This is a genomic window from Methanospirillum hungatei (genome assembly GCF_019263745.1).
In the GTDB taxonomy this organism is placed as follows: domain Archaea; phylum Halobacteriota; class Methanomicrobia; order Methanomicrobiales; family Methanospirillaceae; genus Methanospirillum; species Methanospirillum purgamenti.
The window spans coordinates 2017401-2478773 of sequence record NZ_CP077107.1 but is presented as its reverse complement, the minus strand read 5'-3'; the positions used below and the strand labels follow the sequence as shown (position 1 = coordinate 2478773).

Below are 461373 nucleotides of genomic sequence, written 5' to 3'. Positions count from 1 at the left end.
CAGAAAAAGCAAAAAAATTGCCACATTCCTGAATGAAAGAGAATTTTTTTATCATATATATATTCAGAAAGCATAGAGATCTCCCTGGAACAACATATTCCAGTTAATGAACACAGTTCAATATTAGAAATAGAAGGAGAAAAACCTCTGTGAACATCAAAACAAAACAGGAATAATCCTGGCAATATCACGTATATTCGTATGTCAATTTATAGGAAGTAGCATTATGCACATTATCACACCCTCCAGTATTTTACGCAAATGGTCATATGCAGATATTCCTTCCCTGGTGTTCCATGCCAATAATCCAGAAATTGCAAAATGGATGCGGGATGGATTTCCGTACCCCTATACCGACATTGATGCAGACCGGTTTATCACAATGGCAACAAAGGAGGAAAACGGAATCATTCTTGCAATAGAAGTTGACGGAATGGCAATTGGAGGAATTGGAACTCATCAACTTTATGATATTTATAGAAAAACCTCAGAAATCGGATACTGGCTTTCAAAGGAATATCAGGGCAAGGGAATCATTTCTGATGCAGTCTTGGCCTTGATTCCAGTCGCATTTGAACATCAGGATATTATCAGAATTCAGGCCGGCGTTTTTCATTCAAATCTGGCATCAAGAAGAGTTCTTGAAAAATGCGGCTTTACTTTAGAGTCGATTCGGGAAAAAGCGATTTTTAAAAATGATGAATTTCTGGATGAATACATGTATGTGCTTTTCCGATCAGAATATGAAAGAAGAAAAGAACCTATCATCTAAAATATAAATACCATTATGCATATCTTTCGAATTCTCTCAATACTACTCATCGTAATTTCCTGCTTACTTACTTTAATCCTCTTCCCAAGCCTTCCAGATGAAATTCCAACCCATTGGAATATCCATGGTGATGTTGATGGAACAGCCCCTCTCATCCCAGGTCTCTTTCTTCTTCCCGCCCTTATGGTGGGTATCACACTAATGATGGCTCTTGTTCCCCGATATGATCCAAAAAAAGCACATTATAAAGAGTTTCAGGGAGCACATGATGGCTTAATTTTCCTCATTAATATCTTTTGCTTTATGTTATTTGTCATCACCATACTCTGGTCTCTCGGTATTGAGATTCCTATGAATCAATTTATCTCAGTTCTTTTTGCTATCCTGATGGGTGGAATTGCATTCTTTATTCGAGGAGTGAAACCAAACTGGTTTGCAGGAATCAGGACTCCATGGACAATGGAGAGTGAAACCGTATGGAATGAGACTCATCAACGTGGATTCAGAGTATTTCTTGTCATTGCACTTTTCTGTCTGCTTGGTGTCTTCATCCCTGAGTACGCATATCTCTTTATCCTTCTCCCGGTTATTATCGGGACAATATATCTAGTTGTGTATTCGTATATTGTCTGGAAAAAGGAGAAAACCGAATGAGAAAAATAACAGGAAATGTCAAAGGCATAATACCACTCATTCTTATCCTGACATTCCTGCAGGTGTGCTTTCCGGTTGTTGGAATCATGAGCCCGGAAGAATGGCGGATGACAACTCCAGGAAATTTTTCAACTCTCTCCGCCGAAGAAGTAGACCTGGTTGCAGAACCTTTCGTCAATAATGGTACTTATCCCTGTCTGGTCATCATCCTGGAAGATCGCAACGGATCAGCACTTTATACGTACGGATTGTCAAACCGGACCACGAATGCAATCCCTGATAACCATACTACCTTCGAGATTGGATCGGTTTCAAAAACCTTCACCGGGCTGCTGCTCGCCGATGCAGAAATCCGGGGAATTCTAAATTTATCTGCGCCAATTCAGATCTATGTACCAAATGGAGTGACTGTTCCTACATGGCTCGGAAGAGACATTACCCTGTCTGATCTTGCTACCCACACTTCAGCACTTCCCAATGTACCTGACGATTTTTTCCGATACCAGAATATATTTGATCCCATCGAAACACAGGCTGAATCCACTTTTAGGGGATATGAAGAAATATCTGCAGATGATGTATATACCTGGTTGTCAACCCTGACATTAGAGCGAGGCCCAGGTGAATCATGGGAGTACTCAAATGCCGGGACAGCAATTGCGGGGGATATCGTAGCAAGAACACAGAACAAATCCTTTTCAGAACTAGTAGATGAACGAATCCTTCGTCCACTGGGAATGAACAATACTGCTGCCGGATGGAGAACGGATCTTTTGGAGCGCTCGGCTGCTGGATATCGTGGATATGCCCCTGATAATGATGAAGGTATGATCATCAGGTACAACGAGTTCTGGTCACCGACTGCCGGTATTATTTCAGATGCGGATGATATGGCTGTGTATCTGGCCCTTCAATTAGGTTTCATCGATACACCAGATGGGCTTTTAAACGCAGTCAACATGTCACATGAACCTCGAACAGTCCGGTCAACAGATGGAGTAAAACTCTGGCAATCGCTCTTCTGGGACACGTTTGAAACAGAGGACAATCCATGGACACATCTCAAAGCTGGAGAGACGAACCGTTTCATGGCAGATATTGCATTTGTGAGGGATAAGGGGATAGGAGTTGTCGTATTTTCCAATACTGCATATTTTTCAGATAATCATGTAGAATCCGATGTTGCTATTCCACTTATTAAATTAATGCTGGAGAAAAGATAACCAATAATAGGAAAATACTAAGAAGGGACAACTGATCCAAATTAAATAGATGAGGATTAATAAAGCAATACCTGAACAATCTGAATAATAAGAAAATAGAAAAAGAGGAACAAAACTCACTATGCAGTACTATCCAGCACCAGAGGAGGTGATCAATATGAAAGATCTGATTTCTGCTGTTACCTCTGCGTTCAAGGATCACGGAGCAGGAGAGAGCATTATGCCTCCGAAAAGTTATGTTACTCTCCCCGGAGGAGATTTCAGAACAATGCCTTCGTATATCCCTTCATTGAATACCGCAGGAGTAAAAATTGTAAATGTCCATCCTGAAAACAGGACAATCGGACTTCCAACTGTCATGGCACTCATGATACTCCTTGATCCTCCGACTGGAAAACCACTTGCGGTTATGAATGCAACTTCCCTGACTGATCTTCGAACCGGGGCATCTGCAGCAGTAGCTACGAGTGTTCTCACCAGAAAAAAAACCGGGACCCTCGGAATAATAGGATCAGGAAGGCAGGCAGAATCTGGGCTTTTGGCGGTGTCTCAGGTTTATGAACCAGAAGAGGTTCTGGTCTGGTCGCGGAATACACATCATGCAGATAAATTTGCAGAAAGGCACTCAGATATTTCAATCAGGTCAACAGACATTAAAACCGCAGCAGGTGCAGATGTTCTGCTAACCGTGACACCATCAAAAACTCCGCTCATTCATGATGAATGGATTGCTGATGGAGCACATATCAATGCAATGGGAGCAGACGCTCCAGGTAAGCAGGAACTTGACCCGGATATTTTAAAGCGTGCCGAGGTCTTTGTTGATGATGTAAATCAGGCGGTTCATTCTGGTGAGATAAATGTACCTATTCGTGACGGAAAATATTATCCAGAGGAGATATCCGGAACCCTGGGTGAAATACTAAACGGAGTAGTCCACCGTTCATCTCCTGATGGTATCACTATCTTTGATTCAACCGGAATAGCAATTACCGATCTTGCTGCGGCACATCTCGCTCTTGGAAAAGGAACAACCATACCATTGCCATTCCTGCATGAGCAGAATAGCCGGTTTTCATAGGAGAGAAAAGAATGCAAAAGGTTCATTGTCCTTCTTGTGGAAGAGAAATTCGTCCTGATTCAGATCTATGCGATTATTGTAAAAACCCAGTTACTGGTCAAAAGCAGACACCGGTAGTTGAGCCGATATCGCCCTATGATGACCTCTTTTCTGATGATGTTATACCAGAAAAGCCTAAGAAAGTAAAGCCACCGATAAAAGGTCCTGAGCTTCCTTCTGATTCGGATTTTTCTGAACCAGCATATAGGAAAGGGGGGAGCGTTCCTGTTCTGGCGAATAGAGAGATCTTATTTGTGGCAGGAATAGTTAGTATTGTTGTTATTCTCTTAATTGCTTTGTTTTTTTTACCTACTACACCACCATCAGATGTTCAGAGTAACATGACCCCGGTAGAAATAGCACCAGAGAACACGACAACAACAACAGAACCAATAACGCCTGTTCCCACACAAAAAAGTACATCTGAAGATGGATTCTCCGTATTTGATAATTTTTCAGATAAAGAAAGTGGGTGGGGATCTTACGAGAGTGATTCATTCCTGAGGTATTACTCATCAGGAGAATATCACATGATTCAGAAAGGTGAGGATCTTTCTGACCGGGTATTGTTTGGTAAGGATGTGGAAAATTTTGTCACTAATGTTGATGCCAGGCTGGATTCAGGACCACTCACCGGACAATATGGAATCATTTTCCGGTTTGATAATGGAAATTACTATTCCTTTGTAATCAATGGACGTGGATGGTATTCTGTTCGAAAACATATCGATGGAAAAATTTATGAACTCATCCCCTTGACAGAAACATATATTCTCAATAAGGGATATGAAACCAACAAATTAGGAGTGAAGGCTGAAGGAAATACTTTGAGTATGTATATAAATGGAAAAATGGTCAGGGCAATTGGCGATACCTCTATTTCTCATGGAGATGTCGGATTTTATGTATCAAGACTGGCTGAGCAGGGATTTGTTAAAGAACAGCCGGTTCATGTTGCGTTTGATAACTTTAAATATGGTGAGCTCAGCTCCTGAATTATCAGAAGACACACCCCAAAGTATCATTTTTATTATTGAAATATTCCGAATAAACCAAATTAAAAAGTTTCGTTCCCTTTTTAGAAGCAGATATGAAAATTTACACAGCCATTATTATTGGAGGAGGGCCTTCCGGACTATTTTGTTCATTCCTTCTGGCAAAAGAGGGAGCAAAGGTACTTTTATTAGAGAAGATGCAAAATTGTGGAAGAAAACTTCTTATCTCTGGATCTGGCCAGTGCAATCTGACTCATACTGGCACAGTATCTGATTTTTTAACTCATTATGGTGATAATGGGAAATTTATAAAACCTGCTCTCATGAATTTTTCAAATGTTGCCCTTTTACAGTTTTTTGAAGAAAGAAAAATTCATTTTTGTGAAGATGGAAATGGAAAATATTTTCCAAAGTCCGGAAAATCCCGGGATATTTTAGATACCTTGTTATGTGAAGCAAAACAGGCTGGAGTTGTCATTCATACGCATGAACCAGTCCTGAATATCTGTTATGGATCATCAGGATTTATGATCACATCAAGCATAGAATCCTATCATAGTTCACATGTCGTCCTTGCAACCGGCGGGTATACATATCCGGTAACGGGATCTACAGGGGACGGATATCAATTAGCAAAAAACCTTGGACATACAATTGAGGAGACAGGCCCCGCCCTGACTCCAATTTACATTCACCACTTTCCTCTTTCAGATCTTGCAGGAATATCATTTCCTACAGTCCCCCTTTCATTATATAGAAATAATAAAAAAATCAGGGAGATTCAAGGAGATTTACTCATCACCCATCAGGGTTTTTCAGGTCCGGGGATTCTTGATCTCTCCCGTCATATTCGAAATGGAGACGAACTCAGAATTTCATTTATTCAATACCAGAATATCAATTCTGCACGTGATGATTTAATCAACCTCTTCTCAACCGGGGGGTCCAAAAAGGTAAAAAAAATACTTACCGACCTTCATTTACCTGATCGGTTTGTAAAAAAAATACTAGAGATTGCATTGATATCAACCGAAACAACCTGCGCCCAATTTTCAAAACAACTCAGAACACGAGTCATTTCAATGCTTTTAGAGTATCCATTTGCCTCATTCACTCTGGGGGGCCAGGATGAAGCTATGGTAACAAGGGGCGGAGTTTCACTTAAAGATATAAAGAAAGACACAATGGAATCAGTGCACATTCCAGGATTGTATTGCATTGGTGAGGTTTTAGATATAGATGGTGATTGTGGAGGATATAATTTGCAGGCGGCATTTTCAACAGGTGCTCTTGCTGCAGACAGTATTCTCAAAAAAATGAGAAAAATAGAGAGAGTTCAAGACTGAACAACTCCGCCAGCCTCCCGAATAAGGCCACTCATGTCAATCCAGATAACCAGATCTTTCCTGCTCTCTCCCTTCTCTCCGACATCTTTCTTTATTACTCCAAGAATGTGTGAATCATCACCTGCACCATGTGAATGCTGATCTATATCAGCAACATTTACCGTCAGAACTGATGTGACCTCATCTACAACAACTCCGGTTTTTCCATCTGTAACAGATTCATCAAGCACGATAAACCGGAGATCTTCTGTGTCGGCTGAGTTTCCTTTAGTAATTCTGAGCAACTGCCTTAGATCTACAATTGTTGTAATTTCACCCCTAAGATCGATAATCCCCCTGATATATGGAGGTGCATGAGGAAGTGGAGTAATCTTCGATGCTTCAACGATCTCTTTTACATCAAAGAGGTTTACTGCAAATTTATCGTCACCAATTATGAATTCTACTACCTGAACTTCTTCATTCCCATGCTCATTTGTAATAATCCCGGACTGTTCTTTCATTGCCAGAACCATTTATTCCTCACCCGAATCGTAATATAATACATTCTCCCCCTAAAGCGCTGTATTTCTACCCATATTCCTGCCAGGTATATGGTCATCAAGTTTCTTTTTAGAGAGATTTCAGATGATACCATTCAATAATCCACCTGAAGACGAATGTTTCCAACAAATATCTACTTGTTCATGATCCTATTTAACCTCCTGTTTTTAAACAGTTCTACATACCGGATAATTGGGAGGGTTAATTTCGCACCAAAAACAATAAGGTGGAAAAATGGGCCTTCAAGTCTTGCAGAAACATCTTTGAGTCGATCCGGAATTACGATACCTTGAGGACATGAAGACATGCAGGAGCCACATTCAGCACAAACAGATGCATGAGCAATCCCACTCATTACTCCCCCCAATCGTGCTGCATACACAGCATTTGTTCTCCAAGTGTCCCCAAACATATACACATTGTTATACATCTCAAAGCACGACGGGATATTTACCCCAAATGGACAAGGCATGCAATACTGACAACCAGTACAGGGAATTTTCATAAGTGATCTCCAGGTTTCGGATACTTTTGTTATCAGATCCTGCTCATCCTGAGTCAGACTGCCAGGATAGGCCACATTTGCTATAGAACAATTCTCATCTACCTGTGAGATATCATTCATTCCAGAAAGGACCATGGTGACCTCCGGCTGATCCCAAAGCCATCGAAGAGCCCATTCTGCAGGGGTTCTTTCTACAGGTGCTTCTTCGAGAATTTTTGTAATATCAGGGGGAGGTATCTGTGCAAGTTTTCCTCCCCTGAGTGGTTCCATGATAAAAACTGCCAGATCCTTTTGAGTTGCATAGTACAGGCCATCCCTTCCTGCCTGGCTCAATTCGTCAAGAATATTATATTGAATCAGGCAACATTCCCAATTGTAATCATCAACGATTTTTTTAAATGTCCGGGTATCTTCATGAAATGAAAAGCCAGTATTCCTGATCCGACCATCCCTTTTAGCCAGATCTAGAAATTCAAGGATTCCAAGTTTTTTCATTCGCTCCCAGCTTTCCTGTCCGATAGAATGAATGAGATAATAGTCAATGTGATTAGTATTCAAACGGGATAGTTGGAGATTCAAAAAGGTGTCCATATCTTCGCGGGTTTTCACCAACCAATGAGGGAGTTTTGTAGCCAGTTGCACTTTTTCCCGATATCCGTCTGAAAGTGCCTTCCCCAGAAAGGTTTCCGACTGACCATGATGATAAGGCCAGGCGGTATCAAGGTAAGTTACTCCGTTATCAATAGCATATTTCAGTAGGTATATGGAACGTTCTTCATCTATTACACCGTTTTTTTCAGGAAACCGCATACACCCAAATCCAAGTATGGGCACTTTCTCCTGTGTCCGGGGTACAGTTCGATAAAGCATAGGTATCATCTGGACATAATTCAGACTAGAATAGTCAGGTTATCTGGATTCAGAAATGAGAAAAAGATACCTCATTCTGACGATGACGAATAAGTGCTTCCCTTGTTTGGTGAAGAGACACGACCTGCCGAATATTTTGACAAATCTCATAAAAAATAAGATCCGGATCTCCTGATTTCATAATGTAAAAATTCCCACCAGACTCCAGAAACTGTTTTTGAATATTCTCACTTTTACTTTCGGTGAAGAGGATGAAAGGTGTCATGTTACCTTGAGAACGAATATATTTGAGTAACTCGATCCCATCCATTTCAGGCATCTGGTAATCAGAAATGATAACATCAAAGGGACAGTGTTGAAGAATTTTAAGAGAATCCTTACCGGATACTGAAGAGGTAACCTGAAAGCAGCCATCCTGATTTAAATAATGGAGAACCGATGATCTCCATTTTTGATGATCATCTATATGAAGTACCCGGATTAATACACCAGACATTGCAATAGGGATCCTATGCAAGAAACGGTATATACATTATTCTTTTGCGAGAGGCATGTTCCACATATGCATGGCATACCTGGATTGCGTTGCTGTATAGCAGTTCAGGAAGCAGGAGTGTTTTGCAGTCCTGAATTGCGTTATTGGTTGGCAAATCCTTAATTTTTCACCCGTTCTATTCTCATTCACCCTTAGAAGAGAGTTACATATCTGGCTGACATAACAGGTCAGTGCGGACAGTGATCATGAGAGAAAGAACCGGGCTTTCAGTATAATCCGGGCATGATAAAAACTCCAATCTGCGGGATTAAATCCTGAATTTCAGGATTAAAGGAGAGATGAAAGATGGTAACCGAAGTACAACCAACAAGCGACCGGATAATGTCCAGACTTGATCCAAACATTGAATGTGCTCTCCGTGATGCACAAAATTGTAAAATGGCAGGGGATTATCAGCTTGCCCTGAATCTATATAATAAGATTATTGAGAATGATCCATCAAATGCACGTGCCTTACTTCATAAGGCAAACGTTCTTGATCTAATGGGTAATTACTCAGATGCTATCAGATGCTATAGTTCTGCACTTGAATGTGATCCTCACAATGCAGAGGTTTGGTATAACAAGGGTATGACTCTGAGAAAAACAGGACGACATGAGGAGGGTCTGGAACACATCAGAAAAGGAATTTCACTTGCAATGGGCGATCTCTGATAATCTCATTACTTTTTTAAAATCCATTTAATTATTTGACTTACTGCAATGTGATATTGAATATTTCACTTTCACACTGCACCCCAGAAATTTATATAGTCGCTATTATGACCAACAAGGTATGATGCCTATATCCTCACCTCTACTAACAATCACTCCATGGACATTTTCGGTTTATGTAGCGGATAGAGACACTATACAAACCGCTTTACCACATGCTACAGAACCGTTCCGATCGGTTGTATATCTCCATGGTTATACAGGAACCAGACTATTGAAACTTCATGCTCATCGTGCGATTAAATTTTTGCAGGCGTCCGGGTATGAAGATCTTATTACCCACATTTCAAATACCAAGGGAGACTTGCTTCTGATTGAATATTGCGAGGAGTGGTTTTTGGATAATCCACATAGAATTGCCCGATTTGGTGAAGAATGTAAAGAATATTCACGAAAAAAAGGTACAATTGTGCTCCTTTCAGTTCGATTAAACTATGTTATCCGGGCACTGGAGCCATTCATCGGCCCTGTCATACCACTTCATCAGGTTCAGATCCCATCTCAACATGTTCTGCCACAGACACCTCTTTTTGTGAATGAAAACATGGAAATATTATCGTATGGACAACAGACCCTTCAGTTGTAAATAAGATATGAAGGACTCATTTAATACTATAATTCAATACTATAATATCCGGCTTTTTTAAATGAACGGTTATTTTCTGAGATTATCTATTTTGGTGCAGAACGCAGGGTTGGAGGTTTCTTTCTCTCGGTATAAAGATACCAGGAGAATAATAGTACGAGTCAAGAGATCTAAATATGCGTTTTTTGTGATTTAATCATCTAAAGGATTAAAATAATAAGAGATGAAATTTTTCATAGATGACCATAGTGAAGGGGAAGTTATATCGTCTCTGTGATATATTATTCGATAAGTAAAATACTCGGGTGTTCTATGGTGGGAGATACTTTGTCTCTGCAATTTTCCAAGGGGGAAGAGGAGATTGCAGATTTATTCTGGGACATCGGGCTAAAGAGGAATACTGCCCGGGTTCTGGTTTTGTTGATCAGAGATGTGGATCTGACATCACGCGATATGGAACGGGCATGTGATCTTCGACAACCAGAAGTAAGTATTGCCCTAACTGACCTGATGAAACGTAAATGGGTGAAGGATGTCAGACATGTCAGAGAAGGAAAAGGAAGACCAATAATGATTTATCACCTGATTAAGACTCTTGATGACATTCTTGATGAATTAAAAAGTACGATCGTTGGGGATTATGAAGAGAAAATAATTGAGATCGAAAAGGTCAGGGAATTACTTAAAGTAAGAAATACAGAGATTGTTTGATAATCTAATATTCCGTGTATGTATGGATAACTCCACACTATTTTTTGTTGATGACGGGCTCTTTGCCATGAAAGATCCGGCCCTCGTTCCAACCGCTACTCCAAGAAGAAAATCTTTTTTTGCGCCATTTATGAATATTTGTTGATCGTAATGTGAATCTTTTATATTGGTTCGGTGGTAATCCATTACTAATGATGGAACAGACCAGTGATGAGGTGATGAGTTTTGAGGTTCTTCGTGTACTTCTTGACCAGAACCCTGTTGCAATGGCCCAATTCGATGTAAATTTTAATTTTTTATATGTAAATCAGGCTTTCTGTGATCTTTCCGGAATGTCATTTGAAAAATTAACACATAGCCGGATTGCTGACTTAAAAATTCTTAAGTTAGAGGGAGAGGGATCGAAAGCCGCAATAGAATACAAAAGAAGGGGGAAAGCAAGAATTGAGGTAGAATTCCCAACCGGATATAAAATCCTGAATGCGTACACAATCCCCATTCTTGATTCCAATCAGCGGGTTACCTCTGCTTTAGGGGTGTATACAGATATTACTGCTGAAGAACGGGAAAGATTGAAAACGAATCAGATAATTGATAACAATCCAATTCCGTTTCTCATCCTTAAACCAGATCTTACCATTGAAGGCTCAAACCTGGCTTTTTTTACGCTTTCAGGATATTCAAAAGATCAACTGTTCAAGATGAATCTTGGAGACTTTAAAATTTTAAAAATAGAGGGAACATCATCCAAAGAATGCGTAACCACTAAAAAAGAAGCGATAAGTGAATCACTCATTGATTTTCCTTCTGGGAAAAAACATATCCGAATCTATTCTATCCCCATTTTAGATGAAAATAGTGACGTAGCATCAGTTCTTATCACCTGCGTTGACTTGACTGCTCAAAAACATCTGGCAGATTATCTCCAGACAGAAGTGATTCGTCTCTCAAAAAATCTGGAGAATTTAGCTGAAGGTAACCTTGAATTTGATCTTAGAACAGGAGAACCTGATGAATATACGAAAAATGCACATGATCAGTTTACTACCATTCAGAATAATCTGAAAGGGGCGGGTGATAATCTTGTGAAAGTCACCGAAGAGATGGAATATTTTATCCAGGCCATTGTTGCAGGTGATCTAAAAATAAGGGGAGATGCAGAGCAGTTTGCAGGAACATATAGGGATATCATAAGTGGTCTAAACCGCGTAATGGAATCTGTTCAAAACCCAATATCAGCATCAATCGCCCTTTCCGGTGAATATGCAAAAGGAAATTTTTCGGCTGAACCACCGAATATCAGTGTCCAGGGAGATTTCCTGATCTTAAAGAATGCATTGATGAATATCGGGGTTCAGGTCTCTGCAGTACTAAACGAGATAGACCGGGAGATGGAAGAACTTACGAGCCGTGCCGAAGAAGCAAATGCCGGAGTAAAGGACGTTGCAGAAGGATCAGCGATGGTTGCTAAGAATGCTGCAGACGTTGGCAACCAGAGTGAACGGGGAAAAGAAAACATTGATCAGGTTCTCCGGGCCATGATGGATCTCTCGGCAAATGTGGAAGAAGTTGCATCAAGCACCGAATCAGTCAGTAAAGTCACCCATGACACCGATGAACTCTCCAAGAAAGGGGTTGAACTTGCCCACAATGCAGAAAATGGAATGAAAGGGATAATGGCATCATCCGGTGAGGTAGAGCGGATCATCATAGAAATTAAAGGCGAAATGGCACAGATAGGAAAGATTGTGAATGTCATTACTGACATTGCAAGCCAGACCAACCTTCTTGCCCTGAATGCTGCCATTGAAGCAGCACGTGCCGGTGAAGCAGGGAGAGGATTTGCCGTAGTTGCGAGTGAAGTCAAAGCCCTGGCACTTGAGTCCCGGCGATCTGCAGAAAACATTGCCGAGATGATTACCAGCCTGCAGAAAAAGTCTGATGAAGCCTCAAAAGCCATGGACCAGGCAGATGTGGCAGTATCACAAGGAAATAGCGCTGTCCTTGAAACTTTACAGATTTTTAACCAGATCGTTGAATCTGTAGGCCAAATTGCCCGGAACATGGAGGATGTTTCAAAGACCACCGAACAGCAGGCAGCATCTGTTGAAGAGATTACAGCAAGTGCTCATGAAGTAAATAATCTGGTCGGTGAAATCGCAACCGAAGCAATATCTGCAGCATCCGCAGCAGAACAAAGTTCTGCAGGAACTAGTCAGATTGTTACGGTTATTGAAGATCTGAATAAAATAATAACTGAAGTTTCCAGAGCAATTGGGAAATTCCATTACAGATAAATAATTTCTTCTTTCCAGAGATAATTACCCTTACCTAAAAAAACCAACAAAAATAAGTCAATTATTGACTTTATCTTATTAAAAAGCATAAAAACACACAAATTCCAATATTACTTATTACCTCTTCTCCAACTATTTTGAGAGATGTGTACCGAAGAAATCGTCATATTGAGTGTAAGGCCAGGTGAATAGAATATGAAGATCCTCCATACCTCGGACTGGCACCTGGGAAACCAGATCTGCGGGCACAAACGGTACGATGAACACGAACAATTCCTCTCATGGCTGTTATCCCTCATCAACCAGGAAGGAGTTGATATCCTCATCGTTGCAGGGGATATATTCGATACAACCACCCCGCCGAACCGTTCCCTGGAACAATATTACCAGTTCCTTGCACGGGCTGCCGGATCCTCCTGCAGGCATATCGTCATTACCGCTGGAAACCATGACTCACCCTCCCTTATTGCAGCACCACGAGAACTCTGTAAATACCTGAATATCACCATCGTCGGCCATGTTCCGGATTACCCTGAGGAACTTGTTACCATACTAAAAGACCGGGACGGAATGCCTGAACTCATCATCTGTCCGGTCCCGTACCTTCGTGACCGGGACGTGCGAACCATGCAGGCGGGGGAGAGTGCCGGAGAGAAGGCGGCAAACCTGGTTGCAGGGATAAAAGCCCGATACCATGCAATTGGTTCATGTGCAGAAACAATGCGGGAGGAGATCGATAATTCCATCCCGATTATTGCAACCGGCCATTTGTTTGCTGCAGGAGGTATAACCAGGGAGGATGACGGATGTCGTGACCTGTACCTGGGAACGCTCGCCTGTGTCGGGACTGATGCATTTCCCTCCTGCATCGATTACCTGGCACTTGGCCACCTTCACCTCCCCCAGAGAGTCTGTGGAAATGACCGGATGCGATATAGTGGTGCACCTTTGCCCATGGGATTTGGGGAGGCAGGACAGACGAAATCAGTCCTTATGCTTGATGTTCAGGATTCACGAAATATGTCGGTGAAAGAGATCGCAGTCCCGGCATTTCAAAGAATGGACAGAATATCCGGAACGTTCGATGAGGTAATAGAGGAACTGTGCAGACTGAAGATGGAGTACTCCCCGGCCCTTGTTGAAGTAATTCTTGAAGATCCCCGTATCATTCCGGATGCATCTGAGAGGATCCGAACCACCATTCAGGGATCGCCCATTGAAGTTTTGAGGGTGAAAGCTCAGCGGGTATCTGCACAGGCATTGCAACCGGGCAGTGATGAAGAGTCGCTTGCCGGGCTCTCTCCTGAAGAGGTATTTAAAAGACGACTTGATGCTGCAGAAATTTCCGGTAAGGACCGTCAGGAACTTCTTGAATCATTCCGTGAGATCTACACAGAACTGCAGGAAGAGGACAATAATTCGGAGTAACAGAGATGAAGATCCTGAAATTGAAATTTTCCAACCTGAATTCTCTTGCCGGAACCTGGGATATTGATTTCACGAATCCCGCATTCACCTCTTCAGGAATTTTTGTGATCACCGGCCCGACCGGATCAGGGAAAACAACCGTTCTAGATGCCATCTCTCTGGCACTCTATGGCAGAACTCCCCGGCTTGGGAAAGTCACCAAGTCAAGCAACCATATTATGACCAGGCATACCGGTGAATGCTCAGCTGAAGTCGTCTTTGAATCACAAAAAGGGAGATTTATCTGTCACTGGAACCAGCGAAGGGCAAGAAATAAACCGGACGGAGAGCTGCAGCCCCCACAGCATGAGATCAGCAGGGCCGATACCAAAGAAATTCTGGCATCAAAGATAAACCAGGTCCAGGAGATAGTAGAAGAAGTAACCGGGATGGACTATGACCAATTTACCAGGTCCATCCTTCTTGCCCAGGGAGGATTTGCCGCTTTCCTTCAGGCCGGGGCAGATGAACGGGCACCCATACTTGAGCAGATCACCGGAACAGCCATCTATTCTAAGTTGTCACAAAAGACTTATGAGCGATATACCAGTGAGCGGGAAAAACTTGACCAGATAAGCCGGGAATGTGATCTCATAGCAGTCCTCTCCCCCGAAGAGAAAGAGAACATAGAGCAGCAGATAGAGGAACTCCGGAGGGCTGCGACCGGAAAGGACGGGGAGATCGCCAGGACCACTGAAGCCATCCGGTGGAGAGAGACGGTTGAAAAACTCCAGTCTGAAATTGATGGCCTTGAAATTGATGCACAGCACCTTGGAGAGAAAAAGGCTGCATTTGAACCTTCCAGACAGACTCTTGTTGCAGGACAGATAGCGGCATCATTCCAGGGATTATATGCTCCCCTTATACTGAAACGCGAGACACTTCAAAAGGATACCGGGCAGCAGAAACAGACAATCAGTATGAGAGATTCCCTCCGTACTACTCTTCCGGATCTTGAGAATTCAGTTCTTATTGCAAAAACCGCAATAGAACAGGCGGAACGGGAACGGAATGAAGGAAATAGACTCATTCAGAGTATCCGAATACTCGATAAGGATATACATGAGAAAAATGCTGAAGTTCTCAAAAGGAAAGAAGAATTAACCGGGCTTCAAAACCTCCTTGCAAAGTATAAAAGTGAGCAGGAACTGGCACAGAAGAGACAGCAGGAAATTCAGAATGAAAAGAACGATGCTGCCAGGTATATTGATCAAAACGCCAGGGATGCAATAATCAGGGATATCTATTCAGGAATAGAAGAAAAGATTCATCAGATCCGTGAAGAACTGAAGGTACATCAGAAGGATGAAGCAGATTGCACCGAACAGAAAAGACTGATTCAGGTAAAGGAACTGGAACTGGCAGTTTTCCATAAGAAACGGGAGATTCTTCAAAAGTCAGTGCAGGAACTGGAGGAGCAGCAAAAAAACAGAGAGGAAGATCTCGAAAGACTCCTCTCCGGCACCACTCTGTCAGATCTGCGACAGAGTCGTGATAGGAAAAAGGTCAGAATAGAACATCTGAACCGGTTGAGTGAGATATTGGCCGGGATAAAGGACATCTATGCAAAAAAAGAAGCATTAACCCAGAAACAGGACGACCTCATCCATTACCTGCAGACATCCGGATATGAAAAAGAACGCAAAGAATCAGATCTTAAACATCATGAAGATCTTCTTGCAACAAAACGGACGGCCGCATTCCTTGCTGCGAAAGTCAGGGATCTGACCGAAGAGCGAAACCAGCTCACAGACGGGGAGCCCTGTCCACTCTGTGGCTCCGTTCATCATCCGTTTGTAACAGAACAGGATATAAAGCCTGACGATATCATCAGTGATTTCGTCGAAGAAGAGAAGATAATCAAGGATCTCACCAGGAAACTGAACACCCTTACGGCAACAACTGCTGAAAAAGAGGGTGAACTCAGAAGATGCACTGAGGATATCACCGACTGTGAAGCGAAACTGAATGAACTGAACCAGGCATGGAGAGATGGAACTGACGCCCTGGGCATTGATCCTGAAATTGATGATGCAACCCTTATATCTTATAAAAATGCCACTGCATCAGAACTGGGAGCCTTGGAGATAACAATCCGTACTGCAGAAGAACACGAGGAGAAGATCAAAAAAGCAGCTCCCCTTTTTACTAACGGCCAAAAAACCCTGACCTCCCTTGAGAAAGAATGCAGAGAAAAGGAGTTTGAGGTTACAACAAGGAAAAGCAAAGTTGAGCAATACCAGGAACGTATCAAATCAGGTGAATTAAAAATTAAGACCTGTTTTGATGAACTAAAACCAACCCTTGCCGATCTCGGCTGCTCCATCAATCGGGAAACCAACTTTGTAGCCTACCTCCTTACCCTGAAAAATCGCCAGAAAAAATTCCAGGAACAGGAAGATCGGATAAAGGCCTGTGAAGAGCAGCTTCGGGCAGTAGATAAAGACATAAGCGGCATCCAGGGGAAGATATCTGAAAAAATAGATGAAGTATCCAGAAAGTTCGGAGAGATCAGGGAGAAGGAATCTACTTTGCAGACTCTGAAAAACGAGCGAAAGGACCGGTTTGGAGAGAAGGATACAGAGAGTGAAGAGAAACGCCTGACCGAAGCGGTTAAAAATGCCAGCGAGATCTTCGAGACCAGACAGAAGGAGAAAAATGATCTCCTTACCCGGATCCAGTCACTTGAAGACCTTCTTTCAGACCTTGAGAAACGAATTTCAGGAGCTCACCATGACATCCGTTCATGTCTTGAAGAATTTCTCACACTCATTCGGCAGGCAGGGTTTGCAGACGAAGAGACCTATACAGCTGCTCTGATGAAACAGGAAGAGATCCTCCGGCTTGAAAAGGTATGGGAAGATATCAGAACAGAAGAGACCAGAATCGGTGAACGGAAAACGTCTGCACAAACCAGGTATGAGGAAGAGCAAAAGAAAAACCTCACAACCAAACCGGTCCAGGAACTGAAAGAAGTACTCGACTTATTTCAAAAACAAAAGGACCAGTTCAAGGAAGATATAGGAAAAAACCAGGAGAAACTTATCCGGCATGAAGAGATGGTGAGGGAGCAGAGTGAGAGGATTGCCATCCGGGATGCCCATCAGCGTGAGGTGGATAAATGGCACCGACTCTATGACCTTATTGGCTCAGCAGATGGGAAAAAATTCAGGGTATTTGCCCAGGGACTCACGTTCTGCATCCTTCTCAGCCATGCGAACCAACACTTAAAACGTATTACCGACCGGTACATCCTTGTCCAGGACAAGGATCTCCCCCTTGACATGCAGGTGATCGATACCTGGCAAGGCGGTGTGATACGGTCTGTTAAGAACCTATCCGGCGGGGAGATATTCATGGTCAGTCTTGCCCTGGCTCTTGGGCTTTCACATATGGCAAGTCAGAATGTCAGAGTTGATTCACTCTTCCTAGATGAAGGATTTGGAACGCTTGACGATGATGCTCTTGAAACCGCTCTTTCAACGTTATCTGGTCTTGAACAGGAGGGAAAACTCATCGGAGTGATTTCTCACGTTTCAGCACTCAAAGAGAGGATTCCTGTTCGGATATCTATAGAGAAAGGGACAAACGGGAGGAGTAAAATATTATTGCCCTGAATCTGGAAGAATACTATCAATAAAATTTAATTTTGATTTGCATAAGTACTAGATTCATCTCCTGTTCACCCAATTCATACAGGTTTTTCCTTCTTGATACCATATATCTAATTTTAGAGAAAATTTTGTGTATATTATTACAAAGTGATCGTTCTTCTCAATTGTTAACATGAGTATATTATTTGTGTTACAAAACAAGATAGATAATAATGAAATGGCATGAGCACTGCCACTATATGGAACTCCCCCGTGAATACCCTGTTACGGAACTCGCCAGATTTCATGGACATCTGGGCCCGTTTATTGTTATCGGATATCGGATGGGGAGATATGCGTTGCAAAACCTAGGTGACAATCCTTTTGCTATCAAAGCCAGTGTGTACTGTTCAGGCACTACCCCACAGTCATGCCTTGCTGATGGCATTCAGCTTGGAAGCGGGTGCACCCTTGGAAAAGGCAATATCGAGATCGTGAAATCTGATGTCGTATACAGCGAGTTCTCATCTGACGGTGCAAAAATTCGTCTGAAACCACTTGGATTAAAACAGTTACCCCAGGATACACCGGATTATGAGCTTGAGATCGAGAAATATGCTGCTGACTTGTATACCCTCCCTGATGACCAGCTCTTCTCGGTTGAGGTACTCTCATGACCAGGGGAACAGACGATATCATTCAATTAGAGAATGTCTGGACGACCTATGAGGGCGCAGACCTACCAGTTATTAAAGACGTCACGCTCGAAATCAAACATGGTGAATTTGTGGTGATTGGAGGACCAAACGGTGCGGGAAAAACGACCTTGTTAGAGACCATTGCAGGACTGCTTCCCATCGTTGATGGGAGTGTTCAGGTCTGCGGTCATGATGTTGTGAAGGACGGGTGTGCTGCACGAAAGAAGATCGGATATGTCATCCAGAATTTTGATTTTCACCCATATACTCCCTTCACCGTTGAGGAAGTTGTTCTCATGGGGCGGTTTGGAAAGATCGGATGGCTGAAACGTCATTCCAGTAGGGACATGGACAAGGTCACGTCGGCCATTCACCAGCTGGGCCTTACTCTCATGCAGAAGAACCAGATTGGTAAACTCTCCGGAGGTCAGCAGCAAAAGGTGCTTATTGCACAAAACCTTGCAAAAGAGCCGGAAGTCCTCCTGCTTGACGAGCCGTTCAGCAACCTTGACATGATAACCAGGGAAGAGGTCAGCAAACTCCTCTGTCAGATTGCGGATGGAGGCATTCCGGTCCTGATCGTCTCTCATGCATTTGATGCCCTGCCTGACCGGGAGATCAGGGTCGTTGTCATGCAACATGGGGAAATCATCCTTAATCAGCTCTCACATCCATCTGAAGTAGGAAACCTGGTTCGATCTGCTTCGGTGGCAGCCTGATGCTGGAATTTCTTATCCCAAATAATGTTATGTGCCATGCAGTGGAGGCGATGCTGTTTGCCTCCCTGGGCTGTGCTCTTTTAAGTGTTCTGATCACCCAGATGAACATCTCATCCATCGGATTTACTATGTCTCATGCTGCTTTTGCAGGAGGTTCAGTCGGGGCATTTTTTGGGTATGCTGTACTTCCATCGGCAGTTATTGTAAGCATTCTTACCGCTTTTCTGATGGGACCACTCAGTGACCGGACCAGGATGCATACCGATACTACCCTCGGGGTGCTCTTTGGGACTATGATGGCTGTAGCGATTTTTTTTATTGCACTCATGCAGGGAACCGGTAAAGGATTTGATGCAAGTTCACTGCTTTATGGGAATGTCATCTCCCTCTATCGGGAGGAGATCTATGCCCTGGCACTCATGTCTTTGATAATCGTCATTTTTCTTTTCGCATTTTACAAAGAGGTAACGGCAATTGTTTTTCACAAACGTCTTGCAGAAATTGCAGGTATAAAAGTGAAACCAGTATACTACGGAATCCTGTTTCTCATTTCTGTTATGGTAGCTCTTAGTATTCCAATTGTCGGTGGATTACTCCTGTATGTCTGGCTGGTAACACCTGCAGCGATTGCCTACCAGTTCTGTAATACTATGCAGAATATGTTCATCATTGCACCACTTATTGCAATAATAATCAGTGTGGCTGGCGCAGTATGTGGGATTGTATATTCTCTTCCAGTTGGGCCATTAACAGCAGTTATTTTTAGCGGTGTTTTTATTTTTGCTGTAGCAATATCACCAAAAAGAAAAATAATATTTCACAAGCATTAATACGAAAACTGCAGAAGTAATAATTATGAAGTATTCAGGATTATTACTTATTCTGGGGATCATCATTGCTCTTATTCCAGGGGCAATGGCCCTGAACGTTGTTACAACGACAAGTGTTCTTTGGGATCCGGTGCAGGAGATTGGAGGAGAGGATGTAAATGTGGTGTACATCGCTGATCCAACCGTCTGCCCGCACCTGCAGGGAGATATTCTGCCCGGCCTGATTCAGAAGAATGCTGAAAATCTTGAGAAAGCAGACCTGTTTTTGGCACATAATGCAAGCATGGATATTGCTACCATGCAGGCGATTGAAAAATTCCGTGATTCCAATGGATATGGAAAGACCACCTGGAAGGTATTAAAACCCGATACAGTCTGGAATACTCCTGATACCGCCGTGGAACTCGCCGATACCGTCCTTGGATGGCTGAAAGCAGCAGATACAACCAAAGCCAACGCATTTGAGGAACGTGCACAGGCATACAAAGAGAAGATTATGGCGGCTGGAAACCTGACCGATGAAGAAAAGGGTCTGCTTGCAAAGAAGTATGCCGTTGCCATTGCCTGGCAGAGAGATTCGGTTGAGAACTGGCTTGGAATAAACGTTATCGATGTATTTGCCCCGGAGTTTGCACTCGGTGGAAATAAGACCCCTGCAAAGATTGTTGATGCCTTAAAAGCTGACCCGCAGAAACTTTATGCACTTGACCTCCTGCCAGGTGGCGGAAAGATCTACGTTATTGAAAATATGCAATCCGGGGAGATGGCTAAAGGAATTGCAGAAGCACTAGAGGACATGGCAATTTATTCGAACAGGGTCATTTTTACCAATTTCCCAAAGTCAGTGGAAGGAGTAAATTCTATTCCGGATGTACTGAAATACAACAAAAACCTGATACTTCAGTAACCCCTTTTTTCTCTCAATGAACTATAGAGAAAATTTTCATATATTTTGTTACCCAATAGAGAATAGTATTACTGTGATGACCTTCAGATCCTGCGTGGAAAATATATACATCATATGATACACAACCGATCAACCGTTTCATCAAAAAATGCCCCATAAAAAACACCCGGGCAAGTTCTGCCAGATAATCTGGTCATCACAGTATTACGAGTTATAGGATACAATACAGAATATTGTAGAAATACTGTTTTTATATCCAAATTCGTCTCAAAATACTCAATAAGGGACAGGGATTATTATACATGCCTGACGTTTTTAAAAATCAAGTAAAATTCAAGCTGATTGAATTCCTTCTGATCAGAATACTCCTTCCAAATGAAACAAGGAGATAAAAAGCCACTCCAAGGAGAATTATTGTTGAACCAGATGGCACATCATACAACCATGAGAGCATGATGCCTGTAGTGGTAAGAACCATACTGGTACATGTTGCCAGGATCATCATTCCTTTCAGGGTTTTAGAAAATGGACGCGCTATTGCTGCCGGAAGAGTCAGAAGAGCAATAACAAGAATAATGCCAACCACCTGGATCAAAACAACAACAGAGATTGCAATAAGGACAAGAATTAACAAGTGAAGCCACCTGGTTGGAAGACCAGATATCTGTGCATATTCTGAATCAAAGGCAACTGCCTGCATTACCGGATATAACACGAGGAACAGAAAAAAAACCAGACACCCAAGTACTGCGATTATGGTTAAATGTTCAGGTGGAACAAGCAGGATATTACCAAAGAGATAACTGAACAAATCAGGGGTGTATCCAGGTGTCAGGGAGAGGCACAATATACCAAAAGCCATACCCCCAGCCCAAAATGCCCCAATAAGAGTATCAATATGCTCTTTTGCTCGTTCTACAAGTACCCATATAAGAGATGCTATTCCTAGTGTGAACCAAAAAGCTCCCACGAGTGGATCGATGCCTATCAGATATCCAAGCCCAATTCCACCGAATGCTGCATGTGAAATTCCTCCTGCAACTGAAATCATGTGTTTGACAACAACGTAACTGCCAATAATACCACAGATAACGGATGCAAGGAGTCCTGCTACCAAAGCAGAACGAAAAAATTCAAACCCGAGTGCCTCTATCATGATTCATCACCGTGCTTTTCTAGTACCCGGTGAGGAATATCCCCATGGGTGATAAGATCAACAGGACAACCATATGTTTTCGAGATCATGTCAGATGATATCTGATCACTCTCATGTTGGTACAGGCGTCTGTTCAGACAGGCCACCCTGTTTACATGTCTTGATACAACCCCGATATCATGAGTTATCATAAGAATTGTGATTTCTTGAGAAAGTGCGGTAAGAAGATTATAAAAATGTTCTTCAGTCGGTGTGTCTACAAATACCGTCGGTTCATCAAGAATGAGTATTTCCGGTTCTCCGGCAAGTGCACGAGCTATCAGGATCCGTTGTCTCTCTCCGCCTGAAAGATCATGGATCGGACGATTTTTTAGATTTTCAGCAGAAATACGTGAAAGTGCCTGTGATGCAGCATTATAATCCTCACGAGAGTACCTTTTTATAAAACCAGGTTTTTTTCCAAGTCTTCCGGTCATTACCATTTCATGTACGGTAATGGGGAAGGAAAAGTCAAAAGGATGATGCTGTGGCACATAACCTATCCGTGCCCGGGTAGTTTTATCTGCAGGTTTTCCAAACAGAAAAATTTCACCTGATTCATAAGGGATGAGACCGAGCATAGCACGGAGAAGAGTTGTTTTTCCAGCACCATTTGGCCCGATAATAGCGAAAAAATCCCCTTTGAATACAGAAAGGGAAACTGAATCAAGTATGCATTGTTTCCCATTAGAAATGCATATATTTCTGACTTCGATAATCGGGTCCTGTCTCATAAGGTACCTGAAATTTTTTGAGCAACACGATGCATATTTTCAAGATAATCTGATGCCAGGGGACTTATAAGTATTATGGTTCCATTGATTTCCCGTGCAAGGGTCTCAGCTTCCCGGGTTGAGCTTTCTGGTTCAGTAAAAACATATTCAATACCCTCTTCTTTTGCTCGGGTAACGATTTCAGCAAGTTTTTGTGCTGATGGCTCTTGCCCGTTTTCTTCGACAGCAAGTTGAGTAAGATTATAATCCCTACATAAATATCCAAATGCCGGATGATAGACCAAAATGGTCTGTGAAGATCGATCTTTCAGAGACTGAAGTATTGTATTATCCAAATCAGATAACTTACGCAGATATACATCCCTGTTTATTTCAAACGAATTCTTCATTTCAGGCCTAATTCCAGAGATGGCACCACAAGATTCGTTTATGATAAGAGCCGCATTTCGTAAAGATACCCAGACATGAGGATCATTACGCTCTGTATTCCCGTTCTCATGTATCAAATCAGTCATATCTTGAGCATCATGGCTATCATGAGATGCAGGTAAGAAATGAACATTTTTTGATGTATTCACAATTGGAAGTTTTGGGTACTGGTTTTGAATTCTGGATAGCCATCTGTTTTCAAATTCTATTCCAGATCCCAATGACAGATAGAGATCAGCTTTTTCCAGTGCTGCAATTTGTGATGGTGTTGGTTCAAATGTGTGTGGGCTTGCACTTTGTGGAACCATAACTAGTACCGACACCTCCTCATTACCGGTGATCGCCCGAATAAATTCTTCCTGGGGTGGAATGGTGCAGGCAATAATGAAATCTGATTGTGGTCCATTTTGGAGGTCAGTTCCAAGACAGCCCCCGGATAGAATTATAAAAATCGTAACAATCAAAAGAGAAATAAAAATTTTTAGAGAGTTATTAGGATCTCTCACCATTGTTGATACAGGAGAAAGACTTGATTTTAGCTTTAAGCTTACTTTTTTCATATAAAATCTCCACAACAGGCCGGATCACGCTCAATAATACCACAAGCGGCTTTCCTTGGATGTCCAAGTGACCGGCATATCTGATCAACATGCTCTTTTGGTACCAGATGCTCGATTTTTTCGGCCTGTTCACATGCATCATGCTCAGAAAGGCCCGCTCTATTTAACATCAGAGAAAGAATCCGATGTCTCCTCTGAATAAAACGAGTTATATTCTCCCCTTCGGTAGTAAGTACCACTTTCTGATAGGGATCATACCTGATATACCCGGCCTCCCCAAGTTCATGCAGAGAACGGGTGACAGTAGATGTCCGGATCCCAAATTTCCCTGCAATATCTCCGGACTTTACCCCATCTTTTTGTGAATAAATAAACTTTAAAAACCGGATTTTTTGTGGTGTATCGATCCGGATTGCCATAGATGATAATGGATATGATTCGCAATAAAGCTATCAGCTAAAAAACAGATTTTCATTCAATGTCAAAAATCAAAATCAAAAAAATGAAGATTTCTCTATTATTGACGATCAAGACTGTGATCCATATCAGGATCCTGCCATTTTTTTAAGGTCTTTTGAACTGATTTTTTTCCAAAAAGATGATCTCGAAAGATAGGATCAGGTCGGATGCCACGTTCCTCAAAAATTGAAAAAACGCATACATCTCTCACTGGACATGCCCTGCATTTTGGTCCGGGTCCACACCAGGAAGAACCTATCAGATAAAGAGGACGATCTAATACCCACGGATCAACTGGTGCAATCATCCTGGCAAGACGACGGGCCTTCATAGGAGTGATGCTGCTTCCATCACCACATATCATCCGGCCCAGGACCCGGGAATCAACAATATCCCCAACGATATCAAATGGGCCCTGAATATACCCCTTGTCCTTTAATATCCCAACAATGAGACAGGCAATTGAACGAGGAATTTGGAGCATCAATAGTCGTTTGTATACTGACTCAGGATCCTGCTCATACCCCATCCAGATCTGCCGACCATCGCCTGCATAAAACCTAACGATTAAATTTGCGATATGATAAATCCGGGCATGTACCTTCTCATCCGGATGGAGATTATAATCAAAAAAACGTTCATTCCACCCCTCTTCAGTATGATCAAGAATGGATTGCCAGAGATTTTCAGGATCGTCCAGAACCTCTTCGGCAAAAAACTCAACATTATCCCATATATCAGTATTCCCGGATCTTATCTCAAGGAAACAGGCACAAAGAAATGCATTCGCCTCTTTTCTTCCCATTGGAACAGTTGACGCTTCACCCAAGATTGAGCACTCAGATTCCCCAAACCGGGGATTATTTTCCCGCAATCTCATTAACGCAGAGGCAACAACTCTAACCAGATCACATGTGACCTTTTTAATCATTTCAGGATCATGTGATGGTGGTTGAGCCATCAAGGCAATCAATTCTGAAATCCGGTTTTCTCCATCTGAAGATAAATGTTTACGAATCATATCATCATATACGTGGATCTTTTTCAGAACGATTATCCTGCATTGATTGCATCACATAAGGAGAAATTCTCTGCATGGCGTCAGACAAATATTGTACAGCAATAAGTGGATCTTTTGCAGATAATGCCACATACACCGGAAAATTGTCGGAATCAGACCATTTTTGAACGCGAATCCGAATACTAGTGATATGTGATTTAGCTAAAAAATCTTTTTCAACCTCTGCACAAAAATCAACAGTATTTTTATAATCTGTTGTATATCCTGACCATGTCAGGATATTATCATCAGGGTGCTGAACTCGCATCTCATTTACAAGACCGGGGAGTGTATACCAATCATCAAACTGATCGAGAACGGATAAAACCTGTGGAATCTCTGGACTTTTTAACAGGAACGAACAATCCAAATCTCCAATAAGAATCTTTTGAAATGGTCTGCTCTTAAAACCTTCAATAACTGCATATTGAACACCTGCATCGGAAAGAAAATTCAGGGCGTCGTCAAGGTTTACACTGTGAAAACAAGCAGATGTTTTTTCTTCATCAATCCCAATTGCAGGATCAGCTCCAGACTGAAAGTGCAGTGTTGTGTCCTTTCCAACCGGTAGTTTACTGTGATGACTTCCAATATGTTTGATAGTCGCTGTTCTCCCAAGTAAAACAAGGTGTGAACAGAGCTGAAGAATATATGTTGTTTTCCCAGAGCCTGACCACCCGGCTATATGAAGGATTTTCATTCAGAAGATGATACCTCCGGACAATATACGATCCTATAGGTAATCACTTTTTTTTAAATAAGGTGATATAATCCGTGGAGAATAATTAATCAATAAAGAAAATAGAACAAAGCGCTCCATAGTATATCTTTATGTTCAGATTCTTTTCAGAGGAGTTATTAAGTAATTCAATCCCCAACTCCAATTCTAAGAATAATCCATACAGGAGTAACAATCATTGATTTTTTCTACTTTTTCACGAAGACTTGCAGGTCTGATTCTAATTTTACTCCTTTTTTCATTGATAGCCCTTGTTTTTCTCTGGTATGCCGGTTCATTAGATATAATTGATGATGAATTCCATAATCGTCAGAACCTGACTGATCAGATCCTGATGCAATCAATAATATGGATCGACCGTGGGATATCCCTCTATGAACTACAATATATCCCCTCACTCGAAAAGGCGATGGAATTATATCAGGATGCATACCTAAAATCCGGCGGAAATATTACTGATCTTGATCTTGAACTATTAAAACAACAGGCTGAGAGAGAGCTTGGAGACAGTTGGGACTTTTATCTTGTCGACGAAAATGGAATTGTCCTGAAAAGCACTTTCAAAAATGATATAGGACTTGACTTTAAAATCTGGCCTTCATTTTATGAACTTGTGAGTCAAATCAGGACAAATGGCACTTTTGTTCCTGACCGGATGGTGAAAGGCTATGCGCAAAATGCACCATATCGGAAATTCGCATATATGGGAACTCCTGATGGGCGGTATTTATTAGAAGTGAGCAGGAATTTTCAGTATCTCCTTCCAAAGGCATCAGGGGCATCGTATAAGGAACTGATCCATAACCTTCCTCAACTAAATCCGGATATAATCTCCCTTGAGTTGTACAATTCTAAATATGAAGTTGTATCTAGATTTACATCAGACAACACACCCAAAAATCCGACAACCAATACACTTCAGCAGATCATCCGTACATTCTCAGAAAGAAAAAATTCTGAGGAAACGGATATAGAAAGTGGAAACATTGTTCGATACACGCATCTCGCAATAAATGATACTGACTCTCCATCAGCTTCTGAAATGTTCCTGGTTGCACGGACTGAATACTCAACAGAGAACCGGGATCAGAAAAAAGTTGCACTGACAATCATTTTGGGTGGATTTTTACTGCTCACCGGGTTTGTTGCATCCGGAGTCGCAATTGCAGGTTCACGGTATCTTTCCAAACCAATTAACCGGATTGTGGAGGATATTCAATATATCGCAGATGGAGATCTTGACCACAAAATACGAGAATCAGGTTCTTCAGAATTTCTGGTCATTGAAAAAGCGATTACCCAGCTTGTAACCAGCCTCAAACAAACAATTGCCAGTTTGAAGAAGAGAGAAGAAGAACTGATGGATGAACTCAGCAAGAGATGGAGGGCTGAACAAAATTATCGAAGACTCTTTGAATCTGCCCATGAGGCTATCTTCATACTAAAGGGGACAACAATTGAGAGTTGTAATAATGCTGCAACTAATCTTGTGGGTAGAAATCTCAAAGAAGTGATTGGGAAAGAGATTTACGAATTATCTCCACCTATCCAGCAGGATGGTTCTGTATCAAGCACTGCTTGTACACGGATTATGAATAAGGTCATACAAGGTGAGATTTCTAAAATCGAATGGGATTTAGAGAGAAAAGATGGCACTATTATTGAAACAGAAGCACAGTGTAGTGCTGTCTTGTCAGGCGACGATATTATGGTTATGGCATTATTCCGGGATGTCACTGAACTAAAAGAGATGCGAAAAAGAGAAATAAAGGCAATAATTCAGATTGAAGATAATCTTGTAAACCTGGCGGCAATTAATGATCAGATCAGAAATCCCCTCACAGCAATTTCTATCTTAAACGAAATGCAGGACGGGGAATTTAAAATAAAAATACAGGAGCAAGTAAAAGCTATCGATGAACTAATCAATGAAGTTGACAAACACTTTATTAATACTGATAAAGTTCGTCTTTTCCTTATAAAGCATTATGGAATCCACCAGAAGAGTGAGTACAAAAAAGAACAAAAGGATTAAAATCTCACGATTTCTCATGGAAAAATTTCACATTCTGGCAATCATTTTAATCCTGTTTATTCTATCTGAGTGTTGTTTCGCAGATGAGCAATCCCCAAGTTTTGCAGCTTTTGGACAAATTTCATTCTCCGAAGATGTCACTGATGAGAGTGTTCCAATTGGTCCTGTATCAGAATACCAATATGGAACGACCAAGATCAGTGCAATTTTCCCTTACATGTTTATGGAAGATGGGATAACTGTCGATGTTCTATGGCTCTATAATGGTGAATGGTTTTATTCAACAGAAGAAGAATGGGATGAAGGAGAAGAAGGGATTACCCATCGAACCATTTCCTGGGAAGATGACAGGGTCCTAGATTCGGGAACTTATACACTCCAGCTTTTAATTAATGATCAACTTGCAAGATCTGCAGAAATTGAAGTTTTGCAACCAGAAGAAGAGGTAACTACTGAGCCCTCCAGAAACCTGGAAGACTTAATTGATCCTGATCTCATGCAAGCATGGGAGATACTTGCCTATTCAAATAATGACCTCCTCGAAGATCTAGCAGGGCTTGTAACAGATTATGGAATTGAGCTTGTACTCACTGAAGAGATTGATTCAAATGGGCAGTATGTTTATGTTCATGAAAAAAAGGAACCCGGGAAGGTATACATAGCCTGGGATTATTGGAAAAGAAAATCCTGGGAAGAAGTCAGTGGGACCCTCGCACACGAACTGACACATGCAGTACAGCACCTCACTAGTGATGAAAAGACCTTTGGATGCACTATTGAACGAGAATATGAGGCATATATGGCAGAATTTTATGTCCTCATGGAAACGGGCAGAGAAGATATTCTAATGGACTCATGGTCAGCAATCTATAATCCGAAGACTGGAAAGATATGGAAAAGTGAGCTTTGGAAAGCTCTGAAAGAAACATATTCGTCATGCCCAGAATACTAAATTTTCCTCATATGAGGAAAATAATGACTCAACTCGCAGAACATACCTGTAATTCCTGCCCATTTTTTCCTCATACGGGTATATCATCACAGATCACAACCTTTAATCTCTACCCGGACGAAGCGTACGTTACATAACCGGCATGATTACTTCGTTCCTTCAGATTGCCTTTGCGGCCCTCTGCTGCTGGGTTCTCTTTATCACTATTGATATAATTTGGGCACTGCCCCGTGAAGGGGGGGTTGTCGGAGCTAAAGCAATTGCAACGGCAGTCGAAAAAGCTGGAGGTGACATCAGAGGAGGAACTATGATGGGAAATATCGTATCCTCCCCTGATGCATCTGCAGGTACTCTCCTGGCTGCTTGTGGAGTGTACTGTTTAGGAATTCCAGGTGGTTTGATGGCAACTATCCTGGTATATATCGGCAACCGGATCTGCTATGATCCAGGTTATGCCGGAACAACAGGATGTTTTTTTGCTACTTTTATGGTATATCTTGGAACCCTTGGCGGAATACCCGCAGAATATTTTATCGCCGGGATGGTCATCGCTATTCTGACAATTCAGGGGATTTCACATAAACACGCAAGCAGGCTTCTTGGAGCATTATGGAGGATCCGGAGATGAGCATCAGTGGATCAGAAGAACTGCTCAACATGGTTTCCGGGCCATTTTCTACCTCACAGATTAGCCCCCCATCTGAAAGTGCAGAACTTGCTGCATTAATCTGTGGGCTGATTGCTCTCTATGCAGTCATCAGAATTATTCTTGAACAGGATGTCATGCGAAAACTGCCATTCCTGAATGTATTTAGTTTTGCAATTGCAGGGATAATGGCCCTTCTTATTCCTCACCCGCTTGGAATTATTGCCGCTGCAGCCTACTTCGTCGGCTCAACATTTGAATCAAATGCTATAGCAAGCACATGGGCCGGAGGGGTAGAGGAATGAACATCCTGTTGATCCTATTATTTTGTATCATTATCCTAATCGGAGGGATATATGCAGGATTCGCACGGGATCCCTATGCAAAACTTATCGCAATCGGAATTATTGGAGGAGGTATAATGCCCCTCATTGTTGCACGTGGGTATGTGGATGTGGCAGCAGCCCTTGCAGTGATAATACCACTTTCAACAATTTTCGTTCTTCAGCTCTGTAAAAAGGGGGCTGAATGAGCCCTGAGTTTTTTATAGGTCTGATTCTGCTCATCATCGGAACGTGGGTAAGTGCCTTTCCCCGTGACCGGGAGTACCTGACCCGTCTTATCAACCTGGAGATTCCGGCATTCGGACTGCTCCTCGTTGCATTGTCATTTGATGAAACGCTGGCATTATTGACATTCATCGCAGTATCAACCCTGACTACCTTTGTTCTCGTGTTGTTGATTGAAAGGAGGGCAAAAGAATGATACGGTGGATAGGACGTGGCTTTCGGATATTCTCGAACTGGATGTCCACCTATGAAAACCTCGTTGCAGTGTACGCTGCATTAGGCATTGTAGTTGCCATATGCGGGGTAATTATGGTTCCGATGTTAAGTTATCATGAGGACCAGATCTATTCAAAAACAATTAACCGGGATTCAACACTTGATCCCTATGACCGGGGAGGAATTCCGTTTACCAGAGTCGATATTAAATCACAGTACCCGGATAACTCCCCTACAGCCGGGTACGTGACAACATACCTGACACCTTTCTCCTGGTTCCTGGCAAATAATACGCATTTCCTCGGAACAACAATTGTTGCACATCCAGGAGGAATCCTTGATGAAATCCTCTATAACACACGGGGCCTTGATACCGTGGTAGAGACGAGCATTCTTTTTACTGCATTTGCCATTGCATCATTTCTTTTCAGGAGGAAAGACTGATGGATTTTTATCAGATCGGTTTATTAGGCACCCTGAGTTGTGTTGCCATATCATTCATTGCTCTTTTCTTCGAACGGGATGATATCCATAAAATTCTGGTTGTGGACCTGATAGAAACCACAGGTCTTGTTCTCATCTGCCTTGTTGCAACTGATCTTGCAGAAGCCCTGATCCTCCCGGGGCTTGTAGTCGGTATATCTGAACTGTTGATGCTCACTGAGTTGTATATCCGGAAAGAGAAACTCCCTCTTCCGACATTTCAACCAATCCGGATTGAGGTCATGCGGACAGCACCACCCATTATTACCTTTGCCCTGGTAGTGTATGGAATAATCCTTTCAGGTTTTTCAGGTGGTGCAGTTGCAGGAATAGGGCTTGTATTCTACTTCCTCTGCAAGGGATATGAAGAACGGTTTGTGCTGCTTGAGACGATATCCGGGTACGCATGGGCACTCTGGATTGTGGCATTCTTTATTTTCATGATACTGCCACAGGCATGGATGATTGCCGTGATGCTCTCCGGAGGAGCGATCCTCGTAAAAGTAACCACCAAAATGGCACTTATCGGCACCATGCGGGAGGGACGAAATGTTTGATCTGCCTATCGAAGGAGAGGAACTCTTTGTCCTGGAGTTTGGAGACATAGTCAACTATTTCAGTCTGTATACCACGACATTGTTTTTGTTTGCGACAGCTTTTATCATCATCGCCATAATTGCACGACCAGAAAGACAGACTGATATCGTATTTGGAACCGATGCTATCTATACAAAAGAAATAAACCCAGAGAACCTCAGGTTCCAAAGGTTCATGGCAATTGCCTGTGGTCTTGCTACTCTTGGTGCAGTAAGTTCCGGCGATCTTTTTAATTTTTCTCTCTTTACCGCACTAATCGGTATTACCAATATTGGAATCGTTGCCGGAGTCAATAACCGGTATGTCCTGAATGCTGCGTATAATTATGGGATAGTGGCCATGGTTGCTACAACATTTCTCTTTGGTGGTGCAGCAACAGCCCTTGGAACCTGTGGAACACTGTCTATTTGGGAGCTTGCCGGTATGGGGATGGTTCCCCTGGCTGCAAAAATGTTTTTGGTTCTTGGTGTAATGGGAGAAGGGATGGCTCCCTTTTACATTGCAAAAGCAGAAATTACACGAGCTCCAGGAGCTCCGTACGTTCTTATGATCCATGTTAGTTCACTGCTCATCTTCCTTCGGGTCATCGAAATTATTCTGACGGTGTAATAATGAAAAAAGAGTCATATCTGATAGTAACAATCATCACGGCAATAATTCTTGGACTTGCATCATATGCCGTTTCTATCGGAATTGAACCGGGATGGCTTGCAGTTGTAATAATTGTACTTACCTTTCCGCTCTTCATCCTGGCACTCTTTCTCTGGTGGAATGCATCGAATACAGATGGGGATATCCCCTTTACCGGGTATTAACATGATAACACTGATAATTCCAGCAGTTTTTATCGGCCTTCTCTTTCATGGCATACATCGGAAAGTAATCGCCAGAATACAGGGACGACCCGGACCGCCGGTTTGGCAGGAAATATTACACACTCTAAAATTTTCGTTTAAACAGACATGGATACCGAAAACAGCGAGTATGCCAATGTTCGTTTTCATAGTGGCAGTATCCATCGCAATCTGGACCGGGGCATTCTATATTGTATTTAGTGGTGGGAGCCTTCTTCTCCTCTTTGCTGTATTTATGCTTCACAAAATTACTGAACATGGGCTTGGACTCTCATCTGGATCCCCATATGGTAAATTCGGGGCTATCCGATCAGTCATGTCGGCAGCATCAGAGATCCCCCTATTTGCAACAATTGCTGGAATTTATGTAGTTACCGGATCGCTTATGATCAGTGACATCATTGCATACCAGCAGGCACATGGGCCATTATTAATCGGGGCATTTCCTATCGCCATCGCTCTTTATATCGTTATTCTATCAAAAATGCATTACGGACCATTTTCGATTATTGAAGCGAAGGAGATTGTTTCAGGAAACCGGACTGAACACTTCGGTGTCTGGAGGGCAGGGCTAGAGGTTGCCTATGCTCTCAAAACATTTGTTTTACTATCAGTGTTCGTTCTGCTCTTTATCGGAGGGCTTCCCTGGTATCTGATGCTGCTCGCAATGCTGGTTCTCCTTGTCTCCCTCTCATTCGTTTGTGCTTTTACTCCCATGCTCTCACCATTTGATGCCGTAGCCCTGCAAACAGTCATTACAGGAATTCTTGCAATATACATCATATTCACAGGAGTGATGGGATGAACCGGATTCAGATAACCCTCCTGGGAGGAGCAATTGTTTATGGATTGCTATTTGCCATGGAACTCATTCAGGGGCATGTTTTGTGGCAGGCAATTATTGGAATTGCCCTTCTGGCTTTTCTTGCAGTTCTCCCATATACAAAGGAAGATCACATGCTTCATACGGGTGAAATGATCGCAATATGGATATGTATTCTCCTTTTCGGGCTGTACGCGATTTTAAAATCCGGAGGACTGGTATGACAGAAGTATACGAACGTGACCTGTATGAGATGAAATATGCTATTCTCAAAAGTCCATATCATAAAAAAGTGATCACAGCCTGTGCAGATCTGCTTGAAATCCCTCCTATGAAGATGCGACGGCTCCTTATAGAAAACCTTGATATGATGATGCTTGAATCTCTTGGAGCAAGATTTGACAGCTGGATGAATCAGGTAGATCGAAATGAAGGTGTCAGACGAGAAATCGGGTATGATCTTTTTACCAGATTTATCCCCGTTATATCCCAGGCGGATTTGGACAAATCACTCAGGGAAGTCACAGATAACCCCGATGATCCTGAAAACGTTCGGGTAATCCTTCGAAGATTACTATTTGGGGAGATTTCATCATGACATTGCTTCAGTCAGTAAAAAATGCTGTCAGACAACGATCCATTCATGTCTGTTATGTAGATACTGGTTCTTGTAATGGGTGTGATATCGAAGTCCTGGCATGTCTGTCTCCCCGTTATGATCTTGAACAATACGGTATCTATGTCCATAATAATCCCCGTGAAGCGGATGTACTTCTGGTTATCGGAGGTGTGACGCCCCAGTGGGAAGACAAATTGAAAATGGTATGGGATAAAATCCCTGAACCCAAGGTAGCGGTGTCCATTGGAAACTGCCCGATATCGGGATGTGTCTTTTCAAGGCCACAGACACTCACAAAAGCTCCTGCTAAGAGTTATATCCCGATTGCTGCAGAGGTTCCCGGCTGTCCTCCACGACCTACAGAGATCATTCAGGCAATCCTATCAGTAGCTCCTCTGATTTTCAAAGACTGGGAGATCCGGAGATGAGAAAAACAGTTGATGTATCAATTCCGCTCGGACCAGTACATCCCATCTTCAAGGAACCATGCCGGATAAAGTGTGAGACATTCGGCGAACAGATCCTTGCAGCAGAAGTAGAGCTTGGATACATGAAGAAAGGAATAGAACGGATAATGGTCGGCAGACCCTGGCAGGAAGTCATGTTCCTTGCTGAACGGGTGTGTGGAATCTGTTCAGTCATCCATAACTTTGTGTTTATCGAGACGATGGAGAAGATATCAGGAGTCATGGTTCCAGATCGGGCAGCATACCTCCGGGTGTTGGCAAATGAGCTAGACCGGATGCAAAGTCACCTCATTGCAAACTTCTCGTACTGTTATACCATCGAACATGAGACCATCGGGATGTATCTCCTCAATATCCGTGAAACGGTCATGGACATGCTCGAATATCTTACCGGTGCCAGGGTTACCTGTGCATATATCATTCCGGGAGGAGTACGGTTTGACCCTGATAGTGAAGACCTTACGCGGATTATGAACGCCATGGATGATGTTGAGCGTGAAACCCGCCGGTACATGAATATGTTTGAATCCGGACCGCTTATCGGACTTCGAAGTAAGGGAATCGGAGTGATGACACGGGAGCAGGCAGAGCTCATCCACGCAGTCGGGCCCACTGCACGGGCCTGTGGTATTACAACCGACTGCAGGTCAGATCATCCGACATACCAGAGACTGAACTTCTCGCCTCTCGTACGGACTGAAGGGGATAACTATGCCAGGGTTATGCTTCGTTTCCAGGAAATATTACAGAGTGTGGATCTGATTAGATCAGTTATCCGTACCCTGCCAGAGGGAAAAATACGGGGAGGAGGTACTATTGGAAGAGGAGAGACCACTCATCAGGGTGAAGCACCCCGGGGAGAACTAACCTACCGGGTAAAATCAGACACCCATGGAAGAATCCAGGAGATATCTATCCAGACCCCGTCTATTATGAACATCGAAGCATGTGCACGATACATGATTCCGGGTGTAACATCGGTTGCAGATGTCACTGCGGCATATATCAGCTCTGACCCGTGTATTGCCTGTACTGAGAGGTAACCCATGAGATCCATCCTATCATATATTCAACATATGGCCAGGCCGGAGTGGATTAAAACATTTTTCCTCGCGAAAACCGCCCCTCTGACAACTCCACCCCATTTCAGGGAATTTCCCCATCTGACTGGAAGAGAGTGTACGCATTGTTTTCAATGTATGATGGTGTGCCCGGCTCCTGGAGCAATAGAAATTGTCAGAACTGAGAAGCCTGGAGAATGGAAACCAGTGATACACCTTGGGCATTGCATCAGGTGTGGCCTGTGTGTTGAGATTTGCCCGGAACTGGTTCTTGATGCTGGACGGGTTCATACAAAAAATGCTCAGGATGGCACATACATGCAGTTCCAGTTCCACATCACGGTAAATCCGGTTACCTGCATGGGTTGTGGAAGTTGCACAGTTGCTTGCCCGGTCAACAAAGAGATAGATCCCCAACTTGCCGCCAAAGGGACAAGCACCTCAGATGAGGTCATTATGAGGGTATACAAAGGGATCAACACGGTGTTTCATGAGGACAAATGTACCGGATGCAAGACCTGTGAAGAGCAATGCCCTACCCGATCAATTCTCGTAGCACGGGTTCTTGAACCTCTCCAGATTGAGGAGGAGTCATGAAAATCCGAATAAATACTGGCAGAACTGTTGTGCAGGGTTCTCACGTAGATCAGAAAAATTCATCAGAATATTACCGGGAGGCATCCACAATACGACTCAATCCTGTTGATATGATGGAGATGGGGGTCGATGATGGTGAACGGGTCATGGTTACGGTATCAGATGGATCAGTTGTACTCCGGGCCATTTCTGATGAAACTATAAAAAGAGGAACCGGATTTCTACCACTCGGACCATATGCAAATTACCTTGTCGGAGGAACCACTCATAGCACAGGGATGCCTGATTTTAAAGAGGCAGAAGGAGAGATAGAGGGGACCGGGGACAAAATTCCAAGTGTTGGTGAACTAATGCGAAAACTGGGTGGTGTCCCATATGGTAGATAATATAAGACATGTTGTCTGCCCGTATTGTGGTTGTCTTTGTGATGATATTCTCATAGAATTGACCGACAGAAAAATATCCGGCGTTGAGAATGCCTGTACATTAGGTGCCCACAAATTTTTAGATGATGCAGGAAACCGCCTAAAAGGGCCGATTATGCGAAAAGGGGATCAATGGATAGATGTCTCCTATGAAGAAGCAATCGATTACGCTGTACAAATACTATCAGAAGCAGATCGCCCCCTTCTGTATGGATGGTCCGGATGTGTGACAGAAACTCAGGCAATCGGTGCTCATCTGGCGGAACTTATCGGAGGTGTCGTTGATAGTACAACATCAGTGTGTCATGGACCCTCTATTCTGGCGATTCAAGAAGTAGGTCATCCGGGATGCACACTCGGACAGGTAAAGAACCGGGCGGATACCATAATTTATTGGGGTTCCAATCCAATCGAGGCCCACCCGAGGCATCTAAGCAGGTATACAAATTACGCAGATGCATATTTTTTTCATAACGCATTTCGTGAACGTAAGGTTATCGTAGTTGATGTCAGGAAAACTGCAACCGCAGAGATCGCAACTGAGTATGTCCAGTTAGAACAGGGTGGTGATTATCACGTCCTTTCAGCTCTTCGAACAATAATCAGGGGAAGAGCAGACATTATCCCGGATATGGTTGCAGGGGTTCCAAAAAGTCAGCTTATCAGGGTTGCAGATATCTGTAAACAAGCAAAATTTGGGGCCCTTTTCTTTGGGGTCGGTGTTACGATGACCGGGGGTAAATACAAAAATATTCGGAATGCAATCGAATTTGTTGATGAATTAAATCGTCATACGAAATGGACCATATCCCCGATGCGAGGACATTCAAATGTATACGGATCAAACGAAGTCTTCACCTGGATAAGTGGGTATCCATTTGCTGTAGATTATTCACGAGGAATCGCATTTTATAATCCTGGTGAGACAACCGCGGTGGATATCCTGGCTCGTGGAGAAGCTGATGCAGCCCTGATTATGGCAAGTGATCCTGGTGCTCATTTTCCTCGTGTGTGTTCAGAACATCTTGCAAAGATACCCACCATTCTCTTTGATCCATATCCAAGTGCAACAACCCACCTTTGTACCCTCCAGATACCATCAGCAGTCAATGGCATTGATGCAGAAGGAACAGCATACCGTATGGATGGCATTCCAATCAGAACCCGGAAATTCCTTGACAACGGCTATCCAACCGATACCTCCCTATTAGAACAGATATATAGCAGAATTAAGGAGTTGAAAGGAAATGCGTGAGCTCCTGATAAAAAATGCCTTTGTTATTGATCCTCTTCAGGGAATCCATGGGGATATTATGGATATTCCCATCCGTGATGGCCGGATTGTCGACAAAGTCTCTGGAACCAGTCAGGTCATTGACGCTGGAAAAAATCTCACTCTTCCGGGTGGAATTGATTCACATACCCATGTTTGTGGAACAAAAGTGAATTTTGGCAGATATATGAGCCCTGAAGATATGAGGGCCGGAAGAACTCCACGACGTGGGCCTATGTATCCTACATCAGGATATACTGTACCGACTACGTATGGGAACAGTTACCGGTACAGCAAAATGGGGTACACAACGCTCCTTGAAGGGGCAATGGCACCTATGGAAGCCCGCCACACCCATGAGGAGTTTGCTGCAACTCCCATGCAGGATATGCTTGCAAATACTCTTTTTGATGGAAATTGGAGTCTTTTTGAAGCAGTGGGTGACAATGATATCAGACAAGCGGCGGCTGTTATCGGATGGACACTTTCTGCAGTCAAGGGTTTTGGTATTAAATTAACGAATCCGGGAGGAACTGAAGCTTGGGGATTTGGTGATGATCTTTCAGGAATTGATGAGGTGGTTCCAAACTGGGATATTACCCCCAGACAGATCATTGATGTCACGATAAAAGCCTGCGAATACCTGCACCTTCCCCACTCGGTTCACCTCCACTGCAATAACCTTGGGATGCCGGGAAATTATCGAACGACACTACAGACCCTTGACATTCCATCTGACCTGAATTCGGACCGACAGACATTGTATCTCACCCATGTTCAGTTCCATTCCTATGGGGGGAATACTTGGGGAGACATTCGTTCTGAAGCTGAAAAGATCGCTGGATCAGTAAATATCAAACCACAGGTTGTTATTGATATGGGCCAGGTCATGTTTGGCCGCACGATGACGATGACAGCCGACGGTCCGATGGAATTCCGGCTCTATACCCTCCATCGTAACAAATGGAGCAATCATGATGTTGAGCTTGAGACCGGGTCAGGAGTTATTCCCGTTTATTATAGCCGAAAGAGTTTAGTGAACAGTATCATGTGGGCAATTGGTCTTGAACTTGCCCTTCTTATCAAAAACCCCTGGCAGTGTATGCTCACGACAGATAATCCAAATGGGGCCCCATTTGTTAAATATCCGGAGATAATTGGCCTTTTGATGTCCAATAAATATCGGGAAAAAGAACTTGGACAGGTTCATAAACTGACAACTGAACGAACATCACTCGGAACCATCGATCGCGAGCTGAGCTATGAAGATATCGCGGTAATGACTCGTTCAGGACAGGCAAAAGCTCTTGGTCTTATCGAGCAGGGAAAGGGGCACTTCAGAGAAGGATCTCTTGCAGATATTGCAATTTATCCATTAAAACCAGATCAAACAGATCCTTCCCTACAATATGAAGAGGTTATTGGAGCATTTCAGCAGACTTTGTATACATTAAAAGACGGGATTGTAGTAAGTAAGGATGGAGAGGTTATTCGGGGTGTTGCAAATCGAACATTCTGGGTACATTCTGATTTGCCTGACGACATGGATATCATGAAAAGTCCCCGGTTTGTTGAAAAATTTTCACGGTTTTACTCGGTGGATCTTGAGAATTACTTAGTGCAGGATGAATATGTCAAACGGGGTGTCGCGATAAAGACGGGTGTTGACAAATGATGCAGGTCACCCTTACCATGAAATCAAGGGCAAAGCCATTCATACCCATAGAGGCTGAAATGATCATTCCAATGAATTTTATTGGTAATCGGGAGCTTTTTGTATGGGAAGGTAACAAAAAACGCCGTCTTGAAGATATTTTTACTGTCAGAAAGGAAGGGAACGTCAACTCCCCGGAGAATATCGTTGTAGTCTTAAGGGGAGATACAAGCCGGGTTAAAAGGGTTGGTGAGTATATGTCCTCCGGAACGATCACCATCGAAGGTGATATCGGAATGCATTGCGGTAATTTCATGCGAGGTGGAAATATTGCGATTCACGGGAATGCTGATGGCTGGCTTGGCCGTGAGATGCGGGCCGGATCAATAGTATGTCATGGGAATGCCGGCGATTATTGTGGATCCGGGTACCGTGGTGAAAAAAGAGGTATGCGAGGTGGTAAGATAGAAGTGTTTGGAAACGCTGGAGACTATCTTGGAGAATACCTGACCGGAGGAGAGATTCATGTGCATGGAAATGCAGGAATGTTTGCCGGGGCCGAAATGCGGGGAGGCTCGTTAATAATTGATGGAGATGTCTGGATTCCCGGAGCGAATATGGCAAAAGGGACGTTAGTAATCCGGGGAAGGGTATATAATATGCTCCCATCATTTGAGAAGATAGAGGAGAAGGAGGGTATGATGATATACCACGGGGATGTTGCAAACAAAGGGAAGGGGGAGATGATAATTGAAATGTCAACTGAAGATAGCACATGATTATGAAAAATCTACGGATGGCATGATTTGAAATAACGAGAAACACCCCACAAAGAAAGTATTTAAGAGTTGAGAACAAGCCCCGATAAAAAGAAGAGATTAAAAATCATCAGATAAGAAAAATTCTCCATTCAAAACTGTTTGATAATTGAGGATCCCACAAATACCATCTACCAGATAAATCCGGTAAAAAAATAAAAACCTAGAGAGATCTTCCTGATAAAGGTATAAATAAGCCTCTTTTCAGGCAGTCGTCGGAATAGAACAATCGTTGATGATCGAAGTTGGAGCAGACCTAGTCCGGGTCATCATTCAGAGGAAATCCTCGGTTATGTACGGTATCAACAAAATATAATCCGTTAATTTCATTGAAAATTCCGGCAACTACGCATTACCCACAGATTCTTTCTGACCCGGATCCATGTAAAAAAGAATCAATTAAAGAATTGCAGTCGCCGGATGATTAAGAAAGAGCACCATATACCCCTCAATTTTTCCGGAACCTGCTTCTCTGGTTGTTTGCACGATTAGGTAATTCTATAGAATGATTCAACAAGGCTCTTAAGATCTGCAAATTCATCAACATCGACTACACCCTTTACCTCATAGGTGGCAAAGATCCTCTCTACACTTTGCATGAGATCTGATTTGATCTTCTTTAGATCATCAAAGGATTCATCCGGGTACTGCTCTTCTGCTGCAGCAACAGTCTCATTAAAGTCAGAAAAAGCAGCAAAAACTTCTTCCTTCTCGGACACAGATCCCAAAACCAGGTACGCATAGGATTCCTTGATTGCTTTATGGAGTGATTCGGCAAGGAAAACCCTGTATGTTCCTGGTTTCATCAGTCCCGTCCCAGAGTCGAATCCAAGATCCCATGCTGCCTCCTGAGCTGTCATTGCCCGTTCCACTTCGGCCTCAAAAGCATCGAAATCTCTGGAATCGATCGTCTCATTCATCTCATATGAGTCAAACACCTTCTCCGCGAGCGTTTCCATGGTAATGACCGCCCCGGTTAATTCATCATAGCTAGCCTTGAACTCACCAGCGCCTTCAGATTTCAGATCGGCTTTCTCTTCAAATGCTGCCATGTCCCCTTCAAGCGATGCATACGTATCAAAGAATACCTGTTTGCTCTCACCGTCTCCTGAAACTAAGTAATCATATGCTCCCTCTGCCACCATCATGATTTTATCATCAATCGGACTGAATGCATCTTTTGCTTCTTCTGTGAAAAGAGATATATTCTGATAAGCGTTTTCTTCAGAACCGGTAACGGATTCTGATTCATTCATCTCATTCATGGCAGACACTCCTGCCATTATCATGATCATACCAAGCACCACGACCAGAAAGATTTTCAACTTCATTGGTATACTCCTGAAAAGGACATAGAATATCACCATATAAATCTGCCGGTTTATCTAGGGACGCTTCAAGAGCCATGAGAGAACCCATTTTGTTTCATATACGCCCGGTAATCAAAAATGTAGTGAAGAAATGGTCACTGTTCAGGCTTTCATATGAGAGTTGGATGGAAATAATTGCCTCTCTAGAAATTTTATTATTGGCCTTCTTTTCAACTGAAAATAAAAATTTATAACTCCCTCTAATCCAAAAGAGGGTCAGTAATACTTTCTACCATGTTTGGAATCCAGTGACTACTACTTACTTCAAGAAAATTATACACCAATTAGAAGGTATTTAGCGCCGTGATATAATATTTGATTATTTTTTAAAGAAGGATACCGTTTTTCTTCCAAAATGACTTAATTGTAGTCACATATTATTATTCCCTTCAAGGGTTGAGTTAGAGATTGTAATATAATCCATATTTTTCGGGCCAAATTTTACATTTATTTTCAAAATAAAAGACATTTTGAAACTTTTTGTTAAAAAGAGAGACAGTATGCAATTTAAAAAGGAGTTTGATTCATGTTTTTATAAAGGGGTTCTATGCCACTATCTTTTTCAGGCCATGATATTATATGGATCTATTATCGTGAGAATAGCAGGCCTTGAGAAGTGAGGTTAAAATGAGTTTTAGGTAAAAATAAGAATTATGCAATTAGATTTATAGGAGAGAGATTTCCCATATATCCAAATGTACAAATCAGCCTTAAAATAAGAAATATCGGAGATTTCGAGTGTTTTATATCGTGACGAATACCTGACAATAAGTGTACCCAAAGTTAAAATATATTAATTAATTCAATGATGACAGGGAGATGATACCAATTAATAAACAGAAAATAAATCATCTCTCCACAACTTACTTTGCTTAACAAATAATAGGTACTCTTAGCAATGGTTACATTAAAAGAATATATTCACCAATTGCATTTTTTTGTCCAGGGATATGAATATTATCTTATTTTTCTATTTACAATTGCAGTAATAATTGGAATAATAGATGCAGCAAGTATTGCACTCTTTTATCCGATGATTTCTGAAGGATTTAATATCCAGGCCGATAAAATACCATTATATAGCATTATTGAGAGTGTGAGTTCTCTCATTCCCATTGGATCAACTTTCGTCCATATTGGATTACTATTTGTCATATTAACGGCTACTTCTCTATGCCTTCAACTTGGATATTGGAAAATAGCATTCATATTCCAACGAGAAATTATTATTAAAACGAAAACGGCGATTTTTTCAAAAATAGAATCAAATGATTATAAATTTTTTGTTGATTCGAAACAGGGTGATTTGATAAACCTGTTTAACCAGAGTCCCCTTTATGTTCAAAACTCATACGATCGATTACTTTCTCTCTGTGCAGATTTAATGACATCTTTCATTGTAATCGTAATGCTTTTTGTTATTTCTCCCGGAGGTCTTTTACTTGTGATAATTGGGGGTGGTATTTTTTATCTGATTATCAATTCTATCGGGAAGAATATTTCAGAAAAGTTAGGAAATCTTCAGATTGCATCTGGTCAATCCGAAAATAAAGTAATCAATGAATATATTTCGGGTATTAAACCAATAAAGGCAACTCATGCATCAGAACACTGGAAGGAACAATATATTCATGCTTTGAAAGTATATTGGGATCGTTTTGCAGAATTCATGTTTATTCAGAGGATCCCGATTATTGCTATCAACTCTCTTTTCTACATAACAATTGGCGTAATTGTATTATTGCTGTACATGTTTTATGCAGACAATTTTATATTAGTTATTCCGGTCCTTGGAACTTTTGCCGCAGGAATGATGAAAATTCTTCCAAAAGCGATGAATATGGGGACGTATAAACTTGAGCTGAAAAACTATCTCCCCCACCTAATGAAAGTGTATGGTACCCTTCAAGAAGAAAGATATCAAAAAATATTAAATGGAAGTATCACATGTAACGAAATAGAATCAGATATTGTTTTTGAAAATGTAAATTTCTCCTATGGTCATGCAAAAATTCTCACAGATGTATCTATCCAAATACGAAGAGGAGAAATGACAGCTCTTGTGGGTTCTTCAGGATCAGGAAAATCAACAATCGTTAACCTGATGTTGAGGCTCTACGATCCCTCATCTGGAAAAATCATATTAAACGGGAGAGATCTAAAAGAGTATGACATCAATTCTTACCGGGACATTATTGGATATGTAAGTCAGGATCCTTTTATATTTAATGCTACAATTCGAGAGAATATTTTTTTTGGGCATGATTATTCTGAAACGGAATTAATTGAAGCCTCAAAACTTGCTCATGCTCATGAATTTATTATGAATTTTCCGGATGGATTCGATACAATTGTTGGGGACCAGGGAGTTACCTTATCTGGTGGGGAGAAACAGCGGATAGTAATAGCCCGGGCTATGATCAGAAGACCAGATTTGTTAATTCTTGATGAGGCAACAAGTGCACTGGATAATATTTCTGAAGCAGCAGTTCAGGAAGCAATTGATCAGGTTTCGAAAGAGTGTACGACTCTTGTGATTGCTCATCGATTGACAACAATAAGAAACGCCGATAAAATTATTGTAATTGAGAAGGGGAAGATAGTAGAAGAAGGAAGCCATGATGAATTGTTGGAAATAGAAGGAAAATATTGGAAAATGTATCGAAGTATTCAACTATCTGAAAAAAATGAATATTTTAATTCTGATTATCCCTCAAATTAAGATGGATTTTTACAGATTTTTATCTGTTTGAGGGAATCAAACGCTATCAACATGGGATAATCCTTTTTTAAAAAATCCTCCAATATATCTGACCCATTCTATTAAGCAACGTCCAAGTCTTTTCATCATCGTAATTGCAAATCCCCTTTTTGGATATATTTTTTTCATGAAATTACCTTGTATTAAAATTATGGCTATATATGTTAATGAAAAGAAGGGGAAGATGTAATATCTATGAAAATTACATTTAGAAAAGCATTCAATAAAAATCGTTTCATGATTGTTTTTTAATTTAATTCCTAAATCAGATAACATTTTTTTTCTCCATTCTCTTTCAACAATCAGACCTTTTGACAAATTTTTTTGTGTCGTGGATTCGTAATGGTACCTGATTGATCCAAGATTTTGCTTAAGATTTGCAAATTTTGTTTTGGGAATTAAGCGGTACCATAAATTCCAGTCTTCGCCTGTGGGTGTTGAAAAGTATTGGTTTTCTCGAAATATTTCAGATCTACCCATTATTGTTGCATGGATCATTGGGGATCGAAAAATTATTGAAGAAGCTATTTCATCATGAGTTAATGGCATATTCGAAACTCCTTTTTTTATTCCAAAAAAAGTCGCCTGGGTCCCACATATCCCGACCATTGGGTTGTTCTCTAAAAAGTCAACTTGGTATTTAAATCGATCATTATGAGCAAGATCATCTGCTCCAATATGAGCGATATATTTTCCTTTTGAATTTGCTATACCTACATTGAAAGAATATGCAATGCCTTTATTTTCTTCATTTTTAATAATCTTTATTCGTGAATCAGAAATAGATGAAATAAGAGCATAGGTTGAGTCAGTTGACCCATCGTCAACAATAATAAACTCAAAATTTGAATAACTTTGATTTAAAATACTATTTATTGTTTCCACTACAAATTTTTCTCCATTATATACAGGCATAACCATAGAGACTAGAGGATCCAAGTTTTTCACCAAGTTATTTGTTTTCTTAAGATTTTCAAATTTATGCAATTCTTAAAATATTGATCATCAGATAAATTCTATTATGCACTCACGTGAGATTTTTTCTGAAAAATCAGAATTTTATTAATTGAAAATTTTCTATCATAATATCATTTAATGTTTAACCCTTTATAATCACTGATAAGTCAATAATTATAATATCTGAAAAAACATTTCGGCAAGATATCGATTTAATCAAAATATGAATAGAAGGAATAAACAATATCTATCTATTCTTCTTTCCTCCAGGCTTAACCGTCCACTGATTATAAAGAGATTATTCGATAATTATACATTTTTTTGTTAAATACCAAAAAGAGAGCTTATTATGACAATGTGGATGAAAATAAAAGATCAGGTTTTTGTCTGTAAAGCTTCATTATATACATCTCGAAATTGCACCCCTATACTATCAAACCCATACTTTTTATTTACATATTCATGCATTTTCTGTGGTTCGTAGGAAGACAGATTGTCTAAACAATAATTCATCGCATTACATAATTGATCATCATTCCCAACATCTACTAAAATCCCATTTTCTTCTGTAATAATGTCTTCAGGACCACCACAGCGAGTGGAAATTACAGGACAACCACACGATATTGCTTCGATAACAACACAACCAAATGTCTCTAAATTGCTATTTAAGACAAATAGATCTGCTTTTTGGAATTCTGACAGTAATAAATCATTCAATAAAAGACCATGGAAAAAATATATTCATCCTGGCCTTGAATATGATGTGCTAACTCCATTAATGGTTCTTTATCTAATCCGTCTCCAACAATATGTAATTCGAAATCTGATCGAATTTTTCTTAAATATCCAACCGCTCGAATTATACCGCTGACATTTTTATATCGGTCATTAAGAAGAGAAACATGTAAAATTCGTTTTTTAAGGTTATGTTTTTCATCTTTTTTTGGTACAAAGAAAGTAGTATCTACAACATTACCAATTATTTGATAATTCGCTGATTGAACTGATTCTAATGCATTCTTAAGAATTGTTGAAACAGGTAAGACAATTCCTGCAAATTTTAATGTCAGGCGAGTTTTTATTGTTTCTTTTACTCCACTCGGAGGATTTAATCTAGTAGCTGAATGTTCAACTATGACAAAAGGTATGCCAAATAAAAATTTTAATAATATTCCCACATTCCGCATATCCTTTTATAAAATTCAATTAATCATAAAAGCTTAACTATAAATACTTCCTGATCGATCTCTATGGATAAACGATGGATTTCGATGATATCTTCGTATCAGATTCAGATCGGACAATCGGTCATCTTGGACTTGTTGCTGGTAGTTATGATGAACTGAATATTGGTCAGATAATTGATAATTTCATTCCAAAAACAGGTCCACATCACTTGACACATGGCGATATTGTTAAAGCAATGGTCATAAATGGCCTAGGATATATTGAACGGCGGCTTTATCTTTTTCCTGCATTTTTTACCGATATCTCCCTCACTCGTCTTTTTAACAAGGAGATCACTCCAACACAATTGAATGATGATCTTCTGGGTCGGACTTTAGATGCAATTCATGCGTTTGGAGAAACCGAAATGTTCAATCATATTGTATCGGAATGCCTTGAAAGAGACCAATTCGCAATCAATTTAGTAAATAACGATACTACCAACTTTAGTGTCCATGGAAACTATGACTCAGACAGCAATACTGAAGAAATTGAGATAACGCATGGTCATCCAAAGGATGGTCGCTGGGATCTTAAACGATTTGCACTTGGAATGGCAACCAATCAACATGGAATTCCTCTTCTTCTTCAGACATTCTCAGGGAATGAGTCTGATAAAAAAGCACTCCTTGAGATCATAACGAAAGTTAAAAAGAACCTCAATGTTGCAGAAAAAGTCATTCATGTAGCAGATTCAGCATTCTATACTGAAGAAAATCTTCAGACGCTCGGCTTTCATACCTTCTGGATATCACGTGTTCCCTTAACAATATCTGAAGCTGAGTCTCTTCGAAAAACTTCTGAATCTTTCACTTCCTGCGAAGACAGTCGTTATTCATACTATTGCTCATCATCCAATTACGCCGGAGTCAGACAAACTTGGATTGTCTTTCATTCAAGTGAACAACAAAGAAAAAAAGAGAAGGATTTTGATAAAAAAGTAGAGAAAGAACTCATACGAGCTCAAAAATCCCTAAAACACCTGGCCTGTAAACGTTTTGCCTGTGAACCCGATGCCAGAAGTGCTGCTGCCGAATGGGTTTCGAAACACCCGTGGGTAATTTTTGATACTTGTTCTATAAAACAAGTTCACGAGCGATTAGAGAAGAAACGGGGACGGCCTGGAAAAGATGAAACGCTCATACTGAAATATGTTATTGAGGCTGATATCTCACTAAATTTTACTGAATTAGAAAAAGAAAAGTCAATTCTTGGCAGATTTATTATTGCGACAAATGATCTTGATTTGGATCCTGAAACCACGTTAAACTATTATAAAGGTCAATCACAGGTCGAAAAAGGATTCAGGTTTCTGAAGGATAAAACGTTCCGGGTATCTGACGTATTTCTTAAAAATACTGGGAGAATTCAGGCTTTGGCAATGATCATGGTTCTTTGTCTATATGTATACGCCGTAACAGAGTACAAGTTACGGAAAAGTCTCAAAGAGACTAATGAAACAGTGCCGAGTCAAACCGGTAAACCAACTCAAAAACCAACATTACGCTGGATTTTCTTTTTATTTCGAAGAGTTAGAGAACTCTCACTTCGGATTGAAGGCAGAATCGTCACCAAAGTTCTCAATTTGGATAAAACGATTCGGAAAATTATTCGATTGCTTGGGACGCATCATGAAAAATATTATTTCACATAACAAACTGCGGAATGTGGGATATTGCAAAAAGTCCCATATTTATCAAATGATTCGACATTACATTCACTTGTACAATATCATGGGATCCAATTTCGGTCACGATTTTTCTATACACCATGAACATATGAATATAGACATTATTGCGCAAATTATTAATAACAGAGAAATTACTTGATAAATCCAGTGGTAAATACAACCGATAGACACGAATGCCATCTTCTATCTGGCTAGTTTTTTTAATTTTTTGAATTGTTGGATCACGGACTGCATATAATACTGTGATATCACAAGTTTTTGAAACTGCTTCTGCGTGTCTTTTAACAAATATACCAGATACAGGATTACTATCAGGATACCAAATTGTTAAAAATAATACCTTAAGTCTTTTTGTCATATTATGAATACCAGTTATTTGGAATTATAATGGAGATTTATCAATTACAGTTAGTGCATATTTACCTAATTCATACACTTTAGTATACCAACAATAAATTCTTTGAAGATAAACTTTGCTTATTTTCCTATTTCAGGTATTATTTATGTTTTCTCCTATTCCGATTTTAATTGATATTTTATCAGATATTTGTTCATTATTTTTTGATCATTAGATCAGTATAAACCTTGATCCATTTTTCAATTACTACATCTGAAGAATAATTACTAAGAAATGTTTCCCTAATTTTTTGTGGTGAATATTTTTGATAATTATTCATGACGTATATTATTCCTTCGGCAAGATTTTCAGGATTTTCATTCTCAACAAGGTATCCAACATCAGGTGTGACATATTCTTCCGGTCCTCCACAACGTGTTGAGATTATCGGTTTCCCTAACGACATTGCTTCAATTCCAACAATGCCGAAGGTTTCTGATCTACTCGAGATAACTAATGCATTTGTTTGATGATAAAATTGAGAAAGTTCTTCAGTTATTTTTTCACCATGAAAAGTACAATAATTTTCTAATGATAATTTTTTTACTATTGACAAATATTTTTCCTTTTCAGGTCCATCTCCAATAATATCCAGATGGCAATTCAGTATTTTTTTCTCCTTTACGACTATTTCCATCGCTCGAATTAAAATATCTATACCCTTAATCGGAACTAATCGGGAAACGTTTAACAGATGAAAAATAGAATTATTCGACATTTTTTCAAGAAAAAAACACAATTTATCTTCATTGATAAAATTGGGAATAACCGTACATTGGTTTCGCCCTTTACATTTAACCAAATTGCATAGGGAATTACTAACTGCCGTAAAGTAATCTGCCCTTTTTAAAACATTATATGCAATTTTTTTTCGTATAGAATTAAATAAATCATTAAAAATACTAGAATGTTCAGTTACAATGACGGGTATGTGTTCCTGATCGTTGATAATTATTGCACCAAATCCTCCCATAATAATTGATTGTGCATGTATTACATCAGGTTTGCCAAATTCCTCTTTTATTATTGAGTAACCTTTTATTACTGCTCTACGATATAAAAATATTTTTAGAAATTCGCAATAAGGAAACCAATTTATATACCCATAATTTACTGTGAAAATTGAATTATCATAAAAAAAATGGATTTTTTTTTGAAATAATTTAGAAAACTCAATAATTCTTATCGGCTCCTGGATAAATAGAACCGCGACATTTACTTTTTTACTCAATTCCAAAGCTTGTTCTCTGAAAAAAGTTCCAGGAAGTGGATTACTTTTAGTGGGATACCAGGAAGGTACTATTAAGATTTTAATATTACTCATTTAATTCAAATTTTTATGGATATATTCGTCATATTGTCCTACTTTTTCATATAATTTATCATATCTCGACTTAATATATTTAAATGAGAATGATTCTCCAGTATGAAGGGACTTTAAAATCATAGTTTCTAGTCTTGGTTTATCACCTAATAAACCAATTATTGAAGAAATAATTTCCTCTTTTTTATCATTTTTAGAAAAAAGGAGAGAACATTCAACGATTTTATCTTGATTCTCGACATCTGCCCTGATTATTGGAATAACTCCATATCGTAAATATTCATAAATTTTATTCGCTGATACTGTTACCCAATAATCAGTTTTCATAAAAAGAAATCCAAGATGTGCATGAGATGTATACTCCAAAACATCATGATGTGCAATATGCCCTAAGTAAAAAAACCTTCCCCTGTGTTTTTTTTGAAGATAAGAAAAACGAGATATTAATTCGTCATCAGAAGTTAATCCTCCAATGTAGGCCTCTGATAAAGGAAAATCAGCGAGAACCGAATCCATAACCTCCAACAAAAGATAAATATCTCTATCCAATGAAACATCAAGAGAACCAAAATAAATTAATGAAAATGACTCTTTTTCTAATTTAGATATTTTTCCATCTATTATTTTAGAATCGTAATTATCAATATCTGGATAATTAGGAACAATAGTAACAATCGATTTTCTGAACCTTTTTTTTAAGGAAATTAAATGTTCATCAGACACTCCAACCAATCCATCTATCCACCGAAGAGAAATAATCTCAAAAATCCTTGGAATTTTATCGAATAATTTTTGATTTTTTTTATTCATCTCGAATAATTCATGACGATCATATACAAGGGCTGATACGGGATATAGAGCGAACCGTAAGAATATTCCAGTAAATAGCAATTCATAATCGTGTATATGGATAATTGTTTTAATTGAGTCATCAAAATTTAATTTACGTAAATTAGACAAAACTAGTGTTCCCAATATTGGAAATACCAAAATAATTAGTACAAAAAGTCGATTAATAATATGGTCTGAAAAATTACCGATATTGAGTCTAAATCCATTTTCACCATTATGAGAAAATTTTCCTGATTTCAATGAAGAATAATATCTATTAATATGCAAATGATACACATCATGTCCTTCATACAGGACATGTTTCATATGACGGTTTATCCTACCATCTCCAGGATGATGAACATCTAAAATAATTATATTCATTTTTTTTAGAACATCTCGTAATGATGAAAATTCTTATTTTTTATGCAATAATATCTACTGTGAACCTTCATCACTATTCACCATTCTATGATTTTTTTTGACAAGGGAGCACACAAAATTAACTGTGGTCATGCACCAACAATTGACAGGATAATAGTCATTATATGCACCGGTTAAATGGGATGGGAATTCTTATCCCCTCTCCCTATACCCAAGTAGATGAACCCATTCTGGATAAAAACATCAGGATCAATGACATTTCTTCCATCAATAATTACACATCGGGATGAACCGGATAATTCCAGGACTTTATGGGAATCCAACTGATAATACATCCGGTGTCCGGTAAAAATCACTACAGCATCAACACCGGATAAAACTGATTCCAAATCCTGACTTAAATCAATCCCGGGCCAATTGGTAACCCAGGGATCATGCACCCGGATATCAGCACCTTCCTCAATGCATAACTGGTAAAAGGATTCTGATGGAGTATTTCTTGCATCATCGGTATTCGCAAGAAATGACCATCCCAGAAGGGCTACCCTGGCCCCTTTAATCTTCTTACCTGAACGATTCAGCCCCTTTTTCAGGAGATGAACCATATGCATTGGCATAAAATCATTGATGTGACGGGCAGTCACATAGAGGGATTCAATCCCGTCAGGAAAGTCCACCGACTGCTCATCAGAGATTTTAACTCCCCGTTCCAGATGATACGTGTCTTTTGTCAGACAATGTCCGCCAACACCTGCACCCGGCCAGAGGATTGCACGAGTAATCCCTTCACCTTTTAACGAGTCAATGCCTTTTCGGACATCATAAAAATTAATACCAATTGCCTCACAATAAAGAGCCAACTGATTTGCTGCTGCAATTTGTAAATCACGGAAGGTATTTTCTGCAGTTTTTGTTACTTCAGCTGCAGTAGCAGTCATTGGAATGAGTTTTCCGGAGGTGAGAACCGGACCATAGAGCTCCATTGCCCGGTTTGTACTAGCATCATCTATCCCCCCGACTATTCGGTCATGTTCCTGAATATTCCGAAGCAGCCTGCCAACCATAACCCTTTCAGGAGCATGAGCAAGACCAAAATCCCTGCCTGCGACAAGGCCTGATTCTTCCTCCAATATCTTTCTCGCCCAGTTTGCAGTAGTACCAGGCGTGATTGTTGATTCAAGAACTATTAACGAACCTTCTGACAGATACCTGCCTGCCTGGCGAACTCCTTCTTCAAGAGCAGAGAAATCAGGTATTAAATCTGTAGGATTTAAAAAGGGAGTCTGTATCGCTATCGTAACTGCATCACAGTGTGAAATTTTAGAAAAATCAGATGTACATTCGAACTTTTTCTTTTGGACAACTTCATTTAATAGTTCATCAAGCCCTGGTTCTTCACCCTTCAGAGGATTTTTCCCAGCATTAAGTAGGTTTATTTTATATCCTGAGCTTGATGAATCACGCTGAAAACCATAAACCTTCTCGAAAGATTTGGCAAAAAGTGCTCCAGCCGGGATACCTACATATCCCATCCCAATAACACCGATAGTCCTGATAGGTCCTCTTTTCTTAAAAAGATCTGCTAATACCCTACCCATTTAGAACATTCCTCTAATCTGTTCACATAATTCAAGATTCTGAATTGCTTCGTTGGTTGTTATAGAAAATGGTTTATTTGTTTTAACTGATTTCAAGAAACTGGATAATTCGGACCGGAGAGGTTCCTGTTTTGCCACCAGCACTTTTTCAACAATATTCTCCTGAACATACCGATCCCTGTCGACTTTATACTGACCAGGTTTCCGATGAATATAGATCTCCTGCGACATGAAATCCCCCTGAATTGTCATATCTTCCTGCTCGATATGAATCATACGGATTTTTTTAGAAGATTTCCTGCTGGCAGACAGATAAATCAATGTATTTTTACTTGAGCATAAAGCAGCTGCAACATCTTCATTCCCTTTTGCCTGAACATTCACATCTGAACAACCAAGTGCATGGAGCATAATGTCAATATCATGGATCATAAGATCTTCAACAACTGAACTTCCGGTAATTCGGGATGAAGTAGGATTATGGCGTTTAAATTCTATATAGAGAGGTTCTGAAATGATCTGACTGATTTCATTCACAATAGGATTAAACCGTTCAATATGACCAACTCCTACGATGAGATCATCAGGAATATTTTGTACCAGTTGTTTTCCTTCATCAGAAGAGAGACAGATTGGTTTTTCGATAAGCACATTAACCCCAGCTTTAATAACCTCTAGGGCAGTATTAAAGTGAAATTGCGTTGGAACACAAAGACTTACCGCTTCAACACGATGAAATAAATCACTATAAGAATCTGCTACTTCCACATTATTCAGGGAGGCCACCTTTCTAGCCTGCTCATTATTTACATCATAAATAACAACAGAATCGACTTCCTTTAATTGAGAATAAACACGGACATGGTTTTGTCCCATCATACCGGTCCCGATAACTCCCACATCCATCAGGACCACCGGTTAATTGAATCACAGATATGAGATAATTCCATTTCAGATAAATCCGGATACACCGGAAGGCTAAGAACCTCTTTAGCCAATTTAGAAGAAACGGGACACGGAGGATTTTGAGAACCTGAATAAACAGGTTGTTCATTCACCGGAATGGGATAATGAACAGCGGTTCCGACTCCATGTTCTGACAACCATGAAACCAGGTCATCACGCTTGTTATCACGTACTCTGATTACGTACTGATGAAATACATGGCTGCATCCTTCTTGAATTGTGGGCAAAGTGATATCCGGATGGTGAATATTTCTTGAAAAAAATGACGCATTATTATTCCTTTTTTGATTCATAACATCCAGTTTCCGAAGTTGCACCCGCCCTATTGCAGCTCCGATATCTGTTAATCTGTAATTATATCCAATTTCAGTATGGAGATATTTTTTTTCCTGACCATGGTTTATTAATCTACGGCAACGTTCTGCAATAGACACGTCATTGGTCGTAATCATCCCACCTTCACCGGTTGTCATATTTTTTGTAGGATAAAACGAAAAACATCCAATAGCACCGAATGAGCCAACCTTTTTTCCATGATATTGCGCCCCATGTGCCTGTGCACAATCTTCAATAAATATTAGATTATGATCCTCACAAACATCAAGGATCGCTGCAATATTACATGGTTGACCGAATAGATGTACCCCGATAATCGCCTTTGTTTTTGATGTAACTGATTCAACAATCGCATCAGGATTAATTTCGAAGGATTCTTCACATACATCAACCATAATGGGTTTTGCACCACACATACTTACAGAAGATGCGGTGGCAAAAAAGGTAAATGAAGGTACGATTACTTCATCTCCCTGATGAATTCCACATGCAAGTAATCCAGTATGAAGTGCAGTAGTTCCATTATTAGTGGCGATTGCATCTAAGGTACTACAATACTGAGCAAATTCTTTTTCAAAGGAGAGAACTTGCTCACCACTTGCAATCACACCTGAACGAATGACTGCAGATACAGCGTCAATCTCATTATCATCAAAAACGGGGTGAGCAATTGGAATCATTTTCGTTCAGCTCCTTCGGGTAGTGTTCTTATACGTGCAGGAGAACCTATGGCAAGGGTGCCAGGTGGAACATCTTTTGTTACAACAGAACCTGCAGCAATAAGTGAACCCTTTCCTATTGTTATTCCTGGAAGGATGGTTGTATTTGCACCAATTGAAACATAATCTTCTAATATCGGACCAAATAAATCTGAACCTCCATTTGGTGGATATTTGTCATTTGTCAGCACTGAATTCGGACCGATAAATACATGAGAACCAATTTTCGTATTTGTTGGAATATAAACCAGACTCTGAAGATTCACATAATCACCGATTGAACAATTACCTTCAATGATTACATTTGTCCCCAGGGAGACATGATTTCCAATAACTGTATTTTCTCTAATCAACACATTATGACCTGATGAAAAATGATCACCGATTTTTACATCCGCATAAATTGTTGTTCCAGGTCTTAGTATTCCATGTGATCCAATTGAACAACCATCATATGATTCTTTATTCAAATGATAACGTGGAGGAAAACCAAGTATCACCGGATCAAAGATTCGCAAGTCATTTCCGATAACATTTTTACCATATTGTGTCATTTTTTTATGAATTCCCTATTTATTTTACGTGCTATCCTATAATGAAACTTCATTTAGAATCACATCTGTAAACTCATCCCAATCACGAACATCAGAGGTATCAATTGTATCTCGTTCAAACGCGGCAGCTTTCTCTACTGCATCACAGATCGATTTTTTGTCATCATATGAATACCTGATAAAATGTTTCCTGTTTGAGGGAATTCCATCAGGTGCAATAATTGGAAGTTTGCACCAGGTATATTGAATTACTTTCAAACTATCGGAGTAGGTGTCTAGTCCAACAGATGTCCTGAGGATATGGAGACCAACATCAGCGTGAACCAAATATGGAATAGTATCAAGATGAGGAAGTTCTCCATAGGATATGACGTTTTTTGGCATTTCATTGAGAGAGAGTGGGCCGATGACATGAAATCCATATTTCGGAAACTCTTCTCCAGCCGTTTTTAAGAAACTCTGGTCAACATGTGCTATTCCAATGAAAACAAAATTTTTTTGGTAATTATCGTAAACCAAGGGTTTTAAATTCTCTTTAGAAAAGAGTTCTTTTTTAATGCCATGATGTAAAAGGACAACATTGCCATTCCTAAATCTTTGATACAATGACGATGAAGGAACGGTGATTAAATCAACTAATGGAGTGATTTTTCTCTCATATTCTATAATTTTTTTATGGGGATGAAGAGTCTCCAATGCATCATCTGCTCGATAAACAAATTTCGCATCAGGGTGATTTTTTTTAAGATAGTCATAAAGAATGATTCCAGAGTTACTCTCCTGAAAAAATAAATCCGAATCAATTATTAACTCTTTCAGATTAGTTGGAATCCGCGATTGAAATAATTTAAAAAATAATGGAGAAATGGTATCTATTAGTTTATTACCTGTTAATGAAAGGGGGGAGTAAAGAGGGGCATAGGAGTATTGAATAAGGTTCTCTTGTATTTTTATTGGTTTATTTAAATCAGAAATTTTTATATATTTCCACCTGTGATCTCCAGACAGTATTGAAAATGGAGAAAGAGGAGTTGTAACAAAAATTACCTCCCATCCTTTTTTCCTGAAAGAATCAGCAACATAATGAAAATCAACTCGTCTTTCTGAACAATAATGATGTAAAGAGAGCATTGTAACTTTTTTATGATTATTCATGAACCAGTCTCATTTTTAATTTAAATTAAATGAAAAATATTGTAATATACTTTCCTGAAACAGATCTATTTTTATCAGTGTATAATTTTTTTACCGATTGATCCATCAAGTTCGGTGCTAAAGCATAAAGGCATTCACTCTAGTATTTTACCACTCTTTTCTAACTTAAAAAAAAGAGAGATCTAATTCTTGACACTTTATGTAAACCTCATAACGCTATATATAAATTTAAATCTCCGGAGAAAGAGTAAAGCGCCCAACCCAATAGCACAAACAAAAAGCGAAGTACAATTACATAATTAATAATAATTTTATTCGTAATATTGATCATCACAAAAATAGATTAACATATAAAATTATTTCATATAATTAAAGAAAACTTCACTCAAGATATAAAGTTTCTCTGAAAAACAAACCGTTACATTTTTATTCACACCTTCCGACATATCATCAGTCCCGTAAAGGGGACGTGTACGAGTGATTACAGTCTAACAGTGACCAATTCCTTCAGTATACAGTGACAGAATCGTACAGGTTTTAAGAAACATCGGAGGAACTATATGGCAAAATTTTCCGACACAATCGATCTTTATGACGATCAGGGCAAACTGCTGAAAAGCGGTGTCGCCTTAGATAAAATCAGCCCGCTTACCAACCCCGGCATCAAGAAGATGATCAGCCTCACCAAGAGAACTGTTGCAGTGAACCTTGGTGGAGCAGAAGCATTTCTCAAGACCGGAAAAGCTGGTAAAAACCAGATCCCCGGACGTGGACTCAACCTTGACCTTGTTGCAAATGCAGGTGCAATCAAGGAAAAGATGTTCAAGATGCTCCAGGTCACCGAGGGTGACGACACCGAGATCAAGGAATTCGGCGGCGGCAAACTTCTGCTTTGTACGGTCCCATCCGCTCGTATTGATGCAGCAGCAACCTACGATGCAGCAATGACCGCTGTTTCAGCAGCAGCAACATATGCAGTCATTGACCAGTTTAACGTTGATATGTTCAATGGTTCTACTGTCAAGGCAGCATTCTGGGGTACCTACCCACAGACAATGGATCCATCAGGCTCAGCTTGTGCATCCATCCTGTCCATTCCACAGAACAATGAAGGTCTGGGATACGCTCTCCGTAACATCCAGGCAAACCACTGTGTAATGATCACCAACAAGAATGCAATGCAGGGTGCAGCACTCTCAGCAACCTTTGAACAGGCAGGAGAATTCGAAATGGGAGCCGCAATCGGACCATTCGAACGTGCACAGCTGCTTCTCTACGCCTACCAGGGTCTGAATGCAAACAACCTCGTCTATGACCTGGTAAAGAAGAACGGTGCATCCGGAACTATCGGTACCGTTGTCCAGTCTCTTGTCGAGAGAGCAATTGAAGACAAGGTTATCACCGCAGGCAAGAAGGGACCATCCGGATACACCTTCTACGAGACCAAGGATCCAATGCTCTGGAACGCCTACACTGCAGCTGGAACCATGGCAGCAACTATGGTAAACTGTGGTGCTGGCCGATTTGCACAGGCTGTTTCCTCAACCCTGCTCTACTTCAACGACCTGATTGAGCACGAGACCGGACTTCCGGGTTGTGACTACGGTCGTGTAATGGGTGTAGCAGTCGGATTCTCATTCTTCAGCCACTCTATCTATGGTGGTGGAGGTCCAGGTATCTTCAACGGAAACCACGTCGTTACTCGTCACGCAGCCGGTGTTGGTCTCCCATGTATTGTTGCTGCCTGTGCTCTTGATGCAGGAACCCAGATGTTCACTCCAGAGAGCACCTCAAAGGTCTACCAGGACACCTTTGGTAAGATCCCAGAGTTTGCCCAGCCGATTCAGCACATTGCTCAGGGAGCATAATCCCCAAGGTTTCGCACAATGGCTGATGCTGAATTCCCGCAATGCAGGATCGTCACCGAGCGCCTCTTAAAACCTGATACAGTAGAGAAAATCCTCAATAAACTGGCGGTCATACCCGGGATCCGAAGGATCGTCATAAATGGCCCGAGTATACCCCAGAAAGTCCCCTATGGCCCCGCACGGGGCCTGGATAACCCCCACTCAGGAAAAGCAACTATCCGGGTCGGGGAAACTGATGTTGACCTCCGGGTGCAGGTTGGAACATTCCTTCTCGAACTGGAAACACGGGATATCGTACAGCAAATCGAAGAAGCCTGTAAAGAAGTGTTTACAAACTTTACCTATTCAGTAAAAGAAGGGAAGTTTATGAGATCAACACCAACACAGGTTGATTATGCAAAGTACGGCCCGAATGCAAACGAAATTATGCTAGGTCTGGTCGATCCCAAGAATAAAACCGGACCGACACTCATCCAGGGAAATAGATAATGCCGATCGGACGGGTAACACAGATTGTAGACTGCCGCGAAAGTGCGGGCATGGGAAAAGGAGGGGCCCTAGCCCAAAGGGGGACTATCTCTGAATGCCGATATCCTGACGTCATCATAGTAGGGATGTCCCCCGGTCGCCGGCACGTCACAAAGCCGGTCTGTGATATTACGTCCGCCCTGCGGGCACAGGGGGTCGAATATAGTATCAGCACCATGATTCTCAACGCGGGCTCCGGGATTCCCCCTGATGCCCCTAAGAGTGCCGGTCATGTGCTGGGAGCATATTTCGGCCTGAACGAGAAGGAAATTATCCAGATAAACCGTCACAAAGTTGCGGTTTTGCACCATGGAAATGTCAGATCACATGTTGTCCACAAAGTCCGATCTATCTTAAAGGACTGTGAAATACCGGCGATTGTGGTCTGTCAGGCTCCCATCGATTACGAGGATTTTGCAAAAGAAGGGGTAAAAACGGCGCTAGTGATGCCGACTGAAGCAAATGTCCGGACGAAAGGGACAGTAATGGCGATCGTCAGTGGTATCACAAGGGGTCAGACTCCGTCTCGTGAGAAGATCAGCGAAGTCATTCACGAAGTCATGAAACTTATGAAAACTTCAAATTTGGAGAGATAAAGATATGGCATATACTCCACAGTATGGTCCAGGCCAGTCTGTTGTCGCCGAAAACCGGCGCAAGCAGATGAACCCAAATGTAAAGCTTGAAAAAATTCGCAATGTCACTGACGAGGACATTGTCCTTATTCTCGGACACCGTGCACCAGGTCAGGCATATCCGGCTGCACACCCACCACTTGCAGAACAGGGTGAGCCAGACTGCCCAATCAGAAAGATTGTCACCCCAACCGACGGTGCAAAGGCTGGAGACCGTGTTCGGTACATCCAGTTCGCAGACTCAATGTTTAACGCACCATCCCAGCCGTACCAGAGAACCTACACCGAGTGTTACCGCTACCGTGGTATCGACCCAGGAACTCTGTCCGGCCGTCAGATCGTCGAGTGCCGTGAGCGTGACCTTGAAAAAATCTCCGCTGACCTGATCAACACGAACCTCTTTGATCCGGCACGTGTCGGTATCCGTGGTGCAACGGTGCACGGTCACTCACTCCGTCTTGCAGAAGATGGTATGATGTTCGACATGCTGCAGCGGTGTGTCCTCGAAGGCGGATCCGTCAAGTACGTCAAGGACCAGATTGGTACCCCACTCGACAAGAAGGTCGATGTTGGTAAGCCAATGGATGATGCCTGGCTGAAAGCAAACACTACCATGTTCCACTCACTCGTTGGTACCTCTTACCGGAGCGACGCCGAGTACATTGAATATATCCAGCGGATCCACTCCCTGAGAACAAAATACGGTTTCATGCCGGTGGAGTAAGGAGGTACTAAATATGGCAAAAATAGAGAGAGCACAGAAACTTTTCCTCAAAGCACTGAAGACCAAATTCGAGGGAGACGTCGCAGACACCAAGACCGGTTTTTACAACTTTGGTGGCCTGAACCAGTCTGCAAGAAAGAAAGAGTTCATGGAAGCATCCAAGAAGGTAGAACTTCGCCGTGGAATCTCCATGTACGACCCCAACCGCTGCCACCTCGGTGGTCTGCCAATGGGTCAGCGTCAGCTCATGACCTACGAAGTTTCCGGAACCGGAACCTTTGTAGAGGGTGATGACCTGCACTTTGTCAACAACCCGGCAATGCAGCAGATGTGGGATGATATCCGTCGTACTATCATCGTCAACATGGACCTTGCACACAGCACTCTTCAGAAGCGTCTTGGCAAGGAAATTACTCCTGAAACTATCAACGAGTACCTCCACATCTTAAACCACGCAATGCCCGGTGGTGCAGTCGTTCAGGAACACATGGTTGAGACCCACCCAAGTGTTGTCGATGACTGTTACTGTAAAGTCTTTACCGGAGATTCCGAACTTGCAGACCAGCTCGAGAAGCAGTTTGTCCTCGATGTCAACAAGCTCTTCCCCGCAAAACAGGCAGAAGCACTGAATGAAGCTGTCGGCAAGTCACTCTGGCAGGCAATCCACATCCCGACCATCGTCTCACGTACCTGTGATGGTGGAACTACATCCCGGTGGTCTGCCATGCAGATCGGTATGTCCTTCATTACCGCATACCGCATGTGTGCCGGAGAAGCAGCAGTCGCTGACCTGTCCTTTGCAGCAAAGCACGCTGGTGTTATCCAGATGGCAAGCCACCTCCCAGCCCGTCGTGCACGTGGTCCGAATGAGCCAGGTGGAATCATGTTCGGTCACTTCGCTGACATGATCCAGGCAAACCGGAAGTACCCGAACGACCCGGCAAAGGCATCCCTTGAGGTTGTCGGTGCAGGTTGTATGCTCTTTGACCAGATCTGGCTCGGTTCCTACATGTCTGGTGGTGTCGGATTCACCCAGTATGCAACCGCAGCATACACCGACAACATCCTCGATGAGTTCACCTACTATGGTATGGACTACATCAAGGACAAGTACAAAGTCGACTTCAAGGCAGTTGACCCGGCACAGAAGGTCAAGCCAACCCAGGAAGTCGTCAATGACATCGCTGGTGAGGTCACCCTCAATGCAATGGAGCAGTACGAACAGTTCCCAACCATGATGGAGGACCACTTCGGAGGTTCCCAGCGTGCAGGAGTTATCGCAGCAGCATCCGGTCTTTCAGTCGGTATCGCAACTGCAAACTCCAACGCAGGTCTGAATGGATGGTATCTCTCCATGCTCATGCACAAGGAAGGCTGGTCACGTCTCGGATTCTTCGGATACGACCTGCAGGACCAGTGTGGTTCCACCAACTCACTCTCAGTCAGACCTGACGAGGGTTGTATCGGTGAATACCGTGGTCCAAACTACCCGAACTACGCAATGAATGTGGGACACCAGGGAGAATACGCAGCAATTGTCGGTTCTTCACACTACACCAGAAACGATGGTTTCTGTCTGTCCCCAATGATCAAGATCACCTTCGCAGACCCATCCCTGCCGTTCGACTTTGCCGAGCCACGGAAGGAGTTCGCAAAGGGTGCAATCCGCGAGTTCGTAGCCTGCGGAGAGCGTACTCTTCTCATGCCAGCCCGTTAAACGGGAAAAACACTTTTTCTTTTTTATTCCAGTAATAACACCTTCTTTCAGACAGATTTTTCTTATTGATACAGATCTTGAAAATTCCATTCTCAATCGGTTTTTTTATTCGGTTGAGTATCTGCTATCCACAAAAGATAAGGAAGAAATAAAAACTGCCTGGATCTGATAACATCACAAACTCTAAAAATTAGGGTTGACTGAATTATGATAATCCATAAGAAAGTTTTTAGTTCTCATATGAGATCAATTATGTATGTCACACAATCTTCTGACCCTGCTTATCCTCACTATTCTTCTGAGCGTTGTAGGTATAGTCTGCACCGCTGATACCGGGAAAGTATATTATAATGGATACGCATTCGATCCAGATCTTGTTCCATCCGGAATGGTACCATACGAGGATGGCTGGTCACATGGTTCGTTATTCTCTGCTCCAAACTGGCTTCTAAAACAGATAGATCAAAACCTTATGAGTACTGTCCTGGACAGAGGAGTCACTCCCTCACCTACTCCGACGATCACTCCCGACCAGACAGACGACTATATTACTACAGGGTATGCTGCACTTGATGGGGGAAATTACCGGGGTGCATACTCAGCTTTTCAAAAAGCCACTGAACTGGATCCCACAAATCCCGAAGCGTGGTATGGATTAGGTATCACCCTTGAACGTCAAAAAAGGTATCTTTCAGCACTTGAAGCTTATCAACAGGCAATAACCAGTGCTGAAGGCGCTGCATCCAACTGGGCATCCTATGCAGGATTAGGAAGAGTTTTCAATAATCTGAATCGATTTCCAGAGGCGGTCAATGCACTTGAAACAGCTCTTACTCAGTACGAAAATGCGGGAGTATCACATCCTGATGAGCAGGATGAAATAACACGACTGCTTGAGGAGGTAAGACGAAAATTAGGAGAGCATAACTCATATTTTAGTTCACCTTACATCCCCCCGTTGGTAACTGGGGGATAATTTTTCATCATTTTTGAAAACCATTGTAATTATTTTATTTGAGATGTATGGGAGTATAAAAATAAGGATCATTCAGCGCTTGAACGATACCTTTATGTATTTTTGCTCATATGAGTAATAATGGTACGATGTATCGTACCAGGAAAAAAATATGCCAGGATTTGATAGAACCGGACCTCTTGGACGAGGTTCCATGACAGGAAGAGGATTTGGATACTGCCGCACTACATATCAGTCAGCACGTCAACCTGTCGCACCTTCCGGAGATAGTCAGACAATCACAACCGAAAATGTTCCCGTATATCAGCCACCAGTTCAGAGTCAAGCACCAATATACGGACGCGGTCGTGGAGGAATACCCTATGGCGGGGGACGAGGATGTACATTTGGAGGTCCGCGAGGAAGAAGGGGACGATGTTTCTGGTAAAGAATCCTATCAGTAGAATTCTTTCTATTTCCATGTATTAACCTGATCGGATCCCTCTTTTTGAGAAAAGTATTCTCTCCGTACATCCATTATGATAATAAATTGATAAATTACATGTAGGTAAACCAGACAAGATGCCTTATGAATACAGTAAGATAGATCAGGATCTCAAAATTTCTCTTCATGCAATAAATGAGAAAGTGCTTTTTAGACCTTTTGAAAAAGTATCACTGAAGGTGATGGATAATAATACAATAATCATTCATCGGGAACCCAATGAGGATCCGTTTCTGAAATCCATACGAGCACCTGCAAATTCAAAAGAAAAATTCACCCGAAGTGATATTGAAGCAATGAAAAATGAGCTCTGGTCAGATTGCAGGTAATAATTGACTCTAACATACATATGCAATAGAAAGATAGATGGATTGAATATCATTCCATTGAGAAAAACCCAGTGAATACGAATATTCAGGTATCCCATTGTAACTATGATTCACCATATTTTCGGACCGGTTATCTCAAGACGACTTGGTCGATCGCTTGGTATTGACCTCATCCCTTTCAAAACATGTTCATACAACTGTGTATACTGCGAATGTGGAGCAACAACTGATCTCATATCGCAGAGAAGAGAATTTTTCAGGACCGATGAGATCATCCACCAGGTAGATACAATCCTCTCCTCTTCTCCAAGACTTGATTATATCACGTTTGCCGGATCAGGCGAACCCACCCTCTCGCTCTCTCTCGGCCCTGTGCTTGCCCACCTGAAACAAAACTATGATCAGTATAAGGTAGCGGTCCTTACCAATGGAAGTCTCTGCACTGACCCTGATGTACGGCGGGATCTTCTCAAGGCTGATCTCGTGAGTCCAACGATAACAACAACCACACAAGAGATCTTCGAGAAAATTCACCGGCCTGTTCCGGGATTGTCGGTTACTCAAATCATCCAGGGAATAAAGAACCTAAGGAACGAGTATTTAGGCCAGATCTGGCTGGAAGTATTCCTGGTTCCCGGACTGAACACCACGGATACTGAACTTGATAAGCTCCGGACTGCTACATACCGTATCAGGCCAAACAGGATCCAGCTCAATTACCTTGACCGGCCGGGAACAGAAGCATGGGTGTCTTCACCTGACCCGATGCAATTAAAGAATATCCAGGATTTCTTTGCTGAAGGAGGAATACCGGTTGATATCACGGGCTTTGATGAACCAGGTACGCTTCTCTCTGATGATGACAGTATTGCCCTGATAGATGAAACACTCCGTCGTCGTCCCTGTACTGCAGAAGATATCGCACACATGACCGGACTTCAGGCACCGGAGGTCAGAAAAAAACTGGCTCTGATGGTTCAGCAGGGGATTGTTCAGGCAAAAAGTGGTGAACGGGGAATTTTTTACTGGGTAGGTATAAACGTTTAAAATATCGATTTTACACGAGAATTAAGGTTTGGATTCATCTCTTTTCACACCTATCCGGATAATTCCGAACGAGTACCTGGGTAAATACATTTATTCAAAGGTAAAATGAGAAATCATGACCAAGAGAAAGTTTTCTTCAATAACCGGAAAAAGTCGGTGTTCCGACCTTCCGGATATATTCCAGTTACTCACAAGGGGATATTTTCTCGGGAGAGGTTTGCCAATGATGGCAATATTTTACCTGGAAAAGATACTACAATCAACGTTTACGACAATCAAGCTGGTTAATGTCCGGAACACTCATGATCGTGATGTGAACAGATACTACCGGTGGACTGTAATTTTCCGCCAATAAAATTCTGTGCAGCAACATCAACCGGGCCACTTACTCCAAGAATAACCTCAATATTGTTATCATTGAAGAGTTGAACAGCACGAGCTCCCATTCCTCCGGCAATTATCAGGTTTACACCATGTTCAGCCAGAAAAACCGGAAGCCGTCCTGGTTCATGCCCCGGACTTTGCAGGGTTTCAGAATATGCTATCACAGAATCAGTAGCATCATATATTGCATACCCTTCACAGTGTCCAAAATGTGCCGACACATCCTTTCCATCACACGCAATTGCAACTTTCATGTATTACGACCTGATTGAATTAGTTCCATCTTTTACGCATTCTTCTCCCACATCCACGGGGAAGACCGCCCCTGCCAATTCCATACTCAGGTTTCTGTTCAGAAGAACCCGGTATATCATTATTATTGTCAGGCTGATTCCACCATCCCCGCTTGAAAAATTTACGTTCTCCAAGCCATCTGGGTCCGGTACCATCCATATCAGGTATAGTTGTCACCTCCTGGTGCACAGCACCATTATTACTCATATGAGTTAAATTATAAAAAAGTTTTTGATTGCGTCACAAGGATTCATCAGTATCATCGTGAACAATCCTCGGACAGACATGGGCATCCCGGGGACAGAGAAATTCATGGGTTTTTGGGCATTCGTCTCCTCCTTGCCTCATACATCCGGAGACCTCAATAATCTTCCCGTTAACCAGTGCATCAGTTACTTTACGCCTGGCATCATGAAGATCTTTCCAAACGGTTCTTCTGGAAACTCCCAGAAAAGAAGCAGCCTCTTCCTGTTCCATTCCATCGAGATCTATGAGTCGTAACACCTCAATCTCTTCAGGAAGTAATATGACAGGCTCTTCCTCTACCGGAACAAGACATCGTGGCCCATAACAGCGGAGTGAGCCAAACTCAGAAAGTCTTCTTCTGATCCTGGGTCGACCACGTCTTCGTTGCTGTCCGCTGCCATTCTCCACATCCATCATATTTGATCGATCTCACCTGAAAGGTTCTTCGCAATCTGATGTATCGCTTCCGATGCATGACCAGATATCGTACTGACGGGAATCCCATTTCTCGTTGCTTTTAGAACATCCAGATCATATGGTATCATGCCAAGCAGATGAATATCCTTTTCTGCTGCTATCTGACAAATTTCTTTGGCGATATCCTCATTTACATCATACCGGTTTATCACCAGATACATCCTGACTTGAAAGGATCTACATAATGTAATCAGACGCATCAAATCTGACTTGGCAGACTTGCTCGGTTCTGTAACTAATATTGCAACCTGGATTCCGGTGATAGTCGATATAAGAGGGCACCCAATTCCAGGAGGTCCATCAATCAGAACGAGGGAAACATCCGGATGTTTCACTCTTGCTTCCTGCCTAAGACGATGAACAAGCAATCCTGAATTTCCTGATCCCGGCATCAGTGATCCATAGAGGAGTGGTCCTGCATGGGATTGTGCATAATGTATTCTGCCAGTAACCCTGGGCTGCATCTGAACAGCATCTTCAGGACACACAAGAACACAGGTCCCGCAGCCCTCACATCGATATGGTACTACCCCATACAGATCCTGATTTTTTTGTATGGCTTCAAAATTACAGGCCTGTGCACAAATGCCACATCCAACACAGGAACCAGGATCAATAAAAGCCCCATCCATGCCTCTGAATTCATCAGCGCTGCAATCAACAGGATCTAATAGGAGTGCAAGATTTGCTGCATCAACGTCAGCATCTATCAAGACTTTATCCTGAGGTAACAATGAAGCAAGTGAAGCGGTGAGGATTGTTTTTCCAGTTCCACCTTTCCCACTTACAACAGCTACCTGGATCATTGAAGTCCCCCAGCATAAGCAAGAATTTGATCACCAAGTATTGAAAAACGATCAAACCAGACTGGGTCAACCTGAGAAATGAGAGAACCATTATTCTGAATTCGGAGTAATGCCATATCAAGTGGAACTTTCATGAGGATGGGCAGATTTCGCTTCAGACAATATTCTTCAATAATATCATCATTCCCATCACTCCGGTTAATAATTACTGCAACAGGGATATGAAGAACATCAAGAACATCTACGGCAACGCTTAAATCATGAAGACCAAACGGGGTGGGTTCTGTTACCAAAACGCACAAGGATGTATCATCGACTGTCTCTATAAAGGGGCATGCAGTACCAGGAGGAGCATCCAACAAAACAAGTGAATCATCCTTAATCTGGTCTCGTACCGCATGTATTACTGCAGTTGTCCTGACATCACCTTCCCGCAGTCTGCCTGTGACCAAAGTTAAGGAATCGGTAAGATTGCAGGTTTCAATGCACCCAACCAGGGCAGGGTTTTCTTCTAAGGCCTCATGAGGACAGACACGGAAACATCCTCCGCATGAATGGCACAACTGGGGAAAAAACAACACTCGATCTTTTAGTACTGTCAAAGCACCAAATCTGCAGAATTCTCCACACGCACCGCAATAAAGACAGGCATTTTCATCCACATGAGGGACAATAACATGAATCTCTCTGATTTGTGGAATGCAGGTGAAAAAAATACCCAGGTTTGGCTCTTCAACATCACAATCCGCAATTGTAATTTTTTTGCTTTGAGAAAGGACATATCCAAGATTGGAGGAGATAGTTGTTTTTCCGGTTCCTCCTTTTCCACTGGCAATTACAATCTGCATACAGGACTCCGCAGATTTTTTCTATTATTCATGAAGAGTTCTCAGAACTCTGTTTCCATGCATTATATGCAGCTTCTACGGTTACATCCGGATTTCGCATGATCACTGTTATGTTGGATGCTTTCAGGGCACCATCTGCATTGCCTCCAAGGCGGGGTGCAATAAGAATCTGCACATTGTTTTTAACTAAAAACTGTACTGCCATTGGACCAACACCTCCTGATCCTCCTGCGTGTGGGTTTGCTTCTATTCTAGAGCTGCCACTGTCAGTATCAAAGAATGCAAAGTACGGAGCACGTCCAAATCGATCATCCATTTGAGAGTCCAGGGTGGAACCACTCGAAGGTATGCTTACTATCATACCAGATATTTATTGCACATATGAGCAATAAATGTTCCCTGCAAGAAATGAAAAACTGAGTAGATTCTATTTGGATTTTTCGATCCGTGCATTCAGTTTTTCGATTATTGTGTGAATAGAAGACCATGCAGGACTTCCAGTAATTTTTGCGACATACGGCCAACCCTCATCACATGACCGCCTGATATCAACATCCACTGGAATATTACCAAGATAGGGAACATCCATCTCTTCTGCTATCTTTTCGCCCCCACCTTTTCCAAATATATCAACTTCCTTTTTACATGAAGGGCAGATATACCCACTCATATTCTCTATCACGCCAAGTACTTCGATGCCTAGATCTCTACTGAACGTAATTGCTTTGGATGAATCAAGGGTAGAAACAGACTGTGGAGATGTAACAATAACAGCACCAGAAATGTTAGGTGCAGATTGGGCTACAGTCAACGCTTCATCACCCGTACCGGGCGGGAGATCAACGATCAGATAATCAAGAGGTTCCCATGCAGTATCCTCTAGAAATTGCCTTATCGCTGAAGATTTCATCGGACCCCTCCACACTACCGGAGAGTTTCTATGAGGAAGAAGAAAAGCCATAGAAACCACTTGAAGGTTGTCAAGGACACGAACTGGAATTATTTTATTATTTTCTGAAAGTAATTGATGTTTTTCAATACCAAGCATTTTTGGCACGTTTGGACCATGAATGTCCAGATCGAGCAGGCCCACCTGCTTACCCTTCATTGCCAGAGCATATGCCAGATTTACAGATACTGTTGATTTGCCAACACCGCCTTTTCCTGAAAGAACGAGTATAACATGGCGAACATTAATATTCGCTCTTTCGGGCAGATTGGTTTTTTGAGAATGTTCCATGATACATCAAAATTGAAATATTTTTTAAAGATTATTCAGATGTTACAGAAACCGAAATATCAGCATCTATGAGCATATCAAAATGCACCTTATCAAGCCAGCCCGCTTTTTCAAACATATGCATAAAACAGACGCCGATGGTCCCTGCCCCTTTCCATTTTTTCAATACTACCGCAACATCATCGGCGGTTACCGGCATGTTCGGCATTGCAAGTCCACCCATTATTACTACTACAGCTGGGTTCTTCGGAGCATAATTTTCTATTGCCTGAAATCCGACATCAGTCTTCAAAGCCAGTTTATGAGCTTTTTCCTCATGAGTGTAAGGAACAAAGATACAGGTGACAGGAAGAGATCTGATAGCAAAGCAAAGTAACTCAACAAAGGGAGTACAGGTTCCTGGAACACCATAAAAAACAATTTCTGATCCAGATGGAAGCGCCCATTTCTCAATATATTCTTTAAAGGGTCGCAGAATACCTGGAACCCCGGAATAGGTAGATTGTCCCATAATTATTCCTCAGCAACATCCCTGCCATTCAGTCTGGCACAGACGTAGTAATTATATTGTATGTCTGAGTGATTCTAATATATTTCTGAGCTTATGAGAAATAATTAAGATCAGGAAGAATACCATCTTGAGAGCAAACGGGTATGGATATTTATGAATGAATAATCCAAACAGTGTAAAGATAATGAAAAGCCGGAGATCAAGGGTTATGGTAGGGGCTCCCGGACTCTACACCTATGGAGCAATGCGAATTGGCGGGATCATTCGGGAAGCGGGATTTAAACCACAGATTACCCGGAATATCTCCGATTTACGTGGGGACACAATTTTTTTGAGCCTTTATAGTACACTTCATCTTCTTGATCCGGTGATAAAAGACACAGTCCTGAGAATACAACAGGAGGGAGGAACTTGTATTATCGGAGGGCCAGTGTCCTCCGGTCCTGAAATGGTTTTGGGTGAACTACATCCTGATCTTGTTGTTTGTGGTGAAGGTGAAGAATCAGTATCCAGAATCATAGAGGGAAATGATTTTTCAGACTGCCCGAATTGTGCATATCTGGAAAAAAATGAAATCATAAAGACTAGCCAACACCGGGTAGAAGATATCACCTTCCCGCTCCCCTTAATCCCTGAAGACATCGCAACTCAGGATATCCGAGGCGCCCAGACCTATATTGAAACCCATCGGGGGTGTTTTGGGCGGTGCGGATTCTGTCAGGTGCCACGGGTGTTTGGCAGACGAATCAGGAGCAGGACTCTTGAAGAGATCCTCACAGAAGTCAGAGCATTTCAAAAGAAAGGGGTCAGAAAACTTGCCCTTATCGGAGGAACCGGATCATTATACCGATCACGGGATGGCGAAGTTAATTCAGATGCGTTTATCAGTCTTCTCGAAGGCATTTCATCGATTATGGGACCTAAAAATGTTTCATGCCCAGATATCCGGGCTGATTGCCTTACAGAAGAAGTACTTGAAGCAGTCCGGGCACACACTATCGGTTGGATTTTTTTCGGTGTAGAATCAGGGAGTGAAAAAGTGCTTGACCTGATGCAAAAAGGTATCCCAATTGACAAGGTCCGGGATGCAGTTGAACAATGCAGGCAATATGGAGTAAAGCCTGCAGGAAGTTTCATCACAGGATATCCAGGAGAAGAAGAGGAGGACTTTCAGATTACAAAGGATATTATGGAAGAACTCTGTTTGGATGACGTCTTCATATCAATTGCTGAACCAATCCCAAGTACTCCACTGGCTAAACAGATATGTTCTCAAGATCCGGTTTTAGATCTTGTATCCATACCACACACCGGTGATTATGCCGGGCTCCACCTATCAGAAGCGGAAGCCAGGGCATTTGACTTGATGCTCCATTCGGATGTGTGCAGACCTGTTCCTCGAATGACACAGGATACCCAATATAAGGCATATCTAAAAGAGGCAAGGAAACAGGGAACCGACATCAGAAATGTAACTCACCTTCTTCGAAAATATTATTCAGGGTAATTCCCATAAATCAAGCAAATAGAGCAATCCTGGATCTATTCGATTAAAATCGACGATAAACGAACTTCACGCGCATAATCATCGATTCACGCGTTTTTTTCATCCGAATCATATATATATACCAACACCACTCACTGAAGAACAAATACTTTCTCCCTCTGATTCACTCAGGGAATGTTGATCTGAAAACAAGTTTTTTTGAATTAGAGAAGGATTGCCTGAGTGAAATCCTTCAATTTGGCCTCTTTTTTTCAGGAGGGGTAGTATAACCATATAAATCGACGTTATTTCGAAACCTTTAATTCAATACTGACCGAACAAATCAATTACCACAACGGGTCTGATATGCCATGTGTGTGGTATTGCAACGCGAGCACTCTTGTGTCTGATCTTGAGCTACGCAGGAGATAGGTTTACATGGAAGAGATTGTATTAGGCATTGGTATTACTGCATTAGCGGGAGCTTTTGCCACAGTTGCCGGTGCTGCGGAAGATACTGAATCTGATATCGGATCACAGGGTGACCCGAACTCACAGGTTCAGCTCGCTCCGCAGATGGGTTACATTCACCGCATCTTTAACAAGGCAATCTCCGGTGAGCCACCAGCATATGGAGCCTGGTGTGCCATTGGAGCAGGTGTTGCCTGGGCACTGATGCAGATTAACTACAACCCGGCACTTGCTATTATTCTCGGTTCAGTTATCGCCGTATTTGTACAGGGAATCTACTGTACTTCCGGTTATCTTGGCCGTATAGCAAGTTTGGCAAAGTTCCAGCAGCCGGTATACATTGACATCATCAAGTCATTGTTATCGGTCACTATGGCACATGCGTTCGTCGCGATCTTTTGTACGGTCGCGATGTGTTACCTGATGGCATCAGCACTCCATCATCCGTTCGCACTCCCCCTGCTCGGACTGGTGTGGGGTATTGCGCTTGGTGCCGCAGGATCTGCAACCGGAAATCCATTCTACGGAAAGGAACGTCAGTACCAGAACCAGAAGTATGGTGCAGGTGTTCCGATCTCCGCATCTGGAAACATCGTCCGGTATGCAGAAGCAGGACAGCGTTCATCCCTTGACAACGGCTGGTTCACTACCAAGTTTGCCGGTCCGGCATCTGGTATCTGTTTCGGTCTGATTGTGTTCCTCGAACTCTGGCGTACCGTCCTCTTTGAAAAGATGATGAACGGCTGGGGAGCAATCATCATGGGAGTTGTTCTGATTCTTGTCTTCACATTCATCGACCGCTGGGTCGAAGTGTGGGGCCGCAAGACCTACGGACCATACACCACTGAGGAGGCCTCTTCATGAGTGCACTCGGAGGTAAGGCAGCCGGCGGTGAAGGAATAAACCCAACCGGATCTGTCGTAGGTATTGTTATTCTCCTCGTCTCGATCGCTGCAACATACGCACTTGGTTTCTCTATCGTTCCTCTCATCGGAATAATAATCGGTGGAGCACTCATTGGATTTGGCGTTCACTTTGTGCCAGTCGGTGGTGCTCCGGCAGCTATGGGACAGGCACCCGGTATCGCAACCGGTGTCGCTATGCTTGCCGCCGGTGCCGGTCTTGCAGGTCTCTTTGGTGGGGCCTGGGCATATGAGGCAACCGGAGACTTTGCAGTAGCGGTCGCTGGTGGAGCCGTCGGTGGAGGTCTTATGATGGCCATCACCTGTCTGATGGTCAACGCCACCTATGTCTTCGCAATGGGTATCCCTGCAGCATCTGGAAAAGTTGCCAAGGACCCAATCACCGGAGACACCTTCCCTGAATATAAATCACAGGGAACTGAAGGACATGGTCTGCCATTCATCTCATTCTTCGGAGGAGTGGTTGGTGGATTCATCGCCGGTCTTGGCGGAACCCTGATTTACATCGAACTTCTCGATGTCTACCATGCAGGACTGCCAGCAATTATGCAGGCCAGCCCCGAAGCAATCGAACCCCTGGCAGTATCACTCGCCGGAATCTTTGCTATCGGTTTCTTCCTGGTCAACGCAGTACTGGCAGCATACAACATCACCGGCACTATCGAAGGACCGCATGACCCAAAATTCAAGCGTGTTCCACGGGCAGTTATCGGTTGTGCAGTCGCATCAGCCTTCTGTGGCCTGATTTCGATGCTGATTGTATTAAACACCGGGATGTGAGGAGAATACAATGACAGCAAAAATGGAAGCATCAGCAGGGGCGATATCTGAAAACACCCTGATGATCTACGGAATTGTCGTCGCCTTAGTCGGCACATACCTCACATATCTCAATGTTGTAACTGGCATCGCAGTTTTCTCCTTCTTTGGTGGAATCGGCGCCATTGCAGCAATCTGGTGGGGTTCTGACACAATCAAGCACCTGTGCAGTTACGGTCTTGGTACCGGTGTTCCATCTGCCGGAATGGTAGCATTCGGAGCCGGTGCAATCGCCATGATTGCAGGTACAAAGTTTGGAATGGCATCACCGATTGTAACCCTGATTCTTGCAGCCATCATCGGAGCAGTCATCGGGTACATCGCAAACAACATCATTAACATGAACATTCCGGTCATGATATTTTCACTCATGAAATTATCAATCGTCGGAGCACTGACCATGCTCGGATTTGCCGCAATGTGCACAGGAACCTTCATGTTCAACGGTCTTGTCATCGGTGGAATGACCCTCTCTATGGAACCTGCAGCAGAAGCAGCAGCCGGAGGAGCTCAGACATTCATGGTAACCGTATTACCAGAGTTTGCAGGTTCACTCATCGGTGGAGCAGCTCTTGCAGTGATCTTCTTCCTTGGTGCAATGGCTCTGCAGCACCCGTTCAATGCCTGTCTTGGCCCGAACGAGTCACAGGACAGAACCCTTATGCTTGCCATCGAAGTTGGATTCCTTTCCATGTTCGTTGTAGCCGTTATGTCCTTCGCATTCCTCGACCTCTTGTCTGCAACCGTCGGATTGATCATTTCACTGATTGGATGGATTTACACGTACAAGCAGTATATTGCACTTTCCAAGCGTGATGCATATGCATGGCTTGACTCAAAGCCGATCATTGAAGTCGGAGGTGACCAGTAATGACGTGGATTCCGGTCCTTCCTGACTTCGGTCTTGGATGTGATGTATTTGCAGGATTCGTCACCCAGCAGGGTGAGTCTCTGGCACCAATCGTAGAACAGGTAAATAAGCTGGAGAAAGTCACTGACGATATCGTTGGCATGCTCTCCGGTGAGGGTAGTTTCCTTGAAAGCTTCCCGAACCGTGAGAAATCACTGGTATTCGCTGGTGGAATCACGGCCATGTTCTATGGACTTGCTGTAGGACTCCTGGTCGCCGGAATCATCGTTCTGGCTTTGATGTGAGGGGAGAAAAATGGCAAACAAGAAATCACCAGCCAGTGGATGGCCAATTGTTCAGGGTGACTTCCATACGGGTGACCCAAACAGCCCGGTGGCAGTTGTTACCATGGGATCCCACCTCGATGAGGGTGCAATCTGCAGTGCAGGAGCAGCCATCGCCGGATCCTGTAAAACCGAAAACCTCGGTCTGGAGAAAGTCATTGCAAATGTCATCTCCAATCCGAACATCAGGTTTGTCATAACCTGTGGTACTGAGGTTAAGGGACACCTCTCCGGTCAGAGTCTTATCGCACTTCACCAGAACGGTGTTGACGGTGGAAAAATCGTCGGATCCAAGGGAGCAATTCCGTTTATTGAAAATCTCTCCGCAGACAACATGAAGCGGTTCCAGGAACAGGTCGAGATTGTCGACATCATGGAATCCGAAGATCTCGGAGCAATTTCTGCAAAAATAAAGGAATTGACTGCTCGCGATCCAGGTGCATTCGACGCTGAAGCCATGGTCGTTGAGATCAAGGAAGAAGGTGGCGGAGCAGCAGAAGAGGGTGGCGAAGTCAGACCAATGTCTGCCGAAGTCGCTCTGATTCATGCACGGATGAAAACAGTCCAGCGGATGATTACCGATATTGGTTTCTACGACAAGTATGCTGCCGGTGTATACGGCGGTAAAGTCGAAGGACTTATGATTGGTCTTATCGTTTCGTTTGTGATTGTGGGACTCCTGCTTGTAGGACACGGGGTGAGCTAAGTGTCAGATGAGAAGAAGTCAGGCCCAATACGCATGGCAGCAATTGATACCATGGTGGCTGACATGAAATATAAGGGACAGATCCTTGCACGTACCAACAAACTCGAATCCGGTATCATGGGTTCAGGAATTGTTGGATTTGCAATAGGTCTTGCATTTGCCCTTATCCTGGTTGTACCCGTAATTCTGATGGGAGGAGTCTGATGGCAGACAAGGGAGAGGCCGCCTCCGGATGGCCAATTGTCCAGGGTGACTTCCACACCGGTGACTCAAAGAGCCCGGTAGCAGTCGTTACTATGGGTTCCCACCTTGACGAAGGTGCAATCTGCAGTGCAGGAGCGGCAATCGCTGGTTCCTGTAAAACTGAAAACCTCGGTCTGGAGAAGGTCATTGCAAATGTCATCTCCAATCCGAATATCCGGTTTGTAATAACCTGTGGTACAGAAGTCAAGGGTCACCTTTCCGGACAGAGCTTAATCGCCCTTCACCAGAACGGTGTTGACGGCGGTAAAATCGTCGGATCAAAAGGAGCAATTCCGTTCATTGAGAACCTCACCGGAGATCACATCAAGAGGTTCCAGGAACAGGTCGAGATCGTTGACATCATGGAGTCTGAGGATATCGGAGCCATTTCAGCAAAAATCAATGAGCTGAAAGCACGGGATCCCGGAGTCTTCCCTGGTGGACCAATGGTTGTCGAGATCAAGGAAGAAGGTGGAGGCGGTGGAGCAGCCGCATCTGCAACTGCAAATCCGCAGTTCCTTGAGATCGAGGCTAAGCTGGACGCAATCGAAACCAAACTCGAATTTGTCGAGGGTGAGATGGCCCAGCGTGTCGGCCGGAAAGTCGGACGCGATATCGGTATTCTCTACGGTATCGTTGCCGGACTTATGTCATATATAATTATTACGGAATTACTGCCAAAATTGCTCGAGATACTCGCAAAATAAGAGGTGATAAGCCATGTTCATGTTTGAAAAAGAACAGACGGTCCTCGACTTCAACGGCTACAAGCTTGGAGGACAGCCGGGAGAATACCCCCGTGCACTCGGTGCATCGATATTCTACAACAAGCACGAGACCGTGCTCGATGAGCACACTGGAAAGATTGACAAAGCAAAAGCAGAAGCACTCTGGAACCGGTGCGTCGAACTCTACGACATAACCGGTCACTGGTATTTCTGTCAGATCATCGCTGAATTCGGAGAAGCCTTCGAGAGCTACATCGACTGGTTCTGTTCCATCGATGACCAGTTCCCATTCCTGATGGACTCCTCTGCACCGGCAGCACTTGCACATGCATGTAAGTATGTTACCGATGCAGGTATTGCAGACCGTGCAGTCTACAACTCCATCAACGGTTCTATCGGACCGGAGAACATCGAGGCAATCAAGAACAGTGACGTAGATGCAGCAATAGTGCTCGCATTCAACCCAGGTGACCCAAGTGTCCGTGGGCGTGAGAAAGTGCTCGCAGAAGGTGGCGTTGCCGGTCAGGAAAAGTCCATGATGGCAATTGCAGAGGAATGTGGAATCAAGCGTCCAATCCTCGACACTGCAGCAACTCCGCTCGGCCTTGGATCCGGTGGTTCATTCCGTGAGATCCTTGCATGTAAGGCAATCCACGGTCTCCCAACCGGTGGTGCATACCACAACATGACCGTTTCCTGGACCTGGCTCAAACGCTGGAGAAAGAGCGGTATCATTGACCGGTATAAAGATGCAGGAACCCTTCTTGAACAGATGGGACACCACCACTTTGGCGGTGTTGAAGGTATCCGTCAGGCTGCCTGGTCCTCTGCTGACATCGGCTGTAACATTATGGCAGCAACCCTTGGTGCTGACCTTATCATGTTCGGTCCAATCGAGAACTGTGAGGCAACCGCAACTGCAATGGCATTCAGTGACATTGTTCTTGCAGAAACCCTCCGTGAACTCGGTGGCGATGTAAAGGCAGAAAAGCATCCAATCAACATGCTGGTATAACCCAGCTTTATTTTTTCCACCCAATTTAGTGCCAATTTCGGTCTTTTCTTGCAATCGAAAAAGTACTTCCTGATCCTCTAGAGATCGTGGACTATACAGACCATAAAACGGCCATTATAGTATCAAATCTTTAATTTGATTCGAAATATTAGCACTCTGCCACGGCAGTCAGAAGAATACATGAGAGATCTGACAATACCGTGCGTATATGTGACCCTATAGATTGTCCAAATTTTGAGAACTGTATTTTGTATAGGTTAAGGGTAGGTTATGTAAGTCGCTAATAAAATCCCCCAATGATACCAACCCTTAAAATAAAAAAAATAAGAGGAATGGCTATTTCAAGGGTTTCAAGGGAGAATCCGTAACTTGTATGCCTGCATCGACCATCTTCTTCCGAATCATATCAGCGATTTCGAACTGTTTTGAGGCACGTAATTCTGCCCTGATGTCCTGAAGGATACTGAGCGGTGCACTGGTTTCGGGGAGGAACCGGATGCCAAGAATCTCTCCATATTCTATTAACGCTTCGATATCCCCATGTGCTGCAAGGGCATGGATTGCTGCAATAGCATTCGGCGTATTGAGATCAGATTCCATAGCTGCGATGAATGCATCCCGTCCTTCAGGATAGGGAAATTTGTCAGTTATTGCGATAGCACGGATGTGTTCCAGGGCTTTTTTGGCATTTAAGAGGCTCTCTTCGGTTACCTGGAGCGGTGAGCGGTAGTGGGAGAGGAGAATAAAGTACCGGATGGTATCTCTATCCCATGTCTTGAGGGCATCCTGAATTCTGATAAAGTTGCCTAGGGATTTTGACATCTTTTCCCCTTCAATAGTTAGAAACCCGGTATGCATCCAGTACCTGACCATCGGATGTTTCCCTTCGAGAGACTCCATCTGTGCTATCTCGGCCTCATGGTGGGGGAAGATGAGATCCAGCCCGCCGCCATGGATGTCATACTGCTGGCCAAAATATTTCTCGGTTATCGCGGTATCCTCAATATGCCAGCCCGGACGGCCTCTTCCCCACGGAGAGTCCCAGGTATATTCACCATATTCACCACGTTTCCACAACACAAAATCTGCGGGATTGTGTTTTGTTGAGTCAGTAACCCGGCTGATTCGTTTATCCTTTGATTGCCCGGATAATTCTCCGTTTCCGGGGAATGAATCAATGTTAAAGTAGACACCGGTTTCTGTAAGATACCCAGCACCAATGCTTACGAGTCGCTCTATCTGGTTGATGATTTCCGGGATGTGGGTTGTTGCCCTGGCGTGGTAACTCACCGAATCAATACCGAGGGCCAGCATGTCTCTGATATACTGACGTTCAAACTTCCTTGCAAGTTCTTTTTGTGAAATCTTCTCTTCTTGTGCCCGGTTGATAATTTTATCATCGACATCGGTGATATTTTGGACATACAGTACCTCCTGCCCGGTCCATCGGAGATACTTTGCCAGGACATCAAAGACCACATAGGTCCTTGCATGACCCAGATGAGGATAATCGTATACGGTCGGACCACAGACAAAGAGTGAAACCCGATCAGGAAATCGTGTCTGGAATGGCTCCACCGATCTTGATAAGGTACTATACAGTTGCATATTGAAATCACCCAACAGAAACGCCGGCGGAGGGAATCGAACCCCCAAACATTCGCTTTGCAGGCGAAGGCATTCAGCCACTCTGCCACACCGGCATTAAGGCACTCATCTTACAGATACAGACTCATCAGGTGGATAATAATCCTTATGCGGAGAGAGGAGTCAACCAGTCTGATCGGTCCAGATACTTTCCTGCAGATTCTGTCCATACTATCGTATGCCGGATTCATTTAAATATAACAGGAATCAGGCAAAATAGACCGGATAATGTAAGAGATGAGCACAGAATACCAATAAAAAATGGTACCTCATGAATATCAAGGCACATATTGGAAGATAAGCATCTTAACCAGTAATGTGAATTCCCATCATTCTTATTGCCGAATAGCGTCTGTTTATATGCTTCGAGGTTGATCTATGAGTACGCAGAAGTAAAATCCTGTAGTGATTGCCAAGATGGCGGAGCGGCCACGCGGCTGACTGCAGATCAGCTACACTCCGGTTCAAATCCGGATCTTGGCTCTGTTTTTAAACAATTTTGTCACAAGTAATATCTATAGGCTTATGCAAAGGACTCACAGGAAGATTCATAATTCCCAAATAGCGTAAGAAATCAACGGGATACAATAAAAATTGATACTCCATAAAGAAAAAATGAAAAATCGATACCAAACGGGTCACTAATATTCTGATAAATTAGGGGAGAGAAAGGACAATTGATTTTCTTCCATTTCATCTACCCCATCAGTACAGCATGACCTGATTCTGCAATGCTGTAAATGCTTTGACGGGCATCCATGAAACTCAATCGTTCCTTGAGCAATGCATTCGTTTTCAACCGTCGAATTGCATACCGGACAGTTCTTGGCGGCAGTCGTGTCTTCTCAATAATTGCTTTCTGAGTGAGAGGTTCACCCGTCTCAAGCACTTTATACACCAGCTTTGCAGATGGCGGAAGACGCTCAAATTCCAGTAATTCTAAATTTCCAGCCCCTTCAGAGGCAAAAACGATCCCTTCTGGTCATAGTGACTATACTTATGTGTGTTCTCGTACCTAATAAATATTCACAATTGTGAATGATGATCTCATATCATTCTCATTATTATCCAAATCCCACCCCCATGGAACGGGGAACTCGTCAATATTATCAGTAAGACAAATGGATTCTTCGTTCGGTCCTGATGAAATGAATAACAATAAGCAAACTCTGCCGGTTTCATATCTCTTTTATGAACGGGTACCTAATCTGTATGAGTTCACATTTGTGAAAATTATTATGTAATGAAAAGGTGATTATCCGGAGATGGAGAAAAAGACTGATGAGGTTTTTAATGCTCTCTTTAAACTGGAAGAAATAAGGCAAATACTCCGTGACTCTCTCCCGACCGGACTTGATAATGACGAAAAGGAGGTCTGGAAGAGTAAACTATCCGAACTGAATGAAATCGTTCAAAAACTGGATTCTGAATCGGTCACCAAACCACTCAAAAAAATTGCAGGGACCATTGAGATTCGAAACAGGGAAGAGAATTATATCAATATTCAGCCAATCCAGGCAGCCGGAAGATTAACGCTTGAAGGCCGGAAGGCCATTATTGCGTATGGAGACGGGTATTCAACCTGTGATGCCTGCCGGAAACCATTCCGTCTGGACAAGATTTCTAAACCACCGATTGGTGATTTCCATACAGAACTTGCTCAGTTTGTGAACATGGATCAGGCACGGGTGGTTCCTGGAGCCAGGCGGGGATTTCAGGCAGTTGCACAGACGGTGGTGAACAAGGGTGATTCAGTTATTGTATCATCTTTTGCCCACTATACCGAGTTTCTAGCCGTAGAGGGAGCCGGAGGACAGGTACGGGAAGTCCCGGTTGATAACAATAATCTCATAACTGCTGATGCTACCGCGACAAAAATCGAGGAAGTCATTCGGGAAACAGGAAAAACCCCAGCTCTGGTGATGATGGATCATATTGACTACCAGGTGGCAAACGAACATGATGTCACTGATATTGCAAAAGTTGCCCATCAATATGATATCCCCTTCCTCTATAATGGGGCATATACCGTAGGAGTCATGCCTGTTGATGGAAAAGCCATCGGGGCAGATTTTGTGGTGGGATCCGGGCATAAAAGTATGGCATCCCCGGCACCATCAGGCATGCTTGCGACAACTGATGAATGGGCACCAAAAGTTTTGAGAACAACCCAGATGGTCGGAGACCTGACGAGCAGGAAATTCGGAGTGAAGGAAGTCGAGATGCTCGGGTGTACCCTGATGGGTTCCAATCTCATCGCCATGATGGCCTCCTTCCCGGAGGTACAGAAACGAACACAAAACTGGGATGATGAAGTTAAAAAATCAAATTATTTCATCGATGCTCTCCTCACCATCGACGGGAGCAAAGTATTGTCAGAGTACCCGAGAAAACATGCCCTTTCAAAGGTAGATACCACAGGAAGCTTTGACATCGTCGCCAAAACACACAAACGCAAGGGATTTTACTTCTCTGATGAGTTATCCGCACGGGGAATTGTCGGTGAATTTGCAGGAGCAACACGAACCTGGAAACTATCAACCTATGGGCTTTCCTGGAAAAAGTTACGATACCTTGCTGATGCGTTTGTCGAAATTGCAGAAAAATATGAATTACCAATAAAAAAGTGAAACGTGAGACCAATGACAGAAAAAAAAGACAGAGACAGCACAACTTCATTGCATGCAGGCCAGAAAGCAGACCCAGCAACCGGATCACGGACGGTTCCGATTTATCAGACGACCTCCTATGTATTTCGTGATGCCGACCATGCTGCAGCCCTATTTGGGCTATCTGAACTCGGAAATATCTATACCCGGCTCATGAACCCTACCTCTGATGTTCTTGAACAGCGAATTGCAGCCCTTGAAGGAGGAACCGGAGCATTAGCAGTTGCATCCGGACAGGCAGCAATAACCTATGCTCTGCTGAACATTACCCGGCTTGGTGATGAGATCGTTGCAGCAAACAATTTGTACGGTGGTACATATACCCTGCTCAAATACACCTTTGCCAAGCTTGGACGAACCGTCATCTTTGTTGACTCACAGGATCCCGAGGCATTCAGAAAGGCTATTACTCCAAAAACCAGGGCGATATATGCAGAAACCCTCGGAAATCCAAAACTGGACGTTCCGGACTTTCGAACCATTGCAGATATTGCACATGAAGCAGGAATTCCCCTGGTCGTTGACAATACCTCGGCAGTAGGACTGGTAAAACCAATCGAGCATGGTGCGGACATTGTAGTCCATTCTGCCACAAAATTCATCGGAGGTCATGGTAACTCAATTGGGGGCCTGATTGTTGATTCAGGGAAATTCAATTGGGGGAATGGAAAATACCCCGAATTTTCAGAGCCCGATCCAAGCTATCATGGCCTCGTATACTGGGACGTATTCAAAGATTTTGCAGGTCTTGGAAACGTGGCATTCATCTTTAAGATCAGACTTTCCCTGCTTCGGGATATGGGAGCTGCAATATCACCCTTCAACTCGTTCCTGCTCCTTCAGGGATTCGAAACGCTGCCCCTCCGGATCAGACAGCATTCTGAAAATGCCCTTGCCGTTGCGAAATTCCTGAAGTCACATCCAAAAGTGGCATGGGTGAACTACCCGGGTCTTCCGGATAACCCGGCCCATGAACTGGCAACACAATACATGAAAGGCGGATATGGTGCACTTCTTGGATTTGGTGTGAAAGGTGGTGTTGAGGAAGGGAAGAAAGTCATTAACGCATTGCAACTCTTCTCTCATGTCGCAAATATCGGCGATTCAAAGAGTCTGGTCATCCACCCCGCTTCAACGACTCACCAGCAGCTGAGTCCGGAGCAACAGCTGGCAACCGGTGTAACCCCTGATTATATCAGGCTCTCAATCGGGATTGAAAATGTAGAAGATATCATTGAGGATCTGGATCAGGCATTAGCACAGATCTAAGCCTCTATGAAATGGGAAATCTTCCCATTCATTTCGGACGCAAAACCGGATCTAATGCAACTCATTTCACTATGAGGAATAACCGATAATGATTCCAGATCTTCTCAGGTGAGCAATCATGGCAAGAATATACAGCGATATTACAAAGACAATAGGAAATACCCCCCTAATCCGACTAAACAAGATACCAAAAAGATTCTTAAAACTCCCAAACCCTCCGACAATCCTGGTAAAACAGGAGTCCAGAAATCCGCTCGGGAGTGTAAAATGTCGGATAGGAGTAGCCCTTATCGAGGATGCTGAGTTAAAAGGGCTTATCAAAGAAGGGACGACGATAATTGAACCCACTAGTGGAAATACCGGTATTGCTCTGGCCTATGTCTGTGCTTCAAAGGGATACAAACTGGTTCTGACAATGCCTGAATCGTTCAGTGTGGAGAGACGGAAATTATTGGTTGCATTAGGGGCAGAACTCATTCTCACCCCTGCATCAGAAGGAATCCCCGGAGCAGTCAGAAGGGCCGAGGAGATCCATCGGGAACATCCGGACAGTTACCTGATACCACAGCAATTTAAGAATGAGGCAAATCCGAAAATCCATATGCGGACCACCGCTGAAGAGATCTGGAACGATACCGATGGAGCAGTAGATATTGTGGTTGCCGGGGCTGGAACCGGAGGGACTATTACCGGCATTGCGACCGTGATAAAAGAGCGAAAACCTTCGTTCAAGGCGATCGCTGTAGAGGCTGCTGAATCACCGGTGATCTCTGGTGGAAAGCCTGGACCCCATAAGATACAGGGGATTAGTCCGGGATTTATCCCGGAGAACCTGCATGTAAACATCATTGATGAAGTCATCCCAATCACCAGTGAAGAAGCATATGAGATGGCACGGCGACTTGCAAAAGAGGAAGGTATTCTCGCCGGTCCATCTTCAGGAGCTGCCCTCGCGGCTTCTCTGAAAGTTGCCGCAAGGTCTGAAAATGCGGGAAAGATGATTGTGACGATACTTCCGGATACCGGTGAGCGGTACCTCTCGACCGAGTTGTTTCCATATTCTGGATAATATCCCCTATTTTCAATTTTCTTTCGCTTTAAATAGGAGAATAATTACCGGGATATTCCACATACCGGGCACCGAGGATCTTTCTCGATAGAAACTTCATGAAAATTCATAAATTCCCCGTCATATAATAGTAAACGATTTAAGACCGGTTTCCCAATACCAGTGATCAATTTTATGGCTTCTGTTACCTGAAGAGTCCCAATAACACCCGGTGTTGCCCCAAGAACTGGAAAAACTTCTTTAGGTGGGGCTTCATGCACCAGACAGGAGAGACAGGGTGTTTTTCCGGGAATAATCGTCATCATCTGACCTCCAAGTCCCCATACTGAACCATGCACAAATGGAATCGAGTGAACATGGGCTGCTTTATTGAGGAGAAACCGGGTCGGATAATTATCCATGGCATCGACAATGACATCGGCATCCTTTGTCAGCTCATACACATTTCTTTCATCAATTGTAACATCCAGAGCAGTAATCCGGATCTCCTGATTTAACCTTCTGAGTTTCACAGCTCCACTTTCAACCTTTTTCTGACCAACATTCTCATCCCAGTGGAGAATCTGGCGGTTCAGGTTGGACGGATCTACCACATCCATATCAACCAGAATAATTTGACCTACTCCTGCTACGGCAAGATAAGTGGCAACAGGACTTCCAAGGCCTCCGGCTCCTGCAATAAAGACCGTTGCATTTTTTAGCCGTTCCTGCCCTTCCAAGCCAAATCCGGATATGAGCATCTGCCGGTGATATCTTTTTTCATCAAAATCTGTAAGGACCATTCTCTCACGTTCTCATATTGGATTGCCCATTCATTCATACACCTGGATTGAGGCAATTATTGCTGCTACGTGAGAGATACATGGATGGTTGTTAAACATACCATATGTTGGCGGATGTTGCCGCAAAGAGACCTGATTTATGTGTATAATTACCATTTTTCATAACAACAGATTCTCTGATGCATTGTCATGATGGCAAAGTGCCCATCTGGCTGATTGTAGATCACCTGCAAACCGGATTGTTTGAATCCCGACTTGAAAATGGACAATAACCTACAAAATTTTATGTATTGGTGTTTAGGCCATTTATTTCGATATTCACTTGCGTATTCAGGAAGTCACCCCCGGAAAGATATATGAACCCTGACATCTGGCTTATCCGATATTCTGAAATATTTTTAAAAAGCGAACCTGTACGTCGTGTCTGGGAGGATCTCCTTATCCATTCACTCAAACAAAAATTACCAGATTGTACAATATCCAAAACAAGGGGAAGGATATGGATATCAGGGAAAGTGGACCCGGATGCCATATCTCATACCTTCGGAGTGTATTCCTTTTCTCCCTGTATTATGTTCCCCCTGTCAGATCTGAATGAAAGAGTACTGGCATATGTAAACGATACCGGATTTTCTGAATACAAAACGTTTGCTTTGCGGATTAATCGGTCAGGAAACCACCCGTTTACCTCACAGGAGCTGGCCCGATCACTCGGAGCACATATCCAGAAATCATGGCAAACTGTTGCTGTTGACCTCACCAATCCTGAATATGAATTACATATTGAGGTCCGGGATGAACAGTGCTACCTCTATCAGGAGATCATTTCCGGTCCCGGAGGAATTCCGCAGGGAGCATCAGGCACCCTTGTCACCCTGCATTCCGGAGGAATTGACTCGCCGGTTGCCATGTTCATGATGATGAAACGGGGGGCGATACTTCACCCGGTGTATGTGAAGATCGCTCCATTTCATGATGACAGGTCTGAAGAGAGAGCACATCTGATTGTAGAACACCTGAGGAAATATCAGCCGGATCTAACCCTTGAGGTCATTGATGATGGGCATGTGTACGCGACCAGGATGGAACTAAAAAAACGGGATCTTGAAAAATATGCATGTGTTCTCTGTAAACGGCACCTGTACCGGATCGCCGAGGAAAAAGCACGCACAATCGGAGCAAAAGGGATTGTCACTGGTGAATCGTTGGCACAGGTTGCCTCTCAGACACTTGACAATCTGTACGTCCTGGATGATGCGATATCAATGCCGGTATATCGTCCCCTCATTGGATTTGATAAGGAAGAGACCATAGCAGTCGCAAAAAAAATCGGGACATATGACCTTTCAGTCATGCAGGTTCCCAGCTGTTGTTGTGCCATCCCCTTTAAACCTGCGACCACATCCCAGCGGGAAACGATATCAACCCTGGAAGAAGAACTAGCAAAGGGATCTCCAGCCAAATAAGGAATGGAATATTCTGTGCATATTATGGACATCAATACCAAAATTCAGGATTTGAAAAGGATAATCAGAGAACATGCACCACTCCTCATCGCATACTCCGGAGGAGTGGATAGTACCCTGCTTGCTGTTCTTACCAGGGAGACTATCGGAGCCGAAAATATGCATTGTGTACTGGTGGACGGACCAGAAGTTCCCCGAAGAGCTTTAACAGCAGCAATAAACCAGTCAGAATACCTGAAAATCCCTCTCACCGTCCGGGAAGGAGTGCCATTCTCCACTGAATTACAAAGAACAAACCCCCATGACCGGTGCAGACATTGTAAACTGGGAACGTATACGATCCTCAGGCAAATTGCTGACAAGACTGGTTGCAAGTATATCGCAGATGGTGCGAATGCATCCGATTTAGGAGAACATCGTCCCGGTATTGAAGCATTCAGCTCATGCGGTGTGATTCACCCGTTTATCATGGCAGGGATCACCAAACAGGATATCAGAGAGATAGCCTGTCAGATGGAACTGCCATTCTGGGATAAACCATCTTCTGCCTGCCTGTATTCCCGGATACCGTATGGTGAGGAGATTACCAATGAAAAACTTGTGATGATTGAAAAGGGAGAAGAACTCCTTCATGACATCGGAATCAGACAGGCACGGGTTCGCCACCATGGCTCAATTGCCCGAATTGAAGTGCTCCCGGAAGAGATGGAAAAAATCATCGCACACAGAGAACAGATCCACTCGTTTTTTAAAATTATCGGTTTTTCATATATCACTCTGGATCTGAAAGGATACCGTTCAGGAAGCATGGATGAGGTTTTAGGGCCCTCATCCTGAAGAGACTTTTTCATTTCTAGACTTCTGCCTACCTGAAGACATGAATACTGGTTACAATAACGAGCAGGGCAAGAACTGATAGCCGGGTAACCTGAATGAGAGGGAATATCCCGGTTTGCATCAGCCGGATGGCATCGATGGCATAACTCAGGGGATTTAATGCCGCGGGAATAAGCATCCATTCAGGCATTTCACTATAGGGCATCATGGCTGACGAAGTGAAGAACAGCGGCATTGAGATCATGGCATAGAGTGCTGCATAACTGTCATGTTCATCGACATACAGAGCAAGGGTGGTCGCAAACCCTGATAGTAAAATCCCGAATATGATGAGGACACAAAAAGTCCCGGCTAATTGAAGAGGTGAGTAGGGTGTTGCTCCAAGAAGGAATACCATTGCAAGAATGATGGTACATTGAATAAGCCCCCGAGTCATAATAACCAGAATCTTCCCAAAGAGAATGCTTTCACGGGGGGTGGGAAGAGCCAGAAATTTGTTGAAAAATCCCAGGGTTCTATCAAGAATAATAAGGCTTCCCCCTCCCAGTGATGAATTCAGCGTTGTCATCGCTAGGATTCCGGGGGTTACAAAATCAATATAATTATCAGTAAAGGTAATCGGGAGAGCAAGACCGACAAATATCAGCCAGGCAGCCGGGATCATCATCGCCGAAATAAATCCCCACTTTGCCCGGTACCACCGAATCAGGTCACGTTTGCAATAGACATGTATTGGATTCATTTTCGCTTCCCGGTCATGTTTCGAAATGCACTCAGTTTAAAGGGACTCGTATCCTCACCCGGTCCGACCAGGTGGAGAAAGACATCATCCAGTGAGGGTGATCGAACCGACATCTCAAGAACCTGCATCCCCTGGGCAGTGAGTTCATATTTAATCGACGGGAGAGCCTGCGACCCGTTTTTAGTATGAAAGATAAGGTAATCTCCTTCCATTCCGACAAACCGAATCCCGGGAAGAGAAATTCCAGAATAAATCCCGGATATATCACTGATATTACATCATCAGAGATCATGCTTTTCAGCTGTGCTGGAGTATCAACCACCCGGATTACTCCTTTATCGATAATAGCAACCCGGTCACAGTACCGGTCAGCCTCATCCATATAATGAGTGGTGACAAAAATGCACATCCCGGCATTACGAAGAGTGCTGATATGTTCCCAGATCTTTTTTCGTGCTGATACATCCAGCTCGACCGTTGGTTCATCAAGAAAGAGTACTCGTGGATTATGCACAAGAGCCTGAGCCAGTTCCAGACGTCTTCTCATTCCCCCTGAGTAGACTTTGGCATATTCGTCTGCTCTATCAGCTAGTTCAAGAATCCGGAGGACTTCATCGGTTTTCCTCGCCGAATCCGGGACATTATACAGCTAGGCATACATCATCACGTTCTCCCGGCCGGTTAGTCGGACATCTACTGCCATATCCTGGGAGACATGACTGATCATCCTGCGGACCTTGTCAGGTTCTGTGCAGATATCATACCCACAGATTTCTGCAGTCCCACTGGTAGGTGCAAGCAGGGTTGTGAGCATCAGAACGGTAGTTGTTTTTCCTGATTCATTTGGGCCGAGGATGTCAAAAATTTCGTCAGATTTGGAGAGATTCATCTGATTTACGGCACAGAGCTGGCCAAAAGTGCAGGTAAGATCTTTTATGAGTATCCGGGGAATATCTGGCATCTGACAGAACTCCATATGTGGGTGAAAGAACGCATGTCTATGGTGAAAAAAGCGGGAGAGCCCGATATATGGGCATCAGACTCCCGAACCATCTTCCTGCTGCTGATTATTATATGTCGTTAGAAGATTATCAATGAACTCTTCTGCTGCTTTTGAATCTGATTTCTGACAGGTAGTATAGAATATAGGATCATCTGACATTCCTTTCAGAGTAAACCATTCATCTTTCTGAAACGTAAACATTACCAGATCCCCCATTACTTTCTTTTCTACGCTCCCGAATGAGCCAAGAAGACCAATGAATGACATATCAACTGGTTCACTCAGGGTATATTCATGCACCAGTGCTCCGGATGTGCATTTTGAGGTTCGTTTACGTTTCAAAATGTTCATTTATTGTACTCATTATTGGTTTTGTGAAACAAATAAACATCAGCATAGTGAAAATTCACCTTTTTCTCATCCCATTTTAAAGAAATGAACAACCCGAAAGGTGCGAAACCACTGTACAAATAGAGAATTAGTGGGTATCGAGTTGTCATCGCACTTTCTGATGGTGAAATGATCGTTCTGGTCGTTGATATAGGACCAAGAAGAACATTTACAAAAAATATGGTGGAAAGGGATAACACAATTCCAGCCAGATATCAATCTATTTTGCGGATATTGTATCTGTTATGGTGATATAATCGGGGCATGGTACGAGTAATTTCGAGGATTTGGATCTCTAGTTGGGTGGCGACAACCCTTACCAAAGCATCGTGATCTTCTCGAAATCAACAGTATATTCCACGACGGAGTTCCTGGGGAAAGGAGTACTGTGGATACATCATACCCGAAGAACTCCGGATACTATTCTCCTGATCAGAATGAGTCAGGCCAATTCCATTTTTCTGTGTATGAGGCATACTTTTTCCTCATGTTCAGTGTATGAACACTCATAGGTATACCTATGGGATATTAAATGCTTGAAAACCGGCAGAAAATACCTCATAATAGGAGAAAAATAAAGCGATTTCTGTTATGAATTACCGTTTTTTCCCAACATACTTCGCAGTCTGTCGGATACGAAGTGCCTCATTTGAATCCTCGATGGATAAGAGAAAAGTACCATGGCAGGGTTTCACATAGGGAAAAACAATCAGGTCACCTTCAATTCCAATAGCAATGGGAGGGGGACCGATCAGAGGATCTCCAAAGATTTTTGTTCCTGGCATGATATGGTAGACTTCAGCGTATGTTTTCTCAATATACTGCCGTGATTTCGGAAAACTCATCCCTTTTGCCAGGATGTTGTAGCTTAACTCTTCGATACACCCCATCCCATGACCTCCTGCAATTTTCGCCGGATTGGTACCGGATTATGCACCGCAATCTCGACAATCTGTTCCCCGGTGTACTCAATCCTTGGTGCAAGTTCTGTTGCTTCCCTTCCAAACACAATAGTAATGAACCGGATATCGGGCAAAAGATACCGCATGGTTGCAGCATAGGAAATCCCTGCATCATTGTGAGCAAAAGAGATACAAAGATCATATGATGCTCCCTTTTCCGTGATATCCTCGATGCAATGTTCCAGTGTCGTTAATTGTTTAAGATAATGACCGGCTGGATCTGATGTTTTTATGAGCTTCATAACCGACGGATTTCCTGCGGTAATGACATCATATCCTTCTTTTCCAAGATGATACCCTGCAAAGAGGGCCAGGGCCATCTGGACCGGAACTTCCGGGCACCCAAGCACGAGAAGGGCCTTTTTCTGTTCATTCATATGCTATTCCCTTCAGAGGAGAGGTTCAAGACCCACCCCTCCGAAAACCACTACATCAGTATCATGTTGCACAATGAGATAATGCTTCACAATTGTGAAACTATTTATTCCAGTATAACTAATAATAACTCATGAATGTTCCTGCTCTTCTCTTTGTCATCTTTCTGGTATCTGCCCAGATTGGAGAAGCAGGGGCTGCGATTTTTCAGCCTATGATCCCACGAACACCCTGCTGCCCAATGACTTGTTCAATGGATACTCCAGGCCAGTCTGGATCAGGATGTTCCTGCAACAACATGCCGACTTCAGCAATGCCTCAAAGCACCTGTTCATGCTCACATCAGCGGATGATGGCTCCAGCCCCGAGTATATCAGAACGGGTCAGACAGTATATTATCAGAGGATACCGCAGAATATCACGGAAAAATGTTCTGGACCATGAATCCCGGAAGATCCTCTATTCCATGATCGTAACCCATCCAGGCCTTGAACTGAGATCTCTGGCTGAATTATGCGGGCTGAATGAACACACCCTAAAGTACCATCTGGACCAGATAGTTGATGCCGGCCTTGTTTCAGTTTGCCAGGCAGGAAACAATAATCATTACTTTGAGAACCACGGGACCTATTCAATAGAAGAGCAACAGCTCATGTCCCGGTTTCATCATAGAGGGCCGGGGAAACTCCTCACAGCGGTTCAGGATAATCCCGGAGTATCCAGGGGAGAACTTGCCAGCATTCTGGGAATTTCCGGACCGGTTGTCTCCCGAAGTATGCAGCAGCTCATAAAAGAAGGCCTCATCAGACAGGAAACGGATGGGAAATTTAGAAGATACTACCCAGGGTGGGATCCGGACACCCTTTCCTGCACACTCAATTCCTGACTTTTTTTCTCGTTCGTGTAGCTCTTCTGATTAGAATAGGTTTATATTCACATCCCCAATGGTTACAATAGCGGACGAGGAGTAATGGCTGACCAGTATTCCATCCATATCTTCGTATCCCAGGAGGAATGAACCATGAAAAAGTCTATGCAATATGCAACATTTGGAATCCTTTTCATCATATGTATTACAGGTATCGCTTTCGCTGATACAACAGAGCCAGTAAATACAACCCAGGTGCAGATAGGAACCATCCTTGAGAACCCTGAAACGTATGTGGGACAGAATGTCACCTTTAATGGGACGATAACCTCTCAGTGCGGTTCTGGATGCTGGTTTATCATATCAGATGACACCGGTGACCTCTATGTCACGCTGCGGGCAAATAATTTCGTGATTCCCCCGGCAATGGGTAAAAAAGCAACGGTAACCGGCCAGGTATCTGAAAAAGGTGACATCTTTGTTACCGGAAGCCAGGTCACTATCGGGGATACCACCTATCCATGAACCTTTTTGTATTTGCTCTCCGAAATCTTCAGCGTCGAAAGGTCCGAACAATCCTAACCATTGCGGGTGTCGCGTTAGCAGTAGCGGTATTATTTTCATTGCTGGCATTTCAGGCAGGATATGAACAGGAACTTACCAAAGAAGTTGACAGCCTCGGGATTCATATGCTTGCGGTACCCAAAGGGTGCCCCTATGAGGCAGCAAGCCTGATCATGCATGGCGGGGTGATCCCAAAATATCTCAATGAGACGGATCTTGACCGGGTAAAAAATACCGAGGGCGTAACACTTGCAACCCCGATTCTTCTCCACCAGTTTATCGTGAACGGATCGCCCCATATCCTCTATGGGATCATCGGATCTGAAATGCGTTCCATCCGGCCATATTGGAAAGTAGAAGGACGCTTTTTCGAAGATAACGAAGAGCGTGTGATGGTTGTCGGAAAGGGACTTGCAGATAAAGAAGATCTGAAGGTAGGTCAGATACTCCCGTTCGGACCAAAGAAAGAACCCTTCGAGATCATTGGCATTCTGGATACTTCCGGAGGCCAGGAGGATGAATTCCATTTCACCCCGCTCAGTGAGGCTCAGCGGGTATTTGGAAAAGAGAATAAACTCACAACCATCGCAGTGCTGGCAGATTCTATCGATAATTCAGGAATTGTGGCAGACAGAATCGAAGAGATCCCGGATATGCAGGTTGTAACCATGACACAGATTACCGGAACAATCCTGAATATCGTCGGATCCGCACGGACTCTGCTCCTTTCGATGATTGCGGTGACCCTGGTAATTACTGCCGTTGGTATCTCCAATACCCTGCTCATGTCTGTTCATGAACGAACGAAGGAGTTTGGAATGCTCAAAGCAATCGGGGCACGATCTGCAGACCTCATGAGACTGGTAATCATGGAAACCCTGGTAGTTACCTTCCTTGGTGGATTGGCAGGAGTTCTTCTGGCTCTCCTGGGAGGAGGTCTCATTGAATCCTTCATCAGGGCAAATGTCCCCTATGCTCCGTCAGGCAGTCTGATAGCAGCTGATCCGGTTATGGCTCTCCTGTGTATCGGGCTCTCTGTTGTTCTAGGCCTGGTTTGCAGTATCTATCCGGCCATTCGATCCGGAAAACAATCCCCCATGGAAGCAATGAGGGGTGAGATCTCATGAGCGTAATCGACGCTTCAGGCCTTACGAAGATATACCATCGTGGCGCTGAAGATGTTCATGCACTCCGTGGAGTCAGTCTTTCGGTGCAGGCCGGGGAGTTTGTCTCGATAGTCGGCCCTTCCGGTTCAGGAAAAACAGCTCTTCTGAACCTGCTTGGCTGCCTTGACACCCCATCAGGCGGAACACTTTCCATCAATGGAACTGATGTTACCAACCTTCCTGAAAGTCGTCGGGTCATTATCAGACGAGCGGAGATAGGATTTGTCTTTCAGCAGTTCTTCCTGATTCCTACACTGAGCGCGAAAGAAAACATCCTTCTCCCATTAACATTCAGTAAAAAGCCGGTTAATGAATCCAGAGCACAGGAAATTCTGGATATGGTAGGACTATCCCACCGGGCAGATCATCTCCCCCATGAACTCTCCGGAGGAGAGATGCAGCGGGTTGCCATCGGCCGGGCTTTAATCAATGATCCCAAGATAGTCCTCGCTGATGAGCCGACCGGAAACCTGGATTCCCATACCGCCGAACAGATGTACGGCATCTTTGAAGAGCTCGTTCAAAAAGGGTACACGGTTGTAATCGTAACCCACAATTCAGAACTTGCCCACCGGGCACATCGGGTAATCCGTCTTCGGGATGGACTTCTGGAACCAGATACCCCCTGTTCCTGTCCGGAAAATCCATAACTCTTTTTTCCTCACCTATCTGAAATTGAGGATAAGATTCCTGATAAAACAGGAAATGATGTTAAAAATCAATAACGGGAGTCAGATCACATCCGGTACAGGGAACACACATGGTCCGGGCATTCAGAGGAGTTAACCCATGCCGGTTCATCGCTTCCTTTGCTGCCTTTCCCAGTTTAAGGAGCCGTTCTGCTGAGGGGCGTTCGGCACCAGGTAAGGGATTGGTCGGGTGAATAACCACAGGCCGTAAAACAGGAAGCACCCCCAGACCGGTAATCGTTTCAAGGCCAGAAATGACCGTTTCATCACTCTCTCCAAGCCCGATGATACTATTCGAGCTAACCTTGTTTTTTCCAAAAATACGAACTGCATTCAAAAGGGAATTGAGAATAAAATCAAGATCCTGCTCCGGGCAGACAATGGAAAAGATATCGGCATCCATCGTTTCAACATTATATTTTATCTCATCAGCACCGGCAGCGTACAGCCGTTCAGAACTGTCATAGGTAGGATATACAGATACCCCAATAGGAATATCGTACTGTTTCCGAAGAGCGGTGACAATACATTCCATCCGGTCAACTTCATGATCCGGTGATGCCTCAATGCCGGCTGTCAGAGAAATTGCCTGCAGATTCCCCCGGGCATATGCTTCATCAACCAGCGATAATACCTCATCCTGAGATTTTACCGGACCCTGGATACGATGAACCGGGCAGAACGCACAGTGGAAAATACACCGTTCTGATACCGTGATATATGCCTGATGCGGACAATGAGCACCTACCGGTTCCAACATCCCTGTTGCTACAAGAGAGCCATCATGAAAAATAGCTACACCTTCTCCTTCCAGCCTTATGAATAACGGACTATTGTCACGAATAGAGAGGCGGACGCGACGTGAGTCGGCAGTAAAGAAGACTGACCTGCCCCCCGCACTTGGACCAGCAGTAGACCTCCCGACATATTCGGGGAGTTCCAAGGCGGGATCCAGCCTGACTGAGCCGATACTGATTAATTTTGCTTTTATTTCTGCAGTAAATGAATCATCCATACCTTTCACCAGATACTCAAGGCCCTTCTCATATCACTTTCGAGATGGGAGATTGGTATGTTGCCATATTAGGTAAGAATCAGGAATGCGGCAATTCATGCCGGAACCTGTTTCAATCCATATCGTCGTGCGAAAAGAAAAAAAGAATTTCAGCCGGGGATTTTTTAAGGAGCCATATATTCTTGCGGAGTGTCACCAGGCTCAATATCATTATTTTTTATCTTTTGAACCAGTATGTCAAAATTCTGTATGATATTATCCTGACCGGTAAGATAGCGATCCCCCATCAGGACAAACGGTACATGAACGTGACCAAGAGATTTTTGCAATTGAGCAAATTTTTGTGCACTGGAGTTGTCTGAACCAATATTATAATAGACTACAGAGATATCTGATGAATTGGATTCATACTGCTCAATAAATGGATGGACAACATTGCATGACCCACAGGATGGATCATAGTAATATTCTATCGGAATTTTTTTCTCATTCTGATCCTGAGTACCTGCATCTATTCCGTTGCCGGTCCCCGATAGAACGGTGACAAGCCCTCCAAAAACCAGCAAAAGTGCTATAATCCCCGAGATCATTACGTAATTTCTATTGATACTCATATTCTCTCCATAGGTATAGTACAATCTGGTTATAATCACGTAATTAAAGGTTCTCTCATCAAAGGAGCTACATGAGTATCATACCCGTATGTTTGAGTATGAACGAAAACCTCTAAATAATCAGCAAAATTTAAAAAGAGAGGGGGTATCAGGCTCCAGACCAGGTAAATATTTTCCAGTGGCCTGATTTTTTCGCAGATCTTCTCAAGCTTCGGCTTGTTTTTGCCGAACCTGAATGTGACAGATGCTGATATACAAGGATTCCCCCGATAAGTCCTGCAATGAGGACAAGGGATGTGGAGATATCCCCGTGAGCAATATCTGCAATGTCATACACCAGTATATGACGGATTGCTTCTGCGATTCCTGCAAGGAAAAGTACTTCAACGACGACCTTGTGTGTCCTGAAATAGACCTCAATTGTCTCAAGAAGGGCAATCGCGGTTGCGGCGTGGAAAAATGCACTATAAATCTCTGATGAAGAGCTTGAGAGTGTTTCTGTCTGAATAGCATGAATCGTGCTTAATATCCCTTCATACAGAAGAAATGAAGCCGTGATTCCCAGAATACCTGCGCTTACCATGTAGAGTAGTACTGGTATTGATGATATGATGGTGCCGATTTTTTGATGATATACAGTTGTTTTCATGATTCGTTCCTGTTGTAAGGGATCCATTGACCAGGATCAGGGTAATCAAAAGATGATGCTCTGCACCTCTGTGCAAAATTATCGAGAATTGTGAATTTAACAACAGGAACGCATTATACCTAAACGGAATAGTCCTGCCGGTACCTCTGACAGATACGTATTCCGAGAGACCGGTTTATGCCTGATATATGTCATATCTTTTCATTCCGAATAGTGTTCACGATGATGTGAACCTTATACCGTTTGGTCACCGAATAAAAATAAACTGATTTTCAGGCAAAAGATGCCAGTAATTTTCACAATCCGAAGGAGGAAAAAAATGTCGGAATATCAGATTTTTTCAGTTTTCCAAAAAATGAGACAAATATGTTACCGTTGTCAGGAAACCCTGCATTCTATACATTTATTCCAAACCCCAAGTCACTGGGCATGATAGTTTATCACAGTGCGGACAATATAGACAAGCAAGAGATAAGAATACGCAAATTGAGGAGCTGAAAGTCCTTTCATGGATCCTGAAATCACTGATATGGTTCTTCTTTTTCAGACCGTCATACAATGGATTGCAATAATGCTCTCTGCATCCACCGGTGTGTATGATGCACGAAAAAACGGGATGGACTATTTTGGTGCACTTGTCATAGCAGTGATAGTAGCCGTTGGAGGGGGAACAATCCGGGATTTGTTGCTCGACAGGTATCCCCTCTTCTGGCTGGCTGATCCGATTTATCTTATCAGCATCTTCATCGTGGGGATAATTGGAATTATTCTTATTCCAATATCAAGGACAGATCTCCCCGGAAAACAGAAACGTTCTTCTGGTTTTTTTCAGTCGATTACCAGACTGATCTTCGGAACTTCAGGGACCTTTGCCTTTATTGATTCGTTCGCTCTTGGTATGTGGGCATATCTTGGCACCATGTACGCACTAACCAGTGGGATACCCCCCATTATTGCCCCCATCATGGGAGTAATCACCGCTTCTTTCGGAGGGGTGCTACGAGACATATTATTTGCTAAAATTCCTGAACTCTTTAAACCAAGCCAGTTCTATGCCATAGCATCTTTTGCTGGTGCCACAGCATATGTGCTGATGTCCATGGCAGGGTTTTCAAGTACTGATGGATTTATCGCATGTATGATCGTAACCGTTTTTGTGCGTATGACTTCAATACGGTACAATATTACTAGTTTTTAATAGTCTTGAAAGGATTATTCAACTGTAAAATAAGGAATGTGTGTAGATGATCACTATCATCCAGATTCCCTCGGGCCAGATCCCAAATAATATTTTTCTCATTCACACCTGATAACCAGGCGTGATAAACGTTCTGCAGTAATTATACCAACAACCCGGTTTTCTTCATCAACCACAGGCAAGGCGGATATCCGGTTCTTTTGCATACGGTTTACTGCTTTACTGATATGTTCTCCTGGTGTTGCAGTAAGGACGGTCCGGGTCATAATATCTTCAAGAGTTTTCACATCCTGCGCCACCGACCGGGAGATATCCCAGGATGTGACAATACCAACAAGGCTGCCATCTGACGAAACAATCGGAAGGTGATTAACTGCTTCAGCAATCATCAGAGCCGCCGCACCTTTAATGGTCACGGTCTCGCGAACCGTTGGCACACTCCGGATCATCAGATCTGAAACTGTTAGGTGCGAGAGAAAACGCCCCAGAAGGTAGTTCATCTGTCCTGATTCCAGCAGAAATGCATCATGTCCATGATTGGATCGAATCTCACAGTATTCGACAGTTTTATCCAGCTGAGCCAGAGCGGATACAATCTCCCGTGAAAGATATGGTGGATATAACCAGTCTGAACTGACGGCGATCACCATGCATTTTGCTTTCATATCCTTAAACGCATCAATCAGGGAGCCATTCACGGTCAGATCAAAATAATCGACTGCTTTGGTGATGTACAAATATGAATTTGCATCAAATCGCTCAACAAACCGATCTCCCTGGTGATGAAGGTAACTCTCTACCTGGAAGTCTGTCGTAAAATCATAACTATAGCCAGCTTTTTCCTGTAAATCCCTGCCAAATTTCTGGTGCATCGATTCATCTGACAGATATGTGATATGACCGATCATCCGTGCAAGTGCAAGACCAGAGGCTGGACATTCCTGATCATAATACTGGCCATTATTCCAGGATGGATCTGAACGGATTGCACACCGGCCGACTTCGTTAAAGGCTATCTGCTGTGGCGTTGAATACGCAGTACTTGCTATTACAACCACCCGGCTCAGCATATCAGGATATGAAACACTCCACTGGAGTGCCTGCATTCCGCCCATGGAGCCCCCGGCAACTGCAAAGAGATTCGTGATTCCTAGATTATCTATCAGTCTTTTCTGGACCATCACCATATCAGCAATCGTTATCACAGGGAATGATGCCCCGTATATCTTTCCAGTTTCAGGATTGACCGATGAAGGGCCGGTTGTCCCTTTGCATCCACCCAGGACATTTGAACAGATGATAAAGAACCTATCTGTATCAAAAGCTTTTCCAGGACCAATAACCATCTCCCACCACCCGGGCTTGTCATCTCCTTCATGGTACCCGGCAACATGGGCATCACCAGTCAAAGCATGACAGATGAGAATTGCGTTGGAGTGATCCGGGTTGAGCGAGCCATATGTTTCATACGCAACCGTAACTGACGGGAGAACCGCTCCGCTTTCGAGTGTTAATGGTGAAGAAAATGTGTGAACCTGAGTCTGTACCGTTCCAACTGAACCGCGAATCATGATACCCGCCTGCCCCCTGAAAAAGCCATCCATAGTATCAAAAAAGAGGGATTTTTCCTTTCAATATCGATCATGTTACCCATCACTTTCGTATAATAATCCCCGGCCCACTCTTCTTCATCTGTCGGCACGGGATATTTTTTTTCCTTCCTGAAATCTGGAGCATGCGTTCAAGAGCTCCACGTGCCGTATAAATTAGAGATTTTTCCAGAGTGACTTCTCCAGCACCGGATAGGAGTGAATCTTTTACAGTATCCAGGGTTGTCTGTTTCATGGGAGTGCATATCCCCCCGATAGCATAAAATCGCTTTTCAGGAATTTCACGCTTTAAACGTTCGATCATACCATTTTCAGTCCCGATGATAAAAGCCTCTGCAGGATGATCCTGGCAGTATGCAATCATCCCGCTCGTAGAACAGACTGCATCGGCGATATTAATTACTTCAGGTCTGCATTCTGGATGGGCAATAAATGGGGCTTTCCGATGAAATGCCCGCATATTATCTACCATTATCGGTGTAATCCGATCATGGACATAACAATTCCCTCTTCCGGGAATGATTAATTTATCTGAAAAACACTGGACATAGGAGGCCAGATTCTGATCTGGAAGAAAAATAACCTGATCAGATGCACATGAACGTACAATCTCAATGGCATTCGCTGATGTGCAGCAGATATCTGACAGAGCTTTCGTGGATGCGGAGGTGTTGACATACGACACAACGTCGGCATCCGGGTACTGCTCTTTCAAAGAAAATACATCAGATTCAGACACCATACTCGCCATGGGACAATAAGCCTCTTCTGCTGGAAGGTACACGCTGGCATCAGGAGAGAGAATTTTTGCAGTCTCTGCCATAAAATCAACACCACAAAAAATGATACATTCGGCCCGGGCATCACGGGCGGCAAGTGATAACTCAAGGGAATCTCCGATCTTATCCGCTATATCGTATATTTCAGGCCTTTGATAATTGTGGGCCAGAATTATTGCATCCTGTTCTTTTTTTAAAGCGGCTATTTCCTCTTTGAGCGATTGGATTTCAGACTCTGTAGGTCGAATATATGTCATTTTTCTATTTTCACAATTGTGAAATATGTTTGATGCCATATACCATAAATACTCGTGACCAGTATAGACCCTTATATAGGAATCCTAAAATAGTGCAAATAAGGACACATCGGGGGAAAATTATGAATATACAAACGATTCGGGAAGACATATCTCTCACTCAGGATCTCATCTATTTTGATAATGCATCTACCAGCCTGATGCCATCCTCTGTATTGGAGGTTATGGATGAATATGAGACTTCATCCAGATCAAATGTTGGAAGAGGGGTTCACCGTCTCTCCCAGGTGAGTTCACAACTCTATTGGGATGCACATGAGAGGGTAAAATCATTCATTGGTGGAACAGACGGGGTTTGTATTTTTGGAAAAAACTGCACCGAAGGGATTAACCAGGTCGCGTATGGCCTCCGACTGAATCCGGGGGATCATGTAATCACATCAGTCCTGGAGCATCATTCCAACATACTCCCATGGATGCAACTGAGAAAAAAGGGTATCAACGTGGACTTTGTCAGGCCTGATGCAGAGGGATATCTGCACCCCGAGTCTTTTTCAGAACTCATTCAAAAGGAGACCAGACTTATTACCTTCACCCACGTTTCAAATGTAACAGGAACCATCCAGCCGGTAAAAGAGATATGTTCCATCTCTCATGACCATGATATTAAAACCCTGCTAGACGGTGCACAGTCCGTACCTCATATTCCAGTTGACGTATCAGATATCGGGTGTGATTATCTTTCATTCTCCGGCCATAAGATGCTTGGGCCAACCGGAACCGGTGCCCTCTGGATGAAAGAGCCGGACCTGGAACCATTTATTCTGGGTGGCGGGAGCATCAAATCGGTAACGACCAGCGAATACACGTTGGAAGACGGTTATATGAAATATGAAGCAGGGACCCCTCACATAACCGGAGCAGTAGGCCTTCGGGAAGCCATACGAATTCTAAACCACGTTGGAATGAGGGAAATCCATGAACATGAATTATCCCTGACCCGTGATATGATATGCGGGCTCTTACAGATACCCGGAGTTACGATGTATGGACCAAAAGGGACAGACTCACGTCTTGGTGTTGTCTCTTTTACTATCGAGGGTCAGCATCCGCATGAATCCGCCCACCTGCTGGATGATCAATATGACATCATGGTTCGATCTGGTCATCATTGCTGTATACCACTGATGGAACATTTCGCTATCTCTGAAGGAACGGTCAGGGCAAGCTTGTATCTCTACAATACAAGAGAAGAAATTAATAAATTTGTAGAAGCGGTGACAGAAATCTCGGAGGGTATCTGAATATGTATGAAATACTTCCCTGTTATGGAGAAGAGGATGGCATTTACACAGCACGGACTCATGAAGTAATTATTGAAGAGCAGTATACCATCTGGGTCAATGGCAGGAAGATCCTGAACGCCATGACCAGTCCGACCAGGCTTGAGGAATTTGTCATGGGGTATCTGGTGACGGAGGGAATCATCTCTCATTGCCAGGAGATTGACTCACTGCAGATTGAAGGAAACCAGATCAGAGTACTTACTATTCACCGGGCACACATCCGCAGTGGAACAAAAACAGTCCTCTCAGGATGTGGGGGAGACAGTTCATACCTTGATCCTGCAAGGCTCCCGGACATCACTTCAGATTTTCACATATCCGGAGAAAGAATTCATGAGACAATAAAAGGAATTCTGGATTCAGACCTTCACCGATTGACAGGGGGTATCCATGTAGTCGGACTTGCCGGTATTGATGGAGTCCATACCGTTGCAGAAGATATTGGTAGACATAATGCTCTTGACCGGGTGATTGGCTATGCCCTGCAAAATGACATTGACTTATCTCACTGTTATGCAGTAATATCAGGGCGGATATCTTCAGAGATGGCACGAAAGTGCCTTGTTGCAAATATCCCGCTTATTGTCTCCAGGGGAGCGACAACAACCCTTGCTATACGTCTTGCTCAGGGTAAGGGGCTAACCATAATTGGATTTGTCCGGGGAAGAAAAATGAATATCTATTCGCATCCGGAACGGATATCCGGGATAGAAGTCAGTTTATAAAAAAAGGTTAGGAATTGAGTGCATTCCAGAAGGTCAGATCAAAGAGATCTTCCTCACTAACCTCACTCTTCAGGTAACCAAGTTCACTCTGTTTAGGCAATACTTGCCTGAATCATAGAATATTCGTGGATAATACCCCCTACTTATTGCATACCATGGACTTTCGAAGAAGATTCCCAGAGTGGACATCCTGAGGGAGAGACATGCCCGTTAATACATTGAAAGGATTTACCCAGAAAGGAGAAGATATGAAAATTCATTATCAGACATATGCACGATTTGTTGAGTTCTTTGGAAAAGAAGGCGACATTGAAGTTACACCAGGAACAACAGTCCAGGAATTTCTCGAACTCCTTACCGGGGAGGATGAAAAGAAACAATCCCTGCTCTTTGATGAGAACGGAGTAGTAAGAAGGTATGTTATTATACTCAAAAACAAAGATCGAATCCTGAACGAAGAGACTGATTCTACAGACCTTCAGGATGGGGATGAACTCATAATCTACCCACCTGTTTCCGGAGGCTAAATGATACATATCCAGAAAGAACCGATAGACACCTCACACTTGTTTGACCTTATCTCCCCAGAGACAGGAGCTTTGGTCCTTTTTGCCGGAACAGTCCGGGCAGATAGAATGGATCATCTCCTGTTTGAAACGGATATTGATGAGGCTGAAAAAGAACTTGGAATCATTGTGAGAGAGGCTGATTCCAAATGGGGCCCTATTCGTGCACAGGTGACTCACCGGTATGGAGAGATGCATATAGGCGAAGTAATTGTCCTCATTGCCGTCGCAGCAGGCCACCGGAATGAAGCATTTTTAGCCGCACGATATATCATCGACGAATTAAAAATTCGGGTACCAATCTGGAAAGCAGACGTCTTCAACGACAAGGTCGCATGGATACATGGAGAAAAAGAATAATCCTGATACCATTCAGAACTCAATAATTTATGCAAATAATGCTGCAACAACCTGGCAGAAACCACCATCAGTTTTAGCCGCGGTATCACAGGCAGCAGCCGGACCCTATCTTGAACAGGGAAGAACCACCTTACAGGATGTACCTGACTACCTGTTCGAAACACGAAGAAAACTTGCCAACTTTTTTAATACTAGAGATCCTGATGCATATGTATTTACCGCAAATGCCACCGATTCACTCAATCTCCTTTTACACGGATTTGCTGCACAGGAGAAAGAACCATTTCATGTCATTACCACATCATTTGAGCATAATTCGGTAATCCGCCCATTGTATAAATTGCAAAAGACGGGCAGGATCTCGGTGACGGTCATTCCTCCGAATGCAAACGGGGTAATCGATCCTGAAGATGTAAGTGAGGCTATTCGGGATGATACAAAACTTGGGATCATCTCTCATGCAGGAAATGTAACCGGAACAATTCAGAATATCAAAGAAATCTCCCGCATCATGGATGAAGCAGACACTTACTCCATTATTGACGGAGCGCAGAGTGCCGGGCAGATCCCAGTCGATCTCTCAAGGACATCTTGTGATGCATTTGTTTTTACCGGCCACAAGTATCTTTTTGGAGTTCCAGGAACAGGGGGGTTCTTTCTGAGAAGTCCTGACCTGATTTACCCGGTACGACAGGGGGGTACCGGGACAGATTCGTCCTCACCAGTTCAGCCGGAATCAATGCCTGAACGATTTGAAGCAGGGACACCAAACTTCCCTGGTATTGCAGGACTTGCAGCGGGCATTGCATTTGTTCAGGATATCGGGATAGAATCCATACAAAAGAAGTCTATGGGAATGATCTCTGACCTGATTCAGCAGCTGCTCGGCATCAAAGGAGTATCCTTACTCCATGAAAACCCACAGACCCCCCTTGTATCATTTCAGATATCCGGGCTCGATCCTGATGATATCGGGTACATCCTTGCGAAAGCATACCGGATCATCTCAAGAAGTGGTCTCCACTGTGCACCGTGGATTCACTCCCGCCTAACAGAGGGAAAAGGGGCTGTACGTATCAGTTTGTCATACATGAACACTCCTGAGGAGTGTGCTCAGATCGCTGATGCTATCAACGCAATATGCCAGTCAGTATAACATATCGGGCAAAAGTGGCAACATGCACTCAGGGAATTTTCAGATATACCTTTCATGTAGATCCGAAACCCGATTCAAATTTTATTCAGTTTCTGGTCAATACCAAAATGGCTACCACTTATACTATCGGTCCGTTAACCTTCTTCAGGGTTGATACATCCTCGTCATTATCCATCCAGGGAATGGTCCATGATCCGGATATCATCATATCAACCAGGTTTTCAGTAGAAGATGTAAAAGAATTTCTTTCCACCCTTTATTCGGAGTACGAGGATAATATCAATGAGTCAGGAATGGATGAGCCACCAGGAAGATGATGCCACCTATAATCACGGCATATGGATCTATGTCAAAATATGGTGAGGTATAAGGAATCCGCTTATACCCATACTTATATTGTTTTATCCATTACCGGACTGCATTCAGTGTTTTCAGCAGAGATCTTCCAGTCCCAGGGATCATGGATAACGGTTATCTCAACATCAGAGACCCAGGGGATAAGGCGGACCCGTGCTGAAACCTGGTCGATGAGATAGTCCTGAAGCGGGCATGCATCGCAGTTTATTGCCATTTCAATCTTTACCAGCGTCTCTGCTATGGTTATTGACCGGATCAGATCGACATCCACAATACTATGTCCGATCTCAGGATCAATCACCTGCCTTAAGGCATTCAGGACTTCAGACTCCCTGTCTCCGGAGATTTTAATATCCACTCCGCCTTTCAAAAGTGCATTCTCTCGTTCAAGTCTGAATATCCGATCTTCAAGCACCTGCTGCCGCTCAAGAAGCCTGCTGAGAACCCGAAGGGTCGGGTCAGGCATGGCAGAATCGCGAATGTTATCCTGTGAAGTGTATTTCTCAAGGCCGGCAATACGGCCAGGAACTCCGACAACAGTGGCTCCGGGAGGTACATCACGGACAACAACCGCTCCTGCACCAATCTTAGCATATTCCCCCACATGAATCGGCCCTAAGACGGAGGCACCAGAGCCAATGACCACTCCTTTGGCTATTGTGGGGTGACGTTTTACATTTTTCAGTGCAGTTCCACCAAGCACCACACCCATGTAAATGAGAACATCATCGCCAACTTCAGCCGTCTCCCCAATCACCACACCCATCCCGTGATCTATCACCACCCGTCTGCCAATAACTGCACCCGGATGAATCTCAATCCCGGTAAAAAAGCGGGCAATATGTGACAGAAACCGTCCTGTCAGAAACCGGTTATGAATCCAGGCCTTATGGGCAATACGGTGCAATACTAATGCATGTAATCCCGGGTAGCAGAGGAGAACCTCAACCATACTTTTTGCAGCCGGATCTTTTGATATAATCGCCTGAATGTCTTCACGTATATGAGATAATACCATCCTTGCGTTCCATCTGATGAATATTACTGTTGTTTTTAGATTATTTATTCATGGAGTAATAGGCAAACTTCGGATTTTGTTACGTGAAAATCATCAGAAATAAATTAATAAAGAAACGGATTGTGCACTCAATACACCACATGATGATATACATAAGACACAAAAAAATCAGGATCAATAATTTTGCCGGCATCATCAAACCTATCATACATAACACCAAAACTATCCAGGAATGAAACTTATACTCCCGGATAAATCAGTAATTGAATTATCAGTCCAGGGAAGATCAATCGAGACGATACTAAGCAATCAGGGCATCGATCCCTTGACGACATTGATTTCACGGGAGGACGAGATCATCCCGGAAGATACCATTCCGGATGATGAAGATGTTATAAGAGTCATTCGGATCGCCCATGGCGGATAACCAGATATTCTGTGAAAAGTGCGACAAGCCCGCAGTCTACCTTGACCGGGAGCAGGGGATTCATCTCTGCAGAAACCATCTGAAAGAATCTGTTGAGGATGAAGTTCGAAGGTATCTGAAAACAATCAGACTCCCGGAAACACTCGGGGTTGCATTTTCCGGAGGAAAAGACAGTACTGCCTTACTCAAAGTGCTGAGTGAAATCAGGAGTGAATTACCCTGCAGAATTATCGCACTTACGGTAGATGAAGGGATAGAAGGCTATCGCCAGGATACAATCAAGGCAGCGACAGAAACCTGTCTGATACTCGGGATACCTCACGAGATTATCAGATTCCAGGATCTGTATGGATATTCCCTGGATCATCTGGTATCAGGATCTGAGCGAAATGCCTGCACTATCTGTGGAATCCTCCGCCGCCGTGCACTCGAAGTACTTGCGCAGAAATGTTCGATCTCCATGATTGCAACCGGGCATAATCAGGATGATCATGCCCAGACTGCACTTATGAATGCCATATCTGGAGATGTGAAAAAGGTCTTCACCGGGTATGGATCTTCTTCGTGGTACGCTCAGCGAATCAAACCATTTGTCTGTGTAAGTGAGAAAGAAGTCACACTGTATGCTCTTCTGAACGGATTATTCAGAGATCTACCCGAATGTCCATATGCTGTCTCTTCACTAAGGGGAGAGGTCAGGACACTCCTGTACCAGTATGAAAAAAATCATCCTGGAGCAATGAGAAATGCTGCACAATGTGAAGAGAATATCAGAGCAAAATTAGGAGGGACTTATCAGCAGGAAGCATATAAAACGTGTTCAATCTGTGGGTGGCCTGGCTCTGGAATCATTTGCCAGGTATGCATGGTCCTGGGAAAGGATACACACCTTAACCCTATGACGAAGGAAAAATGAGTAGAATCAATTCAGATACACCTCATCTATAATCAGAACATACATATACTCACGATACAATGGCCAGTCAAAAAACCATATACATGGATCACAGCGCCACAACTGCAACAGATCCTGCAGTTGTAGAGGCCATGCTCCCCTGGTACTCGATCAATTATGGAAATCCCTCTTCCTTGTACCGCCTTGCCAGGGAATCCAGAACTGCAATTGAGGAAGCCCGGGAAAAAGTTGCAAAAGCCATCGGAGCAAAACAAGACGAAATATTCTTTACCTCCGGGGGGACCGAATCAGATAACTGGGCACTGAAAGGTGCTGCTTTAGCCCTTCGAAAGAAAGGAAACCATATCATCACTTCTGCTATTGAGCATCATGCAATAACACATACCTGTGATTATCTCAAGAAACAGGGTTTTGAGATCACCTATCTTCCAGTGGATGAATTTGGGCAGGTTCGAGTTGATGATCTCAAATCTGCAATTACCGATAAGACAATTCTTGTATCGGTGATGTTTGCAAATAATGAGATCGGGACGATTCAACCTATTCCCGAGATCGGCGCGGCATGTAGAGAAAGGGGGATTCTTTTCCACACTGATGCTGTGCAGGTTATTGGCAATCTCCCCGTAGATGTTGAATCTATGAACATTGATCTTTTATCATTATCTGCCCACAAATTTTACGGACCAAAAGGAATTGGAGCACTTTATATCAGGAAAGGAGTCCGTATCGATAATTACCTTCACGGAGGCGGCCAGGAACACAGGAAACGGGCGGGCACAGAAAATGTTCCTGGAATTGTAGGCCTCGGTGTTGCAATCGAAAAAGCGGTTTCGAACCTGGAAGTGAAGACTTTACAGATACGGACACTGCGGGATGCTTTACTCGATCGGATCTTACATGAGATACCAAATACCCGATTAAACGGGCATCGGACTATGCGACTCCCAGGGAATATAAATGTAAGCTTTGAATTTATCGAGGGTGAATCATTATTATTACTCCTTGACCATTCTGGAATCGCCGCATCGACCGGCAGTGCCTGTTCCTCAGGATCACTTGAGCCTTCCCATGTATTACTGGCGATTGGACTTCCAGCAGAAGTCGCCCACGGGTCCCTGCGACTCACCCTTGGATTGGAAAATACGAACGAGGATATCAGTTACGCATTTGACGAGATTAAAAAAGCGGTTGAACGGTTGAGAGCAATGTCACCGCTTTATGCTGATTACCTGAAAAAGAGGCCTTGCAATGTATAGCGAAAAAGTAATGGATCATTTCATGAACCCCCGGAACCAGGGGGAGATCACTGATGCTGATGGCGTCGGAGAGGTAGGAAATCCCACATGTGGAGATATTATGCGGATTTTTCTCACGGTGAAGGATAATATCATCACCGATGTAAAATTCCAGACATTCGGATGTGGAGCTGCTGTTGCATCAAGCAGTATGGCAACCGAACTCATCAAGGGGAAAACCCTTGAAGAAGCCTGGGACGTATCCAATAAAGCAGTTGCCGAAGCACTTGAGGGGCTCCCCCCGATCAAGATGCACTGCTCAGTTCTTGCAGAAGAAGGGATTCACAAAGCGATAAACGATTACCGGGTTAAGAACGGACTGGAGCCCTGGGAGGAGAAGGAAGGACACACCCACAGTCATGATGAACTGACCTGTGAAGAATAACCCGTATATCATTTTTTTAGCATTTCTGCATATTCGTACGCAGGAATTACCAGGATAATCTTATCATCCACCTCAATCCTTTCTGAATCGTTCATAGTAAGAATGTATTTGGTAACTCCAGGGTGTGAATCCATCGCATCAATTAACCCTCGAATTTCACGTTTAAAATAATGGATAATTCATGAGAAAATCATCAATTATACCTGACAATTTTGAATGAAATCGTCAATCATATTCAATGATTTTACACGTGAGCAAATAACGGAATCATGCTTCCATCAAGCCCAACAAATGAAAATGTGATTATTGTCATGATAAAATTACTCAGAACGGACATTCCCCCTGACCATCGAGAAGAATATACCGATAAAACACATGACAGAAAAGATAACAAACCCGATACTCATTGCACTCATGAGTTCATCTGAAACATCTGGGGTTATGTCTACTTTTCCAACCATCACGGCGATGATCATCATCGCGATTCCCATCGAGAGCATCTGGCCTAAAAGCCGCATCGTCCCCAACGTCCCGGATGCGATGCCATAATACCGCTTTTCCACCGAACTCATAATTGCGTTCGTATTTGGAGACGAAAAGAGAGCAAAACCAAACCCAAGAACCGCCAGGATTACCATAAGCTCAATCATGGAAGTTTCAGGAGAGAGAAAACTCAGGGAGACAAGCCCTGCAGCAATAATCCCCATACCCAGTGAAGATATTTTCGCAGGCTCAATCTTATCAGAAAGACTGCCTGCGTATGAAGAGAAGATCGCCTGAACTACGGGCTGGGTAACGAGAATGAACCCGGCCTCCTGCGGATCAAAACCTCTGATATATTGTAGGTACAGGCTGAGAAAGAACGTAATCGCAAAGGTTGAACCGTAATTTATAAGAGCCGCAACATTTGAGCAGGCAAATACCCGGTTTTTTCTGAACATGGACACCCTGATGAGCGGATACTGCTCCCGGTTTTCGAGCCAGATAAACAGTGTTAACAGGGTAATTCCCAGTCCAAGTGCTATGAATCCAGTGACATGGGGGAGCTCAGAAAAACCAATCATAACTGCGGTAAGGCTACTTCCATAGATGAGAGCTCCTCTCAGATCAAACCGCTCACCTGCTGCATCTGCCCACTCTCCTTTTAAATAGAACAGGATCAGGGCAATGATAAGGACGCCAATCGGGACATTTATGAGAAAGATGCTTCGCCACCCAAAATCATCAGTAAGAATGCCTCCGATAAAGGGACCTGCAGAGAGACCGAGGTACACTGAAGTAGTGTAGACACCAAGAGCCTGACCACGTCGTGCCGGGGAGGTCACGGATGTCAGAATTGCCACCGCAGTTCCGAAGATCATCGAAGCTCCGATGCCCTGAACAAGGCGAAAACTGATAAGCATAATGGATGAGGCCGAGAAGATCATCCCTATAGAGGCTAGAGTAAAGAGTGCTATCCCACCAATCAAGATCTTTTTTCTCCCGAAGATATCCCCTATTCTGCCGAAAGGAACAAGAAAGATCGCTGATGCCAGAAGATACGCACTGCTAACCCAGCTTAATTCAATAGCATCAAGAGAAAATTCACTGGCAATCGCAGGCAATGCAATATTTACTGCGGATAAATCAAATGGCGTTAAAAAACCACAAAATACTGCGATTATGAGAGTGCTCAGAGAAATGCCAGGTAACTTCATGAAGGAATGAAGATATTCCCCCATTCCCCATGAAGGTTGTGAATCAGATCACTGATTTCCTTTATACTGACCGAGTACGGGCACACCGGTCAACATCATCCGAAGTGACTGATGCCATATTGTCAAAGAGGCGATATTTAAAAGAGCCAGGACCTGCAGCCTCTGAAGCAGCCCGCTCTCCTGCAATCCCAAACGCAGCAATACCTGTGGCGGATGCAGAGAGATAATTCTGGGTGACTGCGACACAGGACCCAATAACCGATGCAGCCATGCATCCTGTCCCGGATATACGTCCCATAAGGGGGTGTCCGTTCTCACAAAGAAGAGTCCGGGAACCATCACTGATGATGTCAGTGGGACCACTCATGACAACCGTACAGCCAAGTCGCTCTGCAAGGACACAGGTGATATCTGTCGGATCGCCGGTTACCCCACCGGAGTCTACACCACGGACCTGTGCCTGTTTCCCAGCAAGGGTTCCTATCTCTCCGGCATTTCCCTTGAGAACTGAGATGGACAACTCCTGGATCATTCTATGAGCGGTTTTTGTCCGTAAGCTGGTTGCTCCGGCACCGACTGGATCAAGAATGATAGGGATGCCATGTTTTTCTGCGGCTTTCGCCGCTACAAACATCCGGTCAATCTGGAGGGGATCAAGGGTGCCGATGTTCAGAACGAGAGATCCTGCAAGTGCAACCATCTCCCCGACTTCTTCTTCTGCGTGTGCCATGACCGGTGAAGCGCCGATACAAAGGGTGATATTGGCACAGTCATTCACCGTGACATAGTTTGTCATATGGTGGACAAGGGGTGTTTTTTCCCGGATATCTGAAAGGATTGATCCTAAAATTGTCATAAATATTCAGTATTTCAGGATAAGTCAGCATTGTAGGATAAATTATTTTGTAATCCGATTGATGGGATCAGGAAACTCCTTACTTTGGACCTACAATCACCAATTCTCAATTCACATAACCGGCCATTTGACTCTTAATATTGAAAACGAAGACTATCAGAAAGTTCATTCAATTCAGGCGATTTAATAGTGTACTCTGCATTATCATAATCGAGAGTACACTAATAATTATCGTCCCATATTCACTGGACCACTGACAGGTATCTTATCTCCTCACCCCCAATTATTCAATGAAATGCACGAGCCGGCTGTGAAAAAAACACTCTATTGGTGTGAACACTGCAACGTTCCCCTGATCGGACGAACCTGCAGCTGCGGCAATGAAGCAAAAACCATCCCCCTTCTTCAGCCCTATGATCTCCGCCCTGCTCTCTCGGCAGATCGGGATCATATCATTCAATTATTAACTTCCCAATACGGAGATGTTCCTGTTCCGAAGATAATTCTCCTGAATAAGACCGGGGGGTATGATCGTGCAGAACTTGTTATCATCAACGGGCAGCGGTTTGGCTGGTTCACTTTTGATCCGGTGACCAAAACCTATTCACTCGATATTACCCCTGAAGCTCTGCCATTTCTGGTTCCGTATATATCAAAAGGGATCATCGACCTGACTGCTCATATTGATCTCAAAGCAGAAAAAGGAAGAATCGGTGGGAAACGATTTCCCCTGAAAACACCGGTGCCGGATGGTTCGGTCATTGTCACGGCGAATGGAAAATACGGGACAGCCATCGTGAAAGAGGGATTTATCAAGGTAAAAGAACTCCTCCCGATTACCCCCTCCACTTATCCGGATCCTGACTGGGAAGCGGTCATTGTCCACAATACATATCATCTGAAAAACCTGGAACGGAATGCTGTCCGGACCATTAAGAGCCACATGAAAGACCGGCCGACGGTCAATGTTTCATTCTCCGGTGGAAAGGACAGCACAGCTGTTCTTCACCTGGCACGAAAAGCCGGAGTGGACAAGGCATTTTTCATCGATACTGGACTCGAATTCCCTGAAACCATTCAGTTTATTGAAGAGCAGGGAGTTGAGATCATTAGGAAGGGCGGTGACTTCTGGCAGGCGGTGGAGAAGGCAGGACCACCCGGCAAGGACAACCGGTGGTGTTGTAAACTTCTCAAATTACATCCCCTGAAGATTTATCTTGCTGATATAGGTCCCAGTGTTACCATTCAGGGGAACCGCTGGTATGAGTCATGGAACCGTGCCGGTCTTGATGAGACCAGTCAGAACCCGGCAAATCCACTGCAGCTGAATATATCCCCTATCCGGAGCTGGAGGGCATTTGAAGTATTCCTCTATCTCTGGTGGCGGAACTTCCCAATTAATCCCCTCTATGAACGGGGTATCGAGCGGATCGGCTGTTACCTCTGTCCTGCCATGCTTGAAAGTGAATATGATTCCATCCGAAAGACTCATCCGGATTTCACCGAGCGGTGGGATGCATTTCTTGATAAATGGGCCGAAAAGAAACAGATGCCGGATGCCTACACTGACTGGGGTCTGTGGCGATGGCGGGCACTTCCACCGAAGATGCGTGAATTATGTAGGAACATGGGAGTTCTCGTCAATGATGATTTCACCCTTGCACAAACAAAAGAGAGAAAAAAGAAGCAGCAACCCCCGCCAGTTTCTCCCATCGAGCAGAAGAGAGCAGATGTCGGACCTGAACCCGATGATATGTTCCGTGCGATCAGGCATGATTATCCCATCCTTGGAGATGTTATATATCTGGATAATGCTGCGACCAGTTGCTCTCCTGAACCGGTTGTTGAGGCTATGGTCGAGTTTGAACACCGGTACAGGTCAAATGTCGGAAGAGGAGTGCACCGGTTTACCCGGATAGCAACCCAGCGGTACTGGCATGCACATGAGAAGGTGGCAGAATTTATCGGAGCAGAGGAGGGCGTCACGGTCTTTACCAAAAACACCACCGAAGCGATCAACATGGTTGCACAGGGACTGACCTGGACACCGGGTGACCGGATTGTCACTACCATCCTTGAACACCACTCAAACCTTCTGCCCTGGAGATCACTTGAGAAGCAGGGTGTTACCCTTGAAATCATCGGCATACTTCCGGATTATTCCCTGGATATGGATGAATTCCGGAAGGCTCTTGAAAAGCCGGTCAGGCTTGTGGCAATCACACAGGCATCAAATGTCCTTGGGATCATCACCCCAGTGCAGGAAATTGCCACTCTGTGCAGGGAAAAAGGAGTACTACTGCTCGTCGACGGGGCCCAGGCAGCCCCCCATATGCCGGTTGATGTCAGAAGAATCGGTTGCGATTTCTACTGCTTTTCAGGACATAAACTCGGCGGGCCAACCGGCACGGGAGTTCTCTGGATGAAAGAACCAAACCTGATTCCTCTGATGGAGGGTGGAGGAACGGTTGAGTCGGTTACCGACGAGGAGGTTGTGCTGATACAGGGATATGAGCAATATGAAGCTGGTACACCCAATATTGCAGGGGGCATCGGGTTAGGTGTTGCGGTTGATTATCTGAAGAGAATCGGCATGGACAAGATCCATGAGCATGAAGAGCATCTCACCAGCCGCCTGATCGACGGTCTACACGCCATTGAGAGAGTCCGGGTATATGCACCAGGTAACCCAGAAACCAGAATAGGGGTTGTTTCTTTCACCATTGATGGGATGCATCCCCATGAAGTAGCCCAACGGCTTGATGACCATGACATATTGGTACGGTCAGGGTTTCACTGCTGTCAGCCACTGATGAGTGCTCTGAATCTGCCTGAAGGAACGGTTCGTGTAAGTATTGCACACTATAATACCAGAGAGGAGATTGATCTCTTCCTTGCTACTCTGAAAGAGATCATCAGCCAATAATTATCGGCTTATTCGTTCTGGAGTTGAATAGATCATGATCGTCTCATCATGGACTACACCAATACCCAATCCATTTTTTCTGCCGATCTCAACTGCGAGAGAAGTACAATATCCAATGGTTATTATGAGGGGAATTCTGGCAATCAAACATTTTCGAACCGATTCTGATGTTATTGTTGCTGAACAGACACAAAATGAGGAAGTAAGATTTATTTCTTTGGTGAATGCTGCTCCAATCATCCGATCCAATGACTGATCATCAGTGATATCACATCGATATAGAAGCAATCCATCTTCTTGACATAGACATGAGAAGACGAGACCATACGAACATATTTCTTTCTCTGAATGGATTTTTCGAATACAATCATCTATCGCATTTTCAGACACAGAAAAATTACTGGATAAAATGGGTAGTTTTCCAGTGTCAATATATGAAACTGCTCCTCCACATCCAGAAAGAATTGTCTTCTTTGGCCCGGGGCTAGTAAAAATATTCGTTGTAATAATACTTATCCGGTTTTTTTCTACACGGATTGATTCAATTTCCTCTTTTTTTGTAATATGTTGTTCGGTTAAAAGAAAACCAGTAATATATTCTTTCTGATCCCCTGGAGCCAGGAGAAGAGTAGATAAATGCCTGCCATTAATAAAAATCGCTGTTGGAATCTCATCATATGTTCGAAAATCTTCAAATTCCCCTTGTGTAATTGAGTGTGGGTGTGATAAGGTTATGAAATTCATGAAGATCATTCTTTTCGATATTGATATATGATTTCTTTATCGTGTTTCAAAGCCTTGAAGCGACATCATCCAACAAATTATTGAAAAATATATGGAGAGGAGTGCCACCCCAATATTATTCATGACAGAATATAAAATCATGTGGTGCCAATAACACAAGGATGAACAGGAATACCATTTACTTTTTATCGATTAAGTTGGGTTTTTGGACATGTATAATGGTTACGATATTATCATCTTCAGTAATTGGGGCAGTATCTCCCGATCTTCTTGATACACGACAAAATTCAGGGTTTGAGATAACATCACTCAACCTTTCCACTGGAGATTTGAAAGTCAGTGCAGGAAAAGTGATTAATCCAGTAATAACTATAAAAAATAACGGCATCTTGTCCAATAGCTCCGGACCCATTCAATTTTCTGCTATGCTTGGACCAATGGATCTCATACATGAAAATACCGATTATCAAGCTCCTGATGTCGGAGATAAAAGAGATTATAAAGTAGCATTTACCATTCCACAGACTCAACCAGGAGATTATCAATTAAAAATAACAGTATACGAACAAAAAAAAGATAGAACAGGAAAAAAATCATCACACAGCTTGAAAGCAGATTCGTTTATTCAGGTGATGTTACCAAGTCCAGGATCCGCATCCCGGGCTTGCGGGTGCTCATAAATTATTTAAATATTTTTTTCCTGAAAAATACTATTCCTACAACCCCGATAATTATGAAAAGATATAATACGTGGTTCCGGAAGAGGAAGGTCAGATCAGGTAATTTTTCACTTTGTTCAGGGATGTTCATCTTGGTTTTAGTATAAAGATCCATCTGCTTTGGATTGAGGGATGACTCAGGAATTGAATCGAGGATTTTCTTCCCTTTCTGATATTTCCCCAGATTGATCTGAGCATTTGCCAGACCTAGTGATGCATCCGTATTTCCTGGAAATGCATCCAAATATTCCAGGTAAGCTTCTTCAGCCAGGTGATAGTCTCCACTTTGAGTGAAGAAATCTCCTTTTTCCATTATAGTAGTTGGATTATTTCTTGGAAAATTCATCTTTTCCAATTCCTTCCCAGCATTATATGGTTTTCCTAAAGCTGAAAATGTATCACTTCGTTTTTTTAAAATATCATCAATTACTTCTTTTTCTGATTCTTTTTCAATAGAACGGTTCCATGCAGATAATGCAGAATTCAAGTCACCCTTTTTGGCATACATATCCCCCAATTTCCTGGAATAGGTAGAATTATCTGGATCTAATTCTTCTGCATGTTGAAAAGACTGAATTGCTTCATCAATGTGACCAGCGCTATTGAATAGGTCACCTTCTTTGTCAAATAATTCAGGATGAACAAATTGTTTCGATTCACTTGTAGATTTATTGGGATCATCTGACAAAATATAATAATTATTTCCCGTTTCAAAAGATTGTGGATAATCAACAAAAAAAGATGATGAAAGAGAAGCATGGTCATTGGGAAATGTTTCATATTGTCTATATATCTTTCCAGAATCCCCTTTTGAATAATCTTCGCAGGAATCAGGATTCAATAAACAGCTTCCTGTTTTAAATGCAACGTCGGCTTCTTCCTGTTTCTTAAGATCAGCCAATACTGTTCCTTTCCATAACCAACCATAGGGCCATGATGGATTTTGAAGAGTTATATCTTCAAAAATATGAAACGAAGTGTCCAAATTTCCAGATTTATATTCAGCCACCCCTTCGTCCAGTAATTTTTCTGAATCAGAATAATACGCAGCACCAATCATTGGTATTGCTATGAATATAATCAGTAAGATCAATGAGCGATGGAAATATTTCAAAACATTTAATAACATAATTATCTACGAGAGTTCTGTTTGATTTTTGGAGAAAAAGCATCAATGAGATTGTCAATTTCCTGAATCATTTCATTTACCTCTCCATATCTGCCATTTTTATCTGGAGACAATGTCTTCCGTATGAGATTATCGAAAACATTTAAATCCGGATTGATGTGTGAGGGCAATACATCACTATAATTGTCAATGGATGGGATCTGGCCGGTGATAAGGTAATAACAGATCGCTCCAACCTGATAAATATCCGTCTTTTTCCCAGGATTTCCGTACTTGGCAGAGTTACATTGCTCAGGAGCAATAATCCAACAATCTTCTGGTATATATGATTGCACCAGAGCAGCTGCGTCAAATCCAGATATTTTTGGATTTAATCCTTTATCAAGCAAAACTACTGAAGGTTCCAAGAGATAATGTCTTACTCCCTGATGATGAAGATAATCAATACCTTCTGCAAGTCCGCGGATGATTTTAAGAGAGGCACGAGGTGGTATTGGAACTTTAACATCTGCAAGGGAATATATTCTTTTTCGAGATTGAAGAACTCCGGAGGGGAGATCAAATTCCAAATAGTACTGGGGATCGCGTTCCCAATATTTTATTTGAAGTATGTTCAGATGTTTCAACGATCTCCATGCTTGTATCTGTAATTCAATTGTTGAATGATTTACTTTTCCAGGTTTTAGAATACGTACCGCTACCTCTTCGTTATCTGATACTCTCACAGCCCTATAAATCATTCCTAACCTATCTTCACTGATAATTCCAGATGGGTGATAAAGAGAAATGAGATCCTCAGGAAATTCCTGTTGTATATCATAAAGAATGTTAGTATTCGTAATATGATGATGATCAGGAGGGGAGGGGAGCATAGATTTTTTATTTTCATTGTCACCTCTCTGATCTGTCAAATTATTAGCAATTTTCAGTTCCATAATTTTTTTCTCAACAATCTCTGCATATTTTTGCAGATTTGGATCGTTAATTCCCTTCTTCATCTGTTGATGAAACCATTCTTGAGAATCAGAAAATTGCTTTGAAAAAAATAGGAAAACGCCACGATTATATGGTATTTTTGTCGGCAGAGATAATGAACCACCTTCTCCATCAATTATATGCAGATTTTTAAAAGTCGAAATTGAGTCGATATCTGGCTCATCCATCCCAATAAAGATTTTTCCTTCTTTTCCGGGCAATATGTTCACTGAATCAATATTTAATGCTTCAAGGGTTTTATTTTTAATTTTAATAACTGCAACAACTTTTCCATCCCTTATAAAAAAACGTTCAAACACCCAGGAGAGATCAGGTTTTTTCGGTAAAATCCGATAATATAGGTTAATAAATTGAGTTTTCTTTTTACCGTCACTTCCAATATAGGAAATATCCATCCCAGTGACATTGTCTCCAGGACTATCATCCTTTATCTCCCGATACAGTAATTTGATTTCTCCTGGAGAAATGCGGTGATTTTCAACAGTGATGTCCTTTTTACCTAGATTCGAAATTTTTATCTGGAACTTTTTTTCTCTTCCCTGAGTAAATATCCCAGGTATGGGATCAAACCGTACCTCATCTTTATCAGTTTTTCTCGAGACCTCAACAGAGAAATCCCGGCCAGGATGGCTATGAATTGAAAACGGTAATATTTGTGAAACTGTGAATTTCACTCGTTTCATCTTGCCAGTTATTACAACAACTGCACAAATTCCAACTCCGGTCAAAGTGATTACGAATCCAAGAACGATAAAAAAATTTGATAATATTGCAGTCAGAAACGGATTTGTGTCATCTAATAAAAGAGAATTTTTTGTTTCGATGTAAAAAAAAGAATCTTCAGGATCATACAAAACAGGATTCAAAGAATTTGGCAAAACCTCAATCTCTTTTTCCATCACCCCTTCTCTCCCTTCAATTTCCACTTTGTGGAACCCTGCCTGAATATCCGAGAGAGTAAGAGGAGTCATTCCAACATATATATTATCCAATTTTACTGGGAGATGAAAAACTCCCCCTGATACCTGAATAACTCCGGTTTCACTCATAAGATTGGGATTTTGTGGTATAATCTTTACAGGAATATTAACCATATCTGAAACAGGTACAGTTTTACCAGACGGTAACAATCTGACTAATGCGAATGAAAGAGTAACTTCTCCAGGATTGTGAGTATTCATTGAAAATGGAAACTGGTAACTTTGACCATTATGAACTCTGGAACCTTTCGGAAGTAGGTTAATTAGGGGTTCGATAGTAATCAGGGAATTATCACTGAAGTATTCAACTCCAAACTTCTCTACATCATATTCCCATGCAGTCATTCCAGTATTTCGAAATTCTATCATGAATTGACCACTGTGTCCCGTAGATAGGTTTTCAGGGATTGTATCAGTTACATATTCACCTCCCTGAATACTAATTCCAGATAAAGAGCCATGTGTAATGCCGATTATCGGAATACAAAATAATAAAATGACAATAAACAGGATATATCGCCATATAGGAACAGTATTCATTTCGGATACAATTCTCATACGGCATCAGAAAATGAATTACTCATAGGTATACCCTGATTTATAGAGGCCTCATGAAGATCTTTTAAAAAAAATTCAACAGAAGAATACCTATCATTTTTAAAGCGGGCGGTGAGATTTTGAAGAAGTGGGTCATAACATGCCAGAGATTCATCAAACCTGCTGAACGATATTTTTTCCCAGTCTGATTCTGGAATTAGAGTATCATGATTGAAAATTTTTCCAGTTACCAACCAGAACCATATTGCCCCAAGTTGATAAATATCTGTTTTTTTCCCGGTTTTTCCAAAAAAATGTGGATCAATCTGTTCAGGTGCCTGAACAAAAAATTCTTCTTTCCCACTACTCCCAGCCCCACGTAATGATTCCCGAATGAGACCTGAAATTTTTGGTGTCATTGGTTCATCAAGAAGAATATACTTAGGTGAGAGATGGTAATGACGAACACCTTGTTTGTGAATATACGCAAGACCTTCAGAAATTTGCTCAATCATTGGAAGCCATAAGTCAATCGGTAACGGAGCAGGAAGATCGGAGAGGCATATCCGTTGTGTTCCTTCATAACGGGCTCCAGCCACATATTCTAACTCAAGAAACATTACCGGGGAGAATTCTGCCCTGAACATACGAAGAACATATGGATGCCGAAGTTGGTATAATAATGAAATTTCCGTATATAGGGATGGACGAATATCTGCAGTATTCTGGGGGATTTTAAGGGCACGTAAATCTCCTGTATCATTTCTACGTACCAGAATTACAGTCGCAAATGGATCATCACCAAGAACCCGGATAGGAGTATAACGATCGAATAACTCATCTGGATATCCGGCAATTTTTGGTTTGATCTGAATTTCTCTGTTTTCTTTTCTTTTTTGAATTTTCGTATTAAGTTTTTCTAATTCACTCAAAGCTTCGGTATGTGAAGGATCTATTTTTAGTATTTCCTCAAAAACAGCTTTTGATTCCTCTTCAAGACCCCATTTTGCAAGAATCATGGCTTGATAAAATAATCCCTGTATATTTGTTGGATCATTATGGAGTAAATTTTTAAAGTATTCATATCCTTTTTCGACCACACCACGAGCCAGTAAGGCAAGACCACGATTGTAAGGAATTGAAATGTTTTTAAAAAATTCAGATCCTCCGGCAAGAAAACGAAGGCGAAGGGTTAACTCAGGCTCATCATCAACTGGCTCTTTCAGATCTACTGGAACTATGCCAAACCCTCCAGCAGAAATATCCTGATCTTTTACTGTTACCGGAACAGATGAATTATTAGAAATTCCTAGAAATGCTGTTGCAGAACCTGATTTTAATTCAAGGTTCTGCAGGTTAACATCAAGATCATGAGTTGGAGTAAGTAGGGTTCCTTTTTTCTTATCATCAGAAATTTCTCTTTTAATGCCCTGTTTATCCGATGATTTATCCAATTTACCCGGATGATATTTCAAGACACCAGATCCCGTTAAAACAGAGGGATTGCCTGAACTGATTCCATCTTGAATTGAAGATGATGTCAATCCTTCAAAGATCGGTTTTTTCGAATGAATCTTCTTAAGAAGTTCATTTTCCTCTTCTAACCGATTCTCATCATGATCATCGGATTTTTGTTTCTTTTTTCCTTTTTTAGATTTCTCTTCTTCTAATTGGGTTCTTTTTCGCAACCCATGAATCACTAATCCAATACATACTATAATTATCAGGAGAATTATGAGGATAAGAGGAATATTTGCTTCAATATATCCTATCAGTGTTCCATCAGAGACAGGACCCACTTTTTTCTTTGTGATTACTGGAGGATCTCTTTGATCCAGGACCATGATCCGGGTCATTGTTCCCCGATCTACATCTACTGAAAAAAAACGCTCAAATGTCCCATTCATTGCTTTGATCTCATATCGACCAGGTTTTACATCTGCAATTATTGCAGGAATATTCCCCACATACACCGAGTTTTGAAAAATTTTCAAATCTGGCAGAGGACTTTCAACATAAATAGATCCATTTACCGGTGATGAGATACCATCAGTTGGGACAATTTTTATGTGTTTTACATAACTCTCTGTAATCTTTTGATCTCCGATAGCAGAACGCATGACAACGGAAAAAGAAAGATTATACGATCCAGGAACACCAACTGGAAGAAGAGTAAGGCCAAAACTTGCGGTCTTTCCTGGAGTAATATTGAGATCTTTTGAGAGTTCAACAAATGTGGGGATGGCTGTCACATCAGTTAAATCTCCTTCATACAAAAGACCGATTCTTCTCATTTCATCCTGCCAGCTGACAAGACCATTATTGCGAAACGTTATGAAAACCGGATAAGCGTGACCAGGGAGCAATTGATCTGGAATTGTATCACTAACATATGCAGGACCAAACCCTGGAGGGTTAACCCATTCTTCAGCAGCATTTACAGGTACAACAATGGCTAATATTACGAGTAATACTACTACGATGATAGGAACCATCCGACTGTACCTGTAAAGAATGAGATGTACGTACAGCCTATTTATTCTACCGGTTTAGGCCTGCTCAACGCATCTAGATCTGCGATGAACTCATCCATGTAATCATATCGCCCTGATTTTTTCCGGGATAACATCCGTAAAAGAATAGGATCATATTTTACCAGGTTTTTTCTTATTTCTGAGGGTAAAATAAGTTCATCTTTATATTCCTCATACAATCCTTCACGACCTGACTTCTTAAATGCTTCCGGACTATAAGGGAGAAAACCAGTCAGAAGTTCATAAAAAATAACCCCAAGCTGATAGATATCAGTTCTTCTTCCTGGGTTTCCGTATATTGTTTCATTCTTTTGTTCAGGTGTAATATATGCTGCAGTAGCATTCCGGACATCTGAATCCTTTATTGAGAATCCAAATTCATTTCTCCCCCTCGCAAAACCAGAAATTTTTGCACGGAGTTTAGGAGTAATAAGAATATCACCTGTCTGAAGATGATAATGACGAACTCCTATTTCATGAGCATAACGAAGTCCTTCGGCAATATCCCGAACGAGAGATACGGCATATTGTTCCCGGATAGGTTTTGGAAGGCCGGAGAGGGAGGTATGGAGAGAGCCCTTGTACGATAATCCTTCCAGGTATTCATTCTCTAAAAATGTCATGTCATCAAGAAACTCAGAACGGAACAGATGAACGATATTTGGATGCCGCAGTGATCGCCAGACAGCCGTCTCTTTCTGAAGGATTTCACTTCCGGGTTGCTTTAAATGACCTACTTTTAATGCCCTTAAAGCACCACTCTCTTTTTTGCGGACTTTGTATACCCGTGCGTATGAATCATCTCCTGCCACTCCTAGGGGCTCATACCGATCACGAAGAGAATGAGGAAAACCCCACATCCCCTCAATCTCTTTACTCTCCTGCTCAGGATCTTCTACCTGGATGTCAGGAATTGAATTTTCTGTCTCAATCGGTTTTTTATCAGAATCTGATCCTCCCCGTCGTATAGAACGATCCATGATTACTTTTTGACCACCAATTCCAGAACCAGATGTTTTTCCACCCTTTTTATTCCAGCCGGCATCAGATTTTCCGGATACAGATTCGTTCTCCCCTGCCTGATTTCCTTTTCCTCTATCACCCACCCCTCTTTGGAACCTGTTTTTACCATCCGCTGAAGGAGCAAACATAATGAGGGGACGTGTATACCGCCTGATCGGGTGTTGTTCAGGAATTCTTTGGGTATCCATCATAATCACCTGAAAACCCAGGAAAATAATAACAGCACTGATAATAATGAGAGGAAGGTTATCCAAAATCCAACCAAGAGTCGTATATTTCAAAAGATGTTCTGTAGAAACTGAAGGTTTTTCTTGAGAGGTCAGATCAATCTGAACCCTGCTGACAGCTCCAGGCTCGACCATAACCTGTGTCCATTTAGATGAATAATCTGGGTGAGAAACAGAAATCTCATACTGAGCAGGATTGAGATCAGGCAGGGTAAGAGGGGTAAATCCTTTATCTTCATTACCCATTCTCACAAGTGCTCCGGATGGAGTTGATTGAATTATAATTGAACCAACAGATCCTGATGAAACGCCTTCTTTAGGAATAACGGTTATCTTTTTTGAGAAGCCGTTAGGAAACGGCGTGTATCTGTCTTCACCTTTTCTGGTAGACATTGAGAAACTCAGCTCATATTCACCAGGTTTATCAGGAGGAGTGAGGGTAAAAGGAAAAGAGGATACTTCTTGTGTTGCAACTTTCATTCCTTCCGGAATAGGAGAGAAAACCGGGTCAACAGATATAGAAGATTGTAAACCCTGATAGAGGAGACCAAATTTTTCAACTCCCCATTCCCAGGATACCATCCCATTATTCCGAAAGGTAATGACTACCGGATATGATGAACCAGCTTCAAGTGAAGACGGGATTGTATCTGAAACATACTCACCCATATAATATCCCACACCTGAAGTCCCCCCAGAGGTGTATGGATCATCTGCTCCAGAAACATAGTACGAGAAATTAAGGAGACTTAAGAGAACAAGAACCAGTATGGAAAAATAATATCTTCTAAATTGTTTGTTCTCTCTCATGTGTTTACCTACTAAACAATCTTGTAAGAAATGTATAAACAATTCTTTCACCTATGATTCAAAAATGCATCCATCACAGTATCTTCGATCTGATATTGAAACCATGAAGTATCCTGACCTTGAAGCTCTCATTGATGAAAGGATTCAGTATACCATTCAATATGCTGCAGAGCACTCACCATTTTATAAAAATTTTTTCAGGGAACATAACATCAGCCCTTATGAAATAAAAAGTCATGAGGATTTACTTGAACTACCAGTCATAAATGGTCATATCATTAGAGAAAACCAGCCTCCAGTCACGCAGGACTTTATGTTTAAAAGCCTTGATTGGAATGATATCTACACCATTCATGAGACAAGTGGAACAAGCGGAACTCCAAAGAGTTTTTTCCTTTCCTGGGACGATTGGAAGAGATACGCAGAAAAATATGCCCGAATATTTGTCTCACAAGGATTCACTGCAGAAGACAAGATGATCATCTGTGCAAGTTATGGAATGAATGTGGGAGCAAATACCATGACACTTGCAGCACGGGAAGTTGGAATGAGTATTATACCAACTGGGAAATGTACATTTCCAATCCGTCTCATTCAATCGTATCAACCAACCGGGATTGTAGGAAGTGTCTTTAAATTTTTACGATTGGCGAGAAGAATGCAGGCAGAGGGAATGAAACCCGCAGATTCCAGTATTCAGAGACTTGTAGTTGGTGGGGAGAGTTTTGCTGAAGAATCCAGAAAATATGTTCAGGAACTTTTTGACTGTGATGTATACAATAGTTATGGTAGTACTGAAGGCACGATGTGTGGAGAATGCCAGGCAATTGCAGGACTCCATGTCCCTGAAGATATTGTCCATCTTGACATTCATGATCCAAGACATCAACGGTTTTTACCAGACGGAGAAGAGGGGCACATTGTTCTTACAACATTACTAAAACCGGGTGAACGATGTGGATCACTTCTCATAAATTATGATACCGATGACACAACAAAGGTTATCAGCAGAAGCAGGTGCCAATGTGGGAGGACCCACATGAGAATTCAGAATCCCTGGCGTGAATCAGAGACAATTCATATTTTTGAGGTTCCAATTAACCGTATTGACATCGAACGTGCTGTTTTTCAATCATCAAATTTGCCTTCGCTTACTGGGGAATATGAAGCATTTGTATATGGTGAAGAAGAAAATGAGATAACACTTCGTATATCAGTTGAAGCAGAAGACAAGGATTCATGCAGTATTCATGATATAACCGATGTGATCACCGAGACAATTCTGAAGCAAAAACCAGAACTTATTGGGAGTTATGACGATGGAATATTCCAAATTCTGGTTCACATCACCGGACCTGGGGGTCTGGAGCTTCACCATATCAGAGGAAGGCCGAAAAGATTGATGGATAGAAGATGAGGATGGTAAATAAAAATTATTCGGTTTTTTGCAAAGTCTTTATTGCAGATGAGACAATTATACCAAGTTGTTCAACTGTCCACATTTCAGTATCAAGGACAAGATGATACGGATTTTGTGAGTTGATATCAATGTCATAATACTGTTGGTACCGGAGAGCCTCACTTGCTTCCCGTTCCTGTGTTGCCTGCATAGCAGCATCAAGATCTGCAAACTGATCTCTATCAAATATTCTTTTGACCCTGCATTCTAATGATGCTTTCAACCAGATTTTCAGATCTGCTTCAGGTATCATCCAACCGGACAATCGCCCTTCAGCAATAATATGAGTATTTGATAATGCAATTTCACGCTGTCGTTCATCGATCAGTTTGTCTACCGATGGATCTTCCTCACAGAACGCTCCAAACTCCCCTAATGATAACCCGCGTTCTTTTGCCATCTGTCTGAACACTTCACCAGCAGAAATAACATCATATCGGTGTATTTCAGCAAGATGGTAAGTAAGAGAAGTTGTTCCACTTCCCGGTAAACCACTGATCGTAATCCGCATTACAAACCCCCGATATCAAGAGCTTTTCTGATTACCTGTGAAAGGGTTATAGAACAAAGCATATACCAAATAATCCAGGCAGGTGCAGGTCCAAGAATGAGATCAGTAAGATGAACCAGTCCGAAGAATGGCATGTTGATCATGGCATCAAAATGATTGAGACGGAATATCAGCCAGAAAAAAATGGGGAGTGTAATTACCATAATATACCCCATTGGTTTGAACTGAGCCTGGCTCATCTCCATTTGATCCTGCATCATATGTGTTCGTTTGGATTCGAGTTTTTTTATCCTCTTTTCATCCTTTGAAAGCATCGCTTCACGATATTCTTTTTGGAATTCTTTCATCTTGTTCTGCGTTTCTTTCATCTTCTTATAATCAATGGTATATTTCTGAATAATCGATGAATAAAAACCTGTCATTGCAGAGAGGATGATGATAACGATGTAAAAGGGAATATGAAATGTATCCACAAGGGGCCCAAGGACTACATTTAATGAAGTCCCAAGAGTATTGCGGACTGCTTCAATACTGGCTACAAACAACAGCCCCATTGCCAGAATCAGGGGCATCATGCTCATTGTTGCGGATTTTGAACCTGCCATGAGTTATTACCTGAGGACCTGTACCATCTCTTCAACTGCTTTTTCAAGCAGGAAATCCGGATTTTTAATATATCGTATCGTACAACCGGTAAACATTGCATACGCTGCTGAAACAGCACGGTTGAAATCCTGGTGGTCCTGAATATCTTTATATCCTTCAATATCTCTGATACGCGATGCATCAGATAATCTGCGTTTTAATATCTGGTCTGAATCAGTCTCGACAAGGATGATCAAATCAGGTTTTAACTCTTTTAAAACCCATTCCGGCAAACCTGCCAGGAATCCAGCCGGAGTTTTTACTGAAGCATGAGTATCGATGATAATATTACCATCGATCCGGGCGATCGCTTGTGAAGCCAGTTGCTGAAGCCTTTTTTGAGTATTTTTATCAAGTTTCCGCATTTCGTCGCGGTCTTTGACAATATTCTCTTTTTGTGCAACTTCAAACATAAAGGTACCAAAATTAATGCTCTGATATGGCACCCCTTCTTCTTCAAGCCGTCTGATTGACTCGGTAATGACCGAGGTCTTGCCGACCCCGGGCACTCCGGTAATAATGACTTTCTTCCCGGTCATATTGGTTTCTCTTTTATTCCTTACCAAAGAATGTTCGCATGAACGGATACATTTCCATGATCTGTTCACTGGCGATCTGTTCATAGAGTCGATAGGTAATTGAAACGGTAAGCAGCAGACCAGTACCGGATACAGCACCAATCACACCAAAGAGGTTTGCTACTACCGACATAATACCGATGAAAACCCCACCAATGACAGTGACACGGGGAATATACCGATCCAGAACCTTCTCCAGAACGGCCGGGTTTCTACGGTATCCAGGTATTGACATTCCAGAGAGTTGAATCTGACGGGCTACTGCCTTTGAATCAAGGCCGGCTGTCTTCACCCAGAACAGAGCGAATATTGCGCCTCCGACAATCATCACAACGGAATCGATACCCAATCGTATCAGGACTTCCCATGGTGCATGGCCTCCAATATAATTGGGCATCCACCACATCCAGTCAGATGGACTATTAATCGGAGCCAGGTACCACATGAGACCGCTGGTCGGTGTCTGTCCTTCAAAAGTTCCAAAGAATGTAATACCCACGTTATTCAGGAACAATCCAATCATCTGGACGTTTGCCTGCAGTACACGGACAAGAATCATCGGAAGCACACTGGCGTAAATGAGTTTGACCGGGAACCGTGCTCTGGCACCACGAACCTGAGTATGTGCCAGAGGGATTTCAACCCTGGTAGATTCAACATACACAATCAGTATGAAGATTGCTATAGTGGTAATGAATGCAATGAGGTCAGTTCCAAAGTACTGGATAAAATTCGCCCCGTCAAGCACTACAGAGAAGAGACGGGGGAAGAATCCGACCGGATACATATCATTAACAGGAGCCCAGTTAATGAAACCATTGATAATTGCTTCAGAGATACCGGCGATAATGAAGAGACCAACACCAGAACCAATACCCCATTTTGTCACCACCTCATCCATCAGGAAGATGAGTACTCCACCGATACAAATCTGGATAAAGATTAGTATTGCCAGGACACCACTGTTACCTCCGAATAATGCTGAAGCAATAGCCGGGTCAGGCTTTAAAAATCCTCCAACGATCATCGGCAGGGCTTCAACCACGATCATGATGAAGATCATGAGTTTCTGAAGACCCATGTACTGGATCTGTCCTTTTAATTCAGAGGTATCAATGTGAATAAGGTCAGCACCTTTGAGGAGCTGAAGAACGATAGAAGCAGTAACAATTGGACCAATTCCTAAATGGACAATTGAACCACTTGAACCAGCAAGAAGAGCACGGAAGTACTGGAACATATCCTGTGATTCAGGGGAAAGCCCGAAAACAGGAATATTCGTGAGAGCAAAGTATAAAATTAAAATTGCAGCGGTCCAGGCAAGTTTGTTCTTAAAATGAACATGGCCTTCTGGCGTTTTGACTGCCGGCATTTTAGCCAGAATTGGCTCCATCCGGTCGAGTATCTCACCCATTCAGAACCTCCCAGGTATCAAATCAGGAGAGCAGGGCGTGCCCGCCCTTTGCCTCGATCTTCTGGATCGCAGACTGGGAGAACGCCTCTGCAGTAATATTCATCTTGCAGGTGACCTGTCCACCACCAAGAACCTTCTCAATTCCAATATCAGCTGCATTGAGAACGATCATATCTCCATCCTGGGTTGCTGTCCCTTCCTTAAGGAGTGATGGAATAATCTGATCAATCTGGCCGATATCAAGAACATTGCCGGTCATAGCAGTCCGGTGGTGGTGTTTGAAACCACAGGTACCATAGGTCCAGTTTGCATGGACAACCCCACGTACAAACTTGTGATCTCTGCTTCCTCCTCTTCCACGGCCACCACGGTTCCCTGCTCCACGGCGGTTTTTATGGGTTCCGCCACCACAGGTTCTGGAACCCCGGTACTTGGAACGCTTATTTACTGGCATTGCAATTACCTCATTTTATAGAGGAGATCATTGATGTTCTCCCCGTGATAGCCCAGGGAACCACCCTGCTGGACAGTCCTCTTCGTAGTCTTATACCCCTTTCGTGGCGGGTGGAGACGAAGTACCGGCTTGAGTCCAGGAACATCTGTCAGACGTGCCTGTCCACCAGCGAGTGCTGCTGCAAACTCTGAAATTCCACCATACTGAGAATTTTCCTTAACATACTCATCGGTGAGATGCATATCACCAACAAGTCTGCCACGGTTTGCAAGCAACTCCTCCAGAGTAGATGCATCCACTTCACCATATGCAATGAAATCCTTGACTTTCCGGATCATACCAGCATATGCCGGAGTGTCCGGGATCAGAACACAGTGGTTGATATGGTGCAAACGGAGCATCTTAAGGGTGTCTTTGATCTCACGACGGGTTTTAACCGTACCGCGGACCTGTACAACCGCATACATTACTCCATTCCTCCAAGACGAATCATGTTGGTTGCCTTAAGTGCATTGAAGGTTGCCTTTGCATAGTTGATGGTGGTCCGGGTCTGTCCCTGGGTTTGTGCCCAGACGTCACGGATACCTGCAAGTTCAAGCACTTTCTTACCAATATCTCCGGTTACAAGACCGATTCCCTGTGGAGCTGGACGAAGGGTAACACGGACACTTCCTGCGTTACCAGTAACCAGCATTGGAATTGAGTGCGGATTACTGCATCCACATTCCCATGAACCACAGCCACGGCGGACTTTAATTAGGTTAATCTTGGCACTCACGATGGCCTTCTTAATGGCTTCACCGACCTGAGCGTCTTTTCCCTGTCCAAATCCGATGTACCCGTCGCGGTTTCCGACAACCACAACTGCTCTGAATTTTACCCGGCGACCAGAATCGGTCATCCGTTGTACCATATTGATGTCGAGCACCTCATCGACGAGGTCTGGAAGGAATGCATCAACGATCTCAGGTTCCTTGATGGGTTTCCCACTGGTGAGTATCTCGTCAATACTCTTTATTTCACCAGCCTGGACCATACGTCCAAGACCGGTCAGGGGTACCCATTCTGACTTGTCAAATGCCATATCAGTTCAGCTCCCCCATGATTGCGTCAACCGTCGCTGCAACATTTGCAGGAAGATTGGCCGCTCTGTCCGGAGCATATGCCGCAATGTGTTCTCCTTTGCACCGTTCATCTGCCGGAAGAATCTCCTCATTATGAGGGATATCAAAACCAGCCTCTACTGCTCCTTTCAAAGCAGCAAATACTCGTGCACCACGAGTTGCACGATGCAGACCAATATCAAGAACTGCTCCTTCCTGACCTGCCTTAAGGGCTCGGACTGCCAGAAGCATTCCGGTCAGGTATGCTGCCGGAGTGTTATTGAGGGAACCTTCATACCCAAATTTTCTTAATTCAGATGAATTGACTGCAACATGAGTCCTGTCGCCTTCCATATGTGCAGTAATAATCTGACAAATGATATGCCGGTTGGTTTTCCGTACTACCATGCGAGGCCTGGTGGCAACGACCATTTTGGTCCGGGCATGATAGTTAGTTCTTCCTTCACGTCGTCGACGGAAGGCCACAAAGTACCGTGGGCCGGTTGCCATTATTGGTTCCTCCCCATCTCAATCTGTGCTTTCATGTGAGACACAGTTCTGAACTGTCCTCCAGCTGCACGGCGGTAAAATTTCCGGTACACAGACCGTTCAATTTCTCCGGATTCTCTTAGTTCTCGAAGTACACGACGTTGTGCACGGATCCGCTGAATCCAACGATCTTTACTGTTCGTACGTGATCCTGCGGCTCCTTTCCTGCGACCCGGACCCTTACAGTGACCATAACTACGTTTGGCCATTTTTGCACGGGCTCTGCCACGGGAATTTCCCCGCTTCTGGTGGGCTCCTATAATGCCCTCCTGGATCAGGTTTCTGATATCTTCTCGTGAGATGGCCTGCTGAACTTCAGAGATCTTCTCAGGGTTGAACCATACCCGGTTCACTCCACACCCGAGAACATCTGCAGCGAGGCGTCTCTGACCAGAAATCTGACTCATTACTCTTCCTCCTCGTTAGTTACCCCGGCAGCCTTGTCCTTCTCTGAAGATGCGTTTTTCAGTGCCGGATGACTTGCGTCTTTCCAGTTCAGAATACGAATCTTCAGTTCAGTTGCCTTATTCTGCACCAGTTCGCGTTTCTTACGCCCGACGGTTGCAGCAATTCTGATTGCCTGGACAGATGGATCGACACCCTCAAGATCGTTTAAGTTAAAGACTCGAACTTCTTTCAGACCGCACGGGTGCATTCCTCTGACTGCAAGCGGACTTCCATATCCAGGGGTCGGATGTGGACCTTTTGCTTTACGCTGTTTCCTTTGTTTGCTGTGCAGACCACGGGGACGTCTCCATGAATCGCGGATGGTCTTCTTCTTGTCTACACCTTCACGTTTGAAGCGTGCCTCTTTTGATTTCCGGACCTTCAGAAGCCGGCGGATTTCATCTGCCATTACTGCTCACTCCGTGAAACAATGTATATACCATCCTGGAATACACGGGGATCCCGGTCCCGGATACGGGTTGCACGTTCGATGTTTGCTGCAGTCGAACCTACAACTTCCTTATCTATTCCGGTAACGGTTACTTCATCACTCCCAACCTTCACGGTAGTTCCGGGAAGAATTCGTGCGGTACGGGGATACTTTTCACCAATAAAATTTACAATTTCCAGGCGATCTCCCTGAACCTTTAACTGAATCGGAAAATGGGCATATACAACTTTCATTGTGTATAAATATCCCTTGGTAACTCCAGTACACATGTTTGAACAGTGACTTGCAAGGGTACCAACCATTGAAGTTACTGCTTTCTTTTGTGATTCTGTTGTGAACCGGACATCATCAGAACCGACGATGATCTCAATTCCCGGATGCCACATGTCTCGCTGAAGATTACCTTTCGGCCCCTTCACATTCAGAACTGAACCATCGATGGAAATTGATACCCCTGAAGGAATGGACACTACTCTCTCTACGGCCATTATTTTCCCTCAGTAGACATATCCAAGCAATTCACCGCCGACTCCGTTCCGGCGGGCATCATGATGACCCATGACTCCCTTTGATGTGGAAATCATAAGCATTCCGATACTTTTGGACGGAAGGTACAGCTGTTCCCAATATTCCATCTCATCTAAAGAGACAGAATACCGGGGTGAAATACAACCACACTTATTGATCAAACCAGACATGATCACATGAAACTGGCCACCACGACCGTCCTCAATCCGGGTATATTCCTTTATATATCCGGCTTCTTTCATAATGCGGAGGAGCTCACCAATCAGCCTCCCTGCTGGCTGGACAATGCATTCTGCCCGGCCGGTATCAGAGGCATTCTTAAGCGTGCTCATAGCATCCGCCACTGTATTCAGTCTTGCCATGAAACTCCCCTCAGTTCAGTTTTTTAAAGCCCATTTTCGGTGCCCATTCGCGGAAACACTGTCGACAGAAGAAAATATTGTATCTGCGGACAAGTCCCTGTTTCCGGCCACAAAGTAAGCATTCGTGAGATCCACGTCCAAAAATTTTGGTCCGTTCTTTCCCAGCTTTATTATTGGCCATTACTGTACCTCCACGTTAAAGTGGTCCTTAAGGAAGAGTTTCGCATCATCAACAGTTACCAGCTGTTTAAGTGGCAGTTTTTTCTGTTGGATGTGCCGTCTTGCAATCCGGACACCATTTCTTCTGAGAACAACTGTCACATCAAGACCAAAAATACCAACTTTTGGATCGTAACTCTGGCCCGGGTAATCAGTATGTTCTTCAATTCCAAAGGAAAAGTTCCCCTGTTTATCAAATGCGCGGGAATTTATTTTATTCTCAACGATACGAATTGAGGTTTCAAGGAACTTTTCAGCGGTTTCACCCCGAAGAGTGACACGGCAGCTCATGGGGGCACCCTTCCGGATACCAAATGCTGGGAGAGTCTGCTTTGCAACACTCCGAACCGGAGTATTTCCGGTAATCTCGGAGATGATTCGCTCGGCATTCACCAGTTTGTCACCAGCTTCTCCAACACCCATGTGAACAACTACCTTATCAACAGCCACTGAACGATTTGGGTTCATTCCTCAATCCCCCAGCGATCAATTGCAGGTGACTCTTTACCAACCATGACAACATAATCTTCAATGGTCTCAAAAGTCTCACCAGAACGCTCATCTGTCAGAATGACCCGGTTTGGAAGACTTCCCGGAACTGAAATACATTCAGTAATTCTGGCAACAACACCAGAATGTTTTCCTCCGATAATCATTGCCATATTACCGGTCTGATACGGGAAGTAATCAATTATTTCATTTTTTTGTCCTTCTTTTAAGGAAAGAACAATTGAATCACCAGGTTTATACTGCTTGTCAGTAAGAACATTTGAACCATCACGAAGGTTGAGCTGAACTTTGCCACCTTTAACAATGGTCTTGTTGGTGATTTTCACGAGACGTGAAGATGCTGCTTCTTCATCGATCGGAATAGTAACATGACGTCCCTTTTTGTCACGAAGGATTCGGTAGTGCTTTCCGCTTTTCGGAATTGAAACAATATCAAAGATACCAATTCCCATATCCGTGCGACGGACCGGTCTGCCATTGACAATAATCTCACGCTCACGGAGAACGTGTTTTGCTTCCTTCATGTTCCGGACGATGCCCATCTGGTCACGTGCCCAGACAACGATCGGAAGTGCATTTTTGTTGTGCGGGCCTGGAGAAGTCTTGGTAACGAACTTTTCCGACTTGCGTGCAATTCCCCATGATTTTGGTGATACAACCCGCTTGAGGTGATGTCCCATCTTTACTCACCACTCAGTTTCTGTTCACGTCGCTTGTCCTCAAGGTTCAGCTCGGTGATCATCACATTGGATGGATCAACCGGACGGGGAACTTCAGTTCCATCTGCCTTCTTTACTGAGACACCGTCAACGACAATCCGTGCATCCTTGGTGATGACAAAATCAACTAATCCTTCGGTTCCGGCATGATCTCCACGGAGAACCTTCACCGTATCGCCTTTGATAACACGAATGCTCCGGCGTTTGTACTTCCCCTGTAGTTCTTTTGAAAGAGCAGCATGAAGAAGTGAGCCACGCATATGATGCGGAGCATTGTACCGGGCCTTTCTCTGTTTTCTTGGCTGACTGCTAATTACTCGTACCATGCACCTGTCCTCACACAATGATGGTGGCCATAGAGCCGATACGGGGATACCGGATTGCGACTTCACGGGCTACCGGACCTTTAATCTCTGTTCCCCTTGGTTCATTCTTGTCATCGACAACGACAACTGCATTATCCTCGAAACTGAGACGAAGACCACTTGGTCGGCGGATCTCCTTTTTCTGACGGATAACAACAGCACGGACAAGTTTTCTCCGCATATCAGGGGTTCCTTTCTTTACTGACACTGTTGCAATATCTGCAAGTCCAAGCTTTGGCTGACGACGGCGGACACCGTGGTATCCAAAAACCGAAACGACCTGAACAACACGTGCTCCCGTGTTATCTGCACAGGTCAGTTTGGTTCCGGTACTTACTGCACGTGGGACTTTTATCCCAAGACCCTTCATGACCGGTTCACCTCAACCACAACATAGGTTTTTGTTTTGGAGAGTGGCCTGCACTCTGCTATACTAACCATGTCACCAACCCGTGCATGCAGGCATGGGGGATTGTGTGCATGGATTTTTGAACTCCGTTTCTCGTATCGCTGATATTTTCTGACAAAATGAAGGTAGTCCCGCTGAACTACAATCGATCCTGTCATTTTATCGCTCACGACCTTGCCGGTGATCACCTGGCCGCGCACCGGCAAGGTGCCGTGAAACGGGCAGTTTACGTCACTGCAATCCTTTTCTGGGACTGGGACGTTTAATCCGATATCTCTTGCCATTATGAGCCTCTATCTCTTGATTCGCATGCTGATGCGTTTCTCTGGTGCCATGATGAGCACCGTACCGGTTACATCAACACGTTTTCCTGAAGGAAGGGTGAATCGAAAGATTACACCCTTTTTTGCCACTTTTTTGACTTCGGTCTCGGTTTTGATGAAGATCATATTTCGTGTCTCCATCGCAACCAGACCAGATATTCCATTCAGGTACTGGTTTTGTGCTTGTTCCACCCTGACATCCAGCCCGGTAAATTCATGCCGGAGTATGTTCTGCGGGGTGATCATGCATGCATTCTGCGGTTCTGCTCGGTTTTCATCCGGGCGATGGTCCGGCGGATTTCACGAATCCGACCAGCGTTTTCGGTGGATCCTCCGGCGCTGACTTTTCCATGGTACTGGATCAGTTCCATCCGGAGTTTGTCAACCTGTTCAACAAGTTCTACATCTGAGAGCTGTGAAACATCCCGTGCACGGAAGATTGCCATTTATTCTTCCTCCATGAACTCATCTGGCTCATCCACGATTGCATCAAGATCTAACTCTTCCTCTTCATAATCATTTGAGATACGAGTGATGTGAGCCATATTTCTCTGTTTCTTGGTTACTTCTGCAGTAACCTCGAAATGATCAGGAAGTAATGCACCTGGCGGAATGAGGCGAACTTGGACACCAATAACACCCAGTTTCTTGATTGCAACGGCATATCCCTTGTCAACGAGGGTGTTGACTGGATCACCAGAGTGTTTGATATATCCTTCAGTGAATTTCTGGACACGACCACGGGCCCCGGTAAGCTTACCGGAGATGACAACCTCACATCCAAGTGCACCAGAGTCCATAATCCGTCTGAGGGTTGAAGAACCCGCTTTTCTGAAATACCAACCACGTTCAAGAGCACTTGCAAGTCGCTCAGCCATAATCTGGGCATTCAGGTTTGGATTGTCAACCTGCTGGACCTCAATCTGCGGAGATTCAACGCCATACGTAGTTGCAAGATCCTGCGTCAGAGATCTGACAACCTTACCACCCTTTCCTATGACAATACCTGGCTTTTCAGCAAAGATTGTCACCTGGGTGCCAAGGGGAGTCCTGATAAGATCCATCCCTCCGTATCCTGCACGTTTCAGTTCGTGACCAAGATGTCTTTCTACGCGGACTTTTCTGACCCCGTCTGCAACAAATTTTCGTTCTACTGCCACAATATCAGGCCTCCTGCTCACGGACGACCAGCTCAATGTTTACGGTCTGACGGTCTTTCGGAGTTGCCCGTCCCATTGCACGAGGCATGAAACTCCGTCTTCTGATACCCCGGTTTGCTGAAACATGAACAATCCGGAGTTGTTCTCCTTCAAGACCATTGTATTCAGCATTTTTCCGGACATTATTAAGCAGCCGGAGATATACGCGGCTTGCTTTCTGTGGGTACCGGCCGGCATCCCAGCCGACAAGTCCCTTCCGATGAGGGACATCACGGTTGAACCGTTTGAACGGGATCGGTTTTTGAAGAGCAACGACACTCTGCAGATACTCTGCTGCGTCGTCAAGCTTCATACCTCTGATAAAGCTGGCAATCTCAATTGCATGCTTTGGTGATATCGGAGCCTCGTTCACGCGTCCCCGGGCGATGTCCTTCCCGGTTACCTGGTTTGAATAATCAAATCTGGCCATATTCATCACTTCAGCGGAACGAATTTACTCGACCTGGTTGCACCAATACCGGCTGAACCGTGGGTAACCCGCCTTCTGGTTAATGCAAACTCTCCAAGGTAGTGGAATACAGATTCCGGCTGGAGTTCTACACGGATAAATTCCTTACCATTGTAGATCTCAATTTCGCGACCAATCATCTCTGGAAGAATGATCATGTCACGCTGATGAGTTCTGATTCGTGAACCTCCACTGCGGATATCTGAAAGGAGTTTTTCCTCTCCAATCGTCCAACCACGGTTTACTTTTCTCCGGGCATAGGACGGCATGACCGGAAGCAGATCCTGCAGACTCATTTCACGGAGTTCGTCAATCTTATAGCCATGGTAGGTAAATTCCTCCTTCCGTCGTGGCAGTTTCTTCTGTACTTTCTTTGCCATTCCGTTCACCTCCGTCCTGTCCGCCGGGCTGCGATATGTCCTACCTTTCTACCCGGAGAAGTTCCACGGCTTACCGTCTTCGGTCTACCCGGATGCTGATGACCACCGCCACCAAATGGGTGATCGATAACATTCATGGCAATACCTCTGACACGCGGCCAGGTACTTGCGGTATTTTTCATCTTATGGTATTTCTTACCGGCTTTCACGAATGGTTTTTCACTTCGTCCTCCACCAGCAACAATACCAATTGTTGCACGACACTGTCCGTTGAACCACTTTGTGGAACCACTTGGCATCCGGACAGCAACACGGCCTTCCAGCTTATCAGTAACAGTTGCCTGCACACCACTTGCACGGACAAACTTGCCACCGTCATTTGGATATGCTTCAATATTGCAGACCGAAGACCCGGTTGGAATTGCCTGAAGTGGAAGAGTGTTGCCATTCTTTATCTCTGCTTCAGCACCCCAGGTCAGCACATCTCCAATACCCATTCCTTCTGTAACCAGAACGTAGGTTTTCTCCCCACCTGGAACATCGACAAGTGCGATTGGAGTGTGACGGGCCGGATCGTGTTCAATATCAACAATCTTGTAGCTAAGGGTTTCGCCAGCTCGACCAAGATGTTTCAGTGCTGCCTTATACCGGTGTGATGGTGCACGATATGTCGGGCTTCCATGTCCACGACTTTGAGTTGTAATTCTATGTCCCATGCTGGCACCTCACATGATTCCGAGTCGGCTGAGGATTTCTTCAGCAGCTTTCGGATTTGAAAAACTCACCATTGCTTTCTTTTCTCCCCGGTTTGTCATCAGGGTCCGAACTGCAATAACAGGCTGATCAAACATCTTTTCAATTGCGAGTTTGATCTGATCCTTGGATGCTTTCCGGTCAACAATGAACTGCAGCTGACCGTCTCGCTCAACAATCATGCTTGCCTTTTCAGTTGCGTATGGATATTTCAGAATCATTACTGCTCGCCTCCGAGTTTACGGACAGCATCTTCGGTCCAGAGCGTAAGACGAGCTGCCTGAGTTCCTGGTGCCAGAAGTTCGACGTTCAGATTGTCAACAAGACACACATCTACACCGGCAAGGTTTCTCGCAGCACGGAGCCGCTCATTTCCAGTTACGATAAGAATACTCTTTCGCTGTTTATACCGGCGTCCACGAAGTTTTCCACGACCAGCACGAATCTTCCGTGAACGTTCTGCCCGCTCTACATCACCATATACTCCGATTGCACGGAGTGCAGCAATGACCTCTTTTGTCTTCTTCAGAGACTCAAATTCTCCTGAAAGAACAAATGGAAGTGAACCGGTAAACACATGGCCACGTGATCGGACAAGTTCAGAAGAGAGGGTCGCAGCAATTGCTGAGCGAAGTGCTTTGCGTTTCTCTTTCTGGTTGATATCCCTGACCAGTATTTTCTCTACTTTTGGTGGGTGTGCTTCACGCCCGCCTTTTGCCTGTGGAACTTTAGCTGCGCGAGAACTGTTTTTCAGACGTGGAACATGTGAAACACCACGACCACTACCCCAACCAACGGCTGATGCAGTAATTCCTGCGTATACATATGCTCCATGTGGCTGATATCGCCGGCTTTGCTGAGCGATAACCGCTTTCTTGATAAGATCAGGGCGATATTCTGAGCTGAAGACCGGAGGAAGTTCTATCTCGTGGGCAACAGTTCCAGTAAGTGTCAATACCTGTGCTTTCATTTACTTCACCCCTGCTTGCTCTCCAGGCTCACAAACCCGATTGTGGGTTCACGAATCTTGTGTTCTCCCTGGCGCATAGAGTGTCTGATACGAACAAGACGCTTTGAAGGCCCTGGAACTGAACCTTTAATGAGGACGTAACGTGCCCGTACCTCTCCATAATTGATAAAGCCGCCTTCCGGTGTAATTTCTGCACCATCTTCTCCGATTTTGAGAAGGCGTTTGTTAAACTCAGTTCTCTGATGGTATCCCATCTGACCCATCATAGGAACCTGCCATCTGACATGGTGAGGAGTCCATGGTCCGAGAGTTCCGACATGACGTTCTTTTCCTCCACGGGAGTGTTTTCTCTTCCGAAGGTGGACACCCCACCGTTTTACCGGACCCTGAGTCCCCTTACCTTTCGTGATGGCAGTAATGTCTGTATATTGACCTACCTTGAAGAGAGACTGGATATCGAAATCCTTCCCCAGCATGGTAAGACCATATTCAAACCGTTCTGTCATTGAACCACCATCAATACGGGTTTCCATGAGGTCAGGAACTTTCTTTGGAACACCGGTAAGAACAGAGGGACGTGTGTATGTAAGAGCGAAGATATCGACGATTTTATCTGCATCAAGTGCTTCGCGAATCTTCTTTTCAGCCTCGTCACGCATATAGTTCTTTGGAAGGTTCAATCTCCGGCCAAGTTCTTTGTCAAAGTTGTCAGCCCAGATCTCTGTCAGGACATGGTTTCCGTAGGTATCATGTCGGTAAACCCTGATAGCGGCAACCCGCATATCTGGCACTTCAATGACCGTAACCGGTACCATGATATCCTTTCCTTCATTCGGACTGTGGGCATGATCATCAACCATGATGATATGGGTCATTCCCACTTTGTATCCTGCAAAGCCCTGGAGTGCAGGTTCTCCCTGGTACGCGGGCCACGCATGATATTTTGGAACAGGGCTTTTCGCTCTCTTCCTTGGGCTATATGCCAGGGAACCCATGCGAGGTCTGTGAATAGTTGGCATGTATCAATCAGTCCTTCTTTACTGTATCTGGGAACACCCCGATTTCCGGTAGTGCTTCGATGCAGGAAAGAGACACGGGACATGAGCTGTATATGCGCTTTCGCCATAACTGCTACTTGCCAGAAGACATGACCAGATCTCTCCCTACAACACGGAGTCCCTTTTCGGATATGCAGGGAATCCTGCTAGAATGAACACTCTCGCGTGTAGACAGATCTTGCCTTTATCTTGCGGCTACCGGTCTCTCGTAAGATGCGTGATCTTTCGGCTTATCCTGTTACCAGGACTCGGGCCGCATCGTCCACCCTTGCCGACATCACATCCCACTCTTTCAGCCCATTGCAATTAAAGCAATTTATGACCGCGTCTTGACCGAAAAAAGTCAGATTAGGTTCAATTAGATAGTGAGGAGATGAAATCCTTACTATCGAGGCTTCCCTAATATTCATCAAAATAAGGTATAAATATTTGGCTTCGGTTTACTCAAAATAGAGGTCGCCATCATCCTTGAGATATACTTCAATTTTTTCCCGAACCAGCCGAGATTTGTTTTTTTCAGGTATTTCTTCACGAATCCGGTTCATTAATTGAATACTATCATATCTGACTTTAATGCCTGCTTTTTCTGCTTCGTCAAAAATCTTCTTTGCTGCTTCAAAAAGGTCTGATCCCTTATCAATTGTGCAAAGATGACGAGCATCAAGACTATAAAAAAAATCCAGAGTCTCACGCGCTCGTTTGATATTTTCCATGGCAGATTTTTCTATTGTACAGATATTTGCCTTAGATGTTCGAATTATATCCGCAATCTGCTGCTGGGTAAGCCCTGCTTTCCGATACCTGAGAACCTCCTTTTGTCTATCAGTGAGTAACCCTTCTTTCATACACTCACCTATGAACATATAAATTAAAACAGGTTTCGTTAACCTGGTCAATAAAACAGAAAGGTTAATGGAAAATATCCTATCTGTTTAAAAAAAATTACTATCCGCGCCATTTCAGGTTTTTTGACAAAAAACGATTTCACAATATTTATTATGATATTTTGTCAAAGTATCGTTGAACACACAGAGGTGTAGTATGGTTGTAAAAGTAGGAATTGCAAAACTCGGAAATATTGCCAGCGGTGTAATGGCAGAACTTCTCCTGGATGAGCGTGCAGACCGTGAAGATATGCAGACATTCATGGCAACATCCGGAACCAAACTTCAGCCAGAAGATATCGACCGTGTTGTCACAAACATGAAAGCATGGGGCCCGGACTTCTGTATCGTTGTCTCTCCAAATGGAGTTCTTCCAGGACCAAAGGGAGCACGTGAAGCACTTGGAGCAGCAGGCATTCCCTGTGTCGTCATCACTGACGATATCACCACCAAGAAAGAAGAGTGGGAAGCACTCAAGGCAAGCGAATTTGGATACATCATCATGAAGGGTGACTCCATGATTGGTGCACGCCGTGAATTCCTTGACCCCATCGAAATGGCAGACTACAACGGTAACCTTATCAAAGTGCTCTCCATTACCGGCGCTTTCCGCAAACTCCAGGTTGCACTCGATGAAGTAATCGACCAGGTAAAAGCTGGAAAGAAGGGCAAAGACCTTGCTCTCCCGAAGATTGTCATGTCTTCAGACAAGGCCGTTGAAGGAGAATTCAGCAACCCCTACGCATATGCAAAAGCACGCGCAGCATATGAAATTGCACAGGCAGTTGCCGGAGTCAATGTTAAGGGTTGTTTCATGACCAAAGGGTTTGAAAATTATACTCCGATTGTTGCATCCGCACATGAGATGATGCGCCAGGCAACGCTCCTCTGTGATGAAGCACGTGAGATGGAAAAGGCAACTGATGCAGTGATCCGGAAACCACACAAGAATGACGGTACCCGGGTTGCAAAGAAGACCCTCATCAGCAAGCCAGAGTAAACCCAAAAACGGGTTCCTTTTTTTGAGTGAGTATTAAGATTTATTATTTGTTCGCCACAACATCCCAATATCTTCAGGCAAGGTCAATATTACCGGTTCCAGATGGAGCTTTTCCATAAAAGCTGTATCCGATGTTGAAAGAGGATTTGGATTAATACGTGCCACTATCGTTGCAAAAGAATTAAAATAGCGACGCTCTGATTCTTTTCCGAAAAAGATAGATAAATTCCAGGCACCATTTCCCATATCTTGATAGAAATCAAGAATTCGAACGAGGTCTTCGGCAAAATCACGAACAACACAACCAAAATCGGTGAGTGTTGTACCAGGCAGAACACATCTGATCTCTTTTTCACCAATCGGCACAGGATGGGCATACCAAAAAAGGTTCAATCCATTCAAAAATCGGTCAGAATCAGATTCATGGTCACATAGAACCTTCCACCATGAATAATCATGACGATGAAAAAACTCCTCTGAACCATGAAGATATTTCATGGGCAGGGTATCAGGAACTGGATCGGCAAGACCCTGAAGATGAGGATGCGGGAGTGATGCACCTGCAGAAGGTAGAAAATTCCAATTGATTGAAACGTATCCAGATTGTTCTTCCAGACTCTCAATTTGCGCAGTAAGCGCATCATGGATCTGCCGGTGTGTGAAAGTCCGGACCATGTGATCACGAGAAATGACGGTAACTGTATGATATGATGCAAATGGATAGAGGTTGGGAAAGGTAATACTCTCACCGATAATAAGACGTGAACCATCAGGAAATACCGGAGTGACCGATGTAACAAGGTCTGAACAAAAAGGACAACCTTCAGATGAATATTCCGGGATATCAGGAATTCCTATACCACGTTTCAATCGTTCCGGACATATCCGGGTTTTCAAACCAGTGAGAGATTCTGTCCTGAACTCAATAAAGCCATTGGCATGTTCTAATCTTCTGCTCTGAAACATCTCAATCTTCAAATAACTCCTAAAGAGTATATCTGTGTTTCCAAAGAAAGCAGATTATTGTGAAAAAAATAAAAATTAAGGTATTAAATTTACACGACGTATTTGCCGAGCAGACGGATAGAGTTGACCATATCCGGACCAAGTGGTGAACCGAAAATAATTTGAGTAACACCAGATTTCAGAAGGTCCTCACATTTCTGCTTTACAGTGTCAGGGCTTCCTGCGATGGTAAAGGCATCAATGGTTGCGTCGTCAACATTCTCACCTGCAGTCTTGAAATCAAACTTTGCAAGTGCTGCTTTGATGTTGGCTACCTTGGCGAGATCGAGTCCATGACGCTGAAGGAGTGGTTCTGGAGATCCTGCGGCGATAAATGCTGCAACAATCTTTGCTGCATTCCGTGCCTTCTTCTCGTTCATGTCAATGGACATTGCAGTGTATGCACCAATATCAAATCCTTTCTTCCCTACCTTTTCACAGGCTGCTTTGATGATTGGAATGGCTACATCGAAGTCCTTCGGGTTTGATGCATTAATGAGAGCACCATCTCCGATAGTCCCTGCAAGTTCAAGGACTTTTGGACCCTGTGCTCCAATGTAAACCGGAATTCCCTTCTTTCCTGGAAGTTGGACACCGGTCAGCTTGGCACCATCGTAGTCAAAGAACTTCATGCCGCTCTTTTTGACTTCTTCGCCACCCCAGAGTTTGCGCATCTGGACAACTGCTTCTTCCAGACGACCAACCGGCTTATCAGGGCTGATTGCAAGCTTTGGGAGAGTTGAAAGATCACCAGGTCCAATTCCCATGACAGCACGGCCATCGGAGATCTCATTTAGAGTACATGCAAATGAGGCCATTGCAGCAGGTGTATCAGTGAAAGCGTTCATGATACCCGGTCCCATCTTCAGGGTTGTGGTTGCCTGTGCAATTGCGGCAAGTGTCGGGTAGCAGTGACGGTTGTTGTAGTGATTTGTAATCCAGGCAAAATCGATGTCTTTTGATTCTGCGAGTTTACAATAATTAACTACTTGTTTGACGGAAATATTTCCCGGAACGAATTCTATTCCATAACTCAAGGTCTACACCTCAATTCTTTATTAACACCCTTTCCGGTAAAAATATTATCATTTGATATTGGGGTTTTTTGGGTTTTTTTGCATCCAAAAACAGAATTCCAAAAATATGAACGTATCGGAAAAAAAAATCATAAGAGATTGAGGATGACGCATCGGTTTCTCTTTGATAACCGCACATTATGTCGATATCTCAATATCAAAAAATCAGGAACACTTGTATCAGATGAACAGAATACATAGTAATCAGGATCCTCTTTGAGCAAATATGGTAGTGATGTAACAATATGAGATTGCTGATGCTCGGCCTTGGAACTGCAGGGAGTAAAATCGCAGATGCAATAATCAGGCCATCCGGAAGCTCTGCCAGGTGTTCAGATCTTCATGCAATAGCAGTTGATAATGATCCCGATGTTCTCGAACACCTGCATCATATTGAAGAAGAAGCAAAATTCTATTTTCCAAAGGATGACATTGAAGCTCCTGAACTCCTCACAACACGGTTTACCATCGATGAGGTGAAAGCAAAACTAAAAAGCTTTGATGTGGGAACACATGAAGCCATCCTGGTCTGCGCAGGTCTTGGGGGTGGGCTGATAAGTCTCGTGCCCCATCTGGTTGCAATCATCCGTGAGACTATGTTTGAACCGGTTTTTGCCCTAGTAACTATCCCCGCCGAAGAAGAAGGGGAAACACGCCTTATCAGGGCCATGAAAAATCTGCAAATGATTCGGTCTCTCGTAGATGGGGTCATTATTTTTGATAACCAGCTCTGGCTCGATAAAGCTCGTGGAGAACTTACTGACACAACCATGCAGAGAGGAACAGGAATCTCAGATAAGTTCTGGCTTCCCGGTACTTCAGAAAAGGAAAGTGTCGAACCATATGACCTCGTAAACCGGCATATTGCGCGAAGAATCCGATTACTGATTAACGCTGGGGAGGTACAACGAGGAGTGCCACAGACCGTTCTGGATACCCGTGAGATTCTCAACACAATCACCGGAATGTCATTCATCACGATTGGTCTTGCTGAAGAAGAACTCCCTGATATGGGTCGGATGGGACTTCTGAAACAAAGAAATGATACTCGGGTAGGCAGACATGAACGGGCTGCACGGATTGTCAAACTAGCTGAAAGAGCGGTTTTCCGTGAAATATCAGCATATTGCGATTTTTCCACTGCAAAAAAAGCACTTATTCTCTTATCCGGTCCTGAAGATGAACTCTCCATGAAAGGATATATGGCTGTCCGAAAATGGATAGATGAAAGCATCGATGGTTTTGAAATGAGATCAGGGGATATTCCGGTGTCACCCCGAGATGCAAATCGTGTATCAGTCCTCATTGTATTTTCGGGTCTTCGAACAGTTACCAGAGTTCAGGATCTCTATGAACGGTTCGGCCAAAAAGAAAATACACGATAATATTCAATCAATTACTTTTGAGAAGGGAATCGTCCCTGCACCTATTTCTGTTCTCACTTTATATCCTGCTTCAGCGGCACATCCAATAGAGTTCATCCCCGAAAAAGAGACCAGCGATATACGGTGAGGATCAGTTAGAAGATTAAAAATCCTGCCTTTTCCCATGGTGAGGGGGAATCTGAAACCACAATCCTGCATCTGGCTGATAAGCGACAATCCGCGCTCTTCTGCAGCTCCAGGGATTTGTCTTACGTTAGCAAGTAATAGACCCGATCCCGAGTTTATATATTGAGTGATTGAAGTTAACCCAGCTCCAATGAAAAGCTGTAATGGATCAACCGTGGAGCCCTGATACCCGATAATGTTCATAAACCTGACAGGATTTTTCTCTTCAATCTGAATGGTTCCACCATATGCTACTTTAACCGGTATTCCATTATGCTGAAAGACCCCATCCATTGTGATACTGCATACAGTCAGAATGCCGGTATGTCCGGGAGGAATCCTTTGATCACGGTCAAGAACAGAATACCCGGAGAAAAAACTACAGCCGGCATCTCGTACCATATCAAACATATGAGATACCGGTTCAATAATCTCATCTGGGACAATGGTCAGGTTGTATGCAACATCACCTGTTGCAGTAGAGGGATCAAAAGTGCTTCGGAATGCAAGACGCTCAAGTTTCGAGATGACAAAACCGATTCGATCATCAACAAGAGCCCGATCGGTCTCCATTATTCCAGACGGTGTGAGAATTCTCCCCTGGTTTCCAACTTTTTCGGTAAATCCCCGAGTGTCAAGGTACCGGAGATAATATTGGACTGCACGGTCGGTCATCACATATCCCCGCTCTGCCAGTAACTCAGATAAGCGTTTAGCGCCCATGGGTTCCTGATAATCCTTAAGAATGCGAAGAATTTCGATGTATTTATGTTCGGTCTTTATCATCGTGCTGTAACCACCCCATGGCTGTCCTGATATCTACCTGAGTACCCATCTGTTGGAGTATCTACTTCCTGAAAGACCATCTGCACTATTCTGTCACCTTCCTGGACAGATACATCTTCTGTTCCACAATTATACAAACACAGAGTTAAGTGTCCCCGAAAACCAGGATCAACGAACCCTCCACTGATAAATACTCCGCGCCTTGCGTAAGAAGAACGACACCTCAAGGTAGCTGCGATATCAACGGGGAGTTCAATCCATTCTTTACTTGCCAGGAGAGTCATCATATTACGTCTGATCATAACCGGTTCAGAGGCGCGTAAATCATATGAGGCCGGTTGTTGGCTTTCTTCGGCATAAGGATCCAGAATTAAGCCTCCTTCTGTTACAGGCCGGTCAATCCGGGAGCGAATAGACTGTGATGACAGGATCATATCCTAAGGTGGGAGAATAAAGATTATCAGTCTATGGATTGAAATACTGAGGGGATCCATAGGGTAGCGGATATCCTACCGGGCTTCGGACCCGGAGACGTGGGTTCGATTCCCACTGGATCCGTCTCTTTTACAACGATCTTCTTCGATTGCTGCGACCCCTTCTGTAAGGTCTGTTTCTCTTTGAAAGAATGAGATAGACTCCTACTCCTGCTACAATAAGGACCACAACCCCGATACCATAAAACCAGGGTATTTCACCAGATGAAGAAACGCTTTGTATCGTATCTGGAGTATGGAGGATAATATGATTTGGATTCGTTTTTGTACTAGCTGTGGTTGTGTTCGGATAATACCCCCCTTTTTCGGCTTTAATCCGGTAGGACTTCTCCTCTATTGCCGGGAGAACACAAATGCCATCAAAGCCAGTTTCATTTGTGTTGAGAGGTTCCTGGCTTTCTCCAAGAAGGTATACTGATACATTGCTTAATGGATTACCATTGCTGTTCAGAGCAAGCACTTCCAAATCAACAAATTCACTTTCAAGAACTATAATAAGATCACTTGTCTCATTTCCAGGAGTGAATGATACCATGTTCTCTTTATATCCATCACGAGTAACCGTGAACTCATATGATTTCATCTCAAGTGATGGGATCATAATCCGGCCAAATTCATTTGTTACACCCTGTAATGAACCATCCATTTTTACTCGGGATTTTGAAAGTGGCATCTGATCCTTGTTGTACACTGACACAAAAATGGTAGTTTTTGCCTTCACAAGAGGGATGTCTACAACCTGATCTTCAAAAGAAATTGATCGAGCAAGATGGGTGGATTCATATCCTTCAGCAGAAATATCAAAAATATGTTCAACATTTCTACTGGTATTAGAAATCAGAACACCACGATCATTAGTTATACCTGCTTTTATTCCATCTATCTGTACATGAGCAGAAGTAACAGGATAGCCACTTAATGAATCTAATACCCGAATCGAGATTCTATCATTTCTGACAAGTGAGTATTGAACCGTTGAGCTATCTCCACTGGTGACTACGGTATCATGGACAACCTGAAAATTTTGTGCGGTGATTTCGAGATTATATACCTTATCTGACCGTAAAGCCAGTTGTATTTTCCCTTCAGGACCTGTGTAACCATCTTCCCTGCTTCCATCCTCACTTGTGGCTATAATGTGAGCATTCTGAACAGGAATGAGAGTATCTGCATCAAAAACTTCTACAAAGAGCGTACTATTGCGTACCTGGAGTGGTACCAGAATTGCAGTATCATTTTCTGCAAAAGTACCGGTCCAATCCGTATATCCTCCTTTCGCAACCCGTATATTCGGATGATATCCTTCAAAACTCAGGTTGAATGCACCGTTGAGATCTGTTTTTCCGGCAATTTTTCCATCAGCGTAAATGATGGCTTCAGGTATCAAAGCAGTCCGGTCTGACTGCTCAAAGACAATAACCATAACTGATGATCCTGACACAAGACACATCGACAGGATGAGACAGATACTAACGATACCAGCGGCAGGAATATGCATACCTGATATAGTGTGTTAGCGGTTCTATCAAAAAAGGATAGGTATTTTTTAGTCATGGTTACGTGATCTTCCGGGTAACCATTCCCTGACATTTGGAACCCGGTCAATGAGCATACCTTCTACAATAACAGGACGTAATCGTCTGGCTATCTCAATTGCTTTTTCCAGGCGCCATTTTCTGTCTGCATAGATAGTAAAAATAGGATCTCCTCTGGAAAGACTTGTTCCATGTTTTGCATGAAGATATAATCCTGCTCCGTGGTCTGCAGGCGCACCAGCCGTCCGAGCTATGGTTATCAGTGAATGATTGTTTAGATCAATAACATACCCATTGCTATCTGCACGAACGGTGTAAAAATGCTCCCCTGCAGTAATCTGTGCAGAGGCTATGTCAGGTTTTCCTCCCTGCACTTTAATTATCTCCTGGAATTTTTGTAATGCTTTCCCGGACTGCAATATTTCCAGTGCAACATTTGCTCCTTCTCCACGATTTGCTTTTCCGGCAAGTTCAAGGGCAATTCCTGCAATAACACAACTCTTCTGTATTAAGGAGCGGGGAGAATCACTTCCTTCAAGAACACTAAGTGCCTCTTTAATTTCTAGTTTCGGCCCAATAGCACGTCCAACAGGTGCATCACCGTAGGTAAGGGCACATTCAACACGCATGTTCAGACGTTCACCTAACTCAATAAATTGTCTTGCGAGTTTTCGTCCTTCTTCTATTGAATGAACCTTGCAATATTTTCCAACCGGGATATCAATAGCAACAACGTCAGCACCTACTGCAAATTTCTTTGCCATTACACTGGCAATCATCTGTCCAATCTGATCAATTTTAAATGGATATTCCTGAATGATGATCTTATCATCTGCAGGTGCAATATTTGTAGCACCACCCCAGACTATCACACCTCCAGTCTTTATAGTCATTTCCTGGACTTCTGATGCACTAAACTCAACCGGAGCCAGAACCTCCATTAGGTCAGCAGTGCCTCCGGCTCCAGTAATAGCTCTTGAACTTGTTTTTGGGATTAACAGTCCACTTGCAGCAATAATCGGAACTACTATTAGAGAGATCTTATTCCCTGGCACTCCACCGATGGAATGTTTATCAACAATAGGTCCGGAATGAAATTCAATCTGATCTCCGGTTTCAACCATAGCACGAGTAAGAGATTCAATCTCGTCCATATCCAGTTGGTTGATATATGAACTGACAACAAAAGCAGTAATCTCACTTGGAGAAAGTCTATCCTGCACGATATCCGTTACAATTGTTCTGATATCTTCACGGTTGAGTTTTTCTCCCTCCATCTTCTTTTTGATGTAATCAAGGGAGACCGGACGGTCTGCTACGCTGACATCAACAACACCACCTTCTGTTAGTTCGAGCAATTCGTTTGTGTGATGGTAGACACCGATACGACCCTGTTCAATGAGGGTGGTAGTGGTTTCCACGTAATCGGCAGTTACTTTTCCGGATGACGGAGATGAGATAACAACTCTGTCGCCAGTCAGAACCCCAAGTGATTTTGCATCATTGAAATGTAAGAGAATTCCCCGTGCAGCAATATCCACGAGTCGAACGGTAAGTCGCATACCCGGTATATGCTGTCTGATCCTATTTATGGTCCTCTGATAATACGAGGGGAAGAGATCGATAGACTAAAAAAAGAAAGGGTTTCCGTTTAGTTCCGGCGCATTACAAGGAATGCGACAGCACCAAGACCTGCAAGAGCAATCAGTGCACCAAATCCTGGGGACTGCTGGGTCGGCTCAGGGGTTGGTGGAACAGTGGTTGGCTCAGGGGTTGGTGGAACGGTGGTTGGTTCCGGAGTTGGAGTTTCGTTAACTACCGGAGCTTCGGTTGGTGCAACAGTTGGAGCTGCGGTCGGAATTGCACCTGCTTCAACTACGTTAAAGAGTGCAGTTTCGACGGTGTCGGTGGTAACACCAGAGACACGGACGATGTACTCATCCGGCTTGAAGGTGCTTGCATCAACATTGAATGTCCACTTGTTCAGACCGTCAGTGCCCTGCTGGACTTTGACAGTTCCGGTTGCACCGCTGAACTCACCACTCTGTGACTTGTCGGTCGGCTTGAATGAGGAAGAAGTTACCTCAACAAGGAGATCGTTGTCGTCATACATGAGGTTGGTGGTACCGGTGATCTCAAACTTGGAACCTACAGCCTGCTCACCGATCGGATTGATAGTGACCTTGGCTTCCTCAACGAGGAACTGAAGCTTGGTGTAGGTATCGTCTACCATTGCGGAGTTGATTGCCTGCACAAGTGCTTCTGCTGCATCAGTTCCCTGAAGTGCTCCAGAGCCACCCAGTTTGAAGATCTGGGAGTTCCGGGTTGGGTAGGAACCATAGACGTACTGTGGCTCGATCGGGTTGTCTGGGTAGACATCGAACTCGTTGTTGTACATCGGGTGCTGGATAACAACGAAGTACTGTCCAGCATAGAGAGACTCAGTTGTTGCGCTCTTGATTTCGTGCTCGAATGACATGTCATCGTTCACGGATTCAGTTGCGTAGAGAGCCTTATTCTTTCCAAGAATCCAGATTGCAACACCCTTGGACGGGTCGCCTTCTGCAGTACCACGGAGGTACATCTTGTCACCCTTTGCAACAACACTTGCAGATGCGGTTGCCTGGATGTATGGTTTCTTGATAACGAGTGAAACAGTGTCGTACTGTGCATCGCTCAGGTGATCCTTGTCACGTGGAGCGCTTACAGCATATACAGTATAGGTTCCTGCGTCAATCTCAAGGTTGGCGGTCTGCCACTTGAACTCGTAGGTGTCGTCATCCTGAACGTCTGCCTGATCAAAGGATGCAGGCTGGTCATTGTTGACTTCCTTACGTGGAGATTTCAGCATACCACCCCGTGTCGGGAGGTTTGGACCGGTTATAAACAGATAAGTAACGTCAGTCTCGGAGTTGGTACCGGAGAGTTTGACTTCCTCACCAAGGTAGTAACTCTGGTCACCAGATGCGACGATGGTTACATCACCCTTCTCTACCTTGACATCGACTTCATCAGACTTGTACTGGCTTCCGGATTTGCGTTCTACACGGATAGTGTACTTCTTGTCCTTTGTGTCTTTGGAAGACTTCCACTCAACGGTTCTGGTTCCACTGGAGTTGAGTTTTACAAGTGCGTAGAACTTGGTTCCGTGGAATTCGGGATCGTCGGGGACATCTTGCTTGATGCTCTTCCCTGCACCACCTTCATACTGGTACTTACCGATTTCGTATGGTCCTGCAGCTGCGTCCTGCTTGACATCAGCCTGTGAGGACAGGATCATCGGTGGCTGGTCATCAGGCTGACCGGTCATTGAGCCGGTTCCCTTTGCCCAGACATAGTACTCAGCATTTGGTACACCAGTGATGGTGACAGAGAATGGGTTGCCACGGACTACTGTGTCCTTGTTGGCTTCGATCTTCACCTGGTCGGTGGCGATCTGAACACTCTTTACAGCAGAGATAGTCTTCCCGGTATAATCTGAACCGTCAGGTGCAGTATACTGATCCTTCATACCATTGGCGTTACACTCTGCCCAGACTGTGTAGGTACCTGCCTTGTACATGCGGTTACCGTACTGGTCCTCAGCTGCAGTGTTCCATCCGTCATTTGGTGCTGGCTCAGTGTGCTTGTTGTCTGGGCTTACCCAGTACCACAGCTGCTGATTAACAGCAAGATTGGTCAGCGAAATTTCTTTACCGTTGTTTCCAACAAGGTTGGTGTAGACACCACCATCTGCACTCTTTACTTTGATCTTGAAAGGTGCATCTGCAGGCTGGAACCCTGGACGGGTGATGATGCTCTGCATGTTGGTCTCAACGACAAAGTTTCCGTAGTTACCTACCGGAATTGCCTTGCCGGTTACATCTTCATCAACAGATCCATCCCAGACCTTCAGGTTGAGTGATGGTTCTTTGATGTTAAATGAGAGCGGTCCTTTTACGCTGCCATTCCACTGATACCAGTTGCCGGTCTTTCCGACGAAGATATCAGGGGAAACATAAAATGACTGTGCGTTGGTAACCTGCTGGATATCTGCAGGCTGCTCAGTCTCGGTGTTGGTACCTGGCTGCCACCATGCAATCTGGCTTGCCCCGCCTACTGCTGCAGAAACATCAAGTCCCTTTTCACCAAGGAAGATTTCTCCCCCGGCTGGAATCTTGTTGATTGCTGCAGAAGCAGGAAGTGCCACAAGTGCAAGTGCAACAAGCACCATCATGACAACTGCATATTTTGCGTTCATTACATGTCCTCCGAACAAACGTTCGTTTCGCATTCATCCGCCGATCAGCCATTGTTATTGGTGACTGTTCACCGGATGTATGCATATACTCCGAGAAATCGAAGTATGACTAGATATTTGTGAAATGCCTTTTATATCCTTTTTGGTATTGAACCATCCAAAAGTGTAAAAATGTGACTGCGATTTTTCATATCCCCTGAATATTATGAGAATTACAGATCCACCTGATTAGCATAACGAAGAGAGATGTTATATTCATGGGGTTATTTTATGAATTTCGCGCATCACCTGTGAAGCCACCAGCATCCAGAAGAGTCAGAGATAAATTTAAGTACCATTGCCCCTAACATATAGAGGCTCTCAGCCCGATAGTGTAGAGGTCAATCATACAAGGCTCTGGACCTTGTGACAGCAGTTCGAATCTGCTTCGGGCTATAATCTTTCTTTTCATTGCTTAGGGTAATATACCCCAGTTATTGCAACATGGCCAGCGTGATATTTTTCTAATTGAATAACCTGCATATTCGTTATTCCTGCCTTTTTTAAAAGGATGATACTCAGATCAATAATTTCTTCATATTCCTTTAATACACCCATCGAGAGCATTTTTAAAAATAGAATAAGATTTCCTCCTTTTTTCAGCATACAGAGGTTTTTTACTACTATCTCTACCTGATCCCGTTGTGCAATGTCCTGTATGAGGATATCAACCGGTTCAACAAACGGCAGATATCGTTCAGGGATCCGGGCATCCATGAAGAAAGGAATAATATTGGAACGCTGACGAGCAAGACGTACAAGGCTCCGGACAGGTCTGGGAGAAAATTCAACTGCATATATCACTTCTGCATAATCTGAAAGGAATGAAACCGTGGTTCCGGACGCAGCTCCCAAATATAATATTCTAGCGTCTCTAATCAGAGGCTCTCCGTTAAGATGACAAAGAGCAGCAACTTTGCTCTTTTCCGGAAGCCAGATCCTCATTCCATTATGAACCCGATCACCTGGCAAAATTTTTCCAGGTGAAAGCAGAATTCCATCCTGCCAAATTAAAGTCGTTTGCCTGCCCTGCATATCCGCTCACCTGCTTTTTCTATAAATACCTCATCACGAGATCCCCGGTACCGATCTATTCTAGCTGCTATACCAAGCTGACAAGCGACAACCCTACTGACCTTTCCCCGGGATTTGCGTTTTGCATGATGAATTCCTTTGTATTGGTATATGATCCCGTGTTTGGGAGGATTTGATCCTATTGTCAGGTGTTTAAATAGTGACGGACCAGCTCCGAGCACCTGAAGAGATGATCCTGGCATACGGGCCAATCGGTCAATGCTGCCAGCGTGTTCCAGCAAACGGGCCGCTACAAGAGGCCCACAGAGAGCTGACATATTTGGTATTACCTTTTCAGCATATTCACGAACATGAAGTGCGATGTTCGATCTTGATTCCTGAAGATTTATGAGATTTTTTGCTAGGTGACGTAAGGGATGAGTCTCTTTCTTTGCAAAAGAATCAACAAGTTCTCGGATATTTTTCTCATACCCGGCAAGTTCTGAAGGATGCATTGCAATATAATAATCTTCAATTTTTTCATAGAGCCGTGATAAAGCTCTATCAATCTCATCCAGGATTCTCACCAGATGAATGAGGGCCATTTCATCCTTATTACATGAATCCTCAAGATCATAAACAAGAAGACCAATTGAGACATCCCGTAACAGTGACAGATAGGCAGACCTGTCTGTAACAATACTCCGGGAAACCGCATCCTGCCAGTCTGGCAGACCATGTAGACCTCCAGAATCCCTTAGTTCTCGTATGACATTTAGCGAATCCATCCAGGCTAATGAAGAGGGAGAGAGGATTTCTTCAAATTTGTTTGTGCAAAATGTGAACCAATCAGGATTCTCTTTCGTTTCTTTTCCTTTATTCATGTTAGATTACCCGGATTCCAAAAGAATAGAGGATCACTGGTATCGTAACCACACCCATACATGGAACTCTTGAAATGACAAGCAATTCGGGGATCATTCCAATCGCTGTTGCCAGTATGAGAATAATGAGCCCAAAGGGACCGGTGAGGATCCCACAGATGATTATCAGACTCACAGCAACTCCGGTATTCAGGTGTGAACTATTCAGTCCTGATAGTGATTGAGCCAACCCGGCACATCCGAGGGTAATCCCATATGCCCCCAGGGCAACAATGGCAGCAATAGTTAAAAGAAATAAAACCGGGGGGGTATCAAATCCTGAAAAAGCTGTCATTACCCCGTTTCTCATACGTCCTATTGCAATGAATACTGCAATGCCGATGATTGCATTTGCAAGTGTGGAGGCACCCATTGCCGTCAGATAATTTCTTCTCCCCTCATCATAGGGAATGAATCCAGATACCAGAGTATTTGCCGATGCCGTAGAAAGCCCTGGAAGCCACCCCACTACCAGACCTGCAAAGGTTCCAGGAAGTGTTGACCGTATAATAGTGTGAGTACTTATCTCCATCCCGGAATAGTGTTGACGAGGAATTCTTCCTTCAGATGCTGTCAGTAGAAAGGGAAGACCAAAGAGTCCGGTGAGGAGAGGCATGAGAATGTTTCCTGCACCCAGGGTATTCCATGAAAGATAATCAAACCGAAATGCAAACATCCCAAGAAGTCCGGATACCAGAAACAGGGCACAAAGCCAGCCGGTAGATTCGCTGCGAACGATAACTATCCCCATAATGAGTATCAGAAGTGAACCTGTCAGAATATCTATCGGAGTCTGCAGTAAGGGAATAAACCATAATGCACCTAATGCAAGGGGAATTGCAAAGATCACACCCCACAGACAGCCAAGAGCTGATATCCGGACTGCCTCTTCACCTTTCCCATCCATAGTAAGTGAATGAGCAGGTAATACAGAGAGAGCCGTGCCATCATCCGGGACTCCAAGAAATGTAGCGGGAATTATTTCTAGAAATGAGTGAGTGATAAGCGTGGCAATGAGGATTGCAGCCATTCCTTCCGGACCAAGATAAGGTAGAATGATTGGAGAAAATCCAAGCAAAAACGCTGCAATCATATTTGCGTGAATTCCTGGCGTTAAACCACTTATTGTCCCACATACCATACCACCTATAATACCGGTCAAAACAGGAATCATCTGGTTCTCATGGATTTAAGTGTATAGAACGCATAAAATATCCGCATCCGTTCTGAATACATGGGGCCGGGGGATGATATGCGGATTGCAATTACACGATTGAAAGGGAAAGATGGGGATGACCAGGCACGGTGCGCACGAAGAGGCCACGATTGTTTCACTGTTTCCCCACTTGTCGGGGAAATGAATAGTGATCAGATAGATCTATTCATTCAGGATGTGAAGGATCGAAAATTTGATTGTATTTTCTTTACAAGTGCTCTTCCAGCCCATCAGATAGGGCCGTGCCTTCAGGATCTGCCCCTCCCACGTGTAATCGCAATCGGGCCGCAGACTGCAAAAGCTCTGCGGGAATTTGGCATCATGTGTGAAGTTCTCCATGAATTTTATTCCCGGGCATTTGTTCCATTCCTGGGTGAATGGATTGTTGGGAAAAAAATTGGAATTCCCCGATCAGATGCACCGAATGAAAAACTTTTCAATGGCATCCGGGATGCAGGGGGATTCCCATTTGAATATCAGATATACTCCCTGATTCCTACCTATGAACTCCTGAGTCTAGGCACAGCAGAGGGAATTTTGTTTACGAGTGCCTTATCATTCAAATCTGCCCTGTGGAAACGAAGAGAGGATCTGGTCCTTATCGCAATCGGCGAAGTAACTGCTGAAGCTATGGAAGAAGCAGGACTTATCCCTGATGTAATTGGTGATGGATCTCTTGAAGGCACGCTTGATGAATTAAATCTCTTTTTACTCATGAATCCAGGTGGATAATGAACCAACAACAACATACCCTGGGAAACATAGCAGCCCACCAGGGATCTATCATCCTGATCGACAAGCCTCGAGGACCATCCAGCCACCAGGTTGCCGCATGGGTCAGGGAGATTACCGGCGTGTCATCAGTTGGTCATACCGGCACTCTTGATCCGCCGGTATCAGGTGTTTTGGTAATTTTACTTGGAAGAGCGGTCAGACTAACAAGTATTCTCCACCAGGATGACAAGGAGTATATTGCCCTCCTCCGTCTTCAGGGAGACGTGTCAGATAATGATCTCAAAGAGGTCATTCTGCATTTTACCGGCAGGATATACCAACGACCTCCGAAGAGAAGTGCAGTTAAGCGGGCTCTGCGTATTCGGGAAATCCATGAGCTCGAGATGCTTGACCGAAATGACCGCCTGGTCCTTCTCAGGGTAAAGTGTGATTCGGGTACATACATTAGATCATTATGCCATCACATTGGCCTAGCCTGTGGAGTTGGCGGACATATGGTTGAGCTCAGAAGGACGCGGTCAGGTCCATTTTATGAAAAAGATTGTGTAACATTGCATGCCCTGCGAGATGCTGTTGAACAGGCACGTACGGGTGATGAGACTGCCCTTGCACAAATCATTCGATCACCTCTTGAGGCTCTTGAAGGAATGCCACGAATATACATGAAAGAGTCAGCAGCGGATGCCATCTGTCATGGGGCACGACTATCATCACGAGGGATAATGAGTTTTGATAAGTTCCAGATGGAGGATCTTGTGGTTATGATGGCAGGAGAGGATCTTATCGGAATTGGAGAGGCACTTATGACAAGTTCACGTATTGTTCCCGGAGAAAAGGGACTCGTTGTCGCTCCCCGCCTGGTGCTGCAGGACACCGGAATTTACCCTGCAGTATGGAAGACTCATACCCCTAGAGAGAAAAGCCTTAAAAGAACTGACTGCTAATGTATATAGGCATCTCATAATTGCTGAGGTAGTCTAGTCTGGGAAGGCGCAAGATTGGAAATCTTGTGGGAGCAATCCCTCGGGAGTTCAAATCTCCCCCTTAGCGTTCTGGTTTTTTTCTATTGTTCAGTAGTATTTCTTTGAAATGACATGATTTTGCTGCTTTTTCAAACCCATTTGGAATGGCCTGAATAAGGCCAATATAGATCCCGGTCTCCCATTCAGCAGAAACATCCCTATGAAATGTAATTTTATTAAACACAAATGTATAGCAACATGGAGTTTATGAGATCGCATAGACTAAGTCAAATGGTTTTTTTATTCATCTAAACACTGATTATATCGGGGTACAGACGAACGATACACAATATTTGATAATATGATAGAAAGAACAGTGATTCAGAATCCAGGCCTTAGGTGAGGGGATGATGGACTGGCAGTTTATCTTTGCACTTTTTTCAGGAATCATCCTTTTTCTCTATGGGATAGAACAATTTTCAGGAGAAATTCAACATGTCGCGGGAAAACGGTTCAGAAATACCCTCCAGCGTTATACCCGGACACGAATTCACGGAACTATATTAGGAACGCTGATAACTGCATTTATCCAGTCAAGTACAGCAACCACGGTGATTACCGTTGGGCTTGTTAATGCTGGCACACTTTCATTCATCGGATCTCTGGGAATAATTTTTGGGGCAAACATCGGCACAACTATTACAGCACAACTGGTTGCATTCAAACTAACATCCTTTGCTCCGGTTTTTATCGTAATAGGATTTTTGATAAGCATCATTGGTGGTCGCTGGAGGGCATTTGGTAAACCAATATTTTATTTTGGACTGGTTTTTTTCAGTTTAAACCTTGTTTCATCAATACTTGCGCCATATCAAAACGATCCGATGTTGGTAGGAATCATAGCATCATTGGATAATGTCATTCTCGAAGTTCTAGCAGGATTTATCATCACGTCAATCTTCCAGTCTAGTTCTGTTACCGTAGGTCTTATTGTCATCATGGCAATGACCGGAATCATAACTCCTGCCGAAGGAATACCAATTGCCCTCGGGGCTAATCTCGGAACACCCACCACAGCCCTCCTGGTATCTCTCCGGATGAATACAGCTGCGAAACGAACAGCAGTCGCACAATTTCTTTTCAACCTGATAGGAGTGATCCTTTTCATACCAATTATGACACCATTCGGCACTTTCGTGACTGGTTTGGGTGGTACTCCTGCTCAACAGATAGCAAATGCCCATCTCATCTTCAATGTATCATGTGCCATCCTCTTCCTTTTCCTCCTCGGCCCATTTGCAACACTGGTGAAAAAACTGGTTCCCGGTAATGAGAGCGAAATTGTGTACCGGCCATTACACCTCACATATCCCCTTCCATCTGAAACAAATGAGGCATTAAACCAGATAGAACAGGAGATTCATCATCTGATAAAACTCAATAAGAAAATGTTGAAAGAGACCATTCGTAAGGATTTGCATGATAAACACATCAAGAAAACAATATCACATCTTCATGGATATATCCTATTCCTAGCCAAAGAGATACAGGAGGCTGTATTTTCAGTCTCAAAAAGTGAAATCTCTTCAAAGGATGCAGGAAATATTGCAATCCTTATCCGGGTGAATGATCTCAGTCATCAGCTTGCAGATCAGATTCAATATCTCACAGAAAAACTTCAATTAGTGGAAAATAGGCAGAAATTAGTTTCAAACGGGTTTTACAAAGATTTTTCATTGGTCACATCTCCGGTTATGGAAAACCTTCATCTGCTCTGCAGATCATTCCCATCTCTTTCCAAATCCAGTGATGAAGCAATGAGAAATAATGATTCGCTCCTTCGTGACACGGTAAACCATCAATATGGGCTGCACATAAAAAGGATGGCAAACCAGGAAGACGAATTTGGCAGTATTATGTATGGGATATTATCTACAATGGAACAAATTTCAGCCACTATACGGGAGATCAGAAAAACAATCCTGTTAAAAAAAGAGGGGTAAAAGATCTAAGAATCTGATATCCATCTTGCTATCCAGTCGCCTACACCACTTGTGCTGGCCGATCCACCCATATCCTTTGTCACAATTTTTTCACGGATAGAAGCTTCAATACCCTGCAAAACCCGGTCAGCAGCCTCTTTCTCTCCAAGGTGTTCAAGAAGCATTGATCCGGCCCAGATTGTTGCAAGAGGATTTGCAACGTTCTGACCTTTGTATTTCGGTGCAGATCCATGAATAGGTTCAAACATACTGGTTCCTTCAGGGTTAATATTACCGCCTGGAGCAAGACCAAGTCCTCCCTGAATCATAGCGCCAAGATCAGTGATGATGTCTCCGAACATATTCGGCGTCACAACGACATCGAACCATTCCGGATTTTTGACAAACCACATGGTGATAGCATCAACAAAGGTGAACTCATGGCTGGTCCCCGGATACTTCTCTGCGGTCTCGAGGAATACATCCCGCCAGAGACCATACACGTCAGACAGAACATTGGCCTTGTCCACCGAGGTAACCTTCTTCTTTCTGTCCTGTGCCATGTCAAAAGCATAGGAAATTACCCGGCTGGCACCTTCCCGGCTGATGACACCAATCTGGTAGGCAAGTTCGTCTGAATCGGTCTCGACATCTAGTCCGAATTTCACTGAGTACAGATCCCGGTTAACCTCAAGCATCTTTTTCTCATGACCCTTTAGCCTGGATCCTATCCCGACGTAAAAATCCTCAGTATTTTCCCTGACCACTACAAAGTCGATATCTTCCGGTCTCTTGTTTGCAAGTGGTGTCTCTACTCCGGCAAGCATACGGATTGGACGAAGGTTTATGTACTGGTCAAAGTAAAACCGAAGATTGAGGAGAATTCCCTTCTCCAGGATACCTGGTTTTACCCGGTCGTCACCAATGGCGCCAAAATATATTGCCTGAAATTTTTCAAGTTCCTTCAGGTCATCCTCGGTAAGAAGTTCTCCGGTGGCAAGGTACCGGTCTGCCCCGATATCAAAACCAGTCCATTCGATATCAAAACCAAACTTTTCACCTGCTGCTTCGAGGACAATTTTCCCAGAATCAATAATCTCAGGACCAATGCCATCCCCTCCGATTACTGCTACTTTGTGCACAGGTCTTCACCTCGTATTGTTTTTGCATATGCAACAAGCCCTCCGGCATCAATAATCCGTCTAAGGAAATCCGGAACCGGTTCGGTAGGCAGTTTTTTGCCAGAAACATCAAGGTATCCCTCATCAAGATGGGGGACGACATTATCAGTTTCATTAATTTCTGATGCACGGGGGCATATTACCGGTAACAGACCAACATTGATGCTGTTCCGGTAGAATATCCGGGCAAATGATTCAGCGATCACCATCTGAATACCGGCACCGGTCAGAGCTAATGGTGCATGTTCCCGGGATGAACCACATCCGAAATTTCTGCCGGAAACGATGATATCCCCTTGTTTTGCTTCTTTGGAGAATTCGTCCCTGATTCCCTCAAATGCATGTGTTGCCAGCTCGGTAGGATCATTGATAGTCAGGAACCGGCCTGGAATAATAGCATCAGTATCGATGTTATCTCCAAATCTCCACACCTTCATCATCGCACCTCCCGTGGATCAGTTATTTCTCCATGAATGGCTGTTGCTGCAGCGGTGGCCGCAGATCCAAGGTAAACTTTACCTTCTGCCGACCCCTGTCGTCCCCGGAAGTTCCGGTTGGATGTTGAGAATGAAACCTCACCAGATGCGATAAGGCCAAAGGATCCTCCCATACATGGGCCACAACAGGGTGCTTCGACAAGTGCCCCGGCCTCGACAAACTGTTCAATAAGTCCGGCTCTAAGTGCTTTCAGATACTCAGCCTTTGATGCAGGTATCACTAAAACCCTGACATCATCAGAGAATTTTTTATCCCCAAGGACTTCAGCAGCCTCTTGTAGATCTTCAAATCGTCCATTTGTACAGGAACCAATAAAGACCTGGTCAACATGAGTTCCAGCAATCTCGGTCACATCGACAACCTGATCAACATTATGGGGGGTTGCAACCTGTGGAACAAGATCAGAAACATCATAGTCACGCCATGATGCGTATACAGCATCCGGATCACTCACAAGGTCTTCATCCCTGCAAGTACATCTGCCTGAGAGGTACTCCTTTGTCACCTGATCAGGAGGAACAATGCCTGCTTTTCCACCCATCTCAATCGCCATGTTACAACAGGTCATCCGACCAGCCATATTCATTGAACCAATGGTATCACCGGTAAACTCTACTGCTTTGTAGGTTGCCCCATCCACGGTAATATCCTTGATAATATTGAGGATAAGGTCTTTTGCACCAACCCTTTTCTGAAACTCTCCGGTGACATCGGCCCTGATACTCTCAGGAATTCTGAAGTACAGGCAGCCGTACCGAAGGGCAAATCCCATGTCAGTTGACCCGACTCCGGTTGCGAAAGCTCCGACTGCACCATACATGCAGGTATGTGAATCACTCCCGATGACAATATCACCTGGGCAGACACGACCCTTTTCCAGAGTCACCTGGTGACAGACTCCTTCTTTGATGTCATAGTTGTGAATACCTTGCTCCTTTGCAAAAATTCGCATATTCTTTTGGATCTCTGCAGCATTCAGGGAGTCGGCTGGTACCTGGTGGTCAAAAAGCATAATGATCTTTTCCGGATCAAAGACTTGCTTGCCACCCATTTCATAAAATTTCTCAATAGCAAGCGGTCCGGTAATATCATGAATCATTGCTCCGCTTATTGGAGCCATGACCACTTCGCCTGCCGTTACGTCCCGCCCACACCGGGCTCTGAATATTTTTTCAGTGATTGTTCCTGCCATTCCGGTACACCATATTTATTGCGTTAATCATCGCCTCCGTTGACGCTAACACCACGTCATCACCTGATGCGGCGGCATCAAACAGCCTGCCTTTCTCATCTTCAACAACCAGGGTGACATGTCCGATTGCATCACTCCCTTCAGATATCGCAGAGATGTTAAACTCTTTTAATACTGCTGGTTTTGGAACGGTGCCGATCAGTGCCTTAATGGCGGCATCGACTGCACCATTGCCAGTCCTGCAACAGACCTCTTCCACACCATTCACCCGGGCCCGAACTGTTGCGGTTGGGATCATGTGGTTACCGGTCATAATAGCAATATCAACCAGCTCTACATACCGGCCACCTGCAGATGCACCTGTTACGGTCTCTGCAATCTCATACAGGTCATGCTCAGTGACTTTCTTTCCCTTTGAGGAGATCTGCTTAATTCTGCTGATGATATCATCCATCTGGGTATCATCCGGTGAAATATGCACCTGGTTTAACATCTCCCGGATTGCGTGTCTTCCGACATGTTTCCCCAGTTTCAGCCGACGCCGGTGACCAACCATTTCCGGGGTCATGATTCCTGGCTCAAAAGTACTGGAATTTTCAATGACTCCCTGCGAGTGAATACCACTTTCATGAGAAAAGGCAAACTCACCAGTCACGGGGTATGTCGGAGGGACCATGATCCCGGAAAACCGTGATATCATTCGTGAGGTTTCAACCAGTCGCTCGGTTTGGATCCCGGTGTCACATCCGAAGATGGACTCGATAACCATGACCGTACATGCTAAATCTGCATTTCCTGCCCTTTCACCAATCCCGTTCACCGTCACCTGGACCTGATCTGCACCAGCTTCTACCGCCGAAATGGTATTTGCTGTTGCCATTCCAAAGTCGTTGTGACAATGGACATCGATGGTTACGGGGATTTTCGGACGTAATGCATCAATCATGGCTCTCATTGAGGTTGGCGTCGCAACACCGACAGTATCCGGCACATTTATTGCTGTAGCTCCGGCCTCAACCGCGGTAGTATAGACCTCTATCAGCTCGGGAATGCTGGTCCGTGTAGCATCCATGGCAGAAAACAGCACCTTATCTGCATGATCCCGAGCATACCTGACAATTTCACCAGTAATGGCGACTACTTCTTCGTGGCTCTTGCGGATGGTGTGTATTCGTTGGACCTCAGATGTCGGTATGAAAACATGCACCATCTCCACACCAGCGTCGATGCACCGGTCTACATCCTGTTTTACCGATCTGGCCAGACCACAAACGATAGAATTCAGGTTTTCTGCTACAATGGCCTTCACTGTTGAATACTCATCGGCTGAAGATGCTGGAAAACCCGCCTCAATGATGTGAACACCGATATCAGATAACTGATGGGCGATTTCTATCTTATCTGAAGGCGAGAAAGACACACCCGGAGTTTGTTCCCCGTCACGGAGTGTCGTATCGAAAACAGTAATTTTTCGTGTACAATGCTTATCGCTGGAGAAAGCGACCTGCCGTACCAGATGATACGACGTTCCCTGTCCCGGTTACGTTTTGAGACATGATCATACAGGTAGTAGGTTTTGACTTATAATATTTTTGATCGCTGGTGCGGTCATTGGATCCCCATCTACACCATTCGAGTGAAATCATAACTGGGCATGATGCGAATTGTGTATGGAAAAGACATCAGTTGGTGCATCTACCAGATTAGAAAGAATAACACAGGTAGAAATACGGATCTATTTCATGAGGGTGTGTATAATTTCCGGAATGGCATCAAGGTTTTCAAATGACTCATAATATCCATCAAGAAACTGAATTTTTGTTATTTTCGGAGTAAAATCCAGGGACAACGCATCTTTTATCCATTTTAATCTCTCATCAAAGAGCATTTCAGCATCCAAATACTCAAATGACGGGCTGATAATAGTCTCATTTTCCACCTGGGCAAAATCCTGTACCACAAACCGCGTTGATGAAGGACTGATTTCTTGAACCGACACAGTTTTTTGAAATACTGCTTCAAGCCGCTCTTTGGCAACATTCTTTACATCCATCACGACAGTTGCCAGAGAGTATGCACCAACCTCAATATGATTTGCCTGGTAATTCATCTGCACTGCAGCATTACCCATTTCATCGATTGAGATATCAACATGATCTACAGAAAAGGCATGCACTACACCAGGAATCGCCAAAAAAAGATTGTGATTATTAAAAAAATATTCATATTCATATCAGTATATCGTTCCGTTTTAAGAAGAGGTTTTCTGGTCTACTTACATCTGAATAGATGCCAGGCAGGTATTAGAATTAAAAATAAGGCGGGGAATAATTCACAATTTTCCTGCTTCTATACCCATATCAAAAGCTTTTAGATTCAGATCCACCGTCTTTGGTGGTACGGTTTTTTTGATAGCATCCTGTAAAGACTCTTTCTTTAAAGGCAATGCAGGAGATGCTGCACCAAGGAGCACGATATTTTGAGTAAGGATGTTACCTGCTTCTTCTGCTATGCGTCGGGTATCTATTATCGAGTATGTCTTATCTCCCAACATTTCTAGAAGCATATTTTCAGTTGGTGCCGGGTAATCCTGCATAAACACTGATGTTGGGACTACAAAATCTCTGCTGGTAAATATTGAGCCATCCGGTTTAAGCCAGTGTGCTGCACGGACTGTTTCAATGAGATCAAATGAAAGCAGGAGATCGGCATTTCCCGGTGAAATAAGCGGACCAAATTGTTGCCCTATCCTGATCTGTGACTCAACAGAACCGCCCCTCTGTGCCATACCATGAGTTTCTGCTCCTCTTACCGGGATTCCCTCTAACACACAAGCTCTTCCCAGAATATTAGAAGTGAGGATAGTGCCCTGACCCCCGATTCCAACAATCATGACATCAAAACTCATTCCTTTACCTCCCTACCGATAGCACCGACCGGACATATCTGGACACATACGCCACAGCCGGAACAGAGATCGGTTATCGAAGCAAGACCTCCATTGAGTTCTATTGCAGGACATCCGAACTTAATACACGCTTTGCACCCGATACAGAGATCCTTATGGACCATGTAACGACCGCGGTTAATCTTTGCCCGTTTCTCAGAGATTACACAGGGCTGGCGGGCAATGACAACCTTTACACCCTGACGTGCTTTTGCCTCCTTTAAGACATTAATAAAGGTCGTTAAATCATTCGGACTGACGGTCTCTACAAATGTTGCACCACTTGCACGACAAATAGCTTCTATTGATACGGAAGGAGTTGATACCCCGCATGCAGTTACTCCGGTTGTCGGGTTTGGCTGATGACCAGTCATAGCAGTAATGCGATTATCAAGTATCACAACCGTGATATTTGCCCCATTATAGACTGCGTTAACCAGTCCCTGGATACCCGTATGGAGGAAAGTGGAGTCACCAATCGTACAGACAATATCCCGGGGCTCTCCAGCAAGAGACATACCAGAAGCAATCGTGATAGATGCACCCATACAAATTGTTGTATCAACCGTTCCCAGTTGGAGTCCAAGTGTGTAACAACCGATGTCACTTGGAAATATTGCATCACGAAAGACCTTTTTCATGGCAAACATTGCTGTCCGGTGCATACAACCCGCACACAGGATCGGAGGACGCACGGGAAGTGCCGCAGGAGATGATGCAGACAGATAGGTGACAGACGTGTCAAATCCAGCGGAATGCATGTACCCTGCAACTCTTTCAGGGGCAAGTTCTCCTTCGTACGGGACATGTCCGGTTTTTTTACCATATACCGGAATATTTCCACAGACCTGCCTCGCTACCTCTTCAATGACCGGTGAAAGTTCTTCAACAACCAGAATCTTCTCATGTTTGCGGATAAATTCTCTAAACCAGTCTTCATCAATCGGGTATGCACCAATTATGGCAAGAGATACATCCGGACCGATAACCTCACGGACATATGATGAGCCAACACCACCACAGATAACTCCGGTTTTTCCTTTGAGTTCATATCGATTATATCCTAATTCGATGAGCCTTTTCTTTAATGCCGGTTGTTTCTGATTGAGTTTCTGATGAAGAATTCTCGTATGCGCGGGAATGACCACATATTGACGGGGATCTTTTTCAAACAAAGCAGTCCGATGAGAGCTTTTGATCTCCCCCATATCAACATCACTTTTCGAATGACAGATACGGGTGGTTGGACGGAATAAAACCGGAAGAGAAAACTCTTCAGATAAGGCAAATGCATCCCGTACCATATCATGAGCCTCCTGGAGTGTTGATGGATCAAGACAGGGAATCCGGGCGAAACTTGCATAACACCGGCTATCCTGTTCATTTTGTGATGAATGAGCATATGGATCATCTGCACTCAAAATTACAAATCCGCCTTTTGTACCGGTATATGCGGATGTCATCAGTGGATCTGCAGCAACATTGAGACCCACATGTTTCATCGTGCATATGGCTCTCATGCCACACCATGAGACTGCAAGTGCTTGTTCGAAGGCAACTTTCTCATTTACTGACCATTCAACCTTACAGGCGCGGTCAGGGTCCATCCGCAGGGTATCAATGACCTCAGATGAGGGTGTACCCGGATATCCACAGGCGACATCAACGGCTGCTTCAAGGCATCCATGCGCAATCGCCTCATTTCCAAGGAGATAGTGAACTACCATATTCAAACCCGGACGAGATTCTCTAATTATGTTGCCTGTTCTGGTATGAGTCATGATCTGTTATGTTCTCCAGAACCAGGAAGATCAATACGCAAGTATTAATAAGGAGTGAGTACCACCTGATAAGAGCCTCGGGCCCGTAGCATAGCCAGGTGGTGCACCCGGCTGATAACCGGGAGGTCATGCGTTCGAATCGCATCGGGCCCATTTCTGTTTTATGTCAGCTTCAAAAAGAATTTCTGGCAATTATCGAATCATCCTTATAGCAGGAATTGGATTAGGGCTCACTGCATTATTGTATCTCATCAACCAGGAGATACTAGCCGGCGTCGCGATCATTTTATTCGGAACGCTTCTTCTAGGAACGATGATCTCGGCAGATGCGGCAAAACATGCACGCCCCCTTATGCTTGCAAATCTTTCAGCAAATCATCGTGAAATAATTCTTGAAAATGCAGGAACAAAAGCAGCAGAGAAGATAGTTGTTACTGCAGCAGGGATAGAAAATCCATGGCATGTTGATATTTTACAGCCAGATGAAACAACAAAACTTGCTCTTCCTACGATGGTCACCTCCCTTATCGTGGAAGTGACGTACCAGGCTCAGGATGGCGCCAGGAAAAGTAAAGCCTTCAGTCTTGGAAAGCAGGAACAAGAACAGGATATTTTCAAACCGGTCTTCCCGATATTTGGCTGGAAAGGAAAAGAATAAAAAAATCAGATCGTTTCTTTGGATCTGATAAAGGCAATCGTTTTTTCAAGTGCAAAAAGCAATTCTTCCTGATTCGAGAGATATTGTTGCATTGCTTTATAGAGCATGAACATTGCCTCATACCCATACAGATCAATGACCTGGCGGGGGGTTATTTCTGCAAGATATGAGTCGATGATGAGCTCATCGGCGCTATACATTATCTCGTAAAATTTACCATCCTCACCAAGAAGACAAAATTGATCCTGGACAGAACGAGACATATTATCAGGGCGATAAAGTACCGGTTCAGCACTTTTACCCAAAATTATCATCTTCAGAGGATAGTGTCGTGGATCATAAATTTCTCCCTGATTATCTTTTTTCCCTTTTTCGAGAAGTTCAATTCCGGTTTTTGAGATGACCTGAGTAATCTGGGATGCCATCTTTCCAAGTAATAATGCATCAAGATTTCTGATTTCTTCTGAATACGCATCAATTGACGTATCATGCAGGTTGATGATTTCAACCAGCCGGTTAAATCCTAGTTCAATGACTTCTTCCATTGCAATCAATACCTATACGTCATCCGGACAGGCAAAGAACCGTCTGATCAGTCCCTGACCAATTTACCGATAAGATAATGAGGTGTACATCCGGTAATGGTTACCTGACAGACAGTCCCTAAAACCACTTCCTCCCTGATAACCACTCCTTCATACAAAGAAGAACGTGCCATTACAGAACCGGGTTTTAATTGCTCAGTGACAACAACCTGCAGAACTCTACCAATTTTTTTTGTGTTATCTATCAGGAGGGCAGCATAGGCTTCTTGAATTACTGCACGCGACCGATCTTTTCGAATCCGATCTGGAAGTTCTCCTATCCTGCTCATCCCGATTCCAGGCCTCCAGGAATAACGTGTGACATTGACCATACCCGGTTTCATAAGGCGAAGAAGATCTAAGGTTTTTACATGGTCCTCTTCCGTTTCTCCTGGGAATCCCGTGATTATGTCGGTTGCAATCGTGATGTCTGGGATTTCTGACCGGAATGTTTCTAGGATGTGCAAAATATCCTTACGATGATACCCTCTCTCCATCAGATCCAACACCTGATCTGAACCTGACTGGATTGGAAGGTGAAGGAATGAAAAAAACGGGCCATGTTTCATCGCCCGGGCAACATTTCCTGCTATCGGAAGAAGGGTTGCCGGATTCATCATACCAAGTCGCACCTTACATCTGCCAAGGGATGATGGGAATTGTTCGAGGAGGGATGCAAGTGACATCTCATGGGTGTCACACCCATATGCAGAAAGATCCTGCCCGGCAAGACGGATCTCAACCGCTCCTCCCTCTGCACATGCAACAACCTGTGAAATGATCTCTTCAGGGGGAACACTCTGGATCTTTCCACGGGCACGACGGGTAATACAATACCTGCAAGAACCCATACAACCAGGTCCAACCTGAACAACCTGTACGGATCCTTTTCGTATATAGGGGATGTACACTGCGGCGTGATGAATTGAATCTGGCATGATTACCCTGACTTCAGGGAACTGAGCAAGGATTTCCGGACGTGCCAGGGGAAGACATCCGGTAACATACACATCTTTGCCTGGATATGAACCCATCTCCCTGATCATCTTCCGTTCAGTTGTACCAATGACAATGCATGTGTTCAGGACAATAGCATCAGCACTTTCAGGGTCAGTTACAATCCGGGAACCCAGATCTTCCAAAACTGTTGACAAAATATCTGAATCACCGGCATTATAGCAACACCCAAAGGTACGAATATGGACGAAACGGCCGGATAATCTCTCTTTCCAATGGTCATCTGACAAAGGTCGTGCGTCTTCAGACCCCCCGGAAAAATGGTCAGAATTATTCATGGACAGTTGCACTCATCATTCAGGAACCAAACGGCTTAAAAGATATTCTGCATATATGTAGGCAATGGTCAGAATCGGGCTCCTCGGGTGTGGCAATGTTGGGAAAATTATAGCAACCCACCAGGATGGATTTACGGTAGAGGCACTCTTTGACCGCCTCCCGGACCATGCAGAGGAACTGGCCCGGATATGTGGCGCCCCAGCTTTCTCAGATTTTCAGGAGTTTATATCCCAGGATTTTGATATCTGCGTAGAGGCTGCATCAGTTCTGGCGGTCAGGGAATATGCACCAAAGGTACTGGAGAATAGAAAAAATATCCTGATTCTTTCAGTTGGTGCCTTATCAGATTCATATTTTAGAAAAGTATTACTTCAAAAAGCACGGGACCATAATAAGAAGATCCACATTCCTAGCGGGGCTATCATGGGTCTTGACAACCTCAAGGTTGGTCAGATAAGCAGGATCGAATCAGTGCTTCTCAGAACGACAAAGAGTCCGGAAAGTCTTGGACTTTCGATTTCTTCAAAGACTCTTGTTTTCCGGGGAAAAGCAAATGAATGTGTCAAGCAGTTTCCAAAGAACATCAATGTTTCAGTTGCTCTGGCACTTGCGGCAGATCATGATGTAGATGTAGAACTCTGGGCAGACCCGGATGTAGATCGTAATATTCACGACATCCAGGTAACTGGTGAATTTGGAGAGGCGAATATTCGGATCGTCAATCATCCAAGTCCTGATAATCCTGCAACCAGCTACCTCGCAGCACTTTCAGTGCTTTCACTTTTAAAAAATCTTGACAGTCCCCTGGTGATTGGATCGTGACAAAGCGTAACCTGATAGCAGACGCTCTTCGCCTGAAAGCTGAGCGAAAGGCACTCATACTGGCTCATAACTATCAACTTCCTGAAGTTCATGCGGTTGCAGATGTCATTGGCGACAGCCTTGAACTTGCTCTTGCAGCACAAAAAGCAACTGAACCAATCCTTGTTCTCTGCGGTGTGAGGTTCATGGCAGAAACAGCTCTCATCCTCAATCCTGACCGGATGGTCCTGATGCCTGAGCCTGATGCAGGATGCCCGCTCGCAGACTTTTTAACCCCTGATGTTATACTGAGCACAAAAGCACAGTACCCGGATGCTGCAGTGGTCGTGTATATCAACAGTACAGCTGCATGCAAGGCTGTTGCAGATTCTGTTTGTACATCAGGAAATGCTGTGCGGATTGTCAAGTCACTACCACACCGGCAGATAATATTCGGGCCTGATACAAACCTCGCGTCGTATGTTCAATCTGTTCTTCCGGATAAGGAGATCATTCCCATCCCTGAAGGGGGACATTGCTATGTGCACATGCAGTTTGATCCTGCAGATCTTACAGAGGTGAAATCCTCCGGGATTCAAATCATCGCTCACCCTGAATGCCCGCCACAAATCCGGGCACATGCGGATCATATCGCTTCCACCGGAAAAATGGCTGAAATAGCAAAGACTGGATCATCCTGGTATATCTGCACCGAGGTTGGTATGTTGGACCGGCTCGGCGAACTTTGTCCGGATCAGACATTTGTGGGGAATGAAAATGCATTATGTGCAGACATGAAAAAAACCACACTTCAGGAACTTGTTGTCTGCCTGCGTGACCTCACCGGACAGGTGCAGGTACCCCAGGAGATCATGGAAGGTGCCAGAAAATCTCTTGAATACATGTTGCAGGTTCCATGATATTTCCGGACATTCCCCTCTCAAAACTTATCTCATTTGTCGAAGAGGACAGCCAGTTTGGAGATATTACATCAAATGCAGTTATTGAACCACAATCATGTACTGCAGTGGTATCAGCCAGACAACACGTGGTTCTCGCAGGCATTGCAGAGTGTGTCAGATTGTCAGAATGGTATGGGCTATGCATTAAAAAATCGGGTGCTGATGGAACACCATATATGGCTGGTGATGTTATTCTGGAGATATATGGATCTGCACATACCATCCTGCTCCTTGAGCGGACATTGCTAAACATCCTGGGAAGGATGAGCGGAATTGCAACACAGACCAGAACCTTGCAGGACGTGGTCAGATCAATCAATCCAAAGTGTAAGATTACTGCAACCAGAAAAACAGCACCCGGACTTCGCCTGATGGACAAAAAGGCAGCCATGATTGGCGGAGCTGATCCACACCGGTTCTCACTTTCTGATGCAATCCTGATCAAAGATAATCACCGGGTACTTGTCAGGGTGGATGAAGCAGTCAGACGAGCCAGGGCTGCGGGAGCATATCACCGGATTGAAGCTGAAGCTGATACCATTGATGATGCTCTCATGATAGCAGAAGCGGGTGCGGACATCATCCTTCTTGACAATATGGCTCCTGCTGAGGTTGAACAGACCCTTGTTCTTCTGAAAGAAAAAGGAGTTCGCGATAAGGTCGTGATTGAGGTATCCGGAGGGATCACCGGAGAGAATCTTGCTTCCTATGCTCCCCTCGCGATTGACAGGATTTCTATGGGATCACTTACACATTCCATCACCAACGCAGATTTCTCTCTTGATATCATGAAACAAGCGTGATGTCATCAGCCTCTTCGACAAGGATCTCTTCTTTTCCTTTCCAGTGCTGGATTGCCCCGATTATTTTAATCCGGTTCCCTTCCTGGATATCAGGGATCTCTCCTACAGAAGCTGGAATGAATATACTGACACCAGAGACATCGAGGATCTGGCTTCCCCCAGCGGCATGATATACTGAACCGATTACCCCCTCAAACCGGACAAGGGTTCCATCTGCCATTCCTGGTGTATATTCTTTTGAATATTGTTCTTTCCCCATACCATCAAGCAGGACAGTTCCTGCCAGACAGACCACTATTACCAGAAGCAGGACGGCAACAGCAAGTTTCTCCTGACTTTGAAACACCAGCATCCCCAGTTGGTTACCCTTTCTTGCGTATGAGAGCTGGTTTTCAGGTGTTGACCAAGAGGCTTTGATATGATCACCTGCAGATAGAATAAGGAATGAATACCATCCTGATTTTCATCATCGTGATGGTGGCAATATCTGTAATTGGATTCCGGTTCAGACTTCCACCATTTTTTACCCTCGTTGGTGGGGCGGTTGCTTTTGGTCTCATGATCGGGACTGCCCCGGACACGGTCTTCCAGCAGGTTGCAATGGGATGTGGCAGCATCTTTAACAGCCTTGGTATACCAATCCTCGCTGGTTCAGTTATTGCTAAATACCTGTCTGAACAAGGGCTTATTCAGCAGATTGTATCTGACCTTCGGACATTATTAAAAAGACCACCGACTCTGTCTGGTATAGCAGGATACCTGATTGCTGTTCCTTCAACCTGTCCGATAACTGCGTTTATCATCCTGACTCCGGTGATCGAGTTTTTCACATCAGATGAACGAAAACGTTCACTCCTTATCTACCTTGTTGCGATTGGATCAGTCCTTGGAGTGGCATATGTATATCCGACTCCTGTAACATACACGCTTTTTGATGCATTTGCTCCGGATTTTTCACCCCTAATCTATAACCTCGTTGCAATACCACTCTCACTCGCTTTTATCGGTAGTATGATCTGGTATGTCAGAAGACAGTGTAATTTTGCTGACATAACAAGCGAACAGATAGGATATAAAAGAGAGGAGGGAACACTTCACCTTCGGGCATGGGCCCCGTTCCTAGTGATCCTGCTCGCAATTCCAGTAGGTTATATGCTTCTCGGGCTCACTCATGCAGGACTTCTTCAATTTATCATGCTTGCCGGAATGGCTACCGCTGTTGCTACTGCAAAGCCTGATATCCGATGGACCGGGTGGGTGCTTGGAGCAAAGCATGGTGGTGTGGTCATCTTTGATATCTGTGGTGCCGGAGCACTTGGATTCATTATTCAGCAGAGCAGTTTTCCAGCGGATGCATCCATTCTGCTCGCATCTTCACTCCCGATATTCCTGTTCCCCTTTGTCCTTGCAGCCCTTATTCAGACAGCCCAAGGATCACGCATTGTGACATCGTACCTGACTGCCCAGGTACTTGCAACAACAGTAATTCCATCCATGTTAAATCCGCTGGCTCTTTTTTTAATGATCATCGGAGGAGCGGGACTTATCTGTTTTGTAACAGATCCCTATTTCTGGCTCTTACACAGAACTACGGGTGATGACGTTAAAACGGTCTTTAAGAGATATACGGTGCCTCAAATTATCTTTGGGTGTGCAACATACGTCATCGCTCTTCTCATCCAATTTTTAATGCCGGTCAGATAAAGAACACACATTTTTTTCATTTCTCCTTGAAGTATATGAACCAGAAACCTCAGAAGTTTCTTTATGCATCATAACCGGACAATACTCCCGGTCATTATTGGGATCCTCATTGGAGCCCTCCTTTGTACAGGGTGCCTGGCAAGTGAGGAGCCAGTCGTACCACAGGTTGCCAACTCCGAAACAGCATCTCCTGAACTTGCGTGGATCACAACCTCCATGACCAATGTTGCAACCGGAGAACGGTTTACCATAAAAGATCTTGTAGAGTTGGGAAAGCCGGTCATCATCCATAGTTTTGCCATCTGGTGTCCAGGATGTTCCATGCAACTTTTGGAGTCAACAAAACTTCAGACAGCATACCCGGACTCATACACCGTGATTGCCCTGGATGTTGATCCTAATGACAACTTGGATAAGGTAAAACGCCACCAGGAATCAAATAAATTTAAAGGCATTTTCGCTGCCACCCCGACTGATGCAACGAGAAGTCTGATTAATGCCTATGGACCGGGTTTTATACAGTCAATACCTCAGACCATTATCATTTGCGGCAAGACTGCCACCTATCTTGAAGATGGCGTATTCAGTGCAGATACCCTGAAACGTGCTGCTGATGAGTTGTGTTCATAAAAATCCATGGATATCACACCTGAAACCTGGATTATCTCTTTTCTTGCCGGACTATACACACCACTGGGGGCTATGTGTGTTCTACCGCTTTACCCCGGATACCTAGCATTTTTGGCAGGAAGAACGAAAGCAGGAGGGAGTTCTACCCTCACCCTCGGTGTTGCTGTAACCGGAGGTGTACTCCTGGCAATGTTCTCCTTTGGACTACTTTTTGTTTCAATTTTAAAAGTTTCAACAGGAGATGTACTGGAAATCCTGGGACCTGCCATATACCTGATCCTTGCCATCATGAGCGTTGCAATGATCGCAGGATTTGATATTGGCAGGTTTTTTCCCATGATATCAACACCGGTGGGAAGAACACCCTACATTACAGCAACCTTGTTTGGAGCATTTTTCGGTCTTGTCGCATTACCATGCAATCCAGGATCGATTATATTGTTGTTTGCAATTTCTGCAACCACAGCAGACTTTATTGCAAATTTCATCAACTTTGTTCTTTTTGGATTTGGAATGGCAAGCCCGCTCCTTTTGCTTTCATTCCTGTCTATGGAAAAAAGCAGGACTTTTATCAGCTTCTTTACTCACCATCACATGAGTATCAACCGCATTGCAGGAGTATTGATGCTGACAGTTGCCCTGTATTACCTGATATTTGTGTTCCTTCTGGAACACATCTGATTTACCGATGATGCCGGCGATACAGGATTATTAAAAAGATCATCACACCTACAAGAGCCATCATCTGAATCACTCCGGTATTATTCATAGCAGACGAAGAATCACCCGCCTGTCCGGATGCTCTTTTCCCTGACCAGTCAATGAGAAATACCGATGCAAAATATGAGGCTGCTTCTGTGCTTTGGATAATAACTCCGGCTTCACGATTAAAACAGGCAGAGTTTTCATTCCAGTTCATACTAGATACCAGCACGTGATCATCAGCGATAACTCCTTTTGTGTGAACTTTGAGTAGACCTGTTCGTTCTGGATAGAGTATCTTAGCCTGAAGGGAGAGATTCTCTCGTGCAGCAAGGGTTTGTAGACTGGTTACCATCTCATCATTGTCATTCTCATCTTCAACATTGTAGTAATACCCGTCCAGGAGAATCCTGACATCTACTCCGCGTCGTGCAGCCTGAACTGCTGCTGTAAGGAACGGATTTGTCTCGTTACCGGGATAATCAGTAATATATGCCTGCTCAATCCACACCCTGCGATTGCTCTGGTTTATCATATCTGCAATCAGGATGCTTGTATCCGGTGAAAAAACAGGAGTAATTTGAGCATCTGAAAATTCCTGTGGAGTAAATATCGGACTGTAAGGGTCAACAACCGGTTTATCTGTTGGACCAGGGCGACCTTCAGCAGTATTCACTCCTGGACCATCAGAGTCATCGTGAAAAACCTGTGCGAAATATTCTGCTAAATCTGGTGAAGTCAGGAGTACACCCCACCCCCGATTCCCTGCATATCCTGCATGGGGGAATGAATGTTCTTTAAAATTCTCAGTTGTTACAAAAATCCGGGAGGAGTCTATCACGAGGTACTTGGCATGATCATACCGGTATGGGGCATGATCCTCTCCGTCCCCTTCCATAATTCTGACATCTGCACCGGCTTGTATCAGATCATGGATGATGGGAAATTCTTCTGGAGGTATACCACCAACCGGCCCTCCTTCAAGAAGAACCGTTACAGATACACCCCGGTGCTGTGCATCACAGAGAAGTTTCGCAAGACCTGGGTCTGTGAATTCATAGATATTGAGGAGAATAGTCTCATTTGCGTGGTGAATAGACTCTTCCAGGACTTTTCGTGAACAATCAGGTGAGACAAAAGCAACCCCGGAGATATTGTGGAATGTCTGTGGGACGATCCTGCTTCCTCCTGCCATAAGCACCCGTTCATCCCATCTCCCATCCGATGAACAGACATGTATCTGCCCTTTCCTGGGTTTGAATGTCCCGGGCCATGAGACTGAATCATGGATAACACCCTGTGAGGTTAGGGTTAATTCATCCTTTTTGTTGGCTAATTGAAATTTCCCCAGTAATGACACCTGAGAGACAGCGGGAGTGGCATCGATGATCTCAAAGTCCGGGTAATGGCCCCAGACTTGTTTGTAACTCTCGCCATTGTGCGCGATAGTACACCTTTTCACAGCATTATCAGCAGGGACGAATGAAATCGTTCCTTCACCATCAGATAATTCACATTGTGCAGGTACACTACCCCATCCAATGGTCACATACTCATCTTCATCCCCTTTTATCCATGTATCAGGATATACCTCAAGAATTGAGATACCAGCAGATGCAGAAACCACACAGAACGCACACAATACAAAGGTAAGGAAAGGACGATACATGGGGATCAGGGTTTATTGATCACCGGTACATGAAGGTACTGAATTGTGATGCATGGTACGCAGGCCATTGTTCTGAAGATCGGAGGGAGTTTGATCAAACATGCTCCAGACATTATCAGGACAATTAAAGACAGCCAGAGAGATATTCTCATCATTCCGGGCGGGGGAGTGTTTGCAGATGAAATCCGGGAACAGGGCGTCATTGGTACAGCAGCGCATTTCATGGCAATTGCAGCAATGGACCAGTACGGGTGGCTTCTTTCAACCTATGGCATTCCAGTTACGATAACGCCGGCATTTGGAACAGGACCCAGGATCCTCCTTCCATATGACCATATGTTGCAGGTTGATCCACTCCCGCATTCCTGGGATATCACGTCTGATACCATCAGTGCATATTTTGCACATCTCTTATCGGTCTCACTCATCCTCTTAAAATCTCTCGACTATATCCAGACACAGGAAAGGCAGGTAACAAACCTTTTTCCAGGAATGGTCACCCATGACCTTGACCCGGCATTCATCCCGTATGTTTTTGATAACCACATCAGTGGGCACATAATCCGAGGATCAGATAATGCGAGACTTGCTGATCTACTAAGGGGTAAGCAGGTACCTGGAACGATCTTTGGCGGTACCATTTAAGGTGTTGATGAATAAACCAGATAAGCAGCTTTTTGGAAGTTTGAATATGAGTGGAACAAACTGCACGTCATGTAATGGCCCGATGGCAGAAGAGGGCTCTGTAGAGTTCGGCTGCCCAGCATGCGGGGCCAGAATCCGCCGGTGTTACCGGTGCAGAGAACAGAGTGTTGAATACATCTGCCCGACCTGCGGCCTTCGGGGACCCTGAGATCATGGGAGACGTAGCGCTTATTATCAAGGTGATGCCGGAATCTCCGGAGATCAACCGTGACGCCATCGTCGCATCCATCAAAGAGAAATTCCCCCGTGTTCAGGACATCAGGGAAGAGCCTATTGGCTTTGGACTGGTTGCCCTTAAGATAGCCCTGGTTGTTCCGGATGCAGAAGGACAGACAGAGGTTATTGAAACCACGCTCAATGCCATTGAAGGTGTTGAACGCGCAGAAATCGTTGAATCTACCCTTGTGTAAATCTTACACAGGGATTTTAAAAACTCTGGATACCAGGGGATTTCTATTCCCCATTCTCAAGAATGGTAAAGATCTCCTGAGTTACACCACGGATCTTTTCTACTGAATTTTGAAAGTTACGAACTTCTGTAGGTTCGATTCTTATCGGTACCGGGTACACACCACTCCGGTTCATTCGGGCAGGAACACCAATACAGACATCACCGATATTATGAACCTCTGCTTTGATGTATGCCGATACGGTAAGAATACGGTTTTCATTACCCAGAATTGTTCGTATAAGTGTTGCTATTGCTTCTCCAGGACCCCAGACCGTTGCACCTTTTGATGCGATGATCTTCTGACCTGCCGACCTGACCTGCTGCATAATATCCTCAATTGGAACATGTGCAAAGCTGGGCAGGTTTGAGATCTGTATTCCTCCAATGGTTGTTGCTGACCAGAGTGGCACCATGCTGTCACCATGCTCACCGATGATACGGGTATGCACTTCACTGACATGCACTTGAAAGAATGATGCTATCGATGATTTCAGTCGCATTGAATCAAGGTGAGTTCCTAGTCCGAAAACCTCGTTTGGTTTTTTCCCGGAATATCTCAATGCAACATGGGTCATGATGTCGACCGGATTTGTAACCATCATGATAAATGAATCTGGAGCAATTTTCCCGATCTTCTGAGCAAAATCTGCAACGATACGTGCGTTCTCAACGGCCAGATCAATTCTTGTCTGTTGTGGTTTTCTTGCAACACCAGCAGTGAATACGATGATGTCAGATCCTTTCAGGTCCTCAAGATTACAACTCCAGCTGACATGGCTGTCTGTTCCGGTAGCAGCAAATGAATCAATGAGATCACGAGCAACTCCATCTAGAACATCTTCCGAACCCGGCCTTCCGTACAGCTGAACCTCACGAACATAGGGAATACGCGAGATGGTGAGTGCAGCATACTGGCCAACCCGTCCGGTTGCACCAACTATCGCAACTTTTGCCATAAGAATCAGAATATTGGGGACACGTTATCGGTCGACCGGTCATTACCGCCCTTTCCAAGGGTTTCCTTCTCCACCCCGCAACCCTATGGGCGCCGAATGTTCACGGTAAGTCTGCTCCCTTCCGGGCCTGAACCGATCCCCGCGACAACAGGTCGTCCCCTCCTCCGAAGGTGTGATGCCTGGCCACCGACCTCACAGGACAGGGTTTCTACGTCAGAAACACGACAGATACAGGCAGTATGTTCCGACCTTCCTCAAACTTCGCCCCCTGCATTCCGACGATTTCAGGTCACAAGTGACGCCGATCCACCCGGGCTAGTCCCCAATATAATGCTGCAGCTACGGAATAAAAACTTCCCCTCCGATCTTTTGAGCCCATTCGTTCAGAAACTGATCATTTTTACGAAATGAGGCTTTATCAAAGGGATCGAATACAGTAAGTCGATTTCCGGAAGGAATCTCAGGACCAAGGAATTCGTATGATCCGTTATACAGTTTAATCTGAACTCCGTTTCCTGAGGCTGTACAGATAAGAGCCGGTTTTCCAGACCACACAGATGGTCGCCTACCGATATCCTCGCATATCCGTATTTCAGTAATACCCAGTTTTTTCTGATTTACCCGTATGGTCTGTATTGCACTCCAGACTGATGCATGCCAGACATCACACATGATAATCTGGGGAACCCCGAATATTGCGGCAGTCATACCCAGTGTTCCCGGGCCTGCACACGCATCTACAAAAACATCAGGATGGCGATGGCGGACCTGTTCTTCAACACTGACAACTTTTGGATCAATCCCCTTGGGAAATTCAATATGCATATCAGCCTGTTTTTTAATTACAATGACAGGCCCTTTGCCACTGAGAAAAATATCTGCCCTGACATCACAGCCACACAAAAGATACCCTTCGCGAATAGAAGGTTCCCGTCCAAATGTTACATCCCCTGGTCCGGGGATTTCATGGGAATGATAGACAATTCCAAGTAACTCCGGAACATCCCGATATGCTACTTGTGCAGCGGATACCGGAATGAGATCTGATATCAGAAGGAGTGAGCGGGGAGGGAGCATGGGGGGTCTTCGAAGGAAAAGACCAGGACAGATGAGAGGAGTACCAAGTGAGGAAAGAGGCTCAGTTCCTTTTAATGCCCCTTCCCGGAACAGAACCTGATACAAATCTGCCATGACGTCATCAATGAATCGTCTGTTACACCGGCAGGGACCATTCACCACCTCATCTGGAGATACCGGGGAGTCTTTTGACCGGATTTGAGGATTACATAAAGGACAGGGAGCAAAAAGCTCTGATGGCCTTGATGTGATATCTCCAGGGCAGATGATATGATTCTCACCACAACAGACACATTTCATTGAAGTAAGATGATAATCAGTACAATAAAAAATACAGGTCATGGGCCTGATGCGATTCGAACGCATGACCGCCCGGTTATGAGCCGGGCGCTCTCACCGCTAAGCTACAGGCCCAAAAAATGAGACGCCGCCAACAGGACTCGAACCTGTGACAAACTGGTTAACAGCCAGTCACTCTACCAACTGAGTTATGGCGGCTCAGGTGTGCTCTAATAAGTTGGAATTAATTAGTTATAAAGATAACGATGATCTCATGGCCATCATTCATACCTGTTTCATCCTGCTAACAATGCGTATAATTTCGTCAATATCGCCATTCAGGCGTAGAAACATCTCTTCTGCTTTTGGTGTCACCATGGCACCGGCACTTGAAGCGCGAATATATCCACTCCCCTCAAGCACCCGGAGCGAGTACCGTATCCGGTGCTGAGGCACATTCAAAAGTTCTGATAATTTGATTATGCCAATCGGCTGGTGACCTGCCACTGCTCTGAGTACTTCAATATGGCGGGATGCGAGGCTGATGTCTTCCTGAATTTTTTTAAGCATCAAATCCTCCGCATATCCACTCAGGCATGCTCATTAAGCCATGCTTTTGTCTTATGATAGTTCCTGGTAAAAATCACTGTCAGTAGTATTCCAAGAATCAGACTGATTACTGCCCCCGGAGTTTTGTAGGGATCAGGGAATAAAAAGAATGCAATCGGAACTAGTGCAAAAAACAGGATCACCCCGTTCAGGATCACTGTAAGGTGCCAGAATCTCCACCGAAACTGCTCTTTGGAAGCATCATCCATTATTCATACATCACGTTTCGCGTAAAAGTACTTGTGGTCTTACTCAAAACCTGTATGAGATGGATAGCCTGGATGACCTGATCCAAGGTACTGGCGCAGCCGCGTATTGCTTGTATGCATCATCAGAGAATGCAGATATGCGGCACATGAGCCGATTTGTAACCCATGATCCGGTCACAATAATCAAAAAAATCGACTGCTCCCCTGTGATGATCGTTCCTCAGATGGAAGCGGACCGGGCTGCCAGGGAATCACCTGCGCATATACTCACCCGGCAGCAGGCAGGATACCTGGAGATATTTGAACACGAAAAAGATCCTTGGAAGATCCAGGCAGCGATGATATCCCGTCTCTCAAACGGCCCTTACCTTGTCCCTCCGAACTATCCAATCGCTCTTGCGCGGGCCCTCGAACAATATAATAAAGTTATTGTTGATGCTGATTCCCATCTTTCGGCACACCGCGCAAAAAAAACATCAGAAGAAATTTCCTGGATTACACGAGCACAACGGGCTGCAGAGGCTGCCATGGACGTTGCAGTCAGTCTGATTAAAAATGCGGAGATACGGTCCGGAGTGTTATGGCATGACGAGACCCCCCTTACCTCAGATCTTGTCAGATATGAGATGAACAAGATCATGCTTGCACACGATTGCACTGCTCAGGACACCATTGTCGCCTGTGGGCAAGAAACCGCAATGCCCCATTGCACCGGACATGGAGAACTCAGGGCACATGAACCAATTGTCATTGATGTCTTCCCGTGTGATAATAAAACCGGATATCATGCAGATATGACGCGGACAGTAAGCCGGGGGGAACCATCAGGAAAGGTAATAGAACTCTATCTGACCGTAAAAGATGCCCTTTTGATGTCTGAAGCCATGGTTCAGGAAGGTAAGACCGGGGCTGAATGCTATATCGCGGTCAGGGACTTCTTTGCAGAACTCGGGTACCGCTCAGATACAGAAGGATTTGTTCACAGTCTCGGGCATGGAGTGGGCCTTGAAATCCATGAAAATCCCTCTCTTTCAGGTATTGGAGGAGAACTTGCTATAGGGAATGTCATCACCCTTGAGCCAGGCCTTTATTACCGGGAGATCGGAGGAGTCCGGATTGAGAACCTTGGTGTGGTTACAAAGACCGGATTTTCAAAAATTACGAATTATCCCTTGGAAATGATCGTATGAAAGAAGAAATATTTGACCGGTACATACAGGCGGGTGCAGCAGCAAAAAAAATTCTGTCTCGCGGAGCTGACCTGATAAAACCTGATATTACCCTCATAGAAGTTGCAACATTTGTAGAAGATATGATTCAGAACGAGGGATTTGGAGTAGCGTTTCCAGTTAACATTTCCCTGAATGAAGCAGCTGCCCATGATACCCCCTCACCAGATGATACCAGAATTTTCGCGGCCGGCGATATGGTAAAACTGGATATTGGTGTCCATCTGGATGGATATATTGCAGATACAGCCTGTACAGTTGATCTCGGGGATCAGCCACTCCTCTGTGAAGCATCCATTGCAGCACGTGATGCAGCAATTGCCGCAGTAAAGCCAGGTGTTGCAATAGGAACCTTGGGAGGAGTTGTAGCTCATGAAATCAAGAGCAGGGGATTTTTACCGATTGCTAATCTGACCGGTCATGGGCTTGACCAGTACTGTCTGCATAAAGGTCCGAATGTTCCCAATATTCCTGGAGCCGGCGGCGCAATTCTCGAGGAGGGGATGGTGCTTGCCATCGAACCCTTTGCAACAACCGGGACCGGATTTGTCCATGATGGAAAACGTGAGGAAATATTTGGACAACTTGTGCGCCGTCCGGTTCGGCTTCCTGCAGCACGAAAGATACTCAAAGAGATTGAGGAACGGAACGGGATGCCATTTGCCAGAAGACATATCCATGTGAAATCAGCCGACCTTGCTCTTTCCCGGCTCATTCACGATGGAATAATCAGAACATATCCAGTTCTTTCGGACGTTCCCGGCTCTTATGTCTCGCAGGCTGAACATACCATGATCGTGACCAGTGACGGATGTATTGTAACCACCGTATGAGAGCGATTCTTCTGTGATGAAAACGTAGTATAAGGATTATCGAAATGACCCGTGATGAGGAGATCCTGGACCTGATAGAACTGCTCCTGACTGCTGAGATATACAACCAGAATTCCCACCTGAATGTCAATGACCTGACACCGGTTGCCCGTGAGGTTTTTGGCATACATGGACTGGAAGGTGAGCGTGCCCCGGTTGTTGTCGCTGAAAGTGCACTACAACGTGTGCTTGGCATCCCGGATGCACATCTTCGCCTGGACAAACACCCGCTTACCTTGTATGAAGAGTTTGGTCATCGTCTCAGGATTACTGCTCTTCCTGCAGGTCTCACCTGGTTTTTGAAAAATGGTGGTAAATCAAGGATAGAGAAAAACCCGGCCCTCGCCTGGTATGCTCATCATCAGGATCCCTCAATTGGCATATCATACGACGAAGTCAAGGATTCAAATCCACGGTTTGAAGACAGCAGGGTTTATCTTGACCGGCGTATCTCCCGGATGTTGTCTGAGGATGATAAACTCAGGTCCGGCCTTGACCTCATCATCATCAGTGCTCCGGAAGAAGTGGAACAGACGATTGATGATATCATCTGTTCTGCCGACCAACTTAGCCGGATTGTCAAACTTAAAGTGGCTCTTGAACACCTTGAATTTCTAAAAAGCAGGCGGGTTTATGAAATTGGGAAACTTCTCTTTATCGGTCCTCCAGGAACAGGTAAGACTTCCCTGGCATTTGCACTCACACGGGTATTACACATGCCAATTCTTGAGGTCAGGCTCTCAATGGTCACATCCCAGTACTTAGGGGAGACCTCCAAGAACATTGACCGGATTTTTGATGTTGCACGTCTGCTATCTCCCTGTATTCTCTTCATCGACGAGTTTGATTTTCTAGCCAAGAGTCGTATCGGAGATGACCACGGCGCAATGAAACGTGCGGTCAATGCACTTCTCAAAAATATCGATCGTATAAGCCTTATCAGGAACAAGGTGCTCCTCATCGGCGCAACCAACCACCCGCAGCTCTTAGATGAGGCAGCGTGGCGTCGGTTTGATGAGGTTATTCCCTTTGACCTGCCAGATCTCCCAACCCGTGAACTTATCCTCCGTCGCCTGCTTGCAGATTCAGAAACGGATGTTGACATATCTGAAGTGGCATCGAAAACTGAAGGATTTTCAGGGGCTGACCTCAAGATGCTGGTTCGTGAAGCAATCCTATCTGCATTAACCGATGGCAGACAGGAACTCACAGTTGAAGACATTATCAAGGGTGAACTTCTCATAAAAACACGGGACGAGCATAAAGCCAGGAACTGGGTCTGATGGAAGTTACACTTCTTGGGACCGGTGATGCAGTTGGAACACCCCATGTTGGTTGTTCATGTAAAAACTGCACACATGCACGAACCAACAGAATAGAGCGTCTGCGAACATCCATTCTCATCAAAAACAATGACCAACACCTGATCATTGATACTACCCCCGATCTCAGACGTCAGCTATTGGATGCCGGATCCCCGAAAATTGATGCCGTTATCTGGACTCATGGGCACTATGATCATTTCATGGGATTTGGAGACTTTTACCGGGTGCAAAGGATTCCTCCAGTATATGGCGCACCAGAAGTCCTGAATTCATGCACTCCCGTCTTTGGTTTTCTCCTCAAAGAAATACGACCTGTTGAGATCTACACTCCATTTCATACCTGCGGGCTTGAGATAATTCTCGTGAAGGTAACACATCCTGATATGTTCACAACGGGCGTTGTCATATCTGATGGCAAAACCAGGATCGCATATACCTCTGATACAAACGAACATATTCCACCCGAAACCAGAAAACATCTTGAAGATGCAGATCTGCTTTTCATCGATGGTCTCTTCCCAAATTCGTTTAAAAAGGTAGAAAAGCATCTCAATTACGAGGAAGCATTGGATCTTGCGAAAACTCTGAATGCCAGAGATTTCCGTGTTGTTCATATGAGCCATATCATTCCATTTGATGCTCCTATGCAGGGCCATGATGGCGAAGTATTCAGATATTAATCCATTTATGCGCTCTACCTTTATCTGATCTGAACTCCAACAAAGTACAAATGAATATTACGGTTCTCGAACTCGGTGAGGATAAGGTCAGGATTTCACTTGCCGGCCAGGGACATACGTTCATGAATGCATTAAAAACCGAGATTCTCGCCGATCCAACGGTGGATGTCGCAAATTACGTCATAGAATTTCAGTTTTCCGACCCGGTCCTGACGGTCACTACTCATAACAAGACTGATCCGGTTAAACCAATCCTGGATGCATGTAAGCGCCTTTCAGGCCAGTGCGAGGAACTCTTATCCTCGCTTGAACAATCTGCAAAAAAATAGATTCAGGGTTTTTCTGTAAAGATAATAGACCCGGATATCTTTGCTATTCTTACTTTTACTTTCTGACCCGGACGTCCGCCTGCAACGTAGACGATATATTTTCCGATCTTTGCAACACCATCACCACGGCGTGAGGTTGATTCAATGGATACTTCGATGATGTTCCCCTGTTCAAGTCCTGCTGCTCCGGATTCAACCTTTGACTTGCGTTTTCTGACCGGGCGATGACTACCACATGCTTCACACTTGAGCATGAGTATACGGTCATCCTTAAAGAGCCGGGTATCTGGTTTTCCGCATTCAGAGCAGATAACATAATCATCGACATAACTGCGGATCATAGGAGAAAAGAGAGAGTCTTCAAATTTTCCGTTGAAAATCGCACGTGACCCATCTATCTTTCCTGCAGTTCCCAGTTCCCCAAGCAGGAACTTCATCAGGTGATCTGAATCGCGCCGGAGAGCACTTACAATATCTGCAAAATTCTCAAGAATTGTTGTCTTACCCTCAATTATTGATCTTGGTTCGGGATAAGACCACCGTTCTCCATCCTCTGACGGTTCAGTCACCTCCTCATATGCCTTATTCAGGAGGGCCTCGTATGATTCGACCATGCGTTCATTATTTCTTTCACAACCGCAATTAAATGTCCCTCGTTTAACCTCTCGGTATGATTTGGATGATGTCGGTTGCTCGCTCATGAACCTTCAATGAATCATAATCCCAACTGCAAAGTTTTAGTATAATTCGGATCCCACTTATGGGAACCACTCAATATTTTTCTCCGAGGGCGCAATGTCTCTGTCAAAAACATCTGAAAGGGCTTTTTCCCGTGAACTGCCTGATGTGCAGTCCACCCTTCCTGATGTCAGGATAAACCTGACACGGGTAGGCGTAAAGAATGTAAAAAAACTGGTCGAAGTAACCAGGCCAGGAAAACGTCCGGTCATCTTTATATCCAATTTTGATATCTTTGTTGACCTGCCAGGCAGTCTGAAAGGAGCTAATCTCTCCAGAAACTTTGAGGTGATTGATGAGGTCCTGCAGTCTGCAATAGAGGGTGAAGTCAAAGAGATCGAGGAACTCTGTAGCCGGGTTGCACGAAGACTTCTGGACAAACATGAGTATGCAGACCGTACCGAGGTGCAGATGCGGTCTGAATTTATGGTTGCCGGCGAAACTCCAGTAACCGGAACACTCTGTCAGGAAGTAGTCAAGGTCTTTGCCAGTGCAATTGCTCAGCGGACCTTCAAAGATGCCATTGTTAGAAAAAGCATTGGTGCAGAAGTGACCGGAATGACAGCCTGCCCCTGTGCCCAGAATATTATGCAGGAGCGGGCACGGGAAGTCATGGAACACCTTGATATCAGTAAAGAAAAAATTGACTCCTTCTTCAAAGAAGTTCCTATGGCTACCCACAACCAGCGAGGCAGGGGTTTTCTTTCCATTGAAACTGATGACGAAAGTCACGTCAAGCTTGAGAAGATCATTATGATCCTCAAGCAATCTATGAGCACTCCGATCTTTGAACTGCTCAAACGGGGCGATGAAGGGCATGTGGTACTGTCAGCCCACAAAAATCCCCGCTTTGTTGAAGATTGTGTACGGGAGATGGCACGGCGTGTCCATGCTGAGTTCGGGGATCTTCCCGGGGACTCAGTCGTCACCATCGCACAGGATAATGAAGAGAGTATTCACCAGCATGATGCATTTGCAGAGCGACAGGCAACTATTGCGGAGCTTGCAGATGAGATTACCGGTGAAAATTTAGATATTAACTAAAATACCAGCATAAAAGCACAATCAGGACGACCAAAGCGACACCGGCAATCACTGCCGTTCTCGTTTTTTCCTGAGTAGTTATGGCGAGTTCCTTCTCCATGATTGTAATAAATTCCAGGATCACAGGTCGAGCCAAATATATCTTTTCTATTTCATCTCGATTGATCTCATAGAAATGGTGTGAAACCTGGTTTCTAAAGTTGACGAGTGTGATCATCTCTTGTCGCATGTCCCAGGAGATTACACCATGATCGTTGAGTCTTTTAAAATAGACCTTGTTTTTTACCTGCTCATCATCAGAGATATACCTCCGGATAAGGCTTACTTCCCTGGCAAGATCTATGATTCGGTTTGATAAAGCAAACAGAACCATGGCCCGGGCATAAAAATCACGACGATCCTGATCAAATCGTTCCCTTCTTTTAAATATTCGATCAGCATCCTCCAGATACTGCCTGATGTCATTGAGTATTGTCTGGCAAGCAGTTGATCGAAACAGACTGGTGCCCATATGCATGGTAAATAACCTCATTATGAGTCTTTTTTTCGGGATATATCAATTGCTATACGTTTAAGCAGAAGAGGCTTTGAGCGCGAACCAATATTTATGGATGTTTTTGATTAATTCCAAAGGATATTCCAGAGATAATGATAATTGCACCTGATGCTGAACAGAAGAAGGATAATTTACTAATTTTTTTAGTAACACTTTGCATCAATATGATCCTTTACGAAGAAGAAGGTTTTTCACAACCTGTTTCTACATCCATCCAAAAATAACGAATTTAGAGATCCGCAAAGCCTAGTCCATATACCTCTGAACGTGTAGAATGATGAAAAATTGATTCTTACCAGTTATGAAATATTAAATTTTTAGTACTATTATATTGAGATCTATTTGAAAAAAACGTGACATGATTCTCGTTCAAATGGCAAATTAGATATATCTTATAGCCAAATGCCATTTGTCGTACAATGGTACGGTCATACCCTCAGATCTCCTGAGGGCTCTTGATATGAGTTGTACAGCATTGCGAACAAACAAATATCAAAGGCGATTCTCTTGTCCAAAGTAGTAGAAGTTTCCCCAACCACACGACATGAAGGACACTCCAAGCTTGTCCTTAAAGTCAACGATGCGGGAATAATTGAGCGTGGAGATTGGCTGAGTATCACTCCGGTAAGAGGTATTGAGAAGCTGTGTGTAGGTAAGACCATGCACCAGGCACCCAAGATCTCATCCCGTGTTTGTGGTATCTGTCCAATCGCCCACACCCTCGCAGGCATCGGTGCTATGGAAGCATCGGTCGGCTGTGAAATCCCACAGGATGCATATCTGCTCAGAACAATTCTCCAGTGTGCAAACAGGCTGCACAGCCATGCACTTCACAATATTCTGACTCTGCCGGATATGTACATCCCAGGAACAGACACCAAGATCAACCCGTTCACTCCGGAAGAGCCAGTCAGAACCGTTGCAAAGCGGCTCCAGCGACTCCGTGAGGTCGGGCAGACCGTCGGTGAGATAGCCGGTGGAGAAGCCATTCACCCGAGCAACCCCCGGGTTGGTGGTATGTACTATAACATCTCACCACAGGCAAAACAGAAAATCTTCGACCTTGCCAAGGAAGCTCTTCCCCTTGCCATCGCTCAGATGGAGTTCATGATTGCAGTTTTAAAGAACTGGGAAAACCGTGGCACTGTTACTGTCGGTAAGACTGAAGTCGAGATTCCGGCAAAGTTCGGATACCACGACCAGGGCTACATGGCAGTAGATCCCGTCTTTGACAGTTCAAGCCTTGACTTTGAACCAAAGTGGGATCCAGACCGGTGGACTGATGTCTCACCCTACAACTGGTTCCAGGGAGAAATGGAAGTAAGCCTTGAAGACGCAGACTACCCAGTCGGTGGAACCACCAAGGCAGGAACCAAGACCTGGCCACAGATGCAGGCCTGTACCTCCGTTCCGCTCTATGATGGTCAGCCGGTCGAAGTCGGTCCACGTGCCCGTCTGGTCCAGTTCAAGAACTATGACCGCAAGGGTGCCATGGGTCTGCAGATCGCACGGCAACTTGAATATCCAGACTGTCTCTACACCATGATGGAGGCTCTTGATGCACTTGACTGCAATGGTTCAGTGCTTGCAGATGAGATCCCACAGGGTGACGGCAGTCTTGGATGGAATGCAAATGAAGCACCACGTGGTTGTGACGTTCACCTTGCCCGTGTCAAGGATGGAAAAGTTCAGGAGTACACCCTTCTTGTTCCGACCACATGGAACTTCCCGACCTGCAGTCGGGCTCTCGAGGGAGCACCATGGCAGCTTGCCGAGGTCATCATGCGTGCATATGACCCCTGTGTGTCCTGCGCTACCCACATGCTGGTAGTTGACGAGAGCAAGAAGATTGTCGCCCAGAAGCTCGTCCAGTGAGAGTGCCCTGCGCATGCTGTTCCAGGAGATCGTAATCTGCGGGTGCGGAAACCCGCTCTTTGCGGATGATGGGTTTGGCCCTGCCGTAGTCGAGGAACTCCAGAAACTCGACCTGCCCGAGAATGTAAAGGTAATAGATGCCGGCCTTGGCGGTCCGCATTTCCTCTTTACCCTTCTTGCGCAATCGGATGAACCGGTCAAACACCTCTTCATCATAGATATTGCTGATTTCGGAGGAAATCCAGGAGACATAGCAATCATCAGTCCAGATGATCTGCCCCCGGGGAAATACCGGGATGCTCATTCCTGGGATTTAGTTGAACCCATTCATCAGCTGAAACACCGGGTGAAAATTGATATCATCGGGTGTCAGCCGAAGCGGGTTTCTGAACCAGAATTTGAGATAGGACTCTCCGAAGAGGTAACAGAAGCGATCCCAAGGACAGTACAGCTCGTGCTGAAAATGATTGGGGTAAATCATGGGACTACTATCATTGATCTTCGGGAAAAAGGAGAAGAAGGAACCTGCTCCAAAGTCGCAGGAACCTAAGGCTCCAGTATCTAAACCGATTGCGAAAGAAGAACCAAAGAAGGAGGAAAGGCCTGTGGCTAACAAAATAACAGTCGGACATGTACACATGAGTGGGTGTACAGGATGTCTTGTCTCCCTCGCCGACAACTACGAGGGGTTATTCACCATCCTTGACAATTACGCTGACCTCGTATATTGTTTAACTCTTGCCGATGCACGTCACATTCCAAAAATGGATGTTGCACTGGTTGAGGGGTCAGTCTGTCTTCAGGATGAATGTTCTGTAGAAGAGATTAAGGAAACCAGAGAGAGGGCAGCAGTTGTTGTCGCTCTTGGTGGCTGTGCTGCATATGGAAACATCACCCGGTTCTGCCGTGGTGGACAGTGGAACCAGCCACAGCATGAGGGATTTGTCCCCATCGGTGACGTCATCGATGTTGATGTCTATATCCCTGGCTGTGCACCATGCCCGCAGCAGATCAGAAATGTCTGTGTCATGGCATACCTGCTTCTGAAAGGAAATGCAGAGCAGCAGGCACTTGCAAAGGCATACCTTGCACCACTTATGGCACTTGCCAGTGAAGGAAGCAAGGCAACGTCCAGTGAGGCCTGTGGCTGTGACATCATGACCAAGGTTATCAACCAGGGTCTGTGTATGGGCTGCGGTACCTGTGCTGCATCCTGTCCGGTCTTCGCCATCACCATGGAAGAAGGCAAACCAAACATCGAGCGTGATATGTGTATCAAGTGTGGAGCCTGTTATGCAGCATGTCCACGTGCATTCTTCAGCTTTGATGTTGTGAACCAGTATGAGACCATCATCGATGCCATTAATGGTGCCATGAACCCGGGAGGGAACTAATCATGGATTATCTTGGCAAATATAAATCCGCAGTCGCTGCCCGTAGCACCTGTTCAGAAGTTCTGAAAGGCTCCCAGGATGGCGGGATTGTCACCTCTATGTTCCTCTACGCTCTTGAAGAGGGTATCATTGATGGTGCAATCGTTGCAGGCCAGGGAGAAAAGCCATGGCAGCCAAAGCCAATTGTGGCAACAACTCCGGAAGAGCTTCTGTCTTCACGGGGAACCAGATATAATGTCTGTCCAAACATGTCTGTCCTGAAAAAGTCTGTACGCGAGTATGGTCTTGACAAGGTCGGTATTGTTGGAACTCCCTGTCAGATCCAGGCACTCAGAAAAGCACAACTCTACCCGATCGGACTTCGTGACGTTTGTGACAAGATTGCTCTTGCAATGGGAATCTTCTGTATGGAGAACTTCTCATACCAGAGCATGACCCAGATCGTGCAGGACCACTGCAATGTCGATCTGCACTCACTCAAGAAGACCGATATCGGAAAGGGGAAGTACTGGGCATACACCAACCGTGGTGCAGTCTCCCAGATCCCGCTCAAACTCACTCACAAGTACGAACAGCCAGGCTGCCATGTCTGTCTTGACTACGTGGCAAACCTCGCTGATATCTCCACCGGTTCAGTCGGATCCCCTGACGGATGGTCCACTGTGTTTATCCGGAACAACAATGGAGAAAATATCTGGAACAAGGCAGTCGCCGCAGGTGTCTTTGAGACCAAGCCGATTGAGAGTGTCAAGCCAGGTCTTGAACTCGTCACCAAGCTTGCAACCGAAAAGATCACCAAGAACCAGAAGGAGCTCGAACACCGTGCAACATTCGGTGTCAACAAGGGTCTCCGCAACCCCTATATCTAATTTTTTTTCCAACAAGGAATTTTGAAAATATCTTAAGAATTTACTGCACACAGGATTTTTTCATTATATCTTATAATATCGTCCCGATCTTTGATCAGAATATCCCAGATAACATCGTCATCGATTTTCCAATACTGATGTACCAGCCGATTTCTAAACCTTGCCATATCGGCCAGATGCTCAGCTTCATCCCTTGAAATGAACCCATTCTCAGCCATAACAAGGAATGTATCTGCATAATCTTCAGGAAATCTCCAGGAGTTTTGAGTGATAAGATGGCTTGAAAGATCCAGAACAGCTTCAATTGCCACTAGGAGATGATATTTCGCACTACCCCGTATATGCCTGTTTGCCATGAATTCTTCTTGTCCGGATGAGACAATATCATCAAGAGCATCCATTGCAGTATTAAGTTCTGAACATAATGTGCTCACCACTTCTTTATCAGATAATACCAACCAGCTCCCTCCTGTATCGGTTTAGATAATATGAATAATCCAAATATTCCCTGAGTATTCTTGATTCAAATGATGAAAATGCATTCTGATTTGAACAGAAGATAACTTTCTGTTTCTTTAAGACCTGATATACAAACCGTAACGGTGCAGTGTTGAGAACTCTGATATCAAGAGGAAAATGAATAAGATTTGAGAGTTCCCGTTCAAGCCGTTGCTCATAGTATCTTGGCGGATTAAAGGAATTATCTAATACTAGTCCAATATCAATATCCCGAAATGTACCCTCCGCAAATGACCCAAATAGCACTCCGGCAATAATCTCATTTTTTTTTAAAAAATAACAGGTAATTTTATGCAGAATAACGTCTTTTTCAGCCGGGGAAAGCGAATGGGGAGTGAGCAGATCCATAGGAATTATCAATTATATCGTGTATTACAATGAAAAAGATATCTTTTTTTCAATTTTTGGATCGTTTCTCCTGAAATATGGATTTATTCAAACTGAGACTTATTGAATTCATTATTCTTCATCATAGTGGAAATTCTGACTCATCGATGGAAATTGCCGGGTTTTGAGAATCCGGAAACAACATGATCCTGCTTTCTGCCCAAGACCATTCGGCAGGTCCGGTTTCTTGTGTCAGAGTTCTGGTCACATTATGTTCATCGACATATGTTCCGGTAACGATGTTTATCGGAGTGGTCTTTTCCTCATGAATCGTCCCATCTTCACCTGCATTCAGGACATTGCCAAGCATGAAGTATTCAGGGTCTTTTAAGAACCTTTTTTCTGCATTACTCCATCCATAGCCCAAAGTGTAATAGATCTGGTATGATTCAGATGGAAGCGATAAAACACCGGTCTTTTTCGGTGAAACATAAACGGCAAAGGGAATCGGCCAGTTTATCTCCTTAAAAACAACAACAGCCTCCTTTTCATTTTGAGAATTGTCCAGGGTTACCTTGTTTACCCCGTACTTTGGAACACTGCCATAAATTTTGGTCAGATCATCACCAAAAACCGGAATTACTAATAGGAGAAGTACAATAATCAGGGATAGACACATTCGGGTGTTCATGATTGCCTCCTGGTTTACTCTATGCCGAATATCACCCTGGGAGTAGATATCTTTTTCCAACCTCCTGGTAGAATGGGGGACTATGTAATTTCCCATCAATCCTTCTCATCCAGATGTTCTTTCTCCAGGTTCCCATGTACAAGCCGTGAGATATATTCAGGAGCAATCACGTACGCTTTTGCAATCAAATCTGCAACGTCATTCTTTCCGATCTTTCCTGGAGAAGGTCCAAGTGACCTGATAAGTCCTCCTTTTACCTCAGCTTGCCTTGTCAGATGAACATTGATGCAATCAAGTCTTGAACAGAGTTGCGTGATCACTACGGGAATAATCTTCTCTAAAGAAAAGGAGGTTTTCCGGGACTATTGGATCATACACCACATGAAGATATTTCATTGCGACCACACGGACAATGCTGCATTAAATGTTTACCCGGGATATCAAAAACCCAGGGCATTTTATCCGGCAGGACAATGAAAACCCATATAGTTCACAAACCCCAGACTGTGACAGGGAACCTCACCGGATGAACCTCTGTTTTAGAATATACTTCCTCCCGGCAGAAAATTTTCTCATCCCAGGGTTTTTCCGGAGTCCGGTCGAAGATGACCAGGTGGGATTCGGTTGCACTGCATGTGTCTGCGTACCGATATGTCTGGGAAAGACTATCACGAATGGTTTTTTCAAGTGAATGATGCAAAACTTTGCATTCAATAACGATCCGCTGGATTTCGCCTGACTGAACCGGCCAGATAATAAGAAGGTCAAGTCTGCCCCGGCCAAGACCATATTCACGCTCAATTCTCCCACCGCCGTTGACTACCCGCTGTAGGAAAGCCATGAGCAGGAGCTGGGGACCTGCCTCACGGTACTGGGCAATCTGAAGCCAGCTTCCGGAATTTTCACGGTAAAACTGCTGGAACGCTGTAAACAGGTACCGGGTGTCAAGTCTGCCATCAGGCCGGATAAAAGGAGCACGAGGAATTGTTGCTTCAAGATTATAACTTGTAATTGCTGTTAACTGACGAGGGATGACCTCACGATAGATAGGGTTTGCAATCTGCAGACCATCTAATCCACGTGTTACAAGGCCAAGGTCTATCGCATACGAGAGATCATCATCGTTAATGGAGGAGTCAACCGATGTTCCTTCGATCATTGGTTCCACAATCCGGCGTACCCGTTCTTCCCGAAGTTTGTCGGCAAGCTGGTCGAGGTGAGTTTCATGACGAAGAATCAGTCGCATTTTTGTCTTTTCAATTATTTCAACAGTGATAGGTATGGAGCGATCCTTTGTTTCCAGAAGTTCAAAACAGGCATCATAAGCGAGGGCATTGACCAGCCAGGGCTGGCCTTGAGAATTTCCCCAGATTTTGTCAAGGGCGTTTGGTTCGAATTTCTGCCCGGTTTCAGTAGTGTGTTGCAGACAGAGGCTTATTGTTTCTTCACGGGAAAAATTGCCAAGGCGAAGGGATTTTGCTTTGATGTTAAATGCACTGCCACCGGTGATGATGGATTTTTCCTGGTTTGAATAAATCCGATAGTCACGGACATCACGGACTCCACAAAGAATTATGGATGAAGGAAAGTTTGCCGGTCTGCGGGAATATCCTGAACGAAGCTGGCGGAGAAGAGATATGAGAGTGTCTCCAATCAGTGCATCAGTCTCATCGATAATGAGCACGATTGGTAATTGTTCGTGGCTGGACCATTGACTTAGGACCTCCTCAAGTGCATTATATGCCCCTCTTTACTGCAGTATTTCATTATCATTATCAAGGACAAACTGATTGCCTAAAAAATCACGAGCATATATTCCAATGGAACTCATGACTGAACGTATTCCGCGGGTTACATCTTCACGTGCAACTTGGGCACTTTCAATATTTGTGAACAATGACAGGTATTCCCCGGTATCATTCAGATACTTCATCAGGGCAAGCATACATGAGGTCTTTCCGGTCTGCCTAGGAGCATGGAGGACGAAATATTTTTCCTGACGGATAAGGGAGAGGATTTCTTCAAGAACAAACCGGGAGAGAGGATCCAGACAGTAATGCTTCACACAATTTACCGGACCAGCAGTATTGAAAAACCTCATGATTGTACTTAACGACAGATACGGGAATAATAGTTATCCAGTTCTTAACTACAAATCTTCAGTCAATTAACAGGAATTGCACCTGATTAGCCTCCCTTCTGGAATTGATCTCCACCAGGAATTAGAGATTTCATACAAGGGTTTTTGGGTATCCAGCCAATGATAACCGGAGGTGATTTGGTTATAGGTATTTTCTAGCAGTTTTGAAACCTGACATGACTAAGTATATCTAATCAGATGCAAATTTCAAAAGAGGAAGAGGTGATTTTATGAGACAGTAGTCCACTGTGTCAATGTGCAGGTACAGGGACTATTGTTTTTCTTTACGGTCAGAGTAATTTTGTATGGCCCTGAAGTCGAGTATGTATGAACAACAATTTCGCCAGTATCTGATCCCCCATCTCCAAATGTCCAGGCCCGAATATTTGGTTGTGGTGATGAAGCATCTTTGAATCGTATGGTTCGGGGTCCGATGATTTCCGTTGTAAATGCTACACTGAATGATTCACCTAATGGACAATTTATACAACCTTGAGATGGTGGCGGAGTCGGCGTTGGACTGATAGTCGGTGTCGTAGGCACTGTGGTGGGTTCAGTTGTTGGCTCTGTGGTAGGTTCGGTTGTCGGTGTTAGAGTTCCACCAATATTTCCTGTCCCCTTATACGCGATAAGTTGATCATGAGTGTTATCAATTACCCGTATTCCTACCGGACCAGGAGGGAATGCCTCCGGATTTGCTATTAAGGAGATATCGTCAGTCAGGTAATAACCATCAATTCTCTTAAATATTATTACCTTTTTTCCCGGAGACCATATGCTTCCTGTTGATAAGAGACTTGGATCCGTCTGTACAACTGAAGAAGAATCACCAGAGTCTATGATAAACCTGACCTCATACTGAGCATCACGGCTTTGGTTTTCATAATACATGACATCCCCATTCCGATGCATGACCTCAATCACCTGGATGCCAGGAGTTATGTTTACAATATTCGCATCAGTGGCAACATATGCAGTTTTCTCAACCGAAGAGGCAAGGCCGAATATGAGAGCATAGATGATCCCAGCAAGGGCAACAACGAGAAAAAGAATGAGTATTATACTGACTGTAGGGGTTACCGCATGATCTATGACTCTCTTTGAATGGATTTTCTGAGATCTTATAGTTGGTCGAATATTCATGAATGTCACATGGTGTTGAATGTTTTTCAGGAATGGCAATAATTAAAATATATTCTATTATCCGGATTATATATCCATCACGTGCCGGAAATCGAAGTCAGAAATTCCTTATATTTCATAACGGAACACTTACTGGAATGGGTAATCATTGGGATTACTGATGAAATCCTGAATACTTTTAAAAATTACATCCGTCCCCCCACTGGTAACAAAAAATCCATCCTGAGATAGGATTAATCCCTGTAGGGATCCACCTCCAAAGGTAACCCTTCCATTTGGAGCAAAGAACACACCAGACACGCCGCTTCCTCCAAGGTCGGTGATTGTGATATCACCGGATTTTGCTACTATCACAACATTTGTTGCTGATGGGCGATATTCTGTTGAAGAGTAGCTGTTAGCATATACCTTCATCCCACTGGTGAGTTGACCTCCTGAAACATATCCATTTGATGTATACCAGTCATCTGGTTTTAGTGAAGGTAATCCGGTTGGAATGGTAAAACCAGGTACGCTTGACGTTTGAATGCATTTTGCAAGTATCTCTGAGGCATAATAGTCCGGATGAGAAATCGTGCCGGTGTAATATATTCGGGTGTCTTCTGCCAGATACGGTGTCCAGCCCAGGGTAAGATCACCATTTACAAATACATTTCCATGAATTCTGGCATCTTTCAGATCAAAATTTCCATCAACATATACATCCCCATAGATATTTCGTCCACCCTCCCATAACCTCAAATCTCCATTTATGTAAATTTTTCCAGGTTTTACAGATGAACCAAGACCAGCACTCCCTGTTGATAAATCGACATCACCATCGATGTATATGGTCGTTACAGCAATTTGAGCTCCTAGGTTTGTATTTGCGGTATTCAATCCCCCGGTAATTACTACTGTTGCATCCGGACCACTAATGGTATCACCGGCAAAGCTCAATCTTTGGCCATAAAGGAAGATTTTCTCAATACCATCAATAGGCTCAGAACCTCCACCCCCTCCGGTTGTGCCGCCAACACCCCGATTTGCGATAAGCTGATCATGAGTGTTATCAATAATCCGAACAGATAAGGGTCCTTGAGAGGGAGATATTGCTCCATTTATTAAAGAAATATCATTGGTCAGATAGTACCCATCAGTCCGGTTAAATATGATAACCCTATCTCCCGGAGACCATGTTTTATCGGAGGTAAGAAAAGAAGGATTGACTTTTACAACGGGTGCGTTATCACGTGTGTCAACAATGAACCTGACCTCATATTGTACATTATCCCCCTGGCCTTCATAATACATGACATCTCCGTTCCGGTGCATAACTTCAATTGCCTGAATTTCCGGAGTAATATTAACGATTTGTGCATCAGTTGCTACATAAGCCGTTTTTTCTACTGATGAGGCAAGCCCGAAGATGATGACATAGATAATTCCAGCGAGAGCAACAACGAGAAAAAGAATGAGTATTACACTGACCGTTGGTGTTACTGCATGTTCGGTAATGTTTTTGAAATAGTTCTTATTGTAGGCTTTTTCAGGCATCATAGGTCTAAATATCTCCCATCAATCTGTCTATTTATTGCATTTGTAGCCATCTTGGCTACTATTATTCAGGATTATGGATTTCCTTTACTATATATTGACAGGATTTCGTCAGGCAATAACACTTCTTCAACGGTTGTAACGCCCCTGACATCACCCAGGAGTTTTCTTTGATTTGCGACAGAGGAAAAGGTGACTCCTTGGGGACCGCCGATCTGATAGAATCCCGGAGAGGGTGCAATTCCACTGGAGTCTAATGTACTGGAAGAAACTTCATTCCCGTTTATATATAATCGAATCCGCCCGTCTGTCTGATTATATGTTCCAGTGATACAATACCAGACATCCTGCTGGGGTCCAGATGGGGATTGTATCCAGCGGGCTTGTTGATTTGTCGTAGCCATCTGTGTAGTCCTCAAAGCAAACTCAAACCTGTTGTTCAGTTGATTGTGTTGAAGATGGAACCTGCGGTTATTATCGCGATTTCCATCCACTACCATGGTTGCCCAATGTTGATCTGATGATGTCGGGGCAGGTGGGGAGGTAAATCTCTCCCAGCCATATATTGTAAATCCTGGTCCCCGGGCAAATTCTTCTTCCACTGGTCCGCCTATGCCCTGACTTTTGCTATAGATAAGTATATCATTTGTTGAATCGACAACCGAGACCTGAATCTCTGATCCGTCGAATTTTTGGGCACCTGCTATCGTGGACAGATCATCCGTTACTACAAAATCAGTGGTGTTTCTGTAGACATAAAGAATCATTCCGGGTTTCCATGTTATCTCAGCTGGATCAGGTACTGCCTTTGCAGATAATGATCCGGATGAGGCTTGTATATACAATGGATACCCTTCTCCATGATTTCCGAAGTACCCGACATCACCCTGAAGATGCCTTAATGTGAAGACCTCATATTCTGCTGGTTTTGAGACATTCCCTTCAACTGCGATATATGCAGATTTTTCAATCGGTTTTAGGATAAGATCAGAATAGACGACAAGTGTTATGGCTCCCAGAGCTACCGCGAGTGAGACAATAAGAATTGATGATATTAACTGGCTCACTGCATGCTCAAATGGAGAGGATTCCGGAGGTTTTTCTCGAACCTGCATCGGGGTCATGGATGTCATTTGTCGGAGGATACTGTAAAGAATCATAAACCCGAATTCATATTAAAAGTTTTCTTTTACTACTTTCTTTTAACCTTATGAAACGCAGCCATATTGAGATTTGTTTTTGATATTTAGAGTAATTGGAATAAAAATCAAATTTTTTTATCTCTTTTTCTTATGGCATTGAGTCGTGAATATGAGTTTTCCGGTTCAAAAATGGGTTATTGGAATGGATACTCAGAGGGATTGGAGATGTAGTGATGAATGGGTAAAAATGTGACATCTGTTCCTCCACTGGTAACAAAAAAACCATCCCGAGTGAGAATTAATCCTTGCAAGGATCCGCCACCAAATGTGACTTTTCCATATGGTGCAAAGAATATTCCGGTCAGGCTGCTTCCCCCAAGACCGGTTATCGTGATATCTCCGGTTTTCGCCACTATGATGACATTTGTTGCTGATGGCCGATATCCTGTTGAAGAGTAACTAGCAGCAAATACTTTCATTCCACTGGTTAATAGTCCCCCTGTTCCATACCCATTGGATGAATACCAGTCATCAGGTTTTAACGAGGGCAATCCATCCGGAATGGTAAATCCTGGCACGATATCCCATTTAATGCATTTTGCAAGAATATTTTGATCGTAATTATTTGGATGATGGATCTGGCCAGTGTAAAAGATACGGGCATCAGTTGCCAGGTATGGGGTCCAGTCTAATGTGAGATCACCATCTACGAATACCATCCCATGTATTCTGGCATCCTTCAAGTCAAAATTTCCATTTACGTATACATCACCATAAATTTCCCGCTGACCATTCCATAATCTTAAATCTCCATTTATGTAGATATTTCCGGGTTTTGTTGATGAACCAAGACCGGCACTTCCTGTTGCCAGGTCAACATCACCATTAATGTAAATCGTCGTTGCTCCGATTTGAGCACCGAGATTTGTACTTGCTGTATTGAGTCCTCCGGTGATGATAACAGTTGACCCATGACCCATGATGGTGTCACCGGCAAAACTCAATCTTTGGCCGTGGATGAAAACGTTTTCAACAATGTTTGAATAAAGTCTGCCACTGAAATTAATATTTGTCTGATCACAATATGCAGCAGGATTCAGATGTACATTATTATACCATCTTGAAACAGGGTTATTTGTTCGCCAATTTCCTTGATCCGGGCAGTTTACATCGACCCAGTAACTTTTCTTAGGCTTCGGGTGTTTTATAGCATAATAACCATTTGATTGACTAATTCCGGATCGTAGGATCATAGTCCTATCTTCATTCCATACATCTACCTTGATTCCAGGGACACCCAATCCGGTTGTTTCATCGGTGATATATCCTGCAATAAGGCAGTAACCAGTATTACCAAAATCTACGTGGATCGTATGGTTTTCTTGAATATTAGTGAACGTATAACTGTTTACAACACCAATTGACTGGCCATCAACGATAACTCCGTCGATTTCGTATCCTGAATCTGGTGTGAAGGTGAAGGTCTGGCTGCCACCGCAGGTTACCGGGACGACACCTGATGGTGATATTGATCCACCGGTCCCGGCTGTAGCTGTAATATTAAATGTATCAGGAGTAAATACCGCTTCAATTATGTGATCTTCCTGAATATTTGCGAATCCAGAATACACGTAAGGATTTGAGAAAGGACCCGAAAGCGGAATCCCATCAACCAATATGGAGGAAATACGATTGCAGGAACCGGCAGTGATGGTATATATGGGACTTGAACCACAAAGAACGGGGCCAGTCCCTGGAGAAATCACTCCATTCCCCGTTATTATTGTCGTGATTGTTAAAGGACTTTCAATAAATACTGCTTCTATTGTGTGATCTTCCTGGACATTCGAGAAACCAGAGTAATTATAGGGGCTTTCAAATGGGCCAGTAGGGGCGTTTCCATCAACAATGATAGAAGAAATTCGGTTACAGGGATCAGCAGTGATAGTATACACCGGACTTGAACCACAGAGAACAGGACCACTTCCAGGAGTTATTGTACCACTACCGGTTGTACTTGTTGTAATATTATAGGAGATTCCAGTGAAAACAGCCGAAAGAGTATGATCTTGCTGAACATTCGTGAATCCCGAATACACATACGGATTTGAGAAAGGACCCGAAAGCGGAACACCATCTATCAGTATGGAGGAAATATAATTACAGGGATCAGCAGTGATGGTATACATGGGACTTGAACCACAAAGAACGGTGCCAGTCCCTGGAGAAATCACTCCATTCCCCGTAACACTAATAGTTATGTTATAGGGTATTTCCGTAAAAACAGCTTCCAGAATGTAGTCTTTTTGAACATTTGTGAACCCGGAATATACATAGGGATTCGAGAAAGAACCGGGGATCGAGACACCGTCAACCAAAACATCAGAGATTTTATAACAGGGATCAGGATTAATCGTAAAAGCCTGATCATTTCCACAAGGAATAGAGACAATACCTGAAGGGCTTATGGAACCACCAGGACCAGAAATCGATTCGATCTGGTATGTTGTTCCGGAGTGTTCAAAATGAACCTCAATTTTATGGTTGGATTGCACACTTTCAAACGTATAGGAACTAATAGGACCTTGTGAGACATCATCAACCAAAACATCAGAGATCACATAACAAGGATCGGCAGTGATCGTAAAAGCCTGATTATTTCCACAAGTAATTGAGGTAATGCCTGAAGGGGTTATGGAACCACCAGGACCAGAAATTGATTCGATCTGGTAAGAATTCCCGGGATTTTCAAACTGAACTTCGATTTTATGATTAGCAGCTACTTTTTCAAATGTATAGGAACTAATAGGACCCTGTGAGACATCATCAACCAAAACATCAGAGATCGCATAACAGGGATCAGGAGTAATCGTATAAATCTGATCACTTCCACAAGACAGAGTTATCTCACCTGATGGTGATATTGAGCCACCTGCAGTTGAAGTAGAGGTAATTTTCACTGAACAACTACAATCCACCGCCAGAACGTCACGTGGAGGGGTTTCTACCGAACCAGCGCAATTCGAAGCTCGTAATATTACCGAATGGGATCCCGGTTGGGTGAACACATGGTAATGGTTCTGCTCGTTATATTGAATACCATCAATTATCCAGGTATATGATATTGGTTCAGAACCTTCAGAGAGCGTTGATCTAAATAAAATCCGGGAGTTAATACATATTGTATCAGGTGTGTAACTAAAAGACAAGCCACTAATTGGAGTACACTCAGTTATTTCAATAGTTTTCCGTTCCCATTCACTCCAATTACTACATGAAGAACTGGTTTTTCCGATTCTATGCTGAACAATATAGTTACCAGGAATGGTATAGGAATGAGTTGGATTTGGATCAGTTGAAGATGTTCCATCACCAAAATTCCATTCCCAGATTTCTGGATTTCCTTTTGAAGAATCAGAAAATTTGATCGCTGTACCTGTAGTGGGTGTTGAGGGAACAAAACTAAAATCAGCAATAAACGAATGAACCGTAACTATCCGACTTGTTTTCCATGTATCGATCCCATTGCTAACGGTCAGAGTTACGGTCTTGGTACCAGGACTTTCGTATTGATAAGGGAGTGGGTTTTGATCTCGACTATCTTCTACACCATCACCGTTAAAATCCCAAGACCATGATGTAGCTGTAACTGACGAAGTATCCCGGAATTGGATTAGATCACAAGGATATGGATTCGCTGGGGTATACGAAAATGAAACTTTTCCGGGAGTATACTTTTCTGAACCTCCATATCCCCAAAGAACATATTCCCCACCTCTATTATCTTTGTAAATAAACTGAACATTTTCAGGTCTTTTATTCATATCAGGAAATGAGGCCTCTAGCACATCACCAACTGCGTAGTAGAGATAATCGGGATTTGGAGAATTTTTTATTAATTTGAACTGAGAACTTCCATAAGGAGAACCCTCTCCCACTATTTCATATGGCTGCCCATCCACATTCACATGAATACTTGACCAATAATTTGAACCAGATTCATCAAAAACCCGAAGGGAATCGCCCCGTACATGGGAGATACGAATTATTTTTTCATTATCATCAATCACGAGTTTAAAATCCGCAGCGGGGAGATCAACCGGAGGAGGTTGAGAGATAAGAATCACAGCGATTAAACCAATTCCTCCAGCGATGACGCCAGTTATGAGAAGTGCACCGATTAACTCACTTACTGCGTTATTATTTCTCATTTATCATCAAACACGGAATGGTTTATTTTTCTGGAATTCTGTCTCCGGTCATCAAGAGAATCTCATTTCCGGCCTGAATATACGTTATCGAAATATTATCAGCTTGATCATGCCCATCCCATTTCAAGGTATCTCCAATCGAAAAAGGAACGATCACCCCATCATCGCTAATTGTTTTATTCCATAAAAAGTATTGATTATTGCCACTTTTTTTAATCCATATACTAGATAAATCCACACCTTCATCGTTGATTTTTACGCGAGTAGAATTATACCATAATGATTCTCCACGCTCAAAAACGATATAGGGTTTTTTAATATCAGAACCATCTTCTGGTCCATTCTGCCAGATTATTGACAATTCAGCTCGAGGGATACTTACAACTGAAACATACGAAAAAAATGTTGAACCAATAATACCCACTGCTAATGCAGCAATAGCGACGAGAATAATAACTCCAATTAAATCCGATACTCCTTCTTCTCTTCGTGAAATCATCGAATACTCACTGCTTTGCCAACCGGATTTAATGATACAGAGAATTCCGATGTTTTTAGATCCAGAATAATATCCTGATCGTTTTCATCACCGCCACCCCTTATATTCAACATTGGAACCCCAGAAACATCGTCCTCTATTCTTACCCATGCAGAATCATAATTGTCATCATCTCTAGAAAACGCAACAGGGACACCATTACTTCGGGCATTTTCGCAAATAGCCTTTAATGTAGTAATCCATTTTACCCAATTACTCTCTGTTGTTGGATCAATATGTAACAATACTGATTTTGCATTCGGTAAACCAGGAGTGAGGCCAAAGGTATTTACCGAATCCAAAGTGGACGAGACCTGAACCTGTGAACTACCGCCAACGGTATCATATCCGGATACAGGGATATTTGTTATGCCAACCACGAGATTATCTCCATCTCTTGAGATCGATATGGGAGGGAGAACTAAGGGGTATGAGCCATCTGGTTGTTCTACGAAAACACCTCCGTTCTGATAGATGAAATCCTGCTGAGAGCGATAATAATAATTCTTAGAGTTATATTCGAGGCCGCCAAGAGCGTTATCAATAATTATTGTTCCATTTTTTAAGTTAGACAAAATCACATAATCAACGCTAAATCGATGGGCACCAGTGAATTTTGGATCTAGTGGTGGATTAGAACCCGAAACTACCTGAGGATTGAATTCAAAGGGGGCTTTAATGAAATCACATATACCATATGCTGGATTCATCAAATCAAACCAGATTTCTTCATTTTGGCTTATGTTAGATTTTATCACGTAATTTCCCATTATATGGGTTTTATTTTGAGTGACATTTAAAACTAGATCCGTCTGGTAAGTTATATTATAATAATTTAAATTAGGGTTTGAATTAGGATTCGCATTTTTTAAATAATTCCAATCAGAACTAATAATCCTTGGATTCGCCTTGATTTCAATCGAAAGATCGTTATATGAGTCTTTTAATATGACTCCATAATAATATCTAAAAAATTCGTGTAATGTAATAGATCTAGGATTATCATCACTGTCGAGGATCACATTAAATGGTATGTAACCAAGATCAACAAATCGGATAAAAATATGTTCAATAGGATAAAGGCTAGCAATAATTTGATAAGCCGGGTACAATGAACCGCTAGACTTTTCAATCGAACCTGATGACCCACCATTACGAACTGATATCTCCACAGTCTTTTCTTCATTCAAATGGTCATTAAACCACTCTTTTGGAATATGAATTTCATTGGAATTAATAATGGAATAAGAGTTAATGAGTTCATCTCCCCACATCACATGAATAGGAGGAACAAATCCTGCTCCATAGATAATCAGATCTTCATTCAAACCAAGATTAGTCACAGATGTTTGTTTTAGCGAAATACCCCAGATTTCTGGAAAACCGGTTTTTTTTGGGAGAACATAGAATTCATAACTCGAACTTCCACCCCCCGGAGTCGTTATGCCAGGAGGATTTACAATAGTAATAGGAATAACACATGGGGTAATAGTTGGTATCGATCCCTCTGTAACGAGATATTTCTGTAAATTAATGATATTTACGGGACTGGAGCCAGAATTAAAAATTAAATCACTTTTATCAACAAAGTTATTATTTACAAAAAATTTAGTGTAGTCTTCTGATATTCCTGTTCCTATTACAATAATTCTAGACGAAGCAATAGGATCTGAATCTAATAGGTATCTAGTACTGACGAATGTGTCAATTTTGGGAGTAGGAATGCTGCTAGAATGAGACTCTATCAAAATATAAGCATTATTCGAACTGACACCACCGGGTTTTCTTAGATAGATATGTACTATCCCTGATTCTATGGATGAATAATCCTCAATCGTTATCTGATTATTGTTAATGAGAATTTTATCGTCCTCATCATCATCATCAAGATCCACTAATCTTTTATTGTTAAAAAAAATCTCTACTTTATCAATCCCATCACTAAACCCAGATCCCTCGATTATAACTGTAGTTGGTACTCCCATAGCAACAGATTTTGGACTAACACTATCAATTATCGGACCATCTATCACTCTGAACACTGCTGGATTGTTCTGAGTAACACCGGTTGCAGTAATATGCATCCGCTCCGATCTCTCCATCGGATTCACCATTACCGAACCAGATGAGCCAACCGGAGAAACCAACGAGAACCCACCAAACATACCTGAAGTTGTCGCTCCACCAGTTCCCATTCTTAGTGACTGACTGATTGATGCACCGATTTGATTATTTAACCAAAGAGCATCCGTGCTCAATTTATAATCAAGGAACTGTTGTTTGATGTAATCCATCTGTTCGATCTCATGTGTCCGGCCTTCAGATGGAACTACATAGGTAACATACAGAGATAACACAACGACTAACAAACCAAGAATCAGAATGAATCCGATTACCTCGGAAAGACCGTCTTCACTGACCCGACCAGACATGGCTATTGCATGAGTTATCAACCTCTTAAGGGATATACATTTCAGCAGAAAAACACAAGCAGAAAATACGGATTAATCCAAATAAATTCCAAATATACTCCTATATTGTTTTATTTTACCATATAACCTCAATTAGCACATTTTAAAATACACGTACAGACGGCCGGAGACACCCTGTTTCCATGTACCCCACTATTTATATACCCCCATATCCGGAACAAATACCGGCCCTCTACAGAATCGGTTTCCTTTGGATGTAGGCAAAATAAAGGCCAATTCGAAAATATTCTGGCACCACATATAAACACAGTATTAAATCTCCCAAATTAACCCCTAAATCAGAAAATAACCCCAAAATAGATCATGAAAAAGCCTTCGTTCCGATAGGAATACTCCAACCTATTGGGAACGTCATAACTCCGCTTTACAGGAAAGGTATATTGAATATCGATTTGAAATAGACGAATATGTATCCCAGAGTTCATCAAGTATCTTTTTATCCACGATCCGGTTTGATAAGATAAGAGTAAGCTCTCGAACCTTGTTTCGAAGACTCTCATCAGGAAAGGAAAAAAGGGATGAGGCTACTGATGAACTAGTTTCTCAAGGGAACGGATTGTAGGGAGATCTAAACCAGTTGCTTTCATAACAAAATCATCATCCATTCCTAGAGAAAGGAGGTTTTTGGCAACTTCGATAGTCCCTTCCTCTTTACCTTTCATTATCCCTTTTTCTATTCCTTTTTCTATTCCTTTTTCAATCCCCTTTTTCATCCCTTTCTCTTCGGCGTATTTTATCACTTTCAGCATTTGAAGCTCCTCCCAAAGTTCATCAAGTATCTTTTTATCCACGATCCGGTTTGATAAGATAAGAGTTAGCTCTCGAACCTTGTTTCGAAGACTCTCATCAGGAAGATTCTTTTCAAGTTCTATTGTTTTCCGGAGTAATGTTCCTGCCGACTCAGCACTCTTCATTAGAGGAAGGAAAATCATCTCCAGTTCATTCACCGGTTCTCCTCTACCCAGAGCGGATTGAATTTCTTCAAGGAGTGAGTCTCCATCCCTATCTTGAAAGACAATCTGTAGTACACTATACTGTAGATTACCAGTATCTAATACCTTTGTTCCTGGTAATCCATCAGATGGAGTAAGGACCACCGTATGGATCCTTTTCTTATACCGCTTGTATAACCGGAGATCATAATGAGCAAACCGGATCAGGTCCCCAATAGAGAGATAAGTCTCCTCTTCGAGATGAAGGATTGAACCGTCCTGAAGGAGAAAGTTGAGATCCATCATGTCGTCGGTTGTCTCAACTTCGGCAATTTCGGTCTCCATAAAACTGACAATGGGAGGGAGATCAAGACCGAGAAAATCCAGAGATTTGTTATGGAAAAGAGAGAATGCCTCTTTCAGGACCAGATCATAATTATTGTGGTGAATTTTTTTCATGAAGGCCCAAAAACTCTGGAGATCATGAGATTAGTATTATTCGGTTTTTCACAGGATTGGATTATCGATGAATAATTTATTTAACCAATCTGTTCGATCTCATGTGTCCGGCCTTCAGATGGAACTACATAGGTAACATACAGAGATAACACAACGACTAACAAACCAAGAATCAGAATGAATCCGATTACCTCGGAAAGACCGTCTTCACTAACCCGACCAGACATGGCTATTGCATGAGTAATCAACCTCTTAAGGGATATACATTTCAGCAGAAAAACACAAGCAGAAAATACGGATTAATCCAAATAAATTCCAAATATACTCCTATAAGGTTTTATTTTACCATATAACCTCAATTAGCAAATTTTAAAATACACGTACAGACGGCCGGAGACAGCCTTTTTCCATGTACCCCACTATTTATATACCCCCATATCCGGAACAAATACCGGCCCTCTACAGAGTCGATTTTCTTTGGATATAGGCAAAATAAAGGCCAATTCGACAATATTCTGGCTCCACATATAAACACAGTATTAAATCTCCCAAATTACCCCCCAAATCAGAAAATAACCCCAAAATAGATCATGAAAAAGCCTTCGTTACGATAGGAAAACTTCAACCTATTGGGATCGTCATAACCCTGCTTTACAGGAAAGGTATATTGAATCTTTGTGAAAGACGAATATGTGTCCCAAAGTTCATCAAGTATCTTTTTATCCACAATCCGGTTTGATAAGATAAGAGTTAGCTCACGAACCTTGTTTCGAAGATTCTCATCCGGAAAGGAGAAAAGGGATGAGGCTACTGACGAGTTAGTTTCTCAAGGGACCGGATTGTAGGGAGATCTAAACCAGTCGCTTTCATAACAAACTCAGCATCCATTCCTAAAGAAAGGAGGTTTTTGGCAACTTCGATCGTCCCTTTTTCTATCCCTTTTTTCATCCCTTTCTCTTCGGCGTATTTTATCACTTTCAGCATTTGAAGTTCCTCCCAAAGTTCATCGAGTATGGTTTTATTAACAATTTGGTTGGACAAGATAAGAGTAAGCTCACGAACCTTGTTTCGAAGACTCTCATCCGGAAGATTCTTTTCAAGTTCTATTGTTTTCCGGAGTAATGTTCCTGCCGACTCAGCACTCTTCATTAGGGGATGGAAAATATAAAAAATAAAAAATATTTAGGCAACAAAAACTGAAGGTTTATACCTGCCCAAAAAAGGTCAGGTGATCCGAAGACCTGACTGATAATCAAATGCTTTCGAGAAGGTAATTATCCCCCCAGAGACCGATGCTTTATCTTTCATGGTATTTGTTGCCGAAGTCTTATTCCATGAGCTCCCATCACTCCTTGCCTCCATGATATCTGCAGAAAATTCTGTTGTTACCGATCCCACAGCATATCCAAGACTGGACGCAGGATTCGGAGTTAAATCAATCCGGTAAGATAGAGCTGACGGAACTGAACCATCAGCAGCCACAATTCTGGATTTAGCAGATGTTGAAACCTGTGCACTATTTACATTCAATAGGGAACTACGTGCACGGACCGTGTTACAGAACGCCGGCGCTGAAGCTGAAGAGTCAGATGCAAAAACACACCGACCAATGTTGCCAGAATCAGAATAATTACCTCCGGTGCTCATCACCAGGTACTCATCTGCAACCAGGTGACTACCTTCCATACTCTCGTAGGTAAATACCTTGTCAGTCTCGAAATTATACAGCCCACTGGACTTGTTTCGTGAATCAAAATCAAGAGAACTACTCAGTAACAAATGTCCGCCATTGGTCATCATCGAGTCCTTGTATAATAGCGAGGCGAGTGTCTCATCAGATCCAAATTTTTTACTCTCTAATGTCCCTCCAGATATTGTCCAGCTCATCTCTGTATCAGTTCTCACAAATCCTATCACATCGATCAAAGTTGTGATTGAGAATACCTGATTCTCCGGAGTCGCGTTTGGCAAAAAGTCTCCCCAAATCGGAACAGGTATTAAAAATAATGCCATAATGGCAACTACATATAGACGTATCCAATACATACCCCACCCCAGTGCAAATGTATACTCACGAGGAGAGTATTTGATAGTTATGTAGAGTAAAAATTAGAGAAAAGAGATGATTATATATAGTACTTTTCTATTTGGGACTCATCTACCTCAAAAGTCTCATTCGTTTCAATAATCCGATATGGTCCGGTTGCATGAACATCATAAGGTGAATTCGTCGTTGAATAGGGAAGAGTGAATGTGTTGTTGACACTCTGTTGCCGGTAGGTAAAATTTCGGCCCTGGTTTGTAACAAGAGGGAGTTCTACCGTTCCGGTTCCGGGGATGGTGTGTCCCTTGACATGTTCGAAAACCTTTACCGGATGAATCTCGAAGTCTGTAAGATTCGAGACCACTTTTGGTGATTCATAAATTAACCGGTATGATGTCAGAGCCGGAACGTCGACTGTCGAACGTGTATAGTTAAATGAAATTATTTCTTTTTTTATGAAAGCTGGATTAAGATCCAGAGTTGATGGATCCAAATCATGAACAATATATGATATATTCACACCATCAGAAGGAATATCTGCATATGAAATCTCATGTCCTTCTGATGCTTTCATGAATGAACCATCGAAATAATGCATTCGTGTAAACATGGACAAAAAGAATGGATCCCGAAGTCCTTTCAATTGGGCCACATTATCATTATTTTTTCTTATAAAATTATGAATATATGATTCATATGAGAATTTTTGGCCTGCCCATAGAGATACAGTGTTATAGATTTGGCTGAGGTCATAGTTTGTTACGATATACCTGGCATGAAATGGTGAAATGACCTGATTTGCTTTGGTCTCATTCGTTGTTAAAAAAAATGATGCTGCTATATGTGCACCCCGATCTTGTAGAGGAGTCGCTAATGGGAGCCGGTTTCCAATTGTGAGGATATAATGCCCATAATCCCACCAGGATAAAATAGTATGTGTATTGGATGGATATTGAAATAAGTCATGCTCATAGATAGCATAATAGTCTAATGATGGCGCAGGGGTGTTATTTTTGAGCCACAGAGTAGTGTCAACCCATTCACTTTTTATTGATTTTCCATAAAAAGTTGGGAGAACATATAATCCAATTGATAAAGAAAGAATATAATACACAACGACTATGAGAGTAATAAAAATTAGTGCGATATTTTTCGAATTCAGACTAGAATTAGTAACCTTCTTTTTCTTATCTAATTGTTCTGACAATTTTAAATATATCTGATCAAGACAGATCGCCATGAGTATGCAAACAATCGGTCCTTCGTAGTATTGGTACCGAACCTGTGATATTGATACAATGGAAAGTAAGGTTGCCCAGATAAAAAAATAGATCAAAATCCGGTTTTTATTCCTGATAATTGCATAAACAACAATGAAAAACCCGATTATTGAAAAGGCTATTGCAACATTATAACTTAAAACGGCCCTCATTAATGATATAGGGCTTAATTCATCAATACCAGTACTACTAAATGAAGCAAAGAAAAACCGGATAAATGAATTATAAAATGAGTATATAATGCCAAAATAATACCCCAAGATTATTATCAGAACTGTAAGGACGCTAGAGATTATAAAAAATTTTGGATTTGCTTTTCCAGACTGTATTGCGAAATGTTGTTTTAATACACTAACAAAGAGTGAAAACAGTATTATCGCAATAGAAGCAGCAATAACTCCATAATTATACCCTTGGATATCCAGTCCATGATAGGGAACTCCCGATAGAAGATAGAGTAGAATAAATGTCCCAAATATTATGGCGTTCGCTAAAAAAAGTTTAAAAACCGAACTTGCATCATCTTCAAGAAAAGCATACACAACAAAAAATATCGGAATAGTTAATGCTACAAGCATTATTGTCGGGATGTTCATATATCCCATATAAAAAACCACCCCGCAGAAAAGACTCAAGAGGTAAAGATATGTTGATTTTTCTGAGTGATTTTTATTTTTTAGAAACTGAAGGATGTACAAATATCCTAAAATGAAGGCAAACGATAAAACCGTCTCTGCAATATGGTGATCAAGGTTACTGTACATGGAGCGATATAAAAATTCACCATTCACAACACTCACCAGAATTGCAGAGAGCACCCCTACCCGTAAATTCCAGATTTTTTTACCGATCAAAAAACTAATCGGAATCATCACTAAAAACAACAATGGAGGTACCCAGGAAGCAATCCTGATAACATCTCCTTGTGTTGTTGCACCAAAAACTAATGCAAGAGTGGCCCCAAGAAAGGGAAAGAAAGGACCCCACTGGATGGTTTTCCCATCCGGATAATTCAGCATTGGATCAAACCATGCATAAGATGGGTAATTATGTACCATCTGTTCTATCTGTCTGACAGTATACCAGGGATCCTCATGCATGACGATAGGAATAATTCCAGAAGAGAAATCCAACAGGGTTTGTAATCGGAAAAATAACCCAACAATAGCAGAAAAAATGAGACAGAAAAGAACAACAGTAAGCTTCTTTCGGGTAATGATCATACTACCCAATACGTATCCTTAAAACCACATATCAATTTTTCTTCAGAGTGCGAAGGTTTGAAAAACGGTTTTAGGCACAAACCTGAAATAATTCTGTAAAAGATAAAAACTTCGAGCGAAAAGCCAGGAATTAAAAAAGTTAAAATCAGAGATTTAAGTATTAGAACTTAAATCCTGATTCGTAGTTGAAGGTCTTCTGGAAGTTCTTGATTCCGCCAGTGACGGATGCAGAGTCCTTCCAGTTGTTGGTTGCTGAGGTCTGGTCGTTCTTGTCACGTGCTTCCATGATGGAGCCGCCGAACATGGTCTTGACAGTACCGTCTGCAAATCCACTGCCAGAGTTGCTGTCAGGGGTGACTGCGATCTGGTAGTTCAGCATTGCTGGAATAGTGCCTTCGTTTGCAACACTGCGGACAGCTCCCTTGGTGGAGATCTGTGCACTGTTGATGTTAACAAGTTCGCTCTTTGCCTTGACGACATTACAGAATGCCGGGAAGTACTCGCTTGCAGAGGATGCAAAGACACAGCGGATGGTGTCAGCTGAGGTTTCCCAGTTGCCTGCGACATCAAGAGTCCATTCCTCTGCTCCGACAAGGTGTGCACCTTCGGTGCTTGCATAGGTCAGAACTTTCTCAACTTCGAGGTTGGAAAGGCCCTTGCCCTTGTTCTGTGAGTCAAAGTCAATGTTCTTGTTGAGTGACAACTTGCCACCGTTGGTGCGGAGAGAGTCGGTCCAGGTCAGGATCATGATCTCTTCGGTTGGGTTGAGCTTGCTGTTGTGAATATAACCCTTATCGGTTGAGGTAGACTCACTGTATGCATCAGATTCATCCTCAATTTCAGCGATAAGGTCTGCGTAAGTGTAGTCCTCATCCTGTGCTGGGTTAACTACCTTGGTAAGCATCCAGTCAGAGACAACAAGTTTTGAAATAGTCCCATCTGCATTATAGGAAACAGTAACGTCTGTTGCCTTTGCATTGTTAAGTGCTGTTGCTACCCATGCGTTTGGAGTCCATCCAGCCTGAGTTGTGTCCTGTGTCAGAGTGGTCTTCTTCCAGCTCTGGTCATCAAGGGTCCACTGCATTTCGCTTTCTTCGCTGACTGCACCAGTGACATCGATAAGGGTGTCAATGGTAAAAATCTGGTTTTCTGGGACCTGAGACGGGAGACGGTCTGCTGATGCAAACCCGCTGACCGCAACAAGTGCAACCAGTGCAAGAACAATTGCGTATCCGAACTTCACGTAAATTTCCTCCTACATTTCATGCTGATACTCTCAGCATCAACAAAACAAGGTTGTGAGTATCCTAATAAATAGTTTCCCAGAGAAAAATTCGGCAAATGTCGATATCTGATCTAATTGTCTGATCGAATCTCTCATTAGGAAATACCAATTTCTCTTATGCATCACAATGAAAACCAGAAAAAAAGACGCGAATGATTAAAAAAACATAAATCGATTATTCGTGATATTAAGGCATATTATTGTACATCTGCTTTCTTCAGGTACCCGGCTTGTATCATGGCTGTCCGTAGTTCCCGGATCTCGCCACGGATCTCAATCAACTCTTCGGTAAATGTTTTCTGAAAATCTTTACGTACCCCTTTAATCTCATTTAATGTCTCTATTTGAAGTCCAATAACAGTATTCTGCTTCTCGACCATTTGATCCTGCTTACCAAGCATCTTATCCTGCTTTATATCGATATTATTTAAGTAATATATTGCAGAATCAAACCTTTCTGAAAGTTCTTCCATCATCTCTCCTCGAATGATAGTAAACTCTGAGAACGTTCCAGAATATGGTCGCTCAGAAACATCAATGGATTTTATTTTTATAGGGGGAGGAATATTCCGGATAAACGATACAAAATGGGTGATTATTTCATCCTCGCTCTCAACGACAATGACCCCATCTTTCGCGGACTGGTTTTGAACATACCCGGTTAATCCAAGATCATCTGCAAGATCCTCAATTTTATCACGAAACCAAACCCTTTGGACTTTTCCTTTAACACAAATATGATATTGTTTCTTATCTGAATCTGACATAATAACCAAGAACCAATCTAATTATACGTACTTTTTTGGATATATCATCTTTGAGGGAGATTTTTGTTATCTCTCTTATACTATCCCTCAATAGCCCCTTCACAAGAATATCGCACATCCAACAGATCATCGTTAATGAACGAGCTATCCGGGAACCAAACAATACCCCCTCGCAACCAATTGATGCTTTCTGTGACACACCGTCTTCAAAAGGTGTTCATCGAATAACCGGTCCATGTCCTGCATTATGACCCCATACGCAGAAATCTATGGAATAATCCAAGGTTTGGGTCCATAGACCACACCCATCTTAAAAACTGAGAATACCGCTCATTTCATATCAAGGCTCAGTCATCTCAAGGAATGGTTGCTGGATATTATGATAAAAAAATTTACAGAACTGGTGTCTTTATTCATAAAAAAGAAAATGTAATTACCCATGCTCAAAACTGCGGGCTTCTTGTCATACGAGCAACTGGAAACTGTGCATCTATAATGAATAATGACGCATTTCCTCTAAAAAAGGTCTAGGAAAATATCCAATAATTGCTCTTTTTTAGTGTTCGTTTATTTTCTTGCAACCGTCAGATATCCGCTATGACACACTTTCGTCGAAGGCCGTGTTCCCCGATCACTTCGATCCATATCCCGCATAATGCTTTCATACGCACAGACATCTGAAAACATTTCGGAAGCGGTGTCATACACCACACCCATCTGTTCAAAGAACGGAGTATAACAGACCAGGTACCCACCAGGACGAATTAGGGAATACGCATGACGTACATGTTCCCCGGTTATACCAAGGTCAAGATGGACAATATCAAAAATCCCATCCACCTCCAGGACATCCTGGTTAACCACGTCAATATTTGTAAGCCCCGTTTCATGAATATTATCAAAAGCTATCCGAAAGAATTCCTCACGACGCTCACAGGTTGTTACTTTCCCTGCCACTCCGGCAAAAAATACAGCAGCAACACCACTCCCGGTTCCCGCATCAAGAACATGATCCTGCTTATTCATTCCCGTAAGGCCTATCACAAGCCCGATATCACGGGGGAGCATGGGAGCTCCGCTCCGTTTTGCCTGTTCAAAAAAGTCTGTAGCCCTGGGAAGGCGTAATACAAGTTCTTTTCCGGACCGAGTTGCAATCACATCTCCGGGCTCTTTCCCGATGAGAAGGGAGAGCTCCACCATCCCAAGATCGGTTCCAAGACTCCCATCCCCTGCTCGAACAAGATAGGTTTTCCCTTTTCCTGACAGGATGACCCGGTCCCCAGCGGAAATCATGAAGACAGACGAAGGATCGCTTCTGCAATATCTCCTTTCGTCTCGACAAGGGCTGCTTTTGCTGCTTCTGAAGGAACATTTGCCTGTTCTGCAACAAGGGCAACATCTTCCTCAGGAATCACAGCGTCCGCCTCTTCAAACCGTGGCTCTCCAGTGATCTGCCAGGTTACAACCCCCTGCATCTTCATGACCGCTACCTCGGCCTGGTCAAACACATATCGTCCGGTCGGGGTAGTAATTACAATCTCCTGCACATCCTCGATAGGTTTGATATCCATTCCGAGTTGTTTCATCATCTGTTTCATTTTGCGGGGATTCATTCCAGGTAACATGATTATTCCTCTTTTTGTATGCCGTGTCTGACCGATACTGCCATCCCGGTTTCAGAGGCCATCATCTCAGGCCCGGAGAGAATAGCTTCTCCAATAGCAACAAACCGACCTTCTCCATCTGTTATCACTACCTCATCACCAGCATGGATTCCCGGATCCACCCTGACCACGTGGCGACTGAAAAGATTCTTTCCGGAGGCAATGAACGAGAGCACATCAGCCCTGACCTCCACTCGTCCGGTTTGTCCGGGGAGGGCATCATGCAGGCGTTTCGCACCGGCTAATCCAAGTGTGAGACGTCCGTCATGGGCCCGGAGAGTTGCGAGCCGTTTGCCCTCAAGGAGAACCTGACGGACTCCGCCTCTTCGGGAAGTGATAAACCTGCAGGAATCAGGGAACAACTGTCCCCCGATTCCCCTGCCAAACTGAAGATCAGCGATGGTCCTGACACGACTAAGCATATTGCTGCGCTAATATTCGGTTGACATCTTCGATAAATGCACGCTCAAGCTCACGGGGGATAAAAGCTCCAGCAGCAATCCGGTGACCCCCTCCGGAACATCCTTCCCTACCCTCGCATGCCAGGGTAAGTGCCTGCTGGAGATCAACTCCTTTACTCACCACTTCAGGCCTGGTCCTCATTGAGATCTTCGTCATGGAAGGATCAAGAGAATCCTCACACATTATGAGGATTGGCTTTTCTGGATTGAGCCTTGATAATGCCATCCCTGCACCAATTCCAACAATCGTATCAGGAAACCTCCCGCCAACATGAAGATAGAGCATATGAGATAGCTCAGTAACACCCGTCTCGGTGATATAAAGCATAACCTCCCTGATTTTACTTCGGTGGTTCCGGAGCATATGTTCAGCTTCCCGGTATGCTACCACCCGGTCTCCACGACAGATCGAACCACCGAGCTCTGGCCGCTGCCATCTCCCACAGGAGTTGAGCATGGTCGCAAACTCTGATGCATTCCGAAGTGATGCCTGATGACGATCCTCATCCGGAAAGATATAATGATCAGCAAACAGGCGGCTGGTATCTTTCCCATGTGCCATCATCTGCTCAATAACTGCTGAACAGACCTGTTGTTTCTGATCAAATGAGAGTTCTTCCCAGACCGGCCATCTGTTTGGCTGCAGGGGTTTAATCCCAATTCGTTCCAGGAATTTTCCTGCACCATCCGGATCCCTGCTCACGCCAGGTATTTCCATATCATCAGAATATGCTAAGGACTGGGGGAGAGGCCGTGTGGAAATACCATAAATGTTGAGATCACGTTCCCACAGTTCAACAGTTCCATGATGGATACCATCATGTAATATTTCCCGAGCCGGACCGATAAGACACAGATGTTCCCTGTCCATCATATCACCAATATTCCCAATAATTGCCAGCTTTGCAAGGTCACGGTATATTGGATCCAATTCCCTGGCCAGCAGATATGATACCCCGGCTGCACTCATCTTCTCATGACCATGATTGAGACAATTCACTTCAATAAATGGATCGCCTCCTTCTGCCGGTTGGCTGACATGGTGATCGATTATAATTGTCTTTGAAGGATCCAGCCCTTTTTCGATGAGCATCTGCTGTTGACCAGAACCAAGGTCGGAAAATATCTTCAGTGAGGAGTTATTTGGGATCTGATCAAGAGTCAGGGGATCAAGCTGACGGACAAATGTCGTGGATACATGGATTCCCTCACGACTGAGAGCCTGGGCCAGAATGGCCTCACTGCTGATACCATCCGCATCAATATGTGAGATGATGGTAACCTCCTCACAAGAGCGGATTGCATCTGCAGCTGCCCTGATATCCTCCTCTAAACTCATTCAGGTACTATTGCCTGCTCCAGAAGAAGAGGGATGTGTATCATGGGACACATATATTATTGTGCAGAAGGAGATTCGATGACGATCCATATGCAACATCAGCCATTTCCTGACGATTTGACCCGATATTCAGAATTTGCCTGCCTGGATCTCATAATCCCAGAAGAGATGCGACGAATTGACCACAACGCGCAATCTCTTGGCATCTCGGGGCTTGAACTTATGGAATCAGCCGGGACCGCTCTCTCCCTGGTTGCACAGGAGTATCATGCCGGAATAGTTCTGATCCTTTGTGGAAGTGGAAATAATGGAGGAGATGGCCTAGTTGCAGCCCGTCACCTGAGCAGGGAAGCAGAAGTGACCGTCCTCTGGTATGACTCCGGGAACCAGACCAGATCGACCAGGTGTCAGCTTGAGCGATTAAACCATTGTAATGTCCGAAGCATCAGGTTTCGGTGCAGAGAAGATCTACTCCATCATCTCGATATATTTTCTAAGGCTGATCTGATCGTTGATGCATTACTAGGAACCGGAGGGACCGGTACTGTCAGAGAACCTCTGAAAACATGTATTGATCTTACAAATCAGTCACAGGCTCCAGTTCTCTGTGCAGATCTGCCCTCCACGGGAATAATACCAGACCGGATTTGTGCATTTCATCGTCCGAAAGTAAAGGATTCAGAGGTGTATGATATCGGAATCCCCATTCTTGCAGAAATTGGAACGGGATCCGGAGATCTTCTGCTTATGCAGGGACGGAAACAGAATGTTCACAAAGGGGTTGGAGGTGAGATACTCGTCATCGGGGGTGGCCCCTACCAGGGAGCACCATGGCTTTCTGGTCTAGCTGCACTCCGGGCAGGTGCCGATATCGTCAGAATCGTAACCCCTCATTATCTGCCAGAACCAGATCTCATCCATATTCCCACTTCTGGAGACACAATTACACAGATCGATCTTGACACCATTATCCCCCTGTGCGACCGTTCCAATGTTGTGCTCTGTGGTCCGGGACTTGGTCCAGACGCTCACGAGGTGATTCTCACATGTTCTGAACATGTGAAAAAAGGAGTATTTGATGCTGATAGCCTCCGAACACCACTCCCGCATGCACATGAATCACTCTATACTCCCCACGCGGGAGAATTCACCCGGATAACCGGAAGAGATCCGGGATTGACTCCTTATGATCGGGCTCATGCAGTCAGAAATTCAGACATACCCGGAACAGTCCTTCTCAAGGGGCCGGTTGACGTTATCAGTGATACAAAACGGATTCGATTTAACCAGACCGGAACTCCGGCCATGACTACAGGAGGAACCGGGGATGTCCTCGCAGGAGTCTGTGCTGCTCTTATGGTACATCTTTCCGCCTTTGATGCAGCATGTATTGGAGCATATGCAACCGGGTGCGCTGGTGAGATGATAACAAACACCCATGGATATGGGATGACCGCACGTGATCTCATTACGGCAATACCTCAAGTATTGTTCAGGAGAACCCTTGAGGGAGAATAATGCCAGTCTTTACACATCTTGATGACGACCGTGCCAGAATGGTGGATGTTTCCTCAAAAGGAGAGGTATATAGAAAAGCAATTGCAACCGGAACAATTAATCTCCGGCCGGACACTCTGGCTGCGATACGAGATGGGACGGTTGTCAAAGGAAATGTGCTGGCTACCGCACGGGTTGCTGCAACGCTGGCTATTAAAGATACTCCCCGGATCATACCCATGTGTCATGCTATACCTGTTCACGGCATAGATATCACGTTTGATTATACAGAATCCGGAATTTCAGCTATTGTTACTGTGATATCAGCAGGGAAAACCGGTGTTGAAATGGAAGCACTTGTCGGGGTCAGCACTGCCCTGCTTACCATTTGGGACATGGTAAAATCTGCAGAAAAGGATGAAAAAGGCCAGTACCCGGTGACCGGTATCACTGATATCAGAGTTTTGGAAAAAGTCAAGCATGAATTATAATCACCCTGCTTAAGGCAGGTATATATTCTGTCTGATAGACCTGTAATGGACTTTCGGGATCCGTCCCGTTAGGAATGTAGCCTGATTTCAGGCTGAACCTGGTGAACCGCATGACAAAATCGATGTATGCATATGTCAGGGATGCATGGAAAGTCCCTGATGAGACCGGAGTCAAGGCCCTCCTTTGGGAGCGGATGCAGGTATGGCGCCGGGAAGGAAGTGTAGTCCGTGTCCGCAGACCAACTCGTATCGACCGTGCACGCGCCCTCGGATATAAGGCAAAACAGGGTGTCGTAGTAGTCCGTGTCAAAGTACGACGTGGTGGACGCCGGACTGGCAGATACGTTCGTGGGCGTCGGACCGCCCGGATGGGTGTGAACCGCAAGACCATGGGTAAGAGTATCCAGCGGATTGCAGAGGAGCGCGCCTGTAGGAAATATCCAAACATGGAAGTTCTCAACTCATACTGGGTTGGTGAAGACGGACGCCAGAAATGGTATGAAGTCATTCTGCTCGATCCACATCACCCATCTATCGTGAACGATGACACTCTTGGTTGGATCTCCAAACCAGGTCACCGAGGCCGAAGTGAGCGTGGATTGACAAGTGCTGGTGTTAAGGGCCGTGGCATGCGCAGACGTGGGATAGGTACCGAAAAGTGTCGTCCATCTGTCCGGGCTAATGCTAACCGGGCTAAATAATTTTTTTTGAATGCACCTCTTTGACGGTTGCGTTTTTCCTTATCCTCTTGGAACTGTGAGTATCTCCCGGTATGCGAGAGAACTGCATGACCTGGGTTATACCGGGTGTATTGTGAGTGGACAATGCCCTCCTTTTGGATCGTATGACATTCCAGTCTGGACTGCCAGATATCTTACCGATATCCCTGCACGCCTGCTTACCAGAGAGGCAGGAAAACCAGCCAGAGAAGATGAAGTGGTGTATATTCAGGCAGGAGATGCAAGTTTTAACCGAACAGTTCTTACTACTCCGGGAGTGCATGTCCTGATGGATGTCCATAATACACCAAAAGATGGATTTGATCGGTATTGTGCACAACTCGCAGCAGAAAGAGAGGTTGGAATTGGACTTTGTACACAGCCCCTGATAGAACTGCAGGGCGGAGGAAGACAAAAGGTCATCCGCAAGTATGAGGAAATTTTCACATTACAAAACCGGTATGAATTCCCCCTTGTCCTCTCCAGCCATGCAACGGATATTACACATCTGAAAAGCCCGCGTGAAATAATCAGGCTTTTTTCTCTGATCTGCGATGATGAGAATCTGTTGAAATCATCATTAGGAACCATTCATCAGATAAAAAACCGGAGCGGACCGGTTGTAGAGGTGTGATTCATGCGTCTACGTCCGTCCATGCGTGAGAATTTCAGATATATATTAGTCCATATAGTTCCTGACACGACATACGAATCTCGAGACATATACCGGGCAGTTGCTGAATCGGTCGTTAGTCTGTATGGTGATCATATCGCAGCACTACTGTGGCCTTCGGTTATGCAGGTATATGGATCCTATGGAATTATCAGATGCAGACGTGGGCTTGAAAAAAATCTCGAAACCGCTCTTTGCGCAGTCACCCAAATTCAGGGCGTGCCTGCAGGAATACATCCACTCAGAACATCAGGAACAATCCGCACACTTGTTGAAAAAATTCCGAAAAACCCTGATAAAAGAAGTGGAAAAGCCGTGATATCCGGAACACAATGTGGTGTGTGGATTTCCAAGCGGGGGAGAATAGATCTCAAAGAAAAGGGGATTTATCATGAGATACCACGGTACATAACAGAAGAAGATACTGAGGACCTGTACTATGATGAATAATAATCAGGCCGCATATGATCGTGCCATCACTGTATTCAGCCCGGACGGAAGGTTATATCAGGTTGAATATGCACGTGAAGCAGTCAAACGCGGCACAACGGCAGTAGGAATTAAATGTCAGGAGGGTGTTGTCCTAATTGTTGACAAACGGATTAATTCACGCCTTCTTGAAGCAAATTCAATCGAAAAGATATTCAGAATTGATGAACACATCGGTGTTGCATCGTCAGGTCTGGTAGGAGATGCACGCGCTCTTGTTGATCGGGCCAGGATTGAGGCACAAATCAACCGGGTGACCTATGATGAACCTATCGACGTAGAGACGCTTGCGAAGAAGTTGGGCGATCACATGCAGACGTACACTCAGTTTGGTGGAGCCCGGCCCTATGGTACTGCACTCCTGATTACTGGTATTTCTGATGGGCAGTTCCGTCTGTTTGAGACAGACCCAAGTGGAACATTACTTGAGTACAAAGCAACCGGAATCGGAACCGGCAGACCTGCGGTAATGAAACTCTTCGAAGAGGAATACACCCATGAATGTACCATCCGGGAAGCAATCACCTTAGGACTGAAAGCCTTGCATGAGGCAACCGAAGGCAAGTTCGATGTAAATACCGTTGAAATCGGTGTGATTACAAGGGAACAGGAAGAGTTCCGGAAGATGTCACGGGAAGAAGTTGCATCATATATTGAGCAGCCACAGTAACGAAAAATCGGAGGCAGACCAGTGATATCACTCGACGATGCAGTCGTTGCAAAACTTGAGAGCCATGGGGAGCGGTTTGAGATCCTCGTTGATCCGGATATTGCAGCTAAAATAAGGCAAGGAGAGGAGATTTCGGTCGAGGATGCTGTTGCAGCTCTTCATGTCTTTGAGAATGCATCCCAGGCAGAGCGTGCATCAGAAGAGTCTCTGAAAAAAGTGTTCAAAACGACTGATTTTGAACCAATTGCATTACATATCATCAAAAAAGGAGAGATCCACCTTACTGCAGAGCAACGAAAGGTCATGACTGCTGAAAAGCGCAGGCAGGTCATTACCTTCATCGCGCGTAATGCAGTTAATCCCCAGACCGGGCATCCTCATCCTCCGCAGCGGATCGATTTGGCAATGGAAGAAGCAAAGGTGCACATTGATCCATTCAGAAGCCTTGAGGAACTGGTCAAGGACACTATGAAAGCTCTCCGCCCGCTCATACCGATTAAATTTGAGGAGATAAGGATCGCAGTCAGGGTACCATCGGACTATGCACCTCGGGCATATGGAGAGATATCAACCGTTGCAACTATTGAAAAAGAAGAATGGCAAAAAGACGGGTCATGGATATGTGTGGTTATCATCCCGGCCGGAATTCAGAATGATTTTTACGATCTGATCAACCGGATTAGTCACGGAAACGCAGATACAAAAATCATCAAGTAACTATAAGTGCATTTGAAGCAAATAAAAAAGGACATCTAGGTAGGTTTTGAATATGGCCAGAAAAATGGTAAAAGCGAAGGGGAGGGTATCCGGCTCTACGGGCAGATTTGGTCCAAGATATGGTCGGTTTATCAGAAAACGAGTGCGTGATGTAGAAGTTATTTCTAAAGCAATTCACACCTGTCCCCGCTGTGATACCGTGTCAGTTAAGCGGATAGGAACAGGTATCTGGGAATGCAGAAAGTGCTCGTTTAAATTTGCCGGCGGCGCATATGTCCCGGTCACCCCGAACCTGAAGGTAGCCCTGCGTACGATTGAGCGGACCATTAAGGAGGCGTAAAACCCCCATGCCAGGCTCGTATAAGTGTGCCCGGTGTAAACAAAAGGTCGAGATCGATATAAATGTCCGGTGTCCGTTCTGTGGGCATCGGATTCTTTTTAAAGAGCGGGGAGCAGCAATTAAAGATCTTAAGGCCAGATGACACTGGTCACTACTTCCCGTCGTTCTACACCTGTTATCAGAGCTATAGCAAAGGATCTCGCTTTTGCTACCGGAGCCAGATATCTTGCACGGGGAAAACATGGACTTCGCGAAATCGCAACAGACCATGATCTTTTCATTGTATTTGAGCAGCAAAACTCAGAAATCCTGATGACGGTCTATGGTAATAGCGAACAAGTATTATGCAGGATTGTCAGATCTAATGAATCAGATGTGAGAGAAGGTGTTCTTTTCCGGGGCATACGTACCTCAGACAAGGAACTTGCATCAGCACTGAAGAATTCCTGCCCGGTCCAGTCCATTGATGATGATTCCATGATCCTAATCTATGACGGACCACAAAGACGGTGCATAAAACTTTCTTTGGTACCCGGAACACTCCATGATGCATGAAGCCGTCTTCACCTTTCAAACAAAAGATGCGGGAATCATTGCGGCATCACTCATTCCGGAATCTGATACTGAAGAGATGGGAAGATCGTATGGTGAATGCACAAAGATATCAGACACTGCATTCGAAATTCACATTCAGGCACAGGATTTAATCGCGCTCCGGGCTGCACTGAACACGTGGTTGCGATTGGTTCAGATAGCAGAAGAGATGGTACAGACAACTAAAAAGGCGGGAACGACAAATGAGTAGGAGGAGTTAAGGATGCAGAATATTTCGCCAAAGGTGCAGAACCAGATCAATATGCTTCAGCAGATGCAACAGCAGATGCAGACCATACTTTCGCAGAAGAGTCAATACGAACTGGTTGCGCAGGAAGCACGAAAAGCCGTAGAGGAACTGAACGATACTGATGATTCTGCTGCTGTATATATGAATGTGGGAACAGTCGTTATGCAGAAACCAAAATCAGAAGTCATTGCGAAAGTATCTGAGAAGATAGAAACCCTTGAGATCAGGATCAGATCAATAGAAAAACAGGAGAAGATGCTTCAGGAAAAGTTTGAGAAACTTCAGACTCAGGTCCGCGCAGAGATTGAAGGAAAGAAATCTCCTGAAGCAGCCTGATCTTCTTTATTTTTGAGCGAGGATTGCCGAGCCAGGTCAAAGGCGACGGATTTAGGGTCCGTTCCCGAAGGGGTCCGAGTGTTCAAATCACTCTCCTCGCATTATAACAGTATGTTTAAATCATAATATCGCATTCTTCTAAAATTACCCTCGTACACGTATCACTACGTTTTTTATTTACAGGAATCAATACCTCTGCTACTGCTAGTTGTGGGTTTAGCGGTTGTGGGGGATTGTGATGAAATATAAAAGAGAACCTGATATTTGTCAGAAGAAATATCATATTGAAAGGATTTTCCTTTCCACGATGTTCTTTATTGGTATCATCTGCTGGTGTGGTATTAGTGGAGTTTATGCAGAAAATATTTCAGATGAAAAACTTGAATCTGGTCCTGATGTTGCAATACTCGATGCTTCAGTCAAAATGGACATCTCAGAGATGGGAGAGATTCCACTCGGCACCATTCCGGATGAACGTTTAGTCGTTACAATAACAGTGCAAAATACCGGAAACCGTGAAGCACCAGGATTCAAACTTCGAGCATACCTTGTGCGTGTAGGAAGAGAAGATGAGATAGGAACTCAGATCGGCGGTGACATTACTGATACACGTCTTGCTGCTGGTGAAACCAGAACCTATACAAAGAGCTGGTCATTGCCCTCACACCTGAAAAAAGGAGAATATCGGGTGATGATAGTCCTTGACACCAGTAACTACTTTATTGAACCGGACACTGATAACAACCGGATAATCGGCCCACAGTCTATTGTTCCAGGGGCATTAACCGGACCAGAAGGCTCTATTCCTGTTTACTCTGCTACAGAGATTACAGCACCTGGTTATTATGTATTAAAGCGGGATATCGACGGAGGAAGAAAGGTCAATATCTTCCATATAAAAAGTTCAGGAGTAACATTTGATGGTGGAGGAAACACAATTCGAGGAGATTCTTCCGGGTTTACCACAGGAATATATGTCGATGCCGGAACAGCAATTAATGATGTTGTCATTAAAAACCTCAAAGTTGAGGGAGTTGATGCAGGCATCTGGATGTACAAAGTCAGTAATGGAATTATTACAGATTGTACATTCAAAGATATTGTGAATATGGGAGCACGACTCGATCAGTCGAACCAGAACCAGGTGTACAACAATATCTTTGAACAAAATTCCATAGGGATTGGAGTGTTTCAATCCAAAGATAACGTGATATACAATAACCTCTTTAAAAACAAACATAATGCAGTTGTAAACGAAGATCAACGAAATAAATGGAATACTGATCTCAAAGCCGGTACCAATATCATCGGCGGAAGTATGGTGGGAGGAAATGCCTGGTTCGATGAATCCGGTGAAGGTGGGTTTTCCAAAACCGCCGAAGATTATACTCTTGATGGGATATCTGACGCCCCATACTCTCTCAATCCAAATAATATCGATCTGTATCCCCTCTCAACATCTCCTTCTAAAACAGTGCCCTCCATCACGCCTGTTCCAGAACCAACCATTTTACCAAATATCACTGATCTGACTTTGTCAAATGGAACAGATGAAGAAAACAAAACTGTTTCAGACGGTGAAACCCTTTCTGAAATCCTTCCTGAAATAAATGAAAGTGAGACAATCACTGAACCAGAACCAGAAATCCCCGATGAAACAGACGGTGTACCTGAAGAATCTTCCACTATTGTTTCAGAAATACCAGAGCCTGAATCTACGAAGAGTTCTCTATCGCCCTATGCAGACATCAGTGTGAAAGAAGTAACTGGTCCACAATCCGGATGTCCAGGAACAGAATTTTCATTCTCAACCATTCTCGAGAACTCCGGCGGGTATGATGCTGACTCATTCCAGGTCAGATACTACCTGACTGAAGACAAACAAGTTGATCCGCAAGATATCTTTCTTGGAGAAGAATCTGTAAAAAACCTTCTTTCAGGTAGTGAACAGACAATAAATGAAACGTTTAACATTCCTCAGTTAATCGGGTTGAAAAATTATTTCGTAGCTGTGGTAACAAATACTGACAATTCAGTCTTTGAAGACAAAAATGATAACAATACCGGATATTCATCTGTCAGGATGGCAATCCGGGAGTGTTAAATTATTCTTTCTTTTCTGTATCGTTTGATCCTTCTTCAAGGGCCAGCGGAGTAATGTTTCTAACCGTGACTTCAAATGTCAGGGCTTTACCTGCTAGCGGGCTGTTCAGGTCAAAGGTGACATTGGTTACATTCATATCCTGGATGGTTGCCTGGAAGAGCTGGCCACCGTCAAAAAGGGTAACACGGTCACCAATGGTTGCATTTTCACCTGCTGGAATGAATTCTATCGGCATTGATACAATTTTTGCCGGATCAAACTCACCATAAGCATCTTCCGGAGAGAGGGTGAACTTCTTGGTCTCACCAACTTCCATACAATGAAGTGCTTTGTCAAATCCAGGAATTGCTCCTCCTGAACCAAGTATCAGGCTGAATGGCTGTCCACTCTTGTATGAACTGTCAAACTCGGTTCCATTATCAAAGGTTCCAATATAATCAACCTCAATCATGTCCCCATCCTGGGCACCACCGGTACAGGTGGCTGTTTCTCCTGTTGGAACCGGTGTAATTGCTGCCTGCTGCGGCTCAGTACTGGTGCATCCGCAGAGGAGTGCTGCTACAATAAGAAGAATTGCGCCTGCAATACCAAGACAGGTACTACATCCGATGATGGTGAAACGTTTCTCCATACTCAGTTCTTGGAAGAATGCCGGGAAATACTTCTCTGATATTCAGACTTAAAAGGCAGGAGTATTAATAACATCTTCCGGCTCATGTGCAAGCCCGATCGCAGCGAGAGAACCGATTATCCCTGCTCCCCCATAGATGTAGATGTCACACTCCCGGGCACACTGACGCGCCTCTGCACAGGTTACCAGACTTGTCCTGGCTTTCATGCCAAACTGATGCAAGGACTTAGGAATGATAAAACCAGTTTTCATTGCAATTCCCCAGGAATCGGATACACTCTCATCACCCACAAACCTAACCGCAGCTCTGCGGATAAGATCTGCTTTTTCCGGGACCACTGCAAGTTCAATTGCACTACAGGAATTCCCAGCAGTTTTTTCGGGGAGATCCTGCCATAACATGGCAATATGATGTCCTATTGGAAATGTACCGGATAACTCAGATAAATAGTCCAAAAGAGCTATGGCAAGAGCAAATGTAGCTCCCTCCTCAAGACTGTCTGTGTTATCTATCCCGATGATGATATGCTGCAATGCCTGAGTCCTGATACATCCTTCTGTTGAATGTTCATGCCTGACTGTATCAACCCGGATGACACCCTCAGCCCGCCCCATCATCCCGGTAAGCGAGTATGCCGGTCCTCCGACAGAGCGTATCCTCTGAACAATCTCGTCTCCCTCCTGCCATATGCCGGTCACTGCTACTGCTGGTTCTGGCCAGAGTCCGACATTAATATCATACCTGCCCATCCTGACAAATTCCCGAAGGATTGTTCCTTCACGAATGACCTTGATAGCAGGGTGGGCAGTTGCATGATGACGAGCACAAAATGCTGCACAGGCACTTGACAAACATTCATGCACAACCTCCACTATCTCTCCATCAACAGCGGTGAAGATCTTCCGGCAGGCAGTCCGAGGTATGACACTCGTCGCTGCGTACCGACTTGGAGCACGACCATGCGGTTGCTTCATGACTGTCAGACATCCTTCATCAAAAAGCCGTGCAATCCAGTCACGGGCAGTACTTCTCGGAATGCCGGCGATCTGTGCAAGATCATCGACAGTAAATGAGCCTTTTCGTAAGGTCATCTTTCGCATCAACTGCAGATACGAACGTCTACGCTCAATTACCCCCTGCATACCTGTCACGAATTGAAAGGATATCCCCCAGAACCGCACTGGCTGTTTCAAGTGATCCGGCACCTTTTCCTGAAAAAACTAGATCTCCTGCTAAATCAGTCCTGATAATAATTGCATTGAGAGACCCATGTACGACAAGCGGATGTTGTCTTTGAATTATCCTGGGTGAGAGCCGATACAGGTTTTTTGCAGGAATAATCTCTCCTATGAGCCGAATCGTTGCATCCTGCTCTTCTGCTAATCGAATCGCCTCTTCAGTTAAAAGATCAATTCCGGTGATGTCGATATCACTCAACGTTATATCTCGGTTCCAGACCGTATTTGCGAGAATGACTAATTTTATTGCGGCATCTATCCCTTTCACATCATAGGTGGGATCAGCCTCCGCATACCCTAATGCTCTTGCCTCGTCAAGAGCCTGCTTATATGACAGTCCTTCTTCTGCCATTCGCGTCAAAATATAGTTACAGGTGCCATTCAGTACACCATAGAGAGCATGAACCTCATTACCCCCAAGAGATTCATGAAGGGTGTGAAGAATTGGAATAGCTCCGGCGACTGTTGCCTCAAACCGAAGTGACACTCCTGCATCATCAGCCTGTTTCTTCAACTCATGATAATAGAGAGCAATCGGACCTTTGTTCGAGGTAACCACATGACAACCTCTGGACAATGCGGTCCGGATATATGATGTTGCGGGCTCTCCTGTTCCTGCATCAGTTGGTGACACTTCAACAAGAACATCATATGGAGCAGTTTTGACAACATCTTCTGCCTTTACCGAAGGATCTCCACATAATCCGGTTTCTTTTTTTCTCTTAAGGAGGGATAAAGGAGGAATACCATCCTCACAGATATCTCCGGATCGTGAATCTGCAACCCCGGTCAGGATGACACCAAGATCTTTTCTGGATAATGCTTCAAGGATGCCCCTGCCAACGGCACCAGTCCCGATAAGAGCGATACGAAGTGTCATTTCAGAACTCCAGTGGTTCAATCATCAGAATTTCCTTTTGTCTTGCGACATCACGAAGTATCCCGATTGCCTGGTCCATATGTTCACGACTAAGCGCCTTAATTGTACATTTTGCAGAACTACGTTCATGAATAGCTGGCATTGCAAGGCTCATTCTGGTTACTTCAGCAAATCCGGTCTTATCAATCCGATCCACGGTGTCCCCGAGATTTGTATGAATGAGATGTCCGATAAGAATGACAGACTGCTGATAATGCATCCGCTCTTCGCCAAACCTGATGACTGTGATGCCTCGATCCTGAAATAGTTTTAAGAGCACTTCCAGTCGTTCAGGCGGGATTTCTATGACAACCTCAACACCTAAGGATCCTTTGTCAGATGAAAAATCATGCTCATGAATGACTGTCTTAATATTGCCCCCTGCCTCGGAGATCGGCATCAGGGCCGCAACCAACTGGCCGGGAGTGTCCCGGATCTCCAGCTTCATCGAGACCTGCATATTCTTCCTCCCAGTATATCCTCAATTATTCTTTGCATTCTTTCACCGGAATGGAGTATCATCACTTGTAATAATGACAGAGAGAGAAAATCCATCACCAAACGGATGTTCATCATAGAGTGTTGTGATCTGAGCCTTATTTGTCCCGTTCACTGAGGTGTTGTTTCCGTAAATATCCACCGAAACACCAGATTTACTGAATGAATATACCGGATCGCCTAGTGGTATATCCATCTCATCGCTATAACTTGTGTTACTATATACATTAAGCCCGGTTGCACTTGAAATTCCAGCTTTTTCAAGATGTAATCCTGCAGGAGGCAGAGAAAAACTAAATGTCGTCTTCCGGTCAGGAGCAACAAACACCTCCATGGTCTGATTCTGATACCCTGGTTTTCCAATATCAAGAATATGTGGTCCTTCAGCAATACCATTGAGGGCCAGAGGAGTTACCCCGCGCACCTCACCATCCAGCATAACAAAGGAGTTATCCGGATTTCCTGTTACCATCAGGCCGCCGGTTGTTCTGGCAGGATGAGTCCCTGAAACATATGAACCAGCATCATGAACCGGAACCGCCTGACTTACACTCCCCTGATATTGTGCATTTCCAAGATACGAAACACGAATATATTCTGCCGGGGTATGATTTCCCCTGAAAAAGGAGAATTTTCCCGCTCTATCAGTTGCATCAACAGCAACCCGCTCAAAAGGAAACGCCGTATCACCATCTGGGGATGACTCAAGACTTACCCGCTTGTTTCCAAGCGGAGAACCTCCAATATCAGTCAGAACTCCTGATATGGTAAAGGCCTGACCCTCTGTCGGGTTTTCGGGTGAAAGTGAAATAGAGATTCTGGTTTCCTGCTTATCTGCTGCCACACCCGGGCAGATGAAAAATAGCACCAGAAAAAGAAAAAAAAACGGGACAAACACCATCTGCCCCGCATGTATCCGAGATTTTTTCCCCACATCAGTTATCATGAATGAGTGGATAGTTTCGTGGGAAAAATCATCAACATACCGTTCTGGAGATCAACTCTCCTTTTTTAAAAAAGATAGGCCAAGGGAAATTAGAATGCAAAGCCTGCTTTTCCACTGGTCGGGACAAATTCAGGATCTGATTTTTCGTATTTGATAATAATAGATGCAAACTCTTCCGCTGCTTCAGGCCCTGATGCAGTGACAATTTTATCTTTATAGACTACCGGTTTGTTGACAATAATTGCATCTTCCTTCATCATCTCACGGACAGTTTGTCCGGGAACTACGGTAGCTTGTTTCTTTTTTAAGATACCTGTTTTTGCGATGACAATCGGTGCATTATCGATCCCGGCAACAACCTTCTGCTTTGTGTTGAATACATTAATCAATTCCATCAGGTGACGATTATTCCAAAGATGAACCTGGGTTCCTGGACCTCCAACGATCATCAGGGCATAATAATCGTCAATTCCCTTGAGCAATATATCTTCAAAGGTCCGATTCACCTTTGCCTTTTTGCCATACACACCCATGACCACCCCGACGTGTGTTGATGCCAGCTCATACATCACCCCGGCCTCCTGAAATTTTTTTACCGGTATCAGGAGCTCCTCATCTCTGAACTTTTCAGGAGGAATCGCGATGAGTACCTTCATATCATTATCACTGTTCTCAGAAGAGTATTAACCATATTGAATCAGCCGGCTGAAAGAATCAAATTCACAAACAACTCTTAGATAATGATGCCAAATCTCAATATTGCCTTTCTCGGCCCTGAAGACCTTGTTAAAGAGCTTGGAAAAAAAGGCACTTCGACCGATATTACATTCTATAATCTGAAAAAAGGGGATAATACCCTGACAGTTATCGAGCCATCACGATATCCTGAAAAATTATCTTCTCTCTTTTATACCGTATCCCTTGCAGATCTTGCAATTCTGGTGATCGATGCACTGAGCGCAAAGCTGGGTGAGATTATTCTGATGCTCAATGCTGCACGAATATCAGACGGAGCAATTATTCTCAGGAATTATATCGATAAAGGACAAATTGCACCACTTATAAAGGGAACAGTCCTTGAGAAATATGAGGATCTGCCTGATGATCCAGTTATGCTGCGTGAATGGCTCTGGGCAAAAACTGCAGAAAAGAAACCTGCGCGGAGTAGTGAGAAAGGGAGTGTCCCTATTGATCATCACTTCAATGTCAAAGGTATCGGAACAGTTATTCTCGGATGTGTCTATGAAGGAGCAATACACCGCCATGACCAGCTTACGGTGCATCCTCTTGGAAAAACAGCACAGATCCGGTCCATCCAGATGCATGATGATGATGCAGAAGAAGCTGATGCAGGAGACCGGGTTGGCCTTGCCCTCAAAGGGATAGAGTCAGATGACCTAGATCGGGGATTTGTCCTCTCAGCAGATTCTCGCATTATTTCATCCCTGAAAATCTCCGGAACAGCGGATATCATTCCATACTGGCCACAGCCACTAAAAGAGCAGATGGTTTTGTATGCCGGCCACTGGATGCAGTTTATTCCGTGTCGGGTAACCAGCGTTCATGATGACGGGGATTTTAGAAAACCTGTACTTACCTTGGAATTTGAACGTGAACTCATCTATCTCCCAGGTTCTGTCATAATCCTACATTACCTGGAAAGCGAAAAGTTACGAATCGTCGGAACAATTACCATTTCATAATTTTTATGGTTCATGCAAAGCAGCCGAAATTTTTACCAGTCAGCCAAAAGGAACTTCAGCTGCTTGGAATTGACAAGCCGGATATAATCATTGTCTCCGGGGATGCCTATGTTGACCACCCCTCATTTGCTGCTGCTCTTTTAGGGAGAGTACTCTGGGATGCTGGATTTTCTGTGGCAATTCTCCCACAGCCAGACCCGAAAGATCCGAAGAGTTTTCAAAATCTCGGAGAGCCCAGGCTGTTTTTTGCGATATCCGGAGGAAGCGTTGATTCGATGGTCAGCAATTACACTGCTGCCCGAAAAAAACGATCTGATGATGCATACTCCCCCGGAGGGATACCCAGGCGCCCTGATCGTGCCATCCTTGTATATACAGATCTTGTCCACCGGTTGTTTCCAGAGAGTCCCATTGTTATAGGAGGAATAGAGGCATCACTCCGTCGGTTTGCCCATTATGACTACTGGTCAGATCAGATCAGGCAATCCATTCTTGCTGATGCTCCGGCAGATCTGCTTGTGTATGGAATGGGCGAACATGCCTTATCCACAATAGCCAGACTGGCTGACAGTGGGGAAAAACCTAAAGAGATGCAGGACATCCCAGGCACGGTATGGAAGATACCCCCAAAACAATTCGAAGGCCTTGCTCTTCATAATACCTGCATCCTTCCTTCCTACATAGAAGTTAAAGAATCACCAGAGGCGTTTTGTCTTGCCCATACCCGGATAACTGAGAATCAGAATCCATTTACTGGTAAGATCCTTGTACAGCGACATCCAAAGACAGTAATCATGCAAAATCCGCCCGCCCCACCCCTTTCTACTCCTGAAATGGACAGGATTTATGGTCTCCCTTACGTAAGAGCCCAGCATCCGTCCTATAAAGAAGAGATTCCAGCATTACGCCCGGTTCGATTTTCCGTAATTTCTCACCGTGGCTGTTATGGGGGTTGTAATTTCTGTGCTCTTGGAATGCATCAGGGAACGATTATCCAGAGTCGGAGTTATGATTCCATAATAAAGGAGATTGCATCATTTCAGAAAATACCCGGTTTTTCAGGCGTGGTAAGTGATGTGGGCGGGCCAAGTGCAAATATGTACGGTGACAGATGCATAAACTGGGAAAAGAGAGGTGCTTGTCAGGACCGGGAATGTATTCGCTGCTCATCCATACAATCTGGTATAGAACGGTATCTTGATCTTCTTGATGATGCCGAACGGTTGCCAGGTATTTCACATGTATACATAGGTTCGGGCCTTCGGTATGACCTGATTCCGCATGATCCTGATATCATGAAACGAATATCAAGGCATATTTCCGGGCAGATGAAAGTCGCACCAGAACATATCGTCAGAAGTGTGACAGAATACCTGAATAAGCCGGATAAAGAGTGCTTTGAAGCATTCAAAGAAGAGTTTGAAACCTCACAGGTTGGAAAAAAGTCCAGACAATATCTCATACCCTACCTGATGTCAGGTCATCCGGGCTGTACTCTTGCAGACATGATAAACCTGGCAGAGTATCTTCGTGATCATCATCTGTATACCGAACAGGTACAGGATTTTACTCCGACCCCCCTGACTACATCAACCTGTATGTATGCAACAGGCTTCGATCCCAGAACAAACAGACCGGTTCATGTACCAAGAGGAGAAGAGAAAAAAATACAGCGGGCAATGTTGCACTGGAAAAATCCTGCACATTATCATCTTATTTTTGAAGGACTCCGAAAAGCAGGACGGGAAGATCTTATCGGAACACAGGAACACTGTCTCATCTCTCCGAGAAAAGGTGTTGTGATCAAGGCTTCCCGGAAGAAGAATCAGAGTCCTCGTTGATTGATTCAGGTATCTTCATCCCACAACTAATACATTCCTCGATAGTATCAGAGTATGTCCGGTATGCATCTGCCAGAACCGTTGACTGGGAAGTCAGGCCGGCAATCATTATAGCCTCGAGTATTTCGTCCGGATTTGCACCTTTGCGAAGGGCTGCCTGAACATGATAATCAGTACAGTGATTACATCGAAGTGCCGCAGACACCGCAAGACTGATAAGCTCAACGATCTTCGGATCCAGGGTTCCAGTTTTAAGGACGGAATTTTTGTAGAGCAAATGGGATATCAAAACCTCAGGGCGTTCAGACATCCGCTCAAAAATAAGCGGGGCCCTTCCATAGTCTTTCCGAATAGCTTCAACCCATTCCTGTGCGGTTTCGGCAGCTCCGTGTTCTAATACCTCTTTTATTATATTTTCAAAGCCATTTTTTGGTTTACCCATATTATCACCCTGACCAGAAATCTGTCCTGAAGAGAGTCATACTTACCGGTCAGGTATTAGGGCAGGATAATCCTTTCATGACTGCAGGTGGATCTATGTACTATGATCGCACAAAAGAGCAGCATCCTTTTGGTGCTGGTTCTTGCCGGTTGTATTCTGCTTGCCGGTTGTACCAGTTCAGGGCCATCTGAAGCACCAAAAACTCCTATGCCTACTCCTTCTCCGACCACTCTTCCCCCAACACCAGAAGAGACAATGGCACCAGAACCAGGAGAGGAACTAACAATCTTTGACGGACCAGTCACAGAACCTCCGGCAGAACTTGATGTATCTGTTTCAGCTCAGAAAGATCCGGTATACAACAAGATCACCGCAGTGTTTGATGGTGGGAAAGGCCAACAACTTCTCCAGTCCATCATGGTCAGGGTAACCACTGCAGATGGAGTGACATCAGAGCAGCCACTCCCACCAAACCGTGGTGCTGAGGTTATGTTTGACGGTTCAAAAGGAGCTGACAGAGTACAGGCCGCAGTGTATTACAAAAACGGGGCATCATATCTCATTCTTGATCAGAAAGTAGGTCAGACAAGGGGAATTATTGCCACAGCGACACCGACAATCGCCAGCGCTCCAGAACAGTCATCTGGCGGATTGTATGAAGGTCCGGTTACACAGCCGCCACAAAACCTGGTTGTCCTTGTTGATATCATCAAAGATCCAGTATACCGGGTCATCACCGCAACATTCAGAGGAGGGCATGGTCAGCAATTAGTTAAGACAATCCAGGTGCATGCTCTGCTTTCCGACGGTTCAGAAGTGACCAAGGATCTTGCAAGTAATACAGGCAGTATTGCTGAAATTCAGGGAACATCCGGAAATGATAAAGTCCAGGTTATTGTGTTTTACAAAAATGGTGAGCAGTATAAAATAAGTGAAAAGGTATTCGGCCCGAGAGGCTGAACCCTTATCTTTTTTTCAGCCAGAGCGACGTCAGAGCCAGAGCACCTGCAGCGGTAAATAGGCTAATCGGACTTTGTGTGGGTTCAGGTATTGGTGTCTCCACAGGAGTTGTATTTACAGGTTCAGGAGTCTGCACTACAACCGGAACAAGTGTCCCAAATACCGGAACAGTCTGTCCGGGTATGATAGAAGTGACCGCAGTCCAATCCTGGTATCCGGGAAGTGTTAATCTCATCTCCACCTGACCAGCAGGAAGTTCAGGAATAGTAACCGGAGTGATGCCAACCGGAGAACCGTTTATCAGAACATTTGCTCCAGCGGGGACAGATGAGACCTGAACTGATCCGGTCGTTACCGGCGTCAGAGTTACCCGTATCTTGGTGTCCAGATTTGATTCAACATAAACTCGTTCAACCCAGTCCTGGTATCCTGCAAGCCTGATTTGAACGGTTCTGTACCCCGCAGAAATATCCCGGAGGACATGAATACCAGACTGACTGATTACACCTGAACTGACTCCATCAACAAATACTTCACCACCAGGAGGAGTGACAGCAAGTGAAAGGGTTCCGGTTCGCTGTGGTGGAAGCAGGGTCAGGATTCCTCTGAGGACATTATTTTTACCAGGTTTTGGTGCCTGAACAATGGTTTCGTTATAGGTTGTATAACCTGGCGCTTGTATCATCAATTGATGATGAACCGGCCGGCTGCTTGTTGCTGCCGGAACGAGTACGGATCCTTTCTCAATATTGCCCACAAACTCCCCATTAAAATAGACAGAAGCGTTTTCAACATTTGACCTGACTTCATAAAAAGCAGTTTCAACCTGTTCATCTCCAAAGGCTACAAAACCCGAAATAAGAAGGAGAATCCCGATTAAACAAAAAACATAACCTGAAAAGAGAAGTGATTTTTTTATCATAACAACCAGCAATCCTTTTGTTCGTATAAATCAGTTTTTTTTGATATTCTCACTTTTTCCATATCCCAAAAGCAATCACACTGCCAATCCCAACAAGAATCATCGTTGCAAGAAATCCGGGACCTCCCGCTGGAGGAGAGACAGGAGTGCTGGATACCGGGATCAGGGATCCAGAAACTGAAACCATCTGACCACCAGAAACAGTTACTTCAGTTGACCAGTCCTGGTACCCTTCCTGCCTCAAAAGAACCCTATGAGAACCAACTGTGGCATTAACCACTGCCGGGGTTAATCCGGTGTAAAGATCATCCACATATATCTGGGCTCCCGGAGGCGTTGATGAGAGATCAAGAGAACCACTTGTTTCCTCCTGAAGAGTTACCCGAATTTCAGCAGGCAGACCATCAGGGACATTAACCCACATATCCTGGCTCATATACCCGGAGTATGAAGCATTCAGTGAATGTTCTCCCACCGGAATGTTTTCCAAAATAAGGACACCGGATTCAGGGACTGTTCCCACATTTTTCCCATCAAGAGTTATTTCCATGCCTACCGGATCCCCGTCGATATGCAAAGTCCCAGTCGTCGGGTATACTGTTCCGGCATCCAAAGATCCATCTCCACAAACCAGCCCACTCCCGAAGACCAGAAGGAGAGAGATTGAAAGGAATGCAACTGAAGATTTTGATATTTCTCTCATTGCTTTCCAGGCTCCACAGGACTGCATGAGGGAAGAGATTCAGGCTGAGGGGTTGATACCAGTACCGCTTCGATTGATCCCATACTCCCACCAGTAATTGACACATTCGCTACCCAGTCCTGATATCCTGCTTTTCTGACCTGAACACCATGTTCTCCGACAGAAATACCGGTAAGCTTGAGCGGCGTGAGACCTACTACCCGGTTGTCAAGATAGATATCACCACCCTCTGGGCTGGAGTTTACCTGCAGTTCACCAAATGGAGAAGGAACCATCTCAACACGATATGTCGTAAGGGCATTATCATCGACATAGAGTTGATCAGAAACCGGCTTATCTCCCGGCCTGCGCGCAGAAACCGCATAAAGACCGCGTGGAACAGTGTATGCGATCAGGACACCCGAATCTGGAGTCGCGCCCATACTCACGTTGTTTAAGAAAAATTCTGCACCCACTGGATCACTAACAAACTTGACAATCCCGAAGTTATCATACGTGGTTTTACTAAGGTTTACCAGGTATGCAATGGTCTTTGTAGGTTCTGTCTGGATAAAAGGACCTGCATATGGAGCATATCCGCTATATTCTACTCTGACATTCTGCCATGAAGGTGCAACACTGGTGTCGACCGGAATGGTCAATGATCCTCCGGATACATACCCCATATATAAGGTATCAAAATAAACACGAGCTCCTTCAATCTCTGAACGGATCTCTATGTATCCGATTCCAGGCGAAGAAAAGGTTTTTTCATCCGCTATTACCTGACTGCACAGCATGGTGAGTAATACCACCAGACCCATCAGTATGATATGCCTGTTCATACTTCACATCAACCCCTTATATGTGAGAATGGGCTATGAACTCTCATAATCCTTTGGAATATATCAAGAGGACAAGCTGGAAAACAGGATGAAGAAATGTGAATTTTGAGAGTTTAGTAGTCAGAAAAGTTCAGATAATGCATGACTTCCAGTTGATCCAGAAACTGATCGTCTGACTTAACAAGATCAGCAATACTGTTCCTTGGTATTTCAGATGAACCGAAAGCAGGGTGTTCTTTTGTCATGATAGGTAGGAGGATGTTACAGGAAAGACCGGAGGTCTCCTGATCCGGATTTTCAATACCGAATGGAAAAAGATCTAATGATGCAGGATTGTGTGGTATTACCTGCACATCTGATGAGGACAGGACACATGATGAGGATGAAGGATACCAGACGAGGGGATGATATGGTGCATTGGTGTAGGAGGACATGTGTGAATGCATGATATTATTCCTGTGTTGTCTGTTTTTTCAGGATTTACATGGAGGTTTCGTGGATATACTCCGTGTTTAAGGTACACGGATGTGTCCTGTTCACAGGTCTTCCTGTGACATCACAGTGTTAGGTGAAACTGCAGATAAGGGTTGAAGCAGAAATAGAACGGAATTCGTTCAGACTAATTGTATTCCAGATAAAACCACTATTTGATTGTCTGTTCATCTTCCTTGAACAAAATCATAAACAGGCCAAAAAGATACAGTTCAGAATACCTGAAACATGGATGCCTCATGTTACAACGTTCTTAAGAGATAAAGAAATGTATTGAGTAAATCCCGGAGCAAAACCTTCAAAAACTAGTTGCAACTGGTTGCAACACTTTATTTTGAGAGAGGAAATGGTCGTCTGTGAAGCACATTCGGGTGAGTTCTGATCCCATGACGCAGAAGAAGGGGCTACAATCAATACTGCTGAAGAGTGATAGGAAAAAAGATGAAGGTTATACGAGCATTCCGGTTTCCGAGAAGGGCTTGACCTTCATCAGAATATAATCACGCATCCGTGAAGGTCTGATATCACAGATATCTGATATCCGGACACCAGCTTCAACTTCAATGGTCCGAATCTGTGCAGCATACGGATCATAGGGTAATTTTACTCTGACCCCATCCATCTGCACAACGACGGGAATCGGGGATGTAACATCATGAATGTCCGGAACCGTCTCGAGTATGACATCCATGAGACGAGCAGGGGCAATAGACAGGGGATCTTTTGCGATACTGGATCGCTTCGCATCAACAACCCGTGACACTTCTGCGACAATGTCATCAAGCCTGGCGAGATCTTCCGGTTCCTTGGTCCGATGCATAAACCTGCCAAGGCCACCGACATAACCGGATACTGGCGGATCTATGATTTTCATCAGAGTTTCTTTTGTTGGCCCGCCACAAACGATGATCGGAACACGAATCCCCCGTCTGAATGTCGGCATCTTCTCCTGGATACAGGTTTCAAAATTACCATAAAGATAAATGGCAAGATCATGCTCATTGATGATGTCACGTTCCTCATCTGACAAAAGACCAATTCTTTTCCCAAATCCCCGAGCAAGACCTATCATATTGGTTTTTGCTCCGGCTGTCCTAAGATATTCCGCAACATCGCAGGATGCATGAGGAAGATGATGAATCTCAAGTGACATTGAGACGATTGCTATCTCTGTCCCTACAAGGGGTGCAGGGATTACTTCTCCGGCAAGAGGTCGTGAAACCACCCGGAGGATTTCGATATCTTCTTTTGGAATGAGTGCCTGAAGGACCACTTCCTGGGCAATCATATGTTTCTGGATGATGTATCCGCCCATATCCTCGATGAGATCCAGGATTTCATCATGACGAAAGACACCGCCCTTATATGTAATCGGGACCAGGATCATGAAGCGGCCTCCATGATACGAAACTGCTCATCTACGAGAGGAGCCACATCTTCTGGCAGGGTATTTTCACTTGCAACAAACCAGAACTTTCCTTCATGAAAGAATTGTTTTTTAATTCTGAACCCTTCTGGACAGATGACCTGCATTGAATAGATAAGATCCTTAAAAAGGCCCTCCGTGGGATCAGCAACTGCCAGGATTTCAATATCCTGCTGGTTTGTTTCTGCAGAAACCTGAATCTCTATAGTAAACCGGTCAGGCTGACTAATCCGATCTTTCCCGTACCTGGTCCAGAGGATTTGAAGGAGATCGGCAAGATATGTCTCATCGGCAATTGCAAGAGTAATTTTCTGTTCATCAAACGTTACACCGGCAAGGTCTGATACCGTAATAGTACGAGGGACGGTCCTGGTAATTCCGACTGCAACAAAAATTGGAACTTTCGGATCGACAAATATCCGAAGTTTTTCCAGGACTTTGAGAAGATTATGATCAGTGATTACCGTTGAGGCTATCCGTCGGTAGAGAGCCCCTCCGACCGGCTCGGTTGAGTCAACTTCAAAATACTCAAGAGTTGACATGATTCCTCAGTTCTTCTCCACAAATCCTGACGACAGGAGAGCAGCACCCACAGAACCGATATACTGAGAGTGATGCGGAACAACGATTTCTGTCTGGAGCAGATTTCCCATGGCACGGACAAGACCCTGAATAAGTGACGTCCCTCCCACCATCACAACCGGCTCTTTAATGTCTATCTCCTGGAGCTGTTGTTCAAAGACCTGTTCTGCAACAGAATGACAGGCAGCTGCTGCAACATTTTCTTTTGAATGACCTTCAGCGAGGGCATTTACAAGGCTCTGTGTTCCAAAGACGATACAATAACTGTTCATTGGAACATCCTCACCCATACCTTTCATCGCAAGAGGGCCGAGTTCGGTGATATCCACCCCAAGACGCTTTGCGGTCATCTCTAAAAACCGGCCAGATGCACCTGCACAGATACCCCCCATAGTAAAGGTTCCCGGAATACCATCAAGAACAGATATTGCTTTGTTATCCATTCCACCGATATCTATGACAGTTGACGGACCATGCTGACAATCTGCCAGAAAAACTGCACCTTTACTATTTACGGTCAATTCTTCCTGGATAAGATCGGCTTTGATACGTTCACCAATCAGGAACCTGCCATACCCGGTTGTTCCGATAGCATCAAGATCGTCCCGTTTAACTCCGGCTTCCTCAAGTGCAAGAGCGATTACCTCATCTGCACTGTTTAGAACCTCAGTCGTCGGTCGCCAACCGGTTCCGATGATCTCATTATCCTGCATGATGATCGCCTTTGTTGTGGAGGATCCAGAGTCCACCCCCATGGTAAGCCCAGTCTGTCGTTCCCTAGCAAGAAGGGCACGTCGTCGGGCAATAGTGGTAAGGGCTTCCATTCTGGTCAGAAGTGTTCCGGACGTCGTTCGCTCAGTGAAGGAATAACTTACCACCGGAAGCTTGGAGTGCTCATGAATATATCGCCGGAGTTCATTTCTTACAATGGCAGCCTCTGCACACCTGAAACATGATGCGATAAAGACGGCATCGGCCTCCGCTGATCCCTCAACCAGTGCTACAGCCCTGGCAATTGCAAGTTTCAGATCACCTGATTTGACATCAAGTCCGAAATCCTTAAAATTTCTCCGGATATCCCGAAGAGAGAGATCGGGGAAGAAAACTTCTGCACCAACAGCTTCTGCTGCAGCATAAATCTCCTTTTGAACACCAGAGTACTCCGGGCCACAAGACAACTGGGCTATCCGGACGGTTTCTTCTTTCATGCTGCACTCCCGAGGTCTTTGAGGAAATCACGGACTCTGCGGACAAAGATAATTCCTTCCTCTTCGTCTGCAGGATAATCAAGTTCCAGAATCGGGATATCTTTTTGTTTGACAAGGAACTCAACCAACTCATCAGTACGTGCACATCCCATACACCCAAAGGCAAAATCAGGATTTCTGACAATGATAGCAGCTTCTGCCTGATCGATCAGGGGACCAAACAGTGACATTCTTCCCCTGACACCAGAGGGGACTTCAACTGCAGCCCACTTCAATCCCTTTTTTGCATCATCAGGAGTCATCTGAAGAGGGGGTGAGTCAAGACCAGCAGTCTGAATCCGTTCCCTGATAGAAAGAGCTGTCCCGAGTGGTTTATGCCCGAACCGTGCCACAAGATCCGAAAGGATAAGGCTGGTAGCTGGGTATATAAACACCTGTGCCATTCAGGCCTCCTGCTCAATCAGTTCTACCAGTCGTTTCACCGATAGTCCCTCCGGAGCCGCGCTAACTTCCATTTTGTCAGACTGAATTGGGGATTCATCCAGTTTCTCAAGTCCGACCGCAATTCTCCTGATAAAACCCATCTCATATTCATGTCCAAAATACCCTGGTCGTGCTCCCCCGAGATTTGCCCGGCACCGGCGGGGATCACCCGGTGGAAAACCCCGGTCCTTCACATAGATGTGGGCCGGGTCAAATGCCCTGATGTGAGCGATCACCCGCTCGACCTCATCTTCAGGTCCGGTCACCTGCAGGCCGAAACAGGTCTCTTTGATCATAACTCCACCTGAGACCTCATACGCACGGGCAGCGATATCATCAGGTGTTGCCTTATATGACTCAATGAACACATATTTCGTTACCGTTCCGGCATACAGAGGCGGGATTTGATCCTTCATTTACTGACCTCCCTGAAAAATACAACCTCTCCTTCCTCAAGTCCTGCAATTTTGTCCATATCAATCACAGTTCCAATGATGTTTGTCCCGGAGAAAGGTTCGGATGTCGGACCAAACTCAGATGAAGGAACAGACCGTACCCCGACAATTCCAACCCCTTTACAGGAATCATTTGTCATAGCAAAAACCCCTGCATCAACCGTCGAGACGGGAACATTTTCAGGGATGACATTGATCGTTTTTGGGATTTTTGCTTTAAAGAGGGTCACTTCTTCAAAGGAAAAGAGCATCGGGAGCTTCCCGATCGTATGATATTTCAGGCCGGTATATTCCCTGAAAATTTTGCATGTCATTGGTGCTTTTGCGTCATCAAGAGTAATAGCAATGACCTGCTTGTCAGGGATAGTATGTACTTCAACAGTCCCACCCGAAAGAACTTCAAGAGTGGTGACTGGTTTTTGACTTGTTACCACCCGATCCGGTCCCCTGATATCAGAAGTAAGGGTGATATTTCTCGATAGAGCATATGCTTCAGCATCTGCAAGAGTCATTCCAACAAGATCAAACTGATGAGGATCTACCCGGATCTGAATCCGGTCACCTTCCTGCGCAATTCTGCAGAGTTCAATTCCATGAATGACGTGGCCAATAACGGTATGAGCAAGACTTCGGGGAAGATCCTGCGTATAAATATATATCGACCCCCGGTTTTTTCCGGAAGTCCGCATTAATACGGTTCCTTCCCGTCTTGCAGAACAATCCTCACATGGCACATCTGTTCCAGCAAGAAGATCGCATCTGACATGAGTTGAAAGCCGCTTGTCAACCGTAAAGACAGCATCTTTCAGAGCAAGAAGCATCCTGTCAACGCTGTATGCCGTCTTCGGATCATACCCGTCCGCATTCATTCCTTCTGCCTGAACACGGAGATGAGTAATAAGGTGCATCCCCTCTTCAAGGACTATTGAACCATCAGTCGAGGTCTTGGCATCAGATGATTCTGCAAACGAGATCACCGGTTCAACAGAGAGAATGGTATCATGTTCAGATAACCGATCCATCACTCCCATTCCGGAGATTACCCGTGCAATTATACCACCCTCTAAAGGACCTCCATGATCGGCTGCATGGGTTTTTCTGCAGAAGACCAGGAATGATCTGCCAGGGTCATAACCTCCGGAACCAAGGGCAAGATCTCCCCGTTCATATCGTGTGGGTTTTCGTGATGGTGTAAAAGAAGAAGAAAACGGTCCAAAACTAGCAACCTGAAGGTCCTGCCAGCCGGATTTTGCACCTGAAAGACCGGAGAGAATCTCACCGGCATTTGTCCCCTGGACCGTCTCAACAACCACTTCCCCGGCAGTTGTCTTAATCAGAAACTCTTTCGTCTCTGCCCGGCTGATGGTGACCGGGCGGATAATGCCAAAACAAAGTTCTGGATCACGACCCAAAAGAACGTCATCAACCGTCGAACCTTCCTGAATTGTTGTTATTTTTCCATCAATATGGACTGTGGGCATTGCCACCCCTTTTTATTCATTTGCCATTCGTTCCCGTTCCTGCTCGGTAACTTCGTCGAGCACCTCCGCAGTAGGCCCGATTTTTACAATCTTTCCAAACCGCATCAGGGCACACCTGTCACAAATGTCCCTGACAAAATCCATGTCATGGGAAACCACGATAAATGTCTCTTCCATCTCTTCACGTGCATGCATGATGGAATGTTTGACATCGACCTTGGTTATCGGATCCATTGTACCGGTTGGTTCATCTAATACAACAATATGTGGTTCTCGGATAAGAACCTGGGCAAGGGCAACCCGGTGACGTTCTCCTTCACTTAATGTTGAGGGCAGTCGTTCAAGAATTTCGCGAGCCTTCTCCTGGGTAAAACCAGCCATCTTCAGGGTAATGATCGCCTTACGCATGGCCAGTTCTTTGGGAAACTCAAGGCCAATGGCATCAGTCAGGTTATCTAGGATTGTCCGGTGGGGGAAGAGATCATACTCCTGATGTAAAAGACCAATGTACTGTTTTGCCCGACCCCGAAGATCAAAACCGGGTTTTGTCATATCCACCCAGTCTTCACCAACAAGCACACCCAGATCTCCACTGGTTGGTTCAATTATACCGGCAATCATCTTTGAAAGGGTTGTTTTTCCAGCCCCGGAGGTCCCGATTATTCCAAATACCTCCTTATGATAGACTTCAAACTGGACTCCGTCGACAGCCTTGATAAGGCCCCGGTCCACTGATATGTATCGCTTTGATAACTCTCTGGCCCGAAGGATATCTTTTCCAAGTTCAATTTCACAAAATGTTTCAAGGTCAGAAAATCCTTCCATAAAGACCTGAACAACCTCATCCGGAGCCCCAATCTTCTTAATGTGTCCATCTTCAAGAAGGATTGCCCTGGTCACCACATCCTCAAGAATCTGGGTGAAGTGCGAGGTGACAACCATCGACATACCATTGCTCTTTGCTGCGTTTTCAAGCATATTATGTACGAGGCTCGCTGTTTTGGGATCAAGAGTCCCAGTAGGCTCGTCAGCAAACAGACAGAACGGCTCTTTTGCGAGCTGACGTGCAAGCACCACACGCTGTTTTTCACCTCCGGATAGATCCCGTGCAATGTGCATCATCCGGTGTGAAAGATGGACCTGATCTATCAGATCTGCTGCACGACCTACTGCTTTACCTGGAGGATACCCGACATCATCCAGGGCGTGAAGGACATTATCAATGACCCGGTCATTTCCATACAATGCAAAGGTCCGCTGGAACATGATGGCATTTCGCTTCATGATCCGTCTTTTCAAGACCTCGTTTTCCGAACTCCAGAAATCAATATCCTGTGGTTTCAGTACAGCTCCACAAACCGGACAAGTCTGCCCTGCATGGCTCTGCACGGTAACATACTCACATGAATCACAGACAGCCATGTGGTATGTAATTGTTCCTGATGAAGGAGGCTGATCGACACCCCGAAGAAGGTGCATCAGCACTGTTTTTCCTGCACCGCTCCGTCCAATTATGCCGAGTATTTCTCCTTCCTCAAGTGTAAAGGATATATTTTTCAGGACCTCCTTTCCGTCGAAGGCCATGGTAAGGTTATCAACCGTGATCAGGGGTCTCATCTTGCAAACACCTTTCGTAAGGTATTGTTATCGCTGATGCCTATTACATCTTTATTTCTGCATGCCAAATTTCACGATCGGCAAATAGCGTGATTTATCGGGCCTTTTTTCCCACCAGGGGGATGATTTTCAAAACCTCGCGAATATCTCGTATCCGATGGTCTGCTACATCTGCAAGCTCGGCAGGTTTGACTGATGACTGCTGATCACTGAGAACTGCTATATCAGCAGCTCGCATTGCCCTGAGATCATTGATTGAATCGCCGACCATCACAACCAGGTCATGGTTTTTTTGTAAATCACGAACAATTTGTTCTTTTACCGATGGTGTGGCAACACCAAAAACCCGGTCCTTCGGAATGCCCAGATAATCAGCCATCCGTTCCAGTTTCGCTTCCCGATCCCCGGAGGCAATATATGTACATACACCGCGATCATGGAGAGTAGTAATGGTTTCCAGAGCCCCGAAAAAAGGGGTTCCCCCAGCGGTTACGGTAAATTCAATACATTCTTTACCCATGTGAACGATGAGCCCGTTATTTAATGCAACCACTTCGTTCTCTTTTACTTCTGACCAGATTACACGCATGCATTCCTGCATATCTCCCGCAGTAGCCCAGGTATCTTCCAGAAGAACGGACTGAATATGCTCTTTTTCAACAAGTTTTCGCGTGCACGATATTCCAAATCCGACATCATGGTCCTTGAGGTACTTCGAAATAAGCAGATCTGGTGAAACGGTCATGAAATCCCGGGTATGACCATGTAACACACAAAGAACACGTTCCGGATCTTCGAAGGTGAGAATGGTTGTCTCCACATCTGTCAGCAGCTCACCGGTCAGTATGTTTTTTGCCATCCGATAGGTGCGGAGCAGGGTTCCGGCACTATCAAACACCACAGCTACAGACATGAAAACTCTACCAGATATAATACGAAGGGACAGATAATACCCTTGGCCGGTCTGAAGATATAAAAAACCCAAGGATTATTGAGAAGAAAAAAGATAGAATGTGATATGACGCTTGAGGAGACTGCAGAGAAGATCCAGACGATGGAGATCAGGGGTGCAGGTAGAATTGCCAGGGCTGCTGCACAGGCTCTTCATGATCATTCCCAGACCATTCATCCAGCAGATCTCCTTACCTATTGCCAGGAGATGGAAAAAGCGGCGGAGATACTGGTAGCAACAAGGCCAACAGCAGTGTCTCTTCCAAATGCGGTAAACCTGGTTATGAAACCCTTAAAAAAGGAGTCAGAACTACAATCCGCAAAGAAAAACCTGGAAGAGCGGGCATGTTCATTCATAACTCGATCTGAGGAAGCAGTCAATAAAATAGGAAAGATTGGTGCCAGGCACATCAGGGACGGTGATGTGGTCCTTACACATTGTAACTCTGAAGCTGCGCTGGGTTGTATCCTCAAGGCACATGAGCAGGGAATGAATATTGAAGTCTATGCAACTGAGGTAAGACCAAGAAACCAGGGTCACATCACTGCAAGAACCCTTTCTGATGCAGGAATCAGAACGAATTTTATCGTTGACTCCGCAGCCCGCCATTTCATGAAAGAAGTAGATCTGTGTATCACGGGTGCAGATGCAATAACCGTGAATGGTTCAGTGATTAATAAAATCGGAACCTCGCAGATAGCACTTGCTGCTCATGAGGCCAGAGTCAGTTTTCTTGTCGCTGCAGAGACATACAAATTTGCTCCCCGAACCATCGTCGGAGAACGGATACTTATCGAAGAGCGAACACCTGATGAGATACTCTCAAAAGAGATGAGAAAAAAACTCCCATACGTAACCGTCAGAAATCCGACCTTTGATATTACTCCTGCCGATTACGTTGATTACATTATTACTGAAGCAGGAGTATTCCCTCCTGAAATGGCATATACCATCATCAAAGAGCAGCTTCATTGGGATAATGATGATATGAGCTCAGATTTACCTTATTGTGAGGAAGAATAACATGACAGATGTCGTTGCAACATATTATTTCAGACCAAAAGAAGGAGTAAGTCCTGACTGGGCAGCCAGGGCGATAGCAGAAGAACAGACCACAGGAACATGGACAGAAATTTCAACACGGCAGAATTATGTCAGATACCTTGACGGCCGTATCGGGGATATTATTCCAACTGGACAAGGATATACCTGTTCTATCACCTACCCTTCAGAAATATTTGAACCAGGCAATATTCCCCAATATCTCTCTGTTGTTGCAGGGAACCTCTTTGGATTATCACGTCTTGCTGCAGTCAGGCTGATTGATGTCGAGTTCTCCAAGGATATCATTCCTTTCAAAGGACCGGGATATGGGATTGAGGGTATAAGAAAACTTGTAGGAACGACAGACCGGCCTCATGTCGGGACCATTATTAAACCAAAAGTTGGTCTGAATCCAAAAGATACCGCTGAAGTTGCGTATGAAGCAGCAATCGGTGGCGTAGATCTGATCAAGGATGATGAGACCCTGACTGACCAGAAATTCTGCCCCATAAACGAGCGACTCCCTCTTGTCATGGAACAACTGGACCGGGTCAGGAGCGAATCAGGAAGAAATGTGCTGTATGCAGTCAATATCTCAACCGCGGGGGACAAGATTGTAGAAAGAGCCCGGGAAGCAGTCAGAATGGGTGCAAATATGCTGATGATTGATGTCATCGTTTGCGGATTTGATGCCGTAAGAGCAGTTGCAGAAGAACCCGGACTGAACCTTCCCATCCATGTTCACCGGACCATGCATGCAGCAATTACCAGAAACCGCGAACACGGAATCGCCATGAGACCGCTCTGTCGTCTGGTCAGAATGCTTGGTGGTGACCAACTCCATACCGGGACTGTATCAGGTAAAATGGAGCATGATGTGACTGAATTGCGCGGTGACAACCTGGCACTTACAGAACCCTTCTTTGATCTGAAACCAGTATTCCCGGTTGCAAGCGGGGGACTTCACCCAGGTGGAGTTGACAAGGAGATCAGACTGCTCGGGCGGGATATCATCCTCCAGGCAGGGGGCGGGATACATGGACACCCTGACGGGACACGAGCCGGGGCTGCTGCAATGCGACAGGCGGTAGATGCTGCGGTTGCGGGTATTCCTCCAGCCACATATGCCCAGGATCACCCAGAGCTGAAGCGGGCACTGGATAAATGGGGAATTGCAAACTGATATACATGGAAATACCATTTGTCAAACTCCACGGTAACGGGAATGACTTTATCCTGATTGATGAATTTGCCGGTGCGATAATCCCGGATGAGATGAAGGCTCACTTTGCATCTCTGTATTGTGATCGGAGATTTGGCATCGGTGGGGATGGGGTGCTGTTTCTTCAAAAAGAAGGAAATGATATCAGGATGCGTCTGTTCCAGCCAGATGAGAGTGAAGCAGAGATGTGTGGAAATGGTATCCGGTGCCTTGCAAAATATGTATTTGATGCAGGATATGTTAAGAGCCCATGCACGATACAAACTCTAGCCGGACCAGTTACAGTAAAGATGGAATACGATGAAGACGGGGACTTCATGGCAGAGGTAGAGATGACAAAACCTGCATATGATGCCCCGGCTATCCCGGCAAAGGGGAAGGGTGATTTTCATGAGATCATCAACGGATATGAAGTATATGCAGTAAACACAGGAGTTCCGCATGCGGTGGTCTTTTTCAGGGATCTTGATGTCGTTGATATCACGAAAGTGGCTCCAGGTATCAGATCCAGCCAGTTCTTCCCGGCAGGAGCAAATGTCAACCTTGTTCAGGTGACCGGTCCTGACTCAATAAAAATCCAGACATGGGAGCGGGGTGTTGAAGGAGAGACATTATCCTGCGGGACTGGTGCTACTGCTTCAGCAGCCATTGCTCACCGGTTATCCAAAACCGGACCGGTTGTTGAGGTTGAAACCATCGGTGGGCCCCTGACCATAACCCTTACCGACGGGGCTTTCATGAAAGGTCCGGCTGAAACTGTTTTTAAGGGCGTTCTTACTTTAGAGGAATAATCCTCTTATTGTTCCCTGTTTTTCACATAATAACCGGCTGCTTTTCCTGCAGACAAAACCAGGAGCAAAAAGCCGCATACTGATCCTACCATCAGGATGACAGATGCAAGGGGTGAGACACCAAACGGGCTCTCTCCCCCTCGTATCAGAAGAAGGATTCCTTCCGGGAGTGCCTGTGCAAAACTGCTGTGAATAGTAAGAGGATCATACTCTGTAGATCTGCTCATCCATCCGGCAAGGTGAAGGCTTGTTCCAAGCATAATTCCACCGGTTATGATAAGAGCCGTCACCATACCAAAGAGATCATAAATGGTTCCATCTGACCATACCATCTCCTCCACCAGGTATCTGGTCTGGTGAATGAGAAACAGCAGAAGGAAAAATTCTGCTGGCAAAAAAAGCGATGACGCTGCAGGCCATACCGAAACCCAGAACGTTTCAGTGGCGATGAGAGCCAGAATACACGAGATGAGAAATCTGCGTCGGTCTCCTCTCATACTATATATCCCGGTAATGAACAGGAGCGTTACAAAGAATACCGTGATAAATCGTGATGAGAAATCAGCGGGAAGCACCGGTACGATGATGACCAGTGGTATGAAGGGCAGGAACAGGATGGGAAGATCATGTGCAATTCTGTTTTCTTTGTGGGATCGATTCTCATTACTATCCGGAATATGCCGGACAAAATTCATAGTAGTATTGTTCTCTCTAAAATGATGAACCACTCGGACATATGAGATGAATATCTTTAATGCACTCGGCGGGAAATCATGTGATACCGGAATACTGAGATCTATGGTCGATATAATTAGTGACAAAGAGGCAGAACGGTGGAAATCAGAGGGGATCCGGTTTGCCACCAGTCAAAAATTTGAAGATGCCATCCGATGTTTTGAAAAGGCCTCATCACTCAATCCGGTTGATGAAGAGATCTATTTTCAAAAAGGCCTGGCTTTTATGAACCTCATCCGGTATCAGGAAGCAGTAGAGTCATTTGAAGAATCCCTCAAATTAAATGACAAGGATCCCAGATACTGGCTTTATATGGGCATTAACTACTTTTTCATGGGACGATATAGCAAAGCGATACCCTGTTTCAATATGGTTCTCGAGATTGATCCTGGGAATCTGCATGCATTAAGCAACAAGGGATCAGCTCTTGCAGAGATAGATCGGCATCAGGAATCAGTAGAATGTTTTAACCGGATGCTGGAACTGATGCCAGGGGACGTAAACGCTCTTTTTAATAAAGGGATCAGCCTGCAGAAACTTAAAGACTATAAATCCGCGATTGGCTGCTTTAAAGAGATATTAAAACAGGATCCCCAGGACTCAGATGCCTGGTTTGAACTGGGGAACTGCCTTTCAAAGACTGATAACTGCAAAGAAGCTATAAAATGCTTTGACCGGGTCATTAGGATTGAACCAAACCATGCTGAAGTATATGATGCAAAGGTTGAATGTCTGCGAAGTCTTGGTCTGAACGATGAAGCAGATGATCTTATTGCCAAACGTGAAATGGATGACTGGTGATCAGAGTATTTGATCAATGAAAAAATCTAAATCTTTATTTCTCCCGCTCTCCTATGCCATAGGTTGGATGAGTTGTACAATAATCGTGGGCGGTAACTTTGGTGATGAAGGCAAGGGGAAGATTGTTTCTCATGTTGCTCACCAGGATCGCCCTACAATAATCACACGGGGAGGTGTTGGTCCGAATGCAGGCCATACCGTTATGGTCGGCGAGAAGAAGTTCGGAGTCCGCATGTGCCCGTCAGGTTTTGTCTACCCGGACGCACGTCTCATGATTGGAACAGGTGTGTTGGTAGATCCGCGGGTTTTAAAGCAGGAGATTGAGGTTCTCGGCGTAGAAGGGCGGATTTTCCTTGATAAGCGGTGTGCAATTATTGAAGAATCGCATATTCAGGAGGATAAAACCAACACTCACCTGTCACAAAAGGTTGGATCAACCGGAACCGGGTGTGGCCCAGCAAATCGTGACCGGGCAATGCGAGTAGCCCGACTTGCGCGGGATCTCCCTGAACTGAATCCCTATCTTGTCGATGTGCCACTTGAGGTCAACACCGCTCTTGACAACGACGAGAACGTAGTGATTGAAGGAACCCAGGGATTTGGTATCTCACTTTATTTTGGTTCATATCCATTCGTGACCAGCAAGGATACCTGTGCAGCACAGATGGCAGCAGATAATGGTGTTGGACCGACCAGAATCGACGATGTCATTGTTGTCTTCAAGGCATTCCCAACACGGGTCGGTGAAGGACCATTCTCAACTGAGATGTCCAGTGAAAAGGCACACGAAAAAGGAATCCAGGAGTTTGGAACCGTCACCGGAAGAGAAAGGAGAATTGGAACCTGGGATAGTGAAATGGCACACTATGCAGCCATGATAAACGGATGTACCCAGGCTGCCATCACCGGTATTGATCATGTTGATCCATCCTGTTTTGGAGCAACAAAATACTCCCAGCTGACTAAACCAGCAAAAGATTTCTTAAAGCAGGCGGAAGAGGATATTGGTGCACCAATTACCCTTATCTCCACCGGGCCCGAACTCTCACAAATAATCGATATCAGGAATGAGTACTCATGAAACGCGAATTATATGATATTCTCTGTTGCCCGGTCTGCAAGGGTGACCTTGAGTTGAAAGTGACTGAAGAGAATGAAGTAGAGATCCTGACCGGATCCCTTATTTGCCACGCCTGTTCGGTTACCTACCCGATTGAAGATGGAATTCCAAACCTTCTTCCCCAGAATATCACATCCTGATGATACTTCAGATCCCGGTTCTTTTTTTTGCTCTGGTCATTGATCGAGTATGTGGCGATCCAAAAACATCGCTTCACCCGGTGGCACTCATCGGACGGTTCATCGGATGGTGGGGAGTACCTGAGCGTTACCCTGCCTGGATGCAGCGGATGGTTGGGATTGTAGGATGGATAATAACCGTCGTCCTCTTTACCCTGCCATTCGTTCTCTTTCAGATTGCAGCTCCATGGTATGTGTACCTGGTAATAGGACCATTTCTTCTCAAAATCTGTTTTGCCTGGAGAGCTCTTGAAGAACATGCACAAGCAGTTGCACGTGCAATATCAGATGAAGAACGTTCAAAGCAGGCATCGCTCCTGGTTTCCCGGGATACATCAGTTTTATCAGAAGAACAGACTCTTTCCGCAGCCTTTGAGTCGGTAGCAGAAAACCTTAACGACAGTATCATAGCACCCCTGTTCTGGTTTCTCATTCTCGGCCTTCCTGGTGCAGCCATGTATCGGGCAGCAAACACCATGGACGCAATGCTCGGGTATACTGATGAGCGAAAGAATCTGGGATGGTGTGCAGCCCGGATGGATGACATTCTCTCATATATTCCTGCCCGGATATGCGGACTTGTTCTCATCCTTATCTATGCAGGAAAAAGGAAACTCAAACCAGCGATTGAAGTTTTCATCCGTGATCGGAAAAAAAGGCCTGGGTTTAATGGTGGAATCCCGATGTCGTTGATCGCGGGAGGAGAGGGGATACAATTTGATAAACCAGGAGTGTACCGGATTGGAAACCGAATTCTGTCACTTCGAATAGCAGGACCTTCAATAATCAGAACGGTTCGTCTTTCAACACTCCTATTTTGTTTTTTTGCCGGTATCGCACTACTATTATTGGACGGTGTATCCAATATATACGGAATATGATACTTGAAGACCTCCGGTTCGGCACCGAACTAATTAAACGGGGATTTGCTTCCATGCAGAAAGGAGGCGTAATAATGGACGTTGTATCTGCCGAACAGGCCAGTATTGCAGAAGACGCAGGAGCCGTTGCAGTTATGGCACTGGAGCGTGTTCCTGCCGATATCAGAGCTGCGGGCGGTGTTGCCCGTATGGCAGATCCAAAAAAGATCATCGAGATTATGGACGCCGTCTCTATCCCGGTCATGGCAAAGGCACGGATTGGGCATTTTGTTGAAGCACAAGTCCTTGAGGCACTTGGTGTAGACATGATCGATGAGTCTGAAGTTCTCACCCCTGCCGATGAAGAATACCATATTGATAAGTCGAAATTTACTGTCCCATTCGTCTGTGGTGCACGAAATCTTGGTGAAGCCCTTCGGAGAATTAACGAAGGTGCTGCGATGATCCGGACCAAGGGAGAAGCAGGAACCGGAAATGTCGTTGAAGCAGTTCGCCACAACCGCACAATCCTCTCTGAGATCAGAAAGCTCAAAGGAATGGAGGAGATTGAGCTTGTTAAGCGTGCACGTGAACTTGAAGCACCTGCTGACCTTGTTATTGAGACGGCAAAACGGCAGCGTATTCCGGTTGTGAACTTCTCAGCAGGAGGTATCGCAACACCAGCAGATGCAGCGCTGATGATGCAGCTTGGAAGTGACGGAGTATTCGTCGGGTCAGGTATCTTCAAATCTGAACAGCCGGAACTCATGGCAAAGGCAATTGTTGAGGCTGTCAACCACTGGAATGAACCAAAGGTAATCGCCGAAGTCTCAAAAGGTCTTGGAAACGCAATGCGTGGTCTTGATGTTCATGCCCTCCCACCTGAAGAGGTGCTCTCAACCCGTGGCTGGTAACGCTGCGGTTGGTGTCCTGGCACTCCAGGGAGATGTTTCAGAGCATATATCTGCATTCGAATCGGCAATACACAACCTGGGACTCTCAATCCCGGTTATACCAGTCAGAAAAGCAGAAGAAATTCCTGAACTTGTAGCCCTTGCTATTCCTGGTGGTGAATCCACCACGATAATGCGGCTCATTGATCAGAACGGGATGCGGGATGTTATCAAAGATTTTGAGGGGGGCATCTTTGCAACCTGTGCCGGTATGGTAGTTGCTGCACGAACCCTCATTGGTGAGACCAGGTTTATTCCTCTTGACCTGCTTGACATTACCGTGAACAGGAATGCATTCGGAAGGCAGCGAGAATCATTTGAAGCCGACCTGCCGATCACCGGATTTGATACTCCCTTTCATGCAATATTTATTCGGGCACCAATTATTACCAGTGCCGGACCAGATGTTACCGCTCTTGCAGAGATACCACAAGGGATCGTAGCAGTCAGAAAAGGGAAAAAACTCATCCTCTCCTTTCACCCGGAGATTAGTCATGACCTCCGGATGCATGAGTACTTCCTGACACAGGTACTGGCCTAAAAAATTATTTTGCTTTTCCCTGATTTTTCACCGCTTCCATGGCGGCTTTTACTTTTTCAGCATCGCCAAGATAATAGTGCTTCAGTGGTTTAAGGTTCTCATCCAGTTCATACACCAGTGGAATTCCGGTCGGGATGTTGAGCTCAGGGATGTCTGCATCAGATATAGCATCAAGATGTTTTACAAGAGCCCGAAGACTGTTTCCGTGAGCGGTGATGAGAACTCGCTTCCCTGATTTGACAGCCGGTGCAATCTCATCATTCCAGTAGGGGATAAACCGTGCGACCGTATCCTTCAGGCACTCGGTCATCGGGAGATCTGTTTTTGCTATATCCTGGTACCGACGGTGAAATGACGGATTGTCCTGGTCATCGGGAGTATATGCCGGTGGTGGGATATCATAACTTCTTCTCCATATATGAACCTGTTTCTCACCATATTTTTCCACCGTCTCTGTCTTATTCAGACCAGTCAAGGCCCCATAGTGACGTTCATTCAGACGCCATGTTCTGATTACCGGAATCCACATAAGGTCCATCTCTTCCTGGATGAGCCAGAGAGTTCGGATAGCCCGCTTGAGGACTGAAGTATAGGCAATATCAAAATCCAGACCATGATCCCGTAGGGCTTTCCCAGCCGCCCGTGCTTCTTCAATGCCCTGGGGGGAGAGATCGATATCACGCCATCCGGTAAACCGGTTCTCCCGGTTCCAGAGGCTTTCTCCATGACGAATCAGAACCAGTGTATACATCATAAATCACCTACCTGTTGGTGATACGATTGGTTAATACTCTGGAAATATTCTTTCCCGCGACAAGAAAAATCCCACACCAGTCATCTACCAGAAATATGATAACACATATGACAAATCAGAGTGTTGCAACCGGTTGCAACTGCTGAAAACAATGCAATTTTTCTAATTCATCCACATATCATGTGAATTGAGTTCTGAAGGGAGTCATCAAAAAACCAGATGCAACCATGGCAAATTCTCTCATTGAGCAAAGTACCTGATGTGGTATGCTAATTTCGCAAAAAACGTATTTTGACAGATTAAACCTGTTTCAGACTGATTTTTCGCGGTTTTATCCTTATCACTTATACGCTGTTTCATTCAACACTGGTATGTCACAGGGGACTCATGCAAAATGGATCAACCATGATCCCATGCATGGATCTCTGTTCGTGAGTAGCGTTCAACATGTCCTCCTACAATCGTTGTTCACTCTCATGAAACAAACACAGGAGAGAATCCATGTCCTCCGGTTCCTCCTACCCAAGAACTTCACCCGGTCTTTCAATAAGGCCGGTTATCCTCCTACATCCAACAACGTAGTAAAGTGAGAAACAATGATCCTGACAAAATTTAGTAACAATTACAACGAACGACAGATCTGTCTCATTGACTATCTCAAAAGCCAGATGAAGCCAGGTTCAAATTTCTTTAAATCAAAATATATCGCCAAAGACACCGGCCTCTCATCAAAAGAAGTAGGAACCAATATGGCAATCCTTTCTGAGATCTGTCCGGAGTTCAAAATAGAACGGTACAGTTATTCAAACAGTACAACCTGGTTAGTTACGACACCACAGGTATAATCCCTTCTTTTCCTCCTCATATGATCCCCTCAATTCCGAAGGGGGTATAATCATTACTTCTGCTTCCTGATTTCTGAGAGAGTATAATCTGTCAGGTCTACAGGTTACATTTGATGTCAAGGGATAAGAGACCTGAACTATCCAACCTGAAGAATATATCCAAATACGACCGAATCCAGGTTAAAAGTTATTTAAATAATTAGACTCGGCACTTTCGTGTACTGGAAAGGTTTTATGGGAACGCTCTCCAATCATCAGTTATGACCATTCGTACCGGATGGGTGCTGATGATAGTATTCCTTGCCGTTTTCCTGCCGGCCCAGGCTGCAGTGAATATTACATCAGAGGGATTAATCGTAAGTGATACCGGATATGCGGGTGGTTCACTGACGGTGATCGAAGTTGTAAAAAACGCAGGGGATGATGACAGCGGGCCGGTCACCATCTCCTATTATCTCGTAAATGAGAGTGAGGGGAGTGCAACACGGGTACCAATAGGATCAGCAGATCTGGAATCAATAACATCCGGAGGGGATTACTCAAGTGTAAAGACCTTCCTTTTGCCCCTTGACCTTGCTGATGGCGCATACAGATTTGTCAGGGAAGTTATGGGGAAAGAGACCACACAGGTTCAGCAAAAAACAGTCCGCATCGCAGACCCGCTCCCTGATGGGAGTGATGCAGACCTTGTGGGTTCAGGACTTATCATCCCTTCCCGAGCAGGACCAGGGGATCAGATAAGGGTGATTGCAGCAGTTGAGAACCGGGGTGGATCTGATGCAGGGAAATTCTATGTTGACGTCTACCTGACTAACCGGAGTGTACAGGCTGCAGAACCGATGCTCCTTGGTACTTGGGAGGTTGGATCGGTTCCGGCCACCGGACAGGCCAGTACAACACGGACCTTTACTGTTCCCCGGGATATTCTTGCCGGGCAGTATGGCATCTTAATGGATGTTGATCCGGGGAACCTGGTTCCTGAGCGTGACGAAGGGAACAATGACTGGTATCGTGATGGCATGATTCGAATAATTGCAGGCGGTTCACAGACCATATCTGTACCGGCTTTTATCAACACCACCACATCCATTGTTGTTGTCACACAGGATCAGAACCAGACAAATCAGTCATAACACCATTTTTTTCTGACGCACCAGAGTGAGATTTATACTGAACCAGGGTACACCTATGTGTGGTAAATTGATACAGCAGTGGATACCTATCTGTAACAACTCATTTTTCGTCACCTTTTTTTTCGTGTTTAGATAGGGGGCCGGCTCTTTTCGGTCCCCGGTATTGATATTCGCTGACAGTTTACCGGAGGTTCGATAAACATGTTCTCAGTATTTGGTATTACAGACCCTGCGATCTGGGGTGGGTACGCATTAGCGATAGGGTTAGCTATTGCCTGCATAATTTACGGAATGATCAACTGGAATAAAGGAGGAAGAGATCATGGCAGTTGATCCGGTTGTGACAACCATCCTGGTTCTGGTGTATGTTGCAATTACATTGGTGCTTGGATATCTTGGATACAAAAAGACACTTCACGCTGAAGATTACCTGCTTGCCGGAAGGGACAGTCATCCGGTGATCATTGCCTTGTCATATGGTGCAACATTCATCTCAACATCAGCTATTGTCGGGTTTGGAGGTGTTGCTGCAAATCTGGGAATGGGCCTCATTTGGCTTACGGTATTTAACATTGGAATCGGAATTCTCCTGGCCTTTGTCTTATTCGGAAAGAAAACACGGGAAAAAGGAGCAGAGACTGGGGCTCTTACCTTTCCGGATCTGATGGGAAAGATCTTCCGGTCACCAAAACTACAGCTTATCAGCGGTATTATCATCCTGCTTGGTATGCCTCTGTACACCGCAGCGGTTCTGATTGGAGGAGCACGTTTCCTTGAAACAACGCTTAGTATTTCATACACCACCGCTCTGATCGCTTTTGCGGTTGTCGTTGCTCTCTATGTTATCTATGGTGGGTTAATCGCCGTCATGTACACCGATGCATTCCAGGGTGCAATCATGCTTATTGGTATGACCGTGCTTCTGGTGTTGACGTACATATATGTCGGGGGAGTAACTGCCGGTCACAAAGCACTTGCTGCCATGTCTGACCTGGTTCCGGAAGCACTTGTCGGACAAGGAATGACCGGATGGGCCTCGATGCCTGAACTAGGATCGCCGATATGGTTTACCCTTATCACCACCCTGGTCCTTGGTGTTGGTATCGGTGTTCTTGCCCAGCCACAACTTGTAGTCAGGTTCATGACCGCAAAAGAGAACAAGTCACTTAACCGTGCAGTCCTGGTGGGTGGACCATTCATCCTGATGATGACCGGGGTTGCCTTTACCGTTGGTGCATTGACAAATGTGTATTTTTACCAGCATGTAGGCAAGATCGCAGTTGATGCAGCCGGAGGAAACGTTGACTCAATCATCCCGCTCTACATCAACATGGCAACACCGGATCTGTTTATCGTCATCTTCATGTTGACCCTGCTCTCTGCAGCAATGTCCACTCTCTCTTCTCTCTATCATACCATGGGAACCGCCCTAGTCTGTGATATCTGGGGAAGAGGACAAAAATGTGCAATGTCCCTCCGGGCAAACCAGATCGGGTGTATTGTTATGATGATCGTCAGTGTTGCCTTAGCTCTTGCCATGCCAGCAGGGATTATCGCAAGGGCTACTGCTATGTTCATGGGCCTTTGTGCATCAGCATTCCTTCCGGCATTTGCTGTCGGCGTGTATGCCAGAAATCCCTCAAAGGCCGGAGCAGTGGTAAGTATGATCGTCGGGACAGTAATTTGGTTTATATGGACCATTTTCGTTCATACCGCTGAAGCAAAAGTCCTTGGAATATCTCAGCTTCTCACCGGGGCTGTCACGATTCTGCCAGCACCATGGACCGTTATCGATCCCCTGGTAATAGCCCTGCCGATTTCCCTTATTGTAATGGTAGTATACCAGCTTCGTGATAGGAAGGGAACAGAAAATCCGGCATAATTATCCCTTTTTTCGATTCAGCCATAAAACGAGTACAAGATCTAAATTCATCTTTTGTTACCAGGAACAGGAGCTCTGAATATCAGAAAAAAAGTCATCAAACCGGCTGAATTTCCTGGATAAAATTTTTTGATAGATACCTGGCATTGATATCTGGAAAAATAAATATTCCAGTAAGTATTCCATTATCTTCTAGAATAGAGATGGATTCACGACTATCTGCTATCAATAACAATTTTATCACCAGGCCGGAATCTTCACTCATCTCCCTGTGAAAAAATGATGATTCGATATCATTTCCACCCATGTAACATTTTACCGGAGCAAACTCTGCAAGTTCCTTTTTACCCACAATAAGATACACATGGACCCGTTTTGCAGCACGAGCAATATCAATACTATATTTTTTTAAAAATTCCTTGTCATTACAGAGAAAGATAATTTCTGATTTTGCCCTTCTTAAAACCATTCGAATCTGGTTATCCCGGGTCCATTCAGTAGAGAGTTTGTACCCCTGCATAAGCGGTTCAGGAGATTCAGTCTCTAAATTTTTCAGCCGAACACATAACTGATCAAGAGAACTCACCGATTCCCGTTTCAGTCTTTCAAATATCAAGGTAAGATCAACCGGAGAATACATGGCCGGAGATTTCCCTGAAGACACGACAAATCCTTTTTGGACCAAAGACGCAAGGGTTTCGTAGATTCTGCCACGGGGTATCTTTGTATGTTCATGAATTTCACGGGCATCGGCTACCCGAAGAGCGGTAAGAATACCATACACCTTTGCCTCGTATTCACTCATCCCGATGCTTTTCAGGTCTGAAAGTAATGATTCGTCTATCATGATTAGCTACTGAATTCAGGAGCATTTTTTTCATATTTTAACATTGGTAACAAGATAGGGCATGATTTCCCGAACATTTCAACCAACGAAATGGACACTCCTATTTCTCTTGTTATCGGCCATGATGATTCTCATGGGAGGAGCAGCAGTCGCGCCTGCACTTCCTTTCATCAGTGAGGCTTTCCCGGATGCATCAGATTCTGTTATCTCCCTTATAATAACGCTTCCTGCACTGGCAATCGCCCTTACCGGTATTTTCCTTGGTGCTCTCTCCGACAAAATCGGGAAAATCAAGGTCCTTATTGTTTCCATAGCCATCTTCACCATCGCAGGCAGTTCCGGCTATTACCTTGACAATATATACGCACTCCTTGCAGGCAGATTCTTTCTTGGGATTGGTATTGCCGGAATTACCTGTACGACATCATCACTGATCCCCTGTTACTATGAAGGGATTACCCGCGCCAGAGTCCTTGGGTATCAGGCAGCAGCCATGGGATTTGGAGTTTTGGTTCTGGAAATGAGCGGCGGATGGCTTGCAGGTATTTCCTGGCATGCAGCATTCCTGATTTACCTGGTAGGTATTGTCATTCTTGCCGGAGTTTTGCTCACCATGAGAGAACCGGTTCTTCCAAAGATTATGAGGGACAAGGATGAATCACCAGAACAATTCCCGACAGCTCCCCTCTTGATGGCGTACATTACTCTGTTTCTGGGGAACATGTTGTTCTTTCTTATGCCAGTCAAATTCCCCTACCTGATTGCGACGATGGATGCAGCACGAATACTTGGAGAGAACACAGCCCTTACCAGTGGATTATTCCTGGGTATCATGGGGTGTGCTTCATCACTCATGGGACTTGCATATGGCAGAATAGTCTGGAGATTTCATCGGAACACGATCCTGACTGCCACATTTGTTTTCTTTGGACTCGGATACTGTTTGTTAGGACTTGCATCATCTCTTGTTGTCGTCGGAATCGCAGTGGTATGTGTAGGCATTGCAGAAGGGATTCTGATGCCAACAATTCTGACATGGATTGCGACAATTACACCAAAACAATTTCTTGGAAGAGCAAGCGGTGGATTTTCTGTATCCTTAAACCTGGGACAATTCGCATCTACCCTGGCCATTGTTCCGGTTATCGCAATCGCTTCAACATATGGCGTCATGTTCGTAACATTCGGCTGTGCAGGTTTTTTACTTGCTGTGCCATTTGTATTCGGGACATTAAAACAAAAATACGCCCTTCCTGAGATAAATCCGGGATCAAAACAGGAGATCTAATTTTTTCACAGAAAGTCAAGCACGGTGTTACCAGACCATTCTCAAAAAATTATCGTGAGAGGATTGCCATGATAATCCGGCCATATGCAGGTCGGGTGATGATGACTCCAACAAGCACACCCAAAATGGTAACGATGGCAAATCCCCGGAGCGTTGAAAGATCCATGAGTGCTAATGGAAGCATTGCAATAAAAACAGTTGCTGCAGATGCCACGATTATGGAAAGGGCTCGTTTTAACCGTTTTACATAGAGATTTGGTGAAGGAACCTTCCCTTCATGCAATATTTCATCCGTGAGAATTACCATCTGATCAATTCCTGTTCCAAGAACTGCAATCAGTCCGGCAATAGTTGCAAGATCAAGCTGCAGGAAGAATGAGGTGATTGCAAGGAGGATGAGTACTTCTGAAGCATTAATAAGCACCATCGGAAGTACAATTGCCGGTTCATGATACCGGTACAAGACACTGATTCCCACTGCAATAAGAGCACATAATCCTGCTACCACACACCAGAACTTAAATTGTTCACCTAACTCTGCAGAGACAGAACCTGATCCCGCAATCTGAACCTCGACCGGGAGTGCTCCGTTTCGAAGATGTATTTCAAGCAGTTTTGCCTGTTCTTTCCCTTCCTGACCATACCCGGTAGAAGCCAGAAGGTTGGAAGTCGGTCTGGTTTGGAGTTCTGCTGCCAGATCAGGAGCAAGAGGGGCGGAGAATACAACCTCTCCGTCTAGTATCATATCCAGATTATGACCTTGTGGATTTTTTACAGCACCGGATGAGATAGCAACCGACCGAAGGTTTTCTGCTCCTTGTGGTGAGATAACAAATGAAACACCCCAGTTATCGCTATTAGGTGGACTTTGGGATGGATTTGCAACTGATTGAATTGAATCACCAAAGAGGACATGAGCGGTCTCATTTCCTATTGTGTGAAACCGGACCTCAAATTTACCCTGTTTACCAACAATTTCTTTGGCCTGACCCATGGAAACACCAGCCATCTCAACCCTGATGTACCGACTGATTCCATTCAGTCCGGTTATGACATAGACCTTGGCATCACGTGTCCCAAGACTGTTAATTTTATTCTCTAAAATCCGTTTAATATCTTCAGCAGTCTCTTTTGTCACACCCGGAGAAAAAGAGACCAATGACGCATTAAGACCTGAAAATATACCACGAAGTTCCTCTTCAGTAATAGATTTCCTGATCTCCAGAGTATCTTCATCCACTTGAATGACTTCTGATCCAAGCTGATTTTTTAGTGCAGGAATGAATGAATCAAGAGTCATATCGGACTTAAACTTCACGGTTGCAGCCTGATATTCAAGTTGGATCCATGAACCTCCATCAAGGTCCAGTCCAAACTGAAGATTGGTCTGAAGACCTGATGGACCTGGATGAGGAAACAGAATGATGAACGACGCAATCACCAGGATAAGGTAAATTGAAACCCTATAATCTTTTACCGTCTCTATGATTGTTTTTTTATCCATTTACAAGCCACCCCGGAATGAGTATTTTTTCCCTTTTTCTCCGGTCAGATACCACTTGAGGATCCCTACATTTGTCAGCCATGTGTTCATGACATCAAAGAGAAGACCAATGAGAAGCACCTGGGCAATTTCATGAATGATCTGTATGCCACCAATCCATGAGATGATCCACATCGCAGCAATTGCTCCAAATGTTGTGGAGGTCATGATAATTCCGGTCCTGAATGCTCCGGATACCTTCTCATCAAAAGTCCCTTTTCGTTTGAGAACACGTGAAGTCAGAAGAATATCACTATCCACAGAATATCCAATCAACATCAATAGTGCAGCTGTTGTCCCAAGTGAGAGTTGAATTCCCAAAATATTCATTGCTGCAGCAGTCATAACCATGTCAGCAAGGGCTGATAAGACGATTGCAAGAGAAGGAACAAAAGAGCGAAAGATGACAAAAACCACAATTGCCATACCGATGAATGAAAACAAGATTGCAAACCCTGCCTGATCCTGCAATGTTTTCCCAAATGATGAACCGATATGATCAATTTTTGCATCAGTATATCTCTCATCAACGATCCTGGTCAGTTCAAGAACTTTTTTTTCATCCATCGGACCAAATTTGAGGTATTTCCCCTCATGAATGCCTTCCGCGACACTGATGATATCATACTCGTGAAAAGTCTCCATTAATGACTCTGTCGTCTCATCAGTTGCGATAGTAATACTTAGTCCGCCCTGAAACTCAATACCGGGAGATACCGGCAATCCGGTTTGGAGAATGGTCATACCCAGAACTGAGAGCGAGAGTATGAATAAGAAAACAGGTATGATACAGAGCTTTGCCGGAGATGCCGATGAGAGAAACCGGTTAATACTGGTTATTATATCCATATTATTTCCTACAGAATATTTTGGTTCAAGGGTGAACCCTTCGTAAAATTTGCTCCCATATCAATCATATAATATAGATCCATTTGATGTAGTCCAGCGAATTTGATTATTTAATGAACTGGACCACTCAATCTCCCTTATCCCCACGTGAGACACCAGTTCAGAGGAGATCCATGATCATCACAAAGATCAATGGAATTTACCGGGATGTGTACATCATTTGATGAACACGTAAAAACGTGCTATGACTGAATAAGCTACCTTTTTGTGTTATTTCCGGTGTAATTTTGAAAAATTTTTACTGATTCACATAACAAAGAATAGCATCATTACAAAAAGGTCATATTCCATAAAAATTGAAGAGCGATTCGGATTTGCAGTATGCTTATAATATTCTGACTCCCTTACTTGTATAGAAATATGCGTTGTGTTAATTTCGGGTTTGCGTTAGGATTTTTCATAATTCCTCTCGTACTTTCCATCATTACTCCCCAGGGTTTCTATTTTGAGAGCCCGAATGTCCTCATACTGGATGATGGATCTGGTGAGCACATCACATCAGAAAACCCCTATACGTCTTCCCCTCACCCATACCGTTTCTCTGAACAATGGGTGTTAACAAGCCTTCTTGGTGATTTTGACTCATTTGACAGACAAATCAGAGATCAACTGAGAGGATATCGCAAAATCTCCTCCCATAATGTTTTAGATCATGAAACCCGACGAAAAGTGTATGATCTGATCATCCAAAATCCAGGAATCACTCTTGGCCGGCTTGCAGAGATTTCACAATGCAATGAAAGTACACTCCGATATCATCTTGACAAGATTTCACAGGAAAAATACATTATTCGTGTACATAACGGGCGTTCATCACATTTCTTTGAGAACCACAATACATTTTCTCCTGAAGAGCAACAGTTCCTATCACGGTTTTCATCAGGCCTTACCGGGAATATTCTGCAATTAATTCACGAATCTCCAGGTATCACCAGAAAAGAGATTGCAGAAAAACTTGGAGTCACAAGTCCAACAATAACCCGTGCAGTTCTGCATCTTGCAGAAGAAAAATGGGTGATTCTCCTTAAAGAAGGAAGAAATACCCGACATTACCTGCCAGAAGAGAGAGGATACATCCTGCAAAAGGAGATTGCAGATTCAGCCTGACGGATTAACAGCAATTATTTGAATACTTACATGCATGTAATTACACGTGCATAGTGTCGAACTCATCCTCACGCTTACCGGAGGATTTGCAGCAGCCCTCTTTTTCGGGTATATCACCCATCGTCTGGGCCTATCACCGATTATCGGGTACCTGATCGCCGGAATTATGGTCAGCCCCAATACACCCGGATTTGTTGCGAACTATGAACTCGCCGAACAATTGGCAGAGATAGGAGTAATTCTCCTTATGTTCGGAGTAGGGCTGCAATTCCACTTAAAAGAATTTTTAGCGGTAAGAAAAGTTGCACTCCCCGGTGCCCTGATTCAAAGCCTGACTGCGACTGCCCTTGGTGCAATAATCATGTACTGGCTGGGCTGGAGCATAGAAGCAGGAATTATCTTCGGACTTGCAATATCAGTAGCCAGTACTGTTGTTTTAACACGAGTGCTCTCAGACAATAATGAACTCCATACCAAAACCGGTCATATTGCAATCGGATGGCTGGTGATGGAAGACTTATTCACGGTCTTTGTTCTGGTCCTGCTTCCAGCTGTGTTTGGCAGCTCAGTTGTTGGATTAACAGGTATCGGAACTGCTGTGGGTATAGCAACGGTTAAAATTCTCCTGCTTGTCGGATTCACATTCGTAGTTGGCGGATGGGTCATCCCTAAACTCCTCACAAATATTGCAAAAACTGGTTCCCGTGAGCTGTTTACCCTCTCAATTCTTGCAATTGCAATGTGTATTGCTGTCGGATCAGCATTCCTGTTTGATGTCTCCATGGCTCTTGGAGCATTTCTTGCCGGAATGGTTGTTGGGAGATCAGAATTTTCCCTTCGGGCTGCTACTGAGGCACTGCCCCTACGTGACGCATTTGCGGTATTGTTCTTTGTATCAGTAGGGATGCTTTTTGACTGGTCAAGCCTTGCTGATTCTGCAATTTTTGTTGTTGCAACCCTTCTCATAATCCTTATCGGAAAGCCACTGATTGCATTTTTTATAATTATCCTGATGCGATACCCGCTCAGAATTGCATTATCTGTGGCAGTTGTCCTCTCACAAATCGGAGAATTTTCTTTTATTTTGGCGACGATGGGAAGAGACCTTCATATTTTACCAGAGAACGCCTCAAATGTTCTGGTCGCTGCAGCAATCATCTCGATAACATTAAACCCAATCCTGTTTCGTGCTATTGGAAAATTTGAGTGTTATCTCAACGATTGTCCACGAGTATCGAAATATATCCAGGAGCGGTGTGGCCCACAGATCAGTTCTGTATCTGAATGTGAACTGGATAAACAGACTGATGAGTCAACTGCCATTGTTATCGGGTATGGACCTGTTGGTCAGACGGTATCCAGGCTTTTGAGAGACAATTCAATTGAACCACTTATTATTGAGTTAAATGTCGAAACAGTCCAATCGCTGATAAAAAAAGGATATAAGGCGATCTATGGAAATGCCAGCCATATAGACACACTCAAAAAAGCCGGAGTAAAAAATGCCGATGTTCTGGTGATCAGTGCTGCAAATATTCCGGAAAGTGATGAAATCGTTAAAAATGCCAAACGGATCAATCCGGATATCAGGGTTATCGCCCGTACTTTGTATGTATCAGAGGTTCAAAACCTCAAAAAAGCTGGTGCAGATGTAATTTTATCTGATGAAGGAGAACTGGCATTATCGGTAACAGAATTAATTCTCCGGCATTCTGGTGCAACTCATGATCAGATTGACCGGGAACGTGACCGGGTCCATCAGACCCTTTTCTCCCGGTCAGAAGAGAACCAATCATAATCATTATCAGATGACATGAAAATTATCTTAATTGGAGAGAATTGTTCGACCATCTACGAACAATTCAAGCCGTTGGCGTAGCCAGGTCCCATAAGTGCCCGATGGTATCCTGTTGGGCGTGTCATCCTGGTTTAATAATGAGGTATCAATTTCGGTCTGATTATATGCGTTCATTCCCCGGAGACACGAGTCAACCATCTTATCCATCACACTCTTCCTACCAATACGATCATATTCAAAAATTATTCTTATTATAGCGATTAAATGACCATTAACATCCAATGGGGCCATATATAGAAACCTATTCTTCCGGACATCATAATCTCCGGAGTGTATCCATCTCCCAGGGGGACTATTTTCATGAATCCAGAATATATTGCCACTATTTACGTAATATCGCCATTATTATGGATTTTGTTTTACCGTATGAGATAGGATGTACTGGGATATGCACAGGTGAGCCGGATAGCAGTTGGTAGTGCACCCAATACAGAATGAAAACAGGATCTTGGGCCAAAATTATGAGATTTTTGGGTGAAGTTTTTATATTTATGGTTCGTTATGATAAATGGGTAATAATTATGGCAGATTTACCAATTGCAGCAGTCGCACGGATTGCAAAAAACAGTGGTGCTGAGCGTGTCGGTGCAGATGCATCAGTCATCCTTGCAGAGAAGGCAGAAGAGTTTATCGGTGACCTTGTCAAGGAAGCAGTAAAACTTGCAGGTCATGCAGGCAGAAAGACTCTTAAAGCAGAAGACATTGAGATTGCTGCAGAGAAATTCGAATAAACTTTTTTTATTATCAGGAACCGGTACCATTGTCCGGGCTTTATGTCATTAGAGACAGAATCCAGGCACAGAAGGGTTAGTGGCTATTGCCCGTGCCGCTTGTGGATCAACAGGAACCTGTATCGGGGTTTGAGTCAAACTTTCTACTGTTATTTGTAATTGTTCTGACAGGACATGATGCAACAACATCAATCCCCTTCGAGTGGAGGAGATCCAGAGCTTTGAAAAAGAGTCGAACCCCTTTTCTGGAATATGTATTCACCATGTGAACGGCTTTATCTGGTTTAAAAGATAGTGTAGTGAATTCTATATTTATAAAAAATGGTATTATCCAGAAATTACCGACTTGATTGCAGCCTCAATAATATTTGAGAGATAATCTCCTGCAAGATCTGAGATGACTGACTCATTGAGCTCAGACAGATTTTGAATTGATTGGAGGATCTTTTCTTCTTTCTCAAGAGCCATCACCGCCTTCTCCCGTATTGGGATGAGTCGTTCTGAGACCTCCATCTCATTTAAATCGATAATTTTCGTTTTAATCACGCTTTGATACGCACTGAGGTCTGTCCGGACAGCATCCCAATCTTTTAGATTAACATCCTCGTTTATGAGTTTGATATTCGTCACAGATTCATTTTGAAATTCTTTCAGAGAGCCCATAAAAGCGATATCATCTGATTGAATGAGTGATGAACACCCGGCAGACAATAAAGTGCTACTCACAAGGATAATAAAAATCATTGTATATAATACATTTCTCATATGAGAGCGGATTGTGCTGGTCAAAAGAACATTCTTTGCCATATAATACTTTTCATCTGAAATGGATATCAATTATCCTTTTGATCGTCAGATTGCTTATTTAAATAATTTATGCAGGATATTTTTAGAAAATACACTCAATTTTTATTTTTATAGCAAATTTATCCTAATATTACTCAATTTCGCAGAATAATCATGAGTAACTTTCCCTTCTCAAAATAAACCGTCCAAAAAATACATCAGGGGAGAAATATAATTAAAATCGGGCATCATTTAAAAGTCTATTCTATATTTAACATCAGATATACGAGAATATCTGATCTCAGGAAAAACAAGCTTGGCATTGTCTAACGAAATTTTTTATTGATATAGACAGGTCTCACTAATATGAAATGAGTATGAAATTAATCATTACCTGATAATTATAAAGAAGGAATACCTCGCTCAAAGAATAAAAAGAATTCAGTTTAAAATAGAGAGAACTGATATCTATTATGTATCTTTTTTTCCAAACTGTTGGTCAATAAAGGACAAAATGTCATCCCGCACCCTACGAAACATCTCCAGTTGTATATCTTCAGTTCCGGTTGCGGATGATGGATCCGGGAAGCTGACATGGATCGTCTCTTTTGCACCTGGGAACATGGGGCAGACAGCATTTGCACCATCACATACCGTAACAACTGTGTCAATCTCATAGTCAAAGAATCCCTCAAGTTCCTTTGACTTCTGATGACTGATATCAATGCCTATCTCATTCATGACTCTGATTGCCAGAGGATGGACTCTGGTTACCTCGGTCCCGGCACTAAACCCTTCATACCGATCACTATACCGGGCATTTACATATCCTTCAGCCATCTGTGAACGGGCAGAGTTATGGGTACAAATAAAGAGGACTTTCCGTTTCATCAATCATATGTTTCTCATAGAGGTAACATTAATTTCTTTCCTCATCTCCCCAATCTGCTTCTCAATCTCCTCCTTCCCATCCTCATCTTTCTCCGCAACTACCCGGACGACATCACCCTCATAAATATTCTCAAACAATATCCGGGGGAGAAGGATCTCCTGGACCGATTCGGTATGAGTTACAAGTACCATAACATCATCTTCAATCCGGTCAACTGTTGCCAGCACCATCTTACACAAACCAGTATCTCTTCCCATCAGTCTTTAAAACAATCGTTCCTTCAAGGTCTGTCCGGTGAACTGAAATCCCGGCTTTTGTCAAAGCATTCATGGTTGAAGGAGCAGGATAATGATAGTCATTGTTTCGGCCAAGAGAGATGATAACATCTTGTGGATAGTCATTGTGTAATAATCCCCGTGATGCTGAACCTTTTGAGCCATGATGAGCGAGTTTCACCACATCAGCTGTAGCATCACACTGCTCACAATCTCCGGGGAAGAAAAGGGTGGCATCTCCATAGGTGAGAAGAAGAGCCAGGGAATCTTCATTCATATCATCAGAGAGATAATCTGGATGTGTTACCTCAATATGAACATCATCAGTAAAGGGAATTACATCACCCCTTCCTGCGGTGGCATAGGGAATCTGTTTCTTGACCAGAACTTTTTCCAGATCCCTGTACACCGGAGTGGTATGAGTAGCCCCATTATCTACGAATAATTGGACAGGAATCTCATTGAGAACATCCACCATACCCCCGATGTGATCAGAGTGGGGATGGCTCGATACCATCACGTCAAGGTATGTAATCCCACGGCTCTGGAGATAAGAAAGAATCGTTGGACCAGCATCCAGAGTTCCGGCATCGATAAGCATGGTATGATTGTTATGTTCAATAAGGGCTGAATCTCCTTGTCCAACATCCAGATAATGAACCGTGAGCGGAGAAGCGGAGGATATTGATATAAAAATTACTGATATCAGAAAAATGAAACATAAATATCTCATGTGCCATCATGAGTTTGGGGGGAGTCATGATTAGAGTGATTATTGTTTTGTTTATGGAGTATGAAATCACGAAAAAATGATTCCAAGTGAAGTATCAGTTTCAATATTTGATTTTTCATTCCCCATTATAACCATTATAGGGTAACCGAATGAGAAACGTAGAACCAGTTAAATGACCGTCGCTGATCACTCCAATTGATCCGTTTTGAAGTTCAATTATTTTTTTTGCAATAGGTAGACCTAATCCTTTTGACAATGGATCTTTGCGTGAAATATCTCCGGTAAATAACTCGTCCCAAATTTTGTCCTGTATCGCTTTTGGGATACCAACTCCAGTATCTGAAATTGAGATGATGAGATCATGCTCCTGGACTGATGCGGATATTGTCACTTTTCCTTTGGGGACATTGTACTTTACCGCATTATTGATGATATTACGAAAAGCCAGGTCGGTGTATAATTTTAACACTGGGATGACAAGATCTGAGTCTACATTGTTTTCAATGATTAACTCATTTTGTTGAGCCAAATGCTGATTTGAGGTTATTGCATCGTCAATGAGAGTATGAAGATTACATGGCTCTACAGTATCAAGGGAATACATACTGTTTAACTGGACATGAACCAGGATCTCTTCGATCATCTTCCAGAGGTACGAAATATTGTCTAAAAAAATCCGGACATAATCCCGGGTGTCTGAATCGGAAACTGAATCAAGTAACAAAGGTCCCATCCCGATTATCGGAGTCAGCGGGGTCCGTAAGTCATGAGCCAACTGGTATAAAAAGAGGGTTTTTTGCTCTATTAATTGCTCAACCTGACGATTTTTCTCCTCCAACTCGTGTTTCGAATGAATGAGATCAGTAATATCGAGTGCAACACATCGATACCCCCCTTGCTCCCCATACATGTCAACGATATGTGAAGAACGGATGTTCAGGATTACAACACTTCCATTTTTGTGGATGAACGGGAGATCCAGAGTAATAATATTGGGATCGTGTGATGGTCGGTTAATCAAATAATATCTGGCATCATCTTGATTATCAGGAGGAATCAGCGAGATAATCGGCAGTCCGATTAATTCTTCTGCAGTATACCCAAGGACGTCCTGACATTGGGGATTGATATATGATATTATTCCATCCAAAGAGAGATCCCATATGATATTTGGTGTTGTCTCGATGATTGATCGATACTTTATTTCACTTGCTTGTAAAGAATTCTGAAGAGTTACCAGATCATCATATTGTGATTTTAGTTCTTCTTTCGCATCTGATAGTTGTCGATATGCTCCCAAAAGATCAAAATAGATTTTTTCACGTTCAGAATTGTCAATAAATGTTACGAGAAGACATTCTCTTCCATGGAAAGAAAAAGGAACTGCATATTTAATTATTGGGATTTTCCTACCTTCTGTAGTAATCAGCACCTGTTCAGAATTATCGATTTTCGGCATAAGATCAGTGATTGGACATTTTTCACAATCTGAAGAAAAAAAATAATTATGGTAACGCTGAAGAATAATTTCTTCTTTGGGAGCACCAATCATCTGAGCTGCTGCAGGATTGATGTCAAGTATTTCATGAGTATAAGCATCGACGATGACAATACCCTCCCTGACTGAAGTAAATATCTGGTTTAGGTAATCCCTGTTTTCCTGAAGATATCGTTCAAGATGGATGTTTTCTGTCACATCCGTAGCGATATGAATAGCCTTAATTATGTTACCGGACTCATCAACTACAGGAGTGCAGGAGACCATGAGTGTTTTATTAAATATTTCAGCATCGATGGTCACGGTCTCCATTATCCCTGAAGATCTCATCTTCTCAAGTGGACAACCAAATGGATGAGACGTACCATTTGGATCATGGAATATATTCCAGCATTTGAGCCCCTTTATCTCTTCAAGAGACTTTCCGGTCATTTGAAGAACAGCTTCATTTGCATCAATGATGGTATGGTCCACATCAAGGATGAATGTCGGATTTCCAACCGCACGAAATATTGTTTCCCAGTCTTTTTTTGCAAGAAGAAGTTCTGCTTCAACTTGTTTTTGTTCAGTTATATCGGTATATGTCCCAACAAACCGGACAGGGTGATGATTCTCGTCATATTCTATTACTTTCCCCCTGACCAGCATCCATTTCCATTCTCCGCATTTCATCCGGAGGCGTTGTTCAACTTGAAAGAACCCTGTTTTTCCCTGAAAATAGTCCTTCATTATCTGTTCAGTCTTCGAAATATCTTCAGGATGAATAATTGATCTTCGATTAAAACCCAATATTTCCTGCAACTCATCCTGAGGGTATCCAAGCATCTCACAGGCCCGGGGACTGATATAGGTCTTCCCGGTCACTATATTCACATCCCAGTGACCTTCCTTTGCTCCGTCAAGAGCAAGCCTCATTCGCTCTTCGTTCTCTGCAAGTGCCCTGACGGCCTGAATTCTCTCGACAGATTTTTTTATTTTATGCACGAGTTCAGAAAACTGGGATTTCGGATCCCCCCCTTTTTGAAGATAAAAGTCTACTCCGTTATCAATAGCCCTGATGACTACCTCTTCTCTCCCTTTTCCGGTAAAGAGAATAAAAGGAATATCTCCGATCTCTGCCCGCACCTGAATGAGAAATTCTATGCCGTCCATTTCCGGCATCTGGTAATCGGAAATAATCGCATCAAATGGAGTATGATGTAACATATCCAACGCTTTAACGGCAGAGGTACATGTATCTACGATGAATTCCTTTGTTCGCTCAAGAAAAATTTTGGCGAGATCAAGGAGATATTCTTCATCATCAACATAGAGTACACGGAGAGGATGGGGGGACATATCAGTAGTATGTAGGAGGAATTTCTATAAACATATATTTAATGATTCGGTTTGTTTTATTCGTCTTTCATTTGGCCGTTTCCTTTTTGTGACAGGTTATTCAGACAGGAACATTATAATATACCACTTGCCAAAATTATATTGATCTATGTCAAAAAAAATTGTTTTGAGAGCTCGACTTCTTGTCGCATTGATGGTATTAGGATTGATATTCGGAGCAGTTGATGCATCATCGCAGGATTTCGGGGACAAGATGTCATCTATTACCCTTACGGTGTATGGAAATGCGAATGGAGATCTGGTGATAGATGAACAGGACATTGACTACATTAATGGAATAATTGCCGGAAATAAAGAGAAGACGATTCTTGCAGATGCAAATTTGGATGGAGTAATATCTGAAGACGACATCAAGCAGATCCAGGCAATTATGGATCATACGGCGACAAAATTGCATTATGTTGATATTGACGGACAGGATAGTTCTGTCACCCTGCCTGTTGAATCAATCGTAGTATCCTACACAAAATATGCAGAAATTGTTCGTGTCCTTGGAGCTGCAGATAAAATAATTGGTATTGATGATGCAATTGCCAAATATCCTACGTTCTTTCCAGAGTTATGTAACCTGCCATCTTTTGGTGACCGCTTTAAACCGGATGCCGAGAAGATATTAGCCCTCAAGCCAGATGTTTTCTACACCGGAACTCGTAATTCATATGATCCAGAATTAGAGAATAAATTAGCAGGTATTGACGTAGTTCGTCTTCCATCATGGGAGTCTGGAAAGACCATATCAGGTATCCTCGTTCTCAGTTATATCCTTGGGAAAGAAGACAAGGCATATGAATACCTGAAATGGCATGATGATATCCTCCATGACATTCAGACCAGGGTGGGAGCCATTCCTGAAGATGAAAAAGTAACAGTCCTGTTAGACTCTGTCGGAAATAAAGCACGGGGAGTTGGAAGCGGTGACTTAGAGAACTCAGAGATAGCTGGAGCGGTGAACATCGGAAGAGAACTTGATGAAGGAATTTATCCGGTGTATGACACAGAATGGGCCATTCAAAAAGATCCTGACCATATCATCAGCATCATAACAGCTGGATACAATGCAAATATTACTCCGCTCAAGGAACGTCTTGACCTGGTGAAAGATACATTCCGTGTCACCAGTTCGGCGAAAAATGATAATATTCACGTTCTCGCATTTGATATCACCAATGGAGCCTCCTATCTGGTTTCAATTGCATACGAAGCAAAATGGTTCTATCCTGAGCTCTTTGAAGATCTCAATCCACAGAAGATTCACCAGGACTATATCGACAGATTTTGCGGTATTTCACTGGATGTATCCAACTATGGGTTTGCATTATGAAAGAAGAGATAGCAGATGCATGGACAAACCAGTCATTCGGGTATAGTAAATTTGTCCAGACAGGTCTTTCCAAGCGATATGAGCGGGAAGGATGGCAAACCATTTTTTCAGGGGAACTCGGGACTAAAAAATTAAAAGTTCTTGATGTAGGGACCGGTCCTGGAGTTGTAGCTTTACAACTGGCATATCTTGGTCATGATGTCACCGGGGTAGACAATTCTGATGGGATGCTCAAAGAAGCGATTGAGAATTGTAAACGATTCAAACAATCAATTGAATTTCAAAAGGGAGATGCAGAGTCCCTCCCATTTCCTGATAACTCCTTTGATGCAGTTGTGAGCAAGTTTGCATTATGGACGATACCACATCCAGAAAAAGCCTTACACGAATGGTATCGTGTGGTAAAACCTGGGGGAAAGGTTGTGTATATTGATGGAAACTGGTATACGGATCTCAAAAATTCCTGGTTCAGACGCAGATGGAGCGATTTATCTAAATTGTTGATATTGATTACCGAATTTCGAAATCCTTACTCACATGGATTCGAAGATGAAACCCGCCTGAATTTATGGTCCTCTCATGCAATCCGTCCATCTGCTGATCTAGAAATGATGAAAGAAGTGGGTTTTATTGATATCACTGCAAAAGAAGGTTTGAAAAGGCGTGTATTAAGTGGGACCCGGCTCATCAAACATGGGTACTGGAAGGACTATTTCCTTGTCAGCGGTGTGAAAGGGAAGATAGACAACGATTTATAAAACCCTGCACAGGTCATGGATATTTACATTCAATCTTTGAAATGATCTCTGTTTTCTCAAATCCAGATGTATATGGAAGATGTAAAGAGTAGGTACCATACCTACATATATACCAAGTATATTTTCATTCTCGTTTGTTTTCTTCTCCTCTTAGGAATTATCGGCATTTCAATGAGCCTCGGTTCATATGGGCTTTCTTTCATTGAATCATATCAGGTTCTTTTAAGCCGTCTTTTGCACCTGAGTGATCCGGAAACCGTAAAGGAACATGTAATCATGAATATCCGGCTTCCCAGGATTATTGGGGGAATCCTGGCAGGGATAGGGTTAGCAGTCGCCGGATCAGCAATGCAAGGGATTATGAAAAACCCTCTCGCTGATCCATACACGACCGGAATCTCTACAGGGGCAGGATTTGGAGCTGCTGTTGCAATAATCGGGGGTATAGGAGCCATGTTTGGGGATGTAGCCATCATTTTGAATGCATTCATCTTTTCCCTGATACCCATGTTTGTGATAATGTCGCTTTCAAAAATGAGAAAACCAACCCCATCAATGATGATTCTTGCTGGAATTGCCACGATGTACATTTTTAGTGCGATGACAACCCTGATGATGATCTCCGCAGATGCCAATGATGTTCAGAGTGTGTACATGTGGACAGTAGGGACGTTAGATAAGGTAACCTGGAATGTCATTCCCTATATGCTCATTTCTGTCGTGTTTGGATGTCTCCTGCTGGTTTGGAAAGCAAAAGAACTCAATGTCATGAGTATTGGTGATGAAGGAGCAGTGGGTCTTGGTGTGAACGTAGAAAAAACCCGAAAGATCACATTGTTTGCAATTTCTATAACGGCAGCCACCATTGTAAGTTTTACTGGTGTGATAGGTTTTGTCGGGATGATTTCTCCTCATGTGGTCAGGATGTTTCTTGGTTCAGATCACCGGTATCTCATTCCGGCATCAGGATTATTTGGAGCTACATTATTAATGATGGCTGATGGGGTCGCACGGACTATTGTTGCTCCGACAATTTTACCGGTAGGAGTAATTACTGCGTTTATTGGCGGTCCACTTTTTTTGTACCTGATAATATGCAGAAAGAAGGAAATATGGTAGGGCTCTGGAATGAAAATCTGTTTTAAAAACGTTGAATTTTCCTATTCAAGTGAGAAGATCCTTGATGATATCTGCCTGGATTTAGGACACTCAAAGCTGATTTGCATACTCGGACCGAATGGAGTTGGTAAATCAACGCTCCTTCACTGCATGAACCGGATAATTTCTCCTCAAAAAGGAGTCATCCTTTTGAATGGGAAAGAAGTCGCTCATATGAACATCAATGAGATCGCCAGACAGATTGGGTTTGTTCCCCAGGAACGTGACGATATTCCTGCTCTGACGGTGATGGATGTTGTACTTCTCGGGCGTCACCCTCATTCCAAACTTTCTTCTGCAAAAAATGATCTTGATATTGTCTCTAACATTCTACACTTTATGGACTTAGAAGATATCGCTCTCCGGTATATTGATGAACTCAGCGGGGGACAACGACAAAAGGTATTCATTGCACGGGGTCTCGCCCAGATGCCAGAAGTTCTCCTGCTTGATGAACCCACCTCAAATCTTGATATCCGGCATCAGTTAGAGGTTATGGAGATGTTAAGAGGGCTTGTTGATTATGGAAAACTGCAGATCGTTTTGGTCAGTCATGATCTGAATATGTCAATGCGATATGCCGACCAGGTAATTATCATGAAAGATGGGAAGATCTTTACGGCAGGAGATCCAAGGAACGTAATTACCAGAGATGTAATTCAATCCGTCTATGGTGTCCATTCTTTAGTTATGCATTCTGATGTTAATCCATATATTGTACCCTTGTCATCCACAAAAGAGGGATTAAGCAGAAATTTAAACGAACTGGGAAAAATCCTTACCGGAGCGTATTCATCCGGCACCTGATCCATCGTTCGTATACATACCTTCAGCCCGTAGAGATGAGGTTATGTGACCTTAAATCCAGGTCATGGCATCAAAAACCTTTCAAACGGGTTTTTATTCATCATTCGAGAAGTTGAATACTTCGGATCCCAATATCTGTCCATCCCAATGAAATCCCGGATCATCTTTGCTTTTTATGATACAGTACTTTTGCTTGTGCCAAAATACGAGCAGATATCATCAGCCAACTGATAGAGCTCAAACGATGTATCAAAGAGGAAATTTATTTGTCCGACAGCATAGATGATTCCAAATGCCCAGATCGGTATCTTTCCCCTCAAAACCTGGCAATCACGGTTTCGTGCAAGTTTACCTGCAACATACCGGCAGATCTCTGCATATTCATCATCCAGCCTCTCATCACAGAATGCATCAATCATCTCGGTTATTGTCGTAAACCACTCACGATTCCCTTTTGGAATCGATGAAATCTCAACTGGTTTTCTTGTATTTTAATCATCGGTAATGATACTTACTTCAGATATCAGAGCCCAATAAAGTGGACTTAGGTACTGGAGAAGAAAGTGGATACGCGAAAACTTTGGATTTACGGTTCTTTTGCATTTAGTGCTATTGTTTTAGTCATTATTCTCTTCTCAACCTTCAATGAAGAGACATTCCAATATTTAAAGCATTTTAATATTTACTTTTTAGGTCTTGCGATAGGATTACGGTTTATATCCTTCGGACTTTGGGCTCAAAGAATTAAGGTTCTGTGTCTTGCACTCGGGCACAAAATTACTTTTCAAACTTGTTACCTGGCAGTCATTGCCAACCTTCTGGTAGCAGCAATAACACCAAGTTCTGCCGGAGGTGAACCAATCAGGATTCATGAGTTATACAAATCAGGGATGAAAGTAGGTGATGCAACTGCTGTAGTGATAACTGAACGTTTTTTGGATGCCATTATTCTCGTCATCCTTGCAGTTGCAGCACTTCTATTAATGTGGGACGTAATTGTAGGACTTGGTGATGCATTTGTTGCAGTCATCTTTTTATCTATCGGGCTTTTGTTGTTCTTTGATCTGGTATTGATACTTGCAGGGAAATATCCGGTTCAGGTAAAAACCAGGATCATGCGACTTCTCAACTGGATTGGAAGGCGGTTCCCATCAGCTTCAATAACGAAATTAATCACAAGAACAGATGAGGAGTATGATCATTTCACTTCAGGGCTTGTATCATTTGCAGGATGCGGAAAAGCAGGAGTCATGCAGGGATTTTTCTTCTCACTTCTCTTCTGGATCTCTGAGTTTGTTGTTGCCTCTGTTATCCTCATGGGTCTTGGTCTTCCACCGTCTCTTGGAAATTCAATATTTGCCCAGATAATCATCGCTCTTGTGAGTATGATCCCACTTACTCCGGGAGCATCAGGAATTGCAGAGATTTCTGCTACTTCACTTTATGCTCTCTTTGTCCCGACAGCCATTCTTGGCGTTTTCATCCTGTTATGGAGACTTATCATGTTCTATCTGAATGTTCTGCTCGGACTTGTCGGCACCATTCTCATTGTAAAACGAGAGGTTACGAGTGAAAACTAACATTCTGAGGAAAAAGATATGAAACTTTCGGAATGGATGGATAGTACACGATTAACTGAACATCAACATAAAATCCATCGTGTATTATTATTCGCAATACCGTTTATCCTTGGATCTCTCCTCATCCTTACCCTCTGGATAATGTATGATTATCAGCAGTTTATTCAGATAGTCAGCCTCATTTTTCTCTATTTCATTCCTCCAGCAGGAAAAGAGTCAATAATTCCTGCAGCAATTGCATTAGGATTCTCATGGCAGGTTGTCTGCTTTGTCTTCACCTATGTAGATATGGTATTATGCACTTTTATGCTCTGGAATTTTGACGTTGTCTGCAGAATTCCCATATTAGGGAGATGGATCTCTTTTCTGGTTCAGAATGGCAGTAATTATCTCTCAAAACATCGGTGGATAGAGCGTTTCTGCTTTATTGGCCTGGCTACTTTTGTTTTTCTTCCCTTGCAGGGATCAGGATCTATTGGAGGTTCAATCCTGGGAAGAATACTTGGGATGAATCCCTCTAAAATTTTTTCAGCGGTTTTGGCAGGGACTATTCTGCAAAGTTATATCATCGGGATGTCGATGTTTGCGATACAAGAATACTTGGATGTAAACCTCTGGTATTTGGTAATTCCAGTCCTCGTACTTGTGTTTATTATGTCTACATTTTCTTTTATGGTTTACCTGTTCAGGAAAAAAAGTAAAAATAGGGTTCGTTAAATGAGAACCTGATAACTCCACTCTCTTCCCGATAAGGGAGAAGAATAAAAAGTAAGGGAGTAATTTATTCAGACCGAACTGATTTGTGTGTAATTATCCGGAGCAGCGGCCAGATCAATAATACAGGCATAGTCCCAAGGCCAATGACAACCCATTGAACCGGACTTAATGGCACGGTATCAAATATCTCTCCTCCAAACTGCACGATGATTATCTGAATCACAACAATAAGTCCCATTATCCCATAGAAGACCGGGTTTCCTTTGAACAAGGGGGGCATGATCCCATTAATCCCCCGGCAGTTAATACCATTCCAGACCTGTGCAAGTACAAATCCTGCAAAGAATGCTGTTGCCTGCTGTTCAGGTGTCTCCATACATGGAAGACCTGCCCATAATCCGGCAATTCCAGCGACAATGTATATCCCGGCAGTTATGAGAATTGCACGTTTCATATACGGGGTGATAACCGATGCAGTTCGTGGGATTGGTTTTTTGCTCATCAGGGCCGGGTGAGGTGCCTCAGAGCAGAGAGCCAGAGCTGCAAGCGAATCCATGATGATATTAATCCAGAGAAGTTGGATAATCGTAAATGGTGGTTTTAATCCAAGAAGTGGAGCGGTAAATGTCAGGATTGCAGCAGATATGTTAATGGTCAGCTGGAATATCAAAAACCGCTGGATATTTTCAAATAATGCTCTCCCCCACCATACTGCCCGCTCAATAGTCGGGAAAGAATCATCCAGAAGAATAATGTCACTAGCTTCTCTTGCCACCTCGGTTCCTGCAATACCCATTGCGAGACCGACATCAGCATTCCGAAGAGCCGGGGCATCATTTGTTCCGTCACCAGTAACAGCGACAACATCTCCGTTTGACTGAAGGGCTTTTACTAAGAGCAATTTGTCATGAGGCTCTGACCTGGCAAGAACCTGGATATCCCTGACCACTTCCCTTCTTTTTTCTTCAGATAATTCCCTGAACTCTGGCCCGGTCATGATGGATCCAGAGGTCAGAATACCGGTCTCTCTGGCTATGGCTGCACCAGTCTCAGGGCTGTCACCGGTGACCATTTTTACCGTGATTCCTGCATTATTACAGGTTTTCACAGCTTCCGGGACATCGGGTCTGACTTCATCCCTGATACCGACATACCCGTCCCAGATGAGTGCCCCTGGTTCATCTCCTTGCGGGCTGAGTGTGCCATGTGCAAATGCCAGCGTTCTCATTGCCCGTTCTGCCAGGTGGTGAAGATTCTTTAGATCCGGGGCAGGGCTGCACCGTGATGCAATGATCTCTGGAGCACCTTTCACCAGGATAACCTGTTTATCTCCGAATTGGACAATGGTAGACATCTGTTTTTTCTTTGAGTTGAAAAAATCCTGATGTACTGGTGGTATCGCCTTTCTGATATCCGGATATGCGATTCCTGCCCGATGAAGCCAGCGAAGAAGAGCAGCTTCAGTAGAGTTTCCGACGGTTATCATTTTTCCACCGGAGTGTTCAAGCTCTGCTGTGCTGTTTACGGCAGCATTCAGAGTAATCCATTCGGCAGGAGCTGATGGATACCCCTTTATTTCCTCTGGAACTTCGATGGATGATGCCGCAACCTCCATCTGGTTCATCGTGAGTGTTCCGGTTTTGTCTGTGCAGATAACCGTGACCGAACCTACTGTCTCACAGGCAATCATCCGTCTGACAAGACTTTTTGCCCTGGTCATCTTCCCCATGGTAAGGGCAAGTGATACGGTAACACTGACCGGGAGACCTTCCGGAACCGAGACAACGATGATGACAACCGCAAACATACAGGCATGCAAAAGGACAGAGAAGATCTCAAGCGGAGTTTGCGGAGGGGCACCGGATAAAAATTCCTGGGCCAGGACCAGGGCGATGATAAGTCCTGCCATGAAATACCCGAATTTGCTTATCAGGTGTGCCAAATCTTTCAGTTTTACCTGGAGCGGGGTTTCGGGTCGTGTTCCCTCTATCAGCGATGAGGCTATCATCCCCATTTTTGTCAAATCACCGACAGCCGCTGCAATCATTGTTCCTCTGCCGTTGGTGATATACGATCCTTTCAGAATAACATCATGATCATTCTTCTTAACCGGCTCGCTCTCACCGGTAAAGGCTGATTCATCTGTTTCTATGTCAGATGCAACCAGAAGGTACCCGTCTGCCGGAACCATATCGCCTGCTTCCAGGAGTATGGCATCACCAACAACAACATCCCTCATCGGAATGGTGGAGGGGCTGTTATTTCTGATTACCTTGACTGCGGTATCCTCCCGCATCGCATTTAATGCGTCAAACTCCCGGTTACTCCGGTATTCGGTTAAAAATGCTATGGTCGTTGCTAATATGACTGCAAGTGCGATTCCTATAGTGTCGATGAGACTATTGCCTTCCAAGAGAGCAACAACTGCAGAAAGGACAACGGCAACAAGTAGAATCCGGATTATCGGATCCTGGTATTTTTCCAAGTATTGTTTCCAGACCGGAATCCGTTTTGGGGGAGTAAGTTCATTTTTCCCATATTTTGTTCGTGATTCCAGAACAGATTCTGATGATAATCCGTCTTTTCCATACTGAGCCAGGTCCTGCAATGGGATCATGGTGATACCATGATCATGTTGTATGAGCTCATGAGAATTTCGGCAGAATTCACATGATAAGCTACACATGTCAGGTCAGGTAGCTTATCGAATCAGGAATCCTTTCTTATATGAGAACCATACATGTGACCCGATTCATCAATGAAATGGAAACGAGATACCGGCCTGTCCGGTAGAATATTTTTAACCTGGATTCTGCTCTTATTCGTTTATCTAGTCTTTATGGGAGTCCTTATGGCTCTTGGTCTCCCTTCAGGATTTATTATCGTCATAGCGGTAGGAATGGGCCTTGTTCAGTATTTCTTCTCTGATAAACTGGTGATGATGACGACCGGTGCCAGAGTTATCGAAGCAGATGAATACCCGGATCTGCACCGGATGGTTGAGAAATTATGTACTGATGCGGACTTACCAAAACCAAGAATTGCAGTGATGCAGTCCCCAATGCCAAATGCGTTCGCAACGGGAAGAAGTCCTCATCATGCAGTGGTCGCAGTCACAGACTCCATTATGGCTACCCTGAATAAACCAGAACTGGAAGCAGTCCTGGCTCATGAGCTCTCCCACATTAAAAACCGTGACATCCTGACGATGACCATTGCAAGTTTTGTTGCGATGATCGCATCCATGATAATGAACAACTTCCTTTTCGCTTCTATATTCAACAGGGAACAGGGAGGTGCCTGGATTATCGCAGGTATAGTTGCTGCCGTTGTCTGGGTAATTGCAACCCTCCTGATGATGGCATTGTCCAGATACCGGGAATTTGCAGCAGACAGAGGAGCAGCATTTATAACTCAGGACCCTGATGCTCTCATCTCTGCATTACAAAAGATTAGTGGGAAGGTGGACCGTGTTCCAGCCCAGGCAAAGGTTGCTGCGGAGGGAGCAAATGCATTCTATATTATCCCTGCAATTTCGGGAAAATCACTTGCAGCACTATTTTCAACTCATCCCGCACTTGAAAAGCGGATTGAAAACCTGGAGAAAGTCAGAAAAGAGATCCGGGGATATTAAATTTAAAAAAAATCCGGTTTATCTGATCCAGATATATATTCTGGATTTTTACTGATGAACCGGAGAAACCTTTTTGTTTTGGATGTATTTTCCTATGGTTTTATAGAGCATAAAGGGGACAACAAGTACCAGGATTTCGTCTGGACCATCACCTCCGATTATGAAGAGGCACCAGAAGATGCCTTTCATTACAGAATTCTCTCCACGAATACATACTCACTCTGGTCAGATGAGCTACCTGATTCTCGATTGTATGTATCCTGAAGAGATTTTTATTCTCCCGGATACTAACATGTGATAGCGTTATGCATTACTCCAATATTGGTTTTGCATTAGGATTTTTTCTTATCACTCTGGGTATTCCCTTGGACGGATATGCTCCGGAACCTAGAAATGCTCTGCTGGACGAATCTGAAAAAGAACAATCTCCATCTCAAACAGCAGGGTCTGAACATCATCAAAAAAGCAGGCACCCATTTCATTGGATATGGAATGATTTTCTATCAGATAACGATGTATTGAGCAGGATAGTCCGGGAACGGGTATCGGGGTACAGAAGAATTACAGCAACAAATGTTCTGGAACATGAAACAAGAAAGAAAATATTTGCCCTTATTTGTGATAATCCGGGAATTGATCTGACAAGACTTGCTATCTTATCTAAAAGTAATGAAAACACATTAAGATACCACATCGATCGCCTGGCTGAAACTAAGTGTATCTCAATATTTGACCAGGGAAAATCATACCATTTCTTTGAAAACCACAATACCTTTTCAATGAAGGAGCAATTGTTCCTCTCCCGGTCTTCATCAGGACTTACAGGAAAAATCCTCACCCTGGTACAACACAATCCGGGAATTACAAGGAGAGATATCGCAGAATGCCTGGGAATTGCAAGCCCGACGGTGACTCGAACAGTCAGGCACCTGGTTTATGAAGGATGCATTCGGTTAGTAAAAGATGGGAAATATACCAGGCATTATATTTCAAGAGAAAATCAGCAAAATAATCTCAATTAACCGTTATTTCTGAGTAAATCTTTTGTTATCCTGCTGAAGGATATTTTTCAGTTTTGTGAAAACTCATCTGCTGACAAAAAAAAGGGATGTCCTGGGTTTACAGGAAGATAGGTGCAAAGACCACTGCAACAATTGCCATTAATTTGAGCAGAATGTTGAGAGCTGGTCCTGCAGTATCCTTGAACGGATCTCCAACGGTGTCACCGGTAACCGCTGCTTTGTGAGCAAAGGAACCTTTTCCACCGGAGTGTCCCTGTTCGATGTACTTCTTGGTGTTGTCCCATGCTCCACCGGCATTTGCCATCATAACAGCAACGAGGAAACCAGAGGAGATTGAACCGACAAGAAGTCCTGCAAGGGCATGTGAACCAAGTGCAATACCAATGATAATCGGTGCTGCAATTGCCATTAATCCTGGGAGTATCATCTCACGCAGTGCTGCGTTGGTTGAGATAGTAATACAGGAAGCATAGTCCGGATCGTTCTTTCCTTCCATAAGTCCTGGGATTTCCTTAAACTGGCGGCGGACTTCTTCGACGATATATCCTGCTGCCTTTCCGACTGCCTTCATGGCAAAGGATGAGAACAGGAACGGAAGCATGGCACCGATGAGGATACCGACAAAGACAACCGGTTCAAGCATGTTGACCATCTCAAGCTTAACAGCCTGAGTGTATGCGGCAAAGAGACCAAGAGCGGTCAGTGCTGCACCACCAATTGCAAATCCCTTACCGATTGCAGCGGTTGTGTTTCCGACTGAATCAAGGGTATCGGTAATGGCACGAACGCCTGGACCCTGGTGGCTCATCTCTGCAATACCACCTGCATTGTCTGCGATTGGGCCGTATGCATCAACGGAGAGGGTAATACCAAGGGTTGCAAGCATACCGACACCGGCAAGGGCTACACCATAGATGCCACCAAAGTAGTTTGCAATCAGGATAGCTGCTGCGACGATGATCACCGGGATGAAGGTTGACTCCATACCGACTGCAATACCTGCAATGATATCGGTTGCTGCTCCGGTCTCTGCAGACTTGACAATGGACTGGGTTGGCTTGTGATCATAAGACGTGTAGTATTCAGTCACAAGACCAATCAGGAATCCACCGACAAGGCCAGCGATGGTTGCATAGAAGATACCAAGCTGACCTGGTGCGAGCATCTCAACAAGAACGTAGACAGCGGCAACAGTCAGGAGAAGACCAGCAAAGGTTCCTGAGTTGAATGCCTTGTGAATTGCATGTGCTTCGTTCTTGTTGGTCCGGACAAAGAATGAACCAATGACGGACGCGATAATTCCAAGACCTGCGATCATCATTGGAAGGGCAATCAGGTTCATTGAGGGAACGCCTGGGAACTGGCTTGCCATACCGGCAGTTGCTCCGATAAGCATCGTAGCAATGACTGCACCAACATATGACTCATACAGGTCAGCACCCATACCGGCGATATCACCGACATTGTCACCGACATTATCTGCAATGACTGCCGGGTTCCGGGGGTCATCCTCAGGAATGCCTGCTTCAACTTTTCCAACCAAATCTGCACCGACATCAGCTGCCTTGGTAAAGATACCACCACCAACACGGGCAAACAGTGCAATAGATGATGCACCAAGAGAGAACCCGGAGAGAATGCTGATAGTAGCATGATCTGTCACACCAGTGATTCCAGTCATAAGGAAGAACATCAGAGACAGACCCAACATACCAAGACCGACAACCGTCAGACCCATGACCATACCAGCGGAGAATGAAACCTTAAAGGCCGATGCCATTCCCTGCTTTGCAGCATTTGCGGTTCTGACGTTTGCTTTTGTTGCGGAAAACATGCCAATAAAACCTGCAAGGGCAGAAAGACCTGCTCCAACAACATAACAGACGGCGGTGAGAGGGTTAATTACAAGAGACAGAATTACCGCAAGAACAACGACGAAGACCGCAATGGCAGTATACTGCCGTTTGAGGTAGGTCATTGCACCAAGATGAATGGCTGCGGCAATCTTCTGCATCAGTTCATCACCCGGAGATTCCTTTTTCATCCGGGCGTAGCTGAGACCAGCGAAGATAAGCCCGATAAGGGCACAAACCGGTACAATATATAACATATCCATTCGTATCACGTCCAGTCAGAAACTGAGAATCGAGACGGTGATCTGTTATCATTCGTTGATTATACGTAAATAACGATACGAATTGGAACCGCGCTATTTATATGTCGGTTCACTAGGAATACTCGTCCATTTCAAAAACGCGGTTTTCGATCCACAAGCCATTTCTTTTTCCCCTGCATTTTGATCTCAATGTTTTTCCGGCTGATAATCCTCATCCTGTTTATTATCCCCGGAGTAACGGCCTTTGGTAATGCCACGAATTCCAGTGATAACCTGTCAGCCCTTTTGGCCGAGAAGAACAAGGAAATAATCCTCACTGTATTTGAAAACGGGACATATACATTTGGAGAGGATGATATCAGGCTGCACCAGGATCAGCTCTATAAAGACCTGGCGACCGGACTTGCTCACCGGGGAGAATATTCAACCGCCGCAGATCTCCTTCTCCTGATTCCGGATGAGGAACGCTCATACGACAGTACCCTCCTTCTTGCCTTTGTATATACCCGGATGAACAAATATGACCAGGCACTCAAAACGGTTACAGCCTTACGGGCAAAATACCCGGATGATACAGATCTGGACAATGCAGCGGCATATATCCTCTCAATATCCGGGGATCCACATAATGCACGACGAATAATGGAGAAATTGGGAAGCCAGATCGATAAAAACGGTCCGTTTCTGGATACCTGGGGAACCATCCTTGCAGCCGAAGGAGAAATCACCAAAGCTGAAAAAGCCCTGAAATCCGCATACTTACTTCTTCCCCATGATGCTGAAGTTCTGTCCCATCTTGCTGATGTATACGCTCAGCAGGGACGACTAGCAGATGCCCAGGATTTATACCAACATGCAGTCAGGAGTGATCCGGCATATGGGGACGCTGCAAAAAAATATGCTCTGGTGCTCAAAGACCTTGGACGGTATCCAGAGGCAGTACATGTAATCAGGAAAACTATCCGGCTCATGCCCGGAGATCCTGACCTTATCGCATGGGAACAGGAAGTGGACGCTATCCTTCTTGCCTGGTATAAAACGCAGGAAGAAGAAGCAAAAAAACCACTTCTTACAAAACGAGTGGCTCGGGGGAATCATTCATGAAATCATGCACCCGGGGCTGGAGTGTTGTCAGATCAAGTGAGATGGCAACTGCCGGAGTCGGCTGAATATTCATCTGTTTCTGAAATGCCGTCTGACTCTGCCATGTCCCTGAGTTGATTCCCAGGACATTGCGATATCTGCTGATCCCATAAATATGGACATGGCCGGTATGTACCACCTCAGGGATGGGATCGATAATCAGCCGGTCCACGGTATCTGCAGCAATTGGGGTTCTTTTACCATAACATGGAGCAAGGTGACGGCGTTTAAGCATCTCAGGGATGACGTCATAGGCTTTCTCATAGCTCGCCCCCGGCATAAGACCGATGAGATCGTCAAATGATCTCCCATGATACATCAGTACTCTCACTCCCTGTAGGTTGACGAGAGCGGGATTTTCGACAAACAGGCAATTGCTGGAATAATTTTTCCTGAACTTTTCAGGGATGACCGGTTGTGGTTCGGCCCCCCGCACCACGTCATGGTTTCCGGGAGCGAGAATTATCTTCAGATGGGAAGGCAGGTCTGAGAGCATCGTTCCAAGCACATCATACTGCTCATAAATATTGGGGATAACGAGTTCTTTGTCCTGGTCAGGGTAAATACCAATTCCATCTACTAGGTCACCGGCTACAAGAAGGTAGGAGACCTCACTGTCGCTCAGCCAGTCTGCAAACCGGTTCCATTCATCATCAAGGAACGTATCACTTCCAACATGGACATCAGATATCAGGACTGCGGCCCCTTTCCGGTCACTCGTGTAGGGAGCATAAGAAAATGGAATATCAGGCCTGAATATCTGGTCGGCAAAGATGAGATTTCCTTCACTTGAGAGTGAGCCACGAACCCCGATAACCTCATCAGGGACAATTCGCTCTGCCTCTGAAAAATCCGGTCGGTCTTTATTAAACAGGGCCATAACAGATCCGGTTGAATCCTCTATCTCTGCCATCCGGTGACCATTACCGGTGCTCCGGACCTCCATGACCATGCCACAGACAGCAAACTCCTCCTGTTTATACCGGCTGTTTCGTTTGAGTGCCTCAATGGGAACCGGATTACATCTCCCCCGGATCATACCGGAGAGTCTGGCATACCGGTCTGCAAAATAAATGATATAGTCCTCTACCCTCCCCACCGGCTTCGAGGTTCCCATCCGGCCGGAGATGATCTCCACTTCAGGATCACACAAAAACCGCACACCATCTCGTGAAGGGAGAAGACCAGGAATATGCCTGAGTGAAACTACCACACAATCATCAGGAACGCCGGAGATGATCGTGTCAATAAGCCGCTCATCTTTCTGTTCGCGGATATATCTGACCACGTCCGGATGAACCTGGAGTTTTGTATCCAGAAACCGTTCCACGATCATGGTGCTGTCAAGCATTCTGCACTAGTACCTTCAGCACGAATGAAAATATACCCGCCTGACCATGTCAGGAAGTGAACCCTTAAGAGGCCAGATCTAAAACCATATACAGACATCATGGCAGATCAAAACGCCAAACAAACAATACGGGATAAAATTATCACATTCTGGAAGAGCGACGGGCAGTTCCCCTCGGCTGTCAGGGAGATAGCATCTGTTCTGGTAACCGTGGGTGCCATTGTTGCAATACTTCTGCTGATCTGTGGAACATGGCCGGCAATTGTGACCATCGAATCAGAGAGCATGGTACCACACATGAACGTGGGTGACCTGGTGTTAGTGGTTGCCGGCGACCGGTACGGTGAGTTACAAAGTCTTGAAGAAGGCAATGCATCCGGGTATGAAAAGTTCGGGATGCCTGGTGATGTAATAATATACCGACCGAACGGGAACACCGAACTTCATCCGATAATTCATCGGGCCATGTTCTGGGTTGATGAAGGAGAGGAGATCGCTTTAGAGGCAGGAATGAAAACTGCGACATATACCGCTCCTCATGAAGGATATATCACCAAAGGAGATAATAATCCGGTCATCGACCAGGTTGGCTGGTCAAATTACCGTAACCTTGGTGGACCGATTGAACCGGTTAAGAAGGAGTGGATCATCGGGAAAGCGATGTACTCTGTTCCCTACATCGGATACCTGCCATTAAATATTGTCCCGGTCATCATCATTGTTGTTGTAATTATGGTGCTCCACGAACTCTATCTCCGCAGCCGTGCAAAACGGGAAGAAGAAACAAACCAAAAGAGGAACAGGTAAGCGTATGGATCTCCATACTCTTTTATCAGATACCCTGGCAGGACATCGCCTCACCCCAGATGAAGCGGCTTTTCTCCTTTCTGTATCCGGTCAGGAGGTATTCGACCTGTTTCGGGCAGCAGATGAGGTCTGCAGAAGAAAGAACGGAAACAGGGTCACATTTGTCAGGAATCAGAATATCCATATCACCAATATCTGTAAAAACCTCTGTGGATTTTGCGGATTTGGCAGGACCAAAAAGAGTCCGGGGGCGTACCTGTTTGGTGAGGATGAGGTAAAGGAACAGGCACGGTATGCAAAAGAACGGAATGTTACAGAGATATGTTTTCTCTCCGGTGTTCATCCTGACTTTACCCTTGAAACATACCTACAGTTTATGAAGTGGGTGCATGAAATTCACCCAACTGTTCATATTCATGCATTTTCTCCTGATGAGATAGACTTCGTCGCACGAAAGGCAAATCTTCCAACTCCGGAGGTTATCAGGCAGCTGATGGCAGGAGGTCTTGGAACCCTGCAGGGAACTGCTGCAGAAATCCTGGTTGATGAGGTCAGAAAAACCATCTGTCCGGCAAAGGTGAAGACCGAAGTCTGGGAACGGATTGCCCGTGAGGCCCATAGTCTTGGTCTTCGATCAACAGCGACCATCATGTATGGATCAACCGAAACCCCCCGGGACAGGGCTGAACACCTGGATAGAATCAGAAGGATCCAGGATGATACCGGAGGATTCACAGAGATGGTTCTCCTCACGTACATCCACCAAAAAACGCCTCTGTACGAAAAGGGTCTGGTTAGGTATGGTCCGACCGGCAGGGATGATCTGGTCACGACTGCTGTATGCCGGCTGTTTTTGGATAACTTTGATCATATCCAGGTATCATGGCCGAAACTTGGGACAAAGATGACACAGATGGCCCTTTTGGCCGGTGCAGATGACCTTGCTGGCACGATGTATCTTGATGATGTGACCGGAGAAGCAGGAGGATCCACCGGAGAATATCTGGATCCTGATGAAATGGAATATATCTGTTCAGATCTTGGGAAAGTCCTCGCTGAACGGACGACACTCTATAAAATAATACAATAAAAAGTGGACAGGAATCAGAGGCCGCGCTTTATCTGCCTGATGTCTGCCCCGGCGACATTGGCACCTCTGAAATCCGCCCTGGTTACCGTTGCTCCGGTCAGACGAGCACCCTGAAGATTTGCATTCAGAAACACGGCATCAGTCAGATCGGTGTTTGAGAGATTTGCCCGGCTGAGATCTGCCCCGGCAAAATTTGCTTTTTTCAGATTGCAAAATTCAAAATCAACCTCGGCAAGCCGTGCCCCATTTAAATTGATCCCTTCAAGAGATAGTCCGGTAAGATGAGCCCCCCTCAGATCCGGACGTTTTCTTGGATTTGCCGCTTTCCATTGATTCCATGAAGCGACTCCTCCTTTTATTGCTTCAACCTGTTCTGCTTCTGGCACTCCGCCCACCTGTTTGTGTGATAATTTGTTTGATATTACTATATCAGTTATCAGGCGCAGTGGGGAAATATACTCATCTAAAACATGTGACATAGGAAACCTTTTTGAGTTACCTACATGATGACTGAGAGTATGAGACGCAGCATATTCTATATAATATCCGGCATCGCTGCGTTGGTGCTCTTTGTTGCGGTTAGTAGCGCAGCATTTGCTCCAACTTTTCAGCAGATGCCACTCAGCATGAAAGGGTCTTCGGATGCGAGCCCGTATAATGACGAAGCATTCATGACCGAAGCAGAGAAGGCAATCAAGAAGATTTCGAACTCCACGGTCCCGACCGGTTCAAAGCTGAGTGAAGTAACCGATGCATATTACCGGCTTATCATGGAGAACGTGAGTCCGGAATTCTTTGCAGATGCAAACAATATTGTCGGCTATCTTTACTACACATCGATGGCAGGCTCCACATTTGAAGACTACCATTCATATCTCAATTCAGTCTCCCGTTCTTCTGATGGATCAGAGTACTATACTGTTGTAGACCAGTACTACCAGGTTTCTGCCGAGTTCTGGAACAAGATTAAAGATAAATTCCCGAACATGACGATGTACACCCTGCCTGATGCTTCAGCAGCACTTCCTCAGGAAGAAGAGGAGCAGCAGGGCAGCACCCTTGAAGGTCTCGAGATAGCCATCCCAATGACACAAAAGACTCCTGACCCGTCAAGCCCTGACCTGACAGAGAAGTTCAAAACAATTACTGTCCGTTGGTTTGAGGATTATGTAGATCAGGCAAATAAGCCGGACGATGATCCTTTCAATGACAAGACAGAAAAGTCTCCAGGTCACCGGTTCCTGATTGGAGAGGGTGTTGACTGGGCAGATACAACATATATGGACCTTGTCAGCATGAATATCGCAGAGGACTTTTATGACAAGGCTAATTACATAGATGCATTCTTCTACCTTATCTCAGAGGCAAAGGACCGGTACGAAGGATATATTGATGACCGGAGCTTTGTCTCATCTGTCTCAAATGGTCAGGAAAATTATGATAACGCAAAGAAATATTATGACGAGGCACAAAAGGCAATCGGACACTTTGACGATATCATTCCAAACGGAACCAATAGTACACTCCCCAAGTTCCCTGAGTTTGGTGAAGTAAGTATGGGCGGCCAGGAGATGGGAGAATTAGGATTTGTCACCGGTGATATGGCTGATTACTTAAGTGGCGGAACAGCAGATTCTACCGATAATTAAAATTTTTTTCCATGAAGATCCTCATCGCAGTCCCTCCTGCCCAGTACCATGACAAGGAACTGGCCCAGGTTACGGCAGTATTTGATCATAATAAGATCCCGTATGAGTTTGCCTCACGGGAAGCAGGCCAGGCAAAAGGAACTTTTGGTGGAAGAGTCTTTGTTCCACTCAGTTTTGAGGACGTGATACTAACACGCGAAGAGGAATTTGATGCTCTGACTATTCTTGGCGGTCAGGGAGCCCAGGCTCATTTCTGGAATAATCCGGACCTGTTAGAACTGGTCAAGATCTTCCGGATACACCGGAAGGTAATTGGTGGTATCAGTACCGGTCCGGTCGTGATGGCAAAGGCAGGCATTCTCAAAAAAAGACCTGCGACTGTCATATCCGGGATGGCCATCAGGGAGATGATGAAGATGGATGTGAAGTTTGAAGATAAACCATTCGTCTTTTTAGACCGACTTGTAACAGCTCGGGATCCCAGTGATGCAAAACGGTTTGCTGAATTAATTGTTGAATATCTGTATGGGAACCCTGAGTTTAACGGCCCACAGGTTGTCCCTGCGCCAAACAAACTTGGATTTGATATTTAAGTATCCTTTTAAATCCTTCAACTTCATTAAATAATTCTTAAATTATACTTCACCGAGAGATATATGCAATGAAAGTGATTACACTCATTGCGATATTCATTCTTATTACAGGTGCTTTGGTAATCTTTCTCCCTGAAATTGCAGGAATGAATCAGCCTGCTGAATTTTTAAGTTCCAGTCTGAACCAGGTTGGAGACCTTTCTGCCCAGGTAGGAATCAAGGATGTCGCATCACTCGCTTATGATACATCACTCTCAATAAAACCTGACAATTATGATTCCCTGGAAGAAAAAGGAGATATTCTTGCATCCAGTGGAAAACACCTTGAAGCGCTGACCGTTTATACAAAAACACTGGAACAGAATCCAAACAATCTTGCTGTGATGAAAAAGAAATCGGATGTGCTAAAAACACTTGGTAGAACAGAAGAATCACGTGATTTGTTGCTGAAAATTGCATATGCTCAGCCAGCTGATGTGTCAGATCAACTGACGATTGTCCAGTCTTCAATATCATCCGGCCAGTACAAACAAGCGATTGATAAAACCGACGAAATTCTCAAGAACCAGCCAAATAATCCGGATGTCTGGGAATTACGGGGAGATGCCTACATTGGTCTTGCGACAGCGAATTCATCGCTGATGAACCAGCTCAGTGTACTACAGACAGGTTCTCGAGCTGATTCTGATGATGTCCATGATGTTTTGAATAAAAACCAGGCATTTTCTGACGGAATCCAGAGTTATCGTCAGGCACTTGAGCTGGATCCGATGAGATCAACTGATTTAAGTCAAAAGATATTCACAAATCTTCAAGGTTTTGATATCATGATACAATCTGGTGATCTACTATAGTGCCCTACACAGCGTCCTAAGAATAATGGTAGTAAAACGGAGATTGTTTCAAGACGTGCGCACCAAAAACGCTACATAGATATCTGCAAAACATTCTCGAATATACCAGAATGTTTTGCAGGATAGTATACAATAACAAGATCATATAGTATAATGGATTGAGATCTATGAAAATAATAAAAATAATAAAAATACACCTTCTTCGTTTTCTTCCTGTGGTTTCCGGATATCAGGAGTGAAAAAATATGGGATGGATGTCAGGAAGTGATTCAGATTCATATTTTCAAAAAGGGATGAAACTCGTCAATAAAAAAAGATACGAAGAGGCTGTTCAACAATTTCACCGTGGTATAGAGTGTGATAAAGGGCATTCAGATTGCTGGTACGGACTTGGAGAAGCACTTTCAGGCGTGAAAAAATATACCCAGGCAGAAGAATGCTATACCCGGGCATTCGAAATAAATCCTGACATTGATGATTACCTGATAGGGAAAGCATTAAATCTCCGTAACCTTGCCTTGATGGAAAAAGAGCCCTTAAAGTGCTTTGAAGCAATTGAATGCTGTAATAAAGTGCTGACCAGGAATCATGATTATGTTCCGGCACTCCATGCCAAAGGGCTGACACTCTGGACATTGAATAAAAGAGATGATGCGATTGAATATTTTGATAAAGCCCTGAAACTGGATAAAAATTATGATTATCCCTATGAGTTAAAAGGAAAATACTTTTTTGATCAACGAAAATATCACGATGCGATTGATGCATATGAAATTGCATTGAAAAAAAGTCCTCGTGATCCGGACATTCTGCTCTCTGAAGGTCGCTGTTTGATGAAGATTGGTGCATACCACCTTGCGATAAAATGCTTTCAGTTGGTCATTAAACAAAGGGGTGATGATCCTCATGCATATGTCCTTCTTGGGAACTCATACAAGGTATTAAAGCAGTTTGATGACGCAATTGAAGCATATGAGCAGGCATTAGAGATTAATCCGGATAACAAAACCTACAAGATGCAGATCGCTGAAGCCTATCTTCTGCAGGGAAATATTTGTCTGCATAAAGACAAAGATCCGCAAACCGCCATTGAATATTTTAATAAGACTCTGGAAATTGCCCCACGATATTCTGCAGCCTGGTTTTCAAAATCGATTGCATACCGCAAGATGGGAGGGTACCGGAATTCTTTGAATGCAATGCTGAAAACAATTGAAATTGATCCAAATAATGCCCACGCCTATTTTGAGATGGGGAAAACCCTGAAAAGCATGGGTAATGAGACTGAAGCAATTGACTGTTTTCTTCAGGCCATCCGGATTGATCCCTCATATACTGAAGCAATGTACATTTTAGGAAACATCCTCGTTGATGCAGGCAGACCAAGTACGGCGATCACCTACTTTGATCAGATCATCGATAAAGATCCTGGATCTTCCATTGCCTGGTACGCAAAAGGGAAGGCATTAAAACTGATGAATGAAACCAGGGAAGCAAATATCTGTTTTGAGCGGGCAGGCAAGATAGCAGTATCAAAATAGAATATTTCGGGAATATTAAAACCTGAAATTTTTTTTAGAAAAATTCACCCTGTATCTGAATTATTTCAGCACTATCAGCAGCCTGGGCATATGCATCAAGTGGCTCACGGTTTAGTTCCAAAAACCTGATACCCCATGATATCTTGCTGAGTAGCATTTCAGCCTGGGATGATTCTCCTAAAATGACAAGGGCAGCTGCCATCGCTTCTGCAGAAGTCAGGCGAAACGGCCTCCCAAAGTTTACCGGATTTGCAGCCAGAAGATAGGGGAGAGCACGTTTAAACCTCCATGATCTCACCTGATCTGTATCCAGGACTTCCCATGAACAGTCAAGAGCGGTGATGGTCTTTGTCTTTTCCCGGTCAGCAGGGGAGAGGGCCTGCTCGGCTGTCGGGTCAAGGATGAGACTGTTTCGGGGAATTGATGAAAGCCTGGAGAAAAGTCTGACCATTCCGGCTCGTTCAAGTTTTTTCATCGTACATTTTTTGGGATCACAGGAGTTGTCCCGGTATGAAAGCAAGGGGATCATTACTCATCACATCCTGATGAATGATCTCCTGGCTCTATGTGCCGTTTCATGTCGTCAGACCTTCGGATAACCTCCTGGACAATGTCACGGGAGCTGGTAAAAGGAGAATTCGTGAATGCAGATATCCTGACAACTTTTGTCTGCATTCCCTGTTTTTCAAGAGTCCGCTCCAGAATTTCCGGGTTGAAATGCTGATTACACCCTAAGGTGATAATATCAGGGTTTAATTCCCGGATTGGCCTGTACATATCAGTAAGGTCCCCTAAGATGGCTTTGGTAACCGGCCGAAGTGCTTCTACCATGCATCGCCGCTGCTCTTCAGGGATGACCGGCCTTGGTTTGTGCCTGATGTTCGCATCACGGGCAATAATGACATAGAGTTCATCCCCAAGTTGTGCTGATTCTTTGAGATACCAGAGATGGCCGGGATGTAAGATGTCAAAGGTTCCGGTTGCAACCACCCGGATCATGGTACCACCTCAAGAGTGACGGGAGTTCCATCCGGATAAAAACACCGCCAGTCATCTGGTCCGTACGGGTATCCCACGATGATATGACAACTCCCACTTACGGAAAAAAACCGGATATCAGCATCAGACGGCCATATTGCACCATTCGGATGACTATGAGCGCTCCCGGTTATTCCTAGATGGAGAGGAACCATCTCAAAAGGAACCTGGGCACTTGCTTCACCCCCGATTGATCCTGGTATCAGGTGGACTTCAGATATGACACCTGACTCTGCAGAGAGCAGTGCGGCAAATTCCCGTGGATGTGATTCACGTCCCATTGCCAGCAGGAGATCAAGGGTATTTCTATGTATTGCGGAAATATTCATACTACTGCTCGTAATCCTTCGTATTCATCGGTTCTGATTATACAAGGCTATTGTGCTCAGAACGGTCCGTCCTGTTCAAAACTTCTATTGAACCGAAGAGATAACTCAGCCTTGTAGAGTTCAGCACCAAGGTATCCGGCATGATCAAACAAAGAGACCCCGTCTTCCTGTATTATTGTGAATAATACATCCTGCCACCTGGAGCCTTTGATTGCCGTTCCGTTCCTGACTGCAACGATGTATTCACCTTCAACACCTATCCGAAAGTTCCCTCGTGGATCATATGCTATTTCCCGGGGCATGGATTCAGCCATAATAACACGATTATATTCCAAAGGTGGTTCTCTTCGTCGCCTCTTTTCTTTGATCCAGAACAGATCAATACCAAGATCTTTCGGATAGGGCCTTCCTTCTATTAATGCCATCATATTTGTGGCAGACCGCATTTCTGATATGCATCCGGCTGTTTTGTCACTGTGCTCACTGCAAAAAATCACAGATGCATGAGTTTCATACGCCATTCCGGCAAGAAGGGCACACATCCCGACTGAATCGGCATCCAGAAGTTCGATGACATTTCCTGCACCAAAGAAGAGAGGAACTCCTGGTTTTTGAAACAGGGAGAGTGATTGAACAAATCCTGAACCACAGGGCTGGAGAACCGGGTCTGCGATTATGTCCTGTATACCAAAATCCAGTGCCTGCCTGATATTTGACTCAAGGCCAGCATTTCCAGGAACAATTACCGCTGCACATCCTGCTTTTGCAACATCGCTCCCGATATCTTTCATATTCTCTTCCTGGAGAGAGAGAATGAGGTCTGCCCGAAAGAGTGCTGCTGCGATGAGGGCAGGATCCTGGGAATCAATGGCAAGTGGTCTATCAAGGTCTGCAAGCTGGGAAAAGACTGCGCGAACATCATCCGGGCATGCGTCAAATCCAAATCCGAGATCAACGATATCGGCTCCTCTGTCAAAAAAATCACTCACTTTCTGCCTGATATCTGGTGTCCGGTGGGCATCCATAATCTCTGCCAGGACTTTAATCCTGGTCTTTCCACCAATTTTCACTCCCCGGATACAGAAGGCAGGTTCACCTTCCACTTCCCTGGCAGCGATTTTTTTGTATGCCTCTTTTTTTCGCTCGCCGGAGAGGAATTCATCAGCCGGAACCTCTCTTGATAACGGGATCTTGCCAATGAGCGGGAGGACCATTCTCAAGTCTGCTGCATGCCGCGGCCCACGATACACCGGGATTCCGGTTTCATCTTCCACACTCAGAAATGATGCAGTACACATTCCTGAAATGAGTACCATATCATACGACTCTCCTGAACGCAGGATGGAGAGAAGTTTTTCCGGAGAGAGAAATGATGCAAGTTCACCGGTAACAACTACATCCGCGTCAAATCCCTTTGCAGCATCACATACCATGGTATACGTAACCCTTCCGGTAGGCAGTAGGATCCTCATCACCCTTTCCTTAATACCGGTGAGATAAAAAGAATAGTGTAGTCAGGGATGCTCACAGCCGATCTCCATATTCATACTTCCTGTTCTAAAGACGGGGAGAGTTCAGTAGCACAGGTTCTTGCCACCGCTGCAGCGGTTGGAATAGATGTCATCGCAATCACGGACCATGACACCATGGACGGGTACCAGATAGCCAGGGAAATCGCTTCTGAGGTTCTGGTAATTCCTGGTGTTGAAGTGTCAACAAAAGACGGACATCTAATAGCGCTTGGAGTTACAACTGCTCCAGAACCAGGTATGCCAGTCCTGGATACCATAACAAAAGTGCATCAGGCCGGTGGAGTTACCATTCTGCCCCATCCATTCCACCGGTACAGGCATGGTGCAGCCCTGAAATGTTTTGAAGCATTTGGTGCTGCTGATGCAATAGAAGTATACAACAGCCGGTATGTCATTCCCCATGCAAACCAGCGGGCGATGCGGCTTGCACGCAAGATGGGAAAACCTGCAGTTGCCGGTAGTGATGCCCATAATGCCAGGTTTATCGGGTATGGAAGAACCCTGATAGATGCTGAGAAAGATATCGGATCCATCCTCAATGCAATCAGGGATGGAAAAACACAGCCGGCAGGAAGAAAAACTCCGGTCAGAATTTATACCAAACAGTCATTGCGGAATTCATGGCGGAAGATCCGGGGCAGACTTCACAAGTAAGGCTGGCATTTCAGATTGGATATATCGGGACCGCCTTCTTTGGTTCACAATACCAGCCAGACAGGCGGACCATAGAAGGAGAGATTGAAGCGGCCTGTATCAGGGCAGGAATAATTACAAACCGGCAGGAATCCCGGCTTGCCCTGTCTGGGAGAACAGACCGGGGAGTGCATGCCAGGTGTCAGATACTTGCATTGTCAACATCCAACCCAGACCGGGCCATCAGGGCTATAAATGGTCAGCTCCCTCCGGATATCTGGGTGACATCATGGAGTTATGCACCGGAAACGTTCTATCCGAGGTATGATGTTATCAACCGGACATACCGGTTTTACTTTTCACAGGTTCCTTCAGACATTGATGCAATGAAGGATGTTGCTCCCCTTTTTCTCGGAAAACATGATTTTACCTGTTTTGCCCGGATAGAGCCAGGAAAAACACCTGAAAAGACAATCGATGCTGTTGAGATATCGTACGATGAATCCGGATTATGGCTTGAGATTACTGCACAGAGCTTTTTATGGCATATGGTCAGGTGCATTGCTTCATCATTAATACAGGTATCAGAAGGCACCCTATCACGATCAGGTCTAGAGAAGTACCTCTCCGGTGCATGCAAAAATAAGATAAAACCAGCTCCCCCTGATGGATTGATCCTCTGGGATGTGAAAACAGATCTTGACTGGCAGGAGATGAATGTGCCCGGTTTCAAAACGAGAAGATTACAAAACCAGGCAGAAGAACTGTTGCTGCTTGGAAAGGTCTATTCTCTCCTGGTTCCCTGATGGTTACAGATCCTGCTCGACCTTGTGAATCATGGTTTTGATATCAAGCCAGATGATCAGATCACTTTTATCACGGTCACCGGTTTTCACTTTTTTCCGGATGATACCAAGGATATCACGATCACTGCTCTTTGATGCATGGGTATCCTTATCGATATCTTCCTCTGTGTATGTTGAGACGGCCAGGACATCATCAACTAAAACCCCGATCATCTTCTCCGAAACTGTTGCATCAAGAACGATAATCCGGGATTTTTTCTTTCCATCTGCCTCCCGGGTAATGTTCATCATCTCTTTAAGATCGATGATGGTTGTGATGATTCCACGCAGATCGATAATTCCTTTGATAAATGAAGGAGTATTGGGAAGAGGAGTAATTTCAGTATAATTGATAACTTCCCTGGTTTCAAACAGGTCTATAGCAAATAATTCATTTCCGAGAATAAATTCGACAACCTGAAGATTCCCCACCCCTTTTGAACCAGCCCTGATCTTTTTGACCGCCTGGTTTGTAATTTCCGGTACTTTTTCCACTGGTTCATCATGGCTTTGATAGTCTACAAGAAATGTCCCCATAATATCTCCCATATCATAGCCGGGCATCCATCCGACATGCCGGGCATCCTCTTAGTTGTTATCGTATCAGGGTGCTCACGGATGAACTTTTCGCTCGATCAGGGAAAAAATGAGACGAAAATTGTTCAGTATACCGGTTCTGAGAAGATGCTGTTTTCTGATATCACATATAACCTGTATCTGAATGAAAGGTCCTCTTCCGGAAGATGTTCTCCACAGATGGTTCGGGTACCGAACATTTCGGCCCGGTCAAAAGGAGATAATCACCCAGGTACTCAATGGCAGGGATGTCCTTGCGGTGATCGCAACCGGTGGAGGTAAGTCACTGTGCTATCAGATCCCGGCTCTCATCAGGGAGGGAACCGGAATTGTGTTATCTCCTCTGATTGCCCTTATGAAAGATCAGGTAGACTGTCTTGCTGAGTCCGGAATACCTGCAGCATTTTTAAACAGTACCCAGGATATCAAAGATAAACGCAGTGTTGAAGATGCCATCCGAACAGGAACCTTAAAATTATTATATATATCTCCTGAACGTCTGGTCCAGCCGGCATTTCTTGAGTTCCTCAAATCCATTCAGATCAGTCTTTTTGCGATAGATGAAGCCCATTGTATATCACAGTGGGGTCATGAATTCAGGCCGGAGTATCGACAGCTTTCAATTATTCGAAAAACCTTTGAAGATGTCCCGATAATCGCCCTGACAGCAACCGCAACACCGTCAGTCCGTACAGATATTATCAATGAACTCAGTCTTTCTGACCCGGCGGTTTTTATTGGCTCTTTTAACCGTGAGAACCTGATCTACCGGATTGAAAAGAAAGAAGACGGTGAACAGCAACTTGTCCATTTCCTGCAGGGTCACCCAAACGAATCCGGAATTATCTATTGCTTTTCAAAACGTCAGGTGACTGATCTGGCAAAACTGCTTCAGAAGAATAGGTTTTCAGCACTTCCCTACCATGCTGATCTTCCAAAATCTGTCAGGCATGAAACCCAGGACCGGTTTCTCAGGGATGAAGTCAGGATAATTGTCGCAACCGTCGCATTCGGAATGGGAATTAATAAACCGGATGTCAGGTTTGTAGTTCATTATGACCTTCCAAAAAACCTTGAGCACTATTACCAGGAGACCGGACGTGCAGGACGTGATGGAGATCCTGCTGAATGTCTTCTTCTTTACTCGAGGGGAGATTTCAGAAAGATAGAGTATCTTATCGAACAGATGGCAGATGGAACAGAACGGCAGGTAGGTCTTCGAAAACTTCACGAAATGGTCGGGTATTGTGAGTCACGGGCCTGTCGCCGGGCTGTATTGCTGACATATTTTGGAGAATCGTGGGACAAACCATCATGCGGGAACTGTGATTCCTGCCATTCCGGGCGGAAAACAATAGACGGAAGAGATATCCTGGCAACCATTTCTACCTGCATGGAAGAGCTCAGAGATGATTACGGTGTCTCATATATTGCTGACATTCTTTCCGGAACTATTGATGACAAGGTGATAAGTAGAGGGCATGATACCTCTTCCTGTTTCGGGTCTGGGAAACCTCACCGGAGAGGCATGTGGGTATACTGGATTCGAGAACTCATTTCCTGTGGGTATCTGTCACGGTATGGTTCCCGGTATCCAGTTGTCAGAAAAAATCCCCGGACTCGTGATGCTCTTGCTGGAAAAATTCCGGTCAGAATTGGTGAGCCTGAATTTCAGGCGGTGCTTACTGATGAATCGGTGGGAAGCGAGCCGACTCCTGCGGAGAATAATTTGTATGAGATCTTAAGAGATGTCAGAAAATTGCTTGCTGATGAGCATGATATGCCTCCATTCAGGATCTTTCCAAATAAGACCTTACGGGAGATGGCCAGAGTCAGACCCAGAAATCCTGATGATCTGCGCCATGTATATGGTGTCGGTGAACGCCGTCTCGAGCAGTATGGTCAGCCGTTCCTTGAGGCAATAAACGCGTATACCAGACATGAGGTGGCGAATGGCTGATCCCTGTAACCGGTGTGGCAAATGCTGCCTGCACATGAGACGATATATGCTGGTTGAACGAAGTATCGGGGATACCCAGCATTTTTGTCACTTTACCCTGACCAAGCAGCGGTTTTTTGCACGAATTGGAGGAGAGGATCTTGTCAGGTTTCGGGATAGTGACCGAATGAAACAGTACCCGGATTCCTGCCCATTTCTCCGGCCTGGTGAAGATGAATCATTCCATTGCACGATTTATTCATTCAGACCTGACCATTGCCGCAGATTTTTTTGTGCATAATCATCTGATGATTTCACTAGTGATAGATCAAACTATCATTATTTATCATGACAGACAAACGGGTACAGATTGTCATGTCAGGGACTTCTGCGAGCGAATATATCTGTAAATGTACCTCTGCATGTGCAGGGTGCAGCTCGTCCCTCATACTCAGACACGTGCTCAAGGCAGCCGGACCAGATACGGTTCTGGTAGTTCCTGCCTGCTGCACCAGTGTTCTGCAGGGGGTCTGGCCAAATACATCGTTTAACATACCGGTGTATAATGTTGCATTTGCTGCTGCTGCTGCGGTTGCATCAGGAATGGCTGCAGCATTTGAAGCAGTGGGGAAAAACACGAACGTCATCGCCTATGCAGGTGATGGTGGAACGGTGGATATTGGTATCCAGGCACTTTCAGGAGCATTGGAACGGGATACAAACTTCCTGTACATCTGTTATGATAATGAGGCATATGGAAACACCGGTATGCAGCGGTCAGGATCCACACCGCTTGGTGCACGGACTACCACGACCCCAGGTGGCAAAACCCATGCCAAGAAGGATCTTGACAGAATAATTGCAGCTCATCACCTGCCATATATGGCAACCGCTTGCAGTGCATACCCCCAGGATCTGGTGAAAAAGGTGCAAAAGGCCCTTTCTATCCGGGGACCAAAGTTCATGCATATTCTGGCTCCCTGTCCTCCCGGATGGAGGTATGATGCATCCCAGACCATTGAAATTGGGAAGATGGCAGTAAAGACCGGAATCTGGGCAATGTACGAACGTGAATATGATACGCTTACCTTAAGCGGTCCGACAAAGGCGGCAATGATAAAGCCTGCTCCGCTTGAAGAATACCTCAAGATGCAGGGACGGTTCTCCGGGATGAATGATGAGAAAGTAAAAGCCATACGGGGAGAGATGGAACGGAATTTGCGTCTGTTAAAAGCTGAAGCGGAGGGAACATGCTAACAGTATCTACTGGGAATAATGCCGTTGCTGCAGCGGTCAGACAGGCAAATCCTGCTGTGGTTGCAGCATACCCGATCACCCCCCAAACCGAGATCGTTGAGCAGATTGCAAACTATGTGACAAACGGCAGCCTCAAATCCAAATATATTCCAGTAGAGAGTGAACACTCCGCCATGGCTGCCTGTATTGGTGCAAGCATCACCGGGGTGCGGACTTTTACTGCAACCAGTTCTCACGGTCTGTTATACATGCATGAGATGGTCAACTGGGCTGCTGGTGCACGCCTTCCTATCGTCATGGCAAACGTGAACCGGGCCCTTGGTCCGGGATGGAATGTCTGGGCAGAACATACTGATGCACTTCAGGCACGTGATACCGGGTGGCTCCAGGTGTATGTCGCAACCGTACAGGAAGCATATGACGCAACCATCATGGCATTCCGAATCGCAGAGGACCGGAGAGTCTACCTGCCGGTCATGATTAACCTTGACGGATTTGCTCTCTCACACATCTCACAGCAACTTGAAGAAAACCAGATCGGGGACTTCATACCGCCACTGGTTCTGGATCATGCTATCAGTACAGATGCACCTGCCGGGTACGGGTGTATGACCTCATCAGCTGACTATTTTAAGATCCGGTACGATATCGAACGGTCCATGCGGGACTCTGTGCAGGTAATCAGGGAGACCGAAGAGGCTTTCGCTACATCATTCGGAAGAAAATACTCCTGGACTGAAGATTACCGGTGTGAAGACGCAGAGGTTTTGATCCTGGCTATGGGAACGCTTGGAAAAGAGGCGGAAGTTGCTGTTGATATCCTTCGGAATGAGGGAGTAAAAGCAGGTTCAATGCGTGTCAGATGGATCCGACCCTTCCCTGACCTGGATCTCGGGAACCGTGACCTGGTGGTCATTGACCGGAACTACTCATTCGGGTTTGGTGGAATTCTTGCATCATCTATCCGGGCAAAAACCGGAAAAGAATGCTTTAATGTCATTGCCGGTCTTGGAGGACAGGAAGTCACGTATAATGACATCGCAGGATTTGTACGAGACAGACGGATCGGGGAAGAGTTCTGGTTTGGAGTTGATGCCTGATGTATGAGATCAGACTTCATTCACGGGGCGGTCAGGGTGGTGTTACTGCAGCAAAACTGATGGCACTTGCCTCGTTCCGGGACGGCAAATATGCAACCGCCGCTCCGTTTTACGGTGCAGAACGCAGAGGAGCCCCGATTGTCTCATTCATCCGAATCGATGACAAGCCAATCAAGATATATTCCCAGATCCATAATCCGGACCTGGTTGTGGTGCTTGATCCTTCCATTCTTGATCTTGTCAATGTCTTTGAAGGACTCAAACCTGAAGGAAAGGTCCTGATAAATGCTCCGAAGGTTCCGAAAAAAGCAGAGGGATATAATGTGCAGCATGTGGATCTTACCGGCATTGCTCTTAAAACAAATTTAATCGTCGCCGGAAGTCCGATCCTGAACACGCCGGTAATAGGAGCACTTGCAAAAATGGGACTCTTTTCACGCGAATCCGCAAGTGCAGCAATAAAAGAGATGTTTTCAGATGAACGAAATCTGAAAGCTGCCCTGATGGCATATGAGGAGTTGATGTAATTGGTAGCCAGAGATAGACTTGCTATATCAAAGCCGCGTGAAGGTGCCTGTGGGAACACCGGAACCTGGAGGGTATTCAGACCAGTTGTTGATAAGGGAATCTGTAATTCCTGTGGGATGTGTGCAATGTACTGTCCAGATGGTGTTATCAATGATGACTATGAGATCGATCTGGTCTTCTGCAAGGGCTGCGGCATCTGTGCAGCTGAATGCCCGAAAAAAGCCATCACCATGGTGCGGGAAGATAACACAACTGGTAATTAAGACCCATTCCCTGTCTGTTCGCCAGGTTTTGATATAAATACTGGTTCACCCATTCACAACTCTTTTACAATTTGGTGCACCAGATTATTACAGATGGTTCGGTTTTCAATAACGATGGATGATGATCTGACTCACCGGGTCGATCAGGAATGTGTTGTCAGACAGGTTTCACGCTCTGACTGGATAAATGAGGCATGTACCAGGCAGCTCCGAAAACTTTCCGGATATGGCATATATCCCTGTGGTGAGTCAAGCCCCATCATCGATGACTCTCCATCCCCCCACCGTCATAATATGCAAAATTATGACGAAACATACCGGAATTTTCGAATAGAAGTCCCGGAGTATTTTAATTTCGGGTTTGATGTAGTCGATGCCTGGGCAAAAAAAGACCGGAACAAAATAGCAATGGTCTGGACTAACCAGGAAGGAGCTGAAAAATTTTTTACATTCCGTGACATCTCCAGGAGATCAAATGAGATCGTCAACATGATGATCAAGTACAAGATCTCAAAAGGTGACCGGGTTATCATCATGCTTCACCGGGTGCCTGAATGGTGGTTTATGACCGTGGCCCTTATCAAGATAGGAGCGGTGTATATCCCGGCACCAACCATGCTCACACCAAAGGATCTTGCCTACCGGGTCAATACATCTGAAGCAAAGATGGTCATTACCGACATGGAAAACGCCCATAAGGTTGATGAGATTCTGGATTCATGTCCGACTCTTCATACAAAAATGGTAGTGGATGGTGCACGTGACGGCTGGCTTTCATATGAGCGAGAATTAACATACCCGGCTCCGGTGTCGTCACGGATCATCAATCTGAAAGGAATGCGAAAGACCAAGTCATCTGATCCCATGGTCATTTTCTTTTCATCCGGAACCACGGGTGATCCCAAGATGGTCCTGCATTCACAGGCATACCCGCTTGGTCATATAGTAACGGCACGGTTCTGGCATGATGTCAGAAACAATGACCTGCATTTTACCGTATCAGACACCGGATGGGCGAAGTCTGCATGGGGAAAACTGTTTGGTCAATGGGTCGAAGGGGCAGCAATCTTTGTGTATGATTACCGGAGCAAGTTTAATGCCACTGAGCTCCTCCCTCTCATCGAAAAATACGGGATTACAACATTTTGTGCACCACCGACCATCTACCGGATGCTGATCATGGCCGACCTTCGGAAGTATGACTTTTCTGAACTCCGTCATTGTGTCAGTGCCGGGGAGCTCATCAATCCGGAGGTCATTAAAGCATGGAAGGATGCAACCGGTCTTGAGATATACGAAGGGTATGGTCAGACCGAAACTGTCCTGTGTGTTGGTACCTTCCCCTGCATGGAGCCAAAGTATGGATCGATGGGAAAACCCTCCCCTGGCTGGGTCATTGAACTGCATGATGAGGATGGAAAACCGGTAAAACCAGGAGAGGAAGGATCAATTGCCATAAAAACCGATCCCCGTCCGATCGGATTTTTCATGGAATACTGGGGCAATGAAGAAGCAAACACGAATTCATTCAGAGGAGGTTTTTACTATACCGGCGATCGGGCAATGATGGACAATGACGGTTACTTCTGGTTTGTTGGCCGTGATGATGATGTCATAAAAGCCTCCGGATATCGTATCGGCCCATTTGAAGTTGAGAGTGCAATCATAGAGCACCAGGCAGTCCAGGAAGCAGCAGTTATCGGGTCTCCGGATATAATTCGTGGATTTGTTGTAAAGGCGTTCATAGTTCTCAAGGCAGGATTTGAACCGTCTGATAAACTGGCCCGTGATATTCAGGAATATGTCAAGTCAGTTACAGCCCCCTATAAATATCCCCGGAAGATTGAATTTGTAAAAGAACTGCCAAAAACCATCTCAGGGAAGATTAAAAGAAAAGACCTTCGTGAGATTGAGATGAAGCGGTTTGAAGAAGAGCAGAAGAACGGAACCGGAAAATCCGTATAATTTTGTCTGGTGAGCTGAACCACCTGACATGTTTTTATTCTATTTTTTTAAACCTCTGAGGAATGAATTATAATTTCCTGTATTCAGCCATCTTACTGGCTGGGCTGATTCTACCTGCCGGAGTTCTCGGGCTTGATACCTCTGATGACGGATGGTCGCGTGGGAATCTTCTGGCAGCTCCAAACTGGCTGCTTGCACAGTTTGATGATGAATCAAAAGAGATGAGCAAACTTGACTATTTTGGAACTGACCTCCAGACACCAACCCCGAAACCACCCACATATGAGGATTATGTAAAAGAAGGGTGGAGTTATCTTGAAGGGGGAAGTTTTAAAGATGCACTGAACTCCTTTGAAAAGGCAATCAACCTGAATGGGACCGCACCTGAGGCATGGTACGGCAGGGGACTTGCTCTTGAAAACCAGAAACGGTACCTCTCAGCCATTGATGCATATACCAAGGCCGTCTCATATGCCAAAAATCCCGATTCCAGCTGGGGACCGAATGCAGGAAAGGGAAGAGCATACATTGCAATTCAGCAGTATAAAAACGCAAAAGAATCTCTGACAATTGCAATCAGTCAGTATGAACAGGCCGGAGAAGAACTCCCTGATGAACTCGCATCAATGAACCAGGACCTGGCCAAAGCACTTGAGATGCTTGGTGAGATTGACGCGGCACAGAATACTCTTGAAAAAGCATTATAATCATTTTTTCCCTTTTTATTGAATCAAGAGAACGTATTTATTTCTCGTATCAGATCATGTATGTATGTCAGCTGCAGCTTTCATACCAATACTATTTATCACTGCATTAACGCCATCAGGTGCATTATTTGTCAGTGATACATCATCCAGTGACTATCCGGTGTACCCTTTTAATCCAGCATACGGGGATAGCGAGTACGATGACGGATGGTCACATGGTAGTCTTCTATCTGCCCCGAACTGGCTGCTTGCACAGATAGATCAAAACCTCATGAGTACCGTGCTTGACCAGGGAGTAACTCCAATTCCAACTGAAGTCCCAGAGACCTTTGAAGGATATATTGCAGAAGGGTACGCAGGTCTTGAAGGTGGGAACTATCGTGCTGCATACAATTCATTCAAAAAAGCGATTGAACTTGAATCTACATCATCTGATGCCTGGTATGGAGCAGGTATTGCACTTGAAAGTCAGAAACGATATCTCTCTGCCCTTGAGGCATATGCAAAAGCTATCACCTATGCAAAAGGCGCATCATCTAACTGGGCTTCATATGCAGGAAAAGGAAGGGTATTGTATAATTTAAACCGGTTTAGTGAAGCTCAGACTGCCCTTGAAATGGCAATCTCCCAGTATGAGAATGGTGGTGTAAATGAGCCTGAAGAACTTGAGGAGATATACCGTCTTCTTGAGGAGATAACTGGAAAAACCGGACCCAGTGAAACAGTAATTCCATCGTCGGCATATGTCCCTTCTTCAGCATAACATCTCCTGATACCTCTCCTTTTTTACTTGGCATACCCATGTTTCTGTATGATGAAACACAGGATATTTTGGGCGCCAATACTGTTCTTTTGTACTATTTGCATAATTTGTTCAGCAAATCAGACTTCTGTTGATATGAACCGGGGAATTGAGATAACCCTGGAGAGAGGGATGTGTTTTGGGTCATGTCCGGTATATTCAGTAACTCTTACCGAAAATGGAACCGTACAATGGGTAGGGAAACAATTTGTTGAAGTTACCGGAGAGGCGACAGATCATATTGATCCAGCCCTGGTCATGAATCTTTCCGATACCATAACCGCCGCTGGTTTTTTTGAAATGAATAACACCTACATCGGGTATGATATCACGGATATGCCATCTGTCATCCTTACGGTCCGAAATAATACAACCACAAAACAGATTGAGCATTATCACGGGGATCTCTCTGCACCATTTAATCTTACCATGATAGAAGATGAAGTGGATATTGTAGCACAATCCACCAGATGGATTGGAAACCCAACACTCAACGAAGGAACCTGGGGAGAACCCATCTAATCTTTTGGACGATATTTTGAGTTACAAGGAAGTAAAGAAGCGTATCCATATCATTCTGGATAAACCGGCATGGCATGACCGGGCATCGGTACGTATCCACCTGACTCTTGGATTCATCATTCTCGTGAACACCATCGCAATTATACTTTACACCGTCCGGCCGATTGCAGAAAATTACGGCAATTTCTTGAAGATTGTCATAAATATCTGCATGTTCGTATTTGTCTGTGAATATATCCTCCGGATATGGTCATGTACCGATACGAAAAATCCGGTGCATATGATAACTGACCGGATAAAATATGCGTTTCATGTGTACCTCTTCATTGATCTGATCTCTATTCTGCCAGTATTTATTCCGTTTTTGTTCCCCCAGGACATCATGCTCTTTCGCCTTCTCCGACTCGCATCAATATTCAAACTTGGACGATTTACCCAGTACTCAGATTCACTGGTCCAACTTCGACGGGTTTTGAGAAGGAAGAAAGAGATCTTCGTGATTATGCTCTTTTTCCTGGTGTTCATCATCCTCTTTTCATCGACAATCATGTATGTCGTGGAAAATCCCGCCCAGCCTGATAAATTTTCCAGCATCCCGGCATCGCTCTGGTGGGCAGTTATGACCGTAACCACAGTCGGATATGGGGACATCGTACCGGTTACATCGGCAGGAAAGATGATAGCTGGAATCATAACAATAACCGGTGTCCTTGTTCTTGCGTTGCCATCAGCCATTATGGCAGCCGGATTCATGGAAGAGAGAGAGAGACATAAAAAAAAGATATCTCTTGAGTATTCACAAGAAGAAATCAGGTTGCTTATTCAAAAACTCAACTCACTTCAGAAAAACGGACATATAACCACAGATGAATATGAACAGATTCTGATGCTCATTACATTGAATAAAACGGTGGATTAAAAGAACTCAAATCCTTCTTCCTCTTTTCACCCGGAAAAAGGGATCAAATCCAGAATATTCAGCCTGAAGGTCCCTGATATGCAAAAACCAATATGTATCGTTACCACAATCTGAAACTTCCCATTTATTCTCTCACCGATTGCCATGGCCATCTTCCTTCCATCTCAACTACAAGGGCCCAACTCAGAAATGTCCGGACCAATACCAAAAGCCCAAGCCCTGCAACCCGTTCAAGCGTCTGATCAAGAGCCACGGTTCGGATGATGTCTGCTGCAACAAGCAGTTCCAATCCTAAAAGTAGCCATTGGCCGATGTATTGCCGGTATCCTACCATCTGATCAATTCCGGACAGGACACCTGGTTTTTTGATGAGAAAATATCTGACAGAACCGACGATAATTGATCCAAAAATTACTAAAACGGCACATAATTCAATGATCCGGGAGACGGCATCGATGCATAAAAGAATAAGACTGTCAGGGTCACTCCACAATCCGGGAATCATATCAACACATCGTGCAGAGACGATAAAGAAATTGTGGAATTTTCACAACAGAGTGACAGATTCAGTCTGGTTATCAGATCAGATAGGAGAGAAAATGGAAGGATATACATATGAGGGAAAATCGATGCCATTTTATTTTTTAGAAACCAGTGATTGGAAGAACAATATCCCTGATCTGTATGATTAGTGTTAATACATATGCCCTTCCCGTTGTGCTCGATATGATGCGCAACGCTGAGATTTTGGGTATTAAAGTCCACACCCTTGAAAATGGGACAACTGTGATCGACTGTGGTGTGAGAGAGAATGGGTGTCATGAAGCCGGCCTACAGTTCCTGAAAGTCTGCGCCGGAGGATTAATTGAACCAACCATTGTCCATCAGCCTATTTCCGGCCAGGTGTTTCCTTTCGTTCATCTGACGGTAAAACACCCCATTATTGCCTGTCTTGGTTCTCAGAAAGCAGGCTGGGTAATCAGGAGAAATAACTTTTTTGCGATGGGGTCCGGACCAGCACGGGCACTTGCCTTAAAACCCAAAGGGACGTATCAGGCGATTCAGTATCACGACACTTCAGATATTGCAATAATTGCTCTTGAAGCGGGTGTTCTTCCAGATGAAGACATATGTTCATATATAGCAGAAAAGTGTGGAGTAAAACCCAAAAATCTCTATGCTCTTGTTGCATCTACCCGGAGTATTGTAGGATCTATTCAAATATCCGGAAGAATTGTCACGATGGCAATGCATAAACTCGAGGATATGGGATATGATCTCTCAAATATCGTAAATGCTGCCGGAAGGTCGCCTGTTGCTCCAATAAAAAATACCTTTGAGCAGGCGATGGGGGTTACTAATGACTGTAATATCTATTATGGATCAGTCATGATATCCACACGACTATACTCTGACGAGTTTTCCAGGATCACATCAGATAACTCTGAGATGTACGGAAGACCATTTTACGAATTATTTAAAAATGCAAACTATGACTTTGTCAATATAGGTTCCTATCTCGGATTTTCACCAGCCGAACTAACCGTTAATGACTGTACTACCGGAAAAATATACCATTTCGGCAGGTTAAACGAGGAGGTTCTCCTCGAATCCTTTAACGCTATATACGATAAGATTTAGACAGGGCGGGGTTCTTCCTTGTACCGCTTTTTTGCCATGTCCACATAACTGGTCATTTGTACGGCACCGACAATACAGGCTTTGGCGCATTTCCCACACCCGATGCAGGTGTCAGGGCTTACAACCCACGCCTTTGGAACTTTTTGATCCTCTTTCCCGAGAAGTTCAACTGAACCGGTAGGGCATACTGAAACACAGTCTCCGCAGCCCTCACAAGCAAAGGGTTCAAACCAGGGGAATTTTTTTGGTGTCTTCCCGGTATCTTCTTCTCCCATTCCGGGAAAAGGTTGAAAAAAGATATTATTATATCTGTCTATTTGCCAGGAATGTCAGTCCAGCGTGCCTTCTCCCATGCATCAACTGCATCAGGAGCCATGACATCCAGACGCTGACCTGCCTCTGCACCAGGTTTTGTACAATACAATTCGGCCAGATCTACAACCAGAACTGCATCGGTTGCGATTCCTTCGGCCATCTGTTTGAGTGATTCAAATTCCGGGCCTGACTTCAGGATTTTCCCCTTTCCTTTAAACTGGTAAGCCGCACGAATACCTCCCTGCCTGGATACCCCAAACGCGACCCATGGATTCTTGGTAACAGCAGCCTCAATGAGGCCAATCTCTCCTTTTTCCATCGCAAACGCGACCTGATCAGGCTTTGTAACTCTGGCGAACCGTGAAACGGTAACCAGTGGCACCCCTTCCGGAGTGGCAACACACAGGTGACATCCCATCAGCTCAATCCAGCCTTTCATCCGCTCAGTCAGAATTATTGACATCCTTTACACCTCACTGGATACGCTCTCCGGTTTTTCCTTTCTCAATAGAGTAAATCTCTTCGACATGCAGGACGACAACACCCCGCTGGGCAGGTTTTGGAAATACAATATCTGGTGGGACTTCTTTTGGTGGTTCAAGTGTTGCCCAGTCTCCCCATTTGTCTAAAATTTCCTTGGCCTTAACTCCGTACCAGTCAAATTCCGGGGGGAACCCATACTCAATATCAACTGCTTTCCCTTTGAAAACCCAGTCACGCCCAGCATCCATCGGATGGCAGATTGCGATACTACACTCAGGATTTTCCTTCAGGTTCATCTTAGTCTTGAGCAGAAACATATCTGAAATCAGAATTTTATCATCACCATGCGTTGCAACAAATCTCATGGCAGCGATATTTGGTTTACCGTCAAGGCTGGAGGTAGCCATATGAATAAGACTTCCACCCTTCCCTGGAACCCGTAAGGCTTCTTTCATCTCATTGGTGAATGTAACCATGTTCCATCTCCATTTCTATATGAAAACAGGATATGCAGAGAATAATAGTTTACTATTTTATTCTCTTACTTAACCGGGTAACCAAATGCGGCAGTTCCGGCTTTTCCTAAATCTTCTTTCAGAGCCATTTTAACGAGCTGTGTGATGTAATATGGTGTCAGATTCATCTCTTTACAGGTCATCCGCATTACTGAAACACACGCAGGGCAGATGAAACAGTACCCCTCAGCACCGGCGTCTATTGCATCCTGAATGTTCATATGCTGGAATTTCATTGCCCGTTCATGCTGGGTGTGAAAGATACTGCAGCAACAACAAAGCCGATTGTCTCCGGTGTACTTTCTTTTGTCTTCAACACAGGTAACGCCAATCAGACTGAGTATTTCCTCAAGCCAGTCTCTCCAGATCTCACCCTCCTTTGCTGCATAACGCGTAGTACACCCTCCCTGATATGCCATCTTCATGTTTAGCGGAGTAATTTTGTCTTTGTGATCACGGAGCCAGTTTCTGATATACTCAAGGATGTGAACCGGTTTGAAAGGAACTTCAATGCGATCCTGGATTGCGACGGTTGTCAGAACATTATAACAGGCATCATGTGTGAATACAATTTCAGAAACTCCGTATTCTTTTGCTGCATCAGCCAGGTTTTTGACCAGGGTTGGAAGAAATTCATAAGGTCTGGAGCCCCGTCCAAGATGAGTCTCAGTAAACCCGCAACAATAATCCCCTCCTCCGATGAGTGTGGTCTCATCAAACATAATGCCAGTTAAAAATTCCTGCTGTGGAACAACCTCATAGATACCACACAGAGAAATTAACGCACCACCAGGCTTTCCTGGTCTGACAATCTTTGGTTTTACCAGCCAGTCAGAAGCGGGTTTTGCATTGCTCGGAATCCCTAATACCTGCGTCTGCTCCTGTCTCCATAATATCAGGTCCCAGGGATTTGCTCCAAGTGGACAGTATTCATTACAGGCAGCACAGGTGATACACTCCTTAAGAATTGGAGCCATTTCCCCTTTTATTAACGCACTTATCTGCTCTTTTGTCTCTTTTTCATTGTATGAGACATAGGGACACTTTGTCAGGCATTCCCCTTTGCACCGGGAAAAATCACACTTTGCAGCATCAAAACCCATATGAGACAGTCGCTTTTCAGAGAGAAAAGATCTGTTCTTTGATTCTTTCACAAATCCTATCCATTGATAAGGAATGGTGAGAAATCCTCCATGAGTTTTATGGAGTTTCGCCCTGATCAGAATTCCGAAAAAATATCGAATAATCTGACATACACGCATTCACTGCTCTCTACAGTCCAGGTGCCCTTCCTCCTTCTCTCCGGGGATGTAGTGTCTTTCTCTAATCCTGCGGCCCAGTCTCTCCTTGGAATCAACACACTCAATAAAGTAAAGATTACGTCAATTTTTCCGGAAAAACAACCGGATGGCACTCCGTCAAGTTCACGATGGACTGACGCAATATGGAGAACGACGCCAAATTCTCCTCAAATCTGTACCATTTACCTGCAGAAGAGTGATGGAGAATTATTTCCTGCAGAGGTAAGGATCTCCTCTTCTGACATCGAAGGAATTACCCACATATGCGCGATTATTGATACCTCAAAAGAAGTCGCAGAAAAAAACCGGGCTGATGATCTTTCCCGGGAGTTAAAACAGAAATCTGTCTGGTATGAAGCAATTCTTGACGCCATCCCATTCCCGATATCTGTTACCGATCCAGAGATGATCTGGACCTATGTCAATACAGCAGTTGAAAAATTCAAACGGACCACCCGGCAGAAACTTGTCGGTAAAAAGTGCGGGAATGTTGCAGGCATTGAAAAACTCCGGAGAGGAATTACTGAAACCTTTTTTGAAGACCATGGGATGCACTTTAAAATTGATGTTGCGTTCCTTCATGATCGTGAAGGTAAGGTAATCGGACAGGTGGAAGTAGTCCAGAACATCTCAAAGATAGTCGAGCTTCAAACAAGAGCAGAACGTATCGTTCGTGAAAATCCAATTCCAATGCTCATCATCGATCCAGCATATAAAATAGTTCAGACAAACGATGCATTCCTGTCACTTACCAATTATACCAATGATGCTTTGAAATCCATATCGTTCCGTGACTTTACCCAGGTGACAAAGAGTACCCTGGACATTGCCGGTGTCTTTTCAAGTCAGAAGAATAAGTCCGGGGAGGTTATCTATCGGTTTCCATCCGGAGAAAAAGAACTCGCCCTATTTGCAATCCCCCTGGTGGATGGAGAAGGCAACACGAGTGATGTTCTCATCTGCATGGTAGACATGACCAATGAGCGGAATACAGATCGAATGCTGCAACGGAGCATTCATGAGCTCGGCGGAACTCTTGCGACAATTGCCGGAAAAAATCTTGCGATCTCTGTATCATGTGATAATTCAGATCCACTGTGTGAGGTTAAGACCGACCTCGACAACGCAATATCCAATATCAGAAAAACTCTTGCAGACATAACTGACCAGGTCCAGGTGCTTGAATCATCAATGGAGACGATCGGAAATGAAACTGTTCAGATATCAAAAGGGGCAGAGAAAGTAGCATCAACTGCTGAAACCACAGCGTCAAAGATGAAAGAACAGGTCGTCGCCATAACTGAATTACTGCAAAGCATCGAAGGCCTTTCAGCTTCTTTTGAAGAGATAGCCAGCACTTCTCAGGAGGTGATGACACTTGCCAATACTGCCACACAGTCAGGCCAGTCAGCTCTCATGCAGGGGAATGAAGCCTCGAAAAAGATGGAAGCTGTTGAGACAATCTCACGAAAAGCGGTTGAGGAAATCGGAGATCTGAATATAAAAATTACAGATATCTCAAAGGTTGTGAAGGTTATTGCAGATATTGCAAATCAGACAAATCTGCTTGCTCTTAATGCTGCAATTGAGGCTGCCAGGGCAGGAGATGCAGGAAGAGGATTTGCAGTCGTCGCTGGAGAAGTCAAGAACCTTGCAGGAGAATCACGTCGGGCGACCGAACATATTGAACAAGTGATATCTGAAATAATATCCCAGAGTCAGAAGACATCCGGACTCATGACAAATGTATTTGACGAGATCGTTGTCGGGATCGGAAGTGTAAAACAGACCGTTGATGCCCTTGAACAGATTGTGGGGGACATTGGTAGTGCTGCAACAGGCATTGGTGAGATCACCAGGGCAAATGAGAATCAACTGGTTGAGATTGAACGGATAAGCGGAGGTGTATCACTCATCAGTGAAATCGCCATGGATAACGAAGAGAAGATATCTGGATTAGCCACAATAGCAGAGACAACCAGTGAATCACTTGAAAAGGTTATGGCTGAGTCATCCGAAGTTCAGGAGATGTCTGCACGACTCAAAACAGACCTTGGTGAATTTACCCTCTGAATTTTATCCTCTGATCGTTGGGTAAAAGGGTTCCATGAACCGGCGATCTTTAATAAATAATTATCTGAATTATAACTCATGGAACAAGAAATCCTCACCAAGGGGAGTCTCCTAGCCCGAGGTATTTTTGCTGTAATTATCGGAATTCTCTGTTTTACCATTCCGATGGCGATGGAAGCAGTCATTGCCTATATTGTGGGAATATTCCTGCTTATTATATCCCTCATGACCGGGGGAATGAGCCTGTCATCAAGACAGCCAGGAAGATGGCCTATCCTGATCCTTGCAATCATCGGGGTGATAATTGCCATTCTGACATTTATATCTCCGTTCTCAATGGTCGTTGCAATTACAATTTTGATTGCTGCCTGGGCGATAATTACCGGTATTACAGAACTATTCGTCGCCTATTCCTTTAAAGAACTTCCATTCAGAGCACTTTTAGGAGTTAACGGCTTCATTGGTGTACTCTTTGGTATCCTGATTGCCTTTGCACCTATCCCGACAGCCGGATCTTTGGTTCTCATCATCCTACTTGGCATTTATTGTCTGGTATTTGGTATTATCAGTATCATTGCCGGTCTGATGATGAAAAAAGGTGAGATGGTCATCACATACTGACGAACAAACCTATTTCTTTTTTATGGATTCGCAGTGACCATCAGATATGGTACCTGTTCCAGTCCTGCCGACGACCCTTGGCTCTTTAACACTTGAAAATCCGTTTATTCTTGCATCCGGACCACCAACTGCCAGTGCAGATCAAATTCGGCATGCTTTCTCACTTGGCTGGGGAGGTGCGGTCATTAAAACAATCACACCAGACGGGATGGTTATCGAGGATGTATCCCCTCGGTTTGCAGCCTGGAAAGATCAGGAGTCACATCTTCTCGGATTTGAAAATATCGAACTCCTGAGCAAAAAGAGCGTATCATACTGGCTGGATGAGATCCCACAGATAAGAAAAGAGTTTCCAGAGAAAATCCTGATTGCCAGTATCATGGCCGGAATGGATCCGAAAGAATGGCAACATCTTGCTTCACAGGTGGCATTTGCAGGAGTCCAAGCCATCGAACTTAATTTCTCCTGCCCTCATGGGATGCCGGAACGGGGACTTGGGGCTGCAATCGGAGGAGATGCAGATCTTGTTAGAACTCTGACCGGATATGTCAGGGATGCAATTTCAATTCCGCTCATAGTAAAACTCACCCCGAATGTTACTGATATTGTCCCGATAGCACAGGCTGCAGTTGAAGGTGGAGCAGATATGATATCAGCTATCAACACCGTCCAGAGCCTTATGGGTGTTGACATCGAGACATTTGAGCCTGCACCGTCCGTTGCCGGATACTCTACTTATGGAGGATATTCTGGACCAGGAGTAAAACCGATTGGGCTTCGGGTAGTATCACAAGTTGCCCGCAGTACTAATGTTCCGGTCATAGGAATAGGAGGTGTCAGTTCTTTTGAGGATGCAACGGAATACCTCCTGGTCGGAGCGTCAGCAGTTCAGGTCTGTACCGCAGTCATGTGGGGAGGAGCAGGGATCATCAGGGAAATGCTCGCCGGTCTGTCCGGATATCTGCAAAGAAAAGGGTACCGCAGTCCGGATGAGATAAGGGGAAAAGCCTTACCACATCTCACCAGTCATGAGAGCCTTGACCGGAAAAACAGGCTCATTCCTGTCATCGATGTGAAAACCTGTAAAATATGTGGTCAATGTGTAATCTCATGTCGTGATGGTGGATATCAGGCATTGATCCTTACCAGGGAAGGGGTAATCCTGGATCCTGATCGGTGTGATACCTGTTCACTCTGCTCACTGGTGTGTCCAACCGGGAGCATACGGATGAAACTATCACAACCCTGAATCCATTTTTCCTGGCGAGAATATCGTTCAATATGAATCTTGAATGAACCGCGATATATTCTCATTTATTTTTCTCTGATTCAAGAAATTCCCTGCATAAATAAGGCTCGATAAAATCTCTGAACTCTTCAGGAGAACATGAACTCCGGCACTCAGGGACCACGGTCTCAACACTCGCAAGATGTCTTTCCATGAGATCACAGGGAAAATCAGCACATAATCCACAATGAGCGAGATTTTTCTCCAGAACACAATTTCGGATCTCACAATCTCCACCTATTCTGACAGGGTGCTCATCGTCAGGTTTCAGACATCCATCACAATTCAAGACACTTGGAGGAACATCAAGTCCGTAAATCTTGTTCCAGGTCAGATGAACCCGACTCCGATCGGTATCGCTGTGGATATTTTCTTTATAAGCAGGGCATTTCCGGCAATGAAATCCACATCGCCCACGAACATCTCCATTTTCCATATATTCAGGATACTGCATGTCATTCTCGTATGATTTGTCCATACAGATACTGGTGAGGTAAAGAAAATATAATGTAAGGTAATTTGAATATACCAGAGTGCATCATGCGTAAAGATGAGATAGAAGAGCGAATTATTCAGATCGAGAAACAAATACGTGATTTGGGATCTATCCAGCGTGAGCAGGGTGAATTGATCATCTCCGAACTACGGTCATTCCAGAACCTGTTTATTGAGGAAAAGATCGAAGTAATGCGTAAACAGATCACTCAGGGCTATCAAAGACTCCTTCTTGATTTAGTTTTAAACACAATGCGTCGTGAATTTGAATCTGTTTGCCCAAATCCATGTTCTTTATATAACCGAACCGACTGTATTGATTTTTTCATGTGCCGTCTGAAAGAATCTGCCGAACGTATGGATCCGGATGAAGCAGATGATTTCTTAAAAAACCAGATCCAGATCGACGACGAACTGATGAATAAATATCCGGAACTCAGACAAAAGCCTTGTATCTCCTGTTTTCAGGTGTATACAACAGAACGCGATCAACTGATGAAGGCAATAGGTGAACTGTCATTGACCAGATCCGGATTGAAACGACAGGGACAGATCTCTTACATGAAAGATCTTCCAGATGAGATGGTTTTATCCAGGATTATCGAACCTCTATCTCACCCAGTCCGGTTCAGTATGATCAAAGCATTATCAAGAGGTGGAATGAGTTACAAGGAACTTAGTACACTCACCGGGTACAAAGGTGGACACCTTCTCTTTCATGTAACCCGGCTGATTGAAGCAGAACTCGTTGCCAAGGATGCAACATCCGGCCAATACCTCATCACCGAAAAGGGATTTGGACTGATGGAGATGATTAAAAAGATGTATTCCGGTTTGTGATATCCCGTAATTCTGATGGAATTACAGGAGATCAGGCTAAATTATACCAATACAGTGAATTTCCCTACGAAGAAATGTTTATCACCCCAGAGGAGATAAGTCAGACATCCGTAGGAAGGTACCACGATGACTGAGAATACCCATAATCCGGCACATAGCGGAGGAAATATGCAAATAATTGGCGAAGGCAGGTTTATCCGTGACTGGTGGCCCAACCAGCTTAATCTCAGGATCCTTCACCAGAACACTCCCGTCTCCAATCCACTCGGTGGGAATTATAACTACCGGGATGAATTTAAAAAACTTGATCTGGCGGCTGTGAAGAAGGATTTGAAGGATATGATGACCAATTCGCAGGAGTGGTGGCCGGCGGATTTTGGTCATTACGGGCCCTTGCTGATTCGCATGGCATGGCACAGTGCCGGGACGTACCGCACTTTTGATGGCCGGGGAGGTGCGAGTGGGGGACAGCAACGATTCCCTCCGCTCAACAGCTGGCCGGATAATGTAAACCTCGATAAAGCACGCAGGCTCCTCTGGCCAATAAAACAAAAATATGGTCAGAAAATCTCGTGGGCTGATCTTATGATCCTTGCAGGCAACGTTGCCCTGGAGTCTATGGGATTCAAAACATTCGGATTTGGAGGTGGACGTGAGGATTTCTGGGAACCGCAGGAGGATACATACTGGGGTTCAGAGGACACATGGCTTGGTGATAAGCGGTATTCAGGCGACCGGGAACTTGAGAAACCTCTCGCTGCTGTACAGATGGGCCTTATTTACGTAAATCCTGAAGGGCCGAACGGCAAACCTGATCCGGTTGCAGCTGCGAGGGATATTCGGGAAGTTTTCGCGCGAATGGCCATGAATGATGAGGAAACGGTTGCACTTATCGCCGGAGGTCATGCATTTGGTAAAACCCATGGTGCCGGTCCTGCGTCTCATGTCGGGCCTGAACCTGAAGCTGCGGGAATTGAAGAACAGGGTCTTGGCTGGAAGAGTAGTTTTGGAACCGGAAAGGGAAACAACACGATCACTAGCGGTATCGAGGTTACATGGACTGCTACACCTACAAGGTGGAGTAATAACTTCTTCAGGAATCTTTTCAGTTATGAATGGGAATTAACAAAAAGTCCGGCTGGTGCATATCAGTGGCATCCAAAAGATGGAGCAGGTGCCGGAACTGTGCCAGATTCACAAGATCCGAAGAAACGCCATCCCCCAGGAATGCTTACCACAGATCTTGCCCTGAGATTTGATCCTATCTATGAAAAGATATCAAGACGATTCTACGAAAACCCGGAACAACTTGCTGATGCATTTGCACGGGCATGGTTCAAGCTGACACATCGTGATATGGGTCCACGTACTCGTTATCTTGGTCCGGAGGTTCCACAAGAAGAGCTCATCTGGCAGGATCCTATCCCTATGGTCAACCATCCGCTGATAGATAAGCAGGATATCGCTCTGCTCAAGAGCAGGATTCTGACATCCGGTCTGTCTATTTCCCGGCTGGTGTCCACCGCCTGGGCCTCTGCTTTTACCTTCCGCGGATCTGATAAGCGAGGCGGTGCGAATGGTGCACGAATCCGTCTTGCTCCACAGAAGGATTGGGAGGTCAACGAACCTGCTGAACTGGCGAATACGGTTAAGATTCTCGAAAACATCCAGAGAGACTTCAACAACACAGCCTCTGGAGGAAAGAAAGTATCACTTGCTGATGTAATCGTTCTTGCAGGTTGTGCAGGTATTGAACAGGCTGCAAAGAATGCAGGATATAATGTGGAGGTACCTTTCACACCCGGACGTATGGATGCCCTCCAGGAACAGACTGATGGAGCATCTTTCGCCGTACTTGAGCCACTTGCCGATGGTTTTCGGAATTACATGAAAGATAACATTTCGATGGCAGCAGAAGCGATGCTGGTAGACAAAGCACAATTACTGACTCTTACTGCACCAGAGATGACGGTGCTTATTGGTGGTATGCGAGTGCTGAATACCAACTTCGGACAAAGCAAGCATGGTGTTTTCACGAAAAAACCGGAAACTCTGACCAACGACTTTTTCATAAACCTTCTTGATGTGAGCATAGAATGGAAAGGAATATCAGACGCTCGGGATCTGTTTGAAGGGCGGGATAGGAGTACAGGTGAAGTGAAGTGGACCGGCACCCGTGTCGATCTGATCTTTGGTTCAAATGCCCAGCTCCGAGCCGTTGCAGAGGTGTACGCATGTTCGGATGCAAAAGAAAAATTTGTTCATGACTTTGTAGCGGTATGGGCCAAGGTGATGAACCTGGATCGTTTTGATCTTGCCATATCGTAAGAGAGATTTTTGAGGGGTCCTTCATCTCTTTTTTTTAAATTCCTCCAGACCCAGATGGATTGAAGGGGATTTTGCCACCATTATCACTTTATTTCACTTTCACCCCGGGGCCTTCTATTTTTATATACTCTGTCAATAACAGATGGAGATATACCAGAGGAAATTGGTATGAAGATATTAAAAGAACCAACAATTCAGGATCTCGAAGAACGGTATGTTGCCTATGTATCATATCAGGGAAATTACATTGGAAATCCTGCCCTTTTCGCAGAGTTATTCGGGAAACTCTTTGGGTGGGGATTTCAGAACCAGGTAATGGGCCCTGATACTGTCATGATCGCTGCATATTATGATGATCCAGAAGTAACCCCTCCGGAGGAACTCACCCTTGATGTCTGTATGAGTATTTCAAAAGATGTAAAGGGAGAGGGAGAAATTAAAACAAAAAACCTTCCTGGAGGAAAATATGCAGTAATAGGTCTCGAACTTGATGGTCCGGAAGAATACCCTGCTTCATGGGAAAAAATTGTTGAATGGGTAGCATCCCATGGTTTGGAGATTGACATTTCCCGGGCGAGTTATGAGGTATACCTGAATAATCCGGAAGAACATCCCAAAAAACATCATATCGTCGACATCTGTATGGCGGTCAGATGAGATAATTCCTCATTTTTTGTTTTGATAGAAGAAAGATTTTTAATTTACCTATCTTTTTCATAGCATATGATTATCTTTGATCTTCCCGGACCTGATAATACTCCTGAAATTGTGAGTGTTGTCAAAAAAGAAGCATCCCGATGTGATTACATTGTTATTGCATCAATAACGGGATCAAGTGCATTGCAGGTTGCAGCAGCTGATCCAGGAAAACCAATTGTTTGTGTCACCTGCCCGCAGGGAATGTATTGGGAGGTTGATAAAATGGACACGGATCTCTTTGAGTCGAATCCAGGTCTGAGATCAATACGCGATCAATGGAGACAGGAAGGGAAAACACGGATTCCCATGGAGATCACGGCTGATAATAAAGTAAAACTAGATGCATCCGGGATCCCGGTAGTGAAAGGTACTATCCCGTTCTTTGGACCAAGTTTTTCAATACGACTTCATTTACGGCAGGTAACTTCACTGGACATCATCGCAAAAACACTCGAACTCATCTCTCCTGGAACCCTTGTCGCTCTTGAAAGTGTTTTAATGGCAACCGATGCAGGAGTAATTCCTGAGGGAGTCAGGGTTCTGGCATGTGCAGGTACTGAACGGGGACTTGATACATGCTGGATCATCAGGAGTGCATCATCAGCAAATCTTTTTCACCCTGACTGTGGTGCAAGGCTGATCGAACTTCTCGCAAAACCCGGGATCGCTGAAACACCTGACATCTCGATAGAATATCTCAGGTAAAATCAATGGCATGAGGAAGAGGAGAGCCATATAGCTCTCTCATTGGACGCTGAAGAGCCAAAACTCCAGAACATTATTCAGACATGTATATCCGATCCGGTTTGAGTATACATGTTAATAATGTAAAAACCCATGATAGAACGGGAATGATCTCTCTTCTCTGATTTCAATACTACTCTTTTCGGTATTCTTGATGAAATAAAACCACCAGTATTGGAATGATTGAGGAGGTTTTGGTATCCAATCTGCTGGGAACAAGAAACCGTTACCAATAAATATCCTGGTGATGGTACTTCTTGTTCTTCATTCAATGGATTCAGAATTGAAAATGTATTCATGATTTCATTGGTACACCAATTATACAGTCCAATATGATATGGAATGGATGAAAATCACAACGTTATCTAATATCATGACGCGTGAAGTCAGAATATAAAAAAGAAGGCCTCATTCCATAAAATCTCTCATTATTCATGATCAGATCGCCAAAATCCGGTATATTTCTTGAATAGTAGATCGGATCCCGGGGGTCATATTTCCAGAATCAACACAGAGTTTAAATACAATAATGGGTATTCCTCAAATTGGGAATATGCCGCTTAATAATATTACTCAGGCGATAACGAATCAAACGTCAATGGAATTTACAGAATCAGGTATTAATTTTTCAATCATCATAATTTCTCTGATTTTCTTGTTTTTTATGCTCCCCTTCGGGTATCAAATCTATAAATCATACTCCATTGTTCAGGTAAGAAATCACATATTATCACAGCTTCTCGAACAAGTACCCCTCACTTCTGAAATCAATGTAGATACTAGCAAAGGATTCCACTTTGATGGCCGAGAAAACCAGACAAATGTCGCTCATAATATCACTGAGTTTTCTTATCTTCTGAATACAATTGAAGATAGAAACCTACGAGATTTTTTACTCCGTAAGGATTTTTCCCGATGGATTCGAGAACAGCTAAAAAACGATGAACTTGCCGAAAAAGTGAAAAAAACAGAAAATAGCGGAAGTATGGATGAACTCAGGATAGAGATTAAAAGATGGATTAATAGCCATGAAATTTCATTTTCAATGACAACGTCCATAATAGATCTGATGAAACAACCAGTAGAGGGAATTACTGGGTTTAATCGTGGGATGATCTCGTTCGGTATACTATTTGTCCTCAGCATTGCTGTTGTATTGATCTTTGTTGCAAACAACGGGGATCCCCAATTGGCAAACACTATTATGAGTATGATGGGAACAACTCTGGCAGCCGTTGTTGGGTTTTATTTTGGAGGTAAAAGTATTACCGTTGAGGAAGGGAAAATAGGATAATTCAAAAAATAATATTTAGTTGAGTATATTACAGAGGAAACACGGATACAACCTATTTATCGCCGGTTGAACCAATAACTCTGCATCTGATTGAGATGTCGCAACCTGATTCACCTCCGAAAATGAGCAGTAAAGAACTGCTGATCGTCCTGGTTATCTCCCTGGGATCGTTCATGGCCGGCCTTGACGCCACCATCGTCAATATTGCCCTGCCTAGTATTGCCAAATCATTCGATGTGCCAACCGTTATCACCTCATGGGTACTGAATGCCTACCTAATCATCCTGGTCTGTCTTCTCCTCGCAGCAGCAAAAATTGGGGATATGAAGGGGTATAAGCCGGTTTTTATCATTGGGTTTGCTATTTTTATCATCGGATCAGCTCTCTGTGCAATGGCACCGGCTGTGGAATTGTTAATCTTCTTTCGTATGATCCAGGCGGTGGGTGGTGCAATTATTGCAGCGTTAGGATCGGTGATGACACAAGTCGCTGCTCACACCATTAAACCATCAGAGCTCGCTTGCGGCTTTGATGCTGCATTCATCTTCTGTATAGGGATTCAGATCATTGGTCTTCTCCTGATCCTGGCTGTGAAGGAGAAAAAAGAAAACGATTCAACTGGGGGGGCTTATGCCACAGAAGAATCGTCCTGATGCCATTACCCGTGCTCAGATGCCGGTCTCTTCACGGAGTAACCCGGCTATGCCAATCATCGTAGGGATCCTGGTATTGCTTATCCTGCTATTCATCTTCCTCATTTTCTTCGGATTAATTCCGGTTGAAATAAAAAAGAGCGATATCACTGAGAATGAACGACTTGAAGCAGCCGTGAACCAGGCCGAGCAACGTGCTATGCAGAATGTCAATGCCACCGGTGAGGTGATCCCTGATACTTCAGTTGCCAGCCCGGATCCAATTCTTAGTCAACTGGAAAAGCCCTTTGATGCAGCTGCCCTGAAGGAGGAGAGTTAATTCAGGGTATGGATTTTATGTTAATATCCACTATTGAAAGCATCGGCCCTTCGTCTTCACGTTCCCCCGATCCAGTCATAGGAAAAATATCTCTCCGGATTTTGGTCCTTGTTGCTCTTGAAAGTGTTTTATTGGCAACCAACACCCTTCATAAAAAAATAATAATAAGAACCCAGATTCAAAATTAAACGCTTTTTTGCTTTCAGGGAAATATTGATTCATCTTTATACCAGTTGAATCAGAACGGAAGATACGTGTATTTTCACCCGGTTCATAAAATATTATACATCCCGGATGAAAATCTCTTAACAGATGGGTACACAAGCAGGATCGCTTCTCAAAACCTTTACCGGATTATTTACCCGATCACAAAACAGGGAATCTCATCCTGCAAAACGAAAACCCGGAAGATTACCAGTTTATATTATCACCGGTTTTCTGGGATCCGGAAAAACCACCTTTATAAACCAGATACTCAATTCCACATCAGGGGAACGATTCGGCGTGATTGTCAATGATTTCGGATCTATCAGTATTGACAAAGAGTTGATAAATGGGACTGGGGATCAGGTTATTGCACTTGAAAACGGGTGTATCTGTTGCTCGCTGAGAAATAACCTCAGCGAGGCCGTCACAACCCTTGGCGACTCTCCTTATGGACCAGATATCCTGGTGATCGAAGCATCCGGAGTTGCTGATCCTGCCGGGATCATCAGCCTTTTCGAAAATGAAGATTTAAAAAAGAGAGTCCGGATTGCAGGCGTCATATGCCTGGTGGATGCAGAGGAAATATTCTCGGTGTCATGGATCATGAGCCATCTCGTGAAAAAACAGATCCGGTCAGCTGACCTTCTCCTTCTTAACAAGGTCGATCGTGTTTCTGAATCCAAAAAGGCAGCCATACGGAAAGAGTGGATACCCCTGGATATGCCAATACTTGAGACCGTATATGCTGCTATCCCGGTATCCTTGATTCTGGGAATATCTCATACCGGAACCTCTGATCTACCTTCAGACGGAGAGCATGCCGATCACCATCATCATGAAGGGGATGATCATGGATTTTCAACCCTGTCCTGGACACATAATTCACCCATCCGTCTTTCCTGTCTTCAGGCTCTCATGAAAAATCTTCCATCCACCGTGATTCGGGCGAAGGGTATAGCAAATAGTAGTGAATTTCCCATGCAACAGGTCATCATCCAAGTAGTGGGGAAACGGGTCTCAATAACAAAAGGACAGCCTTGGATCAGGAAAAATCCATCAACTGAGCTCACATTCATCGGAGTTGGGAAAACAATTCAGATAGGTGAAATTACTACCAGATTAGAGTCATGTCTGGTAAAGCCACCATGAATCCCGATCGTCGAAATAAAAATTAGAAAGGAACAGGATACTCTACAGGCCGGCACGATCCACAATTATGTCTGCGACCTGTTTTGCACTCTGAAACGGAAAATCGGTAGATTTCAGAAGTTTTCCGGCCTCTCCGGCAGTCATTTTCAGCTCCCCTACCTGGCAAGTGGTATCTGCACCAGCAGGAAAAGCATCAATTAATCGTTCCGGTGTGTCAATGGGAAAGGTTGCTCCGGCCAGGGCTCCGGTTATCTGGGCATGGATTTGTTCTTTGACTGATGACATGGTTCATTCACTCTCCTTGATCATTGAAGTAATATCTCCAACGGCTTTTGCAATCGAACACTCGTTGCTGTGAGTATTACATCCAAAGCAGGCATTTTTCAAATGAGAAATTGATTCCTCAGCTTTCTCTTTTGTTACATGAGTTCCGGTACATTTCCAGGTGGGCATTCATCTCACCTATAGGATTATCGTCTGTTGAATAAATATACTTGATCGTTATTAAAATTACCTTATTGTGAACAGATACATTCCACTAACTCAAAGAGTTATATTATCATCCACACAATACCTGTTCAGTATTTTTCATGAAAAAAACTGCAGATAAATCCCCTACCTTGGATTCTCTCATGGATGAAATGCAACAAATGAGAGGTGAATTACAACGATTTATTGAACGTACAAACCAGGTTCATATCCAGTCAATAGTCTCCGGGTTGAAAAATGATTACGCTGCCCTCATTTCAAAAAACCATATTGAACAGGCTCATGATTGTCTCTCATCCCGGATGATCTATGATTGTGTCATGCATGATACCTGTTTCAAGATCTTCCTTGATTTCCTCACTGCCACATCAAGCCATATCAAAGATGGAAAAATAACTGACGAGATCGTAGAGGACTATAAAACTCAATTGAAAGAAATGAGAAAGAAGGGTCCATATGAAAAATGTGACACCTGTTTCCAGGAAGTCAATCGACTGTTTGAAAAGCAGATTGACCTGATGCAATCTCTTGGGATTCTGGATAGACAAGAATGTGCGGTTCCGGTCACTGATTACCCGGATGAAAAGATCGTCTCAGAGATTGTAGAACCAATTGCAAGTCCAATCCGGTTTCAGATTCTTCAGGCAGTATCCTCTGAAACCAGAACATTCTCTGATCTCTCGCACCTGACAAAACTCCGCGGAGGAAATCTCCTGTTTCATATCAAAAAGTTGCAGGAAGCAGGAATGATCATCCAACGACATGAACGTGGCGATTATGTTATCACGGAAAAGGGTTTCAGAGTATTATCATCAATCAGAGAAATTTATTGTATATTATGCAAAACCCCCCTTTCATGATAAAAGCCTGTTCCAGGATAATAGCAACCAGAGTAGGATATGTCCTCATGATATCATTCTAATCTGATGACCATTATAAAATGTAGATCACCTTTTACCGTAATGATATCAGAACCGGATTTAAACCATTATATCGAGATATAGGATTCATCCCACGGACCTTTATATCCAGGCTTTATAATGAAACATGAATTGGTTAAATTGAGCCCTGTTTTTAATTTAAATAATAATTGGGCGAAATCGATCTCTTCAATTCGGCCCCCAATAAACAGGCAGGAAATTCGGCTTAAAAATCAAAAATACTCGTAAATGGAGGACATATAGAGGGCCGCTATGGTGCCGGAAAATTCTTCCCTATACAAACGGTGGGTGAGGAGGTGATCGAGGCTTTACGAGCCGATAAGAAACCGAGATTTAGCCTCCTTTTTTCGTTTCTGGGATCGGTCTTTTTTCAGAGATATGACTGATTTTATCTGATTTGCCAAATATATGCCTGGATAAGGCTTGTTTCATACATAGAGAGGGAACTCCGGCCAAAGAGATTATCAATGATTCATTGTCAGTTGTCTGGTCCTTCCAGTTTGGATGCAGATGCCTTTCTCTCCCATGGATTTACAAAAGCCAGACTTACTGGGATCCACGTGATTATGGTGAAACATGGCGTGGATGTTACCTTGTCTATTCCATTTCTTGATCTGATGACACTGGGTACCACCGGAACCTTATAACGGATAACGATTTACACCTACCTTGTTTCCGACCGTGATATCGAACAGATTTCTACGAAAACTATAGGTATAAGGAACGATTGCAGCAAAATCACGTTCGTACGGGATAGCAGCAATGGAGATATTCAACAATACACTCCCGTACTCTCCGAGTGGTTCATATAATGCAAAATTAGTCAAGCCATTAAATCCTGATATGCAGGAAAAAATTCAGAATTACGGGGCTCCCCTGAATTCGTAATCTTCCTCATTTTCTATCTTTGAGAGTGTTTTTACCGGCTCTTGCGATTTTTGAGAGGTTATAGAGAACACCATCACAGGATATTGCTTTAGATTGATTATACATATCCCCAATTCATCTCATCACCTAGGAAAAATGAGAAAATCGGGTTATGCAAGGTCGGGAACGGTGTCCGCCCAGGTCTCGATGGTGGTGAGGATGGCGTCTGCTTCGTAGCTGGAGACGGTTATCGCTTCCCGGGTGAACCGGACGTTGAAGAGTTCTCCGCTGGCGGTGTGCCCCTTGAGGGTAACAGTAAAGCTGTCCTCTGAACTGTCATGGGAAGCAGTCCCACCCATGGCGGTTTCGAAAGCGGTGTTTGCCAGGATGGTGGTCATGTCGGTGTCGAATGCTCCGGAGGTCGGTGCCTTAACCGTGATTGTTCCGACCGCCTTTCCTTGGGTGTTCTCGTAGATGACCTTTCCACTGTAGGCTTCAGAGGTCTTCTGTACAGCTGGAAGGGTTTCTCCACCGGATACGTATGACGTACAACTCCACGGATTGTCTACGAGAATGTTCCCGATGATCGTGTTCAGGACTGTCTTTGATGCAAGAGGAGTGGAGAGCTTCCGTCCTGCACTCTTGACAGTTGACTTTTGTACAAAATCTGCCATGTTCGATGAGCCCCTGTCACAAAATGTGACAATAAAAAATCGGATGTCAGTATATATATGGTTGAAAAGAGGGAGAAGATGGATGGAGGAGAGAGGAGGGATTAGAAATTAGGGAGGCTGCTCGTGCGGAGAGGGTAAAAGGAAAATAAATTTGAATTTTTATTCATCTCACCTAGAGGGAATCTCGTTTCATGATGCAATCAGTAAATCACCTTTTTCTGTAGAGAGAAAGAGATTTTTTGTAGAAAGACATAAACGCGTTCTTTCTGATATTTACTCTAGTATTCGCCCGAGAGATATTCAAGCCATATCGAGATCAAGTAAATGCCTGACTGGTTAGAGATATTTCCGTATTGTTCAGATGAGAAATTCCATGGATGAAGATCAGATTCGTACGATCGTAGCGGAGGGAGAAGGATTAGGCAGGGAATTCAAATCAGAACTTCACCGTCTCCAGACTGATGACGATATTGTATCTGATATTGTTGCAATGGCTAACACAGAAGGGGGTGTGTTACTTCTCGGGGTTGAAGATGATGGGACAATTACCGGCACTCCCGATCGAAAAGGGGCAGATATCGATCCGGTTAAGATCAAGGCCACCATATACACCAAAACAGTTCCGAATATCAATACACGGGTCACCAAACAGATCCTTGATGATGCACAGGTTCTTGCTATCGAGGTAGAACCCTACCCTGAAATCTGTTCAACCAGTCAGGGAAAAGCACTTCACCGGATTATCGATACCAAAGGCAAGCCACAATCGGTTCCCTTTTACCCTCGTGATCATATCTCACGACGAATCCACATTCAGACCTTGGATCTGACAAACGAACTCGTTGATACCCTCTCATTTGATGCCTTTGATCCGATTGCATTTGCTTGGATTCGTCGGATTATTCAGGCCCGAAAAGGTGACCAGATCCTTCTTGAACTCTCTGATGAAGAACTCGCAAAAGCTCTTACTCTCGTTGAGACAAAAGAGGGCGTACTTGTCCCCAATTATTCCGGGCTTTTGCTTCTTGGAAAAGAGGAAATTATCCGGAAAAATCTTCCCCACCATGAAATATATTTCCAGGTGATTGATGGGAGTGGCAATGTCCGGGTGAATGATGTGTTTCATGGCCCTCTTGCGATCGTCCTTCAGGAGATTGAGGACCGGTTCTCTGCCCGGAATACTGAACGGGAGGTAACGGTCGGATTGTTCCGGGTTCCTATTCCTGATTATTCTGCTGAAGGATTCAGAGAAGCGATGATGAATGCAATCCTTCACCGGGATTATTCTAAGCAGGGATCAGTATTTATTCAATGGCAGGCTGACCACCTCCTCATTACCAACCCGGGAGGATTTCCGGAAGGTGTCACTCTTGATAACCTCCTGGTTCATGAACCCAAGCCCCGGAATCCCAAACTTGCGGAGATTTTCAGGAGGATCGGACTTGTTGAGACAACCGGACGGGGTGTGGACAAGATCTTTATGGGGCAGATTACCTATGGCCGGCCGGCTCCGGATTATTCCAGGACAGATGCTGATTCGGTCAGGGTGGTTCTTCCGGGAGGTGAATCCTCCCTGGAATTTGCAGCCTTAATCTTTGAACAGGACCGAAACGGAAAGTCCCTGACTCTGGATGAACTCCTCATCCTGAATGCACTCCATTCAGAACGTCGGATCACGACCCATGAAGCAGGTTTCCTTACACAGAAAGGAACGAATGCAGCAAAATCAACGCTTGAGCGGCTTGTTGAACGAGGACTTATTCAGGGAGTCGGGGAAAAAGGTGGCCGGCATTATATGCTCTCATCCCAGGTGTACAAGCGATTGAACGAGTCATCCGAATATGTCCGGGCGAAAGGATACGATCCCATTCAGCTGGAACAGATGGTGATCTCCTGGTTCAAAGTTCACCCACGGATAACCAGGTCTGATGTTATGAAACTCTGCTTTCTCTCAAAAAATCAGGCAACAAGACTTCTTCTTTCAATGACTGAAAAATATTCGGAGATGCAACGGGAAGGGGTCGGAAAAGGGACATATTACAGTTGGAAGGATCTATGATGAATCTAGGGTTACGTTGATTTACGTTTACAAACGTATTTTATTTTTCAACTTACGTTCGCAAACGTAAGAGTGAACGCAAGATAATTCGGACAGACAAGATGTGAGAGAGATAGACGTCAATATCGATGATACTATTCAGAATAGAAGGTTTAATAGAGTGATATCAATTGCAACCTGATACAACTCATCATAGGTATGATTGTTCCCTAACCGTCCACCAGTAACCATTTACATCACGATGTATCGTCAGAATGATTCTCTGTCCCCAGGGAATTCCCTATTTCCTTCCTCTTTCCATCCTCTAATTGTTTCACAACTTCCTCAAATTCATTTTCCGCATCCTTATCAGAGAGTTCCACCCGGTGAGCATTATATATCTGATATTGTTCCCGTGCATATTCACGGGCCTGTTCCATGCTGATCTTCCCCGCATGTTCCAGGATTGCCCGTTCATTAAAGGTGAGAAACCGATCCAGTTTTTCCCGCCAGTCTTTCATATACACAGGAGTTTTTCGTTTCGCCTGATCTTCAGCATAATCCAGCCACATAACTACAAGCCGGTTTAGTTGCTCAATTTCATCAGAGTTCATGTAATTTTTTGCAACCGTTACATCTCCCTGCCTGACAATCGCCCCTTTAAAACTAGTAAGTCCCATATTAGGCTTTGTTGCGTCTGCTCTATCTGCAATGAGTTCTGCAGCAGTATGCCCGGATATTGCATAGTGGATTTTATTCTGAACGATCTGGAAGAACTCCTTGGTAGTTGGAGCTCTGGGATCGTAATCTATGGAAAGGGTATATATCTCCTTAATTTTCTGATAAAACCGCTTTTCAGATGCCCGGATATCCCGGATTCGTTCAAGGAGTTCATCGAAGTAATCAGTCCCAAGGGTTTTCCCTTCCTTGAGACGTTCATCGTCTAAGGTAAACCCTTTGACCAGGTATTCATGGAGCCGATCTGTTGCCCATCTTCGGAACTGTGTTCCCCGATGACTTCTGACCCGGTACCCGATGGCGATGATCATCTCAAGATTATAATGGGCTACTTTCCGTGAAATTTCACGATTTCCTTCTTTTTGAACTATTAAGTAATCCTTAATAGTTCGTTCCAGGTCTAATTCTCCTTCTTTGAGGATATTGCTGATGTGTATGTTGATATTAGGAATTGAGGTCTGATAGAGGTCAGCAATCTGGGTCTGGGTCATCCAGATGGTCTCACCTTCAATAAGAATAGAGAGTTTAGTTTTTCCGTCCTCGGTCTGGTACATGAGGATGCTTTGGTCAGGTGTGGTGGATGGGGGATTATCTGTCACTGGATATACTCCATTATCATTTTATTTTATCTTTGGTAAGACCTTATTACTCATATTCTCGTTTATTTATAGTTCGATCAATTACACCATTCTGACATTTACAAACTAAAGCACTTTGATTTTTATCCCCCCCACCAACCTTTACCAATACTCTCTACTCCAAATCTGGGATCATCCAAACCTGAGGTGATCCCATCCCCACAACACCATCAATCAAAAAAATCGAATCACTCGTCCCGGCTGCAACCGGAGTCCTCACCCTTGTCGTCGACCTCTGCTCCTTCGTCCTCTCCTTTTCTAACCTCCGCTCATCGGCAGTCGAAGCCGGATTTGATCCTATTCTCGCTCGGGTAGCTGGCCGATCTATATCGATGCCCTCCTCATCTCCGGGTCACTCATGATCCTCCGGGGAAATAGTCCAGGGGGCATCCTCGGCTTTCGGGTGGGGGGTCCTCATCACCTTCACCGGGATCGCTACCTTGGTTTACCATCGCCCACTCTCCAGGTGGGTTTTTGTATCAGGCTTCCCATGCAATCCCTCCGATTTCACTGTGTATTTCCGTAGAGGTATTGATGAACATCATCAGGTCAGACCTGACAGCTGAGGTGACAGCGGGTGTGACAGCTTCACCGCAGCTAGCTGACAAAGAGGATAGGGGAGAGCGGATCAGGAGTTACATAGAGCTGCATCCGGATGTAACAGCAGCTGACATAGCCCGCAGCTTTGGGATAACCCGCCAGACAGCTTCGAGGCACCTGAGTAAAATGAGGATGGCACATGAGGAGGGATAGCACCTCTCCCCCTCCCGCGAGAGATACCATCAAACACGTCATCCTCCAAGGAAATCCTCATGAAATTTCTTCTTATTAGAGGTCTTGAAACTGGTTGCAACTCCTGAAACCATGTAGATTTCAATTTTTTAATCCGTCCTATCTGATTTTTTTCAAAACCTGAGATCGTCTCAGAACCAGGTGCAACTGATAATTGACCGCTCATTTTCCGCTCATAATGATCAGCAGAAGTTATTCAATAAAAAAAGTATCAATTGACTCTAAAATAGTTTCAGACTGTTTTCCATCGGTTTTGGCTATTTGTCTTTTAACCTGTTTCAAACAACACTTGTATGTCACACAGAGACCTGTGAAAAATCCAGGAAGCAACTCCTGGATGTCTGACAGGATCTCTGTCGGTGAGTAGCGTTCAACATGTCCTCCTACATCTGTTGTATCCAGCTCATCCCGAAAAGGAACTCCCCCGGTCAGGAGGGGGTTTCATGTCCTCCGATTCTCCTCTCCTGACCTGAACGAACTTCCCCGGTCTATACCAGACCGGATTTCCTCCTACAATTCATTCAGCAAAATTCAGTACTTATGGAGATAGACATGCTTTTACAAAGTAAATTTGCCACAACATACAATGAAAACCAGATCTGTTTAATAGACTACCTGAAGAACCAGATGAAACCTGGGTCAAACTTCTTCAAGTCGAAGTATATAGCCAAGGATACCGGATTATCCTCAAAAGAAGTAGGGACCAATATGGCCTTACTGTCAGAGATCTGTCCCGATTTTAAAATTGAGCGGTACAGTTATTCAAACAGTACCACCTGGTTGGTGACATCACCCCAGGCATAATCCCTCTTTTCCTCCTCGTTTGTTCTGGATTCTACTAACTTCATTTCTGTGATCTCTTATTCCAGATAGTAATGAGAGGATCATACAATAATCGAATCACTCGTCCCAGCTCATATCTACTACAACTGAAAATTCCCAAAAATGCAACGAAAGGGTAGAACAATCCTCATTATATACGAAAAATGGTTTTTACTATCAATCATACCACTGTTAACATTCGCGAATGTAAGGGTGAGCACAAGGATAAATCGGGCATGTAATAATCACACAATAATTTACCATATAATCCATGAACAGAAATATTGTACCATGTCAGAAGCACCCTGTGAAGTATTCCTAGAGATTCTTTACCGATAACTATATCATTTCTAATCTGGAGTATGTCAAAGAAAAAAGATGAATCGAGGAAAAGAGATTTAATTGTCTTCACGCTTCAATGTCGAGATGAAGACATATGTTTCATCTCCATCATTGAAACTATTGAGATTCATCTCATCGGATCCGATCATTGTACCTATTACCGTGCCTCCAGGATAATCTACAATATAGATCGTTCCGTCAACGGTAATGATTCCTGCAAAATCTTCTCTACCAGGTTCATCTCCCTCGAATTGGTATTCTTTATAACCAATAAATGACTGCCCCTTTTGTTCAGTAATATTGTAGATCATTGAATCTTCAGTAAATCCCAAACCTACCATGTACCCCGAGGATGTCCCTTTCCAAATTCCGGTTAAATTTGGAATGGAATCAGGATTAGTTACCACCGTTTCTGCAGCGGTTGTCAGGATCGAACAACCAAGAACCCCAAGAACGATCACGAGGATAGCCCATGCAATCTTCATACTGAACCATCTCATACGCACCATTTAATACTTTGGTTCAGATCCGCCATTCAAAGATCTGTCCTTACTTCTGATTTTTATAAATCATAGACAAATGTAGCCAGGGCATCCTATGAATGGACCGAGATAAGTATCAATAACCTATAAAAGGAATCAATCTTCAAATAACAATACATCTACCGCTCAGCATACTCATCCTTAAAACTGTGAAATCTATCGTTATTAGAAAGACATGTGGCCGTTAAGGGCATAAATATGTATGAGCAGTTCAACTATTAAAAATTGTAACGGTTAGAACACGTTATCCTGATGCGGGGAAAGGGAGTCGAACCCTTGAACTCCTACGAGAAACGCTCTTGAGGCGTTCGCCTTTGACCACTTGGCTATCCCCGCACAATAAGAAGAAGAGATGGTATGGAAGATATCCACACCAAGCTGACACTTACAGGTTATACTGGATCCTATTTCTAGGTTCCTCATTTGAGTTGTTAATTAACCCAGAATTACCGGAATATTCAAATATTGAATCACATCCTACTCATTCCCACATAATAAAAAAGACCGGAACAATAAAATACTATAATTCTGAATAAAAGGTTCTTTAAACCAGCAAGTAATACCCCATGTATATGGGCAGGGGATGGTCCTGGTATGGCTTTTTTATCGGTTTCATCCTAATCCTCATATTGCTTTCTCCAGCTCTTGGTATAATCACTGAAAATTCTGAAAAACCATCAGTAATCCTTTTTCTTCATTCCTACCATCCGACATATCGTTGGACTAGTGACATCACAACAGGATTTTTAGAGGCTGTTGGGGATATCGGGCCAGACAGCCGTATCGCTATAGAATACTTAGACTGGAAAAATTACCAGTCTGATGAATCGTTACAACTACAGAAAGAAATTCTCTCATATAAATATGGCAAAGAATCTGTCAGGCTCATCATTACTGCTGACGACACTGCTTTGCAATTTATTCTTAATAACCGGGAAACTTTGTTCCCAGATGTGCCGATCGTCTTCACTGGTCTGAACGGATATGAGGAACTCCATCCAGATACCTATGACAAGGTAACCGGCATTGTTACAGCAATTAATCCAAAAGAGACCCTGGAGACAATGATCTCACTATTCCCAGACACGACAGATATCTGGATAGTCTCTGAGGAAACAGAGAGCGGAAATGAGATTAGACGAACTATCCATGAGGCAACAAAAACCCTGTCTGCTGACATTGTGTATCATGATGTAGGAAATGGGACAGTTGAAGAAATTTACAATCAGATGGAAAGACTTCCCCCACATTCCCTCATTATCCTGGGAAATTTTTCACGGGATACAGCAGGAAAGGTCACAGATATAAGTCTGTTTGCGGAAAATATCGCGAAGCACAGTTCTGTTCCCATTTTCATACTTTATGACTTCCATAGTGGCAAAGGGACTCTTGGGGGGAGCATTATTTCTGCTAAGCACCAGGGAACACTTGCAGGAGAAATGGCTCGTGAGATTCTCAACGGAAGAAATGTGAATGAGATCCCGATGAACCTCAACGATTCAACATCATATGTTTTCGATGCTGAAGTTTTGAAAAAATATGGAATTTCTGAAAACCGTATTCCTCCGGATAGTATTCTCATAAATAAAAAACCTGAAGTAATTGATGTATATTTCAGAGAGTTGGTAACAGCAATTGTCATCATCATAATCCTTGCTTGTTTATTGGTTGTCCTCCTCTATCTCATGCATCAACGAAGAAAAACAGAGCATCTGATGCAGACTTTCATAAATACGCTCCCAGGCTACGTATTTTTCAAAGATATAAAAGGCAGGTACCAGATAGCAAACCAGCGATTGCTTGATTCTTTCAAACATGATTCACAGGAACTCATCGGATCAACAGATGAGGACATTTTTCCCCATCAACTTGCAGAAGAATACCAAAAGAATGATAGGACTGTTATCACCTCAAAAAAGCCCTTGTACATAGAAGAAGATGTTGAAATAACTCCTGGTATCAGGATTCCACATTCCACAAGAAAAGTGCCATTCCTGGATGAACATGGTCAGGTAATTGGTCTTATCGGTTTATCTGTTGACATATCAGAACTAAAAAAAGCCCATCATGCATTGGAGGAGAGTAGCAGAAAATATTACAATCTTTTTGAACTTGGCTGGGAAGCTATCTTTCTGATTGAGAAAGGTTCAGGAAACATTCTAGAAGCAAACTCTGCAGCTTCTGAAATGTATGGGTACTCTCATGATGAACTCCTGAAGATGAGATACCAGGAACTCTCCATGACACAGGATATCATCGAAAAGATTAACAACAAAAAACCTAGTGAAGTCTTCTCTATACCGGTTACCTATCATATCAGAAGGGATAAAAGCTCTTTTCCGGTTGAAATCCTGGGAAGATTTTTTGAATGGAATGGGAAATGGGTTTTCGTAGCGGCAATCAGGGATATTACTGAACGAATACGGGATCAAAAAGCATTACAAAAAGCTACTGAAAAGATCAACCTTTTCAATTATCTCACCCGGACAACTATCAACAACCAACTCTTTATCCTTCGTGGATACCTGGATTTTGCAATAGATGTTGTTCAAAATGCCGATGCTGAAAAATACCTGGAACGAAGTAGAAATGCTGTACGTGCTATTGATCGTCTGGTTATATTTATGAAATATTACCAGGATCTCGGATTAAAACCAGCGGTCTGGCAAAATGTGGAAGAGGTGTTTATCTACGCCATCTCTCATGTGAGCATGGCAGGAATAACAAGAGAACTCGCAGTTCCTGGCCTTTTCATTTATGCTGATCCATTTCTTGAGAAAGTGTTCATGCATCTTGTTGAGAATTCACGACTCCATGGAGGTAATGTTCAAATAATTCGTATCAGGACAGAACAGGATGGAGATGACCTGCATTTAATATATGAAGATGATGGAGTCGGGATTTCACCTGAAAATAAAGAACAGATTTTATCGTTCAGTCTTGAAGGAAAATCAGGGATAGGGCTGATTCTGGTCAGGGAAATTCTAGCTATAACAGGGATTTCCATCACGGAAACCGGAGAATATGGAAAAGGTTCACGATTTGTAATGAGGATTCCAAAGGGCGGATACCGTTTTGAGAAATAAATATTGAATGGTTACATAAAATCTGCAAGACCCATCTGTTCTATCTTTTCTTCACCAAAGGTTGACTCGATGTTCATATCGATAACTTCAATCCGCTGACGGGTATATTCAGAAATATTGTACTCTTCACAGATCTTTTTTGACATTTCCAGATACTTTTTCACGGACCCTTCATGGACGGTTGGAATAATATTGCCACCACACCGGCATTTTCCAGCAAGAGGCATCCGGCGATAACTGGTATTACACTTGGTGCATCTGAATTTTTGTTTTGCAAAGGCCGAAAGATTTCCTTGGAGATCCCGGATAAAATGGGTCTTCAGCACACGTTCTGCGACATCATGTTCATCAACCGCCCTGATTCGTTTGGCAAGGGATAATTCACAATCCAGTTTGTCAAGCATCGACTGGAGCTGGGTGTACATCGTCTCGAGCGGACCGCCAGAGATATCAGATGTGTCATGGGTAAAAAAGAATCCCTCGATTTGTGCCGGAGTGTTCAGTCTCCGTTCCACTCTGTCAACCAGGTTTTCCACATCTTTAGCATTACCATACCTGAGTGCTGTCTCATACACCTCTATCGGATACGTGGGGCAGACATCCAGATTATGGCTCTCCTTGTCTATCTCAGTAGGAGTGATTCTGCTTGTCAGAACAAGGGGTGCATCCATCGAGCCTCCCCTCGTAACCGGAAGAAACGAGCGGGAAAAGTTCATGAGACCATCGAGGAGCATCATAACGCAATCTTCGTCGCCGTCACACTGTCCGGTGAAAATACCGTTTGCAACCACATTATGATCCGTATCAACCGTCAGGCAATACACCCGTTCATCCTCACAGGGAACATAATCAATCGCAATGATCCTATCACTGATTACAATTCCCCCTTCCCACAGAGGAACTGCATCTCCAATTGATACCTCTAATGCCCGGATCTTCCTGAGGTATGAAACATCCCAGACCAGCATTGCATGATCAGGGGTGACCAACAGGTTTTTTCCCCGTGAAGTAGTGAACTGGATAAGATTCGCAGGAGATTTATGAACCGAGACTGATGTTACTTTTCGAAGATGGGGGATACCTCCGGTATCTACACTCCTGGCATACGAAAGCCGGCAGGGATCGGCATAGAAGGTTCCGATACAGTCAATCCCGGCCTGTGAGAGATCAAGGTGTTCGAGTACAAACCGTCGGATGGGTATCTCTTTGAGCATCCCCTCTTCATAGACTTCAATAAGTGTATCTCCATGAAAGCAGTTTCTCCGTTTTGCTGCATGGAAAAAAGGATGCCCATACCCCACATTTGCCTTTGAAAAACCAACAATTCTAGCAAGGACTCCGGCACTGGTATGGGGAGCAAGTCCGATTACGAGATGACCAACAAGATCCTGACGTTTTTCCAGATTATAAAAGGGAGGCAACCCATATACTTTGGAGAGAAGGTCGTCAATAAAACAGGCACAGGAATAGAGATAATCACCACACCCTTCAGGAACCAGGATATCCTGTGGCGGAAGCTCAAGAACCTGGTCAGGATTTTGAAGAGGGACCCCATAGATATCGGTTTCATACCCCAGATCACGCAATCGTTCGACAGAAACCCCGACTTCCCGCGGCCTGAAATGGGTCAGGGGCATATCAATAATGTCAAACCTGACCGTACCATCCTTGAACACAAACAAGTTATGAGAAGATCTGAGGATTCCTTTCTCAATCAATTCGACGGGTTTATTCCGGGAGACAAGTCCTTTAACCCCTTTGACCAGGTCGAGATCCCGATCCCGGATTCCAAGATTTCCAAGTGCCTGCTGAAACAATTGTCGGACATTTACCGTATACTGTCTCACTGAAACCGGTTCCATACCACACTGGGGACAAACCGTCCCCTGGATTTCTATGTTACAGCGTGAACAGGATAAAACCGGTTCAGTATGTGACCCACAAGAACATCGGTTCAGCCATGTCTCAGTTCTACATGCCGGACATCTACGGACACCCATTTCAAGTTGAAGGCTCCCTCCTTCGGTATTAGCCTGGTACGCATACTTTGACGCTTCCTGCACAGACCGTCGGGACCCTCCTGCCTCTCCAACCGGAAAAAGGACATGTGGAGCAGGTTTCATTTCACGTGGTTTTGACTTACCCGGTCTGCCCATCCTTCCCCCGATTCTGGTTCCGGCTTTTGATCTCATCTTCATCCCAGAGAGAAACTGAACGAGATCCAGACTTGATTCAGGAAGATTACCCTCCCATGCAGAGGACAGAGAGAGGGTGGCATCAAGACCAAGACACCGACAAAAGATATGATTCGGATGGATTTGGATGACAGACTCCCTTACGGTATGTTCACACAAAACTCGTTCAAGAAATTCCTTTATTTCCGGATCAAAAGGGAAAGAGAGGATATCATCCTGTATTGCCCCATCCTGATGAATATATTCTGCAAGTCTTTTTATCTCTGATGAAGAGAGATCATCCCAGAGATATAAAAAGTCAGGATGAAGATAAAGTCCGGACTCGCATTGTGCTATTGCCTCATCCTCATCTACCGGACGGGTAGTCCCTCCTTCTAATCGCCACCAGGATTCACAATATGCTGAAGGGACAAGTACATGGTTATTTTCCATGAACTCCCCGTAACTTATGAGGATTTCACCAACATCAATGATTGAACTCACCTGGTTTTGGAGTTCTCTTGCTAGTTTTGCATTCCGGACCCTGACGACATCACCATTAATGAGTCTGACCGTAGGGCCCTGAATACTGTCAACCGGAGAGATCCCCGCAGCTTTTCCTGGTCGTTCAATCTTCATCTGGGTCCCGACAGCCAGAAAATCACCAAGAATATGAAGGGTGGCTGGATGGAGTCCGGCTGCAGCAAGACCAGTATTCCTGGATCGGCCATATACCAGTCTGAATCCGCCCTCTCTCATCGGATATGAAAAAACCGGTCTACCTCCGATAAGATCTCTGAGGAATTTATCCTTCGGGTGAATTCCAACTTCTTTTTCGTCGGATGATGAACTTCCAGCAGTCTGCTGAATCATCTCTTCCAGCCAGTCCCATCCGTCCATCTTCATCTTCCGAACATTTTTCAGAACTTTTGGAGCTTTTAATGCCAGACCCTCTGCGATAACGAGAGCCATACCCCCCCTGACCGTGTTGGTTTCCACTCGCTCCAGATTCCGGTGACCAGATACCTCTTCTTTTTCGGTAGGTTCTCCATCGATACAGACCGGACAGTTGCTGATAATAAGTCGCATCTCCCGTTCGGATGGGAGATACTGCAGACTCATGATGGAGTTATATTGACGTATCTCTTCGATGTATCGTTCAATTTCCTCTTCCCGCGGCTTATATTTGGAAATACCAAGAATGTTTCTGACATAATCGCCCACAAGCACTGACAGAGCCTGAGCAGTTCCTCCTGCACTCCGTATTGGCCCAGCATAGTATATTGAAAGGTATTCAGAGCCATCATCGTTCTTTTTAATAGCAACCTTGGCAATTCCCTCTATAGGAGCTGACACAACACCTTCAGTCAGAAGTGCCATGGATGTCCGGATGGCGTGATCTAAAATCTCTTCCTTATTGGTTTCTCCAAACTTTTTCGCTGCGAAATCATCTCCAATATGTAAAGCAGCTTCTTCTCGGGACATTTCTGCTTCAAGCTCACGGATTCTAGTAGCAACACCGGTGATACCCACCTGTGCTTCAACCCGATCAGCAAGATCATTTGCTATTGGAATTTCCACATGGGTTTCTGGATCAATTCCGGTCTTTCTTGCCGCCTGTGCAACTTCCATGGCTTTTGCAAGACCTGCATTCAGCCGGTCATAATATGCCTGCATGTGGGGAGAAATTTCGGTCATGATATTATGATAATAAATTTTTAGTCAGAATTCAGGATAGATTCAGATATGATTCCTGCATTCCGGTCTCATGGAGAGCATTTGTTAGGAGAGTCCGTAATTCTGGATTACCTGGATGTATCTCAAGACTTTTCTTCAGATATGGGACTGCTTCTTCACTTTTACCAGTAGAGTATAACGAAAAACCAAGGCCTGATAACACCTGAACGTCTTCAGGAAATGAAGGGTAGGCCTGAAGAAGCGATTGGGCTCCTGAACGGTAATATGGTTCAGCCTGAGCCTTCAGCCCTTTTTCAGACAATTCATCAGCTTTTTTCAATTCAGCAAGACCCTTTGCCCGCCATCCTTCATTAAAACCGGGGAGTTTCACAACTGCCTGTTCATAACTTTCAATAGCCTTTTGATACTCCTCTTCATTCATCCACCGGTTTCCTTCTTCAAAGAGATTACGGGCATCTGCTGCAGCCATTCCATTCATCCACGGAAGAAGAAAGAGTTGGACAAGGATGACAATTGCCATAAAAAGAGTTGTATAGAATATGAGAACCTGAAGTATTCTGGGAATCGATGATCGTTTTGCTTTTTCTGCTGCCATTTCTGGTGAAGTTTTCGGGGGACGATATGACTGATGAAGATGAGTATAATACCAGGTCCTGGGATCACGATACCGTCTCCCCCCGCTGTAATATCTACCATAATCAGATTCATCAGCGGCCATCAGAGAAACATCATAATCTTCCCGTTTTTTTGGATCTTTTAAGACCTGATAGGCTTCATTAACCACTTTAAATAGTTCCTCAGCTTCAGGGCTTCCACAAACATCAGGATGAAGAACTTTCGCCAGTTTTCTATACGATGCCGTAATTTCTTCGGGAGAGGCATCCCGTCTGACATTTAAAACCTCGTAATATGACTCACCAGGATTCGGCATCGATATTATTCAGTATCAGGATACTACTACGTTAAACTATCCTGCCTCATGTTCTGAGGATTACAGGCTTTCTCAATACAATCCCTGGTTGAGCCGATCATCGCCTCTGCTCCACACATTGTTGGAACATATGAGAGTGCTTTTCCGCTATTGACCATGATCCGGGAATATTGTTCAAGGGCTGGTGATACCACCATACAGGTATCTGCAAATACCCGGGCTCCAGACCGCTCGATGATTCTGACAGACTCCTGTTCCCGGTTTATGATATTTCGTGCTGCAAATATGTACACTGGTATGGTAATCTTCTGACCTTCAAGGAGTGATGCCAGAAAGCTTAGTTCTTCCGGAGAACAATGAGGGCATCCAATGGCTACTGCATCCGGAATTTCATCAGTAAACAGATCTGATACTTCATTTGCTTCAATAACCACTTCTTCCAGGCCGGATGTATCAAATGAGAACACGCGGGCTTCAGGAGTAATTCCCTGAACGTGGTACAAGGCAACCGCTCCGGTCGCTGCCATTGCTGCTCCAAGGTTTTTCAACTGGTCTCTTCCAGGCCGAATGCCGGAAAAGAGAGGTATACGGTTGCCCGAAATTTTTCCTGCAATGTACCCGAGAGCCCCATACCATGATGCATCAGCCTGTTGGGGCTCGCCTTCAACCCTGAAGTATAGTTCTGGTTTCCGGTTCTCCACGAGGTGTAAACCATATCTTGGAGTTTTTCCAATTATCGCCGCTGCAAGGGCTGAAGGTCCACCTTCACGGTTTGTTCTGGCTCCGATAACAGAATTTGCATAACTGACCGCTGATGATTCAGACCAGGCAAGATGATCCCCATATTCAGTAATATTCAGGTAATAAGGAGTACAGGTGCATTCAAGGCTGATCCCGAGTCGTTCATATGCAGAGATAACGGCAAGCTGTTTTTTTGCAAACTCAGGATCAATGTCCATCTCTTCCCATCGTATCCGGTCCATTCCAACAGGATTGAGAACAGACGGCACACATGCCCTGGCATCCAGACTTAAAAGCCACTTAAGTCCCCATTCACCAATTGTTTTATACGAAGCACCTGAAACCTGGGCACTTCTGATTTGAACCATTTCATCGGCACCGAATACCTTCCCGACACCGACCAGGATCTCCATGAGCTGCTGTTTTGTCTCGCCTTCTTCCCCATTCAGAACTGCTTCTTCCTCGTGTGTTAGATGCACAGATCTCAGTCCTCCCAGACTGCCCGGACGAATTCTCCTTCCTTTCCAAGCTCCATTGTTGCGTCTATACCCATCTTGACATTCAGACCGTCGCCAATCCGGGATGGATCAAGAGATGAACCTCTGACACCAGGGATGATGAGGGTATCCCGGTCTGCCCGAACCCTGGTTGCAATTGCAAATTCAACATCAGAAAGATTCGCCGGATCAATATCTTCGTCAACGATGACAACGTGTTTTAATGAGGTGTGAGCAGCGAATGCGGCCATAATGGCATTTTTACCATCTCCTTCGGTCCGTTTTCGTATCTGGACTACCCCATGGAGATACCCACATCCTCCTTTTGTCAGAACAACATCAGTAACCCCGGTTACCTGGGCTACTGAACGGTAAATGAGTGGTTCGTATGGAGCTCCCATCAGAAGTTTGTGTTCATCACCGGCATTTACCAGGCCGTGGTAAATAAAATCCGGCTTGGTATACATGCCAGTAAGTTCTATAACCGGTTGAATCCGTTCAGGATCATAGGTTCTGGTAATATCTACATACGGTCCCTCAACAGCAGTTTCACTTCCAATATACCCTTCAAGAATAATCTCTGCATCTGGAACCCTGACACCATTCGGGAGTGTGTATACCGGAATTTCTCCTCCGAGCAATTCAGCTGCAAAGGGGAGTTCCATACTCTCGGGAACCCTGCTGCAGCTGGCAAAGAGGACAAGCGGGTGCATTCCTATTACGACTGCAACCGGCAGTCGCTCTCCCTGAGCGAGGGCTTTTTTATGAAGGGTGTGTGTATGCCTGCCCTCAACCAATCGTGCCACAAGACGATCTTTTCCTGCTTTAAGCATCCGGTGAACCGAAGCATTCTCAATCCCTTCATAGCGGGAAAATACAACTCCTGAGTTCAGGTACCTGCCCCCCTCCTTTGGATAATTTTCCATTATTGGGATTTCATCAAGATTTACCGGCCGGAGAGGGAGTGTTCCGGCATCTTTTAAGGTGCCATTATACCGGCATTTTGCTAGTTTTGGAACCAGTTCCCCAGAGGGTACCCCGAGTGCTACTGCCAGGGCTTCTCTGGATGCAACAAGGTTCATTACTGCTTTTTTTCCGTCCAGATTATGAAAAAATAACAATTTATCAGTACTAAATGCTCGTTTCGGAGCATCAAAGCGGGAGGAGACAGGTTCATGCACATCAGTCACAAGACCCTGACTTCTCATCTGTTCAATAAAATTCCTCATTCGTAACCACTCCATCGGCCACCAATTGAGTGGGCAATCTCCAGGTGGTCAAGTATTCGTGCAACTACTGCATCTACAAGACTGGTGATGGTATCCGGTCGGTGATAAAATGGGGGACTTGCAGTCATAATGAGGGCTCCTGCATCGTGGGCACGGAGCATATTTTCTATATGAATCCTTGAGAGGGGATTTTCCCGAAGAAGGAGAATGCATGGCCGCCGCTCTTTCAGGGTTACATCAGCTGCCCGCGTAAGCAGGTTTGGAGTAAAACCATGGGCCACTGCAGACAATGTCTTCATACTACATGGTGCAATCACCATACCATGGTGAATAAATGATCCACTGGCAACCTGTGAAGCCAGGTTTTCAGGAGCATGAATAATAATATCCGGATCGTCAAAAACGATCTGCTCATGATGAGCAATCTCCTGGGCAACTGGAGATATAATGACATGTACCTCAGCTTTTCCAGCCAGATGATCAAGCAACCGCCTGGCATAGAGCATTCCGGATGCCCCCGAAACTCCAACTACTATCCTTGGATTCATGTATCACTCCATATGAAAGACCAGGATTTCCTAAACCATCAGGAAATGTACCGGTAGTCACACCAGTCTGTACAGCTATCTTTCTCTAAACCATAATGATGGTATCATCCGGATGAAATGACTTCTCCCAGGTGATCACATTTCGCGCATAAAAGATAATTAAGACCGACTCAGAGAAATCCGGCGCGCTAAGGATTTATCGAATACAATATATTGATACAATTCATTAATAAGAAAATTATGCCTTGTTTTCCGGTCAGGGGCATAATCAAAGCCTGGTTTGAAAATGATAGTATTTAATAGGGCTAAGCGTACAGATTAGCACATATATCATGTGAGAGGGATCACCTGAACAATCAGGCGGACCTGCGGATGGGAGGCGTAATGATGAAGATATGGACATATGTACCAATTATTCTGCTCATTCTTCTTTGTGGTGGGGTCACTGCACAAGAGGTTGTGTTTTCTCCTTCTGGAGGATCAGGAGAAGAAATTCAAGCGGGGAATATATCATTTAGTACCCCGGTGAGTGCTTCAAGTGGAATTGCAATTCTTGCAGTTTCAGAAAATCCAGATGAATATACCGTTGCAAATGAAGTAACGGTAGATACCACCAGATTTGATCTCTCCTCAGAATCGTGTGGGGGATCTGAGAAGCAGATCACATTCGGTAACCTGAATCATGTAAATCCTCGGGTTGCCGATGGAAGGGTTGTATTTGAGGAGTGGAGCTCAGGAGTATCCAGTATCAGCCTGTATGACATTCAGTCAGGTGGATTATACCCGGTTTATCCTGGCAAACTTCACCAGAGTTACCCTGATATATCTGGCAGAATTGTAGTGTATGAACAGGCAGGAGCAGGAACAAACCAGGTCACAAACATTAACGGGTACGACCTGCAGACTGACACTGCTGCCCCGATATCATCCTCTACAGCAAATCAGAATCAGCCAGTTGTATCTGGAAGATATATCGCCTGGCAAGACTGGAGAAAGGGGAATTCAGACATTTACATGGCTGATCTCAACTCGGGAACAAGTCAGGCTGTAACAAAGGATCTAGCAGAACAGAAAAAGCCGGATATCTCTGGTTCTTACATCATCTGGGAAGACTGGAGAAATGGAAATGCAGATATTTACCTGTACGATATCGCAGCAGGGAAAGAGTACCAGCTGACTAATAATCCATATAATCAGAGAAACCCGCGTATAAGTGGAAAGATTGTTGTATGGGAAGATGATCGGAATGGTATCTCTGACGTTTTTGCAATGACTCTGGATACATTCCAGGAGTATCAATTAACCGAAGCGAAGTATAAGGCGGTAAATCCGGATGTTTCAGGACCACTGGTCGTGTGGGAGGATTACCGGAATGGAAATGCAGACATCTACCTGCTTGACCTGATTACCGGATACATTTACCAGATTACAACAAACCAGGGAGATCAGAAGAGTCCGTCAATCTATGGAAATCATCTTGTCTGGCAGGATTACCGTACAGGTAACTCGAATATCTTCCTGTATACCTTTTCTCAATCTGTTGGAACAGGTAAATACCAACTCTATGGATCAGCTTCAATGAGTGGCTCCGGAGCTCCGGCCGGAACCGTAGTAAGTGCTCTTATTGACGGAGTTGTCAGGGCAACAACTACCGTGCAGCAGACTGGCCAGTATGGCTCATCCTATGGGCCGTTCCTTGAAATTCCAGTAACCAATGCAGATACCGGAAAAACAATCTCATTCAGATTGAATGATTATCAGGCTGATCAGACCCTGACTGTGGGATCAGGCGGGGTCATGAGACTAGACCTTACCGCGTCCAGTGTCCCGCCTGTTCAGACTTACACCCTATCCGGGAATCTTATGATGAATAGTGCTCCTGCACCTATTGGAACGGTAATTACGGCATCAATAGATTCTCAAATCAGAGGACAGGTAACTGTTACGAATGCAGGATCATACACCAGCCTTTCCATCCCGGTTAACCAGAACGACATCGGAAAAACAATAATATTTACAGCAAATTCAGGAGGAACAACTCTTCAGGCTGCTCAGAGTATCAGTGTCGGCCAACAGGTTGGTGGATGGTTTGATCTGACATTCGGAACGTCACCAGCTCAGACAATTTATAGTTTTAGTGGATCTGTTCTGCTCGACGGTCAATATGCTCCGGCAGGAACAGTGATTTCTGCAGTCATTGATAACCAGGTCAGAAGTCAGATAACAATCACATCATCCGGTCAGTATAATTCTCTGAATGTACCTGTGTACCAGACCGATAATGGGAAATATCTCTCATTTACCGCTCTGTATAATGGTGCAACCTATAATGCAGCCCAGCAGGTTACACTTTCAGTCCAGCAGGGTGATCTGATCATCGCATCTGCAGATGTTTCTGCTGCAAGTGCCCAGAAAATCCAGAAAAAACTGGACCTTACCTTCACGGTATCAGCCCAGACAAAATACTCATTCTGGGGACGAGCAAACCTTGATAGCCGTCCAATGGCTGCAGGAAACACCATCTATGCTCTCATTGATAATCAGATCAGGGGCCAGATTACAACTCTTACAGTAGGATCATATGGCTCTGAATACGGTCCATTCCTTGAAGTTCCTATAACCAATGCAGATATTGGGAAGACCATTCGGTTCCAGACAGCGTCCGGTGCAGAAGGGGATCAGACGCAATTGGTTGTAAGTGGATTAAAAGTTCTGAAAAATATCAATTTCATTTCAAAACCCTCCAGTGCAGCAGACTTTACTGCAACCCCGACCCAGGGGACAATTCCACTCACGGTTAAATTTACAGATAAGTCATCAGGAAGTCCGAAATCATGGTATTGGGATTTTGGTGACGGAACAACCTCTACTGAGAGGAATCCAAGCCATGTCTATTCCCAAAACGGAGTCTACTCAGTAGGACTTATGACCACCCTGTGGAACGGACAGACCAAGACTGCTGTGAAACAAAATCTGATTACCGCAGGAATTATCAGCCCGCCTGAGGCACAGGTCAGTCTGAACCAGGGATGGAACTTTATCTCGGTTCCCAAGATGCTCGCTGACGGTCAAAATAACGCAAAAACCCTCTTTGGACATGTCGATGTCGGTGGACATAGTATATTCGCCTACAATCCACGGACAAAATCCTGGAATACAGTCAGTGCTACGACAGTTATCAATCCGCTTGATGCAGTCTGGATTTATTCAACCAAGAAAGATGCAGTATACCTCTACTTTGCCGGTGATGCTCTGCAGATCCCACCAACCAGGAAACTTGTGAAAGGATGGAATACCTTTGGTGTGACCAGCTTGAACACCGTACCAGCACAGAACGCACTCCTTTCTGTAAAGGATCAGTGGGTATATGTGATAGGGTTTGATTCCTCTACACAACGGTACCAGAGCACGATAATGAACGTTCCAGAGAGTAATGCGAATGTTCTGTATCCTGGATATGGATATTGGATTTACATGAATGAAGAAGGAGATCTCGCGGCTATCGGAATATAAGGAAAAACCATACAGAGAGGTTGAAAAAACATGAAAATTGCATCACTGCTGACAATGGTTCTGATGCTCCTGCTGCTGGCACCCTGCATTGCAGATGAGGAGATAGTAGATTTTGAACCGGTGGTGAGTTTTTCAGCAGAAGAACTCATCGCCCAGGCACCGGGTATTGAAGAACAGATGACCTTTGACTCTGTATTTGACTGGGATCCACGGGTAGACGAACAATATGTCACCTGGACCCAATATGAGGGACAAGGGAAGATCTGGTTCTATGATATGAAATCAGGAAAACGGGAAATGGTTGCAAATATTATGAGTGACCAGAATAATCCCGATATTTCCGGAGGAATTATTGTCTGGGATGATAACCGACACGGAAACTCAAATATTTACTCGTATAACATCCCCATGCATAAGGAAACCCCGGTTTATGTTGACACGACGAATCAGTTCAGACCTGCAATCTCGCAGGACATGGTAGTTTTTGAAGACTTTGGGAATGATGATCTCAGAGACATCGGAATGGTAAAGGTCGGAACCAGTGCCCGTCCGGTGTACATCAACGTTAATGGTAAGGATAAGGGAAATCCTGACATTGACGGAGACTGGATTGCTTACCAGCAACTTGATGATAATAAGAACGACTGGAACATTTACCTGTTCAATTACAAAACTGACAAAACAGTTCAGGTAACCCGGGATACAAAAATTCAGCAAAACCCAAGAATTTCCGGTGATTATGTCGTCTGGGAGGATAACAGGAACGGCAAGTGGGACATTTTCATGTACAATATCAAAAAGGACATGACCACTGCTGTAACCTTTGATGACTATGATGATGTCGAACCTTCTGTATCTGGTTCCAAGATTGTTTGGACCAGGTACGACCAGGATGGTACCAGCGACATTTACATGGTCGATCTCCAGATTCCAAAGACATATGCAGTATGTGTTGGACCTGGAAACCAGATCAGACCTGATATCTGTGTTGATAAGGTAGTTTGGCAGGATGATCGGTTTGGAGGATGGGACATTTTCATGTATACCCTCCAGCCACAGACTCCATACACCCCATACCAGTTCTACGGCCCAGTTACGTTTAATTACCTCCCTGCTCCGGTAGGAACTGAAATTATTGCAAAAATTGACGGGGTAACAAAGGACTCTATTGTAACAACAGAGGAAGGATACTACGGCAGCTCTGGCAGTTTTGGAGAACAACTGACAGTAGATATCCTACAGGCTGATATTGGCCGCCAGATTACTTTCTGGAGTGGAGGAATACAGGGAGCACCAGCAATCACCGTTTCAGGCGACGGCTCCATGATGGAGCAGCCATTAAACTTTGTATATGCTCAGCCTCTCCCGGACCTTCTCTTTTATGGCTCAGTTACAATTGACGGCCAGCCGGCTGCAAAAGGGACTGTCCTGAAAGCAATGATCGATGGGGTTGTGAGAGGAAGCTACGAGATCACCCAGAGTGGCCAGTATGGCGGTCAGTATGACACCGATCCAGCCTTACGGGTTCCAATTACTATTGCAGACGTCGGGAAGCATATCACCTTCATGGAAGGGGAATATGGAGCTGCTCAGACCTACCAGATAACGAGTGGAGGCAGATTCAGACAGGATCTTACGTTCACAACCGTTCCACCAATGAGCTCATACGAGTTTTATGGTTATGTCCAGATTGATGGGAAATCTGCCCCTGCGGGAACCAAAATAGAAGCCAAGATCGATGACAAGGTAGTAACCACCTATGTGACCAGATATGCTGGTTCCTATGGAGCACCAGGTCAGACTCCTGACGACCCACGACTGATTGTTCCGGTAACTGAAGCCGATGCCGGAAGAACCATTTCATTCTGGATTGGAACCATCAGAGCTGGAGCATCACAGGTTATCACCCGTGGTGGTGAGCGGATTATCCGGAAAGATCTTGACTTTGGAGGTTCTCCATATCCAGGTATCAATGCAGACTTTACCGCTTCACCAAGAAATGGAAATGCCCCGCTCACTGTACAGTTCACCGATCTCTCTACAGGCGGACCGACCATGTGGTTCTGGGACTTTGGAGATGGAATTATCCCTGCAAATGCAACATGCTCAGGAACTGACTGTCATAATATTGCAAACCCAATCCACACATACACCAGAGAGGGAACATACACAATTACTCTGACTGCTTCAAACCAGTTTGGGGCATCAGATACTGAGGTGAAACAGGCATTTATCACCGTTGGGCAGGTAACACCAGGAATCAACGCTGACTTTACCGCTTCACCAAGAAGTGGAAATACCCCACTCACTGTTCAGTTCACCGATCTCTCTACGGGTGGACCAACCATGTGGTTCTGGGACTTTGGAGATGGAATTATCCCTGCAAATGCAACATGCTCGGGAACTGACTGTCATAATATTGCAAACCCAATCCACACATACACCAGAGAGGGGACATACACAGTTACTCTGACTGCTTCAAACCAGTTTGGGGCGTCAGATACTGAAGTGAAACAGGCATTTATCACCGTTGGGCAGGTAACACCAGGAATCAACGCTGACTTTACCGCTTCACCAAGAAGTGGAAATACCCCACTCACTGTCCAGTTCACCGATCTCTCTACAGGTGGACCGACCATGTGGTTCTGGGACTTTGGAGAGGGAATTATTCCTGCAAATGTAACATGCTCAGGAACTGACTGCAATACCATTGCAAACCCGGTCCACACATACACCAAAGAGGGAACATACACCGTTACTCTGACCGCTTCAAACCAGTTTGGGGCGTCAGATACTGAAGTGAAACCTGGATATATCAGTGCAGGGGGCAGCCCGCATCCAACAGATTCAATGCCAATTTATCCTGGCTGGAATTTTGTCTCAGTTCCAAAGAAACTTGCACCAGGAAAAGACACTGCGGCAATTTTCAGTCATATTGAGGTAGATGGACACAGTATCTTCCAGTATAATGCAGTGACCGGTCAGTGGATTACTCTGACAGCCTCAAGTCAGGTAAAACCCCTTGATGCAGTCTGGATTTATTCAAGGACGTCTGAACGGGTCTCACTGACATATGACTCAGATCCACTTCAGACTCCACCAACGAAAGAACTTCGAAAGGGTTGGAATGCAATCGGATTTACCGGACTTGAACCTCTGGAAGCAAAATTCACGTTCCTTTCAGTTCAGGATAAGTGGGTCAATTGTCTTGGATTTAACGAGGAAAAACAGCAGTATGATGCGATGATCATTAAGGGCAGAAATGACGATGCACGGCTGTACCCATATAGCGGATACTGGTTGTTCATGTCAGATAACGGCACTCTTGCCGCTATTTCAGCCTGATATTTTTTTTGGATGATAAAAATGTGGGGGGATGTAATATGCAAACAAAGGCAAGATCCAGATGGATACCATTAAGTTGGTATGAGGTAAGGTACGGTTTAGGTGGGTGTGTCAATGGCACATTTCACAACTGCTGGTGGTGGGAAGAATGACAAAAATACTATATGTGCTCACTCTTTTCCTGGTGCTCGGTCTTGCGGCATCGGGAGTGGTATCAGCCGCAAGTGGGCAGAAAAATTCAGAAGGGGCTGGGAGTGCCATATGTGATGGACCCGGCGGCGCTTGTATTATAGCTGATTTTATCGGAAGTCCGACTGATGGTACAGTTCCTCTTCGAGTTCAATTCCTTGACTCTTCCACTGGATATCCATCCATGTGGGCATGGGACTTTGGGGATGGGAACACTGCATCAGGAACAGCGAATCCGGTTCATATCTATAGTGAACCAGGTATCTACACCGTAAGCCTGACTGCAACAAGTATTACTGGTGCAACCAGTACAAAGGTCAGACAACGGTATATTATTGTCCGGGATAAAAATCCGCTTGAAGCAGATTTTCTGGCAAATCCAACATATGGAAAAGCACCTCTATTTGTGCAGTTCACCGACTGTTCCAAAGGAGCAGTTCAGGAATGGAAATGGGATTTTGGTGATGGGGAAACTGCATATGAACAAAATCCAAGTCATACCTACCAGAGACCAGGTAAGTATACCGTTACCCTGACTGTTAGTAGTCCAACTGCAGGATCCAGTACGAAAGTAAAAGAGAAGTACATCATCGTTGAACCTTCCTGTATCATTGAAGCACGGTTCAAAGCCGAACCTACCTCTGGATCTGCACCATTGACGGTCAAATTTACTGATCTCTCGGTGGGTGGACCAACTATGTGGGCGTGGGACTTTGGGGATGGTTCCACCGATATGGTTGCAAACCCGACACATATCTTCAAAAATCCAGGCACATACCAGGTCCGTCTTACCGCTTCAAGTCAGACATGTGAGGCTGGAGTAAGTGAGACCACGATAACGGTATCTTCTCCACCGATTAAAGCAGATTTCTCTGCAAATCCAACAACAGGTGAAGCCCCGTTAACGGTTCAGTTTACTGACCTTTCAACTGGTAATCCAACCATGTGGAACTGGGACTTTGGTGACGGAAATATTATTCCGGCAGCAGAAAATGAATCAGAGGATGTCGCTTGTGAGGGTGGAAGATGTCCGCCACCACAAAACAACATACAAAATCCGGTTCATACCTATAGAATCCCAGGAACCTACGCAGTAACACTGACTGCATCCAACAAATACAGTTCAGATACTATTACAAAAACACAGTTTGTTACCGTATCACCAAAAGCTATCAAGGCAGATTTCTCTGCAAACCCAAGATCTGGTGAGGTTCCATTGACAGTCCAGTTTACCGATCTCTCAATCGGAAACCCGACTATGTGGGCATGGGACTTTGGAGATGGTGCGACAGATATGATTGCACATCCTGTCCACACGTACAATACACCTGGAACCTATGCAGTAACGCTCACTGCATCCAATCAGTATACTTCAGACACCATTACGAAAACACAGTTTGTAACAGTATCTCCAAAAGTTATCAAAGCGGATTTTTCAGCAAATCCAAGAACAGGAGAGGCTCCGTTAACAGTCCAGTTCACTGATCTCTCAACCGGAAATCCGACCATGTGGAACTGGGACTTTGGAGACGGAAACATTATTCCGGCAGCCGAAAATGAATCGGAAGACGTTGCATGTGAGGGAGGAAGATGTCCGCCACCACAAAACAACATACAAAATCCGGTTCATACCTATAGAATCCCAGGAACCTACGCAGTAACACTCACCGCATCCAATCAGTATACTTCAGACACCGTTACGAAAACACAGTTTGTAACAGTATCTCCAAAAGTTATCAAAGCAGATTTCTCTGCAGATCCAAGATCAGGGGAGGCTCCACTGAGAGTACAGTTTACTGATCTCTCAACAGGAAACCCGACCATGTGGAACTGGGACTTTGGAGACGGAAACATTATTCCAGCAGCTGAAAATGAATCGGAAGATGTTGCATGTGAGGGAGGAAGATGTCCACCACCACAAAACAATGTCAAAAATCCAGTTCATGTTTACAGAGTACCAGGGACCTATGCTGTAACGCTTACTGCATCCAACCAGTATACCTCTGACACCGTTACAAAAACACAGTTTGTAACGGTATCACCAAAAGTTATAAAGGCAGATTTCTCTGCAGATCCAAGATCAGGGGATGCACCACTGAGAGTCCAGTTCACAGATCTCTCAACCGGAAACCCGACCATGTGGAACTGGGACTTTGGAGACGGAAACATTATTCCGGCAGCCGAAAATGAATCGGAAGACGTTGCATGTGAGGGAGGAAGATGTCCGCCACCACAAAACAATGTCAAAAACCCGGTTCATACCTATAGAATCCCAGGAACATATGCGGTAACCCTCACTGCATCCAATCAGTATACCTCAGACACGGTCACAAAAACACAGTTTGTAACGGTAAACGATGTTTCTATCAATGCTGATTTTGTAGGTACCCCTACAAACGGGTATGCACCATTGACGGTCACCTTTACTGACACATCAACAGGTAAGCCTACTATGTGGGCATGGGATTTCGGGGATGGAACAACAGATATGGTTGGAAACCCGGTCCACACCTACACACAGCCAGGAGTGTACACCGTGACACTCACCGCTTCCAGCCAGTATGGATCATCGGATACAGAAGTTAAACAAGGATACATCACTGTTACAGCAAATGCAATTGTGGCTGATTTCGATGGCAATCCAAGATCCGGGTGTGCACCACTGACGGTCCAGTTCACAGACAAATCATCTGATTCTCCGACCATGTGGAACTGGGACTTTGGAGACGGAAACATTATTCCGGCAGCTGAAAATGAATCGGAAGACGTTGCATGTGAGGGAGGAAGATGTCCGCCACCACAAAACAACGTCAAAAACCCGGTTCATGTATACAGAGTGCCAGGAACATATGCGGTAACCCTGACTGCATCGAATCAGTACGGGGCAACCGGGACAGCAACAAAACAGGCATTTATCACTGTTGAAAGTTGTCCACCGGTGAAGGCAGATTTTGACGGGAACCCGCGAACCGGAGTTCCACCTTTATCGGTCACCTTTACTGACAAATCAACTGGAAACCCGACTATGTGGGCATGGGACTTTGGAGACGGGGCAACAGATATGATTGCAAACCCAATCCACACCTATACCAAAGAAGGGAAATACACCGTTACCCTGACTGCATCAAGCAAATACGGATCTGACACAGTTTCAAAATCTGAATTTATTTCTGTGTCAACTCCATATGATGACAACATTCCGATATCAGGTGGTTGGAACTTTATTTCCGTTCCGAAAAAACTTGCTCCCGGATATGACACAGCATCTATCTTCAGTGTTGTAGACTCTGGAGGTCACAGCATGTTCCAGTATGATACCGGAAAACACCTCTGGAATACCATGGATCCATCTACGCCGGTTAAACCACTGGAAGGATTCTGGATATATTCAAAGGGAACCTCATCTGTTCCAATCCGGTATGATACCAATCCGGTTCAGACGCCCCCGACCGGTTATCTGAAGAAGGGATGGAATGGAATCGGTTTTACAGGTAATACACCAATGGAAGCCAAGTTTACACTCCTTTCCGTTCAGGATAAGTGGGTAAACTGTGCCGGATTCAATGCCCAGATCCAGCAGTATGATCCAATGATCATCAAAGGCAGCAATGATGGAAACTTGATGTATCCATTCCGCGGTTATTGGTTATACATGACTGCGGATGGTGTTCTGGCAGCAAACGCTGCATAACCTTTTTTTTAAAGAAGCCGTTCCTGTATTGTTGATGGTTTGATACTCAGAACTGATCGGGCTGCCTCTGATACGACCTCAGTCAGAGCTTCCGGAGCATATACTCCAAGTCGCCACTGACTTCTTCTCGTTTCATTCAGGGTAGTAACAAGGGGAGATACTTCTTCCAGATGATAGATCGAACTTTTATCCTGTACCTGAACATCCATCCAGATATCACGGGGAAATGACGGGATATCAACAAGAACTTGTCCGGGATGAATATTCGCTTCAGCAGCAATTTTTTCTGCCAGGTTCCGTTCCCTGATAAATGATTCAGAGGTGATTTGGTGAACATCGCGGACGTCATCCTTGCCAACATATAATGCCCGCTTAAAAAGCTGACGTTCGTAAAGATTCTTCGCCAGACCTGATACAAAACCGTTTTTTGCATGAAGCAAATGCTGCATACATGCCGCATCATCCGCCTGGACAAGAGAGGAGAGGATAATTTGAGGATCTTCTTTAATATACTCATACACGGCCAGGGTAAACATCTTCTCTGCAATCCTGCTGACATGATGGTAATACACTGCCGGTCGCATGAGGGTCCGGGCAATAAGCAATGATTCTGCAGCCTGGACTCCGGATATATCAAGTATGATACCTGAATCAGATAATCTCATCGCCCGGATTAACCGCATTGCATCCACAGTTCCATATGGGACTCCGGTGTAGTGGGCATCTCGAAGAAGGTAATCCATCCGATCAACATCAAGATCGCCATGAATGATCCCTGAACATGGATGATTCCCTCCGATCAATTTAAAAATTACCCCAGGATCAAGGTCAGCATCAGAAAGCGTTTCTCCCAGGTGTCCTTCGAGGAGCATATCATTAATGTCCGTATGCTTTTTTCCCAGAACCTCCTGTGTAAGGTCTTCTATGGCATGAGAAAAGGGTCCATGACCAATATCATGAAGAAGACCGGCTGCAGTAACATGACGGTGTTCCTCTTCAGGGAGAGAAAGTCTGGAGCCAAGGGCATGAGCAAGATGCATTGTGCCAAGGGAATGTTCAAACCGGGTATGATGTGCGCCAGGATAAACTAAAAATGAAAATCCCAGCTGCCTGATATACCGGAGACGCTGCACCTGTGGTGAATCAAGAAGGGGAAGAAGGAAGGATTCTACCTGAATATATCCATGGACCGGATCCTTAATCGATTTCATCGGTCCCCGCATGAGTTATGATCGGGAAGGTAAAATAGAAAAGGATGATCACATTTCTGTCCGGCGGAACCGGAACTCCCAAACTCCTCCAGGGAGCCAGAAGGGTACTAAAAGATACAGATATATCTGTCATTGTCAATACCGGGGAGGATATCTGGTACCAGGGTGGTCACATATCACCAGACGTTGACACCGTCATGTATCTTTTCTCCGGGATGCTCAATACAACGACATGGTGGGGAGTGAATGGTGATACTTTTATCACTCATGAAATCATCAGAAAAGTCCTGTCCGATGCATACATGTCCATCGGAGATCGTGACAGGGCTGTTCATATCATCCGGGCGGAATTGCTTGAAAGTGGAATGACTCTTACCCAGGTAACAAAAGAACTCTGCTGTCATTTTGGAATTACCGGTACAATTCTCCCAATGTCTGATAGTGCCTTTACAACCTATGTCAGAACAGAAGAGGGAGAGATTCATTTTCAGGAATATTGGGTAAAAAACCGTGGAAAAACCCCAATCCTATCAGTCATTCATAAACCTGAAAAACAGCCGTCTGCAACAGATGAGGTTTTAAAAGCAATACGCAATGCTGAAGCTATAGTAATCGGGCCAAGTAATCCGGTGACAAGTATACTCCCGATTCTTTCCTGCACTGGTGTGCGGGAAGAACTTGCAAGAAAAAAAGTAATCGCAATCAGCCCATTTATTGGAGATAGTCCGGTATCAGGGCCGGCGAAAGAACTTATGCAGTCAATCGGCTATCAGGCTGATTCTGGAGGAGTCCGGACCCTGTATGGTGAACTCATTCAGATATTTATTCAGGACACCCGGGATACTGTGTCTGTACCGGGATCTATCAGACACGACACCTTAATGAAATCACCAGAGATAGCAGAGGATCTGATGAAGATGATCCTCTCTCTATGTTCAGGATAATGATACGCCAAATATCGACAGGAATAATGCCATCAGAAATCCTAGTATCGATGAAATAAGTTCTTCACTGAATATTTGATCCATACTAAATGAGCTCGACTGTGCTTCTGAGAAGATATCATCCCAGTCTTCACTCTGCAGGTCATTATCAACACTTCCCACATCTCCTGTTTCAACAGCTCCAGCACATGGAACCAGACACAGGAAAATAAAACAAAGAATAATGGCTGTAATGCCATGGAGTAGTCGCATACAGATATGTAGGGCTCGTACTACTTTATCTTATCATGCCATGATTCCAGCACGGTTCAGAAGGTCATCAGCACTGGATGATGCTCCTTTTATTATCTCATTTTCATCAGGAACATACCGGTTTCGCATCAGAATTCTCCCATTACAAATAGTTGTGTCTACTGCACCACCATCTGCTGAATAGGCAATATTTGATACCGGGTTGTGAAGCGGGATCATAGATGGACAGTGAAGTGATACCAGAAGTATATCAGCAGGCATTCCCTCTTTGATCTCCCCCCCTGCATATCCAAGTGCTTTTGCTCCACATGATGTTGCCATGGAAAGTACCTCTGCTGCCGGCAGAAGTGTATCAAGATTCCAGAAAAATTTCTGACAAATGGCTGCAGTCTTCATCTCTTCTAACATATCCAGATTGTTATTGGATGAACACCCATCAGTTCCAAGACTGACATTTACTCCCTTATCAGAAAGCCAATGATAGGGCATCGCACGTCCTGTAGCAAGTTTCATGTTGCTCACCGGATTATGAGCGATATGAGAGCCGCGTTCACCAAGAAGCCTGCAGTCATCCTCGCTCAGCCAACAACCATGAGCTGCAACAGTCCGGTCTGATAAACACCCTGCCTTATCAAGGAGGGCCGTTGGAGTCATTCCATACGTTTTCTGACAATCATCAACCTCCTGTTTCGTCTCTGCAAGATGAGTATGAAGAAGAATCTTTTCTTTGTGACCATATTCAGCACATATTGAGAGATGATCTGGTGGAACGGTATATGGAGCATGTGGACCGATGGCAGAAGTGATAAGTGGTGAATGTAAAGACCTGACATAATGAACGACATCATCGGTTGCTTTTAGCTCAGTTTCAAATTTTTCTTCATTTCCAAAAGTAATTATTCCATGACTGAGAACTGCGCGGATTTTAGATTCATCAACCGCCCTGGCAGCATCTTTCATAAAAAAGTACATGTCATTAAATGCCACCGTTCCGGATTTTATCATCTCAAGACAGGCAAGTTTTGTTCCCCAATAGACATGATCCCCGGTAAGGTGTGCTTCCAGGGGCCATATTTTTTCAGAAAGCCATTGCTGTAGGTGCATGTCATCAGCATACCCCCGAAGGAGTGTCATAGCTCCATGGGTATGAGTATTAACGAGACCAGGGATTGCGAGGGTACCTGATCCATCCAGAGTTATATCTGCTTCACTCCGGTGCTCCTTTGCCACCTCAGGACCAACCGCCTGTATGATTCCAGTATCATCATACCAGATATCCACCTGCTTTTTATTTGGGAGAAGAACATCGGTAATCAGTGTTGACCGGTTTTTTAAAAACAATTCCTTATCTTGAATGGATGATATCCCGTGTGGCTGTATCATGCTATTAGGTACAGTATCTGGTATCATCAATAAAACCTGAGGGTTCTCCCCAGGTCCACAAAGAGTTTTGAGAGTTCCCGCTCATTGAGTAAGGGTATAATATGCGAGTTTCGATCAATACCATTACTCCAGATATGCCTTCAGCCGAAGTTATCGGATGGGCTCATGAAATTCGTGACCTTGGAGGTCTTGCTTTTCTATTAATCAGGGACAGAACAGGTATACTTCAGGTAACAATCCCGAAGAAAAAAGTAGCTCCGGAGATTGCTGAGACAATTCGGGCAATTTCCCGTGAATCTGTTGTGCGGGTTTCAGGCACCATAAAACCAGAAGGAAAGGCTCCGGGCGGAAGAGAACTTATACCGGACAAGATTGAAATTGTCAGCCTTTCTGCAAGTCCGCTTCCCCTTGATGTAGCCGAAAAAGTTCCCGCAGAACTTGATACGAGACTTGATAACCGGTTTTTGGATGCACGCAGACCACGTGTCAGTGCCATCTTTAAAATACGCAATGCTGTTCAGCACGCAACCCGGAATTTCTTTTTCGATAACGGATTTATCGAGATAAATACATCAAAGATTGTTGCTGCAGCAACAGAAGGAGGAACTGAGCTCTTTCCAATTGCTTACTTTGAAAAAGAGGCATTTCTGAATCAGAGTCCTCAGCTATATAAGCAGATGATGATGGCAGCCGGATTTGAAAAAGTCTATGAAATTGGTCCAATATTCCGGGCAGAAGAACACAACACGACAAAGCATCTCAACGAAGCAACATCCATCGATATTGAGGTATCATTTACAGACCATCTCGGTGTTATGCAGACCCTGGAAGACCTTGTCAGGAATATCTACCAATTCGTGGACAATACCTGTAGCGATGCTATTGCAGATATGGGATTGGATTCCTTTGCCGTACCAGATAAAGGATTTCCACGACTTCCCTATGCAGAAGCTATCGAGATTGCTTCTTCAAAATGTGAGGAAGAGATCTCATACGGGGATGATATCGGAACGGCAGCAGAGCGTGCAATCGGAGAAGAGATGGGACAGTTGTACTTTATTGTCGACTGGCCGTCATCCATCCGCCCTTATTACGCCATGCCCTATGAAAACGATCCGGAAATCTGCAAGGCATTTGATATGATGCACCCTCGTATGGAACTCTCGTCAGGTGCACAGCGTGTACATCAGCATGACCTCCTGGTCGAACAGATCGCAAAGAAAGGATTAAATCCTGAGAACTTTGAGTTCTATCTTAACCCGTTCAGGTTTGGTATGCCCCCACACGCAGGATGGGGACTTGGGGCAGAACGTATGGTCACAACCATGCTTGGTCTTCCAAATGTCCGGGAAGCAGTGCTGTTCCCCCGTGACCGTCATCGGGTTGTTCCCTGATCATGCAGTCATTTATCCCTGACACCATTCTTCCGACAACCGTTGTCGGAAGCTATCCGGCCCAGCCGAAGCGAACGCTCAACAGTCTGTTTGATCCATTCCACGCAGCAGTAGTAAACGCAATCGCCTGTCAGAAAAGGGCAGGAATTACCATTATTTCTGATGGGCAGGTTCGGGGAGATATGATCGGAACATTTGCCTCAAAGCTTCCGGGAATAAGGGGCAATGATGTTATCGGAAGGATTATGCCCCCGGACCAGGCAATTACCGTAAAAGATACCGCCTTTGCAGTAAAACAGCACCCGTACGTAAAGGGAATCATAACCGGGCCATCCACGCTTGCCCATGGCCTTCACCTCAGTACAAAACAATATCGGAACAGAGATGAACTCATTCCTGATATTGCATCATCGCTCGTTGTAGAAGCCCAGGGACTCGCAAGGACAGGAGCAGTCATGCTCCAGATTGATGAGCCGATTCTCTCCACCGGGGCAGCATCACTAGATCTCGCGAAAAAAGCTATCTCAACTATTGCTCAGGCAGTATCAATACCAGTATGTCTGCATGCATGCGGCAATATTTCGCACATTATAGATGAATTCCTTAAAATGCCAGTACAGATCCTGGATTTTGAAGGAAGTGTCAACGCTGCAAACCTGGCATCATTTTCTGGAAAAGAACTACAAAACAGATATATAGGGTATGGAATTGTTGATTCGTCTTCACCAGTACTTGAGTCGCTGGAGGATGTGAAAAAAAGATTATGGGCTGGAATTGACATTCTTGGTCCAGAACGGATCCTACCCGACCCGGATTGTGGTCTTCGGATGCACACACCTGATAGTGCTTATGCAAAACTGAGCAGGCTAACCACAGCAGTATCAGAGGTACGGCACGACTTGAATCTGGGAAAAATATGATTGTCTCAGAACGCAAACCATATAGGTAACCTGATGGCATTTGGTATCCCTTCATTGAACGGAAAAGAGCTTTTTGCAGCTGTTCTGTTCATATCTTCAGTCTTTATTCTCGGCCTGAAACTTATGAATCCTACCCCGCTGGTTATCTGGTATACTGGCGAGGATTATATCATCCAGACAGAAAGAATCGGGGATATTTATTCGACAACTGATGTTATCATCCTCATTCTGGCATCACTCATCATCTGTGGCAGTGGCCTGTATCTCCTATTATACGAGCAGATCCATACCATGCCGGTTCCACAGGGTCCCCCACCATTGCCCATCCAGGAACCGACTGCGGTTTTTTCGCCATTAGAAGAGCGAAAAAGGAAATGGGAAACAGTTTTGCCCACACTGAAAGAAGATCAACAGCAAATTTATCAGACTATCCTTGATGCTGACGGTATCATTCCTCAAAGTGATATTGTTGAAAAGACCGGGCTTTCAAAATCTAATGTGAGCAGATCACTAGACATGCTCGAGAGTATGGGACTTATCGAAAAAAGACGTCGGGGAATGGGTAATCTCATCCTTTTAAAGTGAAAATATGGATAAAAACCGGATGATTTTTCTCGCTATTCTCCTGATCTGTGGGATATTCCTTTCAGTCACGGGTAATTATCTGATGGGAATCAGGGCACCAGTCAGAGAACAGAGCTCTCTATTAGAAAATTATCTGATTATGCAGTCAATGGCCGGAAAAAATGCATCGTATGCAAATCAGACATATATGATTGGAGATACGGGTATCGTTGTGAGTTTTAATGATATTCTCAACATCCGAGACAGTCCGGCTCATGAGACAAAAGGGGTACTAAACGCTACTTCGCCATTAACCCTGCCAAAAAGTGGGTTTACGAACATAGTGAGTCCCTGAGTTCTCTTCGCAATAGTTTCCAACCGCCTACACGCGGTAACTGATCAAGCACCATTAGGCGTCTTGGAATTTTATATCCGGCAAGATGATCCTGAGACCATGCATGTAATTCTTCCAAAGTCAGCGGTTCATCACTGCTTCGAAGAACAACTGCAGCAGCCGGAATTTCTCCTTTTTCTTCGTCAGGGCATCCGAATATTGCAACATCAGCGATTTTCGGATGCAGGATAAGAACATTTTCCACTTCTGTCGGGTATACCTTCCACCCTGACATGATGATCATGTCTTTTTTCCGGTCAGTGATAACCAGCATACCCTTGCTATCGATATATCCGATATCCCCAGTCAGAAACCAGCCATCATCAAGGAATACTTCTTTCGTCTCATCAGGTTGGTTCCAGTACCCTATCGCAACACCAGGTCCCCTCAGTGCAATCTCACCAGCATTCGGAGAAGTCAGTTCTTTTTCCGGATTAGCGACGTCAACAATCTTCACTTCAGCAAATCCAACCGGTTTTCCTACACTGTTATATTCATCAGCGGTTGGATAATCTTCAGGTCGGATGACAGTGCCACATCCAAGGACGATCGTCTCAGATAGTCCATATGCATTGATGACAGGAATATGAAACCGCTCAAAAAACTTTTTCCAGGTCGGGGAATGCATTGGTCCACCACCACTGATAATCCTGCGGACAGATGAAAAACTCTCTTCAGTCCCTTGAGGAGTTTCACTTAATGCATGTATAACCGGTGGCATACCTGCAAGAACAGTTATCTTATAGTCCCTGACAAGCCGGATGTACTCATCCGGGTGATACCGTTCCATGATGACATAGGTACCCCCAGCCCGAAGAACAGAAAGCCCCCATGATATACCAACATGAGCCATCGGATAAATACCAAGATAGACATCCTGTGAGGTAAGATCAAGGGCTTCCCCTTCGGCCTGAAGAGCAGCGAGCCATCCCCCGTGGGTCAACATGGCACCTTTCGGCCTGCCTGTTGTGCCGGATGTATACTGAATCTGACAGACATCATCACTCCGACAGGGAATCGGCCTGATTGATTCATACGAAGTTGTAAGAGTTTCCCAGGAACTCGCTCCATCTCCTCCAACCTCGAGTATATGGACAAGATCCGGGCATAGATCCTTTATTGAGCCGGTGATATTTCGGGAATTTATAGAAGAAATGAGAATTTTTGCCCCGGAATCACGGATTGCATAGGCTAGTTCGTCCTTTCGATATACAATATTTGTCGGAACGACCACTAATCCCGCACGCCATGCTGCAAAATAACTGATGAGATATTCAGGTGAGCTATCAAGGTACAACACTACCCGATCTCCAGGAGAAAGCCCACGTGTATTGAAAGCTACAGCAAGAGACCCACTCATCCGGGAAAGGTCTGTGTAAGAGTAAGATCTTTTGGATGTCGGGTGAATGAGAGCGATTTTATCCGGATATCGCATCATATGAGAGTCAAGAAAGGTAGCAATATTAAACATAACCTGAAACTGTCACTCCTGTACTGTATTGTACATATGTGTTCCTGATACCCATAACCTCTTACACAAAAAAAAGAAAAAAGAATAGTTTTTGCTTACTGGTACTCAGGTGGTTCAGCTTTTTTCGGCATTCCGCCTTTGAAATGAGTTTTAACCCGATCGTATGCCTCACGAAGACGCTGGTTCATGGTTGGATGGACTTTCTCTAAAGCACGTTCAAAATGTTCTTTTCTGACAGTATGCAGTTGATCCCTCATGGCAAATATTGCTGCTTCCCGGCAAAGACCTTCTAGATCAGCACCAACATACCCTTCTGTCCTGGATGCAATACCGGAAAACAATGTCTCCAGAGTCGGATCTTCTATGATTATCCGATTCTTTTCCAGAATTTCAACAAGCATCCGACGCCTGACCGATCTACTGATGGTTCCTTGTGAAGGTGCAACGGACCGAATCTTCTCTTCCAGTTCAGGACCTGAACAGCGAACTTCTTGCGGGAAGGTACCGGCAAGAATCTCAAAATCTTCCTCAGTAAAGTTCTGGGTAAGGTCAACGAGTGATTCAAGTGTCGTGCCTTCAATCGGAATCAGCCGTGAATGTATCTTTAATATATCAATCCGATCAGATACGCCAGGCTCACCAATGTAAATCAGCCGGTCAAATCTTCCTGACCGGAGAAGGGCAGGATCTACAATATCAGGTCGGTTTGTTGCACCCATTACAACAACATCCCGCAGGTCAACCAGACCGTCCATCTCAGTCAAAAACTGATTTAACACGCTTTCCATGGTATGGCTGTCACCAGCTGTTCCCCGAGCAGGAGTAAGTGCATCAAGCTCATCAAAGAAGATGATTGCAGGAGATACCTGGCGGGCTTTTTTAAATATTTCCCGGACAGCCCGCTCAGATTCTCCCACCCATTTTGAGAGGAGCTGTGGGCCCCGGACAGCGATGAAATTTGCTCCTGACTCATTTGCTACTGCTTTTGCCAGAAGCGTCTTTCCGGTACCTGGTGGCCCATAAAGAAGAACACCACGGGGAGACTGAATCCCAAGGTCATCATACTTTTCTCTCCTGGTAAGCGGGTATTCAACTGCTTCCCTGATCTCTTCAATCGCCTCAGATAATCCCCCAACATCTCGCCATCTCAGGTGAGATACCTCAAGCATCACTTCGCGCATTCCAGAGGGAGTAATCTCCCGAAGTGCCTGGTGGAAGTCTTTACCGGTAACCACCATTGTCTCAAGAACCTCTTCCGGAATTTCATCTTCATCCAGATTGATGTGAGGGAGATACCGACGAAGAGCCCTGATTGCAGCTTCCCGGGAAAGAGCAGCAATATCAGCTCCTGTGTATCCGTGCGTCCTCTCAGCCAGCTCTTCAAGACTGACGTCGTCATAGAGCGGCATACCACGGGTATGGATCTTTAATATCTCAATTCGGTCGGGATTTGAAGGCACCCCAATCTCAATCTCACGGTCAAAACGTCCTGGACGACGCAGAGCAGGATCAATCGCATCAAGGCGGTTTGTTGCTCCAATAACAACAACCTGGCCACGTTCCTCAAGACCATCCATCATAGTCAGGAGTTGGGCAACCACACGTCGCTCTACTTCACCAGTTACTTCCTCACGTTTCGGGGTGATGGAATCAAGTTCATCGATGAAGATAATAGATGGGGCATTGTCAGCCGCCTCTTCAAAAACCTCACGGAGACGCTGCTCACTCTCACCATAATATTTCGAAATTACCTCCGGCCCTGCAATAGGTATAAAATGTGCGCCAGACTCATTTGCAACTGCTTTTGCAATAAGTGTCTTTCCGGTTCCCGGGGGTCCGAATAATAGCACTCCTTTTGGTGGCTCAATCCCAAGACGGCGGAAGAGTTCAGGATGACGCATAGGAAGTTCTATGGTTTCACGAAGTCTCTGTAACTCATCACGAAGACCTCCAATATCTTCATAGGTGATCTGACTGATCCCTTCAAACCCGCTAATAGGGCTGTCTGATACAATCACTTCTGTTCGCTGGGTGATGATAACTGCTTCCGGAGGATCCAGTTCGATGACCTTGTATGCCACCATCTGGGGCTGGACAAAGGGCATGCCTATTGATATCGGAACAGAGTCCCCAATTGCAACCGGAAAATCAATGAGATTATGGAGAATTGCTGGTGGTTCGGCCATTGGAATATTTTTTGGAAGATCCTCCGGGGGAGCCAGAACTACCGTTGCTGCTGATATGGTTTCATCGACCTTTGTGATCTTTACTGTGTCACCAATCGATACATTTGCATTCATCCGGGTGAAGTTATCAATCCGGATCTTCTGTTGATTCCAGTCAGCAAGTTGGGCTCGCCAGACCTTAGCAACTGTTGTCGACCTGCCGGAGATCCGTATTATATCGCCCGGTGAAAGCCGCATCTGGTTCATAGTTTCAGGATCCAGGCGAGCTTTTCCTCCCCCCTGGTCTCCGGGATATGCACTATCAACCCTGAGATACAATTCCATTACCTAACCATCATATACGCCGGGACTTAAAAGTATAGGAACCATGCGTCTTCTCGCATTTGACCCTTTTCACGGCGCTGCAGGTGACATGATATGTGGAGCTCTGCTTGGACTTGGGATACCACATGAGCCGGTCATGCGAGCAATGGGTTCGGTAGTTCAGGTACCTGAGATTGAAAAAGTCTCACGAACCGGCATTTCTGCAATCAAGGTTCATACTCATGCCGGTCCTGCTCACCGGACCCTTGAAGAAGTGCTTGATATTGTAAAAGCCGCTGATGCACCAAGGGTGGTTATCACTCGTGCAGAAAGAATATTCACTCATATTGCAAAGGCAGAAGAGTCTGTTCACGGGGATCATCATGTCCATTTTCATGAAGTCGGTGCAGATGATGCCATTGCAGATGTGATTGGATCCTGTATGGCCCTGTACCTGCTTGCCCCTGAGAGGATCATCACCCTGCCTATCGCACTCGGGACCGGGACTATTACCTGTGCTCATGGCACTCTACCGGTGCCTGCACCTGCAACAGCAGCAATATTGAAAGCCGGAAATCTTCTCGTACTATCAGGGAACCATGTCGGTGAACAACTCACCCCGACCGGAGCAGCGATCCTTGCTGAAATTACGCATCAGTCACTCCCGTCTCTTCCTATTGGAAAAATACTAGAGATAGGGTATGGAGCAGGAACAAGAGATGATCCCAAGTCTCCAAATGTGCTCAGGGCTATGCTTATGGAGTTTCAGGGCTTTTCCACTGATACCGTTGATATTCTTGAGACAAATGTGGATGATATATCTGGTGAATGTATTGGAACCGTCCTTGGAAAAGTAATGGAGGCAGGTGCACGAGATGCAAGTGTAATTCCAGTCCTGATGAAAAAAGGAAGACCAGGATCTCTTGTCAGGGTTATATCACCACCAGATCGAACATCTGCCCTGGCAGAACTCCTCGCACGGGAACTGGGAACACTGGGCGTTCGAGTTTCTCCGGCTGTTCACCGGTTCATAGCAGAGAGGATTATTCAGAATATTCCGGTTGTAATAGAGGGAAGCAGTACCATTTTTCCTGTAAAATTCGGATATATCGGCGGTGTATGTTATCTTGTCAAACCAGAATATGATTTCGCCGAAAGTTTTGCACGGGAGCATGCGATGCCAGTACGTGATGTACTCCACATTGTGGAAGAGGCAGGCCGAGAGTATCTTAAACAAGGAGAAGATGCGTGAAACTGACCGGGTTATACTCAGGGAATGAGGCTCTTGATGATCTGATTGGGACTGGTTATCCAAGGAAGATGATCACCCAGATTTATGGAGAACCTGGAACCGGAAAATCCACATTGTGCCTTCTTGCTGCAGTTTCTGCCTTGAAAAAAGATGAAACGGTTGTATATTTTGATACGGAAAGTTTCTCTGTAGAACGGTTCAGCCAGATTGCCGGTGATGATGCAGAAAAACTTGCAGAACGGCTGTATCTGTATGAACCTTCTGATTTTGATCAGCAGGCCTTGATGATCCATGAATCAGAGAATGTAATCAGGGACAATAAAGCCGGCCTTATTATTCTGGATTCTGCAACCGGATTGTATCGAACCGAACTCGAACATGTCCAGGAAGCTCTTCAGCGGTTTAACCGGCAGATGACCGTACTCCTTGGGTATGCAAAGCGGTATGATATCCCGGTTCTTATCTCAAACCAGGTATATATGGACATTAGCCGGGGAGAATTTGCTCCACTCGGGGGAACCAGCCTTTATCATCTTTGTAAAGTTATTCTTCGGATTGAACGCCGGGACAACGCCCGTCGAATCCGGGTTGTAAAACATCATGCAAGGCCTGAAGGAGCGTACATCGATGTTGTCCTTGTTCATGAAGGAATCAGAATACTCGATCCGTCCCTGGATTAATTCAATTGTACCCCTCAAGAACTCAGAAGCCATAAACCCTGAGAACACCCATGCTTTGACAACAACCTGATCAGGGGGAGTATTGATGATCCGGAAAACATTTTTTACCCTGTGCTTTGCTTTACTGTTCATTATTCAACCTTGCTTTGGAATACCAATTCAGTTTCCCCCGAATGATGGTCCATACACCGGTGATTATGTTCTCATCTCAGAACCGGGCAGGTATACGCTTGAGCACAATATCACTCACACATACCCGGTCGGTGTTATCATTACTTCATCATCTGTCATCCTTGACGGACAGGGATTTCAGATAAAACCCGCATCAACAGGGGGACCTTCTGTTGGGATTTGGGTCTCCCTCCTTGATGCAAAAGGAGAACCTGTGACTGGTGTAAGGATTCAGAATATTACCATTTTAGATGAAGTATCAGGGATTTATCTTGAGGGAACTGACTCATCAGAATTTCCCTGGGGGAGTGACAGAACATCTGATGAGAAGATGAAAAATGCACAGGAATTTGGACGTGACATTAAAACCAGTGGAGTTACAATTACCGGTTCAAGGATAGGAATGGTGTCAAAAGATCTGGCAGCATTATCGATCTGGCAATCAGAAATCAGAAATAATGAAATCGGTCTGCAGATTATTGGGGGAATTCCAGACATCAGGAATGTAATTATTTCGGATAATTCCGGTATCGGACTGCATCTTCAGAAAACATCCGGTGGGGATATTACCGGATGCAGAATTGAGGGTAACCATGCTCCAGGAATCCTTCTTGATCAAACGACCGGAGTTCATATCTGGAACAACATCCTGGATAATCTGGTAAATATTAAAAATAATGAAAGTGAAGGAACAACACTTTTCCATCCCCTTTTAAATCAGACGAACATTATTAAGGGAGACCTTACCGGGGGTAACCTCTGGGCGATGGGGGGAATACCAGTATACGTTTCGCATAAAATTACTGATGTTGATCACAATGGTATCGGAGATATCCCTTACACTGAAGCAGGACTTATCGATCAATATACACTCGTTCCTTCAGGGACCGGGTATTCACCACCTGAGACTGATGCCGAACCTGTAGAACAAGTACCTGTAACTCACACGCCTGTCCCGGTCTCAACACCATTGTCAATTATAACTGGAATTCATGCCATTATTATCGGAGATACCATACCCTCTGAAATGCAGACCAAAACTTCCTATCCGGTTACAATCACTATTTTCAATGACGGCTCTGATGACTGGCTGGACATGCATGCAGTAGGAATTAAAGCAACGGATCAGGCTGCAACAAGTGGACCTGAATGGTTGGTTGTCCCTTCAATTGTCAAATCCAAGCAATCGTACACATTCAATTTTGAACTAATGTCTCCATCAACTCCGGGAACCTACGAACTTTCATATCAGGCGGCACGGGGAGGACAGGGTGTCTCGGTTACCTTTGGGAGACCGTATAAAAAAGTTATAACTGTGAAATAAAAGGAAAATTTAGTATCTGCGGCCTTGGCCGTATCCCCCACCACGGTTATAACCGCCGCCTGATCCGCGGTCATACTCCCGTCTTGGCTGCATGGGTCTTGCCTCATCAATCCGCATTGTTCTTCCTTCAAATACGGTTTGATTCAGTGCATCCATTGCTGCCTGGGCTTCTTCGCTGGTGGCCATCTCTACAAATCCAAACCCTTTCTGCTCAATAATTTTTACGCTGACAACTTCACCATACTGAGAGAATAAATCTTTCAATTGGTCTTCTTTTACAGAGTACGTCAGATTACCAACGTACAAACGCTTGCCTTCCATACGAATTCACAATGTCGATGCATAACGCAGATAGCTCTTCAGAAGATTTTTTTTCTGAGTGCCAAAGGCGACGGAAATAGCCATGTATGAGAACCTGCCACCAGCGGGAGGTATGTACATTACTATTCAGGTCTTTCCTGCGTCTGCAATCTATCATATGTGTCTGTCATTTATCAGCATTTCTCATTTCGTGAAATGTCAGGAGTCTTAAATAGATCCCGGACCATTTTCACTGCACAGAGATCTCCACACATAGAGCAGGTCTCTCCTTTCGGATCACGGTCATGGATATTACGGGCTACTTCCGGAAACAATGAAGTATTGAACTGTTTTTCCCAGTCTAACTCCTGTCGTGCCTTTCCCATCATGAGTTCACGATCTTTTGCATCTGTTCGGCCGGATAACAAATCTCCAATATGTGCAGCCAGGACTGATGCCCGTGTGCCTTCAACAATATCATGTACACGGGGAAGTGCAAGATGCTCACTGGGTGATACCATGCAAAGGAAATTGGCCCCATGTTTACATGCAATAGCCCCACCGATAGCCCCAACAACATGATCATATCCAGATGCTATGTCAGTGACCAGCGGACCGAGAAGATAAAGTGGGGCATGATTTGTCAGTTCTTTTATCATCCGGACATTATACCCAATCTGTTCAAGAGGCATATGTCCCGGACCTTCTATCATCCGGGGCACCCCAAGGCTTTGAGATTTTCGTGCAAGTCGGCCAAGATTCAGGTACTCAACTGTCTTTGCTTCCCTGGAAGCATCTTCATGACAACCCGGCCGCATGCCATCACCCAGACTAATAACGACAGAATATTCTGCAAGAATTTCACACAGGTAATCAAATTCAGACCAGAGTGGATTTTCTTCTTCACGGGCGGCCATCATGGCTATATGAAATGCTCCACCCCGTGATACCACTCCCATGCGCCGTGGATCCTCCTGAAGAGAACGGAACACATCCCGATTTACGCCACAATGTAGGGTGAGGAAATCTACACCATCCCTGCAATGCTCTCTGATAACCTGAAAAATGAGATCGGCATCCACATCCCTGACTGATCCTGCCCGCCGGACGGCTTCGTATATGGGGACTGTACCAACAGGAACTTTGTTTGATAAAATCATGCGGCGAATTGCCGGTATATCACCACCGGTGGAGAGATCCATCAGGGTGTGAGCACCATTGAGTATAGCCGCCTGTGCTTTTTCCTTTTCGAGAGTTGGATCGCACAGATCCTGTGATGTGCCGACATTGACATTTACTTTGACCCTGCATCCTTCACCAATTGCACAGGGAGGATGGGGTCTTCTTGGATTATGTGGAATTACCACTCTCCCTGACTGGATCAGCCGAAATATGCGATCTTTATCGAGTGATTCGGCCTCTGCAATTGCTTTGACAAGAGATGTATCAGGAAGGTAATCCCGGTAATTTACCATATCCTACTTGTTGTATGCAGGGGAATATGATAGTCACATGGTAGTAAAATTCATCCCGGGAAGAGGGATGTATGCAAACGCCTATGTCGCACGGGGAACTATCCTCGTTGATGCCGGAGTAACTCCAATGGCAATTGAGGCGCATAGGAACACAATCACTCATATCATCCTTACCCATTGTCATTTTGATCACATTGCCTACCTGCCTGCACTTCAGAAGATGACCGGAGCAAAAATCTATATCCACCAGGCAGATGCAGAAGGGCTCATGAATGATAATTTAAGTCTCTCGATGCATTTTGGTGCACATTCACCAGGCATTATTCCAGATATGATACTTGAGGGAGGAGAAGTGATAGAAGGATATGAGATAATTCATACTCCCGGCCATACTCCTGGTAGTATCTGCCTGTATGACCAGGATTCAGCAGAACTCATCTCAGGTGATACGGTCTTTTCTGATGGTGCATTTGGGAGATATGATTTTCCTGGAGGAAGCAGGACCAGACTTTCTGAGTCTATACAAAAACTGACTGAACTCAAAGTGAATGGACTCTATCCAGGTCATGGCATTCCTGTACGTGAACACGGGGATCGATTCATTAAGGGTGCTGCAACCCTTATACAATCAGGATATGGATAAAGGAGTATATGTTCTCCTTTTAAAGAATGATGCCTGTCTGATTAAGACCGGAGCTCTTGGAGAGAGAGCATATGGACCCGGATGGCATGCATATGTTGGATCTGCATTCGGAACTGGTGGATTTTCGCGGGTAACGAGGCATATCAGGCTGAATATTGAAAAAAGTAAGAGACCCCGATGGCACATCGACTCCCTCTTACTTTCTCCCTTTTTTCAGGTGAGCAGGGTGTATTGTATTCACACCGATCAAAAAATAGAATGTACCATCGCTCAATGCATAACCGGGACTGTTATTCCGGGTTTTGGCTCATCAGACTGCGTTTGTTCTGGTCATCTCTTTTATTTCTATAATGATCCACATCAGGATATTCTGTCTATCCTTCATTCGATTTCAGAAAAAAATGAATGTATTAACCGGGTAGAAATATGGTCCCCAGACCCTGAATCGTGATGTGAAGAAGCAAAGGGATATTATATGTATTTATAAAGCAGATACCAAACTCATCCACCGTTATTCAGAGGTCTACAAGATGATCAAAGTTGCAGTCAATGGATATGGAACCATAGGAAAGCGTGTCGCAGATGCTGTTTCTGTACAGAAAGATATGGAGATCATCGGGGTTTCAAAGACTAAACCATCTGCAGAGGCCCTGATTGCAGTTCAGAGAGGATATCCCATCTATATCGCAGATATGAGTAAGAAAGACGCTTTTGTGAAAGCAGGTATTCCGGTTGCAGGTTCTGTAGAGGATATGCTGAAAAAAGCAGATATTGTGGTTGACGGAACTCCGGGTGGAGTTGGTGAGTCAAACAAAGCTTTGTATGAGAAGGCCGGTGTAAAAGCAATCTGGCAGGGTGGCGAGGATCATGAAGTTGCTGGATTTTCTTTTAACGCTCATGCCAACTACAAAGATGCCATTGGCAGACAATTTGTCCGGGTTGTCTCATGCAATACGACCGGACTATGTCGTGTCATAAAAGCTATGGATGATGCATTTGGTGTTACAAAAGTCAGGGCAGTTATGGTCAGACGAGGAGCTGATCCGCATGTTGTGAAAAAAGGACCAATAGATGCAGTAGTTCTTGACCCACCAACTATTCCAAGTCACCACGGTCCTGATGTCAACACCGTTCTCCCGCATATCGACATTGTCACCATGGCAATGATCGTTCCAACAACCCAGATGCACATGCATGCGATTACCATTGAACTCAAAAAAGAAGTGAGTCGTGATGAAGTTCTGGCCATCATGAGAGAACACAACCGGATTGGGCTTGTCGAGCCAAAGACTGCAATCAAGAGCACAGCCGAGCTCAAAGAATATGTCATGGATATGGGCCGGCCACGATCTGATTTATGGGAAAATGGTATCTTTGAAGCATCAGTGAACATGGTTGGAAAAGAACTCTTCTTCTTCCAGGCAATCCACCAGGAAGCTGACGTGGTTATTGAAAATGTGGATGCAATCCGCGCGATGATGGGTGAAGTTAAGGACCCGGAGACATCAATCAGGATGACAAATGAGGCAATGCAGTTTACTGCCCTCTAATCACTCATCCTATTATCACCGTCTAAAACAAACCTGTTCAGAATGGATACATACGCCCGTGTAATTCGGAACACGGTCGAGGTTGTTATTGATGAGGAACTGCGTTCCCTCCTTGACCGTCCGGTCAAAAAGGTGTACGCTGGATATGAACCAAGTGGAGAGATCCATCTTGGACATCTGGTAACGATCAATAAACTGATAGACCTGAGAGATGCAGGTTTTGAAGTCACTGTTCTTCTTGCTGATCTTCATGCCTTTCTTAACCGGAAAGGAACAATGGAAGATGTAAAAAAACTGGCAGAATATAATCGCCGCTGTTTTGAAGGACTTGGGCTGACAGATATTACCTATGTCCTGGGTTCCAGTTTTCAGCTTTCAGCAGAATATCAACTTCTGGTTCATGAATTGTCTCAGGCAATTACATTAAACCGTGCCAAACGGAGTATGGACGAGGTTGGGAGACAGATGGATAACCCGACGGTATCACAGATGGTATATCCAATCATGCAGATGGCCGATATTGCCATGCTGGATGTGGATGCTGCTCTTGGAGGTATAGATCAGCGCAAGATTCACATGCTTGCCAGAGAGTATCTGCCGACAAAGAATTATCCTTCTCCGGTCTGCATACATGTTCCGATTCTGCATGGGCTTGATGGGAAAAAGATGTCCTCATCACAGGGTAATTATATATCTGTCGCAGAATCAGAGGAAGATATCAGGAAAAAGATGAAGAAGGCATTTTGTCCGCCTGAGATCGAGGATAATCCTGTTCTCCAGGTTCTTCAGCATCATATCTTCCCTAGACTTGAAACCGTAACCATTGAACGGCCGGAAAAATTCGGTGGGAACAGAACATTTGAATCATATGAAGAGATGCAGCAGGCATATGCAAATGGCGAGGTTCATCCGGCTGATTTGAAAACTGCAGTGGCTGAAGGTTTGATATCAGTTCTTGCACCGGTTCGAGAATATCTCAAATAAAAGCAGGAGATGAATACTTGAGAGATCGACATACCGATGAATTTGATAAACGGGTCGATGAGCTCAAGACAAAAATCAAGGGTTTGGATCAGCTCAAGGTCAGGGATGACGTATTTGATGAATATACCCTCCTTGGGTTGTACAAACTCCTCTCGAAAGGGTGGATCACTGCCATGGGTGGCCCGATTTCTACTGGCAAGGAAGCGAATGTGTACCTTGCTGATCGGAATGAGAATTTGGTTGCAGTAAAGATCTACTTGACTAGAACTGCAAATTTTAAAAAAATGCAGGACTATATTGCTGCAGACAGGAGATTTATTAACATCGGAAAGAGCAGAAGAGATGTAATCTTTGCTTGGACCAGAAAAGAATTTTCAAATCTGAAACGGGCAGAAGATGCTGGAATCCCTGTTCCTCATCCCCTCATTTTTGACCGTAACGTCCTGGTCATGGAGTATCTGGGAGATGAAAAGGGAGCATTTCCCCAACTCAGGCTTGCTGAGTTTGAAGATCCGCAGCAGACCTATGATGAGATCCTGGATTATATCCGGACGTTATGGAAAAAAGCCAAGCTGGTTCATGGGGATCTATCTGAATATAATATTCTCTATGGAAGAGGCCACTCATATCTCATTGATATGGGACAAGCGGTCACCCTGGATCATCCTCATGCTCCTGGATTTTTAAAACGGGATCTTGAACAGCTGAACCGGTTCTTTCATGAACGGTGCAGTACTCATGAGGTATCTGAAATACTTGAAGAACTATGCGGCTCCTCACCGCGATAATATGAGAATGGAGAGATTTTTATGCAACAGGAAACACGAATAACCCAGGAGCGAATCGGGGTTCTAATTGGAAAGAAAGGACAGACAAAGCGAGAGATTGAGGAAAAAACAAAAACCAGGATTCAGGTTGACAGCGAAGAAGGACTTGTCAGTATAGAAGGTGAGGATGCTGATGGATTTATTCAGGCTGTTGAAGCAGTAAAAGCTATTGCACGGGGATTTTCTCCTGAAAGAGCAGCAATTTTACTTGAAGATCCGGATTTATACCTCGAGATCATCGAACTATCAGAATTTGCCGGAAGTGACTCAAAAATTGAACGTATCCGGGGCAGGATCATTGGAAGAGATGGTAAATCCAGATCCCAGATACAGGATATGACTGCAACAGAGATTTCAGTGTATGGAAAAACTGTTGGAATTATTGGAACTGTGGAACAGGTTAAAATTGCACGGGAAGCTGTTGAAATGCTCATAAAAGGTGTCTCTCACGAATCGGTTTTTTCATTCCTTGAAAAGAAACGGCGAGAGTTAAAACAGGATATGATCAGTTACTATTATTAAAGAATCTCCATGCTCCGTTCTATCCTCTCCAGAGACTGGTGATCCAGGTGGACCTGCAGTCACTTCCCCTTCCCGAATCATTTATTCGTGCTTGTATTGCCAAGGGGATTACATCCCTGTATCCCCCGCAAGCAGAATGTGTGAACCAGGGACTGCTTGAAGGAAAAAACCAACTCATTTCTATTCCAACGGCCAGTGGAAAGACTCTTCTTGCAGAGATGGCCATGTGGGCACGGATTGCAGATGGTGGGAAATGTCTGTATATTGTGCCTCTCAGAGCTTTGGCATCTGAAAAATATGAAGAATTTTCCAGGAAGGGAGTGATCAGGGTCGGTATTGCAACCGGTGATTTTGATCGGACAGATGCATATCTTGGTGAAAACGATATCATCGTTGCAACCAGTGAAAAAACAGACTCTCTGCTCAGGAATAAAACACCATGGTTGTCACATATCACCTGCATCATACTTGATGAAGTTCATCTCATCGGATCTGAAAACCGGGGGGCTACCCTTGAGATGGTTATTACCAAACTTCGCTACACAAATCCTGGAATGCAGATTATTGGCCTGTCTGCAACAATTGGAAATCCGGCTCAGCTGGCGGAGTGGTTAAACGCCGCTTTGATTACCAGTACCTGGCGCCCTGTTGACCTCAGGCAGGGTGTGTATTACAATGGAAAGATCCGTTTTCAGAATTCAGAACGCCCTATCCAGGCAAAAACCAAGCATGACGATCTGAATTTATGCCTTGATACGATTGAAGAGGGAGGGCAGTGTCTGGTTTTTGTATCATCACGGAGAAATGCTGAAGGTTTTGCAAAAAAAGCTGCAGGAGCATTGAAAACCGGTAGCCCAGACTCCCGAAGTCTCGCAGATCAATTACGTAAACTACGCGATCGGGATGAGAGTAATATCCTGGCTGATTGTGTTGAGCGGGGAGCGGCATTTCATCATGCCGGACTTCTCAGACAAGAAAGAACCATCATTGAAGAAGGATTTCGGAATGGATATATCGAGGTGATCTCTGCAACCCCGACACTTGCTGCAGGTCTGAATCTCCCGGCCAGGCGGGTCATTATCAGGGATTATTCCCGGTTCTCTTCAGGTCTTGGAATGGTTCCGATACCAGTTGGAGAATATCACCAGATGGCAGGAAGAGCAGGAAGACCGCATCTGGATCCTTATGGTGAAGCAGTTCTTTTAGCGAAAGATGCCCCAACAGTCGAACGACTTTTTGAGACGTTCATTGATGCTGAAGCAGAACGGATTGACTCACAGTGTGTTGATGATTCATCGCTGTGTGCACACATACTCTCCCTGATAGCAACAGGATTTGCACATGATCAGGGTGCCCTGGCATCATTTATGGAACGGACATTTTATTTTTATCAACATCCAAAAACCCGTTCTCTCCCCAGACTGGTTTCTGATGCAGTCCTGTTCCTGATTGCAGCAGAAATGGTACAGGAGAGTCAGGGCAGACTTTCTGCAACACAACTTGGCAATCTGGTCTCCAGACTATATTTGAATCCCTGTACTGCACGGTTGATACTGGATAATCTCAAATCGTGTGAGGCGCCGACATTGATCGGTCTGCTTCATGTCATCTGTGTTTCACCTGATATGCAGCGGCTTTATCTGAAATCAGCCGATACCCAGCTCTTGCGAACATTTCTGTTTAAAAATAAGGATGACCTTATTCTCCCGCTTCCCTTTGAACAGGAAGAAGAAGAACTCTGGCTCTCCGGTCTTAAAACCGCGTTAGTTCTGACTGACTGGGCTGATGAAGTGTCAGAAAAGCAGATAGAAGAACGATATGGGATTGGTGCAGGTGACCTGTATAATATCGTTGATTCTGGAAAATGGCTCCTTCATGCTACAGAACGACTTGTTTCTACGCAGATTTCAGAATTAAGTTCAGTTATTTCAACTCTTGCAATCAGGGTTCAGCATGGAGTAAAACCTGAACTTCTTCCCCTGGTCGCTCTTCGAAATATCGGACGGGTACGTGCACGAAGCCTGTATAATGCCGGATATCAGGATCCCCAATCTCTGGTTAATGCAGGGATCCCAACTATAGCACGAATTATTGGAGAGGGCATAGCAAGACAGGTAATTGAAGATATTTCCGGAGTGAAGAATTCAGGGAAAAAGAAATATAATAATGATGGTGAATCCAGGGAAAAAACTCAATACCTGACAGACATTCCTGGTATTGGCAATAAAATGGCCACCAAGTTACAAGACTCTGGTATTCATACCATTGCTGATCTGTTAAATGCGGATGAAACGCTCCTCTCGCAGGTGCTGGGGTCTGCACGAACTCAAAAAATCCTTGGATATCTGGTGGAAAATTCTCTAAAAAAAGAAAAAAATCTGGCACCAAAAATCAATGATAAAGAAATAAAAATCAGAGGTCAGTCATCCTGGGAGGATTTTGGATGTTAAATCAAAAAAATAGACGTTCAGAGGATTTCTGCATCATTCCGGTCAGAATAACTCTCAATGATCGGCAAGAATTTCTCAACCATATAAGGAATCTTGGTGATCAGTATGATGTCACCATCATATGCCTTAATCGGGATATGATAGCAGGTTACAGCCATGTAAAGACAGCTATGATACACGCTCTTCGTTCTTGGAAAGAAGAAAAAAACATAGCACGAAGTCTTGAGATGGAGGTCCTGCTCTATGTTGCCGGTACACGACAGACTGGTCAGATCGCCCCATTCGGACCACAAATTGGTGAAAATTTTTATTATCTGTGTATAACACCAGCAGAAAAAAAAATAATTACAACCCTTCCTGACTGGATACAGGAAGTCGATGATAAAGACTGGAATATTATCTCTGAAGAGAAAAAAAAGCGTCTTATTCAATTCTTTGGAATCACCCCAGAAGAAATTATCGTCACCGGTGAAGAGCAGCTGGTTGATCTTATTTGTGAACGTACGGCTCTGCTTGCTGTGAATAGGTAATACAATAAAGGAGAGATTCTCCCCAATATGCAATGGGTAAAAAGCATTTGAAAATGAGTGGAAAATTATCGGTTGGCATGAGTGAGTATATGAAATATTTCTGGAATTATTATTTCACGGGTAGCTAACTCAGCTGCATTTTTTGAACCTGGAATACAAAATACGGCTTTACCATCAATAATACCTCCTACTGCTCTACTGAGGACAGTTCTTGTCCCAACTTCTGAAAAGCTTTTTAATCTGAATAACTCTCCAAATCCATCTAATTTCTTTTGAAGAAGTGGGTCAACTGCTTCAATTGTACAATCATCATGGGTAATCCCTGTTCCTCCGGTCAGAATAATACAATTTGCTTCAGTAAGTGCTTTTTTCAAGCCCGCTTGAATTAATTTAATATCATCAGGTATTACATCTAATCGAACAACAGGAATTGAAGATTCTTGAAATAATGATTGAATACTTTTCCCTGCAGTATCTTCCTTTTCAGATCTGGTTGTTGATATAACAAGTATAGCTACTTGTACTGATATTTTTTGGATATGAGAGGAATCCATGAAAGAATGTTGATAGTACAGGAAATATAATGTTCGATTAAAGTTATTGTGTTCACTGATACCCCACCCCTTTGTTTCCACTGGAAGAAATAGAACAAGGTTGTTGTAATTTCTTTGCTGTTATTCTAAATTTTACTTATAGTATGTTTTTTTAATATTTTTTTACAATTTCATAATATTTTATAATAATAACAAAAACTATTTATGTACTCAAGCTGACCTGTACAACAGAGAGTCGATATGATTTTTTTTTTTAAAAGTTATTCATGAGTCAAAAATGTGAGTTCCAGTGGAAACAAAGGGGTGGGGCATTGTTGATCATCACTCTTGTATCACGCCACTAGTATTATTGGAATACCCATCGAACAATACTAGGATTACCTGGTTCATGACACATGATACAAACGATAGTCCTGGTTTATTTGATAAATTCCTTTCAGAAAATCGAATATTCCGGGATCGCGAAGTACTAAGACACTCATATCGGCCTCACATTCTCCCTCACAGAAAACCACAAATAGATCAGATAGCAGCAATTTTGGCTCCAGCCCTTCAGACGGAAACCCCCTCTAATATTCTTATATATGGAAAAACCGGAACAGGTAAGACAGCCTCAGTTCGATACGTTGGAACAGAATTAGAATCGGTTAGTGCCAGAAGAGGCACTATCTGTAGGGTCATTCATCTCAACTGTGAAGTTATTGATACTCAGTACCGGGTTTTAGCACAAATCTCAAAGATGATTCTTGGTGAAGAGGATCCATCAAGTGATAAAACCAGAATTCATATCCCGATGACTGGATGGCCAACTGATCAGGTATATAGCGAACTCAAAAATCAGATTGACACTAGTACAGGCGTTTTCATAATTATTCTTGATGAAATAGACAAGTTAGTGAAAAAAAGTGGAGATGACACTCTTTACAATCTGACCAGGATTAATACTGATCTCAGTCGTTCAAAAGTATCGATAATAGGCATCTCAAATGATCTTGGTTTTAAGACATTCCTAGATCCACGAGTTTTATCTTCCTTATCAGAAGAAGAACTAGTTTTTCCTCCATACAATGCACCTCAACTTTGCGATATTTTACAGCAACGAGCAGCAATCGGATTTGCAGAAGATGCTCTTGATGATGAAGTGATTCCGCTTTGTGCAGCTCTGGCAGCTCAAGAGCATGGGGATGCGCGAAGGGCATTGGATTTACTCCGCATCTCTGGCGAACTGGCTGATCGTGAAAATGGATCAAAAGTAACCATTGAACATGTAAAAAAGGCCCAGGCAAAAATTGAAACAGATAGTATGGTCGAGTGCATAAAAACTCTTCCGACACAAAGTAAAATCGTATTATATTGTATGCTTTTACTTCATCGGGCAGGTCAACGAATTTTTATTTCTGGAGATGTAACCCGTATTTATAAAGAACTAACTCCGTTTCTTGAGATTGATGTTCTGACGGCCAGAAGAATATCTGATCTTATATCTGAGTTAAATATGCTGGGAGTAATAAATACCCGCCTTGTCAATCGTGGAAGACATGGCAGAACAAAAGAGATGTGGTTTGATACCAGTACAGAAAAAATATGGGAAGTAATTATGGAAGAGTCAGATGGACGTCTGGCACAGGTAGATGAACAGATAGTAATCCAGATAATGAGATAAATCAGTATAGGACTGAAATTCATGGATGATATAGACCGGTCATTACTCTCTCTTTTAGAAGAAAATTGTTCTACACCGCTTCATGAACTGGCAGTGATGTTGGGATGTAGCGATGAAGATGTAGAAAAACGCAGGCAGCAACTTGAAAAAGATGGTATTATTCGTCGATATTCTGCAGTCATCAACTGGGAACAGGTAGACAAGGGTGCTGTCTATGCAATTATTGAGCTTAAAGTGGCGCCTGAGCGGGACTATGGGTATGACCGGATCGCAGCACGGATATCACGGTTTTCAAATGTCCGGAATCTGAGGCTTCGTACCGGAACACATGACCTGCAGCTTCTTGTGAAAGGGAAGAGTATGCAAGAGATTGCCAGGTTTGTTTCTGAACAGATCGCTCCAATGGAGCGAATTCGAGAGACTGCTACACATATTATCATGAAAACATACAAAGAAAACGGGGTGCTCTATGTTGAGCGTGAAGACGGACAACGCCTGCCATTCTCGTTCTGATCAAAGAAAACGTGATTTCGTCTCTGACCGGGCGAAATTAATACCACCCTCCGGCATACGTCGTTTTTTTGATCTGGCTGGCCAAATGGAGGATGTCATCTCTCTTGGTGTTGGAGAGCCGGATTATTCAACACCCTGGCATATTTGTGATGCTGCAATTACTTCGATAGAACAGGGACATACTGCCTATACCTCAAATACGGGAATGGAATCCCTAAGGAATGAACTATCCAGGTTCATTAGAGACCGGTACCAGGTTGAGTATAATCCAAAGTCTGAGATGATTGTCACCACCGGGGTTTCTGAAGGGCTTGATATCGTCATTCGGGCTGTAACCAACCCTGGTGATGAGGTGCTGGTTATTGATCCATCCTATGTCAGTTATGCCCCCTGTGTCACTATGGCTGGTGGCACTCCGGTTCCTGTTCCCTGCACGGAGAAGAATAGGTTCCGGCTTTCTGCGGATGTCCTGATGGAGCATATCACTCCCCAGTCAAAGGTCCTAGTTCTGAATTTTCCAAATAACCCGACTGGAGGTGTAATGCGGCGAGAGGATCTTGAGACAATTGCGGATGTCGCTATTGATCATGATCTATTAATCCTTTCAGATGAGGTCTACGCAGAACTCACTTATGAAGGACACCATACGGCAACCGCTTCAATAGAAGGTCTGTGGGACCGGACAATCACTCTTTCTGGTTTTTCGAAAGCCTTTGCAATGACCGGATGGAGACTGGGATATATCTGCGCTCCACATGATATCACTGCTGCAGCACTCAAAATTCATCAGTATGTGATGCTTTCAGCTCCTACGATGAGTCAGTATGCAGCTCTTGAGGCACTCAAAAACGGAGAGGAGGCAATGCGTGAGATGGTAAGGGAATATCATCTGAGAAGAAACCTCTTTGTTGATGGTCTCAACCGTATAGGCCTCTCCTGTCACACCCCAGAAGGAGCGTTTTATGCTTTTCCTTCAGTGAAGGGAACTGGTCTTACCGATTATGAGTTTGCGGAACGTTTGATAACTGAGGCTGGTGTAGCGGTTGTTCCTGGCAGTGTCTTTGGTGCCGGCGGTATAGGGCATGTCCGGTGCTCGTATGCGGTTTCAAGACAGGAACTAACTGAGGCAATAAGAAGAATGGATGAGTTTATCAGGTCTTTACCCTGAATTCTGAATAATTATAAAAAGGCTCTTTTTTCTATACACTGATTCCAAGTATCCGTGCCGCAAGATGTGCGGCATTTTCTCCGTTATCAACACCGACACAGGCAACAGGAACCCCTTTGGGCATCTGGACGATCGAGAGCAGGGCATCCAGACCTCCCATGAGTTTTCCTGAAACCGGAACACCAATTACCGGCTTTTTTGTTTTGGATGCTACAACACCTGGAAGAGCAGCAGCAAGTCCGGCGATACAGATGAAGACCTCTGCACTAGATTTTGAGATATACTCATCCAGTCTGTCCGGGTCACGGTGGGCTGAAATGACCTGATAATCATACCCGATCTGATATGATTTTAAAACTTCCCAGGCTTTTTTTGCTATCTCTTCATCAGATGATGAGCCACAGATGATGCTTACGTGAGGCATGGTCCCTACACGAATATAATCAGTCTGGAAGTAAAATAGTATACTCGATTTTTATGGAAGATGAGTTGCTCCTGATGCTTCCGGGTCCGGTCCCGCTGCCGGAACGGGTTCGTGCAGTCATGGCCCGGCAGGCTATCAATCACCGGGGGGCAGAATTCGGAAATGCATATGCAGATATCGTTCGTGTTCTGAAAGGCCTGTTTGGGACGAAGAATAATCCTCTTGTTATTTCAGGCTCCGGGACTGCCGGAATGGAGGCTGCGGTTGCTAACTTTGGAAAAGGCCGCAAAATGGCTCACCTGATCAATGGAAAGTTCGGGGAACGGATGTACACGATTGGACAGCGGTATGCATCTGAGGCCCGCCCGATTGAATCAGAATGGGGCACTCCGCTGAGCCTTGAAGGTCTGAAATCTGCACTTGAGGATGGTTGTGAAGTTGTCACCATGGTCCACAATGAGACCTCTGCTGGAATTTTGAATCCGGCTGGTGAAGTTGGAAAGATCTGCCGGAAACATGATGCGCTCTTTATCATGGACGGGGTTACCTCTATCGGTGGTGATCTGGTCAAAGCAGATGACTGGGGCGTTGATATTGCCGTCGTTGGTTCACAAAAATGTCTTGCTGCTCCTGCAGGGCTTGCTGCGGTTTCAGTGTCAGATCGGGCTTGGGACAGGGTTGTAAAAAATCCTCCATATTACCTTGATCTTCCAGCATACAAGAAAAATGCAGTCAAAGAACCTATGGAGACTCCCTATACTCCTGCAGTCCCCTTGTTCCTGGCACTTCGAGAAGCCTGTCTTATTATCGAAGAAGAAGGCATTGATGCCCGTATTGCCCGGCACCATCGGATGGCTGGTGCTGTCAGGAAAGCCGTGAAAGCCTGGGGCCTGGAGATGTTTCCACAGATCGACAGTCTTCATACATACTCAAATACTGTTACTGCTGCCTGTATCCCAACAGGATCAAATGACAAGGATTTCAGGGGAATAGTAAAGAAACTGGGAATCCAGATTGCTGGTGGTCAGGATCACTTAAAGGATAAAATCTTCAGAATTGGTCATATGGGAGCTGTTTCAGCACCTGAACTCCTGGCTACCCTTGCTGCCACTGAGTATGCAATCCGCACGACTGGTCATCAAGTACGCGAATCTGGTGTCATGGCTGCAGCAGAGGATTTAGGATGAAGATAGGCATCGCGGACACGACCTTTGCACGGGTTAATATGGGCTGGTTCGCGATCGATGAACTGAAAAAACATAGTAGCGTTACTATTGAGCGATATACCGTCCCCGGCGTGAAAGATCTGCCGGTGGCCTGTAAAAAACTTTTTGAAGAATATCGCTGTGACATCTGCATGGCCCTTGGGATGCCGGGAGGAAAAGAGAAAGACAGGATGTGTGCCCACGAGGCATCTACCGGACTTATCGCCTGTCAACTCATGACAAACCGCCATATCATTGAAGTTTTTGTTCATGAAGATGAAGCGGCAGATGATGCTGGACTTGCCTGGCTTGCAGAACAACGGACCAGGGAACATGCAGTTAATGTCATAAAGCTGATGCGTCCTGGAACACTTGAACGAGAAGCCGGAACAGGTCAGAGGCAGGGATTTTCTGATGCCGGTTCAGCACGACAATAAAGGAGGATGAAACATGGCAGAACAAAAATCAAAAGAAGAAATAAAACTTGGATTTGTTGTAGCGGAGTTTAACCGAGACATCACGTATATGATGGAGATCGAAGCTGAAGAGCATGCAAAATTTTTAGGAGCCAGGGTCGCAGAACGGCTGTATGTACCTGGTGCCTATGATATGCCGCTTGCAATCAAAAAGATGCTGAAAGACAACAAAGTTGACGCTGTTGTAACCATTGGGTGTGTTATTGAAGGAGCAACCCAGCATGATGAAATTGTTGTCCAGCATGCAGCCCGGAAGATCATTGATCTCTCTTTAGAATTTGGAAAACCGGTCACTTTAGGTATCTCTGGTCCGGGAATGACAAGGCTTGAAGCGACAGATCGGATAGAATATGGAAAGCGTGCGGTAGAATCCGCAATAAAACTGGTACAGCGGTTAGCATGAGACCACTCTCGACAAAACTTGCTGCAATTGCTCCTTCAGCAACGATCGAGATCACTGAAAAAGCCCGCAGGATGCAGGCCGCCGGAACTGATGTTATCAGCTTGTCTATTGGGGAGCCTGATTTTCCTACTCCTGCCCATATCACTGAAGCATGTATTGATGCCTTGCGCCGGGGTGAAACCCATTACGCACCAGGTAAGGGTATTCCTGAACTGGTAAAGGCTGTCGCAGAAAAAATTGAACAGGAGAACAGGATTCCTTGTACTGCTGATCAGGTGATTGTTGGATGTGGAGCGAAAGACTCTATCTACGAAGCATGTGAAGCAGTTTTAAGTCCGGGAGCTGAAGCCATCATATTAGATCCTTCCTGGGTCAGTTATGAACCATGTGTTCAGATTGCTGGTGGCACTGCTGTTCATCATCCGCTAAATGATGAAACTTTCCAGGTTGATGACAGTCTTCTTGAAAAGGTAACAAACAAGACCCGGATGATTATAATCAATACCCCATCAAATCCATCTGGTGCTATCTTAAGCCGTGAATCACTTCAACTGGTCGCTGATATTTGTCAGGATCATGATCTCATTGCTTTGTCTGATGAGATTTATGAGAAGCTCATCTATGGAAAGACTCATTTATCCATCGGTTCTTTTCCAGGAATGGAAGAACGGACTATCACGGTGAACGGTTTCTCTAAAGCATATGCAATGACCGGATGGAGGCTTGGGTATGCTGTATCATCGAAAGAAATTATCGGGTATATGAATAAAGTCCAGCAGCATACCATTTCTCATCCGACAACCTTTGCCATGTATGGCGGGGTCGCTGCTCTGAAAGACCCTCAGAGCTGCATCGAGGAGATGCGAGCTGAATTTGAGAAGAGACGGGCTTTTGTCCTTAAAAAAATGGAAGAGATGGGTCTTTCATATGCTCCGGCAGATGGGGCGTTCTATGCCTATGTAAAAGTTGAGGGCAATGATGCGGACGTTGCAAACAAATGGCTTGAGAAAGGCCATGTTGCAGTGACTCATGGTTCTGCATTTAACCATCCGGGATGGATTCGAGTAAGTTATGCTGCATCTATGGATAGGTTAGAAGAAGCGATGAGAAGAATATCCGCAGTTCTCTAATCTTTTTTAAAAATCAGTTTGTAACCTGGTAGGTTACATTATCGGTGACGTATAGCCAGTATCCATGCCATGGTAAGAGGTTCCGGCTGTCACTTTGGTTTCCTGTCCCATCTCTGATAATTGGTTCTTCGTACTGCTGGTTCTTGGAATCATAGCCGATGAGATAGGTCCAGGTATTTCCAATCGGAGTTAAGCGGGTTTTTGCTGACTCTGAATCGGTGCCAAGAACCCCAAATCCGTTCCATCCTTTTGACAGATTTTTTGAGTAAGTGCCATTTTGATTCAAATCAGGTAATGGAGTGATATTCTGCGTCATTCCGGTCCAGATCCAATATGATGAGAGTGGAGTAATTGTCTCATCTGCTGGGACAGTAATCCAACTTGTATTGTAATATCTTAGGACCGAGTGTCCAGAGGTATTGGTGACCTTCCCGAAGAGATCGTATGCAGTATCATTGCCTGAGATCAGTTTTTTTGCAACAGAGACATGGTTCCATCCTGGATATAGGTTGATTGTGTCTGTATCCGGTTTTTTCAAATAGGTAAGAGCAGCTGAAAGATTAGCCCTACCCCCAGTTGTCGTTTTGTTCTCGAGTCCCTGCACTGGGTCAACTGTTTTCAAAATGGCATCCTTTATTGCAGAGTATGGGTCATCTGGAGCATAGGTTATAAGGAATCCTGCCATTCCACTGATGAATGGTACAGCCATAGATGTTCCATCCATATATCCATACCTGGTTTCAGTAAGCGCCCCATATCCATCGGAGAGAGTAATATCATCAAGGAAACACGCAATAAATGTACCATCTGCTGCGAATCTGATATAGAGCGGTGCTTCCTTCATATCTGTCGGGATTTTGCTTTCACGATAAATCCAGGGAAGTAAGGTTATTTGTTTCCTGTCATACTCAAGTGTTTTCCAGGTCAGATTATCATTGGAAGCTTCAATGGAGAATGTAGAATAAGCTCCGACCATCTGAAGCTGATATGAAATGATTGGATTAGTCAGATTTGAAATTGCTAATGGTTCTTTTAATGAAATAATGGCTGTTGGCTGTGTCTGGTTCAGGACGGTGTTGTTCACTGTTCCCCGGGCACTTGATGGTGGAGAGATGAAGTCCTCAGTATCCAGCGTCCAGTTTCCATGAATTGTCCAATTGTTCAATGTATCAAAGGAATCACGCCATATCGGTTCTGGAGTGTAAAGATTATGCTTGGTTGAGTAAATTGCTTCACCAGGAGCACCAATATCTACTGATTTTTTCCCATAATTTGAAAATGAGGCCAGTTCATCCTGAGCATTCGTTGCTGCAACAGAGATGATGTTCTCGAGATCATAGGATGTCGGGTAGAGAGGAGTTACATCATTATCCTGACCATTGTTCCCTGCCCCACAAATAAACAAGCCATCTGTTTCGGCAATTATTTCATATTCTGCCTGACTCGGATTTTTTCCTCCGAATGAGCATGAAAATATTCTGGCACCATTTCTTTCAGCCCATAATATTGCCTCGATCTCATCTGATACTGTTCCGGTTCCAAAACTATTCAGGAACCTGACAGGAAGGATTGTTGCATTCCAGTTAACACCTGAACCACCAATTCCGTTGTTTCCAACGGCGCCGATAATGCCAGCACAATGAGTTCCATGTGATGCAAGGTCCATAGGATCAAGTGTCCCTGTTATGGCATCATATCCATGTGTTCCAGTGGCGGTATTTGTCCATATATTATTAGAGAGGTCTGCGTGCAGGTAATCTACACCAGAATCCAGGACAGCAATGGGAACCTGAGACTTGGTACTCGTGTTCCATGCTTGTGGTGCATGAATATCTGCTCCAGGAATACCAGGATTGGTGTTTTCCTTGTAGATCTGACCGGTATTTAAAAGACCCCACTGCCTGAAGAGATCAGGATCATTTGGTATGATTGTATTGGTTCTGAAATAATCCGGTTCCGCATATTCGATTCCAGGAATTGCTGAATAATATGCAACTGCATCATTTACACTCATAATTTCAGGAAGCTCGATAAGTTGTAATCCTGCAAATCCTTCTGCTGAATAGTCCTTTGCAACTGTTGCCCCTATCGATGTGTGTGCTGATGCGAGGACAGATTCCTGGTGTGTACTATCTTCCCCTCCAGCTTTCACCAATAAGACACCAGGCATATACGAATCGATTGAATTTTGGCTTTGTTCTAGATGTAATTCAGGTGGAAGTGTCGGCATTGCCGATGTAAAGGGCATTACCAATACAACCAGAATCAGGAAGAACATAATTTTGGGATATGTTCTTTTTTTCCAACCGGTACTGCATGTCTTCAATGAGTTCACCTGATACTAGGAGATTATGCGGCGCCTTATAAGTATGTGATGTTTCATGGATTAATTGGAGATTTCTTTGTGGGCTTATACCACTTGTATGCGAAGCTTATGAGAGTCTAAAAAACCGCATGAAACCAGAGAGTTTTTGAATGATGACTGGATCAGGATAACCGAAAATAGATATCTCTATCTGACAGATCTCAAGTTATGAAGATTCTGCTGCTGATAGTTCCTGCCCTTCTTTTCATCATGGTTCCTACAGTAGCGGAATCCGGAACAATAGAGGTGACTGCTGATATTCCCTCAGTGCCAGTTTACTTAGATATGGTGTATGCAGGAGTAACACCACTTACATTATCAGATATTGATGCCGGCAACCACCTGATACAGGTGTCTCCAGAGGGATTCTTTTCGCAGACTCAGAATATATCCGTGAAGTCTGGTGAAAAATCCACGATCTCTTTTTCTTTTGTCTATTCTGATCGGTTGCAGATTCCAGCTATGGTCAGGATTGGGGAATGTGTCGGGACACCTGAACCATCTGATCTCGATGGAACATCATTTGACCTTCTCACTCTGGATGATGGTACCATGATGGCGTACTATAGTGGATGGGAAGAGGGGATATTGTGTATGGAATCCTCTGACGGCATCCACTGGGATAAAAAGACTGATGCATGTCTCTCTGTTCCGTTAAAGGGTACAGTATTCAGGACTGAGCCATGGGTGTTTTCTCTCCCTGATGGGAGTTACCGTATGGTTTATCGGCAAACGTCCGGGAATCAACATTCACTCTATTCTGCTTCATCACCAGATGGAGTAATGTTTTCAGGTGAAGAACCTATCACCGTTCAAAGTGAACAAAAATCCGGTTCACCTGATTATCCTTCGGTTCCGGCAGGAATTATGTATGCTGATGGAACAATCAGGATTTATTATCACAATCCGGGAATTGGGATTCAGAGTGCTATTTCAGAAGATATGGGAGTATCCTGGGAACATGAGGATGGAACCCGATTAAAGTATGGAACTGACCCAACTGTTTTACTTCTTCCTGATGAAAAAACTGGTATCTTTTACGTTGATACTACCCCGAAGTCTAAAGGCCAACGGATCTTCTTTACTGTATCTGATGATGGTCTTGACTTTTCTCAGTATGAGCCAGTTCAGGTGTTAGAGACGACTGAACCTGGTGTATGGCTTATGGATCCGGAAATAATTGAGGAAGATGGAACAGTCTATTTATACTTCTCAGTCATGGGGATTGAGGGTATGCAAAATCATGTCCTGCCAGGAACACTACGGAGCATCATCAGCCTGGACTGCATGGTGAGTCAGGCACTGGTGAAGTAAATTCTTTAAAAAGGTTTTATGGACCCGGCGGGATTTGAACCCGCGGCCTCTGCGTTGCGAACACAGCGATCTCCCACTGATCTACGAGCCCAAAAATGAGATCAGAGAATGATCTCGATATCTAATTTTTCTGCCAGTTCTTTATACCGGTTTCTGATGGTGACTTCAGTCACACCGGCAACTTCTGCAACTTCACGCTGTGTTCTTCGCTCGCCGCCAAGAATAGAAGAGATGTATATGGCAGCTGCTGCAACTCCGGTTGGCCCTCTACCAGAGGTCAGCTCTCGCTCACCTGCTTGTCTCAGGATCTCCACTGCCCTGCTTTGTACTTCTCCTTTCAGTTGAAGTCCTGAACAGAACCGGGGAACATAGTCAATCGGGGAAGTAGGCAGAAGCTTTAATCCAAGTTCACGGGATATGAACCGGTAGGTTCGTCCAATCTCTTTCCTTGATACTCGTGATACTTCTGCAATCTCATCAAGTGTTCTTGGAACACTACACTGACGACATGCAGCATATAATGCGGCTGCTGCAACTCCTTCAATACTCCGACCCCGAATGAGGTTTTTATCAACTGCGTCACGGTATACAACTGCTGCAGTCTCCCTGACATTTCTCGGCAGACCAAGAGCTGAAGCCATCCGGTCAAGTTCAGATAATGCAAATGCTAGGTTACGTTCTGTTGCATTGCTAACCCTGATACGACGTTGCCATTTTCTTAGACGGTAGAGTTGAGCACGATTTTTTGATGATATTGCTCTTCCATAACTGTCCCGGTTTCTCCAGTCAATCATGGTTGAGAGACCTTTATCGTGGATAGTAAAGGTCATTGGTGCACCGACACGGGATCTCTTCATCCGCTGATCATGGTCAAAAGCACGCCATTCCGGACCACGGTCGATAAATTCGGCATCAATAACCAGACCACATTGCTGACAAACCAACTCTGCCCGTTCGTAATCATGAACAAGCTGTCGGCTGCCACACTCTGGACATTGAGATTCGGTCTGGTTCTCAATTTTTTTCTGTTTCTCAACTACCTTCCCGGTCAGCCTGTTCTTTAAGGCTTCACGTTCCTTTTGAAGGGTCCGGAGTTTCTCTATCTCTTCTGACATTCTTTCCTCTATTTAATAAAGAGCTTTTCGCCAATAAGGCGTGAAGGCTCCTCGATATTGGTTAAAACCGCTGCATACGGTGAATTGACATTACCGAAAATATCGATAAGCTTCCCCACTGGTTTCCATCGTTTATCAAGAACTTTGCTGTACAGGCGGGGAAGTTTCGCAGCATCACATTCAACAATCAGAATGTGATGACCAAATTTACTTTTAACTCGTCCAATAGCCCGTACCAATGCATCGCCCCCAAAAATGCCTGTATCCCCCCACCGGAGATAAGATAAGCAACCTATATATGTGCAAATAAGAAGTATTTAACATTTATGGCAATTATTAAGTATTACGTAAACCGTTGATAGAATTCATTTCTCTCCGTGGAGAGGAGTAATTCAAGTTTTTCATTTGATATTCCGGCACCTGATGAAATTACCACACGATCCCGGGCTGACATCAGGTCACCAGGATGATGGGCATCTGAATCAACAACCAGCAGGCATCCTGTTTTATCTGCGATACGAACCACATGACCATTTGTCCGGTTATGGCCACCCCTGGCTGTAATCTCTAAGGCAACCTTATGTTGTTTAGCCAATTGTGCATCTTCTTCTGATATGAGCCCTGGATGGGCGAGAATATCAACGTGAGGACAAGAGACCGCAGCATGATTTGTTCCTGGCATGACAGGTTCCACTGGAGATTCTCCATGCACAACTACAATATCGGCCCCATTCTCTTTTGCAAAACGGGCAAGTTCTGAAATTTCTCCAGGTGGAACATGTGTAATTTCAACTCCGGTAAGAAGCTTTATTCCCATCTCCCGGGCTGATCCTGCTACCCGGTTTACTGCAGATAAGGTTTCATGAATATTGCTCTTATCAACGTGATCTGTTATTGCAACTACCGTGTATCCTAAAACCTGCATTCTTCGAAGGAGTTCGGTTGGGAGCAGGTCTCCATCTGAAAGCAGCGTATGGGTGTGAAAATCGTACATTTCAAACCTTTTTACCGGAATTTTTTAGTGAAGTAGTAATGAGACGAATGAGTTCCCGTTTCGAACCTGCATATTCCACTACAAATCTCCCCTGGTGTTTCCACCAATATGCGGGATGGGACTTTGCCTCCCGGGTGTATGGGATATGACTGGTTTTTAAAATACGTTCAATGTCTCCAGGTTCAGGTTGAGCGACGCCAGTCTCACGGGAGACTCTGCGCCCCTCTGACCGCATGAGCTCACTGTCAAAGTAACAGGGATAGAGTATTACTCCCTTATCCATCATCACAGATCTGCAATCTGAACCTATAAAGTACCAGCGGGAGAGATGCTATGGTATGCATCATATCGATATCTCCATTGAGAAAGATATTTTTTCAACAAATAAGAAACTGGCTGATGCGAATGCCGCGCACCTTCATGCTCATGGTGTCAGGGCCTTTGATCTGCTAGGAGGAATCGGATCTGGAAAGACAGCTTTGATAGAAAAAGTTGTACCCAAATTAAAAGACAGGGGTATGCATGCTGCAGCAATTGCTGGTGATGTATATGGTGATGATGATTTTCAACGAATAATTGCTCTTGGCATTCCAGCTGAAAATGTGAATACCGGGAAAGAATGTCACCTTGATGCACACATGATAGAACATGCACTTGACCACCTTCCACTAGATGGTGTGAATATTCTGTTCATAGAAAATGTCGGAAATATGGTGTGTCCAACTGATTTTGAGCTTGGTGCAGAGAAACGAATTGTTGTGGTCTCCTCTACAGAGGGTGATGATGTTGTTAATAAACATCCGATGATGTTCCGGGGCTGTTCCATTGGAGTTTTGAATAAGATTGATCTCGCAGACGCAGTGGGAGCCGACCTGAACAGGATGGAACAGGATATGCGCCGGTACAATCCTTCTATGAAGATCTTCAGAACGAATATGAAGACAGGTGAGGGAATCGATCCCCTGATTGATGAGATCCTCTCCTAAGCGGAATCTTATATACTGGCGCGGGGGATATGTATAAGACTCCGTGGTTTACCCGGCTCTCCCACTCCGGGTAAATGATACTTGAGGATGAGATATTATGCAATGGCAAGGACGTTCTGTTCGAAAATCAACCGGGGGCAGGTACAGCCCATCCCGGGGAAAAAGACGAAGGGAGATCGGGTCAGCTCCAGCTGAAACCCATATTGGTATTGACCGGAGAAAAATATCCCGTACATATGGCGGGAATAACAAGGTCCGGGCACTTCGGTGCGAATATGCTGCAATCAGCAATGTAAAAACCGGCGAAACCAAGAAAGTAAAGATTGAGACTGTAGAAGAGAATGCAGCCAATCCGAACTATGTCCGGCGTAACCTTCTCACCCGCGGTGCAATCATCAGAACTGAACTGGGCCGTGCACGAATTACCAGCAGACCAGGTCAGCATGGCATTATTAATGCCGTTCTGATTGAATAATTTTTTTATTTTTCTGTAAATCAGATTGATTACCTGAGTTTTTTTAATTAGATACTACTCTGAAAATTTTTTGATACATTATTTTTCCATCTGGTATATTCAATTTCTAAACGTTTTGCACATAAAAAGTGTGATGAATATACAATTGCAATAGATAGAGGACTGATTATTTCTGGTATCCGGGTATGACACTTAAAACAGCGTTAGCAGCTCCATTTTATCACAGCAGAGTTCAAAAACTTGGAAAAAGTGAATTAATTTACTATTATTTCTTTGACAGGCGATGGATGACCCGTGAACAGGTTGATCTTCTCATCCATCGTGGAATTGAACAACAGCTCCTGGGTACTGATGGTGATATGTATTTTCCTCTCTTTGATCTTGCAGAAGTCCAGATTCCTATCGGTTATAAACCATCTTCATCAATATTTGACGCGCATGATCCATTTGAACAGCTTTTGGATCGGATCACCAGATATGCCAGAAAAGAGCCTGAGGAGATAATTGCACAGATGAATCAGGTAAAATCAGATAATTTTGATGGTAATATCAGACCTGAAGCAGCATTGGTAATTGTTGCTAAAATGTATGATATCGATGTGAAAGACCTGTTACCCTCTCTTAAACAGGCGTTACTTAAAAAAGATTGAAGTTATTCTGCTGCCGGAGTTTCCGGTTCCGGTGGTGCAAAGTATGCTGCAAGGCTCTTTGAACCCTGGGAGGTAACTTTTGCATTAATCTGAACAAAATCCTGGGTAATTTCTGCTCCACGGACCATTTTTCTGCGGCGTTCTCCCTCAACTCGTGGATGAAATCCGATGCCACCAGCCATCAGAACTTTCCGTCTTCCGGCGATAGGAAGGCTTTTTCTTGCCGGAGTTCCATTGCGGTCAGAAGCACCGGTAATCTGTATTTTATATCCCTCAAACCCAAGAGATGAGCCATCAATTTCATCGCCAATACGCTTGCCTATAAAAGAACCGGCTCCTGCGCCACTGGCATCAATATTGTATGCCTTGCCGGTTGCCGGATCTGAAAGGACTACCTTAAAATCAACCATGTATTATCACCAATTTTTAAATTCAACGATCGTTGCAAATTTTTAATTATCGTCCGATCCGAAGAACCCATCACTCAGGCTTTGCTGAGAAGTCTCCTTACAGGTTAGCCAATATCCTTATTAATTCTACTTCCCCCAGAAGGGATTGTCTCGTCTGAACAACCGGGTATACTCATCAAGAACTTCCTTCGCATCTTCATTCAGGTGTGAGAGCATTTCAGTTTCAAGCACTTTTACATGGCGTTCAGGAATACCAACGAGCAATTCATCTTCAACATCAAATTGTCTGCCCACTGTAGCGCCTTCAATGGAGATTGCAACCTCATCCCCTGCGTGTGCCTCCTGAATATTCTCTTTTCGAAGCTGCATTGATTTCAGGGTTCCCGCTTTTTTTCCATCTCTTTTTACAAGATTTACGCCGGTCCGGAGTGTTCCAGAAAGGATTCTGACACCGACAACTGCAGGATTATTCTGTCTGAAAACACATCCGGGCAGAATGAGAAGTTTTGCTGGAAATATAATCTTTTCAAACTTTTTCTGGTCCATTATTCTCTTGAGGTTATTTCTCCATTCAAGGTAATCCTCAAGAATATGGTAGATGACATTCCCGGTAAAAAACTGAATCATATCAGCATATGCAGGTTCTTTTAAAAGATCCTGTGCATCTGGAAGAACCGGTGTATTAAATGCTATCAGGACACGATAGAGTGGATCTTTTATTGTTTCGGTCTCAATTACGTCATGCCTGCTTACCGGACCAACCTCTGCTCTCATAACCGGAATTTCATGCGCGGATAACTCTTTACATAATGCCTCAAGCGCACCGATAGTATCTGCTTTTATTATGAGACCTTCAGGAGAGAGGGTGACATTGATTTCTGTCATTTCTCTGGCAATGCTGGCTTTTACATCCTCAGGCTCATCCCCGATAACTCTGACAGGTGATCCTGCGATAACCTGGTCAAGACCAGGGGCACTCACTTTTACCCCTGCTGCAGCGACAACTTCTTTCACTCGCAGAAATCTGTCTTCAATAAGTATCTCCTGCATGGGACGCGGCTGAAGAAGAGATCTGACTTTTGTTGTTGAAACTCCGTCAGTAGTAGCAATTGCAATTTCATCCCCTACCCGGATTGTCCCGTCAAATAGTATGACATCAATAGTAGCGCCAAGACCCTTCTCTTCTTTTACCTCAAGAACAGTTCCAGCTCCAGGTCCGTCAACTGTCAGGGTCAGGGCTTCTTCCATGTAGCGCTGAGCAAGTCCGATAAGAACCATAAGGAGATCGGAAATTCCTTCACCAGTATGTGCACTGACTGGAACAATTGCTAAATTTCGCGCAAAATCAGAAACACGGTCAAACCGTTCAGAAGAAAAACCGTGCTCAGCGAGGGTTGCAACAATGTCATAAACTTTAGTCTCTATGAGAAGCGTCACCCGTTCATTCTGGTTTCCAAAACTCTTTAGAAATGGAGATTTTTCTGTTGATCGCCATCCAGGGACTCTATCAAGTTTTGTTGCAGCAACAACAAATGGTGTCTTACAATTACGCAGGATTTGAATTGCTTCAATTGTTTGTGGTTGAAATCCTTCTGTGATATCAACAACCACGATTGCCATGTCTGCTAGTGCCCCACCACGAGCCCTGAGGGTAGTAAATGCATGATGACCGGGTGTATCAATAAAGAGGAGACCTGGGATGCTGATGTTCAGACTCTTCATGCTCCCGCTCATGCTGGTAATTGAGTCTATCGGGACTATTGTCGCACCTATATGTTGTGTGATTGCACCCGCTTCACCTGAAACCACTGAAGATCCCCGGATGCGATCAAGGAGGGATGTTTTTCCATGATCAACATGTCCCAGAACGCAGACAATCGGCGTCCTGATATGGGGCACATCCCCTGCGTCTTTATTTTTTTTCACTGCTTTTTTTCCCACCTTTACACCACCACCAATATTTTTTCATCCGGCCCCGATACTATTTGAAAACAGGAGATATCCTTGCCGGGGGAGGATCTGATAATGTGGTATACATCGGTGGTCACGGCTAATAATCATTCACAACACCGGGCAGATTCCTGTAGGATACAATTATTCCAATTATATGAATCTCATGATCCGTAATGAAAGAGGTCTGCCCAACGCATGGATAGTTTCAAGTCATCTAGAGTGTTACATATATGGTGCAACCTGCCTGGGTGGGGTAATGGCTATCCTAAGGGATTGTGGTTCCCTCGATCTGGGTTCAATTCCCGGTCCAGGCCTGACAATTTTATTCACTTTTTTATGAAAGTCATTTTTGGTTTTTCCTTCTGATGCCAGTAATTAGAAAGATTTAAATTTTAGCCGATAATTCTGTGATACCGATAATTTTCTGTATTCTGCTGCTCTATATCAAAATATGGACCAAAGTGAAGAGTATCACGAAGCAAAAAGAAAAGTCGCGAAGCTTAAAGGATTTTACCAGCATTTAGGCTTTTTCGTTGTCATTAATGCGATTCTCATAGCCATAAACCTGATAATGAGTCCGGATAGCCTGTGGTTTTACTGGGTCACTATCTTCTGGGGAATAGCTGTTGTATGGCAGGCATATGATGTCTTCGGAAACGAGAGAATGCTTGGAAAAGACTGGGAAGAAAAGAAGATCCAGGAATATATGGAAAAGAAAAAGTAATCATTTTTTGTCTCCGAATCCCCCGGCAATCCATCCGGTGTATCCTCCAGCTACATTTAAAAGCTTTGAAAAGCCGTTTCTTTTCAGAATACTACAGGCGATGGAGGATCTGGATCCGGTTGCACAGATGACAGCAATCTGTGTATCTCTGGAAAGTTCAGACCCCCGTGTTCGTAGATCTGGCCAATGTACATTAATTGAACCAGGAATGTGATATCCAGCGAACTCTCCTGCTGTTCTTACGTCAAGTACTACAGTCTCTTTCTCGCTGAGTAGGGCATCAAGTTCATGAACTGATATCGTCCGGATGTGATCTAATACATTTCCAGCCAGAGCCCATCTCACAACTCCGCCGTCTATATATCCGATTACCCGGTCAATACCCACACGGTGAAGCATGGGAATAATCCTTGTGATCTCATCCGCTCGATGAACCGCAAGAAGAATATCCTTGTCAGGAGGGATCACCCATCCGGTGAATGTTGAGAAATTTATCTCACTATCAAGATTCCAGCTCCCTGGTATATGGGCTGATCCAAAAGCATCGTATCTTCTTGTATCAAGGATCTCACATGTTCCTTCTCTGAGGTAATCCATAACGTTTCTGGGAGGGATGGGCTGAATATCATGAAGTGTGGAGAGCAGAGTGGGACCTTTCCTATTGATATCAGAACATCTGCGAAAATGGTCTGGAGAAGGTGGCATATTCTCAGTTAGTTCCAGAATAAATCTATTCCGGTCTTTTATTTGGAGAACTGGATTGAATTTACGTTCATATCCGATTGTGGTCGATCGCTTGGCTGATAATGCCCTGCCACAAAATGATCCAGCACCATGAGCAGGATACACCTCGCAGTGATCCGGTAATGTCATGATTTTTTCATGCAGGGATGTATAGAGTGCATCAGCCAGCTCATGAGCCCTCCCAGGGAAGAGATCAGGTCTGCCAACATCTCCCACAAAGAGTGTATCACCTGGGAAGAGTGCGACCGGTTCGTCACCCCTGCTTAGATGAGTTACAACATAACTGATATGCTCAGGGGTATGACCCGGTGTTTCAATAACTGATATCGAACAATCGTCAAGGGATATTAAGCTCCCTTCACTGACAGGGGTATGAGAAAATTCACACGAAGCACGTTGTGGTGCATAAATTGGGGCATGAGTTCTTTTGTGGAGATCGAGATGCCCGGAAATAAAATCTGCATGAAGGTGGGTCTCCAGGATGCCAGTAATTTTAAATCCTTCTTCATCTGCAGCCATGAGGTACGGTTCAGGATCCCGGGCCGGATCAATAATTACGCAAGATGAGACTCCACCAAGAAGATATGAACTATGAGCAATACCTGGGATGAAAAATTGCCTGATTATCATGTCACGTAAGAAGACTTAGCTCAAAGGGACATGAATCATTCGCTGTTTTGTAACACCCAGTCTTGAAAAGATTCAGGTATCTGATATAATTGGCATATTTCAGCGTGCAATTCTTCCCCGATCTTTTGAAGATGTCTTTGAATTCTTTTTTTATCGTGGTATGCCCGTGCACAATTCAATCTCCTGAGAAGAAATGTCCGCTCCTTCATCCATGAAGTAATCTTTCTGACACTGTCCCTTTCATCCTGATCAAACCAGTCTGGTTGATGAATTGGAATGGACTGGATCAGAATATAAGAATGCAATGGGCGATGAGTATGAGAGATGAATTTCCAGTACCATTGAATAAGCGGTGATTGAAGAATACCCTCCAGATAGAAATCAGGCCCTCTTATAATAATATTGGCATTCGGATCTGGTATTTCACCGGATATCGTAGAGATTTTATCATCTGTTATTTTGAGGGAGATCCATATTCCATCGTAGACACAGGAAATATCTGTGGGTTTGTACAAAGCTCCCAGGCAATATTCAGATAAAGGAACAGAGTCGGTCTCAAGGAATGTAAGAATCTGTGTCCCTGTGGGATCTTCCAGACTCCATCCATCATCCCTCGGAAGACTCAACCGGTCCATATAAAAAACAGTACTGGTACCATCTTCATGAATACGGGTAATTTTGATAGAAGATGAGGGATTCCCTGTAATAATACATGACCATAACTCAGATGTTTTTGACAGACGTGAGGACTCTTCAATAATAAGGTGTGTTATTCGACTTGTTTGAACCATCCTTCGAAATGGTCCGGCATGGTGGTCAGACAGCCATGATGCAGGCAGGAAAATAAAAGATGAATATGTCTGGTTTCTGATTGCATTCTCAGCAATATAAAGAGATGTCATCGCTTCATGAGAATAAGAAGAATAGCTCTTGCATAAATATTGCCGAATTTCAGTTGCTATTAATGGTGTTTGTCTACAAGGGGCAGTAATGATGAGTCCTGGTTTTTCGGATGAGATACAAGGCCAGCCTGAAAATTGAGGTCGTACCGCATAAATAGCAGATCTCGCTTCCTGTTCTGAAATAAACTCCTCTTGAATCTTTTTTGTATACAGGGTATCACCAACCCTGATGTGCGAATTAATTGATTCAAATATTTCGTTTTTAAATCGATTGCTCATGTTAGATTCAGGAAATTCTCCATTCAGTAGATGAAGAACCAGTCCAAATCTTGTAATCATGATCGACGAATATGAGGGATCTGAACAGAATAAGGAACTGGTTACATTCTCCATTTGCGAAAGTGGGGATTTTTCTGTATGATCTCGTAATCGGAGAAATAATAGGACTAATTCACCTGTTCCAGAATTTGGATCAATAATATCTGCGATGTCACTGTGATTTTTTTGTACCTCCTGTATTGCGAGATGAAAAACAGGAGAAGAAGTGAGTGATGAGATATCACAATCCCGGAATAAATCATCTTTTTTTCGTTTCTGAAGAGTTCGTTTTCGTTTTAAAAGGAGATGAAGTGCCCTTATAAAAATGACCGGATCAATACATCCGATTCGGAGATTTTTTGGAATTTTTACATGAGATGCTTCTTCAATAAATTTTGAATGGAGCTCTTGATCTTCAGATGATATGTTCCTCTCATCAAACAGATATGCAGGAATCGTAGATCCAAAGTATATAAAATTTTGAAAATTTTCATTACTTTTTATGGCATTTTCATCAATACCATAATCAAGTAAGATATGTGTAAGTATGATTTCCAGGATGCCTGATAGAATCGTCCGTTCACGGAATTTTTTTTCATTCTCACCGAAAATCTGATAGAAAATTCTGGATACGATTTTATGCAGATTTTCTAAATATTGACTCAGTTCTTCTGCTATGAGAGCATGTTCTGTAATTATTCCATCGGTTTTGAAAGAAGATACAGGAATAATATTCGGACTGAAATCCGGATTTTTCCCAGGATGTGGTATTATCTGAAGAACTGAATCATGGAAACAGATAAACCCTGTTACTGCACCGGAATTCTGAAAAAATATTGCGAGTTCTTCTTTTAAATCGTCACCTGGTTCTTCTTTCCCTGAACAGAGAAAAAAAATAATTTGTCTTAGATCTGACAACGTGACCAGATATAATGAAAAAGAGCCAAACCATGGATTATTGGGGGTAACACTCTTTTTTCTGACAGTATATGGTATACTATCAAGACCTGTGGTACTGAGTATATACCTATTAAGAAACTGACACGTATCAGAACTCATAAAATGAAAACCAGAAAAAAGGTATAGCGAGGGATGGATTTGAACCATCGGTCTACGGGTTATGAGCCCGTCGGGATATCCTGACTACCCCACCTCGCTAAATGCGGATATTAATGTCTCACGCATGAGCATATATAAGTATCGATGGGAGAATGCGAATTCTTAAACTCATAATTGACCTATGATGCAATATGGATGAGGAACTTGAACGAATCAGGGCGAAACGATTGGAAGAGATCAAACAGCGCATAATGATCCCTCCATCAGATCATGGGGGAATTCTTGTCGCGAATCAGGATAATTATCAGTCTGTTATCCGGGAATATCCAAATTTAATAATTGATTTCTGGGCACCCTGGTGTGGACCGTGTCGCATGCTGACACCTGTTATTGAACAATTGTCTGCAGATTATGCTGGAAGGATACAGTTTGCCAAGTGCAACACCGATGAAAATCAACAAATAGCATACCAGTTTGGGATTTCTGCTATTCCATCTCTGTTTTTTTATCAGAATGGAATAATAATCCACAGAATTTCCGGGGTTCTTCCTAAAGAACAGCTGAATTATCACATCAAAACGGTGTATCAACTCTAGATGGTTCAATGACCGAAGAGGAGATATATTCCAGTCTTCACCCCTCACTGCGGTTTGTTCTATCATCATGGTTGAAATGGGAAGACTTGAGAAATATCCAGAAAAAAACAATCCGGACATTTAAACCTGGCAGAGATCTCCTTATCATATCACCTACTGCTGGAGGAAAAAGTGAGTCTGCATTCATACCTGTTCTTGATAACATACTCAAACATGAGGATCATAATCCGGTCTGCCTATATATCGCACCTCAAAAAGCACTCATCAATGACATGGCCGAACGTCTTCTCCATCTCTTTCCTCCTCTTCATTTAGATCTTTTGGTCTGTCATGGGGATGCTCCCTTTCATAAAGATGATTCAGAGTCACCGGTCCTTATTCTGACAACCCCAGAGTCACTTATGGTTCTTTTATACCGGAAAGATTCATCATTGCTCTCATCAATCCGGTTTTGTATCATTGATGAACTCCACGCTCTTGCGGGTTCAGAGCGGGGTTCACAAATACTTGCTGCTCTGAGCAGAATCGAGGAAAAAACAAAAAACAGGATTACCAGGATAGGACTTTCTGCAACAATAGGGAACCCGGATACTATTCTTGCCTGGTTTGGAGATAATGAGCCTGTTCTGATATGCGAGGAGCGTGAACCAAGAAGTCATGAATTTCATCTTCATTCATGCGATCCTTTTTATATTCCTCAAATTCTCAGCAAAAATCTTGCAGGAAAACGTTCTCTCATTTTTACTGGTAGTAGAAAAAAAACTGAAACACTGGGATTCATCCTGAAAAAGGTATTACCATCTGTATTTGTTCATCACTCCTCACTTTCTTCAGATATCAGAAGAAATATCGAATATATTGCACGTAAAGGGCTACCTTTCACTATAGTCTGCACAAGCACTCTTGAGCTTGGAATTGATATCGGTGATCTTGATATCGTTGTACAAATCGGCCCACCTTCTGGTGTATCCTCATTTCTTCAGCGTCTTGGTAGGACTGGAAGAAGAAATGGGAATCCTGTGATGTATTGCCTGACGACATCTCCGGAAGATACCTGTATTACAGTATCAGCTCTCATGAATGCCATGTCAGGAATGGTAGAACCTGTAATACCAGTCAGATATCCATACCATCTTCTTACTCGTGAGATATTACTTTGTGTTTTTGCTAGTAAGCGGGTATCAATGGTTAAAATTGAGTCAATGATCAGAAAAAAGCCATACCTCTCTATAAAGAATACAAAAATGAAGGAAATAATTAGTCATCTCCTCCAGAATGGATGGTTGTCGAAAGATGGAGATCTGTTCATTCCAGGACCTGAATATGAGAGATTTATAAAAAAACCAGGCCTATTGTTTTCAGTTATCAGAGATACACAAGTGTTACCGGTTATCACAAATGAAGGAGATGAGATTGGCTTTATCCAGATGAAATCAGGAAAAAACCGCTTTCTTCTTGGGGGTTTCTCATGGGAAAGCACTTTGCAGGATAATAAAAATGTAGTTGTACAATCATCAACAACGGTTGCAAATCCCCCGGCATGGTCTGGTTCACCAGTGGAAGAAAGCCACCTTATTTTATCCGGAATTCGAACTCTTGTTGCTGGATGTTCGCCCCCGTTTGATATTCCTGAGCCGATTCAAAAAGACTTGGACACATTCAGAGGGAACTTTCCAGAAGGATTATCTTCTGATGCCATTTCAATTTATCTGCATAAAAACCAGATCACTATCTATACATTCTTTGGAAAAACCTGGAACCGGATTTTAAGTACCTATCTGACTAAAAATCTTGGATATCCATGCAGAGATGTGAACTCTTATCAGATAATCCTCTCCGGAGAGATATCAAGAAAATCCCTTGAAGAAATGTTTTCTACAATTCGGAAGATTTCTGTTAAGGATTTGGCAGAAAGTGCTGCCCCTCCCTCCACATATGGTAAAGATCTGGAATTACTCCCGCAATCCTGTATCAGGGAACAATGGTGTATAGATGATCTTCACATTCCTCATTTGATACATGTTATTCAGGATATAGATGTCGTTTATTTGAATTAAATCCATATTTATTCCTGATTTGCTTCTAATAGCGCCTGAAATGATTTTACTGCATCAATGAGTCCATACCCATATGCAGGATCCCATCCTGGATCTCCCAAGTCGAACGCATTGGTATAGAGAGCCTGAATGACTTCTTCTCTTGAGAAATTTGGAAAAGAACCTATAAGCTGGGCAATGACACCTGCAACATGAGGTGCAGCTGCACTCGTTCCAGGAAATGGAACTGGAAAACTTCCTGCTCCACTCACCTGGACATTTGTTGGTGCACAGATATCTGGTTTCCATCTTCGGGATGCCTCTGGTATTTGGATGGTAACCGGCCCTTGTGATGAGTCCGGAGAAATTGCGTATGGAGTTGAAATTCCAACTGATCCGACCGTTATTACATCCTCCAGTGCAGCATGACCAAAAATAGAATCAGCCGGATCTTTCATGACATCTGAGTCAACCTGACGTGCATCAATATTCCTGATGAACATTTCAAGAATATTTGGAGTCTCATTTTCTCCATTTCTCACAATTGATAATGATACCCGCCTGGATTCAGTTCCATCATTACGGAATACAAGATGTTCAAAAGGTTCTGCAGTATCATTCTGGATATTCATACTTGTAGCAACAACTTCACCTCGGGATGGATCAGTAAGAAAGAGGTCATAGTCATGCACTGCCCCTCCCCATGGATCATCCCATTGCAGGGTAACAATTACTTCATCTCGCGGAACCAGAGTCAGTTGAACTGCAGAGTTCCCTTCGCCAAAATCATGAAGCGTTTGATCCGGTCCGATACTAATTCCACTTTTCCATGGTTTCTGATAATGAAGTGAAGCGAAATTTCCTGATACGGTTACATAAATCAGATTAGGGTATGTTTTGAGCACATCTCTGATATGATCAGCCACGTCACCATCTTCTAAAAATGGTTGACGGAAAAAGTAGAGATCATCACATATTATGTTACATCCCGCATTAGCCAAAGTAGACACTGCTTGTTTAAAATATTCAGAATTTCCTCCATATGCATGGAAATATAACTCTGCATCGGGGGCGATATCATGGATAATCTCAAGCATCGCTGTACCCTCATCACCTGTTCCTGCATCATATACCGTAACAGGTCCGAGCTCTCCAAGTGTTTGTGATAATTGAAGTGACTCTGCCCCGTTTCCGATCACTCCTACTTTCACTCCTTTTCCAGATGCACCAAAAACTTCACGGATGCCATTGCTTCGAACAAGAAGATCCCCTTCAGTCTGCAGAGTCCCGACACATGACGCAATTGTCCGGTCATCATTCGTGAATGTCTGGGATGCATGGATGTTTTGAAAAGCGCATGTGCTCATGGATAAGAGAAAAATGGCACATATGAGTACCAGGATCTTTCTGCTTTTCATTTTACACATCCCCCACACAGAACACAGACAGGTCTATCTGATTGTCTGGCCTGAATCATACTATGTACAGAGGAAATAAAAACATGCTCTGTTTTATCCTATCAAATTGATTGCCAGATATGATTGAGATAGTGAAGAAATATTACTGGATTATATCCATATCATCCTGCGCCTGATGGCAATTGCTCAATCAGGCTGAGTTTTATTGATTCGACAAATACAATGTCAACATTAAAGAATATGCTGTAAAAATTAAAAATCTGACTTATGAATTATCTGATTGTATTTATGATGAGGTTTTAAGCGCCATTGAGATATGATAAAAATGGAATGCACTATAATCTCGTTGAAAAAAATACATAAATGTTTAATATGGAGCATCCATCAGTACGGTTTTTTGGAATACTCATCCTTTTCCTGACAGCAGGTCTGTGGTGTGTCTGTAGTCCGGGTATTGCAGATGAAAAAACAGGATACTTTGAAGTAACATCTGTGCCTGAAGGTGGAGATGTTTTTATCGGCTCTCAATTCATGGGTGAAACTCCGGTCCTGATACCAGCACGAAATCAAAGTGATGGAACGCAAATCCGGATCATGATGCAGGGATATGAGATATGGGAGCAGACCATCGCCGGGACACCTGCAGCCGGACAGGTTGTTCCTATTAAAGCAGCCCTCATTCCAGTTTCTCCATTTGGTACTCTTGAGGTGACATCCTCTCCCTCCGGAGCTTTAGTCACGATCGATAATGGTATGGGACAGATGACTCCCTGGACATATCGTGACATTACCACTGGCACCCATCTGGTTTCACTTTTCCTCTCTGGTTTTGAGCCTTATGTTGTTAATATGGATGTTATTCCTGGGCAGGTAACAAGACTTCACGCGAACATGACTGTGCGATCTGGAGCTGGGTCACTTCAGATCAGCACGGTTCCAGGTGGAGCATCGGTCTATGTCGATGGAGTATATTCAGGTACAACAAACACGGTCATTGGGAATGTTCCTCCAGGAAAACGTAGAGTTTTAATAACCCGGGCCGGATATGATGATTACGAGGAATGGGCGGTTGTTGCGAACCGGCAGGTGACCATCATTGATAAGAAACTCAATCCGGTTACAAAAATATCCGGAGGTGCATTGGTTATTACCTCTGATCCACCTGGAGCATCAGTATTTCTGAATGATCAGTTCAGGGGTACTACTGAAATGGGTCGTCCACTCGAATTAACAGGTATCCCTCCAGGTTCCCATACTGTCTATATAAGTACCCGTAATTATGAGGATTTCTCTACAACAGTGGAGGTGAGAGCCGGTGAGGTAACTCCGGTATCTGCCCAGCTTAACCCAAGTCCGATGCCTCAGGACTGTGGAAAACTCATCCTGAACACAGAACCTGCTGGAGCCGATATATATGTAGATGGAAAATTTGTCGGGGTAACTCCTGCCACAGTTGATTCTGTCTGCTCAGGTAAACACACATATCGGTTCATTCTAGCCGGTTATCAGGAATATTCATCAGAAGTGGAGCTTATCCCCGGACAGGTTCTTCAGATAAATACTATATTGAATCCACTGGCTGAAAAACCTGAAGAAACTCCTGCCACGGCTGTTCCTGTTATCATTATGGTCCTGGTCGCTGCTCTTCTTATCTTTTCTAGAAAAATCGAAGAGGATTGATCCTCTCCTTTCTTTCCGTGCAGATATATACCGTGCCGGGCAATATGTAGAGAGCTTAGATTATAGACGGCAGGATTGACCAGTGTATGGTACCTCAGTATCCTGTCTGAAATATCGGAGATTTTCTCATGCAGGACAATCCATCTATTCAGTTTGATGATCAGAGACTTGCAAAACGTAACCAGCTCATAGAGGCGGGTATCCCGTTGTATCCTCATGAGTTTAGACGTTCCCACAATATAGTAGGTGTGCGGTCAGAATTTTGTGAGGCAGGTCATGACCCCTCGGTAGAAGTGGTTACAACAGCAGGAAGACTATATGGGGTACGGGATCATGGGAAGACCTTTTTTGCAGATCTTCGCGATGAAACCGGAAGAATTCAATTATATATTCGCAAGGATGCCCTTCCGGAAGGAAAATTTCAGACATTTAAGGCCTGTATAGAAAGAGGTGATATAATTGGAGTCACTGGGAGGATTTTTAAGACGAAAGTAGGAGAAATATCCATTTTTGTTGATGATCTGATCTTACTCACAAAAACACTCTGCTCCCTGCCTGAAAAATTCCATGGCCTTACCAATCTTGAAAAGAGGTACAGGCAGCGATATCTGGATCTCATAGTGAATGAAGAGAGTCGTGAAACATTCAGAACCAGAAGCAGGATCATTTCTCTCTTACGGAATTACCTTACCGGAAATGGATTTCTTGAGTTTGAAACACCTACTTTGCAGCCACTCTATGGTGGGGCAAATGCTCGCCCGTTCACCACTTTCCATAATTTCCTTGGACAAAAACTCTACCTTCGTATTGCCCCTGAATTATATTTAAAAAGACTGGTCGTTGGTGGCTTTGAGAAGGTATTTGAGGTTGCAAAGAATTTCCGGAATGAGGACATTGATACCAGTCATAACCCTGAATTTTCAATGGTTGAAATATACCAGGCATATGCTGATTACTCAGATATGATGAAACTGACAGAGTCAGTCATCAGCACTATTGTCAAGGATATCACGGGTGGTTCTGAAGTAATTTTTGAGGATAATTCTATCTCATATGCTGCTCCGTGGAGAGTTATGAGTATGGAAGATGCCGTCAGGACAATTGGCGGAGTTGATATATTTGCTCATGACGTAGATGTTCTCAAAAAAATAGGGAATGAGAAAGGTGTTGAGGGCGTCGAAGATGTCCATTCACAAAGAGAGATGCTTGTTCTCTTCTTTGAGTCTCTTGTTGAAGAAAAACTTATCCAACCGACCTTCATTACCGATTTTCCTGTTGAAAATTCACCACTTGCCAAATGTCATAGGGAAAAAGAAGGATTTGTTGAGCGGTTTGAATTGTTTATCGCCGGAATGGAACTTGCAAATGGATTCTCTGAATTGAATGATCCTCTTGATCAGGTTCAGAGATTTGAGGCCCAGGAAGAGAAAAGGCGCCTTGGTGATGAAGAAGCACAGATGCATGATTATGACTTTGTAAATGCACTTGGGTATGGGATGCCACCAACAGGTGGAGTAGGAATTGGAATTGATCGGTTAGTTATGCTCATAACCGGAAATACCTCAATTAAGGAAGTCATTCTTTTCCCATCCATGAAACGGGAAGTCATCACATCTGATGAAGAAGATGATAAATCATCTAATTTATCTGATGAGACTCAATAAATTTTTATCCTAATCCTTTTATTTGCCAAAATATTTCAAAATTAATGAGATTTTTGTTTTAGATATAAGATGGTTCCTGACATTTTTTTTTCAATATCTATGTTTTTATCTAATATTTTTTAGAAAATATTATACGTCAATAAAAAACATCCTTGTCATATTGTACATGGCATAAAACAGGTGTCTTGCGGGAGAACTAACCCTGCATTGTTTGATGAAATTATTTAGAGATGATATCTCTTGATAATTATAAATCGGGAAAAAATGCAGGATTTTTACCATGGGGTCAATACAAGACTAGGGGGTTAGGATGAGATGAACCGGAATATTACTAAAGGAGTGCTTGCTGCGCTCTTATGTATACTCTGTTGTTATCCAGGGATGGCAGATACTCAGGACGGGGTAAATCCTGATATTTCTGCTCATCCTGTGCAGTTTATAATAAATGCCGGGCAGGCACATGAGGATATTCTCTACCAGGTAAAATCTGCTGAATTTTCTTTTGATTTTACCCATGATTCTCTTTTGGTGAATGGACCGATAGAAGATTGTGAAGAATGTGATCAAGCAGTCTCCTCTCCGATAATCGTTACCGTTGCCGGAACGGACAGTAATGTTTCTGTTGAAGCATTTGATCAGCTTGAGGGGTATGCAAACTTTCTTATCGGTCAAAATGAGACCGATTGGCAGAAATACGTTCCCTGGTATGGAGGAATCCGGTATGTGAACATCCTTCCAGGAATTAATCTTACATATTCTGGAAAACAAGGTGTTCTTAAACGAGAATTCATTGTAAATAAAGAGGTGGATCCCTCAATCATCAAGTTGGTGTACCAGGGATCTGATGGCCTATCAATTACTGATGATGGTTCACTCCAGGTGTCTACATCTTTTGGTAATCTGACTGAGCGGGCACCGTACTCTTATCAGAAGATAAATGGAACCACTGTTCAGGTAGAATCATCATACCAATTATTTGAAAATGGTGAGGTGGGGTACGCTTTAGGAGATTATGATCCTGCATATCCTCTTGTCATAGATCCATATCTTGAATATTCAACCTTACTAGGAGGTTCTCTCGAAGATTACGGTATGGATATTGCCAGGGACTCTGATGGTGATGTATACGTGACAGGGTACACATCGTCCTGTAATTTTCCAGTATATAAACCTCTCATAACTACTTCTCCTAAGAAATTCAATGGTTCATACTGTCATAATAGCCGGGATATTTTTGTAACGAAAATTTCAGTTGATTCTGCTACCGGAAATGCAACTATTGCATTTTCTACCTATCTGGGTGGTACAAAAGCTGATTTTGGAAGGGGGATAGAAGTTGACTCTCTTAAAAATATGTATGTAACTGGAGATACATTTTCAGAGGATTTCCCCATTGTATTTCCTTTCTCCTACGGGAACCAGCTTCATGGATCCAACGATGCTTTTGTCATAAAAATTCGAGCAGATGGAGCGAATATATGGTGGTCTGATTATATTGGAGGTAACTTTGCTGATCAGGCGAATGATATTGCTCTTGACAGTTTGAATGCTGTATATCTGACAGGTCAGACGGTCGGAAACAGTCCTTATAAAAAGTTGGAACAGGTATTCCCCACAACTCCCTCTGCGTATCAAACTGCACCAAATCCTGATGCTGTCATGGGTGATGCATTTGCAGTAAAAATAAGTCCAGACGGAAAAAGACTTGAATATTCTACATATATATCTGGTTCTGGACAGGATTATGGCAATGGGATAACCGTTGACGGTAAGGGGATGGCGTATATAGTCGGAACAACCAGTTCCACAAATCTAATTCCAGCTACAACTCCTGGATACCAGAAATCAATAAAGGGTGGGCAGGATGCTTTCCTTTTCAAATTGAATTTCCAGGCTGGAGTGCAACCGGTCTATGCCACATATCTGGGAGGATCTACCGGTTATGATTATGGTGAAGCAGTTACGGTGGATTCTTCAGAAAGTGCATATGTTACCGGAGCAACAGCTTCCACAGATTTTCCGGTTACCAATATGGCCTTACAGACGGTGAAGGGATGGCAATATGATGCATTTGAAAAGGATGCATATGTTACAAAATTCAGCACTGATGGAAGGGGCCTGATTTACTCTACCTATCTAGGTGGCAGCATGGATGACTGGGGATATGACATAAAGGTAGATGACAAGAGGCGAGCCTTTGTTACTGGATATAGCCGTTCTACCAGCATTCCCCGGGATAGCCTTGTCAATCCGATTAAATATGCATCTGGTGGTCAGGATGGATTTCTTACAATAATAAAAGAGGATGGAAGATCTGCAGAATTTTCTACCCTCTTTGGTGGATATCGCGATGAGGTTGGGAGAGGAGTAGCGATTGAACCAAATGGAAACACGAGTTTTGTGACTGGTTATACCAGTTCTCCGACAATAAACAATCTCATTTGTGGTGATGACTGTGAAAACGACGCATTTCCTGTCTACAAATGGATTAATCAGACCATCCAGGGAGGAAGATATATTGGAGGAAATTTCACTGGTAACTATCAGGGCAGTTTTGATGCTTTTGTAATGAAGTTTGGCCAACCCTCAATACGCCCATCGTTTAATGTATCCACATTATGTGGACCTGTTGATCCAAGTACTAAGAATCTCACGGTTACTTTTAATGATACAACAATCGGCTCAGGAAATGTTGTGAATAGAATTTGGCATTTTGGTGATCAGTCCTCTCATGATGCCGGGACTCAACCAGCCTATAATCTCAAACATAATTATACGAGTCCGGGGCAGTATGATGCCACATTAACGATTTACACATACACCGACATGATGGTGAGTGATCCAAAAAGAATCACTGTTTGTCAGCCCTCCATGAGTGATAATTTTACTCTTGTCGGATATAGTAACAAAACGAATCCGAATGGGATTATTGATGTTCCAATTAACCGGGAAATCACTTTTAATGCCATATCTGATAATTTTACTGCTACCCAGTACAAATGGGAGTTTGATGATGGAACAGAAAACCAGACGAGTTCTTCCCGAGCGATCAGGCATACATTCTACGAACAAGGAACGTATACTGTAAATCTTACGGCAACCACTGGGACATGTTGTGATTCTTACATACAGCATGGTTCGAAGCAAATCCGTGTCCTGGCGCCTCCATGTGGAGATTTCCAGAATACAACACAGCGGGATGGATTGGCTTTCTGTGCACCGCAAGATGTGTCTTTTGAAGATCTCTCAACATCTGATGTAACGTGTGGAGTACCAACAGCATGGCAGTGGAATTTTGGAGATAATACAGATAATGCAACTCAAGCAGATGTCACTCATAGATTCAATCGAGCAGGGGTCTATACTATCACAATGACCGTATCGAATATCGCCGGATCCAGCACCGTTCAAAAGCCAGGGTATGTTGTTATCAGTGGAAATGTTACTGCAGGCTTTTCTGCTGATAAACAAACCGGCATCGCCCCACTCCGAGTAAACTTTACAGATATGTCAAAAGGTACCGTAGGTGCATATACATGGGTATTTGGAGATAATACACCAAATAGCCACGAATCGAATCCTTATCACATCTATGAGAAGCCTGGACTCTATCCAGCATATCTTACTGTTACATCTCCTTGTGGGAATGAACATACTTCAAGTAAAAAATATATTGCCGTTAATGGTAATATGACTCCGATTTGTCTTTTCGGAAATAATACATATCCAAACTCTCAAAACCCAGTAAATGGAACACCCAAGCTGAATGTGACATTTCTCGCAGATACTGGAGATGGAACCTTGATAGACAGCATTGAGTGGGATTTTGGTGATGGAACTAAATCAACAAAAACACGTCCTGCTGGATCAAAAAATAATCTCTGGACATATATCTCACATAACTATACAACAGTCAGAGATTATTCTCCGATGGTAGCAATTTCGAACACGACGTATAAAAATGGCTATCGGGTTTATGAAGATCATGTTGGGGTGTACAACCCATTAACAGTGAGTTTTAGTATAAGTCCATCCCCTCCGGGAGTGGTTGGGCAGGAATTTACTTTCACTGATACCAGTCCTGATGATTTGATTGATTGGGAATGGAATTTTGGAGATACGAAGACTGCAAATGGCTCATCAGTTGTGAAGCATATTTACAATTCAAGTAGCACCTTCCCGGTTGTGCTCACTGGATGGAATAAATATGATGCAGGTGCCTGGACATCCAAACAAATCGTTATAAACTCAGCAACAAACACAAGTGATCTGGTATTTGTTCCAAGTTCAGTAAGCCTCATTAACGGATCTCAAAATGACAGGCAATTGAATATACTTCTCAAAAAAGCAGATTTCGGTTTACATTCATTTAAATTAAGAATTGATCTTGATTCGGTAGATCACGCTAAAATTAAGAACTGGTATCTCCCTCCGACCTGGGTTTCAGATTCAAGTTATACCAGTTCTGATTCGTTCAGATCTATGACAATTACTGGTATGAACAAAACCTGGAGTTGGCCTGCCGGATCACGTGATATTTCTTTAGGAAATATCAGTCTACTTGGAACATCTCCTGGTTCAGATGTCTTAAGGTTTAACAAAACTGACAAACACAAACCCCAGATATGGTACGAATCTTCATCGATGGTAATTAGTGGAATTGATGCAACTATTACAACATCAGCAGTTCCGGCTCTCCCAGGATATCAGAATCAGCCGAAAGATTTGTGGCCGTTATTAGTTCATGATGGTTTGCTCGATGACTTTGACGGCAATGGTGAACGGAACACAAAGGATGTTGTAGTGTTCTTTAATGCCTATGCTCATGGGCATTTAGATGGATTAACTCCTGCACCGTTTGACTATAATCGAAATGGTGTAATTGATCCTGATGATATTGTCAAATACTACAACCTAATCTGGTAATCATTATTGGTGATCTTATGAAAAAATCAATCATTACAAGTTTCCTGACCATGTGTATGGTTCTCCTGTTCATGTGTGGAGCAGGAAGTGCTGTGAAGATCTCCCTTGAGGATATCCATATCAGTACAGTTGGACAGAAAGTAGATCTCCCCATCACTATTGATACGGCCCCTGCTGGAATATCAGGATATAAATTCAACACCTCCTTTGAACCAACAGGGATTGCCCGTGTTTCAGCAGTAACAATGCCTGAATGGGCTCCAATTAAAGTTATTGAGGGGACTCCCGGGGAAAAGGTTCTGGTATCTGCGGTTGATCTTAACATGAAAGTCGAAGCAGGTGCTGGAAAAACTGAAATCTGTAAGCTGAGTATTGAGGGGCTATCTGAAGGAACCACCTCTATGAGCTTGGCGATAGCAGAAATTACCGATGATACCGGAAGTCCGATAGCTGTTGAAATTGCACCGGTATCTGTCAAGGTCGGAAGTAAGAATTCCAGCCCATTACCTGTTCAAACTCCTCAAACCTCTTCTACTCCGGTTCCTACTCCTGTAGTAACCCCGGAGATCACTGATAACACTGTACCTACTGTGGAAATTACTCCGACAGTAACCCCTACACCAGTTCCAACAGTTGTTGCAGGTTTTAAAGCTCAGCTTCAGGAAGGATCAGCACCGATGACAGTATTCTTTACTGATAATTCAACCGGCTACCCAACGAAATTTTTATGGGACTTTGGAGATGGTTCAAGTGATAATACGTCACCTTTACAAAACCCACAGCACATCTATCGGATCCCCGGTTTATACACCGTTTCTCTCACCGCTTCTAACAGTGTGTACACGAATTCGACACAAAAAGCGGGGTTCATATCTGTAAAACCGATGCATCTTCCAACAAGAGGTGCAAAAAACAATGTTACTATCTTTTCTGTTCCTGACGGAGCAGAGGTTTATCTTAATAATGCATATCAGGGTCTTACTCCGGTAGAACTCTCCAATCTCTCAACACGTGATTATCAGCTCCGGTTGCATAAAGAAGGGTATTACGATGTTGTATCGCCAATAAGGATACTTGAAAATGTCCTTCCAACCTTTATATCTGGATTTGAGATGATGCCACATCTGGCAGAAATTGGGAAATTATCTGCAGATCCACCACAAACAGGTGCAGCATATATTGTCTCATATCCGGAGCTTGTTAATGTCCGGATTAATGGAACAATGGTTGGAAAAACCGATATCATGATTATGAACCTTGCAGTGGGCACACACAATCTGACATTGGAAAAAGCCGGTTATGAACCTTGGAATGATACCCTTGAGATAAAGAATGGTCTTGCAGTGATTCAGACATATCACTTTGAAGAGCCATACTTCCCATTGAACAGGACGGTTGAATATGTTCAGTATCCCTGAGCAGAGAAAACCCATCCATTTTTTTTATGATGTGGTAATACCATCATGTCAGATGGTCAGGACAGGTGAATGATATGACAAAAAAATCTGTAATCATCACTGTACTATGCCTGATCCTTTTCATAGGATCTGCAGTGAATGGGGCAACAATATCTGGAACTGATTTGAATCTTGTTTCGTCAGGTGTATCTGGAACCATGGATATTATGCTGGATCAGGCCCCATCCGGAATAGCGGGATACCAGCTTGAAATCTCGATAAATCCTGGATCTAATGCTGAAATAATCTCTGTTAATTTTCCGGCTAGTTTCAGCATGAATTCGGCATCTAAATTACCTAGCTCGTCAGTGAATATTGTGGCAGTGGATTTGGTTGACCAGATTAAATCCGGAGCCTCAAATATCATCCTTGCTACTCTAGGAATAAAGGGGCTAACAGATGGAGAAGCAGATGTTCAGGTGCAAATAACTGAACTCACAGATGATTCAGGTAATCCTATATCGGTTACTGTAGATAGTCCACACATTAAGGTTGGATCTACATCTCCCACGGTGTCGCCAACGATATCACCTACCGTAGAACCTACAAAAGAACCAGAGGCTGTTCCAACGACAGTTATTCCAACTGAAATCCCTACAACACAGCCTACACAAACACCGACCGTAGAACCAACTCCTGAACCCAAAGTAACAGAAACCCTTGTTGCAGCATTCACCGCAATGCCAATGACTGGAACCCCTCCTCTGACAGTGAACTTCACTGATCATTCCACCGGAAGTCCGAAAAAATGGAGATGGGACTTTGGTGATGGAACAATGTCAACTATCCAGAACCCGAGCCATGTGTATGGAGGAATCGGGCGGTATACTGTCACTCTTGAAGTAATTAGTGATAATTACTCTTCAGTTGAACGCAAACCTGAAATTATCAGGATTGTAGGGGATTACCCGACAGGCCCTGCTGGATTTGCCATGGTAACTTCACAACCTACAGGAGCAGAAGTGTACATGGGTGATGTATATCTTGGGACTACCCCGGCAACATTAATCGTTCCTGCAGGCTCACGTTCACTTACATACCAGAAAGAGGGGTATCAGAAAAAGACGGTAACTGTAACGATACGCCCGAATGAGATGAAGCTTATTCCAAAGGTTATGCTGAAAGCAACCTCATAAATTATCTTTTTTCCCTGCAAAAACACATTGGCCGAATGATATGCATCCGTCACCCAGTGGCATGTCATGGTTTATTATGAGAGTGTATCCATTTTGCTGAGCAACATCCCCAATAGTCTTTCGGATCATTTCATTATAAGCAACTCCTCCAGACAGTGCAATGGTATTAATTCCTGCACCTGCCCCGGCATTACAAGCGATGGTTGCGATTCCTCTGGCTAGATTATATTGGAAAGATGCTGCAATCTGCTTTATTGCACTGGTATCAAACGGATTTTGTAAATATAAGTCCCTTGCTTTTTTCAGAAGGCTCTGTGTGTCAAGTACCTGAGCTTCACCGATTCTGGTTAACGGAATTTCCCATGTATCAGGAGAAGATCCAAAAGCAGCAGATTCTAGTTTCATTGCAGGTTCTCCGTCATATGTCTTTTTTCTACAGATACCAAGAAGAGCAGCTGCTGCATCGAGGACTCTTCCGGTGCTGGTTGTAATTGCTGTATTAAACCTTCTTGAGACTTGTTTTTCAAGAATTGAGAGATCCTGCTCAGTCCATGTTCGTGTTAACAACAATTCTTTGGTTTTTTCATCCGGGAGAATACCATATAGCATCCTCTCCGGCCAGGTTGTCGCAAGATCCCCTCCAGGCATAAGTACCGGCATTAAATGTCCGACACGATTGTATTCTGGGGCAGCTCCTTCAAAGATCTCGCCGCCCCAGATAGTTCCGTCTGATCCATACCCAACACCATCAATCGCTATTCCGATACATTCTTCCTGACAGGTTGCTGCAATATGTGCCTGATGATGTTGAACAGGAATTAAAACAGCATCAGTTACCTCACTAAGTTCTTTTGCATACCTGGTTGAGAGGAACTGAGGATGCAGATCATGTGCTATTATGGAAATATCAGGTTGCATAAGATCCCGAAGACATGCAATGGTCTCTTTCAAATATCCATATGTTCCAGGATTTCTGACATTTCCAATATGAGGAGAAGTAATACAAAACCCATGTGTATACAGAGTCACCGTTGAATTAAGTTCAGGACCAGTCCCGAGTATTGCTTTTTCCCCAAGAAAAATCTTAGTTCTTTTGGGTGCAAATCCACGTGACAATCGTATAATGTATCCATTTCTGATTACTGAATCATCACACCGGTTAACAATATCGCGGGTGTGAGTCAGGTAATAATCAACAATACCGGTTAACTTTACGAATGCATCATTCAGAGTAGTTATCATGGGGTAACCTGGTGCATTGGCACTGGTCATGATGAGATATGGAGCCTTTAGATGGCTGAATAAAAGATGGTGAAGACCGGTATAGGGAACCATGCAGCCAAGGGTATGGAGGCTGCTGATATGGTCATGCGCTCGTGAGTTTTTTTTATCAAGGATAACTATTGGTGAGATCTCACTTTGAAGCATTTCTTCCTCTTCATGTGAGATCATCGTTTCCTTTTTTATCCACTCTTTCCGGGCCATTATGGCAAAGGGTTGTTCTGTTCTTCCGAGCCGGTTTTTTAACTCTTTTGAGCTCTCTCCAATACAGGCGATATGGAATCCCCCAATTCCCCTGATAGCAACAATATTACCCTGTTCAAGGAGTTCTGCAGTCCTTTGGATTGGATTACTTACATTGATTACCTGACGATCACCTGTATGTAGCATAAGAACCGGTCCACATAATTCGCAGGCGATTGTCTGTGCATGATGTCGTCTACAGGAGGGATCACTGTATTCATCTGAGCATTCCAGACAGGGTGGAAAAATATCCATTGCTGTTCTTTCCCGGTCATATGGAAGAGTTTTGATGATGGAATATCTTGGTCCGCAATTTACACATGATGTTGCAAAATATCCTTCATATCTCCCTCCTTGAGTAAAGATATCATGCACACACTCCGGGCAGGTGGCAATATCCGGTGGAATGAGACCTGTTCGTATGCCGTCATGCGACTTTAGAATAGAAAATGAGTCTGGGGGTGATCCAGACAATGGATGAATTTCTATTGAATCGATAATGGAAAGGGGGGTTCCTCGTTTCAAGTCTTCTATGAAATCGTCAAACTTATCCCCCCATGCATTTATGCGGACCTCTGATCCGGTGTTCCAGACTGATCCATGAATGCTATGCGCAATCGCCCGGGCATATACAAATGGTCGAAATCCTACGCCCTGAACAATTCCCCGTATTATTATATAGCCCTGTTTTGGCATTTTTATTACAACAAACCTTTAATTTTTTATCCAACGTTATTATAATAGGGTTTTGAATTGACGGGTCATGTGCGGATTGTGAATGATCCGGTAGAACTGGTTCCCCTTTTCGTGGTATTTAATAATACCCATTATAAGAAAATTCTCGAACTCCTGAATAAAAATTGGATGACCCCAACGGAGCTGAGTGACGTTGTCGGAGCAGAATATGTCAGAGATGGGCTACTTCTTCTTCGAAAAGGGAATCTCATTGAGGAGAAATGGAGAATGCCCGAACCAGGGAAAAAACCGGAGAAGGAATACCGGGCTAATTATAGTAAGGTCCGTGCTAACTTCCAGTGTAACTTTTCAGATCTTGGGGATCTTCTTGCCATCGCATTTACGAACGGGGATGATCTCAGGATGAAAGGTGACAGTGTGGAAGCTGAATTATCCAGAGGGAATAGTTCGATTAGTGATATTGCCAGAAAGTTCGGAGTATCACCAGTGTTTATTAAAGGAATTGCAAAGAGAATTCCACATCTTGATGTGAAAGGTCAGGGACTGGTCGTTTTGAATGAATGAAAATGATCCAGGATACACCATCCTGAAAAATAAGCGTGATGTCACCAGGTTTCAAATCTTGGTAGATATCGCAGCCCATCAGCCTGCAATACGACAACAGGAGATTGCAGCAGGTCTAGGCGTCACCCCTCAGGCTATTTCCGATTATGTACGGGAATTAACAGATGAGGGAATGCTAAAAGCACCCGGGCGAGGTAGATATGAAGTCACAAGGGAGGGTGTTGAATGGATTCTGCATCATGCTGAGGTTCTTGAATCATATGCACGCCACATAAGAAATGATGTAATTAAGCAGGTCTCTGTATGGACAGCCATTGCTGCTGAAAATCTGACAATAGGAGATTCTGTTGGGGTATACATGAAAAATGGTCTGTTGTATGCCTCAAAACAACCACAGTCAGCAAATGGTATGGTAGTGTCCGACACTCCTAAGGGTGAGGACGCCGGGGTATCTGGTCTTGAAGGAATCATCACCCATCGTGAATCAACTGTTTTTGTATGTAAGGTTCCAAGGGTAGAACGGGGTGGTTCACGCAAGGTCAGATTAGATGCTCTGAAAGAGGTTATCAACAGGGTGACAGTTGTTGCTTGTGTTGGTCTTGAAGCATGGGTATCCCTGAAAAAAATTGACAGAGTTCCGGATCTATATTATGGTTCACGGGAAGGAGCGGTTGAGGCAGCTCTTCATGGAATTCCGTGTGCTATTGTAATTGTTGATGAATTTTTTACAGACTTTTTGAAACAGCTTGAACAGGCGGATCTCACGTATGAGATCCATGACCTGGTGTCTTCATGAAGGCGATAATTCAGCCGACAAAAAAATATTACCGGATTTTATATATTGACACTCATCACATCCGGATTACCGGGATGCTTGAACTTGTTGATACCCCAAAAGGGATCAGACCAGTAAAGTACCGGATCAGGCACACAAAAAGTGGTGGGTATCGCAACACTCCCAGCAAGGATCTCATTACCCATTTACGACGGGCTCGGGTTTACCTGACTGGACGAGATAAACCATTTGAGTCATTCCTGCAGGATCTTCAGATTTCATTTGCCTTTGTCTCATTATGCAGATTTTGTCTGATGGATGACCGGATAACGGAACTTGATAAAAAAAATACTGTAGGATTTGGGGAAAATGAGCAGATTTGTATGGACTGTGCGAGGAAAGAGCTTCGTAGAGAACTGGTTCACATGGGCCGTCTTGGCCGATCTGCACTCTCTCATTTAGACGAACTTTTAGAAAAGTACCGAAGTGTTGACAGAGTTTTAGCGACGATTGAACCAGACCGGCTAACGGTTGGACATACAATGTATGACCGCCTTGAAGCTCACCCTGTAGTGCAGACCAGTAGGATTGAGGAACTACCATTTCCCCATGAGTTTGTGACTGCCTGTGGTGTTGAATCACTTATGCCAGTTCAACAACTGGCTGTAGAAGCCGGACTCTTATATGGAAAAGACCTGCTTGTTGTTTCTGCAACCGCGAGTGGTAAGACATTCATCGGTGAGATGGCCGGTCTAAAAAATTATTTGGAAAGACGAAGTCGCGTTCTTTTCCTGGTCCCTCTGGTTGCCCTTGCATATCAAAAATATGAACGTTTCTCTCAAAAATACGGGCATTTAACCGATGTATCTATTATTACCGGTACAAGTCGCATAGCTGTTAAGGAAAACCGGAGAGCTGCCAACAGGAACCGGGATGGTGGAATTATTGTTGCTACATATGAGGGTGTGGATCATCTCATGCGCCTCGGCGAGTCCTTTACCAATGTTGGGACGGTTGTTATCGATGAAGTGCAGATGCTTGAGGATCGCGACCGTGGTCACCGGGTCGATGGTTTAATAGCCCGCATGAAATATTCTTCACCAAAAGCTCAGTTCTTGTATCTGAGCGCGACGATTGGACATCCGAAATTACTTGCAGGCAAGTTAAATTCTAAACTTGTCAGGTATGATGATCGTCCTGTAACTCTCGAACGCTATCTGATCTTTTCTGAACGAGAACAGAAGCTTCCAACCGAACGGACCTTAGTTGCAGAAGAGTATAATCGAATATCTGATAAGGGCTACCATGGACAGACTATAATATTCACCAATTCCCGGGCCCGGTGTCATATTATTGCTGAGAAGATTGGTGATGGTGTTGCGCCATATCATGCCGGTCTTACTCAGTCAGAACGACGTCTGGTTGAAGAAAAGTTCGAAAAAGGACAACTTCGTGCCGTCGTTACAACTGCAGCACTTGCAGCGGGTGTGGATTTTCCAGCATCCCAGGTAATTTTTGATTCCTTGGCGATGGGGATAGAATGGCTTACCGTTCAGGAATTTCAGCAGATGTCAGGTCGAGCCGGAAGACCTGATTTTCATGACCTTGGAAAGGTTGTACTTCTTGCAGAGCCCGGAGCCAGTTATATAAGGGGGTCCCGACTTACTGAAGAAGAAGTTGCAATGGGTCTTTTGAAAGGGGAAATGGGTGAAGTCGCTCCTCAATACACTCTGGAACAGAGTTCTGAGCTCTATGTAGCTAATGCGGTTATCTCGAAAGGCAGTCAGAGTGCAATAGATAAAATTGAGGGAAACCTGGTTGGTGAATCTGAACCTGTTGAAGAACTTTTGCTTGACAAAAATTTTGTCTATAAGGAGAATGGAGATATCCGTCTCACGCCCCTTGCACGAGTGATGGCTGAGCATTTCATTGGTGTTGAGAGGTTATCACGCATCATCCGGCTGGTAAATGATATGAAAGATCCTCTGGATATTCTGGCCGATCTCGAGTGCGCAACTGATGAAGAAGCAGCCAAAGATAAAAAGCATAAAAATAATCTGGAAGACGATACTTCCAAGAAAAAGAAAAAGCGCCGGGGAAGAAGGGTAAAGCGAAAATAATATTATAATTTGATTTTTTAGGAATTTTAATTTTTAATATCATAGTTATTCTTTATTGAGTTGTCGGTTATTTTTCGCACTATAGTTAATTTTATATATGGTAGAAGATAACTTCTTACTACCCATGTGGATGAGACCCACTGGGGAAGGCTGAAAGTATCAGTCGCCTGTGGATAATTTATCAGGCGAAAGCCTCTAATCAGGTAGATACAGGATCAGCAATACTGGTGATCAATCAGGTGATTAGAAAATGACGCTAGATAGTGGTGCAACTGCGTGGATACTTGCCTCTACCTGCCTGGTCATGCTCATGACTCCGGGGGTCGGGCTGTTCTATGGAGGTTTGGTACGGAGGAAAAATGTCATCTCAATGGTGGCGTTAGCGTTCCTCTGTTATGCTCTCGTGAGTGTACAGTGGGTCTTTTGCGGATATTCACTCGCATTTGGCTCTGATATTGGAGGATTCATAGGTGGCCTTGATTATATTGGACTGGCTGGGATTGGGATGGAAGCAACAAATCTTCCTATACCGGATATCCTGTTTGCTGCGTTCCAACTGGTCTTTGCTGCCCTTACACTGGCAATCCTGACATCTGGTGTAGCTGAACGGATTCGTCTGTCAGCATTTGTATTGTTCGGATTACTTTGGACCACACTTGTCTATGATCCCCTGGCACACTGGGCCTGGGGTGGTGGCTGGGCAGCTTCCCTTGGAGCTCTGGACTTTGCAGGAGGAACAGTTGTTCATATCAGTTCAGGATTTGGTGCTCTGGCAATTGCCCTGGTGATTGGAAAGCGGATGGGCTTTGGAGAAAGTTCGATGGAACCTCATAACATTCCGATGACTCTGCTCGGTGCAGCGTTACTCTGGTTTGGATGGTTCGGATTTAATGCCGGAAGTGCAATTGCTGCCGATGGTCTGGCTTCAAATGCCTTTATGGTAACAAACACTGCCGCTGCAGCCGGAGCGCTTACGTGGCTTCTTGCAAGCAGCATTCGTGGTAAACCAAGTTCGGTTGGAATGGTATCTGGAGCTATTGCAGGGTTGGTCGGAATTACTCCTGCAGCTGGATTTGTTGATGTTCCGGCAGCCCTGATTATCGGTGCTGTTGCAGGTCTGATATGTTATAGTGCTCTGCTTTGGCGCCTTAAGAGAGGATTTGATGAGAGTCTTGATGCATGGGCCATCCACGGTGTTGGTGGTCTGTGGGGTGCAATCGCAACTGGAATATTCGCAAGTGTTGGAAAGAGTGGTCTTCTCGCTGGTAATGTATACCAGTTTGGCATCAACACAGTAGATGCACTCATTGCTGCGGCATATGCCTTTGTAGTGACCTATATTCTGGCACTTGTCATCGACAAAACAATCGGACTGCGTGTATCAGAAGATGAAGAATATGTGGGACTTGACATCTCCCAGCATGGAGAACGGGCCCGCTCATAAGGTGGTTGAATTATGAAACTCGTAAAAGCTATCATCAAACCAGAAAGACTGGATGCGGTAAAATCTGCCTTAGAAGAGGCTGGATTTTTCGGCATGACAATTACTGAAGTGCAGGGTCGTGGAGAACAAAAAGGAATTAGCCTGCAATATCGTGGAGGAACGATAGAAGTTGATCTTATTCCCAAAATTGAGATGGAGATTGTAGTAAAAGCTGAAAAAGTCCCACAGGTTATTGAAGCTGTTAAAAAAGGAGCTTATACTGGAAAGATTGGTGATGGCAGAATTTTTGTTCTCCCCATTGAAGAATCTATTAAAATCAGGACCGGAGAAGTAATTCGGGAATAAACGATATTAAATGAATGAACGGGGGATTGTCAGTGATTATGACACCCCCCATCTTCCCTTAGAGGTTGTACAGGATTTTTGATTATCCTCTTTTACTCTGAATAACATACCCATCTATCATAAATCGGATCAGAATCTGATTCAAATATCTCCGCTTTTTTTCCAGAATTTAAAACCCATTCTTTTATCAGATTTATTTCAGGTTCAGTTCCGGTAGTGAATAAGATGTTATCAGAAACCAAGCATGTTGCAGAAATTATCTCCTGCCATATGTGTGCATTAAATGAATGAATCTCTCCTATCATGAAACCACAGGCAATTGAAACCTTTTTTGTAAGATAGTGGGAAATCATCCTGCCATCTATCCACATAATCCGTTCAGGTCGTAATCTTTTTTCCATCATCCCCCTGACCAGAAGAGATTCATCATTGTCGAAAGCAAGGGGATGCATCCCATATTGTTCCATAACCATTGCACCGACCCCGGTTCCGCAACAACAGTCAAGACCGGTCTGGTGTGAATCTGTTCCTATGGTTTTTTTCAGTAATGATTCAATACTATGTACCCTGGCAGGATTCAGATCATTTGGTCCGGGTTGAACAGAACTGCATAAAATTGTACTAAAATAATTCCTTATCGCATCTTGGGCAATTTCGTTATCTTCCTGGTACATGTCACAATCAAACTGCTCAAAATGTTCAATGAGAGATAAAGAGGGTTCTCTCAGGAGGGTGCAACATCCTATCCACCCATCATTCTCATCTTTTTGAGCAAAAATTACCGGTCTTTCATCTTCATCAACCAGGATTTTTCCAGATGTTCCAGGTCTCTGCACCATAAATTCATCCATATCCGGGTATACGAGGTCAGAAAACATCGGTTCTATGAGAGAGATTTCTTCAAGTTCCAGCATTTCTGTAATTTTCATATTGCAGGCCAGAAAGAATTAGAAGTAAGAAAAAAAAGAGCTGCCGGTTTAACCTGCATGATACCTATATAAAAATGGATATTTTATGAAAATTTCATTCAAGTATCAGAGAAATTCCTTATTATGGATATACGGCCGTAATACCTTTGGTATTAACACGGATCCATCTTCCTGCTGATTATTTTCAAGAATTGCCCGCATTGCCCGAGATGTAGCAATTGCTGTCGAGTTGAGAGTATGAACATATTGTTTGGACTCAAAATCTTCCTTATCTCTTACCTTTATGTTCAGCCTGACTGCTTGATACGTCGTACAGTTGGAACATGAAACAACTTCCCGATATTCATTCTCTCTTGGCATCCAGGCCTCGATGTCATATTTTTTCGCTGCAACAGTTCCAATATCTCCAGTACAGATGTTTACCAGACGATATGGTATCTCGAGTTTTTGGAATATTTCTTCTGCATTCTCCCGGAGTTCTTCGTGTATTGTCCAGGAATCATCCGGATGGCAGTAAACAAATTGTTCTACCTTATGGAACTGATGGACGCGGAAAAGACCTTTGGTATCCAATCCATGTGATCCAATCTCTCTTCTAAAACAGGGGGATAGTCCAGCAAGTTTGAGAGGAAGATCCTTTTCTTCAAATATTTCATCCTGGTACATTGCAGCCATAGGATGTTCGCTGGTAGCAATCAGGTATGCATCATCATCCTCAATTTTATACATGACCTTTTCAAAATCGTCAAGATCTGTAACTTCCTCGTAAGATTTTCGGTTGATCATGTACGGAGGGATAACCGGAATGTATCCTTTCTCCATCAGAAGATCAAGGGAAAAGCGCTGAAGAGCGAGATCGAGCAACACCAGGTTTCCTTTCAGGAAGTAAAATCCGGCACCCGAGGTTTTTGTTGCCCGTTCAAAGTCTGCCCAATTATTATCTGCTGCAAGCTGTCCATGATTTTTCAGGTCGAAATCAAAATTTCGTGGAGTGCCTACTTTCGTTACTTCAACATTTGCTGAATCATCTTTTCCAACAGGGACACTCTCATGAAGGATGTTCGGCAGCCGCATCAGATAATTCCGGATTTTTGCTGATATCTCTTCCATTTCAGCTTCATTTTCTTTAATGCGTTTTGGCAGATTTGCTGCTTCGGTGATGAGTGAACGTGCATCTTCTCCAGCCTTTTTTGCCCGGTTAATATCATAGGAGATAGAATTTCTTCTATGACGCAGTTCATTCGTTAGCCCAATAAGTTCACGGTGACGAATATCCTGCGCTATCAGGTCATCAACCCAAGTTATTTTATCTAAATCATTTCTTTTCCTGAGATCTGCTTTCACGATATCAGGATTAGCGCGAATGAATCGTATATCTAGCATTGAGTACACCTGGATCCTTCGAAAATGCCATAAAGGTTAGGATTGCCATTACCATTGGTTTTACCCATACATCACCATGATCACAGATCTATGAATGGGTACTATATGCAACGAAATAAGGTTCCTATCGTAGATTTGCTGCAAATGATTGAAAAAAAGATTATGCAGAACTTTTCGGTAGTTCTACTTTCGTCTTTATTACTTCTACACGGCGGACTGGATGAAGCTCTTTTACTTTCTTAAAGAGTTCCTTTGCAAGGTCCCCATTAATGATATTGTTTACAAATACACCTAACTCATTTTCTTTACCAAATACCAGAACATCTTCGGTAAGTATTCTCCGAATTTCGTGCTGCTGGCTCTGATCTGCACGAGTAAGGGTAAAGCATGTGACTGTTGCACGTACTTTGCATCCATCCTTTGTGACAAAATTTACCACGCAGTCAATTCTTGAGGTCCGGCGTTTTACCAGTGATCTGATGAAATCACGCGCAAGTTCATGACCGATGAATGATGTGTATGCGGCATCACCTGCAACATTCGTAATTGCGAATTTCATCTTCACGTTCTGCTTTGTATAATCATTTACTAGTTCTGAAAGTGGTGCATGCATTACCCGGCCAATCAGTTTGCCAGGATCATCAGCCACAGTGTCCCCAAGGTATACTTTCCCTACATTGTCAGGGCTATATACTTTGTACCAGGATTTTGCTTTCCATCCGTCAACTCTTCTTCCAGTTGGTTTTTTCGCTGCCATTATTCACACCTTTTTACATAATGATGCATATGTTCTGACTTCCTCTATTGATGAATTAATTATGAACCGGCTTTTGTCTCAATCCGGATTTATAATGCCCTTTTCTCCTGAAATTTTCCCAGTTTGCGCAGGGCTTTCACATACTTCTTCAGCTACGATGATATTCATGAGGTAATCGTCCATTGAAGCGATAACAGATCTGGTTTTTGTGCTACAGAATCGGGTAATAACATAATTACCTTCTGCAGTCGTTGACATCTCCGACAGATTATCTGCTGCAACCGATCCGGCAATACATTCTGACTGTGCATGGCAGGTCTTTATTATACCTTCAATCTTCATGACCCACAAACCTCTGCTATTCCTGAAACGAATTTATCCAGATGTTCACAGTCGAATGTTGCTCCAGCCCGACTCTGATGACCTCCACCATGACCACCAAATTCCAGAGCGATGTCATGGACTACCTCTCCTAGATTTATTCCCTTTTTTGGATTTGATCTGATGGAACAGGAACAACTGCCATCCTCTTTCTTCACTGCGACAATGACAGGGAATGAAAGAGGGATATTATAGAAGATTGTGTCAGCAAGATCACTGGCGAGATGTTGATTTGAACATAAAACAGGTGTGGTGGCATCTGATGACGGTATGGTAAGAAACTGGTTCATCTCATGAATCAAGGCCTTTCGATGTGATCGTGCTACATCAAAGGCTTTTTCAGTCAATTTAGATGAACGCAGACAAAGGGATACCGCTGTACTCCCTGCACCTGCTTTTCCACATGAATCAACAACAAATGCCATATCCTGTGCGTGTTCAACAACTTCACGCTCTAATACCCATACATCTCCCCATATAGAACTCAACGTTTCTGTCTGGCAGATTTCTGAAGCCTGAAGAACCAGGAGTGAACAGAGGAGATCTGTCTGGAGGGTATCTCCTGATGAAACCTGTTGGATCAGGTTTTTAGACTCTTCTTCTGATCCTGACAATCCGTTGAGAAAGGGTTTTGTTGCAAGCTCTATTTGTTCGGCTGGATTTCTGCCAGGAAGAGTAAAGCCTCTTTTTTTACTGATTATCCCGTTTCCAAGGGCTTCACGGTAAATTTCCTGGTTTTTTCCGGTAAGAGTCTGATTGTCCCCGATAATCCCAAGAAGGATGAGACCTGCAAGATCTCTGTTATCTCCCAGGGCATTTGCAACAAGATAGGCAGCACCTGCTGCACTTAAATCCTTATCACCATCGATTCCGTCAAGTCTTGGATTGACATGGTATGGCCCCTCAAAAAATGACAGATGATGATCAATGACCATAGTATCCTCAGGCAGTTCTGCAAGACCTGATCCAAGATCACATAATAAAAGAGGCTTTGTTTTCGGGAGGTCGTTTTCAGATAACCGATGGGTTATCCGGAGTCTGAATGGGATGCTGGCACGGTATAGTGCCATTGCCATGATCGATCCTGCTGCAATACCATCTGCATCATGGTGACAGAGCACTTCAACGTATCTCTGTCTTAATAACTCATTTGCAAGATCTTTTGCAGCAGTATCAATGGACATATCAATCGCAGGATTATCTGGACAGGAGAATTTCTGCTGTATCTGGCTTGTAAACCCAGCCTTTTGGAAGTTTTTTGCTTTTCACGTAATATTTTACAAGTCTGCGAACTTTTGACTCGGTCAGCATGAGCTGGCGTTTGTTATGAACATCACGTTTGTTCTCAGAGAGGTGTTTTCTCATACCGAGTGCTCTCTGAATCAAGTTGCGAAGATCCTCAGGAATTTCTGTTCCAAGGTCATTCTCACGGAGTATCTGTGTAATTTTCTTGCCTGTGGCAAGTTTTACGCTGGGGACTCCGTACTTGTCACGCATAACAAGCCCAATTTCAGCGGTTGAACTTCCTTGTCTTCGCAGGTCGACAATCTGCTTGATGATGCTTTCCTTGTCAGTATTGGACCATTCCGGTGCCTGTGTCCGGTAGGGTCTGACTGAACGTGAAATACCTCTTCTACGGGCATGCATTCGTGCCATTTCTATATCCTCCTGTAAACAGAGCAAAATCCTGAGAGAGAAAAGAGCCAGATAATATAACCTGCTAACTCTCTGCAATCCCAAAGCCCCGGATTGAGGGCAGTGATTGTAATCACGTCGGATTTGCGTCTGCCAGCACTATGAAAAGTGCGGTATATAGTAAATCTTTACAGATGATAAGGGTACTGTCAGGAACCCCATTGGTTGATGAGGTTTATGAGTGTTCGAAATCCTTCCAGTTCCAGGGAGAGAACTTCATCCCGAGTCATGCCCATAGACGTTTCCCCATCAGCTGTCAGCATGTCAGGACCGCGGATAATTGTCCGTTGGACTCCGTCAGCGGATAATATTCTTTCAGCTTCAGAGTTATGGACAAAGGATCTTCCTGGTATGATTATTGTTTCAGGTAATTCGTGAAGGTTGAGTTCCTTCAAATCATCAATAGTTATGAGATCTGCAATTTCTTTCTTCACTGGTGTTACGAGTTTTTTTCCCCCTCTGCTTTCAATTATTTGAGAGATATATGGGGCTGCGATGCTTCCAGTGATGATTGTTGCATGTTTGGCGACTTTTGGGAGTGTCTGCAGAAGCTTATTCTCTTTCAATAGAATAAATGGGGATTCAAGGTCGGGATCACATAAGGGTGTTCCGGAGATTCTCATGTGTGTTATCTTTTTAACACTCCTGACAAGCCTTGAGAACTCCTCTATTGAATGAACCGGTTGATCTGATATGATAGGAGCATTATTGAGGATAAGACCCTGCTCTGGAGCATTTGCAAACCTCATTAAAATCGTTCCTTTGACTCCTGCCTGTTCAAGCCAACGGATTGTATCATAGAGAGCATCTCCATCGTTTACGCCGGGAAGTATCACAAGCGCGGCGTATACATCGATCTCTTTGGCAAGCCGGAGAAGGACTTCCAATGAAGCATCAGGTGTAGGATCGTTCATAAATGAACGGCGGAGTTCCGGTTTATGGGAGAATACAGTAAATGAAATCTCCTGCAGTCCGTTCTCTATGAGAAAATCTGCGATATCAGGATTATCAAAACCTTTCCCACTGGTATAACCAATATGGAGAGGCGCTTCTAGTGTTCCTAAAAGCTCGATGAGATCAGAAAATTCCGGATAACAACTTGGATCTCCACCTCCGGAAATTGTGATCCTGGTAAGATCACCACTTAACACCTGAAGATCAGCCAAAACTTTTTCTGTGACATCCCGGAGAGGAATAAAACCCGAATATTTTTCCTGCACACTCCGTGTACAGTAATCACAGCCTTTTGTGAATGGAAGACAGTATTTGCATCCAAAGGCAGGAACTTCCTTTGCATGCTTAAAATAACAATATGAACAAAATCCACGGCAATCTACGCCAGGTCTGCCCCCGATATCCACAGTCAGCTGTACCATCCCAGATTGGTCTGTACCAAAAGTGGAAAAAGAAACCGATCAAACAGTATCTTTATGTGTTGAAAAATACTACATGTTTCCGCGCCTCAGTGGCTTAGCTGGCAGAGCGGTTGACTTGTAATCAACAGGTCCCGAGTTCAAATCTCGGCTGAGGCTTTTCATTCTTTTTATAGATCTGACTTTTTTAATTATCATAAAAAAAGGCTTTTTTTTATCTTGAAACGGTCAGTTTCCGAATATTATTTCTTCTCACATTTTTTTTAAAAACATATACCTATAAGTTTTCACAACTTTTTTCAATGTTAATAATTAATTTTCAGAGTGAGGCGGGCAGGTGATGAAGGAATATTGGAATCTTCCAGAGATACTTTTTCATGGCGCTGAAAGAATTGATTAAAAAAAGATATGAGTTTTAGGTCTTTACACAATATATTAAATACTTTCTCTGATCAAAGGATTAGGGGTAAAATAGGTCATATTTCTTAAAAAATAGGCATTATTAACGAATTCCTGTCTCAATTATAGTGTCTCTTTAATTTTCAATCCCAAAACAGATCACAAGAATATAAAATATACCAGACAACTAAGTAATGATACTTCGGAGTTACTCTCGGAGTATTCCATATCTGTATTCATCAGGATAGATAGCCTGATGCCTCAGGTATGGGTTGAATTCATTCGGAGGACATGTAATGAACGCACGATTTGCAGTTGTCATGATGGTGCTTGTTGCACTTGCAATCATGGCATTCCCCGCTACTGCAGCAATCAACAAGATCCCCGCCGGAGGAGAAGTTTTCCTTGGTGAGAAGGGGCTTGATGTCTCTGCAGCAACCGGAGGCGCCAGCCAGATTGCATGGTGGCAGCCAGGTACCAACACTGAGACTGAGCAGCCTGCAGATATCCAGCAGGTTACCAACGCACAGTCATTTTATGTTTCTCCTGATATCTTCGTCGGAAAGACCGGCAACTGGTATCAGTGGAACGGCAGCGTAAAAGGCCCGCTCGCATTTAACATCAAAGAACCATCACTCAACCTGAAGGTCTGGGATGGATCTGTTGATGAAGATGTAACTGGCAAGGCTATTCCTGTAGGCAACTACGGAAACTTTGTGGTTGAGACCAACATGCAGAGCATCATCACCCGTCCAGGGTTCCAGCCTGCAGATGCACCTTTCAAGATCAAAGTAAAGAGTGCAGATGGTGGTGTCTACACCAACCTCGTTGGCAACAACGGCAAGGAAATTTCGCTGACCCAGCTTGCTGTCAACCAGCAGCTCTGGTACTGGGTATCCCCAGACAACAAGCACACTGAGCCGGCACCGAACGATGGATGGAACACTGCAGCCGAGGATCAGTATGGTAACCGCATGTACAAGGCAGGTACCTACACGGTCTGGGCAGAGTGTAACGCCAACGGTATGAAGGACCAGTACACTGCACCTGACGGTTCAGATTACACCGGTAAGACTATCTCTGCAGTAAAGAGTGTTCAGATCGCCACCGACCAGGTGAAGATCGAAGCCAACAAGGACACAGTTGTCCGTGGCAACCCATTCTCTGTCACCATCACTGGTGTCCCGAACGCTGAGTACTACGTCTGGGCAAAGGGAACCGGCTCAATGACCGGCCAGCCTGATGACCAGCCACCGATGATTCTGTCCACCCAGGCTGATGTCAAGCAGGACGCAGCCGCAGGACCGTACGAAATCGGTAAGTACCAGTATGAGGGAGGAGCAGGGAAGAGCATCAAGCAGGATGTCCCCGATGATCCCGAATTCCACGGAACCAAGTTCTACGCACTTGTAAAACTCAATTCCAGTGGAACCAGAACCGTTGAGTGGAAGACCTCCAAAGACACCAAGGACAAGAAGTACACTATCCGTGTAGAACGCAAATCCGGAAGCCAGTACAAGTCTGATGAAGTCGATGTCAAGGTAGAGAAGGGCGATGTAACCATCGTCGCATCTGGTGACCAGAGCTACTACCTTGGTGAGGAAGTCAAGATCTCCGGTACTAACTCCGAGACTGACGTTACCTATCTGTTCATAACCGGTCCAAACCTCCCGAACGTAGGTGGTATGCTGAAATCCCCACGTAAGGAAGTCAACAACGACCAGCCGGCATCCTTTGACCAGGCTGACGTTCAGGATGACGATACCTACGAGTTCAAGTGGCAGACTGCCAACCTTGAGATGGATGCAGGTACCTACACCGTTTACGCAGTTAGCGCTCCGCGCGACAAGGATCACCTCAGTGACGCACAGTACGACACTGTCTCACTCGTGATCAAGAAACCGTACATCCAGGCAACCGCTTCCGCAAGTGTTGTTGCAAAGGGTGACAAGATGTACCTCCGTGGTACCGCAGAAGGCGACCCGTCCAAGGGTATTGCAATCTGGATCCTCGGAAAGAACAAGGTTCTCTACGCAACTGAGTCCGTGAACGATGACATGTCATTCGAGCACGAAATCAAGGGTGCAGAAACCGCATCTCTCTATGCAGGACAGTACTTCGTAGTTATCCAGCACCCAATGTACAACAATGAGTTCGATGTCTACCCAGACAACGCGCTTGAGCCACAGAAGATCCTTGGTGCATACCCAACCCGTGACTCTGAAGTTTTCAGAATCGGCGGTGCAGGAGCACTCCAGGGAACCGATGCAGCAGAAGCACTTGTCAAAGCAATCGACTCTGCAATGGTTGACGATATCTACACCAAGATGCAGTTCCTCGTAGAGGAGCCAAAGGTTACCATCAACCCAATCGGTGAGCAGGCTGTAGGTTCCAAGTTTGAGATCTCCGGTACTACCAACCTCATGTATGATGACAACGATCTCCTTGTTGAGGTAACTTCTTCCTCATTCAAGCCGACCGACAAGTCACAGAGTGGAGAGTTCAACGGTGCAACCGGAACTGTCAAGGTCCAGCAGGGCACTGACGGTCTGAACAAGTGGAGCTTTACCGTCGATGCAAGCACCTTCAAGCCGGATGAGTACATTGTCCGTGTCGCAGGTGTCACCACCGATGTAGTTGAGACCTCACTCTTCAACGTTGTTGAAGCTGGAGCAGCACCGGTCGCAGTAGCAGAACCGGTCGTTACAGAAGCACCCGTTGTAGAAGTCACAACTGAAGCAGCAGAAGCAAACGCAACTGCAGATGTTAACGCATCTGTAGAAGCACCTGTTGTTGAAGAACCAGTCAACAAGACTGCGTAAATAAATCAGGTTTAACATCTGATTTCCCTGGAATTCCAGGGTTTCTTTTTTATTTGATTATAATCTGATTCAGTTCCTTGTTTTGATCTTATCCCTTGTGCAGGAAGGTCATATAGGATTCAGACAAACATGTACGCATCATGGATTACCTGTTTGCTGAACGGATGAGCAAAACACCCCGTTCCTTTATACGTGAAATCCTGAAAGTCACTGAACATCCGGATATTATCTCTTTTGCCGGAGGACTTCCAAATCCATCAGTTTTTCCAGTAGAGGAGTTGGCACAGGTTTCAAAAGATGTTATCACAGATGAAGGTGCCGCCGCTCTTCAGTATGCAACCACTGAAGGTTATTACCCACTTCGTGAATGGGTTGCGAATCGTTACAATAGTCGGTATGGTCTGTCTGTAACCCCGGAAGAGATTCTTATTACTCATGGATCCCAACAATCCCTGGATCTTTGCGGGAAGGTTTTCATTGATAAAGGTACCCCGGTAGGAATAGAGGAACCCGGTTATCTTGGAGCTATACAGGCTTTTTCAATGTTCGAACCTCAATTTCATCCTATTAAACTCGAGTCTGATGGGCCTGTATTGAATGATATCCGAAGATGCATGGAAGTGGATTCCTGTAAGATTGTATATGGCGTACCAAATTCTCAAAATCCTTCCGGAATTACCTGGTCTGATAAAAAAAGGAAAGAAATTGCGAAAATCATCTCCGAACACGATCGGGTTTTTATTGAAGATGATGCATATGGAGAAATTCGTTTCAGGGACGAGTATTATCAACCGGTGAAAAAAAGTATTCCAGATCATGTAGTTATGAATGGTTCATTTTCCAAAATCATAACACCTGGAATGAGGATGGGATGGATATGTGCTCCAGAGAAAGTGATGACCCAATTGGTTACTGCAAAGCAGGCGACTGACCTACATTCAAGCATTCTTGCGCAGCGGATAATCTATCGGTACCTTTCAGAGTACCCGATTGATTCATATATTAAAAAAATTACTGACACATACCGGTCACAGTGTGATTGTATGGTCAAGGCAATCCGTCAGGAATTTCCTGATTCTATATCCTACACTGTGCCTGACGGGGGGATGTTTTTATGGATTACACTCCCTGAAGGCTACAATTCTCTTGACATCTTTAACAAAGCTCTCGAAGAAAAAGTTGCAGTACTCCCTGGTATTCCTTTCTACACTGATGGAGGAGGTATCAACACCCTGCGGCTTAATTTTACCAATTCTTCATGCGATCAGATAGAAGAAGGGGTCCGGAGGTTATCACGGGTATTATCATAAACCCCCACATTTTTTATGGAAGCGTAAATCTCCATCCACAATGATATGATCCGGAAGATGGATCAGGGGGGCATGAGATACATTCGGTTTGTATCCGGTTGTCAATTCTTTTTGCAAATGTGACATAATCAATAATCCCGATCTCCTTGCAAGGAAAAAGAGGAAGTTCTTTTCTGTCTCGTGCTGCCTGTGTCCGGCATGTTATGGTATAGTATTCTAATATTCCCTCACGCGGCTTTTGTATTTCATATGAATTCAGAAGGGAGAAAAGCCGGTTATGAAGAGCGATTTCCAGTGCCTCAAGTCCGCCATTTTCAGGCAGGTTCAGACGTTTCATAATTCGATCTGCTTCTATCCTTGAAAATTCCTTCCACACAGCAGCGTCACAAGCAATAGCAGTCTCAAGCCCATATCGTTCTTCAATAGCTAAAAACCATAGGCCGTCAATTGCAAGCCAGTTTTTTGCTGCATCTATCAACTCCTGCCCTTTGTCAACATTTTGATTCATACGATAAGCCTCCGTTCAAATAACCTGATTGCTAGAAATGAAAAGACAATTATTCCAACACCTATCCATAAAAGGTTAATAAGCCAGAGTGGATTAGCAGTTTCGGTTAAAAGACCCCGAATCAGGCTGACCACATGAGTAAGCGGAAGGAACAGGAGGGCAAAAATCTGGACCGCTTCTGGAAGCAGGTGTAATGGAAAGAATGTTCCTGAAAAAAGAAACATAGGAGCAATAAACAGGGTTGCCGGGTAGGATATTGTATCAATTGAGGGGGATATTGATGAAAAACACGCTGCGATACCAGAAAATAAAATCCCTGCTAGAAATGACAGGGGGAGAGCAAGGATAATACCAATCGGAGATGCAAGACCGAGAATGAGTAAAATTATGCTAATAGATAATGCAGAGATGAGCCCTCTTGTCGCTCCCCATAAAATTTCCCCAAGAATTACTTCTTTGAGTGTTACTGGTGTTGCAAGAATTGCATCAAATGTTTTTTGGTAGTACATCCGGACATAGGTTCCATACGCACATTCAAAGAAAGAGGCATTCATTACCGAAGCAGCAAGGATTGCCGGTGCTATAAACCTGACATATGGCATACCGTCAATGTCTGTAATATATGCTCCGATTCCAAATCCTATTGCGCCTAGATACAAAAGTGGCTCAATAAACGGAGGGACAAGGTTCACTCGAATATTTTTTCGAAACACGAGTGCATTTCGCATCCATACCCGGTATGCTCCGATAATGGTGATCCAAGGGGACTTCATGCAGTTTTTCATTCGCGGAGCCTCCGTCCGGTAAGAAGGAGGAAAACGTCTTCAAGGGTTCCTGGTCTGGTGATCACCCGTATTCCTTGAACTGAGTCTAATAATGCGTCAGAAATTCTTCTCGGATTTTGAGTTTTAATCTGAATTGTCTCGCCTCCTGTCTCATACGAGATACCGAGGCTGGTGAGGTATGAAACTACTTCCGGAATGTTATCTGTTTCAACAATGTCCATGCCAATGTACTGTTTTACTAGTTCTTCCGGAGATCCCTCTGTCAGAATTTTCCCTTGATCCATGATAACAAGGCGGTCACAGAGCCTTGCTGCTTCCTCGAGATAATGAGTAGTAAGAACAATGGTATGTCCATCAGCACGTAGTTTATAGAGAATTTCCCACATGTGATGTCTTGCCTGGGGATCAAGACCTATTGTTGGCTCATCAAGGATGAGAAGATCCGGCTGATTCATGAGAGCCCGGGCAAGCAGAAGCCTTCTTTTCATTCCACCTGATAATTTTTCAATGATGGTATCTTTTTTCGTCTCAAGTTCAAAAAACCTCAGAAGTTCCATTGCCCTGGTCTCTGCTTCTCCTGGTGGAATATCAAAAAATCGGGCATAGACAACAAGATTATCACATACACTCAAATCAGGATCAAGATTTGTCTCCTGTGGGACTACTCCGATCCGCCTCCGAATATTCCTGCCAGAAAGGTCCGGGTCCATCCCAAATATCTGTAAATTGCCTCCTGTACGAGGTGACACACACTGAACCATCTTCATCGTGGTAGTTTTTCCTGCCCCGTTAGGTCCAAGAAAACCAAAGAGTTCCCCTTCTGAAACTGAAAAGGAGATTGAATCAACTGCAGTGAGTTCTTTATAGCGCTTTATGAGACCATCAGCAAAAATTACAGTAGATGTCATGTGATGTAAATTGTTTTACAAGGTCATTACAAACCATCCAATCAGAAATCCCAGGATAGCTCCACCATTTAATGGAGGAAGACCAGCCTGTGGTTTTCCTGTTTTTACGGCAAAGAGAAGGACACATAGGCCGGCAAGAGATCCCAGAAGTGCACCGATTGCCGAGTTGCTTAAAATACCAATTCCTCCTCCAGGAACAAAAACTGCTGCAGAAGTAACCAGAATGGACGGCATGATAAGATCACCAAGCCCCATAAGATATGCAGCCCGCTCATGTTTTGACTGTGGATCTGAAGAATTATCCGGATCGATCGATCCCCCTACCCCGTCTCTGATAAAGGAATACCCCTCCTTTTTTGGAACAACCACCATAATGGGCATCCTGCCTTCAATCACTCCATTTGCAAGGGTGAGCATGTGTTTTGTCTTATACACTGATATCGCATCATACAAAGCAAGTAAAATCAGTAAAAGAATGACAGGCACTGGCTCTAAAGATATACCAAACATGGATGCAATTCCTGCTGCGAGAAGTACACCTAAAATATCGACGACATACCATTCTGGAAACTTCCATAAAAGGAGAGTTGCAAGAGCTGCTCCTATTATCCCAAATATGAGGGCATAATCCAGGTTGGTAATGAGCCCAAGGAGTCCAGAGAAGACGTAGATATATGCGATGAAGAGCGATAACCGAATTACCCAGTCAATAATCCGCTTAAATTTGTATTTGATTAGAATAAGGAGAAACGCTGTGAACACAAGTAACATTCCGATAAACCATATCGGATTAGATAATGACTGGGGGTCTTCAAAAACAGCATATCCTGATGCAGTCATCGGAACAGCGAGGAGCACAGATCCAACTCCAACTGCAAGGAGCATTACCGGCATAGCTAACAGGGCAAAAAATTCCCGGATTAGTTCCTTAGAAATCATGGTAACCAGTACTTACATCATGGGAGAATCACCTATCTGAATATATGGATGATCGGATCCTTCTGGCTGGTATAATCCCGCTCCTGATGGTTGCGAGCGGGTGTATACTTATCGGATATTCATATTCGTTTCCATTAGAGGCAATTCTTGGACTACTTCTTCTGACTCTTCCCTTGATCTTTCTGATGTGGTATATTCTTATTAGAATTGAACATCTGACGTCAGGAGTAAAATTTCAAGGCAGATTATTACAACGGGCTATTGATGACCAGTCCGCTGATTCAAAAAGAAGATATGATGATACCATGCGAAAGATGCTGGATCTAAACACTGAACTTTCCAGAAGGATATACCGATAGGATACTATGGGTGTAGCTCTCAGGGACATTCTTGCTGATTACAAAATTCCAGTGACTGCAGAAGAACTTACAGGGGTGGCTGCGGTTGATGCGTTTAACGCGCTCTATCAATTCCTCTCAATTATCAGACAACCAGATGGAACCCCGTTGATGGATGATGAAGGCCGGGTTACTTCACATCTCTCCGGTATTTTTTTCCGGACAGCAAATCTCCTCCAACAAGGCATTCGTCCTGTTTTTGTTTTTGATGGTGCCCCACCTGAAATGAAAACCAGTACCATCCAGGAGAGAAGAAACATCCGGGAGGAGTCCAAGGAAAAATGGGAAAAAGCAAAACGCGAAGGAGATCTCTCTGGTGCCTTCAGATATGCCATGTCTTCCTCTGCTCTTGACAGTCATGTTATCTCCTCTGCCCGAACACTCATCGGACTGATGGGGCTGCCGGTTGTTGAAGCACCTTCAGAAGGTGAAGCCCAAGCGGCATACATGGCTCTGAAAGGCGATGTTGATTACGTGGTTTCCCAGGATTATGATACATTGCTCTTTGGAACACCGGTTCTCATCAGAAATCTGACAATTTCTGGTAAGCGTCGTATTCATGGAAGGCAGGTTACGATTCAACCAGAGCGGGTAAATCTTGTAGAGGTGCTCCAAAATCTTGATATCACCAGGGAACAGTTGATAGATATTGCAATTCTCACCGGAACTGACTTTAATCCGGGTATTCGTGGAATAGGGGCGAAAACCGGACTTAAAAAGGTAAAGTCCGGAGACTTTGATGCAATTATTCGAGACAAGCTTCCTGATTTTGATCCTGATCCGATCAGAGATTTCTTTAAGAATCCCCCGGTCACTGATTCATATAATACCCAGTCATCGCTGGTTGATAGAGATGGGCTATTATCATTTCTCTGTGAGGAGTATGGTTTTTCTCCTGATCGGGTAATCCCCGTCCTTGATAAAATTGCGAAAAAGGAAAAGCAAAAAACTCTTGAGAGCTGGTTTTAATCCTATTTTTCGGGCCTTATTTTTATACTATCATTACCAAACGGTACGTAATTACCTATAACGGATGGGAGTTTCTGGTAATATGCAGTATATTTCATCTTTTCAATATGTCATTTCTCTCTTTTTGGTAGTGCTAATGCTTGGGATATTCATACCCTCCCTTACAGGAGCGGATGAACTGGAAGAAAATATCACAAATAATACCAGCAATGTGTCTGCTGAATGGGTAGTTGATTTCACTGCATCCCCATTTGAAGGGTACCCTCCTCTTTGTGTGAAATTTTCTGTATCTGGTCCGAATGGTGAATATGTCTGGGATTTTGGTGACGGGACAACATCCAATGTTATGAATCCAGTTCATTGTTATAAACAGAAAGGATCATACTGGGTAAAACTCAGGTATTACTATGGCACTATTACTGGAGAAGTATCAAAACCAGATTGTGTGAAAGTCAATGATCCTGATCTATATGTTGATTATTCAGCTGATCCAACGAGTGGTCCTGCTCCACTTACCACAAAGTTCACCGTTTTTGGGAATCCAACAAATATAATCTGGCATTTCGGGGATGGAAGTGAAGACACCACTGAATTAAATCCAAGACACCAGTTTCAGGAACCTGGCAATTATAGTCCGTCACTCACCTACTGTCTGGCAGGGTCATGTGAAAAAATCTCAAAATTTCATTATATCGAGGTAGGTCCGGGCAGTGCGGTTGATTTTCTTGCTGAACGACAAAATGGGACAGCGCCGGTCTGTACACGATTTGTTGTCCAGGGAGATGTTGAAACCTGTAAGTGGGATTTTGGAGATGGCGCGATTTCATATGACAAAAGTCCTGTTCATTGTTACCCGGACCCCGGTCTCTATACAGTCTCTTTAACTTACACAATAGATGGTGCTCCGTATACCATAACAAAAAAAGGGTACCTTCGATATGTCTCACAACTTGCACCTGATTTCACAATGTCACCAGTTGAGGGAATCGCGCCACTTTGTGTCAGATATTCTATAGAAAATCCAACTCAGTCCTGGGAATTTCATTTTGGAGACAACAGCACAGCAACAGGTGCACAGGCTACTCATTGTTATGGCACAAGTGGCACATTTTTTCCATATTTGACATATTGTTCAAATAACCTCTGTGATAAAGTTGAAAGTAAGGAACCTGTCATCGTTCATCAGCCACGAATCATTTTATCACAGGGCAACACTCCGAATGAGTATAAATTTAGTACAGACGCCACGGAAGGACTGAAATATATCTGGAATTTTGGTGATGGGACGGGAGCAGAAGGAGCAGTTGCAACCCACCGGTTTGAGATTGCAGGTACTTATAAAATATCATTGGTTGTGAATGGTATCTGTGGTTGTAATGCAATAAATACGAAGGAACTGAAGATAAAACCAAAAGAGAAATTAGATTTTACTGCTACGCCGGTCTCTGGATGTGCTCCGCACTGTGTCCAGTTTAATGAGATATCCCCAGAGATCCCTCTCTCGAGGCTGTGGGTTTTTGGCGATGGAGATACCAGTGCGGATAAGAATCCATTCCATTGTTTCCAGTTTCCAGGCCCATATACCGTACGTCTTACTGATACTTTCCCAAATGAAACACAAGAAGAGGTTAAGCAGGATTTCATAACTGTTCATGCAGTCCCAAAACCTTCTTTTACAATGTTTCCTCCTCAAGGAGACGCTCCCCTTACGGTCAAATTTTCTGATACCACAATCGATTATACCGAAAAAAGGTACTGGAATTTTGGAGATGGTTCATCAGGCACCGGAAAATCAGTCGAACACCGCTTTGATGAACCAGGAGAGTATAATGTTACCCTCACTGTCTGGGGAGCAGGTGACTGCTTTGGGACAAAATCACAGACTGTTCACGTTCTTAAAAAAGAGGATTCTCTCTATGATTTCTCCGGTCTTCCAAGACGAGGTCTGGCTCCAATCTGTACCTCTTATAAAGTGACCGGTCTTATTCAGCAGTCAGAACTTGAATTTGGTGACGGACAGAAGACAACTGAACGAAATCCATTCCATTGTTATGATACACCTGGCATATATTCTCCTGTACTACATGCCTGTGACTCACTATCAGGGTGCGAAGAGATAAAAAAACCTGCATATGTTGTTGCAGTACCGCCTTTATATTTGAATCTCAGCCTTATGCGGGGATGGAACCTGGTGTCAGTTCCGGTATCTCTTGAACCAGGTTCAGACACCATGGAGATACTTTCCAGTGTGGATACTGCAGGCCATTCAATATTTTCCTGGAATAGTTCATCAGGCTCATGGAAACGAGTATCTTCTTCAGATCAGATATCTCCGTTGTCTGCTTTCTTTATTTATTCTCCGGACACTCATCAGATTCCTATCATGATGTCCAGTGAAGGTCCTCAGTATAATCTGACTCAGATCCTTACAACCGGATGGAACCTGGTCAGTTTTGCTGATATAATGATGGTATCCGCCGATGAAGCATTTCGTTCAGTAGAAGAATTCTGGAGTTATATTATCGGATTTGATTCTGAAAAACAGAGATATTCTGCACCGGTTACAAATGGAATAGATAGTGCAGTGATATCATTGGATCCGCGACAGGGGTACTGGATTTATATGAATGAGACTGCACAGATGGTTGGGAAACAATTATAATTGTTTCCACACGTGCATAAACCGCTGGGCTGCAGTAATATGCCCGAATATTCCGAATATGAGTAAAACCCAGGCAAAGAGAGAGAGCCCGATTATAAGGATGGATGAAATGAGCGAAGCTACCCCTGCACCGATGAGCAGGATGAGCCGATCAGCACGACCCAGAAAACCTCCATAAAATCTTCCTATTCCAACTGCCTGTGCCTGTGTCCCAAGATATGATGCCATCAGAACGCCGGTCAGACCAAAAACGCCTATTTGCCAGGGACAGAGAGGGCCTGCAAATATTCCACATATCATGAATATGTCGGCGTACCTGTCAACAGTATGATCAAGAAAGTCTCCCCTCAGACTTTGAAGATTCATGGCTCGAGCAATGGAGCCGTCAAGTGCATCAAATATTGCGTTCAGGAGAATACAAACCGTTCCAATCCAGATTTCATAAAAATAAAATCCAATTCCTGCTCCTGCTGCAGCAACTAAAGAAAGAATTGTGCAACTGTCCGGGGTGATACCCAGCCTGACACAGGCAGCAACAACCGGATCAATGATTGGTTTAACGTGGTCCCGATATGAATCAAGCGTCATATCATATCTCCGCATTCATACAGCCAGTCAACAGTGCTAAGGGTGGGCACAGCTGTTCCTTTGATGACTTCATTAACATAATCGGCACACTCAGAGATACTGTGCTTTGTTGTATCAATCTCGTAGATATTCTCTTCCCCATGAATCTCAACTGCTTCTACCAGAATCACATCCAATAGTTCTGCTTCCATATTCTCCTGAATTTTTTCTTCTGTATATCCTCGTGCGGAAAGTCTGTCCTTTAAGATATCGGGTCTGCATCTCAGGATAACTATCCGGTCAGCTGGAAGAAGATGAGTCAGATGGCCCTCAACAACTCCTTCAATTGGTATGAACTCTGAAACCCAGCGTTCATCATCAATAATATCAGTATCTCGTTCCGGGTCAGTGCCCAGACGATATGGTCCGACGGTATCTGACGCATAGGTGACCGGAATCCCTCTCTTTAAAAGTTCCTGTGCAATTGATGTCTTTCCTGATCCGGGTGTTCCGGTAAGAGCGATCATCATATTTTTCTAAATACCTCAAGGAATCGGATATTTTCCCATTCTTCTCCGACACATACCCTGATATAATGATCTGCAAGTCCAGGAAAACTCCGGCATGATCTGACCAGAACACCATTCTGCGCAAAGAAATTTGTAGCCTGGTCCCCAGTGAGCGGAGCAACATCAATCATCACAAAATTTGCTCCACTCGTGAAAACAGGTTTTCTTTTCTCATGAGTAAATGCATCCCGCCACTTTTTCACATAGGAAATGGTCCGTTCAATGTATTCATGGTCCTGAAGTGCACCCACAGCTGCAGCTGCTGATATGGTATTCAGAGTAAAGGGTGTTGCAGCCTTCTCATACATTAGTTTGAACCAGTCAGGTACAAATGCATAACCAACCCTGCACCCGGCAAGCCCGAAGACCTTGGACATGGTTCTTCCGATGATCAGGTTCTTGTACCGGTTCATGAGCTGACGGTAATCTTCTGATGAAAATTCCACATATGCATTATCCAGAAATAATATCCCCTGAATGTTCTGAAGGATCTCCTCGATGTCTGAAAGAGGTGTTACTGTTCCAGACGGATTGTTTGGGGTACAGAGGAAAGAAATTTTTGCATTTCTGGCAGATGAGATGAACGAAGGGATGTCTATTGAAAAATCAGCATTCCTCAAAACGTTACTGATTACTCCTCCCTGGGCAGCTGCTGCTAGACCATAAAATGAAAAGGTTGGAGTTGAGATAGTAACTTGATCACCAGGATTAATAAGAACCCGAATACAGGTCTCAATCACACCATCCATTCCCACACCAGTCACAAATGAGTAATCCCCATGATACTCCTGTAATGCACTGATAAGGGCTGTATAGGTGGTATCAGGGTACCGGTGCATGGACACTAGTGCTTTCTGGGCCTCTTGTAATGCTTGAGGAGAAGGCCCAAAGGGATTTTCATTACTTGCTAGCCTGGCTACTTCGGTAAATCCAAATTCCTCTGCTATCGCCTCAGGCCTTTTTGCAAATACATAGGAGGTGCCCTGCCGGTAGAGTTCACGGACCAGATCAACAGATCGATTTGATGGCTGCATCAATGACTCCGCATCCCCTGTCAATCTCCTCATTACTGATTACGAGAGGTGGCACAAGCCGGAGATTACCATGAGCGGCACAGTTCACGAGGACCCCCTTATCCCTGCATTCCTGCTGGACCTTCGGACACGAATCTCCAATAGTTACACCAGCCATAAGACCAATTATACGGGTTTCATGTGCAGAAAGGGCCTTTTTCATGTGCTCACTTTTTTGCATGACTGAAGGAAGCACCTCTTCAATCACATCAAGGGTTGCGAGTGCGGCAGCACAGGCTATTGGGCCACCGGCGAAGGTGCTTCCGTGTTCTGACTTAGAAAATTCAAGTCCGTCACGGGCAACAATTGCTCCCATCGGAAATCCACTTGCGATTCCTTTTGCAAGGGTGACGATGTCAGGCATGATCCGTTCATGTTGGTATGCGAACCATTTTCCTGTCCGTCCGACTCCGGTCTGAACTTCGTCAAGAATAAGGAGGACGTCTTTTTCATCACAGATCTCCCGAACTTCCCGAAGATATCCCTCAGGAGGTATGATTACTCCTGCTTCTCCCTGAACCGGTTCAACGATAACTCCGGCAGTATCCTTGGTGATAGTTGTACGGATGACCTCTGCATCCCCATATGGTACAAAGGTACAGCGAGGGTTTAAGGGAAGGAATGGCTCTCTAATGGCTGGTTTATGTGTACAGGCCAGAGATGCCATGGTACGTCCATGGAATCCGTCCTCACAGGCGATAAATTCCGTTTTACCAGTCCGAACCCGTGCTAGTTTAATTGCTGCTTCATTTGCCTCTGCTCCGGAGTTTGAAAAGAATGCTTTCGAAAGTCCGGAGTATTCGACCAGCCGCTTTGCAAGGGATCCCTGGTGGGGAACATAGTATAGATTTGAACAGTGGATGAGTTCGGCAGCTTGATCCTGAATAGCTTTTACAACTTTCGGATGACAATGTCCGGTACTGCAGACAGCAATTCCAGCAACGAAATCCAGGTAACTTTTTCCATCTGCATCAGTTACTGTTGAGCCTGATCCCTTGACCAGCATCATATCCCGACTGAATGCAGGCATATAGTATGATGATTCCAGTTCACGATAATTATCTTCGAATTTCACAATATCAACTCATTTTTTATTCGTATTCGATAGTTGCAGGGGGCTTGGGGGTGACGTCATACACAACCCGTGCAACACTTGGAATGGTGGAGGTTATCCGTGACTCAATCTCCTGAAGATCTTTAAATGCAACCTCAATCGGGTCAGCAGTCATCCCGTCACGGGAATTTACTGCCCGGACAGCCACTATCCACCCATGAAGCCGGTTGTCTCCCTTGACTCCGGTTCCAAGACCCACAAGAGCACCAAGACACTGCCATGGGCGGTATCTTTCAACCAGCACATCTTCTATGATTGCGTTTGCCTCTCTGACGACCTCAATAGCTTCACGGGTTACCTTGCCGACAACCCGGACTGAAAGCCCTGGACCAGGGAATGGCATCCGGTGGGCGATCTCCTTTGGAAGTCCAAGAGCCTCTGCAACCTCTCTGACCTCGTCTTTGTAAAGTTCCCGGAGTGGTTCGATAACTCCGGTAAATTCCATTGTCAGTGGAAGACCACCGACATTGTGATGGCTCTTAATGCCGCCCTCACTTTCAATACAGTCCGGATATATTGTTCCCTGAAGGAGGAATTTTGCTTTGGTTGCCAGTGCCTCCCGTTCAAACACACGAATAAATCGTTCTCCGACAATTTTTCGTTTCTTTTCTGGATCGCTCTCTCCTTCAAGGGCATCAAGAAATTCTTCTGAAGCATCAACGACCTTTAGTCCCAGATGTCCGAATATCTCCGATATACGTTTGGTCTCTCCTTTTCTCATCAAGCCGGTATCGACATAAATGGGTATAAGCCGGTCACCGATCGCACGGGAGGCTAGTTCTGCACATACTGAACTGTCAACACCCCCGGATAATGCGATAACTACCTTTTCCCCGTTTGATTCAGTTTGAATTTTCTTAATTGCTTCTGCGATAAATTTCTTTGTGTTTACCATTATTCTCCCTTCCCCCTGTTTTTCAGACATGCCTCAACAAAACCCAGAAATGGTGGTGATGGCCGGGTCGGCCGGGATCTGAATTCCGGATGGAATTGTGTTGCAAAGAAGAACGGGTGGTCTTCTATCTCTGCAATCTCCATTCTGTTCTTATTTGTTCCGGAAAATACAAGGCCTGCATCCTCAAGCTGACTGATATAAACCGGATCGACTTCGTATCGGTGTCTGTGTCGCTCAATTATCTCAGACTGCTTGTACAGCTTGTGTGCGAGTGTTCCTGATTTAATATTCACCGGACAGTCCCCGAGCCGCATGGTTCCTCCAAGATTCTCTACTCCCTCCTGTTCAGGCAGGATGGTAATTACAGCAGTTCCATCACCACATTCACTGCTGCATGCATCAGCAATCCCCAGGACATTTCTTGTATATTCAACGACTGATAGCTGAAAACCTAGACAAAGCCCTAGTAGAGGTTTCTTTTCTTCACGACAAAGCCTGATGGCACTTATTTTTCCTTCTATTCCCCGTATGCCAAATCCACCTGGAATAAGGACACCATCACATTCCCGGAGATCAGATGGCTCAACCCGTTCTGCATCAAGCCACCGGATGGTTACTTCGGTTGAGAGTTTTCTCCCTGCATGTTTGAGCGCTTCCTTAATGGAGAGATAGACATCTTCTTTTCCATATTTACTCACAATGCCAATAGTAATCCGGTTCGTATACTCCCTGGTAACCACATGATACCATTCACGATCAGCTCCGTCTTTTCCCAGCTGAAGAAGCTGGCAGAGAACATCTGCCATGCCCTCTTTCTCCAGTTCCATGGGAACCTGGTAAATATCAGGAACTGTTGCGGCACTGATGACACCGTTCTGGGGTATATCACAGAGTGATGAAAGTTTTTTCCTTGTATGTGAGTTTAATGGTCTTTCACTTCTACCGACAATTATGTCTGTGAATATTCCCAATTCACGAAGTGCTTTTACTGAATGCTGGGTTGGTTTTGTTTTGAGATCCCCCATGGAGTCAGATGGCATCAGGGTTACATGAACCAGTGCACGATCCGAAATGGCAAGTTCACTTCTCATCTGCCTGACTGCCTCAAGGAATGGCATGCTCTCTATGTCACCGACTGTCCCGCCAACCTCAACGATACAGATATCTGCAGGTTTTCCGTCAAAAACCGGCTCTTCTGCTGCTGATCTGATGCAATCCTTAATCTGGTCGGTTATATGCGGAATTATCTGAACCGTCTGACCAAGGTAGTCTCCCCTCCGCTCTTTGTCGATGACAAGCCGGTATACCTTACCTGTTGTGATATTGTGGGAGGAGTTGAGTTCGATATCAAGGAACCGTTCATAGTTCCCGAGGTCCAGGTCAACTTCCCCGCCGTCATGAAGAACAAATACTTCTCCATGTTGGGCCGGGTTCATTGTTCCCGCATCTATGTTGAGATATGGATCAATCTTTACTGCGGTAACCTGGTATCCCCGGTTTTTCAAAAGTCGTCCGATGGATGCTGCGGTAATCCCTTTTCCAAGCCCGCTCATGACACCCCCGGTGATAAATATATACTTCACGTGACTCCTCCAAAAACCTACAGAAAGGTTAACCCTCTTCCCTCTTTATCCTGTGCCGGCTTTTGATCGTACCAGAAAGGAAGCCGTGCACCTGGCGAGCAAATTACCATCCTTCGCATCTGATATGGTTGCTTCAGCATAGATCATCTGTCTTCCTTTTCTGATGACTTCACCATCAGCATGGATTGATCCCTTCTGAATCCCTCTGATGAAATTGGTGGTACATGAAACGGTAGCGATGGTATCACCTTCTGTAAGAAGCGTGTATATGGCAAGAGCAATCGCCTCATCACCCAGAGCAGTATACATACCACCCTGAAGCCATCCCTCTCCATTTTTCATATCTTCCCTGACATCCATGACAAGCCGGGCCTTTCCCTCACTGAAATAAACCGGTCTGATACCCATCAGGCAGAAGAATGGATTTGCATCCTGGCCTTTTGCGGTGATTTCATCAAGGTAGTTCATTCATAATTGTTTCATATTGTATGAGGAAGAGTTTGCCGATTGAAATGGGGAATGCATATGAGTATTTCAGATAAACCACATATGGCAATAAAATAATCCGTTTTCCGAAGCATGATACAACCATCTGTCAGTATTGTAATACCCGCTTATAACGAATCGACCCGTCTTGCACCACTCCTTCTTGGAATAACTGATCCAGGTATTGAATTCATTTTTGTGTGCGATGGAACAGATAATACTGCAGATATTATCCGTGATTATAGCCAGAACCATCCGGAGCTCAATATTGTATGCTTGTCTTTTCCTCATCGGCTTGGGAAAGGAGGAGGGGTATATGCCGGTTTTCGAAGAGCCTCAGCCCCTCTTGTCGGTTTTATGGATGCAGATAACTCAACTCCGGTCTCTGAGCTCATCCGGTTACATGTTCTCATTGTTGATTATGATGGAATAATCGGCTCAAGGCATCTTCCGGGTCAGGTTTTACAAAGAAAACAGCCACTTACCAGACGAATCCAGAGTCGATTATTCAATGGAATCATCCGACTGATGTTTGGTCTGCCTTACTATGATACCCAGTGTGGAGCGAAAATCTTTAAGAAAGATGTAATAGATGGAGTCCTCCCCTATCTTCATTCAAAAGGATTTGAATTTGATGTAGAACTGCTCTGGCAATTGAAAAAAAGGGGATATTCAATTATTGAAGTTCCTGTAATCTGGAACGATACAGAGGATTCACGGCTTCGTATGGCTGATACGATATCCATGCTCATAACCCTGTTCCGGATCCGGACAAATACTCTGTCGTATGATAAATGAGAACGCTCAAAAGGATGCATTTGGCTTATTTGAAAAAGGACGTTACGCTGAGTGTCTGAATATCATTCATGCAATAGGCACATTTCAGCGGGACGGACCTCTTCGCATTCTTGAGGCAGTGTGCCTTTTTGAAACCGGTCTTTATGAAGAGGCTGAACGGTGTCTTCGTGACCTGCGTATTTGTGTTCCGGATTTATCTGAAGTCTGTTTGTATCTGGGCAGAATTCTTCAGGTCAGGGGTGATGATGAGGCTCGTTATGCATATTCAGAAGCTGTACGTTTAGATCCGGACAATCCGGAAGGTCTTCGTTGGTATGCAAAGTATGTAATGGATCAGAATGACTATCCTGCAGCAGTCCCTGTTCTGACGAGGCTTTACACCATATCAGATGAAATACAGGATTTGTCACGGCTTATGCATGCTTTTCGAAAAAATAAAAAACCTGAATATGCAGTGCAGGCCTATCTTGGAAATGGAAGTCCATCCTGCTGTAGGATAGAATACCTTTCTGCCTTAGTAGAAGCTGGTAGGAACTCTGAAATTTTATCAGAGATAAAAAATCCTGCTGACTGTCCGGATGAAGAGTTTACTATTCTCATCACATCTCTTGAGCAGGAATCACCTGAAAAATCAGACGCATGTATACTTCCCCATATTATATCTGGGTGCAGTAAAGCAGCGATTTCTGCATACATCCGGCTTCTTATTGTACAAAACCGGTTGAAAGAAGCTGTGGGTGTATGGTCAACCTATCTCCAGAACAATCCTGATCCAGACTATCAGGTTCTCATTGTTCCAGCTCTTGCAGGACTTGGAGATATGACAAAAGCTGGAGAATTGCTTGAAAATGTCTTATACCCTGATCCTCCTCCTGCAGATACCGATAAAATCCTTTCATGGCTTAACCTGTATCGGGATATAATTCTGGAAGAAGGCAGAGACACACAGGCTCTGATTCATAAGGCAGGATCAGTTCTTCATCCGGCATATCTTGCCTGTGCCGGATTATGGTCCGAAGATGAAGGAAATTATGAATCTGCCCGGATGTATTTTCAAAAAGCATTTCGTTCAGATATTGTTCGTGGAGGGTTATGGTATGCATCTCACCTTGAACGAAATTCTGACTCGCGTGAATGGGAGAAGACAATAACCTATATCCTGAAAAATACCAGTAAAATCAGGGATATCGAGTTAGTTACTGATACCTTGTTTCCAAAGATAACTCGTAATCTCTCTCTTCTCAGGTTTTTCCATGGAAAACTGGAAAATCTTCTGGTCCTGTTAACAAGTAAAGGGAAAAGTAATTATTGTAATATTGCAGGGATTCTTGCCTCTGAAGAACTGTCTGCCGGCCGGTACAGTCAAGGCATGAATCTTTGTCTGAATGCCCTGGCAGAGGTTCCTACTCATGACATTCGAACGGCTGAATACTTGTTTTCCATTCTAATGGCCTGTAAAAAACCCGGACTTCCCATGGATTATTCCAGAAGAGATAATACTGAGAAGAGTAAAACGACAGATAAAGGCCCACTTATAAGTGATCTTACTCCTGTTGAAGAAGCTGCTTATCATTATATCCGCAGGCATCGGGTTTGTTCTGAACTCGATCTTCGTCCGATATGTGGGACTCGACGGATTGCCGGTCTGATGAATCGGCTGATTCGAAAAATTTCTGCAGAGGGATGGCAGATAATCATGAAGGATGGAATGAGCGAATCTGGTGAGGTGTATCGGTATGCTGGCCCCTGAACCTATTGAGCCTGTTGTTCTGGAGAGTATTGGGATTATGAATGCTCTTCGTCGGGGCACTGTCCCAGCAACAGGTCTCTCACGGTTTTCTGTCGGTCTTGAATCTGAGGAGCAGGCAATACGGGATCAACTCAGACTTGTTGCACGTTCGGGCGCTGATATGAAAGCAGTACGGGGTGAATATGGTTCTGGAAAAACCTTCCTTATCTCCCGTGCTCTTGAGATAGCAAGAGAAGAAGGATTTGTTACTGCCCGGACCACGATATCTCCGACCACTCCTCTGTATAAATTAAGCACTATTTATAGCAGAACGGCCGGATCACTTGTCGCTGGAGGGGAAGAAAACGCACTTCGCTCTCTGATTGATGGGTGGCTCTATGGAATTGAGGAACGGGTTACAAATCGGGCAGGTACTCCCGGAGATGATCCAGAAATTCAGAAAAATCTCATTTATTCAGAGATAGAAAAAGCCCTATCTGACATAAGTGAACTCCATGTTGCACTTGCAGCGGTCATCAGGACATATTATCTTGCAGTGGAACAGGGTGATTTTAAAACGGCCCAGGCAGCAGTAGGGTGGCTAGCTGGTGAACCACAGATCGGAAGAGCAATAAAACAACAGGCAGGGATCAAAGGTGAAGTGGATGAGTCCTCGGTCATTTCGTTTATGCAGGCACTTGCCAGAATTGCACGTGGTGCCGGATATCAGGGATGTGCCCTGGCCCTCGATGAACTTGAGATCACGCAAAGTCTTCCCCGGAATCTTCGTGAGAGAGGGTATCGCAATCTTGTTCAGATAATTGATGCACTTGACGGAGGTCAGCTTCCTCACTGGTTCATCATTATTGCAGGGACTCCCTTGTTGTATGATGGTACCAGAGGTATGAAGTCAGTAGCCCCTCTCTATGAGCGTATTGGTCAGGTTCCGGAGCATGGGGGATTTCCAAATCCCAGACAGACCCAGATTGTGCTACAACCGTTTGATGCAAGGAAACTTGAAGAAGTCGCACTCAGGGTTATCAGTGTATATGTGGCTGCATATGGAGAGGTAGATAGAACTCGTATTTCACACCGGTTTATCAGGACCATGGTGGATAGAGTCTGTAGTCATTTTGGGGGAAGAATAGATGTGATGCCACGGATCTTTCTTCGCGAATTCGTGGATATCCTGGACAAATGTGATCTATACCCTGACTTTGATCCGATGAGTGGGTATGATATTCAACCTGAGTCACTTGAACCAGTTTTGACTGAAGAAGAAAAAGCGGTATTGAGGATCAGTTGGTAGGTTATGTCCGCCTGATCCGGACTGAGTCCGCATGGGATCGTAAACCCTCTGCATCTGCAATTGTTTCGACGATATCACCAATCATCTCAAGACCTTCTCTGTCGATCATCTGGATGGTAGATGTTTTGGTAAAGTGAGCGACATTAAGACCTGAGTAATATCTGGCGTTTCCTGCGGTGGGGAGGACGTGGTTTGTTCCTGATGCATAATCACCGCATGCGACCGCTGCATATGGGCCAATGAAGATGGAACCAGCGTTTTTAATTTTTCCAAGGATGGAGAGTGAGTCCTGGACCTGAATGGCGAGATGTTCTGGAGCGATTCTGTTTACGGCATCTGCTGCTTCATCTATATCTTTCACGAGAAGGTATCCGGACCGCCTGAGTGATTGGGTGATAATCTCTTTTCTTTCAGCATCTGCAGTCAATTGTTCAATATATTTACCAACATCCCTGGCAACCTGTTCACTTGTTGTGATAAGTATTGATGCAGCAAGGGGATCGTGTTCTGACTGGGCAAGGATATCTGCGGCGATAAAATCTGATCGTGCATGGTCGTCGGCAATAATTGCAATTTCAGATGGTCCTGCAGGAAAGTCTATCTCTGCAGTATCACGGACCATCATCTTTGCAGCGGTCACGAACTGGTTACCTGGGCCTACAATTTTTTCAACAGGAGCAATACTCTCAGTACCATATGCCATCGCAGCTACTGCTTGTGCTCCTCCGGTCTGGTAAATTTCATCAACTCCGGCAATATCACAGGCAACGATGGTAAGTGGATTGACTGGAGGTGGTGTGCAGCAGACGACCGTTTCGACTCCGGCTACTTTTGCAGGAATGGCACACATCAAAGCAGTTGAGGGATAACTGGCTCTCCCCCCCGGGACATAAATCCCAATCCGTGAGAGCGGGGTTGTTTTCACTCCAAGTGTGACTCCTGGTTCAGTTTCCACCATCCAGAAATCATCACGTTTTTGCAGCTCGTGAAACCTGCTTATTCGTGCATATGCTTCTGATAATGCTTCAGCAATGTCAGGGGATACAGATTCATATGCTGCATCCCAGTCTCGCTCGCTGAGTCTGACTGCATCAGGCCGTATTTTGTCAAATTTTTCAGCATAATCCAGCAGCGCCGCATCTCCCCGGGATCTGACCTCGTTAATTATTGACTCGACAGCACCTTTTACCTCATCAAGGGTATTTTTTTGTCTGACAAGCCAGTCATCTAGCGTTACCGGACTCCAGTTCATGGATAATACATAGACGTCTGTTTCAAAAAAGTGGTATGGCCTGATCAGGAATACCGCAGTTCAACGTTCCATTATGATGTAACAATCCCGGTGTCCCATCTCCAGATGTAGAAATCAGGTGCAGGACGCGCAATTTTTCCTCGTAGGAGATCAGTGAGCATCTTATAGAGGTTCAGGTATAGCAAAAGAAGGTCTTCCTCTGTCTCATCAGTTTTGATCTTCAGACGGATGAGTCCTTTTACATACTCTTCCATCCCTTCACAGGCAGATATATCGGCCGGCATAATATCTGATGGGAGAACTGTCCTTACATTAAACACATCATCAACTGATACTGCCATCTCAGTCTCACTTACTGCTCCTTTGTGAATGATGAGTGTCCTGTGTTTTTTTGTGTCTGCACGGTCCATCCCCAAAAGAGGAGCGATATTAATGACCGGAATCATACCTTCTCCCCATTTAGCCATACCTTCGATATAAGGGGGAGCATCATAGACTGAAATAGTTGTCAATGGTCGGACAAACCTATCGACCATATCTCCGTCAATGAGGTAATGATCTTTTCCGAGCAAAATCTCTACAAGTGTCAGATGGTCCTGCATGGTTCCGGTCAGCTATGGTTATCTTATCTGTTCCCTGTATTCAAATTCTTCGATCAAAAGGCTGGCTATGATGCAAAATCCTATCCCCTATCCTGTTCATAGATACATATAGAGGCAGGCCGGTCGTTATAACAGGTTCTGGTTGGGGTTTTATTTGGATGACAACTGATAAGGGAATTCTTCACCGGTTATTACTATTTGCACTTGGTGACGGACTATATGGGGCACAGGTCTCCTATATCCGGGAGATTGTGCCGGATCAGGAGAAAATTCCACTCCCTGGTGCACCGGACTTCATTCCAGGAATAATTCATATCCGTTCTGAAGTGGTAAAAGTCATTGATATCAGAAGAATCATACCCCTGGGGAAAGATCGTCTGAAAAAAAAGATCATTGTTTTTGTCCCTGAGGATACCAACGCAACCAGGTTTGGTATCCTTGTAGACGATGTGTTTGGAATTATGGAAGTTCCAGATAACGTGGTATCTCATCTAGATCGGTCTGACAGTAAAATCCAGAACAATTTCATGCTCGGATTTCTGAAAATATCTCTCGACACTTTTCTGCATCAGAATGGGAGACAATATGCAGCTGGTGGTGATGACGTTGTCTGGATTGATTTCGAAGACCTAATACGAACTATTATTGATGGAAATCAAGCCGAAACACTTGTGTTTCGGCTCACGGCACTATTCAACCCTGAATATTTGTTATCAGGGGAATGGAAGAAACATACTGGGAAAAAAAAGTAATATAAAAATCGCTATGAGATAACAATCTTTAGTTTTGAGTCCTTTCCTTTCAGGATTCCAATTTTTTTAAGGTCACTTAAGACTCCCTCTATATATCCGGGAGACAGATGAAGACCGATGTGAAGTTTTTCATCTTCGATTGGCAGGGTCCGGTGCATGAAATCTGTAATCAGTTCATCTTTAGAACGGTGTCCCTCATTTTGGATTATACTTAAGATTTCAGCCACAAGCACTTGTTTTACCTGAAGGTTGATGAAAAAGAGGTTGGTATTTTCATCATATTCTATCCTCTCAAAAAAGTCCTCAAGATCTGTTAGTTCTTCAAGGAATACAACATCCGGACCGGTCGTAACAATAAATGAAAATGTATCTTTTGCTTCAAGACTTCGGATAATATTCCATTTTTTCAGTGATTCCTCCCTCAACGGCGGGATATCATCTCCAAAAAATGACATAACCGCATCGTCAGGTGAGATAGTGTTAGACAGGATCATCCCTTGTTCATCCAGATCCAGGAGGTTATTGAGTTCCAGGATCCTGGTAAGTGTAGCCTCCTTTAAGAATGCGTTCATGCTCTCTTCTGTATCCGGAATGACACCATCATTGATGAGAACATCAAATACTTTTATGCCAATGTGATCACCAGGATTATGCTCTGAAAATGTTTTTTCCAGTAATTCACGATCTTCAGAAAGATCTGTTATGAGATCCTGGAAAACCTGAGTAATTTCATCACCATCTTCCTGGTTTTCTTCCTGTATCCAGGATATCTCTTCTTCCAGAACACCTTTTAATGCTGTATATGGTGCTTTGTAGATGACCCGGTTGTCCAGGTCAACTTTCGTCCTGATATGAACCGAAACATTCAATCCTTTAAAAATTCGTGCACATTCCTGTGCTTCTTCTTCGGATGAAAACCATATCTCTTCTTCAAGTACCATGACTAGCACATACCTCTACGTAATAATAGATATTCTAGCTGGTATCACAAATTAAAGCAAAATTTCCGAATCAACGAAGAAGAACCTCCGTTGGATTATGGTAGCGGAAAAAAGAAGTAATAGGGATGTTTTTTTCAGATAAATCCGCTTAGTGATCCAAACAGTATACCGAAGGCAATGAGTGCCACACCAGCAAAAATCACCGGGTTCCAACTGAGTATTTTGGCACCATCGAGCGGTCCGATTGGGAGTAGGTTAAATGCAGCGATCATAGCGTTGACTTTCACACCCACAAGCCCGATGATTGCGATAATTGCTGATCCGGTAGTCTGGCCAAGAAAAATCATCGCTGCAAAGGGAATTATCAGAATAAGATTGCTAACCGGCCCTGCGAGTGATATTTTACCATTTTCTTCCCGAGAAATATAGTTCCCATAAATCACGGTAGCTCCTGGTGCTGCAAAAACAATACCCGCAAGAGCTGCCATCGCGACAGCTACGACAAGCATCATACTGTTCATCTGGAATTCAGCCCAGTATCCATACTTCATCGCAGTAAATTTGTGTGCCATTTCATGGACAATAAATGCAATACCTGCCGTTACAAGTGAGATTATAAAAAACTGACCAATGATAACCGGATCTAATCGCTGCCCCCAGACCATTGCAAGGGTAAATGCAGCAGAAAGGGCAAGCCATGCGACGAGAAGGTCTCGTCTTTCATGAAGGGGTATTTTTTCCCATATATGCATGGCTTAGATATAGATCTCTATCATACAATGGTTTGACGGAAAGCTGGTTCATCAAAAAAATGATTTTGTTGGTAACACAATATCATTATAAATTGGTTACTTTTTAGACATTTTTGCATCCCATTGTAATAAAAAAATTGGATGACCCCTTTATTTCCACTCCAGAATATATGTGGTTCTGATTGATTTTCTGATGGGTAAGTTTATGAATGCATACATCAACTATCAGCAGAGGATAATCATGGCGACCTATAGTGTAGATGCTCAGGCAGCCGTAGAACAAGAAGGACCTGCAATTCAGGCCCCCGTACAGACATTATCACGGATCAGAACAAAAGGGGCAGGAACAGTACAGGTTGTTGAGTTCATCCTTGGAAATGAACTCTTTGCAATTGATCTTTTTGACACCAGGGAAGTAATAACCCAGACAGAAGTGACACCCCTCCCGAATACCCCTCCATACCTGAGGGGAATAATTGATCTTCGTGGTATGATCACCACAATAATTGATTTGAAAGACCTGATGCATATTACAACAGAAGCTTCAGGAAAGAAGAAGTCGCGAATAATTGTTCTTGATCGATCAATTACAGAGAAACCAATAGGGATTCTTGTTGATGATGTCTTTTCGGTTACAACGTATGGTCAGGAAGATATAGACAAAGAAAATACCTCATCACAAAAGACTCATCGTGACATTATTGGTGTTATCCGGAAAAAGACAAAATCTGTTGGTGAAAAAGATAAGAACGGATTGGTTGTCTGGCTTGATATCCGAACCATGATTGAAAAGATTGCCGCAGATCTATAATGGGATGGGTTTGAAGTGTTTGATAATAAGGGATTACTCTCGCTTTTAATAATCATATGAATAGAGGAATTAAATACAATATTCGGTGAAAATAATTTCTCACATCCCGGTTTTCCGGGGTTTTGCACGGCATTATTGGTTTGCATTCCTGAATGGCATATTCTTAAAGTATCTGCAATGTAACGCTCAATTGCCTCAGGATCCACTATGATATGGATGAACCATACATCATCGTTTGTTTCTTTTGGACAAGAGAATCATGAACATGAGCGGTTCATTTTATCTTACAATAGTAATTGTTACAGCTACATGATCGGGAACTGACAGGGTATTTATAGTGTGTGATTGGCGTCTTGGGGTTTAATATTCCCGATCTTGGCTCTCTCAGGATAGGGTACACATGTCAACAAAGGGAGAAATGAATCAGGACCGGATGTATACCACGCTTAATCCAATGATTGAAGCGATTTTTTGTAAAGCCACTGAATGCCAGATGAAAGGTGATTTTGCTGACGCTCTTTTGTTATACAAAGAAATTGTCGGGAAAGAACCGAATAATGTCCGTGCATTTCAGAGTATTGCTGACGTTCTGGATCATATGGGTAACCATGATGAAGCTCTTGTGTGGTATGACCGGGCACTCGAGTATGATCCGAACAATGCCGAAACCTGGTATAACAAAGGTATGACTCTTCGAAAGACAGGTTGTCAGGAAGAGGGACTTTCCTGCATCAGAAAAGGAATATCTCTTGCGATGAATGCTCCTTCTCCCCGGTTCAGAGTAGAATAATTTTGATCTTATCCTTTTTCTGTTTTAATTTTCACTCCATAACTCCTCTAAAGAAACAAATTAAAATGGTTAATTCCGAGATGCATCATTGCAAATTTGAAATGCAAATCATTATACTTCAAAGGTTGCAATAATTTATTTGCCTCCAGTTTCATGCCTGACAGGAACCAGATGTATTTATTCCATCAGGGGGCAATTGGCGATGGAATTTACGAAATGAAATGGGAAACTGACCCGTTTCGTTCCGATCAGGATTTATGATAATACGAGCTTCATCGCAATATGTGCCAAAGATAGCAGGATAATGGAATGGTCATTGAAAGAAAATTACGAAGGATATCTGAATTCTTATTTTGTTCTAACCACGCACGTCTTCCTAAAAGGTATCCAATCCTGACTGTTCAAAAAATGATACATGAGCAGAAATTTTCTTTTGGATCATTGATAATCGAGCATCAGTCTTTGGAAACTCGGGATATATAGGTCGATAGGGCTTTCCTATCACGGTATGTGCACCCGTGATAGC

General features: G+C 44.1%; 470 protein-coding genes, 14 tRNA genes, 1 other RNA gene and 1 pseudogene (1 of these 486 cut by a window edge). 249 read left to right on the top strand and 237 right to left on the bottom strand.

The window, feature by feature from the left end; translation table 11 throughout:
• On the bottom strand, positions 1 to 74 hold the 5' end (the start) of the coding sequence (locus KSK55_RS12120) for a hypothetical protein (protein ID WP_218607052.1). 1744 nt of this gene lie to the left of the window's left edge; 74 of the gene's 1818 nt are visible here — the first part of the coding sequence; it begins with the start codon at positions 72 to 74; its stop codon lies beyond the left edge, outside the window.
• Positions 75 to 226: 152 nt separating this feature from the next.
• Here KSK55_RS12120 and KSK55_RS12115 point away from each other — a divergent pair, with 152 nt between their 5' ends.
• From KSK55_RS12115 to KSK55_RS12090, 6 genes are all read left to right on the top strand, one after another.
• Positions 227 to 772, top strand: a complete 546-nt coding sequence (locus KSK55_RS12115) for a GNAT family N-acetyltransferase (RefSeq protein WP_218607051.1) — start codon at positions 227 to 229, stop codon at positions 770 to 772.
• A gap of 15 nt (positions 773 to 787) precedes the next feature.
• Positions 788 to 1426, top strand: a complete 639-nt coding sequence (locus tag KSK55_RS12110; RefSeq protein WP_218607050.1) for an SdpI family protein — start codon at positions 788 to 790, stop codon at positions 1424 to 1426.
• The gene (locus KSK55_RS12105; protein ID WP_218607049.1) at positions 1423 to 2649 is read left to right on the top strand and encodes a serine hydrolase domain-containing protein; all 1227 of its coding nucleotides are present in this window, start codon (positions 1423 to 1425) and stop codon (positions 2647 to 2649) included. Before KSK55_RS12110 ends, KSK55_RS12105 begins: the two co-directional genes overlap by 4 nt.
• A gap of 157 nt (positions 2650 to 2806) precedes the next feature.
• Positions 2807 to 3730, top strand: a complete 924-nt coding sequence (locus tag KSK55_RS12100) for an ornithine cyclodeaminase family protein (protein ID WP_306127411.1) — start codon at positions 2807 to 2809, stop codon at positions 3728 to 3730.
• 11 nt (positions 3731 to 3741) lie between these two features.
• Complete coding sequence (locus tag KSK55_RS12095; protein WP_218607047.1) at positions 3742 to 4764, top strand: zinc ribbon domain-containing protein; 1023 nt, start codon at positions 3742 to 3744, stop codon at positions 4762 to 4764.
• 95 nt (positions 4765 to 4859) lie between these two features.
• Positions 4860 to 6110, top strand: coding sequence for a BaiN/RdsA family NAD(P)/FAD-dependent oxidoreductase (locus tag KSK55_RS12090; RefSeq protein WP_218607046.1), 1251 nt, complete (start codon positions 4860 to 4862; stop codon positions 6108 to 6110).
• Here KSK55_RS12090 and KSK55_RS12085 read toward each other — a convergent pair.
• From KSK55_RS12085 to KSK55_RS12075, 3 genes are all read right to left on the bottom strand, one after another.
• Positions 6101 to 6625: a chemotaxis protein CheW gene (locus tag KSK55_RS12085; RefSeq protein WP_218607045.1), complete on the bottom strand. Its 525-nt coding sequence runs from the start codon at positions 6623 to 6625 to the stop codon at positions 6101 to 6103. The two genes, KSK55_RS12090 and KSK55_RS12085, sit on opposite strands and share 10 nt — an antisense overlap.
• Before the next feature lie 161 nt (positions 6626 to 6786).
• Positions 6787 to 8028, bottom strand: coding sequence for an aldo/keto reductase (locus KSK55_RS12080; protein WP_218607044.1), 1242 nt, complete (start codon positions 8026 to 8028; stop codon positions 6787 to 6789).
• 49 nt (positions 8029 to 8077) lie between these two features.
• On the bottom strand, positions 8078 to 8524 hold the full coding sequence (locus tag KSK55_RS12075; protein ID WP_218607043.1) for a response regulator: 447 nt from the start codon (positions 8522 to 8524) through the stop codon (positions 8078 to 8080).
• A gap of 345 nt (positions 8525 to 8869) precedes the next feature.
• On the opposite strand from KSK55_RS12075, the gene KSK55_RS12070 reads away from it, so the two are divergent.
• The 11 genes from KSK55_RS12070 to KSK55_RS12025 all read left to right on the top strand — a co-directional run bounded on the left by KSK55_RS12070 (position 8870) and on the right by KSK55_RS12025 (position 21106).
• Positions 8870 to 9238 carry a tetratricopeptide repeat protein gene (locus KSK55_RS12070; RefSeq protein WP_214419381.1) on the top strand — a complete coding sequence of 123 codons (369 nt, stop codon included), beginning with the start codon at positions 8870 to 8872 and terminating at the stop codon, positions 9236 to 9238.
• 121 nt (positions 9239 to 9359) lie between these two features.
• On the top strand, positions 9360 to 9884 hold the full coding sequence (locus tag KSK55_RS12065; protein ID WP_218607042.1) for a hypothetical protein: 525 nt from the start codon (positions 9360 to 9362) through the stop codon (positions 9882 to 9884).
• A 327-nt stretch (positions 9885 to 10211) separates the two neighbouring features.
• The gene (locus KSK55_RS12060) at positions 10212 to 10595 is read left to right on the top strand and encodes a MarR family transcriptional regulator (protein ID WP_250545184.1); all 384 of its coding nucleotides are present in this window, start codon (positions 10212 to 10214) and stop codon (positions 10593 to 10595) included.
• A gap of 22 nt (positions 10596 to 10617) precedes the next feature.
• Positions 10618 to 10740 carry a hypothetical protein gene (locus KSK55_RS16515; RefSeq protein WP_256440620.1) on the top strand — a complete coding sequence of 41 codons (123 nt, stop codon included), beginning with the start codon at positions 10618 to 10620 and terminating at the stop codon, positions 10738 to 10740.
• Between the two features lie 46 nt (positions 10741 to 10786).
• Entirely contained in the window at positions 10787 to 12892 is a 2106-nt protein-coding gene (locus KSK55_RS12055) for a methyl-accepting chemotaxis protein (protein ID WP_218607041.1), read from the top strand.
• A 195-nt stretch (positions 12893 to 13087) separates the two neighbouring features.
• Positions 13088 to 14320: an exonuclease SbcCD subunit D C-terminal domain-containing protein gene (locus KSK55_RS12050; protein ID WP_218607040.1), complete on the top strand. Its 1233-nt coding sequence runs from the start codon at positions 13088 to 13090 to the stop codon at positions 14318 to 14320.
• Between the two features lie 5 nt (positions 14321 to 14325).
• Positions 14326 to 17976 carry an AAA family ATPase gene (locus KSK55_RS12045; protein ID WP_218607039.1) on the top strand — a complete coding sequence of 1217 codons (3651 nt, stop codon included), beginning with the start codon at positions 14326 to 14328 and terminating at the stop codon, positions 17974 to 17976.
• A gap of 209 nt (positions 17977 to 18185) precedes the next feature.
• On the top strand, positions 18186 to 18629 hold the full coding sequence (locus tag KSK55_RS12040) for a formylmethanofuran dehydrogenase subunit E family protein (protein WP_250545185.1): 444 nt from the start codon (positions 18186 to 18188) through the stop codon (positions 18627 to 18629).
• Complete coding sequence (locus tag KSK55_RS12035) at positions 18626 to 19369, top strand: metal ABC transporter ATP-binding protein (RefSeq protein WP_214419399.1); 744 nt, start codon at positions 18626 to 18628, stop codon at positions 19367 to 19369. The genes KSK55_RS12040 and KSK55_RS12035 overlap by 4 nt, the downstream gene beginning before the upstream one ends.
• Entirely contained in the window at positions 19369 to 20199 is an 831-nt protein-coding gene (locus KSK55_RS12030) for a metal ABC transporter permease (RefSeq protein WP_218607038.1), read from the top strand. Before KSK55_RS12035 ends, KSK55_RS12030 begins: the two co-directional genes overlap by 1 nt.
• Positions 20200 to 20224: 25 nt before the next feature.
• Positions 20225 to 21106: a metal ABC transporter substrate-binding protein gene (locus tag KSK55_RS12025; RefSeq protein ID WP_218607037.1), complete on the top strand. Its 882-nt coding sequence runs from the start codon at positions 20225 to 20227 to the stop codon at positions 21104 to 21106.
• A gap of 322 nt (positions 21107 to 21428) precedes the next feature.
• On the opposite strand, the gene KSK55_RS12020 is transcribed toward KSK55_RS12025, so the two are convergent.
• The 6 genes from KSK55_RS12020 to mobB all read right to left on the bottom strand — a co-directional run bounded on the left by KSK55_RS12020 (position 21429) and on the right by mobB (position 26243).
• Positions 21429 to 22262, bottom strand: coding sequence for a metal ABC transporter permease (locus tag KSK55_RS12020; RefSeq protein ID WP_214419402.1), 834 nt, complete (start codon positions 22260 to 22262; stop codon positions 21429 to 21431).
• Positions 22259 to 23035 (bottom strand): metal ABC transporter ATP-binding protein, encoded by a 777-nt coding sequence (locus KSK55_RS12015; protein WP_218607036.1) that lies wholly within the window; start codon positions 23033 to 23035, stop codon positions 22259 to 22261. The genes KSK55_RS12020 and KSK55_RS12015 overlap by 4 nt, the downstream gene beginning before the upstream one ends.
• On the bottom strand, positions 23032 to 24024 hold the full coding sequence (locus tag KSK55_RS12010; RefSeq protein ID WP_218607035.1) for a metal ABC transporter solute-binding protein, Zn/Mn family: 993 nt from the start codon (positions 24022 to 24024) through the stop codon (positions 23032 to 23034). The genes KSK55_RS12015 and KSK55_RS12010 overlap by 4 nt, the downstream gene beginning before the upstream one ends.
• Positions 24021 to 24443: a metal-dependent transcriptional regulator gene (locus KSK55_RS12005; protein ID WP_218607034.1), complete on the bottom strand. Its 423-nt coding sequence runs from the start codon at positions 24441 to 24443 to the stop codon at positions 24021 to 24023. Before KSK55_RS12005 ends, KSK55_RS12010 begins: the two co-directional genes overlap by 4 nt.
• A gap of 98 nt (positions 24444 to 24541) precedes the next feature.
• Positions 24542 to 25504, bottom strand: a complete 963-nt coding sequence (locus KSK55_RS12000) for a hypothetical protein (RefSeq protein WP_218607033.1) — start codon at positions 25502 to 25504, stop codon at positions 24542 to 24544.
• Between the two features lie 4 nt (positions 25505 to 25508).
• Entirely contained in the window at positions 25509 to 26243 is a 735-nt protein-coding gene (gene mobB / locus KSK55_RS11995; protein WP_214419407.1) for a molybdopterin-guanine dinucleotide biosynthesis protein B, read from the bottom strand.
• Between the two features lie 217 nt (positions 26244 to 26460).
• Between mobB and KSK55_RS11990 the strand changes: the two genes are divergently transcribed.
• The 20 genes from KSK55_RS11990 to KSK55_RS11895 all read left to right on the top strand — a co-directional run bounded on the left by KSK55_RS11990 (position 26461) and on the right by KSK55_RS11895 (position 40332).
• On the top strand, positions 26461 to 28317 hold the full coding sequence (locus KSK55_RS11990) for a PAS domain S-box protein (protein ID WP_218607032.1): 1857 nt from the start codon (positions 26461 to 26463) through the stop codon (positions 28315 to 28317).
• Between the two features lie 16 nt (positions 28318 to 28333).
• Complete coding sequence (locus tag KSK55_RS11985; RefSeq protein ID WP_218607031.1) at positions 28334 to 29269, top strand: type III secretion system effector protein; 936 nt, start codon at positions 28334 to 28336, stop codon at positions 29267 to 29269.
• Positions 29270 to 29411: 142 nt separating this feature from the next.
• Positions 29412 to 29897 (top strand): hypothetical protein, encoded by a 486-nt coding sequence (locus KSK55_RS11980; RefSeq protein WP_218607030.1) that lies wholly within the window; start codon positions 29412 to 29414, stop codon positions 29895 to 29897.
• Positions 29879 to 30220 (top strand): DUF2109 domain-containing protein, encoded by a 342-nt coding sequence (locus tag KSK55_RS11975; RefSeq protein ID WP_256664000.1) that lies wholly within the window; start codon positions 29879 to 29881, stop codon positions 30218 to 30220. The genes KSK55_RS11980 and KSK55_RS11975 overlap by 19 nt, the downstream gene beginning before the upstream one ends.
• On the top strand, positions 30217 to 30447 hold the full coding sequence (locus KSK55_RS11970) for an EhaD family protein (RefSeq protein WP_214419411.1): 231 nt from the start codon (positions 30217 to 30219) through the stop codon (positions 30445 to 30447). The genes KSK55_RS11975 and KSK55_RS11970 overlap by 4 nt, the downstream gene beginning before the upstream one ends.
• Positions 30444 to 30680, top strand: coding sequence for an EhaE family protein (locus tag KSK55_RS11965; protein WP_218607029.1), 237 nt, complete (start codon positions 30444 to 30446; stop codon positions 30678 to 30680). The genes KSK55_RS11970 and KSK55_RS11965 overlap by 4 nt, the downstream gene beginning before the upstream one ends.
• Positions 30677 to 31144, top strand: coding sequence for an EhaF family protein (locus KSK55_RS11960; protein ID WP_214419413.1), 468 nt, complete (start codon positions 30677 to 30679; stop codon positions 31142 to 31144). Before KSK55_RS11965 ends, KSK55_RS11960 begins: the two co-directional genes overlap by 4 nt.
• Positions 31144 to 31740 carry an EhaG family protein gene (locus KSK55_RS11955; RefSeq protein ID WP_214419414.1) on the top strand — a complete coding sequence of 199 codons (597 nt, stop codon included), beginning with the start codon at positions 31144 to 31146 and terminating at the stop codon, positions 31738 to 31740. The genes KSK55_RS11960 and KSK55_RS11955 overlap by 1 nt, the downstream gene beginning before the upstream one ends.
• Positions 31733 to 32389: a hypothetical protein gene (locus tag KSK55_RS11950; RefSeq protein WP_214419415.1), complete on the top strand. Its 657-nt coding sequence runs from the start codon at positions 31733 to 31735 to the stop codon at positions 32387 to 32389. Before KSK55_RS11955 ends, KSK55_RS11950 begins: the two co-directional genes overlap by 8 nt.
• Positions 32390 to 32391: 2 nt before the next feature.
• A complete protein-coding gene (locus KSK55_RS11945) occupies positions 32392 to 32595 on the top strand; it encodes a hypothetical protein (RefSeq protein WP_214419416.1) in 204 nt (67 codons plus the stop codon).
• Position 32596: 1 nt separating this feature from the next.
• Positions 32597 to 33439 (top strand): respiratory chain complex I subunit 1 family protein, encoded by an 843-nt coding sequence (locus KSK55_RS11940; RefSeq protein ID WP_218607028.1) that lies wholly within the window; start codon positions 32597 to 32599, stop codon positions 33437 to 33439.
• Complete coding sequence (locus KSK55_RS11935; protein WP_218607027.1) at positions 33436 to 33681, top strand: hypothetical protein; 246 nt, start codon at positions 33436 to 33438, stop codon at positions 33679 to 33681. Before KSK55_RS11940 ends, KSK55_RS11935 begins: the two co-directional genes overlap by 4 nt.
• A complete protein-coding gene (locus KSK55_RS11930) occupies positions 33678 to 34055 on the top strand; it encodes a hypothetical protein (protein ID WP_214419419.1) in 378 nt (125 codons plus the stop codon). The genes KSK55_RS11935 and KSK55_RS11930 overlap by 4 nt, the downstream gene beginning before the upstream one ends.
• The gene (locus KSK55_RS11925; RefSeq protein WP_214419420.1) at positions 34052 to 34504 is read left to right on the top strand and encodes an NADH-quinone oxidoreductase subunit B family protein; all 453 of its coding nucleotides are present in this window, start codon (positions 34052 to 34054) and stop codon (positions 34502 to 34504) included. Before KSK55_RS11930 ends, KSK55_RS11925 begins: the two co-directional genes overlap by 4 nt.
• Positions 34501 to 35586 (top strand): hydrogenase large subunit, encoded by a 1086-nt coding sequence (locus KSK55_RS11920; protein ID WP_218607026.1) that lies wholly within the window; start codon positions 34501 to 34503, stop codon positions 35584 to 35586. Before KSK55_RS11925 ends, KSK55_RS11920 begins: the two co-directional genes overlap by 4 nt.
• A gap of 3 nt (positions 35587 to 35589) precedes the next feature.
• Positions 35590 to 36201 carry a 4Fe-4S dicluster domain-containing protein gene (locus KSK55_RS11915; RefSeq protein ID WP_218607025.1) on the top strand — a complete coding sequence of 204 codons (612 nt, stop codon included), beginning with the start codon at positions 35590 to 35592 and terminating at the stop codon, positions 36199 to 36201.
• Complete coding sequence (locus KSK55_RS11910) at positions 36198 to 36587, top strand: molybdopterin dinucleotide binding domain-containing protein (RefSeq protein ID WP_214419423.1); 390 nt, start codon at positions 36198 to 36200, stop codon at positions 36585 to 36587. The genes KSK55_RS11915 and KSK55_RS11910 overlap by 4 nt, the downstream gene beginning before the upstream one ends.
• Positions 36577 to 37881 carry a formylmethanofuran dehydrogenase subunit B gene (locus tag KSK55_RS11905; RefSeq protein ID WP_218607024.1) on the top strand — a complete coding sequence of 435 codons (1305 nt, stop codon included), beginning with the start codon at positions 36577 to 36579 and terminating at the stop codon, positions 37879 to 37881. The genes KSK55_RS11910 and KSK55_RS11905 overlap by 11 nt, the downstream gene beginning before the upstream one ends.
• Positions 37874 to 39574 (top strand): formylmethanofuran dehydrogenase subunit A, encoded by a 1701-nt coding sequence (locus KSK55_RS11900; protein WP_214419425.1) that lies wholly within the window; start codon positions 37874 to 37876, stop codon positions 39572 to 39574. Before KSK55_RS11905 ends, KSK55_RS11900 begins: the two co-directional genes overlap by 8 nt.
• Positions 39571 to 40332, top strand: coding sequence for a formylmethanofuran dehydrogenase subunit C (locus KSK55_RS11895; protein ID WP_218607023.1), 762 nt, complete (start codon positions 39571 to 39573; stop codon positions 40330 to 40332). Before KSK55_RS11900 ends, KSK55_RS11895 begins: the two co-directional genes overlap by 4 nt.
• A gap of 527 nt (positions 40333 to 40859) precedes the next feature.
• Here KSK55_RS11895 and KSK55_RS11890 read toward each other — a convergent pair.
• Positions 40860 to 41702, bottom strand: a complete 843-nt coding sequence (locus KSK55_RS11890) for a hypothetical protein (protein WP_218607022.1) — start codon at positions 41700 to 41702, stop codon at positions 40860 to 40862.
• Between the two features lie 937 nt (positions 41703 to 42639).
• On the opposite strand from KSK55_RS11890, the gene KSK55_RS11885 reads away from it, so the two are divergent.
• Positions 42640 to 44463 carry an ABC transporter ATP-binding protein gene (locus KSK55_RS11885; RefSeq protein WP_218607021.1) on the top strand — a complete coding sequence of 608 codons (1824 nt, stop codon included), beginning with the start codon at positions 42640 to 42642 and terminating at the stop codon, positions 44461 to 44463.
• A gap of 36 nt (positions 44464 to 44499) precedes the next feature.
• Here KSK55_RS11885 and KSK55_RS11880 read toward each other — a convergent pair whose 3' ends face one another.
• The 3 genes from KSK55_RS11880 to KSK55_RS11870 form a co-directional block, all read right to left on the bottom strand.
• Complete coding sequence (locus tag KSK55_RS11880; protein WP_218607020.1) at positions 44500 to 45441, bottom strand: glycosyltransferase family 2 protein; 942 nt, start codon at positions 45439 to 45441, stop codon at positions 44500 to 44502.
• Positions 45442 to 45834: 393 nt separating this feature from the next.
• On the bottom strand, positions 45835 to 46179 hold the full coding sequence (locus tag KSK55_RS11875; protein WP_218607019.1) for a glycosyltransferase: 345 nt from the start codon (positions 46177 to 46179) through the stop codon (positions 45835 to 45837).
• Entirely contained in the window at positions 46176 to 46640 is a 465-nt protein-coding gene (locus KSK55_RS11870) for a glycosyltransferase family protein (protein WP_218607018.1), read from the bottom strand. Before KSK55_RS11870 ends, KSK55_RS11875 begins: the two co-directional genes overlap by 4 nt.
• An 83-nt stretch (positions 46641 to 46723) precedes the next feature.
• On the opposite strand from KSK55_RS11870, the gene KSK55_RS11865 reads away from it, so the two are divergent.
• Entirely contained in the window at positions 46724 to 48343 is a 1620-nt protein-coding gene (locus KSK55_RS11865; RefSeq protein WP_218607017.1) for an IS1634 family transposase, read from the top strand.
• Here the strand turns inward: KSK55_RS11865 and KSK55_RS11860 are convergent.
• The 8 genes from KSK55_RS11860 to KSK55_RS11825 all read right to left on the bottom strand — a co-directional run bounded on the left by KSK55_RS11860 (position 48336) and on the right by KSK55_RS11825 (position 56643).
• On the bottom strand, positions 48336 to 48737 hold the full coding sequence (locus KSK55_RS11860) for a hypothetical protein (protein ID WP_218607016.1): 402 nt from the start codon (positions 48735 to 48737) through the stop codon (positions 48336 to 48338). The genes KSK55_RS11865 and KSK55_RS11860 overlap by 8 nt on opposite strands.
• Before the next feature lie 196 nt (positions 48738 to 48933).
• Positions 48934 to 50100: a glycosyltransferase gene (locus KSK55_RS11855; protein ID WP_218607015.1), complete on the bottom strand. Its 1167-nt coding sequence runs from the start codon at positions 50098 to 50100 to the stop codon at positions 48934 to 48936.
• Positions 50101 to 51315: a glycosyltransferase family protein gene (locus KSK55_RS11850; RefSeq protein ID WP_218607014.1), complete on the bottom strand. Its 1215-nt coding sequence runs from the start codon at positions 51313 to 51315 to the stop codon at positions 50101 to 50103. It lies immediately after the preceding gene.
• A gap of 173 nt (positions 51316 to 51488) precedes the next feature.
• A complete protein-coding gene (locus tag KSK55_RS11845) occupies positions 51489 to 52913 on the bottom strand; it encodes a nucleotide sugar dehydrogenase (RefSeq protein WP_218607013.1) in 1425 nt (474 codons plus the stop codon).
• A complete protein-coding gene (locus KSK55_RS11840; RefSeq protein WP_214419436.1) occupies positions 52914 to 53819 on the bottom strand; it encodes a Gfo/Idh/MocA family protein in 906 nt (301 codons plus the stop codon). It abuts the gene before it with no gap.
• The gene (locus tag KSK55_RS11835) at positions 53819 to 54895 is read right to left on the bottom strand and encodes a DegT/DnrJ/EryC1/StrS family aminotransferase (RefSeq protein ID WP_218607012.1); all 1077 of its coding nucleotides are present in this window, start codon (positions 54893 to 54895) and stop codon (positions 53819 to 53821) included. The genes KSK55_RS11840 and KSK55_RS11835 overlap by 1 nt, the downstream gene beginning before the upstream one ends.
• Positions 54892 to 55488, bottom strand: a complete 597-nt coding sequence (locus KSK55_RS11830; RefSeq protein ID WP_214419438.1) for an N-acetyltransferase — start codon at positions 55486 to 55488, stop codon at positions 54892 to 54894. Before KSK55_RS11830 ends, KSK55_RS11835 begins: the two co-directional genes overlap by 4 nt.
• A gap of 36 nt (positions 55489 to 55524) precedes the next feature.
• A complete protein-coding gene (locus tag KSK55_RS11825) occupies positions 55525 to 56643 on the bottom strand; it encodes a GumK N-terminal domain-containing glycosyltransferase (protein ID WP_218607011.1) in 1119 nt (372 codons plus the stop codon).
• 560 nt (positions 56644 to 57203) lie between these two features.
• On the opposite strand from KSK55_RS11825, the gene mcrB reads away from it, so the two are divergent.
• The 9 genes from mcrB (at position 57204) to KSK55_RS11780 (ending at position 64951) form a co-directional block, all read left to right on the top strand.
• The gene (gene mcrB, locus KSK55_RS11820) at positions 57204 to 58511 is read left to right on the top strand and encodes a coenzyme-B sulfoethylthiotransferase subunit beta (RefSeq protein WP_214419440.1); all 1308 of its coding nucleotides are present in this window, start codon (positions 57204 to 57206) and stop codon (positions 58509 to 58511) included.
• 18 nt (positions 58512 to 58529) lie between these two features.
• Positions 58530 to 59000, top strand: coding sequence for a methyl-coenzyme M reductase operon protein D (gene mcrD / locus KSK55_RS11815; RefSeq protein ID WP_214419441.1), 471 nt, complete (start codon positions 58530 to 58532; stop codon positions 58998 to 59000).
• Complete coding sequence (gene mcrC / locus KSK55_RS11810) at positions 59000 to 59635, top strand: methyl-coenzyme M reductase I operon protein C (RefSeq protein ID WP_214419442.1); 636 nt, start codon at positions 59000 to 59002, stop codon at positions 59633 to 59635. Before mcrD ends, mcrC begins: the two co-directional genes overlap by 1 nt.
• Before the next feature lie 4 nt (positions 59636 to 59639).
• Positions 59640 to 60398 carry a coenzyme-B sulfoethylthiotransferase subunit gamma gene (gene mcrG / locus KSK55_RS11805; RefSeq protein ID WP_214419443.1) on the top strand — a complete coding sequence of 253 codons (759 nt, stop codon included), beginning with the start codon at positions 59640 to 59642 and terminating at the stop codon, positions 60396 to 60398.
• Between the two features lie 13 nt (positions 60399 to 60411).
• Positions 60412 to 62115, top strand: a complete 1704-nt coding sequence (gene mcrA / locus KSK55_RS11800; protein ID WP_218607010.1) for a coenzyme-B sulfoethylthiotransferase subunit alpha — start codon at positions 60412 to 60414, stop codon at positions 62113 to 62115.
• Positions 62116 to 62371: 256 nt separating this feature from the next.
• Complete coding sequence (locus tag KSK55_RS11795) at positions 62372 to 63091, top strand: tetratricopeptide repeat protein (RefSeq protein ID WP_214419445.1); 720 nt, start codon at positions 62372 to 62374, stop codon at positions 63089 to 63091.
• A gap of 151 nt (positions 63092 to 63242) precedes the next feature.
• A complete protein-coding gene (locus tag KSK55_RS11790) occupies positions 63243 to 63518 on the top strand; it encodes a DUF5320 domain-containing protein (RefSeq protein ID WP_214419446.1) in 276 nt (91 codons plus the stop codon).
• 134 nt (positions 63519 to 63652) lie between these two features.
• Positions 63653 to 63904 carry a hypothetical protein gene (locus tag KSK55_RS11785; protein ID WP_214419447.1) on the top strand — a complete coding sequence of 84 codons (252 nt, stop codon included), beginning with the start codon at positions 63653 to 63655 and terminating at the stop codon, positions 63902 to 63904.
• 105 nt (positions 63905 to 64009) lie between these two features.
• Positions 64010 to 64951 (top strand): radical SAM protein, encoded by a 942-nt coding sequence (locus KSK55_RS11780; RefSeq protein WP_214419448.1) that lies wholly within the window; start codon positions 64010 to 64012, stop codon positions 64949 to 64951.
• A 284-nt stretch (positions 64952 to 65235) separates the two neighbouring features.
• On the opposite strand, the gene KSK55_RS11775 is transcribed toward KSK55_RS11780, so the two are convergent.
• The 8 genes from KSK55_RS11775 to KSK55_RS11740 all read right to left on the bottom strand — a co-directional run bounded on the left by KSK55_RS11775 (position 65236) and on the right by KSK55_RS11740 (position 69757).
• Positions 65236 to 65589 (bottom strand): NifB/NifX family molybdenum-iron cluster-binding protein, encoded by a 354-nt coding sequence (locus tag KSK55_RS11775; RefSeq protein WP_218607009.1) that lies wholly within the window; start codon positions 65587 to 65589, stop codon positions 65236 to 65238.
• Between the two features lie 19 nt (positions 65590 to 65608).
• On the bottom strand, positions 65609 to 65836 hold the full coding sequence (locus KSK55_RS11770) for a hypothetical protein (protein WP_218607008.1): 228 nt from the start codon (positions 65834 to 65836) through the stop codon (positions 65609 to 65611).
• Between the two features lie 33 nt (positions 65837 to 65869).
• Positions 65870 to 66292, bottom strand: a complete 423-nt coding sequence (locus KSK55_RS11765; RefSeq protein ID WP_214419451.1) for a DUF134 domain-containing protein — start codon at positions 66290 to 66292, stop codon at positions 65870 to 65872.
• On the bottom strand, positions 66289 to 67158 hold the full coding sequence (locus KSK55_RS11760; RefSeq protein WP_218607007.1) for an ATP-binding protein: 870 nt from the start codon (positions 67156 to 67158) through the stop codon (positions 66289 to 66291). Before KSK55_RS11760 ends, KSK55_RS11765 begins: the two co-directional genes overlap by 4 nt.
• Complete coding sequence (locus tag KSK55_RS11755) at positions 67155 to 68006, bottom strand: nucleotide-binding protein (RefSeq protein ID WP_218607006.1); 852 nt, start codon at positions 68004 to 68006, stop codon at positions 67155 to 67157. The genes KSK55_RS11760 and KSK55_RS11755 overlap by 4 nt, the downstream gene beginning before the upstream one ends.
• Before the next feature lie 28 nt (positions 68007 to 68034).
• A complete protein-coding gene (locus KSK55_RS11750; protein ID WP_214419454.1) occupies positions 68035 to 68367 on the bottom strand; it encodes a NifB/NifX family molybdenum-iron cluster-binding protein in 333 nt (110 codons plus the stop codon).
• Positions 68368 to 68433: 66 nt separating this feature from the next.
• Positions 68434 to 69246: an Mrp/NBP35 family ATP-binding protein gene (locus KSK55_RS11745; protein ID WP_218607005.1), complete on the bottom strand. Its 813-nt coding sequence runs from the start codon at positions 69244 to 69246 to the stop codon at positions 68434 to 68436.
• 31 nt (positions 69247 to 69277) lie between these two features.
• Positions 69278 to 69757, bottom strand: coding sequence for a DUF2124 domain-containing protein (locus KSK55_RS11740; RefSeq protein ID WP_214419456.1), 480 nt, complete (start codon positions 69755 to 69757; stop codon positions 69278 to 69280).
• 208 nt (positions 69758 to 69965) lie between these two features.
• Between KSK55_RS11740 and KSK55_RS11735 the strand changes: the two genes are divergently transcribed.
• The 9 genes from KSK55_RS11735 (at position 69966) to mtrH (ending at position 77342) form a co-directional block, all read left to right on the top strand.
• Positions 69966 to 71264: a methyl-coenzyme M reductase glutamine C-methyltransferase gene (locus tag KSK55_RS11735; RefSeq protein ID WP_250545187.1), complete on the top strand. Its 1299-nt coding sequence runs from the start codon at positions 69966 to 69968 to the stop codon at positions 71262 to 71264.
• A gap of 417 nt (positions 71265 to 71681) precedes the next feature.
• Positions 71682 to 72578, top strand: a complete 897-nt coding sequence (gene mtrE / locus KSK55_RS11730; RefSeq protein ID WP_214419457.1) for a tetrahydromethanopterin S-methyltransferase subunit E — start codon at positions 71682 to 71684, stop codon at positions 72576 to 72578.
• Entirely contained in the window at positions 72575 to 73417 is an 843-nt protein-coding gene (gene mtrD / locus KSK55_RS11725) for a tetrahydromethanopterin S-methyltransferase subunit D (RefSeq protein ID WP_218607004.1), read from the top strand. Before mtrE ends, mtrD begins: the two co-directional genes overlap by 4 nt.
• A gap of 10 nt (positions 73418 to 73427) precedes the next feature.
• Positions 73428 to 74327, top strand: a complete 900-nt coding sequence (gene mtrC, locus KSK55_RS11720; protein ID WP_218607003.1) for a tetrahydromethanopterin S-methyltransferase subunit MtrC — start codon at positions 73428 to 73430, stop codon at positions 74325 to 74327.
• Positions 74327 to 74611, top strand: a complete 285-nt coding sequence (mtrB, locus tag KSK55_RS11715; protein ID WP_011449134.1) for a tetrahydromethanopterin S-methyltransferase subunit MtrB — start codon at positions 74327 to 74329, stop codon at positions 74609 to 74611. Before mtrC ends, mtrB begins: the two co-directional genes overlap by 1 nt.
• Before the next feature lie 10 nt (positions 74612 to 74621).
• Positions 74622 to 75356, top strand: coding sequence for a tetrahydromethanopterin S-methyltransferase subunit A (mtrA, locus tag KSK55_RS11710; RefSeq protein ID WP_218607002.1), 735 nt, complete (start codon positions 74622 to 74624; stop codon positions 75354 to 75356).
• A complete protein-coding gene (locus KSK55_RS11705; RefSeq protein WP_214419462.1) occupies positions 75357 to 75560 on the top strand; it encodes a tetrahydromethanopterin S-methyltransferase subunit F in 204 nt (67 codons plus the stop codon).
• Positions 75560 to 76306, top strand: coding sequence for a tetrahydromethanopterin S-methyltransferase subunit A (mtrA, locus tag KSK55_RS11700; RefSeq protein ID WP_214419463.1), 747 nt, complete (start codon positions 75560 to 75562; stop codon positions 76304 to 76306). Before KSK55_RS11705 ends, mtrA (KSK55_RS11700) begins: the two co-directional genes overlap by 1 nt.
• A gap of 13 nt (positions 76307 to 76319) precedes the next feature.
• The gene (mtrH, locus tag KSK55_RS11695; protein WP_218607001.1) at positions 76320 to 77342 is read left to right on the top strand and encodes a tetrahydromethanopterin S-methyltransferase subunit H; all 1023 of its coding nucleotides are present in this window, start codon (positions 76320 to 76322) and stop codon (positions 77340 to 77342) included.
• A gap of 336 nt (positions 77343 to 77678) precedes the next feature.
• On the opposite strand, the gene cysS is transcribed toward mtrH, so the two are convergent.
• Entirely contained in the window at positions 77679 to 78950 is a 1272-nt protein-coding gene (gene cysS / locus KSK55_RS11690) for a cysteine--tRNA ligase (protein ID WP_218607000.1), read from the bottom strand.
• A 21-nt stretch (positions 78951 to 78971) separates the two neighbouring features.
• A tRNA-Cys gene (locus KSK55_RS11685) sits at positions 78972 to 79045 on the bottom strand.
• Between the two features lie 355 nt (positions 79046 to 79400).
• On the opposite strand from KSK55_RS11685, the gene KSK55_RS11680 reads away from it, so the two are divergent.
• Positions 79401 to 79472, top strand: a tRNA-Cys gene (locus KSK55_RS11680).
• Positions 79473 to 79686: 214 nt separating this feature from the next.
• On the opposite strand, the gene KSK55_RS11675 is transcribed toward KSK55_RS11680, so the two are convergent.
• Complete coding sequence (locus KSK55_RS11675) at positions 79687 to 79878, bottom strand: MarR family transcriptional regulator (protein WP_256663999.1); 192 nt, start codon at positions 79876 to 79878, stop codon at positions 79687 to 79689.
• Between the two features lie 376 nt (positions 79879 to 80254).
• Between KSK55_RS11675 and pscS the strand changes: the two genes are divergently transcribed.
• The 3 genes from pscS to cysK all read left to right on the top strand — a co-directional run bounded on the left by pscS (position 80255) and on the right by cysK (position 83996).
• Positions 80255 to 81619 carry an O-phospho-L-seryl-tRNA:Cys-tRNA synthase gene (gene pscS, locus KSK55_RS11670; protein WP_218606999.1) on the top strand — a complete coding sequence of 455 codons (1365 nt, stop codon included), beginning with the start codon at positions 80255 to 80257 and terminating at the stop codon, positions 81617 to 81619.
• A 12-nt stretch (positions 81620 to 81631) separates the two neighbouring features.
• Positions 81632 to 82927, top strand: coding sequence for an O-acetylhomoserine aminocarboxypropyltransferase/cysteine synthase family protein (locus KSK55_RS11665; protein ID WP_218606998.1), 1296 nt, complete (start codon positions 81632 to 81634; stop codon positions 82925 to 82927).
• A 118-nt stretch (positions 82928 to 83045) separates the two neighbouring features.
• Positions 83046 to 83996, top strand: a complete 951-nt coding sequence (gene cysK / locus KSK55_RS11660; RefSeq protein WP_218606997.1) for a cysteine synthase A — start codon at positions 83046 to 83048, stop codon at positions 83994 to 83996.
• Positions 83997 to 84040: 44 nt separating this feature from the next.
• Here the strand turns inward: cysK and KSK55_RS11655 are convergent, their stop codons facing one another.
• Positions 84041 to 84778, bottom strand: coding sequence for a HesA/MoeB/ThiF family protein (locus KSK55_RS11655; RefSeq protein ID WP_218606996.1), 738 nt, complete (start codon positions 84776 to 84778; stop codon positions 84041 to 84043).
• A 356-nt stretch (positions 84779 to 85134) separates the two neighbouring features.
• On the opposite strand from KSK55_RS11655, the gene thiI reads away from it, so the two are divergent.
• Positions 85135 to 86244 (top strand): tRNA uracil 4-sulfurtransferase ThiI, encoded by a 1110-nt coding sequence (gene thiI / locus KSK55_RS11650; RefSeq protein ID WP_218606995.1) that lies wholly within the window; start codon positions 85135 to 85137, stop codon positions 86242 to 86244.
• Between the two features lie 24 nt (positions 86245 to 86268).
• The gene (gene larE, locus KSK55_RS11645; protein ID WP_218606994.1) at positions 86269 to 87081 is read left to right on the top strand and encodes an ATP-dependent sacrificial sulfur transferase LarE; all 813 of its coding nucleotides are present in this window, start codon (positions 86269 to 86271) and stop codon (positions 87079 to 87081) included.
• 28 nt (positions 87082 to 87109) lie between these two features.
• On the opposite strand, the gene KSK55_RS11640 is transcribed toward larE, so the two are convergent.
• From KSK55_RS11640 to KSK55_RS11620, 6 genes and pseudogenes are all read right to left on the bottom strand, one after another.
• Complete coding sequence (locus tag KSK55_RS11640; RefSeq protein WP_218606993.1) at positions 87110 to 87823, bottom strand: ABC transporter permease; 714 nt, start codon at positions 87821 to 87823, stop codon at positions 87110 to 87112.
• Positions 87824 to 87854: 31 nt separating this feature from the next.
• Positions 87855 to 88712, bottom strand: a pseudogene (locus KSK55_RS11635) (ATP-binding cassette domain-containing protein).
• A gap of 147 nt (positions 88713 to 88859) precedes the next feature.
• The gene (locus KSK55_RS11630) at positions 88860 to 89177 is read right to left on the bottom strand and encodes a hypothetical protein (protein WP_218606992.1); all 318 of its coding nucleotides are present in this window, start codon (positions 89175 to 89177) and stop codon (positions 88860 to 88862) included.
• A 383-nt stretch (positions 89178 to 89560) separates the two neighbouring features.
• Positions 89561 to 89692, bottom strand: a complete 132-nt coding sequence (locus tag KSK55_RS16510; RefSeq protein ID WP_256663998.1) for a hypothetical protein — start codon at positions 89690 to 89692, stop codon at positions 89561 to 89563.
• A 120-nt stretch (positions 89693 to 89812) separates the two neighbouring features.
• The gene (locus KSK55_RS11625; RefSeq protein ID WP_218606991.1) at positions 89813 to 90106 is read right to left on the bottom strand and encodes a DUF1894 domain-containing protein; all 294 of its coding nucleotides are present in this window, start codon (positions 90104 to 90106) and stop codon (positions 89813 to 89815) included.
• On the bottom strand, positions 90085 to 90555 hold the full coding sequence (locus KSK55_RS11620; RefSeq protein ID WP_218606990.1) for a DUF1890 domain-containing protein: 471 nt from the start codon (positions 90553 to 90555) through the stop codon (positions 90085 to 90087). Before KSK55_RS11620 ends, KSK55_RS11625 begins: the two co-directional genes overlap by 22 nt.
• A 131-nt stretch (positions 90556 to 90686) precedes the next feature.
• On the opposite strand from KSK55_RS11620, the gene KSK55_RS11615 reads away from it, so the two are divergent.
• From KSK55_RS11615 to KSK55_RS11600, 4 genes are all read left to right on the top strand, one after another.
• Entirely contained in the window at positions 90687 to 91439 is a 753-nt protein-coding gene (locus tag KSK55_RS11615; RefSeq protein WP_218606989.1) for a winged helix-turn-helix transcriptional regulator, read from the top strand.
• Positions 91440 to 91574: 135 nt separating this feature from the next.
• A complete protein-coding gene (locus tag KSK55_RS11610) occupies positions 91575 to 91946 on the top strand; it encodes a hypothetical protein (RefSeq protein WP_218606988.1) in 372 nt (123 codons plus the stop codon).
• Positions 91943 to 93112 carry an ABC transporter permease gene (locus tag KSK55_RS11605; protein ID WP_218606987.1) on the top strand — a complete coding sequence of 390 codons (1170 nt, stop codon included), beginning with the start codon at positions 91943 to 91945 and terminating at the stop codon, positions 93110 to 93112. Before KSK55_RS11610 ends, KSK55_RS11605 begins: the two co-directional genes overlap by 4 nt.
• A complete protein-coding gene (locus KSK55_RS11600; protein WP_218606986.1) occupies positions 93109 to 93801 on the top strand; it encodes an ABC transporter ATP-binding protein in 693 nt (230 codons plus the stop codon). Before KSK55_RS11605 ends, KSK55_RS11600 begins: the two co-directional genes overlap by 4 nt.
• A gap of 61 nt (positions 93802 to 93862) precedes the next feature.
• Here KSK55_RS11600 and KSK55_RS11595 read toward each other — a convergent pair whose 3' ends face one another.
• The 3 genes from KSK55_RS11595 to KSK55_RS11585 all read right to left on the bottom strand — a co-directional run bounded on the left by KSK55_RS11595 (position 93863) and on the right by KSK55_RS11585 (position 96145).
• Positions 93863 to 94855 (bottom strand): radical SAM protein, encoded by a 993-nt coding sequence (locus KSK55_RS11595; protein WP_218606985.1) that lies wholly within the window; start codon positions 94853 to 94855, stop codon positions 93863 to 93865.
• Positions 94856 to 95019: 164 nt separating this feature from the next.
• Positions 95020 to 95469, bottom strand: a complete 450-nt coding sequence (locus KSK55_RS11590) for a thioredoxin domain-containing protein (RefSeq protein ID WP_218606984.1) — start codon at positions 95467 to 95469, stop codon at positions 95020 to 95022.
• Between the two features lie 148 nt (positions 95470 to 95617).
• On the bottom strand, positions 95618 to 96145 hold the full coding sequence (locus tag KSK55_RS11585; RefSeq protein WP_218606983.1) for a phosphate-starvation-inducible PsiE family protein: 528 nt from the start codon (positions 96143 to 96145) through the stop codon (positions 95618 to 95620).
• Between the two features lie 481 nt (positions 96146 to 96626).
• Between KSK55_RS11585 and KSK55_RS11580 the strand changes: the two genes are divergently transcribed.
• The gene (locus tag KSK55_RS11580; protein ID WP_218606982.1) at positions 96627 to 97316 is read left to right on the top strand and encodes a trimeric intracellular cation channel family protein; all 690 of its coding nucleotides are present in this window, start codon (positions 96627 to 96629) and stop codon (positions 97314 to 97316) included.
• Positions 97317 to 97414: 98 nt separating this feature from the next.
• Here KSK55_RS11580 and metX read toward each other — a convergent pair whose 3' ends face one another.
• Positions 97415 to 98887: a homoserine O-acetyltransferase MetX gene (metX, locus tag KSK55_RS11575; RefSeq protein ID WP_218606981.1), complete on the bottom strand. Its 1473-nt coding sequence runs from the start codon at positions 98885 to 98887 to the stop codon at positions 97415 to 97417.
• An 82-nt stretch (positions 98888 to 98969) separates the two neighbouring features.
• Positions 98970 to 99962: a quinolinate synthase NadA gene (gene nadA, locus KSK55_RS11570; RefSeq protein WP_218606980.1), complete on the bottom strand. Its 993-nt coding sequence runs from the start codon at positions 99960 to 99962 to the stop codon at positions 98970 to 98972.
• 122 nt (positions 99963 to 100084) lie between these two features.
• On the opposite strand from nadA (KSK55_RS11570), the gene KSK55_RS11565 reads away from it, so the two are divergent.
• The 6 genes from KSK55_RS11565 (at position 100085) to KSK55_RS11540 (ending at position 104432) form a co-directional block, all read left to right on the top strand.
• Positions 100085 to 101266 (top strand): cysteine desulfurase, encoded by a 1182-nt coding sequence (locus tag KSK55_RS11565; protein ID WP_218606979.1) that lies wholly within the window; start codon positions 100085 to 100087, stop codon positions 101264 to 101266.
• Positions 101267 to 101268: 2 nt separating this feature from the next.
• Entirely contained in the window at positions 101269 to 102033 is a 765-nt protein-coding gene (gene fdhD / locus KSK55_RS11560) for a formate dehydrogenase accessory sulfurtransferase FdhD (RefSeq protein ID WP_218606978.1), read from the top strand.
• Positions 102034 to 102236: 203 nt separating this feature from the next.
• Positions 102237 to 102560, top strand: a complete 324-nt coding sequence (locus KSK55_RS11555; protein WP_218606977.1) for a MoaD/ThiS family protein — start codon at positions 102237 to 102239, stop codon at positions 102558 to 102560.
• Positions 102561 to 102959 (top strand): molybdenum cofactor biosynthesis protein MoaE, encoded by a 399-nt coding sequence (locus KSK55_RS11550; protein ID WP_218606976.1) that lies wholly within the window; start codon positions 102561 to 102563, stop codon positions 102957 to 102959.
• A complete protein-coding gene (locus KSK55_RS11545) occupies positions 102943 to 104115 on the top strand; it encodes an aminotransferase class V-fold PLP-dependent enzyme (protein ID WP_218606975.1) in 1173 nt (390 codons plus the stop codon). The genes KSK55_RS11550 and KSK55_RS11545 overlap by 17 nt, the downstream gene beginning before the upstream one ends.
• A 14-nt stretch (positions 104116 to 104129) precedes the next feature.
• The gene (locus tag KSK55_RS11540; RefSeq protein ID WP_218606974.1) at positions 104130 to 104432 is read left to right on the top strand and encodes a hypothetical protein; all 303 of its coding nucleotides are present in this window, start codon (positions 104130 to 104132) and stop codon (positions 104430 to 104432) included.
• 74 nt (positions 104433 to 104506) lie between these two features.
• Here KSK55_RS11540 and cysE read toward each other — a convergent pair whose 3' ends face one another.
• Positions 104507 to 105490 carry a serine O-acetyltransferase gene (gene cysE, locus KSK55_RS11535; RefSeq protein ID WP_218606973.1) on the bottom strand — a complete coding sequence of 328 codons (984 nt, stop codon included), beginning with the start codon at positions 105488 to 105490 and terminating at the stop codon, positions 104507 to 104509.
• Between the two features lie 232 nt (positions 105491 to 105722).
• Between cysE and KSK55_RS11530 the strand changes: the two genes are divergently transcribed.
• From KSK55_RS11530 to nifU, 4 genes are read left to right on the top strand one after another with little or no spacing between them, the layout of a single operon-like run.
• On the top strand, positions 105723 to 105917 hold the full coding sequence (locus KSK55_RS11530; protein ID WP_218606972.1) for a ubiquitin family protein: 195 nt from the start codon (positions 105723 to 105725) through the stop codon (positions 105915 to 105917).
• Positions 105907 to 106833: a TIGR00269 family protein gene (locus KSK55_RS11525; protein ID WP_218606971.1), complete on the top strand. Its 927-nt coding sequence runs from the start codon at positions 105907 to 105909 to the stop codon at positions 106831 to 106833. Before KSK55_RS11530 ends, KSK55_RS11525 begins: the two co-directional genes overlap by 11 nt.
• A gap of 59 nt (positions 106834 to 106892) precedes the next feature.
• Entirely contained in the window at positions 106893 to 108089 is a 1197-nt protein-coding gene (gene nifS / locus KSK55_RS11520; protein WP_218606970.1) for a cysteine desulfurase NifS, read from the top strand.
• Entirely contained in the window at positions 108082 to 108513 is a 432-nt protein-coding gene (nifU, locus tag KSK55_RS11515; protein WP_214419505.1) for a Fe-S cluster assembly scaffold protein NifU, read from the top strand. The genes nifS and nifU overlap by 8 nt, the downstream gene beginning before the upstream one ends.
• Before the next feature lie 8 nt (positions 108514 to 108521).
• On the opposite strand, the gene KSK55_RS16505 is transcribed toward nifU, so the two are convergent.
• The 3 genes from KSK55_RS16505 to thiM form a co-directional block, all read right to left on the bottom strand.
• On the bottom strand, positions 108522 to 108647 hold the full coding sequence (locus tag KSK55_RS16505) for a hypothetical protein (RefSeq protein ID WP_256663996.1): 126 nt from the start codon (positions 108645 to 108647) through the stop codon (positions 108522 to 108524).
• A gap of 186 nt (positions 108648 to 108833) precedes the next feature.
• Positions 108834 to 110210, bottom strand: a complete 1377-nt coding sequence (locus tag KSK55_RS11510; protein WP_256663995.1) for an MFS transporter — start codon at positions 110208 to 110210, stop codon at positions 108834 to 108836.
• A 61-nt stretch (positions 110211 to 110271) separates the two neighbouring features.
• On the bottom strand, positions 110272 to 111066 hold the full coding sequence (gene thiM, locus KSK55_RS11505) for a hydroxyethylthiazole kinase (protein ID WP_218606968.1): 795 nt from the start codon (positions 111064 to 111066) through the stop codon (positions 110272 to 110274).
• A 295-nt stretch (positions 111067 to 111361) separates the two neighbouring features.
• Here thiM and KSK55_RS11500 point away from each other — a divergent pair, with 295 nt between their 5' ends.
• Complete coding sequence (locus KSK55_RS11500) at positions 111362 to 113992, top strand: aminotransferase class V-fold PLP-dependent enzyme (protein ID WP_218606967.1); 2631 nt, start codon at positions 111362 to 111364, stop codon at positions 113990 to 113992.
• On the opposite strand, the gene KSK55_RS11495 is transcribed toward KSK55_RS11500, so the two are convergent.
• Positions 113993 to 114736: a formate dehydrogenase accessory sulfurtransferase FdhD gene (locus KSK55_RS11495; protein ID WP_218606966.1), complete on the bottom strand. Its 744-nt coding sequence runs from the start codon at positions 114734 to 114736 to the stop codon at positions 113993 to 113995.
• A gap of 218 nt (positions 114737 to 114954) precedes the next feature.
• On the opposite strand from KSK55_RS11495, the gene KSK55_RS11490 reads away from it, so the two are divergent.
• Entirely contained in the window at positions 114955 to 115416 is a 462-nt protein-coding gene (locus KSK55_RS11490) for a hypothetical protein (RefSeq protein ID WP_218606965.1), read from the top strand.
• Between the two features lies 1 nt (position 115417).
• Here KSK55_RS11490 and KSK55_RS11485 read toward each other — a convergent pair whose 3' ends face one another.
• The 4 genes from KSK55_RS11485 to KSK55_RS11470 form a co-directional block, all read right to left on the bottom strand.
• On the bottom strand, positions 115418 to 116515 hold the full coding sequence (locus tag KSK55_RS11485; RefSeq protein WP_218606964.1) for a tetratricopeptide repeat protein: 1098 nt from the start codon (positions 116513 to 116515) through the stop codon (positions 115418 to 115420).
• A gap of 71 nt (positions 116516 to 116586) precedes the next feature.
• Positions 116587 to 119118, bottom strand: coding sequence for a protein kinase domain-containing protein (locus KSK55_RS11480; protein WP_218606963.1), 2532 nt, complete (start codon positions 119116 to 119118; stop codon positions 116587 to 116589).
• Positions 119115 to 121592 carry a protein kinase domain-containing protein gene (locus KSK55_RS11475; RefSeq protein WP_218606962.1) on the bottom strand — a complete coding sequence of 826 codons (2478 nt, stop codon included), beginning with the start codon at positions 121590 to 121592 and terminating at the stop codon, positions 119115 to 119117. Before KSK55_RS11475 ends, KSK55_RS11480 begins: the two co-directional genes overlap by 4 nt.
• Before the next feature lie 41 nt (positions 121593 to 121633).
• Positions 121634 to 123691, bottom strand: a complete 2058-nt coding sequence (locus tag KSK55_RS11470) for a protein kinase domain-containing protein (RefSeq protein WP_218606961.1) — start codon at positions 123689 to 123691, stop codon at positions 121634 to 121636.
• A 64-nt stretch (positions 123692 to 123755) separates the two neighbouring features.
• On the opposite strand from KSK55_RS11470, the gene ftsA reads away from it, so the two are divergent.
• Positions 123756 to 125108 carry a coenzyme F390 synthetase gene (gene ftsA, locus KSK55_RS11465; protein WP_218606960.1) on the top strand — a complete coding sequence of 451 codons (1353 nt, stop codon included), beginning with the start codon at positions 123756 to 123758 and terminating at the stop codon, positions 125106 to 125108.
• 16 nt (positions 125109 to 125124) lie between these two features.
• On the opposite strand, the gene cmk is transcribed toward ftsA, so the two are convergent.
• The 28 genes from cmk to KSK55_RS11325 form a co-directional block, all read right to left on the bottom strand.
• Entirely contained in the window at positions 125125 to 125661 is a 537-nt protein-coding gene (gene cmk / locus KSK55_RS11460) for a (d)CMP kinase (protein WP_214419516.1), read from the bottom strand.
• A complete protein-coding gene (locus tag KSK55_RS11455) occupies positions 125661 to 126266 on the bottom strand; it encodes a DUF106 domain-containing protein (RefSeq protein ID WP_214419517.1) in 606 nt (201 codons plus the stop codon). Before KSK55_RS11455 ends, cmk begins: the two co-directional genes overlap by 1 nt.
• A 6-nt stretch (positions 126267 to 126272) precedes the next feature.
• The gene (locus tag KSK55_RS11450; protein WP_214419518.1) at positions 126273 to 126845 is read right to left on the bottom strand and encodes an adenylate kinase; all 573 of its coding nucleotides are present in this window, start codon (positions 126843 to 126845) and stop codon (positions 126273 to 126275) included.
• A 13-nt stretch (positions 126846 to 126858) separates the two neighbouring features.
• Positions 126859 to 128298: a preprotein translocase subunit SecY gene (gene secY, locus KSK55_RS11445; RefSeq protein ID WP_214419519.1), complete on the bottom strand. Its 1440-nt coding sequence runs from the start codon at positions 128296 to 128298 to the stop codon at positions 126859 to 126861.
• A 22-nt stretch (positions 128299 to 128320) separates the two neighbouring features.
• Positions 128321 to 128752, bottom strand: a complete 432-nt coding sequence (locus KSK55_RS11440; protein ID WP_214419520.1) for an uL15m family ribosomal protein — start codon at positions 128750 to 128752, stop codon at positions 128321 to 128323.
• Between the two features lie 5 nt (positions 128753 to 128757).
• A complete protein-coding gene (locus KSK55_RS11435; RefSeq protein ID WP_214419521.1) occupies positions 128758 to 129219 on the bottom strand; it encodes a 50S ribosomal protein L30 in 462 nt (153 codons plus the stop codon).
• Positions 129219 to 129836: a 30S ribosomal protein S5 gene (locus KSK55_RS11430; RefSeq protein ID WP_214419522.1), complete on the bottom strand. Its 618-nt coding sequence runs from the start codon at positions 129834 to 129836 to the stop codon at positions 129219 to 129221. Before KSK55_RS11430 ends, KSK55_RS11435 begins: the two co-directional genes overlap by 1 nt.
• A 1-nt stretch (position 129837) precedes the next feature.
• Positions 129838 to 130365 carry a 50S ribosomal protein L18 gene (locus tag KSK55_RS11425; RefSeq protein ID WP_214419523.1) on the bottom strand — a complete coding sequence of 176 codons (528 nt, stop codon included), beginning with the start codon at positions 130363 to 130365 and terminating at the stop codon, positions 129838 to 129840.
• Positions 130365 to 130811, bottom strand: a complete 447-nt coding sequence (locus KSK55_RS11420; protein WP_214419524.1) for a 50S ribosomal protein L19e — start codon at positions 130809 to 130811, stop codon at positions 130365 to 130367. Before KSK55_RS11420 ends, KSK55_RS11425 begins: the two co-directional genes overlap by 1 nt.
• Positions 130811 to 131260 (bottom strand): 50S ribosomal protein L32e, encoded by a 450-nt coding sequence (locus tag KSK55_RS11415; protein ID WP_214419525.1) that lies wholly within the window; start codon positions 131258 to 131260, stop codon positions 130811 to 130813. Before KSK55_RS11415 ends, KSK55_RS11420 begins: the two co-directional genes overlap by 1 nt.
• The gene (gene rpl6p, locus KSK55_RS11410) at positions 131260 to 131790 is read right to left on the bottom strand and encodes a 50S ribosomal protein L6 (RefSeq protein WP_218606959.1); all 531 of its coding nucleotides are present in this window, start codon (positions 131788 to 131790) and stop codon (positions 131260 to 131262) included. The genes KSK55_RS11415 and rpl6p overlap by 1 nt, the downstream gene beginning before the upstream one ends.
• Before the next feature lie 9 nt (positions 131791 to 131799).
• Positions 131800 to 132192: a 30S ribosomal protein S8 gene (locus KSK55_RS11405; RefSeq protein ID WP_214419527.1), complete on the bottom strand. Its 393-nt coding sequence runs from the start codon at positions 132190 to 132192 to the stop codon at positions 131800 to 131802.
• Positions 132193 to 132202: 10 nt separating this feature from the next.
• Positions 132203 to 132373, bottom strand: a complete 171-nt coding sequence (locus tag KSK55_RS11400) for a 30S ribosomal protein S14 (protein ID WP_214419528.1) — start codon at positions 132371 to 132373, stop codon at positions 132203 to 132205.
• Positions 132373 to 132879 carry a 50S ribosomal protein L5 gene (locus KSK55_RS11395; RefSeq protein ID WP_214419529.1) on the bottom strand — a complete coding sequence of 169 codons (507 nt, stop codon included), beginning with the start codon at positions 132877 to 132879 and terminating at the stop codon, positions 132373 to 132375. The genes KSK55_RS11400 and KSK55_RS11395 overlap by 1 nt, the downstream gene beginning before the upstream one ends.
• Positions 132876 to 133601, bottom strand: a complete 726-nt coding sequence (locus KSK55_RS11390) for a 30S ribosomal protein S4e (RefSeq protein WP_214419530.1) — start codon at positions 133599 to 133601, stop codon at positions 132876 to 132878. The genes KSK55_RS11395 and KSK55_RS11390 overlap by 4 nt, the downstream gene beginning before the upstream one ends.
• A 2-nt stretch (positions 133602 to 133603) precedes the next feature.
• On the bottom strand, positions 133604 to 133966 hold the full coding sequence (gene rplX, locus KSK55_RS11385; RefSeq protein WP_214419531.1) for a 50S ribosomal protein L24: 363 nt from the start codon (positions 133964 to 133966) through the stop codon (positions 133604 to 133606).
• A gap of 10 nt (positions 133967 to 133976) precedes the next feature.
• Positions 133977 to 134375 (bottom strand): 50S ribosomal protein L14, encoded by a 399-nt coding sequence (locus KSK55_RS11380; protein WP_011449206.1) that lies wholly within the window; start codon positions 134373 to 134375, stop codon positions 133977 to 133979.
• Positions 134372 to 134698, bottom strand: coding sequence for a 30S ribosomal protein S17 (locus tag KSK55_RS11375; protein WP_214419532.1), 327 nt, complete (start codon positions 134696 to 134698; stop codon positions 134372 to 134374). The genes KSK55_RS11380 and KSK55_RS11375 overlap by 4 nt, the downstream gene beginning before the upstream one ends.
• A 9-nt stretch (positions 134699 to 134707) precedes the next feature.
• Positions 134708 to 134983: a ribonuclease P protein component 1 gene (locus tag KSK55_RS11370; RefSeq protein ID WP_214419533.1), complete on the bottom strand. Its 276-nt coding sequence runs from the start codon at positions 134981 to 134983 to the stop codon at positions 134708 to 134710.
• Complete coding sequence (rpmC, locus tag KSK55_RS11365) at positions 134980 to 135183, bottom strand: 50S ribosomal protein L29 (protein WP_011449209.1); 204 nt, start codon at positions 135181 to 135183, stop codon at positions 134980 to 134982. Before rpmC ends, KSK55_RS11370 begins: the two co-directional genes overlap by 4 nt.
• Positions 135184 to 135897: a 30S ribosomal protein S3 gene (locus KSK55_RS11360; RefSeq protein ID WP_214419534.1), complete on the bottom strand. Its 714-nt coding sequence runs from the start codon at positions 135895 to 135897 to the stop codon at positions 135184 to 135186.
• Positions 135898 to 135901: 4 nt separating this feature from the next.
• A complete protein-coding gene (locus tag KSK55_RS11355; protein ID WP_214419535.1) occupies positions 135902 to 136366 on the bottom strand; it encodes a 50S ribosomal protein L22 in 465 nt (154 codons plus the stop codon).
• 5 nt (positions 136367 to 136371) lie between these two features.
• On the bottom strand, positions 136372 to 136785 hold the full coding sequence (locus KSK55_RS11350) for a 30S ribosomal protein S19 (protein WP_214419536.1): 414 nt from the start codon (positions 136783 to 136785) through the stop codon (positions 136372 to 136374).
• Between the two features lie 5 nt (positions 136786 to 136790).
• Positions 136791 to 137501, bottom strand: coding sequence for a 50S ribosomal protein L2 (locus tag KSK55_RS11345; protein ID WP_214419537.1), 711 nt, complete (start codon positions 137499 to 137501; stop codon positions 136791 to 136793).
• 9 nt (positions 137502 to 137510) lie between these two features.
• A complete protein-coding gene (locus KSK55_RS11340; RefSeq protein ID WP_214419538.1) occupies positions 137511 to 137759 on the bottom strand; it encodes a 50S ribosomal protein L23 in 249 nt (82 codons plus the stop codon).
• A complete protein-coding gene (rpl4p, locus tag KSK55_RS11335; protein WP_214419539.1) occupies positions 137759 to 138508 on the bottom strand; it encodes a 50S ribosomal protein L4 in 750 nt (249 codons plus the stop codon). Before rpl4p ends, KSK55_RS11340 begins: the two co-directional genes overlap by 1 nt.
• Positions 138509 to 138513: 5 nt before the next feature.
• Positions 138514 to 139527, bottom strand: coding sequence for a 50S ribosomal protein L3 (rpl3p, locus tag KSK55_RS11330; protein ID WP_218606958.1), 1014 nt, complete (start codon positions 139525 to 139527; stop codon positions 138514 to 138516).
• A 479-nt stretch (positions 139528 to 140006) separates the two neighbouring features.
• Positions 140007 to 140411 carry a Tfx family DNA-binding protein gene (locus KSK55_RS11325; protein ID WP_214419541.1) on the bottom strand — a complete coding sequence of 135 codons (405 nt, stop codon included), beginning with the start codon at positions 140409 to 140411 and terminating at the stop codon, positions 140007 to 140009.
• 196 nt (positions 140412 to 140607) lie between these two features.
• On the opposite strand from KSK55_RS11325, the gene KSK55_RS11320 reads away from it, so the two are divergent.
• Entirely contained in the window at positions 140608 to 141450 is an 843-nt protein-coding gene (locus KSK55_RS11320) for a F420-dependent methylenetetrahydromethanopterin dehydrogenase (protein ID WP_214419542.1), read from the top strand.
• 33 nt (positions 141451 to 141483) lie between these two features.
• On the opposite strand, the gene KSK55_RS11315 is transcribed toward KSK55_RS11320, so the two are convergent.
• The gene (locus KSK55_RS11315; RefSeq protein WP_256663994.1) at positions 141484 to 142428 is read right to left on the bottom strand and encodes a galactose-1-phosphate uridylyltransferase; all 945 of its coding nucleotides are present in this window, start codon (positions 142426 to 142428) and stop codon (positions 141484 to 141486) included.
• A gap of 77 nt (positions 142429 to 142505) precedes the next feature.
• Positions 142506 to 143492, bottom strand: a complete 987-nt coding sequence (locus tag KSK55_RS11310) for a 5,10-methylenetetrahydromethanopterin reductase (RefSeq protein ID WP_214419544.1) — start codon at positions 143490 to 143492, stop codon at positions 142506 to 142508.
• 296 nt (positions 143493 to 143788) lie between these two features.
• On the opposite strand from KSK55_RS11310, the gene KSK55_RS11305 reads away from it, so the two are divergent.
• A complete protein-coding gene (locus KSK55_RS11305) occupies positions 143789 to 144916 on the top strand; it encodes a tubulin/FtsZ family protein (protein WP_218606957.1) in 1128 nt (375 codons plus the stop codon).
• Between the two features lie 3 nt (positions 144917 to 144919).
• Here KSK55_RS11305 and KSK55_RS11300 read toward each other — a convergent pair whose 3' ends face one another.
• On the bottom strand, positions 144920 to 145867 hold the full coding sequence (locus tag KSK55_RS11300; RefSeq protein WP_214419546.1) for a DUF128 domain-containing protein: 948 nt from the start codon (positions 145865 to 145867) through the stop codon (positions 144920 to 144922).
• On the bottom strand, positions 145864 to 146301 hold the full coding sequence (locus KSK55_RS11295; RefSeq protein ID WP_214419547.1) for a dCTP deaminase: 438 nt from the start codon (positions 146299 to 146301) through the stop codon (positions 145864 to 145866). Before KSK55_RS11295 ends, KSK55_RS11300 begins: the two co-directional genes overlap by 4 nt.
• A 52-nt stretch (positions 146302 to 146353) precedes the next feature.
• Between KSK55_RS11295 and KSK55_RS11290 the strand changes: the two genes are divergently transcribed.
• A tRNA-Arg gene (locus KSK55_RS11290) sits at positions 146354 to 146425 on the top strand.
• Positions 146426 to 146431: 6 nt separating this feature from the next.
• On the opposite strand, the gene KSK55_RS11285 is transcribed toward KSK55_RS11290, so the two are convergent.
• From KSK55_RS11285 to KSK55_RS11275, 3 genes are all read right to left on the bottom strand, one after another.
• The gene (locus KSK55_RS11285; RefSeq protein WP_218606956.1) at positions 146432 to 147859 is read right to left on the bottom strand and encodes a hypothetical protein; all 1428 of its coding nucleotides are present in this window, start codon (positions 147857 to 147859) and stop codon (positions 146432 to 146434) included.
• Positions 147860 to 147907: 48 nt separating this feature from the next.
• Positions 147908 to 149458, bottom strand: coding sequence for an AMP phosphorylase (locus KSK55_RS11280; RefSeq protein ID WP_218606955.1), 1551 nt, complete (start codon positions 149456 to 149458; stop codon positions 147908 to 147910).
• A gap of 89 nt (positions 149459 to 149547) precedes the next feature.
• Positions 149548 to 152136, bottom strand: a complete 2589-nt coding sequence (locus tag KSK55_RS11275; protein ID WP_218606954.1) for an MEMAR_RS02690 family S-layer glycoprotein — start codon at positions 152134 to 152136, stop codon at positions 149548 to 149550.
• 362 nt (positions 152137 to 152498) lie between these two features.
• Here KSK55_RS11275 and KSK55_RS11270 point away from each other — a divergent pair.
• A tRNA-Gln gene (locus tag KSK55_RS11270) sits at positions 152499 to 152571 on the top strand.
• A gap of 12 nt (positions 152572 to 152583) precedes the next feature.
• Here KSK55_RS11270 and KSK55_RS11265 read toward each other — a convergent pair.
• Genes KSK55_RS11265 through KSK55_RS11255 form a run of 3 tightly spaced genes read right to left on the bottom strand, consistent with a single transcriptional unit; the run spans position 152584 to position 155286 of the window.
• On the bottom strand, positions 152584 to 153210 hold the full coding sequence (locus tag KSK55_RS11265) for a fibrillarin-like rRNA/tRNA 2'-O-methyltransferase (protein ID WP_214419551.1): 627 nt from the start codon (positions 153208 to 153210) through the stop codon (positions 152584 to 152586).
• The gene (locus KSK55_RS11260; RefSeq protein ID WP_218606953.1) at positions 153186 to 154073 is read right to left on the bottom strand and encodes an NOP5/NOP56 family protein; all 888 of its coding nucleotides are present in this window, start codon (positions 154071 to 154073) and stop codon (positions 153186 to 153188) included. The genes KSK55_RS11265 and KSK55_RS11260 overlap by 25 nt, the downstream gene beginning before the upstream one ends.
• A gap of 1 nt (position 154074) precedes the next feature.
• Positions 154075 to 155286, bottom strand: coding sequence for a tripartite tricarboxylate transporter permease (locus KSK55_RS11255; protein WP_256663991.1), 1212 nt, complete (start codon positions 155284 to 155286; stop codon positions 154075 to 154077).
• 78 nt (positions 155287 to 155364) lie between these two features.
• Here KSK55_RS11255 and KSK55_RS11250 point away from each other — a divergent pair, with 78 nt between their 5' ends.
• The 4 genes from KSK55_RS11250 (at position 155365) to KSK55_RS11235 (ending at position 159028) form a co-directional block, all read left to right on the top strand.
• Complete coding sequence (locus tag KSK55_RS11250; RefSeq protein ID WP_214419553.1) at positions 155365 to 156060, top strand: uroporphyrinogen-III synthase; 696 nt, start codon at positions 155365 to 155367, stop codon at positions 156058 to 156060.
• Entirely contained in the window at positions 156060 to 157007 is a 948-nt protein-coding gene (locus tag KSK55_RS11245; RefSeq protein ID WP_214419554.1) for an RNA-guided pseudouridylation complex pseudouridine synthase subunit Cbf5, read from the top strand. Before KSK55_RS11250 ends, KSK55_RS11245 begins: the two co-directional genes overlap by 1 nt.
• Before the next feature lie 22 nt (positions 157008 to 157029).
• Positions 157030 to 157113, top strand: a tRNA-Ser gene (locus KSK55_RS11240).
• Between the two features lie 319 nt (positions 157114 to 157432).
• Complete coding sequence (locus KSK55_RS11235; RefSeq protein ID WP_218606952.1) at positions 157433 to 159028, top strand: Na/Pi cotransporter family protein; 1596 nt, start codon at positions 157433 to 157435, stop codon at positions 159026 to 159028.
• A gap of 5 nt (positions 159029 to 159033) precedes the next feature.
• Here the strand turns inward: KSK55_RS11235 and KSK55_RS11230 are convergent, their stop codons facing one another.
• The 7 genes from KSK55_RS11230 to iorA all read right to left on the bottom strand — a co-directional run bounded on the left by KSK55_RS11230 (position 159034) and on the right by iorA (position 166552).
• The gene (locus KSK55_RS11230) at positions 159034 to 160149 is read right to left on the bottom strand and encodes a 3-isopropylmalate dehydrogenase (RefSeq protein ID WP_218606951.1); all 1116 of its coding nucleotides are present in this window, start codon (positions 160147 to 160149) and stop codon (positions 159034 to 159036) included.
• On the bottom strand, positions 160137 to 160625 hold the full coding sequence (locus KSK55_RS11225; protein WP_218608940.1) for a 3-isopropylmalate dehydratase small subunit: 489 nt from the start codon (positions 160623 to 160625) through the stop codon (positions 160137 to 160139). The genes KSK55_RS11230 and KSK55_RS11225 overlap by 13 nt, the downstream gene beginning before the upstream one ends.
• Positions 160625 to 161878: a 3-isopropylmalate dehydratase large subunit gene (locus KSK55_RS11220; protein ID WP_214419556.1), complete on the bottom strand. Its 1254-nt coding sequence runs from the start codon at positions 161876 to 161878 to the stop codon at positions 160625 to 160627. The genes KSK55_RS11225 and KSK55_RS11220 overlap by 1 nt, the downstream gene beginning before the upstream one ends.
• Positions 161859 to 163346 carry a 2-isopropylmalate synthase gene (locus KSK55_RS11215; protein WP_256664303.1) on the bottom strand — a complete coding sequence of 496 codons (1488 nt, stop codon included), beginning with the start codon at positions 163344 to 163346 and terminating at the stop codon, positions 161859 to 161861. Before KSK55_RS11215 ends, KSK55_RS11220 begins: the two co-directional genes overlap by 20 nt.
• Before the next feature lie 267 nt (positions 163347 to 163613).
• A complete protein-coding gene (locus tag KSK55_RS11210; protein WP_218606950.1) occupies positions 163614 to 164072 on the bottom strand; it encodes a hypothetical protein in 459 nt (152 codons plus the stop codon).
• Between the two features lie 138 nt (positions 164073 to 164210).
• Positions 164211 to 164786, bottom strand: coding sequence for an indolepyruvate oxidoreductase subunit beta (locus KSK55_RS11205; RefSeq protein WP_214419558.1), 576 nt, complete (start codon positions 164784 to 164786; stop codon positions 164211 to 164213).
• Positions 164783 to 166552 (bottom strand): indolepyruvate ferredoxin oxidoreductase subunit alpha, encoded by a 1770-nt coding sequence (iorA, locus tag KSK55_RS11200; protein WP_218608938.1) that lies wholly within the window; start codon positions 166550 to 166552, stop codon positions 164783 to 164785. The genes KSK55_RS11205 and iorA overlap by 4 nt, the downstream gene beginning before the upstream one ends.
• A 133-nt stretch (positions 166553 to 166685) precedes the next feature.
• On the opposite strand from iorA, the gene KSK55_RS11195 reads away from it, so the two are divergent.
• Together KSK55_RS11195 and KSK55_RS11190 are read left to right on the top strand one after the other, a co-directional pair.
• Positions 166686 to 166759: transfer RNA gene (locus tag KSK55_RS11195), tRNA-Ile, on the top strand.
• A 10-nt stretch (positions 166760 to 166769) separates the two neighbouring features.
• The gene (locus KSK55_RS11190; protein WP_218606949.1) at positions 166770 to 167264 is read left to right on the top strand and encodes a hypothetical protein; all 495 of its coding nucleotides are present in this window, start codon (positions 166770 to 166772) and stop codon (positions 167262 to 167264) included.
• 5 nt (positions 167265 to 167269) lie between these two features.
• Here KSK55_RS11190 and KSK55_RS11185 read toward each other — a convergent pair whose 3' ends face one another.
• Together KSK55_RS11185 and KSK55_RS11180 are read right to left on the bottom strand one after the other, a co-directional pair.
• On the bottom strand, positions 167270 to 167809 hold the full coding sequence (locus tag KSK55_RS11185) for a hypothetical protein (protein ID WP_214419560.1): 540 nt from the start codon (positions 167807 to 167809) through the stop codon (positions 167270 to 167272).
• A 47-nt stretch (positions 167810 to 167856) separates the two neighbouring features.
• Positions 167857 to 169143 carry a tRNA (N(6)-L-threonylcarbamoyladenosine(37)-C(2))-methylthiotransferase gene (locus tag KSK55_RS11180; protein WP_218606948.1) on the bottom strand — a complete coding sequence of 429 codons (1287 nt, stop codon included), beginning with the start codon at positions 169141 to 169143 and terminating at the stop codon, positions 167857 to 167859.
• A gap of 64 nt (positions 169144 to 169207) precedes the next feature.
• Here KSK55_RS11180 and nadX point away from each other — a divergent pair, with 64 nt between their 5' ends.
• Genes nadX through nadC form a run of 3 tightly spaced genes read left to right on the top strand, consistent with a single transcriptional unit; the run spans position 169208 to position 171710 of the window.
• Positions 169208 to 169966 carry an aspartate dehydrogenase gene (gene nadX / locus KSK55_RS11175; RefSeq protein WP_218606947.1) on the top strand — a complete coding sequence of 253 codons (759 nt, stop codon included), beginning with the start codon at positions 169208 to 169210 and terminating at the stop codon, positions 169964 to 169966.
• Positions 169963 to 170865: a quinolinate synthase NadA gene (gene nadA / locus KSK55_RS11170; protein WP_218606946.1), complete on the top strand. Its 903-nt coding sequence runs from the start codon at positions 169963 to 169965 to the stop codon at positions 170863 to 170865. The genes nadX and nadA (KSK55_RS11170) overlap by 4 nt, the downstream gene beginning before the upstream one ends.
• Entirely contained in the window at positions 170862 to 171710 is an 849-nt protein-coding gene (gene nadC / locus KSK55_RS11165; protein ID WP_218606945.1) for a carboxylating nicotinate-nucleotide diphosphorylase, read from the top strand. Before nadA (KSK55_RS11170) ends, nadC begins: the two co-directional genes overlap by 4 nt.
• On the opposite strand, the gene KSK55_RS11160 is transcribed toward nadC, so the two are convergent.
• Positions 171694 to 172056 (bottom strand): hypothetical protein, encoded by a 363-nt coding sequence (locus KSK55_RS11160; RefSeq protein ID WP_218606944.1) that lies wholly within the window; start codon positions 172054 to 172056, stop codon positions 171694 to 171696. The genes nadC and KSK55_RS11160 overlap by 17 nt on opposite strands.
• Before the next feature lie 98 nt (positions 172057 to 172154).
• Between KSK55_RS11160 and KSK55_RS11155 the strand changes: the two genes are divergently transcribed.
• The 3 genes from KSK55_RS11155 (at position 172155) to KSK55_RS11145 (ending at position 174725) form a co-directional block, all read left to right on the top strand.
• On the top strand, positions 172155 to 173414 hold the full coding sequence (locus tag KSK55_RS11155; protein WP_214419566.1) for a GntP family permease: 1260 nt from the start codon (positions 172155 to 172157) through the stop codon (positions 173412 to 173414).
• 63 nt (positions 173415 to 173477) lie between these two features.
• A complete protein-coding gene (locus KSK55_RS11150) occupies positions 173478 to 174044 on the top strand; it encodes a redoxin domain-containing protein (RefSeq protein ID WP_218606943.1) in 567 nt (188 codons plus the stop codon).
• A gap of 6 nt (positions 174045 to 174050) precedes the next feature.
• Positions 174051 to 174725, top strand: a complete 675-nt coding sequence (locus KSK55_RS11145) for a cytochrome c biogenesis CcdA family protein (protein WP_218606942.1) — start codon at positions 174051 to 174053, stop codon at positions 174723 to 174725.
• Between the two features lies 1 nt (position 174726).
• Here KSK55_RS11145 and KSK55_RS11140 read toward each other — a convergent pair whose 3' ends face one another.
• Positions 174727 to 176373 carry a phospholipase D-like domain-containing protein gene (locus tag KSK55_RS11140; protein WP_218606941.1) on the bottom strand — a complete coding sequence of 549 codons (1647 nt, stop codon included), beginning with the start codon at positions 176371 to 176373 and terminating at the stop codon, positions 174727 to 174729.
• 90 nt (positions 176374 to 176463) lie between these two features.
• On the opposite strand from KSK55_RS11140, the gene KSK55_RS11135 reads away from it, so the two are divergent.
• Genes KSK55_RS11135 through KSK55_RS11125 form a run of 3 tightly spaced genes read left to right on the top strand, consistent with a single transcriptional unit; the run spans position 176464 to position 177530 of the window.
• On the top strand, positions 176464 to 177060 hold the full coding sequence (locus KSK55_RS11135; protein WP_218606940.1) for an amino acid kinase family protein: 597 nt from the start codon (positions 176464 to 176466) through the stop codon (positions 177058 to 177060).
• A 7-nt stretch (positions 177061 to 177067) separates the two neighbouring features.
• Positions 177068 to 177268: a zinc finger domain-containing protein gene (locus tag KSK55_RS11130; protein WP_372238726.1), complete on the top strand. Its 201-nt coding sequence runs from the start codon at positions 177068 to 177070 to the stop codon at positions 177266 to 177268.
• A 4-nt stretch (positions 177269 to 177272) separates the two neighbouring features.
• The gene (locus KSK55_RS11125; RefSeq protein WP_214419572.1) at positions 177273 to 177530 is read left to right on the top strand and encodes an elongation factor 1-beta; all 258 of its coding nucleotides are present in this window, start codon (positions 177273 to 177275) and stop codon (positions 177528 to 177530) included.
• A gap of 43 nt (positions 177531 to 177573) precedes the next feature.
• Here KSK55_RS11125 and KSK55_RS11120 read toward each other — a convergent pair whose 3' ends face one another.
• The 7 genes from KSK55_RS11120 to KSK55_RS11090 all read right to left on the bottom strand — a co-directional run bounded on the left by KSK55_RS11120 (position 177574) and on the right by KSK55_RS11090 (position 180701).
• Positions 177574 to 178527: a malate dehydrogenase gene (locus tag KSK55_RS11120; protein ID WP_214419573.1), complete on the bottom strand. Its 954-nt coding sequence runs from the start codon at positions 178525 to 178527 to the stop codon at positions 177574 to 177576.
• Positions 178528 to 178540: 13 nt separating this feature from the next.
• An RNA gene (gene ffs, locus KSK55_RS11115) (signal recognition particle sRNA) lies at positions 178541 to 178853 on the bottom strand.
• Between the two features lie 13 nt (positions 178854 to 178866).
• Positions 178867 to 179904 carry a class I SAM-dependent methyltransferase gene (locus KSK55_RS11110; protein WP_218606939.1) on the bottom strand — a complete coding sequence of 346 codons (1038 nt, stop codon included), beginning with the start codon at positions 179902 to 179904 and terminating at the stop codon, positions 178867 to 178869.
• Positions 179905 to 179945: 41 nt separating this feature from the next.
• Positions 179946 to 180018, bottom strand: a tRNA-Ile gene (locus tag KSK55_RS11105).
• Positions 180019 to 180029: 11 nt separating this feature from the next.
• A tRNA-Asn gene (locus KSK55_RS11100) sits at positions 180030 to 180102 on the bottom strand.
• Between the two features lie 66 nt (positions 180103 to 180168).
• A complete protein-coding gene (locus KSK55_RS11095) occupies positions 180169 to 180453 on the bottom strand; it encodes a hypothetical protein (RefSeq protein ID WP_218606938.1) in 285 nt (94 codons plus the stop codon).
• 20 nt (positions 180454 to 180473) lie between these two features.
• Positions 180474 to 180701 carry a hypothetical protein gene (locus KSK55_RS11090; protein ID WP_214419576.1) on the bottom strand — a complete coding sequence of 76 codons (228 nt, stop codon included), beginning with the start codon at positions 180699 to 180701 and terminating at the stop codon, positions 180474 to 180476.
• A gap of 59 nt (positions 180702 to 180760) precedes the next feature.
• On the opposite strand from KSK55_RS11090, the gene KSK55_RS11085 reads away from it, so the two are divergent.
• Genes KSK55_RS11085 through KSK55_RS11065 form a run of 5 tightly spaced genes read left to right on the top strand, consistent with a single transcriptional unit; the run spans position 180761 to position 185136 of the window.
• Positions 180761 to 181891 carry a M24 family metallopeptidase gene (locus KSK55_RS11085; RefSeq protein WP_218606937.1) on the top strand — a complete coding sequence of 377 codons (1131 nt, stop codon included), beginning with the start codon at positions 180761 to 180763 and terminating at the stop codon, positions 181889 to 181891.
• On the top strand, positions 181888 to 182763 hold the full coding sequence (gene map / locus KSK55_RS11080; protein WP_218606936.1) for a type II methionyl aminopeptidase: 876 nt from the start codon (positions 181888 to 181890) through the stop codon (positions 182761 to 182763). The genes KSK55_RS11085 and map overlap by 4 nt, the downstream gene beginning before the upstream one ends.
• A 44-nt stretch (positions 182764 to 182807) precedes the next feature.
• The gene (locus tag KSK55_RS11075; RefSeq protein ID WP_214419579.1) at positions 182808 to 184085 is read left to right on the top strand and encodes an ATP-binding protein; all 1278 of its coding nucleotides are present in this window, start codon (positions 182808 to 182810) and stop codon (positions 184083 to 184085) included.
• A complete protein-coding gene (locus KSK55_RS11070) occupies positions 184085 to 184807 on the top strand; it encodes an MBL fold metallo-hydrolase (protein WP_214419580.1) in 723 nt (240 codons plus the stop codon). The genes KSK55_RS11075 and KSK55_RS11070 overlap by 1 nt, the downstream gene beginning before the upstream one ends.
• A 50-nt stretch (positions 184808 to 184857) precedes the next feature.
• Positions 184858 to 185136 carry a DNA-directed RNA polymerase subunit L gene (locus KSK55_RS11065; protein ID WP_214419581.1) on the top strand — a complete coding sequence of 93 codons (279 nt, stop codon included), beginning with the start codon at positions 184858 to 184860 and terminating at the stop codon, positions 185134 to 185136.
• Between the two features lie 2 nt (positions 185137 to 185138).
• Here the strand turns inward: KSK55_RS11065 and KSK55_RS11060 are convergent, their stop codons facing one another.
• Complete coding sequence (locus KSK55_RS11060) at positions 185139 to 185750, bottom strand: translation initiation factor IF-2 subunit beta (protein ID WP_214421433.1); 612 nt, start codon at positions 185748 to 185750, stop codon at positions 185139 to 185141.
• Between the two features lie 181 nt (positions 185751 to 185931).
• Here KSK55_RS11060 and mptA point away from each other — a divergent pair, with 181 nt between their 5' ends.
• Positions 185932 to 186918 carry a GTP cyclohydrolase MptA gene (gene mptA, locus KSK55_RS11055; protein WP_214419582.1) on the top strand — a complete coding sequence of 329 codons (987 nt, stop codon included), beginning with the start codon at positions 185932 to 185934 and terminating at the stop codon, positions 186916 to 186918.
• Here the strand turns inward: mptA and KSK55_RS11050 are convergent.
• Positions 186911 to 187435, bottom strand: coding sequence for a HepT-like ribonuclease domain-containing protein (locus tag KSK55_RS11050; RefSeq protein ID WP_218606935.1), 525 nt, complete (start codon positions 187433 to 187435; stop codon positions 186911 to 186913). The two genes, mptA and KSK55_RS11050, sit on opposite strands and share 8 nt — an antisense overlap.
• Positions 187436 to 187981: 546 nt before the next feature.
• Between KSK55_RS11050 and frhA the strand changes: the two genes are divergently transcribed.
• Genes frhA through frhB form a run of 4 tightly spaced genes read left to right on the top strand, consistent with a single transcriptional unit; the run spans position 187982 to position 191612 of the window.
• On the top strand, positions 187982 to 189349 hold the full coding sequence (gene frhA / locus KSK55_RS11045; protein ID WP_218608937.1) for a coenzyme F420 hydrogenase subunit alpha: 1368 nt from the start codon (positions 187982 to 187984) through the stop codon (positions 189347 to 189349).
• A 13-nt stretch (positions 189350 to 189362) separates the two neighbouring features.
• Positions 189363 to 189899, top strand: a complete 537-nt coding sequence (gene frhD, locus KSK55_RS11040) for a coenzyme F420-reducing hydrogenase, FrhD protein (RefSeq protein WP_218606934.1) — start codon at positions 189363 to 189365, stop codon at positions 189897 to 189899.
• A 55-nt stretch (positions 189900 to 189954) separates the two neighbouring features.
• Positions 189955 to 190743 (top strand): coenzyme F420 hydrogenase subunit gamma, encoded by a 789-nt coding sequence (gene frhG, locus KSK55_RS11035; protein WP_214421435.1) that lies wholly within the window; start codon positions 189955 to 189957, stop codon positions 190741 to 190743.
• Between the two features lie 2 nt (positions 190744 to 190745).
• A complete protein-coding gene (gene frhB, locus KSK55_RS11030) occupies positions 190746 to 191612 on the top strand; it encodes a coenzyme F420 hydrogenase subunit beta (protein ID WP_214419585.1) in 867 nt (288 codons plus the stop codon).
• 32 nt (positions 191613 to 191644) lie between these two features.
• Here frhB and hepT read toward each other — a convergent pair whose 3' ends face one another.
• The 19 genes from hepT to KSK55_RS10940 form a co-directional block, all read right to left on the bottom strand.
• Positions 191645 to 192070 (bottom strand): type VII toxin-antitoxin system HepT family RNase toxin, encoded by a 426-nt coding sequence (gene hepT / locus KSK55_RS11025; protein WP_218606933.1) that lies wholly within the window; start codon positions 192068 to 192070, stop codon positions 191645 to 191647.
• On the bottom strand, positions 192057 to 192491 hold the full coding sequence (gene mntA / locus KSK55_RS11020) for a type VII toxin-antitoxin system MntA family adenylyltransferase antitoxin (protein ID WP_218606932.1): 435 nt from the start codon (positions 192489 to 192491) through the stop codon (positions 192057 to 192059). The genes hepT and mntA overlap by 14 nt, the downstream gene beginning before the upstream one ends.
• A gap of 109 nt (positions 192492 to 192600) precedes the next feature.
• A complete protein-coding gene (locus tag KSK55_RS11015) occupies positions 192601 to 193149 on the bottom strand; it encodes a hypothetical protein (RefSeq protein ID WP_218606931.1) in 549 nt (182 codons plus the stop codon).
• 95 nt (positions 193150 to 193244) lie between these two features.
• Complete coding sequence (locus KSK55_RS11010) at positions 193245 to 193469, bottom strand: hypothetical protein (protein WP_218606930.1); 225 nt, start codon at positions 193467 to 193469, stop codon at positions 193245 to 193247.
• A gap of 170 nt (positions 193470 to 193639) precedes the next feature.
• Positions 193640 to 194833 carry an ATP-binding protein gene (locus tag KSK55_RS11005; protein WP_256663988.1) on the bottom strand — a complete coding sequence of 398 codons (1194 nt, stop codon included), beginning with the start codon at positions 194831 to 194833 and terminating at the stop codon, positions 193640 to 193642.
• 66 nt (positions 194834 to 194899) lie between these two features.
• Positions 194900 to 195250 carry an AAA-like domain-containing protein gene (locus tag KSK55_RS16500; RefSeq protein ID WP_256663987.1) on the bottom strand — a complete coding sequence of 117 codons (351 nt, stop codon included), beginning with the start codon at positions 195248 to 195250 and terminating at the stop codon, positions 194900 to 194902.
• 267 nt (positions 195251 to 195517) lie between these two features.
• Complete coding sequence (locus tag KSK55_RS11000; protein ID WP_218606929.1) at positions 195518 to 196432, bottom strand: PKD domain-containing protein; 915 nt, start codon at positions 196430 to 196432, stop codon at positions 195518 to 195520.
• Between the two features lie 129 nt (positions 196433 to 196561).
• Positions 196562 to 197971: a type IV pilin N-terminal domain-containing protein gene (locus KSK55_RS10995; protein ID WP_218606928.1), complete on the bottom strand. Its 1410-nt coding sequence runs from the start codon at positions 197969 to 197971 to the stop codon at positions 196562 to 196564.
• 71 nt (positions 197972 to 198042) lie between these two features.
• Positions 198043 to 199092, bottom strand: coding sequence for a LamG-like jellyroll fold domain-containing protein (locus tag KSK55_RS10990; RefSeq protein ID WP_214419593.1), 1050 nt, complete (start codon positions 199090 to 199092; stop codon positions 198043 to 198045).
• Positions 199093 to 199304: 212 nt separating this feature from the next.
• Positions 199305 to 203321 (bottom strand): type IV pilin N-terminal domain-containing protein, encoded by a 4017-nt coding sequence (locus KSK55_RS10985; protein WP_218606927.1) that lies wholly within the window; start codon positions 203319 to 203321, stop codon positions 199305 to 199307.
• Positions 203322 to 203343: 22 nt separating this feature from the next.
• Complete coding sequence (locus KSK55_RS10980; protein ID WP_214419595.1) at positions 203344 to 203820, bottom strand: type IV pilin domain-containing protein; 477 nt, start codon at positions 203818 to 203820, stop codon at positions 203344 to 203346.
• Positions 203817 to 206153 carry an IPT/TIG domain-containing protein gene (locus tag KSK55_RS10975; protein ID WP_218606926.1) on the bottom strand — a complete coding sequence of 779 codons (2337 nt, stop codon included), beginning with the start codon at positions 206151 to 206153 and terminating at the stop codon, positions 203817 to 203819. The genes KSK55_RS10980 and KSK55_RS10975 overlap by 4 nt, the downstream gene beginning before the upstream one ends.
• A gap of 722 nt (positions 206154 to 206875) precedes the next feature.
• On the bottom strand, positions 206876 to 207742 hold the full coding sequence (locus tag KSK55_RS10970; protein ID WP_218606925.1) for an RpnC/YadD family protein: 867 nt from the start codon (positions 207740 to 207742) through the stop codon (positions 206876 to 206878).
• Positions 207743 to 207822: 80 nt separating this feature from the next.
• Entirely contained in the window at positions 207823 to 207990 is a 168-nt protein-coding gene (locus KSK55_RS10965; RefSeq protein ID WP_218606924.1) for a hypothetical protein, read from the bottom strand.
• Between the two features lie 559 nt (positions 207991 to 208549).
• Positions 208550 to 208891: an RpnC/YadD family protein gene (locus KSK55_RS10960; protein WP_218606923.1), complete on the bottom strand. Its 342-nt coding sequence runs from the start codon at positions 208889 to 208891 to the stop codon at positions 208550 to 208552.
• Positions 208892 to 208966: 75 nt separating this feature from the next.
• Entirely contained in the window at positions 208967 to 209788 is an 822-nt protein-coding gene (locus tag KSK55_RS10955; RefSeq protein ID WP_218606922.1) for a hypothetical protein, read from the bottom strand.
• Positions 209789 to 209868: 80 nt separating this feature from the next.
• Positions 209869 to 212289 (bottom strand): oligosaccharyl transferase, archaeosortase A system-associated, encoded by a 2421-nt coding sequence (locus KSK55_RS10950; protein ID WP_218606921.1) that lies wholly within the window; start codon positions 212287 to 212289, stop codon positions 209869 to 209871.
• A gap of 160 nt (positions 212290 to 212449) precedes the next feature.
• Positions 212450 to 213532, bottom strand: coding sequence for a hypothetical protein (locus KSK55_RS10945; protein WP_218606920.1), 1083 nt, complete (start codon positions 213530 to 213532; stop codon positions 212450 to 212452).
• 239 nt (positions 213533 to 213771) lie between these two features.
• On the bottom strand, positions 213772 to 214341 hold the full coding sequence (locus KSK55_RS10940) for an acylphosphatase (RefSeq protein WP_218606919.1): 570 nt from the start codon (positions 214339 to 214341) through the stop codon (positions 213772 to 213774).
• Between the two features lie 363 nt (positions 214342 to 214704).
• Between KSK55_RS10940 and KSK55_RS10935 the strand changes: the two genes are divergently transcribed.
• On the top strand, positions 214705 to 214872 hold the full coding sequence (locus tag KSK55_RS10935) for a hypothetical protein (protein ID WP_218606918.1): 168 nt from the start codon (positions 214705 to 214707) through the stop codon (positions 214870 to 214872).
• Between the two features lie 36 nt (positions 214873 to 214908).
• On the opposite strand, the gene KSK55_RS10930 is transcribed toward KSK55_RS10935, so the two are convergent.
• From KSK55_RS10930 to KSK55_RS10915, 4 genes are read right to left on the bottom strand one after another with little or no spacing between them, the layout of a single operon-like run.
• The gene (locus tag KSK55_RS10930) at positions 214909 to 215634 is read right to left on the bottom strand and encodes an rRNA adenine N-6-methyltransferase family protein (protein ID WP_218606917.1); all 726 of its coding nucleotides are present in this window, start codon (positions 215632 to 215634) and stop codon (positions 214909 to 214911) included.
• A complete protein-coding gene (locus KSK55_RS10925) occupies positions 215631 to 215966 on the bottom strand; it encodes a nascent polypeptide-associated complex protein (protein WP_214419605.1) in 336 nt (111 codons plus the stop codon). Before KSK55_RS10925 ends, KSK55_RS10930 begins: the two co-directional genes overlap by 4 nt.
• A gap of 2 nt (positions 215967 to 215968) precedes the next feature.
• Positions 215969 to 216427, bottom strand: coding sequence for a PUA domain-containing protein (locus KSK55_RS10920; RefSeq protein WP_214419606.1), 459 nt, complete (start codon positions 216425 to 216427; stop codon positions 215969 to 215971).
• Positions 216420 to 217805: a DHH family phosphoesterase gene (locus KSK55_RS10915; protein ID WP_218606916.1), complete on the bottom strand. Its 1386-nt coding sequence runs from the start codon at positions 217803 to 217805 to the stop codon at positions 216420 to 216422. Before KSK55_RS10915 ends, KSK55_RS10920 begins: the two co-directional genes overlap by 8 nt.
• Before the next feature lie 42 nt (positions 217806 to 217847).
• Here KSK55_RS10915 and KSK55_RS10910 point away from each other — a divergent pair, with 42 nt between their 5' ends.
• The 14 genes from KSK55_RS10910 (at position 217848) to KSK55_RS10845 (ending at position 226685) form a co-directional block, all read left to right on the top strand.
• Positions 217848 to 219323, top strand: a complete 1476-nt coding sequence (locus tag KSK55_RS10910; RefSeq protein WP_256663986.1) for an NAD(P)H-hydrate dehydratase — start codon at positions 217848 to 217850, stop codon at positions 219321 to 219323.
• Positions 219323 to 219793 (top strand): cyclic pyranopterin monophosphate synthase MoaC, encoded by a 471-nt coding sequence (gene moaC / locus KSK55_RS10905; protein ID WP_218606915.1) that lies wholly within the window; start codon positions 219323 to 219325, stop codon positions 219791 to 219793. The genes KSK55_RS10910 and moaC overlap by 1 nt, the downstream gene beginning before the upstream one ends.
• 110 nt (positions 219794 to 219903) lie before the next feature.
• Positions 219904 to 220494 (top strand): 50S ribosomal protein L15e, encoded by a 591-nt coding sequence (locus KSK55_RS10900; RefSeq protein WP_214419609.1) that lies wholly within the window; start codon positions 219904 to 219906, stop codon positions 220492 to 220494.
• 10 nt (positions 220495 to 220504) lie between these two features.
• Positions 220505 to 221146: an RNase P subunit p30 family protein gene (locus KSK55_RS10895; protein ID WP_218606914.1), complete on the top strand. Its 642-nt coding sequence runs from the start codon at positions 220505 to 220507 to the stop codon at positions 221144 to 221146.
• 3 nt (positions 221147 to 221149) lie between these two features.
• Positions 221150 to 221635 carry an Rpp14/Pop5 family protein gene (locus tag KSK55_RS10890; RefSeq protein WP_218606913.1) on the top strand — a complete coding sequence of 162 codons (486 nt, stop codon included), beginning with the start codon at positions 221150 to 221152 and terminating at the stop codon, positions 221633 to 221635.
• Positions 221625 to 222344 carry an archaeal proteasome endopeptidase complex subunit alpha gene (gene psmA / locus KSK55_RS10885; protein ID WP_218606912.1) on the top strand — a complete coding sequence of 240 codons (720 nt, stop codon included), beginning with the start codon at positions 221625 to 221627 and terminating at the stop codon, positions 222342 to 222344. The genes KSK55_RS10890 and psmA overlap by 11 nt, the downstream gene beginning before the upstream one ends.
• 21 nt (positions 222345 to 222365) lie before the next feature.
• Entirely contained in the window at positions 222366 to 223061 is a 696-nt protein-coding gene (locus KSK55_RS10880) for a ribosome assembly factor SBDS (RefSeq protein ID WP_218606911.1), read from the top strand.
• 52 nt (positions 223062 to 223113) lie between these two features.
• Positions 223114 to 223401 carry a 50S ribosomal protein L37ae gene (locus KSK55_RS10875; RefSeq protein WP_214419614.1) on the top strand — a complete coding sequence of 96 codons (288 nt, stop codon included), beginning with the start codon at positions 223114 to 223116 and terminating at the stop codon, positions 223399 to 223401.
• A 7-nt stretch (positions 223402 to 223408) separates the two neighbouring features.
• Positions 223409 to 223543, top strand: coding sequence for a DNA-directed RNA polymerase subunit P (locus KSK55_RS10870; protein ID WP_214419615.1), 135 nt, complete (start codon positions 223409 to 223411; stop codon positions 223541 to 223543).
• On the top strand, positions 223540 to 223956 hold the full coding sequence (locus KSK55_RS10865; protein WP_218606910.1) for a hypothetical protein: 417 nt from the start codon (positions 223540 to 223542) through the stop codon (positions 223954 to 223956). Before KSK55_RS10870 ends, KSK55_RS10865 begins: the two co-directional genes overlap by 4 nt.
• Positions 223946 to 224206, top strand: a complete 261-nt coding sequence (locus tag KSK55_RS10860) for a KEOPS complex subunit Pcc1 (RefSeq protein ID WP_214419617.1) — start codon at positions 223946 to 223948, stop codon at positions 224204 to 224206. The genes KSK55_RS10865 and KSK55_RS10860 overlap by 11 nt, the downstream gene beginning before the upstream one ends.
• A 12-nt stretch (positions 224207 to 224218) precedes the next feature.
• Positions 224219 to 224581 (top strand): prefoldin subunit beta, encoded by a 363-nt coding sequence (locus KSK55_RS10855; protein WP_218606909.1) that lies wholly within the window; start codon positions 224219 to 224221, stop codon positions 224579 to 224581.
• A gap of 16 nt (positions 224582 to 224597) precedes the next feature.
• Positions 224598 to 224682, top strand: a tRNA-Leu gene (locus tag KSK55_RS10850).
• A gap of 137 nt (positions 224683 to 224819) precedes the next feature.
• Positions 224820 to 226685, top strand: coding sequence for a NosD domain-containing protein (locus KSK55_RS10845; RefSeq protein ID WP_218606908.1), 1866 nt, complete (start codon positions 224820 to 224822; stop codon positions 226683 to 226685).
• 1 nt (position 226686) lies between these two features.
• On the opposite strand, the gene KSK55_RS10840 is transcribed toward KSK55_RS10845, so the two are convergent.
• The 6 genes from KSK55_RS10840 to KSK55_RS10815 form a co-directional block, all read right to left on the bottom strand.
• On the bottom strand, positions 226687 to 227316 hold the full coding sequence (locus KSK55_RS10840; RefSeq protein ID WP_218606907.1) for an FKBP-type peptidyl-prolyl cis-trans isomerase: 630 nt from the start codon (positions 227314 to 227316) through the stop codon (positions 226687 to 226689).
• A gap of 48 nt (positions 227317 to 227364) precedes the next feature.
• Entirely contained in the window at positions 227365 to 228459 is a 1095-nt protein-coding gene (locus tag KSK55_RS10835) for a sugar-specific transcriptional regulator TrmB (protein ID WP_218608935.1), read from the bottom strand.
• Positions 228443 to 229435 (bottom strand): homoserine dehydrogenase, encoded by a 993-nt coding sequence (locus KSK55_RS10830; protein WP_214419621.1) that lies wholly within the window; start codon positions 229433 to 229435, stop codon positions 228443 to 228445. The genes KSK55_RS10835 and KSK55_RS10830 overlap by 17 nt, the downstream gene beginning before the upstream one ends.
• A gap of 1 nt (position 229436) precedes the next feature.
• Positions 229437 to 229934: an ACT domain-containing protein gene (locus tag KSK55_RS10825; RefSeq protein ID WP_250545194.1), complete on the bottom strand. Its 498-nt coding sequence runs from the start codon at positions 229932 to 229934 to the stop codon at positions 229437 to 229439.
• A gap of 42 nt (positions 229935 to 229976) precedes the next feature.
• Positions 229977 to 230918: a PEGA domain-containing protein gene (locus KSK55_RS10820; RefSeq protein WP_218606906.1), complete on the bottom strand. Its 942-nt coding sequence runs from the start codon at positions 230916 to 230918 to the stop codon at positions 229977 to 229979.
• Positions 230919 to 231007: 89 nt separating this feature from the next.
• Positions 231008 to 231574: a DJ-1/PfpI family protein gene (locus KSK55_RS10815; RefSeq protein WP_214419623.1), complete on the bottom strand. Its 567-nt coding sequence runs from the start codon at positions 231572 to 231574 to the stop codon at positions 231008 to 231010.
• An 87-nt stretch (positions 231575 to 231661) separates the two neighbouring features.
• Between KSK55_RS10815 and KSK55_RS10810 the strand changes: the two genes are divergently transcribed.
• Both KSK55_RS10810 and KSK55_RS10805 read left to right on the top strand, forming a co-directional pair.
• Positions 231662 to 232621, top strand: coding sequence for an EF-Tu/IF-2/RF-3 family GTPase (locus tag KSK55_RS10810; protein ID WP_218608934.1), 960 nt, complete (start codon positions 231662 to 231664; stop codon positions 232619 to 232621).
• Positions 232622 to 232626: 5 nt separating this feature from the next.
• Entirely contained in the window at positions 232627 to 234462 is a 1836-nt protein-coding gene (locus tag KSK55_RS10805; protein ID WP_218606905.1) for a YgiQ family radical SAM protein, read from the top strand.
• On the opposite strand, the gene KSK55_RS10800 is transcribed toward KSK55_RS10805, so the two are convergent.
• Positions 234425 to 234904 carry a carboxymuconolactone decarboxylase family protein gene (locus KSK55_RS10800; protein WP_214419626.1) on the bottom strand — a complete coding sequence of 160 codons (480 nt, stop codon included), beginning with the start codon at positions 234902 to 234904 and terminating at the stop codon, positions 234425 to 234427. The two genes, KSK55_RS10805 and KSK55_RS10800, sit on opposite strands and share 38 nt — an antisense overlap.
• A 102-nt stretch (positions 234905 to 235006) precedes the next feature.
• Here KSK55_RS10800 and KSK55_RS10795 point away from each other — a divergent pair, with 102 nt between their 5' ends.
• A complete protein-coding gene (locus KSK55_RS10795; RefSeq protein WP_218606904.1) occupies positions 235007 to 235864 on the top strand; it encodes a hypothetical protein in 858 nt (285 codons plus the stop codon).
• 4 nt (positions 235865 to 235868) lie between these two features.
• On the opposite strand, the gene KSK55_RS10790 is transcribed toward KSK55_RS10795, so the two are convergent.
• From KSK55_RS10790 to KSK55_RS10735, 12 genes are all read right to left on the bottom strand, one after another.
• The gene (locus tag KSK55_RS10790; protein WP_214419628.1) at positions 235869 to 236786 is read right to left on the bottom strand and encodes a PEGA domain-containing protein; all 918 of its coding nucleotides are present in this window, start codon (positions 236784 to 236786) and stop codon (positions 235869 to 235871) included.
• 49 nt (positions 236787 to 236835) lie between these two features.
• Positions 236836 to 237489, bottom strand: a complete 654-nt coding sequence (locus tag KSK55_RS10785; protein ID WP_218606903.1) for a PEGA domain-containing protein — start codon at positions 237487 to 237489, stop codon at positions 236836 to 236838.
• Positions 237486 to 238313: a PEGA domain-containing protein gene (locus KSK55_RS10780; RefSeq protein ID WP_214419630.1), complete on the bottom strand. Its 828-nt coding sequence runs from the start codon at positions 238311 to 238313 to the stop codon at positions 237486 to 237488. The genes KSK55_RS10785 and KSK55_RS10780 overlap by 4 nt, the downstream gene beginning before the upstream one ends.
• Before the next feature lie 113 nt (positions 238314 to 238426).
• Positions 238427 to 238759, bottom strand: coding sequence for a hypothetical protein (locus KSK55_RS10775; protein ID WP_214419631.1), 333 nt, complete (start codon positions 238757 to 238759; stop codon positions 238427 to 238429).
• Positions 238760 to 239253: 494 nt separating this feature from the next.
• A complete protein-coding gene (locus KSK55_RS10770) occupies positions 239254 to 240192 on the bottom strand; it encodes a methanogenesis marker 7 protein (protein ID WP_218606902.1) in 939 nt (312 codons plus the stop codon).
• Complete coding sequence (locus KSK55_RS10765) at positions 240189 to 240773, bottom strand: methanogenesis marker 17 protein (RefSeq protein ID WP_218606901.1); 585 nt, start codon at positions 240771 to 240773, stop codon at positions 240189 to 240191. The genes KSK55_RS10770 and KSK55_RS10765 overlap by 4 nt, the downstream gene beginning before the upstream one ends.
• A gap of 6 nt (positions 240774 to 240779) precedes the next feature.
• Positions 240780 to 242021: a methanogenesis marker 15 protein gene (locus tag KSK55_RS10760; protein WP_214419634.1), complete on the bottom strand. Its 1242-nt coding sequence runs from the start codon at positions 242019 to 242021 to the stop codon at positions 240780 to 240782.
• Positions 242018 to 242464, bottom strand: a complete 447-nt coding sequence (locus KSK55_RS10755; protein WP_214419635.1) for a methanogenesis marker 5 protein — start codon at positions 242462 to 242464, stop codon at positions 242018 to 242020. Before KSK55_RS10755 ends, KSK55_RS10760 begins: the two co-directional genes overlap by 4 nt.
• The gene (locus tag KSK55_RS10750; RefSeq protein ID WP_218606900.1) at positions 242465 to 242920 is read right to left on the bottom strand and encodes a methanogenesis marker 6 protein; all 456 of its coding nucleotides are present in this window, start codon (positions 242918 to 242920) and stop codon (positions 242465 to 242467) included.
• Positions 242917 to 244440 (bottom strand): methyl-coenzyme M reductase-associated protein Mmp3, encoded by a 1524-nt coding sequence (mmp3, locus tag KSK55_RS10745; protein ID WP_218606899.1) that lies wholly within the window; start codon positions 244438 to 244440, stop codon positions 242917 to 242919. The genes KSK55_RS10750 and mmp3 overlap by 4 nt, the downstream gene beginning before the upstream one ends.
• 12 nt (positions 244441 to 244452) lie before the next feature.
• On the bottom strand, positions 244453 to 246057 hold the full coding sequence (atwA, locus tag KSK55_RS10740) for a methyl coenzyme M reductase system, component A2 (protein ID WP_214419638.1): 1605 nt from the start codon (positions 246055 to 246057) through the stop codon (positions 244453 to 244455).
• Positions 246058 to 246151: 94 nt separating this feature from the next.
• The gene (locus KSK55_RS10735) at positions 246152 to 246970 is read right to left on the bottom strand and encodes an HAD family hydrolase (protein ID WP_214419639.1); all 819 of its coding nucleotides are present in this window, start codon (positions 246968 to 246970) and stop codon (positions 246152 to 246154) included.
• A gap of 105 nt (positions 246971 to 247075) precedes the next feature.
• On the opposite strand from KSK55_RS10735, the gene KSK55_RS10730 reads away from it, so the two are divergent.
• The 3 genes from KSK55_RS10730 to dapF are packed head-to-tail and all read left to right on the top strand — an operon-like array spanning position 247076 to position 250066.
• Complete coding sequence (locus KSK55_RS10730) at positions 247076 to 248032, top strand: ribose 1,5-bisphosphate isomerase (protein ID WP_218606898.1); 957 nt, start codon at positions 247076 to 247078, stop codon at positions 248030 to 248032.
• A 1-nt stretch (position 248033) separates the two neighbouring features.
• Complete coding sequence (locus tag KSK55_RS10725) at positions 248034 to 249236, top strand: RuBisCO large subunit C-terminal-like domain-containing protein (protein ID WP_218606897.1); 1203 nt, start codon at positions 248034 to 248036, stop codon at positions 249234 to 249236.
• Between the two features lie 5 nt (positions 249237 to 249241).
• Entirely contained in the window at positions 249242 to 250066 is an 825-nt protein-coding gene (gene dapF, locus KSK55_RS10720) for a diaminopimelate epimerase (protein WP_218606896.1), read from the top strand.
• Between the two features lie 5 nt (positions 250067 to 250071).
• Here the strand turns inward: dapF and KSK55_RS10715 are convergent, their stop codons facing one another.
• Complete coding sequence (locus KSK55_RS10715; protein WP_218606895.1) at positions 250072 to 250761, bottom strand: hypothetical protein; 690 nt, start codon at positions 250759 to 250761, stop codon at positions 250072 to 250074.
• Positions 250762 to 250864: 103 nt separating this feature from the next.
• On the opposite strand from KSK55_RS10715, the gene KSK55_RS10710 reads away from it, so the two are divergent.
• The 6 genes from KSK55_RS10710 to pdxT all read left to right on the top strand — a co-directional run bounded on the left by KSK55_RS10710 (position 250865) and on the right by pdxT (position 255255).
• Positions 250865 to 251602 (top strand): tetratricopeptide repeat protein, encoded by a 738-nt coding sequence (locus KSK55_RS10710; protein ID WP_214419644.1) that lies wholly within the window; start codon positions 250865 to 250867, stop codon positions 251600 to 251602.
• A gap of 67 nt (positions 251603 to 251669) precedes the next feature.
• Positions 251670 to 252683, top strand: a complete 1014-nt coding sequence (locus KSK55_RS10705; protein ID WP_214421439.1) for an adenylosuccinate synthetase — start codon at positions 251670 to 251672, stop codon at positions 252681 to 252683.
• Entirely contained in the window at positions 252680 to 252862 is a 183-nt protein-coding gene (locus KSK55_RS10700; RefSeq protein ID WP_214419645.1) for a methytransferase partner Trm112, read from the top strand. Before KSK55_RS10705 ends, KSK55_RS10700 begins: the two co-directional genes overlap by 4 nt.
• Entirely contained in the window at positions 252862 to 253782 is a 921-nt protein-coding gene (gene cbiB, locus KSK55_RS10695) for an adenosylcobinamide-phosphate synthase CbiB (protein ID WP_218606894.1), read from the top strand. Before KSK55_RS10700 ends, cbiB begins: the two co-directional genes overlap by 1 nt.
• Complete coding sequence (pdxS, locus tag KSK55_RS10690) at positions 253779 to 254675, top strand: pyridoxal 5'-phosphate synthase lyase subunit PdxS (RefSeq protein WP_214419647.1); 897 nt, start codon at positions 253779 to 253781, stop codon at positions 254673 to 254675. The genes cbiB and pdxS overlap by 4 nt, the downstream gene beginning before the upstream one ends.
• Entirely contained in the window at positions 254665 to 255255 is a 591-nt protein-coding gene (gene pdxT / locus KSK55_RS10685) for a pyridoxal 5'-phosphate synthase glutaminase subunit PdxT (protein WP_218606893.1), read from the top strand. The genes pdxS and pdxT overlap by 11 nt, the downstream gene beginning before the upstream one ends.
• Positions 255256 to 255259: 4 nt before the next feature.
• Here the strand turns inward: pdxT and gpmA are convergent, their stop codons facing one another.
• Positions 255260 to 256006 (bottom strand): 2,3-diphosphoglycerate-dependent phosphoglycerate mutase, encoded by a 747-nt coding sequence (gpmA, locus tag KSK55_RS10680; protein WP_218608933.1) that lies wholly within the window; start codon positions 256004 to 256006, stop codon positions 255260 to 255262.
• 599 nt (positions 256007 to 256605) lie between these two features.
• Here gpmA and KSK55_RS10675 point away from each other — a divergent pair.
• The 4 genes from KSK55_RS10675 to KSK55_RS10665 all read left to right on the top strand — a co-directional run bounded on the left by KSK55_RS10675 (position 256606) and on the right by KSK55_RS10665 (position 259869).
• Positions 256606 to 256854 carry a DUF7123 family protein gene (locus KSK55_RS10675; protein WP_214419650.1) on the top strand — a complete coding sequence of 83 codons (249 nt, stop codon included), beginning with the start codon at positions 256606 to 256608 and terminating at the stop codon, positions 256852 to 256854.
• A 260-nt stretch (positions 256855 to 257114) separates the two neighbouring features.
• Positions 257115 to 257987: a CARDB domain-containing protein gene (locus KSK55_RS10670; RefSeq protein ID WP_218606892.1), complete on the top strand. Its 873-nt coding sequence runs from the start codon at positions 257115 to 257117 to the stop codon at positions 257985 to 257987.
• Between the two features lie 201 nt (positions 257988 to 258188).
• Positions 258189 to 258320: a symporter small accessory protein gene (locus KSK55_RS16735; RefSeq protein ID WP_372238724.1), complete on the top strand. Its 132-nt coding sequence runs from the start codon at positions 258189 to 258191 to the stop codon at positions 258318 to 258320.
• Complete coding sequence (locus KSK55_RS10665; RefSeq protein ID WP_218606891.1) at positions 258310 to 259869, top strand: sodium:solute symporter family protein; 1560 nt, start codon at positions 258310 to 258312, stop codon at positions 259867 to 259869. The genes KSK55_RS16735 and KSK55_RS10665 overlap by 11 nt, the downstream gene beginning before the upstream one ends.
• Before the next feature lie 97 nt (positions 259870 to 259966).
• Here the strand turns inward: KSK55_RS10665 and KSK55_RS10660 are convergent, their stop codons facing one another.
• On the bottom strand, positions 259967 to 260716 hold the full coding sequence (locus KSK55_RS10660) for a TrmB family transcriptional regulator (RefSeq protein WP_218606890.1): 750 nt from the start codon (positions 260714 to 260716) through the stop codon (positions 259967 to 259969).
• A 61-nt stretch (positions 260717 to 260777) separates the two neighbouring features.
• On the opposite strand from KSK55_RS10660, the gene KSK55_RS10655 reads away from it, so the two are divergent.
• Complete coding sequence (locus KSK55_RS10655) at positions 260778 to 262004, top strand: MFS transporter (protein WP_218606889.1); 1227 nt, start codon at positions 260778 to 260780, stop codon at positions 262002 to 262004.
• 49 nt (positions 262005 to 262053) lie between these two features.
• Here KSK55_RS10655 and KSK55_RS10650 read toward each other — a convergent pair whose 3' ends face one another.
• Entirely contained in the window at positions 262054 to 263508 is a 1455-nt protein-coding gene (locus tag KSK55_RS10650) for a preprotein translocase subunit SecD (protein ID WP_218606888.1), read from the bottom strand.
• Positions 263509 to 264396, bottom strand: a complete 888-nt coding sequence (locus tag KSK55_RS10645; protein WP_218606887.1) for a protein translocase subunit SecF — start codon at positions 264394 to 264396, stop codon at positions 263509 to 263511.
• A gap of 420 nt (positions 264397 to 264816) precedes the next feature.
• Here KSK55_RS10645 and KSK55_RS10640 point away from each other — a divergent pair, with 420 nt between their 5' ends.
• Positions 264817 to 265563, top strand: coding sequence for a winged helix-turn-helix transcriptional regulator (locus tag KSK55_RS10640; protein WP_214419654.1), 747 nt, complete (start codon positions 264817 to 264819; stop codon positions 265561 to 265563).
• Between the two features lie 46 nt (positions 265564 to 265609).
• Positions 265610 to 267361 (top strand): cation:proton antiporter, encoded by a 1752-nt coding sequence (locus KSK55_RS10635; protein WP_218606886.1) that lies wholly within the window; start codon positions 265610 to 265612, stop codon positions 267359 to 267361.
• Positions 267362 to 267388: 27 nt separating this feature from the next.
• On the opposite strand, the gene KSK55_RS10630 is transcribed toward KSK55_RS10635, so the two are convergent.
• Positions 267389 to 267559 (bottom strand): hypothetical protein, encoded by a 171-nt coding sequence (locus KSK55_RS10630; protein ID WP_218606885.1) that lies wholly within the window; start codon positions 267557 to 267559, stop codon positions 267389 to 267391.
• 383 nt (positions 267560 to 267942) lie between these two features.
• Between KSK55_RS10630 and KSK55_RS10625 the strand changes: the two genes are divergently transcribed.
• Positions 267943 to 268152, top strand: coding sequence for a histone family protein (locus tag KSK55_RS10625; protein ID WP_214421440.1), 210 nt, complete (start codon positions 267943 to 267945; stop codon positions 268150 to 268152).
• Between the two features lie 106 nt (positions 268153 to 268258).
• On the opposite strand, the gene KSK55_RS10620 is transcribed toward KSK55_RS10625, so the two are convergent.
• The 6 genes from KSK55_RS10620 to KSK55_RS10595 form a co-directional block, all read right to left on the bottom strand.
• Positions 268259 to 268417, bottom strand: a complete 159-nt coding sequence (locus tag KSK55_RS10620) for a hypothetical protein (protein ID WP_218606884.1) — start codon at positions 268415 to 268417, stop codon at positions 268259 to 268261.
• Between the two features lie 62 nt (positions 268418 to 268479).
• Positions 268480 to 268959, bottom strand: a complete 480-nt coding sequence (locus tag KSK55_RS10615; RefSeq protein WP_218606883.1) for a hypothetical protein — start codon at positions 268957 to 268959, stop codon at positions 268480 to 268482.
• Positions 268960 to 269409: 450 nt separating this feature from the next.
• Positions 269410 to 269829: an arsenate reductase ArsC gene (locus KSK55_RS10610; RefSeq protein ID WP_218606882.1), complete on the bottom strand. Its 420-nt coding sequence runs from the start codon at positions 269827 to 269829 to the stop codon at positions 269410 to 269412.
• Positions 269830 to 269832: 3 nt separating this feature from the next.
• Entirely contained in the window at positions 269833 to 270060 is a 228-nt protein-coding gene (locus KSK55_RS10605) for a DUF3006 family protein (RefSeq protein WP_218606881.1), read from the bottom strand.
• A gap of 1 nt (position 270061) precedes the next feature.
• Positions 270062 to 270838, bottom strand: a complete 777-nt coding sequence (locus tag KSK55_RS10600; protein ID WP_218606880.1) for a ComEC/Rec2 family competence protein — start codon at positions 270836 to 270838, stop codon at positions 270062 to 270064.
• A 115-nt stretch (positions 270839 to 270953) separates the two neighbouring features.
• Positions 270954 to 273674 carry a hybrid sensor histidine kinase/response regulator gene (locus tag KSK55_RS10595; protein WP_218606879.1) on the bottom strand — a complete coding sequence of 907 codons (2721 nt, stop codon included), beginning with the start codon at positions 273672 to 273674 and terminating at the stop codon, positions 270954 to 270956.
• A 148-nt stretch (positions 273675 to 273822) separates the two neighbouring features.
• On the opposite strand from KSK55_RS10595, the gene KSK55_RS10590 reads away from it, so the two are divergent.
• The 4 genes from KSK55_RS10590 (at position 273823) to KSK55_RS10575 (ending at position 277778) form a co-directional block, all read left to right on the top strand.
• Positions 273823 to 275055: an ABC transporter substrate-binding protein gene (locus tag KSK55_RS10590; protein ID WP_214419663.1), complete on the top strand. Its 1233-nt coding sequence runs from the start codon at positions 273823 to 273825 to the stop codon at positions 275053 to 275055.
• Positions 275052 to 275813 carry a class I SAM-dependent methyltransferase gene (locus tag KSK55_RS10585; RefSeq protein ID WP_218606878.1) on the top strand — a complete coding sequence of 254 codons (762 nt, stop codon included), beginning with the start codon at positions 275052 to 275054 and terminating at the stop codon, positions 275811 to 275813. Before KSK55_RS10590 ends, KSK55_RS10585 begins: the two co-directional genes overlap by 4 nt.
• Before the next feature lie 171 nt (positions 275814 to 275984).
• On the top strand, positions 275985 to 276932 hold the full coding sequence (locus tag KSK55_RS10580) for a FecCD family ABC transporter permease (protein WP_218606877.1): 948 nt from the start codon (positions 275985 to 275987) through the stop codon (positions 276930 to 276932).
• 9 nt (positions 276933 to 276941) lie between these two features.
• Complete coding sequence (locus KSK55_RS10575) at positions 276942 to 277778, top strand: ABC transporter ATP-binding protein (protein ID WP_218606876.1); 837 nt, start codon at positions 276942 to 276944, stop codon at positions 277776 to 277778.
• A 173-nt stretch (positions 277779 to 277951) separates the two neighbouring features.
• On the opposite strand, the gene KSK55_RS10570 is transcribed toward KSK55_RS10575, so the two are convergent.
• Complete coding sequence (locus KSK55_RS10570; RefSeq protein ID WP_218606875.1) at positions 277952 to 278197, bottom strand: DUF6398 domain-containing protein; 246 nt, start codon at positions 278195 to 278197, stop codon at positions 277952 to 277954.
• Between the two features lie 144 nt (positions 278198 to 278341).
• Here KSK55_RS10570 and KSK55_RS10565 point away from each other — a divergent pair, with 144 nt between their 5' ends.
• Positions 278342 to 279358, top strand: coding sequence for a lysylphosphatidylglycerol synthase transmembrane domain-containing protein (locus KSK55_RS10565; protein ID WP_218606874.1), 1017 nt, complete (start codon positions 278342 to 278344; stop codon positions 279356 to 279358).
• An 18-nt stretch (positions 279359 to 279376) separates the two neighbouring features.
• Entirely contained in the window at positions 279377 to 280075 is a 699-nt protein-coding gene (locus KSK55_RS10560; RefSeq protein ID WP_218606873.1) for a small multi-drug export protein, read from the top strand.
• A 64-nt stretch (positions 280076 to 280139) separates the two neighbouring features.
• Here the strand turns inward: KSK55_RS10560 and KSK55_RS10555 are convergent, their stop codons facing one another.
• Complete coding sequence (locus KSK55_RS10555; RefSeq protein WP_256663985.1) at positions 280140 to 282692, bottom strand: calcium-translocating P-type ATPase, PMCA-type; 2553 nt, start codon at positions 282690 to 282692, stop codon at positions 280140 to 280142.
• A gap of 141 nt (positions 282693 to 282833) precedes the next feature.
• On the opposite strand from KSK55_RS10555, the gene htpX reads away from it, so the two are divergent.
• From htpX to KSK55_RS10540, 3 genes are read left to right on the top strand one after another with little or no spacing between them, the layout of a single operon-like run.
• Positions 282834 to 283709: a zinc metalloprotease HtpX gene (gene htpX / locus KSK55_RS10550; protein WP_218606871.1), complete on the top strand. Its 876-nt coding sequence runs from the start codon at positions 282834 to 282836 to the stop codon at positions 283707 to 283709.
• Between the two features lie 54 nt (positions 283710 to 283763).
• Positions 283764 to 283973: a hypothetical protein gene (locus KSK55_RS10545; protein WP_218606870.1), complete on the top strand. Its 210-nt coding sequence runs from the start codon at positions 283764 to 283766 to the stop codon at positions 283971 to 283973.
• Positions 283974 to 284014: 41 nt separating this feature from the next.
• On the top strand, positions 284015 to 284731 hold the full coding sequence (locus tag KSK55_RS10540; protein WP_218606869.1) for a winged helix-turn-helix transcriptional regulator: 717 nt from the start codon (positions 284015 to 284017) through the stop codon (positions 284729 to 284731).
• 97 nt (positions 284732 to 284828) lie between these two features.
• On the opposite strand, the gene KSK55_RS10535 is transcribed toward KSK55_RS10540, so the two are convergent.
• Positions 284829 to 286847, bottom strand: coding sequence for a sodium-translocating pyrophosphatase (locus tag KSK55_RS10535; protein ID WP_218606868.1), 2019 nt, complete (start codon positions 286845 to 286847; stop codon positions 284829 to 284831).
• A 189-nt stretch (positions 286848 to 287036) separates the two neighbouring features.
• Between KSK55_RS10535 and KSK55_RS10530 the strand changes: the two genes are divergently transcribed.
• Positions 287037 to 287951, top strand: coding sequence for a tetratricopeptide repeat protein (locus tag KSK55_RS10530; protein ID WP_218606867.1), 915 nt, complete (start codon positions 287037 to 287039; stop codon positions 287949 to 287951).
• On the opposite strand, the gene KSK55_RS10525 is transcribed toward KSK55_RS10530, so the two are convergent.
• The gene (locus KSK55_RS10525; protein WP_218606866.1) at positions 287917 to 289341 is read right to left on the bottom strand and encodes a DNA-directed DNA polymerase II small subunit; all 1425 of its coding nucleotides are present in this window, start codon (positions 289339 to 289341) and stop codon (positions 287917 to 287919) included. The two genes, KSK55_RS10530 and KSK55_RS10525, sit on opposite strands and share 35 nt — an antisense overlap.
• Positions 289342 to 289440: 99 nt before the next feature.
• Here KSK55_RS10525 and KSK55_RS10520 point away from each other — a divergent pair, with 99 nt between their 5' ends.
• A complete protein-coding gene (locus tag KSK55_RS10520; protein ID WP_256663984.1) occupies positions 289441 to 290148 on the top strand; it encodes a S24/S26 family peptidase in 708 nt (235 codons plus the stop codon).
• A gap of 4 nt (positions 290149 to 290152) precedes the next feature.
• Positions 290153 to 291238 (top strand): 5-amino-6-(D-ribitylamino)uracil--L-tyrosine 4-hydroxyphenyl transferase CofH, encoded by a 1086-nt coding sequence (cofH, locus tag KSK55_RS10515; RefSeq protein ID WP_218606865.1) that lies wholly within the window; start codon positions 290153 to 290155, stop codon positions 291236 to 291238.
• 14 nt (positions 291239 to 291252) lie between these two features.
• Here cofH and KSK55_RS10510 read toward each other — a convergent pair whose 3' ends face one another.
• Positions 291253 to 291624: a pentapeptide repeat-containing protein gene (locus KSK55_RS10510; protein ID WP_218606864.1), complete on the bottom strand. Its 372-nt coding sequence runs from the start codon at positions 291622 to 291624 to the stop codon at positions 291253 to 291255.
• 132 nt (positions 291625 to 291756) lie between these two features.
• Here KSK55_RS10510 and KSK55_RS10505 point away from each other — a divergent pair, with 132 nt between their 5' ends.
• The 4 genes from KSK55_RS10505 to KSK55_RS10490 all read left to right on the top strand — a co-directional run bounded on the left by KSK55_RS10505 (position 291757) and on the right by KSK55_RS10490 (position 295875).
• A complete protein-coding gene (locus KSK55_RS10505; RefSeq protein WP_214419680.1) occupies positions 291757 to 292887 on the top strand; it encodes a hypothetical protein in 1131 nt (376 codons plus the stop codon).
• Positions 292888 to 292898: 11 nt separating this feature from the next.
• Complete coding sequence (locus tag KSK55_RS10500; protein WP_214419681.1) at positions 292899 to 293480, top strand: DJ-1/PfpI family protein; 582 nt, start codon at positions 292899 to 292901, stop codon at positions 293478 to 293480.
• A gap of 68 nt (positions 293481 to 293548) precedes the next feature.
• A complete protein-coding gene (locus KSK55_RS10495; protein ID WP_218606863.1) occupies positions 293549 to 294334 on the top strand; it encodes a tetratricopeptide repeat protein in 786 nt (261 codons plus the stop codon).
• Between the two features lie 245 nt (positions 294335 to 294579).
• Entirely contained in the window at positions 294580 to 295875 is a 1296-nt protein-coding gene (locus tag KSK55_RS10490) for a tetratricopeptide repeat protein (protein ID WP_218606862.1), read from the top strand.
• Positions 295876 to 295909: 34 nt separating this feature from the next.
• Here KSK55_RS10490 and KSK55_RS10485 read toward each other — a convergent pair whose 3' ends face one another.
• Genes KSK55_RS10485 through KSK55_RS10470 form a run of 4 tightly spaced genes read right to left on the bottom strand, consistent with a single transcriptional unit; the run spans position 295910 to position 298714 of the window.
• Entirely contained in the window at positions 295910 to 296404 is a 495-nt protein-coding gene (locus KSK55_RS10485; RefSeq protein WP_218606861.1) for a DUF367 family protein, read from the bottom strand.
• Positions 296404 to 296874, bottom strand: a complete 471-nt coding sequence (locus KSK55_RS10480) for an FAD synthase family protein (RefSeq protein ID WP_218606860.1) — start codon at positions 296872 to 296874, stop codon at positions 296404 to 296406. Before KSK55_RS10480 ends, KSK55_RS10485 begins: the two co-directional genes overlap by 1 nt.
• Positions 296871 to 297242: a Mov34/MPN/PAD-1 family protein gene (locus tag KSK55_RS10475; RefSeq protein ID WP_214419686.1), complete on the bottom strand. Its 372-nt coding sequence runs from the start codon at positions 297240 to 297242 to the stop codon at positions 296871 to 296873. The genes KSK55_RS10480 and KSK55_RS10475 overlap by 4 nt, the downstream gene beginning before the upstream one ends.
• Before the next feature lie 56 nt (positions 297243 to 297298).
• Positions 297299 to 298714: a dihydropteroate synthase-like protein gene (locus KSK55_RS10470; protein ID WP_218606859.1), complete on the bottom strand. Its 1416-nt coding sequence runs from the start codon at positions 298712 to 298714 to the stop codon at positions 297299 to 297301.
• A 48-nt stretch (positions 298715 to 298762) separates the two neighbouring features.
• Between KSK55_RS10470 and KSK55_RS10465 the strand changes: the two genes are divergently transcribed.
• Both KSK55_RS10465 and truA read left to right on the top strand, forming a co-directional pair.
• Positions 298763 to 299428, top strand: a complete 666-nt coding sequence (locus KSK55_RS10465; RefSeq protein ID WP_218606858.1) for a CehA/McbA family metallohydrolase — start codon at positions 298763 to 298765, stop codon at positions 299426 to 299428.
• Positions 299395 to 300213, top strand: a complete 819-nt coding sequence (gene truA, locus KSK55_RS10460) for a tRNA pseudouridine(38-40) synthase TruA (RefSeq protein ID WP_218606857.1) — start codon at positions 299395 to 299397, stop codon at positions 300211 to 300213. The genes KSK55_RS10465 and truA overlap by 34 nt, the downstream gene beginning before the upstream one ends.
• A gap of 3 nt (positions 300214 to 300216) precedes the next feature.
• On the opposite strand, the gene KSK55_RS10455 is transcribed toward truA, so the two are convergent.
• Positions 300217 to 300789, bottom strand: coding sequence for a chemotaxis protein CheW (locus KSK55_RS10455; RefSeq protein ID WP_214419690.1), 573 nt, complete (start codon positions 300787 to 300789; stop codon positions 300217 to 300219).
• A gap of 184 nt (positions 300790 to 300973) precedes the next feature.
• Here KSK55_RS10455 and recQ point away from each other — a divergent pair, with 184 nt between their 5' ends.
• The 11 genes from recQ (at position 300974) to KSK55_RS10400 (ending at position 310830) form a co-directional block, all read left to right on the top strand.
• Positions 300974 to 302788, top strand: coding sequence for a DNA helicase RecQ (gene recQ, locus KSK55_RS10450; RefSeq protein WP_218606856.1), 1815 nt, complete (start codon positions 300974 to 300976; stop codon positions 302786 to 302788).
• Entirely contained in the window at positions 302781 to 303068 is a 288-nt protein-coding gene (locus KSK55_RS10445) for a YkgJ family cysteine cluster protein (RefSeq protein WP_218606855.1), read from the top strand. The genes recQ and KSK55_RS10445 overlap by 8 nt, the downstream gene beginning before the upstream one ends.
• 47 nt (positions 303069 to 303115) lie before the next feature.
• Positions 303116 to 304024, top strand: a complete 909-nt coding sequence (locus KSK55_RS10440) for a thiamine pyrophosphate-dependent enzyme (RefSeq protein WP_256663983.1) — start codon at positions 303116 to 303118, stop codon at positions 304022 to 304024.
• Positions 304018 to 305124 (top strand): pyruvate ferredoxin oxidoreductase, encoded by a 1107-nt coding sequence (gene porA, locus KSK55_RS10435; RefSeq protein WP_218606854.1) that lies wholly within the window; start codon positions 304018 to 304020, stop codon positions 305122 to 305124. Before KSK55_RS10440 ends, porA begins: the two co-directional genes overlap by 7 nt.
• On the top strand, positions 305124 to 305651 hold the full coding sequence (locus tag KSK55_RS10430; protein ID WP_214419694.1) for a 2-oxoacid:acceptor oxidoreductase family protein: 528 nt from the start codon (positions 305124 to 305126) through the stop codon (positions 305649 to 305651). The genes porA and KSK55_RS10430 overlap by 1 nt, the downstream gene beginning before the upstream one ends.
• Positions 305652 to 305915, top strand: coding sequence for a 4Fe-4S binding protein (locus KSK55_RS10425; protein WP_218606853.1), 264 nt, complete (start codon positions 305652 to 305654; stop codon positions 305913 to 305915).
• Positions 305916 to 306008: 93 nt separating this feature from the next.
• Positions 306009 to 307880: an AMP-binding protein gene (locus KSK55_RS10420; protein ID WP_218606852.1), complete on the top strand. Its 1872-nt coding sequence runs from the start codon at positions 306009 to 306011 to the stop codon at positions 307878 to 307880.
• A 62-nt stretch (positions 307881 to 307942) separates the two neighbouring features.
• The gene (locus tag KSK55_RS10415; protein ID WP_218606851.1) at positions 307943 to 308587 is read left to right on the top strand and encodes a tetratricopeptide repeat protein; all 645 of its coding nucleotides are present in this window, start codon (positions 307943 to 307945) and stop codon (positions 308585 to 308587) included.
• 64 nt (positions 308588 to 308651) lie between these two features.
• A complete protein-coding gene (locus tag KSK55_RS10410) occupies positions 308652 to 309350 on the top strand; it encodes a tetratricopeptide repeat protein (RefSeq protein WP_218606850.1) in 699 nt (232 codons plus the stop codon).
• 135 nt (positions 309351 to 309485) lie between these two features.
• A complete protein-coding gene (locus tag KSK55_RS10405) occupies positions 309486 to 309911 on the top strand; it encodes a DUF6438 domain-containing protein (RefSeq protein WP_218606849.1) in 426 nt (141 codons plus the stop codon).
• A gap of 4 nt (positions 309912 to 309915) precedes the next feature.
• Positions 309916 to 310830: an ion transporter gene (locus KSK55_RS10400; protein ID WP_256663982.1), complete on the top strand. Its 915-nt coding sequence runs from the start codon at positions 309916 to 309918 to the stop codon at positions 310828 to 310830.
• Positions 310831 to 310954: 124 nt separating this feature from the next.
• On the opposite strand, the gene KSK55_RS10395 is transcribed toward KSK55_RS10400, so the two are convergent.
• Entirely contained in the window at positions 310955 to 311335 is a 381-nt protein-coding gene (locus KSK55_RS10395; RefSeq protein WP_218606848.1) for a DUF1622 domain-containing protein, read from the bottom strand.
• 179 nt (positions 311336 to 311514) lie between these two features.
• On the opposite strand from KSK55_RS10395, the gene mch reads away from it, so the two are divergent.
• The gene (gene mch, locus KSK55_RS10390) at positions 311515 to 312471 is read left to right on the top strand and encodes a methenyltetrahydromethanopterin cyclohydrolase (protein WP_214419701.1); all 957 of its coding nucleotides are present in this window, start codon (positions 311515 to 311517) and stop codon (positions 312469 to 312471) included.
• Here the strand turns inward: mch and KSK55_RS10385 are convergent.
• The 4 genes from KSK55_RS10385 to KSK55_RS10370 form a co-directional block, all read right to left on the bottom strand.
• Positions 312468 to 312746, bottom strand: a complete 279-nt coding sequence (locus tag KSK55_RS10385; protein ID WP_214419702.1) for a 4Fe-4S dicluster domain-containing protein — start codon at positions 312744 to 312746, stop codon at positions 312468 to 312470. The genes mch and KSK55_RS10385 overlap by 4 nt on opposite strands.
• 38 nt (positions 312747 to 312784) lie before the next feature.
• Positions 312785 to 313249, bottom strand: a complete 465-nt coding sequence (locus tag KSK55_RS10380; protein WP_218606847.1) for a hypothetical protein — start codon at positions 313247 to 313249, stop codon at positions 312785 to 312787.
• A 10-nt stretch (positions 313250 to 313259) separates the two neighbouring features.
• On the bottom strand, positions 313260 to 313745 hold the full coding sequence (locus KSK55_RS10375) for a pyridoxamine 5'-phosphate oxidase family protein (RefSeq protein WP_214419704.1): 486 nt from the start codon (positions 313743 to 313745) through the stop codon (positions 313260 to 313262).
• Positions 313746 to 313810: 65 nt separating this feature from the next.
• On the bottom strand, positions 313811 to 314938 hold the full coding sequence (locus KSK55_RS10370) for a heterodisulfide reductase-related iron-sulfur binding cluster (RefSeq protein ID WP_256663981.1): 1128 nt from the start codon (positions 314936 to 314938) through the stop codon (positions 313811 to 313813).
• 39 nt (positions 314939 to 314977) lie between these two features.
• Here KSK55_RS10370 and KSK55_RS10365 point away from each other — a divergent pair, with 39 nt between their 5' ends.
• From KSK55_RS10365 to preA, 3 genes are all read left to right on the top strand, one after another.
• A complete protein-coding gene (locus tag KSK55_RS10365) occupies positions 314978 to 317158 on the top strand; it encodes a methyl-accepting chemotaxis protein (protein ID WP_218606846.1) in 2181 nt (726 codons plus the stop codon).
• A 78-nt stretch (positions 317159 to 317236) separates the two neighbouring features.
• Positions 317237 to 317779: an HdeD family acid-resistance protein gene (locus KSK55_RS10360; RefSeq protein ID WP_218606845.1), complete on the top strand. Its 543-nt coding sequence runs from the start codon at positions 317237 to 317239 to the stop codon at positions 317777 to 317779.
• Between the two features lie 46 nt (positions 317780 to 317825).
• Positions 317826 to 319028, top strand: a complete 1203-nt coding sequence (gene preA, locus KSK55_RS10355) for an NAD-dependent dihydropyrimidine dehydrogenase subunit PreA (RefSeq protein ID WP_218606844.1) — start codon at positions 317826 to 317828, stop codon at positions 319026 to 319028.
• Between the two features lie 61 nt (positions 319029 to 319089).
• Here the strand turns inward: preA and KSK55_RS10350 are convergent, their stop codons facing one another.
• Positions 319090 to 319545 (bottom strand): DUF3795 domain-containing protein, encoded by a 456-nt coding sequence (locus KSK55_RS10350; protein WP_218606843.1) that lies wholly within the window; start codon positions 319543 to 319545, stop codon positions 319090 to 319092.
• Positions 319546 to 319607: 62 nt separating this feature from the next.
• On the opposite strand from KSK55_RS10350, the gene KSK55_RS10345 reads away from it, so the two are divergent.
• The 9 genes from KSK55_RS10345 to KSK55_RS10305 all read left to right on the top strand — a co-directional run bounded on the left by KSK55_RS10345 (position 319608) and on the right by KSK55_RS10305 (position 327795).
• Positions 319608 to 320402, top strand: a complete 795-nt coding sequence (locus KSK55_RS10345; RefSeq protein ID WP_218606842.1) for a winged helix-turn-helix domain-containing protein — start codon at positions 319608 to 319610, stop codon at positions 320400 to 320402.
• Between the two features lie 126 nt (positions 320403 to 320528).
• Complete coding sequence (gene katG, locus KSK55_RS10340) at positions 320529 to 322730, top strand: catalase/peroxidase HPI (protein WP_218606841.1); 2202 nt, start codon at positions 320529 to 320531, stop codon at positions 322728 to 322730.
• A gap of 168 nt (positions 322731 to 322898) precedes the next feature.
• The gene (locus KSK55_RS10335; protein WP_218606840.1) at positions 322899 to 323387 is read left to right on the top strand and encodes an AraC family transcriptional regulator; all 489 of its coding nucleotides are present in this window, start codon (positions 322899 to 322901) and stop codon (positions 323385 to 323387) included.
• A 66-nt stretch (positions 323388 to 323453) separates the two neighbouring features.
• Positions 323454 to 324134, top strand: a complete 681-nt coding sequence (locus tag KSK55_RS10330) for a pyruvate kinase alpha/beta domain-containing protein (protein WP_218606839.1) — start codon at positions 323454 to 323456, stop codon at positions 324132 to 324134.
• 637 nt (positions 324135 to 324771) lie between these two features.
• Positions 324772 to 325467, top strand: a complete 696-nt coding sequence (locus KSK55_RS10325) for a holin family protein (RefSeq protein WP_218606838.1) — start codon at positions 324772 to 324774, stop codon at positions 325465 to 325467.
• Between the two features lie 95 nt (positions 325468 to 325562).
• Entirely contained in the window at positions 325563 to 326120 is a 558-nt protein-coding gene (locus KSK55_RS10320) for an MFS transporter (protein WP_218606837.1), read from the top strand.
• Positions 326098 to 326439 carry a hypothetical protein gene (locus tag KSK55_RS10315; RefSeq protein ID WP_214419717.1) on the top strand — a complete coding sequence of 114 codons (342 nt, stop codon included), beginning with the start codon at positions 326098 to 326100 and terminating at the stop codon, positions 326437 to 326439. Before KSK55_RS10320 ends, KSK55_RS10315 begins: the two co-directional genes overlap by 23 nt.
• A gap of 8 nt (positions 326440 to 326447) precedes the next feature.
• The gene (locus KSK55_RS10310; protein ID WP_218606836.1) at positions 326448 to 326627 is read left to right on the top strand and encodes a hypothetical protein; all 180 of its coding nucleotides are present in this window, start codon (positions 326448 to 326450) and stop codon (positions 326625 to 326627) included.
• 124 nt (positions 326628 to 326751) lie between these two features.
• Entirely contained in the window at positions 326752 to 327795 is a 1044-nt protein-coding gene (locus tag KSK55_RS10305) for a CobW family GTP-binding protein (protein ID WP_218606835.1), read from the top strand.
• A gap of 42 nt (positions 327796 to 327837) precedes the next feature.
• On the opposite strand, the gene KSK55_RS10300 is transcribed toward KSK55_RS10305, so the two are convergent.
• Both KSK55_RS10300 and KSK55_RS10295 read right to left on the bottom strand, forming a co-directional pair.
• On the bottom strand, positions 327838 to 328080 hold the full coding sequence (locus tag KSK55_RS10300; protein ID WP_218606834.1) for an MTH865 family protein: 243 nt from the start codon (positions 328078 to 328080) through the stop codon (positions 327838 to 327840).
• A gap of 3 nt (positions 328081 to 328083) precedes the next feature.
• Positions 328084 to 328248 carry a hypothetical protein gene (locus KSK55_RS10295; protein WP_214419720.1) on the bottom strand — a complete coding sequence of 55 codons (165 nt, stop codon included), beginning with the start codon at positions 328246 to 328248 and terminating at the stop codon, positions 328084 to 328086.
• A 137-nt stretch (positions 328249 to 328385) separates the two neighbouring features.
• Here KSK55_RS10295 and KSK55_RS10290 point away from each other — a divergent pair, with 137 nt between their 5' ends.
• Together KSK55_RS10290 and KSK55_RS10285 are read left to right on the top strand one after the other, a co-directional pair.
• Complete coding sequence (locus KSK55_RS10290; protein ID WP_218606833.1) at positions 328386 to 329144, top strand: winged helix-turn-helix domain-containing protein; 759 nt, start codon at positions 328386 to 328388, stop codon at positions 329142 to 329144.
• A 548-nt stretch (positions 329145 to 329692) separates the two neighbouring features.
• On the top strand, positions 329693 to 329872 hold the full coding sequence (locus KSK55_RS10285; RefSeq protein WP_218606832.1) for a type II toxin-antitoxin system HicA family toxin: 180 nt from the start codon (positions 329693 to 329695) through the stop codon (positions 329870 to 329872).
• A 390-nt stretch (positions 329873 to 330262) separates the two neighbouring features.
• On the opposite strand, the gene KSK55_RS10280 is transcribed toward KSK55_RS10285, so the two are convergent.
• Positions 330263 to 330766: a hypothetical protein gene (locus tag KSK55_RS10280; RefSeq protein ID WP_218606831.1), complete on the bottom strand. Its 504-nt coding sequence runs from the start codon at positions 330764 to 330766 to the stop codon at positions 330263 to 330265.
• A 373-nt stretch (positions 330767 to 331139) separates the two neighbouring features.
• Between KSK55_RS10280 and KSK55_RS10275 the strand changes: the two genes are divergently transcribed.
• Positions 331140 to 332825, top strand: a complete 1686-nt coding sequence (locus KSK55_RS10275) for an RNA-binding domain-containing protein (protein WP_218606830.1) — start codon at positions 331140 to 331142, stop codon at positions 332823 to 332825.
• Between the two features lie 236 nt (positions 332826 to 333061).
• On the opposite strand, the gene KSK55_RS10270 is transcribed toward KSK55_RS10275, so the two are convergent.
• Positions 333062 to 334141, bottom strand: coding sequence for a virulence RhuM family protein (locus KSK55_RS10270; RefSeq protein ID WP_256663980.1), 1080 nt, complete (start codon positions 334139 to 334141; stop codon positions 333062 to 333064).
• A 573-nt stretch (positions 334142 to 334714) separates the two neighbouring features.
• Here KSK55_RS10270 and KSK55_RS16730 point away from each other — a divergent pair.
• Positions 334715 to 334933: a MarR family transcriptional regulator gene (locus tag KSK55_RS16730; protein ID WP_372238723.1), complete on the top strand. Its 219-nt coding sequence runs from the start codon at positions 334715 to 334717 to the stop codon at positions 334931 to 334933.
• 591 nt (positions 334934 to 335524) lie between these two features.
• A complete protein-coding gene (locus KSK55_RS10260) occupies positions 335525 to 335776 on the top strand; it encodes a DUF7123 family protein (RefSeq protein WP_218606828.1) in 252 nt (83 codons plus the stop codon).
• A gap of 416 nt (positions 335777 to 336192) precedes the next feature.
• Here the strand turns inward: KSK55_RS10260 and KSK55_RS10255 are convergent, their stop codons facing one another.
• Positions 336193 to 336621 (bottom strand): hypothetical protein, encoded by a 429-nt coding sequence (locus KSK55_RS10255; RefSeq protein ID WP_218606827.1) that lies wholly within the window; start codon positions 336619 to 336621, stop codon positions 336193 to 336195.
• Positions 336622 to 336931: 310 nt separating this feature from the next.
• Positions 336932 to 337014, bottom strand: a tRNA-Leu gene (locus KSK55_RS10250).
• A gap of 236 nt (positions 337015 to 337250) precedes the next feature.
• Here KSK55_RS10250 and KSK55_RS10245 point away from each other — a divergent pair.
• Entirely contained in the window at positions 337251 to 339764 is a 2514-nt protein-coding gene (locus KSK55_RS10245; protein WP_218606826.1) for an ABC transporter substrate binding protein, read from the top strand.
• An 11-nt stretch (positions 339765 to 339775) separates the two neighbouring features.
• Here the strand turns inward: KSK55_RS10245 and KSK55_RS10240 are convergent, their stop codons facing one another.
• The 5 genes from KSK55_RS10240 to KSK55_RS10220 are packed head-to-tail and all read right to left on the bottom strand — an operon-like array spanning position 339776 to position 347582.
• Positions 339776 to 343636, bottom strand: coding sequence for a DNA-directed DNA polymerase II large subunit (locus tag KSK55_RS10240; protein ID WP_218606825.1), 3861 nt, complete (start codon positions 343634 to 343636; stop codon positions 339776 to 339778).
• 31 nt (positions 343637 to 343667) lie between these two features.
• Entirely contained in the window at positions 343668 to 344567 is a 900-nt protein-coding gene (locus tag KSK55_RS10235; RefSeq protein ID WP_214419737.1) for a J domain-containing protein, read from the bottom strand.
• Between the two features lie 26 nt (positions 344568 to 344593).
• Positions 344594 to 345787, bottom strand: coding sequence for an aconitase X (locus KSK55_RS10230; RefSeq protein WP_218606824.1), 1194 nt, complete (start codon positions 345785 to 345787; stop codon positions 344594 to 344596).
• A gap of 5 nt (positions 345788 to 345792) precedes the next feature.
• Positions 345793 to 347034, bottom strand: a complete 1242-nt coding sequence (locus KSK55_RS10225; RefSeq protein ID WP_218608927.1) for a UbiD family decarboxylase — start codon at positions 347032 to 347034, stop codon at positions 345793 to 345795.
• Positions 347031 to 347582 (bottom strand): UbiX family flavin prenyltransferase, encoded by a 552-nt coding sequence (locus KSK55_RS10220; protein WP_214419740.1) that lies wholly within the window; start codon positions 347580 to 347582, stop codon positions 347031 to 347033. The genes KSK55_RS10225 and KSK55_RS10220 overlap by 4 nt, the downstream gene beginning before the upstream one ends.
• 384 nt (positions 347583 to 347966) lie before the next feature.
• On the opposite strand from KSK55_RS10220, the gene KSK55_RS16610 reads away from it, so the two are divergent.
• From KSK55_RS16610 to KSK55_RS16480, 3 genes are all read left to right on the top strand, one after another.
• Positions 347967 to 351095: a PKD domain-containing protein gene (locus KSK55_RS16610; RefSeq protein WP_218606823.1), complete on the top strand. Its 3129-nt coding sequence runs from the start codon at positions 347967 to 347969 to the stop codon at positions 351093 to 351095.
• Positions 351096 to 351125: 30 nt separating this feature from the next.
• Positions 351126 to 354440, top strand: coding sequence for a TolB family protein (locus tag KSK55_RS10210; RefSeq protein ID WP_218606822.1), 3315 nt, complete (start codon positions 351126 to 351128; stop codon positions 354438 to 354440).
• A gap of 148 nt (positions 354441 to 354588) precedes the next feature.
• The gene (locus KSK55_RS16480) at positions 354589 to 358320 is read left to right on the top strand and encodes a PKD domain-containing protein (protein WP_306127208.1); all 3732 of its coding nucleotides are present in this window, start codon (positions 354589 to 354591) and stop codon (positions 358318 to 358320) included.
• Positions 358321 to 358328: 8 nt separating this feature from the next.
• Here the strand turns inward: KSK55_RS16480 and KSK55_RS10170 are convergent, their stop codons facing one another.
• Positions 358329 to 359531, bottom strand: a complete 1203-nt coding sequence (locus KSK55_RS10170) for an HD domain-containing protein (protein ID WP_218606821.1) — start codon at positions 359529 to 359531, stop codon at positions 358329 to 358331.
• A gap of 44 nt (positions 359532 to 359575) precedes the next feature.
• On the opposite strand from KSK55_RS10170, the gene cofD reads away from it, so the two are divergent.
• Positions 359576 to 360475: a 2-phospho-L-lactate transferase gene (gene cofD / locus KSK55_RS10165; protein ID WP_218606820.1), complete on the top strand. Its 900-nt coding sequence runs from the start codon at positions 359576 to 359578 to the stop codon at positions 360473 to 360475.
• Here the strand turns inward: cofD and KSK55_RS10160 are convergent.
• On the bottom strand, positions 360467 to 360727 hold the full coding sequence (locus KSK55_RS10160; protein ID WP_218606819.1) for a hypothetical protein: 261 nt from the start codon (positions 360725 to 360727) through the stop codon (positions 360467 to 360469). The genes cofD and KSK55_RS10160 overlap by 9 nt on opposite strands.
• 33 nt (positions 360728 to 360760) lie before the next feature.
• Positions 360761 to 362110 (bottom strand): amidohydrolase family protein, encoded by a 1350-nt coding sequence (locus tag KSK55_RS10155; RefSeq protein ID WP_218606818.1) that lies wholly within the window; start codon positions 362108 to 362110, stop codon positions 360761 to 360763.
• A 101-nt stretch (positions 362111 to 362211) separates the two neighbouring features.
• Between KSK55_RS10155 and aspS the strand changes: the two genes are divergently transcribed.
• Genes aspS through KSK55_RS10135 form a run of 4 tightly spaced genes read left to right on the top strand, consistent with a single transcriptional unit; the run spans position 362212 to position 365343 of the window.
• The gene (gene aspS, locus KSK55_RS10150) at positions 362212 to 363504 is read left to right on the top strand and encodes an aspartate--tRNA(Asn) ligase (protein WP_218606817.1); all 1293 of its coding nucleotides are present in this window, start codon (positions 362212 to 362214) and stop codon (positions 363502 to 363504) included.
• Between the two features lie 2 nt (positions 363505 to 363506).
• Positions 363507 to 364424, top strand: coding sequence for a methionine synthase (locus KSK55_RS10145; protein ID WP_214419748.1), 918 nt, complete (start codon positions 363507 to 363509; stop codon positions 364422 to 364424).
• A gap of 33 nt (positions 364425 to 364457) precedes the next feature.
• On the top strand, positions 364458 to 365009 hold the full coding sequence (locus tag KSK55_RS10140) for a helix-turn-helix transcriptional regulator (RefSeq protein ID WP_218606816.1): 552 nt from the start codon (positions 364458 to 364460) through the stop codon (positions 365007 to 365009).
• Between the two features lie 4 nt (positions 365010 to 365013).
• Positions 365014 to 365343, top strand: coding sequence for a hypothetical protein (locus KSK55_RS10135; RefSeq protein ID WP_218606815.1), 330 nt, complete (start codon positions 365014 to 365016; stop codon positions 365341 to 365343).
• Here the strand turns inward: KSK55_RS10135 and KSK55_RS10130 are convergent.
• Both KSK55_RS10130 and KSK55_RS10125 read right to left on the bottom strand, forming a co-directional pair.
• Complete coding sequence (locus tag KSK55_RS10130) at positions 365321 to 366853, bottom strand: class I adenylate-forming enzyme family protein (RefSeq protein WP_214419751.1); 1533 nt, start codon at positions 366851 to 366853, stop codon at positions 365321 to 365323. The genes KSK55_RS10135 and KSK55_RS10130 overlap by 23 nt on opposite strands.
• A 95-nt stretch (positions 366854 to 366948) precedes the next feature.
• A complete protein-coding gene (locus tag KSK55_RS10125; RefSeq protein WP_218606814.1) occupies positions 366949 to 369363 on the bottom strand; it encodes a CDC48 family AAA ATPase in 2415 nt (804 codons plus the stop codon).
• A gap of 43 nt (positions 369364 to 369406) precedes the next feature.
• On the opposite strand from KSK55_RS10125, the gene larC reads away from it, so the two are divergent.
• The 3 genes from larC (at position 369407) to KSK55_RS10110 (ending at position 372769) form a co-directional block, all read left to right on the top strand.
• Positions 369407 to 370594: a nickel pincer cofactor biosynthesis protein LarC gene (gene larC / locus KSK55_RS10120; protein ID WP_218606813.1), complete on the top strand. Its 1188-nt coding sequence runs from the start codon at positions 369407 to 369409 to the stop codon at positions 370592 to 370594.
• Positions 370591 to 371274 carry a DNA repair and recombination protein RadB gene (gene radB, locus KSK55_RS10115; RefSeq protein WP_218606812.1) on the top strand — a complete coding sequence of 228 codons (684 nt, stop codon included), beginning with the start codon at positions 370591 to 370593 and terminating at the stop codon, positions 371272 to 371274. Before larC ends, radB begins: the two co-directional genes overlap by 4 nt.
• Positions 371275 to 371359: 85 nt before the next feature.
• Positions 371360 to 372769 (top strand): NosD domain-containing protein, encoded by a 1410-nt coding sequence (locus KSK55_RS10110; RefSeq protein ID WP_218606811.1) that lies wholly within the window; start codon positions 371360 to 371362, stop codon positions 372767 to 372769.
• A 9-nt stretch (positions 372770 to 372778) separates the two neighbouring features.
• Here KSK55_RS10110 and KSK55_RS10105 read toward each other — a convergent pair whose 3' ends face one another.
• Both KSK55_RS10105 and thiC read right to left on the bottom strand, forming a co-directional pair.
• A complete protein-coding gene (locus tag KSK55_RS10105; protein ID WP_256663979.1) occupies positions 372779 to 373033 on the bottom strand; it encodes an RNA recognition motif domain-containing protein in 255 nt (84 codons plus the stop codon).
• A 230-nt stretch (positions 373034 to 373263) separates the two neighbouring features.
• The gene (gene thiC / locus KSK55_RS10100; protein WP_218606810.1) at positions 373264 to 374544 is read right to left on the bottom strand and encodes a phosphomethylpyrimidine synthase ThiC; all 1281 of its coding nucleotides are present in this window, start codon (positions 374542 to 374544) and stop codon (positions 373264 to 373266) included.
• A gap of 37 nt (positions 374545 to 374581) precedes the next feature.
• On the opposite strand from thiC, the gene KSK55_RS10095 reads away from it, so the two are divergent.
• From KSK55_RS10095 to cgi121, 8 genes are all read left to right on the top strand, one after another.
• Positions 374582 to 375187, top strand: a complete 606-nt coding sequence (locus KSK55_RS10095) for an MBL fold metallo-hydrolase (protein ID WP_214419758.1) — start codon at positions 374582 to 374584, stop codon at positions 375185 to 375187.
• Complete coding sequence (locus KSK55_RS10090) at positions 375180 to 375638, top strand: GIY-YIG nuclease family protein (protein WP_218606809.1); 459 nt, start codon at positions 375180 to 375182, stop codon at positions 375636 to 375638. Before KSK55_RS10095 ends, KSK55_RS10090 begins: the two co-directional genes overlap by 8 nt.
• A 79-nt stretch (positions 375639 to 375717) precedes the next feature.
• The gene (locus KSK55_RS10085; protein WP_214419760.1) at positions 375718 to 376737 is read left to right on the top strand and encodes a type II glyceraldehyde-3-phosphate dehydrogenase; all 1020 of its coding nucleotides are present in this window, start codon (positions 375718 to 375720) and stop codon (positions 376735 to 376737) included.
• A gap of 42 nt (positions 376738 to 376779) precedes the next feature.
• Positions 376780 to 377721, top strand: a complete 942-nt coding sequence (locus KSK55_RS10080) for a tyrosine--tRNA ligase (protein WP_218606808.1) — start codon at positions 376780 to 376782, stop codon at positions 377719 to 377721.
• A 17-nt stretch (positions 377722 to 377738) separates the two neighbouring features.
• The gene (locus KSK55_RS10075) at positions 377739 to 378509 is read left to right on the top strand and encodes a serine protein kinase RIO (RefSeq protein ID WP_218606807.1); all 771 of its coding nucleotides are present in this window, start codon (positions 377739 to 377741) and stop codon (positions 378507 to 378509) included.
• A gap of 21 nt (positions 378510 to 378530) precedes the next feature.
• Positions 378531 to 379070, top strand: coding sequence for a KH domain-containing protein (locus tag KSK55_RS10070; protein WP_214419763.1), 540 nt, complete (start codon positions 378531 to 378533; stop codon positions 379068 to 379070).
• A 47-nt stretch (positions 379071 to 379117) separates the two neighbouring features.
• The gene (locus tag KSK55_RS10065) at positions 379118 to 381520 is read left to right on the top strand and encodes an ATP-dependent DNA helicase (RefSeq protein WP_218606806.1); all 2403 of its coding nucleotides are present in this window, start codon (positions 379118 to 379120) and stop codon (positions 381518 to 381520) included.
• Positions 381514 to 382050, top strand: a complete 537-nt coding sequence (gene cgi121, locus KSK55_RS10060) for a KEOPS complex subunit Cgi121 (RefSeq protein WP_218606805.1) — start codon at positions 381514 to 381516, stop codon at positions 382048 to 382050. The genes KSK55_RS10065 and cgi121 overlap by 7 nt, the downstream gene beginning before the upstream one ends.
• 65 nt (positions 382051 to 382115) lie before the next feature.
• Here cgi121 and KSK55_RS10055 read toward each other — a convergent pair whose 3' ends face one another.
• Positions 382116 to 382604 (bottom strand): MogA/MoaB family molybdenum cofactor biosynthesis protein, encoded by a 489-nt coding sequence (locus KSK55_RS10055; protein WP_214419766.1) that lies wholly within the window; start codon positions 382602 to 382604, stop codon positions 382116 to 382118.
• A 388-nt stretch (positions 382605 to 382992) separates the two neighbouring features.
• On the opposite strand from KSK55_RS10055, the gene KSK55_RS10050 reads away from it, so the two are divergent.
• Genes KSK55_RS10050 through KSK55_RS10040 form a run of 3 tightly spaced genes read left to right on the top strand, consistent with a single transcriptional unit; the run spans position 382993 to position 385948 of the window.
• Entirely contained in the window at positions 382993 to 384267 is a 1275-nt protein-coding gene (locus KSK55_RS10050) for an ORC1-type DNA replication protein (RefSeq protein ID WP_218606804.1), read from the top strand.
• Positions 384268 to 384288: 21 nt separating this feature from the next.
• Complete coding sequence (locus KSK55_RS10045; RefSeq protein ID WP_214419768.1) at positions 384289 to 384780, top strand: Lrp/AsnC family transcriptional regulator; 492 nt, start codon at positions 384289 to 384291, stop codon at positions 384778 to 384780.
• Positions 384746 to 385948: an aminotransferase class I/II-fold pyridoxal phosphate-dependent enzyme gene (locus KSK55_RS10040; protein ID WP_256663978.1), complete on the top strand. Its 1203-nt coding sequence runs from the start codon at positions 384746 to 384748 to the stop codon at positions 385946 to 385948. Before KSK55_RS10045 ends, KSK55_RS10040 begins: the two co-directional genes overlap by 35 nt.
• A 31-nt stretch (positions 385949 to 385979) precedes the next feature.
• Here KSK55_RS10040 and purE read toward each other — a convergent pair whose 3' ends face one another.
• Positions 385980 to 386372 carry a 5-(carboxyamino)imidazole ribonucleotide mutase gene (gene purE / locus KSK55_RS10035; RefSeq protein ID WP_214419770.1) on the bottom strand — a complete coding sequence of 131 codons (393 nt, stop codon included), beginning with the start codon at positions 386370 to 386372 and terminating at the stop codon, positions 385980 to 385982.
• Positions 386373 to 386425: 53 nt separating this feature from the next.
• Between purE and KSK55_RS10030 the strand changes: the two genes are divergently transcribed.
• From KSK55_RS10030 to KSK55_RS10015, 4 genes are read left to right on the top strand one after another with little or no spacing between them, the layout of a single operon-like run.
• Entirely contained in the window at positions 386426 to 387559 is a 1134-nt protein-coding gene (locus KSK55_RS10030; protein WP_218606803.1) for a pyridoxal-phosphate-dependent aminotransferase family protein, read from the top strand.
• Positions 387556 to 388014, top strand: a complete 459-nt coding sequence (gene ribC, locus KSK55_RS10025) for a riboflavin synthase (RefSeq protein ID WP_218606802.1) — start codon at positions 387556 to 387558, stop codon at positions 388012 to 388014. Before KSK55_RS10030 ends, ribC begins: the two co-directional genes overlap by 4 nt.
• A gap of 13 nt (positions 388015 to 388027) precedes the next feature.
• A complete protein-coding gene (gene ribH, locus KSK55_RS10020; protein WP_214419773.1) occupies positions 388028 to 388456 on the top strand; it encodes a 6,7-dimethyl-8-ribityllumazine synthase in 429 nt (142 codons plus the stop codon).
• Complete coding sequence (locus KSK55_RS10015) at positions 388453 to 389586, top strand: pyridoxal phosphate-dependent aminotransferase (RefSeq protein ID WP_218606801.1); 1134 nt, start codon at positions 388453 to 388455, stop codon at positions 389584 to 389586. Before ribH ends, KSK55_RS10015 begins: the two co-directional genes overlap by 4 nt.
• Positions 389587 to 389599: 13 nt before the next feature.
• On the opposite strand, the gene KSK55_RS10010 is transcribed toward KSK55_RS10015, so the two are convergent.
• On the bottom strand, positions 389600 to 391912 hold the full coding sequence (locus tag KSK55_RS10010; protein ID WP_218606800.1) for a S8 family serine peptidase: 2313 nt from the start codon (positions 391910 to 391912) through the stop codon (positions 389600 to 389602).
• Between the two features lie 207 nt (positions 391913 to 392119).
• Between KSK55_RS10010 and KSK55_RS10005 the strand changes: the two genes are divergently transcribed.
• Positions 392120 to 393265, top strand: coding sequence for a PEGA domain-containing protein (locus KSK55_RS10005; RefSeq protein ID WP_214419776.1), 1146 nt, complete (start codon positions 392120 to 392122; stop codon positions 393263 to 393265).
• A gap of 19 nt (positions 393266 to 393284) precedes the next feature.
• On the opposite strand, the gene KSK55_RS10000 is transcribed toward KSK55_RS10005, so the two are convergent.
• From KSK55_RS10000 to KSK55_RS09980, 5 genes are all read right to left on the bottom strand, one after another.
• Positions 393285 to 393356, bottom strand: a tRNA-Ala gene (locus tag KSK55_RS10000).
• 10 nt (positions 393357 to 393366) lie between these two features.
• Positions 393367 to 394380 (bottom strand): transcription initiation factor IIB, encoded by a 1014-nt coding sequence (locus KSK55_RS09995; RefSeq protein ID WP_109941797.1) that lies wholly within the window; start codon positions 394378 to 394380, stop codon positions 393367 to 393369.
• Between the two features lie 8 nt (positions 394381 to 394388).
• A complete protein-coding gene (locus KSK55_RS09990) occupies positions 394389 to 394619 on the bottom strand; it encodes an H/ACA ribonucleoprotein complex subunit GAR1 (protein ID WP_256663977.1) in 231 nt (76 codons plus the stop codon).
• Between the two features lie 104 nt (positions 394620 to 394723).
• Positions 394724 to 395374 (bottom strand): histidinol phosphate phosphatase domain-containing protein, encoded by a 651-nt coding sequence (locus KSK55_RS09985; RefSeq protein WP_218606799.1) that lies wholly within the window; start codon positions 395372 to 395374, stop codon positions 394724 to 394726.
• Position 395375: 1 nt separating this feature from the next.
• Complete coding sequence (locus KSK55_RS09980) at positions 395376 to 395660, bottom strand: signal recognition particle subunit SRP19/SEC65 family protein (RefSeq protein ID WP_218606798.1); 285 nt, start codon at positions 395658 to 395660, stop codon at positions 395376 to 395378.
• 52 nt (positions 395661 to 395712) lie between these two features.
• Between KSK55_RS09980 and hypB the strand changes: the two genes are divergently transcribed.
• From hypB to KSK55_RS09965, 3 genes are all read left to right on the top strand, one after another.
• Positions 395713 to 396360 carry a hydrogenase nickel incorporation protein HypB gene (gene hypB, locus KSK55_RS09975; RefSeq protein WP_214419779.1) on the top strand — a complete coding sequence of 216 codons (648 nt, stop codon included), beginning with the start codon at positions 395713 to 395715 and terminating at the stop codon, positions 396358 to 396360.
• Between the two features lie 97 nt (positions 396361 to 396457).
• A complete protein-coding gene (locus KSK55_RS09970) occupies positions 396458 to 396835 on the top strand; it encodes a 30S ribosomal protein S8e (RefSeq protein WP_214419780.1) in 378 nt (125 codons plus the stop codon).
• 185 nt (positions 396836 to 397020) lie between these two features.
• Positions 397021 to 397485, top strand: coding sequence for a DUF2240 family protein (locus tag KSK55_RS09965; protein WP_214419781.1), 465 nt, complete (start codon positions 397021 to 397023; stop codon positions 397483 to 397485).
• Between the two features lie 2 nt (positions 397486 to 397487).
• Here KSK55_RS09965 and KSK55_RS09960 read toward each other — a convergent pair whose 3' ends face one another.
• Positions 397488 to 397895 carry a 30S ribosomal protein S6e gene (locus KSK55_RS09960; protein ID WP_214419782.1) on the bottom strand — a complete coding sequence of 136 codons (408 nt, stop codon included), beginning with the start codon at positions 397893 to 397895 and terminating at the stop codon, positions 397488 to 397490.
• A gap of 126 nt (positions 397896 to 398021) precedes the next feature.
• On the bottom strand, positions 398022 to 399836 hold the full coding sequence (infB, locus tag KSK55_RS09955; RefSeq protein ID WP_214419783.1) for a translation initiation factor IF-2: 1815 nt from the start codon (positions 399834 to 399836) through the stop codon (positions 398022 to 398024).
• A 254-nt stretch (positions 399837 to 400090) separates the two neighbouring features.
• Here infB and KSK55_RS09950 point away from each other — a divergent pair.
• A tRNA-His gene (locus KSK55_RS09950) sits at positions 400091 to 400162 on the top strand.
• 137 nt (positions 400163 to 400299) lie between these two features.
• Positions 400300 to 400572, top strand: coding sequence for a 2TM domain-containing protein (locus KSK55_RS09945; RefSeq protein WP_218606797.1), 273 nt, complete (start codon positions 400300 to 400302; stop codon positions 400570 to 400572).
• Here the strand turns inward: KSK55_RS09945 and KSK55_RS09940 are convergent, their stop codons facing one another.
• From KSK55_RS09940 to KSK55_RS09930, 3 genes are all read right to left on the bottom strand, one after another.
• On the bottom strand, positions 400573 to 401946 hold the full coding sequence (locus KSK55_RS09940; protein ID WP_218606796.1) for an MBL fold metallo-hydrolase: 1374 nt from the start codon (positions 401944 to 401946) through the stop codon (positions 400573 to 400575).
• Between the two features lie 35 nt (positions 401947 to 401981).
• Positions 401982 to 404225 carry a hypothetical protein gene (locus KSK55_RS09935; RefSeq protein WP_214419786.1) on the bottom strand — a complete coding sequence of 748 codons (2244 nt, stop codon included), beginning with the start codon at positions 404223 to 404225 and terminating at the stop codon, positions 401982 to 401984.
• Positions 404226 to 404249: 24 nt separating this feature from the next.
• Positions 404250 to 404324: transfer RNA gene (locus KSK55_RS09930), tRNA-Met, on the bottom strand.
• A gap of 92 nt (positions 404325 to 404416) precedes the next feature.
• On the opposite strand from KSK55_RS09930, the gene trxA reads away from it, so the two are divergent.
• Entirely contained in the window at positions 404417 to 404821 is a 405-nt protein-coding gene (trxA, locus tag KSK55_RS09925; RefSeq protein ID WP_218606795.1) for a thioredoxin, read from the top strand.
• 8 nt (positions 404822 to 404829) lie between these two features.
• Positions 404830 to 406878 (top strand): DEAD/DEAH box helicase, encoded by a 2049-nt coding sequence (locus tag KSK55_RS09920; protein WP_218606794.1) that lies wholly within the window; start codon positions 404830 to 404832, stop codon positions 406876 to 406878.
• Between the two features lie 8 nt (positions 406879 to 406886).
• Here the strand turns inward: KSK55_RS09920 and KSK55_RS09915 are convergent, their stop codons facing one another.
• Complete coding sequence (locus tag KSK55_RS09915; protein WP_218606793.1) at positions 406887 to 408275, bottom strand: S8 family peptidase; 1389 nt, start codon at positions 408273 to 408275, stop codon at positions 406887 to 406889.
• Between the two features lie 372 nt (positions 408276 to 408647).
• Here KSK55_RS09915 and KSK55_RS09910 point away from each other — a divergent pair, with 372 nt between their 5' ends.
• The 5 genes from KSK55_RS09910 (at position 408648) to KSK55_RS16605 (ending at position 419138) form a co-directional block, all read left to right on the top strand.
• Positions 408648 to 409955, top strand: coding sequence for a PEGA domain-containing protein (locus KSK55_RS09910; protein ID WP_218606792.1), 1308 nt, complete (start codon positions 408648 to 408650; stop codon positions 409953 to 409955).
• Between the two features lie 128 nt (positions 409956 to 410083).
• A complete protein-coding gene (gene lysS / locus KSK55_RS09905; protein WP_218606791.1) occupies positions 410084 to 411619 on the top strand; it encodes a lysine--tRNA ligase in 1536 nt (511 codons plus the stop codon).
• Between the two features lie 315 nt (positions 411620 to 411934).
• Positions 411935 to 416545 carry a PKD domain-containing protein gene (locus KSK55_RS09900; RefSeq protein ID WP_218606790.1) on the top strand — a complete coding sequence of 1537 codons (4611 nt, stop codon included), beginning with the start codon at positions 411935 to 411937 and terminating at the stop codon, positions 416543 to 416545.
• Positions 416546 to 416562: 17 nt separating this feature from the next.
• The gene (locus tag KSK55_RS09895) at positions 416563 to 417963 is read left to right on the top strand and encodes a PEGA domain-containing protein (RefSeq protein ID WP_218606789.1); all 1401 of its coding nucleotides are present in this window, start codon (positions 416563 to 416565) and stop codon (positions 417961 to 417963) included.
• A 74-nt stretch (positions 417964 to 418037) separates the two neighbouring features.
• The gene (locus KSK55_RS16605; protein WP_218606788.1) at positions 418038 to 419138 is read left to right on the top strand and encodes a PKD domain-containing protein; all 1101 of its coding nucleotides are present in this window, start codon (positions 418038 to 418040) and stop codon (positions 419136 to 419138) included.
• Here KSK55_RS16605 and hypF read toward each other — a convergent pair.
• A complete protein-coding gene (hypF, locus tag KSK55_RS09885) occupies positions 419133 to 421358 on the bottom strand; it encodes a carbamoyltransferase HypF (protein WP_218606787.1) in 2226 nt (741 codons plus the stop codon). The two genes, KSK55_RS16605 and hypF, sit on opposite strands and share 6 nt — an antisense overlap.
• Positions 421359 to 421415: 57 nt before the next feature.
• Here hypF and KSK55_RS09880 point away from each other — a divergent pair, with 57 nt between their 5' ends.
• The 5 genes from KSK55_RS09880 (at position 421416) to KSK55_RS09860 (ending at position 426606) form a co-directional block, all read left to right on the top strand.
• A complete protein-coding gene (locus KSK55_RS09880; RefSeq protein WP_214419796.1) occupies positions 421416 to 421922 on the top strand; it encodes an ArsR family transcriptional regulator in 507 nt (168 codons plus the stop codon).
• Complete coding sequence (locus KSK55_RS09875) at positions 421915 to 422718, top strand: DUF7839 domain-containing protein (RefSeq protein WP_218606786.1); 804 nt, start codon at positions 421915 to 421917, stop codon at positions 422716 to 422718. The genes KSK55_RS09880 and KSK55_RS09875 overlap by 8 nt, the downstream gene beginning before the upstream one ends.
• Complete coding sequence (locus KSK55_RS09870) at positions 422715 to 424817, top strand: DEAD/DEAH box helicase (RefSeq protein WP_218606785.1); 2103 nt, start codon at positions 422715 to 422717, stop codon at positions 424815 to 424817. The genes KSK55_RS09875 and KSK55_RS09870 overlap by 4 nt, the downstream gene beginning before the upstream one ends.
• A gap of 250 nt (positions 424818 to 425067) precedes the next feature.
• A complete protein-coding gene (locus tag KSK55_RS09865; protein WP_218606784.1) occupies positions 425068 to 426261 on the top strand; it encodes an ammonium transporter in 1194 nt (397 codons plus the stop codon).
• A 12-nt stretch (positions 426262 to 426273) separates the two neighbouring features.
• Positions 426274 to 426606, top strand: coding sequence for a P-II family nitrogen regulator (locus KSK55_RS09860; RefSeq protein ID WP_214419800.1), 333 nt, complete (start codon positions 426274 to 426276; stop codon positions 426604 to 426606).
• Positions 426607 to 426698: 92 nt separating this feature from the next.
• Here the strand turns inward: KSK55_RS09860 and KSK55_RS09855 are convergent, their stop codons facing one another.
• From KSK55_RS09855 to mmp10, 7 genes are all read right to left on the bottom strand, one after another.
• Entirely contained in the window at positions 426699 to 427535 is an 837-nt protein-coding gene (locus KSK55_RS09855; RefSeq protein WP_218606783.1) for a hypothetical protein, read from the bottom strand.
• A 105-nt stretch (positions 427536 to 427640) separates the two neighbouring features.
• Positions 427641 to 428918, bottom strand: coding sequence for a serine--tRNA ligase (gene serS, locus KSK55_RS09850; RefSeq protein ID WP_214419802.1), 1278 nt, complete (start codon positions 428916 to 428918; stop codon positions 427641 to 427643).
• Between the two features lie 160 nt (positions 428919 to 429078).
• Positions 429079 to 429675 (bottom strand): 30S ribosomal protein S3ae, encoded by a 597-nt coding sequence (locus KSK55_RS09845; protein ID WP_214419803.1) that lies wholly within the window; start codon positions 429673 to 429675, stop codon positions 429079 to 429081.
• 78 nt (positions 429676 to 429753) lie between these two features.
• The gene (locus KSK55_RS09840; RefSeq protein ID WP_218606782.1) at positions 429754 to 430017 is read right to left on the bottom strand and encodes a KEOPS complex subunit Pcc1; all 264 of its coding nucleotides are present in this window, start codon (positions 430015 to 430017) and stop codon (positions 429754 to 429756) included.
• Positions 430014 to 431240, bottom strand: coding sequence for a single-stranded-DNA-specific exonuclease RecJ (locus KSK55_RS09835; RefSeq protein WP_218606781.1), 1227 nt, complete (start codon positions 431238 to 431240; stop codon positions 430014 to 430016). The genes KSK55_RS09840 and KSK55_RS09835 overlap by 4 nt, the downstream gene beginning before the upstream one ends.
• 13 nt (positions 431241 to 431253) lie before the next feature.
• On the bottom strand, positions 431254 to 431712 hold the full coding sequence (locus KSK55_RS09830) for a 30S ribosomal protein S15 (RefSeq protein ID WP_214419806.1): 459 nt from the start codon (positions 431710 to 431712) through the stop codon (positions 431254 to 431256).
• 188 nt (positions 431713 to 431900) lie between these two features.
• Complete coding sequence (mmp10, locus tag KSK55_RS09825) at positions 431901 to 433127, bottom strand: methyl coenzyme M reductase-arginine methyltransferase Mmp10 (protein WP_218606780.1); 1227 nt, start codon at positions 433125 to 433127, stop codon at positions 431901 to 431903.
• Between the two features lie 83 nt (positions 433128 to 433210).
• Here mmp10 and KSK55_RS09820 point away from each other — a divergent pair.
• From KSK55_RS09820 to KSK55_RS09810, 3 genes are all read left to right on the top strand, one after another.
• A tRNA-Thr gene (locus KSK55_RS09820) sits at positions 433211 to 433283 on the top strand.
• A 536-nt stretch (positions 433284 to 433819) separates the two neighbouring features.
• Positions 433820 to 436345 carry an MEMAR_RS02690 family S-layer glycoprotein gene (locus tag KSK55_RS09815; RefSeq protein ID WP_218606779.1) on the top strand — a complete coding sequence of 842 codons (2526 nt, stop codon included), beginning with the start codon at positions 433820 to 433822 and terminating at the stop codon, positions 436343 to 436345.
• Between the two features lie 140 nt (positions 436346 to 436485).
• Positions 436486 to 437655 (top strand): aminotransferase-like domain-containing protein, encoded by a 1170-nt coding sequence (locus KSK55_RS09810; protein ID WP_218606778.1) that lies wholly within the window; start codon positions 436486 to 436488, stop codon positions 437653 to 437655.
• Positions 437656 to 437668: 13 nt separating this feature from the next.
• Here the strand turns inward: KSK55_RS09810 and KSK55_RS09805 are convergent, their stop codons facing one another.
• From KSK55_RS09805 to KSK55_RS09790, 4 genes are read right to left on the bottom strand one after another with little or no spacing between them, the layout of a single operon-like run.
• Complete coding sequence (locus KSK55_RS09805) at positions 437669 to 438163, bottom strand: DUF6125 family protein (RefSeq protein WP_218606777.1); 495 nt, start codon at positions 438161 to 438163, stop codon at positions 437669 to 437671.
• Positions 438160 to 438948, bottom strand: coding sequence for an ABC transporter permease (locus KSK55_RS09800; protein WP_256663976.1), 789 nt, complete (start codon positions 438946 to 438948; stop codon positions 438160 to 438162). The genes KSK55_RS09805 and KSK55_RS09800 overlap by 4 nt, the downstream gene beginning before the upstream one ends.
• Positions 438945 to 439856: an ABC transporter ATP-binding protein gene (locus KSK55_RS09795; protein ID WP_218606776.1), complete on the bottom strand. Its 912-nt coding sequence runs from the start codon at positions 439854 to 439856 to the stop codon at positions 438945 to 438947. Before KSK55_RS09795 ends, KSK55_RS09800 begins: the two co-directional genes overlap by 4 nt.
• A 15-nt stretch (positions 439857 to 439871) precedes the next feature.
• Positions 439872 to 440795 (bottom strand): presenilin family intramembrane aspartyl protease PSH, encoded by a 924-nt coding sequence (locus KSK55_RS09790; RefSeq protein WP_218606775.1) that lies wholly within the window; start codon positions 440793 to 440795, stop codon positions 439872 to 439874.
• Between the two features lie 44 nt (positions 440796 to 440839).
• Here KSK55_RS09790 and KSK55_RS09785 point away from each other — a divergent pair, with 44 nt between their 5' ends.
• From KSK55_RS09785 to KSK55_RS09775, 3 genes are all read left to right on the top strand, one after another.
• Positions 440840 to 441154: a hypothetical protein gene (locus KSK55_RS09785; protein ID WP_218606774.1), complete on the top strand. Its 315-nt coding sequence runs from the start codon at positions 440840 to 440842 to the stop codon at positions 441152 to 441154.
• A gap of 6 nt (positions 441155 to 441160) precedes the next feature.
• Entirely contained in the window at positions 441161 to 442162 is a 1002-nt protein-coding gene (gene fen / locus KSK55_RS09780; RefSeq protein ID WP_218606773.1) for a flap endonuclease-1, read from the top strand.
• Positions 442163 to 442244: 82 nt separating this feature from the next.
• Positions 442245 to 444824: a PKD domain-containing protein gene (locus KSK55_RS09775; RefSeq protein ID WP_218606772.1), complete on the top strand. Its 2580-nt coding sequence runs from the start codon at positions 442245 to 442247 to the stop codon at positions 444822 to 444824.
• On the opposite strand, the gene KSK55_RS09770 is transcribed toward KSK55_RS09775, so the two are convergent.
• The 7 genes from KSK55_RS09770 to KSK55_RS09740 all read right to left on the bottom strand — a co-directional run bounded on the left by KSK55_RS09770 (position 444819) and on the right by KSK55_RS09740 (position 451093).
• Positions 444819 to 445412 carry a CDP-alcohol phosphatidyltransferase family protein gene (locus KSK55_RS09770; protein WP_214419848.1) on the bottom strand — a complete coding sequence of 198 codons (594 nt, stop codon included), beginning with the start codon at positions 445410 to 445412 and terminating at the stop codon, positions 444819 to 444821. The two genes, KSK55_RS09775 and KSK55_RS09770, sit on opposite strands and share 6 nt — an antisense overlap.
• Positions 445409 to 445921: an adenylate kinase family protein gene (locus tag KSK55_RS09765; protein ID WP_218606771.1), complete on the bottom strand. Its 513-nt coding sequence runs from the start codon at positions 445919 to 445921 to the stop codon at positions 445409 to 445411. The genes KSK55_RS09770 and KSK55_RS09765 overlap by 4 nt, the downstream gene beginning before the upstream one ends.
• On the bottom strand, positions 445918 to 446994 hold the full coding sequence (locus KSK55_RS09760) for a pyridoxal phosphate-dependent aminotransferase (RefSeq protein WP_218606770.1): 1077 nt from the start codon (positions 446992 to 446994) through the stop codon (positions 445918 to 445920). The genes KSK55_RS09765 and KSK55_RS09760 overlap by 4 nt, the downstream gene beginning before the upstream one ends.
• Entirely contained in the window at positions 446969 to 448039 is a 1071-nt protein-coding gene (locus KSK55_RS09755; RefSeq protein WP_256664300.1) for an aspartate aminotransferase family protein, read from the bottom strand. Before KSK55_RS09755 ends, KSK55_RS09760 begins: the two co-directional genes overlap by 26 nt.
• Positions 448040 to 448124: 85 nt before the next feature.
• Positions 448125 to 449042, bottom strand: coding sequence for a glutamine-hydrolyzing GMP synthase (guaA, locus tag KSK55_RS09750; RefSeq protein ID WP_218608922.1), 918 nt, complete (start codon positions 449040 to 449042; stop codon positions 448125 to 448127).
• Positions 449042 to 450625, bottom strand: coding sequence for a glutamine hydrolyzing CTP synthase (gene pyrG, locus KSK55_RS09745; RefSeq protein WP_214419852.1), 1584 nt, complete (start codon positions 450623 to 450625; stop codon positions 449042 to 449044). The genes guaA and pyrG overlap by 1 nt, the downstream gene beginning before the upstream one ends.
• Before the next feature lie 45 nt (positions 450626 to 450670).
• Positions 450671 to 451093 carry a PaaI family thioesterase gene (locus tag KSK55_RS09740; protein ID WP_218606769.1) on the bottom strand — a complete coding sequence of 141 codons (423 nt, stop codon included), beginning with the start codon at positions 451091 to 451093 and terminating at the stop codon, positions 450671 to 450673.
• Between the two features lie 111 nt (positions 451094 to 451204).
• Between KSK55_RS09740 and KSK55_RS09735 the strand changes: the two genes are divergently transcribed.
• The 3 genes from KSK55_RS09735 to brxD are packed head-to-tail and all read left to right on the top strand — an operon-like array spanning position 451205 to position 454947.
• A complete protein-coding gene (locus tag KSK55_RS09735; RefSeq protein WP_218606768.1) occupies positions 451205 to 451909 on the top strand; it encodes a dolichyl-phosphate beta-glucosyltransferase in 705 nt (234 codons plus the stop codon).
• The gene (locus KSK55_RS09730) at positions 451899 to 453659 is read left to right on the top strand and encodes a tetratricopeptide repeat protein (protein ID WP_218606767.1); all 1761 of its coding nucleotides are present in this window, start codon (positions 451899 to 451901) and stop codon (positions 453657 to 453659) included. Before KSK55_RS09735 ends, KSK55_RS09730 begins: the two co-directional genes overlap by 11 nt.
• The gene (gene brxD, locus KSK55_RS09725) at positions 453646 to 454947 is read left to right on the top strand and encodes a BREX system ATP-binding protein BrxD (RefSeq protein WP_218606766.1); all 1302 of its coding nucleotides are present in this window, start codon (positions 453646 to 453648) and stop codon (positions 454945 to 454947) included. Before KSK55_RS09730 ends, brxD begins: the two co-directional genes overlap by 14 nt.
• 1 nt (position 454948) lies before the next feature.
• Here brxD and hisD read toward each other — a convergent pair whose 3' ends face one another.
• Positions 454949 to 456199 (bottom strand): histidinol dehydrogenase, encoded by a 1251-nt coding sequence (hisD, locus tag KSK55_RS09720; RefSeq protein WP_218606765.1) that lies wholly within the window; start codon positions 456197 to 456199, stop codon positions 454949 to 454951.
• A 71-nt stretch (positions 456200 to 456270) separates the two neighbouring features.
• Positions 456271 to 456801, bottom strand: coding sequence for a chemotaxis protein CheW (locus KSK55_RS09715; RefSeq protein WP_214419857.1), 531 nt, complete (start codon positions 456799 to 456801; stop codon positions 456271 to 456273).
• A 158-nt stretch (positions 456802 to 456959) separates the two neighbouring features.
• Between KSK55_RS09715 and KSK55_RS09710 the strand changes: the two genes are divergently transcribed.
• Positions 456960 to 457553 (top strand): chemotaxis protein CheW, encoded by a 594-nt coding sequence (locus KSK55_RS09710; protein ID WP_214419858.1) that lies wholly within the window; start codon positions 456960 to 456962, stop codon positions 457551 to 457553.
• 11 nt (positions 457554 to 457564) lie between these two features.
• Here the strand turns inward: KSK55_RS09710 and KSK55_RS09705 are convergent, their stop codons facing one another.
• Together KSK55_RS09705 and KSK55_RS09700 are read right to left on the bottom strand one after the other, a co-directional pair.
• Positions 457565 to 458494, bottom strand: coding sequence for a hypothetical protein (locus tag KSK55_RS09705; RefSeq protein ID WP_218606764.1), 930 nt, complete (start codon positions 458492 to 458494; stop codon positions 457565 to 457567).
• 134 nt (positions 458495 to 458628) lie between these two features.
• Positions 458629 to 459246 (bottom strand): zinc metalloprotease, encoded by a 618-nt coding sequence (locus tag KSK55_RS09700; protein ID WP_306127207.1) that lies wholly within the window; start codon positions 459244 to 459246, stop codon positions 458629 to 458631.
• Positions 459247 to 459451: 205 nt separating this feature from the next.
• On the opposite strand from KSK55_RS09700, the gene KSK55_RS09695 reads away from it, so the two are divergent.
• Together KSK55_RS09695 and KSK55_RS09690 are read left to right on the top strand one after the other, a co-directional pair.
• The gene (locus KSK55_RS09695; protein ID WP_218606763.1) at positions 459452 to 460057 is read left to right on the top strand and encodes a chemotaxis protein CheW; all 606 of its coding nucleotides are present in this window, start codon (positions 459452 to 459454) and stop codon (positions 460055 to 460057) included.
• Between the two features lie 400 nt (positions 460058 to 460457).
• Positions 460458 to 460847: a tetratricopeptide repeat protein gene (locus KSK55_RS09690; protein ID WP_214419861.1), complete on the top strand. Its 390-nt coding sequence runs from the start codon at positions 460458 to 460460 to the stop codon at positions 460845 to 460847.
• The last annotated feature ends 526 nt before the right edge of the window (positions 460848 to 461373 follow it).

Excerpts from the sequence above, each read along its gene's own strand:
- KSK55_RS12115 (WP_218607051.1), top strand. The coding sequence starts at position 227 with ATGCACATTATCACACCCTCCAGTATTTTACGCAAATGGTCATATGCA.
- KSK55_RS12110 (WP_218607050.1), top strand. The coding sequence starts at position 788 with ATGCATATCTTTCGAATTCTCTCAATACTACTCATCGTAATTTCCTGC.
- KSK55_RS12105 (WP_218607049.1), top strand. The coding sequence starts at position 1,423 with ATGAGAAAAATAACAGGAAATGTCAAAGGCATAATACCACTCATTCTT.
- KSK55_RS12100 (WP_306127411.1), top strand. The coding sequence starts at position 2,807 with ATGAAAGATCTGATTTCTGCTGTTACCTCTGCGTTCAAGGATCACGGA.
- KSK55_RS12095 (WP_218607047.1), top strand. The coding sequence starts at position 3,742 with ATGCAAAAGGTTCATTGTCCTTCTTGTGGAAGAGAAATTCGTCCTGAT.
- KSK55_RS12090 (WP_218607046.1), top strand. The coding sequence starts at position 4,860 with ATGAAAATTTACACAGCCATTATTATTGGAGGAGGGCCTTCCGGACTA.
- KSK55_RS12085 (WP_218607045.1), bottom strand. The coding sequence starts at position 6,625 with ATGGTTCTGGCAATGAAAGAACAGTCCGGGATTATTACAAATGAGCAT.
- KSK55_RS12080 (WP_218607044.1), bottom strand. The coding sequence starts at position 8,028 with ATGCTTTATCGAACTGTACCCCGGACACAGGAGAAAGTGCCCATACTT.
- KSK55_RS12075 (WP_218607043.1), bottom strand. The coding sequence starts at position 8,524 with ATGTCTGGTGTATTAATCCGGGTACTTCATATAGATGATCATCAAAAA.
- KSK55_RS12070 (WP_214419381.1), top strand. The coding sequence starts at position 8,870 with ATGGTAACCGAAGTACAACCAACAAGCGACCGGATAATGTCCAGACTT.
- KSK55_RS12065 (WP_218607042.1), top strand. The coding sequence starts at position 9,360 with ATGATGCCTATATCCTCACCTCTACTAACAATCACTCCATGGACATTT.
- KSK55_RS16515 (WP_256440620.1), top strand. The coding sequence starts at position 10,618 with ATGGATAACTCCACACTATTTTTTGTTGATGACGGGCTCTTTGCCATG.
- KSK55_RS12055 (WP_218607041.1), top strand. The coding sequence starts at position 10,787 with ATGATGGAACAGACCAGTGATGAGGTGATGAGTTTTGAGGTTCTTCGT.
- KSK55_RS12050 (WP_218607040.1), top strand. The coding sequence starts at position 13,088 with ATGAAGATCCTCCATACCTCGGACTGGCACCTGGGAAACCAGATCTGC.
- KSK55_RS12045 (WP_218607039.1), top strand. The coding sequence starts at position 14,326 with ATGAAGATCCTGAAATTGAAATTTTCCAACCTGAATTCTCTTGCCGGA.
- KSK55_RS12040 (WP_250545185.1), top strand. The coding sequence starts at position 18,186 with ATGAAATGGCATGAGCACTGCCACTATATGGAACTCCCCCGTGAATAC.
- KSK55_RS12035 (WP_214419399.1), top strand. The coding sequence starts at position 18,626 with ATGACCAGGGGAACAGACGATATCATTCAATTAGAGAATGTCTGGACG.
- KSK55_RS12030 (WP_218607038.1), top strand. The coding sequence starts at position 19,369 with ATGCTGGAATTTCTTATCCCAAATAATGTTATGTGCCATGCAGTGGAG.
- KSK55_RS12025 (WP_218607037.1), top strand. The coding sequence starts at position 20,225 with ATGAAGTATTCAGGATTATTACTTATTCTGGGGATCATCATTGCTCTT.
- KSK55_RS12020 (WP_214419402.1), bottom strand. The coding sequence starts at position 22,262 with ATGATAGAGGCACTCGGGTTTGAATTTTTTCGTTCTGCTTTGGTAGCA.
- KSK55_RS12015 (WP_218607036.1), bottom strand. The coding sequence starts at position 23,035 with ATGAGACAGGACCCGATTATCGAAGTCAGAAATATATGCATTTCTAAT.
- KSK55_RS12010 (WP_218607035.1), bottom strand. The coding sequence starts at position 24,024 with ATGAAAAAAGTAAGCTTAAAGCTAAAATCAAGTCTTTCTCCTGTATCA.
- KSK55_RS12005 (WP_218607034.1), bottom strand. The coding sequence starts at position 24,443 with ATGGCAATCCGGATCGATACACCACAAAAAATCCGGTTTTTAAAGTTT.
- KSK55_RS12000 (WP_218607033.1), bottom strand. The coding sequence starts at position 25,504 with ATGATTCGTAAACATTTATCTTCAGATGGAGAAAACCGGATTTCAGAA.
- mobB (WP_214419407.1), bottom strand. The coding sequence starts at position 26,243 with ATGAAAATCCTTCATATAGCCGGGTGGTCAGGCTCTGGGAAAACAACA.
- KSK55_RS11985 (WP_218607031.1), top strand. The coding sequence starts at position 28,334 with ATGGAAAAATTTCACATTCTGGCAATCATTTTAATCCTGTTTATTCTA.
- KSK55_RS11980 (WP_218607030.1), top strand. The coding sequence starts at position 29,412 with ATGATTACTTCGTTCCTTCAGATTGCCTTTGCGGCCCTCTGCTGCTGG.
- KSK55_RS11975 (WP_256664000.1), top strand. The coding sequence starts at position 29,879 with ATGGAGGATCCGGAGATGAGCATCAGTGGATCAGAAGAACTGCTCAAC.
- KSK55_RS11970 (WP_214419411.1), top strand. The coding sequence starts at position 30,217 with ATGAACATCCTGTTGATCCTATTATTTTGTATCATTATCCTAATCGGA.
- KSK55_RS11965 (WP_218607029.1), top strand. The coding sequence starts at position 30,444 with ATGAGCCCTGAGTTTTTTATAGGTCTGATTCTGCTCATCATCGGAACG.
- KSK55_RS11960 (WP_214419413.1), top strand. The coding sequence starts at position 30,677 with ATGATACGGTGGATAGGACGTGGCTTTCGGATATTCTCGAACTGGATG.
- KSK55_RS11955 (WP_214419414.1), top strand. The coding sequence starts at position 31,144 with ATGGATTTTTATCAGATCGGTTTATTAGGCACCCTGAGTTGTGTTGCC.
- KSK55_RS11950 (WP_214419415.1), top strand. The coding sequence starts at position 31,733 with ATGTTTGATCTGCCTATCGAAGGAGAGGAACTCTTTGTCCTGGAGTTT.
- KSK55_RS11945 (WP_214419416.1), top strand. The coding sequence starts at position 32,392 with ATGAAAAAAGAGTCATATCTGATAGTAACAATCATCACGGCAATAATT.
- KSK55_RS11940 (WP_218607028.1), top strand. The coding sequence starts at position 32,597 with ATGATAACACTGATAATTCCAGCAGTTTTTATCGGCCTTCTCTTTCAT.
- KSK55_RS11935 (WP_218607027.1), top strand. The coding sequence starts at position 33,436 with ATGAACCGGATTCAGATAACCCTCCTGGGAGGAGCAATTGTTTATGGA.
- KSK55_RS11930 (WP_214419419.1), top strand. The coding sequence starts at position 33,678 with ATGACAGAAGTATACGAACGTGACCTGTATGAGATGAAATATGCTATT.
- KSK55_RS11925 (WP_214419420.1), top strand. The coding sequence starts at position 34,052 with ATGACATTGCTTCAGTCAGTAAAAAATGCTGTCAGACAACGATCCATT.
- KSK55_RS11920 (WP_218607026.1), top strand. The coding sequence starts at position 34,501 with ATGAGAAAAACAGTTGATGTATCAATTCCGCTCGGACCAGTACATCCC.
- KSK55_RS11915 (WP_218607025.1), top strand. The coding sequence starts at position 35,590 with ATGAGATCCATCCTATCATATATTCAACATATGGCCAGGCCGGAGTGG.
- KSK55_RS11910 (WP_214419423.1), top strand. The coding sequence starts at position 36,198 with ATGAAAATCCGAATAAATACTGGCAGAACTGTTGTGCAGGGTTCTCAC.
- KSK55_RS11905 (WP_218607024.1), top strand. The coding sequence starts at position 36,577 with ATGGTAGATAATATAAGACATGTTGTCTGCCCGTATTGTGGTTGTCTT.
- KSK55_RS11900 (WP_214419425.1), top strand. The coding sequence starts at position 37,874 with ATGCGTGAGCTCCTGATAAAAAATGCCTTTGTTATTGATCCTCTTCAG.
- KSK55_RS11895 (WP_218607023.1), top strand. The coding sequence starts at position 39,571 with ATGATGCAGGTCACCCTTACCATGAAATCAAGGGCAAAGCCATTCATA.
- KSK55_RS11890 (WP_218607022.1), bottom strand. The coding sequence starts at position 41,702 with ATGAAGTTGAAAATCTTTCTGGTCGTGGTGCTTGGTATGATCATGATA.
- KSK55_RS11885 (WP_218607021.1), top strand. The coding sequence starts at position 42,640 with ATGGTTACATTAAAAGAATATATTCACCAATTGCATTTTTTTGTCCAG.
- KSK55_RS11865 (WP_218607017.1), top strand. The coding sequence starts at position 46,724 with ATGGATTTCGATGATATCTTCGTATCAGATTCAGATCGGACAATCGGT.
- KSK55_RS11860 (WP_218607016.1), bottom strand. The coding sequence starts at position 48,737 with ATGACAAAAAGACTTAAGGTATTATTTTTAACAATTTGGTATCCTGAT.
- KSK55_RS11855 (WP_218607015.1), bottom strand. The coding sequence starts at position 50,100 with ATGAGTAATATTAAAATCTTAATAGTACCTTCCTGGTATCCCACTAAA.
- KSK55_RS11850 (WP_218607014.1), bottom strand. The coding sequence starts at position 51,315 with ATGAATATAATTATTTTAGATGTTCATCATCCTGGAGATGGTAGGATA.
- KSK55_RS11845 (WP_218607013.1), bottom strand. The coding sequence starts at position 52,913 with ATGGGTAGGGTATTAGCAGATCTTTTTAAGAAAAGAGGACCTATCAGG.
- KSK55_RS11840 (WP_214419436.1), bottom strand. The coding sequence starts at position 53,819 with ATGGATGTGGGAGTTATCGGGACCGGTATGATGGGACAAAACCATGTC.
- KSK55_RS11835 (WP_218607012.1), bottom strand. The coding sequence starts at position 54,895 with ATGATTCCAATTGCTCACCCCGTTTTTGATGATAATGAGATTGACGCT.
- KSK55_RS11830 (WP_214419438.1), bottom strand. The coding sequence starts at position 55,488 with ATGACACAATATGGTAAAAATGTTATCGGAAATGACTTGCGAATCTTT.
- KSK55_RS11825 (WP_218607011.1), bottom strand. The coding sequence starts at position 56,643 with ATGAATAATCATAAAAAAGTTACAATGCTCTCTTTACATCATTATTGT.
- mcrB (WP_214419440.1), top strand. The coding sequence starts at position 57,204 with ATGGCAAAATTTTCCGACACAATCGATCTTTATGACGATCAGGGCAAA.
- mcrD (WP_214419441.1), top strand. The coding sequence starts at position 58,530 with ATGGCTGATGCTGAATTCCCGCAATGCAGGATCGTCACCGAGCGCCTC.
- mcrC (WP_214419442.1), top strand. The coding sequence starts at position 59,000 with ATGCCGATCGGACGGGTAACACAGATTGTAGACTGCCGCGAAAGTGCG.
- mcrG (WP_214419443.1), top strand. The coding sequence starts at position 59,640 with ATGGCATATACTCCACAGTATGGTCCAGGCCAGTCTGTTGTCGCCGAA.
- mcrA (WP_218607010.1), top strand. The coding sequence starts at position 60,412 with ATGGCAAAAATAGAGAGAGCACAGAAACTTTTCCTCAAAGCACTGAAG.
- KSK55_RS11795 (WP_214419445.1), top strand. The coding sequence starts at position 62,372 with ATGTCACACAATCTTCTGACCCTGCTTATCCTCACTATTCTTCTGAGC.
- KSK55_RS11790 (WP_214419446.1), top strand. The coding sequence starts at position 63,243 with ATGCCAGGATTTGATAGAACCGGACCTCTTGGACGAGGTTCCATGACA.
- KSK55_RS11785 (WP_214419447.1), top strand. The coding sequence starts at position 63,653 with ATGCCTTATGAATACAGTAAGATAGATCAGGATCTCAAAATTTCTCTT.
- KSK55_RS11780 (WP_214419448.1), top strand. The coding sequence starts at position 64,010 with ATGATTCACCATATTTTCGGACCGGTTATCTCAAGACGACTTGGTCGA.
- KSK55_RS11775 (WP_218607009.1), bottom strand. The coding sequence starts at position 65,589 with ATGAAAGTTGCAATTGCGTGTGATGGAAAGGATGTGTCGGCACATTTT.
- KSK55_RS11770 (WP_218607008.1), bottom strand. The coding sequence starts at position 65,836 with ATGAGTAATAATGGTGCTGTGCACCAGGAGGTGACAACTATACCTGAT.
- KSK55_RS11765 (WP_214419451.1), bottom strand. The coding sequence starts at position 66,292 with ATGATGGATGTGGAGAATGGCAGCGGACAGCAACGAAGACGTGGTCGA.
- KSK55_RS11760 (WP_218607007.1), bottom strand. The coding sequence starts at position 67,158 with ATGATCCAGGTAGCTGTTGTAAGTGGGAAAGGTGGAACTGGAAAAACA.
- KSK55_RS11755 (WP_218607006.1), bottom strand. The coding sequence starts at position 68,006 with ATGCAGATTGTAATTGCCAGTGGAAAAGGAGGAACCGGAAAAACAACT.
- KSK55_RS11750 (WP_214419454.1), bottom strand. The coding sequence starts at position 68,367 with ATGATAGTAAGCATACCTTCGAGTGGTTCCACCCTGGACTCTCAAATG.
- KSK55_RS11745 (WP_218607005.1), bottom strand. The coding sequence starts at position 69,246 with ATGGAACATTCTCAAAAAACCAATCTGCCCGAAAGAGCGAATATTAAT.
- KSK55_RS11740 (WP_214419456.1), bottom strand. The coding sequence starts at position 69,757 with ATGGGACAATCTACCTATTCCGGGGTTCCAGGTATTCTGCGACCCTTT.
- KSK55_RS11735 (WP_250545187.1), top strand. The coding sequence starts at position 69,966 with ATGGTAGGGGCTCCCGGACTCTACACCTATGGAGCAATGCGAATTGGC.
- mtrE (WP_214419457.1), top strand. The coding sequence starts at position 71,682 with ATGGAAGAGATTGTATTAGGCATTGGTATTACTGCATTAGCGGGAGCT.
- mtrD (WP_218607004.1), top strand. The coding sequence starts at position 72,575 with ATGAGTGCACTCGGAGGTAAGGCAGCCGGCGGTGAAGGAATAAACCCA.
- mtrC (WP_218607003.1), top strand. The coding sequence starts at position 73,428 with ATGACAGCAAAAATGGAAGCATCAGCAGGGGCGATATCTGAAAACACC.
- mtrB (WP_011449134.1), top strand. The coding sequence starts at position 74,327 with ATGACGTGGATTCCGGTCCTTCCTGACTTCGGTCTTGGATGTGATGTA.
- mtrA (WP_218607002.1), top strand. The coding sequence starts at position 74,622 with ATGGCAAACAAGAAATCACCAGCCAGTGGATGGCCAATTGTTCAGGGT.
- mtrA (WP_214419463.1), top strand. The coding sequence starts at position 75,560 with ATGGCAGACAAGGGAGAGGCCGCCTCCGGATGGCCAATTGTCCAGGGT.
- mtrH (WP_218607001.1), top strand. The coding sequence starts at position 76,320 with ATGTTCATGTTTGAAAAAGAACAGACGGTCCTCGACTTCAACGGCTAC.
- cysS (WP_218607000.1), bottom strand. The coding sequence starts at position 78,950 with ATGCAACTGTATAGTACCTTATCAAGATCGGTGGAGCCATTCCAGACA.
- pscS (WP_218606999.1), top strand. The coding sequence starts at position 80,255 with ATGGAGAAAAAGACTGATGAGGTTTTTAATGCTCTCTTTAAACTGGAA.
- KSK55_RS11665 (WP_218606998.1), top strand. The coding sequence starts at position 81,632 with ATGACAGAAAAAAAAGACAGAGACAGCACAACTTCATTGCATGCAGGC.
- cysK (WP_218606997.1), top strand. The coding sequence starts at position 83,046 with ATGGCAAGAATATACAGCGATATTACAAAGACAATAGGAAATACCCCC.
- KSK55_RS11655 (WP_218606996.1), bottom strand. The coding sequence starts at position 84,778 with ATGGTCCTTACAGATTTTGATGAAAAAAGATATCACCGGCAGATGCTC.
- thiI (WP_218606995.1), top strand. The coding sequence starts at position 85,135 with ATGAACCCTGACATCTGGCTTATCCGATATTCTGAAATATTTTTAAAA.
- larE (WP_218606994.1), top strand. The coding sequence starts at position 86,269 with ATGGACATCAATACCAAAATTCAGGATTTGAAAAGGATAATCAGAGAA.
- KSK55_RS11640 (WP_218606993.1), bottom strand. The coding sequence starts at position 87,823 with ATGAATCCAATACATGTCTATTGCAAACGTGACCTGATTCGGTGGTAC.
- KSK55_RS11630 (WP_218606992.1), bottom strand. The coding sequence starts at position 89,177 with ATGAACATTTTGAAACGTAAACGAACCTCAAAATGCACATCCGGAGCA.
- KSK55_RS16510 (WP_256663998.1), bottom strand. The coding sequence starts at position 89,692 with ATGCCTCATACACAGAAAAATGGAATTGGCCTGACTCATTCTGATCAG.
- KSK55_RS11625 (WP_218606991.1), bottom strand. The coding sequence starts at position 90,106 with ATGGGGTGTATCGAAGAGTTAAGCTACAACATCCTGGCAAAAGGGATG.
- KSK55_RS11620 (WP_218606990.1), bottom strand. The coding sequence starts at position 90,555 with ATGAATGAACAGAAAAAGGCCCTTCTCGTGCTTGGGTGCCCGGAAGTT.
- KSK55_RS11615 (WP_218606989.1), top strand. The coding sequence starts at position 90,687 with ATGAATGTTCCTGCTCTTCTCTTTGTCATCTTTCTGGTATCTGCCCAG.
- KSK55_RS11610 (WP_218606988.1), top strand. The coding sequence starts at position 91,575 with ATGAAAAAGTCTATGCAATATGCAACATTTGGAATCCTTTTCATCATA.
- KSK55_RS11605 (WP_218606987.1), top strand. The coding sequence starts at position 91,943 with ATGAACCTTTTTGTATTTGCTCTCCGAAATCTTCAGCGTCGAAAGGTC.
- KSK55_RS11600 (WP_218606986.1), top strand. The coding sequence starts at position 93,109 with ATGAGCGTAATCGACGCTTCAGGCCTTACGAAGATATACCATCGTGGC.
- KSK55_RS11595 (WP_218606985.1), bottom strand. The coding sequence starts at position 94,855 with ATGGATGATTCATTTACTGCAGAAATAAAAGCAAAATTAATCAGTATC.
- KSK55_RS11590 (WP_218606984.1), bottom strand. The coding sequence starts at position 95,469 with ATGAGTATCAATAGAAATTACGTAATGATCTCGGGGATTATAGCACTT.
- KSK55_RS11585 (WP_218606983.1), bottom strand. The coding sequence starts at position 96,145 with ATGGATCCCTTACAACAGGAACGAATCATGAAAACAACTGTATATCAT.
- KSK55_RS11580 (WP_218606982.1), top strand. The coding sequence starts at position 96,627 with ATGGATCCTGAAATCACTGATATGGTTCTTCTTTTTCAGACCGTCATA.
- metX (WP_218606981.1), bottom strand. The coding sequence starts at position 98,887 with ATGATTCGCGGTTCAGTTGGAACGGTACAGACTCAGGTTCACACATTT.
- nadA (WP_218606980.1), bottom strand. The coding sequence starts at position 99,962 with ATGACATATATTCGACCTACAGAGTCTGAAATCCAATCGCTCAAAGAG.
- KSK55_RS11565 (WP_218606979.1), top strand. The coding sequence starts at position 100,085 with ATGAATATACAAACGATTCGGGAAGACATATCTCTCACTCAGGATCTC.
- fdhD (WP_218606978.1), top strand. The coding sequence starts at position 101,269 with ATGTATGAAATACTTCCCTGTTATGGAGAAGAGGATGGCATTTACACA.
- KSK55_RS11555 (WP_218606977.1), top strand. The coding sequence starts at position 102,237 with ATGCCCGTTAATACATTGAAAGGATTTACCCAGAAAGGAGAAGATATG.
- KSK55_RS11550 (WP_218606976.1), top strand. The coding sequence starts at position 102,561 with ATGATACATATCCAGAAAGAACCGATAGACACCTCACACTTGTTTGAC.
- KSK55_RS11545 (WP_218606975.1), top strand. The coding sequence starts at position 102,943 with ATGGAGAAAAAGAATAATCCTGATACCATTCAGAACTCAATAATTTAT.
- cysE (WP_218606973.1), bottom strand. The coding sequence starts at position 105,490 with ATGGTATTATCTCATATACGTGAAGACATTCAGGCGATTATATCAAAA.
- KSK55_RS11530 (WP_218606972.1), top strand. The coding sequence starts at position 105,723 with ATGAAACTTATACTCCCGGATAAATCAGTAATTGAATTATCAGTCCAG.
- KSK55_RS11525 (WP_218606971.1), top strand. The coding sequence starts at position 105,907 with ATGGCGGATAACCAGATATTCTGTGAAAAGTGCGACAAGCCCGCAGTC.
- nifS (WP_218606970.1), top strand. The coding sequence starts at position 106,893 with ATGGCCAGTCAAAAAACCATATACATGGATCACAGCGCCACAACTGCA.
- nifU (WP_214419505.1), top strand. The coding sequence starts at position 108,082 with ATGTATAGCGAAAAAGTAATGGATCATTTCATGAACCCCCGGAACCAG.
- KSK55_RS16505 (WP_256663996.1), bottom strand. The coding sequence starts at position 108,647 with ATGGATTCACACCCTGGAGTTACCAAATACATTCTTACTATGAACGAT.
- KSK55_RS11510 (WP_256663995.1), bottom strand. The coding sequence starts at position 110,210 with ATGAAGTTACCTGGCATTTCTCTGAGCACTCTCATAATCGCAGTATTT.
- thiM (WP_218606968.1), bottom strand. The coding sequence starts at position 111,066 with ATGACAATTTTAGGATCAATCCTTTCAGATATCCGGGAAAAAACACCC.
- KSK55_RS11500 (WP_218606967.1), top strand. The coding sequence starts at position 111,362 with ATGCACGAGCCGGCTGTGAAAAAAACACTCTATTGGTGTGAACACTGC.
- KSK55_RS11495 (WP_218606966.1), bottom strand. The coding sequence starts at position 114,736 with ATGAATTTCATAACCTTATCACACCCACACTCAATTACACAAGGGGAA.
- KSK55_RS11490 (WP_218606965.1), top strand. The coding sequence starts at position 114,955 with ATGGTTACGATATTATCATCTTCAGTAATTGGGGCAGTATCTCCCGAT.
- KSK55_RS11485 (WP_218606964.1), bottom strand. The coding sequence starts at position 116,515 with ATGATTGGTGCTGCGTATTATTCTGATTCAGAAAAATTACTGGACGAA.
- KSK55_RS11480 (WP_218606963.1), bottom strand. The coding sequence starts at position 119,118 with ATGAGAATTGTATCCGAAATGAATACTGTTCCTATATGGCGATATATC.
- KSK55_RS11475 (WP_218606962.1), bottom strand. The coding sequence starts at position 121,592 with ATGGTTCCTATCATCGTAGTAGTATTACTCGTAATATTAGCCATTGTT.
- KSK55_RS11470 (WP_218606961.1), bottom strand. The coding sequence starts at position 123,691 with ATGAGAGAGAACAAACAATTTAGAAGATATTATTTTTCCATACTGGTT.
- ftsA (WP_218606960.1), top strand. The coding sequence starts at position 123,756 with ATGCATCCATCACAGTATCTTCGATCTGATATTGAAACCATGAAGTAT.
- cmk (WP_214419516.1), bottom strand. The coding sequence starts at position 125,661 with ATGCGGATTACGATCAGTGGTTTACCGGGAAGTGGAACAACTTCTCTT.
- KSK55_RS11455 (WP_214419517.1), bottom strand. The coding sequence starts at position 126,266 with ATGGCAGGTTCAAAATCCGCAACAATGAGCATGATGCCCCTGATTCTG.
- KSK55_RS11450 (WP_214419518.1), bottom strand. The coding sequence starts at position 126,845 with ATGACCGGGAAGAAAGTCATTATTACCGGAGTGCCCGGGGTCGGCAAG.
- secY (WP_214419519.1), bottom strand. The coding sequence starts at position 128,298 with ATGGGTGAGATACTCGACCGGATGGAGCCAATTCTGGCTAAAATGCCG.
- KSK55_RS11440 (WP_214419520.1), bottom strand. The coding sequence starts at position 128,752 with ATGCCAGTAAATAAGCGTTCCAAGTACCGGGGTTCCAGAACCTGTGGT.
- KSK55_RS11435 (WP_214419521.1), bottom strand. The coding sequence starts at position 129,219 with ATGTATGCGGTTGTACAGGTCCGCGGTACGGTTAAAACCCGTCGTGAG.
- KSK55_RS11430 (WP_214419522.1), bottom strand. The coding sequence starts at position 129,836 with ATGGCATTTGACAAGTCAGAATGGGTACCCCTGACCGGTCTTGGACGT.
- KSK55_RS11425 (WP_214419523.1), bottom strand. The coding sequence starts at position 130,365 with ATGGCAACCGGCCCACGGTACTTTGTGGCCTTCCGTCGACGACGTGAA.
- KSK55_RS11420 (WP_214419524.1), bottom strand. The coding sequence starts at position 130,811 with ATGAGTCAGATTTCTGGTCAGAGACGCCTCGCTGCAGATGTTCTCGGG.
- KSK55_RS11415 (WP_214419525.1), bottom strand. The coding sequence starts at position 131,260 with ATGGCAGATGAAATCCGCCGGCTTCTGAAGGTCCGGAAATCAAAAGAG.
- rpl6p (WP_218606959.1), bottom strand. The coding sequence starts at position 131,790 with ATGGCCGTAGAGAGAGTAGTGTCCATTCCTTCAGGGGTATCAATTTCC.
- KSK55_RS11405 (WP_214419527.1), bottom strand. The coding sequence starts at position 132,192 with ATGGCAAGACTGAATACAGTGGCGGATGCTATGAGCACGCTTAAGAAT.
- KSK55_RS11400 (WP_214419528.1), bottom strand. The coding sequence starts at position 132,373 with ATGGCCAATAATAAAGCTGGGAAAGAACGGACCAAAATTTTTGGACGT.
- KSK55_RS11395 (WP_214419529.1), bottom strand. The coding sequence starts at position 132,879 with ATGAACCCAAATCGTTCAGTGGCTGTTGATAAGGTAGTTGTTCACATG.
- KSK55_RS11390 (WP_214419530.1), bottom strand. The coding sequence starts at position 133,601 with ATGGGACATCACCTCAAGCGGGTTGTATCACCAAAATCATGGGGAATT.
- rplX (WP_214419531.1), bottom strand. The coding sequence starts at position 133,966 with ATGGTACGAGTAATTAGCAGTCAGCCAAGAAAACAGAGAAAGGCCCGG.
- KSK55_RS11380 (WP_011449206.1), bottom strand. The coding sequence starts at position 134,375 with ATGAAGGGTCTTGGGATAAAAGTCCCACGTGCAGTAAGTACCGGAACC.
- KSK55_RS11375 (WP_214419532.1), bottom strand. The coding sequence starts at position 134,698 with ATGGCAAGAGATATCGGATTAAACGTCCCAGTCCCAGAAAAGGATTGC.
- KSK55_RS11370 (WP_214419533.1), bottom strand. The coding sequence starts at position 134,983 with ATGATCACCCCGCAGAACATACTCCGGCATGAATTTACCGGGCTGGAT.
- rpmC (WP_011449209.1), bottom strand. The coding sequence starts at position 135,183 with ATGGCAATCTTCCGTGCACGGGATGTTTCACAGCTCTCAGATGTAGAA.
- KSK55_RS11355 (WP_214419535.1), bottom strand. The coding sequence starts at position 136,366 with ATGGCCAGATTTGATTATTCAAACCAGGTAACCGGGAAGGACATCGCC.
- KSK55_RS11350 (WP_214419536.1), bottom strand. The coding sequence starts at position 136,785 with ATGGCAAAGAAAGTACAGAAGAAACTGCCACGACGGAAGGAGGAATTT.
- KSK55_RS11345 (WP_214419537.1), bottom strand. The coding sequence starts at position 137,501 with ATGGGACATAGAATTACAACTCAAAGTCGTGGACATGGAAGCCCGACA.
- KSK55_RS11340 (WP_214419538.1), bottom strand. The coding sequence starts at position 137,759 with ATGATTCTGAAATATCCATACGCAACTGAAAAGGCAAGCATGATTGTT.
- rpl4p (WP_214419539.1), bottom strand. The coding sequence starts at position 138,508 with ATGAAAGCACAGGTATTGACACTTACTGGAACTGTTGCCCACGAGATA.
- rpl3p (WP_218606958.1), bottom strand. The coding sequence starts at position 139,527 with ATGCCAACTATTCACAGACCTCGCATGGGTTCCCTGGCATATAGCCCA.
- KSK55_RS11325 (WP_214419541.1), bottom strand. The coding sequence starts at position 140,411 with ATGAAAGAAGGGTTACTCACTGATAGACAAAAGGAGGTTCTCAGGTAT.
- KSK55_RS11320 (WP_214419542.1), top strand. The coding sequence starts at position 140,608 with ATGGTTGTAAAAGTAGGAATTGCAAAACTCGGAAATATTGCCAGCGGT.
- KSK55_RS11305 (WP_218606957.1), top strand. The coding sequence starts at position 143,789 with ATGCTCGGCCTTGGAACTGCAGGGAGTAAAATCGCAGATGCAATAATC.
- KSK55_RS11300 (WP_214419546.1), bottom strand. The coding sequence starts at position 145,867 with ATGATAAAGACCGAACATAAATACATCGAAATTCTTCGCATTCTTAAG.
- KSK55_RS11295 (WP_214419547.1), bottom strand. The coding sequence starts at position 146,301 with ATGATCCTGTCATCACAGTCTATTCGCTCCCGGATTGACCGGCCTGTA.
- KSK55_RS11285 (WP_218606956.1), bottom strand. The coding sequence starts at position 147,859 with ATGCATATTCCTGCCGCTGGTATCGTTAGTATCTGTCTCATCCTGTCG.
- KSK55_RS11280 (WP_218606955.1), bottom strand. The coding sequence starts at position 149,458 with ATGCGACTTACCGTTCGACTCGTGGATATTGCTGCACGGGGAATTCTC.
- KSK55_RS11275 (WP_218606954.1), bottom strand. The coding sequence starts at position 152,136 with ATGAACGCAAAATATGCAGTTGTCATGATGGTGCTTGTTGCACTTGCA.
- KSK55_RS11265 (WP_214419551.1), bottom strand. The coding sequence starts at position 153,210 with ATGCAGGGCAGGCAAACGACTTTAATTTGGCAGGATGGAATTCTGCTT.
- KSK55_RS11260 (WP_218606953.1), bottom strand. The coding sequence starts at position 154,073 with ATGAATAAAGGAAAAGAAACGAAAGAGAATCCTGATTGGTTCACATTT.
- KSK55_RS11255 (WP_256663991.1), bottom strand. The coding sequence starts at position 155,286 with ATGATTCCTGTTTTGACCGGTATTATAGGTGGTATGGTATGTGGGACA.
- KSK55_RS11250 (WP_214419553.1), top strand. The coding sequence starts at position 155,365 with ATGCGGATTGCAATTACACGATTGAAAGGGAAAGATGGGGATGACCAG.
- KSK55_RS11245 (WP_214419554.1), top strand. The coding sequence starts at position 156,060 with ATGAACCAACAACAACATACCCTGGGAAACATAGCAGCCCACCAGGGA.
- KSK55_RS11235 (WP_218606952.1), top strand. The coding sequence starts at position 157,433 with ATGATGGACTGGCAGTTTATCTTTGCACTTTTTTCAGGAATCATCCTT.
- KSK55_RS11225 (WP_218608940.1), bottom strand. The coding sequence starts at position 160,625 with ATGAAGGTGTGGAGATTTGGAGATAACATCGATACTGATGCTATTATT.
- KSK55_RS11220 (WP_214419556.1), bottom strand. The coding sequence starts at position 161,878 with ATGGCAGGAACAATCACTGAAAAAATATTCAGAGCCCGGTGTGGGCGG.
- KSK55_RS11205 (WP_214419558.1), bottom strand. The coding sequence starts at position 164,786 with ATGAGTTTTGATGTCATGATTGTTGGAATCGGGGGTCAGGGCACTATC.
- iorA (WP_218608938.1), bottom strand. The coding sequence starts at position 166,552 with ATGGTAGTTCACTATCTCCTTGGAAATGAGGCGATTGCGCATGGATGC.
- KSK55_RS11190 (WP_218606949.1), top strand. The coding sequence starts at position 166,770 with ATGTCAGCTTCAAAAAGAATTTCTGGCAATTATCGAATCATCCTTATA.
- KSK55_RS11185 (WP_214419560.1), bottom strand. The coding sequence starts at position 167,809 with ATGGAAGAAGTCATTGAACTAGGATTTAACCGGCTGGTTGAAATCATC.
- KSK55_RS11180 (WP_218606948.1), bottom strand. The coding sequence starts at position 169,143 with ATGAATAATTCTGACCATTTTTCCGGGGGGTCTGAAGACGCACGACCT.
- nadX (WP_218606947.1), top strand. The coding sequence starts at position 169,208 with ATGGTCAGAATCGGGCTCCTCGGGTGTGGCAATGTTGGGAAAATTATA.
- nadC (WP_218606945.1), top strand. The coding sequence starts at position 170,862 with ATGATATTTCCGGACATTCCCCTCTCAAAACTTATCTCATTTGTCGAA.
- KSK55_RS11155 (WP_214419566.1), top strand. The coding sequence starts at position 172,155 with ATGAATACCATCCTGATTTTCATCATCGTGATGGTGGCAATATCTGTA.
- KSK55_RS11150 (WP_218606943.1), top strand. The coding sequence starts at position 173,478 with ATGCATCATAACCGGACAATACTCCCGGTCATTATTGGGATCCTCATT.
- KSK55_RS11145 (WP_218606942.1), top strand. The coding sequence starts at position 174,051 with ATGGATATCACACCTGAAACCTGGATTATCTCTTTTCTTGCCGGACTA.
- KSK55_RS11135 (WP_218606940.1), top strand. The coding sequence starts at position 176,464 with ATGCATGGTACGCAGGCCATTGTTCTGAAGATCGGAGGGAGTTTGATC.
- KSK55_RS11130 (WP_372238726.1), top strand. The coding sequence starts at position 177,068 with ATGAATAAACCAGATAAGCAGCTTTTTGGAAGTTTGAATATGAGTGGA.
- KSK55_RS11125 (WP_214419572.1), top strand. The coding sequence starts at position 177,273 with ATGGGAGACGTAGCGCTTATTATCAAGGTGATGCCGGAATCTCCGGAG.
- KSK55_RS11120 (WP_214419573.1), bottom strand. The coding sequence starts at position 178,527 with ATGGCAAAAGTTGCGATAGTTGGTGCAACCGGACGGGTTGGCCAGTAT.
- KSK55_RS11110 (WP_218606939.1), bottom strand. The coding sequence starts at position 179,904 with ATGAAATGTGTCTGTTGTGGTGAGAATCATATCATCTGCCCTGGAGAT.
- KSK55_RS11095 (WP_218606938.1), bottom strand. The coding sequence starts at position 180,453 with ATGCTTAAAAAAATTCAGGAAGACATCAGCCTCGCATCCCGCCATATT.
- KSK55_RS11090 (WP_214419576.1), bottom strand. The coding sequence starts at position 180,701 with ATGGATGATGCTTCCAAAGAGCAGTTTCGGTGGAGATTCTGGCACCTT.
- KSK55_RS11085 (WP_218606937.1), top strand. The coding sequence starts at position 180,761 with ATGGATAGCCTGGATGACCTGATCCAAGGTACTGGCGCAGCCGCGTAT.
- map (WP_218606936.1), top strand. The coding sequence starts at position 181,888 with ATGAAAGAAGAAATATTTGACCGGTACATACAGGCGGGTGCAGCAGCA.
- KSK55_RS11075 (WP_214419579.1), top strand. The coding sequence starts at position 182,808 with ATGACCCGTGATGAGGAGATCCTGGACCTGATAGAACTGCTCCTGACT.
- KSK55_RS11070 (WP_214419580.1), top strand. The coding sequence starts at position 184,085 with ATGGAAGTTACACTTCTTGGGACCGGTGATGCAGTTGGAACACCCCAT.
- KSK55_RS11065 (WP_214419581.1), top strand. The coding sequence starts at position 184,858 with ATGAATATTACGGTTCTCGAACTCGGTGAGGATAAGGTCAGGATTTCA.
- KSK55_RS11060 (WP_214421433.1), bottom strand. The coding sequence starts at position 185,750 with ATGGTCGAATCATACGAGGCCCTCCTGAATAAGGCATATGAGGAGGTG.
- mptA (WP_214419582.1), top strand. The coding sequence starts at position 185,932 with ATGTCTCTGTCAAAAACATCTGAAAGGGCTTTTTCCCGTGAACTGCCT.
- KSK55_RS11050 (WP_218606935.1), bottom strand. The coding sequence starts at position 187,435 with ATGCATATGGGCACCAGTCTGTTTCGATCAACTGCTTGCCAGACAATA.
- frhD (WP_218606934.1), top strand. The coding sequence starts at position 189,363 with ATGCTGTTCCAGGAGATCGTAATCTGCGGGTGCGGAAACCCGCTCTTT.
- frhB (WP_214419585.1), top strand. The coding sequence starts at position 190,746 with ATGGATTATCTTGGCAAATATAAATCCGCAGTCGCTGCCCGTAGCACC.
- KSK55_RS11015 (WP_218606931.1), bottom strand. The coding sequence starts at position 193,149 with ATGAACACCCGAATGTGTCTATCCCTGATTATTGTACTTCTCCTATTA.
- KSK55_RS16500 (WP_256663987.1), bottom strand. The coding sequence starts at position 195,250 with ATGAGGTTTTTCAATACTGCTGGTCCGGTAAATTGTGTGAAGCATTAC.
- KSK55_RS11000 (WP_218606929.1), bottom strand. The coding sequence starts at position 196,432 with ATGAATATTCGACCAACTATAAGATCTCAGAAAATCCATTCAAAGAGA.
- KSK55_RS10995 (WP_218606928.1), bottom strand. The coding sequence starts at position 197,971 with ATGATGCCTGAAAAAGCCTACAATAAGAACTATTTCAAAAACATTACC.
- KSK55_RS10990 (WP_214419593.1), bottom strand. The coding sequence starts at position 199,092 with ATGACCCCGATGCAGGTTCGAGAAAAACCTCCGGAATCCTCTCCATTT.
- KSK55_RS10985 (WP_218606927.1), bottom strand. The coding sequence starts at position 203,321 with ATGAGAAATAATAACGCAGTAAGTGAGTTAATCGGTGCACTTCTCATA.
- KSK55_RS10980 (WP_214419595.1), bottom strand. The coding sequence starts at position 203,820 with ATGATTTCACGAAGAGAAGAAGGAGTATCGGATTTAATTGGAGTTATT.
- KSK55_RS10975 (WP_218606926.1), bottom strand. The coding sequence starts at position 206,153 with ATGGATTACATCAAACAACAGTTCCTTGATTATAAATTGAGCACGGAT.
- KSK55_RS10970 (WP_218606925.1), bottom strand. The coding sequence starts at position 207,742 with ATGAAAAAAATTCACCACAATAATTATGATCTGGTCCTGAAAGAGGCA.
- KSK55_RS10960 (WP_218606923.1), bottom strand. The coding sequence starts at position 208,891 with ATGAAGAGTGCTGAGTCGGCAGGAACATTACTCCGGAAAACAATAGAA.
- KSK55_RS10955 (WP_218606922.1), bottom strand. The coding sequence starts at position 209,788 with ATGTATTGGATACGTCTATATGTAGTTGCCATTATGGCATTATTTTTA.
- KSK55_RS10950 (WP_218606921.1), bottom strand. The coding sequence starts at position 212,289 with ATGATCATTACCCGAAAGAAGCTTACTGTTGTTCTTTTCTGTCTCATT.
- KSK55_RS10940 (WP_218606919.1), bottom strand. The coding sequence starts at position 214,341 with ATGTCAGATTCAGATAAGAAACAATATCATATTTGTGTTAAAGGAAAA.
- KSK55_RS10935 (WP_218606918.1), top strand. The coding sequence starts at position 214,705 with ATGGTTGCTGGATATTATGATAAAAAAATTTACAGAACTGGTGTCTTT.
- KSK55_RS10930 (WP_218606917.1), bottom strand. The coding sequence starts at position 215,634 with ATGATTTCCGCTGGGGACCGGGTCATCCTGTCAGGAAAAGGGAAAACC.
- KSK55_RS10925 (WP_214419605.1), bottom strand. The coding sequence starts at position 215,966 with ATGTTACCTGGAATGAATCCCCGCAAAATGAAACAGATGATGAAACAA.
- KSK55_RS10920 (WP_214419606.1), bottom strand. The coding sequence starts at position 216,427 with ATGCTTAGTCGTGTCAGGACCATCGCTGATCTTCAGTTTGGCAGGGGA.
- KSK55_RS10915 (WP_218606916.1), bottom strand. The coding sequence starts at position 217,805 with ATGAGTTTAGAGGAGGATATCAGGGCAGCTGCAGATGCAATCCGCTCT.
- KSK55_RS10910 (WP_256663986.1), top strand. The coding sequence starts at position 217,848 with ATGGGACACATATATTATTGTGCAGAAGGAGATTCGATGACGATCCAT.
- moaC (WP_218606915.1), top strand. The coding sequence starts at position 219,323 with ATGCCAGTCTTTACACATCTTGATGACGACCGTGCCAGAATGGTGGAT.
- KSK55_RS10900 (WP_214419609.1), top strand. The coding sequence starts at position 219,904 with ATGACAAAATCGATGTATGCATATGTCAGGGATGCATGGAAAGTCCCT.
- KSK55_RS10895 (WP_218606914.1), top strand. The coding sequence starts at position 220,505 with ATGCACCTCTTTGACGGTTGCGTTTTTCCTTATCCTCTTGGAACTGTG.
- KSK55_RS10890 (WP_218606913.1), top strand. The coding sequence starts at position 221,150 with ATGCGTCTACGTCCGTCCATGCGTGAGAATTTCAGATATATATTAGTC.
- psmA (WP_218606912.1), top strand. The coding sequence starts at position 221,625 with ATGATGAATAATAATCAGGCCGCATATGATCGTGCCATCACTGTATTC.
- KSK55_RS10875 (WP_214419614.1), top strand. The coding sequence starts at position 223,114 with ATGGCCAGAAAAATGGTAAAAGCGAAGGGGAGGGTATCCGGCTCTACG.
- KSK55_RS10870 (WP_214419615.1), top strand. The coding sequence starts at position 223,409 with ATGCCAGGCTCGTATAAGTGTGCCCGGTGTAAACAAAAGGTCGAGATC.
- KSK55_RS10865 (WP_218606910.1), top strand. The coding sequence starts at position 223,540 with ATGACACTGGTCACTACTTCCCGTCGTTCTACACCTGTTATCAGAGCT.
- KSK55_RS10860 (WP_214419617.1), top strand. The coding sequence starts at position 223,946 with ATGATGCATGAAGCCGTCTTCACCTTTCAAACAAAAGATGCGGGAATC.
- KSK55_RS10855 (WP_218606909.1), top strand. The coding sequence starts at position 224,219 with ATGCAGAATATTTCGCCAAAGGTGCAGAACCAGATCAATATGCTTCAG.
- KSK55_RS10845 (WP_218606908.1), top strand. The coding sequence starts at position 224,820 with ATGAAATATAAAAGAGAACCTGATATTTGTCAGAAGAAATATCATATT.
- KSK55_RS10840 (WP_218606907.1), bottom strand. The coding sequence starts at position 227,316 with ATGGAGAAACGTTTCACCATCATCGGATGTAGTACCTGTCTTGGTATT.
- KSK55_RS10835 (WP_218608935.1), bottom strand. The coding sequence starts at position 228,459 with ATGCAGGGGGTAATTGAGCGTAGACGTTCGTATCTGCAGTTGATGCGA.
- KSK55_RS10830 (WP_214419621.1), bottom strand. The coding sequence starts at position 229,435 with ATGACACTTCGTATCGCTCTTATCGGGACTGGTGCCGTTGGCAGGGGC.
- KSK55_RS10825 (WP_250545194.1), bottom strand. The coding sequence starts at position 229,934 with ATGCAGGTCTCGATGAAGCTGGAGATCCGGGACACTCCCGGCCAGTTG.
- KSK55_RS10820 (WP_218606906.1), bottom strand. The coding sequence starts at position 230,918 with ATGATAACTGATGTGGGGAAAAAATCTCGGATACATGCGGGGCAGATG.
- KSK55_RS10815 (WP_214419623.1), bottom strand. The coding sequence starts at position 231,574 with ATGAAGGTACTCATCGCGATTCCTCCTGAAAAGTTCAGAGATGAGGAG.
- KSK55_RS10810 (WP_218608934.1), top strand. The coding sequence starts at position 231,662 with ATGCCAAATCTCAATATTGCCTTTCTCGGCCCTGAAGACCTTGTTAAA.
- KSK55_RS10805 (WP_218606905.1), top strand. The coding sequence starts at position 232,627 with ATGGTTCATGCAAAGCAGCCGAAATTTTTACCAGTCAGCCAAAAGGAA.
- KSK55_RS10800 (WP_214419626.1), bottom strand. The coding sequence starts at position 234,904 with ATGGGTAAACCAAAAAATGGCTTTGAAAATATAATAAAAGAGGTATTA.
- KSK55_RS10795 (WP_218606904.1), top strand. The coding sequence starts at position 235,007 with ATGATCGCACAAAAGAGCAGCATCCTTTTGGTGCTGGTTCTTGCCGGT.
- KSK55_RS10790 (WP_214419628.1), bottom strand. The coding sequence starts at position 236,786 with ATGATAAAAAAATCACTTCTCTTTTCAGGTTATGTTTTTTGTTTAATC.
- KSK55_RS10785 (WP_218606903.1), bottom strand. The coding sequence starts at position 237,489 with ATGAGAGAAATATCAAAATCTTCAGTTGCATTCCTTTCAATCTCTCTC.
- KSK55_RS10780 (WP_214419630.1), bottom strand. The coding sequence starts at position 238,313 with ATGAACAGGCATATCATACTGATGGGTCTGGTGGTATTACTCACCATG.
- KSK55_RS10775 (WP_214419631.1), bottom strand. The coding sequence starts at position 238,759 with ATGCATTCACACATGTCCTCCTACACCAATGCACCATATCATCCCCTC.
- KSK55_RS10770 (WP_218606902.1), bottom strand. The coding sequence starts at position 240,192 with ATGATCCTGGTCCCGATTACATATAAGGGCGGTGTCTTTCGTCATGAT.
- KSK55_RS10765 (WP_218606901.1), bottom strand. The coding sequence starts at position 240,773 with ATGTCAACTCTTGAGTATTTTGAAGTTGACTCAACCGAGCCGGTCGGA.
- KSK55_RS10760 (WP_214419634.1), bottom strand. The coding sequence starts at position 242,021 with ATGAAAGAAGAAACCGTCCGGATAGCCCAGTTGTCTTGTGGCCCGGAG.
- KSK55_RS10755 (WP_214419635.1), bottom strand. The coding sequence starts at position 242,464 with ATGGCACAGGTGTTTATATACCCAGCTACCAGCCTTATCCTTTCGGAT.
- KSK55_RS10750 (WP_218606900.1), bottom strand. The coding sequence starts at position 242,920 with ATGAAGGATCAAATCCCGCCTCTGTATGCCGGAACGGTAACGAAATAT.
- mmp3 (WP_218606899.1), bottom strand. The coding sequence starts at position 244,440 with ATGCCCACAGTCCATATTGATGGAAAAATAACAACAATTCAGGAAGGT.
- atwA (WP_214419638.1), bottom strand. The coding sequence starts at position 246,057 with ATGAGACCCCTGATCACGGTTGATAACCTTACCATGGCCTTCGACGGA.
- KSK55_RS10735 (WP_214419639.1), bottom strand. The coding sequence starts at position 246,970 with ATGTCTGTAGCTGTGGTGTTTGATAGTGCCGGAACCCTGCTCCGCACC.
- KSK55_RS10730 (WP_218606898.1), top strand. The coding sequence starts at position 247,076 with ATGACGCTTGAGGAGACTGCAGAGAAGATCCAGACGATGGAGATCAGG.
- KSK55_RS10725 (WP_218606897.1), top strand. The coding sequence starts at position 248,034 with ATGACAGATGTCGTTGCAACATATTATTTCAGACCAAAAGAAGGAGTA.
- dapF (WP_218606896.1), top strand. The coding sequence starts at position 249,242 with ATGGAAATACCATTTGTCAAACTCCACGGTAACGGGAATGACTTTATC.
- KSK55_RS10715 (WP_218606895.1), bottom strand. The coding sequence starts at position 250,761 with ATGAATTTTGTCCGGCATATTCCGGATAGTAATGAGAATCGATCCCAC.
- KSK55_RS10710 (WP_214419644.1), top strand. The coding sequence starts at position 250,865 with ATGGTCGATATAATTAGTGACAAAGAGGCAGAACGGTGGAAATCAGAG.
- KSK55_RS10705 (WP_214421439.1), top strand. The coding sequence starts at position 251,670 with ATGAGTTGTACAATAATCGTGGGCGGTAACTTTGGTGATGAAGGCAAG.
- KSK55_RS10700 (WP_214419645.1), top strand. The coding sequence starts at position 252,680 with ATGAAACGCGAATTATATGATATTCTCTGTTGCCCGGTCTGCAAGGGT.
- cbiB (WP_218606894.1), top strand. The coding sequence starts at position 252,862 with ATGATACTTCAGATCCCGGTTCTTTTTTTTGCTCTGGTCATTGATCGA.
- pdxS (WP_214419647.1), top strand. The coding sequence starts at position 253,779 with ATGATACTTGAAGACCTCCGGTTCGGCACCGAACTAATTAAACGGGGA.
- gpmA (WP_218608933.1), bottom strand. The coding sequence starts at position 256,006 with ATGTATACACTGGTTCTGATTCGTCATGGAGAAAGCCTCTGGAACCGG.
- KSK55_RS10675 (WP_214419650.1), top strand. The coding sequence starts at position 256,606 with ATGATCCTGACAAAATTTAGTAACAATTACAACGAACGACAGATCTGT.
- KSK55_RS10670 (WP_218606892.1), top strand. The coding sequence starts at position 257,115 with ATGACCATTCGTACCGGATGGGTGCTGATGATAGTATTCCTTGCCGTT.
- KSK55_RS16735 (WP_372238724.1), top strand. The coding sequence starts at position 258,189 with ATGTTCTCAGTATTTGGTATTACAGACCCTGCGATCTGGGGTGGGTAC.
- KSK55_RS10665 (WP_218606891.1), top strand. The coding sequence starts at position 258,310 with ATGGCAGTTGATCCGGTTGTGACAACCATCCTGGTTCTGGTGTATGTT.
- KSK55_RS10660 (WP_218606890.1), bottom strand. The coding sequence starts at position 260,716 with ATGATAGACGAATCATTACTTTCAGACCTGAAAAGCATCGGGATGAGT.
- KSK55_RS10655 (WP_218606889.1), top strand. The coding sequence starts at position 260,778 with ATGATTTCCCGAACATTTCAACCAACGAAATGGACACTCCTATTTCTC.
- KSK55_RS10650 (WP_218606888.1), bottom strand. The coding sequence starts at position 263,508 with ATGGATAAAAAAACAATCATAGAGACGGTAAAAGATTATAGGGTTTCA.
- KSK55_RS10645 (WP_218606887.1), bottom strand. The coding sequence starts at position 264,396 with ATGGATATAATAACCAGTATTAACCGGTTTCTCTCATCGGCATCTCCG.
- KSK55_RS10640 (WP_214419654.1), top strand. The coding sequence starts at position 264,817 with ATGCGTTGTGTTAATTTCGGGTTTGCGTTAGGATTTTTCATAATTCCT.
- KSK55_RS10630 (WP_218606885.1), bottom strand. The coding sequence starts at position 267,559 with ATGGTTGACTCGTGTCTCCGGGGAATGAACGCATATAATCAGACCGAA.
- KSK55_RS10625 (WP_214421440.1), top strand. The coding sequence starts at position 267,943 with ATGGCAGATTTACCAATTGCAGCAGTCGCACGGATTGCAAAAAACAGT.
- KSK55_RS10620 (WP_218606884.1), bottom strand. The coding sequence starts at position 268,417 with ATGGTGAATACATATTCCAGAAAAGGGGTTCGACTCTTTTTCAAAGCT.
- KSK55_RS10615 (WP_218606883.1), bottom strand. The coding sequence starts at position 268,959 with ATGGCAAAGAATGTTCTTTTGACCAGCACAATCCGCTCTCATATGAGA.
- KSK55_RS10610 (WP_218606882.1), bottom strand. The coding sequence starts at position 269,829 with ATGAAACGGAAAGTCCTCTTTATTTGTACCCATAACTCTGCCCGTTCA.
- KSK55_RS10605 (WP_218606881.1), bottom strand. The coding sequence starts at position 270,060 with ATGGTGCTGGCAACAGTTGACCGGATTGAAGATGATGTTATGGTACTT.
- KSK55_RS10600 (WP_218606880.1), bottom strand. The coding sequence starts at position 270,838 with ATGAGATATTTATGTTTCATTTTTCTGATATCAGTAATTTTTATATCA.
- KSK55_RS10595 (WP_218606879.1), bottom strand. The coding sequence starts at position 273,674 with ATGTCCCCCCATCCTCTCCGTGTACTCTATGTTGATGATGAAGAATAT.
- KSK55_RS10590 (WP_214419663.1), top strand. The coding sequence starts at position 273,823 with ATGTCAAAAAAAATTGTTTTGAGAGCTCGACTTCTTGTCGCATTGATG.
- KSK55_RS10585 (WP_218606878.1), top strand. The coding sequence starts at position 275,052 with ATGAAAGAAGAGATAGCAGATGCATGGACAAACCAGTCATTCGGGTAT.
- KSK55_RS10580 (WP_218606877.1), top strand. The coding sequence starts at position 275,985 with ATGAGCCTCGGTTCATATGGGCTTTCTTTCATTGAATCATATCAGGTT.
- KSK55_RS10575 (WP_218606876.1), top strand. The coding sequence starts at position 276,942 with ATGAAAATCTGTTTTAAAAACGTTGAATTTTCCTATTCAAGTGAGAAG.
- KSK55_RS10570 (WP_218606875.1), bottom strand. The coding sequence starts at position 278,197 with ATGATTGATGCATTCTGTGATGAGAGGCTGGATGATGAATATGCAGAG.
- KSK55_RS10560 (WP_218606873.1), top strand. The coding sequence starts at position 279,377 with ATGAAACTTTCGGAATGGATGGATAGTACACGATTAACTGAACATCAA.
- KSK55_RS10555 (WP_256663985.1), bottom strand. The coding sequence starts at position 282,692 with ATGATCCCATTGCAGGACCTGGCTCAGTATGGAAAAGACGGATTATCA.
- htpX (WP_218606871.1), top strand. The coding sequence starts at position 282,834 with ATGAAATGGAAACGAGATACCGGCCTGTCCGGTAGAATATTTTTAACC.
- KSK55_RS10545 (WP_218606870.1), top strand. The coding sequence starts at position 283,764 with ATGAACCGGAGAAACCTTTTTGTTTTGGATGTATTTTCCTATGGTTTT.
- KSK55_RS10540 (WP_218606869.1), top strand. The coding sequence starts at position 284,015 with ATGCATTACTCCAATATTGGTTTTGCATTAGGATTTTTTCTTATCACT.
- KSK55_RS10535 (WP_218606868.1), bottom strand. The coding sequence starts at position 286,847 with ATGGATATGTTATATATTGTACCGGTTTGTGCCCTTATCGGGCTTATC.
- KSK55_RS10530 (WP_218606867.1), top strand. The coding sequence starts at position 287,037 with ATGTTTTTCCGGCTGATAATCCTCATCCTGTTTATTATCCCCGGAGTA.
- KSK55_RS10525 (WP_218606866.1), bottom strand. The coding sequence starts at position 289,341 with ATGCTTGACAGCACCATGATCGTGGAACGGTTTCTGGATACAAAACTC.
- KSK55_RS10520 (WP_256663984.1), top strand. The coding sequence starts at position 289,441 with ATGGCAGATCAAAACGCCAAACAAACAATACGGGATAAAATTATCACA.
- cofH (WP_218606865.1), top strand. The coding sequence starts at position 290,153 with ATGGATCTCCATACTCTTTTATCAGATACCCTGGCAGGACATCGCCTC.
- KSK55_RS10505 (WP_214419680.1), top strand. The coding sequence starts at position 291,757 with ATGAGACGCAGCATATTCTATATAATATCCGGCATCGCTGCGTTGGTG.
- KSK55_RS10500 (WP_214419681.1), top strand. The coding sequence starts at position 292,899 with ATGAAGATCCTCATCGCAGTCCCTCCTGCCCAGTACCATGACAAGGAA.
- KSK55_RS10495 (WP_218606863.1), top strand. The coding sequence starts at position 293,549 with ATGAAAGTGATTACACTCATTGCGATATTCATTCTTATTACAGGTGCT.
- KSK55_RS10490 (WP_218606862.1), top strand. The coding sequence starts at position 294,580 with ATGGGATGGATGTCAGGAAGTGATTCAGATTCATATTTTCAAAAAGGG.
- KSK55_RS10485 (WP_218606861.1), bottom strand. The coding sequence starts at position 296,404 with ATGATCCCCTTGCTTTCATACCGGGACAACTCCTGTGATCCCAAAAAA.
- KSK55_RS10480 (WP_218606860.1), bottom strand. The coding sequence starts at position 296,874 with ATGATCCGGGTGGTTGCAACCGGAACCTTTGACATCTTACATCCCGGC.
- KSK55_RS10475 (WP_214419686.1), bottom strand. The coding sequence starts at position 297,242 with ATGAATATTTCCGCAATACATAGAAATACCCTTGATCTCCTGCTGGCA.
- KSK55_RS10470 (WP_218606859.1), bottom strand. The coding sequence starts at position 298,714 with ATGAGGATCCTACTGCCTACCGGAAGGGTTACGTATACCATGGTATGT.
- KSK55_RS10465 (WP_218606858.1), top strand. The coding sequence starts at position 298,763 with ATGCTCACAGCCGATCTCCATATTCATACTTCCTGTTCTAAAGACGGG.
- truA (WP_218606857.1), top strand. The coding sequence starts at position 299,395 with ATGGCGGAAGATCCGGGGCAGACTTCACAAGTAAGGCTGGCATTTCAG.
- KSK55_RS10455 (WP_214419690.1), bottom strand. The coding sequence starts at position 300,789 with ATGGGGACATTTCTTGTAGACTATCAAAGCCATGATGAACCAGTGGAA.
- recQ (WP_218606856.1), top strand. The coding sequence starts at position 300,974 with ATGAAAGGTCCTCTTCCGGAAGATGTTCTCCACAGATGGTTCGGGTAC.
- KSK55_RS10445 (WP_218606855.1), top strand. The coding sequence starts at position 302,781 with ATGGCTGATCCCTGTAACCGGTGTGGCAAATGCTGCCTGCACATGAGA.
- KSK55_RS10440 (WP_256663983.1), top strand. The coding sequence starts at position 303,116 with ATGACAGACAAACGGGTACAGATTGTCATGTCAGGGACTTCTGCGAGC.
- porA (WP_218606854.1), top strand. The coding sequence starts at position 304,018 with ATGCTAACAGTATCTACTGGGAATAATGCCGTTGCTGCAGCGGTCAGA.
- KSK55_RS10430 (WP_214419694.1), top strand. The coding sequence starts at position 305,124 with ATGTATGAGATCAGACTTCATTCACGGGGCGGTCAGGGTGGTGTTACT.
- KSK55_RS10420 (WP_218606852.1), top strand. The coding sequence starts at position 306,009 with ATGGTTCGGTTTTCAATAACGATGGATGATGATCTGACTCACCGGGTC.
- KSK55_RS10415 (WP_218606851.1), top strand. The coding sequence starts at position 307,943 with ATGAATTATAATTTCCTGTATTCAGCCATCTTACTGGCTGGGCTGATT.
- KSK55_RS10410 (WP_218606850.1), top strand. The coding sequence starts at position 308,652 with ATGTCAGCTGCAGCTTTCATACCAATACTATTTATCACTGCATTAACG.
- KSK55_RS10405 (WP_218606849.1), top strand. The coding sequence starts at position 309,486 with ATGAACCGGGGAATTGAGATAACCCTGGAGAGAGGGATGTGTTTTGGG.
- KSK55_RS10395 (WP_218606848.1), bottom strand. The coding sequence starts at position 311,335 with ATGATTCCCGGATTGTGGAGTGACCCTGACAGTCTTATTCTTTTATGC.
- mch (WP_214419701.1), top strand. The coding sequence starts at position 311,515 with ATGATTAGTGTTAATACATATGCCCTTCCCGTTGTGCTCGATATGATG.
- KSK55_RS10385 (WP_214419702.1), bottom strand. The coding sequence starts at position 312,746 with ATGGGAGAAGAAGATACCGGGAAGACACCAAAAAAATTCCCCTGGTTT.
- KSK55_RS10380 (WP_218606847.1), bottom strand. The coding sequence starts at position 313,249 with ATGTCAATAATTCTGACTGAGCGGATGAAAGGCTGGATTGAGCTGATG.
- KSK55_RS10375 (WP_214419704.1), bottom strand. The coding sequence starts at position 313,745 with ATGGTTACATTCACCAATGAGATGAAAGAAGCCTTACGGGTTCCAGGG.
- KSK55_RS10365 (WP_218606846.1), top strand. The coding sequence starts at position 314,978 with ATGAGTTTTATGGAGTTTCGCCCTGATCAGAATTCCGAAAAAATATCG.
- KSK55_RS10360 (WP_218606845.1), top strand. The coding sequence starts at position 317,237 with ATGGAACAAGAAATCCTCACCAAGGGGAGTCTCCTAGCCCGAGGTATT.
- preA (WP_218606844.1), top strand. The coding sequence starts at position 317,826 with ATGGTACCTGTTCCAGTCCTGCCGACGACCCTTGGCTCTTTAACACTT.
- KSK55_RS10350 (WP_218606843.1), bottom strand. The coding sequence starts at position 319,545 with ATGGACAAATCATACGAGAATGACATGCAGTATCCTGAATATATGGAA.
- KSK55_RS10345 (WP_218606842.1), top strand. The coding sequence starts at position 319,608 with ATGCGTAAAGATGAGATAGAAGAGCGAATTATTCAGATCGAGAAACAA.
- katG (WP_218606841.1), top strand. The coding sequence starts at position 320,529 with ATGACTGAGAATACCCATAATCCGGCACATAGCGGAGGAAATATGCAA.
- KSK55_RS10335 (WP_218606840.1), top strand. The coding sequence starts at position 322,899 with ATGAAGATATTAAAAGAACCAACAATTCAGGATCTCGAAGAACGGTAT.
- KSK55_RS10330 (WP_218606839.1), top strand. The coding sequence starts at position 323,454 with ATGATTATCTTTGATCTTCCCGGACCTGATAATACTCCTGAAATTGTG.
- KSK55_RS10325 (WP_218606838.1), top strand. The coding sequence starts at position 324,772 with ATGGAATTTACAGAATCAGGTATTAATTTTTCAATCATCATAATTTCT.
- KSK55_RS10320 (WP_218606837.1), top strand. The coding sequence starts at position 325,563 with ATGTCGCAACCTGATTCACCTCCGAAAATGAGCAGTAAAGAACTGCTG.
- KSK55_RS10315 (WP_214419717.1), top strand. The coding sequence starts at position 326,098 with ATGCCACAGAAGAATCGTCCTGATGCCATTACCCGTGCTCAGATGCCG.
- KSK55_RS10310 (WP_218606836.1), top strand. The coding sequence starts at position 326,448 with ATGGATTTTATGTTAATATCCACTATTGAAAGCATCGGCCCTTCGTCT.
- KSK55_RS10305 (WP_218606835.1), top strand. The coding sequence starts at position 326,752 with ATGGGTACACAAGCAGGATCGCTTCTCAAAACCTTTACCGGATTATTT.
- KSK55_RS10300 (WP_218606834.1), bottom strand. The coding sequence starts at position 328,080 with ATGTCATCAGTCAAAGAACAAATCCATGCCCAGATAACCGGAGCCCTG.
- KSK55_RS10295 (WP_214419720.1), bottom strand. The coding sequence starts at position 328,248 with ATGCCCACCTGGAAATGTACCGGAACTCATGTAACAAAAGAGAAAGCT.
- KSK55_RS10290 (WP_218606833.1), top strand. The coding sequence starts at position 328,386 with ATGAAAAAAACTGCAGATAAATCCCCTACCTTGGATTCTCTCATGGAT.
- KSK55_RS10285 (WP_218606832.1), top strand. The coding sequence starts at position 329,693 with ATGATTCATTGTCAGTTGTCTGGTCCTTCCAGTTTGGATGCAGATGCC.
- KSK55_RS10280 (WP_218606831.1), bottom strand. The coding sequence starts at position 330,766 with ATGGCAGATTTTGTACAAAAGTCAACTGTCAAGAGTGCAGGACGGAAG.
- KSK55_RS10275 (WP_218606830.1), top strand. The coding sequence starts at position 331,140 with ATGGATGAAGATCAGATTCGTACGATCGTAGCGGAGGGAGAAGGATTA.
- KSK55_RS16730 (WP_372238723.1), top strand. The coding sequence starts at position 334,715 with ATGAACATCATCAGGTCAGACCTGACAGCTGAGGTGACAGCGGGTGTG.
- KSK55_RS10260 (WP_218606828.1), top strand. The coding sequence starts at position 335,525 with ATGCTTTTACAAAGTAAATTTGCCACAACATACAATGAAAACCAGATC.
- KSK55_RS10255 (WP_218606827.1), bottom strand. The coding sequence starts at position 336,621 with ATGAAGATTGCATGGGCTATCCTCGTGATCGTTCTTGGGGTTCTTGGT.
- KSK55_RS10245 (WP_218606826.1), top strand. The coding sequence starts at position 337,251 with ATGGGCAGGGGATGGTCCTGGTATGGCTTTTTTATCGGTTTCATCCTA.
- KSK55_RS10240 (WP_218606825.1), bottom strand. The coding sequence starts at position 343,636 with ATGACCGAAATTTCTCCCCACATGCAGGCATATTATGACCGGCTGAAT.
- KSK55_RS10235 (WP_214419737.1), bottom strand. The coding sequence starts at position 344,567 with ATGCCGAATCCTGGTGAGTCATATTACGAGGTTTTAAATGTCAGACGG.
- KSK55_RS10225 (WP_218608927.1), bottom strand. The coding sequence starts at position 347,034 with ATGAGGAATTTTATTGAACAGATGAGAAGTCAGGGTCTTGTGACTGAT.
- KSK55_RS10220 (WP_214419740.1), bottom strand. The coding sequence starts at position 347,582 with ATGAATCCAAGGATAGTAGTTGGAGTTTCGGGGGCATCCGGAATGCTC.
- KSK55_RS16610 (WP_218606823.1), top strand. The coding sequence starts at position 347,967 with ATGATGAAGATATGGACATATGTACCAATTATTCTGCTCATTCTTCTT.
- KSK55_RS10210 (WP_218606822.1), top strand. The coding sequence starts at position 351,126 with ATGAAAATTGCATCACTGCTGACAATGGTTCTGATGCTCCTGCTGCTG.
- KSK55_RS16480 (WP_306127208.1), top strand. The coding sequence starts at position 354,589 with ATGACAAAAATACTATATGTGCTCACTCTTTTCCTGGTGCTCGGTCTT.
- KSK55_RS10170 (WP_218606821.1), bottom strand. The coding sequence starts at position 359,531 with ATGAAATCGATTAAGGATCCGGTCCATGGATATATTCAGGTAGAATCC.
- cofD (WP_218606820.1), top strand. The coding sequence starts at position 359,576 with ATGATCACATTTCTGTCCGGCGGAACCGGAACTCCCAAACTCCTCCAG.
- KSK55_RS10160 (WP_218606819.1), bottom strand. The coding sequence starts at position 360,727 with ATGCGACTACTCCATGGCATTACAGCCATTATTCTTTGTTTTATTTTC.
- KSK55_RS10155 (WP_218606818.1), bottom strand. The coding sequence starts at position 362,110 with ATGATACAGCCACACGGGATATCATCCATTCAAGATAAGGAATTGTTT.
- aspS (WP_218606817.1), top strand. The coding sequence starts at position 362,212 with ATGCGAGTTTCGATCAATACCATTACTCCAGATATGCCTTCAGCCGAA.
- KSK55_RS10145 (WP_214419748.1), top strand. The coding sequence starts at position 363,507 with ATGCAGTCATTTATCCCTGACACCATTCTTCCGACAACCGTTGTCGGA.
- KSK55_RS10140 (WP_218606816.1), top strand. The coding sequence starts at position 364,458 with ATGGCATTTGGTATCCCTTCATTGAACGGAAAAGAGCTTTTTGCAGCT.
- KSK55_RS10135 (WP_218606815.1), top strand. The coding sequence starts at position 365,014 with ATGGATAAAAACCGGATGATTTTTCTCGCTATTCTCCTGATCTGTGGG.
- KSK55_RS10130 (WP_214419751.1), bottom strand. The coding sequence starts at position 366,853 with ATGTTTAATATTGCTACCTTTCTTGACTCTCATATGATGCGATATCCG.
- KSK55_RS10125 (WP_218606814.1), bottom strand. The coding sequence starts at position 369,363 with ATGGAATTGTATCTCAGGGTTGATAGTGCATATCCCGGAGACCAGGGG.
- larC (WP_218606813.1), top strand. The coding sequence starts at position 369,407 with ATGCGTCTTCTCGCATTTGACCCTTTTCACGGCGCTGCAGGTGACATG.
- KSK55_RS10110 (WP_218606811.1), top strand. The coding sequence starts at position 371,360 with ATGATCCGGAAAACATTTTTTACCCTGTGCTTTGCTTTACTGTTCATT.
- thiC (WP_218606810.1), bottom strand. The coding sequence starts at position 374,544 with ATGGTAAATTACCGGGATTACCTTCCTGATACATCTCTTGTCAAAGCA.
- KSK55_RS10095 (WP_214419758.1), top strand. The coding sequence starts at position 374,582 with ATGGTAGTAAAATTCATCCCGGGAAGAGGGATGTATGCAAACGCCTAT.
- KSK55_RS10090 (WP_218606809.1), top strand. The coding sequence starts at position 375,180 with ATGGATAAAGGAGTATATGTTCTCCTTTTAAAGAATGATGCCTGTCTG.
- KSK55_RS10085 (WP_214419760.1), top strand. The coding sequence starts at position 375,718 with ATGATCAAAGTTGCAGTCAATGGATATGGAACCATAGGAAAGCGTGTC.
- KSK55_RS10080 (WP_218606808.1), top strand. The coding sequence starts at position 376,780 with ATGGATACATACGCCCGTGTAATTCGGAACACGGTCGAGGTTGTTATT.
- KSK55_RS10070 (WP_214419763.1), top strand. The coding sequence starts at position 378,531 with ATGCAACAGGAAACACGAATAACCCAGGAGCGAATCGGGGTTCTAATT.
- cgi121 (WP_218606805.1), top strand. The coding sequence starts at position 381,514 with ATGTTAAATCAAAAAAATAGACGTTCAGAGGATTTCTGCATCATTCCG.
- KSK55_RS10055 (WP_214419766.1), bottom strand. The coding sequence starts at position 382,604 with ATGGATTCCTCTCATATCCAAAAAATATCAGTACAAGTAGCTATACTT.
- KSK55_RS10050 (WP_218606804.1), top strand. The coding sequence starts at position 382,993 with ATGACACATGATACAAACGATAGTCCTGGTTTATTTGATAAATTCCTT.
- KSK55_RS10045 (WP_214419768.1), top strand. The coding sequence starts at position 384,289 with ATGGATGATATAGACCGGTCATTACTCTCTCTTTTAGAAGAAAATTGT.
- purE (WP_214419770.1), bottom strand. The coding sequence starts at position 386,372 with ATGCCTCACGTAAGCATCATCTGTGGCTCATCATCTGATGAAGAGATA.
- KSK55_RS10030 (WP_218606803.1), top strand. The coding sequence starts at position 386,426 with ATGGAAGATGAGTTGCTCCTGATGCTTCCGGGTCCGGTCCCGCTGCCG.
- ribC (WP_218606802.1), top strand. The coding sequence starts at position 387,556 with ATGAAGATAGGCATCGCGGACACGACCTTTGCACGGGTTAATATGGGC.
- ribH (WP_214419773.1), top strand. The coding sequence starts at position 388,028 with ATGGCAGAACAAAAATCAAAAGAAGAAATAAAACTTGGATTTGTTGTA.
- KSK55_RS10015 (WP_218606801.1), top strand. The coding sequence starts at position 388,453 with ATGAGACCACTCTCGACAAAACTTGCTGCAATTGCTCCTTCAGCAACG.
- KSK55_RS10005 (WP_214419776.1), top strand. The coding sequence starts at position 392,120 with ATGAAGATTCTGCTGCTGATAGTTCCTGCCCTTCTTTTCATCATGGTT.
- KSK55_RS09995 (WP_109941797.1), bottom strand. The coding sequence starts at position 394,380 with ATGTCAGAAGAGATAGAGAAACTCCGGACCCTTCAAAAGGAACGTGAA.
- KSK55_RS09985 (WP_218606799.1), bottom strand. The coding sequence starts at position 395,374 with ATGTACGATTTTCACACCCATACGCTGCTTTCAGATGGAGACCTGCTC.
- KSK55_RS09980 (WP_218606798.1), bottom strand. The coding sequence starts at position 395,660 with ATGATGGATAAGGGAGTAATACTCTATCCCTGTTACTTTGACAGTGAG.
- hypB (WP_214419779.1), top strand. The coding sequence starts at position 395,713 with ATGCATCATATCGATATCTCCATTGAGAAAGATATTTTTTCAACAAAT.
- KSK55_RS09970 (WP_214419780.1), top strand. The coding sequence starts at position 396,458 with ATGCAATGGCAAGGACGTTCTGTTCGAAAATCAACCGGGGGCAGGTAC.
- KSK55_RS09965 (WP_214419781.1), top strand. The coding sequence starts at position 397,021 with ATGACACTTAAAACAGCGTTAGCAGCTCCATTTTATCACAGCAGAGTT.
- KSK55_RS09960 (WP_214419782.1), bottom strand. The coding sequence starts at position 397,895 with ATGGTTGATTTTAAGGTAGTCCTTTCAGATCCGGCAACCGGCAAGGCA.
- KSK55_RS09945 (WP_218606797.1), top strand. The coding sequence starts at position 400,300 with ATGGACCAAAGTGAAGAGTATCACGAAGCAAAAAGAAAAGTCGCGAAG.
- KSK55_RS09940 (WP_218606796.1), bottom strand. The coding sequence starts at position 401,946 with ATGATAATCAGGCAATTTTTCATCCCAGGTATTGCTCATAGTTCATAT.
- KSK55_RS09935 (WP_214419786.1), bottom strand. The coding sequence starts at position 404,225 with ATGAGTTCTGATACGTGTCAGTTTCTTAATAGGTATATACTCAGTACC.
- trxA (WP_218606795.1), top strand. The coding sequence starts at position 404,417 with ATGGATGAGGAACTTGAACGAATCAGGGCGAAACGATTGGAAGAGATC.
- KSK55_RS09920 (WP_218606794.1), top strand. The coding sequence starts at position 404,830 with ATGACCGAAGAGGAGATATATTCCAGTCTTCACCCCTCACTGCGGTTT.
- KSK55_RS09915 (WP_218606793.1), bottom strand. The coding sequence starts at position 408,275 with ATGAAAAGCAGAAAGATCCTGGTACTCATATGTGCCATTTTTCTCTTA.
- KSK55_RS09910 (WP_218606792.1), top strand. The coding sequence starts at position 408,648 with ATGGAGCATCCATCAGTACGGTTTTTTGGAATACTCATCCTTTTCCTG.
- lysS (WP_218606791.1), top strand. The coding sequence starts at position 410,084 with ATGCAGGACAATCCATCTATTCAGTTTGATGATCAGAGACTTGCAAAA.
- KSK55_RS09900 (WP_218606790.1), top strand. The coding sequence starts at position 411,935 with ATGAACCGGAATATTACTAAAGGAGTGCTTGCTGCGCTCTTATGTATA.
- KSK55_RS09895 (WP_218606789.1), top strand. The coding sequence starts at position 416,563 with ATGAAAAAATCAATCATTACAAGTTTCCTGACCATGTGTATGGTTCTC.
- KSK55_RS16605 (WP_218606788.1), top strand. The coding sequence starts at position 418,038 with ATGACAAAAAAATCTGTAATCATCACTGTACTATGCCTGATCCTTTTC.
- hypF (WP_218606787.1), bottom strand. The coding sequence starts at position 421,358 with ATGCCAAAACAGGGCTATATAATAATACGGGGAATTGTTCAGGGCGTA.
- KSK55_RS09875 (WP_218606786.1), top strand. The coding sequence starts at position 421,915 with ATGAATGAAAATGATCCAGGATACACCATCCTGAAAAATAAGCGTGAT.
- KSK55_RS09870 (WP_218606785.1), top strand. The coding sequence starts at position 422,715 with ATGAAGGCGATAATTCAGCCGACAAAAAAATATTACCGGATTTTATAT.
- KSK55_RS09865 (WP_218606784.1), top strand. The coding sequence starts at position 425,068 with ATGACGCTAGATAGTGGTGCAACTGCGTGGATACTTGCCTCTACCTGC.
- KSK55_RS09860 (WP_214419800.1), top strand. The coding sequence starts at position 426,274 with ATGAAACTCGTAAAAGCTATCATCAAACCAGAAAGACTGGATGCGGTA.
- KSK55_RS09855 (WP_218606783.1), bottom strand. The coding sequence starts at position 427,535 with ATGAAAATTACAGAAATGCTGGAACTTGAAGAAATCTCTCTCATAGAA.
- serS (WP_214419802.1), bottom strand. The coding sequence starts at position 428,918 with ATGCTAGATATACGATTCATTCGCGCTAATCCTGATATCGTGAAAGCA.
- KSK55_RS09845 (WP_214419803.1), bottom strand. The coding sequence starts at position 429,675 with ATGGCAGCGAAAAAACCAACTGGAAGAAGAGTTGACGGATGGAAAGCA.
- KSK55_RS09840 (WP_218606782.1), bottom strand. The coding sequence starts at position 430,017 with ATGAAGATTGAAGGTATAATAAAGACCTGCCATGCACAGTCAGAATGT.
- KSK55_RS09835 (WP_218606781.1), bottom strand. The coding sequence starts at position 431,240 with ATGTCCATTGATACTGCTGCAAAAGATCTTGCAAATGAGTTATTAAGA.
- KSK55_RS09830 (WP_214419806.1), bottom strand. The coding sequence starts at position 431,712 with ATGGCACGAATGCATGCCCGTAGAAGAGGTATTTCACGTTCAGTCAGA.
- mmp10 (WP_218606780.1), bottom strand. The coding sequence starts at position 433,127 with ATGGTACAGCTGACTGTGGATATCGGGGGCAGACCTGGCGTAGATTGC.
- KSK55_RS09815 (WP_218606779.1), top strand. The coding sequence starts at position 433,820 with ATGAACGCACGATTTGCAGTTGTCATGATGGTGCTTGTTGCACTTGCA.
- KSK55_RS09810 (WP_218606778.1), top strand. The coding sequence starts at position 436,486 with ATGGATTACCTGTTTGCTGAACGGATGAGCAAAACACCCCGTTCCTTT.
- KSK55_RS09805 (WP_218606777.1), bottom strand. The coding sequence starts at position 438,163 with ATGAATCAAAATGTTGACAAAGGGCAGGAGTTGATAGATGCAGCAAAA.
- KSK55_RS09800 (WP_256663976.1), bottom strand. The coding sequence starts at position 438,948 with ATGAAAAACTGCATGAAGTCCCCTTGGATCACCATTATCGGAGCATAC.
- KSK55_RS09795 (WP_218606776.1), bottom strand. The coding sequence starts at position 439,856 with ATGACATCTACTGTAATTTTTGCTGATGGTCTCATAAAGCGCTATAAA.
- KSK55_RS09790 (WP_218606775.1), bottom strand. The coding sequence starts at position 440,795 with ATGATTTCTAAGGAACTAATCCGGGAATTTTTTGCCCTGTTAGCTATG.
- KSK55_RS09785 (WP_218606774.1), top strand. The coding sequence starts at position 440,840 with ATGGATGATCGGATCCTTCTGGCTGGTATAATCCCGCTCCTGATGGTT.
- fen (WP_218606773.1), top strand. The coding sequence starts at position 441,161 with ATGGGTGTAGCTCTCAGGGACATTCTTGCTGATTACAAAATTCCAGTG.
- KSK55_RS09775 (WP_218606772.1), top strand. The coding sequence starts at position 442,245 with ATGCAGTATATTTCATCTTTTCAATATGTCATTTCTCTCTTTTTGGTA.
- KSK55_RS09770 (WP_214419848.1), bottom strand. The coding sequence starts at position 445,412 with ATGACGCTTGATTCATATCGGGACCACGTTAAACCAATCATTGATCCG.
- KSK55_RS09765 (WP_218606771.1), bottom strand. The coding sequence starts at position 445,921 with ATGATGATCGCTCTTACCGGAACACCCGGATCAGGAAAGACATCAATT.
- KSK55_RS09760 (WP_218606770.1), bottom strand. The coding sequence starts at position 446,994 with ATGCAGCCATCAAATCGATCTGTTGATCTGGTCCGTGAACTCTACCGG.
- KSK55_RS09755 (WP_256664300.1), bottom strand. The coding sequence starts at position 448,039 with ATGCTGGTCAAGGGATCAGGCTCAACAGTAACTGATGCAGATGGAAAA.
- guaA (WP_218608922.1), bottom strand. The coding sequence starts at position 449,042 with ATGGTAAACACAAAGAAATTTATCGCAGAAGCAATTAAGAAAATTCAA.
- KSK55_RS09740 (WP_218606769.1), bottom strand. The coding sequence starts at position 451,093 with ATGAACTACCTTGATGAAATCACCGCAAAAGGCCAGGATGCAAATCCA.
- KSK55_RS09735 (WP_218606768.1), top strand. The coding sequence starts at position 451,205 with ATGATACAACCATCTGTCAGTATTGTAATACCCGCTTATAACGAATCG.
- KSK55_RS09730 (WP_218606767.1), top strand. The coding sequence starts at position 451,899 with ATGATAAATGAGAACGCTCAAAAGGATGCATTTGGCTTATTTGAAAAA.
- brxD (WP_218606766.1), top strand. The coding sequence starts at position 453,646 with ATGCTGGCCCCTGAACCTATTGAGCCTGTTGTTCTGGAGAGTATTGGG.
- hisD (WP_218606765.1), bottom strand. The coding sequence starts at position 456,199 with ATGAACTGGAGTCCGGTAACGCTAGATGACTGGCTTGTCAGACAAAAA.
- KSK55_RS09715 (WP_214419857.1), bottom strand. The coding sequence starts at position 456,801 with ATGCAGGACCATCTGACACTTGTAGAGATTTTGCTCGGAAAAGATCAT.
- KSK55_RS09710 (WP_214419858.1), top strand. The coding sequence starts at position 456,960 with ATGACAACTGATAAGGGAATTCTTCACCGGTTATTACTATTTGCACTT.
- KSK55_RS09705 (WP_218606764.1), bottom strand. The coding sequence starts at position 458,494 with ATGGTACTTGAAGAAGAGATATGGTTTTCATCCGAAGAAGAAGCACAG.
- KSK55_RS09700 (WP_306127207.1), bottom strand. The coding sequence starts at position 459,246 with ATGCATATATGGGAAAAAATACCCCTTCATGAAAGACGAGACCTTCTC.
- KSK55_RS09695 (WP_218606763.1), top strand. The coding sequence starts at position 459,452 with ATGAATGCATACATCAACTATCAGCAGAGGATAATCATGGCGACCTAT.
- KSK55_RS09690 (WP_214419861.1), top strand. The coding sequence starts at position 460,458 with ATGTCAACAAAGGGAGAAATGAATCAGGACCGGATGTATACCACGCTT.